This is a genomic window from Flavobacterium ranwuense (assembly GCF_004349315.1).
Classification (GTDB): Bacteria; Bacteroidota; Bacteroidia; order Flavobacteriales; family Flavobacteriaceae; genus Flavobacterium; species Flavobacterium ranwuense.
The window spans coordinates 576,715-1,038,087 of sequence record NZ_SMLH01000001.1; the positions used below are offsets into that span (position 1 = coordinate 576,715).

Annotated in this window: 396 protein-coding genes, 3 tRNA genes, 2 pseudogenes and 2 riboswitches (2 of these 403 cut by a window edge); of the genes and pseudogenes, 242 read left to right on the forward strand and 159 right to left on the reverse strand. The window is 35.0% G+C overall.

The genetic code is table 11. The annotated features are described in order from the left end of the window. The 3 genes in view from E0I61_RS02500 to E0I61_RS02510 are tightly spaced (at most 60 nt apart) and all read left to right on the forward strand, a layout consistent with a single transcriptional unit that may run on beyond the window. Positions 1-221, forward strand: the 3' portion of a protein-coding gene (locus tag E0I61_RS02500; RefSeq protein ID WP_132069191.1) for a carboxypeptidase-like regulatory domain-containing protein. The gene continues 2,617 nt to the left of window position 1, outside the view; the window shows 221 of its 2,838 coding nt (coding positions 2,618-2,838); its start codon lies off the left edge, out of view; it ends in the stop codon at positions 219-221. Between the two features lie 10 nt (positions 222-231). After that, entirely contained in the window at positions 232-1,587 is a 1,356-nt protein-coding gene (locus E0I61_RS02505; RefSeq protein ID WP_132069193.1) for a DUF5689 domain-containing protein, read from the forward strand. A 60-nt stretch (positions 1,588-1,647) separates the two neighbouring features. Beyond that, positions 1,648-2,109, forward strand: a complete 462-nt coding sequence (locus tag E0I61_RS02510) for an FKBP-type peptidyl-prolyl cis-trans isomerase (RefSeq protein ID WP_132069195.1) — start codon at positions 1,648-1,650, stop codon at positions 2,107-2,109. Positions 2,110-2,167: 58 nt separating this feature from the next. On the opposite strand, the gene E0I61_RS02515 is transcribed toward E0I61_RS02510, so the two are convergent. After that, complete coding sequence (locus E0I61_RS02515; protein ID WP_132069197.1) at positions 2,168-4,285, reverse strand: glycoside hydrolase family 97 protein; 2,118 nt, start codon at positions 4,283-4,285, stop codon at positions 2,168-2,170. A gap of 313 nt (positions 4,286-4,598) precedes the next feature. After that, positions 4,599-6,245 (reverse strand): DUF6377 domain-containing protein, encoded by a 1,647-nt coding sequence (locus E0I61_RS02520; RefSeq protein WP_132069199.1) that lies wholly within the window; start codon positions 6,243-6,245, stop codon positions 4,599-4,601. Positions 6,246-6,526: 281 nt separating this feature from the next. On the opposite strand from E0I61_RS02520, the gene hflX reads away from it, so the two are divergent. Next, positions 6,527-7,771: a GTPase HflX gene (gene hflX, locus E0I61_RS02525; protein WP_131990684.1), complete on the forward strand. Its 1,245-nt coding sequence runs from the start codon at positions 6,527-6,529 to the stop codon at positions 7,769-7,771. A 54-nt stretch (positions 7,772-7,825) separates the two neighbouring features. Here the strand turns inward: hflX and E0I61_RS02530 are convergent, their stop codons facing one another. The 6 genes from E0I61_RS02530 to E0I61_RS02555 all read right to left on the reverse strand — a co-directional run bounded on the left by E0I61_RS02530 (position 7,826) and on the right by E0I61_RS02555 (position 11,729). Beyond that, positions 7,826-8,674: a DUF3078 domain-containing protein gene (locus E0I61_RS02530; RefSeq protein ID WP_132069201.1), complete on the reverse strand. Its 849-nt coding sequence runs from the start codon at positions 8,672-8,674 to the stop codon at positions 7,826-7,828. Between the two features lie 49 nt (positions 8,675-8,723). Further along, positions 8,724-9,236, reverse strand: coding sequence for a DUF2480 family protein (locus E0I61_RS02535; RefSeq protein WP_132069203.1), 513 nt, complete (start codon positions 9,234-9,236; stop codon positions 8,724-8,726). An 81-nt stretch (positions 9,237-9,317) separates the two neighbouring features. After that, the gene (locus E0I61_RS02540) at positions 9,318-9,644 is read right to left on the reverse strand and encodes an SUF system Fe-S cluster assembly protein (protein ID WP_131990678.1); all 327 of its coding nucleotides are present in this window, start codon (positions 9,642-9,644) and stop codon (positions 9,318-9,320) included. Positions 9,645-9,649: 5 nt separating this feature from the next. Further along, positions 9,650-10,069, reverse strand: a complete 420-nt coding sequence (locus E0I61_RS02545; RefSeq protein WP_131990676.1) for a SufE family protein — start codon at positions 10,067-10,069, stop codon at positions 9,650-9,652. Further along, positions 10,069-10,503: a hypothetical protein gene (locus E0I61_RS02550; protein ID WP_132069205.1), complete on the reverse strand. Its 435-nt coding sequence runs from the start codon at positions 10,501-10,503 to the stop codon at positions 10,069-10,071. The genes E0I61_RS02545 and E0I61_RS02550 overlap by 1 nt, the downstream gene beginning before the upstream one ends. A gap of 11 nt (positions 10,504-10,514) precedes the next feature. After that, the gene (locus tag E0I61_RS02555) at positions 10,515-11,729 is read right to left on the reverse strand and encodes an aminotransferase class V-fold PLP-dependent enzyme (RefSeq protein WP_132069207.1); all 1,215 of its coding nucleotides are present in this window, start codon (positions 11,727-11,729) and stop codon (positions 10,515-10,517) included. A gap of 384 nt (positions 11,730-12,113) precedes the next feature. Between E0I61_RS02555 and E0I61_RS02560 the strand changes: the two genes are divergently transcribed. Continuing rightward, on the forward strand, positions 12,114-13,490 hold the full coding sequence (locus tag E0I61_RS02560) for a serine hydrolase domain-containing protein (RefSeq protein ID WP_132069209.1): 1,377 nt from the start codon (positions 12,114-12,116) through the stop codon (positions 13,488-13,490). 68 nt (positions 13,491-13,558) lie between these two features. Here the strand turns inward: E0I61_RS02560 and sufD are convergent, their stop codons facing one another. From sufD to E0I61_RS02585, 5 genes are all read right to left on the reverse strand, one after another. Then, positions 13,559-14,875, reverse strand: a complete 1,317-nt coding sequence (gene sufD / locus E0I61_RS02565) for a Fe-S cluster assembly protein SufD (protein WP_131990668.1) — start codon at positions 14,873-14,875, stop codon at positions 13,559-13,561. A gap of 72 nt (positions 14,876-14,947) precedes the next feature. Then, positions 14,948-15,700, reverse strand: coding sequence for a Fe-S cluster assembly ATPase SufC (gene sufC / locus E0I61_RS02570; protein WP_091166388.1), 753 nt, complete (start codon positions 15,698-15,700; stop codon positions 14,948-14,950). Between the two features lie 36 nt (positions 15,701-15,736). Continuing rightward, positions 15,737-16,225: a flavodoxin family protein gene (locus tag E0I61_RS02575; RefSeq protein WP_132069211.1), complete on the reverse strand. Its 489-nt coding sequence runs from the start codon at positions 16,223-16,225 to the stop codon at positions 15,737-15,739. Between the two features lie 7 nt (positions 16,226-16,232). Further along, positions 16,233-17,681: a Fe-S cluster assembly protein SufB gene (gene sufB / locus E0I61_RS02580; RefSeq protein ID WP_132069213.1), complete on the reverse strand. Its 1,449-nt coding sequence runs from the start codon at positions 17,679-17,681 to the stop codon at positions 16,233-16,235. Between the two features lie 90 nt (positions 17,682-17,771). Continuing rightward, on the reverse strand, positions 17,772-18,101 hold the full coding sequence (locus tag E0I61_RS02585; protein ID WP_114753489.1) for a HesB/IscA family protein: 330 nt from the start codon (positions 18,099-18,101) through the stop codon (positions 17,772-17,774). A gap of 169 nt (positions 18,102-18,270) precedes the next feature. Here E0I61_RS02585 and E0I61_RS02590 point away from each other — a divergent pair, with 169 nt between their 5' ends. From E0I61_RS02590 to E0I61_RS02600, 3 genes are all read left to right on the forward strand, one after another. Further along, positions 18,271-19,131 (forward strand): MBL fold metallo-hydrolase, encoded by an 861-nt coding sequence (locus tag E0I61_RS02590; RefSeq protein WP_132069215.1) that lies wholly within the window; start codon positions 18,271-18,273, stop codon positions 19,129-19,131. 76 nt (positions 19,132-19,207) lie between these two features. Continuing rightward, on the forward strand, positions 19,208-20,830 hold the full coding sequence (locus tag E0I61_RS02595; protein ID WP_131990660.1) for a S8 family peptidase: 1,623 nt from the start codon (positions 19,208-19,210) through the stop codon (positions 20,828-20,830). Positions 20,831-20,889: 59 nt separating this feature from the next. Beyond that, entirely contained in the window at positions 20,890-22,764 is a 1,875-nt protein-coding gene (locus E0I61_RS02600) for a M1 family metallopeptidase (RefSeq protein WP_132069217.1), read from the forward strand. 77 nt (positions 22,765-22,841) lie between these two features. Here the strand turns inward: E0I61_RS02600 and E0I61_RS02605 are convergent, their stop codons facing one another. Next, the gene (locus E0I61_RS02605) at positions 22,842-24,047 is read right to left on the reverse strand and encodes an NAD(P)/FAD-dependent oxidoreductase (protein WP_132069219.1); all 1,206 of its coding nucleotides are present in this window, start codon (positions 24,045-24,047) and stop codon (positions 22,842-22,844) included. A 214-nt stretch (positions 24,048-24,261) separates the two neighbouring features. Next, positions 24,262-25,212 carry an L-threonine 3-dehydrogenase gene (locus tag E0I61_RS02610; RefSeq protein WP_132069221.1) on the reverse strand — a complete coding sequence of 317 codons (951 nt, stop codon included), beginning with the start codon at positions 25,210-25,212 and terminating at the stop codon, positions 24,262-24,264. Positions 25,213-25,521: 309 nt separating this feature from the next. On the opposite strand from E0I61_RS02610, the gene E0I61_RS02615 reads away from it, so the two are divergent. Both E0I61_RS02615 and mfd read left to right on the forward strand, forming a co-directional pair. Next, positions 25,522-26,127 (forward strand): hypothetical protein, encoded by a 606-nt coding sequence (locus E0I61_RS02615; RefSeq protein ID WP_132069223.1) that lies wholly within the window; start codon positions 25,522-25,524, stop codon positions 26,125-26,127. Then, positions 26,120-29,485, forward strand: a complete 3,366-nt coding sequence (gene mfd / locus E0I61_RS02620; RefSeq protein WP_132069225.1) for a transcription-repair coupling factor — start codon at positions 26,120-26,122, stop codon at positions 29,483-29,485. The genes E0I61_RS02615 and mfd overlap by 8 nt, the downstream gene beginning before the upstream one ends. A gap of 65 nt (positions 29,486-29,550) precedes the next feature. Here mfd and E0I61_RS02625 read toward each other — a convergent pair whose 3' ends face one another. From E0I61_RS02625 to E0I61_RS02635, 3 genes are all read right to left on the reverse strand, one after another. Further along, positions 29,551-30,207, reverse strand: coding sequence for an aspartate kinase (locus E0I61_RS02625; protein WP_131914702.1), 657 nt, complete (start codon positions 30,205-30,207; stop codon positions 29,551-29,553). Between the two features lie 107 nt (positions 30,208-30,314). Then, the gene (locus E0I61_RS02630; RefSeq protein WP_131990648.1) at positions 30,315-30,674 is read right to left on the reverse strand and encodes a YraN family protein; all 360 of its coding nucleotides are present in this window, start codon (positions 30,672-30,674) and stop codon (positions 30,315-30,317) included. Between the two features lie 84 nt (positions 30,675-30,758). Continuing rightward, complete coding sequence (locus E0I61_RS02635; protein ID WP_165930174.1) at positions 30,759-31,655, reverse strand: S66 peptidase family protein; 897 nt, start codon at positions 31,653-31,655, stop codon at positions 30,759-30,761. A 268-nt stretch (positions 31,656-31,923) separates the two neighbouring features. Here E0I61_RS02635 and E0I61_RS02640 point away from each other — a divergent pair, with 268 nt between their 5' ends. The 3 genes from E0I61_RS02640 to amaB all read left to right on the forward strand — a co-directional run bounded on the left by E0I61_RS02640 (position 31,924) and on the right by amaB (position 35,483). Further along, positions 31,924-33,009: an endonuclease/exonuclease/phosphatase family protein gene (locus E0I61_RS02640; protein ID WP_132069227.1), complete on the forward strand. Its 1,086-nt coding sequence runs from the start codon at positions 31,924-31,926 to the stop codon at positions 33,007-33,009. A 92-nt stretch (positions 33,010-33,101) separates the two neighbouring features. After that, entirely contained in the window at positions 33,102-33,641 is a 540-nt protein-coding gene (locus E0I61_RS02645) for a 3-hydroxyanthranilate 3,4-dioxygenase (RefSeq protein ID WP_132069229.1), read from the forward strand. A 294-nt stretch (positions 33,642-33,935) separates the two neighbouring features. Next, positions 33,936-35,483, forward strand: coding sequence for an L-piperidine-6-carboxylate dehydrogenase (gene amaB / locus E0I61_RS02650; protein ID WP_132069231.1), 1,548 nt, complete (start codon positions 33,936-33,938; stop codon positions 35,481-35,483). A gap of 121 nt (positions 35,484-35,604) precedes the next feature. On the opposite strand, the gene E0I61_RS02655 is transcribed toward amaB, so the two are convergent. Both E0I61_RS02655 and E0I61_RS02660 read right to left on the reverse strand, forming a co-directional pair. Next, complete coding sequence (locus E0I61_RS02655; RefSeq protein WP_131990640.1) at positions 35,605-36,126, reverse strand: DUF6646 family protein; 522 nt, start codon at positions 36,124-36,126, stop codon at positions 35,605-35,607. A 43-nt stretch (positions 36,127-36,169) separates the two neighbouring features. After that, positions 36,170-36,895: a metallophosphoesterase family protein gene (locus E0I61_RS02660; protein WP_131990638.1), complete on the reverse strand. Its 726-nt coding sequence runs from the start codon at positions 36,893-36,895 to the stop codon at positions 36,170-36,172. Between the two features lie 420 nt (positions 36,896-37,315). On the opposite strand from E0I61_RS02660, the gene E0I61_RS02665 reads away from it, so the two are divergent. Continuing rightward, positions 37,316-38,092, forward strand: a complete 777-nt coding sequence (locus E0I61_RS02665; RefSeq protein ID WP_131991605.1) for an alpha/beta fold hydrolase — start codon at positions 37,316-37,318, stop codon at positions 38,090-38,092. Positions 38,093-38,112: 20 nt separating this feature from the next. Here E0I61_RS02665 and E0I61_RS02670 read toward each other — a convergent pair whose 3' ends face one another. The 3 genes from E0I61_RS02670 to E0I61_RS02680 all read right to left on the reverse strand — a co-directional run bounded on the left by E0I61_RS02670 (position 38,113) and on the right by E0I61_RS02680 (position 41,012). Further along, a complete protein-coding gene (locus E0I61_RS02670; RefSeq protein ID WP_132069233.1) occupies positions 38,113-39,252 on the reverse strand; it encodes an ATP-binding protein in 1,140 nt (379 codons plus the stop codon). Positions 39,253-39,335: 83 nt separating this feature from the next. After that, on the reverse strand, positions 39,336-40,091 hold the full coding sequence (locus E0I61_RS02675; protein ID WP_132069235.1) for an SDR family NAD(P)-dependent oxidoreductase: 756 nt from the start codon (positions 40,089-40,091) through the stop codon (positions 39,336-39,338). Between the two features lie 48 nt (positions 40,092-40,139). After that, the gene (locus tag E0I61_RS02680) at positions 40,140-41,012 is read right to left on the reverse strand and encodes an aldo/keto reductase (RefSeq protein ID WP_132069237.1); all 873 of its coding nucleotides are present in this window, start codon (positions 41,010-41,012) and stop codon (positions 40,140-40,142) included. A gap of 212 nt (positions 41,013-41,224) precedes the next feature. Between E0I61_RS02680 and E0I61_RS02685 the strand changes: the two genes are divergently transcribed. The 8 genes from E0I61_RS02685 to E0I61_RS02720 all read left to right on the forward strand — a co-directional run bounded on the left by E0I61_RS02685 (position 41,225) and on the right by E0I61_RS02720 (position 50,410). Next, positions 41,225-42,229, forward strand: a complete 1,005-nt coding sequence (locus E0I61_RS02685; protein ID WP_131990630.1) for an AAA family ATPase — start codon at positions 41,225-41,227, stop codon at positions 42,227-42,229. Between the two features lie 81 nt (positions 42,230-42,310). Next, positions 42,311-43,174, forward strand: coding sequence for a DUF58 domain-containing protein (locus E0I61_RS02690; protein ID WP_132069239.1), 864 nt, complete (start codon positions 42,311-42,313; stop codon positions 43,172-43,174). An 18-nt stretch (positions 43,175-43,192) separates the two neighbouring features. Beyond that, a complete protein-coding gene (locus E0I61_RS02695) occupies positions 43,193-44,824 on the forward strand; it encodes a hypothetical protein (RefSeq protein ID WP_132069241.1) in 1,632 nt (543 codons plus the stop codon). Next, entirely contained in the window at positions 44,824-45,825 is a 1,002-nt protein-coding gene (locus tag E0I61_RS02700) for a vWA domain-containing protein (RefSeq protein ID WP_132069243.1), read from the forward strand. The genes E0I61_RS02695 and E0I61_RS02700 overlap by 1 nt, the downstream gene beginning before the upstream one ends. Before the next feature lie 130 nt (positions 45,826-45,955). Beyond that, the gene (locus E0I61_RS02705) at positions 45,956-46,993 is read left to right on the forward strand and encodes a VWA domain-containing protein (RefSeq protein ID WP_131990622.1); all 1,038 of its coding nucleotides are present in this window, start codon (positions 45,956-45,958) and stop codon (positions 46,991-46,993) included. Positions 46,994-47,071: 78 nt separating this feature from the next. Continuing rightward, entirely contained in the window at positions 47,072-47,812 is a 741-nt protein-coding gene (locus E0I61_RS02710; protein WP_131990620.1) for a tetratricopeptide repeat protein, read from the forward strand. 20 nt (positions 47,813-47,832) lie between these two features. Next, entirely contained in the window at positions 47,833-49,587 is a 1,755-nt protein-coding gene (locus E0I61_RS02715) for a BatD family protein (protein WP_132069245.1), read from the forward strand. A 79-nt stretch (positions 49,588-49,666) separates the two neighbouring features. After that, positions 49,667-50,410 (forward strand): tetratricopeptide repeat protein, encoded by a 744-nt coding sequence (locus E0I61_RS02720; RefSeq protein ID WP_131990616.1) that lies wholly within the window; start codon positions 49,667-49,669, stop codon positions 50,408-50,410. 28 nt (positions 50,411-50,438) lie between these two features. Here the strand turns inward: E0I61_RS02720 and E0I61_RS02725 are convergent, their stop codons facing one another. After that, on the reverse strand, positions 50,439-50,942 hold the full coding sequence (locus E0I61_RS02725) for a CvpA family protein (protein WP_131990614.1): 504 nt from the start codon (positions 50,940-50,942) through the stop codon (positions 50,439-50,441). 313 nt (positions 50,943-51,255) lie between these two features. Between E0I61_RS02725 and E0I61_RS02730 the strand changes: the two genes are divergently transcribed. The 3 genes from E0I61_RS02730 to E0I61_RS02740 all read left to right on the forward strand — a co-directional run bounded on the left by E0I61_RS02730 (position 51,256) and on the right by E0I61_RS02740 (position 53,247). Continuing rightward, on the forward strand, positions 51,256-51,612 hold the full coding sequence (locus E0I61_RS02730; protein WP_131990612.1) for a hypothetical protein: 357 nt from the start codon (positions 51,256-51,258) through the stop codon (positions 51,610-51,612). A gap of 112 nt (positions 51,613-51,724) precedes the next feature. Then, on the forward strand, positions 51,725-52,744 hold the full coding sequence (gene pheS / locus E0I61_RS02735) for a phenylalanine--tRNA ligase subunit alpha (RefSeq protein ID WP_132069247.1): 1,020 nt from the start codon (positions 51,725-51,727) through the stop codon (positions 52,742-52,744). Between the two features lie 95 nt (positions 52,745-52,839). Then, the gene (locus tag E0I61_RS02740) at positions 52,840-53,247 is read left to right on the forward strand and encodes a hypothetical protein (protein ID WP_131990608.1); all 408 of its coding nucleotides are present in this window, start codon (positions 52,840-52,842) and stop codon (positions 53,245-53,247) included. Here E0I61_RS02740 and E0I61_RS02745 read toward each other — a convergent pair. The 5 genes from E0I61_RS02745 to E0I61_RS02765 all read right to left on the reverse strand — a co-directional run bounded on the left by E0I61_RS02745 (position 53,218) and on the right by E0I61_RS02765 (position 56,966). After that, complete coding sequence (locus tag E0I61_RS02745) at positions 53,218-53,424, reverse strand: hypothetical protein (protein ID WP_132069249.1); 207 nt, start codon at positions 53,422-53,424, stop codon at positions 53,218-53,220. The two genes, E0I61_RS02740 and E0I61_RS02745, sit on opposite strands and share 30 nt — an antisense overlap. Before the next feature lie 46 nt (positions 53,425-53,470). After that, positions 53,471-53,689, reverse strand: a complete 219-nt coding sequence (locus tag E0I61_RS02750; protein ID WP_131990606.1) for a hypothetical protein — start codon at positions 53,687-53,689, stop codon at positions 53,471-53,473. Between the two features lie 37 nt (positions 53,690-53,726). Next, positions 53,727-54,722, reverse strand: a complete 996-nt coding sequence (locus tag E0I61_RS02755; RefSeq protein WP_131990604.1) for an NAD(P)H-dependent glycerol-3-phosphate dehydrogenase — start codon at positions 54,720-54,722, stop codon at positions 53,727-53,729. Positions 54,723-55,033: 311 nt separating this feature from the next. Next, positions 55,034-56,197: an iron-containing alcohol dehydrogenase gene (locus tag E0I61_RS02760; RefSeq protein WP_131990602.1), complete on the reverse strand. Its 1,164-nt coding sequence runs from the start codon at positions 56,195-56,197 to the stop codon at positions 55,034-55,036. 4 nt (positions 56,198-56,201) lie between these two features. Further along, a complete protein-coding gene (locus E0I61_RS02765) occupies positions 56,202-56,966 on the reverse strand; it encodes a type 1 glutamine amidotransferase domain-containing protein (protein WP_165930169.1) in 765 nt (254 codons plus the stop codon). 86 nt (positions 56,967-57,052) lie between these two features. On the opposite strand from E0I61_RS02765, the gene E0I61_RS02770 reads away from it, so the two are divergent. Next, positions 57,053-57,949: a LysR family transcriptional regulator gene (locus E0I61_RS02770; RefSeq protein WP_132069251.1), complete on the forward strand. Its 897-nt coding sequence runs from the start codon at positions 57,053-57,055 to the stop codon at positions 57,947-57,949. On the opposite strand, the gene nadD is transcribed toward E0I61_RS02770, so the two are convergent. The 5 genes from nadD to E0I61_RS02795 all read right to left on the reverse strand — a co-directional run bounded on the left by nadD (position 57,950) and on the right by E0I61_RS02795 (position 61,557). Further along, positions 57,950-58,531, reverse strand: coding sequence for a nicotinate (nicotinamide) nucleotide adenylyltransferase (nadD, locus tag E0I61_RS02775; protein WP_132069253.1), 582 nt, complete (start codon positions 58,529-58,531; stop codon positions 57,950-57,952). Between the two features lie 84 nt (positions 58,532-58,615). Next, positions 58,616-59,191: a guanylate kinase gene (gmk, locus tag E0I61_RS02780; RefSeq protein ID WP_132069255.1), complete on the reverse strand. Its 576-nt coding sequence runs from the start codon at positions 59,189-59,191 to the stop codon at positions 58,616-58,618. An 82-nt stretch (positions 59,192-59,273) separates the two neighbouring features. Beyond that, positions 59,274-60,134 (reverse strand): YicC/YloC family endoribonuclease, encoded by an 861-nt coding sequence (locus tag E0I61_RS02785; RefSeq protein WP_131990594.1) that lies wholly within the window; start codon positions 60,132-60,134, stop codon positions 59,274-59,276. A gap of 186 nt (positions 60,135-60,320) precedes the next feature. Beyond that, positions 60,321-61,208, reverse strand: coding sequence for a DMT family transporter (locus tag E0I61_RS02790; protein ID WP_132069257.1), 888 nt, complete (start codon positions 61,206-61,208; stop codon positions 60,321-60,323). Further along, positions 61,201-61,557 (reverse strand): arsenate reductase family protein, encoded by a 357-nt coding sequence (locus E0I61_RS02795; RefSeq protein WP_131914733.1) that lies wholly within the window; start codon positions 61,555-61,557, stop codon positions 61,201-61,203. The genes E0I61_RS02790 and E0I61_RS02795 overlap by 8 nt, the downstream gene beginning before the upstream one ends. A gap of 76 nt (positions 61,558-61,633) precedes the next feature. Between E0I61_RS02795 and E0I61_RS02800 the strand changes: the two genes are divergently transcribed. Both E0I61_RS02800 and E0I61_RS02805 read left to right on the forward strand, forming a co-directional pair. Further along, on the forward strand, positions 61,634-62,089 hold the full coding sequence (locus tag E0I61_RS02800) for a DinB family protein (protein ID WP_132069259.1): 456 nt from the start codon (positions 61,634-61,636) through the stop codon (positions 62,087-62,089). A gap of 37 nt (positions 62,090-62,126) precedes the next feature. After that, a complete protein-coding gene (locus tag E0I61_RS02805) occupies positions 62,127-62,582 on the forward strand; it encodes a DinB family protein (protein WP_131990588.1) in 456 nt (151 codons plus the stop codon). On the opposite strand, the gene E0I61_RS02810 is transcribed toward E0I61_RS02805, so the two are convergent. Continuing rightward, positions 62,575-63,318 (reverse strand): DUF3298 and DUF4163 domain-containing protein, encoded by a 744-nt coding sequence (locus E0I61_RS02810; protein ID WP_132069261.1) that lies wholly within the window; start codon positions 63,316-63,318, stop codon positions 62,575-62,577. The two genes, E0I61_RS02805 and E0I61_RS02810, sit on opposite strands and share 8 nt — an antisense overlap. 102 nt (positions 63,319-63,420) lie before the next feature. Between E0I61_RS02810 and E0I61_RS02815 the strand changes: the two genes are divergently transcribed. Continuing rightward, on the forward strand, positions 63,421-64,566 hold the full coding sequence (locus E0I61_RS02815) for a cystathionine gamma-synthase (RefSeq protein WP_131990584.1): 1,146 nt from the start codon (positions 63,421-63,423) through the stop codon (positions 64,564-64,566). Positions 64,567-64,641: 75 nt separating this feature from the next. On the opposite strand, the gene E0I61_RS02820 is transcribed toward E0I61_RS02815, so the two are convergent. After that, entirely contained in the window at positions 64,642-65,445 is an 804-nt protein-coding gene (locus tag E0I61_RS02820) for a THC0290_0291 family protein (RefSeq protein ID WP_131990582.1), read from the reverse strand. A 276-nt stretch (positions 65,446-65,721) separates the two neighbouring features. Between E0I61_RS02820 and gdhA the strand changes: the two genes are divergently transcribed. From gdhA to E0I61_RS02855, 7 genes are all read left to right on the forward strand, one after another. Then, on the forward strand, positions 65,722-67,065 hold the full coding sequence (gdhA, locus tag E0I61_RS02825; RefSeq protein ID WP_131990580.1) for an NADP-specific glutamate dehydrogenase: 1,344 nt from the start codon (positions 65,722-65,724) through the stop codon (positions 67,063-67,065). Positions 67,066-67,364: 299 nt separating this feature from the next. Beyond that, positions 67,365-69,653 (forward strand): type IX secretion system anionic LPS delivery protein PorZ, encoded by a 2,289-nt coding sequence (gene porZ / locus E0I61_RS02830; protein ID WP_132069263.1) that lies wholly within the window; start codon positions 67,365-67,367, stop codon positions 69,651-69,653. Positions 69,654-69,715: 62 nt separating this feature from the next. Then, a complete protein-coding gene (gene recO / locus E0I61_RS02835; protein WP_132069265.1) occupies positions 69,716-70,429 on the forward strand; it encodes a DNA repair protein RecO in 714 nt (237 codons plus the stop codon). 341 nt (positions 70,430-70,770) lie between these two features. After that, entirely contained in the window at positions 70,771-71,808 is a 1,038-nt protein-coding gene (locus tag E0I61_RS02840; RefSeq protein ID WP_132069267.1) for an alpha/beta hydrolase, read from the forward strand. Between the two features lie 294 nt (positions 71,809-72,102). After that, on the forward strand, positions 72,103-75,561 hold the full coding sequence (gene ileS / locus E0I61_RS02845; RefSeq protein WP_132069269.1) for an isoleucine--tRNA ligase: 3,459 nt from the start codon (positions 72,103-72,105) through the stop codon (positions 75,559-75,561). Positions 75,562-75,568: 7 nt separating this feature from the next. After that, on the forward strand, positions 75,569-75,949 hold the full coding sequence (locus E0I61_RS02850) for a TraR/DksA family transcriptional regulator (protein WP_131990570.1): 381 nt from the start codon (positions 75,569-75,571) through the stop codon (positions 75,947-75,949). Positions 75,950-76,034: 85 nt separating this feature from the next. Continuing rightward, the gene (locus E0I61_RS02855) at positions 76,035-76,634 is read left to right on the forward strand and encodes a lipoprotein signal peptidase (protein ID WP_132069272.1); all 600 of its coding nucleotides are present in this window, start codon (positions 76,035-76,037) and stop codon (positions 76,632-76,634) included. A 64-nt stretch (positions 76,635-76,698) separates the two neighbouring features. Here the strand turns inward: E0I61_RS02855 and E0I61_RS02860 are convergent, their stop codons facing one another. From E0I61_RS02860 to E0I61_RS02875, 4 genes are all read right to left on the reverse strand, one after another. Then, positions 76,699-76,896, reverse strand: a complete 198-nt coding sequence (locus E0I61_RS02860; RefSeq protein ID WP_131990566.1) for a hypothetical protein — start codon at positions 76,894-76,896, stop codon at positions 76,699-76,701. A 369-nt stretch (positions 76,897-77,265) separates the two neighbouring features. Beyond that, a complete protein-coding gene (locus E0I61_RS02865) occupies positions 77,266-78,105 on the reverse strand; it encodes a hypothetical protein (RefSeq protein ID WP_132069274.1) in 840 nt (279 codons plus the stop codon). Between the two features lie 132 nt (positions 78,106-78,237). Beyond that, on the reverse strand, positions 78,238-78,804 hold the full coding sequence (locus E0I61_RS02870; RefSeq protein WP_132069276.1) for a 5-formyltetrahydrofolate cyclo-ligase: 567 nt from the start codon (positions 78,802-78,804) through the stop codon (positions 78,238-78,240). Further along, entirely contained in the window at positions 78,794-79,777 is a 984-nt protein-coding gene (locus E0I61_RS02875) for a succinylglutamate desuccinylase/aspartoacylase family protein (protein WP_131990560.1), read from the reverse strand. The genes E0I61_RS02870 and E0I61_RS02875 overlap by 11 nt, the downstream gene beginning before the upstream one ends. Positions 79,778-79,904: 127 nt before the next feature. Here E0I61_RS02875 and uvrC point away from each other — a divergent pair, with 127 nt between their 5' ends. The 12 genes from uvrC to E0I61_RS02935 all read left to right on the forward strand — a co-directional run bounded on the left by uvrC (position 79,905) and on the right by E0I61_RS02935 (position 96,792). Continuing rightward, positions 79,905-81,704: an excinuclease ABC subunit UvrC gene (uvrC, locus tag E0I61_RS02880; protein WP_132069278.1), complete on the forward strand. Its 1,800-nt coding sequence runs from the start codon at positions 79,905-79,907 to the stop codon at positions 81,702-81,704. 74 nt (positions 81,705-81,778) lie between these two features. Then, complete coding sequence (locus E0I61_RS02885; RefSeq protein ID WP_132069279.1) at positions 81,779-83,977, forward strand: patatin-like phospholipase family protein; 2,199 nt, start codon at positions 81,779-81,781, stop codon at positions 83,975-83,977. 188 nt (positions 83,978-84,165) lie between these two features. After that, positions 84,166-85,323, forward strand: a complete 1,158-nt coding sequence (locus E0I61_RS02890) for a homogentisate 1,2-dioxygenase (RefSeq protein WP_132069281.1) — start codon at positions 84,166-84,168, stop codon at positions 85,321-85,323. 55 nt (positions 85,324-85,378) lie between these two features. Continuing rightward, positions 85,379-85,831: an IS200/IS605 family transposase gene (gene tnpA / locus E0I61_RS02895; protein ID WP_132069284.1), complete on the forward strand. Its 453-nt coding sequence runs from the start codon at positions 85,379-85,381 to the stop codon at positions 85,829-85,831. Between the two features lie 80 nt (positions 85,832-85,911). Next, the gene (gene hppD, locus E0I61_RS02900) at positions 85,912-87,072 is read left to right on the forward strand and encodes a 4-hydroxyphenylpyruvate dioxygenase (protein ID WP_132069286.1); all 1,161 of its coding nucleotides are present in this window, start codon (positions 85,912-85,914) and stop codon (positions 87,070-87,072) included. Positions 87,073-87,366: 294 nt separating this feature from the next. Further along, positions 87,367-88,137 carry a DUF3108 domain-containing protein gene (locus E0I61_RS02905; RefSeq protein WP_131990550.1) on the forward strand — a complete coding sequence of 257 codons (771 nt, stop codon included), beginning with the start codon at positions 87,367-87,369 and terminating at the stop codon, positions 88,135-88,137. Then, positions 88,137-89,072, forward strand: coding sequence for a tryptophan 2,3-dioxygenase family protein (locus E0I61_RS02910; RefSeq protein ID WP_131990548.1), 936 nt, complete (start codon positions 88,137-88,139; stop codon positions 89,070-89,072). The genes E0I61_RS02905 and E0I61_RS02910 overlap by 1 nt, the downstream gene beginning before the upstream one ends. A 20-nt stretch (positions 89,073-89,092) precedes the next feature. Continuing rightward, on the forward strand, positions 89,093-90,313 hold the full coding sequence (locus E0I61_RS02915) for a M23 family metallopeptidase (RefSeq protein ID WP_132069288.1): 1,221 nt from the start codon (positions 89,093-89,095) through the stop codon (positions 90,311-90,313). 186 nt (positions 90,314-90,499) lie between these two features. After that, entirely contained in the window at positions 90,500-92,143 is a 1,644-nt protein-coding gene (gene pgi, locus E0I61_RS02920) for a glucose-6-phosphate isomerase (RefSeq protein ID WP_132069290.1), read from the forward strand. Positions 92,144-92,459: 316 nt separating this feature from the next. Then, positions 92,460-95,702: a TonB-dependent receptor gene (locus E0I61_RS02925; RefSeq protein ID WP_131990542.1), complete on the forward strand. Its 3,243-nt coding sequence runs from the start codon at positions 92,460-92,462 to the stop codon at positions 95,700-95,702. 94 nt (positions 95,703-95,796) lie between these two features. Beyond that, on the forward strand, positions 95,797-96,231 hold the full coding sequence (locus E0I61_RS02930; protein WP_132069292.1) for a hypothetical protein: 435 nt from the start codon (positions 95,797-95,799) through the stop codon (positions 96,229-96,231). An 81-nt stretch (positions 96,232-96,312) separates the two neighbouring features. After that, a complete protein-coding gene (locus tag E0I61_RS02935) occupies positions 96,313-96,792 on the forward strand; it encodes a septal ring lytic transglycosylase RlpA family protein (RefSeq protein WP_132069294.1) in 480 nt (159 codons plus the stop codon). 1 nt (position 96,793) lies between these two features. On the opposite strand, the gene E0I61_RS02940 is transcribed toward E0I61_RS02935, so the two are convergent. Then, entirely contained in the window at positions 96,794-97,261 is a 468-nt protein-coding gene (locus E0I61_RS02940) for a CYTH domain-containing protein (RefSeq protein WP_132069296.1), read from the reverse strand. A gap of 465 nt (positions 97,262-97,726) precedes the next feature. Between E0I61_RS02940 and E0I61_RS02945 the strand changes: the two genes are divergently transcribed. From E0I61_RS02945 to E0I61_RS02955, 3 genes are all read left to right on the forward strand, one after another. Further along, positions 97,727-99,805 carry a recombinase gene (locus tag E0I61_RS02945; RefSeq protein ID WP_132069298.1) on the forward strand — a complete coding sequence of 693 codons (2,079 nt, stop codon included), beginning with the start codon at positions 97,727-97,729 and terminating at the stop codon, positions 99,803-99,805. A gap of 54 nt (positions 99,806-99,859) precedes the next feature. Beyond that, positions 99,860-100,942: a DNA polymerase IV gene (gene dinB / locus E0I61_RS02950; RefSeq protein ID WP_132069300.1), complete on the forward strand. Its 1,083-nt coding sequence runs from the start codon at positions 99,860-99,862 to the stop codon at positions 100,940-100,942. A gap of 96 nt (positions 100,943-101,038) precedes the next feature. Further along, positions 101,039-101,554: a PAS domain-containing protein gene (locus E0I61_RS02955; protein ID WP_132069302.1), complete on the forward strand. Its 516-nt coding sequence runs from the start codon at positions 101,039-101,041 to the stop codon at positions 101,552-101,554. A gap of 59 nt (positions 101,555-101,613) precedes the next feature. On the opposite strand, the gene E0I61_RS02960 is transcribed toward E0I61_RS02955, so the two are convergent. The 6 genes from E0I61_RS02960 to E0I61_RS02985 form a co-directional block, all read right to left on the reverse strand. Beyond that, complete coding sequence (locus tag E0I61_RS02960) at positions 101,614-102,384, reverse strand: Bax inhibitor-1/YccA family protein (protein WP_131990530.1); 771 nt, start codon at positions 102,382-102,384, stop codon at positions 101,614-101,616. Positions 102,385-102,561: 177 nt separating this feature from the next. Continuing rightward, positions 102,562-103,992, reverse strand: coding sequence for a pyruvate kinase (pyk, locus tag E0I61_RS02965; protein WP_132069304.1), 1,431 nt, complete (start codon positions 103,990-103,992; stop codon positions 102,562-102,564). 5 nt (positions 103,993-103,997) lie between these two features. Further along, entirely contained in the window at positions 103,998-104,486 is a 489-nt protein-coding gene (locus tag E0I61_RS02970; RefSeq protein ID WP_132069306.1) for an IPExxxVDY family protein, read from the reverse strand. Positions 104,487-104,600: 114 nt separating this feature from the next. Further along, positions 104,601-105,341, reverse strand: coding sequence for a ribonuclease III family protein (locus E0I61_RS02975; protein WP_131990524.1), 741 nt, complete (start codon positions 105,339-105,341; stop codon positions 104,601-104,603). 9 nt (positions 105,342-105,350) lie between these two features. Further along, positions 105,351-106,604, reverse strand: a complete 1,254-nt coding sequence (fabF, locus tag E0I61_RS02980; protein ID WP_132069308.1) for a beta-ketoacyl-ACP synthase II — start codon at positions 106,602-106,604, stop codon at positions 105,351-105,353. A 178-nt stretch (positions 106,605-106,782) separates the two neighbouring features. Further along, positions 106,783-107,019 (reverse strand): acyl carrier protein, encoded by a 237-nt coding sequence (locus E0I61_RS02985; protein WP_007137004.1) that lies wholly within the window; start codon positions 107,017-107,019, stop codon positions 106,783-106,785. A 176-nt stretch (positions 107,020-107,195) separates the two neighbouring features. Here E0I61_RS02985 and purN point away from each other — a divergent pair, with 176 nt between their 5' ends. The 4 genes from purN to E0I61_RS03005 all read left to right on the forward strand — a co-directional run bounded on the left by purN (position 107,196) and on the right by E0I61_RS03005 (position 111,379). After that, the gene (gene purN, locus E0I61_RS02990; RefSeq protein WP_131990520.1) at positions 107,196-107,759 is read left to right on the forward strand and encodes a phosphoribosylglycinamide formyltransferase; all 564 of its coding nucleotides are present in this window, start codon (positions 107,196-107,198) and stop codon (positions 107,757-107,759) included. A gap of 82 nt (positions 107,760-107,841) precedes the next feature. Next, entirely contained in the window at positions 107,842-108,321 is a 480-nt protein-coding gene (rnhA, locus tag E0I61_RS02995) for a ribonuclease HI (protein WP_131990518.1), read from the forward strand. A gap of 105 nt (positions 108,322-108,426) precedes the next feature. Continuing rightward, positions 108,427-109,350 carry a PfkB family carbohydrate kinase gene (locus tag E0I61_RS03000; protein ID WP_131990516.1) on the forward strand — a complete coding sequence of 308 codons (924 nt, stop codon included), beginning with the start codon at positions 108,427-108,429 and terminating at the stop codon, positions 109,348-109,350. A 130-nt stretch (positions 109,351-109,480) separates the two neighbouring features. Next, the gene (locus E0I61_RS03005) at positions 109,481-111,379 is read left to right on the forward strand and encodes an amidophosphoribosyltransferase (protein ID WP_131990514.1); all 1,899 of its coding nucleotides are present in this window, start codon (positions 109,481-109,483) and stop codon (positions 111,377-111,379) included. 305 nt (positions 111,380-111,684) lie between these two features. Here E0I61_RS03005 and E0I61_RS03010 read toward each other — a convergent pair whose 3' ends face one another. Both E0I61_RS03010 and E0I61_RS03015 read right to left on the reverse strand, forming a co-directional pair. Further along, a complete protein-coding gene (locus E0I61_RS03010) occupies positions 111,685-112,293 on the reverse strand; it encodes a superoxide dismutase (RefSeq protein WP_132069310.1) in 609 nt (202 codons plus the stop codon). A gap of 360 nt (positions 112,294-112,653) precedes the next feature. After that, a complete protein-coding gene (locus tag E0I61_RS03015) occupies positions 112,654-113,337 on the reverse strand; it encodes a ComF family protein (RefSeq protein ID WP_132069312.1) in 684 nt (227 codons plus the stop codon). 97 nt (positions 113,338-113,434) lie between these two features. Here E0I61_RS03015 and E0I61_RS03020 point away from each other — a divergent pair, with 97 nt between their 5' ends. The 5 genes from E0I61_RS03020 to E0I61_RS03040 all read left to right on the forward strand — a co-directional run bounded on the left by E0I61_RS03020 (position 113,435) and on the right by E0I61_RS03040 (position 119,455). Further along, positions 113,435-114,976 (forward strand): glycine--tRNA ligase, encoded by a 1,542-nt coding sequence (locus E0I61_RS03020; RefSeq protein WP_131990508.1) that lies wholly within the window; start codon positions 113,435-113,437, stop codon positions 114,974-114,976. Between the two features lie 360 nt (positions 114,977-115,336). Further along, the gene (locus tag E0I61_RS03025) at positions 115,337-116,149 is read left to right on the forward strand and encodes a LytR/AlgR family response regulator transcription factor (RefSeq protein WP_132069314.1); all 813 of its coding nucleotides are present in this window, start codon (positions 115,337-115,339) and stop codon (positions 116,147-116,149) included. Between the two features lie 182 nt (positions 116,150-116,331). Then, complete coding sequence (locus E0I61_RS03030) at positions 116,332-116,616, forward strand: 3-oxoacyl-ACP reductase (RefSeq protein WP_132069316.1); 285 nt, start codon at positions 116,332-116,334, stop codon at positions 116,614-116,616. A 104-nt stretch (positions 116,617-116,720) separates the two neighbouring features. Then, a complete protein-coding gene (locus tag E0I61_RS03035; protein ID WP_132069318.1) occupies positions 116,721-118,757 on the forward strand; it encodes a tetratricopeptide repeat-containing sensor histidine kinase in 2,037 nt (678 codons plus the stop codon). A gap of 2 nt (positions 118,758-118,759) precedes the next feature. Further along, positions 118,760-119,455, forward strand: a complete 696-nt coding sequence (locus E0I61_RS03040) for a response regulator (protein WP_132069321.1) — start codon at positions 118,760-118,762, stop codon at positions 119,453-119,455. A gap of 60 nt (positions 119,456-119,515) precedes the next feature. On the opposite strand, the gene thiL is transcribed toward E0I61_RS03040, so the two are convergent. Further along, the gene (gene thiL, locus E0I61_RS03045; RefSeq protein ID WP_131990498.1) at positions 119,516-120,562 is read right to left on the reverse strand and encodes a thiamine-phosphate kinase; all 1,047 of its coding nucleotides are present in this window, start codon (positions 120,560-120,562) and stop codon (positions 119,516-119,518) included. A 105-nt stretch (positions 120,563-120,667) separates the two neighbouring features. Here thiL and E0I61_RS03050 point away from each other — a divergent pair, with 105 nt between their 5' ends. Beyond that, positions 120,668-121,600 carry a 1-phosphofructokinase family hexose kinase gene (locus E0I61_RS03050; protein ID WP_131990496.1) on the forward strand — a complete coding sequence of 311 codons (933 nt, stop codon included), beginning with the start codon at positions 120,668-120,670 and terminating at the stop codon, positions 121,598-121,600. Positions 121,601-121,750: 150 nt separating this feature from the next. On the opposite strand, the gene lepA is transcribed toward E0I61_RS03050, so the two are convergent. Then, positions 121,751-123,547, reverse strand: a complete 1,797-nt coding sequence (gene lepA, locus E0I61_RS03055) for a translation elongation factor 4 (protein WP_131990494.1) — start codon at positions 123,545-123,547, stop codon at positions 121,751-121,753. Positions 123,548-123,839: 292 nt separating this feature from the next. Here lepA and E0I61_RS03060 point away from each other — a divergent pair, with 292 nt between their 5' ends. Next, positions 123,840-124,448, forward strand: a complete 609-nt coding sequence (locus E0I61_RS03060) for a hypothetical protein (RefSeq protein ID WP_132069323.1) — start codon at positions 123,840-123,842, stop codon at positions 124,446-124,448. Between the two features lie 24 nt (positions 124,449-124,472). On the opposite strand, the gene E0I61_RS03065 is transcribed toward E0I61_RS03060, so the two are convergent. Continuing rightward, positions 124,473-125,732, reverse strand: a complete 1,260-nt coding sequence (locus E0I61_RS03065; RefSeq protein ID WP_132069325.1) for an NAD(P)/FAD-dependent oxidoreductase — start codon at positions 125,730-125,732, stop codon at positions 124,473-124,475. A 103-nt stretch (positions 125,733-125,835) separates the two neighbouring features. Between E0I61_RS03065 and E0I61_RS03070 the strand changes: the two genes are divergently transcribed. From E0I61_RS03070 to dusB, 33 genes are all read left to right on the forward strand, one after another. Beyond that, positions 125,836-127,368, forward strand: coding sequence for an HAL/PAL/TAL family ammonia-lyase (locus E0I61_RS03070; RefSeq protein ID WP_132069327.1), 1,533 nt, complete (start codon positions 125,836-125,838; stop codon positions 127,366-127,368). A 2-nt stretch (positions 127,369-127,370) separates the two neighbouring features. After that, on the forward strand, positions 127,371-128,102 hold the full coding sequence (fabG, locus tag E0I61_RS03075) for a 3-oxoacyl-ACP reductase FabG (RefSeq protein ID WP_132069329.1): 732 nt from the start codon (positions 127,371-127,373) through the stop codon (positions 128,100-128,102). Positions 128,103-128,119: 17 nt separating this feature from the next. Further along, positions 128,120-129,343, forward strand: coding sequence for a beta-ketoacyl-[acyl-carrier-protein] synthase family protein (locus E0I61_RS03080; RefSeq protein WP_131990484.1), 1,224 nt, complete (start codon positions 128,120-128,122; stop codon positions 129,341-129,343). A gap of 3 nt (positions 129,344-129,346) precedes the next feature. Next, on the forward strand, positions 129,347-129,613 hold the full coding sequence (locus E0I61_RS03085) for a phosphopantetheine-binding protein (protein WP_132069331.1): 267 nt from the start codon (positions 129,347-129,349) through the stop codon (positions 129,611-129,613). Positions 129,614-129,790: 177 nt separating this feature from the next. Further along, positions 129,791-130,684, forward strand: coding sequence for an LpxL/LpxP family acyltransferase (locus tag E0I61_RS03090; protein ID WP_131990480.1), 894 nt, complete (start codon positions 129,791-129,793; stop codon positions 130,682-130,684). Positions 130,685-130,751: 67 nt separating this feature from the next. After that, positions 130,752-132,407 (forward strand): phytoene desaturase family protein, encoded by a 1,656-nt coding sequence (locus tag E0I61_RS03095; RefSeq protein WP_132069333.1) that lies wholly within the window; start codon positions 130,752-130,754, stop codon positions 132,405-132,407. Between the two features lie 47 nt (positions 132,408-132,454). Then, positions 132,455-133,363 (forward strand): NADPH-dependent FMN reductase family protein, encoded by a 909-nt coding sequence (locus tag E0I61_RS03100; RefSeq protein WP_131990476.1) that lies wholly within the window; start codon positions 132,455-132,457, stop codon positions 133,361-133,363. Between the two features lie 12 nt (positions 133,364-133,375). After that, complete coding sequence (locus E0I61_RS03105) at positions 133,376-134,509, forward strand: beta-ketoacyl-ACP synthase III (RefSeq protein WP_131990474.1); 1,134 nt, start codon at positions 133,376-133,378, stop codon at positions 134,507-134,509. A 6-nt stretch (positions 134,510-134,515) separates the two neighbouring features. Continuing rightward, a complete protein-coding gene (locus tag E0I61_RS03110) occupies positions 134,516-134,950 on the forward strand; it encodes a hypothetical protein (RefSeq protein WP_131990473.1) in 435 nt (144 codons plus the stop codon). Between the two features lie 9 nt (positions 134,951-134,959). Beyond that, on the forward strand, positions 134,960-135,448 hold the full coding sequence (locus E0I61_RS03115) for an ABC transporter permease (RefSeq protein WP_131990472.1): 489 nt from the start codon (positions 134,960-134,962) through the stop codon (positions 135,446-135,448). A 1-nt stretch (position 135,449) separates the two neighbouring features. Beyond that, positions 135,450-135,854, forward strand: coding sequence for a hypothetical protein (locus tag E0I61_RS03120; protein WP_131990471.1), 405 nt, complete (start codon positions 135,450-135,452; stop codon positions 135,852-135,854). Then, on the forward strand, positions 135,854-136,852 hold the full coding sequence (locus E0I61_RS03125; RefSeq protein WP_132069335.1) for a BtrH N-terminal domain-containing protein: 999 nt from the start codon (positions 135,854-135,856) through the stop codon (positions 136,850-136,852). The genes E0I61_RS03120 and E0I61_RS03125 overlap by 1 nt, the downstream gene beginning before the upstream one ends. A 63-nt stretch (positions 136,853-136,915) precedes the next feature. Next, entirely contained in the window at positions 136,916-137,614 is a 699-nt protein-coding gene (locus E0I61_RS03130; protein WP_165930175.1) for an ABC transporter ATP-binding protein, read from the forward strand. Further along, complete coding sequence (locus E0I61_RS03135; RefSeq protein WP_132069339.1) at positions 137,604-138,887, forward strand: ABC transporter permease; 1,284 nt, start codon at positions 137,604-137,606, stop codon at positions 138,885-138,887. Before E0I61_RS03130 ends, E0I61_RS03135 begins: the two co-directional genes overlap by 11 nt. Further along, positions 138,862-139,311, forward strand: a complete 450-nt coding sequence (locus E0I61_RS03140) for an acyl-CoA thioesterase (protein ID WP_132069341.1) — start codon at positions 138,862-138,864, stop codon at positions 139,309-139,311. The genes E0I61_RS03135 and E0I61_RS03140 overlap by 26 nt, the downstream gene beginning before the upstream one ends. 201 nt (positions 139,312-139,512) lie before the next feature. Further along, positions 139,513-140,652 (forward strand): beta-ketoacyl-[acyl-carrier-protein] synthase family protein, encoded by a 1,140-nt coding sequence (locus tag E0I61_RS03145; RefSeq protein WP_132069343.1) that lies wholly within the window; start codon positions 139,513-139,515, stop codon positions 140,650-140,652. Next, a complete protein-coding gene (locus tag E0I61_RS03150) occupies positions 140,652-141,269 on the forward strand; it encodes a 3-oxoacyl-ACP synthase (protein ID WP_132069345.1) in 618 nt (205 codons plus the stop codon). The genes E0I61_RS03145 and E0I61_RS03150 overlap by 1 nt, the downstream gene beginning before the upstream one ends. Positions 141,270-141,272: 3 nt before the next feature. After that, positions 141,273-141,530 carry a phosphopantetheine-binding protein gene (locus tag E0I61_RS03155; protein ID WP_131990464.1) on the forward strand — a complete coding sequence of 86 codons (258 nt, stop codon included), beginning with the start codon at positions 141,273-141,275 and terminating at the stop codon, positions 141,528-141,530. A 170-nt stretch (positions 141,531-141,700) separates the two neighbouring features. Next, positions 141,701-142,903, forward strand: a complete 1,203-nt coding sequence (locus E0I61_RS03160; RefSeq protein WP_132069347.1) for a beta-ketoacyl-[acyl-carrier-protein] synthase family protein — start codon at positions 141,701-141,703, stop codon at positions 142,901-142,903. Next, complete coding sequence (locus tag E0I61_RS03165) at positions 142,900-143,964, forward strand: beta-ketoacyl synthase chain length factor (protein WP_132069349.1); 1,065 nt, start codon at positions 142,900-142,902, stop codon at positions 143,962-143,964. The genes E0I61_RS03160 and E0I61_RS03165 overlap by 4 nt, the downstream gene beginning before the upstream one ends. 53 nt (positions 143,965-144,017) lie before the next feature. Then, entirely contained in the window at positions 144,018-144,734 is a 717-nt protein-coding gene (locus tag E0I61_RS03170) for a polysaccharide deacetylase family protein (protein ID WP_235832055.1), read from the forward strand. Further along, a complete protein-coding gene (locus E0I61_RS03175) occupies positions 144,724-145,359 on the forward strand; it encodes a LolA family protein (RefSeq protein ID WP_132069352.1) in 636 nt (211 codons plus the stop codon). Before E0I61_RS03170 ends, E0I61_RS03175 begins: the two co-directional genes overlap by 11 nt. Then, positions 145,325-145,963, forward strand: coding sequence for a hypothetical protein (locus E0I61_RS03180; protein ID WP_165930170.1), 639 nt, complete (start codon positions 145,325-145,327; stop codon positions 145,961-145,963). Before E0I61_RS03175 ends, E0I61_RS03180 begins: the two co-directional genes overlap by 35 nt. Positions 145,964-145,968: 5 nt before the next feature. After that, complete coding sequence (locus tag E0I61_RS03185) at positions 145,969-146,550, forward strand: outer membrane beta-barrel protein (RefSeq protein ID WP_132069354.1); 582 nt, start codon at positions 145,969-145,971, stop codon at positions 146,548-146,550. 14 nt (positions 146,551-146,564) lie between these two features. Continuing rightward, positions 146,565-147,206, forward strand: coding sequence for an outer membrane beta-barrel protein (locus E0I61_RS03190; protein ID WP_132069356.1), 642 nt, complete (start codon positions 146,565-146,567; stop codon positions 147,204-147,206). A gap of 5 nt (positions 147,207-147,211) precedes the next feature. Further along, on the forward strand, positions 147,212-147,589 hold the full coding sequence (locus E0I61_RS03195; RefSeq protein ID WP_132069358.1) for a hotdog family protein: 378 nt from the start codon (positions 147,212-147,214) through the stop codon (positions 147,587-147,589). Beyond that, positions 147,586-148,071: a hypothetical protein gene (locus tag E0I61_RS03200; RefSeq protein WP_132069360.1), complete on the forward strand. Its 486-nt coding sequence runs from the start codon at positions 147,586-147,588 to the stop codon at positions 148,069-148,071. The genes E0I61_RS03195 and E0I61_RS03200 overlap by 4 nt, the downstream gene beginning before the upstream one ends. 17 nt (positions 148,072-148,088) lie before the next feature. Continuing rightward, positions 148,089-149,270 (forward strand): DUF2062 domain-containing protein, encoded by a 1,182-nt coding sequence (locus E0I61_RS03205; RefSeq protein ID WP_132069362.1) that lies wholly within the window; start codon positions 148,089-148,091, stop codon positions 149,268-149,270. Between the two features lie 3 nt (positions 149,271-149,273). Next, complete coding sequence (locus tag E0I61_RS03210; protein WP_132069364.1) at positions 149,274-152,960, forward strand: 1-acyl-sn-glycerol-3-phosphate acyltransferase; 3,687 nt, start codon at positions 149,274-149,276, stop codon at positions 152,958-152,960. Then, positions 152,957-154,474 (forward strand): phytoene desaturase family protein, encoded by a 1,518-nt coding sequence (locus E0I61_RS03215; RefSeq protein WP_131990453.1) that lies wholly within the window; start codon positions 152,957-152,959, stop codon positions 154,472-154,474. Before E0I61_RS03210 ends, E0I61_RS03215 begins: the two co-directional genes overlap by 4 nt. A gap of 17 nt (positions 154,475-154,491) precedes the next feature. Then, positions 154,492-156,162 carry a C45 family autoproteolytic acyltransferase/hydolase gene (locus E0I61_RS03220; protein WP_132069366.1) on the forward strand — a complete coding sequence of 557 codons (1,671 nt, stop codon included), beginning with the start codon at positions 154,492-154,494 and terminating at the stop codon, positions 156,160-156,162. Beyond that, entirely contained in the window at positions 156,159-157,457 is a 1,299-nt protein-coding gene (locus tag E0I61_RS03225; RefSeq protein ID WP_132069368.1) for a phenylacetate--CoA ligase, read from the forward strand. Before E0I61_RS03220 ends, E0I61_RS03225 begins: the two co-directional genes overlap by 4 nt. Before the next feature lie 79 nt (positions 157,458-157,536). Continuing rightward, the gene (dusB, locus tag E0I61_RS03230; protein WP_131990450.1) at positions 157,537-158,529 is read left to right on the forward strand and encodes a tRNA dihydrouridine synthase DusB; all 993 of its coding nucleotides are present in this window, start codon (positions 157,537-157,539) and stop codon (positions 158,527-158,529) included. Positions 158,530-158,569: 40 nt separating this feature from the next. On the opposite strand, the gene E0I61_RS03235 is transcribed toward dusB, so the two are convergent. From E0I61_RS03235 to rbfA, 3 genes are all read right to left on the reverse strand, one after another. Beyond that, positions 158,570-159,997 carry an MATE family efflux transporter gene (locus tag E0I61_RS03235; RefSeq protein ID WP_132069370.1) on the reverse strand — a complete coding sequence of 476 codons (1,428 nt, stop codon included), beginning with the start codon at positions 159,995-159,997 and terminating at the stop codon, positions 158,570-158,572. A 167-nt stretch (positions 159,998-160,164) separates the two neighbouring features. After that, positions 160,165-161,364, reverse strand: coding sequence for an ABC transporter permease (locus E0I61_RS03240; RefSeq protein ID WP_132069372.1), 1,200 nt, complete (start codon positions 161,362-161,364; stop codon positions 160,165-160,167). A gap of 3 nt (positions 161,365-161,367) precedes the next feature. Then, positions 161,368-161,760, reverse strand: coding sequence for a 30S ribosome-binding factor RbfA (gene rbfA / locus E0I61_RS03245; RefSeq protein WP_131990447.1), 393 nt, complete (start codon positions 161,758-161,760; stop codon positions 161,368-161,370). Between the two features lie 251 nt (positions 161,761-162,011). Here rbfA and E0I61_RS03250 point away from each other — a divergent pair, with 251 nt between their 5' ends. From E0I61_RS03250 to E0I61_RS03275, 6 genes are all read left to right on the forward strand, one after another. Further along, positions 162,012-165,161: a UvrD-helicase domain-containing protein gene (locus tag E0I61_RS03250; protein ID WP_132069704.1), complete on the forward strand. Its 3,150-nt coding sequence runs from the start codon at positions 162,012-162,014 to the stop codon at positions 165,159-165,161. Positions 165,162-165,232: 71 nt separating this feature from the next. Further along, the gene (gene kbl, locus E0I61_RS03255; RefSeq protein ID WP_132069374.1) at positions 165,233-166,426 is read left to right on the forward strand and encodes a glycine C-acetyltransferase; all 1,194 of its coding nucleotides are present in this window, start codon (positions 165,233-165,235) and stop codon (positions 166,424-166,426) included. Between the two features lie 133 nt (positions 166,427-166,559). Then, positions 166,560-167,993: an OmpA family protein gene (locus E0I61_RS03260; RefSeq protein WP_132069376.1), complete on the forward strand. Its 1,434-nt coding sequence runs from the start codon at positions 166,560-166,562 to the stop codon at positions 167,991-167,993. Positions 167,994-168,058: 65 nt separating this feature from the next. Then, on the forward strand, positions 168,059-170,824 hold the full coding sequence (locus E0I61_RS03265; RefSeq protein ID WP_132069378.1) for a PD-(D/E)XK nuclease family protein: 2,766 nt from the start codon (positions 168,059-168,061) through the stop codon (positions 170,822-170,824). 66 nt (positions 170,825-170,890) lie between these two features. Next, on the forward strand, positions 170,891-171,130 hold the full coding sequence (locus E0I61_RS03270; protein ID WP_132069380.1) for a hypothetical protein: 240 nt from the start codon (positions 170,891-170,893) through the stop codon (positions 171,128-171,130). After that, positions 171,127-171,798, forward strand: a complete 672-nt coding sequence (locus E0I61_RS03275; RefSeq protein WP_132069382.1) for an ATP-binding cassette domain-containing protein — start codon at positions 171,127-171,129, stop codon at positions 171,796-171,798. Before E0I61_RS03270 ends, E0I61_RS03275 begins: the two co-directional genes overlap by 4 nt. Here the strand turns inward: E0I61_RS03275 and E0I61_RS03280 are convergent. The 3 genes from E0I61_RS03280 to E0I61_RS03290 all read right to left on the reverse strand — a co-directional run bounded on the left by E0I61_RS03280 (position 171,795) and on the right by E0I61_RS03290 (position 175,309). Beyond that, a complete protein-coding gene (locus tag E0I61_RS03280; RefSeq protein ID WP_132069384.1) occupies positions 171,795-172,577 on the reverse strand; it encodes an alpha/beta fold hydrolase in 783 nt (260 codons plus the stop codon). The genes E0I61_RS03275 and E0I61_RS03280 overlap by 4 nt on opposite strands. A 239-nt stretch (positions 172,578-172,816) precedes the next feature. Next, complete coding sequence (locus E0I61_RS03285; RefSeq protein ID WP_132069386.1) at positions 172,817-173,617, reverse strand: TIGR00266 family protein; 801 nt, start codon at positions 173,615-173,617, stop codon at positions 172,817-172,819. 399 nt (positions 173,618-174,016) lie between these two features. Then, complete coding sequence (locus E0I61_RS03290; protein ID WP_132069388.1) at positions 174,017-175,309, reverse strand: aminopeptidase P family protein; 1,293 nt, start codon at positions 175,307-175,309, stop codon at positions 174,017-174,019. A 125-nt stretch (positions 175,310-175,434) separates the two neighbouring features. Between E0I61_RS03290 and E0I61_RS03295 the strand changes: the two genes are divergently transcribed. Continuing rightward, complete coding sequence (locus E0I61_RS03295; RefSeq protein WP_132069390.1) at positions 175,435-178,290, forward strand: WD40/YVTN/BNR-like repeat-containing protein; 2,856 nt, start codon at positions 175,435-175,437, stop codon at positions 178,288-178,290. A 54-nt stretch (positions 178,291-178,344) separates the two neighbouring features. On the opposite strand, the gene aceA is transcribed toward E0I61_RS03295, so the two are convergent. Then, positions 178,345-179,625 (reverse strand): isocitrate lyase, encoded by a 1,281-nt coding sequence (gene aceA, locus E0I61_RS03300; RefSeq protein ID WP_131990435.1) that lies wholly within the window; start codon positions 179,623-179,625, stop codon positions 178,345-178,347. Positions 179,626-179,685: 60 nt separating this feature from the next. Continuing rightward, positions 179,686-181,287, reverse strand: coding sequence for a malate synthase A (gene aceB / locus E0I61_RS03305; RefSeq protein ID WP_132069392.1), 1,602 nt, complete (start codon positions 181,285-181,287; stop codon positions 179,686-179,688). Positions 181,288-181,404: 117 nt separating this feature from the next. Between aceB and E0I61_RS03310 the strand changes: the two genes are divergently transcribed. The 4 genes from E0I61_RS03310 to E0I61_RS03325 all read left to right on the forward strand — a co-directional run bounded on the left by E0I61_RS03310 (position 181,405) and on the right by E0I61_RS03325 (position 186,689). Next, entirely contained in the window at positions 181,405-182,886 is a 1,482-nt protein-coding gene (locus tag E0I61_RS03310; RefSeq protein WP_131990433.1) for a helix-turn-helix domain-containing protein, read from the forward strand. Positions 182,887-183,178: 292 nt separating this feature from the next. After that, positions 183,179-183,841: a succinate dehydrogenase cytochrome b subunit gene (locus tag E0I61_RS03315; protein WP_131990432.1), complete on the forward strand. Its 663-nt coding sequence runs from the start codon at positions 183,179-183,181 to the stop codon at positions 183,839-183,841. Between the two features lie 12 nt (positions 183,842-183,853). Then, positions 183,854-185,854, forward strand: a complete 2,001-nt coding sequence (locus E0I61_RS03320) for a fumarate reductase/succinate dehydrogenase flavoprotein subunit (RefSeq protein WP_132069394.1) — start codon at positions 183,854-183,856, stop codon at positions 185,852-185,854. Between the two features lie 88 nt (positions 185,855-185,942). After that, positions 185,943-186,689: a succinate dehydrogenase/fumarate reductase iron-sulfur subunit gene (locus E0I61_RS03325; RefSeq protein ID WP_131990430.1), complete on the forward strand. Its 747-nt coding sequence runs from the start codon at positions 185,943-185,945 to the stop codon at positions 186,687-186,689. Between the two features lie 116 nt (positions 186,690-186,805). Here E0I61_RS03325 and E0I61_RS03330 read toward each other — a convergent pair whose 3' ends face one another. Next, the gene (locus E0I61_RS03330) at positions 186,806-187,369 is read right to left on the reverse strand and encodes a hypothetical protein (RefSeq protein WP_132069396.1); all 564 of its coding nucleotides are present in this window, start codon (positions 187,367-187,369) and stop codon (positions 186,806-186,808) included. Positions 187,370-187,444: 75 nt separating this feature from the next. Here E0I61_RS03330 and E0I61_RS03335 point away from each other — a divergent pair, with 75 nt between their 5' ends. Next, a complete protein-coding gene (locus E0I61_RS03335) occupies positions 187,445-188,215 on the forward strand; it encodes a nitrilase family protein (protein WP_132069398.1) in 771 nt (256 codons plus the stop codon). A 3-nt stretch (positions 188,216-188,218) separates the two neighbouring features. On the opposite strand, the gene E0I61_RS03340 is transcribed toward E0I61_RS03335, so the two are convergent. After that, the gene (locus E0I61_RS03340; protein WP_132069400.1) at positions 188,219-189,883 is read right to left on the reverse strand and encodes an Ig-like domain-containing protein; all 1,665 of its coding nucleotides are present in this window, start codon (positions 189,881-189,883) and stop codon (positions 188,219-188,221) included. A 210-nt stretch (positions 189,884-190,093) separates the two neighbouring features. Here E0I61_RS03340 and mce point away from each other — a divergent pair, with 210 nt between their 5' ends. The 3 genes from mce to E0I61_RS03355 all read left to right on the forward strand — a co-directional run bounded on the left by mce (position 190,094) and on the right by E0I61_RS03355 (position 191,127). Then, positions 190,094-190,495 (forward strand): methylmalonyl-CoA epimerase, encoded by a 402-nt coding sequence (gene mce, locus E0I61_RS03345; RefSeq protein ID WP_132069402.1) that lies wholly within the window; start codon positions 190,094-190,096, stop codon positions 190,493-190,495. A 142-nt stretch (positions 190,496-190,637) separates the two neighbouring features. Next, positions 190,638-190,711 (forward strand) — tRNA-Ile (locus E0I61_RS03350). 191 nt (positions 190,712-190,902) lie between these two features. After that, positions 190,903-191,127: a hypothetical protein gene (locus tag E0I61_RS03355; protein WP_132069404.1), complete on the forward strand. Its 225-nt coding sequence runs from the start codon at positions 190,903-190,905 to the stop codon at positions 191,125-191,127. 33 nt (positions 191,128-191,160) lie between these two features. Here E0I61_RS03355 and E0I61_RS03360 read toward each other — a convergent pair whose 3' ends face one another. Then, positions 191,161-191,748 (reverse strand): riboflavin synthase, encoded by a 588-nt coding sequence (locus tag E0I61_RS03360; RefSeq protein WP_132069406.1) that lies wholly within the window; start codon positions 191,746-191,748, stop codon positions 191,161-191,163. A 58-nt stretch (positions 191,749-191,806) separates the two neighbouring features. On the opposite strand from E0I61_RS03360, the gene pdxA reads away from it, so the two are divergent. From pdxA to E0I61_RS03405, 9 genes are all read left to right on the forward strand, one after another. Beyond that, positions 191,807-192,856, forward strand: a complete 1,050-nt coding sequence (gene pdxA, locus E0I61_RS03365) for a 4-hydroxythreonine-4-phosphate dehydrogenase PdxA (protein ID WP_132069408.1) — start codon at positions 191,807-191,809, stop codon at positions 192,854-192,856. A gap of 85 nt (positions 192,857-192,941) precedes the next feature. Beyond that, positions 192,942-193,484 (forward strand): YceD family protein, encoded by a 543-nt coding sequence (locus E0I61_RS03370; RefSeq protein WP_132069410.1) that lies wholly within the window; start codon positions 192,942-192,944, stop codon positions 193,482-193,484. Between the two features lie 9 nt (positions 193,485-193,493). Then, positions 193,494-193,688 (forward strand): 50S ribosomal protein L32, encoded by a 195-nt coding sequence (gene rpmF / locus E0I61_RS03375; protein ID WP_007137315.1) that lies wholly within the window; start codon positions 193,494-193,496, stop codon positions 193,686-193,688. Between the two features lie 173 nt (positions 193,689-193,861). Beyond that, a complete protein-coding gene (locus E0I61_RS03380) occupies positions 193,862-194,860 on the forward strand; it encodes a beta-ketoacyl-ACP synthase III (protein WP_131914827.1) in 999 nt (332 codons plus the stop codon). Positions 194,861-194,883: 23 nt separating this feature from the next. Beyond that, positions 194,884-195,363 carry an acetyl-CoA carboxylase biotin carboxyl carrier protein gene (gene accB / locus E0I61_RS03385; protein ID WP_132069412.1) on the forward strand — a complete coding sequence of 160 codons (480 nt, stop codon included), beginning with the start codon at positions 194,884-194,886 and terminating at the stop codon, positions 195,361-195,363. Positions 195,364-195,460: 97 nt separating this feature from the next. Continuing rightward, on the forward strand, positions 195,461-196,807 hold the full coding sequence (gene accC, locus E0I61_RS03390) for an acetyl-CoA carboxylase biotin carboxylase subunit (protein ID WP_132069414.1): 1,347 nt from the start codon (positions 195,461-195,463) through the stop codon (positions 196,805-196,807). Between the two features lie 262 nt (positions 196,808-197,069). After that, positions 197,070-197,366, forward strand: a complete 297-nt coding sequence (locus E0I61_RS03395) for a hypothetical protein (protein WP_132069416.1) — start codon at positions 197,070-197,072, stop codon at positions 197,364-197,366. A gap of 29 nt (positions 197,367-197,395) precedes the next feature. Continuing rightward, positions 197,396-197,686, forward strand: a complete 291-nt coding sequence (locus E0I61_RS03400; protein ID WP_132069418.1) for a hypothetical protein — start codon at positions 197,396-197,398, stop codon at positions 197,684-197,686. Between the two features lie 117 nt (positions 197,687-197,803). Beyond that, positions 197,804-199,150, forward strand: a complete 1,347-nt coding sequence (locus E0I61_RS03405) for a sigma-54-dependent transcriptional regulator (protein WP_132069420.1) — start codon at positions 197,804-197,806, stop codon at positions 199,148-199,150. On the opposite strand, the gene E0I61_RS03410 is transcribed toward E0I61_RS03405, so the two are convergent. Next, positions 199,147-201,576, reverse strand: a complete 2,430-nt coding sequence (locus tag E0I61_RS03410) for an ATP-binding protein (protein ID WP_132069422.1) — start codon at positions 201,574-201,576, stop codon at positions 199,147-199,149. The genes E0I61_RS03405 and E0I61_RS03410 overlap by 4 nt on opposite strands. Positions 201,577-201,688: 112 nt before the next feature. Next, a complete protein-coding gene (locus E0I61_RS03415; protein WP_132069424.1) occupies positions 201,689-203,590 on the reverse strand; it encodes a S9 family peptidase in 1,902 nt (633 codons plus the stop codon). Between the two features lie 236 nt (positions 203,591-203,826). Here E0I61_RS03415 and E0I61_RS03420 point away from each other — a divergent pair, with 236 nt between their 5' ends. The 3 genes from E0I61_RS03420 to E0I61_RS03430 all read left to right on the forward strand — a co-directional run bounded on the left by E0I61_RS03420 (position 203,827) and on the right by E0I61_RS03430 (position 206,963). Then, positions 203,827-204,939 carry an NAD(P)/FAD-dependent oxidoreductase gene (locus E0I61_RS03420; RefSeq protein WP_131990414.1) on the forward strand — a complete coding sequence of 371 codons (1,113 nt, stop codon included), beginning with the start codon at positions 203,827-203,829 and terminating at the stop codon, positions 204,937-204,939. Continuing rightward, the gene (gene mtgA / locus E0I61_RS03425) at positions 204,939-205,679 is read left to right on the forward strand and encodes a monofunctional biosynthetic peptidoglycan transglycosylase (RefSeq protein ID WP_131990413.1); all 741 of its coding nucleotides are present in this window, start codon (positions 204,939-204,941) and stop codon (positions 205,677-205,679) included. The genes E0I61_RS03420 and mtgA overlap by 1 nt, the downstream gene beginning before the upstream one ends. 654 nt (positions 205,680-206,333) lie before the next feature. Further along, a complete protein-coding gene (locus E0I61_RS03430; protein WP_131990412.1) occupies positions 206,334-206,963 on the forward strand; it encodes a LuxR C-terminal-related transcriptional regulator in 630 nt (209 codons plus the stop codon). 130 nt (positions 206,964-207,093) lie between these two features. Here the strand turns inward: E0I61_RS03430 and E0I61_RS16585 are convergent, their stop codons facing one another. Beyond that, the gene (locus tag E0I61_RS16585; RefSeq protein WP_132069426.1) at positions 207,094-207,405 is read right to left on the reverse strand and encodes a two-component regulator propeller domain-containing protein; all 312 of its coding nucleotides are present in this window, start codon (positions 207,403-207,405) and stop codon (positions 207,094-207,096) included. A gap of 672 nt (positions 207,406-208,077) precedes the next feature. On the opposite strand from E0I61_RS16585, the gene E0I61_RS03440 reads away from it, so the two are divergent. The 3 genes from E0I61_RS03440 to E0I61_RS03450 are packed head-to-tail and all read left to right on the forward strand — an operon-like array spanning position 208,078 to position 221,004. Next, positions 208,078-218,079 carry a DUF7507 domain-containing protein gene (locus tag E0I61_RS03440; RefSeq protein WP_132069428.1) on the forward strand — a complete coding sequence of 3,334 codons (10,002 nt, stop codon included), beginning with the start codon at positions 208,078-208,080 and terminating at the stop codon, positions 218,077-218,079. Positions 218,080-218,136: 57 nt separating this feature from the next. Next, positions 218,137-219,051, forward strand: coding sequence for a PorP/SprF family type IX secretion system membrane protein (locus tag E0I61_RS03445; RefSeq protein WP_132069430.1), 915 nt, complete (start codon positions 218,137-218,139; stop codon positions 219,049-219,051). Positions 219,052-219,063: 12 nt separating this feature from the next. Further along, positions 219,064-221,004: an OmpA family protein gene (locus E0I61_RS03450; RefSeq protein ID WP_132069432.1), complete on the forward strand. Its 1,941-nt coding sequence runs from the start codon at positions 219,064-219,066 to the stop codon at positions 221,002-221,004. A 95-nt stretch (positions 221,005-221,099) separates the two neighbouring features. Here E0I61_RS03450 and E0I61_RS03455 read toward each other — a convergent pair. Then, positions 221,100-221,173 (reverse strand) — tRNA-Ala (locus E0I61_RS03455). Positions 221,174-221,298: 125 nt separating this feature from the next. On the opposite strand from E0I61_RS03455, the gene E0I61_RS03460 reads away from it, so the two are divergent. The 5 genes from E0I61_RS03460 (at position 221,299) to E0I61_RS03480 (ending at position 224,557) form a co-directional block, all read left to right on the forward strand. Next, complete coding sequence (locus E0I61_RS03460) at positions 221,299-222,066, forward strand: enoyl-CoA hydratase/isomerase family protein (RefSeq protein ID WP_132069434.1); 768 nt, start codon at positions 221,299-221,301, stop codon at positions 222,064-222,066. Positions 222,067-222,242: 176 nt separating this feature from the next. Beyond that, a complete protein-coding gene (locus tag E0I61_RS03465; protein ID WP_099714184.1) occupies positions 222,243-222,707 on the forward strand; it encodes a 6-pyruvoyl trahydropterin synthase family protein in 465 nt (154 codons plus the stop codon). 4 nt (positions 222,708-222,711) lie between these two features. After that, entirely contained in the window at positions 222,712-223,464 is a 753-nt protein-coding gene (locus E0I61_RS03470; RefSeq protein WP_132069436.1) for a UDP-2,3-diacylglucosamine diphosphatase, read from the forward strand. A 343-nt stretch (positions 223,465-223,807) separates the two neighbouring features. Next, on the forward strand, positions 223,808-224,344 hold the full coding sequence (locus E0I61_RS03475; protein ID WP_132069438.1) for a DUF2975 domain-containing protein: 537 nt from the start codon (positions 223,808-223,810) through the stop codon (positions 224,342-224,344). Between the two features lie 3 nt (positions 224,345-224,347). Beyond that, positions 224,348-224,557, forward strand: coding sequence for a helix-turn-helix domain-containing protein (locus E0I61_RS03480; RefSeq protein WP_131990403.1), 210 nt, complete (start codon positions 224,348-224,350; stop codon positions 224,555-224,557). A 262-nt stretch (positions 224,558-224,819) separates the two neighbouring features. Here the strand turns inward: E0I61_RS03480 and E0I61_RS03485 are convergent, their stop codons facing one another. The 6 genes from E0I61_RS03485 to E0I61_RS03510 all read right to left on the reverse strand — a co-directional run bounded on the left by E0I61_RS03485 (position 224,820) and on the right by E0I61_RS03510 (position 230,553). Next, positions 224,820-225,176, reverse strand: coding sequence for a hypothetical protein (locus E0I61_RS03485; protein ID WP_132069440.1), 357 nt, complete (start codon positions 225,174-225,176; stop codon positions 224,820-224,822). Between the two features lie 143 nt (positions 225,177-225,319). After that, positions 225,320-226,588: an MFS transporter gene (locus tag E0I61_RS03490; RefSeq protein ID WP_131990401.1), complete on the reverse strand. Its 1,269-nt coding sequence runs from the start codon at positions 226,586-226,588 to the stop codon at positions 225,320-225,322. A gap of 10 nt (positions 226,589-226,598) precedes the next feature. Continuing rightward, the gene (gene recJ, locus E0I61_RS03495) at positions 226,599-228,290 is read right to left on the reverse strand and encodes a single-stranded-DNA-specific exonuclease RecJ (RefSeq protein ID WP_132069442.1); all 1,692 of its coding nucleotides are present in this window, start codon (positions 228,288-228,290) and stop codon (positions 226,599-226,601) included. Positions 228,291-228,407: 117 nt separating this feature from the next. Then, positions 228,408-228,752, reverse strand: coding sequence for a HopJ type III effector protein (locus E0I61_RS03500; protein ID WP_132069444.1), 345 nt, complete (start codon positions 228,750-228,752; stop codon positions 228,408-228,410). Positions 228,753-228,766: 14 nt separating this feature from the next. Continuing rightward, positions 228,767-229,480, reverse strand: a complete 714-nt coding sequence (rsmI, locus tag E0I61_RS03505; protein ID WP_132069446.1) for a 16S rRNA (cytidine(1402)-2'-O)-methyltransferase — start codon at positions 229,478-229,480, stop codon at positions 228,767-228,769. Between the two features lie 77 nt (positions 229,481-229,557). Next, on the reverse strand, positions 229,558-230,553 hold the full coding sequence (locus E0I61_RS03510) for a hypothetical protein (protein WP_132069448.1): 996 nt from the start codon (positions 230,551-230,553) through the stop codon (positions 229,558-229,560). A gap of 244 nt (positions 230,554-230,797) precedes the next feature. On the opposite strand from E0I61_RS03510, the gene E0I61_RS03515 reads away from it, so the two are divergent. Then, complete coding sequence (locus E0I61_RS03515; protein ID WP_131914846.1) at positions 230,798-231,391, forward strand: thymidine kinase; 594 nt, start codon at positions 230,798-230,800, stop codon at positions 231,389-231,391. Positions 231,392-231,630: 239 nt separating this feature from the next. On the opposite strand, the gene rpoN is transcribed toward E0I61_RS03515, so the two are convergent. The 3 genes from rpoN to E0I61_RS03530 form a co-directional block, all read right to left on the reverse strand. Next, positions 231,631-233,097: an RNA polymerase factor sigma-54 gene (rpoN, locus tag E0I61_RS03520; RefSeq protein ID WP_132069450.1), complete on the reverse strand. Its 1,467-nt coding sequence runs from the start codon at positions 233,095-233,097 to the stop codon at positions 231,631-231,633. Positions 233,098-233,177: 80 nt separating this feature from the next. Next, complete coding sequence (gene asnS, locus E0I61_RS03525; RefSeq protein ID WP_131914848.1) at positions 233,178-234,614, reverse strand: asparagine--tRNA ligase; 1,437 nt, start codon at positions 234,612-234,614, stop codon at positions 233,178-233,180. A 407-nt stretch (positions 234,615-235,021) separates the two neighbouring features. Beyond that, positions 235,022-237,439, reverse strand: a complete 2,418-nt coding sequence (locus E0I61_RS03530) for an efflux RND transporter permease subunit (RefSeq protein ID WP_132069452.1) — start codon at positions 237,437-237,439, stop codon at positions 235,022-235,024. A gap of 186 nt (positions 237,440-237,625) precedes the next feature. Between E0I61_RS03530 and E0I61_RS03535 the strand changes: the two genes are divergently transcribed. Both E0I61_RS03535 and E0I61_RS03540 read left to right on the forward strand, forming a co-directional pair. Next, positions 237,626-239,896, forward strand: coding sequence for a cation:proton antiporter (locus tag E0I61_RS03535; RefSeq protein WP_131990393.1), 2,271 nt, complete (start codon positions 237,626-237,628; stop codon positions 239,894-239,896). Position 239,897: 1 nt separating this feature from the next. Then, entirely contained in the window at positions 239,898-240,227 is a 330-nt protein-coding gene (locus E0I61_RS03540; protein WP_131914852.1) for a DMT family transporter, read from the forward strand. On the opposite strand, the gene E0I61_RS03545 is transcribed toward E0I61_RS03540, so the two are convergent. From E0I61_RS03545 to E0I61_RS03560, 4 genes are all read right to left on the reverse strand, one after another. Beyond that, positions 240,224-242,722, reverse strand: a complete 2,499-nt coding sequence (locus E0I61_RS03545) for a DUF5686 family protein (RefSeq protein WP_132069454.1) — start codon at positions 242,720-242,722, stop codon at positions 240,224-240,226. The genes E0I61_RS03540 and E0I61_RS03545 overlap by 4 nt on opposite strands. 111 nt (positions 242,723-242,833) lie before the next feature. Next, positions 242,834-243,397 carry a ribosome recycling factor gene (gene frr, locus E0I61_RS03550; protein ID WP_131990391.1) on the reverse strand — a complete coding sequence of 188 codons (564 nt, stop codon included), beginning with the start codon at positions 243,395-243,397 and terminating at the stop codon, positions 242,834-242,836. An 85-nt stretch (positions 243,398-243,482) separates the two neighbouring features. Continuing rightward, positions 243,483-244,190: a UMP kinase gene (gene pyrH, locus E0I61_RS03555; protein ID WP_131914855.1), complete on the reverse strand. Its 708-nt coding sequence runs from the start codon at positions 244,188-244,190 to the stop codon at positions 243,483-243,485. A gap of 67 nt (positions 244,191-244,257) precedes the next feature. Beyond that, on the reverse strand, positions 244,258-245,037 hold the full coding sequence (locus E0I61_RS03560; RefSeq protein ID WP_131990390.1) for a patatin-like phospholipase family protein: 780 nt from the start codon (positions 245,035-245,037) through the stop codon (positions 244,258-244,260). 105 nt (positions 245,038-245,142) lie between these two features. Between E0I61_RS03560 and E0I61_RS03565 the strand changes: the two genes are divergently transcribed. Continuing rightward, positions 245,143-245,748, forward strand: coding sequence for a thioredoxin family protein (locus E0I61_RS03565; RefSeq protein WP_132069456.1), 606 nt, complete (start codon positions 245,143-245,145; stop codon positions 245,746-245,748). Between the two features lie 496 nt (positions 245,749-246,244). On the opposite strand, the gene E0I61_RS03570 is transcribed toward E0I61_RS03565, so the two are convergent. The 5 genes from E0I61_RS03570 to E0I61_RS03590 form a co-directional block, all read right to left on the reverse strand. Continuing rightward, a complete protein-coding gene (locus E0I61_RS03570) occupies positions 246,245-246,775 on the reverse strand; it encodes a hypothetical protein (RefSeq protein ID WP_132069458.1) in 531 nt (176 codons plus the stop codon). Between the two features lie 4 nt (positions 246,776-246,779). Further along, the gene (gene truB, locus E0I61_RS03575; protein ID WP_132069460.1) at positions 246,780-247,481 is read right to left on the reverse strand and encodes a tRNA pseudouridine(55) synthase TruB; all 702 of its coding nucleotides are present in this window, start codon (positions 247,479-247,481) and stop codon (positions 246,780-246,782) included. A 6-nt stretch (positions 247,482-247,487) separates the two neighbouring features. Then, a complete protein-coding gene (locus E0I61_RS03580) occupies positions 247,488-248,309 on the reverse strand; it encodes an undecaprenyl-diphosphate phosphatase (RefSeq protein WP_132069462.1) in 822 nt (273 codons plus the stop codon). An 81-nt stretch (positions 248,310-248,390) separates the two neighbouring features. Continuing rightward, positions 248,391-248,630 (reverse strand): DUF3098 domain-containing protein, encoded by a 240-nt coding sequence (locus tag E0I61_RS03585; protein WP_132069464.1) that lies wholly within the window; start codon positions 248,628-248,630, stop codon positions 248,391-248,393. A gap of 72 nt (positions 248,631-248,702) precedes the next feature. Beyond that, the gene (locus E0I61_RS03590; RefSeq protein WP_132069466.1) at positions 248,703-249,578 is read right to left on the reverse strand and encodes a cell division protein FtsX; all 876 of its coding nucleotides are present in this window, start codon (positions 249,576-249,578) and stop codon (positions 248,703-248,705) included. A 170-nt stretch (positions 249,579-249,748) separates the two neighbouring features. On the opposite strand from E0I61_RS03590, the gene E0I61_RS03595 reads away from it, so the two are divergent. Both E0I61_RS03595 and E0I61_RS03600 read left to right on the forward strand, forming a co-directional pair. Then, positions 249,749-252,778 (forward strand): leucine--tRNA ligase, encoded by a 3,030-nt coding sequence (locus E0I61_RS03595; protein ID WP_132069468.1) that lies wholly within the window; start codon positions 249,749-249,751, stop codon positions 252,776-252,778. Positions 252,779-253,018: 240 nt separating this feature from the next. Beyond that, on the forward strand, positions 253,019-253,705 hold the full coding sequence (locus E0I61_RS03600) for a zinc metallopeptidase (RefSeq protein WP_132069470.1): 687 nt from the start codon (positions 253,019-253,021) through the stop codon (positions 253,703-253,705). 93 nt (positions 253,706-253,798) lie between these two features. On the opposite strand, the gene E0I61_RS03605 is transcribed toward E0I61_RS03600, so the two are convergent. The 3 genes from E0I61_RS03605 to E0I61_RS03615 all read right to left on the reverse strand — a co-directional run bounded on the left by E0I61_RS03605 (position 253,799) and on the right by E0I61_RS03615 (position 255,870). Next, a complete protein-coding gene (locus E0I61_RS03605; protein WP_073352582.1) occupies positions 253,799-254,269 on the reverse strand; it encodes an Lrp/AsnC ligand binding domain-containing protein in 471 nt (156 codons plus the stop codon). 167 nt (positions 254,270-254,436) lie between these two features. Beyond that, positions 254,437-255,186, reverse strand: coding sequence for a uroporphyrinogen-III synthase (locus E0I61_RS03610; protein ID WP_131990381.1), 750 nt, complete (start codon positions 255,184-255,186; stop codon positions 254,437-254,439). A gap of 12 nt (positions 255,187-255,198) precedes the next feature. Then, a complete protein-coding gene (locus tag E0I61_RS03615; RefSeq protein WP_131990380.1) occupies positions 255,199-255,870 on the reverse strand; it encodes a DUF4271 domain-containing protein in 672 nt (223 codons plus the stop codon). 103 nt (positions 255,871-255,973) lie between these two features. Here E0I61_RS03615 and E0I61_RS03620 point away from each other — a divergent pair, with 103 nt between their 5' ends. From E0I61_RS03620 to E0I61_RS03630, 3 genes are read left to right on the forward strand one after another with little or no spacing between them, the layout of a single operon-like run. Further along, complete coding sequence (locus E0I61_RS03620; protein WP_131990379.1) at positions 255,974-256,699, forward strand: polyprenol monophosphomannose synthase; 726 nt, start codon at positions 255,974-255,976, stop codon at positions 256,697-256,699. Between the two features lie 12 nt (positions 256,700-256,711). Further along, on the forward strand, positions 256,712-258,052 hold the full coding sequence (locus tag E0I61_RS03625) for a dihydroorotase (protein ID WP_131990378.1): 1,341 nt from the start codon (positions 256,712-256,714) through the stop codon (positions 258,050-258,052). A gap of 10 nt (positions 258,053-258,062) precedes the next feature. Next, positions 258,063-258,488, forward strand: coding sequence for a DUF4296 domain-containing protein (locus E0I61_RS03630; RefSeq protein ID WP_132069472.1), 426 nt, complete (start codon positions 258,063-258,065; stop codon positions 258,486-258,488). A gap of 9 nt (positions 258,489-258,497) precedes the next feature. On the opposite strand, the gene E0I61_RS03635 is transcribed toward E0I61_RS03630, so the two are convergent. Then, entirely contained in the window at positions 258,498-259,487 is a 990-nt protein-coding gene (locus E0I61_RS03635) for an NAD-dependent epimerase/dehydratase family protein (protein WP_132069474.1), read from the reverse strand. A gap of 94 nt (positions 259,488-259,581) precedes the next feature. On the opposite strand from E0I61_RS03635, the gene tyrS reads away from it, so the two are divergent. Further along, positions 259,582-260,874, forward strand: a complete 1,293-nt coding sequence (gene tyrS, locus E0I61_RS03640; RefSeq protein WP_132069476.1) for a tyrosine--tRNA ligase — start codon at positions 259,582-259,584, stop codon at positions 260,872-260,874. A gap of 44 nt (positions 260,875-260,918) precedes the next feature. Here tyrS and E0I61_RS03645 read toward each other — a convergent pair whose 3' ends face one another. The 4 genes from E0I61_RS03645 to E0I61_RS03660 all read right to left on the reverse strand — a co-directional run bounded on the left by E0I61_RS03645 (position 260,919) and on the right by E0I61_RS03660 (position 266,668). Then, complete coding sequence (locus tag E0I61_RS03645; RefSeq protein ID WP_132069478.1) at positions 260,919-261,899, reverse strand: LuxE/PaaK family acyltransferase; 981 nt, start codon at positions 261,897-261,899, stop codon at positions 260,919-260,921. A gap of 148 nt (positions 261,900-262,047) precedes the next feature. Further along, a complete protein-coding gene (locus E0I61_RS03650) occupies positions 262,048-262,386 on the reverse strand; it encodes a T9SS type A sorting domain-containing protein (RefSeq protein ID WP_131990373.1) in 339 nt (112 codons plus the stop codon). Between the two features lie 105 nt (positions 262,387-262,491). After that, a complete protein-coding gene (locus E0I61_RS03655) occupies positions 262,492-263,703 on the reverse strand; it encodes a hypothetical protein (RefSeq protein WP_132069479.1) in 1,212 nt (403 codons plus the stop codon). Positions 263,704-263,887: 184 nt separating this feature from the next. Beyond that, entirely contained in the window at positions 263,888-266,668 is a 2,781-nt protein-coding gene (locus E0I61_RS03660; RefSeq protein WP_131990371.1) for a TonB-dependent receptor, read from the reverse strand. A gap of 177 nt (positions 266,669-266,845) precedes the next feature. On the opposite strand from E0I61_RS03660, the gene E0I61_RS03665 reads away from it, so the two are divergent. The 8 genes from E0I61_RS03665 (at position 266,846) to phoU (ending at position 274,968) form a co-directional block, all read left to right on the forward strand. After that, positions 266,846-267,529, forward strand: a complete 684-nt coding sequence (locus E0I61_RS03665; protein ID WP_131990370.1) for a response regulator transcription factor — start codon at positions 266,846-266,848, stop codon at positions 267,527-267,529. Further along, positions 267,530-268,585 (forward strand): sensor histidine kinase, encoded by a 1,056-nt coding sequence (locus E0I61_RS03670; protein WP_132069481.1) that lies wholly within the window; start codon positions 267,530-267,532, stop codon positions 268,583-268,585. It abuts the gene before it with no gap. Between the two features lie 367 nt (positions 268,586-268,952). Next, entirely contained in the window at positions 268,953-270,167 is a 1,215-nt protein-coding gene (locus tag E0I61_RS03675) for a porin (protein ID WP_394346060.1), read from the forward strand. A 136-nt stretch (positions 270,168-270,303) separates the two neighbouring features. Next, positions 270,304-271,173 (forward strand): phosphate ABC transporter substrate-binding protein, encoded by an 870-nt coding sequence (locus E0I61_RS03680; protein ID WP_235832056.1) that lies wholly within the window; start codon positions 270,304-270,306, stop codon positions 271,171-271,173. Positions 271,174-271,374: 201 nt separating this feature from the next. Continuing rightward, the gene (gene pstC / locus E0I61_RS03685) at positions 271,375-272,583 is read left to right on the forward strand and encodes a phosphate ABC transporter permease subunit PstC (RefSeq protein ID WP_235832057.1); all 1,209 of its coding nucleotides are present in this window, start codon (positions 271,375-271,377) and stop codon (positions 272,581-272,583) included. 3 nt (positions 272,584-272,586) lie between these two features. Continuing rightward, entirely contained in the window at positions 272,587-273,465 is an 879-nt protein-coding gene (pstA, locus tag E0I61_RS03690) for a phosphate ABC transporter permease PstA (RefSeq protein ID WP_131990368.1), read from the forward strand. Position 273,466: 1 nt separating this feature from the next. Further along, positions 273,467-274,219: a phosphate ABC transporter ATP-binding protein PstB gene (gene pstB / locus E0I61_RS03695; protein ID WP_132069483.1), complete on the forward strand. Its 753-nt coding sequence runs from the start codon at positions 273,467-273,469 to the stop codon at positions 274,217-274,219. Between the two features lie 59 nt (positions 274,220-274,278). After that, entirely contained in the window at positions 274,279-274,968 is a 690-nt protein-coding gene (phoU, locus tag E0I61_RS03700) for a phosphate signaling complex protein PhoU (RefSeq protein ID WP_131990366.1), read from the forward strand. Positions 274,969-275,106: 138 nt separating this feature from the next. Here phoU and E0I61_RS03705 read toward each other — a convergent pair whose 3' ends face one another. From E0I61_RS03705 to E0I61_RS03725, 5 genes are all read right to left on the reverse strand, one after another. Continuing rightward, on the reverse strand, positions 275,107-276,177 hold the full coding sequence (locus tag E0I61_RS03705; RefSeq protein WP_132069485.1) for a glycosyltransferase: 1,071 nt from the start codon (positions 276,175-276,177) through the stop codon (positions 275,107-275,109). A 192-nt stretch (positions 276,178-276,369) separates the two neighbouring features. After that, the gene (locus E0I61_RS03710; RefSeq protein ID WP_131990364.1) at positions 276,370-277,083 is read right to left on the reverse strand and encodes a hypothetical protein; all 714 of its coding nucleotides are present in this window, start codon (positions 277,081-277,083) and stop codon (positions 276,370-276,372) included. Between the two features lie 91 nt (positions 277,084-277,174). Then, positions 277,175-280,606 carry a hypothetical protein gene (locus E0I61_RS03715; RefSeq protein ID WP_132069487.1) on the reverse strand — a complete coding sequence of 1,144 codons (3,432 nt, stop codon included), beginning with the start codon at positions 280,604-280,606 and terminating at the stop codon, positions 277,175-277,177. Positions 280,607-280,801: 195 nt separating this feature from the next. Next, complete coding sequence (locus E0I61_RS03720) at positions 280,802-282,058, reverse strand: aspartate kinase (protein WP_132069489.1); 1,257 nt, start codon at positions 282,056-282,058, stop codon at positions 280,802-280,804. A gap of 30 nt (positions 282,059-282,088) precedes the next feature. After that, on the reverse strand, positions 282,089-282,568 hold the full coding sequence (locus E0I61_RS03725; RefSeq protein ID WP_132069491.1) for a GNAT family N-acetyltransferase: 480 nt from the start codon (positions 282,566-282,568) through the stop codon (positions 282,089-282,091). A gap of 170 nt (positions 282,569-282,738) precedes the next feature. Here E0I61_RS03725 and fbp point away from each other — a divergent pair, with 170 nt between their 5' ends. After that, complete coding sequence (gene fbp / locus E0I61_RS03730; protein ID WP_131914885.1) at positions 282,739-283,758, forward strand: class 1 fructose-bisphosphatase; 1,020 nt, start codon at positions 282,739-282,741, stop codon at positions 283,756-283,758. Positions 283,759-283,817: 59 nt separating this feature from the next. Here the strand turns inward: fbp and E0I61_RS03735 are convergent, their stop codons facing one another. Next, positions 283,818-284,249, reverse strand: coding sequence for a tellurite resistance TerB family protein (locus E0I61_RS03735; protein ID WP_131990360.1), 432 nt, complete (start codon positions 284,247-284,249; stop codon positions 283,818-283,820). A 179-nt stretch (positions 284,250-284,428) separates the two neighbouring features. Here E0I61_RS03735 and E0I61_RS03740 point away from each other — a divergent pair, with 179 nt between their 5' ends. The 3 genes from E0I61_RS03740 to E0I61_RS03750 are packed head-to-tail and all read left to right on the forward strand — an operon-like array spanning position 284,429 to position 287,041. Continuing rightward, positions 284,429-285,022, forward strand: coding sequence for a HupE/UreJ family protein (locus E0I61_RS03740; protein ID WP_132069493.1), 594 nt, complete (start codon positions 284,429-284,431; stop codon positions 285,020-285,022). Positions 285,023-285,024: 2 nt separating this feature from the next. Next, the gene (locus E0I61_RS03745) at positions 285,025-285,456 is read left to right on the forward strand and encodes a deoxycytidylate deaminase (protein ID WP_131990358.1); all 432 of its coding nucleotides are present in this window, start codon (positions 285,025-285,027) and stop codon (positions 285,454-285,456) included. Positions 285,457-285,469: 13 nt separating this feature from the next. Next, a complete protein-coding gene (locus tag E0I61_RS03750) occupies positions 285,470-287,041 on the forward strand; it encodes a S41 family peptidase (RefSeq protein WP_132069495.1) in 1,572 nt (523 codons plus the stop codon). Between the two features lie 31 nt (positions 287,042-287,072). Here E0I61_RS03750 and E0I61_RS03755 read toward each other — a convergent pair whose 3' ends face one another. The 4 genes from E0I61_RS03755 to E0I61_RS03770 all read right to left on the reverse strand — a co-directional run bounded on the left by E0I61_RS03755 (position 287,073) and on the right by E0I61_RS03770 (position 289,400). Next, a complete protein-coding gene (locus E0I61_RS03755; RefSeq protein ID WP_131990356.1) occupies positions 287,073-287,822 on the reverse strand; it encodes a lysophospholipid acyltransferase family protein in 750 nt (249 codons plus the stop codon). 68 nt (positions 287,823-287,890) lie between these two features. After that, positions 287,891-288,496 carry an FAD-dependent oxidoreductase gene (locus E0I61_RS03760; protein WP_132069497.1) on the reverse strand — a complete coding sequence of 202 codons (606 nt, stop codon included), beginning with the start codon at positions 288,494-288,496 and terminating at the stop codon, positions 287,891-287,893. Positions 288,497-288,504: 8 nt separating this feature from the next. Continuing rightward, on the reverse strand, positions 288,505-288,702 hold the full coding sequence (locus tag E0I61_RS03765; protein ID WP_131990354.1) for a hypothetical protein: 198 nt from the start codon (positions 288,700-288,702) through the stop codon (positions 288,505-288,507). Between the two features lie 119 nt (positions 288,703-288,821). Then, a complete protein-coding gene (locus E0I61_RS03770; protein WP_132069499.1) occupies positions 288,822-289,400 on the reverse strand; it encodes a MarC family protein in 579 nt (192 codons plus the stop codon). A gap of 270 nt (positions 289,401-289,670) precedes the next feature. Here E0I61_RS03770 and E0I61_RS03775 point away from each other — a divergent pair, with 270 nt between their 5' ends. The 4 genes from E0I61_RS03775 to E0I61_RS03790 all read left to right on the forward strand — a co-directional run bounded on the left by E0I61_RS03775 (position 289,671) and on the right by E0I61_RS03790 (position 294,932). After that, positions 289,671-290,237, forward strand: a complete 567-nt coding sequence (locus E0I61_RS03775; RefSeq protein WP_132069501.1) for a DUF3109 family protein — start codon at positions 289,671-289,673, stop codon at positions 290,235-290,237. Positions 290,238-290,499: 262 nt separating this feature from the next. Then, positions 290,500-291,477, forward strand: coding sequence for a ribonucleotide-diphosphate reductase subunit beta (locus tag E0I61_RS03780; protein ID WP_131990351.1), 978 nt, complete (start codon positions 290,500-290,502; stop codon positions 291,475-291,477). A gap of 177 nt (positions 291,478-291,654) precedes the next feature. Next, complete coding sequence (locus E0I61_RS03785; RefSeq protein ID WP_131990350.1) at positions 291,655-294,069, forward strand: ribonucleoside-diphosphate reductase subunit alpha; 2,415 nt, start codon at positions 291,655-291,657, stop codon at positions 294,067-294,069. Positions 294,070-294,440: 371 nt separating this feature from the next. Next, the gene (locus E0I61_RS03790; RefSeq protein ID WP_132069503.1) at positions 294,441-294,932 is read left to right on the forward strand and encodes an RDD family protein; all 492 of its coding nucleotides are present in this window, start codon (positions 294,441-294,443) and stop codon (positions 294,930-294,932) included. Positions 294,933-294,998: 66 nt separating this feature from the next. Here the strand turns inward: E0I61_RS03790 and metE are convergent, their stop codons facing one another. Next, positions 294,999-297,323, reverse strand: coding sequence for a 5-methyltetrahydropteroyltriglutamate--homocysteine S-methyltransferase (metE, locus tag E0I61_RS03795; protein WP_132069505.1), 2,325 nt, complete (start codon positions 297,321-297,323; stop codon positions 294,999-295,001). A gap of 188 nt (positions 297,324-297,511) precedes the next feature. Then, positions 297,512-297,705: riboswitch (cobalamin riboswitch) on the reverse strand. Between the two features lie 210 nt (positions 297,706-297,915). On the opposite strand from metE, the gene E0I61_RS03800 reads away from it, so the two are divergent. After that, positions 297,916-299,262, forward strand: coding sequence for a deoxyguanosinetriphosphate triphosphohydrolase (locus E0I61_RS03800; RefSeq protein ID WP_132069507.1), 1,347 nt, complete (start codon positions 297,916-297,918; stop codon positions 299,260-299,262). A 3-nt stretch (positions 299,263-299,265) separates the two neighbouring features. Here E0I61_RS03800 and E0I61_RS03805 read toward each other — a convergent pair whose 3' ends face one another. Next, complete coding sequence (locus tag E0I61_RS03805; protein ID WP_132069509.1) at positions 299,266-300,300, reverse strand: DUF3078 domain-containing protein; 1,035 nt, start codon at positions 300,298-300,300, stop codon at positions 299,266-299,268. A 38-nt stretch (positions 300,301-300,338) separates the two neighbouring features. Beyond that, positions 300,339-302,120 (reverse strand): 1-deoxy-D-xylulose-5-phosphate synthase, encoded by a 1,782-nt coding sequence (locus tag E0I61_RS03810; protein ID WP_132069511.1) that lies wholly within the window; start codon positions 302,118-302,120, stop codon positions 300,339-300,341. A gap of 38 nt (positions 302,121-302,158) precedes the next feature. Between E0I61_RS03810 and E0I61_RS03815 the strand changes: the two genes are divergently transcribed. After that, entirely contained in the window at positions 302,159-302,602 is a 444-nt protein-coding gene (locus tag E0I61_RS03815; protein WP_131990343.1) for a nucleoside deaminase, read from the forward strand. 146 nt (positions 302,603-302,748) lie between these two features. Here the strand turns inward: E0I61_RS03815 and E0I61_RS03820 are convergent, their stop codons facing one another. Both E0I61_RS03820 and E0I61_RS03825 read right to left on the reverse strand, forming a co-directional pair. After that, entirely contained in the window at positions 302,749-304,293 is a 1,545-nt protein-coding gene (locus E0I61_RS03820; RefSeq protein ID WP_132069513.1) for an Rne/Rng family ribonuclease, read from the reverse strand. A 325-nt stretch (positions 304,294-304,618) separates the two neighbouring features. Continuing rightward, the gene (locus tag E0I61_RS03825; protein WP_066080765.1) at positions 304,619-304,909 is read right to left on the reverse strand and encodes an HU family DNA-binding protein; all 291 of its coding nucleotides are present in this window, start codon (positions 304,907-304,909) and stop codon (positions 304,619-304,621) included. A gap of 133 nt (positions 304,910-305,042) precedes the next feature. On the opposite strand from E0I61_RS03825, the gene mutY reads away from it, so the two are divergent. The 4 genes from mutY to gldD are packed head-to-tail and all read left to right on the forward strand — an operon-like array spanning position 305,043 to position 308,456. Next, complete coding sequence (gene mutY / locus E0I61_RS03830) at positions 305,043-306,080, forward strand: A/G-specific adenine glycosylase (RefSeq protein ID WP_131990341.1); 1,038 nt, start codon at positions 305,043-305,045, stop codon at positions 306,078-306,080. A gap of 46 nt (positions 306,081-306,126) precedes the next feature. Next, positions 306,127-306,567, forward strand: a complete 441-nt coding sequence (locus E0I61_RS03835) for a single-stranded DNA-binding protein (protein WP_131990340.1) — start codon at positions 306,127-306,129, stop codon at positions 306,565-306,567. 23 nt (positions 306,568-306,590) lie between these two features. Next, positions 306,591-307,886, forward strand: coding sequence for a gliding motility-associated protein GldE (locus E0I61_RS03840; protein WP_132069514.1), 1,296 nt, complete (start codon positions 306,591-306,593; stop codon positions 307,884-307,886). A 6-nt stretch (positions 307,887-307,892) separates the two neighbouring features. Continuing rightward, the gene (gene gldD / locus E0I61_RS03845) at positions 307,893-308,456 is read left to right on the forward strand and encodes a gliding motility lipoprotein GldD (RefSeq protein WP_131990338.1); all 564 of its coding nucleotides are present in this window, start codon (positions 307,893-307,895) and stop codon (positions 308,454-308,456) included. Between the two features lie 64 nt (positions 308,457-308,520). Here the strand turns inward: gldD and E0I61_RS03850 are convergent, their stop codons facing one another. Beyond that, a complete protein-coding gene (locus E0I61_RS03850) occupies positions 308,521-308,898 on the reverse strand; it encodes a heavy-metal-associated domain-containing protein (protein WP_131990337.1) in 378 nt (125 codons plus the stop codon). Between the two features lie 109 nt (positions 308,899-309,007). Here E0I61_RS03850 and E0I61_RS03855 point away from each other — a divergent pair, with 109 nt between their 5' ends. Continuing rightward, positions 309,008-309,874, forward strand: coding sequence for a DMT family transporter (locus tag E0I61_RS03855; RefSeq protein WP_132069516.1), 867 nt, complete (start codon positions 309,008-309,010; stop codon positions 309,872-309,874). 251 nt (positions 309,875-310,125) lie between these two features. Here E0I61_RS03855 and E0I61_RS03860 read toward each other — a convergent pair whose 3' ends face one another. Continuing rightward, positions 310,126-312,174, reverse strand: a complete 2,049-nt coding sequence (locus E0I61_RS03860; RefSeq protein WP_235832058.1) for a M16 family metallopeptidase — start codon at positions 312,172-312,174, stop codon at positions 310,126-310,128. Positions 312,175-312,187: 13 nt separating this feature from the next. Then, positions 312,188-313,513, reverse strand: a complete 1,326-nt coding sequence (locus E0I61_RS03865) for a M16 family metallopeptidase (RefSeq protein ID WP_132069519.1) — start codon at positions 313,511-313,513, stop codon at positions 312,188-312,190. A gap of 232 nt (positions 313,514-313,745) precedes the next feature. Between E0I61_RS03865 and rplU the strand changes: the two genes are divergently transcribed. Together rplU and rpmA are read left to right on the forward strand one after the other, a co-directional pair. After that, on the forward strand, positions 313,746-314,168 hold the full coding sequence (gene rplU, locus E0I61_RS03870; protein WP_131990334.1) for a 50S ribosomal protein L21: 423 nt from the start codon (positions 313,746-313,748) through the stop codon (positions 314,166-314,168). 25 nt (positions 314,169-314,193) lie between these two features. Continuing rightward, the gene (gene rpmA, locus E0I61_RS03875; protein ID WP_086453627.1) at positions 314,194-314,460 is read left to right on the forward strand and encodes a 50S ribosomal protein L27; all 267 of its coding nucleotides are present in this window, start codon (positions 314,194-314,196) and stop codon (positions 314,458-314,460) included. 266 nt (positions 314,461-314,726) lie between these two features. Here rpmA and E0I61_RS03880 read toward each other — a convergent pair whose 3' ends face one another. The 4 genes from E0I61_RS03880 to ahcY form a co-directional block, all read right to left on the reverse strand. Further along, positions 314,727-316,178 carry an amidohydrolase family protein gene (locus tag E0I61_RS03880; protein WP_132069521.1) on the reverse strand — a complete coding sequence of 484 codons (1,452 nt, stop codon included), beginning with the start codon at positions 316,176-316,178 and terminating at the stop codon, positions 314,727-314,729. Positions 316,179-316,356: 178 nt separating this feature from the next. After that, positions 316,357-317,628 carry a PQQ-dependent sugar dehydrogenase gene (locus tag E0I61_RS03885; RefSeq protein ID WP_132069524.1) on the reverse strand — a complete coding sequence of 424 codons (1,272 nt, stop codon included), beginning with the start codon at positions 317,626-317,628 and terminating at the stop codon, positions 316,357-316,359. A 363-nt stretch (positions 317,629-317,991) separates the two neighbouring features. Beyond that, positions 317,992-318,639 (reverse strand): hypothetical protein, encoded by a 648-nt coding sequence (locus tag E0I61_RS03890; protein WP_132069526.1) that lies wholly within the window; start codon positions 318,637-318,639, stop codon positions 317,992-317,994. Between the two features lie 332 nt (positions 318,640-318,971). After that, positions 318,972-320,288 (reverse strand): adenosylhomocysteinase, encoded by a 1,317-nt coding sequence (gene ahcY / locus E0I61_RS03895; RefSeq protein ID WP_131990330.1) that lies wholly within the window; start codon positions 320,286-320,288, stop codon positions 318,972-318,974. 228 nt (positions 320,289-320,516) lie between these two features. Between ahcY and E0I61_RS03900 the strand changes: the two genes are divergently transcribed. The 7 genes from E0I61_RS03900 to E0I61_RS03930 all read left to right on the forward strand — a co-directional run bounded on the left by E0I61_RS03900 (position 320,517) and on the right by E0I61_RS03930 (position 328,273). Then, positions 320,517-321,161, forward strand: coding sequence for a 4'-phosphopantetheinyl transferase family protein (locus E0I61_RS03900; protein ID WP_131990329.1), 645 nt, complete (start codon positions 320,517-320,519; stop codon positions 321,159-321,161). Positions 321,162-321,252: 91 nt separating this feature from the next. Continuing rightward, positions 321,253-321,969 (forward strand): geranylgeranylglyceryl/heptaprenylglyceryl phosphate synthase, encoded by a 717-nt coding sequence (locus E0I61_RS03905; RefSeq protein ID WP_131990328.1) that lies wholly within the window; start codon positions 321,253-321,255, stop codon positions 321,967-321,969. A gap of 14 nt (positions 321,970-321,983) precedes the next feature. Further along, positions 321,984-322,613 carry a nicotinamide riboside transporter PnuC gene (pnuC, locus tag E0I61_RS03910; protein WP_131990327.1) on the forward strand — a complete coding sequence of 210 codons (630 nt, stop codon included), beginning with the start codon at positions 321,984-321,986 and terminating at the stop codon, positions 322,611-322,613. After that, entirely contained in the window at positions 322,568-324,676 is a 2,109-nt protein-coding gene (locus E0I61_RS03915) for a DUF4301 family protein (protein ID WP_131990326.1), read from the forward strand. The genes pnuC and E0I61_RS03915 overlap by 46 nt, the downstream gene beginning before the upstream one ends. Positions 324,677-324,680: 4 nt before the next feature. After that, entirely contained in the window at positions 324,681-325,082 is a 402-nt protein-coding gene (arfB, locus tag E0I61_RS03920; RefSeq protein WP_132069528.1) for an alternative ribosome rescue aminoacyl-tRNA hydrolase ArfB, read from the forward strand. 233 nt (positions 325,083-325,315) lie between these two features. Beyond that, positions 325,316-327,439: a TonB-dependent receptor gene (locus E0I61_RS03925; RefSeq protein WP_132069531.1), complete on the forward strand. Its 2,124-nt coding sequence runs from the start codon at positions 325,316-325,318 to the stop codon at positions 327,437-327,439. A gap of 384 nt (positions 327,440-327,823) precedes the next feature. Beyond that, positions 327,824-328,273, forward strand: a complete 450-nt coding sequence (locus E0I61_RS03930) for a hypothetical protein (protein WP_132069533.1) — start codon at positions 327,824-327,826, stop codon at positions 328,271-328,273. A 271-nt stretch (positions 328,274-328,544) separates the two neighbouring features. Here E0I61_RS03930 and E0I61_RS03935 read toward each other — a convergent pair whose 3' ends face one another. Then, the gene (locus tag E0I61_RS03935; protein WP_132069535.1) at positions 328,545-328,958 is read right to left on the reverse strand and encodes a Rieske (2Fe-2S) protein; all 414 of its coding nucleotides are present in this window, start codon (positions 328,956-328,958) and stop codon (positions 328,545-328,547) included. 162 nt (positions 328,959-329,120) lie between these two features. Here E0I61_RS03935 and greA point away from each other — a divergent pair, with 162 nt between their 5' ends. From greA to E0I61_RS03950, 3 genes are all read left to right on the forward strand, one after another. Continuing rightward, entirely contained in the window at positions 329,121-329,597 is a 477-nt protein-coding gene (gene greA, locus E0I61_RS03940; RefSeq protein WP_131914926.1) for a transcription elongation factor GreA, read from the forward strand. A gap of 93 nt (positions 329,598-329,690) precedes the next feature. Next, positions 329,691-330,080, forward strand: a complete 390-nt coding sequence (locus tag E0I61_RS03945; RefSeq protein ID WP_132069537.1) for an HIT family protein — start codon at positions 329,691-329,693, stop codon at positions 330,078-330,080. A 94-nt stretch (positions 330,081-330,174) separates the two neighbouring features. After that, positions 330,175-331,341 carry a transglutaminase domain-containing protein gene (locus tag E0I61_RS03950; RefSeq protein ID WP_132069539.1) on the forward strand — a complete coding sequence of 389 codons (1,167 nt, stop codon included), beginning with the start codon at positions 330,175-330,177 and terminating at the stop codon, positions 331,339-331,341. Here the strand turns inward: E0I61_RS03950 and E0I61_RS03955 are convergent. After that, on the reverse strand, positions 331,338-332,492 hold the full coding sequence (locus E0I61_RS03955) for a sensor histidine kinase (RefSeq protein ID WP_132069541.1): 1,155 nt from the start codon (positions 332,490-332,492) through the stop codon (positions 331,338-331,340). The two genes, E0I61_RS03950 and E0I61_RS03955, sit on opposite strands and share 4 nt — an antisense overlap. Before the next feature lie 174 nt (positions 332,493-332,666). Here E0I61_RS03955 and E0I61_RS03960 point away from each other — a divergent pair, with 174 nt between their 5' ends. From E0I61_RS03960 to aat, 3 genes are all read left to right on the forward strand, one after another. Beyond that, positions 332,667-333,569 carry a flavin reductase family protein gene (locus tag E0I61_RS03960; RefSeq protein ID WP_132069543.1) on the forward strand — a complete coding sequence of 301 codons (903 nt, stop codon included), beginning with the start codon at positions 332,667-332,669 and terminating at the stop codon, positions 333,567-333,569. 3 nt (positions 333,570-333,572) lie between these two features. Then, positions 333,573-333,953 carry a DUF3127 domain-containing protein gene (locus E0I61_RS03965; protein ID WP_131990316.1) on the forward strand — a complete coding sequence of 127 codons (381 nt, stop codon included), beginning with the start codon at positions 333,573-333,575 and terminating at the stop codon, positions 333,951-333,953. Positions 333,954-334,031: 78 nt separating this feature from the next. Beyond that, positions 334,032-334,670, forward strand: coding sequence for a leucyl/phenylalanyl-tRNA--protein transferase (gene aat, locus E0I61_RS03970; protein WP_132069545.1), 639 nt, complete (start codon positions 334,032-334,034; stop codon positions 334,668-334,670). 2 nt (positions 334,671-334,672) lie between these two features. On the opposite strand, the gene E0I61_RS03975 is transcribed toward aat, so the two are convergent. The 16 genes from E0I61_RS03975 to E0I61_RS04050 all read right to left on the reverse strand — a co-directional run bounded on the left by E0I61_RS03975 (position 334,673) and on the right by E0I61_RS04050 (position 347,928). Further along, positions 334,673-335,383, reverse strand: a complete 711-nt coding sequence (locus tag E0I61_RS03975) for a HesA/MoeB/ThiF family protein (protein ID WP_132069547.1) — start codon at positions 335,381-335,383, stop codon at positions 334,673-334,675. 86 nt (positions 335,384-335,469) lie between these two features. Continuing rightward, positions 335,470-336,591, reverse strand: coding sequence for a 2-iminoacetate synthase ThiH (gene thiH / locus E0I61_RS03980; RefSeq protein ID WP_132069549.1), 1,122 nt, complete (start codon positions 336,589-336,591; stop codon positions 335,470-335,472). Positions 336,592-336,660: 69 nt separating this feature from the next. Continuing rightward, positions 336,661-337,431 carry a thiazole synthase gene (locus tag E0I61_RS03985; RefSeq protein ID WP_132069551.1) on the reverse strand — a complete coding sequence of 257 codons (771 nt, stop codon included), beginning with the start codon at positions 337,429-337,431 and terminating at the stop codon, positions 336,661-336,663. Next, on the reverse strand, positions 337,418-338,050 hold the full coding sequence (locus E0I61_RS03990; protein ID WP_132069553.1) for a thiamine phosphate synthase: 633 nt from the start codon (positions 338,048-338,050) through the stop codon (positions 337,418-337,420). Before E0I61_RS03990 ends, E0I61_RS03985 begins: the two co-directional genes overlap by 14 nt. After that, the gene (locus E0I61_RS03995) at positions 338,043-338,798 is read right to left on the reverse strand and encodes a hydroxymethylpyrimidine/phosphomethylpyrimidine kinase (RefSeq protein WP_132069555.1); all 756 of its coding nucleotides are present in this window, start codon (positions 338,796-338,798) and stop codon (positions 338,043-338,045) included. The genes E0I61_RS03990 and E0I61_RS03995 overlap by 8 nt, the downstream gene beginning before the upstream one ends. Beyond that, positions 338,771-339,412, reverse strand: a complete 642-nt coding sequence (locus tag E0I61_RS04000) for a thiamine phosphate synthase (protein WP_132069557.1) — start codon at positions 339,410-339,412, stop codon at positions 338,771-338,773. Before E0I61_RS04000 ends, E0I61_RS03995 begins: the two co-directional genes overlap by 28 nt. Before the next feature lie 55 nt (positions 339,413-339,467). After that, positions 339,468-341,291 (reverse strand): phosphomethylpyrimidine synthase ThiC, encoded by a 1,824-nt coding sequence (thiC, locus tag E0I61_RS04005; protein WP_131990308.1) that lies wholly within the window; start codon positions 341,289-341,291, stop codon positions 339,468-339,470. A gap of 185 nt (positions 341,292-341,476) precedes the next feature. Next, on the reverse strand, positions 341,477-341,683 hold the full coding sequence (gene thiS / locus E0I61_RS04010; protein ID WP_131990307.1) for a sulfur carrier protein ThiS: 207 nt from the start codon (positions 341,681-341,683) through the stop codon (positions 341,477-341,479). 85 nt (positions 341,684-341,768) lie between these two features. Continuing rightward, positions 341,769-341,865: riboswitch (TPP riboswitch) on the reverse strand. A 91-nt stretch (positions 341,866-341,956) separates the two neighbouring features. Further along, positions 341,957-342,517, reverse strand: coding sequence for a DNA-3-methyladenine glycosylase I (locus tag E0I61_RS04015; RefSeq protein WP_132069559.1), 561 nt, complete (start codon positions 342,515-342,517; stop codon positions 341,957-341,959). A 3-nt stretch (positions 342,518-342,520) separates the two neighbouring features. Further along, positions 342,521-343,174 (reverse strand): queuosine precursor transporter, encoded by a 654-nt coding sequence (locus E0I61_RS04020; protein WP_131990305.1) that lies wholly within the window; start codon positions 343,172-343,174, stop codon positions 342,521-342,523. Positions 343,175-343,336: 162 nt separating this feature from the next. Beyond that, the gene (gene tsf / locus E0I61_RS04025) at positions 343,337-344,161 is read right to left on the reverse strand and encodes a translation elongation factor Ts (protein ID WP_131990304.1); all 825 of its coding nucleotides are present in this window, start codon (positions 344,159-344,161) and stop codon (positions 343,337-343,339) included. A gap of 120 nt (positions 344,162-344,281) precedes the next feature. Beyond that, positions 344,282-345,103, reverse strand: coding sequence for a 30S ribosomal protein S2 (gene rpsB / locus E0I61_RS04030; RefSeq protein ID WP_131990303.1), 822 nt, complete (start codon positions 345,101-345,103; stop codon positions 344,282-344,284). Positions 345,104-345,278: 175 nt separating this feature from the next. Then, entirely contained in the window at positions 345,279-345,665 is a 387-nt protein-coding gene (gene rpsI, locus E0I61_RS04035) for a 30S ribosomal protein S9 (protein ID WP_066080508.1), read from the reverse strand. After that, entirely contained in the window at positions 345,665-346,120 is a 456-nt protein-coding gene (gene rplM / locus E0I61_RS04040; RefSeq protein WP_131990302.1) for a 50S ribosomal protein L13, read from the reverse strand. The genes rpsI and rplM overlap by 1 nt, the downstream gene beginning before the upstream one ends. 232 nt (positions 346,121-346,352) lie before the next feature. Continuing rightward, complete coding sequence (locus E0I61_RS04045; RefSeq protein WP_131990301.1) at positions 346,353-347,165, reverse strand: ferritin-like domain-containing protein; 813 nt, start codon at positions 347,163-347,165, stop codon at positions 346,353-346,355. Positions 347,166-347,184: 19 nt separating this feature from the next. After that, positions 347,185-347,928 (reverse strand): ferritin-like domain-containing protein, encoded by a 744-nt coding sequence (locus E0I61_RS04050; protein ID WP_131990300.1) that lies wholly within the window; start codon positions 347,926-347,928, stop codon positions 347,185-347,187. Between the two features lie 417 nt (positions 347,929-348,345). Between E0I61_RS04050 and E0I61_RS04055 the strand changes: the two genes are divergently transcribed. Beyond that, positions 348,346-349,371 carry a LacI family DNA-binding transcriptional regulator gene (locus E0I61_RS04055; protein ID WP_131990299.1) on the forward strand — a complete coding sequence of 342 codons (1,026 nt, stop codon included), beginning with the start codon at positions 348,346-348,348 and terminating at the stop codon, positions 349,369-349,371. Positions 349,372-349,452: 81 nt separating this feature from the next. Here E0I61_RS04055 and polA read toward each other — a convergent pair whose 3' ends face one another. Then, entirely contained in the window at positions 349,453-352,296 is a 2,844-nt protein-coding gene (gene polA / locus E0I61_RS04060; protein WP_132069561.1) for a DNA polymerase I, read from the reverse strand. Between the two features lie 369 nt (positions 352,297-352,665). Here polA and E0I61_RS04065 point away from each other — a divergent pair, with 369 nt between their 5' ends. The 3 genes from E0I61_RS04065 (at position 352,666) to E0I61_RS04075 (ending at position 355,972) form a co-directional block, all read left to right on the forward strand. Further along, a complete protein-coding gene (locus E0I61_RS04065) occupies positions 352,666-354,189 on the forward strand; it encodes a hypothetical protein (protein ID WP_132069563.1) in 1,524 nt (507 codons plus the stop codon). Between the two features lie 177 nt (positions 354,190-354,366). Continuing rightward, positions 354,367-355,602 carry a metallophosphoesterase gene (locus tag E0I61_RS04070; RefSeq protein WP_131990296.1) on the forward strand — a complete coding sequence of 412 codons (1,236 nt, stop codon included), beginning with the start codon at positions 354,367-354,369 and terminating at the stop codon, positions 355,600-355,602. Between the two features lie 73 nt (positions 355,603-355,675). Further along, the gene (locus tag E0I61_RS04075; protein WP_099714276.1) at positions 355,676-355,972 is read left to right on the forward strand and encodes a thioredoxin family protein; all 297 of its coding nucleotides are present in this window, start codon (positions 355,676-355,678) and stop codon (positions 355,970-355,972) included. Positions 355,973-355,978: 6 nt separating this feature from the next. Here the strand turns inward: E0I61_RS04075 and E0I61_RS04080 are convergent, their stop codons facing one another. Together E0I61_RS04080 and E0I61_RS04085 are read right to left on the reverse strand one after the other, a co-directional pair. Continuing rightward, complete coding sequence (locus E0I61_RS04080; protein WP_132069565.1) at positions 355,979-356,629, reverse strand: polysaccharide deacetylase family protein; 651 nt, start codon at positions 356,627-356,629, stop codon at positions 355,979-355,981. Between the two features lie 82 nt (positions 356,630-356,711). Further along, the gene (locus E0I61_RS04085; protein WP_132069567.1) at positions 356,712-360,023 is read right to left on the reverse strand and encodes a glycosyltransferase family 117 protein; all 3,312 of its coding nucleotides are present in this window, start codon (positions 360,021-360,023) and stop codon (positions 356,712-356,714) included. A 238-nt stretch (positions 360,024-360,261) separates the two neighbouring features. On the opposite strand from E0I61_RS04085, the gene E0I61_RS04090 reads away from it, so the two are divergent. Next, positions 360,262-360,332 (forward strand) — tRNA-Gln (locus E0I61_RS04090). Positions 360,333-360,459: 127 nt separating this feature from the next. Here E0I61_RS04090 and E0I61_RS04095 read toward each other — a convergent pair. After that, complete coding sequence (locus E0I61_RS04095) at positions 360,460-361,284, reverse strand: universal stress protein (RefSeq protein WP_132069569.1); 825 nt, start codon at positions 361,282-361,284, stop codon at positions 360,460-360,462. A gap of 177 nt (positions 361,285-361,461) precedes the next feature. Between E0I61_RS04095 and rimP the strand changes: the two genes are divergently transcribed. The 5 genes and pseudogenes from rimP to E0I61_RS04120 all read left to right on the forward strand — a co-directional run bounded on the left by rimP (position 361,462) and on the right by E0I61_RS04120 (position 367,372). Further along, the gene (gene rimP / locus E0I61_RS04100) at positions 361,462-361,926 is read left to right on the forward strand and encodes a ribosome assembly cofactor RimP (protein WP_132069571.1); all 465 of its coding nucleotides are present in this window, start codon (positions 361,462-361,464) and stop codon (positions 361,924-361,926) included. A 13-nt stretch (positions 361,927-361,939) separates the two neighbouring features. Next, positions 361,940-363,193 (forward strand): transcription termination factor NusA, encoded by a 1,254-nt coding sequence (gene nusA, locus E0I61_RS04105; protein WP_039108733.1) that lies wholly within the window; start codon positions 361,940-361,942, stop codon positions 363,191-363,193. Between the two features lie 113 nt (positions 363,194-363,306). Further along, positions 363,307-366,204 (forward strand): translation initiation factor IF-2, encoded by a 2,898-nt coding sequence (gene infB / locus E0I61_RS04110; RefSeq protein ID WP_132069573.1) that lies wholly within the window; start codon positions 363,307-363,309, stop codon positions 366,202-366,204. A 65-nt stretch (positions 366,205-366,269) separates the two neighbouring features. Further along, positions 366,270-366,465: pseudogene (locus E0I61_RS04115) on the forward strand (RHS repeat domain-containing protein); the annotation flags it as partial. Between the two features lie 658 nt (positions 366,466-367,123). Continuing rightward, complete coding sequence (locus tag E0I61_RS04120) at positions 367,124-367,372, forward strand: hypothetical protein (RefSeq protein WP_132069575.1); 249 nt, start codon at positions 367,124-367,126, stop codon at positions 367,370-367,372. Between the two features lie 334 nt (positions 367,373-367,706). On the opposite strand, the pseudogene E0I61_RS04125 reads toward E0I61_RS04120, so the two are convergent. Together E0I61_RS04125 and E0I61_RS04130 are read right to left on the reverse strand one after the other, a co-directional pair. Then, a pseudogene (locus E0I61_RS04125) lies at positions 367,707-368,033 on the reverse strand (helix-turn-helix domain-containing protein); the annotation flags it as partial. A 184-nt stretch (positions 368,034-368,217) separates the two neighbouring features. Beyond that, the gene (locus E0I61_RS04130) at positions 368,218-368,607 is read right to left on the reverse strand and encodes an SPOR domain-containing protein (protein WP_132069579.1); all 390 of its coding nucleotides are present in this window, start codon (positions 368,605-368,607) and stop codon (positions 368,218-368,220) included. A 216-nt stretch (positions 368,608-368,823) separates the two neighbouring features. On the opposite strand from E0I61_RS04130, the gene E0I61_RS04135 reads away from it, so the two are divergent. The 10 genes from E0I61_RS04135 (at position 368,824) to queG (ending at position 382,470) form a co-directional block, all read left to right on the forward strand. Then, the gene (locus E0I61_RS04135; protein ID WP_132069581.1) at positions 368,824-370,152 is read left to right on the forward strand and encodes a c-type cytochrome; all 1,329 of its coding nucleotides are present in this window, start codon (positions 368,824-368,826) and stop codon (positions 370,150-370,152) included. Positions 370,153-370,181: 29 nt separating this feature from the next. Continuing rightward, complete coding sequence (locus E0I61_RS04140; protein ID WP_132069583.1) at positions 370,182-373,238, forward strand: TAT-variant-translocated molybdopterin oxidoreductase; 3,057 nt, start codon at positions 370,182-370,184, stop codon at positions 373,236-373,238. A gap of 38 nt (positions 373,239-373,276) precedes the next feature. Then, positions 373,277-374,680, forward strand: coding sequence for an NrfD/PsrC family molybdoenzyme membrane anchor subunit (nrfD, locus tag E0I61_RS04145; RefSeq protein ID WP_131990286.1), 1,404 nt, complete (start codon positions 373,277-373,279; stop codon positions 374,678-374,680). Then, entirely contained in the window at positions 374,673-375,197 is a 525-nt protein-coding gene (locus E0I61_RS04150; RefSeq protein WP_132069585.1) for a DUF3341 domain-containing protein, read from the forward strand. The genes nrfD and E0I61_RS04150 overlap by 8 nt, the downstream gene beginning before the upstream one ends. 8 nt (positions 375,198-375,205) lie before the next feature. Next, positions 375,206-375,751, forward strand: coding sequence for a c-type cytochrome (locus E0I61_RS04155; RefSeq protein ID WP_131990284.1), 546 nt, complete (start codon positions 375,206-375,208; stop codon positions 375,749-375,751). A 27-nt stretch (positions 375,752-375,778) separates the two neighbouring features. Continuing rightward, positions 375,779-377,254 carry a cation-translocating P-type ATPase gene (locus E0I61_RS04160; RefSeq protein ID WP_132069587.1) on the forward strand — a complete coding sequence of 492 codons (1,476 nt, stop codon included), beginning with the start codon at positions 375,779-375,781 and terminating at the stop codon, positions 377,252-377,254. Positions 377,255-377,273: 19 nt separating this feature from the next. Then, positions 377,274-378,431 (forward strand): cytochrome c oxidase subunit II, encoded by a 1,158-nt coding sequence (locus E0I61_RS04165; protein ID WP_132069589.1) that lies wholly within the window; start codon positions 377,274-377,276, stop codon positions 378,429-378,431. 29 nt (positions 378,432-378,460) lie between these two features. Continuing rightward, positions 378,461-380,257 carry a cytochrome c oxidase subunit I gene (locus tag E0I61_RS04170; RefSeq protein ID WP_131990281.1) on the forward strand — a complete coding sequence of 599 codons (1,797 nt, stop codon included), beginning with the start codon at positions 378,461-378,463 and terminating at the stop codon, positions 380,255-380,257. A 158-nt stretch (positions 380,258-380,415) separates the two neighbouring features. Next, on the forward strand, positions 380,416-381,438 hold the full coding sequence (gene ruvB, locus E0I61_RS04175) for a Holliday junction branch migration DNA helicase RuvB (protein WP_099714294.1): 1,023 nt from the start codon (positions 380,416-380,418) through the stop codon (positions 381,436-381,438). Positions 381,439-381,549: 111 nt separating this feature from the next. Then, the gene (gene queG / locus E0I61_RS04180; RefSeq protein WP_132069591.1) at positions 381,550-382,470 is read left to right on the forward strand and encodes a tRNA epoxyqueuosine(34) reductase QueG; all 921 of its coding nucleotides are present in this window, start codon (positions 381,550-381,552) and stop codon (positions 382,468-382,470) included. Between the two features lie 25 nt (positions 382,471-382,495). Here the strand turns inward: queG and E0I61_RS04185 are convergent, their stop codons facing one another. The 6 genes from E0I61_RS04185 to E0I61_RS04210 all read right to left on the reverse strand — a co-directional run bounded on the left by E0I61_RS04185 (position 382,496) and on the right by E0I61_RS04210 (position 390,575). Further along, complete coding sequence (locus E0I61_RS04185; RefSeq protein ID WP_131990279.1) at positions 382,496-383,527, reverse strand: LacI family DNA-binding transcriptional regulator; 1,032 nt, start codon at positions 383,525-383,527, stop codon at positions 382,496-382,498. A gap of 243 nt (positions 383,528-383,770) precedes the next feature. After that, a complete protein-coding gene (locus E0I61_RS04190; protein ID WP_131990278.1) occupies positions 383,771-384,790 on the reverse strand; it encodes a LacI family DNA-binding transcriptional regulator in 1,020 nt (339 codons plus the stop codon). Between the two features lie 138 nt (positions 384,791-384,928). Beyond that, positions 384,929-386,548 carry a glycoside hydrolase family 13 protein gene (locus E0I61_RS04195; RefSeq protein WP_235832066.1) on the reverse strand — a complete coding sequence of 540 codons (1,620 nt, stop codon included), beginning with the start codon at positions 386,546-386,548 and terminating at the stop codon, positions 384,929-384,931. A 130-nt stretch (positions 386,549-386,678) separates the two neighbouring features. Continuing rightward, complete coding sequence (locus E0I61_RS04200) at positions 386,679-387,611, reverse strand: carbohydrate kinase family protein (protein WP_132069593.1); 933 nt, start codon at positions 387,609-387,611, stop codon at positions 386,679-386,681. After that, on the reverse strand, positions 387,604-388,935 hold the full coding sequence (locus E0I61_RS04205; RefSeq protein WP_132069595.1) for a sugar porter family MFS transporter: 1,332 nt from the start codon (positions 388,933-388,935) through the stop codon (positions 387,604-387,606). Before E0I61_RS04205 ends, E0I61_RS04200 begins: the two co-directional genes overlap by 8 nt. 44 nt (positions 388,936-388,979) lie before the next feature. Further along, on the reverse strand, positions 388,980-390,575 hold the full coding sequence (locus tag E0I61_RS04210) for a glycoside hydrolase family 32 protein (RefSeq protein ID WP_132069597.1): 1,596 nt from the start codon (positions 390,573-390,575) through the stop codon (positions 388,980-388,982). 197 nt (positions 390,576-390,772) lie between these two features. Here E0I61_RS04210 and E0I61_RS04215 point away from each other — a divergent pair, with 197 nt between their 5' ends. The 28 genes from E0I61_RS04215 (at position 390,773) to E0I61_RS04350 (ending at position 434,251) form a co-directional block, all read left to right on the forward strand. Then, positions 390,773-392,779 (forward strand): glycoside hydrolase family 65 protein, encoded by a 2,007-nt coding sequence (locus E0I61_RS04215; protein ID WP_165930171.1) that lies wholly within the window; start codon positions 390,773-390,775, stop codon positions 392,777-392,779. Positions 392,780-393,361: 582 nt separating this feature from the next. After that, a complete protein-coding gene (locus E0I61_RS04220) occupies positions 393,362-396,334 on the forward strand; it encodes a SusC/RagA family TonB-linked outer membrane protein (RefSeq protein WP_235832060.1) in 2,973 nt (990 codons plus the stop codon). A 10-nt stretch (positions 396,335-396,344) separates the two neighbouring features. Then, positions 396,345-397,865, forward strand: a complete 1,521-nt coding sequence (locus tag E0I61_RS04225; protein WP_131990273.1) for a RagB/SusD family nutrient uptake outer membrane protein — start codon at positions 396,345-396,347, stop codon at positions 397,863-397,865. 293 nt (positions 397,866-398,158) lie between these two features. Continuing rightward, positions 398,159-401,476 (forward strand): VCBS repeat-containing protein, encoded by a 3,318-nt coding sequence (locus E0I61_RS04230; protein WP_132069599.1) that lies wholly within the window; start codon positions 398,159-398,161, stop codon positions 401,474-401,476. Then, on the forward strand, positions 401,469-404,723 hold the full coding sequence (locus E0I61_RS04235) for a VCBS repeat-containing protein (protein WP_132069601.1): 3,255 nt from the start codon (positions 401,469-401,471) through the stop codon (positions 404,721-404,723). Before E0I61_RS04230 ends, E0I61_RS04235 begins: the two co-directional genes overlap by 8 nt. Before the next feature lie 32 nt (positions 404,724-404,755). Beyond that, a complete protein-coding gene (locus E0I61_RS04240) occupies positions 404,756-406,081 on the forward strand; it encodes a vanadium-dependent haloperoxidase (protein ID WP_132069603.1) in 1,326 nt (441 codons plus the stop codon). A gap of 2 nt (positions 406,082-406,083) precedes the next feature. Next, positions 406,084-407,001, forward strand: coding sequence for a hypothetical protein (locus E0I61_RS04245; RefSeq protein ID WP_132069605.1), 918 nt, complete (start codon positions 406,084-406,086; stop codon positions 406,999-407,001). A 138-nt stretch (positions 407,002-407,139) separates the two neighbouring features. After that, complete coding sequence (locus E0I61_RS04250; RefSeq protein WP_132069607.1) at positions 407,140-408,444, forward strand: MFS transporter; 1,305 nt, start codon at positions 407,140-407,142, stop codon at positions 408,442-408,444. Between the two features lie 16 nt (positions 408,445-408,460). After that, positions 408,461-409,387 (forward strand): carbohydrate kinase family protein, encoded by a 927-nt coding sequence (locus tag E0I61_RS04255; protein WP_131991579.1) that lies wholly within the window; start codon positions 408,461-408,463, stop codon positions 409,385-409,387. A gap of 3 nt (positions 409,388-409,390) precedes the next feature. Further along, positions 409,391-411,130: an alpha-amylase family protein gene (locus tag E0I61_RS04260; RefSeq protein ID WP_132069609.1), complete on the forward strand. Its 1,740-nt coding sequence runs from the start codon at positions 409,391-409,393 to the stop codon at positions 411,128-411,130. Between the two features lie 109 nt (positions 411,131-411,239). After that, entirely contained in the window at positions 411,240-412,454 is a 1,215-nt protein-coding gene (locus E0I61_RS04265) for an MFS transporter (RefSeq protein WP_131990266.1), read from the forward strand. Beyond that, the gene (locus E0I61_RS04270) at positions 412,451-414,316 is read left to right on the forward strand and encodes a trehalase family glycosidase (RefSeq protein WP_132069611.1); all 1,866 of its coding nucleotides are present in this window, start codon (positions 412,451-412,453) and stop codon (positions 414,314-414,316) included. Before E0I61_RS04265 ends, E0I61_RS04270 begins: the two co-directional genes overlap by 4 nt. 73 nt (positions 414,317-414,389) lie before the next feature. Continuing rightward, complete coding sequence (locus tag E0I61_RS04275; RefSeq protein ID WP_131990264.1) at positions 414,390-414,815, forward strand: CBS domain-containing protein; 426 nt, start codon at positions 414,390-414,392, stop codon at positions 414,813-414,815. Positions 414,816-414,974: 159 nt separating this feature from the next. Further along, entirely contained in the window at positions 414,975-417,263 is a 2,289-nt protein-coding gene (locus tag E0I61_RS04280; RefSeq protein ID WP_131990263.1) for an NADP-dependent malic enzyme, read from the forward strand. A gap of 96 nt (positions 417,264-417,359) precedes the next feature. After that, positions 417,360-417,941, forward strand: a complete 582-nt coding sequence (gene ruvA, locus E0I61_RS04285) for a Holliday junction branch migration protein RuvA (RefSeq protein ID WP_131990262.1) — start codon at positions 417,360-417,362, stop codon at positions 417,939-417,941. 24 nt (positions 417,942-417,965) lie between these two features. Further along, on the forward strand, positions 417,966-425,120 hold the full coding sequence (gene sov, locus E0I61_RS04290) for a T9SS outer membrane translocon Sov/SprA (protein ID WP_132069613.1): 7,155 nt from the start codon (positions 417,966-417,968) through the stop codon (positions 425,118-425,120). A gap of 93 nt (positions 425,121-425,213) precedes the next feature. Next, the gene (gene gcvH / locus E0I61_RS04295; protein ID WP_131990260.1) at positions 425,214-425,594 is read left to right on the forward strand and encodes a glycine cleavage system protein GcvH; all 381 of its coding nucleotides are present in this window, start codon (positions 425,214-425,216) and stop codon (positions 425,592-425,594) included. A 13-nt stretch (positions 425,595-425,607) separates the two neighbouring features. Continuing rightward, entirely contained in the window at positions 425,608-425,964 is a 357-nt protein-coding gene (locus tag E0I61_RS04300) for a VanZ family protein (RefSeq protein WP_235832061.1), read from the forward strand. Positions 425,965-426,187: 223 nt separating this feature from the next. Next, positions 426,188-426,931, forward strand: a complete 744-nt coding sequence (deoC, locus tag E0I61_RS04305) for a deoxyribose-phosphate aldolase (protein WP_132069617.1) — start codon at positions 426,188-426,190, stop codon at positions 426,929-426,931. A 19-nt stretch (positions 426,932-426,950) separates the two neighbouring features. After that, entirely contained in the window at positions 426,951-429,074 is a 2,124-nt protein-coding gene (locus E0I61_RS04310; protein WP_132069713.1) for a gliding motility protein RemB, read from the forward strand. Between the two features lie 82 nt (positions 429,075-429,156). Then, a complete protein-coding gene (gene cyoE, locus E0I61_RS04315) occupies positions 429,157-430,059 on the forward strand; it encodes a heme o synthase (protein ID WP_132069619.1) in 903 nt (300 codons plus the stop codon). A 2-nt stretch (positions 430,060-430,061) separates the two neighbouring features. After that, positions 430,062-430,649, forward strand: a complete 588-nt coding sequence (locus tag E0I61_RS04320; RefSeq protein WP_132069621.1) for a cytochrome c oxidase subunit 3 — start codon at positions 430,062-430,064, stop codon at positions 430,647-430,649. 42 nt (positions 430,650-430,691) lie between these two features. Beyond that, a complete protein-coding gene (locus E0I61_RS04325) occupies positions 430,692-431,669 on the forward strand; it encodes a cytochrome c oxidase subunit 3 (RefSeq protein ID WP_132069623.1) in 978 nt (325 codons plus the stop codon). 18 nt (positions 431,670-431,687) lie between these two features. Next, positions 431,688-432,038 (forward strand): cytochrome C oxidase subunit IV family protein, encoded by a 351-nt coding sequence (locus E0I61_RS04330; RefSeq protein ID WP_131990253.1) that lies wholly within the window; start codon positions 431,688-431,690, stop codon positions 432,036-432,038. Positions 432,039-432,112: 74 nt separating this feature from the next. Next, on the forward strand, positions 432,113-432,754 hold the full coding sequence (locus E0I61_RS04335) for a thioredoxin domain-containing protein (RefSeq protein ID WP_132069625.1): 642 nt from the start codon (positions 432,113-432,115) through the stop codon (positions 432,752-432,754). A gap of 6 nt (positions 432,755-432,760) precedes the next feature. Continuing rightward, positions 432,761-433,447, forward strand: coding sequence for an SCO family protein (locus E0I61_RS04340; protein ID WP_132069627.1), 687 nt, complete (start codon positions 432,761-432,763; stop codon positions 433,445-433,447). Between the two features lie 2 nt (positions 433,448-433,449). Further along, complete coding sequence (locus E0I61_RS04345) at positions 433,450-433,989, forward strand: DUF420 domain-containing protein (protein WP_132069629.1); 540 nt, start codon at positions 433,450-433,452, stop codon at positions 433,987-433,989. Positions 433,990-434,053: 64 nt separating this feature from the next. Beyond that, a complete protein-coding gene (locus E0I61_RS04350; RefSeq protein WP_394346057.1) occupies positions 434,054-434,251 on the forward strand; it encodes a hypothetical protein in 198 nt (65 codons plus the stop codon). A gap of 110 nt (positions 434,252-434,361) precedes the next feature. Here E0I61_RS04350 and E0I61_RS04355 read toward each other — a convergent pair whose 3' ends face one another. Beyond that, positions 434,362-435,771: a DUF4403 family protein gene (locus E0I61_RS04355; protein ID WP_132069631.1), complete on the reverse strand. Its 1,410-nt coding sequence runs from the start codon at positions 435,769-435,771 to the stop codon at positions 434,362-434,364. A gap of 173 nt (positions 435,772-435,944) precedes the next feature. On the opposite strand from E0I61_RS04355, the gene E0I61_RS04360 reads away from it, so the two are divergent. From E0I61_RS04360 to tsaB, 7 genes are all read left to right on the forward strand, one after another. Further along, positions 435,945-436,703: an ABC transporter ATP-binding protein gene (locus E0I61_RS04360; RefSeq protein ID WP_317126160.1), complete on the forward strand. Its 759-nt coding sequence runs from the start codon at positions 435,945-435,947 to the stop codon at positions 436,701-436,703. Beyond that, on the forward strand, positions 436,696-437,940 hold the full coding sequence (locus E0I61_RS04365) for an ABC transporter permease (RefSeq protein WP_132069633.1): 1,245 nt from the start codon (positions 436,696-436,698) through the stop codon (positions 437,938-437,940). Before E0I61_RS04360 ends, E0I61_RS04365 begins: the two co-directional genes overlap by 8 nt. 2 nt (positions 437,941-437,942) lie before the next feature. After that, a complete protein-coding gene (locus tag E0I61_RS04370; RefSeq protein ID WP_131990247.1) occupies positions 437,943-439,208 on the forward strand; it encodes an ABC transporter permease in 1,266 nt (421 codons plus the stop codon). Between the two features lie 43 nt (positions 439,209-439,251). Further along, on the forward strand, positions 439,252-440,367 hold the full coding sequence (locus E0I61_RS04375; RefSeq protein WP_132069635.1) for an efflux RND transporter periplasmic adaptor subunit: 1,116 nt from the start codon (positions 439,252-439,254) through the stop codon (positions 440,365-440,367). 82 nt (positions 440,368-440,449) lie between these two features. Beyond that, positions 440,450-441,886: a TolC family protein gene (locus E0I61_RS04380; RefSeq protein ID WP_131990245.1), complete on the forward strand. Its 1,437-nt coding sequence runs from the start codon at positions 440,450-440,452 to the stop codon at positions 441,884-441,886. Positions 441,887-441,892: 6 nt separating this feature from the next. Further along, complete coding sequence (locus tag E0I61_RS04385; protein ID WP_132069637.1) at positions 441,893-443,197, forward strand: efflux RND transporter periplasmic adaptor subunit; 1,305 nt, start codon at positions 441,893-441,895, stop codon at positions 443,195-443,197. An 83-nt stretch (positions 443,198-443,280) separates the two neighbouring features. Continuing rightward, complete coding sequence (gene tsaB, locus E0I61_RS04390) at positions 443,281-443,949, forward strand: tRNA (adenosine(37)-N6)-threonylcarbamoyltransferase complex dimerization subunit type 1 TsaB (RefSeq protein WP_132069639.1); 669 nt, start codon at positions 443,281-443,283, stop codon at positions 443,947-443,949. Positions 443,950-443,957: 8 nt separating this feature from the next. Here tsaB and E0I61_RS04395 read toward each other — a convergent pair whose 3' ends face one another. From E0I61_RS04395 to E0I61_RS04410, 5 genes are all read right to left on the reverse strand, one after another. Continuing rightward, positions 443,958-444,785, reverse strand: a complete 828-nt coding sequence (locus E0I61_RS04395; RefSeq protein WP_131990242.1) for a mechanosensitive ion channel family protein — start codon at positions 444,783-444,785, stop codon at positions 443,958-443,960. Positions 444,786-444,892: 107 nt separating this feature from the next. Then, positions 444,893-445,570 carry a hypothetical protein gene (locus E0I61_RS04400; RefSeq protein WP_205728736.1) on the reverse strand — a complete coding sequence of 226 codons (678 nt, stop codon included), beginning with the start codon at positions 445,568-445,570 and terminating at the stop codon, positions 444,893-444,895. Positions 445,571-445,724: 154 nt separating this feature from the next. Continuing rightward, the gene (locus E0I61_RS16240; protein ID WP_165930172.1) at positions 445,725-445,871 is read right to left on the reverse strand and encodes a hypothetical protein; all 147 of its coding nucleotides are present in this window, start codon (positions 445,869-445,871) and stop codon (positions 445,725-445,727) included. A 129-nt stretch (positions 445,872-446,000) separates the two neighbouring features. Continuing rightward, positions 446,001-446,201 (reverse strand): dodecin family protein, encoded by a 201-nt coding sequence (locus E0I61_RS04405; protein ID WP_132069641.1) that lies wholly within the window; start codon positions 446,199-446,201, stop codon positions 446,001-446,003. A gap of 120 nt (positions 446,202-446,321) precedes the next feature. Next, on the reverse strand, positions 446,322-447,221 hold the full coding sequence (locus E0I61_RS04410; RefSeq protein WP_132069643.1) for a NifU family protein: 900 nt from the start codon (positions 447,219-447,221) through the stop codon (positions 446,322-446,324). 169 nt (positions 447,222-447,390) lie between these two features. On the opposite strand from E0I61_RS04410, the gene E0I61_RS04415 reads away from it, so the two are divergent. Beyond that, complete coding sequence (locus tag E0I61_RS04415) at positions 447,391-448,389, forward strand: PorP/SprF family type IX secretion system membrane protein (protein WP_131990239.1); 999 nt, start codon at positions 447,391-447,393, stop codon at positions 448,387-448,389. 20 nt (positions 448,390-448,409) lie between these two features. Then, complete coding sequence (locus tag E0I61_RS04420; protein WP_131990238.1) at positions 448,410-448,928, forward strand: gamma carbonic anhydrase family protein; 519 nt, start codon at positions 448,410-448,412, stop codon at positions 448,926-448,928. Positions 448,929-448,938: 10 nt separating this feature from the next. Here the strand turns inward: E0I61_RS04420 and murI are convergent, their stop codons facing one another. From murI to E0I61_RS04460, 8 genes are all read right to left on the reverse strand, one after another. Continuing rightward, complete coding sequence (murI, locus tag E0I61_RS04425; protein WP_132069645.1) at positions 448,939-449,718, reverse strand: glutamate racemase; 780 nt, start codon at positions 449,716-449,718, stop codon at positions 448,939-448,941. 108 nt (positions 449,719-449,826) lie between these two features. Next, positions 449,827-450,327, reverse strand: a complete 501-nt coding sequence (locus E0I61_RS04430; protein ID WP_131990236.1) for an OmpH family outer membrane protein — start codon at positions 450,325-450,327, stop codon at positions 449,827-449,829. 21 nt (positions 450,328-450,348) lie between these two features. Continuing rightward, positions 450,349-451,368: an OmpH family outer membrane protein gene (locus E0I61_RS04435; protein ID WP_131990235.1), complete on the reverse strand. Its 1,020-nt coding sequence runs from the start codon at positions 451,366-451,368 to the stop codon at positions 450,349-450,351. Between the two features lie 36 nt (positions 451,369-451,404). After that, on the reverse strand, positions 451,405-454,134 hold the full coding sequence (locus E0I61_RS04440; protein WP_131990234.1) for a BamA/OMP85 family outer membrane protein: 2,730 nt from the start codon (positions 454,132-454,134) through the stop codon (positions 451,405-451,407). Then, positions 454,067-454,807, reverse strand: coding sequence for an isoprenyl transferase (locus tag E0I61_RS04445; RefSeq protein ID WP_132069647.1), 741 nt, complete (start codon positions 454,805-454,807; stop codon positions 454,067-454,069). The genes E0I61_RS04440 and E0I61_RS04445 overlap by 68 nt, the downstream gene beginning before the upstream one ends. A gap of 4 nt (positions 454,808-454,811) precedes the next feature. After that, entirely contained in the window at positions 454,812-455,495 is a 684-nt protein-coding gene (gene porG / locus E0I61_RS04450) for a type IX secretion system protein PorG (RefSeq protein ID WP_132069649.1), read from the reverse strand. Between the two features lie 168 nt (positions 455,496-455,663). Then, positions 455,664-456,548 (reverse strand): NAD kinase, encoded by an 885-nt coding sequence (locus tag E0I61_RS04455; RefSeq protein WP_132069651.1) that lies wholly within the window; start codon positions 456,546-456,548, stop codon positions 455,664-455,666. Between the two features lie 78 nt (positions 456,549-456,626). Then, positions 456,627-457,286, reverse strand: coding sequence for a CBS domain-containing protein (locus tag E0I61_RS04460; protein WP_131990231.1), 660 nt, complete (start codon positions 457,284-457,286; stop codon positions 456,627-456,629). A 113-nt stretch (positions 457,287-457,399) separates the two neighbouring features. Between E0I61_RS04460 and E0I61_RS04465 the strand changes: the two genes are divergently transcribed. From E0I61_RS04465 to E0I61_RS04495, 7 genes are all read left to right on the forward strand, one after another. Beyond that, positions 457,400-458,113, forward strand: a complete 714-nt coding sequence (locus E0I61_RS04465) for a pyridoxine 5'-phosphate synthase (protein ID WP_132069653.1) — start codon at positions 457,400-457,402, stop codon at positions 458,111-458,113. A gap of 79 nt (positions 458,114-458,192) precedes the next feature. Then, entirely contained in the window at positions 458,193-458,951 is a 759-nt protein-coding gene (locus E0I61_RS04470; RefSeq protein WP_132069655.1) for an alpha/beta fold hydrolase, read from the forward strand. Between the two features lie 54 nt (positions 458,952-459,005). Further along, positions 459,006-459,350 (forward strand): phage holin family protein, encoded by a 345-nt coding sequence (locus tag E0I61_RS04475; protein WP_131990228.1) that lies wholly within the window; start codon positions 459,006-459,008, stop codon positions 459,348-459,350. Between the two features lie 87 nt (positions 459,351-459,437). Further along, complete coding sequence (locus tag E0I61_RS04480) at positions 459,438-459,809, forward strand: hypothetical protein (RefSeq protein ID WP_132069657.1); 372 nt, start codon at positions 459,438-459,440, stop codon at positions 459,807-459,809. Between the two features lie 151 nt (positions 459,810-459,960). Beyond that, complete coding sequence (locus tag E0I61_RS04485; protein WP_132069660.1) at positions 459,961-460,836, forward strand: DUF3347 domain-containing protein; 876 nt, start codon at positions 459,961-459,963, stop codon at positions 460,834-460,836. A gap of 20 nt (positions 460,837-460,856) precedes the next feature. After that, positions 460,857-461,327: a TlpA family protein disulfide reductase gene (locus E0I61_RS04490; RefSeq protein WP_132069662.1), complete on the forward strand. Its 471-nt coding sequence runs from the start codon at positions 460,857-460,859 to the stop codon at positions 461,325-461,327. Between the two features lie 6 nt (positions 461,328-461,333). Then, positions 461,334-461,373, forward strand: partial view of a heavy-metal-associated domain-containing protein gene (locus E0I61_RS04495; RefSeq protein ID WP_132069664.1) — the start only. Its footprint extends 491 nt past the window's final position; 40 of the gene's 531 nt are visible here — the first part of the coding sequence; its start codon is at positions 461,334-461,336; its stop codon lies beyond the right edge, outside the window.

Consider the following 461,373-nt stretch of genomic DNA (forward strand, 5'->3'; position numbering starts at 1 on the left):
GTGGAAAATCATGGCTGATTTATGGAAAAAATGTTGGGGTTTTTGCCAGCATCAATAACGTACTTGATGTTTCCTATAAAACAGGGGGTTATGAACAAGCCAGAAATGCTAATTTCAGACAGATTAATCAGGATGTTTCCAGTGGTACGCCTTCTTTTGGACCAAAATTTTTCTACGGATACGGAAGAACGTATTTCGTGAATCTTTATATCAATCTTTAAATTAAAGCATATGAAATCAACATTCTACAAATCCTTTTTATTTTTGCTGTTGATAATTACATTCTGTAGTTGTGTAACGGATGAGGTTGCGGCTCCAAAACTCATTTGTACACAACCGGATTTAGTTACTAATGCAACGGTTAGCGAAGTTCAGGCTGCTGCGAATGCCATTGTAACCCAATACAAATATGACGATATCATTGAGGCATATGTGGTTTCCAGCGATGAATCTGGAAATTTTTTCAAGACGATTTCCTTTCAAACTTTGGCAACAGCCACAACACCAGCGATAGGATTTAGTGTTCCTGTGGATGCTACAAATTTGTATATTGATTACAGATTGGGCAATAAAGTGTACTTAAAATTAAAAGACCAATACACGGATATTTTATTTGGCGGGATGCGTATAGGAAGCATTTTTGTAAATTCTTATAATGAAGGCGGAGTGGGTCGACTTTCTCAAAATGATTATAAAAAAGTGCTGAACGCTTCCTGTACGAATGTTAGTGAGGACTTGTTGATTCGGTCCATTTCGATGTCGGAATTACTGAACGATTCTAATTTGAATACGTTGATCGAATTGTCAGATGTTCAATTTACAGCCACCGCAATAGGACGTCATTATTTTGAAGAAACTAATAATGTGGGTGGCGCTACGAATTGGGGTTTGATGGATAAATTGGGCAATCAAGTCTATTTTAGAACGAGTAGTTTTTCTGATTTTGCGACTAAAGTAGTTCCCAATGGAAGTGGAAAAGTAAAAGGGATTTTGACAAAATTCGGAACGGATTACCAGCTATTACCGCGCTCTGAAAAGGATGTTGTGATGACCGGAACCAGAGCAATTCCTTTTTTCTCTCAAGATTTTGAAACCGTAGTTGATAAGTCGAATTTGAGTCTTCCAGATTGGGCGAATATAGTCCAAAAAGGAACGCTTTTCTGGAAAGGCACAGTCTATTCCGGAAACGGTTATGCCGAATTTAATATTACAGGAACCAAAGTCGTTTCGAATGTGGCTTGGTTGATTTCGCCAAAAATTGATATGGATGTTCACACGAAAGAAGTCTTGACTTTTAGAACGGCTCAGCATCATTTAGACGTTGATTCCCAGTTAAATTCTCTGGAAGTTTATGTTTCCAGTAATTTTGACGGGTTGAATACGGCGACAGCAACTTGGACTCCATTAGTTGTCAATTTACCCAAACAAGCTACCCCTTGGTATCAGTTTATAGGAAGTGGCGCAGTAGATTTATCTTCGTACAAAGGTAAAATCAACATTGCTTTTAAATATACAGGTTCCGGAAAAAATCTGGCTTTGGATGGTGCTTTTCAAGTAGATGATGTTCAGGTTTATGGGTATAAATAATTTTTATAAAAGGCTTGGCTTGAATTACTATATTTGCAGCCTTAACATTTAAATTAAATTATGAAATCTACTTTATTAGCCCTAATTTCTTTATTATTTGTTTCTTGTTTATCGGATAATGAAGCATCTAAACCTGTTGATTACACCGTTCAAAACGAAAAAGAAATTGTGGATTACATTGCCAAAAATAAATTGACTGCCACAAAAACCGATTCAGGGTTGTATTATGTGGTTAATGAAGCAGGAACAGGTGCGCAACCAACAGCTTCATCTAATGTAACGGTAGCTTATAAAGGTTTTTTTACCAATGGATCTGTTTTTGATGAAAGTAAAGCAGAAGGAATTTCTTTTGGATTAAATCAAGTAATAAAAGGTTGGACAGAAGGCATTCCCTATTTTAAGGAAGGTGGAAACGGAGTTCTTTTAATTCCTGCTCATCTGGGTTACGGAAGCAATGGTAGCGGACCTATTCCAGGAGGTTCTGTTCTTATTTTTGATGTCAAACTGATTAAAGTAAATTAGTTCAAGGCTATTATAAAATCACAAAAGGCTGTCTTTTCGGACAGCCTTTTGTAGTTACTTATTTTTTGATTTCAACGATGCTTATCGCATAACCTCCACCAGGAGCACTGAGTTGTGACAGTTTCGATTTATTAGTTACCGTCATTTTACGAATCGTATACGCTTGCGGATTGGTTTTATAATGCGCATCTTTTGCATCAGCATAAATCGTAGCCATATATTTTTTTCCTTTTTCCAAGAAATCAAATTTGATCGTTGAGGTACGGGAAGTATCACCATTTACATTACCGATAAACCAGTTGTTCGTCACTTTTGCTTTACGTGCAACGGTCACATATTGCCCTGGTTCTGCTTCAAGGTATTTGCTGTCTGTCCAATCTACTGCTACATCTTTAATAAACTGGAAAGCATCCGGAAAGCGATCGTAATTTTCTGGTGTATCAGCTGCCATTTGTAATGGGCTGTACATCGTTACATACAATGCCAATTGATTAGCAATCGTACTGTTAACATGAGAATTATTGTCAGGATTCAATTTGCTTAAATCCATTTCAAAAATACCCGGTGTATAATCCATCGGTCCGCCCACTAAACGTGTAAAAGGCAATACCGTTACGTGATTCGGTTTAGAACCACCAAAAGATTGATATTCTGTTCCTCTTGCGGCTTCGTTACCAATTAAATTGGGATACGTTCTGGAAATTCCCGTTGGACGAACCGCCTCATGCGCATTCACCATAATTTTATAATCGGCTGCTTTTTCTAATGCATATTGATAGTGATTGACAATCCATTGGCTGTAATGATTTTCGCCTCTTGGCATGATATCACCAACATACCCACTTTTCACGGCATCATATCCATTGTCATTCATAAACTGATACGCTTTATCCATGTGACGCTCATAGTTACGCACAGAACCCGAAGTTTCATGGTGCATAATCATTTTAACTCCTTTTGATTTGGCATATTCATGCAATCCTTTGACGTCAAAATCCGGATACGGAGTTAAAAAATCAAAAACATAATCTTTGGAGTGTCCAAACCAGTCTTCCCAACCTTCATTCCAACCTTCGACCAATACCGCATCAAAACCGTTTTTGGCTGCAAAATCAATATATTTTTTTACATTAGCGTTATTTGCACCGTGTTTCCCATTTGGTTTAGCTTTTGCAAAATCAGTAACGCCCAGTTGTACCGTTGGAAACTCATCAGTATACGCCCAAGAGCTTTTTCCTGTAATCATTTCCCACCAAACACCCACATATTTTACGGGTTTTATCCATGACGTATCTTCTATTTTAGAAGGCTCATTCAAATTCAGCGTCATTTTTGAAGCCAGAATTTCTCTTGCGTCATCACTAACAATTATGGTACGCCAAGGCGAATGGTTTGGAGCCTGCATATATCCTTTGTCTCCTTTGGCATCTGGTGTCAACCAGGATTCAAAAACCATGTTTTTATCATCCAGATTCAAATGCATGCACGAATAGTCTATTAATGCCGCTTCATGTAAATTGATATACAATCCATCCGCTGTTTTTAGCATTAGCGAAGTCTGAACTCCTGTTGTAGAAAAAGACTTTTGAGAAACATTTGCAGTAGTTGCTTTTTCTGATAAGCCTCTGATTTCAGATAATTTTGAGGTAGTATAATCGTATTCTTGGGTATCATAATCACCAGGAATCCAAAAAGCAGTATGATCGCCTGCCATGGCAAACTGTGTTCTCTCTTCTTTGATTACAAAATAAGTAAGGTTTTTTTGTGAAGGAAATTCATAACGGAATCCTAGACCATCGTCAAACAAACGAAAACGAATAACAATTTGTCTGTCGGTTTCTTTTTGGTTTAAGGTTAATGCCAATTCGTTATAATGATTGCGAATTGATGCAACTTCTCCCCAAACGGGTTTCCAATTTTCATCAAAAGTTGCTGTTTTAGTATCGATAACAGTGAAATCATTTAACAACGATTTTTTGTCATTTTTTAACTCAAGACCCAATTTACTTGGTTTTACAACTGCTTTACTTTTGTAATTTAAACTGTAACTTGGAGTTCCGTCATTTTGTAATGTAAACTCCATCACAAATTTTCCATTTGGTGATTTTAATTGCTGCGATTTTGCAGGGCTAAAAAACGCTAGCCACACTAGGGCTGTAAAAAGAAATTGCTTCATTTTTTTAAATATAAATTAATAATTAATTCCAGGTTGGGTAACAGCATGCGATTTTCACGAAATCGATTTATAAAGAATCTAAAGTTTTTAATTGAAATTTCGAATTTCGAGAAAGTAAAAGTAAACGCTTTACACGCTACATGTTTTTATCATTATAAAAAAGTAGATTTAGTTTTAGTTTTTTAGTTGTAATGTACTGATTAAATGTTTGTTATTCTAATTTGGCGCTTAAAAAAAGTGGTAGATTTATAATAAAAAAAAGGTCTTCGAGATTGTTTTAATCCCAAAGACCTCCTTAAAAAACAGGATTTTTCTATTTTAAATTGGTTCCAATCCGCATTACTTTTGCTTCAAATTCCTCACGTGGACCCGCTGCTTTGTTTTTGACTTGCGAACGGTAATTGTAAATAGTGGATACCGAATACCGAAGAAAAGTTGATATTTTTGCGCTATCCTTGATGCCCAAACGAATGAGTGCAAAGATTCTTAATTCCGTATTCAGGAGTTCGCCTTCCTTCAATTGTGTTGCTTCGTCATCAATCAATAAAGCACTGAATTCTTGTATGAAATTAGGGAAAAGTTGCAGGAAAGTCTTGTCGAAATTCGTATAAAACGCTGCGAGCTGATTTTCGACAAACTGTTTCGATTTTACGGCACTGACTAGGTCGTTCATTTTTCCTGTCATTGCCATGACATTCAATTTTCGGCGGTATTCATCTAACTTGCCTATATAGTCCGAACACTGATCCATGTAGCGGCCAATGTATATTTCCTTTAAAAGATTGGCTTCAGTCAGCGTATAATTGGTTTCGTTTAACTTCTCATTGAAGGTGTATAATTCTTTATTCAATTCCGAAAGCTTGCTGTTGGCTAAACTTAAATCCTGCTTTGCTTTGGACAATTTCTTCATTTGCTTAAAAAGTAAAAAAAGAACCGCCAACAAGAACACCGATAATATACTGGCACTTATCAAAAACAGAATTAATTGAAGTCGATTGGTTTCATTTTGTTTTTGATACGCCTCGTTGATAATGGGCAACATCTTCGATATTTCATACGTCCGTAAGCGCGCATTACAAAAAAGGGCATCTTCAAGAGAACGTTTAATGTATTTATAAGCGTGGTCTATATCTCCGTCTTCATACATTATAAAAGCCAATGAACGCAACGAAATATATTCTTTCTTAGCCAACTGCAAATCGGAAATAGCAGAAATTGTTAACCATTTTTTCTCCTGCTTAGGATCTTTTTTTCCGCGATACGCCTGGGAAATAATATAGGCAATAACAGCTCGGTCGTGACTGTTGTGAGCAATATTCGGAAAATACTTTAGTAATAAAGCCAGTGTTTCATTGTGTTTTTCAGCATCAAGAAGCATACTGGACTTCGCCATAATATACGGACTCGATTGTGTAGGATAAAAAATTAAGGAAGAATCACGGTACTTCTTGGTTAGTACAATATACTTTTCTTTTTCCTGAAGCGAAGCCGCATAATCTGACATATACCCGTAAACGACACTATTAACGGTAAAATAATAGCCTTTTAGTTCGGGCGAAGTATTGATGTCGATTGTATTAAGAATATCAGTTGCTTCCTTGTACATTCCTAATGTTCCCATTATGGAAGCCAGATTTAATCGGGCATTATTAATCTTTTGAATGTCATTTAGTCTTTCGGCTATTTGAAAACTCTTTCTTGCATAAATTAAGGCTGAATCCGACTGATAGGATTTATATTCAGCATATAATTTTCCATAAATATCATATTTTTGAATTTCAGTAGAAGTGTAGGACAGCAGCTCTTTTAGTTTGTTGATTTCACGCTCTTTTTTATTGGAATAAACAGCATAATCATCTACTGTTTTGTCTAATTCATCCAACAATTCATCAGAATTATTTTGGGCAAAAATAAAAACAGGAAATAGAAATGCAATAAGTATTGTCAGAAAGCGATTCATTCAAATGGAATTAAATTCATGTAAAAATAATTAAAAATCTAGACTAACTCCTAAAACTCGAATCGTAATAAAGTTAGAAAAATTAAATTGAAAAGGAAGCTTGCAAAGGATTTACACTATTTTATAGTTTCATTTTTTATTTCGAATAAAGTGAAGTCTTTACCAATAATAATGGATGTTCGTTTCAAAAAACTATCATTATTCACAGCTTCTGACTTTTTATAAACCCAGAACTCCATAAGTCGCTCACAAATCATTAAATTTGTAACTTATTCAAAGACATGTTAGAAAAAGAAGTAATAAATTTCGAAAAAACGGCTATAGTTGGTGTTATAACTCAAAATCAAAGTGAAGAGAAACTAAACGAATATCTTGACGAATTAGAGTTTTTGACCTTTACCGCTGGGGGCCAAGTGGTGAAACGTTTTTCACAAAAAATGGAACGTCCTAATCCCAAGACTTTTGTTGGAACTGGAAAAATAGAGGAAATCAATCTTTTTGTAAAAGAGAATGATATTTCGACTTTGGTATTTGATGATGAATTATCACCTTCCCAACAAAAAAATATATCTAAAATTATCGATTGTAAAATCCTGGATAGAACGCACCTTATCCTGGATATTTTTGCGCAACGCGCCGAAACTTCGTATGCAAGAACGCAAGTAGAATTAGCACAATGCCAATATTTATTACCAAGACTTTCCGGAATGTGGACGCACCTTGAGCGTCAAAAAGGGGGAATTGGAATGCGTGGACCTGGAGAAACGGAGATTGAAACAGACAGACGTATTGTTCGGGACCGAATCGCATTATTGAAAGAGAAAATAAAAACCATCGACAAGCAAATGGGCGTGCAACGCGGTAATCGTGGCGCAATGGTTCGTGTGGCTTTAGTAGGATATACTAATGTGGGGAAATCGACTTTGATGAATGCCGTTGGGAAAAGTGATGTTTTTGTAGAAAATAAACTTTTTGCAACTTTGGACACCACCGTTCGAAAAGTGGTTATTAAAAACTTGCCTTTCTTACTTTCGGATACCGTAGGATTTATCAGAAAATTGCCAACACAATTGGTAGATTCTTTCAAAAGTACACTGGATGAGGTTCGTGAAGCCGATTTGTTATTGCACGTAGTTGATATTTCACATCCTGAATTTGAGGATCATATCGCATCGGTAAACCAAACGTTATTGGACATCAAAGCCAATGACAAGCCGGTAATTATGGTTTTCAATAAAATCGATGCCTACAAGCATTTGACTATTGATGAAGATGATTTAATGACGGAGAAAACGCCAAGACATTACACGCTGGAAGAATGGAAATCGACTTGGATGAGTAGAGTAGGCGAACAAAATGCATTGTTTATCTCGGCTACCAATAAAGAAAATTTTGAGGAATTCAGAGAACGTGTTTACGAAGCCGTACGACACATTCACATCACCCGTTTTCCGTACAATAAGTTTTTATATCCGGATTATAAAGACGCTGTGGAGAAAGAAGAAGAAAATGAAGAATTAGAATAAAAATGAAAAGACCTTAGAAATTTCTAAAGGTCTTTTTTTATAAAAATGCTATTTCTAAAAACCGTAGTTTACGCCTAAACCAAATACTTCTCTTACTTGAACGGCTTGTACAGAATTGTCATCATAAATTGCCTGTACCGCTACGTTTGCTGACAAGTATTTATTTATTTTAAGGAGTACATTCATTTGATAATCCACATCAATATTCTGTGGATTCTCTAAATAATTAGAATATAAATTCAGTCTGTTTTCAATAGATACATTTGTCATTATATTGAATTTGTAATATCCCTGAATACTGGCGCCAAATTCAAATCTGGAATTATCTCCTTGCAAGACTCCAAAAGAAGGGCCAAATTGAGTAAAATGATCGTCAACTAAAATTAATTTTGCTGTAGCCGGAGAAAAGTTAACGCTAAGATTATTGCTTTTTTTCCACCACATACCAGGTCCAAATTGAAAATAAGAAGGTGAAAAGAAATGAGAAATTCTGACTTCATTTTTGTCAAAACCAGAATCCATTTGTGTTTTTAAATTGAAAAAAATAGAATAATACCAATCTCCTTTAGCTTTCTTGCCCCAAAGGGAATTAAGTTCTAAACGATCATCCGTCTTTGCGGTTTTTTCGTCTCCTTTTATTTTGCTTAAACCATAACCTAGAATGAATTTATTATCCCAAACGACATCTCCTTTTTTATAATTGAAGTCGTAATTCAAACCAAAATTACCGGCAACGTTTGAAGTTCCACCACCCAGCCATTGTTTATTGTAAGCCGATTGATTAAAAAGCAAAGAGATGTTTCCTTTTTTGGTCCAAAATTTTGTAGAGTCTTTTGGAGTTTCTTGCGCATGTATAGAAATTATCGCAAAAAGTAATACTAAAGAAAACGCTATTTTTTTCATGACTTTATATTTTAAATTCTACCATTAAAGTATAAATAAATGCAATGTATTAGTCCTTTTTAGGCGCTTTGTACAATGGAACGGCAGAGCAAGCTTCGCCATACATAATACTTCGTGCAAAAGGTTGCAAGTAATGCGCTGCTAATACATAAGCCCGCATCGGAACCGGTTTTCTCGAGCACCCTTTTATAATAACAGGCTTGTTTTTATATGCCGAATAATCAATTTTAGGCAGTAATTCTTCATAAAGTGAAGCGTCTAAATCTTCCAAAGTTCCATTAATGATTTTCTTTGCAAATGGCGCTAATTGAATCGCAACCAAAATCGAAGCCCAGGCCGGAACAATAGCATCAGTGCTGCAATGAATAGCAACATATTGATCCTGGTATTGTGACCAATCATGATTTTTTAGCTCTTCTCTAAAGTCTTTTTCTTTTAATAAAAATCCTTCCAGAAGCCATTGCGAAATATCTATTTGCGTACGAATCCCTCTTGGATAATAATCTTCGAGATCGAAAACTTCCAAAACACTATTCGCAACTTTATTTATTATTTCTTCCATAATTATGTCTTAAAGTCGAATGTCGAAAGTCATAAGGTCAGTGTTTTAAGACTTTATGACTTTCAACTTTATGACTAAATTTTAAAGCATTCCCAATTCTAATTTTGCTTCTTCGCTCATTAAATCTTTACTCCAAGGCGGATCAAAAGTAATTTCTACTTCAGCATCTTTTACATTATCTATCGATTTTACCTTTTCTTCTACTTCTCTTGGTAAACTTTCTGCAACTGGGCAGTTTGGGGATGTAAGTGTCATCAGGATTTTTACTTCGTAATCCGTATTGACCATCACGTCATAAATCAATCCTAATTCGTAAATATCTACAGGAATCTCCGGATCGTAAATAGTCTTTAATATTTTTACGATTGATTCTCCTAACTCGGCAGTGTCTATAATTGTTTCTTCCATTTTATTTAGTTTTGCGTGTTGAATGCCAAAGCATACATTTTTATATTTTTTATCATCGATACTAATCCATTGGCACGAGTTGGTGATAAATGTTCTTTTAAGCCTATTTTGTCAATAAAATCCATGTCGGCTTCCAGAATATCTTTGGCGCTTTGATTTGAAAAAGTGCGGATTAATATAGCAATGATTCCTTTTGTCAAAATGGCATCACTATCGGCAGTGAAAACAATTTTGTCATCTTTTTTTTCTCCTTGCAACCACACTTTCGATTGACAGCCTTTGATCAGATTGTTTTCTGTTTTGAATTCTTCTTTGATTAAAGGAAGATTTTTTCCTAATTCGATGATGTATTCATAACGCTCCATCCAGTCGTCAAACATAGAAAACTCATCAACGATTTCTTCTTGTATGTCTTTAATTTTCATTATTCTTTTTTAGCAAATGAATTTATTTTATTTACAAATTTCTTAATTTCTTTTGGTGGAAAACCATGGTCAAAACTAGTAGTTTCATAGGGTTTGTCTTTATAAGTAATTTTCAAATGGGCTATCGCCGCACCGTCATGAAAACGTTTTTCGGTAGGCGCTTTAAGTTTGGACAAATTATCCAATTCCATAGTTTTAAAACAGTCTACCAGTTCTTTCCAGTCGGCATCCGATATTTTTGTCGGTACCGGTTTGTCATTTCCATCTCTATCTTTTGAAACAGTAACCATCTGATTCTTCACTGTTATTTTTTGATAAAAACCTCTGGTGTTGGCTTCATATTCAATTACAGCGTTGCTGATTTCTTGCGCTTTGGCGCTATTACAACCATTGCCTAGAAAAATGGTCAGGAACAATAAAGACAATGTTTTCATGGGTTTATATTTTAGGATAACATTAATTTTGCTTTTTTTATAGCCTCAACCATAACGTCAATTTCTTCTTTGGTATTATAAAAAGCAAATGATGCTCGTATCGTTCCCGGAATACAAAAGAAATTCATGATTGGTTGCGCGCAATGATGGCCCGTTCTTACGGCTATTCCTAATTTGTCAATTATCGTACCAATATCATAGGGATGAATTCCTTCAATATTAAACGAAATTACGGAAGTTTTTGCTGCGGATGTACCAAAAATCTTCAGACCTTCAATTTCCAGTAAGCGTTGCGTACCATACTCCAGTAATTCTTTTTCTTGTTGTTGAATGTTTTCAAAACCAACTCCATTCATATAATCAACTGCAGTTCCCAAAACAATTCCACCGGCGATATTTGGGGTTCCAGCTTCAAATTTATGGGGCAAATCAGCATAAGTTGTTTTCTCGAAAGTCACTTCCTTAATCATTTCGCCCCCACCTTGATAGGGCGGTAGTTTATTCAACCACGCTTCTTTTCCATATAAAATTCCGGTTCCTGTTGGGCCGCACATTTTATGTCCTGAAAAAGCATAAAAATCACAATCCAATTCCTGAACATCTGGTTTCAGATGTGGAACGGCTTGCGCTCCGTCGATTAAAATCGCCGCTCCAACTTCATGTGCTTTGTCAATCATGTATTTAATCGGATTGACAGTTCCAAGAGCATTCGAAATATGGTTTACGGTAACAATCTTAGTTTTATCCGAAAGCAATTTGTCGTATTCAGACATAATCAATTCACCATCGGCATTCATCGGAATGACCTTCAGTGTCGCTCCGGTTTTCTCGCATAACATTTGCCAAGGCACAATATTGCTGTGGTGTTCCAATGCTGAAACTAAAACTTCATCCCCCGGTTTTAAAAGAGAGGCAAATCCATTGGTCACTAGATTAATTCCGTGTGTTGTTCCCGAAGTAAAAAGTACTTCGTGAGCGAATTTTGCATTGATATGATTTTGAATTTTACCACGGGAAGCTTCATAAGCGTCGGTTGCTAGCTGACTCAACGTATGAACGCCACGATGAATATTGGCATTAATTTCCTGATAATATTTTGAAATCGCATCAATCACAACTTGTGGTTTTTGCGAAGTAGCTCCATTGTCGAAATAAACCAATGGTTTTCCGTTTACTTTTTGGGAAAGGATTGGGAAATCGGCTCTAATTTTATTTATGTCTAACATTTACCTGCTTGTTTTTATTGCTTTTTATTGGTCAGATGTAACGCCAATAATGACAATCTTTTAAAATAATCAAAATTCTAATTTGCGTTTCTTTATTTAGAATTTTTCTAAATACAAAAGTAATAAAAACTAAATTGTTTTAGCCATCAATTCACCAATTTACTTCTGTTAATTTCGGTGTTTCATTACAATAGAATTCTTGAATTTGTGACTAAAAAATAATTATATTGCATTGTTTTACAATTAGCTACTATGAAATGAGCATGCCGAAAACGTGATGCAAAAATTGATTAAGATATGCGAAACGAAGTTCAATGACACACAAAAAACAATATCAACGGTCATTAATTCCATATTCCGATAAAAAATAAATATTAACTTCGTATGAAAAATCTCTTTAAGTTTGTTGGTTTTGCGTCTTTTATCGGAATCTTTTATTTTGGATTCACGACCTATCCAAAACTGGATTTAATATCCGGCTTTTCAGCCAAAAGTATCGCTTCGGGATATTTTATTGATAATCGTTCACAGGAAATGATCGAGAAAAGCGACAATGATATTGACATGATTGATTTGGCCAAAAATAAAATAGAAGAAACAGCAAAGTTTGCCGTTGCTTCAGTTTATGGTTTGAAGGAACGAAAAGCAATTTACCGCGAAGGTTTGGGAGCCACTTTGATCAACGATGATTTTGATGTTACAAAACCGTATTTGGTTCCGAAAAGAACAAAATTGAACAGCAATTTGCCTTTTCCGTATGGGAATAACGAATCCAAAGACACCGTTTTTGCAAATGTTGATTATACTAAATTGAATGCGGCTGTCGCCAATGCTTTTGATGCGAAAGGTGACTCGAGCCTAAAAGGCGAACAGGCGAAGCAAATCAAAAAAAGAACGCGTTCGATTTTAGTGATTTATAAAGACAAAATCATTGCCGAAAAGTACGATACCGGTTTTGATAAAAACAGTAAACTATTAGGGTGGTCCATGACTAAAAGTATTACTAGCACCATCTTTGGAATTTTGGAGAGACAAAGAAAATTTGATATAGAGGATCCTGCTCCAATTCCAGAATGGGCGAATGACAAACGCAAAATAATCACTACCAACGATTTATTGCATATGAATTCCGGTTTAGAATGGGTAGAAAATTACAATACCATTTCTGATGCTACCAAAATGCTGTTTCAGGCCGAAGATATGACTCGGGTACAACTAGAGAAACCGGCGGAGTATAAACCCAATATGCGGTGGAATTATTCTTCGGGAACTACTAATTTACTCTCTGGGATTTTGCGGAAGCAGTTCAAAACGCATCAGGAGTATTTAGATTTTTGGTATTCTGCTTTGATTGATAAAATTGGAATGAATTCTATGGTAATCGAAACGGATATGGCGGGGAATTACGTAGGTTCATCGTACGGTTGGGCTACAACACGCGATTGGTCAAAATTTGGTTTGTTGTATTTGCACAAAGGCAATTGGAACGGCGAACAAATTTTTAACGAAAGTTGGGAGAAATATACTGCAAATCCTACAAATAAGTCAGACAGAAGATACGGTGCACATTTTTGGCTCAATGCCGGCGGACACTTTCCCGATGTTCCAAGAGACATGTATTATTGCAGCGGTTTTCAAGGACAAATGGTGGCGATTATTCCGTCATTGGATTTAGTTATTGTAAGAATGGGTTTGAAAGAAGAATCTGAATTTGATTTTAATGGAATGTTGAGTGGGATTATTGGGAGTTTGAAGAAGTAATGGTATTAAAAAACCCTTTCAGAGTTTTAAACTCTGAAAGGGTTGCTATGAAACTTTTTAGTAATGACTTACAAATCAAATCCCAATTTCACGCCTAATTTATTAGCGATAATAGTGGTAATTCGTTTTTTAAGTTCCGGTATTTTGATGTTTTCGATAACGGCATTCGAGAACGCATACATCAATAACGCTTTGGCTTCTTTTTTAGGAATTCCGCGTTGTTGCATGTAGAACATTGCCGTTTCGTCCAATTGTCCAACAGTACAACCGTGAGAACATTTTACGTCATCGGCAAAAATTTCCAATTGTGGTTTTGCATTTATTGTCGCTTTGTCGCTCAATAAAATGTTGTTGCTTTTTTGGAACGCATTCGTTTTTTGAGCGTCTTTCTCCACATACACTTTTCCGTTGAAAACTCCTGTAGAGCGATCAGCATAGATTCCTTTATAATCTTGGAAACTTTCGCAATTTGGAGCCGAATGTTTTACCAAAGTATAATGATCTACGTGTTGCTTTTCGCCAATAATCGTGATTCCGTTTAAGGTACTTGTCAATCGTTCCCCAAAGTGATAGAAATTCAAGTTGTTTCTCGTTAAGTTTCCTCCAAAAGAGAAGGTGTGAACAGAGACGTGACTTTCTTTTTGTTGAGAAACGTAGGTATTATCGATTAGATTCGCTTCAAGCGTATCGTTTTGAATTTTGTAATAATCAACAATCGCGCGTTTTTGAGCAAAAATCTCGGTAACGGAATTCGTTAACACTGGATTTTCGTTTAAACTTTGATGACGTTCAATAATTTGAACATGAGAATTCTCCCCAACAATCACCAAATTTCTTGGTTGAACCATAAGTGCCACTTCATTTCCTGTTGAGAAATACATAATCTCAATAGGCTTATCAGCCACTTTGCTTTTTGGAATGTTGATATATGCTCCTTCGTTAGCAAAAGCCGTATTCAGTGAAGTCAAGCTTTCGTCTTTGCTGGCAATTTGATTAAAATACGTATCAATAATCATTTTGTATTTTGGTTTGGTCAATGCCGATGACATCAAGCAAACATCAATTCCTTCGTGTGTTGTTGACGATAAATGCGAACTGAAAACGCCATCAATAAACACGACTTTATAGGTGTCTATTTCGTGTAAAAAGTATTTTTTTACGTGGTTGAATTCAACTGCATTTTCTTCCTTTGGAAAAACGGTAAAGTCATTTTTTAGGATGGCGTTTAGCGAAGTGTATTTCCAAGCTTCATCTTTTTTGGTTGGAAAACCTTTATCTTCAAAGTTTTTTATGGCGGCAGTTCTCACATCATGAAGTTCGGAGTGAACATCAATACGCTCTTCGAAAGCCATAAAAGACGATAGTAATTTTTCTTTCAATTCCATTTTTGGTAGTTATAAGTTATGAGTTATAAGTTATGAGTTTTGCAAACTGCAAACTGTAACTGCAAACTAATTTTACGCTTCTTGTTCTTGTTTAATCCAGTCGTACCCTTTTTCTTCCAGTTCGTGCGCTAGTTCTTTCCCACCGGATTTTACAATTTTTCCGTTGTATAGTACGTGAACAAAATCAGGAACGATATAATCCAGTAATCTTTGGTAGTGCGTAATCACTACGATTGCATTTTTGTCGCTTTTTAGTTTGTTAACACCATTTGCAACGATACGCAAGGCATCAATATCAAGTCCAGAATCGGTTTCATCAAGAATAGCCAATTTTGGTTCTAACATTGCCATTTGGAAAATTTCGTTACGTTTTTTCTCTCCACCAGAAAAACCTTCGTTTAGAGAACGAGACAAAAATTTTCTGTCAATTTCTAATAATTCTGATTTTTCACGAATCACTTTTAGCATATCTTTAGCCGGCATTTCTTCCAGACCGTTTGCTTTGCGTGTTTCGTTAATGGCTGTTCTCATGAAGTTCGTTACCGAAACTCCTGGAATTTCCACCGGATATTGGAACGATAAAAACACTCCTTTATGTGCTCTTTCTTCTGGCGCCAATTCAGAAAGGTCTTCTCCGTCTAAAGAGATTTCACCTTCGGTTACTTCATAGTTTTCGTTTCCTGCAATGATGGAAGCAAGGGTACTTTTTCCGGCACCGTTTGGTCCCATTATCGCGTGAATTTCTCCCGCTTTCACCTCAAGGTTAATCCCTTTTAATATTTCTTTATCCCCAATTGAGGCGTGTAAATTTTTTATACTTAACATTTGTTTCTTTAATTTTAAAAGGATTTAAATTCTCTTTTATTCTAAAATACTATTGATGCGTTCTTGGTCTTTTATTGTTTGATAGGATAAATGCTTTTCTCCTAAATATTTTATTCCTAAATATTCCGCTGATAATCGAAAGGGTAAATAAAAATCATACTCTAATTGATCTTCATCAGAATTTGAAATTACAAACATATTTTTACCTCTTAATTTTCGACCTAATTCTTTTTCGATTCTGATTAAATCAGAAAAACGGTCAAAAAACACTTTCATTATTCCGCTCATCGCATACCAGTAAACGGGTGTTGCAAAAACTAGCGTGTCATATTTTTCAATGATAGAAGTTATTAAAGGCAAAAAATCATCGGCTCTATTTTCACTTTCATAATCATAATAGGAAATAGAATAATCTCTTAAATCGATAACATCAGCATTTATTTGGTTGGAAATTTTATCAACTATTTTTGAAGTATTTCCATTGTTTCTGGAAGAACCGACAATAATAACTTTCGTGTTTCCCATATTCAAATTATCCAACACTTCCCTCAAGAGAAATTTCTAATAATTTTTGTGCTTCTACTGCGAATTCCATTGGTAATTTATTCAATACATCTTTGCTGAAACCGTTTACGATTAAAGCGATGGCTTTTTCGGTTGGAATTCCACGTTGGTTGCAATAGAAAACTTGGTCTTCGCCAATTTTACTTGTCGTAGCCTCATGTTCTATTTTTGCCGATGGATTTTTACTTTCGATATAAGGGAAAGTGTGTGCGCCACAATTGTTTCCCATTAATAACGAGTCACATTGTGAAAAGTTTCTGGCGTTATCCGCTCTAGCGCTAATTTGCACCAAACCACGGTAACTGTTTTGTGATCTTCCTGCAGAAATTCCTTTAGAGATAATGGTCGATTTAGAGTTTTTTCCTAAATGGATCATTTTGGTTCCTGTATCGGCTTGTTGGAAATTATTGGTAACAGCAATCGAATAAAATTCACCTGTTGAATTATCTCCTTTTAAAATAACGGAAGGATATTTCCAAGTTATCGCTGAACCTGTTTCAACTTGAGTCCAAGAAATTTTTGCATTTTTCTCGCAGATACCTCTTTTGGTCACAAAATTGAAAACCCCACCTTTTCCTTCTTTGTTTCCAGGATACCAGTTTTGTACGGTTGAATATTTGATTTCAGCATCGTCCAATGCAATTAATTCCACTACTGCAGCGTGCAATTGGTTTTCATCACGACTTGGAGCAGTACATCCTTCTAAGTAAGAAACATAACTACCTTCGTCAGCAACTAATAATGTTCTCTCGAACTGTCCTGTTCCGGCTTGATTGATTCTGAAATAAGTCGAAAGTTCCATAGGGCAACGAACGCCTTTTGGAATATAACAGAAAGACCCATCAGAGAAAACTGCCGAATTCAGCGCCGCATAAAAGTTATCTTTTTGTGGTACAACCGTTCCTAAATATTTACGGACTAATTCCGGATGTTCTTTGATGGCTTCAGAAATACTCATAAAAATGATTCCTTTTTCACCTAATGTTTTCTTGAATGTAGTCGCTACTGAAACCGAATCGACTACGATATCCATAGCTACATTATTCATCATTTTTTGCTCATCGACAGAGATGCCCAACTTTTTATACATTTCTAAAAGTTCAGGGTCTACATCGTCCAATGTTTTATTAGGATCTACCGCTTTTGGGGCTGAATAATAGGAAATGGCCTGAAAATCAGGTTTGATATAATGCACATTTGCCCATTCTGGCTCTGTCATTTGCTCCCAAGCACGAAAAGCCTCAAGACGCCAATCAGTCATCCATTGAGGTTCTCCTTTTTTATGGGATATGGCACGAACTATATCTTCATTTAAACCAATAGGAAACGTTTCTGATTCTAATTCGGTATAAAATCCGTATTCGTATTCTTTATTTTCGAGTTCGATTTTTAAGTCGTCTTCTGTGTATTTTGACATAATTTTATTTTTTAAAACCATTAAGAAATTAAGGTTTATTAAGGTTTAATTACCTTAATTTCTTAATGGTTTAAATCTTTTTTAATTTGGTTATAGAGAAAATGATTCTCCACAACCACAAGTTCTATTGGCATTTGGGTTATTGAAAACAAACCCTTTGCCATTAATTCCTCCTGAAAATTCTAATATTGTTCCGGCTAAGTACAGAAAAGATTTCTTTTCTACAGCAATAGTAATATCGTTGTCTACAAAAATTTTATCGTCTTCGTTTTTTGTTTTATCAAATTTTAAATCATAAGACAATCCAGAACATCCGCCGCTTTTTACACCAACTCTTACGTAGTCGATTGCAGCATCAAAACCATCATCTTTCATTAAATCGATGATTTTTTTTCTTGCAGTGTCAGAAACTTTTATCATAGCTTATATTGATTTTGTCTAAATTAAGCACAAAGATAGTGTATAAAAAGCTTTTTCCATAATTGATGTGATTTTTATAACCAATGCAAAAATAGAAAAAACCTATTTGAAACGGGTAAAAGCGTTTGAATTCCTTAACTTTGGTTCCTCTCAAAAAAAATAAAAAAACATGAAATTATATCCTATAGAAACAGGCAATTTTAAATTGGATGGTGGCGCAATGTTTGGCGTGGTGCCAAAAACCATTTGGAACAAAACCAATCCAGCCGATTCAACTAATTTAATAGATATTGCGGCACGTTGTTTATTGATTGAAGATGATAATAAATTGATTTTGATAGACACCGGGATGGGAAACAAACAATCAGAGAAATTTTTTGGTTATTATTCACTTTGGGGAACACATTCGATCGATAAATCGTTGGCCAAATACGGTTTTCATCGTGATGATGTCACTGATGTTTTTATGACGCATTTGCATTTTGACCATTGTGGCGGAAGCGTGCAATGGAACGCAGAAAAAACCGGTTACGAACCAGCGTTTAAAAACGCAAAATTCTGGAGTAATGAAAATCATTGGGAATGGGCAACCAAACCAAATCCCAGAGAAAAAGCGTCCTTTCTATCGGAGAATATTTTGCCGATGCAGGAAAGTGGGCAGTTGAATTTTATCCAAAGACCAGAAGGGGATTTTTTAGAAAAATCGGAACTGGGTTTTGGCATCTTCTTTGCTGATGGACATACCGAAAAGCAAATGATTCCACACATTCAATATAAGGATAAGACAATCGTTTTTTGTGCTGATTTATTGGCAACAGCCGGACATATTCCTATTCCTTATGTGATGGGCTATGATACCAGGCCGTTATTGACCATGCCAGAAAAAGAAAAATTCATGAATGCGGCAGCTGATAATAATTATTATTTGTTCTTGGAACACGATGCACATAATGAAATAATAACCGTACAAAAAACCGAGAAGGGTGTTCGATTAAAAGAAAGATTTACCTGTAACGAAATCTTAACATAGTGTTAATCATAACTCCTTTTGTAACAAAAAAAATTATTTTAGACCAATATTTTAAAATTAACAAAAAACATTTTAGATGAATACCATTAAACCTATTTACATTTCTGCTTTTGCAATCTTAGCATTAGTAGGGTGTGGTGCTTCAAAACAAGTTTCAACTACTTCGGGACTAGTTGCTATTAGCGCACCTTTGAACATTACAAAAAAGGCACCGATTGCTGAAAATGACTTGAAACGTTGGAGCCATTTAGATATTGTAACCGATACCATTCCTGGAATGAGTGTTGACAAAGCGTATGCTGAATTATTGAAAGGTAAAAAAGGCGTGCCAGTTATTGTTGGAATTGTAGATTCTGGTGTGGATATCGAACACGAGGATTTAAAATCAGTGCTTTGGACCAATACAAAAGAAATTGCCGGAAACGGAATAGACGATGACAAAAACGGGTATATCGATGATATTCACGGTTGGAATTTTCTTGGAGATAGTACCAAAGAGAATCTAGAATACGAAAGAATCATTAAAAACAAAAGCTTAGTTGATGAAGTAACCTATCAAGCTGCAAAAGCATTGAATGACAAAAAAGTTGCTGATGCAGCTGCAGGAAAAACACGTTCAGAGCAAATGTTGGGGACTTTAAACGAAGGAGATGCTGCTTTAGTAAAATATTTTGGCAAACCAGTGTACACAATTGAAGAAGTTAATGCAATCGTTTCGCAAGAACCGGCAACACAAAAGAGCAAAGCGGCAATGCAACAAATGCTTTCTTATGGATTGCCAATAGCGGATTTAAAAGTTGCTGTTCAAAAACAATTAGACGATCAGATTGCGCTTATAAACGGAGATAATCTGAAAACGGATTACCGTAAAGTGGTAGGTGATAATCCAAATGATATTACTGATACTAAATACGGAAATAACAATGTAATGGGACCAGATAAGAACGAAATTCTTCATGGAACTCACGTTGCCGGAATTGTTGCTCAAAGCAGAAACAATGTATTAGGTGGTGATGGTGTTGCTAATAATGTTCAAATTCTTACTGTTCGTGCGGTGCCAGACGGGGATGAATACGATAAAGATATTGCATTAGGAATTCGTTATGCGGTGGATAATGGTGCCAAAGTAATCAACGGAAGTTTTGGAAAAAGCTTTTCTCCACATAAACAATGGGTTTATGATGCCATAAAATATGCTGAGAAAAAGGATGTATTGATCGTTCACGCAGCGGGTAATGATGCAAAAGATATTGATTATGCAGAAAATTTCCCTAACGATTCTGAAGATAAAGTAACGGAGTTTGCTGATAATTTAATCACAATTGGTGCTTTGAATTTTGAGTACGGAAATAAAGTTGTAGCTCGTTTTTCTAATATTGGGAAGATTAATGTTGACGTTTTTGCTCCTGGAGTAAAAATCTATGCTACAACTCCAAATAATACATACAAGTACTTACAAGGAACTTCAATGGCTGCGCCAAATGCTGCCGGAGTTGCTGCATTAATTCGTTCGTACTATCCAAAATTATCTGCTAAACAGGTAAAACATATTTTGATGGATTCAGGAGTTGCAATTGCAACGGATGTTATTGTAGGTGGAAAAGCAAATGACACGCGTTCTTTTACTGCTCTGTCTCAATCAGGAAAAATAGTAAATGCGTATAACGCTTTACTGATGGCAGAGAAAATGTCTAAATAATATTTAAGAATTCATTACATGGAAGGGCAATTTGCCCTTCCATTTTTATTTTAACCTATATGAAAAAGTTACTTTTATTTGCTATTTTTTCCTTAAGTTTCGGAAGTCTGCTGGCTCAGAACACCTCGTATTGGCAGCAACATGTCGATTACAAAATGGATGTTTCCATGGATGTAAAAACATACCAATACAAAGGAAAACAGGAATTGGTTTACACCAATAATTCTCCTGATACTTTGAGAAAAGTATATTATCACCTATTCAATAATGCCTTTCAGCCTGGAAGCGAAATGGATGCCAGAATCCAAAGCATCAAAGATCCAGACGCAAGAATGGTCACCAAAGTAAAAGTTGGCGATACCGAAGTAAAAGAAAGCCGAATTAAAAATTTGAAACCAAATGAAATTGGTTATTTGCGAATTTCTAATTTCAAACAAGACGGAGCAGTTGCTAATGCAAAAGAGATAGGGACTATTCTTGAAGTGACTTTGGCTAAGCCAATACTGCCGAATACTAAAACTACATTTACATTAGATTTTGATGGTCAGGTTCCAATTCAGATTCGTCGTTCCGGAAGAAATAATGCCGAAGGTGTAGCATTATCCATGTCACAATGGTATCCAAAACTTGCTGAATTTGATTTTGAAGGTTGGCATGCCGATCCGTATATCGCCAGAGAATTTCATGGCGTTTGGGGGAATTTTGACGTGAATATTACTATTGATAAAGATTACGTTTTAGGTGGCACCGGTTATTTGCAAAACAAAAACGAAATCGGTCATGGCTATCAAGACCAAGGTGTTGTTGTGTCTGTTCCAAAGAAAACAAAAACATTGACGTGGCATTTTAATGCGCCAATGGTTCATGATTTTACTTGGGCTGCTGATAAGGATTACATTCATGATGTAGTAAAAGGGCCTAATGGCGTTGATTTGCATTTCTTGTATAAAAACAATCCAAAATACATTCAAAACTGGAAAAACCTGCAACCAAAAACGGTTCAGTTGATGGAAATTTACAACAAAACGGTTGGGGATTATCCATACAAACAATATTCTGTGATTCAAGGTGGCGATGGCGGAATGGAATATGCAATGTGTACGTTGATTTTGGGTCAAGGTACGTTTGACGGATTGCTTGGGGTGACCGCACATGAAATGGCGCATTCTTGGTTCCAACATATTTTAGCTTCCAATGAATCTAAACACGGATGGATGGACGAAGGATTTACCTCATTCCTGGAAGATTTTGGACTGAATGAAATTGACGATAAAAAAGTAGAAAACCCATTTGCAGCAGCATATAAAGGGTACTATGCAATGGTAAATTCAGGAAAAGAATTACCACAAGGAACACATGCGGATCGTTTTGATGAAAATAAAGTATACAGCGTTACTTCCTATAGTAAAGGAGAAATTTTCTTGGCACAATTGATATACTTAATAGGTAAAGAAAATGCATTCAAAACCTTGAAAAAATATTACAGCGATTTTAAATTCAAGCATCCTACGCCAAATGATATCAAAAGATCTGCGGAAAAAATTTCTGGAGCAAATCTAGATTGGTATTTGACGGATTGGACACAAACCACAAATACTATTGATTATGGTATCAAGGATGTAAAAGAAAATACGGATAAAACAACTGTTACTTTAGAAAGAATTGGAAGAATGCCAATGCCAATTGATTTGACAGTGGAGTATACGGATGGAACAACAGAAAGTTTTTACATTCCGTTGCGCATGATGAGTTTTGAAAAAGAAAACCCAACACCAGCAATAAAAAGAACAGTTTTAAATGATTGGGCTTGGGCGTATCCAACCTTTGAATTTGATATTTCTAAATCAAAAGCTTCCATCAAGAAAATCACCATCGACCCAAGTGGATTAATGGCCGATTTAAAAAAGGAAAACAATACGTATGAGATAAAGTAATTTTGAAAAGCCCTGAAAAGGGCTTTTTTTATTCAAATTAATTTGGTGTTTGTATTGGAAATTTTATTTTTTTACAATTACCGTCGGAATTTAAAATATTCGGCTAAAGTATGTTTCTTATTTTTCAACATTTCAGAAACGAGTTTCATTCCAATGACCGAAAATGTGATGCCGTTTCCACCAAAACCTAAAACAAAATAAGCACTTGGAAAATTAGGATGTTTACCAATGTAAGGTAAGCCGTCTTTAGTCTCGCCAAAAGTACCTGCCCAGACAAAATCCATTCTGAAATCATAATTTGGTAAAATTTTCTTCAGATATTTGGTCAATCTACCAGACTTGTCGTTTAGTAATGCATCCCTTTTTTCAGCATTTACAAAATCCTCATCTTCTCCGCCAATAAGTAATCTGTTGTCATCCGTAGTTCGCATATACAGGTATGGTGCTGCTGTGTTCCAAAACAGAGTGTCGTTGAGATACGATTGGTCGTCTTCAGATCTTTCGCCAACAATTGCATAGGTAGAAAGTAATTTCACGAAATTGTCTTTAATGATTTCAGTACTTTCGAAACCGTTGCAGTAGATTATTTTCTTTGCTGTAATAGTAGTGCCATATTCAGTCACAACAGTTACGCCATTTTGTTTGTTCGTGACTTTTTTGACATCAGTCTTATCGAATATTTTCAATCCTTTTTTGTAGTTGTACGCTAAAATATCATGGGCTAATCTAAATGCATCAATGCTTCCGCCTTGTTCAGACAAGATCCCGCCATACGAGTTTTTAAGGCGGTACTTTTTATAAATTTCTTCGGCTTCCATCCATTTTACGGGTATTCCGATTTTTTTTCTAGCCTCAAATTCTTTTTTTAACCAACTGACATCTTTCTTAAGAGCTGCAAAATAAAGAGATTCTTTTTTCTTGAATCCACAATCAGATTTTATCAGTTGCGCTATTTTCTTTAAATCATCAATCGATTTATAACACGCCCAATAACATTCAACAGCGGCTTTTTTACCAATTAAGTCTATAAGTTGGTATAAAGGAATATCAATTTCGTACTGCAACATTGAGGTAGTTGCTGATGTGCTTCCGTGACCAATTTCTCTGCGATCCATCAGTATGGTTTTGTAGCCGTCTTTTATACATTGATGTGCTATAAGACTGCCTGTTATACCACCGCCAATGATTAGGATTTCTGTGTCCAAGTTTTCCCTTAATGAAGGATAGGAGTTGATAATTCCATTTTTCACCAACCAAAAGGGTTCACTTGATTTAAGTTTCATGGTGCTGAGGTTTTTATCAAATTTAGCAAAAATATCTTTGAAAATATTCCTCAGGAAGGAACTATACTCTATTTGAAACAAAAACGGCTGTTAATAGTAATGATGCATTTATGTATTTTACAGATAGCTCACTTAAGTCCAAAAAAACGGGTTTTAAAAAACCAGGATTCTCACCTTGATTTTTTAAAACCCGAACTCTTAATAAATGGGCGTGTTATGCTTTTTCTTGCTTTAAGTTTTTAAGCATATCCGTAGTCATCGATGCTAAATCAAATTCGTGTTTCCAGTTCCAGTCTTTTCTGGCTTCAGCGTCATCAATACTCGCGGGCCAGCTGTCGGCTATTTTTTGACGGAAGTCTGGATTGTAAGAGATTGTAAAATCAGGAATGTGTTTTTGTATCTCGGCAGCAATCTCTGTTGGCGTAAAGCTCATTGCGGCTAGATTGTACGAAGAATGAATTTTTATTTGTTCTACCGGTGCCTGCATAATTTGAATAGTCGCAGCAATTGCATCGTCCATATACATCATCGGCATTTTAGTTTCTGAAGATAAAAAGCATTCGTATGTTTTATCTGAAAGTGCTTTGTGAAAAATATCCACCGCATAATCCGTAGTTCCACCACCAGGAGGCGATGACCAACTGATTAAACCAGGATAACGGATGCTTCTTACGTCTACACCAAAGATATTATGGTAATATTCGCACCATCTTTCGCCAGCTTGTTTACTGATTCCGTAAACTGTCGAAGGTTCCATAATCGTGTATTGAGGCGTATTTTCTTTAGGAGTTGTTGGTCCAAAAACCGCAATACTCGAAGGCCAGAATATTTTTTTTATTTTTCCGGCTTTCGCCAAATTCAAAACATGAAACAACGAATTCATATTCAAGTCCCAAGCAAATGCAGGGTTTTTCTCGGCTGTTGCCGATAATAATGCGGCCATCAAATATACTTCGTCAATTTGATGCAATTCCACCAAATGCTCAATTTGATTGAAATCTAAAGCGTTTACCACTTCAAATGGACCGGAATTGACAACATCAATATTTAACTTTCGGATATCCGAAGCAATTACATTTTCTGTTCCGTATATTTTTCGCAACTTTTGTGTAAGCTCCGTTCCAATTTGTCCGCAAGCTCCAATAATCAATATTTTAGTACTCATTTTTGTCTGTTTTGAAAAGCAAAGATAATGTTTTCGCAAATAAAATAACTTTGATAAAATGATTATAAAAAATATTAAATTACCGATAAAAATCAGAATTTATTTTTAGTTACTGTTTTTTTTAAATAAAAAATACTTCAGGAATATTAGATTGTTATTCCTATGCTGTAATTCGTAATTGTAAATTTACTTTGTAACTTTGTGCATTAATTAATGGAGATTTTTAAATCAGCATAACTGGTTCTAGTATACAAAATTAAGACAGTATGCGAATTACATTTGACCATTAAAAATAATAAATAGCTACACATGAAATATAAAATAGCGGTCTTCTTTTCTCTGGTTTTTCTTTTGTTGTCCTGTAAAAATGACAATCAAAAACGCATTGCTGAGAATAAAAAAGAGATGCAAAGAAGAGAAGTCATTTTCACGAACATAGAGAAAGGCTGGGTTTTTTATGATACGCCTGTAACTGAGGCTTCTGAAAAAAGTATCGTATCTTGGAACGAATGGCGTGTTTTTTTGGCTGAACTAGCTCAAAAACCTAAAAAAACCATTGGTGCCTTTCAAAAAAAATCGGGGGCACTTTCTAAAAAAGTCATGGCTTTGAACGACAACATTCCTTATGAATACAACAAACCTCAGATAAAAAGTAGGATATCGACTCTAATCACTAAAGTACGTTTGTTGGATTTATTCATTCATTTGGATAATATTCCAGATAAAAAAGTGACGTTGTTAGTGTCAGAAATCAACTTGGAATTGGTTTCGCTACAAAGACAAATGGACAAAATTGTGGAGAAAAGTAAAATTCCGCTTGAAGAAGGAGAATCTGATCTATTAAAAATGATGGACACCGCAAGAGCTATTCCTAATACACCAGTCATCGACCCAAATCTGCCCCGCGTTGAGTAAAACAGCCTTATACAATACCTACGATAATTCGCCAAAAACCCAGCAAATTGTTGCTCGTTTATTGGAAGATAACCAAGTCAAAATGCATTTTTCGGGACTTTTGGGTTCCGCACTTTCGTTTGTAATCCGATCGATTTTCAAGAAAGCCGAACTTCCTTTTTTAATTGTTTTAAACAATAAAGAGGAAGCCGCTTATTATTTGAACGATTTAGAACAAATGATTGGCGAACAAGATGTGCTCTTTTATCCCGGTTCATACCGTCGTCCGTACCAAATTGAAGAAACCGATAATGCGAATGTTTTGCTTCGCGCCGAAGTGTTAAACCGAATCAATTCGCGCAAAAAACCAGCGGTTATTGTCACGTATCCGGAAGCATTATTCGAGAAAGTGGTAACCCGAAAAGAATTGGACAAAAACACGTTGAAAGTAAGTGTTGGAGACAAAATTTCTATTGATTTTATCAATGAAGTATTGTTCGAGTATGAGTTCAAAAGAGTCGATTTTATTACCGAGCCCGGAGAATTTTCGGTTCGGGGTGGAATTGTTGATGTGTTTTCGTTTTCGAATGATAATCCGTATCGAATCGAATTTTTTGGAGACGAAGTGGAGAGTATCCGTAGTTTTGATGTAGCGACGCAATTGTCGATTGTACAACAGAAGAAAATTACGATAATTCCAAATGTGGAGAACAAAATTTTTCAGGAAAATCGAGAAAGCTTCTTGGATTATATTTCGGAGAAAACGGTTATTTTCATTCAGAATACCGAAGATTTTTTATCGCAATTAGACAAACAATTTGGCAAAGCCGAGGAAGCTTTTGCAAAACTATCACAAGAAATAAAACGTTCGACGCCGGAACAATTATTCTTGAATCAAACAGAGTTTATAAAAAGAGCATTGGATTTCTCGATTGTGGAATTGAGTTCGAAAGCGATTTTTAGAACTACCAAAAAATTCGAATTTCACATTCAGCCGCAACCGTCATTCAATAAACAATTTGATTTGTTGCTTAATAATCTGAATGAAAATCATTTTAACGGGTACAAAAATTATTTATTTTGTTCCAATGATGCCCAAGCCAAACGATTTCATGATATTTTTGAAACGTTGGATGAAGCAAATTCTGAAAACATCAGAAAACAATATCATACTGTTGTTTTGCCTTTGTACCAAGGATTTGTAGACGATGAAAATCAAATTACCTGTTACACCGACCATCAAATTTTTGAACGCTATCATAAATTCAGCATCAAAAACGGCTATTCGAAAAAGCAGAATATCACTTTAAAAGAACTGACGACACTTTCTGTTGGCGATTATGTTACGCATATCGATCACGGAATCGGGCGTTTTGGAGGTTTGCAAAAAATACAAGTCGAAGGCAAAACACAAGAAGCCATCAAACTCGTTTATGCCGATAATGACATTGTGTATGTAAGCATTCATTCGCTACACAAAATTTCAAAATACAACGGAAAAGACGGAACGCCACCTAAAATTTACAAATTGGGCTCGAATGCTTGGAAGATTTTAAAACAAAAAACCAAGGCACGTGTCAAACACATTGCATTCAATTTGATTCAGTTGTATGCCAAGCGACGACTGGAAAAAGGATTCCAGTTTGCACCCGACAGTTATTTGCAAAACGAACTGGAAAGTTCCTTTATTTATGAGGATACGCCGGACCAAACCAAATCAACTGCAGAAGTAAAAGCGGATATGGAAAGCGACCGCCCGATGGATCGGTTGGTTTGTGGGGATGTAGGTTTTGGAAAAACCGAAGTCGCCATTCGTGCGGCTTTCAAGGCAGTCGATAATAGCAAACAAGTGGCGATTTTGGTTCCTACAACCATTTTGGCCTACCAACATTACAGAACCTTTACGGAACGATTGAAAGATATGCCGGTTTCTGTTGGCTATTTAAACCGTTTCAGAACAGCCAAACAAAAAGCAGAAACACTAAAATTATTAGCCGAAGGAAAACTGGATATTGTTATTGGAACACACCAATTAGTCAACAAAAATGTAGTTTTCAAAGATTTGGGATTGTTGATTGTAGATGAGGAGCAAAAATTTGGGGTCAACGTAAAAGACAAACTCAAAACCATTGCGGCCAACGTCGATACATTGACATTGACAGCAACGCCAATTCCGAGAACATTGCAATTTTCATTGATGGCAGCGCGTGATTTATCCGTAATTACAACCCCCCCGCCCAACAGATATCCTATAGAAACGAATGTAGTTGGTTTTAGTGAAGAGTTGATTCGGGATGCGATTTCGTATGAAATCCAGCGAAACGGACAGGTTTTCTTTATCAATAATAGAATAGAAAACATCAAGGAAGTTGCCGGAATGATTCAGCGCTTGGTACCAAATGCCAAAGTTGGAATTGGTCACGGCCAAATGGAAGGAAGAAAACTGGAAGAATTAATGTTGGCTTTTATGAACGGAGAATTTGATGTTTTGGTAGCAACCACCATCATCGAAAGCGGTTTAGATGTTCCTAATGCGAATACTATTTTTATCAATAATGCCAATAATTTCGGATTGTCTGATTTGCATCAAATGCGTGGTCGGGTAGGGCGTAGCAATAAGAAAGCGTTCTGTTATTTTATTTGTCCGCCGTATTCAGCAATGACCGATGATGCCAGAAAACGAATTCAGGCTTTGGAACAATTCAGCGAACTAGGAAGTGGTTTTAATATTGCGATGAAAGATTTGGAAATTCGTGGTGCCGGAGATTTATTGGGAGGCGAACAAAGTGGTTTCATCAACGAAATTGGTTTTGATACGTACCAAAAAATCATGAACGAAGCCATTGACGAATTGAAAGAAAACGAATTCAAGGATTTGTATCCTGAGGAAAACAATTTGGAAACCAAAGAATACGTTAAAGACCTGCAAATCGATACGGACTTTGAGTTATTGTTTTCGGACGAATACATCAATAATGTTTCGGAACGATTGAGTTTGTACAATGAATTGGGAGGTGTAAAAAACGAAGAAGAACTTATTATTTTTCAGAATAAATTGATTGACCGTTTTGGTCCTTTGCCGCCACGAGCCAATGCGTTAATGAATAGCATTCGTATCAAATGGATCGCCACTCGCATTGGAATCGAGAAATTGGTGATGAAACAAGGCAAGATGATTGGTTATTTTGTATCGGATCAACAATCTGATTATTATCAGTCGAATCGCTTTCATCAGGTGCTACAATTTGTGCAAACGCACAGTTCTATTTGTAAAATGAAAGAAAAACAAACGCCAAACGGCTTGCGATTGCTGTTAACTTTTGACAATGTAAAATCTACTAGGAGAGCCTTGGAATTGATGGAGTTGTTGGGGAAGTAAGCCATTTAGAAACCACAATTCAAAGCTTCCAGCCTTCAAAAGGCTGGAAGTTTTATATAGACAATCTAATTCTTCAGATCCTTTATTACTTTGAAAGCGACATCCACTTGTTCTTCACTCACTAAAATAGTAAACTCATTAGAAGTCGAAATCACTTCATTGATAATGATTCCTTCCCAAGCTAAACGCTGGAAAATAAAATAGTAAATCCCTGGAACGACAATATTTTCTTTAGGTAATTTTACCGTAATAGAAGCTAGATTGTCCAGTTTTTGAATCAATTTTTCATTTGCAAAATGCTTGTCAACCAAGTGATTGATGCTGTTGCTTACCACAATATTAGTCTCATTCACGCCTCTGGATGAAGTGTAAAAAATATCCGGGAAAGCATTGATATCAGTAATTAAGTCCGCTTGTTTGTTTAAAACGGTTTCTGATGCAGCAAAGGTGTAGTCTGTCAAAGCGGAACGAACGGTGATTTCCCCAATGTTTTTTATTACTTTATTAATCTTATGATTCAGTCTGAAGTCAAGTTCTTCGGTTAACCTTTTTAAAGCCATGACAACGGCACCTTGTTTTACTTCCTTACCAAATTCACTTTCCAATTCAGTCATTATATTTCGGGATAATGAAGTCAAATTAATTATGCCTAATGATAATGCATTCAATAAAAATGGTTTTGTTTTAATATAGTTCTCTACAATGGAAGAAACAGTTTTCATAGTTTAGCTTTTTAATTGATTGTAATTATACGCACAGTAATGTATAAATAAGGCGCAAATATAAATAAAAAAACAATTTGTTACAAATATAACATTTAAAAAATGCATTAAAAATGATAAAAAGCATCTATAAGGTGCTCAACTACAAAAGATTTGCCTTCTTTATGAACTGCAATTATGTCAAAACGGACTTCAATGTCTAAATTTCTTTCGTTTACAAATGCATCCACCGCCTTCACAAGAAGTTGAATTTTTTTGGGTTTTACAAAATCCTGCGGCAAACCAAATTCCAAAGAGGAACGGGTTTTTACTTCAACCACGGCGAGTGTATTTTCTTTTTGGGCGAGAATGTCTATTTCTGCTTTTTGGAACGTCCAATTGGTTTCTAAAATAGTGTACCCATTTTTTTGAAGAAATTCTACTGCCATTTCTTCTCCAAGTTTTCCGAGTTCGTTGTGTTCCGCCATGAATTAAGTTTTCAGTATTCCGCCTCCGTTTTCAAACTTCTGCAATCAGAAATCGTTACTCTACAATCTTTAATCAAATTGCCTTTATTCAAAAACAACTTTACTGCAAGTGCCGTTCACGTCAATGCGCACTTTATTTCCTAAAATCAATGCTCTATTGTCTTGAATATGACCAGCCGGAAAATTATAGAGTACAGGAATATTGTATTTTTTAGTAACATCATCGATTATTTCGATTGCATTTTTACCCCAAGGAATATCATTGTCTTTCATTTTTGTCATGGAACCCACCACAATTCCTTTGATGCTTTCCAGACAACCATTTCGTTTTAAATTCATCATCATGCGGTCAATGTGATACAAATATTCGTCTAAATCTTCCAGGAATAAGATTTTATCAGTACAATCAATCGCTGATGGGGAACCGAACAGACTGTATAGAATCGATAAATTTCCGCCCACTAATTCTCCGCTGGCTTTCCCGTGTCTATTCATTAAGAAAGGGTCTATGTCATACGATAATCTTTCGCCAAACAAAGCAATTCTCATCGTTTCTATGGCTTCGGGAGTGGCTCTGGGAGCACTTATTGGCATGATTCCATGAATGGATTTGAAGCCCATTGTATTCAAATGATTGTGCAAAACGGTCACATCGCTAAAACCAACAATCCATTTCGGATTTTGTTTGAACGTGCTAAAATCCAATAAATCGATCATACGCACGGTTCCGTATCCGCCTTTTACGCACCAAATGGCTTTGATGTTTGGATTGTCCAGTTGCTGCTGAAAATCGGCGGCGCGCTGTTCATCGGTACCGGCTAATTGATCTTTATCTAAGCCAATAGTACTACCAATAACAACTTCCAGTCCCCAACTGTGTAACAAATCGATGGCGGGTTTCAGGTTGTCATCTATATTCTTTCGGGCTGTTGCCAAAATAGCTACGGTATCTCCTTTTTGTAAATTTGGTGGTGTGATCATTTGTGATTGGGCTTGAGAGTTGGAGGTTTGTAAAACAAAAATAAGGAATAGAAATTTATATAGAACAGGATGATGTGAGATAAAAGTAAACAGGTTGGAATTCATGTTGTATTGTTTTTCTAAAATAATTGGAATCATGGGGTCTTTGAAAGACAAAACAAAGATAGACAATTAGAAAATAATTTTAAGTTCACGGTCAAATGACTATTTTTACAATAAACAGATCCAAATAAGGAATCTACTCAACGACTGGAAATAAATGGTACTTATGAGAATTACGCATTGGATTCCTATTCTTTTTTTATTTTTTCCAATAGCAAAATCGAATGCGCAACAGAAAAAATATGTCATTCATACCGTTGCATTTTATAATATCGAAAATTTATACGATACGATAAATGATGCAAATACTCGAGATGATGATTGGGTTTATTCCTCAAGCTATTACAGGAAAAAAATTAGCAACATAGCAAGAGTTCTTTCAAAAATAGGAACAGGAGAGAATCCTAATTCGCCAACAATTATAGGTTTGGCAGAAGTCGAAAATAGAAACGCTTTGGAAGATTTGATAAAAGATCCTCAAATAATCAATAAAGATTATGGAATAGTTCATTTTGAATCACCGGACAGAAGAGGTATCGATTGTTCTTTTCTATATCAAAAGAAATATTTTAAACCTACCAGCTATGCAAGCATCCCATTGCTGATTTTTGAAAAAGATACAAAACCAATTAAGAAAAAAATACCAGAAGACGATAAAGAGGATAGTAATGAACCGGATCAAATTACAAAAAGAATTTATACCAGAGATCAAATCCTATTAACAGGATTTCTTGATGGGGAAGAAATAAATTTCATAGTAAATCACTGGCCTTCAAGGAGAGGAGGAGAAGCTATGAGTAACCTATTAAGAGAAAAGGCTGCGGCATTGAATGTTAAAATTATTGATTCTTTGCAAAAATTAAATCCAAATGCTAAAGTAATTACTATGGGCGACTTAAATGACGGGCCATTTAATACTAGTTTAAAAAAAGTACTTAAAACAAAAGCAAATAAAAATGAAGTTCAACTTTTAGGAATGTATAACCCAATGGAAAACATCGCCAAAAAAGGAATTGGAACTATTGCTTTTCGAGATGCATGGGATGTTTTTGATCAAATGATTCTGACGGAATCATTAATAAGGGAGGATTATTCGACCTATAAATATTGGAAAGCAGGCGTTTATAACGCTCTATTTATGGTTCAGACAACAGGACAATACAAAGGGTATGGTTTAAGAAATACACCAACTGTTCCAGGATTCAGCGATCATTTCCCAGTTTATATTTATTTAATAAAAGAAAAAAAATAATCTGGTAGTAGAGACGCACTGCAGTGCGTCTCTACAGTGCGTCTCTAACACATTATTTTTTATTTCATAACTTTACATTTAAAATTAAAAAAATGGCAATTGCAAAACCTTTCAACCTCAATAAATGGATTGACGAAAACCGTCACCTACTTAAACCACCTGTTGGCAATAAAAATTTATACAGAGAATCCGGTGATTATATCGTTATGATTGTTGCGGGTCCAAACGCCCGAAAAGACTATCATTACAACGAAACCGAAGAGTTGTTTTACCAACTTGAAGGCTCCATTAAAGTGATTGTTCAAGAAGATGGTGAGCGTAAAGAAATGGAATTGAATGCCGGTGATATGTACCTTCATCCTGCCAAAATTCCGCATTCTCCAGTTCGTTCCGAAGGTTCGATAGGGCTTGTAATCGAACGAAAAAGAGTTGGAAAAGGATATACGGATGGTTTATTGTGGTTTTGCGACAACTGCAATCATAAGATACACGAAGTTTATTTTGAACTGCATAATATTGAGAATGATTTCCTGCCTCATTTCGAACATTTCTATAATTCAGAAAAGTTGAGAACCTGCGAAAAATGTGGAACCGTAATGGAAACCGACCCAAGATTTGTTGCCAAAAAATAATTTTAAGGAGCTATTCTCGCTATTCGTTCTATCTTTTGCGGCTTAAAGAAAGCCACAAAAGGATGCCACTGCTATCGGGGCTAAAAACCATATTGCGTATCCCAATTATTTTGTTATTCCTACGAAGGAAGAATCATTTTAAAAGAATTTCCGAGTGGATTAAAAGGATACGTCTTGTAAAAGATAATTTCAATGCAAAAACAACAGAATAAATAAAAGTAGCAATGTTTAGTTTTTCACGTTAAATCAATATATTTGTAAAAAAATATAACAATTTTTAATAAAAAAGTTACAATGATAACAATAGCGGATCAATTCGGAATCAAAGAAGCCCTTAAGCAATTAGGGATTGGGGAAATAAATGAAGGAACATCAACTGGAGCAGCTAATTTTGCCAACGGAAAAATCATCGAAAGTTATTCGCCAGCAGATGGGACTTTAATTGGAAAAGTAAGAACTTCTTCTAAAGAAGATTATGAAAAAGCGATGCAAAAAGCTTCAGAAGCATTCTTAGAATGGCGTATGGTTCCAGCTCCTAAAAGAGGTGATATCGTTCGTCAGATGGGAGATGAATTAAGAAAATTCAAAGAGCCTCTTGGAAAATTGGTTTCTTATGAAATGGGAAAAAGCCTTCAAGAAGGATATGGTGAAGTTCAGGAAATGATTGATATCTGTGATTTTGCAGTGGGATTATCTCGTCAATTGTACGGATTAACAATGCACTCTGAAAGACCTTTGCACAGAATGTATGAGCAATACCACCCAATAGGAACGGTTGGAATCATTTCAGCGTTTAATTTTCCGGTAGCAGTTTGGAGTTGGAACGCAATGATTGCCTGGATTTGTGGCGATGTTGCAATCTGGAAACCAAGTTCAAAAACGCCATTGTGTGGAGTGGCTTGTCAGAATATTATCAAAAGTGTTTTAGAAAGAAATAATGTTCCTGAAGGCGTTAGTTGTTTGGTAACTGGAAACGAATCAGGAGATTTAATCAATAATGACAAAAGAATTTCGTTGGTTTCTTTTACAGGATCAACAAGAATTGGACGTCACGTATCTAAAACCGTAGCAGAACGTTTTGGAAACACCATTCTTGAATTAGGAGGAAACAATGCAATTATTGTTTCGGAACATGCTGATATCAGTATGGTATTGGTGGGAGCCGTTTTTGGTGCGGTAGGAACAGCTGGACAACGTTGTACATCAACCAGACGTTTAATTATTCACGAAAGTGTGTATGACAAAACCATCAGTGTGTTGAAAAATGCGTACGGTCAATTACAAATTGGAAATCCATTGGACGAAAACAACCACGTTGGACCGCTTATCGATAAAGGAGCTGTTCAGGATTATTTGAATGCGATTGAAAGTGCCAAAAAAGAAGGTGGAAAAATCATCGTTGAAGGCGGCTTGGTAGAAGGCAAAGGATATGAAAGTGGTTGTTATGTGAGACCCTGTATCATTGAAGCTGAAAATCATTTTGACATTGTTCAAACAGAAACTTTCGCTCCTATTTTATATGTAATGAAATACAGCACGATTGAAGAAGCGATTGCGTTGCAAAACGGAGTGCCACAAGGACTTTCGTCTTCTATTTTTACAAACAGCATGAGAGAAATGGAATTGTTCCTTTCTCAATCTGGTTCTGACTGTGGAATTGCCAATATAAATATTGGTACTTCCGGAGCAGAAATTGGTGGTGCTTTTGGTGGTGAAAAAGAAACGGGTGGCGGACGTGAATCCGGTTCTGATGCTTGGAAAGCCTACATGAGAAGACAAACCAATACGATCAATTACGGAACCCAATTGCCATTGGCACAAGGAATCAGATTTGATTTGTAGAGAACAAATTATAATAAACTAAAAAAGGCAATTTGAATATTTCAAATTGCCTTTTTTTATGATTAAAAATTGCTGCGTGTACTCAGCGGAAATCTTTGTCCTCTTTGCGGTTAAAACGGCTCTATAAATTAAAAGATGCTCCAAGACTAAAAGTAAATTGGTTGTTTAGATTATAAAACAATTTGTCATCATTTCCATATTTTGCAATTGGAAATCCAAGTTCCGTAAATACGCCAAATCCTTCAGTAAAAAAATAACGACCACCAAGATGGCCACCAAAATTTTTCAATCCTAAACTTAACCCGGGATAAACATCTAATTTTTCGTCCACATTTATAACGCTTCCTAAATTAGCATTGATTCTAAATTTAGCATCAAAACGATCTTTAAAATCTGGTTTTTCTCCATAATATTGTGTTGAACCATAAAAGCCAGAATATTCATTTACTCCTAACAAATAAGAAGTAACAAATCCGAAAGAAAAATTTTCTCCAAGGCCAAAATCTGCGGAGCCTTGAATTCCTGATCCACCTTCCTGAATGTTAGCGCCGATGTTAATTTTAGTATCTCCCTTTCCTTTGAAAGCCTGTGCATTGATCAAGCCAACTGTCAATAGCAATACTAATGTAGTGATCTTTTTCATACTTTTAATTTTTTAAGTGAGTGCAAAAGTAATTCAATAAAACCTAATTTCTCCCTTTTTCGTCAAAATACAATTGATTCAAAGGTTCGCTTTGCCAGAATTCCTTGCTGTCAACATCCATAATGGTCAATGGCCCTTTGAAGGCAGCACCAGTATCAATATTCCAAATATTTGCTTTTTGTATCGGGGTTGTTTCGCCAATTCGGGTGACGGGTGTATGACCAATATAAATTTCGTTGTATAAAGTAAAGCGTTTTGGATAGAAAACAGCATCAGTTTTCATGGTGTTGTCTAATGCCAATGCGGTTTCCCATAAGGTTCTGTCCCAATAAAAAAGCTCGGGAAAATATTCAAAATCAACACCGTTCATATTGGTAAAACCAGCATGAACAAACAGGCGACGTTGCTCGTCCAGATAAAAATTTTCTAATGATTTCAAGAATTCAATATGCTTTTGCTTCGTTTCTGAGCTAACGGATTCGTAGGCTAAAACAGTCGCTTCTCCGCCATGTTTATACCACATCAGATTGTCTTTACTTTCGTCAAGCCATTCCAGTAATAAATCATCATGATTCCCGCGAATGCAAACACAGTTCTGTTTGGTTTTCAAATCAATTATAAAATCGAGTACCTGAGGAGATTGGCTCCAGCCATCAACGTAATCTCCTAGAAAAACCAGGGTGTCGTTTTTAGTAACGCTGGCTCTCTCCATAATTTGGTGTAATGCTCGCAAACCACCGTGGACATCGCCTATAACAAGTGTTCTCATGTACTGAATGTTCTTTATTAGTATAAAAATAGTCAAAAAAAAGCACTATTTTCAAGTCATAAAATTAAGTAAAAGACTGATGAAGTATGCTACTTTAACTTATTTTTTAAATAAATTAAAAGGAATGGTATTTTAAAGATTGTAATTTTTATTTAAATTGCAATAGGAAATTCCTCGAAATGATGTTTTAATCAAGGAACAAAATATCACTGTTTTAGGTGATGTTTTTTTTATTTTTTAAGATTAGCTTTACAAAAAATTAAATCTCCCGAAAATGAGTGCACTTCTTGCGTTATCGTTACTTTTGGCTAAAATGATCTGTCAGGTTTTAAAAGAATTATTGACTTTGATTTAGAATTATAAATCAATAATTTCTTTTTCAAAATCATTTTTTCAATCAGATAAATGCTCAAAAATAACATGAAAATATACTTGCAAATACTGTTTTGTTTCCTTTTGTTAAGTTGTACTTCCAATAAAAACACAACAAATACAAAAGTTAATAACCAAGAATTTGAAATCAAGTTAGATAGTGCAAGTTGGTTGGACAGTTCCAGAAATAGATTAATTCCGGTTACGTTCTATTCACCAATTGTAAACGATAAAATCAGAAATCAACAATTGGTAATCGTGAGTCACGGTTATGGAGAAAATAAACCAGGCGCCAATAAATCGTATTCCTATCTGACGAATAAGTTAGCCTCCAAAGGCTATTTTGTAGTGAGTATACAGCATGAATTACCAACCGATGATTTATTGCCTTTAACAGGAATTCCTCAAGTTGCGCGACGACCAAATTGGGAAAGAGGGGCAGAGAACATTCTATTTGTTCTGAATGAATTGAAAAAAACAAAAACAGAATTAGATTTCAAGCATGTAAACTTAATTGGGCATTCCAATGGAGGTGATATGACAGTTTTGTTTGCTCATAAATACCCTAATTTAGTTGACAAAGTAATTTCGTTAGACAACCGCAGAATGGAATTGCCAAGAACATCACATCCTAAAATCTACTCGCTTCGCTCCAGTGACCAGCCTGCTGACGAAGGAGTTTTGCCTACTGTTGCAGATCAGGATAAGTTTGGAATAAAAATCATAAAACTTCCCAACACCATTCACAATGACATGAATGATAGAGGAAATGAAAGACAGAAAAGAGAAATTAATACGTATATAATGGATTTTCTTAGCGAATGAAATCTATAAAATAATTATACTTACTGCACATCATATTTCATTTTTCTCAAAATTCGCAACGCTTCTTTAAACGATAAATACACTTGGTTGAAAGGTTTTAAAAGCGCTTTTGCATCAATTAGTTTTTGTTTGGCTTCTTCAAAACCGTTGAGGTAACAAATCATGAAGGTGGAAGGCAGGTTTTCTAAATCTTTGTGTTCCCGCTCGGATAATGAAAGTCCTTTTTGTAGTTTGTTCAGCAAAGCAATATTGGAATTATAAATATGAAACAGCATTTTCTTGTTGAATTCCGGCGGCTGAAAAAGGATCTCTCTTTCTATTTTGTAATAGCCGTTATCATGAAAATGAATCGTTTGTTTTTCTAAAGGATAGTAGCTTGTTTTGTCATTCAGACCCAAAGGAACATATTCAATAATGGTAAAAGTATCTTCATCGAAAGTGATTTCAACCACATCCTGAGCTGAATAAAAAAGCTTGATTTGTTCGTTTATCAATTCAATATCTACACGCGACAGATAGGTTTTGTCCCTAGATTTTTTGGCAATTCCTGCCCAGCAAATCACAAATAATTCCTTGAATACTTTATATTTTGGCGCCATATCCTTGTGGCGAAAATTCATGAAATCAATCACGCCATCGAGTGTGTACTCAATGCTGTTTCGGGAGTTATTTTCGATACCAATTACGGTTTCCGTGTTCTGGTAATTTTTTTCGATTTCGCCTTCAATTGGCATCGTGTTACTGCCGCGTCGTATAAAAATACTGTTGGCAGGTATTGTGTGAATTCCTTTTTTGAAATGGGAAGTTTTGCTTTTTGGCTTGACCGTAACCAGCCCTATAACTTTGTCCTTTGGCAAATTCGGGAAAGGCACATTTTCGTACTGAATTTTGGGAGGATTTTCCAAATAGGCATTCACTAAATTCTGAATGCGGCTGTCATCAAAGAAATCATCACCCACGATAGTGTTATCCTGGTCTTCAACACCCACAACGATATAAGAATTATTCGTAGGATTCGAATTGGATAGCGCGCAAATGTGTTTCAAGAACTTGGCTTTGCCTTCCCGTGTATGTAAATTCAACTGACGCTTTTTGTCATAAAAACTGCTCTCATCATTGTGAGCGAGCAGGTTCTTGATAAGAATGCGTTTGTTGATCATACAATTAGATTTTTAGATTTCTTAGACAGTTGGATTCTTAGACTCTCTAAATAATCTAAAATCCAACAATCTAAAAATCAATTTTAAATATCCCTTTTAAGGATAGTAGCTGCGGCTTGTGCCGTTGGAAAAACAATCAAATCGGCAATATTTACATGATAGGGTCTGGAAACTACAAAGTGAATAATGTCAGCAATGTCTTCTGGACGTAATGGTTCAAAACCTTTATAAACATTGACGACTCTGTCTGTATCGCCTTTGAAACGCACTTCGCTAAATTCCGTTTCTACTGCGCCGGGATGAATAGCTCCCACCCGAATTCCGAAAGGATTTAAGTCCATTCTCATGGCTTGGTTCAAGGCATCAACGGCATGTTTGGAGGCGCAATAGACGTTTCCGTTTGGATATACTTCTTTTCCGGCAATAGAACCAATGTTGATGATATGACCCGATTTTCGTTCGATCATTTGCGGGATTATAGCTTTCGAAACATATAAAAGCCCTTTTACATTGATGTCAATCATGGCATCCCAATCGTCTAAATCGCCAGTTTGAATGGGATCTAAACCATGTGCGTTTCCGGCATTATTAATCAAAACATCAATTGTAGCAAAGGCTTCCGGCAAGGAATTGATACTTTCAAAAACCGCTTTTTTATCCCGAACATCAAAGGACAAAGTATGCACTTCTGTAAATTCCGAAAGTTCCTTTTCAAGAGCAATTAAACGGTCTTCACGGCGTCCGCAAAGAATAATTTTATAGTTATTTTTAGCTAATATTTGCGCTGTTGCTTGACCAATTCCACTGGTGGCTCCAGTTACTAAGGCTGTTTTATTCATGAATTTTTTTCTATTTTAGATTCTAAAGTTGCTGTACTGAACACTGATTTAGGCTACATCATTCCCCATGCTTTCTGTCCAAATGGCAAACCAATCTTCTTTGTCTAATTCTAATTCGACAGCTTTCATCAACGATTGAATTCGGGCTACATTTACCGTTCCTGCAATAGGAATCACTTTAGCAGGATGTTTCAGAATCCAGGAAAGTAAAATCGAATCCGATCCCAAATGGTATTTTGAAACTAAGGTCGCCAGTAATTTTTTCAATCTTCTGGTTTGTGGAATGTCTTCTCTAAAAATGATTCCTAGCGGATTCCAAGACATAGGGCGAATGCTGTTGGCTTGCATATAATCAAAACTTCCGTCCACCATTGGGTCGAAATTAGTTGCCGAAAATTGCACTTGATTGTATAAAATTTCTGTTTTTTGACGAATCAATTCGGTTTGTGTGGCCGTGAAATTAGAAAGCCCAAAATCAATAATTTTCCCCTCTGATTTTAGTTTCAATACCGCTTCAGCAATTTCATCCGCTTGCATCAAAGGACTTGGTCTGTGTAATAAAAACACATCTAGATAATCAGTTTGCAGATTTTTTAAGGAGTTTTCAACGGACCAGATAATATAATCTTTCGAATATTCATAATGTTTTATAGTGTTGATGCGGTTTTCAGTTACCATTTGAATACCGCATTTGGATATCAATTGCATTTTTTCTCTGGCAATTTTACTCGATGCAAAGGCTTTTCCAAAATCAGATTCGGTGGTATAATCACCATATATATCGGCATGATCGAAAGTAGTAATTTTATTTTCTAAACAGACATTAATCATGTTTTCCATTTCTTTGGTATTGAGATTTTTATCCCAAATTCCCCAATTCATGACACCCGCTACAATCGGTGATAATTTTGTTTTACTCATGGTTTTTATTTTTTATTGAAATTCGTAATTCTTCTATTTCAAAGTAGATTTTTCAAAGTTCTTAAAAATATAAAAATTGTATCATAATTCATCCTTAAAATTAGCACTTTTATCGAAGTTTTAACCATTTTTTAACATCTTACTTCTAAAAAAAAATTCAATTTGCACCTTCAAAACGAAGGCATTAAACTCAAGGTTTTAAAAATAATAAAATGGAAGAAAATACAGCGACTTTAGACATCAGAGCAATCAATGAAAAAATTGAAAGAGAGAGTGCTTTTATAGACCTTCTCACGATGGAAATGAACAAGGTTATTGTGGGTCAAAAGCACATGGTGGAGCGTTTGTTAATTGGACTTTTGGGTCAGGGACATATTTTGTTAGAGGGAGTTCCCGGATTAGCAAAAACATTAGCGATAAATACACTCTCACAAGCGGTACACGGATCTTTCAGCAGAATACAATTTACCCCTGATTTATTGCCTGCCGATGTTGTGGGAACTATGATTTACAACATTAAGCAAAATGAATTTTCGATAAAAAAAGGACCGATTTTCGCTAATTTCGTCCTTGCCGATGAGATTAACCGTGCGCCTGCCAAAGTACAATCGGCATTGTTAGAAGCGATGCAGGAAAAGCAAGTGACTATTGGCGATACTACTTTTAAGTTAGACCGACCGTTTTTAGTTTTAGCTACACAAAACCCAATTGAGCAAGAAGGAACGTATCAATTGCCTGAGGCACAAGTCGATCGTTTTATGTTGAAAACGGTTATTGATTATCCAAAAATGGAAGACGAGCGTTTAGTGATTCGTCAGAACCTAAAAGGAAGTTATGAAAAAGTAAATCCTGTAGTTTCAGTAGAACAAATTTTACGCGCTCAAGAAGCAGTTCGTGAGGTTTACATGGATGAAAAAATAGAAAAATACATACTTGATATCATTTTTGCCACGCGTTACCCAGAGAAATACAAATTGGCTGATTTGAAACCATTAATCAGTTTTGGAGCGTCGCCGCGTGGAAGTATCAATTTGGCGAATGCTGCAAAATGTTACGCATTTATCAAACGTCGCGGCTATGTAATTCCGGAAGATGTTCGTGCGGTAGTTCATGATGTTTTGCGTCACAGAATAGGAGTTACCTATGAAGCGGAAGCCGAAAATATTACTTCAGTGGACATCATTAACAAAATTGTAAACGAAGTAGAAGTACCCTAAAAGTGAATAGTAATAAGTGAATAGTAATTAAGCCTTGGTTGGTTACTATTCACTGTTCACTAATTACTAATTACTAAAGAAATGGATACAAAAGACCTCTTAAAAAAAGTACGAAAAATAGAAATCAAAACCCGAAGATTGAGCGATCATATCTTTTCGGGAGAGTATCATACGTCTTTTAAAGGACGTGGAATGACGTTCAGTGAAGTGCGTCAATACCAGTACGGAGATGATATTCGTGCGATTGATTGGAATGTAACCGCACGGTACAATGAAGCGCACGTAAAAGTTTTTGAGGAAGAACGCGAATTGACCATGATGTTGATGGTTGATATTTCGGGTTCAGAAAGTTTTGGTTCTAAAAATCAATTCAAAAAGGATATTGTTACGGAGATTGCTGCAACGATGGCTTTTTCGGCTACTCAAAACAACGATAAAATAGGTTTGATTTTGTTTTCAGATGAAATTGAATTGTATATTCCGCCAAAAAAAGGGAGGTCGCATGTGTTGCGAATCATTCGGGAATTAATAGAATTCCACCCTAAAAGCCGTAAGACGGATGTTGCCCAAGCTTTGAAATTTTTATCGGGAACCCAAAAAAAGAAAGCGATTGTGTTTGTAATTTCTGACTTCATGTCGGAAGATTACGAACAAACATTAAAAATAGCATCTAAAAAACACGATATAACAGGGATTCGCGTGTACGACATTCGAGAAGAAAAAATGCCGGATTTAGGTATGGTTTCTATGCTTGATGCCGAAACTGGAGCAATTGAATTGATAAATACCAGTTCAAAATCGGTGCGAATGAATTATGAGAAACAGTACCACGATAAAGTAAACTATTTCAAGGAAACATTCAGCAAATCAGGTTCAGGTGTAGTAAATACAAGAGTTGACGAAAGTTATGTCACTAAACTACTAAGTTATTTTAAATCGAGATAAAGGGTTCAATAATAAAAGATGAAAAAACAATTATACCTACTATTATTGCTGCTTTCTACGGTTGTTTTTGCACAACAAAAGCAAGTAGTTACAAGTATTGACACGATTAAAAATAAAATTGGTGCCGAATTTAAACTGTCCATAAAAACTACTGTTGATACTTCGTCTAAAGTGATTTTTCCAAAATTAAAAAACGTTGGAGCTTTAGAGGTGATTCAGTCGTATCCTATTGATACTGTAAAAATGGACGGCCGTTATGAATTAATCAAAAAATACGGTTTAACTCAATTTGATTCCGGTAGATATGTTATTCCGAGTATAAAGATTTTTATCGACAGCAAACCGTTTCTGACGGATTCGCTTTTGGTTGAAGTGGCGAATGTTCAAGTGGATACTTTAAAACAAAAAATGTTCGACATTAAGGACATTGCTCCAGCGGATAATCCAATAGGAGACTGGTGGGAATACCTGTTGATTGTTGCTTTAATTGTTGGAATTGGAGCTTTCATTTATTGGTTCATTAAAAAGCGTCAAGAAAAGAAATTACTCGAAGAAATTTATAAAACTCCAATCGAGAAAGCGACCGGTTTGCTGGATACTTTAGAGAAAAAAGAACTTTGGCAAAAAGGAGAAGTCAAAGCGTATTATAGTGAATTGACGGATATCGCCAGAAATTATATTGAAGAAGCGATAGAAATTCCAGCAATGGAAAGCACTACTTCGGAATTGATTCAAGGACTTAGAGCGGCTTCTGTCAAAAAGAAAATGACGCTTTCGCAGGAAATAATCGAAAATCTGGAACGTGTTTTGAAACAAGCCGATTTAGTAAAATTTGCCAAGTCAAAACCATTGGATTTTGAAATCACGGAAGACCGAAATAAGATTCAAAAAGCAATTCTGACATTAGACAATTCTATTCCTGTGGAAGTACCAATAGAAGAAGATGTGTTGTTGAATGAAGCACAAAGACAAAAACAGCTACAAATTCAATTGCGAAAACAAAGAAATAAGCGTATTGTTACTGCCGTAGTATCAGTTGTGTTTTTATTGGCAGCAACCACTACTTTTTTCATTGTAACCAAAGGGTTTAGTTATGTAAAAGATAATATAATTGGTCACCCTACCAAAGAATTATTGGGAGGAGAATGGGTGAAAAGTGATTACGGAAATCCAGGAGTTATTATAGAAACGCCAAGAGTGCTTAAGAGAGTAGACCTGACAAAAACACTTCCTAAAGATGGAATGGCTTTGATCAAAGAAATGCAGTCTTTTGCGTATGGAAGTGCTTTAGATCCTTTTTATCTGATGGTTTCGACTTTAAAATTTAAACAAGAGACACAAATAGATTTGACTAAATCAATGGATGGTATATTGCAATCAATGGAAGCTCAAGGCGCCCAGAATATGATTGTCAAACAAGAAGAGTTTGAAACTAAAGAAGGTGTTAAAGGAATTAAAGCCTATGGTACTTTTTCGCAAATTGATGGTGACAATAAGTCAAGTGCAAAAATGTATTATGAAGCATTACTGTTTAGTCAAGAAGGTGGATTACAACAGATTTTACTTTTTCATGAAGAAGGTGATGCCTATGCAAATGAAATATCAGAACGAGTTTTGAACTCTGTCGAATTAAAACAAGCAAGTAAATAATGACTAAAGTAACTTTTTTAAACCCAGAGTTTTTTTGGTTGTTTCTTCTTATTCCAGTAGCGATTGTATGGTTGTTACGGAAAAAGAACCATCAATCAGCCACATTAAAAATAAGTTCGTTACAAGGATTTAAAGGTTCTAATTCCTATTTGACAAAGCTAAAGCCGATGTTGAATGTGCTTAGAATCCTGGCTTTGTGCTCTTTGATTGTAGCTATGGCAAGACCGAGAACAGTTGATGTAAGTAATAAAACAAAAACTACTAAAGGAATTGATATTGTTATGGCAATAGACGTTTCAGGAAGTATGCTTGCCAAAGATTTGAAACCAGATCGAATGCAAGCACTCAAAAAGCTAGCGGCTGATTTTGTTGAGGAAAGACCAAACGATAGGATCGGGCTTGTGGTTTATGCCTCGGAAGCGTACACAAAAACACCGGTGACTAGCGATAAAGCTGTTATTCTGGATGCGATCAGAAGTATAAAATACGATAATGTTTTAGTAGATGGAACTGGGATAGGAATGGGATTGGCTACCGCTGTAAATAGACTAAAAGACAGTAAAGCGAAGAGCAAAGTGGTTATTCTGATGACTGACGGTGTTAATAATGCTGGATTCATTGAGCCAGATACGGCTTCTGATATTGCAAAAGAATATGGAATAAAAGTATATACAATAGGAATAGGAACAAACGGAATGGCTATGTTTCCCTATGCTATTGCGCCAAATGGAAAATTTCTTTTTCAAATGATGAAGGTTGAAATTGATGAGCAAATGATGAAAAAAATTGCTAATAATACTGGTGGAAAATATTTTAGAGCAACGAGCAACAGCAAGTTAGCCGAAATTTATACTACAATAAATAAGTTAGAAACTACTGAAATTGAAGAACTAAAATTTTATGATTATGATGAGAAATTCAGACCTTTTGTATGGTTTGCCGGTTTTTTATTGTTGTTTGAATTAGGATTGCGAAATACGGTTTTTAAAAGCTTTATTTAGAGTCCCCACCCCAGGCCTCCTCCGAAGGGAAGGGAGCCGGAACTGGAACATTGGAATTAAAATCACCAAGTTTAGAATTTAGATTTAGAGTAAAAATCTAAGATCAAAATTCAGAAATCTAAAATTAAAAATGGAATTAGACGAAAAAAAATATTTATACCTCCTTTTTATATTGCCTCTTTTGGTGTTGGTTTTTTTCGCCAATTTATATTGGAAAAGAAAGAAACAGCGTGAATTTGGGGATTTGGAGATGGTAAAAAGACTGAGCCCGGAAAGTTCGGTTTTTAAACCAGTTTTGAAATTAGGAGTGTTGCTTTTGGCATTGACGGGGTTAATTCTTGGATTGGTAAATCCAAAAATTGGCACTAAGATGGAAACCGTTAAAAGAGAAGGGATCGACATTGTTTTTGCAGTGGATGTGTCAAAAAGTATGCTTGCCGAAGATGTAGCGCCAAATCGTCTGGACAAAAGCAAGCAAATTGTTTCGCAAATTATCAATCAATTGGGAAGCGATAGAATAGGAATTGTGGCGTATGCCGGAAGCGCTTTCCCCGTATTGCCTATTACTACGGATTATAGTGTTGCAAAAATGTTTTTGCAAAGTATGAATACAGATATGGTTTCCTCTGTAGGAACGTCATTCAACGAGGCAATCAAATTATCCACGACTTATTTTGACGACAAAAAAACCAGCAAGTTATTGATTATGATTTCTGATGGTGAAGACCATAACGAAGGTGCAGAAGAAGCAGCGGAAGAGGCCAATAAGCTAGGAATTAAAATAATTACAATTGGTGTTGGAACCGAAAAAGGAGGCACGATTCCATTGAGAAAAAATGGAATTATTGAAGGTTTCAAAAGAGATAATAACAATGAAGTAGTTATAACGAAATTGGTTCCAGAAAGCCTGACAGCGATTGCCAAAGCAACGAAAGGCGGTTATGTAAACGGAAATAACACTAAAGAAGTGCTTGAATATATTAAGAATGCACTGAATAATATTCAAAAAACAGAATTTGAAGCGACAGAAATGGCTGATTTTCAATCGCAATTTCAATGGTTTTTAGGTTTTGCGTTTGTTTTCTTATTTCTAGATATTTTCCTTTTGGAAAGAAAAACAAGTTGGGTAAACAAATTGAATTTATTTAACGAGAATAAAAAAGTATAAAGAGTAAAGTATCGCGTTGCGCTCCATTATTGGAACAAAAATACTCGACATACTTTGACACTTACATTTAAAAATACAATGAAGAACATAATTTTATACCTGTTATTACTTTTTTCTTTTGTTGCAAATGCACAACAGAAAGATAGAATATTGCCCAAAGCGAACGAGGAATATGCCGAAAATAAATTTGTTGATGCCGAAGCTAATTATAGAATTTCGGATTCAAAATTTCCAAATAAAGCGAATGCACCTTTCAATCTTGGAAACACTATTTATAAGCAAAAACAATCTTCGGAAGCAAAATTTGCGTATGCTAAATCGTTAAAAAATTCAAAAACAAGACCACAAAAACACAGAGCTTTTCATAATTTAGGAAATGTTTTTATGAATGAAAAGGATTATACGCAAGCGGTTGAGGCTTACAAAAACGCCTTGAGAAACGCCCCGACAGATGAGGAAACGCGTTATAATTATGCTTTGGCAAAAAAAATGCTGAAAGAAAATCCTCCAAAGGATGATAATAAAAAAGACGATAAAAAGAGCGATAAAGACAAGAAGGACGATAAGAAAGACGGGGAAAAAGATAAAAAGGACAATAAGGATAAAGAAAAGAAAGACGATAAGGGAGATAAAGACAAACAAAATAAAGATCCTAAACCTAATGAAAATGGAGAACCAAAACCAGCTCCAGGAGGAATTTCTAAAGAACGTTTAGAAAACCTATTGAATGCGGTGAATAAAGAAGAAAAGAAGGTACAGGATAAAGTAAATGCCAAAAAAGTGCAAGGAAAACCAGTTAAGACGGAAAAAGATTGGTAGTTCAATTAGATAATTTGAAAATGAAAAGATTTATAGCAGTACTTGTTTTAATGGTGTGCAATTTGCTTAGCGCTCAAGTGCAATTTGAGGCTAGAGTGAGTAAAGCTACGCTAGGAATAAACGAGAGACTTCGTATCGATTTTATGATGAATGTAGATGGAGATAATTTTGTCCAACCCTCTTTTGAAGGATTTAGAATTATTGCCGGACCAAGTCAGCAAGTCAGTCAGTCTTGGGTGAACGGAAGAAGTTCTTTTGAGAAAATATATTCTTATTTTCTTTTGCCAAATCAAAAAGGGACATTAGTTATCAAGCAAGCCGCAATCGAATACAACGGGCAAATTTATAAAACATCGTCGATAAAAATAAATGTTACCGCAGCAACGGAACAGCCTAGAGATCCAAACGACACCAGTGTTTCAGCGGATGGGAATCTCTATTTAGTTGCTGATATTTCTAAAACAAATCCATATATAAACGAGCCAATTACGGTAGTTTATAAATTGTATTTTAACAATATCGGAATCACAAATTCTAACGAAGTTAGTAAGCCAAAATACAATGATTTCTGGAGTCAGAACATTGATATAAAACAGTTTGTTGCTGAAGAAGGCATGTTCAAAGGGGAAAAATACCGTTTTATCGTGCTCAAAAAAATAGTTTTGTATCCTCAAAAATCAGGAAAGCTGGTTATTGAACCGTTGTCATTAGACATTGATGTTCAATTACCGTCGAATCGCAGGGATATGTTTGGTCGAATGGTTGTCACCGAAGCGACTAAGAGAGTTTCCGCAGGAGCTAAAACCATAAATGTTAAGCCACTTCCTGAGGCTGGAAAACCGGAAGACTTCTCGGGTGCTGTTGGAAATTTTGATTTCAAAGTAAGACCAACAAAAACCGATTTAAAAAACGGAGAAAGCCTGGATTTAGTGGTAAGTGTAACCGGAAAAGGGAATCTGAAATTATTTAGTTTACCAAAACCGATAGCTCCAAATGCGCTGGAAATGTATGAAGCCGTTCATAGCGAACAGGTCAACACGCCTCTTTCTGGAATGGCCGGAAAGATTTCAGACAGTTATACAATCGTTCCGCAGTACAAAGGAAATTACCCGATAAAACCATTAAAATTTACCTATTTTGATTTGGGTTCAGGAACCTATAAAACGCTAAGTTCTCCAGAGATCATGATTAATGTTCTTGATGGTCCTTCGCCTACTGATGCAACGGCAGCTTCCGGTGCTGATGCAAACAAGAATAAAACAGACAACGTTGAGCAATTCAAATTCATAAAGTTAAAAAGCAATCTTTTGACGATGAATAAGAAAGATTTCTTTGGGTCTAATTTGTTTTACGGATTGTTCTTTTTTCCATTTTTAATGCTGCCTTTAATTGTATTATTCAAAAAGAAAAAAGAAGCAATAGATAGTGATACTGCCGGAAACAGAATACGAATGAATAATAGATTGGCAAAGAAATATTTATCGGAAGCTAAGAAACAAATCAACAACAAAGAACTGTTTTATATTGCGCTGGAGAAAGCGATGCACAATTTCTTGAAAGCTAAATTACATATTGAGACTTCTGAAATGAGTAAGGATAATATTCAAGAATTGTTGTTGTCAAGAAATGCTAATCCTGACGCGGTGAATGATTTTATTGCGCTTACGGAGAATTGTGAAGTGGCACGATATGCGCCATCATCAATTGTGGCTATTCAACAGGATTTTGACAAAGCCGTTTTGATTATTTCAGACTTAGAAAAACAAATTGCTTAACCAACGATGTCATTGCGAGGAACGAGGCAATCTCACTTTGATTTTCGAGAATAGTCAATTGACAACTTATAACATTAAAATGAAAAACATACTTTATATATTATTATTGACAACCCAAGTTTTCTTTGCCCAAAGTGGCTTTGAAAAAGGAAACGAGTATTATCAAAAAGGGAAATATAATGAAGCGGTTACTGCTTATGAGAGTGTTTTGACAGAAAGCAAACACTCTTCTGAGTTGTATTTTAATTTAGGAAATGCGTATTATAAGTTGAATAAAGTAGCACCTTCTATTTACAATTATGAAAAAGCATTGGTGTTGAATCCAAATAACACCGATGCGATTAACAACTTGAAATTTGCTCAAAAACGAACTATCGATGAAATTAAAATAATTCCAAAAGTAGGTTTTGCAAAGCTGATTCGGGATTTTACGGGAATCTATCATTACAATACGTGGGCGTGGATTTCTGTTGGACTAGCAATGGCGTTCTTGTTGTTTTTTGTCGGGTATTATTTTTCACAAATTACACTTTCAAAAAGGATTTTCTTTTTTGGAATGTTTGTACTTTTTTTTCTAATTCTAATCAGTGTTTCATCAACAATTTTTGAAAAAAGTCATTTTGACACTGAAAAACCGGCTATTGTTTTTGCCGAAATGGCCAATGTAAAGAGCGAACCCAGAAATGGTGGTCAGCCAATATCTGTGCTCCACGAAGGAACAAAAGTTTATGTGGAGGAAATCATAGGGAAATGGAAAAAAGTACAACTAACGGATGGAACAGAAGGCTGGATTGAAAGCAGTGCAATTAAGGAAGTGAAATAGAGTTTGAATACTGAACACTGGAAACTAATTATTTTTTCTTCAAGCTATCATACCAGTTTTCTATCGAAGGGTACATGAATCCTGCTGTTTTTTGGATTGGATTATAAAAAAGAGAATTGTCTAACGTTTCTTTTTTGGCGATAAAATTATGATAGTTTATTTTTTCGAAAACCTTGAAAACAATTCCGATTATTAAAATTGTTTTTAGCACCCTGAAGAAACCACCGCCTAGTTTATTCAACCATCCTAAAAAGGCAAAATCAGCTACTCCAGTAAGGAATTTACCCAAAAGTGATATTCCGATTACTACCAATATAAATGTGAGTACAAAAGCAATTACTTGGATTGTATTGGGATTCCATTTGACAAATCCGGCTAAAATTTCTTTGATAAATGAGGAAAATTTTATGGCAAAATAAATTCCGGCCAATAGCGAAACCAAAGAAGCTAATTCTACAAAAAGACCATTTCTAATGCCTTTATACAAAGCAAAAGCTAGCAATACACCCAAAATAATATCCAAAAATCCCATGACTTTTAATTAAGAAAAATAAAGTGCAAATATAAAAGAATTGTTATGCCGTTTAACATTAGAATTTACTGTAGGAGAAAATAGAGTTTTTTTTCATTATTCAAAAAAGAAAAATTTAGCATAGCTTGGCTAAGGTTTATTTTTATTTTGAAGAAGAAAGGGAAAAAGAATGTTTTATTCCATTAAATTCTAGTGTTAAAGGGTATCAGTTATCAATTGCCAATTTTCAAGTTCTTATATTTGCCGAAATAATTTGATTACAATTTTTGAAAATCTACAATCAAAAATCGTTAATCTACAATCATAAATCAATATGTCAAGAGACACACAACTTAAAGAACGCTGGGAACAGCTTGTAAATATACTTTCCAATCAATTTTCTCAAGGCGAGGATTTAGATCTCGACGCTATTATTTATTTAATTGGCGTACAAGAACTCGGAAAAGTACATAGTGAATACAAAAAAGACGAAAAATTAAACCTGATGCACATCGCCATTTGCCGTTTATTGGAACCTTACGGGTTTTATGAATTCGAATTTTTTGATGAAGAAGGCTGGCCACATTACAAAGTAAAAGAGGAATTACCACCGCTAAAAGCAGGAGAGCAATCGGTTTTAATGAAAGAAGCCATTGTGAATTATTTCTTGGAAAGAGAACTTATTTCCTAGTGATCAGTGTTCAGTCACGGTTCTCAGCCCACAATATTGAAAACTGAGACTGAGACTGTATCCTTTTTACCTAAAAATTTACTAAATTTGCACTCTCAATTATTGAATGAAAATGATAGACAAGATAAAAGAATATATTGGTGAAGCACAAGCTTTTTCAACGCAAGACACAGCTGAATTAGAGACATTCCGAATTAAATTTCTTGGAAGCAAAGGACTTTTAAAAGACCTTTTCGCTGAATTCAAAAACGTTCCCAACGACCAAAAAAAGGAATTCGGACAAGTAATTAATTTGCTTAAAACGTCTGCCGAAGACAAAGTAAAAACTATACAGGAAGCTTTAGAAAGTAAAGAAGAAGTTAAAGGCTTTTATGGTGATTTGACGCGTTCGGCTGAACCAATAACTATTGGCTCTCGTCACCCTATTTCATTGGTAAAAAACCAAATTATAGACATCTTTTCAAACATTGGTTTCAACGTTTCTGAAGGTCCAGAAATTGAAGATGACTGGCACAATTTCACCGCATTAAACTTACCGGAATACCATCCGGCGCGTGACATGCAAGACACGTTTTTCATTCAAACAAATCCTGATATTTTGTTGCGCACGCACACATCATCGGTGCAAGTGCGTTACATGGAGGAAAATAAACCGCCAATTCGTACTATTTCTCCGGGAAGAGTATTCCGTAACGAGGCTGTTTCGTCCCGTTCACACTGTATTTTTCACCAAGTGGAAGGCTTGTATATTGACAAAGACGTTTCTTTTGCCGACTTAAAACAAACGCTTTTATATTTCACCAAAGAGATGTTCGGAAAATCAAAAATCCGTTTGCGTCCGTCCTATTTCCCGTTTACTGAGCCAAGCGCTGAGGTGGATATTTATTGGGGTCTTAAAACAGAAACCGATTATAGAATCACCAAAGGAACCGGTTGGTTGGAAATCATGGGTTGCGGAATGGTAGATCCAAACGTTTTGAAAAACTGTGGCATCAACCCTGATGAATACAACGGTTTTGCATTCGGGATGGGAATCGAAAGAATCGCCATGTTGTTGTATCAAATCGGTGATATCCGTATGTTCTACGAAAATGACGTTCGTTTCTTGGAGCAATTCAAATCCTCAATTTAGTCAAAAGTTATAAAGTCTTAAAGTCGAAAGAAATACCTGTTTCAGATTTTCACTCGACTTTAAGACTTTACGACCTTAGACGTTAAGACTGACTTATGAAAAAAGACATCATTATCCCCGAAGTAGAAAACGTTTTTCTTGCTGTAGTTCAAGAATGGAGTGACGATTTCATGGAAAAAGTATGGTATGCTTATTTAGTAAATGATAGCGATTACTTAATTGAAAGTGTTATGGTGGTTTCCAAAGCTTTTGGAACTATTGACGGCGAAATGAAAAAAACCTCTCTTTTACGTCATGCTTTTGTAGAAGTGCCACCGGTTTCAGTGGTAAAAATCGAAATGATCGAAAAAAGTGTATTGGCGCTCAACAATGAGTTCATGCTAACGTTTTTTATTGGAGACAAATTATACGATAAAAAATTTATTTTTAAAGCACATTCGATCCATGAGGATTTCGTTGAAGAAGTGCCTATTCTATTTGTTGACGGCGTTATCGTGAGATAGTTCCGTATTATTCTCGCGTTTGACTTTTTTCGTCCAATTCGAATATCCAACAATAAATATTCCCGCCAAAATAAAATAAAGCGTTCGGAGTAGCTTTTCTTTGGACAAAAAAGCATCTTTAAAAGGCATTTCGAATACGTCAAAAACGGCTATGCAAGAGGAGGTAATTAATCCCAAATCATCCCATTTTTAATCTGGAATTTCCATCTTTCACTCATGAAAATCATTTAGCGGCTTGTTGTTTAACTTTGGATTTCCAGGTGAAATAGCCTAAAACAAATATCCCTACAATGATATAAGCACCTGCGCGAATATAAAAATTAGGTGTAGCAACCTGTTCTGAAAAAGGAATTTCTTTAATGTCGAATAATACATTGAAAACCGTCATAAATAGACCCCAAATTCCACCAGTTTTAATCTGGTATTTCCATCTTTCGCTCATGAAGTGATTGGTTTTGATTATTAAATCTGTAGCTGAATTAATCCAGTTTATCGGTAAGTTTCTTAAACACGGCTTTAGCGTCCTGTCCCTCGTATAAAATACTGTAAACAGCATCTATAATTGGTGTTTTGGCACCGTAAGCCTGATTGAGTTTATAGGCACTTTTTACGGCATAATACCCTTCGGCAACCATACTCATTTCCATCATTGCTGATTTAACCGTATAGCCTTTGCCAATCATATTTCCGAACATTCTATTTCTCGAGAATATAGAATAACCGGTAACCAATAAATCGCCTAAATAAGCTGAATCATTGATATTACGTTTCATTTTATGGACTTTCTTAATGAATTTTTTCATCTCCCGAATTCCATTACTCATCAATACGGACTGGAAATTATCACCATAACCCAAACCATGTGCAATTCCTGCTGCAATGGCATAAATGTTTTTAAGCATGGCTGCATACTCTGTTCCTATGATGTCATCTGTGATTTTAGTTTTGATATAATTTCCAGATAAATTTTTAGCAATAACCTTGGCTTTATCAGGATCACCACACGCAATGGTAAGGTAAGAAAGGCGCTCCATCGCTACTTCTTCTGCGTGACAAGGACCAGTAATTACACCTATATTATAATAAGGAATATCATATTTCACATGGAAATGTTCTCCTACAATTAAACTCGTTTCCGGAACAATTCCTTTAATCGCTGAAAAAATAATTTTATCTTTCAATGAAACTGTTAATTTTTCTAATTCACCATCCAAAAAAGCAGATGGAATAGCAAATATGATGTAATCAGCGTAGGCTACGGCTTCATTGATATCGTTGGTTAGTTTGAGTTTATTGATGTCGAATTCTACAGAGCTCAAATAATTTGGATTGTGTTTGTGCGTTTTAATGTGCTCTATAGCAGCTTCATTACGCATATACCATGAAATTTCTGTAAGATTTACACATAACATTTTTGCTATCGCTGTCGCCCAACTTCCACCACCTATTACTGCGAATTTTATATTTTCAGCCATTTTTTTATTGAATTTAATCAAAAGTACTTAAAAAAGTACTGATTATACAAATAAAATAAGAACAAGAAGGCTGGTTTTTAAGTGTATTGAAAATACTGCAATTATAACGGGTAAAAAATAATTTTATTTTTTTTATTTTTTAACACAATATAAGTATTACTATTTCGTTCTTGTTGTTTATTGTTTAATAATTTAACAAAATAATGCGAATTGAGTTAGTTAGTTGTAATTTAGAATTTTAAAAGGCGTTCCCAAAAAATGAGAACGCCTTTTATTTAATACAGACTCTATCTGTATGAGGATTACTTGAATTAATAACTCATTTCAACAATCGATTTTACCTTTTCTAAAGTTATGTTTTGTTTTTCTCCTAATCCCAACCAACCTCTTTCTTCAAAACGATTTACAATAAAATCTGCCGTTTTATCAAACTCTTTAGTGTAATCGGATAATTTAGTTTCCATTCCCATAGTATGGAAAAATTCGACTGTTTTGTTGATGGCTTCGTTTGCGATTTCGTCCTCAGTACCAGTCAAATTGAAAATACGTTTTCCGTATTGTGCCAATTTTCCTTTTTTAGTCTCAAACATCACTCGGTATAAATTTGGACCCACAACAGCCAAAGTTCTGGCGTGATCGATTCCGTACAAAGCCGTTAATTCATGTCCAATCATGTGCGTAGCCCAATCCGAAGGAACTCCTTTCTGGATTAACCCATTCAAAGCCATGGTACAACTCCACATAAAGTTAGAAGCCAAAGCATAATCAGTAGGTTTTTCAACAACATCAGGACCAACTTGAATCAAGGTTTGTAAAATACTTTCGGCAATTCTATCTTGAAGATACCCTTCGTGCGGATAGGTTAAATACTGTTCCAAAACATGGGTGTACGCATCTACAACTCCGTTTTGCAATTGTCTTTTTGGTAAAGATTCAATTACAGTTGGATCACAAATAGAAAATTTCGGGAATAAAGCGGAACCGCCAAATGATAATTTTTCTTGTGTAGATTCAATAGTAACAACTCCGCCAGAATTCATTTCACTCCCAGTTGCTGGTAACGTTAGAACAGTTCCAAAAGGAACAATTTTAGATAAATCTTTAGTCAAAACTCTTTTTTGAAGAATGTCAATTGGATTTCCGTCAAAATGAACGGCAGCCGAAATGAATTTTACCCCATCAATTACGGAACCTCCACCTACGGCAAGTATAAAATCTATTTTTTGTTCCTTGATCACTGCAACTGCTTTCATCAATGTTTCAAAATGTGGATTCGGTTCAATTCCTCCAAATTCCACGATTTCAAAACCTTTTAAAGTATTGATTACTTGGTTATAGATTCCATTTTTGAAAATGCTTCCGCCACCATACGCCAGAAGAATTTTTGCTCCTTGTGGCACTAAAGAGGATAGTTTTTCAATTTGTCCTTTTCCAAAAATTAAATTAGTAGGATTGTATAATTCGAAATTTAACATGTTTTTATTTTTTTGAATTTAATTGGTTTAATAATTTTTCAGCAACTAATTTAGACGATGCTGGGTTTTGACCTGTAATCAATAATCCATCTTCCACGGCATAAGGATGCCAGTCTGCAGCTTTTGAATAAGTTGCACCATTGGCCTTTAAAGCATCTTCTAATAAAAATGGAACCACATCAGTTAAACCTACAGCGGCTTCTTCGGTATTAGAAAATCCGGTCACTTTTTTGCCTTTTACTAAAAATTCTCCATTTACTTTTACGCTTTTAAGAACCGCAGGTGCATGACAAACAAAAGCAACGGGTTTATTGTTCGTATAAAATGCCTCGATTAGGGCAATTGAAGTTGCATCAGTTGTCAAATCCCATAATGGACCGTGACCTCCCGGATAAAAAACCGCATCATAATCAGACTCTTTTGCATCTGCTAATTTTTTTGTGTTTTTCAGTTTTGCCAATAATTCGGTATCGCTATCGAATCTTTTGGTATCCTCCGTAGCTGCTGATGGATCTTCACTTTTTGGATCAATGGGAGGTTGTCCACCTAGCGGAGTAGCAACATCAATGGTAACTCCTTTATCCAATAATTCGTAATAAGGCGCGGCGAATTCTTCTGTCCAAAATCCTGTTTTTTCTCCTGTGTTACCTAATTTATCGTGACTGGTAACAACAAATAATACCTTTTTCATGCTTTTTTTATTTTGTGCAGTTGCTGTAACGCAACTTACGGTTAATGCTATAAGGGCAAATAATGCGATTTTCTTCATTTCTAATTTTGTTTGTACAAATTTAGGACGAATATGCTATTAGTAAAAATAATTTAAATTATGTTTGTGATAAATATATTTATATCATGGTCAATCTGGAATGGTACCGAACGTTTAAATCCGTATATAAAAATGGTAATTTTTCTTTGGCTGCCAAAGAATTATTTATCAGCCAACCAGCTGTGAGTCAGCAAATATCAATGTTGGAGGCGCATGTAGGATATAAACTTTTCAATCGAAAGTCTAAAGGCGTAGAATCAACGGAATACGCTAAGTTACTCAATAATTTAATCATCGAGGCGTTAGACCGATTGGAAAATGTGGAGAATGGTTTTCGTGCCAAAGCGTTCAATGCGAATCGATTAATTTCAATTGGAATCTCAAAGCATTTGATGAGCAGTTTGGGAAGTGCCTTGGTTTCAAAATTTGAATTTATCGATTTTAGTTTTCATCATGACGATGCACTTTTTGAATTGGTAGATTCTAAAAAATTAGATTTTGCGGTTGTCACCAAAAAATATGACACGTTTGACACCATTCAGAAAAAGGTCGGGGAAATTAAACAAGTGATTGTTGGCTCAAACACTATCGATGCTTCCGAATTAAAATCCAATATCAAAATAAAAGATTTCTCAGCAATCGAACATTGGTTGAACGACCAAAAATGGTACAGCCACAATGCGCAAATTCCGCATATTAAATTGTTCTGGTTGCATGTTTTTAATAAAAAAAGACCGTCGATGATTCCTAATTATATCATTCCATCCGAATATGAAATGCTGGAAATAATTTCGAAAAATACCGGAATCGCTGTAGTTTGGGATTGCAATGCGAAAAGTTTAATGCAAGAAAAAAAAATCCAATTGTTGTGGAATAGCACGCAAATGCCAAGTACAGACGTGTTTTTATTATCAGGTAAAAATGAAAATCTGAGTACTGTTTTTGAGAATATTGAAGTAGAATTGAAAAGAGTTATAGGGTAATTACTTCTTATAAAAGTTATTATGATCAATGTATTCCCAAACTTTTACCGGCAATAACGGCTGCACATTTTTTCCTTTCTTGATATTGTCCCGAATAAATGTCGATGATATTTCTACTACAGGAGCATCAATCATGTGAATTTTTGCGTGGTTTTTAAACATCTGGTTCTCTACTTCGATTGAAATTCGAGGATACACATAAATCTCATGGTTTTCAAGAATTGCTTCGTAGTTTTTCCATTTGTGCAAAGACTTGAGATTGTCTTCGCCCATGATTAAGGAGAATTCGTAAGTCGGATGTTTTTCCTGTAAGTGTACTAAAGTATTCACCGTATAATTGGGTTGTGACAATTTAAACTCAAAATCCGAAGGTTTGATTTTTGGAAAATCTTCTGAGGCAAGATGTACCATTTGTAACCGATGGTAATCATCGAGCAAAGTACTTTTTTTCTTCAAAGGATTGTGTGGCGTAACCACCATCCAAACTTGGTCTAAATCGGCATGCTCCGCCATGTGATTGGCAATGATAAGATGCCCAACATGTATGGGATTAAACGTTCCAAAATACAGACCTATTTTCATTAATTTAATTTAAAGATTTAAAAATTAAATGATTTAAAGATTAGAAATAACTTTGAATTTTTCAATTCTTTAATTTTCAATCTTTTAAACCTTAACATAATTCTTTACCAATTGGTACGCTTCTTCCAAAGCAATATCTAAATCGTAATTTTTTATGATCACATCAAACTGTGGTGCTGTTGCCAATTCTACAGAGGCTTTGGCAATACGCATATTGATTTTGTCATCACTTTCGGTAGAGCGTTCCTTTAATCTTCTTTTTAGTTCATCCACGCTTGGTGGTTTCACGAAAACAGCTAAAGTTTCTTCCGGAAATTTATGTTTGATACGCAATCCGCCAGAAACATCAATATCAAAAATTACATTTTTGCCTTTGGCCCAAATACGTTCTACTTCACTTTTGAGGGTTCCGTAGAAATTATCGCGGTACACTTCTTCCCATTCCAGAAAGTCTTCGTTTTTGATGTGTTTTTTAAACTCTTCGGTAGACATGAAATAATAATCTTTTCCGTTTACTTCTTCACCTCTTGGTTCGCGGGAAGCTGCCGAAATCGAAAATTCAAGATTCAAATCTTCTTTGCTTAATAAATGTCTAACGATAGTAGTTTTTCCCGATCCTGATGGTGCTGAGAATACTATTAATTTTCCTCCTGTGCTCATGTTGTTGTTTAATTCTAGTCGCAAAAATGTTTCTATCTTTATGCATAAAGACGCGATTCATCGCGTCTCTATTTAATATTTTTTACAATACGTTTAATACTTGTTCCTTGATTTTTTCCAATTCGTCTTTCATTTGAACGACTAATTTTTGCATTTGTGCGTGATTGGATTTAGAGCCCATCGTGTTGATTTCACGTCCCATTTCTTGAGTAATGAAACCTAATTTTCTACCGTTAGCTTCGGTTCCGTTGATGGTTTCCAGGAAATAATCCAAGTGATTCGTCAAACGTACTTTTTCTTCGGTAATGTCTAATTTCTCTAAATAATAAATCAATTCCTGCTCGAAACGATTTTCGTCTACATTTACTTTAAGTTCTGAGATTGCAGTTTGTAAACGGTCTTTTATCGCCTGAACGCGTTCTGGATCAAGTGCCAAAGCTTCGGTCATGTATTGACGAATATTGCCTATTCGCAATTGAAATTCTTTTTCTAAAGACATTCCTTCATCTCTTCTGAAGTTCAAGATGTTTTGCAACGCTTCTTCGATAACGGTTTGGATTTGTACCCAGTCGTTCTCATCAATTTCATCACGTTCTATTTTCATGGTATCCGGCATGCGAACAGCCATTTTCATTAGTTCCGTTTCATCGGCATCGGCATACACTTCTCTCAATTGGTTGATGTAGGCTTTTACAATCGGCACATTCACTTTCGTAGAAGTTTGTTCCGCGGTACTTTCGATAAAAATAGAAAAATCTACTTTTCCTCTTTCCAGTTTTAGTGCGATTTGGTTGCGTAAACCCAATTCCATTTCGCGGTACAGCGAAGGCATTCTCACATTCAAATCCAAACCTTTACTGTTTAAGGATTTTGCTTCTACCGTGATTTTTTTGGTTGGTAATTGCAAAGTCGCTTTACCAAAACCCGTCATTGATTGTATCATATAATTTTCTAAAAGAGGTCAAAGATAATAAAAAAGTGTTCAGTGGTCCGTTTTTAGTATTCAGTGACTTGGTTTAAGTAAATGTTTTTAGTAATCAGTTTTTAATTTTTGAATTTATATAACAAGCCGAATGAACAATATAAAAGACTATAATCTGCGATTTGGGCGCTGAACACTAATAGCTGATTACTGAACACTCTTTTTCTGCGTCACCAAATAAACGCCTACAAATATCAAAATTGCCGAACCAATTTTCACCAAACTCAATTCGTCTTTTCCCAAGCTTATCGCAAAAATTGTTGCGAATAGCGGTTGTAAATAAATAAAGACGGCAACCGTGGTTGGTTTTAATTCTTTCATCGAAAGCAAATTCAGTAAATAGGTCAGGAATGTCGAAAAAATCACTACAAATCCTATTTTCCAGCAAATATCCATGGGGACCAAAGCCCATTCAACAGTTTGAAATTGGCTCCAGCCAAAAGGCAAAACCATAATAAAACCGAACAAATAAATCCATTTTACAAACGTAAAGGCATTGTACTTATCCATTAATTTCTTGACAATTATCAGATAAAAACCATAGGAAATGGCATTAACCAAAACCAGAAAATTTCCCAATCCGGCATTTGTGGCGCTACCGATGGATTTTCCGTACAGAATTAGAAAAGCAGTTCCTATTAGACCAAGGATAATCCCGAAAATCATTCGTTTTTGCATGCGTTCCTTCATAATCAATGCCGAAAGGGTCAAAACAATCATCGGTGTTGAAACCATAATCACCGCAGCACTAATGGGAGAAGTAAGGCTTAATCCTTTGAAAAATGTAAGCATATTGAAAGCCACGCCAAAGAAAGCCGCTGCAATAATTCGAGGAAAATCATTGAACGCAATTTTCTCTTTTGGCATAAAAAGCCAAACCAGCCAAAATAAAATCATCGAACCGCCCACGCGCAACAAGATAAAACCATAGGCGTCAATGTACATTGGCATGACATCTTTGGCAATGGTAAACGTAACGCCGTAAATCAAGGAAACAATGGTGGCGCCAATAAGTGCGAGATTTCTTTTAGACATTTGCAAAAGCAAGCATCACCTGATGCATGTTTTGTTGTGTGTTACCAATGTAAATCTTGTCTTTGATAATAAAAACAGGACGACTCAAAAACGTATAATGTTCCAGAATGTATTTCTTGTAATCGTCTTCAGTTAACGATTTATTCTTTAAATCCATCGATTTGTACAACTGTGCTTTTTTGCTGAAAAGCGCTTCGTAACTTCCGGAAAGCTCGCGCATTTGCTCCAATTCTGCTACAGTAATTGGGTCTTGTTTGATGTCGTGAAACTTCAAGTTATGATCTTTCGGTAATGATTTTATAATTTTTCTGCAGGTATCGCAAGAAGCGAGATAATATATTTTGTCCATGTAAATAGCGATTTCTTTGTGCAAAGAAAAATCATTTGATACGGAAAATGATTATTTTTATCAAAAAAATAAAAAAATGCATCAAACATTCGATGTTGCCAAAGCGAGTAGAAAAGTGTTGTCCCAATTTCTGGAAAATTATACTTTGGAACAATTGAATAAAATGGCTCCGGGATTTAATAATAATTTGATTTGGAATATCGCTCACATTGTGGTTACACAACAAAGGTTGGTCTATAAATTTTCGGGAGTGCCTATGATTATATCAGACGAGTTGTTCGATAAATACAAAGGAGGAACCAAGCCGATTCAAGATGTTACTCAGGCTGAGGTTGGAGAAATTCGGTCGTTGCTTTTTGAAACAATCAATCAAACCGAAGTTGATTTTAATAATGAAATTTTTAAAAATTATCAGGAATATACCACTTCAATAGGCTTAGCTATTAAAAATATTGAAGATGCTTTATCTTTTAATAACTATCATGAGGCATTACACATGGGAGTGATTATGAGTATCAGAAAGTTTATTTAAGTCAAAAAAATAATTGTTTTATAAAAAAAATAGAAAAATGCATCAAACATTCAGCGTTACCGAAAACAGTAGAAATACATTGTCAAAATTTTTACAAGGATATACATTAGAGCAACTCAACACAATTCCGGAAGGCTATAACAATAATCTGATTTGGAATATTGGGCATATTGTTGTGGTTCAGCAAATGTTGGTTTACAAATTGTCAGGTTTGCCTATGATGATTTCAGATGAAATGGTCGAGAAATATAAAAGAGGAACCAAGCCGGAACAAGACGTAACGCAGGCTGATGTAGATGAAATTCAATCCTTTCTTTTTGAAACCATCAATCAAACCAAAGTGGATTTAGAGAACAAAGTGTTCAAAAATTTCCAAGAATTCACCACCATGACCGGTTTTACGATAAAAACTGCCGAAGATGCGATGGCTTTCAATTACTATCACGAAGCACTTCATACTGGAATCATGATGAGTATCCGAAAGTTTATTTAACAGCCAAATAATCGTTCACTTCTTTATAAGGTAACAATAATTCTTTTGGGCCATCAGCATACGATGCGGCTTCATAGGAATTGTAATAAAGAAGCAATCCTTTATCGGTAAAGAAAATATTTTGGGGAAGATTGAATTTCTCGTCTTCAAACATCAATCCGGTTGTATTGATTGATTTGTTTGCAGGGATTTTATATTTGGCTCTGAATTTTTTTTCGGCGAAAGCCTTGAAAGTCTCTTTGTCATTGAACAATTCCTCATTCGAAATGGATTTTCCGGTAGTGGGGTCAAAAAGCAATGAACGCAATCCTTGATATCCGTGAGCGCCACCCGTATAGGTGTAATGGTTGATTTCTATATTCAAAACACTTTCGGACTGGTATTTTACACTTCCTTTAATTTCAGCTTCCCAGCCAAAGGTGTCATTCGGAAAATCTTTTTGAAGTTTCTCATAGGAATCAATAAATGAGGCTAACAATCCATTATAATCTGTTGATGTATATGGTTTTTCGCCAAAATAAATAATCTCTTTCAATACTGAAAACACTTTTTTGTTGATGCTGTCCGCTACAATAGGGTCGTTTTTCGCAACAGGTATTTTTACAGTTATTTCAGGGCAATTTTCGTTGCATGGTAAAGTTGTTTTTTTCTGAAAAGATTGGTCTTTAAAAGCCAATTCGTTCGAACAACCTGTTATTAAAAAAAGGAATAAAGTATAAATTAGGAAGTGCTTCATATCAAAATTGTTAATTAAATACAAAGGTACCTACTTGTGCTTGGTTAAAATAAATTAAAGGGTAAATTTGTGAAGATATTTAGCATTTTAAAATTAAAAGATATGAAATTCAATACGAAGGTTATTCACGGAGGTCAGCATCATGATCCAAGTACGGGAGCAGTTATGCCGCCAGTATATCAAACGTCAACATTTGTACAAACTAGCCCTGGGCAACCTATAAATCCAGATTATGAGTACAGTAGGGCTGCAAATCCTACCAGAAGCGCACTTGAAAATGCATTAGCAAGTATTGAAAATGGAACACGAGGATTGGCTTTTTCGTCAGGATTAGCAGCTACAGATTGTGTTTTACGTTCTTTTAAGGCTGGTGACGAAATCATTTCCATGGATGATTTGTATGGTGGAACCTATAGAATGTTTACCCGTATTTATAAAAATTCCGGAATAAAATTCCATTTTGTGGATATGAATGACATTGAGAAATTCAAGTCATTAATCAACGAAAACACGAAACTGGTCTGGGTAGAAACACCAACGAATCCTTTGATGAAATTGGCCGATATTCAAGAAATTGCAAAAATCACCAAGGAAAAGAAAATTCTTTTTGCTGTTGACAATACTTTTGCAACGCCTTATTTGCAAAAACCATTAGACCTGGGAGCAGATATCGTAATGCATTCTGCAACTAAATATTTGGGAGGCCATTCTGATGTTATTGCCGGCGCTTTGATTGTAAAAGATGAAGCACTTGGAGAACAATTGCATTTTCAACAATTTGCGACTGGAGCAACATTGGGGCCAATGGACAGTTTCTTGGTATTAAGAGGAATTAAAACCTTGCATTTGCGTGTCGAAAGACATTGTGAAAATGGAGGAAAAGTAGTGGAGTTTTTGAACAGTCATCCAAAAGTTAAAACAGTATATTATCCAGGCTTGCCAAGCCATCCGTATCATGAAATTGCCAAAAAGCAAATGAGTGGTTTTGGAGGAATGGTTTCATTTACTTTTGTTTCCGGACAAAAAGAAGATGCAATTGATTTTCTGGAGAAACTAAACGTTTTCACACTTGCTGAATCTTTAGGCGGTGTGGAATCACTAGCGAATCATCCCGCTTTGATGACGCATGCCTCCATTCCGGAAGACAAACGAAAGGAAGTTGGGATTACAGATGATCTAGTTCGATTAAGTGTAGGTATAGAAGATGCTGAGGATTTGATCGAAGACTTGAAACAAGCGTTAGCATAAATTAATAAAAACAAAACCCCCAATTCTAAATTTCAGAATTGGGGGTTTTTGCTTTTTATAATAATTGTATTTCTACTATTGTAAGTAATAAATATAACCCACATTGAGCCAAACCAACCAGTCATTTGCCTTGTTTTCTTTGTAAAGTTCCGGATTAGGATTTAAACCATCTACCCAATTGGAGAAAAAATATTGAAATCTTAAATCAATCATTAAATCTTGTAAAGGAGTTAGTTTATAACGAGTTCCCACGCTGGAAACAATGGACCAAACGGTTCCTCCTTCGGTTGAAAACCCATAAGGACGCCCGTCTGTTGGAGTCAAATATTTAGGAAATGTAGTCAAAGGAGTTCCTAATGGACCCAAGGTTGATGAGGCTTCGGCATTGTAATAACTGAATTGTCCACCAAGACTGATAAATGGTCCAAAACTTCCTGTTCTTGCAGTGAAATCACGAATACTCCACGGGAAATATTCCAGCTGCATTCCTATATTAGTTACTGCGGTACTCCCAGTCATTGCTTTCAATTGCTCTTTTCCTCGCGAAGGTTTGCCTTCAACCCATTGTCCAAAATGTTCTAATTCGGTTTTATTATAAGAAAGTTCTGATCTTAATTTAAAATGGTCATTAAAATAAGTTTCAGGAGTATAACAGTTACATTCTGCTTTATAAGAAAAGTTGAGATAGTGAATAATTCCGATACCAATTCCCGTATTCCCCGAGTTTGTTGAAAGATCATAACGTTCCCCATAGTCAGATTGAAAGGCAACGGGCCCTGCTATTACTCCTATCTCATGTGAAAATCCGCCGAATTGTGCGTTTGCATCATACGAAAATCCATAACAGATTAATAAAAAGAGGATTGTTTGTTTGACCATTAGTGGTTGCTTTTCTAATCTTGACAAATATATAAAAACATCATACATGGCTATTATAAAAATGAAATTAAAATAAGCAGACAAATTCTTATTTAGTTACGAAAGTCCTAGTCATTTGGTTTAAATGAGTGTATCATAAACACAATTGTTTGAAAATGGGTAATAAAAAGATAATTCTATTTAGAAATCGAAAAAAACAGAGTCTGAATATTTTTATAAAATGTATCTTTGTGAATTATAACGAAATCGTTTTCTTAATTAAATTATTTATAATCTATGTTACTAAAAATAAATGATTTTATGGCTCAAGTTGAGGCCAAAAATCCAAATGAACCTGAATTTATTCAAGCTGTTAGGGAATTTGCAGAGACTGTAATTCCATTTATTGCAGAGCAAAAAAAATACGACGGAAAAAATTTGCTTCTCAGAATAGCTGAACCTGAGCGTTCTATTATATTTCGTGTCCCTTGGGTAGACGATAAAGGAGAAATTCAAGTAAATAGGGGTTTTAGAATTCAAATGAATTCAGCAATTGGACCTTACAAAGGTGGAATTCGTTTTCATCATACAGTAAATTTATCAGTGCTTAAATTTCTAGCTTTTGAACAAGTATTCAAAAACAGTTTGACTACTTTGCCAATGGGTGGAGGAAAAGGAGGATCTGATTTTGATCCACAAGGAAAATCTGATGGGGAAGTGATGCGTTTTTGTCAGTCTTTCATGACTGAATTGTGCAGACACATCGGGCCGCAATTAGACGTTCCTGCTGGGGATATCGGAGTTGGAGCCAGAGAGATCGGGTATTTATTTGGTCAATACAAGAGAATAAAAAATGAGTTTACCGGAGTTTTAACCGGAAAAGGATTGGCTTATGGTGGTTCTTTAATCAGACCGGAAGCAACAGGTTACGGAGTGGTTTATTTTGCAGAACAAATGCTGAATACTATTGGTCAAAACATCAAAGGAAAAAGAGTCTCTATTTCTGGATTTGGTAACGTTGCTTGGGGAGTAGCTTTAAAAGTAAATGATCTTGGAGGAAAAGTAGTTACTATTTCTGGTCCTGATGGTTATATTTATGATGAAGAAGGAATCTCTGGAGATAAAATTGAATTTATGCTTGAAATGAGAGCCAGAGGAGATAATAAAGCAGAAGCTTATTTAGAAAAATATCCAAATGCAGTTTTCCACAAAGGGAAAAGTGTATGGGAAGTAAAAGTGGATGTTGCTATACCTTGTGCTACTCAAAATGAGTTGAACGAGGAAGATGCTAAACACTTAATTGCAAATGGTGTTATTTGTGTTACTGAAGCGGCGAATATGCCTTGTACTTTAGAAGCTATCAAACTGTTCTTGAAGGCTAAAGTGCTTTTTGCTCCAGGTAAAGCAGCAAATGCAGGTGGCGTTGCAGCTTCAGGATTAGAGATGACACAAAACTCTATTCGTTTAAACTGGACCAGTGAAGAAGTGGACTCCAGATTAAAAGAAATCATGGTTGGAATACACAATCAATGTAAAAAATACGGTACTGACAAAGAAGGATATGTGAACTATGTAAAAGGTGCAAACATTGCCGGATTTGTAAAAGTAGCTGATGCTATGCTTGCTCAAGGAGTGGTATAATATTGTTTTGATTAAGGAATTTTGATACTTTATATTTAAGATTTTTGATTAACGATTTTTGATTTCAGATTTGCAAAAAGATGGAATTATTTAAAAATTTAATTTTTATAATAAAATGGGTCGTTAATTTTAAAATAAATCTGAAATCAAAAATCGTTAATCATCATTCAAAAATCTCTTATTTAAAAGCCTTTCATCGTCCCGACGTTTCGGGATCGGATGGAAGGCTTTTTTTGTGCGTAACAAAATGCTAAGACTTTTGTTTGTTCTATATTTGTAAACCAATATTGCTGCAAATAATGAAAAAGAGCGTTTTATATTTTTTGCTTTTACTTTTTATCCAAATGGGTTTTGCCCAAAGTAACTTGTCGTGGCAGGGTTATTTCTCTTATAATGAAATTAAAGATGTCTCAGAATCTGCAACGGCTGTCTTTGCTGCTTCCGAAAATGCTCTGTTTTCAAAAAACGTATCTACAAACGTAATTAAAACAACGAATACCATTAACGGGCTTTCCGGACAGACTATTTCATCGGTATACCACAGTGCAACATTCAATAAAACAATTGTAGGGTACGAAAACGGACTGATAATAGTGATTAATGAAACTGATGGAACGATGCTGAATGTAGTCGATATTATCAATAAGCAACTTTCTCCAAATATAAAAAAAATCAATCACTTCATGGAATTTGAAGGCGTTGCCTATGTTTCCTGTGATTTTGGGATTGTTCAATTTAATCTGGCTACCATGCAATTTGGGGACACTTATTTTATTGGTAACAACGGAGCCGAAATCATAGTAAACCAAACAGCACTTTTTAATGGATTTATTTATGCAGCCACAAATAACGGTATACGAAGAGCTAACATCTCCAATAAAAACTTAATTGATTACAATCAATGGGAAACAATTGCAACAGGAAACTGGTCAAGCGTTGTGACTTTTGGTGCGGATTTGTATGCCATTAATGCTGCGGGATACATTCATAAATTTAATTCTGTTTCCAATTCCTTTACAGGATTTATTGCCCTTTCTCAACCTTCATTGGACATGAGAGCAACAGCAGGTTATGTAATAGTGACTACTCTAAACAGTATTTATATTTACAACAATCAGATGGCTTTGGTGCGTCAAATAAATACAAATCAAATCACGAACAGTACTCCGAGTTTTACGTCTGCAACAATAATTGGGGATGCTATTTTCATTGGAACAAAAGAAAATGGATTGATTACAGCTTCACTTTCTTCGGGAGTAACTTTCGAAAATATAACGCCTATCGGCCCTTCTCGGAACAATATATTTGCGCTTGACGCCACGACAAGTGCGCTCTGGACGGTTTACGGAGATTATTCGGCAGATTATAATCCGTACCCATTAGACAGTTACGGTATCAGTAAATTTAGTGGAACTGGATGGCTGAATATTCCGTATGAAGAAGTTTTAGGAGCACAATCGATGACCAGAATTACGGTAAATCCAAGCAATGAAAACGAAGTATATGCGAGTTCTTTTTTTTCGGGTTTACTAAAAATAGAAAATGACATACCAAAAATTTTGTACAATCAAACCAATAGCGGTCTTGAATCTTTGACCTTTGTGGGTCCTAATTATATAGATATAAGGGTTAACGGAACGGCATTTGATAAATCAGGAAATCTTTGGGTCACCACCAGCCGAATAAAAAATGGATTGAAAGTATTTAAATCTAATGGTCAATGGCAAAGTTATGCTATGGATAATATTCTGGATTCGGCTATTGACAATAATTTTGGAACAATAGCTATTGATAAAAATGGAACTAAATGGCTTTCTACCAGTGAAGATGGGGTTATTGGTTTTAATGAAAGTAACAATGTCTTCAAAAAAATAACAACTGGACCAGATACCGGGAATTTGCCTATTTCAAATGTAAGGACACTTGCTGTGGACGCCAGAAACCAACTTTGGATAGGGACCACAAAAGGATTGCGGGTTTTGCCGAATGTTGGCAGTTTTCAAACGGAAGACCAGATGACAACGAACCCCATAATTATTTTAGACGATAATCTGGCGCAAGAGTTATTATACGAGCAATTTATTACTGATATTGCTGTTGATGGAGCCAATAATAAATGGATTGGCACTGCCGATTCGGGTTTGTTCTTGGTCTCGCCAAACGGTCAGGAAACCAAATATCATTTTACGATAAACAATTCGCCGTTGCCCAGCAATGTTATCAATGACATTGATATCAATAGCGCTACGGGCGAAGTTTTTATAGCTACTGCCAAAGGTTTAATTTCTTTCAAAGGAACTGCTACTGCGCCAAATGACAATCTAAGCAATGCGTATGTGTATCCGAATCCAGTGCGCCCGGAATACCAAGGAACCGTTAAAATTGCGGGATTATTAGATAAAGCGAACATCAAAATCACCGATATCGAAGGGAATCTGGTTTATGAAACTACTTCCGAAGGCGGAACAATAGAATGGGATACCACCGCTTTTGGGAAACACAAAGTGGCTTCGGGAGTGTATATGATTTTTATTTCGGCGCAAGACGGAGTGGAAACGAAAGTTAAAAAAGTAATGATAATCAGGTAAATTACGAATTCCAAATTACGAATTCCAAATCGTAATTTCGTAATTAATAATTTGTAATTAATATGCTCGTAAAAACCAAAGCCATTGTTCTTTCATCTTTAAAATTTCAGGAAAAAAGCTTGATTGTGAAATGCTTTACGCTTTCTCATGGTTTGAAGTCCTATTTTGTTCGGGATGCTTTCTCTTCTAGAAAAGCCAATCAGAAAATCGCCTATTTTCAACCGTTGACTATTCTCGAAATTGAAGCGGTTCATAAAAACAAAGGCACTTTAGAAAATTTCAAGGAAATAAAAATCGCTTCTCCTTTTCATTCCATCCATTCGGACATTTATAAAAGCACAATTGTAATGTTTATTTCGGAAATGCTACACCATTCTATTCACGAAGAAGAAAAAAACGAAAACTTATTTACGTTTTTGGAAACGGCTTTGCATTGGCTCGATAACCATGATGAAATTGCTAATTTTCATTTGATTTTATTATTGGAAACCACAAAATATTTAGGTTTTTATCCTGATATTTCTGATATGGATATGCCTTTTTTCGAAATGAACGAAGGTATTTTCACCCCTTTTCATGCCATCAGTTCGCTTACGGAGCATGAAAGTAATTTGTTCAAAAAACTAATCGATTTAAAATTCGATAACAATCAAAAAATATTTCACGTCATTGAAAGACAAATCGTTTTGAGAATACTTATCGACTACTACAGTTTTCATTTGGATGGCTTCAAAAAACCAAAATCATTAGACGTTTTGAAAGAAGTTTTCTCTTGATTTATTTAGTTTAAATCGTCAGATAATCAAGAATCCATTGCAGTTTTTTATTTTTCTGATTTAAATTAATAATGCTATTCAAAGAATTTATTTTTTTAAAATTAGCGAATAATTATTTACTATATTTGATATAATTATTTATTTGAACTTTCAACCTACTGAAAACCATTATTTTGACTGCCGCATATCTCTTTTTGGTAATCCTACAAATATATTGTCAGCTAAATTTTAAAACGCTATATCTCAAAAAATAATTTATTAGGACAAAAAATCTTGAACTTTTTATTCTATTGAATTTATCTGGAGATTGTATTTCTATCATTAAATTTAAAATACATAAAATGAAATCAAAATTAAAAAAAGCAGGAACATTATTGTTAGCAATTGCTTTTTCTAGTGAGGCGTCTGCACAAACAAAAGATGCTTCACAAGATCCAAACATCGAAAGCAATATCAGAGGTTTTTTGAATGTTCTTAATTCAGGAACTGGCAAGCCTATAGAACAATTGCCGCCTAAAGAAGGCAGGGCCGTACTGAGTGACGCACAATCAGCTGTGAAAGTTGATATGTCAGGTATAATTATTACAGAGAAAATGATTGCTACCGATGGACAAAACATTAAATTAAACATCGTCAAACCTGAAAATGCAAAAGGCATATTGCCAGTATTTATGTTCTTTCATGGTGGAGGCTGGGTTCTTGGAGATTTTCCTACTCACCAACGAATGGTTAGAGATTTAGTCGTAGAATCGGGTGTGGCAGCGGTTTTTGTTAACTATTCGCCGTCTCCCGAAGCGCATTACCCGGTTGCGATCAACCAAGCCTATAATGCTACAAAATGGGTAGCTGATCATGGGGAAGAAATTGGAGTTGATGGGAAACGAATGGCAGTTGCGGGAAACAGCGTTGGAGGAAACATGGCTACCGTTGTTGCATTGATGGCTAAAGAAAAAAAAGGACCAAACATTAAATTGCAGGTTTTATTTTGGCCAGTTACCGATGCTAATTTTGAAACTGAATCCTATAACTTGTTTGCCAAAGATCGTTTTCTGACTAAAAATTTAATGATGTGGATGTGGGATAATTATACAACTGACCCGAAACAACGTAAAAAAATTTACGCCTCACCTTTGCAGGCTACAAGCAGTCAGCTGAAAGGATTACCGCCAGCATTGGTATTAACTGCGCAAAATGATATTTTAAGAGATGAAGGGGAGGCTTATGCCCGTAAATTAGATGAAGCAGGAGTAAAAGTTACTGCAACTCGTTATAATGGAATGATTCACGATTGGGGTTTGTTAAATGCATTAAGTACAATTCCCGGAACTAAATCAGCTTTGTTACAAGCAGCTTCTGAATTAAAAAAAGCACTTAAATAAATCTTGATTTTGTAACGATAACTAAATGTAAGTTTTATAAAAAAGTATCCTGGATCTAAAATTCAGGATACTTTTTTTATTAATCAAAATAGAAATCTTTCTTAAGAAAATTAATTTGGACTTAAACAAGCTTTTACTGTCATTTTACTTGGTTTGTGCGATTCACTTTAATTTTATTCTGCACAAACTCCATAAGAGGGTTTCAATACGCTCGCTAACACAAAAACTCATAACTCATAACTCATAACTCATAACTATTTATTACTTTCGCACTTCGATTTAGAAAAGGATAAAATGAGCACAAAATTTACTGAATACAAAGGACTTGACTTACCAACGGTAGCGTCAGAAGTACTTGATTTTTGGAAGAAAGAAAATATATTTGAGAAAAGTGTAACCACTCGTGAAGGAAACCCACCATTCGTGTTTTTTGAAGGTCCTCCTTCGGCAAATGGATTGCCTGGAATTCACCACGTAATGGCGCGTGCGATTAAGGATATTTTTTGCAGATATAAAACTCAAAAAGGGTTCCAGGTAAAGCGTAAAGCGGGCTGGGATACTCATGGTTTGCCTGTGGAATTAGGTACCGAAAAAGAATTAGGCATTACCAAAGAAGATATTGGAAAAACCATTTCCATCGAAGAATATAACGAAGCGTGTAAAAAAACCGTGATGCGTTATACAGACGTATGGAATGATTTGACCGAAAAAATGGGGTATTGGGTTGATATGGAAGATCCATATGTGACGTATAAGTCTAAATATATGGAAACGGTTTGGTGGATTTTGAAACAAATCTACAACAAGGATTTGATGTACAAAGGCTACACAATCCAACCGTATTCTCCAAAAGCAGGAACAGGATTGTCTTCTCATGAAGTGAACCAGCCGGGAAGTTATAGAGATGTAACGGACACGACGGTTGTGGCACAGTTTAAAGTGATTGATGCACACAAAGAATTGTTGTTCTCTAGGTTTTATGATTATATCACTTCAAAAAATTTACAGCATTACAAGCTAGAAGCGTTAGATTTAGACGAAATCTATTTCTTGGCTTGGACAACAACTCCTTGGACATTGCCAAGTAATACTGCCTTGACTGTAGGTCCAAAAATCGATTACGCATTAGTAAAAACATTTAATCAATATACTTTCCGTCCGGCAACATTGATTTTGGCTAAGAATTTAGTTGGAAAACAATTCGGAAAAGGTTTCTTCGAAAGTGCTGAACCAGCTGATTTTGAAAATTTCAAAGAAGGCGATAAGAAAATTCCGTATCAGGTTTTGGCTGAATGTAAAGGTTCGGATTTGGTTGATATACGTTACGAGCAATTATTGCCATTTGTTCTGCCATACCAAAATCCGGAAAATGCTTTTAGAGTAATTTCGGGAGATTTTGTAACCACCGAAGACGGAACAGGAATTGTGCATACGGCGCCAACATTTGGTGCTGATGATGCAAAAGTTGCCAAAGAAGCAACTCCTGAAGTTCCGCCAATGTTAATTTTGGATGAAAATGGAACTCCGGTTCCGTTAGTAGATTTACAGGGAAAATTCACTTCTGACATGGGTGAATATGCCGGCAAATACGTGAAAAACGAATATTATAACGATGGGGAAGCGCCGGAACGTTCTGTAGATGTTGAAATCGCCATTCGATTAAAAGAAGAAAACAAAGCGTTCAAAGTTGAGAAATACGTACACAGTTATCCGCATTGCTGGAGAACCGACAAGCCTATTTTATATTATCCTTTAGATTCCTGGTTCATAAAAATTACGGAGGTTAGAGACAGAATGTTTGACTTAAACGAGACGATTAATTGGAAGCCAAAAGCTACCGGAGAAGGCCGTTTCGGAAATTGGTTAAAAAACGCCAACGACTGGAATTTATCACGTTCTCGTTATTGGGGAATTCCATTGCCAATCTGGAGAACTGAGGAAGGAACGGAAGAGATTCTAATTGGTTCTGTAGAAGAATTATACAACGAAATTGAAAAATCTATCGCTGCAGGTTTCCAAAAAGAAAATCCTTTCAAAGGGTTCGAAATTGGAAATATGGGGGAAGCCAATTATGATTTAGTTGATTTACATAAAAATGTAGTTGATGAAATTACTTTGGTTTCTGCTTCGGGAAAACCGATGAAACGGGAAGCTGATTTGATTGACGTTTGGTTTGATTCGGGTTCCATGCCGTATGCGCAATGGCATTATCCTTTTGAAAACAAAGATAAAATTGACCAAAATAAAGATTTTCCAGCGGATTTCATTGCCGAAGGAGTCGATCAAACGCGTGGTTGGTTTTATACCTTGCACGCTATTGGAACATTAGTTTTCGATAAAGTAGCGTACAAAAATGTAGTTTCTAACGGATTGGTTTTAGACAAAAATGGACAAAAAATGTCCAAACGTTTAGGGAATGCAGCAGATCCATTCGAAACATTAAAAGAATACGGCCCTGATGCCACGCGTTGGTATATGATTTCGAATGCGAATCCTTGGGACAACCTGAAATTTGACTTAGAAGGAATCGCTGAGGTACGCAGAAAATTCTTTGGAACATTATACAACACGTATTCGTTCTTTAGTTTATATGCGAATATTGACGGTTTCAAATTTGAAGAAGCGGAGATACCATTAAAGGAAAGACCGGAAATTGACCAATGGATCATGTCAGAATTGAACACTTTGATAAAAGAAGTGGATAGTTTTTATGCGGATTATGAACCAACGAAAGCAGCTCGTGCAATCTCAGAATTTGTACAGGAAAACTTAAGTAACTGGTACGTTCGTTTGTGCAGAAGACGTTTCTGGAAAGGGGAATATGCACAGGACAAAATCGCTGCGTATCAGACCTTATATACGTGTTTGTTAACTATAAGTAAACTAGGCGCGCCTATTGCTCCTTTCTTTATGGACAAACTTTACAGAGACTTAACTTTAGCAACACAGTCGGAAAAATATGACAGTGTACATTTGGCGGAGTTTCCAATTTCGGTTGAAAACTATGTTAATAAAATGTTAGAGAGTAAAATGCAGAAAGCACAGACCATTTCATCATTGGTTTTATCACTCCGAAAAAAGGAAATGATAAAGGTACGCCAACCGTTGCAAAAGGTAATGATTCCAGTACTTGACGACAATCAAAGGGCTGAAATTGAAGCTGTTTCTGACCTTATAAAAGCAGAGGTAAACGTGAAAGAAATCGTACTTTTGGACGATGCTTCCGGTGTTTTGGTGAAACAAATTAAGCCTAATTTTAAGGTGCTCGGGCCACGTTTTGGAAAGGATATGGGCTTGATTTCTAAGGAAATACAAGGGTTTTCAAAAGAGCAAATCAGTCAATTGGACAAGGACGGAAGTCTAAATATTGTTATTGCAGGAAATGACGTAATTTTAACTCTAGAAGATGTAGAGATAACATCACAGGATATTGAAGGTTGGTTAGTAGCCAACTCTAACGGAATAACGGTTGCGCTTGACATAACAATTTCTGAAGAATTAAAACAAGAAGGAATTTCCAGAGAATTGGTAAACAGAATTCAGAATATCCGTAAAGATTCAGGATTTGAAGTTACCGATAAAATTAAAGTTCAATTGAAAAGAAATGGAATTCTAGAAGAGGCGATTCTTAAAAACGAAGCGTATATAAAATCGGAAACATTAACTAGCGATTTGGTTTTTGTAGACGAAATAGAAAACGGTACAGAAATTGAATTTGACGATATAAAAACAATGATATTAATTTCAAAATAATACAAAAATGGTAAATGAAGCTACAAAATACTCAGAAGCTGATTTAGCAGAGTTCAAAGAGATAATCCTTAGCAAAATTCATAAAGCACAAGCAGATTTAGATTTGATAAAAAGTGCCTATATGAATGATTTAAATAACGGAACTGACGATACTTCTCCAACATTTAAAGCTTTTGAAGAAGGAAGCGAAACGATGTCTAAAGAAGCTAACTCTCAACTGGCGATACGTCAGGAGAAGTTTATTCGTGATTTGAAAAATGCACTCTTCCGTGTAGAAAATAAAACATACGGAGTTTGTAAAGTTACAGGCAAATTAATTGGGAAAGAAAGATTAAAAATCGTTCCTCATGCAACAATGAGTATCGAAGCAAAGAACTTGCAACGATAAACCTCCTGTTAAACAATATTTAACGCTCCGTTGGGAGCGTTTTTTTTGATTAAATTGTTATTTTTGCGCCATTAAAATTTATAAAATGTCATTACGAAAAGCGTATCTCCTTATTTTTATCTTATTACTTGTTGATCAAGTTTCTAAAATTTATATTAAAACTAATTTTATTTTAGGAGAAGAAGTTGAAGTATTTAAATGGTTCAAAATCCTGTTCATTGAAAATGAGGGAATGGCTTGGGGAGTTCAAATTCCTGGAGCTCATGGAAAATTATTTTTAACTCTTTTTAGAATTGCAGCTGTTGGTGGTATTGGATATTGGTTGTGGGATTCAGTCAAAAAAAAGAGTTCAGATTATTTAATTGTTGCGATTTCATTAATTCTTGTTGGAGCTTTCGGGAACATTATCGATTCTGTTTTTTACGGAGTTGTTTTTGATGACAGTCACCAACAATTAGCTACTTTATTTTCAGATCAACCTTATGGAACATGGTTTCACGGAAAAGTAGTTGATATGTTTTATTTTCCTTTTTGGCATGGAAATCTGCCAAGTTGGTTACCAGTTTGGGGCGGAAAAGAGTTTACTTTTTTCAATGCTATTTTCAACGTTGCTGATATGGCGATTTCTACAGGAGTTGGAATTTTGATTTTTTTCAATAAAAAAGCATTTCATCATCATCATTAGATTGAAAGCTCTCACAAAATAAAAAAAGACCTATTTCATGATTTGAATAGGTCTTTTACTTTTATTAATTTTTATTTTGTCCTGGTGCGTAGCGTTTAGCACTTTTCCCTCCATATATTTTTTTAGCTTGACCCGGTGGGAGTTTCTTAGCTTTATAGGTAGATCTGCTGGTTCCGGTGTGAATGCTACAGTTTGAAAATGAAACTGCAAATAGAATAACCATAACGCTTACGGCAAATCTTGAATTTTTAAATGTTCTCATAACTTAATTAGATTGTATCTGCTGCGAAAATACAAAATCAAAATTAAAAACAGTGAATTTCATTCGGTGTCACACAATTATCCACTTTTACATAGGCTTCGTAAACAATAGGGGTATGATTCACATTTATTATGTAACAGTCTTTGGTGCTTTAACTTTGTGCTCAAACTTTCTGTAAGGATCTGTCATGACTGCCAGAACTGCTCAGATATACATGAATTTCTCTCGTTACGATAAAACGAATTTACAAATCGGCTTACAAACGAGAGCAGGTAAAACAAGTCAAGAAATAAAAAACCTCGCTATTTGCGAGGTTTTTTTATGTTTCATAAAGTTGCTACATTATCCCCTACTTTATAAGTATGGTTTTTATTTTGTGATAGTTACAGTTAAACGCGATTGGAAATCAGAGTTGAAGCCATAAAGACCAGCATACCAAGTTCCTGATGGAGGATTAAGAATGGTACAACTTTTAATTTCCCGGTTTGGCGTATGGCTTATGTAATCGGCAGTCCAAGTATATTTAGGTAGGTAAGTGGGTGGTTTGGGACCAGCTACGATAGGCGCAGCACCTCTTCTTACAAATAAATCTGCCAAATTTCGATAATTGTTTGTAGGTTCATTTGTTTTAACTGTCATACTCTTAACACCTGAAGGGACTGTAAATGGTACAACTTTTAGCTGATAGGCACTTCCAGTTACATCTACATCAATTAATTTAGTTTCTCCTGTAGTTGTACCAGATCCGCCTGTGCCGCCAGTTCCACCGGTACCACTACCAATAGATACAGCTACGTTATTAACAGAGAGACTTGGAGTATTATTCTGCACAACTATTTTTACTATGTTTGATGTTTTATTAAACATGGATTTAGAAATAGTACCAGAATATGAATTGGTAACTATATCCCATCTACTGCCAGTTAATGTGTATCTTTTCTTAGTATAAGATACAGAAACGCTTGTAGGCAATGTCATCTTGGTTTCAGAGCTTGAAACAAGTTTGTTGTTAATCACAATATCAGTTATAATATTATAATTGCTACTTGTTTTATTTAAGTCTTCCGAAAGCGCCGTAATTCCTAACATGTCATCAATTGCAGCATCAATATCTTTATTCAGACTATCTATTTCTTCGCAAGAAGAAAAACAGAAAATTGAAATTAGGGAAATAATCCAAATTTTTTTTTGTGAGATTTTACTTTTCATAGCTTAAGTTTTTTTACTTTTCAAAAGTATAGAAACTTTAAATCTGTTCAAATACCTACAAATGGGTATTTTTTATTTAGTAATGAAGATTAAGCGTTAGATTTTATCAGTTGCAAAAGCACAAATTCAAAATTAAAAAGAGTAAATAGAATTTGGAGTCACACAATAATCCAATTTTACATCGCCTTCAAAAATATCGGTAATCAATTTTTCTGGTTCAAAGAAAGAAAGTCCAATTTTGATTACATCCGGTTTGCATTCGGATAAAAATTTATCATAAAATCCTTTCCCGTAACCCACGCGATGTCCTTTTATGTCGAAAGCCAAAAGCGGTACAAAAACCACATCAATTTTATGTGAAGGAACTTCAATTCCATCTATAGGTTCTGGAATATTGTATTCGTTTTTCTTGATTTTGGTGTTGTCCGTCAAAAGAAAATGAACCAAATTACACGTTTTAAAATCGCATTTGGAAACAACTATTTCTTTGTCTTTTCCGGACAATATGTGCAGAATAAATTCGGTATTGATTTCCTTATGTTCCGTAATAGGAAGAAAAATATGGAAATAGGTTCTCTCCCAAATAGGAAGTGCCAGTATTTTATTGGCAATAGACAAACTCATTTCTTCTATTTCATTTTCAGAAAGTGAATTTCGTAAGGCTTTGTATTTTTGCCGTAATTCTGTTTTATTCTTCATCCTCTTCATTAGTGTTTGACATGTGATAAATAGCATCGCCTTCGTAAACAATAGGGGAATGATTGGCGTTGATCACGTAACCATCATTTGGCGCTTTAACTTTTCGCTCAAACTTTCCATACGGATCTGTTATAGTTGCTAGAATTGTTCCCTTTTGTACAAAATTACCAATAGTATTATAATCGTGCAACAATCCGGAACATTTGGCTCTTATCCAACCCGATTTTTCAATATAGATTGAAGGCGATTTTGGTTTGATAACGATATGTTTTGGATCTAACATACCAAGATGAGACAACAGGCGTTTTGCACCATTAACTCCTTCGTCAGCAACAAAATTATTAATGTCAAGTGATTTACCGCCCTCGAAAAGCAGCATTTTTACATTCATTTTTTCACTGGAACTTCGGAAAGAACCTGAAATGTTTTTGGAATACAACGTAAACGGAGCATTAAAAACATCGGCTAATATTTTTAATTGTTCATTGTTCTGGGTAAGACGAATTTGTGGCGCATTAAAACGACTGGCGCCACCAGCATGGAAATCAACGGCATATTGTACAATTGGCATTATCTCCGTTAAAATATGAAAGGCAAATCTACTGGCTAAAGAACCCGTTTTGCTGCCCGGAAAAACCCTGTTTAAATCCCGGCCATCAGGAAATTCCCTGGATTTATTGACAAATCCATATACGTTTATGATAGGAATACAAATGATTGTGCCTTTTTTTGGTCTGTTTATTTTTTTGCTTATCAATTGCCTAACGATTTCGACACCGTTAATTTCATCTCCATGAATTCCTGCGGAGAAAAGCACGACTGGGCCATCAATTTTAGAGCGTCTTACAATAACGGGGATGTTTAGTTTTGTGGTGGTGTGTAATCGGGCAATTTCGACATTGATGGTTTTGCTTTCGCCGGGAACAATGCTTTCGCCGAAAATTACGATTGGTGTGGTATTGGTTTTTATCATAGGTTCTTGAAACCATAAAAATAACGATAATAACGAATTAGAAACTAAAATTCTGATAAAAATTTCGCAGGAAAGATTTCAAGAGTATTGATTTGTATTTCGTGATTTTTGAGATTAACTTTGTTACATGAATCCAATAACTTTAGCCTTACAAATCCAAACCTTACCAGACGGTCCCGGCGTATATCAATATTATGATAAGGAAGGGAAAATTCTGTATGTGGGCAAAGCCAAAAACATTAAAAAAAGAGTTTCTTCTTATTTTAATAAAATTCATGATACGGCCAAAACTAATGTGCTCGTAAAAAAAATTGTCACCATAAAACACATTGTGGTTCCTACTGAAACCGATGCGCTGTTATTAGAAAATAACCTGATAAAAACATTGCTGCCGCGCTACAACGTATTGTTGCGAGATGATAAAAGTTATCCGTGGTTGTGCATAAAGAAAGAACCTTTTTCGCGCATTTTTGCGACTCGAAGAATGGTCAAAGACGGGTCGGAATATTTTGGGCCTTATACCAGTTTCAAAACCGTGAATACTATTTTAGAACTGATTAAAGAATTGTACCCACTCCGAACCTGCAACTTTGATTTGAGTAAAAGCAATATTGACAGTGGGAAATTCAAGGTCTGTCTCGAATATCATATTGGCAATTGCATGGGGCCTTGTGAAGGTCATGAAACGTTAGAAAATTACCAAAAACAAGTTGACGCGATTCGTGAAATCCTAAAAGGAAATTTCAAAGAAAGTATGAAGGATTTTAAGCGCGTCATGACCAATTTGGCCGCTGATATGCATTTTGAAGAAGCCCAAAAAATCAAAGAGAAAATAGAAGTTCTGGAAAACTACCAATCACGTTCCACAATTGTAAATCCTAAAATCACGAATATTGATGTGTTCTCGATTGTTTCGGATGAAAGCGCGGCCTATGTTAACTTTTTACAAATTTCTCACGGTTCGATTATTCGTTCGCACACGATGGAAATCAAAAAGAAACTCGACGAGACGGATGAAGAATTGCTAGAATTGGCAATTGTCGAATTGAGAGAGCGCTTTCAATTGTTGTCTCGAGAAGTTATCGTTCCGTTTCACGTTGATTTGGGTGAAAACATAAAAATTACGGTTCCACAATTGGGAGACAAAAAGCAAATATTGGATTTGTCGATTCGGAATGCTAAGTTTTACCGAATCGAACAACTGAAACAATTGCAAATTGTAGATCCTGACCGACATACCAAAAGGATTATGGCGCAAATGCAAAAAGACTTGCGATTGCCGGTGGAGCCAAGACATATCGAATGTTTTGATAACTCAAACATTCAAGGAACTAACCCTGTTGCGGCCTGTGTGGTTTTCAAGGACGGAAAGCCAAGCAAGAAAGACTATCGCCATTTTAATATAAAAACTGTCGAAGGACCGGATGATTTTGCTTCGATGACCGAAGTGGTTTATCGCCGTTACAAAAGATTATTAGATGAAAACGAGCCTTTGCCACAATTAATTATCATTGACGGAGGGAAAGGACAATTATCCTCGGCATTAAAAAGTATCGATGAATTGGGTTTGCGAGGAAAAATTACGATAATCGGTATTGCCAAGAGGCTGGAAGAGTTATTTTATCCGGGTGATTCCATTCCTTTGTATCTGGATAAAAGATCGGAAACCTTGAAGATAATCCAGCAATTGCGCAACGAGGCGCATCGTTTTGGGATCACACATCATAGAGATAAAAGGAGTAAAGCGGCACTAAATTCTTCGATAGAAAGTATTCCCGGTATTGGAGAAAAAACGATGCTGGCTTTAATTCAACATTTTAAAAGTGTTAAAAGATTGAAATTAGCCACAGAAAAAGAAATTTCAGACGTTATAGGTATGTCTAAAGCCAAAAAAATTATCGAATTTTACAAGGCTGCTAATGAATGATTAATTTAGATTATTGAATTTTGGGCAAATGATGCCTGATCGCGCCAAATTTTATTACTACCAAATTGCACCTTATGAAGAAACTCATTCTATTATTCATTGTTTTTGCAAGTCTGACTGTGTCTTCGCAAGAGCAAAAGAAACCAAAAATTGGTTTAGTTTTAAGTGGCGGCGGTGCAAAAGGATTTGCGCATATTGGAGTTTTGAAAGTATTGGAAGAAGCGGGAATCAAGATTGATTACATTGGCGGAACCAGTATGGGAGCGGTTATTGGCGGTCTTTATGCTTCAGGATATAACGCAAGTCAGATTGATTCTATTTTTCATGCAACTAATTTTGACGAACTATTAAACGATTTTATTCCAAGATCTTCCAAAAATTTTTACGAAAAAAGAAACGATGAATTGTACGCGCTCGTTTTACCGTTTAGTAAACTCAAAATAGGCATTCCGGAAGCGTTGTCAAAAGGGATGTATAATTATAATTTGTTAAACAGAATTACCAGAAACGTTAGGCATATTAAAGATTTTAATCAGCTTCCAATTCCTTTTTTATGTATTGGAACTGATATAGAAACCGGAAAAGAAGTGCTGTTGAACAAAGGAAATCTGGCACAGGCTATGATTGCCAGCTCCGCATTTCCGTCTTTGTTTTCTCCTGTGGAAATTGACGGAAGGGTGCTTGTGGATGGAGGTGTCGTTAATAACTATCCAATAGAGGAAGTACGGAAATTAGGCGCGGATATTATAATAGGTGTTGATGTTCAAAATGATTTGTTAGATAGGAGCCAGCTTAAAGATGCCACGAGAATCTTGGTCCAAATTACAAATCTTCAATCCATTGAAAGGATGAAAAAAAATGTAAAAGAAACGGAGGTCTATATAAGGCCGGATGTCAAAAATTACGGAGTTGTGTCCTTCGACAAAGGAAAGGAAATCATTAGAAAAGGGGAAGAAGCCACATTCTCAGTTTATGAAAAAATAAAATTACTTGCCGATGAATCTAACCCGTATAAGAAGCCGAATCTAAAATTAACAACAGACAGCTTGCAGATTATAGACATCAATAGCAATGAATTGGATAATTATACCAAAGAATATGTAATAGGTAAATTAAGATTTAAACCAGGAGCTAAAACGTGTTATGATGATTTGTTGAAGGGAATAAATAATATCAATGCGACTCAGAATTTCAGTGCTATATCCTATTCATTAGACGCAAATGAAAACGGGGATGATTTAAACTTAACTTTAAAAGAAAATCCTACAAAAACGTATTTGAAATTTGGGTTGCATTATGACAATTTATTCAAGAGTGCCGTTTTGATTAACCTGACACATAAAAAAACATTTTTTAAAAATGACAGAACCTCTCTGGATATAGTTTTGGGAGATAATATCAGGTATAATTTAGATTATTATATAGAGAATGGATTTAATTTGAGTTTTGGTTTCAAATCGCAGTTCAATCAATTTAATAGAAACGTAGCCAAAGAAATAAGCAGTTTAGATTTAGGTGCTTTGGGTATAAATTCAATCAATGTTGATTTTCATGATTTAACAAATCAGGCTTATTTTCAATCTTTATTTGTTCAAAAATTTTTGATTGGCGGAGGAATTGAATTAAAATATTTAAAAATAAAGTCGGAAACATTGGCCAATGTTGATCCGGTAATTGATAATAGTAATTACTTAAGTCTTTTTGGTTATATGAAATTTGATTCTTTTGATAATAAATATTTCCCAAAAAAAGGATGGTATTTTTCAGGGGATATACAATCGTATTTGGTGTCTTCGGATTACACAGGGGTTTTTGAGCCTTTTTCCATCGCAAAAGCAGATTTTGGAGTGGCTGCAACACTTTTTAAAAATGTTACGGTTAAATTTCATACGGATGCCGGTTTCTCCTTTGGGAATGAAAGTGTTTCTTTTTTTAATTTTATTTTGGGAGGTTACGGTTACAATCCTATAAACAACTTCAAGTATTTTTATGGGTATGATTATTTAAGTATTGCTGCCAACAGTTATATAAAATCAACAGGAACGATTGATTATGAATTTTATAAGAACAACCATTTCAATTTTTCGGCAAACTTTGCTAATGTTGGCGATAAAATTTTCGAAACGGTAGATTGGATTTCAATCCCAAAATACTCAGGTTATGCAGTAGGGTATGGTTTAGAAACAAGAATTGGACCTATAGAAATAAAATATTCCTGGTCTCCGGAAAATGCAAAAGGATACACTTGGTTTAGTATTGGGTTTATGTTTTAATTGTAATTTAATTCAATAATAATTCCGATATTTGTTATCATGAAAACAACTTGGAGCGGTTTATTAGGATATCTGCAATTTCTCATCAAGAGGAATCCTGAATAAGTTGCATTTTTTTGATTTAATTAAATAAGTTTAGTTTGACAAAACTTTAAACTTTTAAACGTTAATTTTTAAGCAAAAGAATCATGCCTTTATATCATAAATTGGGAAACTTCCCCCAAAAGAGACACACACAATTCGAAAAGCCAAACGGCGGTTTATACTATGAACAGCTTTTTGGAACAGAAGGTTTTCACGGTCATTCGTCATTATTATATCACGTTCACAGACCAACACAGGTAAAGGAAATTCTAAAATCCTACTCGGTGGAGCCTAAAATTGCCATTGGGAAAAATATAAAATCGTTGTTGTTAAAAGGTTTTGACTTGAAGCCCGAAGATGATTTTCTGGACAGTCGCAAAGCGATGTTAGTCAATAAAGATTGTACTATTGGGTTGGCCGCGCCAAGACAATCGTTGCGCAACTATTTCTATAAAAATGCTGATGCGGATGAAATGATTTTCATCCATAAAGGGAAAGGAAAATTACGCACCATGATGGGAAATATTCCTTTCGAATATGGCGATTACTTAATTATTCCTCGCGGAATGATTTATCAAATTGATTTTGAAACATCGGAAAACAGACTTTTCTACGTCGAATCATTCGCGCCTTTTTACACACCAAAACGCTATAAAAACGAATCAGGTCAGCATTTAGAACATTCACCATTTTGCGAACGCGACTTTATCTTGCCGACAGAGTTAGAGACGCACGATGAAAAAGGAGATTTTCTAATCAAAATCAAAAAAGAAGGAATGATACATGAATTCGTTTACGCTACGCATCCCTTTGATGTAGTAGGTTGGGACGGATATAATTTCCCTTATGGATTCAGTATTCATAATTTTGAGCCTATAACAGGTCGCGTGCACCAGCCGCCACCGGTTCATCAAACATTTGAAACGGCAACATTTGTAGTTTGTTCGTTCTGTCCGCGATTGTATGATTACCATCCAAAAGCAATTCCAGCACCTTATAATCACAGTAATATTGACAGTGATGAGGTTTTGTATTATGTAGATGGCGATTTTATGAGCCGCAACAATATCGAGCAAGGACACATTACATTGCATCCAAAAGGCATTCCGCATGGACCGGCACCAGGAGCAATGGAACGCAGTATTGGCCATACCATAACCCACGAATTAGCAGTAATGGTCGATACGTTCCGCCCCTTAATGGTAACCGAAGAAGCCATGGGATTAGATGATGGTCAGTATTACAAATCTTGGGTTGACTAGAATGGGTTTTAACCCATTCATTATAGGATTCGTTAAAAAAACCAATTGAACCAATATGTCATTTATAAAAGTATATATTCATTTTGTTTGGAGCACAAAAAATAGAGAGCCATTTCTAGCAACGAAGGAATTTAGGAGAAAAGTTTGGAATCACATTTTAGAAAATGCAAGAGAAAAAGGAATATTTATAGATTTTGTCAATGGTTATGAGGATCATTGTCATTGTTTAGTTTCACTAGGATTGGATCAATCAATTCAGAAAGTAATGCAGTTAATAAAAGGAGAATCATCTTTTTGGATAAATAAACAAGAAGAATTTAAACCAATTTTAAAAGAGCAAAAATTTGAATGGCAAGATGAGTATTTTGCTGTGTCAGTTTCAGAATCTGTAGTTGATAAAGTTAGAAATTATATAAAAAAGCAGGAAATTCATCATAACAAAAAATCTTTTCAAGAAGAATATGATGATTTTATTGATAAATATGGGTTTCAAAAATTCAAAAATTAAAATTTGGCTAAAGCCAATTCAATAACAAATATTTTGCCTCCAGATTTATCTGGAGGCAATTCAAAAAACAAATAAATACCATGTCAAAAGAAGTAAAATCAGTAGAATACGGACTAGAAAAAATATTTGAAGGAGCGCAAGATTTCCTTCCGTTATTAGGAACCGATTATGTAGAATTCTACGTAGGAAACGCAAAACAATCCGCACATTATTATAAAACCGCTTTCGGATACCAGTCATTGGCCTATGCCGGATTAGAAACCGGAGTAAGAGACAGAACATCGTATGTGCTAAAACAAGATAAAATCCGCATTGTATTAACCACACCATTAACACAAGATTCTCCCATACACGAACATTTGAGAAAACATGGTGACGGGGTGAAAGTTGCGGCACTTTGGGTAGAAGATGCAACCAGTGCTTATGAAGAAACTATGAAACGTGGCGCGCGCTCTTTTATGGAGCCTACAGTGGAAAAAGATGAGTTTGGAGAAGTAGTCCGTTCGGGTATTTATACCTACGGCGAAACGGTGCATATTTTTGTAGAGCGAAAAAATTACAATGGTGTTTTCTTGCCAGGATACAAAGAATGGAAATCAGATTACAATCCGGAGCCAACAGGATTAAAATATATAGACCACATGGTAGGTAATGTGGGTTGGAACGAAATGAATACTTGGGTTAAGTTCTATGAAGACGTCATGGGATTTGTGAATTTCCTTTCCTTTGATGACAAACAAATCAATACCGAATATTCGGCGTTGATGAGTAAAGTAATGTCCAATGGGAACGGAAGGATTAAATTCCCAATCAACGAACCCGCCGAAGGAAAGAAAAAATCACAAATTGAGGAATATCTGGACTTTTATGGTGGACCTGGAATTCAGCATATCGCTATTGCAACGGATGATATTATCAAAACAGTATCTCAATTGAAAGAAAGAGGAATAGAATTCTTATCTGCTCCTCCACATACATATTACGAGGCAATTCCGGAGCGATTGGGCGATCATATGAAAATGATGAAAGAAGATTTAAACGAAATCGAAAAGCTTGCCATTATGGTCGATGCCGATGAGGAAGGGTATTTATTACAAATATTTACAAAGCCTGTACAAGACCGACCAACCTTGTTTTTTGAGATTATTCAAAGAATGGGAGCCAAAGGCTTTGGCGCGGGTAACTTTAAGGCGCTATTTGAATCAATTGAGAGAGAACAGCAATTGCGAGGAACGCTGTAAAAAAGCATTATTTTTGCATATTGTGAAAAAATAACCGACAAGCAACATGTTTCTTTGTAAATGTTGTGTTAAACTTTATTTTTCGCTAAAATAACTGGATTTGTTAGCTACCTTTGCACTCGCAAAAAGGAAGGGGTGGTTTCCTTCCTGATTTCATATAAATTTCATAGTTTATAGTTTTTTGGTTAGTTAATAGCATAAAAACTCAGTCATTATTTGACTGAGTTTTTTTGTTTTAATATATTTGGAACAAAATTTGTTATTAGAGTCACTGAATTGACTAATAAAGTAATGATGAAAAAAATAATACTATTCTTTGTGTTGGTAATGACCGTAAGTTTTGATTCTCCAAAAGAGGATGCTTATGACGTGGGAGAATGGTTCAAATTTCGAATTCATTATGGGATAGTCAATGCCGGCTATGCCACACTGGAAGTAAAAGACGCTACCGTGAATGACAAAAAGACGTTTCATGTTGTAGGTAGAGGATATACTACCGGAATGTCTCGATTTTTCTTTAAAGTAGACGATTTATACGAAAGCTATATTGACAAGGATACCAGAAATCCATACCAGTTTGTCCGAAAAATTAATGAAGGGGGCTACACTAAAAATCAAGAAGGCTTTTTTAATCAATCTACAAATAGAGTTCTTGTCAAAGATTACAAACATAAAACAGAGAAGACGCTTTACGTTCCTAAAAACACACAGGACATTTTGTCTACCTTCTATTATCTAAGAAATTATCCAGGAATTGATAAGCTAAAAATAGGAGAGTCAGTTGCGATTGATATGTTTTTTGATGATGAAACCACAAAGTTTAAACTCAAGTTTATAGGTCGTGAAAATATCACGACTAAATTTGGTGTGGTATCAACAATGGTGTTTAGACCTTTAGTACAATCAGGGCGTGTTTTTAAAGAACAAGAAAGTCTTACCGTTTGGATTTCAGATGACGATAATAAATTACCAATCAGAATAAAAGCCAACTTGGCAGTAGGTTCAATAAAAGCAGATATAGATGCATATAGAGGATTGAAAAATCCTTTTAAAACAAATAAATAATGAATAACATTGATAGTTCAGAAGCGATTTTAAAAGAAATTGAAATTAAATACCAAGCAATAAATCAAAAAACAGAGACACAGCTGGAAGGATTGTTATGGTCAAAACCAATTACGTATTGGGATTATATTCAAACGGATGCATTATTGGGTCTTCAAATTCAAAGAACAACACTTCCTGATGAAATGGTTTTTATCATGTATCACCAGGTTAATGAATTGATATTTAAGATGATACTTTGGGAAATGCATCAAATTTCTTATTGTAAAAATATCAAAACTGATTTTTTTACTGAAAGATTAATGAGAATAAGTCGGTATTTTGATATGCTGACAACTTCTTTCGGTATTATGGAAAATGGAATGGAAGTGGATCAATACATGAAATTTAGAAATACGCTAACTCCTGCCAGTGGGTTTCAAAGCGCGCAATACCGTTTAATAGAATTTTCTTCCACTGACCTAATAAATCTTATCGATCACCGTTATAGAGATTCAATAGATAGAAATACGCCTTATGAATTTGCCTTAGAGCATTTGTATTGGCAAGCGGCCGGAAAAGATTATCATACCGGTAAGAAATCTTTTTTACTGGAGGAGTTTGAAAAAAAATATAAGAAGACGTTCCTAAATCATATGGAAGAATACAATACCATAAATATTTGGCAAAAATTCAAACAGCTTCCAGATTTAGATCAAAAAAATCCAGAGTTAATAGTAGCGATGCGTCATTATGATCATACGGTGAATATCACTTGGGTAATGCAGCATTTGAATACGGCAAAGAAATATATTGACCAGAGCGGTAAAGGGGATGGTGAAGCGACGGGTGGAAGTGACTGGAAAAAATACATGCATCCAAAATACCAACGCAGGATATTTTTTCCGGAATTATGGTCGGCAGAGGAACTAGCGCATTGGGGAGAAGAAAAATAATTTGAATAAAAAAACATAGTTTGAAACAAATATTATTAGCAATTATAGTATTATTTTCTTTGATTTCTTGTAATAAATCAGATGAAATTATAGAAAAAGAAATTATAAAACCAGCAGTTAAAAAGATAGAGTTTGGGTTTAAATATTCTGATTTTAATGTTATTCAGGATACTATAAAAAAAGGAGACACTTTTGGGACTTTACTAGAAGAGCAAAATATTGGAGAGCGAGAAATATATGATATTGTCGCTAAAGTAAAAGACACTTTTGATGTGAGAGCCATCAGGATAAATAAACCTTTTACAATGCTTCGGTCAAAAAACAAGAAGAATGATTTACAGGTTTTTATATATCAGCCGGACGCACTAAACTATTATGTAGTCGATTTACGTGATACCGCTATTGTTGTTTATAAAAAAACAAAACCCATAACCATTAAGCGACGCACCATTGGCGGGGTTTTGAAAGAATCATTGTCTGAGACTTTAGGTAATGCCAAGATTGAAGGGGCATTGGCAAGTAAAATTTCTAAAATTTATGCTTATTCCATTGATTTTATGAAACTCAAAAAAGGAGATCGTTTTGCGATAACTTTTACGGAGCGATTCATAAATGATACTGTTTATGATGGAGTGGAAGAACTGGAAGCATCCTTTTTTGAATACAAAGGAAAAATTATTTACGCATTTCCTTTTGCTCAAAATCCGGACTCAGATAAAATAGAATATTACGATGAAGATGGAAAAACGTTAAAAAATTTCTTTCTTAAATCTCCAATAAAATTCAGTAGAATATCCTCTCGATTTTCAACTAGTCGATTTCATCCTGTTCAACACAGATGGAAAGCGCACAAAGGAACGGATTATGCGGCGCCACGCGGTACGCCTATTACTACAACGGCTGGCGGAGTTGTGGAGCAAAGTGGTTTTACGGCCGGAAACGGGAATTTTGTAAAAGTAAAACACAACGGAACCTACTCAACGCAATATTTGCACATGTCTAAAATATTGGTAAGACGGGGGCAACGTGTCAGTCAGGGACAGGTTATCGGTTTAGTAGGAAGTACAGGTTTGGCAACTGGGCCGCACGTTTGTTATCGATTTTGGAAAAACGGTAAACAAGTGGATGCACTAAGACTTAAATTGCCTAGCGGTGAGCCGATGAGCGGAAGAAATAAAGACCGATACATTAAAACGATTACTCCGTTAAAGTTTGAATTGGATAGTGTTGCCAATTTATAATTCGATAGTTTAAATTGACTAAAAAGATTATTTGGCGAATAAATAGAAAAAATTAGTGTGATTATATGGTAACTACTATTTAGTGTTTTTCCTGCTAAATTGTTATATAATTCAAAACTCATTTAGCGTTAAAACTAATTTCAGTATTTTTGCCAGAATTTAAATAATACTACAAACTACCTATAAATGGCTCTAAATACTATAAACCCAACAGAAACGAACGCTTGGAAGAAACTTGAGATGCATTACAACGAAATGCAAAAAGCTTCGATGCAAGAATTATTTCAATTGGACGCAACCAGAACTGAAAAATTCAATTTGAAATGGAATGATTTTTTAATTGACTATTCAAAAAACATTATCAATCAAGAAACACTTCAGTTGTTATTGGAATTAGCAGAAGAAGTAGGCCTTAAAGGTGCCATTAAAGACTATTTTGATGGCGAAATAATCAATCAAACGGAAAACAGAGCTGTACTTCATACCGCATTGCGAGCCAAAGAATCAGCAGTTATAAATGTTGATGGAGATAATGTGGTTTCTGAAATTTATGAAGTAAAAAGCAAAATAAGAACATTCACGAATCAGGTTACTTCAGGTGAAAGAACTGGTTACACGGGAAAACCTTTCACGGATGTTGTCAATATAGGTATTGGAGGTTCTGATTTAGGACCTGCTATGGCGGTTGAGGCATTACAATTTTATAAAAATCATTTAAATGTTCATTTTGTTTCAAATGTGGACGGCGATCATGTAAATGAGATTATAAAAAAACTAAATCCGGAAACTACGCTTTTTGTAATTGTTTCTAAAACATTTACAACACAAGAAACATTGACCAATTCTGAAACTATCAGAAAATGGTTCTTAGAATCAGCTACTCAAGAAGATGTGGCCAAGCATTTTGTTGCGGTTTCCACCAATATCCAAAAAGTAACAGAGTTTGGGATAAACCCGGATAATGTATTTCCTATGTGGGATTGGGTTGGCGGAAGATTCTCTTTGTGGAGTGCCGTTGGACTTACAATAAGTTTAGCCGTTGGATACGATAATTTTGATGAATTGTTAGAAGGGGCGAATGAAATGGACGAACATTTCAAAATTGCTGATTTCGATAAAAATATGCCGGTAACATTGGCTTTATTGAGTATTTGGTACAATAATTTTTTTGGTGCCGAAAGCGAAGCCTTAATTCCTTACACGCAATATTTGCAAAAATTAGCTCCTTATTTACAACAAGGGACTATGGAAAGTAACGGTAAAAGTATAGGTCGTGATGGGAAGCCGGTAGACTATCAAACAGGAACTATTATTTGGGGAGAGCCAGGAACTAATGCACAACATGCATTTTTTCAGTTAATTCATCAAGGGACAAAATTGATTCCTGCAGATTTTATTGGTTTTGTTACTCCTTTGTATGGAGATAATGATCATCATGATAAACTAATGTCTAACTTCTTTGCGCAAACGGAAGCGTTAATGCATGGAAAATCTGGAGAACAAGTTCAGGCTGAATTCGACAAACAAGGTGTTTCAGAAGAGAAAGCTAAGTTTCTTTTACCGTTTAAAGTTTTCACGGGTAATAAGCCTACTAATACTATTTTAATTCAGAAATTAACTCCAAAAACCTTGGGTTCTTTGATCGCTTTGTATGAACACAAGATTTTTGTGCAAGGAATTATCTGGAATATTTTTAGTTTTGATCAATGGGGTGTAGAATTAGGAAAACAATTGGCGAATTCTATTTTGGAGGAGATTAACACAAAGACAGTCAAAAATCATGACAGTTCTACAACCTTTTTATTGAATCATTTTTTGCAGCATAAATAAGTTTTTTTATTCTTAATAGATATTCTAAATGACAAAACCTTGACTTTTTTAAGCCAAGGTTTTGTCATTTAGGGGATTAAATGATTTTTTTTTAGAATTAGTAGGATATTTTTGATTCAGTTATGTCATGATTTTTTTGATTAATAAGATGAAAATACTATGCATGAATAGTAATTATGTATTTTTTTAACAAAAAAATAAAATAAATCATTTTTAAGATAAAAATCCTACTTAAAAATGTGCCATTCTTAACGTTATGTTAACTTTTTAAGTAAAAAATGTTATATTTTTGCCAAATATTAATAAACTAAACAAAATGAAAAAATTATTAAAATTATTTTTAATTCTAGTTGTAATAATGTTCGCCAATCCTGGAGTTTATGCACAGGGTAACACAACCTCTTCCATTAGTGGTAATGTTTATGATAAGGATTCTCAAACCTTACCTGGGGCATCAATTCTTGCGACACACACTCCATCAGGTACTCGATATACTGCATCTACAGATGGCACGGGTAACTTCAGAATATCTAACATGAGAGTTGGAGGTCCATACAAAATTGTAATTACTTTTGTTGGATTTAAAACTTTTGAAGATAGTGATGTTTATCTTCAGTTAGGGGATTCAAAAGATTTTAAAGTGGTCTTGCAAGAAGAATCAAATGAATTACAAGAAGTTGTAGTTAGAACTTCAAGAGATAATACTTTTAATTCACAAAGAACTGGAGCTCAAACAGTAATTAATTCAGATAAAATTAAAGCATTGCCTTCTTTATCTAGAAATATTTCAGATTTTGCCAGACTAACACCACAAGCTCAATTAAGAGGTGATGATGTTTTATCTATCGGAGGTCAAAACAACAGATTCAATGCTATTTACATTGATGGCGCTGTAAGTAATGACGTTTTTGGATTAGCTGCTAATGGAACTAATGGAGGTCAAACAGGAGTAAGTCCTATCTCTATTGATGCAATTGAGCAATTTCAAGTAAGTGTTGCTCCTTATGATGTAAAACTATCTGGTTTTGCTGGTGGAGCAATTAGCGCGATTACTAAATCAGGAACTAATAATTTTGAAGGTTCAGCTTATTTCTTTAATAGAGATGAAAATTTGGCAGGAAAAACACCTCCTTCATTAGCGGGAACAAATGGAAGAAAAAAATTAGCTGATTTTTCTGCTCAAACTTATGGTGTTCGTGCAGGTGGAGCTTTAATTGAAGATAAATTATTTTATTTTGTTAATTATGAGAGACAAGATAATGAAACTCCACAGCCATTTGATTTATCAACTTATACAGGATTGTCTGGAAGCAGATTGGGAGAATTAAGAACTAAACTTGCTACTTATGGATATGATCCAGGTTCTTTTGAAAACAATGTAAGAACTCTTGTAAGTGATAAGTTGATTGGTAAGATAGATTGGAATATCAATGATAATCATAAATTATCTTTGAAACACAGTTATGTAAAAGCGGAGAATTTTTCGCCAAGTAGATCTTCTGCAACTGCAATAAGTTTTATAAACGGTAGCCAGTTATTCAATTCTACAACTAATTCTACAGCTTTAGAATTAAACTCAAGATTTGGGAATAAATTTTCAAATAATTTAGTTGTTGCTTACACTAGTGTAATCGATGATAGAGATGCATCAGGAAGTCCTTTCCCAACGGTTCAGATTTTTGATGGTGCGAATCAAAGTATTTTCTTTGGAGCAGAGGGATTTTCTACAGCAAATCTTTTGGATCAAAAAACATTGACTATTTCAGATAATTTTGAAATTAATGCTGGAATGAGTAAAATAACTATTGGGACTCATAATGAATTTTCAAAATCAAGAAATGTTTTCTTTGGAAATAATTTTGGATCTTACAGATACGCTACTTTAAACGATTTCTTAAACAATGCAAAACCGAATAGATTCCAATTAAACTATTCTTTAATTGGTGGTGAGGGTGATGATTCTCAAGGCGCAGCTGAATTTGGGACTAAACAATTCGGATTCTACATTCAAAATGATATGAAACTGAACAGTAATCTTAAAGTTTCTTATGGTATTAGAGTAGATATTCCTGTTTGGGAAGATGGATTAGGGAATAATGACTTTAATAACAGAACAATTGGTTTGTTACAAGCGGCTGGTAAAAATTTAAAAGGAGCAAGAGTAGGAGAAGGTATTGCAAATTATACACATTTTGCACCACGTTTCGGCTTCAATTACGATCTTAACGGAAAAAAATCTACTCAGTTTAGAGGTGGATTAGGTATATTTACTTCTAGATTGCCTTTAGTTTGGCCAGGAGGGACTTATAATAACAATGGTGTTTCTCAAGGTGCCATTTCAATAACAAGTCCTACAGGAATGCCTTTGTTTAACCCAAATCCAAGTGTTGCTAGTCAAATTGCACCGCTTCCTGCATCATATCCACGTCCAGGCTCAGGACGTACAGGAGGAAATGTTGATTTGTTTGCAAAAAATTTCAAATTGCCTCAAGTATTCAAAGCAAGTTTTGCAGTTGATCAAAAATTACCATTAGGTTTTGTTTTGACATCTGAAATTACTTATAATGATAATATTAGTGCAATCATTTATGAAAATTTGAATATCAAAGCTGCTTCAAGCGCTTTAACAGGGGCTGATACAAGACCTCGTTATAATGGAAACAGCAGAGTAGATCCTTCTTATTTAGGAATTTATTTAGCTTCTAATACAGATGAAGGTACAGCTTACAATCTTGCTTTTACATTGACTAAAAATTTCAGATCTGATTTCATTGATGCTAATATTTCTGGAACTTATTCTTACGGTAAATCAACTGTTTTAATGGATGCGACTTCTTCTCAAAACAGTTCACAATGGAATAATACAGAAACTGTTAATGGTGCGAATTATTTAGCGCTTTCAAGATCTGATTTTGATCAAGGAAGAAGAATTATCTCTAATGGTAATGCAACATTCAAATGGAATAAATTCACTAAATCTAGAATTGGTGTATTTTACGAAGGTGCTCAAGGAACTCCAATCAGTTATGTTTATAATGATTCTGGTCGTTTATTACAAGACACATTCTCTAATTCAGCATTGATTTATGTTCCTGCTGCACAAAGTGAGATTAGACTTGTTTCCACTTCTGCAAATACTTTAACTCCACAACAACAATGGGATGCTTTAAGTACTTTTATAGAAGGTAATGAGTACTTAAGAGGTAGAAAAGGGGGTTATGCTGAGCGTAATGGTGACCGTTTAAAAACAAGCCATGTTGTAGATTTAAAATTCGCTCAAGAATTTACTATCAATGTAGGTAAAAAGAAGCATACACTTGAATTTACTGCGGATATTTTTAATTTCACAAACCTTTTGAATAAAAATTGGGGAAAAAGATATTTTACAAATTTTGACCAAGTACAATTACTTCAACAAGTTGGATTCTTAGCGGATAACACAACTCCAACATTTAGTTATAATCCAGCTGTAGCAAACAGTATTAACCAAGCTGATGATGTAGGTTTAAACTCATCTAGATGGCAAATGCAAACGGGTGTTCGTTATACGTTCAACTAAGTTTAGCTAAAAATATTGCAACCCTCATTTCAATTGGAATGAGGGTTTTTTTATGCCTTTTTTTCTTATATTTGTTAAAACAAAAACAAGTTATATGTACGAATTTATTCAAAAATTCCATTCAGGATGGGCTTATTTAGCACTTTTAGTATTAGTAATCGCAGTTGTTAATTCCTTCATTGGGATGTCTTCTAAAAAAGATTTTACTTCAAAAGACAGGAAAATTGCTTTGTTTGCATTAATAGCAATACATACTCAATTGTTAGTTGGGTTAATTTTATATTTCGGGTCTCCTAATGGATTAAAAATGATAAAAGCTGTTGGAATGGGTGGATTAACAACCGAGAGCAGATTGCTGGCTTTAGAGCATCCTTTAATAAATATTATTGCAATTGTTTTAATCACTATAGGTTGGTCAAAACATAAAAAATTAATAGCTAGTGAATCAAAATTCAAAACCTTTTCTATCTTTTATGGTTTAGGATTACTACTTATTTTGAGTAGGATTCCATGGAAAATTTGGTTTTAAAAATCAATTAAAGCTCTAGAAATAGAGCTTTTTTTATCTAGGTATGGTTTTTGTAAAGTAGATTTAACTATTACAATATTTATGAAAAAATCAATAACATTATTTTTTTTACTTGCAATTATTAGCTTAGTGAACAGTCAAAGTTCAATCTCAGAAAAACAAAAAGCTGCAACACAAAAAGATACGCTTAAGAAAGGTAAAGTAACAATTGAATTGCAAGAAATGAAAATTGATTCTTTAATAACTTCATTAGGAAAATTCAAAATCTATAAAAAGGAGGCGCACGCATCTTATTATGCAGATAAATTTAATGGAAGACGGACTACAAGTGGCAGTAGATTCGATAATAATAAATATACTGCAGCACACAAAAAACTGCCTTTTGGTACAAAAGTAAAGGTGACTAATGAGAAAAATGGGAAGTCCGTGATTGTGGAAATTACTGATAGAGGACCATTTGTTAAATCTAGAGAAATTGATCTTTCAAAACGCGCATTTATGGATATTGCCTCCAATAAAAGCAGTGGTGGAATGAAAGTAACAATGTCAATATTAAATTAAATTACCAGTTTTTGTAAGGATTAGTGCTTAAATAAGCATTGTAATAACGGTTGCTATTTGTCACTTCTTCACCTAGCCAACTTGGTTTTTCAAAAGTTTCCATTTCAGAATCAAGCTCAATTTCGGCGACAATTAATCCTTCGTTTTCACCATAAAATTCATCAACCTCATAAATATGATTGCCTTGTTTTATCTCAAAACGGTTTTTGTCAATAACACCTTTTTCGCACAACAATAATAATTCCTTTGCTTCAGCAACAGGAATTTCTTTTTCCCACTCAAAACGGGACATACCGGAATTATTTGAAATCCCTTTTATAGTCAAATATCCTTTGTCGCCTTTTATGCGTACGCGTACCGTACGTTCTGGAACGGAACTCAAATACCCTTGTGCAATATGGTTTTGAGCGAAAGCTTCTTTCTTGAACGAATCGTCTGTGACCAAAAATTTTCTCTCTATTTCAATCATTTTTTATAAATATTTTGGAGCTATTTACTTCTTTAGTTTGCATCGCTCTTGTCCAGCTATTCGTTTCAATTTCTCAATCATAAAACTTTTTTTCTATTTTTAAAAAAGGAGCTTCTTGGGTCGCTCTTTTTTAAAAAGAAAAAATAGTTTTTTTCAATCTAAGATTTCCACTTCTATCTGGGCTAATCCAGAAACTCAAAGGTATCAAATATTTCTATTTTTCGGACTTATACCATTTAAGCTTTCTTTTTAATGGAATAAAACAGCGTCTATTTGTCATTTCGATGAAGGAAAAATCACACAAATAGAGCAACTAATGAGATTTCTCTTTCGTCGAAATGACAAAATAATAACAACATAATCCAGTAAATTCTATGTTCAAACAGTATAACAGTTATTTTATGAATAAGTTAATGGAAGTTATGGCGTCGATTTGTATTTTTACAAAACCGAATGAATTCAAATATGTCAATTTTTAAAGTAAAATCTAAACCAACACCCGCAACACTATTAATCAAGTTTTTTGGGGAAAATCAATTTTGGCGTAAAACAGACGATAACTTAGAACCCTTAATTGAATTGATTAGGCTGATTAGACCTTTGAAAATTAAAAATCTGGAAACGGTTGATTTACAGGAAATCATTTCTTTTTTCAATGAAAATGATTCTTGCAGAGAACAATTCTCAATATATCTCAAAGAAATAGTAAAAGATAAAAAATTCAACAAAATACTTTCTGACGCAGCTATTCTGCAAGATGTAGATTTTATTTTTGAAGTCAAAAAAAGAATATTCGCTAAATTTTTGCCATACCAGCCTCAAAAAGACACATTAGAATATGTTCTTAATCAGGTTTTCTATTTGGCCAATGATACGATTTGGATTAACAAAATTCCATCCAATCAATTGGAAGAATTATACAGGCTTTTAAAATTCAAATCAATTTATGAAAGTGTAGCACCTAATTCAGTTTTGTCGGAATTATTAGTTGCAATGGATTTAATTACGCAACGCATTAGTGGTCGTGCCTTGGAAACCGATGTTGTCAAAATGGTGCCGGAATTTGATGATTACGAAAGTCCTTTTACAGCCTTTGAAAAGGAATTATTCCTGATTGAAGACCGAATCAGAAATTCTGAAAATCATTTTATTAAACCCGATGATTTGTCCTATGCCCAGCTGTTAGTTTTGCACAAACAATGCGAAGATTTTGTAGAGAAAGCATTTCACAACAGTTCAAAATACGGAATTTCACTTCGTGTAAATCAGAATTTATTAAAAATTAGACAGCAATTAGTGCGACTTAAATTTTTAATTTCATTATTGATTATAGAAAAAGGAAGTGATAAAAGAAATAACGGAATTACTTTGGTTTTGCACTTGATTAAATACAATTGCTACAAAAACAATGTTAGGAAATTTATTGGAGAAAGCACCCAGCTCATTTCTTATGAAATAACGCAACACACAGCTAAAACCGGCGAACATTATATTACTGAAAGCCGAAAGGAGTATTTCAAAATGTTTAGAACTGCTTTAGGAGGAGGATTTATTGTGGGGATTTTGTGTGTCATTAAAGTCTTGCTTTCTAAAGCTGATACCAGTTTTTTTGGGCATGCTTTTCTTTACAGTATGAATTATGCCATTGGATTTATTGCTATTTATCTTTTAGGTTTTACTCTTGCTACAAAACAACCCGCAATGACAGCTTCAGCTTTGATAAAAGCATTGGAGGAAGGTGTCATAAAAAAAGGAAAAGATTCCGAAAAGTATAAAGCTTTTGCTATTCTTTTTGCACGTGTATTTCGTTCTCAGTTTATCGCTTTTGTGGGGAATGTAATCATGGCTTTTCCAGTTTCATTACTTGGAATCTGGGGTATTGATTATACGTTGCAGTATAATATTGCTGCAACTAAATGGGAAGGACTACTTATTGATTTGAGTCCGATTCATTCTTTAGCCATACTTCATGCTGCTATTGCCGGAGTCTTTTTGTTTTTGTCAGGAATTATCTCAGGAAGTATTGCGAACAGGGACAAACACAACCAAGTGTATTTTCGAATTACAGAACACCCTTTGCTGAAAAGGAGTTTTGGGAAAGACAGAACGGTTAAATTAGCCAAGTTATATAGAAAAAGATGGGCTGGGATTATTTCAAATTTCTGGTTTGGAATATTCATGGGAAGTACAGCATCTATCGGCTTGTTCTTAGGATTGAATCTTGATATTCGACACATCACTTTTGGAAGTGGAAATCTCGCTTTGGCGTTATACGGTGCTAATTATGCAGTAAACAACTCCATGTTATTCTGGGGTATTTTTGGGATTGGTATTATAGGATTGGTTAACTTTATAGTAAGTTTTAGCCTTTCACTAGGACTTGCATTTCGTTCGAGAGCCATCTCATTATTCGAATTGCGATTTGTTGCGGTTTCCATTTGGAATCATTTCAAGTCGAGACCCATTAGTTTCTTTTTTCCAACGGAAAAGAAAGATAAATCAGTAGTTGTAGAAAATTATTTGCACGTGGAAGATCAAAAATAATTTTTAGCGCTAATAAATCATTAGGAAATAGTATTGGATATTCAATCAGTTTAGATGCAGGAATTAATTCCAAATAGAAAAATCATACACGTTGACATGGATGCTTTCTATGCTTCTGTGGAGCAAATGGACAATCCATTGTTGCGTGGGAAACCTATTGCTGTTGGCGGATCAGAAAACCGAGGTGTTGTTGCTGCGGCAAGTTATGAAGCTAGAAAATTTGGAGTTCGAAGCGCTATTAGTGGGGTTATGGCCAAAAAAAATTGCCCGGAACTGATTTTTGTAAGACCTCGTTTTGACAGATACAAGGAAATTTCGAGTAAAATCCAAAAGATTTTTTATGAATATACGGACTTAGTAGAGCCTTTATCACTTGATGAAGCCTATTTAGATGTCACCAATAATAAAAAAGGAAATCCAAGCGCTACGTTATTGGCACAGGAAATTAGACAGCGTATTTTCAACGAAGTGGGTTTGACGGCTTCGGCAGGAATATCAGTGAATAAGTTTGTGGCTAAAATTGCCAGTGATTACAACAAACCCAATGGTCAAAAAACGGTGAATCCGGATGAAGTTATTTCATTTTTGGAAGAATTACCTATTCGGAAATTTTATGGCGTTGGAAAAGTAACCACTGAAAAAATGTACCAACTGGGAATTTTTACGGGAGTGGAGTTGAAAAGCAAAACATTAGAATTTCTAGAGAAACATTTCGGGAAATCGGGAAACTTTTATTACAATGTTGTAAGAGGAATTCATAACAGCGAAGTGAAATCAGACCGAATTACAAAATCAGTTGCTGCCGAACATACTTTTGATGTTAATCTTTCTTCAGAAATTTTTATGATTGAGAAGTTGGAGGTCATTGCCAATGCATTGGAAAAAAGATTAAAAAGATACAATGTAGCCGGTAAAACAATCACTTTAAAAATAAAATACAGCGACTTTACACAACAGACCCGAAGTAAAACATTGCCTTATTTTATTTCAGATAAAGGATTAATTTTAGAAATTGTAAAGGAGTTGTTGTATCAAGAACGCATGAAGGATTCTGTTCGATTACTTGGAATTTCACTCAGTAATTTAAATACAGAAGAGAAGAAGTTTGTCGTCGTGCAGTTGAAATTCGATTTTTGAAGAACTAATTCACTCGTTCAACAATGGTTAAAGTCTGAAATATGTTGTTTTATTTTTATAAATAAAATTATATTTGGTTTTTTAACATAAAAAGGCATGAGCAATTTTAGACAATATGAAGAGGCAATTGCTAAGTATCACAGTAGTTTAAGCGTAAAAACAGTTCCTGTTTCTTCTTGGGATTTCCATAATGATTTTTTAGGTTTAATAAAAAATCTCTTTGTGGATTTAAATAAACTGGATGCTCTTGCTTCCCAAAATAAATGGATTCGTAATAATTGGGATTTAAAAACAAGACAACAAGAAGAAGTCATAATTGTAACAGATACTAAATTAAACATCGTTTTTGCTTCGCATAATATGATAAAAATGAATGGTTATGTGGAAGCAGAAGTTCTAGGTAAAAGCCCTAATATTTTTCAAGGTGCAGCAACCGATTTGACAATTTTGAACGAAATCCGTAGTGCAATACTAGTTCAAGAACCTTTTGAAAAAACAATTGTGAATTATAAAAAAAACGGAGATGTTTATGGATGTAAGATAAAAGGATTTCCAGTCTTCAATACAAAAGGGCAATTAAGCCACTACATAGCTTTTGAGAAAGCGGCTTAAAAGAGAAAACCTTTCCAATTTGGAAAGGTTTTCTCTTTTATAATTTTTTTATGATGATTTTAATTTTTATTGTTCAATTTAGAAAGTAATCTTAGAAATTCAATATACAACCAAACCAGTGTAATCATTAATCCCATTGCGCCATACCATTCCATGTATTTTGGCATTTTTTGTTCAGCTCCTTTTTCTATTCGGTCAAAATCTAAAAATAAATTTAAAGCAGCAATTACAATAACAAAAATGCTGATTCCAATGCTCATTATTGAGTTTCCATAATGCACGGGAACAAAACTCGTAAACATTGAAAACACCCAAGATATAAGGTAATAGGTTGCAATTGCAAGTGTAGCAGCCACAACAACCGATTTGAATTGCTCTGTTACTTTTACGATTTTATATTTATACAATCCCAGACAAACCATAAACGTTACAAAAGTTGCACCAACCGCCTGAATTACGATTCCGGGATACATAGCTTCAAATATTGCCGAAATTCCACCAATAAACAAACCTTCGAACAAGGCATAGCCTGGTGCTAAATAGGGAGAGTATTGTGGTTTGAAAGCAGAAATAAGCACTAAAACTAATCCCACAATAGCACCGCCAATTGCTGGAACCATCGGATTCATTCCGTTAAAAGTCAACCACCAGATTACTGTTGCAGAAGCTGTAAGAAGTAAAAACAAGATTAGACTTTTATTGATGGTGCCAGACAAAGTCATCTCGTCGTTATAATCAATAAGGATAGCTTGATGTACTTCATCATTTTTTGAAACTGCAGTAGAAAAAGTTTTGTTGTTTAAAAATGGATTTTTAGAATTGAAATTCATAGTTTGTAGGGTTATTTGTTGTTCAAATATAAATTTTATTTTGCAGATGATTGTTTAAATAGTCTTAAAATTTTTTAAAAGGAAAATCATATTACATTGATTGATGCATAAAAATAATCCGTCTTATTTCGTTTTAAAAACGAGACAAGACGGATAAGTATGTAAGTGATTTTTAAACTATTCTATTTCAGAAACTCTCAAGGTATTAACCATTCCTTTTTCTTTTATTGGCATTGCGGCTAAATTAATAACAAAATCTCCTTTGGCAACATACCCTTTTTCTTTAACGATATCATTTATATCAGTCACAGTATCATCGGTGCTTACTCTTTTGTCATACAAGAACGATTTTACCCCCCATAATAAACTCAATTGGGTAAGGATTCTTTTATTTGAAGTAAAAACTAAAATATGCGCGTTAGGTCTCCATGCCGAAATCTGGAAAGCAGTATAGCCACTATTTGTCAAGGTACAGATGGCTTTAGCTTTGATAACATTAGCCATAGTTGCGGCGTGATGACAAATTGTTTTAGTGATAAAACGTTTTGTTTTAATCTGTGGCGTGTTTTGTGGTACTTGAATTAGCGGAGAATCTTCCACTGCTTCAATAATTTGTGTCATTTTTTGAATTACCTGAACCGGATAGTTACCGGTAGCCGTTTCTCCAGAAAGCATTACTGCATCTGCACCGTCCATAACCGAGTTGGCAACATCGTTCACCTCTGCACGTGTTGGTGTCAAGCTAGTAATCATTGTTTCCATCATTTGAGTGGCAACAATTACTGGAATTCTGGCAGTTTTAGCTCTGCGAATCAATTCTTTTTGAACTAGAGGAACTTCATGTGCTGGAAGTTCAACTCCTAAATCTCCACGAGCGACCATCAAACCATCACAATAAGCAACAATTTTGTCAATATTTTCTAATGCTTCCGGCATTTCTATTTTGGCAATAATTGGAATTTTATAATCCGAATGTTTGGCTATTAATTCCTGTAATTCCTGTAAGTCTTGTGGTGTTTTTACAAAAGATAATGCAATCCAATCAACGTTTTGTCCAATAGCAAAAATAGCATCTGCTATATCTTTTTCGGTCATAGCGGGAAGAGAAATTTTTGTATTAGGAAGATTTACTCCTTTTTTAGATTTCAATTCACCACCTTGAATCACTTTTGCTAAAACTTCTGTTTTTTTATCCGTTTCAACAATTTCAAAGATAAGTTTTCCATCATCAAGCAAAATTCTTTCTCCAGGGTTTACATCATTTGGAAAGTTTTGGTATTTCATGAATACTTTCTTTGCAGTTCCAAGAATGTCTTCGGCGGTGGTAAATGTAATTAAATCACCATCATGAACTATTACACCTTCTTCCATAACTCCTACTCGAAGTTTTGGTCCTTGTAAATCACCCAGGATTGCAGTTGTATAGCCAAATTCTTCATTAAGGCCTCGTATGATATTAATTTTTTCTTTTACATCATTGTAATCAGCATGAGAGAAATTCACTCTAAACACATTTACACCGGCATCAATCATGTCTTTTATGATTTCTCTTGTACTACATGCGGGCCCAAGTGTGGCTACAATTTTTGTTTTTTTGTTTGTGAGCATTTGTATTAAAAAATTAAATTGTTTTTTGATTTTATTTGATTTGTATCTACCGTATAAACTGTGGATACGTTATCTATGGTATTTAATAGGATCTGTATTTTGGATACATTCATGGTATCGTCGTTGTTTTCTATTTTTAAAAAGTAATCTACTTTTTTAAATTCCGGAAGTAAAAATACTTTGGTTGAAACTTCCATTGTTACATTTGAAAATAGATTTTGAGTATTCTCTTTTTTGTATTGGGTAACCTCATTTTTATTTTGAATCAAATCCCAAGAGACGTCTTTTTCGGGATCATTATAATAAAATCTCGAAAAATAGGTCTCGCCTTCTTTTATATTAATTTGAATTTCATTTTTGCTTTTACTCAAATTTATAGGCAGCTTTTGATTAATAAAATAAGCCAATCTATAGTCCTCTAATGAAGTATGAATTGCGATGAGATCGTAATCTATTTCGTCAAATTCGCCAAGATCCAATTTATGAATAGCCATTTTATGAAAAAATAAGATGTAAATATAGTATTTCTAACGAAGTATAGACCTCTCAGAATAAGATGTTTTCGTTAATTTATGAACGAAAACGTTATAGTTTTATGAAAATTGATATTATTTTCTGTCCATTTTTTCTTGAAATGCAAAATAAGCACGTTGGGATGCTTTTTCTTCCGCTTTCTTTTTTGAAGTTGCTCTTGCTCTTGCAATCACTTTGTCATCAATACTAAGTTTTACGCCAAATAAACGTTGCCCGTCAATGGCGTTATCTTCGAAAATATCATAATGAAATATTTTCTTTTCTTTTTGGCACCATTCTATTACCAAACTTTTATAGCTAATTACTTTTCCTTCGAGTCTTGCGATATCTACGTAAGGAATTATAACTCTTTTTTGTATGAATTTTTCACAATATACATAGCCTCTATCAAGATAAATTGCTCCTACGAGTGATTCAAAGATATTGCCATGTATGTTTTCTCCAAAATGCTGTATCGGCACTTTGCTTTCTATATATTGTACTAAATTTAGGTCTTTCCCTAATTCGTTCAAATGTTCTCTACTTACAATCTTTGAACGCATTTTAGTAAGATAACCTTCGTCTCCAGCGGGTGCTTTACTGAATAAATGTGCTGCAATTACCGAGCTTAACATGGCGTCACCCAAAAATTCCAATCGTTCGTAATTGATAGGGTTTCCTAAAATATCCAGACGATTTGAGGAACGATGTGTGAAGGCTTTCTTATAATAATCTAAGTTTATTGGATCAAAACCTAAGATTTTTTGAATAGAATCAAAAAAAATCCCGTCTTCTGGAGAACGGGATTTTGAAAATATTTTCCTGATTATACGCATATATAATTATTAGATTTCTAATTTTTTTACCAATACACAAGCATTGTGACCGCCAAAACCAAAAGTATTACTCATAACAACATTCATTTCTCTTTTCTGAGCTTTGTTGAAAGTAAAATTTAATTTAGAATCAATGCTTTCATCATTTGTAAAATGATTTATTGTAGGTGGTACTATTCCATGTTTCATGGAAAGAATAGAAGAAATTGTTTCAACAGCTCCTGCTGCGCCAAGTAAATGACCAGTCATGGATTTTGTTGAATTTAGATTCATTGTGTAAGCGTGTTCGCCAAAAACATGAAGTATAGCTTTAGATTCTGCCATATCTCCAAGAGGCGTTGAAGTTCCGTGCATGTTTACTCCGTCAACGTCGGTTGGTTTCAAACCAGCGTCTCTCAAGCAGTTCAACATTACGTTTTTGGCACCCAATCCATCAGGATGTGGAGCGGTTATATGATGCGCATCTGCTGACATACCGCCACCGCCAATCTCGCAATATATTTTTGCTCCACGAGCAATAGCATGTTCGTATTCTTCAAGAATTAAAGCTCCGGCTCCTTCTCCTAAAACAAATCCATCACGGTCTTTATCCATAGGTCTGGAAGCTGTTTTTGGATCGTCATTTCTTGTTGATAAAGCATGCATGGCGTTAAATCCCCCCATACCTGCTATAGTCACAGCCGCTTCAGATCCACCTGTTACCATAACATCTGCATGGCCTAATCTGATGTAATTGAAAGCATCAATAATAGCATTTGTAGAAGATGCGCAAGCAGAAACAGTAGCGAAGTTTGGTCCTCTAAATCCGTATTTTATAGAAATATGACCACAGGCAATATCTGAAATCATTTTTGGAATAAAGAATGGGTTGAATTTAGGAGTTCCATCGCCTGCTGCAAAATTCAACATTTCGATTTGAAAGGTCTCCAATCCACCAATTCCTGAACCCCAAATAACACCGGCTCTGTCTTTATCTAATGTTTCCAGATTGAATCCGGCATCATTTACTGCTTCGTCTGATGACACCATTGCGTATTGTGCATAGCGGTCCATTTTTCTAGCCTCTTTTCTGTCTAAGAAATCTTCAGCATTAAAATTTTTCAATTCGCATGCAAATTGAGTTTTAAATTTTGAAGCGTCAAAATAAGTGATTGGAGCAGCTCCACTAACGCCGTTAATAAGTCCGTTCCAATACTCTTCAATGTTATTTCCAATGGGTGTAAGAGCGCCTAAACCTGTTACAACAACTCGTCTTAATACCATAAATTCTATTTTTGTTATCTTTAAACAAATAAAACCCATGCTTTCTTTACTGTATTACTATTACGAAAGAGCCATGGGTATTACAATAAATATAGTTTTGATTGAAATTCAATCTCGAATTTAATTTTTAAAAAATAATAACACCCGTTTACAGGATTGCAAACGGGTGTATAATTTATTATTTTTTAGCTTCCTCGATATAAGAGATTGCTTGACCTACAGTAGCGATGTTTTCTGCTTGATCATCTGGAATTTGAATGTCAAATTCTTTTTCGAATTCCATAATAAGCTCAACAGTGTCTAATGAGTCAGCTCCTAAATCATTAGTGAAGCTTGCTTCTGTTACAACTTCGTTTTCGTCAACACCTAATTTGTCTACGATAATCGCTTTTACTCTTGATGCAATGTCTGACATAATCTTTAATTTTAGAATTTAATTTGTTGGCAAAAATAAAAAACTTTATTTTAAAACAACTATTTAGTTAATAAATGTGACATCTAATTTATGAAATTTATTTTAACAAAGCTGTCGCAATGTTATTTATTTTCATTTTTTATGCCTTTTTTTGTGCAATTAAAATAGGATAGGTTATGAAAAAAATTGTGATTTTTGCTTCTGGATCGGGGACTAATGCTGAAAATATCATAAAGTATTTTGCGAAAACAAAAATTGGAACGATCGAAGCGGTGTTTACAAATAATCAAAGTGCTCTAGTGATTGAAAGGGCAAAAAACTATGGAGTTCCAGCTATAATTTTCTCAAAAGAAGAACTGATTGAAGGTATTGTATTACAAAAAATAAATGAAATTCAACCAGATTTGATTGTTTTGGCAGGATTTTTATTAAAATTTCCCGAAAATATCATTGCAGTCTATCCTAATAAGATCATAAACATTCATCCGGCATTACTGCCAAAATACGGCGGAAAAGGAATGTATGGTATGTATATCCATAGAGCAATTGTTGGCAATAAAGAGGTGGAAACTGGAATTACAATTCATTTTGTTGATGAAAATTATGATGAAGGGAATATTATTTTTCAAAAAAAGATAGCTTTATCGGGAGATGAAACTCCAGAAGAAGTTGCTGGTAAAATACATGAATTAGAACAAAAGTATTTCCCAGAAATAATTGAGAGATTGTTAGAAAATTAGAATATCAGGCTTCTTAGAAAAGTTACTATATCCTCACAAAAAATCTAACAATCTAAAAGATCACCAAGTCTAAAAATCTAAAATGGAACACGAAGTACACATATATACGGATGGTGCTGCCAAGGGAAACCCTGGGAACGGGGGGTATGGGGTAGTAATGGAATGGGTAGGAAAGCCGTATAAGAAAGAATTCTATGAAGGTTTTCGTCGTACTACCAATAATAGGATGGAATTGCTGGGGGTAATTGTAGGTCTCGAAAAATTAAAAAATCCGAACACTAGTGTTTTAGTAGTTTCGGATTCTAAGTATGTGGTAGATTCAGTTGTGAAAAAATGGATTTTAGGCTGGGAAAAAAAAGGATTTGTTGACAGGAAAAATTCCGACTTGTGGAAACGTTTTTTGGTGGTGTATAGAAAGCACCAAGTTGATTTCAAATGGATCAAAGGACATAATAATCATGTCCAAAACGAAAGATGTGATGAATTAGCCGTTATGGCTTCGATGCAAAAGCAACTTTCAGTCGATGCTTTTTACGAGAAAGAAGAAGAAAAATTGTTGTAAATAACTGTTTTTCAGTGTGATAAATTGTGAAAATTTTACGATTGTGAGGCATTGCAACTTTACAACTTATAAGCTATCTTTGCGCCTTAATTCGAAACTGATAAAATGAATAAATTATTGATTGTTGGAAGCGTTGCTTTTGATGCCATAGAAACGCCTTTTGGCAAAACAGATAAAATTTTAGGCGGAGCCGCACCTTATATAGGGCTTTCGGCTTCTTTTTTTAATTTACAATCTGCCATAGTTTCTGTAGTTGGCGATGATTTTCCACAAGAATATTTAGATTTATTGACAGCAAGAAATATTGATATCTCGGGACTTGAAATAGTAAAAGGCGGAAAAACGTTTTTTTGGAGCGGACTTTACCATAATGATTTGAATTCAAGAGATACATTGGCAACAGAACTTAATGTTTTGGGTGATTTTCAACCAAAAGTACCTCAAAATTTTAAAAATGCTGATGTAGTGATGTTAGGTAACCTACATCCATTGGTACAAAGTAGTGTTTTGGACCAAATGGAAAGCAAACCAAAATTAGTGGTTTTAGACACTATGAATTTTTGGATGGATTGTGCTTTACCAGAATTGCTTGACGTAATGAAACGTATAGATGTAATCACTATTAATGATGAAGAAGCAAGACAGCTTTCCGGAGAATATTCTTTGGTAAAAGCAGCTGCGAAAATTCGTAAAATGGGACCAGAATATGTGGTGATAAAAAAAGGAGAGCACGGAGCGCTTTTGTTTCATAAAAAAGAAGTGTTTTTTGCGCCAGCATTGCCATTAGAAGAAGTTTTTGATCCAACTGGGGCAGGAGATACTTTTGCTGGTGGATTTGCAGGATTTATAACGCAGAGTGAAAACATCTCTTTTGAGAACATGAAAAATGCCGTTATTTATGGTTCTAATTTAGCTTCATTTAGTGTGGAAAAATTTGGAACAGAAAGAATGGTTAATTTAGATAAAGAGGAAGTAGTGTCCAGATTGAAACAATTCAAATCACTGACACAGTTCGACATAGAATTATAATGCACTGAAACCTCGGAAACGAGGTTTTTTTGTTAAATAAAATTAGCAGGGAATTACATCTGATTTGTTGATTTTTTAGATCAGTTCAATATATTTTTTAGAATAACACAACAACACAAACAACCTTACAATGAGTGATGCTTTAAAACACGAGTGTGGTATAGCCTTAATTAGACTACTCAAACCGCTTGAATTTTATAAAGAGAAATACGGAACTGCTTTCTACGGAATACAAAAAATGTATCTTCTTATGGAAAAGCAGCACAATCGCGGGCAAGACGGAGCAGGTTTTGCAAGCATAAAACTAGATGTGGAGCCGGGAGAACGTTACATCAGTAGAGTTCGATCTAATCATGCTCAACCTATTCAAGATGTTTTTGCTCAAATAAACGACAGAATAAATGAGGAAATGGCTTCTCATCCAGAATATGCGGATGATGTAGCACTTCAAAAACAGAAAATCCCATATTTAGGGGAGCTGTTTTTAGGACACGTTCGTTATGGAACTTTTGGTAAAAACAGTATTGAGAGTGTTCATCCTTTTTTACGTCAGAACAATTGGATGCACAGAAACTTGATTTTGGCAGGAAATTTTAATATGACCAATGTCAAAGAACTTTTTCAAAGTTTAGTTGAACTAGGTCAGCATCCAAAAGAAATGGCGGATACGGTTACAGTAATGGAAAAAATTGGTCATTTTCTGGATGATGCAGTAACTGATTTGTACCAAGAATGTAAAGTTAATGGATTAACAAAAAGAGAAGCTTCGCCAGTAATTGCTGAAAAGCTGGATGTTGCTAAAATTTTAACCAGAGCTTCTAAGAATTTAGATGGAGGTTATGCTATGGCAGGACTTCTGGGTCATGGTGATTCATTCGTATTTAGAGACCCGGCAGGAATCCGTCCCGCTTATTTTTATCAAGATGATGAAATAGTAGTAGTGGCTTCTGAAAGACCGGTAATCCAGACTGTTTTTAATGTTCCTTTTGAAAAAGTTCAGGAAATTGAACCTGGGAATGCATTAATTATCAAGAAAAATGGGACTGTTTCTATGCAGGAAATTCTTCCGCCAACGGTTAAGAAAGCATGTTCTTTTGAGCGAATTTATTTCTCGAGAGGAAGTGATGCTGAAATATATCAAGAAAGAAAAAATTTAGGAAAACTTATTTTGCCTGCCGTTTTAAAATCAATAGACGAAGATACAGACAATACCGTTTTTTCTTATATACCAAATACGGCAGAGACTTCATTTTACGGATTAGTTGAAGCAGCGCAAGATTTCTTGAACCAAAGAAAGAACAACTATATTCTGGAAAATAAAGATACTTTGACAAAAGATTCTTTACAGGAATTACTTTCAGTGAAAATCCGTACCGAAAAAGTAGCCATTAAAGATGCTAAATTAAGAACCTTTATTACAGAGGATAGTAGTCGTGACGATTTAGTAGCCCACGTATATGATGTTACGTATGGTGTTATTAAACCTACGGATAATTTGGTAATAATAGATGATAGTATTGTTCGAGGTACAACTTTGAAAATGAGTATTATCAAAATGATGGATCGTTTGAATCCAAAAAGAATAGTCATAGTTTCATCAGCACCACAAATACGCTATCCGGATTGTTACGGAATTGATATGGCAAAACTAGAAGGTTTAGTAGCTTTCAAAGCAGCTTTAGAGTTGCTTAAAGAAAGAAACTTATATCATATTGTTGACGAAGTGTATGTGAAATGTAAAGCACAAGAAAACTTCAAGGACATTGATGTTGTAAATTACGTAACAGCAATATATGCGCCTTTTCAACCACAAGAGGTTTCAGATAAAATTGCACAAATGTTGAGTTCTCCTGAGATAAAAGCTGAAGTGAAAATTATTTTTCAAAGGGTAGAAGATCTCCATATAGCTTGTCCGAAAAATTTAGGAGACTGGTACTTTACCGGAGACTATCCAACACCTGGAGGGAACCGAGTGGTAAACCGAGCATTCATGAATTTCTATGAAGGAAAAGATGCCAGAGCATACTAATATCGCCGATGATGGGGTTTTAATCGGTTTTCTAAGTTGTTCGTCTAATTTATTTGGTGGCAACCAAGAACTGATATAAATTTGAATCACCATAACATTAGTAGGTTAAGTTTATGGTAGATTTGGGGCAAAAAGGGTGGAAGAAATTCCACCTTTTTTATTGGAATAAAGTGAAGAAATGAGATAAACAAAAAGCGCCGATTTCAAAATTTTGAAATCGGCGCTTTTTGTTTTAAGAGAAAAGAAATAAGAGAAAAGACAACAGTAATTTTTGAAGTCTTTATTCTTTCATTTTGACTCTCTTTTTATTTCTCTAAAGCATATCTTCTTGCAACTTCCGTCCAGTTAATTACATTGAAAAAAGCTTCAATATAATCAGGTCTTCTGTTTTGATAATGCAAATAGTAAGCATGTTCCCAGACATCCATTCCTAAAATTGGAGTTCCGCCACAACCTACACCTGGCATTAATGGATTGTCTTGGTTTGGAGTGCCGCAAACATCTACTTTTCCACCTTTATGAACACAAAGCCAAGCCCATCCAGAACCAAATTGGGTAATTCCCGCTTTGCTGAATTTTGCTTTAAACTCTTCAAAAGTCCCAAAAGCAGCTTCAATAGCAACTAGTAAATCACCAGTTGGAAGTCCGCCACCGTTTGGTGTCATTACGGTCCAAAACAAGTTGTGGTTGTAAAATCCACCACCATTGTTACGAACAGCAGCATTTTTCAGGTCAAGATTAATCAAAATATTTTCAATCGTCTTACCTTCCATATCCGTTCCAACAATAGCTGCATTAAGATTGGTAGTATAAGCATTGTGATGTTTAGAATGGTGAATTTCCATTGTACGCGCATCAATATAAGGTTCTAATGCGTCATACGCATAAGGTAATTGTGGTAATTCAAAAGCCATAATATGATTGTTTAAATGATTTATAAATATTTTTATTCAAATTTAAACATTAAACTTTGGAAACGGAAATTCTATTTCGTTATAATTTCATTAAATTAATTAATAGTGTGCTCTTTGGGGTTGTAACAGACTTGTTTTCAGGAGCTATTTACTTCGTCAGTTCGCTCCGCTCGTGTCCTGCTTTCCGCTCCAATCTTTTTATTCGCCGAAAAGGCTTATAAAAAGGATTTTCACTTCAAACGAAGTTCACTGAACTCCTATGAGAATAAAAGTTAGGTGAAGTAATCAGGGATGAAAAACGATTGTATTTTAAATTGCCATTCTGTTTTAAATGCAAGTTTTAGAATTGAAATTTCCAAATTACGATTGCGCCATCGCCATACAAACAATACTAATTTTTGCCCCGGGAATTTTTAGTAAAGCTCGGGAACAGGCTTCTAATGTAGCTCCAGTTGTAATAACATCATCAATTAAAAGGAAATGTTTGCGGTGGTCTTTTTCAGTAAACACAACATCAAAAGTGCTTTCGATTCCTTCCGTTCTGCCTAATAAGTTTTTCTTGGATTGCGTTTTTGAATACACATTCCGAATCAAAAGCGAATCATTATAATCGATATTTAAACTGAAAGAAAGTGCTTTTCCAAAAGAGGTAACTTGATTGTATCCTCTTTCTTTTAGTTTTCTTCGGTGCAATGGAACAGGAATAATTTCATCTACAGACTCTAATAATTCGATGGTTTTTAAATCTTCGGCGTACCATTCGCCAAGAACAGTTCCTATTTCCTCATGTCCTTTATATTTCAAATTATGGATAAGCTCTTGGACGATTCCTTTTTTATGAAAATAAAATAATGCCGAAGTATGAAGTACAGGAATTCGCCCATAAAACTTTTTGAAAGCATCGTTTTCTGAATTTAAATAATGATTCGTCAACGGAATATCATGTCTGCAAACCGTACAAATCACATTTTCATTGGTCAATAAAAAGGAGCTGCAACCGGAACAGACTTTTGGAAAAAATAGATTTATAATGCTTTCAAACATGTAATCAGGGATTTATTTATAAAAATAGACAAATCAATGCTTCAATCTTTAACAATTTTCTTTTTTTTAAGTTCACTTTTTATATTTTTGCAATACTATGGCAAAACAAGAAGATTTATTTAAGAATGTAATTTCGCACGCGAAAGAATACGGATTTATTTTTCCGTCAAGCGAAATATACGATGGTTTAAGTGCAGTCTATGATTATGCACAAAACGGAGTAGAATTAAAAAAGAACATACGCGAATATTGGTGGAAAGCAATGGTTCAAATGAACGATAATATTGTTGGCCTTGACGCGGCAATTTTGATGCACCCAACCACTTGGAAAGCATCAGGTCACGTAGACGCTTTTAATGATCCATTGATAGACAACAAAGATTCGAAAAGAAGATATAGAGCTGACGTTTTGATTGAAGATTATGCCGAAAAGCTAAATCAAAAAGCAATCAAAGAAATCGAAAAAGCGCGTGCTCGTTTTGGTGATGCTTTCAACGAACAGGAATTTGTAACTACAAATGCCCGTGTGATGGAGTACAAAGCCAAAGAAAGAGAAATTCTGGAAAGAATGGCACGTTCTTTAGGTAACGAAGATTTGGAAGATGTAAAAGCATTAATTGAAGAATTAGAAATTGCTTGTCCGGAATCTGGTTCTAGAAATTGGACTGAAGTCCGTCAATTCAACTTGATGTTCGGTACTAAATTAGGAGCTTCGGCCGATTCAGCAATGGATTTATATTTGCGTCCGGAAACGGCTCAGGGTATTTTTGTGAATTTCTTGAATGTTCAAAAATCAGGAAGAATGAAAGTTCCTTTTGGAATTGCACAAACCGGAAAAGCGTTTAGAAATGAAATCGTTGCCCGACAATTCATTTTCCGTATGCGTGAATTCGAACAAATGGAAATGCAATTTTTTGTGCGTCCAGGCGATGAAATGAGATGGTATGAACATTGGAAAACAGCTAGACTAAATTGGCATTTGTCATTAGGACTTGGAAAAGAAAATTACCGTTTCCATGATCATGAAAAATTAGCACATTATGCAAATGCTGCTGCTGATATTGAATTTAACTTCCCTTTTGGATTCAAAGAATTGGAAGGAATTCACTCTCGTACTGATTTTGATTTGAAAGCACACGAACAGTTCTCCGGTAGAAAATTACAGTATTTTGATGCTGAATTAAACCAGAATTATGTTCCTTATGTAGTGGAAACTTCAGTAGGATTAGATAGAATGTTCTTGGCTGTTTTTGCAACTTCATTAAAAGAAGAAACGTTAGAAGATGGTTCCACAAGAACAGTGCTGAAATTACCTTCAGTTTTGGCTCCTACAAAAGCGGCAATTTTACCATTGGTTAAAAAAGACGGATTACCAGAAATCGCACATAAAATCATTGACGATTTGCGTTGGGATTTCAATGTGGCGTATGATGAAAAAGATGCGGTAGGGAGACGTTACAGAAGGCAAGATGCCTTAGGAACTCCTTTTTGCATTACCGTAGATCATCAAACTATCGAAGATCAAACGGTAACGATTCGTCATAGAGATACAATGAAACAAGATCGTGTAAACATTGCAGACTTGAAATCAATTATTGAAAATGAAGTTTCAATGAAAAACTGGTTGATGAAAATGTAATCAAATATTTTTTATATAAGAAAAGCTTTCCGAATAGGAAGGCTTTTTGCTTTTAGGATAGTATCAAATGATTTTTGTGAGGCACAATTAATTAGAATGAACGGATTTATTAGTTTCTTTTACAATACAGATTTACGCTCTTCATCGGATTTATTTGCACTTCATCTTAATGTGTCAACATTTGTCAAAAACATATTAACAACATATATGAAAAAAAGGTTAAATGCTTATTTTTAGAATGTTAAATAAGAGTTTTTTGTTTAACTAGTTTCCCAAAACTACCATTATTACTTAATAATTTAAAGTATATTTTACTTTGGACATATAATGTAATGCTAACAATTCCAGGAAAAACCATTGATGAATTATTCGTACATTATTATTGACGACGATCAAGAAAGTGTTTTGAAAACAAAAGCCATGGCTGATAGTTTTTCAGAGCTCGATTTTGTAGCATCAGCTAATAATTATGAAGAGGGTTTAAATCTCATTTTAGAACACACTCCGCAAATAGTTTTTCTGGAAATTGACCCAGTTAATCCCGCCAGTAATTTGTCGTTGGCTCTTATTAATGAGCTGCACAGGTATTTGAAAGTGATTCCTAAAATTATCATTACAACGGCTAGGAAAGATTTAGCTTTTGATGCTATAAAATATGAGGTTTCCGATTATTTAATAAAACCACTGGCACGGATAGATTTTATAAAATCAGTTTTAAAATTGAATAAATCAATTGTTCCAAAAGAAGTCTTTTTAGAACAATCATTAGTTGCTGATGAAGAACCAGCAGTTTTTGCCAGACAAGAAGTATCAAATCAAGATCAATCTCTTATTCTGTGTATAAAATCCTATGGGGATTACAGATACATTGCTGCCAAAGATATTTGCTATTTCCAAGCCGATAATAATTCTACGGATATATACCTAAATAATGGTGAAATGATAACTGCTTTCAAAACATTGAAGCATTTCGAAGGCGTCTTGTCTTTTCCTTTTATTAGAATTCATAACAGTTATATAGTAAACCGTAATTATATTTCTAGAATTCATAGTGGAAACTCAGTGTGTTATATTAAAAACAGTGCCGTAAAAATTCCGTTTTCCAAATCCTATAAGGTAAATATCGACCTTATTATTTCTGATTTCTCCAACGGAAATTATCTGGAAATTTAAAAAACAGCCATTCACTTTAATTTGATGGTCATTCACTATCAAACGGCTATATTCTACCATAAACGCCTTTTTTTGTAGGAATTTTTGAAGTTGTCTCTGTAGTTTTACAAAAGAATCTCACACAAATGTGGTTTCAAAACAAAACAAGACAAAACAAAACAACAACATAAAAACCCCAAATTATGAAAAAAGCAATCTTAACAATCGGATTATTTTCTTTAGTGATGATATTGACATCTTTTACTACGCCTGAGACTAAAAACAATGCTAAAGTTGAAAACAATGCAATTGTACACTTGACTGGGAATCAATCAGTAGGTGGAAATCAAAAGGTAGATTTGACAGGAAATCAATCAGTAGGTGGAAATCAAAAAGTAGACTTGACAGGAAATCAATCAGTAGGTGGGAATAAAAAAGTGGACTTGACAGGAAATCAATCAGTAGGTGGGAATCAAAAAGTGGACTAAATCAATCGTCTTGAATAAAATAGTTAGGCTATCAAATTTTTGATAGCCTTTTTTTATGACAATAGTTTTATTTTACTATTTTTGATGAAATTCAAAAGGAACTATTGAAAAAAACGTACTACATATTTCTACTACTGTTGTTGGTTTTTTTTGGTTGTGTCAAGAGAGACAAGGCAATTGCTACCGTTGGTTCCCCGGAGGATAGCATCACTTCTTATCTGTCCTTTGCAAAAGACAACAGCCTACCGCTCCAAAAAAAACAAGAATACAACCAAAAAGCGTTTGCCATTATCATCAATCAGCCAAACGATTCGATGAATAAGGTAAAATTGTTTAGGGTAGCCAATCGGTATTATAACATGAATGATTGGAATGGGTATAAAGAAACAGTACATCATGTTTTGGAAAACTCAAAAAGTAGTAAGGATAGTGTAAACATGGCCAAAGCCTACACTTATTTAGGGGATTATTACGCTGCCCAAGCGGTTTCGGATAGCGCCTTTATGTACTATTCCAAGGCCGAGAAAATGTATGGTCATGATAATTACAACTTGGCAAGAACACGATTGAATAAAGGAATGTTACAATATGGTGAAGGGGATTTTTCGGGTAGTGAAATAACTGTATTCAGTGCCCTGCGGGCCGTAAAAGAAGAAAAGGCCAATGATGTTCTATACGACTCCTATAACCTTTTAGGGGTAGTTTACAATGAGCGAGAGGAATATGACAGGGCTTTGGAATTTCATAACAAGGCCTTAGCTAATATAGATGAAACAGTAATGCCATCCGTATTCCAGTCGAAAGCCACTTCATTGAACAATCTTGGGTTTGTTTATCAAAATATGAACAAACATAAACAGGCAATGTCTTATTTTCGACAAGGATTAGAACAAGAAAACTTATTAATTGATAAGCCGTCGTTATATGCGATGATTTTGGATAATTTAGCGTATTCGAAATTCAAGCTGAAAGAATCTGAGGGGTTGCCAGAGCTGTTTTATCAATCACTGAAGCTGAGGGATAGTTTGCAATTGACAGCTGGAATTATTACTAATAAAATCCATTTATCGGAATATTTTGCGTCTAAAAAGGACACCATAAAAGCGATACAATATTCCAAAGAAGCACTTGTAACAGGCCAGAGTTCCAAAAACTTAAAGAATGTCTTGGCTTCCCTTAAGCAATTGGCTGTGATAGAACCCAAAAAAGCAGCTGTTTATAACAGGCAATACATTCATATCAATGACAGTCTGCAAAAGGCGGAGCGGAATATGGGGGAGAAATTCACCCGCATAGAGTATGAAACGGATAAAATAAAAGATGAGAACACTAATCTTGAGGTTCAAAACAGGAATTTAGTTTTTATTTTCAGTGGATTAGCGATGTTGGGAATGTTGTTGTTTGTAATTAAAGCTCAAAAAACTAAAAATAGAGAATTATTGTTCAAACAAGAACAGCAAAAGGTAAATGAAGAAATTTACAATCTAATGATTTCGCAACAGAACACTATCGAGACAAATAGAGTAAAAGAGAAAAAAAGAGTGGCTCAGGAATTGCACGATGGAGTTTTGGGGAGAATGTTTGGTATTCGGATGAACTTAGATAGTTTAAATAAAATTCACGATGGAACTGCTGTTGAAAAAAGAAACAACTACTTAACAGAGTTGAAAAGTATTGAGCAGGATATTCGTGAAATTTCCCATGATTTAAATAGAGAAAAATCAGAATTAATTAATAACTTCGTTGCTATTGTAGATAATTTACTTGAAGAACAGAAAAAGACATTCAAACCTAAATTATTTGCAAGTATTGACAGAACCATAAAATGGGAGTTGTTAAGCAATTCTATTAAAATAAATTTATACAGGATTATTCAAGAGTCACTTCAAAATATTAATAAGTATGCTCAAGCAAATACTATTAAAGTAGAACTTAAAAAAATTGAGGATGATTTATTTTTAACCATAAGTGATGATGGTAATGGATTTGATGTAAATAGATCAAAAAAGGGCATTGGTTTGCAAAATATACAATCTCGCACCATAGAATGCAATGGAACGGTTGACATAAAATCAAAAAAAGGAAATGGAACAATTATTACGATTGCAGTTCCATTTGAAAACAAACAAATACTTACATAGAAATGACAATTGCCTCAGATGTAAAGACAACAACTAAAAATAACATATTAATCGTTGATGATCACCCTTTTATTATTGAAGGATACAAAAATGCGATTACAAGATATAATCCTCAAGAATTTGATTTTTTAATTAGTCAGGCCAAAGATTGTGAATCGGCATATAATATCATTACAAACCCCGATACTATAGCTTTTGATATAGCTTTTTTAGATATTAGTATGCCTTCTTATGAAGAAAAAGGTATTTATAATGGCGAGGATTTGGCAAGATTGATATCGGAATTTATGCCAAACTGTAAAATAATTTTGCTTACCATGTATACAGAATTATTAAAGATAAAAACTATTATAAAAACTATAAATCCTAGTGGACTGGTTATAAAAAATGATTTAACATTTGATGAATTACTTTTTGCTTTCGATAAAGTTATAAAAAATGAAAAATATTATAGTCAGTCGGTTCTAAAAATGCTAAACCAATCCGAGGTAGATAGTATAGAAATTGATCAATTTGATAAAGAAATTTTATTTCATATTTCAAAGGGAACTAAGCTGAGTGATATACCACAATACATTCCAATTTCATTAGGAGCAATTGAGAGAAGAAAGATAAAATTAAAAGAATTACTAAAGATAGAAGACGGTAGTGATATTGACTTAGTCCGAGAGGCAAAAAACAAAGGCTTACTTTTCTAAATTTACTCAAACAAAAAAACGACACCTTAAAAGTGTCGTTTTTTTGTTTTTAAAGAAGTTTTATTGTGTTAAAGCATCCCAACCACGTGCTTTCAAAGCAATTTTGGTGTTGGCACGAGTAACTAAATGAATCCCTTCACTTTCTTGTGTCATGTGGCCAATAATAGTGAAATTTGGATTCCCTTTTATTTTTTCAAAATCCTCCATGGCAATGGTGAAAAGCAATTCATAATCTTCACCACCATTTATTGCAACTGTTGTACTGTCGATGTTGAATTCTTCACAAACATTAATGAATTGTGGGTCAATGGGTAACTTGTCTTCATATAAATTACAACCCACTTTAGACTGCTTACACAAATGCATAATTTCTGATGACAATCCATCAGAGATATCAATCATTGAAGTTGGTTTTATTTCTAAAGCGTGCAATAAAGTTCTAACGTCTTTACGTGCTTCAGGCTTCAATTGACGTTCGATTAAATACGTATAGGCATCTAAATCAGGTTGGGAATTTGGATTCACCTGAAACACTTGCTTTTCTCTTTCTAAAACTTGCAATCCCATGTAAGCTGCGCCAATATCGCCTGTAACTACTAATAAATCAGTTTGTTTGGCGCCATTTCTATAAACGATTTCTTCTTCATCAGCTTCGCCAATGGCTGTAATACTAATAATCAATCCTTTTTGTGATGAAGTCGTATCTCCACCTATAACATCTACGTTATATTCACGGGCTGCATGGGTAATTCCTGCAAATAATTCATCTAATGCTTCCAAAGGAAAACGATTAGATACTGCAATGGAAACCGTGATTTGTGTTGGCTTTGCATTCATGGCGCAAATGTCAGAAACATTAACAACGACTGCTTTGTAGCCTAAATGTTTTAGGGGCATATATGCCAAATCGAAATGCACACCTTCTATCAACAAATCAGTAGAAACGATTACTTTTTTGTCTTTAAAATCCAAAACGGCAGCATCATCCCCAATTCCTTTCAAAGTTGAAGGTTGGTTGATTTCAAAGTTTTTTGTCAAATGGTCTATCAATCCAAATTCTCCTAATTGAGCAATACTTGTGCGTTGTGGGTTTTTATCTTCGATCATTATTTTATTTGTTTTGAAGTGCAAATATACGAAGAAATATTCGCCGTGAATTGTATCAATTTTTATGAATTTTATCCGACCTTTAGAGTAGTAAAATTTATAAAAATGAAGACATTTGATATAGTTACGCTTACAGTTAATCCTGCGTTAGATAAAAGCACTCATTTTAAAGGTTTAGTCCCAGAACAAAAAATACGGTGTGATGAACCACGCTTTGATGCGGGAGGAGGAGGAATCAATGTGTCTAAGGCAATCGCTCGTCTAGGAGGAACTTCTTTAGCGGTATTTACTTCTGGCGGGCCAATGGGTAAAATACTTGAGGAATTGGTTAATAAAGAATCAGTTGAATTTAAAGCAATCGAAGTCCAAACTTGGACAAGAGAAAGTTTTGTCGCTGTGGATGACAACACTAATTCACAATACCGATTTGGATTTACTGGCGGAAAAATTACTGCAGAAGAAAGCAATAGAATATTAGAGACCATAGCTGCTTTAAAGCCGAAATTCTTAGTAGCCAGTGGCAGTTTAAATGAAGGTTTGTCTACAGATTTTTATCAAAAAATCGCAGAAATTGCAAAAAAATCAAATGCTAAGTTAATTGTTGACACCTCAGGTGAATCATTAAAAAAAGCGTTGGAAATTGGTGTTTATATGATTAAGCCCAATGTTGGGGAACTCGCAAAATTAATAGGCGTGGAGCGATTGGAACTGGAAGAAGTAAACGAAGCTGCAAAACAAATAATTGCCAAAGGTGGTGCAGAAATTGTTGTTGTTTCACTTGGTCCACAAGGCGCAGTATTAGTGACAAAAGATAATTACGAGTTTGTACCGGCTCCTAATGTAGCCAAAAAAAGCACTGTAGGTGCTGGTGACAGCATGGTGGGTGGAATGGTTTGGGCGCTTTCGCAAAATAAAAGCATGAAAGAAGTCATTCGTTGGGGAGTCGCTTGTGGATCGGCAGCAACGATGAACGAAGGTACCCAATTGTTTAAACCGGAAGATGCGAAACGATTGTTTGAATGGTTGAAGGATAAATAAATATTTTTAGTTGTTTGGTAGAGACGCTGCAGTGCGTCTCTACATCGTGCGTCATTACGATACTGTATGTAAAAACAAAAAACCCTGACAATTTTCATCATCAGGATTCTATCTTAATACTTTGTACTTAAATTTTAATACTCAAAAATACTAATCATTCAACTTCAAAACCGCCATAAATGCTTCTTGTGGAATTTCGACATTCCCTACAAGCCTCATCCGTTTTTTACCTTTTTTCTGTTTTTCCAATAATTTACGTTTACGGGAAATATCTCCACCATAACATTTGGCAGTAACGTCTTTACGCAACGCTTTTATCGTTTCACGAGAAATTACTTTCACACCAATTGCCGCTTGAACAGGAATGTCAAATTGTTGACGCGGAATTAATTCTTTCAGTTTTTCACACATTTTTTTACCAATCGAATAGGCATTATCGGCATGCATCAAGGATGATAAAGCATCAACAATCGTTGCGTTCAATAAGATGTCAACTTTAACCAAATTGGAAGTTCGCATTCCAATTGGCGTATAATCAAACGAGGCATATCCTTTAGAAACTGTTTTTAAACGGTCGTAAAAATCAAATACAATCTCTGCTAACGGCATATCAAAAGTCAACTCTACACGTTCCGTAGTCAAATACGTTTGATTGGTAATTAATCCACGTTTTTCGATACACAAACTCATTACATTTCCAACATAATCGGATTTAGTGATGATAGTTGCTTTAATAAAAGGTTCTTCAACGTGGTCTAAACGAGATGGCTCCGGCAAGTCCGTAGGATTGTTTACTATAAGTGGTGTTGTAGGATCTTTTTTGGTGTAAGCCAAATACGAAACATTGGGAACGGTAGTAATAACGGTCATGTTAAATTCTCTCTCCAAACGCTCCTGGATAATTTCCATGTGCAACATTCCCAAGAATCCACAACGGAAACCAAATCCCAAAGCTGCCGAGCTTTCCGGTAAAAATACCAATGAAGCATCATTAAGCTGCAATTTTTCCATCGAGTTTCTCAACTCCTCATAATCTTCGGTGTCTACGGGATAAATTCCAGCAAAAACCATTGGTTTCACATCTTCAAAACCTTTAATTATATTGGTAGTTGGCGTTTTTGCATCTGTCAACGTATCTCCTACTTTTACTTCCTTTGCTTCTTTAATTCCAGAAATCAAATACCCAACATCACCTGCTGAAATTACTTGTTTTGGAACTTGGTTTAATTTCAAAGTACCAATTTCATCTGCAAAATATTCATTGCCAGTAGCCATGAATTTAATCTTTTGCCCTTTTTTGATCTGTCCGTTTTTCACACGGAAAATAACTTCGATTCCTCGAAACGGATTGTAATGCGAGTCAAAAATCAATGCTTGTAATGGTTCATCAACATTTCCTGATGGAGGCGGAATTTTTTCGATAATCGCTGCCAATATATTTTCAACACCAAAACCCGTTTTACCCGAAGCGTGAATAATATCTTCCAATTTACATCCGAGTAAATCAATAATGTCGTCACTTACTTCCTCTGGATTGGCACTTGGTAAATCCACTTTATTCAAAACTGGAATAATTTCCAAGTCATTTTCAAGAGCCAAATATAAATTCGAAATCGTTTGTGCCTGTATACTTTGCGCTGCATCTACAATCAAAAGTGCGCCTTCACAAGCCGCAATGGATCGAGAAACTTCATACGAAAAATCCACGTGTCCCGGAGTATCAATCAAATTCAGGATGTATTCTTGTCCTTTATAAGTGTATTCCATTTGAATCGCGTGACTCTTAATCGTAATCCCACGTTCGCGCTCCAAGTCCATGTTGTCAAGCAATTGCGCTTTTTCTTCACGAGCGGTAACAGTTTGTGTTGCGCCTAGTAATCGGTCAGCAAGCGTGCTTTTTCCGTGGTCAATATGTGCAATAATGCAAAAATTACGTATATGTTTCATCTTCTATTAGTATCTATTTTTTTAGGACGTGCCTTTGCTTCCTCTATCGTTCCAGCAATGTCGGGCTATCCGCTATATCTTTTGTTTCGCAAGCTACACAAAAGGATGCCGCTTCTATCCCTCACGCACCATCGCAAACGGCGACAATTAATCTGCAAATATAATTCAAAGTTAATCAGCATCAAAGGAGGTATAGGATATAATGAATAATGCGTTTTTTTATTTTTAATTTAATTAAAATTATATATTTTTACGTGTAAGTTTTTTTACACAAAACAAAAAAATCAAGTAAATGAAAAAATTAGTAGTAGCAGTATTATTCGTTTCGTCAATGATGACGGCACAAGACATTGATGTTGTAAAAGGGAATTTTGATTTCCTGAAAGATCAAAAGGAAATCAACGTTGAATTTGATTACAGTAAAATGACTTTAATGAAAGAGAAAAAAACCGAAGCGCAATATATTGAAGACCGAACGAAAGAATTAAATGAGAAAACTAAAGGAGTTGGTAATATTTGGATGAAAAAATGGAATGCAAGCAAAGAGTTAATCTGGAGCCCAAAATTTTTAGAATTAATGAATGTTGTTTTTGTAAAAGATAAAAAAGAGACTAGTTTTCAAGAAGGATTAATAGCGGCAAAATATACTTTAATTGTAGAAACCGTTTGGATCTATCCAGGTTGGGATGCAATGGTAATGAAACAACCTGCAAAAGTTTCGACCTTATTAAAATTTGTGGAGACGAACGATAAATCAAATGTTTTATTAGAAATCTCTAGCCAAGAAGCTCCCGGAGATCAATATGGAAGTAACTTTAGTAATGAATCTAGAATTGGCGAAGGGTTTGCTAAAACAGCAAAATCTTTAGCAAAAATGGTATTGAAAAAAGCGTATAAATAATTCATTAAACAAAAACCCTAATAATTAATTAGGGTTTTTATTTTTTTGCTCCTTTTCAAGGGTTATTACATGCGCCATATTCTTAATGACATTATCGTGTTTCTTTACAAACGGATTCGTCTCATCCCAAACATAACCGGCAAGAACAGCACAAATTTTTCGTTTCACCTCTGGGTTTTCAGGTTGATGAAAAAACAGGGTTTGTAGATTCCCGGTGTACCATTCTTTTACATAAGTGGTAAAAACGTTAATGCCTCTTTTCATATATGCCGTAAATTCTTCTTCCCAATCTACGGTAATTCCTTGCGATTCTTTTATAAAAAGTTTAGCGGCAAGCATCCCCGATTCTGTAGCAAAAGCAACACCGGAAGAGAAAACGGGATCCAAAAACTCCGAACTATTGCCTGTTAGAGCAAAACCATTGCCATACATTTGTTTTACAGAACGAGAGTAATTTTCCAATTTTACCGGTTCAAACAAGAAATCAACCCCGCCAAATCTTTTTATGTAATAGTCAGAAAGTTGAATAGCGTTTTTTAATGCTTCAGCATTATTTCTGTTTTCGGATAGGGAATTGATAAAATCAGTTGGGCCAACAACGCCTAAACTGGTATTTCCATTAGAAAATGGGATGACCCATAACCATACTTCAGTTTCCAAAACATCAAAAGAAATCAATGTTCCTTCTTCGCCTTCGGGTCTGTTACTGTCTTTTACATGCGTAAAAATAGAGGAATGCGGATCTAATTTTGAAGGAGTATCCAAATCTAAAAGACGCGGTAAAACCCGACCATAACCACTTGAATCTATAATGAACTTAGCATGAATTTCTTTTAGATTTCCATTTGTGTCTTTTATAATGGTCTTGGAATTTTTTCCTTCAAAGGATACGGAAACAACTTCCGATTCAAATTCTAAATCAATTCCTTTTCGTACTACTTCTTGCGCCATCGTATTGTCAAAATCAGCTCTTGGCACCTGCCAAGTCCAATCCCAGCCTTCGGAAAATTTATTGCTAAAATCAAAAACGCAAATTTGTTCCCCACGAATGAATCGGGCACCTAATTTTTTTTCGAAATTCATCGCGTCAAGACTCTCAAATAATCCTGCTTCTGCAAAATGATCCATCACACGGGGAATTAAACTTTCGCCTACAACAAGTCTTGGGAATTTTGTTTTTTCCACAACTTTCACCTTGATATTGTTATTATGAAGATGTGAGGCCGAAACACACCCTGAAGGACCGGCACCTATGATTAATACATCAACAAACTCCTTTAACATAATTTTATATTATTATTGATTATTTCCTACATTTGCCACCGTCAAAATAACTACATTTATTTTAATAAAAAAAAACTAATTTAGAATAATCAAAAAGGCTTGCATGAACACTATAAATGAATATTTAAGTTTAAAAGAATTTGAATCTATTATTTTTGGAAATAATAAAATAGCAATAAGCGAACTTGTTTTAAACAGAGTAAATGAAAGTTTTAATTTTTTAAAAAAATTCTCTGAAAATAAAGTGATTTATGGTGTAAATACAGGTTTTGGGCCGATGGCTCAATACCGTATTAAGGACGAAGATCGAATCCAGTTACAATATAATTTAATTAGAAGCCATTCTTCGGGAACAGGAAAACCGATGAGTGCCATTTGTGTAAAAGCAGCTATTTTGGCACGATTAAATACCCTTTCTTTAGGGAATTCAGGGATTCATTCTTCGGTAATTCAGTTGATGGCTGAGTTGATAAACAGAGACATTACACCGTTGATTTTTGAACATGGCGGCGTTGGTGCAAGTGGTGATTTGGTACAATTATCACATCTGGCTTTAGTTTTAATAGGCGAAGGCGAAGTTTTTTACAAAGGAGAAAGAAGAGCAACCCAAGAAGTTTTTGTGATAGAAAATCTGAAGCCCATTCAGGTAGAAATAAGAGAAGGTTTAGCATTAATAAACGGAACGTCTGTAATGACAGGAATAGGGGTTGTAAATGTGCATCATGCGAATAAATTATTAGATTGGTCGCTAAAATGTTCTTGTGCAATTAATGAAATAGTTCAAGCGTATGACGATCATTTTTCGGAAGAATTAAACCAAACCAAACGTCATAAAGGACAACAAGAAGTGGCAGCAAGAATGAGACAGAACCTTTCTGATAGCACTTTAATCAGAAAAAGAGAGGATCATTTGTATTCAGGCGAAAATACCGAAGATATATTTAAAGAAAAAGTACAGGAATATTATTCGTTGCGTTGTGTTCCCCAAATTCTAGGACCCGTTTTAGAAACCATAAATAATGTGGCTTCAATTCTGGAAGACGAATTTAACTCGGCAAACGACAATCCGATTATCGATGTAAAAAATCAACATGTCTATCATGGAGGAAATTTTCACGGGGATTATATTTCCTTGGAAATGGATAAATTAAAGATTGTGATTACTAAATTAACGATGCTTGCCGAGCGCCAGTTGAATTATTTACTAAATTCAAAAATCAATGAAATCCTCCCTCCATTTGTAAATCTTGGAACTTTAGGATTTAATTTCGGAATGCAAGGAGTTCAGTTTACAGCAACTTCAACCACTGCCGAAAATCAGATGTTGTCTAATCCAATGTACATTCACAGTATTCCTAATAATAATGACAATCAAGACATTGTAAGTATGGGAACAAATGCGGCTGTAATTACTGCAAAAGTGATTGAGAATTCTTTCGAAGTATTGGCTATTGAGTTGATTACTATTGTTCAAGCCATAGATGCATTAGAGCAGAAAGATAAAATTTCTTCGGTTACCAGAAAAATGTATGATGATGTAAGGGCTATTATTCCTCAATTTAAAGAAGATCAGGTCATGTATCCATTTATTCAAAAAGTAAAGGATTATTTGATGTCAAATTATAAAAACGAATAATCATGAAATGTGCATTAGTTACTGGCGGTTCAAGAGGAATTGGCAGTGCAATTTGTCAAAAATTAGCCGAAGACAGTCAATATCATATTTTGATTAATTATCAAGCTAATAAAGAAGCCGCCGAAAAAACACTAGAGGAGGTGATAAAAAGGGGAGCAACTGGGGAAATTATTCAGTTTAATGTTTCGGATTTTGATGAAGTGAAAAATAAACTAACGCAATGGCAGGATGTAAATCCAGAGGCAATTGTTGAGGTGATTGTAAATAATGCCGGAATTACAAAAGACGGTTTGTTTATGTGGATGAGTCCGGAGGATTGGACCAGCGTTGTTAATACCAGTTTGAATGGTTTTTTTAATGTGACCAATTTTTTTATCCAAAAAATGTTGCGTAACAAATATGGACGAATAGTAAATATGGTATCTGTTTCAGGAGTAAAAGGAACTCCGGGGCAAACTAATTATTCGGCTGCAAAAGGTGCCGTTGTTGCTGCAACCAAAGCATTGGCACAGGAAGTAGCCAAACGGAATATTACTGTAAATGCAGTTGCTCCCGGTTTTATCAGAACCGACATGACCAGCCAACTCGACGAAAAAGAATTAATAAAATTAGTTCCCGTGAATCGTTTTGGAGAAGCCGAAGAAGTGGCTGATTTAGTTAGTTTTCTCGTTTCGAAAAAAGCAAGTTATATTACAGGGGAAATTATCAATATAAACGGAGGAATTTATTCATAAAAGTTACTTTAAAGAGAATGAACAGAAGAGTTGTCATCACAGGAATGGGAATTTACTCGTGTATAGGAACATCGTTAGACGAAGTAAAAGACTCCTTATATAATGGGAAATCAGGAATTGTTATTGATCCCGAACGAAAAGAATTCGGTTTTCGCTCTGCCTTAACAGGAATGGTTCCAAAACCAGATTTAAAAAATTTGCTTTCCAGGAGACAAAGAATAAGTCTTGGCGAAGAAACAGAATATGCTTATTTAGCAACAATCGAGGCTTTGAAAGAGGCCAATATTGATGATGCATTTTTTGATGGAAATGAGGTAGGGATCATGTATGGCAATGATAGTGTTTCAAAGGCAGTTATTGAAGCTACGGATATTATTAGAAATAAAAAAGATACCGCATTAATAGGTTCGGGTGCGATTTTCAAATCGATGAATTCAACGGTAACGATGAATTTGTCTACGATTTTTAAATTAAAAGGTATCAATCTTACTATTAGCGCTGCTTGCGCAAGCGGCTCACATTCGATAGGGCTGGCTTATTTTTTAATAAAAAGCGGATTTCAAGACATCGTAATTTGTGGAGGCGCACAGGAAATCAACAAATATGCCATGAGTAGTTTTGATGGTTTGGGTGTTTTTTCTCCCAGCGAAGATGAACCGGCAAAAGCCTCCAGGCCTTTTGATGCCGCCCGTGATGGTTTGGTTCCAAGTGGGGGTGCTGCCACTTTAATTTTAGAGAGTTATGAATCGGCTATAAAGCGAGGTGCAACTATTGTTGCTGAAGTTGTGGGTTACGGATTTTCATCCAATGGCGGGCATATTTCTACACCAAATGTTGAGGGGCCATCAACAGCCATGCAAAGAGCATTAGATGAAGCTGGACTAAAGCCAGGCGATATTGATTATATAAATGCACATGCTACATCAACACCTGTTGGTGATGGTAATGAAGCCAAAGCTATTTTTGAAATTTTTGGAGAAAGCAACCCACATGTAAGTTCCACAAAATCAATGACGGGCCACGAATGTTGGATGGCGGGAGCAAGCGAAGTCATTTATTCGATTCTAATGATGCAAAATGATTTTATTGCACCCAATATCAATTTAGAAAATCCAGATGAAGATTCAAAAAAATTAAATTTAGTTAAAGCGACTTTAAATAAAAAAATTGATATATTTTTGTCGAATTCCTTCGGATTTGGAGGGACAAATTCGGCATTAGTGGTTAAAAAGTTTAAATAAAAGATGAATAAAGAAGAAATAGTTGAGAGAATAAATGGATTTTTAGTTGATGAGTTTGAGGTTGATGTCGATGATATTCAGCCAGAAGCAAATTTGAAAGATACTTTAGGGTTAGATAGTTTAGATTATGTGGATTTAGTTGTTTCTGTAGAATCTAATTTTGGCGTGAAATTAATTGAGGTTGATTTCGTGGGAATAGCCTCTTTTCAAAGTTTTTATGACTTAATTGAGAACAAACTAAAAGCTAAAATAGATTTTCAGACTTCTTAGATTTTTATCGAATCACTCTGTTTTTGCATTAGTCCATTTTAATTTATCCTTTCTCAACACTATCCAAAAGAGGGTTCGTCAAGATTGTGTGAATTTATAATCCATATTAGTGTAGAATAATTGTATCTTAAAAGCCAAGAGATCTAAAAATCCAATAATCTAAGAAGTCTAAATAAAATGAGTCAATGGGAGGGGAAATCTAAAGGAACACTTTTAGGCTATAAAATTTTCGTTTTTTTTATAAAAAAAGTAGGAATCCAATCGGCCTACTTTATCCTTTATTTTGTTGCTACTTATTATTTTCTTTTTCTCAAAAAAAGCAACCGAGCCGTCTTTTATTATTTCAAAGAAAGACTGGGCTATTCCTATTTAAAATCCAAACAAATGGTTTTCAGGAGTTACTATACTTTTGGGCAGACTATTATTGACAAAATTTCCATTTCAGCTGGAATGCGAAATAAATTCACCTACGAATTTGATGGAATTGAAATCTTAAAAAAACTTTTATCCGAAAAAAAAGGGGGCGTTCTCATCAGTGCCCATATCGGTAATTTTGAGATAGCCGAACATTTTTTTGGCGAAATCGATATTGATTTTCAAATTAATCTAGTCACTACTGATTTAGAACATACTACAATTAAAAACTATCTGGAGAGCATCACCAAAAAATCAAATATCAAATTCATTATCATCAAAGAAGATCTGTCGCATATTTATGAAATCAATGCCGCTTTGGCAAAAAACGAATTGATTTGTTTTACAGGCGACCGCTATTTTGAAGGCGTAAAATCATTGTCGGAAAATTTATTAGGCGAGGAAGCTAATTTTCCTGCCGGACCATTTCTTATTGCTTCCAGATTAAAAGTTCCAGTAGTTTTTGTTTATGTGATGAAAGAAGCCAATTTGCATTATCATTTATATGCCAGAGAAGCCCAAGTAAAGCATCGAGACGAAAAAGGAGTGCTGAAAGCCTATGTGGCAAGTGTCGAATCGATGCTTGAAAAATATCCGTTGCAATGGTTCAATTATTTTGATTTTTGGAACAAACTCGGAAATCATCACAAAAAATAAAGTTTGAACTATAAATGCAGTATTCATTTCATCTATTTTGTATTTTAGCAGAGCCTCAAAATAAAATATGGAAGAATTTGACACAATTATTATCGGTTCTGGTGTTGGCGGTTTAGCTACGGCAATTTGTTTAACGCGTGCGGGACAAAGAGTTTTGGTTCTCGAACAACATTATGTTCCTGGAGGTTGGAGTCATAGTTTTACTTTGAACGGTCAACGATTTAGCCCGGGCGTGCATTATGTTGGGCTTCTTGACGAAGGACAATCCACACACGAACTTTATCGTGGTTTGGGCATTGCAAACGACATGGTGTTTTTTCGAATGAATAAAAATGCCTACGAGCATTGTTTGATTAACAATGAAACTTTCGATCTGCCTGCCGGAGTTGAGAATTTAAAGGAAGTGCTTATTTCTCGTTTTCCAAAGGAAAAAAAAAACATCACAGAATATTTAACTCTGGTGCAAAGAGTGAGTCATGAATTGCAATTAATCCCTAAATTGAAAGGGTTTTGGCAAAAAATCACTGTTCCTTTTCGAACCAAACACTTCGGGAAATTTGCTTTGTTTCCTTTAAAAAAAGTAATTGGTTGGCATATAAAGGACCCTTTGTTGAAAGCCGTTTTAAATATTCAATGTGGGGATCACGGGCTTTCGCCAAAGCGAGCTTGTTTTCCGGTACATTGCTCTGTGATGAGCCACTATTTTGATGGTGGATTTTATCCTATGGGCGGTGGTGGTGGCATTGTAAAAGCAATGACCAACGGAATTAAAAAATACGGTGGCGAAGTGCGAGTAAAGCAAGCTGTCGAAAAAATTATTATTGAAAACAAAAAAGCAGTTGGAGTTCAATTAAAAAGTGGCCAAAAAATTTGGGCTAAAAATATTGTTTCCAATGCCGATCCGTCCATTACTTATCTCAATTTGATTGGGAAAACGCATTTGAGCAAAAGCTTGTTTGAAAAATTGGAGAAAACAAAATACTCGGCTACCTCATTGATTTTATTCTTGACTTTAGATATGGATGTTACTCAATATGGGATTGATTCTGGAAACATCTGGATGATGAAAGATGAGCATGACGACGCAAATTTTGAAGATTTAATGAGCAATGATTGTACTGAAGGCGATTCATTTCCTGCGGTGTTTATTAGTTGCACGACCATGAAAGACCCGGTAAGTTTCAACGGGAGATACCATAATTTTGAAGTGGTAACGTATGTGAATTATGATAATATCAAAGAATTCAATGCTTTGGAAGAGTATCATGATGAAAGCTATACCATCTTCAAAGAGAAAGTCATCAGTAAATTGATGAACAATATCGAAAAAGTTATTCCTAATGCCAAACAAAATATAGTTCAGGCCGAATTAGGGACGCCAAAAACGAATGAGTTTTACATTAATTCTACTAAAGGGAATGTCTATGGAACGGAAAAAACATTAAATCAGGTGGGCCCTTTTTCTTATAAAAATAAATCCGAAATAGAGAATCTGTTTCTTTGTGGGGCAAGCACGCTTTCACACGGAGTTGGTGGCGCAACGCATTCAGGAGTCATGGCGGCGGCCTCAATTTTGAATTGCAGACCAGAAGATTTATTGGTGGAAGATGCCAATCAGAAATTGCGAATTTATGATGCCGAAGATGTATCAACATGGCCAGAATGGATTCATGTAAAAAGATCAGATAAGAGAAGAACTTTCAAGGGAGTAAAAGTCTATTAGTATAAATTGTATTTTTTAGTTAGATTCGTGTTTTATAAATTGTAAAAATGAAAAACGTCCTCGTTATATATTATTCTCAGTCGGGGCAATTGGAGTCTATTGCCAGAAATGTTGCAAAGCCGCTTCTGGATTCCGATGAAATGAATGTTTTATTTCATGAAATTAAGTTAGAAAAACCATTTCCTTTTCCTTGGAAGAATGAAGAGTTTTTTGGCGCTTTTCCGGAATCTTTTTTACAGATACCTTCACAATTAAAGCCCGTTTCTTCGGAAATATTGAATACAAAGTTCGATTTAATCCTTTTGAATTATCAAGTTTGGTATTTGTCTCCCTCTATTCCAATTAATTCTTTTTTGAAAAGTCCTGAAGCTAAAATTCTTTTAAATAACATCCCTGTTGTAACTATAAGCGGTTCAAGGAATATGTGGATAATGGCTCACGAAAAAATTAAAGCTTTGTTGAAACAAAACAATGCGCAGTTAAAAGGGAATATTGCTTTGGTTGACAGAGTTGGTAATCTAATTAGTGTCATTACAATTGTAGAATGGATGTTTTCGGGTGTAAAAAAGAAATATCTAGGACTCTTCCCTTTACCGGGAGTTTCTGAAAAAGACATCCAGGAATCGTCTAAATTTGGAAATGTAATCCTGTCCAGTTTACAAGAAAATAATTTTGGCCAATTGCAACCCCAGTTAGTGGCAATTGATGCTGTCAGGATTAGTTCCTATCTGGTAACTGTAGATAGAACCGCCAACAAAATCTTCCAGAAATGGTCCAATTTTATCATTAAAAAAGAAGCGGAATCGAGAAAATTTTGGTTGAAGTTTTTTAAAGTTTATTTATTGCTCGCAATTTGGTTAATATCGCCAATCGTATATATTCTTCACGTTCTTACCTATCCATTCAAGATTAAAAAAGTAAAAAAAGAAATTCAGTATTTTCAAGGAGTTCAATAAAATAAGTTAATTATGTTTGAAGTATACATTACAAAAATTGGAAAATGTTTGCCAAATGAAGCCATTTCAAATGACGAAATGGAAAATTATTTAGGCCTTATAAATGATACCGCTTCCAAAGCAAGAAGACTGATATTAAGAAACAACAAAATTGTTAGTCGTTATTATGCTATTGATAAGGACGGGAACAGTACCCATAATAATGCCGAATTGACTAATAATGCCATTCAGGAATTGTTTGACGATAGTTTTACAGCCCAGGATATGGAATTGCTTTCCTGTGGAACTACAACACCAGATTTACTTGTGCCATCTCATGCGTCGATGGTTCACGGCTTGCTAAAAAACAAAAACCTTGAGTTAAATTCATCTGCGGGTGTATGTTGCGCAGGTATGAGTTCTTTGAAATATGGGTTCCTTTCCGTAAAATCCGGAAGTACAAAAAATGCCGTTTGCACAGGTTCCGAAAAACTTTCTTCATGGATGCTGTCCGGTAAATTTGAGAATGAAGTTGTTAATTTAAAAAATCTGGAAGAGCAACCTATACTTGCTTTCAAAAAAGATTTCTTAAGATGGATGTTGTCTGATGGAGCTGGAGCTTTTTTATTAGAAAACAAACCCAAAGGAGACATCTCTTTGAAAATTGAGTGGATGGAAGCCTATTCTTATGCATACGAGCTCGAAACGTGTATGTATGCTGGCGGAGATAAATTAGAAAATGGAGAAATAAAACCTTGGAATGACTATAATCCTGATCAATGGCTGAAAGAGTCTTTGTTTGCTTTTAAACAAGATGTTAAATTATTGGATGAGTTTATATTGGATAAGGGAGTGCAAAGTGTGTTTGATGCATTGTCAAAAAATAATATTACCGCCAACCAAATTGATCATTTTTTGCCACATGTTTCTTCTCATTATTTTGTTGACGGTTTAAATAAATTACTTACTGAAAAGGGTCTTGATATTCCAATGGAAAAATGGTTTATGAATCTGGGAACTGTTGGAAATGTTGGTGCAGCATCAATTTATTTGGCATTAGAAGAATTAATGAATTCCGGAAAATTAAAAAAAGGAGATAAGATACTTTTATCTGTTCCAGAAAGCGGACGATTTTCTTATGCTCTTGCCTATTTAACGGTTTACTAAAAACGTATGGAATCAACAAATGCAGTGTTTCAGAAAGATTTTGTGGAAAAATTGTTGCCACAAAAATTTCCATTTGTAATGGTGGATAAGTTGTATTCATACACTGAAACAGCTTTGGTTTCTGGACTGAAAATTGAAAATGACAATTTGTTTTTTCATGAAGGAAACTTTGTGGAATCCGGATTAATAGAACATATGGCACAATCGGTGGCGTTGCACACTGGTTATCAGTTTTACTTGAAACAGGAACCGGCACCAACGGGCTATATTGGTTCAATCAAGGATGTTGTAATAAAAAAAATGCCAAAACTGAATGACGAAATCCAAACAACGGTTACGATTCTTCAGGAATTTGGGGGGATAACCTTGGTTGATATAGTGACAAAATTGAATGATGTGGAAATTGCAAAAGGTCAGATGAAAACAGTTTTAGCAAAATAATTTTTCAAAATGGACACTTCAATTGACATAAAAAATTATTTGCCACACCGAGCTCCAATGCTCATGGTAGACATGGTTTTGAAAATGGATAATGAAAAAGTTGAAACCGTTTTCGAGATAAAAGAAACCAATATTTTTATCAAAAATAATATTTTTGTTGAAGTAGGATTGATTGAAAATGCGGCGCAGACTTGCTCGTCAATTGTAGCCAAGGGTTATTTTGTAGATGAAAATAATGAAGACAAAGAAGGAGTAAATGTGGTTGGATTTATAAGTGCTTTAAAAACATTAAAAATATATGCGCTTCCAAAAGTAGGTAGTATCATTACTACCAGAGCGACGTTAGTTTCAAAATTTGTAACTGATACTTATAGTTTGTGTACCATGAGTTGCCAAACTTTCCATAAGGAAGAATTGCTTTTAGAAGGAGAAATTAATCTTTTCATTCGTCCAACCCCAGCCCTCCCCAAAAAAGAGAGAGCAAAAAAAAGATTGTAAGATGAAAAAAGAAGAAGTACCGCAGGACAAAGGCAATCTTTCAAATAAAAACATGAGAGAATTGGTTTATGCAACCGATGAAAAAGGGAATTACACCACCGCTTTGAGTACCGGTTGGGAGCCAAAAACAATTGCTCTTTCTAATTCTATTGAAGAAATAAGTGAGCGTATTGCTATTGCAAAAGAGCAAGTAAAAAATAATGAAGTGAGTCCCATTTGTTATTTTATGGAATTCAGCAGAATGGATATTGCTGTTTTATCCAGTTATGTAGGCATGTGGCAATGGCGTGTAAAACGACATTTTAAACCCAAGATATTTGCTGGATTAAGCGATAAAATTTTGCAAAAATATGCTGACGCCTTCAATATTTCTGTTGCTGAATTAAGAAATTTTAAACCTCATTAATGGAAACTAATTTTACGCACCATCAATCTGCCCATTGTGAAAACGGAGTAGCTTCCAATTTGTTAAAACACAATGGTTTGAATATTAGCGAACCAATGGTTTTTGGAATTGGCTCAGGTCTTTTCTTTGTTTATTTGCCTTTTCTAAAAGTAAATTATGCTCCTGCCATCAGTTACAGACCATTGCCTGGACAAATTTTTAATAAACTGGCCAAACGTTTAGGCTTGAAAATAAAAAGGCAAAAATTTTCCAGCGAAGCTAATGCTACTAAGGCATTAGACGAAAATTTAAAAAACAATATTCCATCAGGATTGCAAGTTGGGGTTTATAACCTTACCTATTTCCCGGATGAATATCGTTTTCATTTCAACGCCCATAATCTTGTTGTGTATGGCAAAACCGAAACTGATTATTTAATCAGTGATCCAGTAATGGAAAACGTTACGACTTTAACACATGAAGAATTAAATAAAGTGCGTTTTGCCAAAGGGGCTTTTGCGCCAAGAGGACAAATATATTATCCAATTCAGATTCCACAAAATGTGGATTTGAAAAGTGCCATCATCAAAGGAATAAAAAATACCTGTCGTGATATGTTGGCTCCAATGCCTATTATTGGTGTTCGGGGAATCCGATTTGTAGCCAAGCAAATCAGGAAATGGCCTATCAAGAACGGTACTAAAAAAGCCAATCATTATTTGGCTCAAATGGTGCGAATGCAGGAAGAAATAGGTACTGGTGGCGGAGGTTTTAGATTTATATACGCCGCTTTTTTAGAAGAAGCTTCCGTTATTTTAGAAAATGGAGAACTAAAAATCCTTTCACAAGAAATGACCACAATTGGCGATTTATGGCGGGATTTTGCCGTAGAAGCATCTAGAGTTTATAAAAACAGAAGCACAAAAGCAGATGTGTACAACACGATTGCCGACCAGCTTTTGGATATTGCCGACAAAGAAGAAGTGTTTTTTAAGAAATTGAAAAAAGTAATTAGCTAAAAAAATATATTGCAACCAATCATACAAATATCAAATCTATCTAAAAAGTACAAAGATGCCGAAATGTATTCTTTGAATGACTTTACTTTATCTATAAATGAAGGTGAAATCTTTGGATTATTGGGACCAAATGGCGCTGGAAAAACTACATTAATTTCGATGCTTTGCGGTTTAATAAAACCAACTTCGGGGAGTTTTACCATCGCGAATCTGACGTATGCCAAAAATGCGAATGAAATCAAAAAAATTATTGGAGTTGTTCCGCAAGAATATGCTTTGTACCCCACATTAACCGCAAGGGAAAACCTAATGTATTTTGGGAGTATGTATAGTTTAAAAGGCGATATTCTAAAAGATAAAGTAATCGAAAGCCTCGATTTTCTTGGTTTATTAAAATTTGCCGACAAACGAATTGAAACCTTCTCGGGAGGAATGAAACGCCGTGTAAACTTGATTGCAGGAATTTTACACAATCCAAAAGTGCTTTTTCTGGATGAACCAACCGTTGGTGTTGATGTACAATCAAAAAATGCGATTTTGGATTATTTAAAAGAATTAAACCATAACGGAACAACCATCATTTATACTTCGCATCATTTATCTGAAGCCGAAGATTTTTGTACCGATATTGCCATTATAGATCGAGGGGAAATTTATGCAGAAGGCACCCCAATGAGTTTAATTACAGCCACGGCAAATGCCAAAAATCTAGAAGATGTGTTTATTGCTTTAACCGGAAATGAATTGAGAGATGATATATAAACTGTACCAATCGGTTTACAAAGAATTTCTGCTGTTAAAAAGAGATTTAGGCGGAGTAATCATTCTGTTTATCATGCCTTTGGTGTTGATAATTATGGTTACTTTAATTCAAGATAATACACTAAAAAACATAAGTAACACAAAAATTCCCATTCTATTGGTCGATAATGACAAAGGGAAAGTGTCGAAAACCGTTTTTGAAAATTTACAAAAAAGTGATGTATTTAGTGTAGTTACCCAAATTGATAACGAACCATTGACAGAGGCTCTTGCGAAAGAAGCTGTTTTTAAAGGAAAATTCCAGTTAGCAATTATCATTCCTTCTCGTTTAAGTTTGGATTTGCAGGCTAAAATTGATCAGAACGTCGAGAAAATAGTGAGCAGTTTAGGATTTACAGACAGTTTAGCAATACCGAAAAACACTAAAATTGTCGATCAAAAAGAGGTAAAACTTTATTTTGATCCAGCGACGCAAATGAGTTTTAAAAATGCCGTAATGAGTTCTATCGATAAGATGATTTCGCAAATAGAAACACATTCTATTTATGCTGCTTTTCAAGACCAACTGGGCGAAGGCACTGCAAGTTTTGAGCAGAAAAGCTTCATTACTTTCAAAGAAATAATTCCAAGGGTAAACAATAAGGAAATAATTCCAAATTCAGTGCAACATAACGTTCCTGCTTGGACACTTTTTGCCATTTTTTTTATTGTAATTCCGTTGTCAATCAATATTGTCAAAGAAAAAACACAGGGAACTTTCGTTCGTTTGCGTACCAATCCTGTTCCCAATAGTATCGTTTTAGCAGGAAAAACAATAACCTATCTCATCATTTGTATGATTCAATTTTACATGATGGTGGCGGTGGCCAAATTCCTGTTTCCTCATATCGGATTACCATCACTTAATATTGAAGGTAATTTATTTTTGATGAGCATTGTCGCTTTATTTTCAGGCTTTGCGGCTATTGGCTTCGGAATTCTAATAGGAACCGTTGCAAAAACCCAAGAACAATCGGCACCGTTTGGAGCTACTGCCACCATTATTTTGGCCGCAATTGGAGGTGTTTGGGTTCCCGTTTTTGCAATGCCAAAAGTGATGCAAATCATAGCGCAATCTTCTCCAATGAATTGGGGATTGAATGCGTTCTATGATGTGCTGTTACGCAATGCCGGTATCCTAGACATTTTACCAGAAATAAGTTTGTTGTTTCTGTTTTTCGTAATTACCATAACCATTGCATTATTGTATGATAAAAAGAAAAGATCCGTATAACGAAGCCACCGCTTTGACCGTTTCTCAAGAAATTAGAGTTCGTTTCAACGAAACCGACCCGCTCGGAATCGTTTGGCACGGCTATTATATTACGTATTTTGAAGATGGTCGTGAAGCTTTTGGTCGGCAACATGGGATTTCATATCTCGATGTTTTCGATAGCGGATTTACAACTCCCATCGTAAAATCGACCTGTGAGCATAAATTATCATTGCGTTATGGAGATGTGGCTCGAATAGAAACCACAATCGTCGATACGCCTGCAGCAAAAATGATTTTTAGATATACTATTTTTGACGCCAAAAATGAAATTGCTTGTACTGGTGAAACTGTTCAAGTTTTTTTAGACAACAAAGGAGAATTAATGTTGACCAACCCCCCATTTTACGAAGAATGGAAACGTAAAGTAGGATTAATTAAATAAAAAGTGTTCAATTACATTATTTTAACCACATAGAAACATAGATTTAGAACTTTAAAATAAGGTATAATGACTCAAAAATATTTAGACGAACTGACTTGTGAAATTATTGGATCTGCAATCGAAGTTCATAAAATTATGGGTCGGGGATTAGTAAAAACCTATGTTTCTATGTGGTAAAAAAAATTAGAGCAACAATAAATTATGATAAGAGAAGTATTTATAACCGAAACGAATTGCATCACGCCCATTGGATTTGATGTCGCCACCAATGTCAAAAATATTGACGGCGGAATTTCGGGTATTCAGCTGCATCAAAATTCATTGTTGATGAAAGACCCTTTTTATGCTTCGATAATTGATGAGGAGAAATTAAATACGGCTTTCGCCAAAGTTACTCCCGCACAAAATTATACAAGGTTAGAAAAAATGATGATTTTGGCATTGCAACCCATTGTTGAAAAATCAAAATTGATTTTGGATGCGAAAACGGCATTCCTGCTTTCTACAACAAAAGGAAATATTACTGCTTTAGAAAACCCAACTGAAGAAAATATTGCAAAAGCACATTTGCATCAACTAGCCAAAACTATTGCTGATTTTTTTGGATTTGCAACTGAACCTATTGTCGTTTCAAATGCCTGCGTATCGGGAGTTTTAGCAATTTCGGTTGCCAAAAGATTAATTCAAAGCGGCATGTACGACAATGCATTTGTCGTTGCTGGCGATGAGGTTTCGGAGTTTGTTTTGTCGGGATTTAATTCCTTTCAAGCCATGAGCGATTTGCCCTGTAAACCGTATTCCAAAAATAGAAATGGAGTAACGCTTGGAGAAGCTGCTGTAGCAGTTTTGGTTTCATCGAATAAAGAAAATGCTAAAATAAAAATCATCGGTGATGGTTCGATCAACGATGCTAATCATATTTCGGGGCCTTCAAGAACAGGTGAAGGACTTTTTAGAAGTATTGAAAGTGCTTTGGCGGAAGCCGAAATAAATCCAAATCAAATTGATTATATTTCTGCTCACGGAACGGCAACTCCTTTCAATGACGAAATGGAAGCGATTGCATTTAATAGATTGGGACTTGAAGATGTTCCTGTAAATAGTTTGAAAGGGTATTATGGACATACTTTGGGAGCATCCGGATTGCTGGAAACCGTCATCGGAATCCAGTCGGTTCTGGAAAGTAAATTGTTTGCTTCTTTTGGATTTGATGAATTGGGAGTAAGCCAATCCATAAACATCATTAAAAAAAGTGAAACTAAAAATAGTCATTATTTTCTAAAAACAGCATCGGGTTTTGGAGGTTGTAACACGGTGGTTTTATTCGAAAAAGTAAGCTAATGACAGCAAAGAAAACCTATATACAATCTTTTTGTAGCATTCAGAATAACGAAATTATTCTGAACGGAGAAACCGTTTTCAATACAGAACCTACTGTGTTTTCTGATTTTTCAAAGAAGGCCTACCAAAATTTCGAAATGAATTATCCGAAATTTTTTAAAATGGATAGTTTGAGCAAGCTTGCTTTCTTAGGAGCTGAAATACTTTTGAGGAAAGAAATCGATGCTACAAAAGAGAACAATATTGCCTTGTTATTTGCCAATAAATCATCAAGTTTGGATACGGATGTGAAATTCCAAAACTCTATTTCCGACAAGGAAAATTATTATCCGAGTCCGGCGGTTTTTGTTTACACATTGCCCAATATTTGTTTGGGGGAAATTAGTATTCGGCACCAACTGAAAAGTGAAAATTCTTTCTTTATATTTGAAGCCTTCAATCCAGTATTTATGGTGAATTATGCAAACGTGTTGTTGAACACAAAAAAAGCAGAGAAAGTACTTTGCGGTTGGGTAGAATATTACAACGAAGAATACAAAGCCTTTCTCTATTTAGTAGGTACAGAGGGAAACACGGAACATCAAAAAGAAACAGTAGAAAAATTATATAATAAATAAATTATGGAAGCATTAAAGCAGGAATTAAAAGAAAAAATAATAGCCGTTTTGAATTTAGAAGACATTAATCTGGAAGACATCAACGACAATGACCCTTTATTTGGCGATGGATTAGGACTGGATTCTATCGATGCATTAGAGCTTATCGTTATGTTGGATAAAGATTACGGAATCAAATTAGTCGATCCAAAAGAAGGGAAAGTTATCTTTCAATCTATTGAAACGATGGGGAATTATATTAAAGAGAATAGAACCAAGTAATTTTAGATTTTAGATTAACGATTTTAGAATTAATAGCTACAGATTTTTACAAAAAATCGATTAAATCTAATCTTTTCGAAAATTTTAAATTTACGATAAATCAAAAATCGTTACCCGAGCCTGAAAGAGCGAACAGGCGAAGTAATCAACATTCAAAAATCAGAAATCCAATGAACAAAGGAGTTGCCATAACTGGAATGGGAATTATCTCTGCTATCGGGAATACGGTAGAAGAAAATTATTTTTCATTAGTGAATAATAAAGCGGCTATTACATCTATCGAAAACATTCCTACGGTTCATAAAGCAGTAATTAAGGTTGGGGAAATAAAGAAAACTAACCAACAATTAGCAGATGAATTGCAACTTGCTGCGGATAATAATTTCTCCAGAACAGCTTTGCTTGGGACAATTGCTGCTAAACAAGCTGTACAAAATGCAGGAATTAGTTCGATTAATGAATACAGAACGGGATTAATTTCGGCAACAAGTGTTGGTGGTATGGACATGACCGAAACACATTATTATGACTATTTTGAAAATGAAAATCTTGTAAAATACATCAGCTGTCATGAAGGTGGTGATGTGGCTCACAAAATTGCCGATGAGCTGGATTTACAAGGAATGGTAACCACTATAAGTACCGCTTGTTCCTCGGCGGCCAATGCGATTATGCTTGGCGCACGATTGATAAAAACAGGAAAATTAGATCGAGTAATTGTTGGTGGAACCGATGCTTTGGCAAAATTTACGATCAACGGATTCAAAACGCTAATGATTTTATCGGATGGGTATAATATGCCATTTGATAATGACAGAAAAGGATTAAATCTGGGAGAAGCAGCCGCTTATTTGGTTTTAGAATCCGATGCGATTGTTGAGAAAGAAAACAAAAAAGTCTTGGCCCGTGTTTCTGGATATGGAAATGCAAACGACGCTTTTCATCAAACTGCCTCATCAGAAAACGGAGAAGGTGCTTTTCTGGCTATGGAAAAAGCATTTCAGGTTGCGAATTTAAAATCGGAACAAATTGATTATATCAATGTTCATGGAACGGCAACGCCCAATAATGATTTGTCCGAAGGAAGAGCCATTATGCGGATTTTTGGAGAAAATAAAACACCTGATTTCAGTTCCACCAAACCGTTTACAGGACATACTTTGGCCGCTGCGGCCGCCATTGAAGCCGTTTACAGCGTTTTGGCAATTCAGAACAATGTGGTTTTTCCTAATCTGAATTTTAAAACCCCGATGGAAGAATTTAATTTAGTACCACAAACGACTTTAAAACATAAAAATATTGAACATGTTTTGTCGAATTCTTTTGGATTTGGCGGGAATTGTTCGACTCTTATATTTTCCAAAAGCATATGAGAAAGACGTATATCAATGGGGTAGGTTGCATTTCGGCTCAAAAAACTGTTGACACTGTTTTTTTGGAAGAAGCGGAGTTAAATGAAAGCGACACGATACTGCCGTTAAAAATTCCTGTTTACAAAGATTTTATTTCGCCGGTTGCTATCAGAAGAATGGCAAAAGGGGTAAAAAACGGAATTGTGGCTTCGGCATTGGCAATGAAAGAGGCAAAAGTAACAACCGTTGACGCGATTATTACTGGAACAGGAATGGGTTGCATCGAAGATTCGGAGAAGTTTCTAAAAACGATTCTTGAAAATAAGGAGGAATTCTTAACGCCAACCTCTTTTATCCAATCGACACACAATACTGTTGGCGCTCAAATAGCTTTGGGATTGCAGTGTAAGGCGTATAATTTAACGTACGTAAATGGTTCGGTTTCTTTTGAATCGGCTCTTTTGGATGCAAAAATGAAAATGGAAGAAGAGGAAGCATCAACCGTTTTAATTGGCGGTATTGACGAAATTGCCGATTATACAACTTCCCTTTTCAAATTGGCCGGATTTATAAAGAAAGAAAATCAAAGTCCTTATCGAGTTTTAAACTCAACTACAAAAGGAGCTGTTCATGGGGAAGGGGCCATTTTTTTTGCTTTGGAAAACGAAAAAAAAGAGAATACTTATGCTGAAGTTTTGGATATTGAAATCCTGAATAAACTGAAAGTAGAGGTTCTTGAAGATAAAATCAAAACTTTTTTGAATGCGAATTCATTGCAAATTTCTGATATTGATGCAGTTATTTTAGGTTACAATGGCGATGTCGAATATGATACGTATTACAATACTCTTTCGGAAAATGCTTTTGTAAATACGCCACAGGTTTATTACAAACATTTGTGCGGAGAATTCAATACCGCATCTGCATTTGGATTGTGGGTGGGTGCAAAAATCATCAAAACACAACAAATCCCTGAAATTTTAAAAGTAAATACCCTAGAAAATACAGAATATAAAACGATCCTTTTATACAATCAATACAAAGGAATTGACCATAGTTTTACTTTAATTTCAAGATGTTGAAACATAAAATAACAACGATTTTTTTTATAACGATTTTAATACTACTGGCTCTTTTGAGTTTTTTTGTAACAATTGAAACTACGTATTTTGTTGGTATTGGTTTTATTTGGTTTTTAATTGTAATGATTGGCTCTTCATTTATTTCTTCCAATTATCATGTAAAAGCCTATTGCAATAATCCTTCGGAAAAAGAAAAAAAAATAGCCTTAACATTTGATGATGGTCCAGATGAAATGACTTTGTTGGTTTTGGATTTATTAAAAAGATACGATGCCAAAGCCACTTTTTTTTGCATTGGAAAAAACATCGAAAAACATCCTGAAATTCTCCAACGAATTGTCGCCGAAGGACATCTTGTGGGAAATCATTCGTTCAGTCATTCTCATTTTTTTGATTTTTATAGAAAAAATAAAGTAACGGCAGAATTACAAAAAACAAATGCGCTAATTGAGAAAATTTCGGGAAAGAAAACGCAGCTTTTTCGCCCTCCCTACGGAGTTACAAATCCCTCCATTCGTCGTGCTTTAGAAATTACAAAACATAAAGCAATTGGCTGGAATATCAGATCTTTGGACGGTGTGATTAAAAACGAAAAAAAGATTTTTGATAGAATTATAAAACGTGTAAAGCCGGGCGGAATTGTACTTTTGCACGATACGTCTATGCATTCCGTAAATGTCTTGGAACAATTTTTGCAGTTTTTGCAAAAAAATAATTATACGGTTGTTTCGTTAGAACAACTTTTGAATATAGAAGCTTATGAAAACTAAAATCTATTTGTTAGTATTATTTTTATGCCTTTGTAACTGGTCTTCGTTTGCCCAGGAACAAAAAATGACCGAAAGCGAAATTGTTGCTTTCAAACAATCAGTTGCCGTTGTTTCTAAAAAAATAAAGTCTTTAAGCACTGATTTTACACAATACAAACACATGGCTTTTTTGTCGAAAGACATTGAAACTTCGGGGAGAATGGTTTTTAAAGAACCAAGTTTATTACAGTGGCAATATAAAAAGCCATACAGTTATTCGATCATTTTTAAGAATGGAAAAATTCTGATTAATGACGAAGGGAAGAAAAGTGCCGTTAATGTAGGAAACAGCAAAATATTTGCAAAAATCAACAAGCTTATAGTTGGTAGTGTAAGCGGAGATATGTTTGATGACAAAGAATTTACGATAAGCTATTTCAAAAATAAAGGACAAAATATTACCAAGTTCATTCCAAAAGATGCTACACTAAAAAAATATATCAAACAAATTGAATTGACTTTTGATAAAGAAGATGCGACCGTGGTTCAAGTAAAACTAATGGAATCCGCAGAGGATTTTACCCGAATTGTACTAAAAAATAAAGTGATAAATGCTAAAATCGACGATTCTTTTTTTACGAATTAGTTGTTTACTAATTCTTGTTTTGTCTTCTTGTGCAACAAATACAGTTGTAAAAGATTTTACCCCTGCAACTTTTGAAATAACAACCTTTGTAGCTCCATATTTTTCAAATCCGGAAATCGATTATGTGTATAAAGCGAATATAACCGTTTATGGAAATGAATTGACGGGGATTTTTATCGCAAAAAAGATAAATGATACCACGCACAGAGTCGTTTTTACGACTGAATTCGGTAATAAATTATTGGATTTTGAAATTTCGGAAACCGATTTTAAAGTCAATTCAATTGTGGAAGAATTAGATAAAAAAATCCTTGTCAATACTCTAAAAACAGATTTCAGGTTGCTTCTTAGAAACCAATTTTTGATTAATGAGCAATTCGAGAATGCAACCGATAAAGTTTATAAATCCAAAGATGGAAATCGATTTAACACCCTTTTTGTATCAAAAGCTGGCGAAAAGTTATACAAAATTGTGCATTCTTCTAAAACAAAAGAAAAAATAAACATCAATTTTGTTTCAGAAAACAATATTTTTGCGGAAAAGATTGTCATTCAACATCAAAATATAAAACTAAGAATAGAACTCAATTATTTTAAACAATAAACAATATGAAAAAAGGATTTTTCATCGCACTCTGTGTCTTTTTCGGAATTGCTCAAACACAAGCTCAAGTTACTTTCAAACCAGGATTAAGAGCCGGTTTGAACTTCTCGCATTTTACAAAAGGAGATAATTATTATTCTTCTAGTTATGACCCTGCAAGTGGTGGTAGTAATGCCAACTTTACAACGAAAACAGATTTTTATATTGCATTTTATGGTGCTTTAAAACTCACTAAATATTATACTTTACAGCCTGAGATTGAATACTCCGAGCAAGGCTCAAAATATAATGGGAATACCAATTTGAATGTCAATTATTTGTCTTTAAAGATGCTGAATAAATTCACTTTTAATGATCAGTTTAATATTCATGTTGGTCCAACAATTGATTTTGTGGTAGATAATAATTTTGACACCGATAGCGATGTTGATTTGGCTTTCGTATTGGGCGCGGGATATAATTTCAATTCAAATTTTGGAATAGAAGCAAGAGTAAAAAAAGGAATTGTTCCTGTAATAGATACGGATGTTAACCATATGAATGTTGTTTTCCAATTGGGGGTAACGTACACATTTGATGTGAAATAACATAAAAATATAAAATGTCTAAAAAAGGATTTATTATTGCCGTTTTTGCACTTTTAGGAGTCGCACAAGTTCAAGCCCAAGTAACTTTCAAGCCCGGTATACAAATAGGCTTAAATTTTTCAAAAATACAAAATGCAAATCTTAGCACAAAAACGGATTTCTATCTTGGGGCTTTTGGAGCATTAAAGCTTTCTAAGTTTTATACCTTACAGCCTGAATTAGTTTATTCGAGACAAGGAGGTAAAGGGAAGGTCGATGGCTTTTATTACGAGCAAGTTTCTCCATTTGAAATCAACACTGTATATGAAGAAAGAGATGCTGATATTTCATTGCAATACCTATCCTTTGTAACTATTAATAAATTTAATTTATACATGAACTTCTATATTCTAGTGGGTCCATGTTTTGACATACTAGTTGGAAATGACTTTAAAATTGATGAGAATAAAGACTTTAATGCAAATGTTTCCAAGGGTGAGGATATCGATTTTGGTATTATAGGAGGCGTAGGCTTTAGTTTACCAAAAGGGATTTCTTTAGAAGCAAGAATTAAAAAAGGGACTAGAGACGTTTTTGATGACAACACTGGTAGTGCAAATGTAAACTCAAATCTAGTTTATCAAATAGGAGCAACGTATATTTTCGGATTAAATTAAATAACATGTTATTAAAAGATTTCTACAAAATACTTTCATTAGAAAAAATCGATACTCAAAAGTATTCGGCTACTATTTTAATTAATGAAAAACATGAGATTTTTAAAGGACATTTTCCTGGAAATCCAATTATGCCGGGAGTCTGTATGATGCAAATTATCAAAGAACTAACAGAACAAATAGCTGAAAGCAGTTTGATGATGCAAACACTTACGAATGTTAAGTTCATGGCTTTAATCAATCCGGATGTCACGTCTGAATTGCGTTTAGAATTGGATGTTGTAATTTCGGAAGACGGCTTAGTAAAAGTAAAAAATACGACCTTTTTTAATGAAACGATAGCACTAAAATTAAGTAGTGTTTACAAAAAAACAGCATCATGAAATTGTTCTTCTCATTAGTTCTACTGATTAATTTTTTTTCTAATCCTGAGCTTTCAGAAATTAGAAAATTATACCTAAATGCGGTGAATTCAGAAAGTTTATCAAAAGAATTGTTCTCAAAACTTGCGTGTATTACAAATGATGACAATAAAACACTGCTAGCTTACAAAGGCGCATCGATAATATTGCTGTCGAAATCCGCAAAAAAAGTTGCAGATAAAACGAAAGCTTTTAAAGAAGGCGCAAAACTGGTTGAATTTGCTGTAGCAAACGAACCGAATGCTATAGAAATCCGATTAATTCGTTTGAGTATTCAGGAAAACGTGCCTAAAATTGTAAAATATAATAAAAACATAAAAGAAGATAAGCATTTCATATTGACCCATTATAAGGAGCAATCTGCCACTTTAAAAGAATATGTGAAAAATTTTATTATGCAATCCAAAAGCTTTTCAGCAATAGAAAAACAAACTGTCAAATAGTTAGCAGCGATAAATAAATGGAAGGTAATTTATATGATATTGACAGTGTCAATCGACTGAAAGTTTGTGTTATTGTACCCACGTATAATAACTGTAAAACGGTAAAAGGAGTTCTCGATTCTATTTTGCATTATACTTCAAATATTATTATTGTTAACGACGGTTCCACTGATGAAACGGCTCGGATTTTAGAGGATTATACCCAACTGGTTCAAATATATTTTCCTGAAAATAGTGGAAAAGGATTGGCGTTGCGAGCTGGTTTTAAAAAAGCAAAAGAATTAAATTACAATTACGCTATAACTATTGATTCGGATGGCCAGCATTTTGCGTCGGACATCCCGAAATTCATTGATGCGCTAGAAAGTGAAGGCGAAGTTTTGCTGATAGGAAGCCGTAATATGATGCAGGAAGGCGTTCCTAAGAAAAGTAGTTTTGGTAATAAATTTTCTAATTTTTGGTTTTGGTTTGAAACTGGAATCCGATTGGAAGACACACAGTCCGGTTACAGATTATACCCATTAAGTAGCATTCCTGTCAATTATTTCACTCCCAAATTTGAATTTGAGATTGAAGTTATTGTCCGTTCTGCTTGGAAAGGCATTCGGGTGAAGAATATTCCAATTCAGGTCTTGTATGATCCAACGGAACGAGTTTCTCATTTTCGACCCTTCCGTGATTTTACTCGAATCAGCATTCTGAATACTGTTTTTGTTTTCATCACGCTTTTATATATCAAACCGAGAGATTTTTTCCGTAGCCTAAAAAAAAAAGGAATCAGGAAGTTTTTTCTGGAAAATATCCTGGAAAGCAATGATTCTAATGCAAGAAAATCATTTTCGATTGCACTAGGTGTTTTTATAGGAATCTCACCGTTTTGGGGATTTCAAACGGTTCTTGTTCTGTTTTTGGCGGTTGTATTTAAACTGAATAAAGCCATTTCGTTTACTTTTTCCAACATCAGTTTTCCCCCGCTGATTCCTTTTATTATTTATGGGTCATTGAAAATTGGCGGCTATTTTAGTAACAATAAAACGCATTTATTTTTAGACACTTCCATGACTTTTTCCGATATTCAGAATAATATTCACCAATATCTCGTTGGAAGTTTTATTTTAGCCATTATGATGTCAATAATTTTTGGTCTTTCGGGTTATTTTGCATTGACGCTTTTTAGTACTTTTAAAATTAAAAAATAAAGAATGCACCATTATTTTTTTGCCATTCATTCCTTTGTGAATAGAAGGAAATTCCTTTCTATTGGAATTGCATCAGTCGTACTTATTGTATTTGGTTTTTTCGCTACCAAGATTAAATTTAGTGAAGACATTACCAAATTAATTCCGACCAACGAGAAATCGGATGTTACTGCAAAAGTTTTAAACCAATTGAATTTTGCCGATAAAATCACCGTTACGATTCATCTTGAAAAAGAAGGGACTTCGGAGGATTTAGCCGAATACGCCCATGCTTTTTTAGACAGCGTTTCCAAGGAATGTAAACCTTATATTAACTCCATTCAGGGAAAAATTGACGAAGAAAATATTCAGGAAACAATGGATTTTGTATATAACAATTTGCCGTTATTTTTAGATGAAAAAGATTATGCAACCATTCAAAATAAATTGAAAAAAGACAGTCTTGCGAATAGCGTTGCCGGCAATTACAAAACCTTAATTTCGCCAACAGGGATTGTTGCCAAAGATTTTATACTTCAAGATCCGTTGGGAATTTCTTTTATTGGATTAAAAAAATTGCAACAGCTCAATATAGGAGATGATTTTCAGTTGGAAAACGGCTTTGTAATGACCAAAGACAAAAAGAAATTACTCTTGTTTATTACGCCCGCTTTGCCATCAAGTGAAACGGAAAAGAATACTTTTTTTGTTGCCAGACTCAACGCGATAAAAGACCATTTAAATCAGCAGTTTAAAAACAAAGCTGGAGCAAGTTATTTTGGATCAACACTTATTGCAGTTGCCAATGCCAATCAGATTAAGAGCGATATCATTATGACAACCACCGTTGCGATGATTGCGTTAATGTTGATTTTAATTCTGTTTTATAGAAAAATATACATTCCGCTGATTGTTTTTTTGCCGACTGTTTTCGGCGGACTTTTTGCCATTGCGTTATTGTATTTTGTCAAAGGTACGATTTCGGCAATTTCGTTGGGAATTGGCTCGGTTTTACTGGGAATCACCATCGATTATTCGCTGCATATTCTCACGCATTATAAACATAACAGTGACGTAAAAACTTTGTATAGAGACATTACAATGCCTTTAATTATGAGCAGCACAACGACAGCTGTTGCTTTTTTATGTTTGCTTTTCGTAAAGTCGGAAGCATTGAATGATTTGGGAATCTTTGCGGCAACTATTGTAGTGGCTTCGGCAGTATTTTCATTGCTTTTTGTACCACATTTGTACAAACCCAAAGAAGAAAATTTTGGACACAAGAAAAACAGTATCGATAATCTGGCGAATTTCTCTTTTCATAAAAATAAATTCCTGATTGGGAGTTGTATCGTAATTATAATTGCCTGTTTTTTTACTTACGATAAAGTGGTTTTCAATAACGATTTATCGCAATTGAATTATGTTCCAAAAGAAATAAAAGCAGCAGAAAAAGAATTGGAAGAAAGCACTAATATTACTTCTAAATCAATTTACCTGGCTTCTTATGGCAATTCTATGGAGGAAGTTTTACAAAACAATAACAAGCTGTTTTCAAGTTTAGCAAAGGAAAAGTCAACCCGCAAAATTCTAAATTATAGCTCCATAGGCGGCATCGTGATTTCCGAAAAAGAACAACAAAAAAGAATCGATACTTGGAATTCCTTTTGGGATGAAAATAAGAAAGCAGATTTAAGGAGGGATTTAATTTCTGAAGGTACAAAATTCGGCTTTGAGCCGTCAACACATCATGTTTTTTTCGAGCATTTAAACAAGACTTTTAAACCGATTGCTTTTGAAGAATATGCACAGCTCAATGCCTTGCAACTTAAAGAATTTGTAACGAAAAAAAACGAATTTTTCACGATTTCGACTTTAGTAAAAGTTTCCAACGATCAACGGGATGCTTTTGTAAAATCAGTGTCATCTGAGCCACATTTAGTGGTTATCGATCGTCAGCAAATGAATGAGACTTTTCTTGGCGAACTCAAAACAGATTTCACCACATTGGTCAATTATTCTTTTATCGCTGTGGTTCTCATCTTGTTTTTATTTTTCAGAAGAATAGAATTGGTTATCATCAGTTGCATTCCAATCGTTATTACTGGAGTTGTTACGGCAGGAATTATGGGTGTTTTTAATATTCAACTGAATATTTTCAGCGTGATCGTTTGCACTTTAATTTTTGGACACGGTGTTGATTTCAGTATTTTTATGACTAGTGCATTGCAAAAAGAATATACCAACGGAAAAAACGAAATTGCGATTTACCGAACGTCAATAATTTTGGCGGCAATTACGACCATTTTAGGAATTGGTGCGTTGGTCTTTGCGAAACATCCGGCATTGATTTCGATTTCATCAGTCTCGTTGATCGGGGTTTTCGCCGCATTGATTATTACGTTTATTTTTTATCCAATTTTGTTCAAATTATTCTTGTCGAACAGACCCAAAAACGGAAAAGCACCATTCGAAATTAAAAGAGTATTACATTCAATTTTATCCTTCACGTATTATGGATTAGGAGGTTTTCTTTTATCTGTTATCAGTGTTGTTTTGATGAAAATAATTCCAATTTCCAGAATAAAAAAGGAGAAAGCATTTCATTTTCTAATGTCGAAATTCATGCAATCGGTGTTAGTCTCCTATCCGTCGATTCGTAGAAAAATAATCAATACACAAAACGAAACCTTCGATAAACCTGTCGTAATCATTGCAAATCACACCTCTTTTTTGGATATTTTAGCTATTGGGATGTTAAGTCCAAAAATTATATTTTTGGTTAGCGATTGGGTTTATAATTCCCCAATTTTTGGCAAAGGCGTTCGGTTGGCTGGATTTTATCCAGTTTCCAGCGGGATAGATAATGGTATTGAACATTTGAGAGCTAAAATTGATCAGGGATTTTCATTAATGGTTTTTCCGGAAGGAACGCGTTCCGTGGATAATACGATTAAACGTTTTCACAAAGGCGCCTTTTATTTGGCGGAACAATTCCAGTTAGATATCGTTCCTGTTGTCATTCATGGGTATTCTGAAGTGTTGCCTAAAGGTGATTTCGTTATCAACGGCGGAACAACAACAGTAGAAATTTTAAAACGGATTGCTCCTGATGATGTTACTTTCGGTAAAGATTATTCAGAACGAACAAAGAAAATAAGCACTTTTTTTAAAGCGCATTACAAAAAAATGCGTCAGGAATTAGAGGGGCCGGACTATTTCAAAAAAATGATCATTAATAGTTTTGATTATAAAGAAGCCGAGGTCATACAAGCAGTTAAAAAGGATTTGGACAAGCATTTAGAGTTATATTATAGATTAATTAATGATATTTCCCCAAAGGCAAAAGTGCTGCATTTGGCGGATGATTACGGACAATTGGATGTGTTGCTTTCACTTCAGGAATCGCAAAGAAAAGTAGTTTCTTATATTTCGGATGAAGAAAAAAGAGCGGTTGCCAAAATGAATTATATTGTAAAGAAAAGAAGCATTCACTATCTTGAAACTATTGAAAACTTTGAATCAAATAAATATGATGTGGTTTTGATTTCTGATCGACACATCAAAATTAATTTGGAGGATATCGGAAATTTGGCAAAAACGATTATTCTAATAAATGCTCCAAATCTAAAAGACACCGTGTTGAGTCTTGGTTTTGATATTGATATTGAAATTGAAAAAGGGATTATTTTAAGAAAGAACATGCGATGAAAGAGCATTATGATGTGGTTGTTATTGGAAGTGGATTAGGCGGATTAGTGTCTGCAATTATCTTGGCGAAAGAAGGATACAGCGTATGTGTGCTCGAAAAAAACAATCAGTTTGGAGGAAATCTTCAAACTTTTGTCAGGGATAAAACGATTTTCGATACCGGAATACATTATATCGGAGGATTAAGTGAAGGTCAGAATTTGTATAAATATTTCAAATATTTAGGCATTATGGATGATTTGAAACTCAAAAAAATGGATGAGGATGGTTTTGACATTATTTCTTTTGAAGACGAGAATAAGGAATATCCGCATGCGCAAGGGTATGAAAATTTTGCAAATCAATTAGGGAACTATTTCCCCGAAGAAAAAGAATCGATTCAAAAATATTGTGACGAAATTACAAAAACCTGTGATTCATTTCCTTTGTATAATTTGAATTGGGAAGGGAAATACGACAGTGAAATATTGTCAATAAATGCTAAACAATATATAGATGAGTTAACGGATAATAAGAAATTAAGAGCCGTACTTGCGGGATCTAATTTTTTATATGCCGGAATTGAAGAAAAATCCCCTTTTTATGTTCATGCTTTATCCGTAAATTCGTATATTCAAAGTTCTTGGCGTTGCATCAATGGCGGAAGTCAAATTACCAAACAATTGATAAAACAGCTCAAAAAAAATGGCGGTGAAGTCTATAAACACAAAGAAGTTGTTCAGTTTGAGGTAGAAAATAATAAGGTGAATTCGGTTAAGATGAAAGATGGCACTGAAGTTTCAGCCCAGTTTTTTATATCTAATGTAGATCCTAAAACTACTTTGAAAATGGCAGGCAAGGATAATTTCAGAAAGTCATTTTACAACCGAATCCAGAGTTTAGAAGGCGGAATTTCTGCTTTTAGTTTGTATGTGGTTTTCAAACCAGAAACGTTCAGATACTTAAACCATAATTATTACCATTTTAAGGATAGCAATGAAGTTTGGACAGCACATGAGTATTCCGAGGAAACCTGGCCAAAAGCGTTTATGGCTTCGATGAATGCTTCCAAAAAACAGGAAGTTTGGGCTGATGGAATGACTTTTATCACCTATATGAAATTTGATGATTTAAAACCTTGGAAACAAACGTATAATACTGCTGCAGAGAAAGAAGATAGAGGCGAAAGTTACGAATCATTTAAAAATCGGAAATCCGAAAAATTTCTTCAGGGAATAGAACTTAAATTCCCGGGAATTAGAGATTGTATCCAGTCGGTACATACTTCGACACCACTTTCATACAGGGATTATATTGGCGGACACAACGGGAATATGTACGGTTATGAGAAAGATTCCAATAACCCGATGAAAACATTTATTGCTTCAAAAACCAAACTTGATAATTTATATTTGACGGGTCAAAGCATTAATATGCACGGTGTTTTAGGCGTTACAATTGGTGCAGTGGTAACCTGCTCGGAAATTGTGGGAAAAGAATATTTGGTTAATAAAATCAATCAGTTTTTGGAGTAAATGATAAATTAACGGATATGAAAAGACAGTTTCAATTTGCAATTTTATTTGGATTTATCCTAACAATTATTTCATGTGGCACTTCAAAATCAATGCGTCATCAACCACAATTGGCGGGGTATAATAACGCTGTCCCAATTGTGAAAAAACATTCGAGCACTTTTTTCTCTTCGGGGAGTAATTATTTATTGAAAAACAAACAAAACCTTTGGGAGCTTTATGTAGAAGGGGACCCGCTCGAAAGAGGATTAATAATGGGAAGCCTCACAGATTCATTATTAAAAAAACAGGATCGTGTTTTTTTCTCTAAAATAAATGATTTGGTTCCGTCAAAATTCAGACAGAGAGTGCTGCGTAATTTTTTAAAATGGTACAATCGAAAAGTATACCTCAATGTACCTAACGAATATCAAGCCGAAATTTATGGTATTTCACGATATAGCTCACATGAATTTGACTACCTCGCCTCTCCGTTTCTTAGAAGTTTGTATTTGCATGCTGCTCATGATATAGGGCATGCAGTACAGGATTTGGCATTGGTGGGTTGTTCTTCTTTTGCTGCTTGGGGCGAAAAATCGGAAGATGGCAGTTTAATTATAGGCAGGAATTTAGATTTTTATGCCGGTGATGAATTTGCCAAAGATCAAATGGTTGCCTTTATTAATCCAAAAGAAGGCTATCCATTTATGATGGTAACTTGGGCAGGAATGATCGGCGCCATTTCAGGAATGAATAACGAAGGATTGACAGTAACAATTAATTCCGGGAAGTCTAAAATTCCGTTGATTGCCAAAACTCCTGTTTCTATTTTGACGAGAGAAATATTGCAATATGCCGCGACTATTGATGAAGCGATTTCCATTGCCAAAAGCAGAAAAGTCTTTGTTTCCGAATCTATTATGATTGGAAGTGCTCGTGATAAAAAAGCGGTTTTGATTGAAGTTTCTCCAAATGGCTTAGGTGTTTATGATGTTCCAAACAACAATCAATTGCTATGTTCCAATCATTTTCAAAGTGCCGCTTTAAAGAATAACAATAGGAATCAAAAACAAATTAAAAACAGTCATTCTAAATATCGTTTTGAAAGAATGGTGGAATTATTTGATGAAAATAAAAAAATAAATCCTGAAAAAGCAGTTGAAATTCTTCGAAATAAAGATGGTTTGAATAATTTAGCTTTGGGTTATGGAAATGAAAAAGCACTGAATCAATTATTGGCGCATCACGGAATTGTTTTTAAACCAGAACAACGATTGGTTTGGGTCTCATCAAATCCCTATCAAATGGGCGAATTTGTTTGTTATGACTTAAATAAAATTTTCAAGAATAGACATTCAAAAGATTTCATAGTTTCATTGGAACAAGAAAATCTGAATATCCCAAAAGATCCCTTTTTGGAAACCAAGGAATATAAAAATTATGAACTTTATCGAATTGAAGACCGAAAAATAGATTCTTTTTTAAAAAAGAAACAAGATTTACCAACCAATTTTGCCGAAAATTACCAATCTTTGAATCCCGATTATTGGATTGTTTATTACAAAGTAGGACTTTCCTTTTATCAAAAAAAAGAATATAAATTGGCGCAAGAGCAATTCGAAAAAGCATTGACCAAAGAAATTACCACGCTTCCTAAAAAAGAAGAAATTGAAAAGTATTTAAATAAAATTAAAAGAAAACTGCAATGATTCCAAAAATAGAAACCGCCACATTAGCCGAAATTAAAGCTTTTCAGGAGCGAAAATTGTTGGAACTTTTAGATTATGTGAATCAAAATTCGCCTTTTTATAAAACTCTTTTTGAGAAAGAAAACATTGATGTCAGCAAAATCAAAACATTAGAAGATTTACAGTTTTTACCCGTTACAACCAAAGAAGATTTGCAAAAACACAATGATGATTTTCTATGTGTTCCAGCCAATAAAATCATCGATTATGCCACCACATCAGGGACATTAGGCAAACCGGTGACTTTTGGTTTAACCGACAAGGATTTAGATCGACTAGCCTATAATGAAGCCATTTCCTTTGATTGTGCAGGCATAAAAGAAGGTGATATCGTGCAATTGATGACTACCATCGACAGGCGGTTTATGGCTGGATTGGCCTACTTTTTAGGGCTCCGAAAAATGAAAGTTGGCGTGATTCGCGTTGGCGCCGGAATTCCGGAATTGCAATGGGATTCCATTTTAAAATACAAACCAAACTATCTGATAACCGTTCCTTCCTTTTTATTAAAACTCATAGAATATGCCGAGGCTCATAATATTGATTATAACAAATCGGGTATAAAAGGAGCAGTTTGCATTGGAGAATCGCTTAGAAACCAAGACTTTTCGATGAACACCTTGTCTAAAAAAATCACGGATAAATGGAATATTAAGTTGTTTTCAACTTATGCATCTACCGAAATGAGCACAGCTTTTACGGAATGTGAACATTCAATCGGTGGTCATCATCATCCGGAATTAATCATCCTAGAAGTTTTGGACGAAAATAATAAACCTGTAAAAAATGGTGAATCAGGTGAATTGACTTTTACCACTTTAGGAATTGAAGCTATGCCGTTGGTGCGTTTTAAAACCGGAGACATTGTACAATTGCATAATGAACCTTGTGCTTGTGGGAGAAACACTTTGCGTGTTGGACCCGTTATTGGTCGAAAACAACAAATGATAAAATACAAAGGGACGACCTTGTATCCGCCAGCAATGAATGATGTTTTGAATAATTTTTCAACTATAGAAAGTCATATTATCGAAATTTCAACCAATGATTTAGGTACGGATGAAATCCTTATAAAAATTGCCGTAAAACAACAATCCGATACTTTTCTGCAGGAACTAAAAGATCATTTCAGAGCCAAGCTAAGGGTTAGCCCGAAAATTGAATTCACCACAAAAGAAATCCTGAATCCACTGATTTATAATCCGATGAGCAGAAAGCCAATTCATTTTTTTGATAACAGAATTAACACTCTTTAACACTGTCATAATGAGTGTATTATTGCTCTTTTTGTTTTTTTACGTCTAAAAATCGTAATTTTGCAAAAAATTAAAAATAATGGTCAAGATTGGCAACATAATATTACCTGAATTTCCTTTACTTCTCGCGCCCATGGAAGATGTGAGCGATCCGCCTTTTCGCAGATTATGCAAAGCCCATGGTGCCGATTTGATGTATTCGGAATTTATTTCTTCCGAAGGATTGATTCGGGATGCCATCAAAAGCAGAATGAAATTAGATATTTTCGATTACGAACGCCCAGTTGGAATCCAGATTTTTGGTGGAGATGAAGAAGCAATGGCCATGTCCTCAAAAATTGTTTCAGCAGTAAATCCGGATTTAATAGATATTAATTTTGGTTGTCCTGTCAAAAAAGTCGTTTGCAAAGGCGCCGGTGCCGGCGTTTTAAAAGACGTTGATTTGATGATTCGTTTGACTCAGGCTGTTATCGATAGTACACATTTACCGGTGACTGTAAAAACCCGTTTGGGTTGGGATGACAATTCCATTAATATTGATGAAGTTGCGGAGCGTTTGCAAGACATTGGTGTTGCAGCTTTGAGCATACACGCCAGAACTCGTGCCCAAATGTACAAAGGCCATTCCGACTGGTCTCATATTGCCCGAGTAAAAAATAACCCAAGAATCACAATGCCTATTTTTGGAAACGGTGATATCGATTCTCCAGAAAAAGCATTACATTATAAAAACGAATACGGTATCGACGGAATTATGATTGGTCGCGCCGCCATTGGTTATCCTTGGATTTTCGACGAAATCAAACATTACTTCAAAACAGGCGAGCATTTGCCAAAACCTACTGTTGTCGATAGAGTAGAAGCGGTGCGCAACCACCTCACTTGGGCGATGGAATGGAAAGGAGAAAGACTAGGAATTGTTGAAACCAGACCTCATTACACCAATTATTTTAAAGGAATTCATTCCTTCAAAACCCACAAACAAAAATTAGTAACGCTAGATCGTCCTGAAGAGTTGTTTGCCGCTTTGAATGAGATTGAAGAGGCGTATGCAGGATACGAGGTTGTTTAAATATAAAAGGCTTGACAATTAAATTGTCAAGCCTTTTTTCTTATACTTTTATACGTTTCCACTTCCCCCTTTTGTAGAGAACGATACTTGCCAAAGTAATTGCGGTTTCGGCTATAGGAATCGCTATAAAAACACCTGTTGGTCCCATTTTATAATATTTGGATAATAAATAAGCCAGCGGAATTTGGAATAACCAGAATCCGAAAAAATTAATCATTGTTGGAGTCCAGGTATCGCCGGCTCCATTGAATGTATTAATTAACACCATCCCAATTCCGTAAAAAACATATCCCAAACACATTGTTTGTAATGCTTCAACGGCAATCTTTTGAATAATAAGGTCATTCGTGAAAAATGAAATCAGGGAACGGGAAAAAATCAGTGTAATAACCGTAATAATTGCCATAAAAATTACATTGTATTTTGCGGTGGTAAAAACCGATTTTTCGGCACGTTCAATTTGTTTCGCTCCTAAATTTTGCCCCACCAAAGTTGCAGCGGCATTACTTAATCCCCAAGCAGGAAGAATAAAAAACATCATGATGCGCAATGCGGTTTGATATCCAGCTGAACCGTGATCTCCACCTGTGGTGGCGACCAATTGAGCCAGAAATATCCAACTGCAGGAAGCAATTACAAATTGTAATACTCCAGGGGCCGCGATTTTTACCAATGCTTTTATTTGTTCCAGATCTGGGATAAAATAAGAAGGTATGATTTTTAAAATTCCTCTGCCATTAAATAAATGATACAATTGGTACAAAACACCAATACTTCTTCCGATAGTTGTTGCCAATGCGGCACCCATTAATCCGAAAGCAGGAATGGGTCCAAATCCGTTAATTAATATGGGACATAAAATAATGTTGCAAATATTGGCCAACCAAAGACTTTTCATGGCAATGGCAGCATTTCCTGCGCCACGGAATATTCCGTTAATAAGAAATAAAAGCATGATGCATAAACTTCCGCCCATCATAATGCGAGTGAAGTTAACTCCGTATTCAGCAGCTTCAACGGAGGCTCCCATAAGCAACAAGATGTCTTTGGCATAAATAAAACCAAAAATGCTGATTATTGTATTGATAACAAATGCAATAATGATGGCTTGCATTCCGGCTTTTGCGGCAGCGACAGGATCTTTTTCGCCAATTCGACGCGCAACAACTGCAGTAGCGGCCATACTAATTCCGATAGCAACAGAATAAACAATCGTGATTACCGACTCTGTCAAGCCAACCGCTTGAATTGCATAACTGCTTTGCTCTAAATGGCCGACAAAATATAAATCGACTAAAGCGAAAACCGATTCCATAAGCATTTCCAATACCATCGGAATAGCTAGAAGAATTACCCCTTTTTTTATGCTTCCAGACGTATAATCAAAAGGTTCATCTCCTTTGATCGCTTGTTTTAATGTTGTGAAAATTCGAGAAAATAAGTTTTTTTCTAATGTTGTTTCTGTCATGATAAATTAGGATTAATGAGAGGATCAGTCCAGACCTATTAGTCTGAACCAAAAAGTAAATAAAGTGGTCCTAATTATTCGAAAAATAAAGAAGGACTAGACAGAAACTATCATAGCTTTTAGATTTTATGAAAGGTAAATGTAAATATTCTTTTTAATAAAAAAAATTAATCCAATAACTTCTTGCTCACGCGACTACTCGCAATCAGCGAAGCAATAAAGCCAAGCGTGATAATTGTTCCCATAACAATCAGTACATTTTCGAGAGAAAAAATCACAGGATACGCAAGCGTAGGAGTAATCATAACCAGTTGAAAATATTCTTGTAGCAAAACGATTATAATTCCTAAAACCAAGCCAATAATTCCGCCAAAAACACTCAATAAAGTGCCTTGAAGTAGGAATATTTTTCGTAGATCTTTGATTTCAGTTCCAAGATTAAAAAGGGTTTTTAGGTTTCCTTTTTTGTCCAAAATCATCATAATCAATGCGCCAATCAAGTTGAAAAGCGCTACAACTAACACCAAAGTGAATATTAAATACACCGCAATATTCTCGGTATTCAACATTTTATAGAGCGATTCATTGAGTTGTGCCCTGTTTTTTACGGTGATTTTATTGTTGAAAATTGTTTTAAGTTGATCTATAATAGCAGTTTCATCAGCGCCAGTTTTTACTTTGATTTCAATTCCAGAAACCTGATTGGTTTTGTATTCCAATAATTCCTGTGCTAAACCTAAATCGGCAAAAACATATTTCGAATCCAAATCTTCGCTGATGGCATAAATCCCAACAGGGATAATATCCGTTTTATTAAAAGCTTGTTCCGGATTTTCGATAGCGCCTTTTCCTGGTTTTGGAACTAAAACCTCCAATTGACGATTAAAATCCAATAATCCCATCGAGAATTTCTGGGCAATCCCATAACCAACCACCACTTGATACGTATCTGGTTTAAGCCATTGACCATTGAAAAGTTTTGTTTCTATAGCATTTACTTTGCTGAAATTGGAATCAACACCTTTGAGATAAGTAACTTCCTGTTTTCCGTCAAAAATAAATAAAACGCGCTCTTCAATAATTTTAGTATACGAAGCTAAGCCGTCGATTTTCTTGATTTGGCTTTCCTGACTTGGAGAAATCAAAAAGGATTTTCCTAAAGTGCTGCTTATTTTTAGATCAGGATCAATGTCATTGGTAAACGAAAGACTAAAAACTTTCAGTCCGCTAAAAACAGATAAAACCACAAACAAAGCCATGGCGCCAACAATAATTCCCATGCTGGCAATGCGATTGATAATATTGATAGCATTGTTTTTGCTATTGCTAAGAATATAGCGTTTGGCTATGTAAAGGGGGAAATTCAAATTTTATTGAAATCTGCGTTTATCTAAAAGATCTCTGTTTTCTATAGGATTATCTTTATTTGCTAACGCATTGTCAATTTTTTCGATATAGTCTAAAGAGTCGTCAATAAAGAAAACCAAATTAGGAACTTTTCTTAATTGTAAGCGAACACGTTGTGATAAATCGTGTTTTATTGTTTTAGAATTGGACTTAACCGCCTCTAAAATCTCTTTTGCTTTATCCTGAGGAAAAACGCTTAAATGAACTGTAGCCACAGATAAATCTGAAGTTACAATAACCTTGGATACCGAAATAATTAAATTAGCTACTCCGTTTTTTCTCACTTCACCTTGCAGGATATCAACCAAATCTTTTTGGATAACCCCACCTATTTTTTTCTGTCTATTTGTTTCCATGCTGCAAAAATACTACTTTTAAGTTTTATCCCGAAGTTTCGGGGCAAATTTTAAAAGTAACCTGTTAATAGTTGTGTTTTTAGGAGCTATTTCCTGCTGTCCGCTATATCTTTTGTTCCTCGTTAAAAAAAACGAGACACAAAAAGATGCCGCTTCCATCAGGGCTAGTCCCGACGCTTCGGGATTTGGAAATTAGAACGCTAATTCTAAATCAGAAATCTAAAATCGTTAATCAGAAATCTAAAATCTTAATGCAAAGACCATCATTCTCCATATACGACGCATCGGCCGGATCCGGAAAAACCTATGCGCTTGTCAAAGAATACCTGAAAATTATCCTTGTCGCGCCAAAGAACGACGCCTATCGCAACATTCTCGCCATTACGTTTACCAATAAAGCGGTACACGAAATGAAAAGCCGAATCGTAGGCAGTCTTTCTGAATTTGCTAAAGACGAACCGGCGCAAAAAGCGCAGGATTTAATGCAGGATTTAGCAATAGATACGGAATTATCCATCATTCAAATCAAAACCAAATCACAGCAAATCATCAAGCATATTATTCATAATTATGCTGCTTTTGATATTTCGACCATCGATAAATTTACCCATAAAGTGATTCGCGCTTTTGCTCACGATTTGAATTTGCCCATGACTTTTGAAGTCACATTGGACACCGAAAATTTATTGGTTGAAGCCGTCGATGCCATTATTGCCCAAGCCGGAGAAGATGAGACATTAACAAAACTGCTTATCGATTTTACGATGGAAAAAACCGACGATGACAAATCTTGGGATATTTCACGTGAAATTCTAGAAACCGGTCGTTTGGTTCTTAATGAAAATAATCGAAATGAGATTACTCATTTTCAAGATAAATCCATAGCCGAATTTGTTGAAATAAAAAATAAATTAGCCGATGCTTGTAAAGTTTTAGAGAAAGAAAGTATTGTTTTTGCAGAAGAAGCATTGTTATTAATTGATAAAAATGGGATTGATGTAAAATCATTTTCTAGAGGTACTTTCCCAAATCATATTAACAGTATTCAACAAGGAAAATTCAATCCAAAGAATAAAACCTTTCATGAGTTTGATGATATTGCTATCAATAAAACTGCAAAAGACCGAGCGATTATTGAAAATCTGATTCCTGAATTTTTACAAATCCTGACCAAAGTTTACAAAACTTTCGAAAAGATAAATTTCTATAAAGCGTTCTTGAAAAACATTACGCCTTTGTCATTGTTAAATACCGTAAGTAATGAATTAGCCAAAATTCAGGAAGAACAAAATGTACTTTCCATTTCAGAATTTAATGCGATTATCCATCGTGAAATTCAGAATCAGCCGGCACCTTTTATATATGAGAGATTGGGCGAGCGCTACCGTCATTTTTTCATCGATGAATTTCAGGATACTTCTGAAATGCAATGGCAGAACCTGATTCCGCTGATTGATAATGCACTTTCGGGTCAGGATGATTTTGGGGTAAAAGGAACTTTGATGATTGTGGGCGATCCGAAACAATCTATTTACAGATGGCGTGGCGGAAAAGCGGAGCAGTTTATCGAGTTGAGTAAAAACCAAAATCCGTTCAATAATCCCGATAAAAAACTCGAACATTTAGATAAAAATTATCGTAGTTATTCACAGATAATCGAATTCAACAATGATTTTTTCCAATTGATTTCGAACGAATTTGAACATTTGGATTATAAAGATTTATATGAAAATCACAGTCATCAAAAAACGAATGACAAAACCGGTGGATATGTAAATATTTCTTTTATTCCAAAAGTAGAAACTTCGGAAGATGAAGAAACTTTGGATAAAACCGATTTGTATGTTTTGGCGACATTAAATACGATTCAAAAAACTTTAAAACAAGGCTTTCAATACAAAGATATTGTGATCCTTACTCGAAAAAGAAGTCAAGGAATTGCGATTGCGAATTATTTGACAGAACAAGGAATTCCACTTTTGTCATCGGAAACATTAATGATTCAAAATGCGACCGAAGTTCGATTAATTATTCATTTATTAAAATACTTGAAAAATAGTTCTGATCTGGAATCCAAAGCAAATTTTCTTCAATATTTAGCACAAAACAGTCAGGATAAATTACCGATTCATGATTTTATTGCTCAAGGAATGGCGTTGTTTCAGGAAACTGATTTCGAAAATTGGTTGATGAGTTTTGATGTTTCACTTTCGTTTCAAAACATTAGAAAAAAATCATTGTATGAAGCGGTGGAGACAATAATAGCAAAGTTCCTGAACTCAAAAATAAGTAATGCCTACGTTCAATATTTCCTGGACATTGTTCTGGAACGAGACATTCGCAACCAAGCAGGGATTTCGGACTTCTTAAATTTCTGGGATAAAAATGCGGAGAAATTCAGTATTCCATCTCCGGAAGGGACTAATGCAGTTCGTATTATGACGATTCATAAATCGAAAGGATTGGAATTCCCGGTTGTGATTTTTCCTTTTGCAGAGGAAGATTATAGTCTAAAGCCAAAAGATAAGTTATGGCTCAACGCGGAGGAACAGGATTTTGGTTTGCCAAAAGTGTTGATTGACAATAGTAAAGCGGTGGAAGGATTTGGCGATGAAGCTGCGGAGGTTTACAATCAAAAAAAGCAGGAAGAATTATTGGATAATATCAATGTTTTGTATGTGGCTTTGACGCGAGCTGAGGAACAATTGTATGTGATTTCAAATATGAATTTATCCAGTAAAGGAGAAGTTCCAAAAAATAACATGTGTGCGTTTTTTATTAATTATTTGATAAACAAAGGAGAATTTGACGAAAGTAAATTGGAGTACGAATTTGGGAAATCAACAAAGTTGTCAAATGAAAAGAAACATGTCGATACTTCTAAAACGATTCCTTTAGTTTCAGAAATTCTAAATCCCAAAAATATAAAAATTGCGCAGCGAGAAGCTCTTATGTGGGGAACGCACCAGCAGGAAGCTATAGAATACGGAAATGTGGTTCACGAAATTTTGTCTTTTGTAAAAACAAAAGCCGACGTGGATTTAGCGATTACAAAATCCATAGAGAGCGGATTAATCACTTTTAGCCAAAAAAAAACAGTTTTTAAAACTATTCAGGAAATTGTTAATCATAGTGAACTTTCAACTTATTTTTCTGAGGGAAATGAAATTATGAATGAACAAACCATTATTCAGAAAGAAGGAAAAACAATCAAACCTGACCGAATGGTTGTGACCAAAGAAAAAGACGTATTTCTGTTAGATTATAAAACAGGAATTCACAATTCAAAATACCAATTACAATTAGAAAATTATCAACATGCGATTGAATTAATGGGATTTAAAGTGGTAAAAAAAGCACTTGTGTATATAGGTTTGTCAATCGATGTAGTACATTTGTAGCCAAAAACTAAAAACTTGAGTCTTCGTGTCTTTAAGACAAAAACTTTAAACCTTAAACTTTAAACAAAATTATGTACGGGAAAATACAACAACATCTGCAGTCAGAACTTCAAACGATTGTAGATAACGGAATTTTTAAATCAGAAAGAATTATCACTTCACCACAAGGTGCAGAAATCACTATTTCTACAGGAGAAACGGTTTTGAATTTTTGTGCCAATAACTATCTGGGATTGTCTTCGCATCCAGAGGTGATTCAGGCGGCAAAAGATGCATTGGATACACATGGTTTCGGAATGTCATCCGTGCGTTTTATTTGTGGGACTCAGGATATTCATAAAACATTAGAGAAAAAGATCTCTGAATTTTACGGGACAGAAGACACGATTCTTTATGCTGCAGCATTTGATGCAAATGGAGGGGTTTTCGAGCCGTTATTAGGAGATCAAGATTGCATTATTTCTGACAGTTTGAATCATGCTTCCATTATTGACGGGGTTCGTTTGTGTAAAGCAGCACGCTATCGTTATGAAAACAGCAATATGGAAGATTTAGAAAAGCAGTTGATTAAGGCTACAGAAGCTGGAACTCGTTTTAAATTAATTGTTACGGATGGTGTTTTCTCGATGGATGGTGTTGTAGCGCCATTAGATAAAATTTGTGATTTAGCTGATAAATATGATGCGATGGTCATGGTTGATGAGTGTCATGCTGCGGGATTTATAGGTGCAACCGGAAAAGGAACGCTCGAGGCAAAAGGTGTGATGGGGAGAGTAGATATCATAACGGGAACTTTAGGAAAAGCACTTGGTGGCGCTATGGGTGGTTACACTACTGCCAAAAAAGAAATTATTGAAATATTGCGTCAACGTTCCAGACCTTATTTGTTTTCAAATTCTTTAGCACCCGCAATTGTAGGAGCTTCTATCAAAGTTTTTGAATTATTAGAAAATGATACGACACTAAGAGATAAATTGGAATGGAACACTAGTTATTTCAAAGAAGGAATGAAAAAAGCCGGTTTTGACATCATTGATGGTGATTCTGCAATTGTTCCAGTGATGCTTTATGATGCAAAATTATCTCAAACTATGGCAAATGAACTCTTAAAAAAGGGGGTTTATGTCATAGGATTCTTTTTTCCAGTGGTGCCAAAAGATAAAGCTAGGATTAGAGTGCAATTATCGGCAGCTCACACAAAAGCCCATTTAGACAAGGCTATCAGTGCTTTTGTTGAAGTTGGAAAAATGTTAAATGTTGTATAATTTCGATTTGAAGTTGTATAATTTCCACTTTTGACGATTTTTATAGGTTTTTTTTAACATTTAGTTTTGTAGTTAAAAATTTACGCATTACTTTTGTTTATAATTAACTAAATCGTAATTAAAAAAATTAAGTATGAAACATCTTAAAAAACTTTTACTTGCTGTGATGATGGTGATGGGTCTAAGCTCTCACGCACAAGACAGTAACAATCCATGGGCTATCTCTTTTGGAGTTAATGCCGTTGATACTAAAACCAGTGCTGGTGGAGGAAAAAATTGGGCAGATCGCCATTTTTCTCAACCATTTGCAGTTAAAGACAATTGGAATATTCTTCCTTCTGTATCGTACCTTAGTGTATCGAAATATATAGGGGATAATTTCTCATTTGGACTTTCTGGTTCTGTGAACAAAATCGATAAATATGTGAAATTTGCTCCAACTGCAGTTGGTCATGATTCTCGTGGATATGTTGTTTCTAATCCAGGAGACTTAATGTATTATGGTATTGATGCAACTATTAGATATAGTTTCATGAATTTGATTAACTCTAAAGTTATTGACCCGTCTCTATCTGTTGGAGGAGGTTATACTTTCTTTGGAGACAGTAGCTACGGAACTTTAAATCCAGGTGCTGGTTTAACTTTTTGGTTTACTGAAAATGTTGGATTGGAACTTGCTACAAAATATAAAAAATCTTTTGGTGATAGAGAAGATGCAGCTGGTGTTCCAGATGCTCCGTCACATTTTCAACATTCAGCGGGTCTTATCTTCAAATTCGGAGGTAAAGATACAGATGGTGATGGGATTTATGACAAAGATGATGCTTGTCCAGAAGTTGCTGGTTTAAAAGAATTTAACGGATGTCCTGATACTGATGGAGATGGAATCCAAGATAGTGCTGATGCTTGTCCAGATGTTGCTGGTTTAGCTGCATTGAACGGATGTCCTGATACAGACGGAGATGGAATTGCTGATAAAGATGATGCTTGTCCAGAAGTTGCTGGTTTAGCTGCATTAAAAGGTTGTCCAGATGCTGACGGTGACGGTGTTGCTGATAAAGATGACAAATGTCCTACTGTAAAAGGTCCTAAAGAAAACGCGGGTTGTCCTTGGCCAGATACTGATGGAGATGGTGTTTTAGACAAAGATGATAAATGTCCAGACGTAAGAGGAACTGTTGCTAATCAAGGTTGTCCAGAAGTTTCAGAAGAAGTTATGAAAACTTTAAATAACTATGGTAAAATAATCTTGTTTGATTCTGGTAAATCTACTTTCCAAAAAGGTACTTACACAGTTTTACAATCAATCACTTCTATCTTGAAAGAATATCCTTATTCAAAATTCATGATCGAAGGGCACTGTGATAGTGATGGTAGTAATGAACTTAACCAAACGTTATCTGAGAACAGAGCTGCTGCAGTTAAAAATTATTTAATTGAAAACGGAATTGCTTCTGACAGACTTAGATCTACAGGTTTTGGAGAAACTAAACCAATTGCAACTAACAAAACTGCAAAAGGTAAAGCAATGAACAGAAGAGTTGAAATATCTTTGATTAAAGAATAATTTCTTTCTAAAATATTTATGGAAAACGCCTCGATTTATCGGGGCGTTTTTTTTATTTTTATAAAATGACAAATACTTCTTTTTTAGATAAAATAGCTTCGGTTTTAATCGAAAATCACTCGGACAATCTTTCTAATACAATTGTTGTTTTACCAAACAAACGAGCCAAAATATTCTTAATTGAAGCCTTAAAAAATCAAGTCACAACAAATATACTTTCGCCCGAAATTATAAGTATTGAAGATTTTGTTCAAAACATAGCCGGTATTCGTACCATAGAGCCCATTGAATTATTATTTGAATTCTACGAAGTCTACTTATCTATTACCGATAAAGCAAATCAACAAACCTTTGAATTGTTTGCCAATTGGGCAAAAACATTGTTGCAGGATTTTAATGAAATTGACCTTTATTTATTAGAACCATCCCATGTTCTTTCGTATTTGAAAGATATTGAAGACATCAAAAAGTGGGGAATTGAAGTCGAAAACAAAACGGCCTTATTAGAGAAATATATTGATTTTTGGAAGTTACTGCCCAATTACTATCAATCCCTTTATACTCATTTGCTGAATAAAGGAATCGGTTATCAGGGCTTGATTTATAGGGAAGCGGTAAACAATCTAAATCATTTTTCGAATTCTGTACAAGACAAACAATTTGTGTTTGCTGGTTTTAATGCGTTGAATGCAGCCGAAGAAAAAATAATCCAGCACCTTATCGCTTCTGATCAGGCCAAAATATATTGGGATGTAGATCAAACCTTTCTAAATGATCCATATCACGATGCAGGGCTGTTTGTACGACGTTTCAAAGAAAGCTGGAAACATTATAAACAACATCCGTTTGAATGGATTGTAAATGATTTTTCGCAGACTAAAAACATTCAGATTATTGGAACACCAAAAACAATTGGTCAGGCTAAAATAGCCGGAAGTATTATTGAAAAGATCATCAATGAAAACCCAGAAGGGAAGCTTGATAAAGTAGCTGTGGTTCTGGGAGAGGAAAATCTTTTGGTTCCGCTTTTATATTCGTTACCGTCAAGCGTTGGCGCTTTGAATATTACTATGGGGTATTCGAGTAAGAACAATCCAGCGCAGATTTTGATTGCCAAATTATTCAAAATGCACACGAATGCATTCTCCAGAAATGCCAAAAGTTACGTGTTGTATTACAAAGATGTATTGGATGTTTTGACCCATCCTTTGGTGGAACCGTATGCGAAAACCAGCGCGCTTGTCCATACCATCAATCAAAACAATTATACTTTTATTACGCATCATAAATTGATGGAATTAAATGCAAATCCATCGGAGTTATTTCTTTTGTTATTCCAAAAATGGGAAAACGGCTCGATTCCGGTATTAGAGACTATTTCCAAATTATTGCAAACGATTAAAAACAATTTGAGCAATGACAATGAAGAAGAAAAAATCACTAAGTCTTTTGTTTTTGCCATTTTTAAGGTAATCAATAAACTAATTAATTATTATTCGAAGCACGAACATATTGATAAAATAGAAACACTTTATGCCATATACAAACAAGTAATTGATTTGGCCGAAGTTTCTTTTGAAGGAGAACCTTTGAATGGTTTGCAGATTATGGGAGTGTTAGAAAGCCGTGTTTTGGACTTTGATACCGTTATTGTCACTTCGATGAATGAAGGGAAATTTCCGGCGGGAAAATCGCAAAATTCTTTTATTCCGTATGATGTGAAACGCGAATTGGGTTTGCCGACATTCAAAGAAAAAGACGCTATTTATACCTATCATTTTTACCATTTGTTACAAAGAGCAAAGAATATCTATTTAATTTATAATACAGAAAGTGAAGGATTGGATGCAGGTGAAAAAAGCCGATTCATAACGCAACTCGAGGTCGAAAGGCAAAAAAATCATACTTTGATACATGAAATTTACAATGCAGTTTTACCTGAAACGGCATATCAACCGATGGTAATTCCAAAGTCAGAAAGTGTGATGGTACGATTGAAAGAAATTGCAGAAAAAGGGTTTTCTCCATCAGCATTGACGAGTTATATCCGAAATCCGATTCAGTTTTATTTCCAAAAGATTTTGCGCATCAGTGAAGTCGAAGAAGTCGAAGAAAATATTGCCTTGAATACGTTGGGAACCATTATCCACGAAACTTTGAAGGTTTTATACGAACCATTCATTAGTAAATTTATTTCAGAAAGTGATATTTTAAATTGTTTCAAACAAATTGACGCTGAGGTTTTAAAGCAATTTAAATTGGTTTACAAAGAAGGCGAGATCAAAAAAGGACGAAATTTATTGGCGTTTGAAGTCGCCAAACGAAATGTTTCGAATTTCTTGAAAGTAGAATTAGAAAGTATTAAGAGTGGCGATGCGATAAAAATTATTGCTTTGGAGCAAACATTTGGACGTACTTTAAATCATCCTAATTTACCTTTTCCGATATTGATAAAAGGTAATGTAGATAGAATTGAAGAGCGTAACGGAATCATTAGAATTATCGATTACAAAACTGGAAAAGTAGAAAAAGCTAGCGTCACTTTGAAATCCTGGAAAGGATTAACGGAAGACATTAAAAGCGACAAAATCATTCAGGTTTTAGCTTATGCGTTCATGTACGAAAAAGAGGCGAAGGGAAAACCAATTGAAGCCGGAATTATTTCCTTTAAAAATTTGAAAGCAGGATTTCTTCCGTTTAATTTTAAAGAAGAAAAGGACACCAATTCAATTATAAATGAAGAAATTTTGAGTAATTATATAGAACAAATGGTTCTTTTATTAAGCGAAATTTTAGATGAGAATATTCCTTTTGAAGAGAAAATAATTTAAACAGCATTCCCAATCAGAAAATCAGCCAACATCTTTGCGTTTTATAAAAGTACATTGACAATAAACATGTCAATAAGCGCTTTGGCATGGGTTTTTGGAGGATTTGAAACCTTCAAATACGTACTTATTATTTTTGGTTTCTTCATCAGTATTTTGATAAAAGAAGTGAATGCTAAAAGTGAATACCTGTTCTATTACAACAACGGAATTTCAAAAATGCAATTGTTTGCTTATGGTTTTCTAATGAATTTTGTTTTTTCGATCGTGCTGATTTTAGTCATTAATGTAGTGCTGAAACTCGTATGATTAAAAATATTTTAGAAGTTGACAGTGTTCAAAAACAATATGATGGAAAAATTATAGTTTTCGATGTGTATTTGAAATGCGAAACGGCTGATATCATTGGCATTTTAGGAAGAAATGGTTCCGGAAAATCTACTTTGTTAAAAATCATTTTCGGAATTGTAGCTGCTGATTTTAAATTTGTTCGGGTAGATGGCGTCGTGAAATCAAAAACCAGCGATTTGCTAAATGAAATTAGTTACTTGCCTCAAGATAATTTTATTCCAAATTCATTTTCGATACAAAAGACAATTTTATTGTCTATTGACAAAGAGAAACTACAGGATTTTTATGCTGATGAAATGATTCAATCGATGCTGAACAAAAAAATAAAGCATTTGTCCGGCGGAGAATTACGGTATTTAGAAATTAAATTAATCCTGAATAATGCGTCAAAATTTGTTTTGCTGGACGAGCCTTACAATGGTTTGTCTCCCATAATGATTGAAAAGATAAATGAATTAATCACTGCAATGTCCAGTGTAAAAGGCATCATTATCACGGATCATAATTATGAAAATGTGATTAAAGTCTCCACAAAACTAGCGTTGATGAAAGAAGGAAAAATGCACCACTTAAAAGACAAAAGCGAATTGGTTGAAAAAGGATATTTGAAATCAAGAATGATTTAAATGCTTTTGAAAAAAGCCAACAATACAATCAATAATTGGTCTTGGTTCTCAATGTGAGTCATGTGTCCGTCCGGAAAAGTTACCAGTTTGACAGTCGTGTTTTCGATTTGTTCTTTGGTTTCTTCGTAATTTAAAACAGGATCTTTTTCGCCCAGAATTAATAATTTTGGATAGGGCGTAAGATGTAATAAGACTTCCCGATCTTGTCTTATTTTCATTCCTTCCAGTGAAGCAACGATTCCTTGAAGCGGTGTTTTTAAAGCTTCTTTTTTTACACTTTCAATTTCTAAAGTAAGTCGTTCTCTATTGGATTCACTGAATAAGTTTGCAATAGAGAGTGAAACAAAGTTCATAAAAGATTTTTTTACGGCTTTGATAGCTCGATCCCGATTTGTTTTTCGTTCCTCACTGTCGGCTCTTGCGGTAGAGTTTAATAAAACCAATCCTTTTATGGTGTCAGGATATAATTCGGCGAAAGCCAAAGCGACATAACCGCCCATAGAATGCCCGACAAAAATGGCTTTTCGGATGCGCAATTCCGATAAAACAGCGTGAACGGCATCGGCATTATCTTCCATCGTTTGTACGTAACTCAAACATTCCGTTTCGCCATGTCCCAATAAATCAATCGCGATGACGCGATTTTTTTTAGCAAATTCCGGAATGTAAAAATCCCACATGCCTTTGTTTTCCAAGAAACCATGAAGTAAGACAATAGCGGTTCCTTTCCCGGTGTCGGAATAGGAGATGTTGGTGTTTTTAAAGAGAATTTGTTTCAAAATGGAAATTTAGTCTACAAAAATAGCATTTTATTTTTTTATGATTTTCTATTATAATAATCGTTTAAAAGGGTTGCCGAAAAAACACGAGGTGAAAATTGAAAAAATCGTTGGAGACAATAATTAAACAAAATGTGTTTTTTAACCATATAAGAAATTTAAGTTCATTTAAGAATTGCTACTAAATTCTTATATAGTTTAAAAAAATAGCTTCCATTTCTGAAAGCCGTTTGTAAAAATTAAAATCGTTTATCGCCATTAAGCAAACTTCCTAATCCGCCTAATAAACTGCCTTCGTCGCGACTGTTTCCGCCCGCTCTTGGAGCAGATGCGATGATTCTATCTGCGAGTCGGCTGAAAGGCAAGGATTGTACGTAAACCGTTCCCGGACCACGAAGTGTGGCGTAAAATAATCCTTCTCCACCAAAAATAGAATTCTTGATGCCGCCAATAAACTCAATGTCGTAATCGACATCTTTGGTAAAGCCTACGATACAACCGGTGTCAACTTTTAGGATTTCGCCTGCGGCTAATTCTTTCTTGGCCAATGTTCCACCGGTATGTACAAACGCCAGACCGTCGCCTTCTAATTTTTGCATGATGAAACCTTCGCCGCCAAACAATCCGCGACCCAGTTTTTTAGAGAATTCGATTCCAACGGAAACGCCTTTGGCAGCGCAGAGAAAGGCGTCTTTCTGGCAGATGAATTTTCCGTTAAATTGCGTTAAGTCAATTGGGATAATTTTTCCGGGATACGGTGAGGCAAATGAAACTTTGCTTTTGGTATTGTTTTGATTGATGAACGCAGTCATGAAAAGACTTTCGCCGGTCAGGACTCTTTTTCCTGCACTTAAAAGTTTATCTAATAATCCGTTTTCCTGTCCGGAACCGTCTCCAAAAATGGTTTCCATTTGGATATTATTGTCCATCATCATAAAACTTCCCGCTTCGGCAATTACAATTTCCTGAGGATCTAATTCTATTTCCACATATTGCATTTCCTCGCCATATATGTGGTAGTCTATTTCGTGTGCTTGCATGATTTCTGTACTTTAAGTTTTTATTTAAAAGTTTTTACCATTAAGAAATTAAGTTTCATTAAGAATCAGAGCTTAATTTTTCTTAATTTCTTAATGGTTATTGTTTATAAAAATATGATGTTTTTCAAAACATTTATTATTTTAAATAAGTCGGAAGCTTGATTATAAAGTTACGGTTTTATGATGAATTTTGGAGTTGATGTTATTGAGTTATATGTTTTCTTGTTGAAGCGCGCAAGGGATAATAGCGGAAAGCCCATAGCGCCGCATTTTTTTTGCGGTGCGAGGGCTTGCAGCGGATAGCCCGACGCAACCGGAGTTTATGGAGGTTGGGTTGCGCCCAAAAAAAAATCGGTTCACATTGCTGTAAACCGATTTGGTTGTATTTATTTTAAGGAATTAACTGTTCATTAATTCTTCGATTTCGTCCACTTCAATTGGGATGTTGCGCATCATGTTGAATGGTTCGCCACTTTCCTGAACGATGATGTTGTCTTCCAGACGGATTCCGAAACCTTCAGCAGGAATGTAAATTCCCGGCTCAACGGTGAACACCATATTGGCTTGCATGGGCTCGGTCAGGATTCCGTAATCGTGCGTGTCCAATCCCATGTGGTGGGATGTTCCGTGCATGAAATATTTTTTATAAGCGGGCCATTCCGGATTTTCATTTTGTACATCGGCTTTGTCAATAAGACCCAAACCTAGTAATTCTGAAGTCATTAATTTCCCGACTTCAATATGGTATTGTTTCCAAAGTGTTCCTGTTGTCAGCATTTTGGTTGCTTCATTTTTTACACGTAAAACCGCATTGTACACTTCTTTTTGTCTTTTGGTGTACTTTCCTGAAACCGGAATTGTTCGCGTCATGTCACTGGAATAATTGGCGTATTCTGCCGCAACATCTAGTAAAATCAAATCACCTGCTTTGCATTGTTGGTTGTTTTCGATGTAGTGCAACACATTGGCATTGTTTCCGGAAGCGATAATTGGCGTGTATGCAAAACCTCTGGAACGGTTGCGAATGAATTCATGAATCAACTCGGCTTCGATTTCGTATTCGGTAACGTTTGGTTTTACAAAGGATAATAATCTTCTAAAACCAAGTTCGGTAATGTTACAGGCTTTTTGGATTAAATCCAATTCTTCAGTTTCTTTTACAGAACGAAGGCGTTGCAATATCGGATTACTTTTTGCGACAGCATGAGCGGGATATTTGTCTTTCCACCATTTTACAAAACGGGCTTCACGCGTTTCGGTTTCTACGGTAGCACGATAATGTTCGTTAGTATTGATGTAAATCGTGTCAGAATGCGTCATCATTTCGAATAAGACTTTCTCAAATTCTTGTAACCAATACACGGTTCTGATTCCTGTTACTTCAAAAGCGCGCTCTTTAGTCAGTTTTTCACCTTCCCAAATCGCAATGTGCTCGCTGGTTTCTTTCAAAAAAATCATTTCTCTTTGATGCTCGTAAGGCGCATCCGGAAAAAGCAATAAAATGCTTTCTTCCTGATCTACTCCGCTTAAATAAAAGATGTCGCGGTGTTGTGCAAAAGGCAAAGTGCTATCAGCAGAAACGGGATAAATATCATTGGAATTGAAAATAGCAACGCTTTTTGGCTTCATCTGAGCCATGAATTTTTCTCTATTTTTTATAAATAAATCTCGGTCAATTTGATGGTATTTCATAACAATTCGTTTTTATACATTGAAAATTCAAAAATACTAACTTTGAGAGAAAAGGATGTTAATTAGACTATAAAATTTTCAGATAACTATTTTTATGATTAATTTTCCAATTCAAATCAATTTACATGAAAAAAATAGTACTCTTTTCGGCCCTTATTCTACAAAGTGTTTCTTGGGGACAAGCTTCTACTGAAGTAATTCAGCAAGCCTTGGAAGCCAAAAAACAAATGGAGAAACAATCGCTTTTCCAGAATGTTACTTTCGAAAATGTGGGTCCAACGGTGATGAGCGGCAGAGTGGTGGATGTGGATGTGAATCCGGAAAATCCAACCGAATTTTATGTGGGGTATGCTTCAGGCGGACTTTGGTACACAAATAATAATGGGATGAGTTTTTTGCCTGTTATGGATGCGGCGCCTACGCAAAATGTGGGTGATATCGCGATAGACTGGAAACGAGGGACCATTTGGGTAGGAACTGGCGAAGTAAATTCGTCCCGCTCGTCTTATGCCGGAATTGGAATTTTGAAATCCGAAGATAAAGGAAAGACTTGGCAAAATATGGGATTGCACGACAGTCATCACATCAGCAGAATCCTGATTAATCCTTCAAATCCTGATGAAGTTGTTGTGGGAGCAGTGGGTCATTTGTATTCAAAAAATGAAGAACGAGGGGTTTATAAAACAACTAATGGAGGGAAAACGTGGAATAAAGCACTTTATATAGACGATGAAACAGGGATTATAGATGTGGCTGTTTCGCCAAAAAATTTCAAGGTTCAATATGCGGCTTCTTGGAGTAAAGACAGAAAAGCATGGGATTTTATAGGAAGTGGAGCCACTTCGGGAATTTATAAAAGTGAAGATGCAGGATTGACATGGAAGCTTTTTACAACTGGTGAAAGCGGATTTCCAGTAGGGGAAGGCGTTGGTCGTATTGGTTTAGCGGTCTATGATGATTCTAACGTTTATGCCATTTTGGATAACCAATTCAAAAGACCGTTGCAGTCCAAAAAAAGTAATTCGTTACCGATTGCGTTTTCTATGCCGGGAGACGAATTCTTAAAAATACCAAATAAAAGTTTGAATTCTATTTTAAAGAATTACGGATTGACCGAAAAATACAGAGCCGAAAATATTAAACACTGGGTTCAAAACGGATATTTGCAACCTGATGAAGCCGCCAAAGTGGTTCTGGATGCCATTAACAGTTTAGCCGAGACAGAAGTTATAGGTGCCGAAGTATACAAATCAGATAACGGAGGAAAAAATTGGACTAAGACCCATCAGGATTTTATCGATGATTTCTTTTATTCATACGGATATTATTTCAGCGTTATTTCTGTTGATCCGAACGATGTGAATAAAATTTATTTATCGGGTGTGCCCGTTATAAAATCAAATGATGGCGGAAAAACATTTACATCCATAAGTGAAGATAATGTTCACTCGGATCATCACGTAGTTTGGGTGAATCCGAATAAATCGGGGCATTTAATTAACGGAAATGACGGCGGGTTGAATATTTCGTATGATGATGGAGCGCATTGGGTGAAAAGTAATTCGCATTCTGTGAGTCAGTTTTATTCAGTGAATGTGGATGAACAAGAACCGTATAATATTTATGGCGGAATGCAGGATAATGGTGTTTGGGTTGGACCAAGTAATTACAAATATTCGTCAGAATGGTACCAAACTGGAAAATATCCGTATGAAAATTTGATAGGAGGTGATGGAATGCAAACTCAAATCGACAAAAGAAATCCAAATATTGTTTTTACAGGGTTTCAATTCGGAAATTATTATAGAATAGATCGTGCGAATAACAAGCGTGAATATATTTCTCCAAAGCCAAAAAAAGACGAGAAGCCCTTTCGATTCAATTGGCAAACGCCTATTTTATTGTCTTCGCATAACCAAGATATCTTGTACATGGGGTCTAATTTCTTGCACCGTTCTATGAATCAAGGGGAAAGTTGGACGGCTATTTCGCCTGATTTGACGCAAGGAGTGGAAGAAGGAAATGTCGCTTTTGGAACAATTGCTGCTATCAGCGAAAGCCCATTACAGTTTGGTTTACTCTACACGGGAAGCGATGACGGGTTGCTGCATGTATCGAAAGATGGCGGTGCAACTTGGAACAAAATTTCAGGAAATTTACCTCAAAACCGATGGGTTTCAAGAGTCGTGGCTTCGGCGCACAAGAAAGAAAGAGTGTATGCGACTTTAAACGGATATCGTAATGATGATTTTGCCAGTTATGTGTATGTGTCAGATGATTTTGGACAAACTTGGAAAAATATAGCGAATAATTTACCTGCAAGTCCAGTGAATGTAATTGTGGAGGATAATGTCAATGAGAATATTTTATATCTGGGAACGGACAACGGATTGTATGTTTCGTTAAATAAAGGAACGAGCTGGGATGATTTTTCTAATGGGATTCCTAATGTTGCCGTTCACGATGTAGTGATTCAAAAGAAAGCAAAAGATTTAGTGGTAGGAACCCACGGTCGTTCGGTGTATAAAGTCAATTTGGGACAAGTGCAAGAATTGAATGATAAAGTTGTAGCGAAAAATCTTCATGTTTTTGAGCTTAAAAAAATAGAAAAATCCAAAAATTGGGGTAACAGTTGGAGTTCTTGGGCTAAGGCTTCAGAGCCAAAAGCGGAGATTTGGTTTTATTCAAATGCTGATACAGAAGTGCTGCTGCAGATTGAAAACAGCTTAAAAGAAGTTGTTTTTTCTCAAAAGGTGAAAGCTGTAAAAGGGTTGAATAAGCAAGAGTATGATTTTTCTTTGACCAAAGAGGCTGCGGATAGATTAAAAAATAAAGACAAAAAACTAAAATTGGAACAAGCTAAAAACGGCAAATATTACCTTCCAATTTCAGTGAATAAAATCAGTATTCAAAAAGGAAGCGAGAAAGTCGTTACTGATCTTGAAATTATTGAATCAAAATTAACAGTCATTCAGCTTTAAAAACAAAAAACACGATTTCATCTGAAATCGTGTTTTTTTATGGTTGCTACTTTTCTAAAACTGTGCTACTTCTGTAGAATCTTTCATCGCAGTAGTAGAAGATTTTCCGATTGTCACGGTATTTTGTACCGCATCAAAATAAGAAGTTCCTACGAAACCTTGGTGTTTTACCGCTTTGAAACCGTGTTTTTGCAAAGCAAATTCTCTTTCTTGTAATTCAGAATATCCGGCCATTCCTCTTTCTTTGTACGCTTTAGACAATTCAAACATGCTGGTGTTCAACGCGTGGAATCCGGCTAATGTGATGAACTGGAATTTGTATCCCATTGCCGCAAGATCTTCTCTGAATGTTTCCATTTCAGCAACTGATAATTTAGCAGCCCAGTTGAAAGAAGGCGAACAGTTGTAAGCTAACATTTTCCCCGGGAATTTTGCGTGAATTCCTTCGGCAAATTGTCTTGCGTAATCAAGATCCGGATTGCTGGTTTCCATCCAAATTAAATCAGCATAAGGCGCATAACTCAATCCTCTGTCAATTCCTTGCTCCACACCACAATTTACATAGAAAAAGCCTTCTCCTGTTTTTTCACCTGTGATGAATTTAGCGTCTCTAGGGTCAATATCGCTAGTTAGTAAGTTGGCTGCATCAGCATCTGTACGGGCAACAACAATTGTTGGCGTCCCCATAACATCAGCTGCTAATCGAGCAGCAATCAATTTATTGATAGCTTCTTGTGTAGGAACCAATACTTTTCCACCTAAGTGGCCACATTTTTTGGCAGAACTCAATTGATCTTCAAAGTGAACTCCGGCAGCTCCCGCTTCAATCATGGATTTCATTAATTCAAAAGCGTTAAGGTTTCCTCCAAAACCAGCTTCGGCATCAGCAACAATAGGAACTAGATATTCTTTTTTGTCTGCAGTTCCGTTAACGACTTGTATTTGGTCTGCTCTCAAAAGGGCATTGTTGATACGTTTTACTACCAATGGAACACTGTTAGCAGGATATAAAGATTGGTCAGGATACATTTCGCCAGCTACGTTTGCATCAGCAGCTACCTGCCATCCACTCAAATAAATAGCGTCTAAGCCCGCTTCAACTTCTTGAATGGCTTGATTTCCGGTAAGCGCGCCAAGTCCGGCTACAAAATCCTGAGAATTTAGCTTATTCCATAAAGTATTCGCTCCAATTCTGGCTACACTATGCTCTATTTGATAAGAACCTTGCAATTTTACCACTTCCTCTGCGGTGTATGGTCGCTCAATGCCATTCCATCTTGGGTTCGTAATCCAGTCGGTAACTAATTCTTGAATTCTTGTTTCTGTGGTTTTCATAGTGTTTATAAAGGTTTAATGGTGTTTAATAGTTCTTTTTATTGCAATTGATGTTGGGTTTTAAATGTATTTGTATCCCGGAATGGTCAAAAACTCGATAAAACTGTCGTTCACGACCAGAATGTCTAGTAATTGTTCCGCCAGTATGTATTTTTGTTCTTCATGATTTTCGTCTCCAACGAGCTTTCTGATTTTTTCAAATTCTTCCATAGCTAATCGGTGATAGTATTTTTCATTTAATACCTTTTGATTGTCCAAGATCACTCCGTTTTGTAGCCATTGCCACAATTGGGATCTCGAAATCTCGGCAGTAGCGGCATCTTCCATTAAATTATGTAAGGCAGCGGCACCTTGTCCATTGAGCCATGAAGCGATATATAAAACTGATATACTGATGTTTTTTCGAACGCCTTCTTCAGTAATTGTTCCTTTTGGAGTTTCCAGTAAATCACTTTCAGTAACGTGTACGTCTTCTCTTTTTACATGAATTTGGTTTTTAGTTGGCATGTATTTGTCGAATACCGTCATGGCAAGCGAAACTAAATCCGGATGCGCCACCCAAGTGCCATCATGTCCATTTTTCGCTTCACGTTCTTTGTCCGCAATTACTTTGTCGAAAGCTGTTTTATTGGCCTCTTCGTTGTTTTTTATCGGAATCTGAGCGGCCATTCCGCCAATTGCGTGAATATTTCGTTTGTGACATCTTTGAATAACCAATTGTGAATACGCACTCATAAATGGCGCAGTCATAGTTACCTGATCTCTGTTTGGAACTAGGAAAGTTGGATTTTTTCTTAGTTTTTTGATGTACGAAAAAATGTAATCCCATCGCCCGCAATTAAGACCTACAATATGGTCTTTCAATTCAAAAATGATTTCGTCCAATTGAAAACTGGCAGTTATCGTTTCGATTAAAACCGTGGCTTTGAATGTTCCGTTTTTCACGCCCAAATATTCCTGCGTAAATTCGAAAACTTCATTCCACCATCTCGCTTCCAGATAATGTTCCAGTTTTGGAATGTAAAAATACGGTGCCGTTCCATCCTCAATAAGTTGTTTGTGATTGTGAAAAGCATACAATCCAAAATCAATTAGGGAACCTGAAGTTTGTTCTCCGTCAATCAAAATATTTTTCTCCGGTAAATGCAAACCTCTTGGTCGAACAATCAGTACGGCAGTTTCGTCGTTCAGACTGTATTTTTTATTTTTTTTAGTGTCTTCAAGAGTGATGGTTTTATCTACCGCATCTTTCAGGTTTTGTTGGCCCGTCATTAAGTTGCTCCAAGTAGGAGAAGTGCTGTCTTCAAAATCGGCCATGAAAGTTTTTGCTCCCGAATTCAACGCATTGATGACCATTTTTCGATCGACCGGACCCGTTATTTCGACTCTTCGATCTAATAAATCCTCTGGCGTTTTCGCTGCTTCCCAATTACTTTCTCTGATGCTTTTTGTTTCAGAAGGAAAAGTTGGTAAGGCACCTGCATCAAATAAATGCTGCTGTTTTTTTCTTTCTTCTAATAACAAAAGTCTTTTGTCATTGAATCTTTGGTGCAATTCTGTTACTAAATCAATCGCTTCCTCCGTCAATATTTCTGGATAATGCCCTTTCGTTTCAGTTGCAAATTGTAATAATTTTTCGGTTGTTTCAATATTATCTTTCATGGTTAAAATGTTTTACATGACAATGTTACGAAAAGTTTTTTATAAAACAAGCGAACGTACGCTAAAAATGAAAAATATTTTTTTTGGCGTAAATATTTTTTAGCTTATCTTTGAAATATGAACATAGAAAAGGATTATATCAAGTTGATTTTTGGGTTAAAACTGAAGCAGGCTCGCACTAATAAGAATTTGTCTTTATTTGGTTTAGCCAAAATCACGGATCTTTCAAAATCATATTTAAACGAAATTGAAAAAGGGAAAAAGTATCCTAAAACGGATAAAATCATTCTGCTGTCTGAAAAGTTAGATGTTTCCTATGATAATATGGTTTCTTTGAAACTCGATAATAATCTGGCGCCTATTGGAGAAATTCTTAAGTCAGGAATTCTTAAAGAGATTCCTTTAGAGATTTTTGGGATTCAGGAAAATGACCTTATCGATATTATTGCCAATGCTCCTGCAAAAGTCAATGCGTTTATAAGTACGATTATTGAGATTGCGCAGCATTATAATTTGACAAGAGAAAGTTTTTTCTTGGCGGCTTTGCGTTCGTACCAAGAAGCGCATAATAACTATTTTGAAGATTTAGAACTTAAAGTGCTACAGTTTTCCAAAGCGTTTCATGTGAATATTGACACCAAAATTTCTATCGAGGAACTAACAGCGATATTAATCGAGGAATACGGTTATACGATCAAAGAACTCGTTTTTTCTGAACAAGAACAATTGGGGGATTTGAGATCGATATTTGTGCCAAAAAGCAAAACGTTACTCCTTTCGTTAGACATTGACGAGCCTCAAAAAGCGTTTATTCTGGCTAAAGAAATTGCGTATAATTATCTTGAGATTACCGAAAGATTATATACGTTCAGTTGGATTAAATTCGATAATTTTGATCAGGTTCTGAATAATTTTTATGCTTCTTATTTTGCGGGAGCGTTGCTTATTCCCAGACAACAACTGATAGATGAGCTGAATTTATTTTTATTAAAAACAGACCCAAAACCTCAGGAAATGGTTGCTTTAATGAGTGGATTTAATGTTTCGCCTGAGTCGTTCTATCAAAGGTTGACTAACATTTTGCCAAAAGATTTTCAGTTGAAAAATCTCTTTTTTCTTCGATTGTCTCATCAAATAGGAGCGGATACGTATCAGATAAAAAAAGAATTGCACATTACGAACCAGCAGGAGCCCCACGCGAATGAAATGAATGAACATTACTGCCGAAGATGGGTTTCTATACGCACGATTGAGGAGTCTTTAAAGCAAAAGAAAAGCCACTTTTTTGATGCGCAAATCTCCAGTTATGAAAACAGTAAAAATGAATATCTTGTTTTTTCATCGGCAACACCAGATCCTTTTAAAGTAGATTGTATCCGCAGTATTTCGGTAGGGATTTTAATCACTCCGGCGGTAAAGAAAAAATTCAAGTTTATCGAAAATGATTCGATTAAAAAACAGATTGTCGGGGTTACCTGCGAAACCTGCGCGGTTAAAAACTGTTTGGAAAGAGCTTCGCCTCCAATACAATTAGAGCAAAAAATGCGAAACGAAAACACAGATTTAATTGTGCAGCAATACATGACAAAATTCAGTTAGACAGATGCTGTATTTAAAAAAAAAGCGCCGAAAGTTCAAGTATGAATTCTCGGTGCTTATTTGTGGGAATGTAAAATGAATCAACCCGTTTGCTGCGTTTTTGTTAAGATTTCTTTCTTTTTTGTTTGGCTGTTTTTCAGGCTGTTTTTAGATTTATGTTTGATATTTAAAGATTTCTTGATGTTTTGTGTAAAACACTTTAAAATCATTATAAATAACAGCGAAAAGGTTGTAGTTCCTGTCTAATTGCTTTATTTTTGTAGAATTTTTTAAAACAAATTATATAAATCTTATGGCAAAATCTGCATTATTGAAATCGTCAATAGCAAAAAAAGTAGCTATGGCGCTTTCAGGACTTTTTTTGATGTTGTTTCTAGCACAGCATTTTTTTATCAATATGACATCGGTGTTTAGTGAAAACACTTTCAACTCGATTTCTCATTTTATGGGAAATAATCCATTAGTACAGTTCGTAATTCAACCCGTTTTAATTGCTGGAGTAGTTTTTCACTTCATCATGGGTATTGTTTTGGATTTTAAAAACCGTGCAGCAAGACCAATTGCGTATGCAAAAAACAATGGAGCTGCAAATTCTTCTTGGGCTTCAAGAAACATGATTGTTACTGGGGCAGTTATTTTTGCATTCCTTGGATTGCATTTTTATGATTTTTGGTTTCCAGAAATGATTTATAAATATGTAGATGTTAGTCCATTGGACGAAACCAGATATTTTCATGAAATGACAGCTAAATTTGAAAGTCCGGTTCGTACCGGTTTATACTGTTTGTCATTTGTATTATTGGCATTGCACTTGTGGCATGGATTCAGTTCTTCTTTTCAATCTGTTGGAGCAAGAAGAGTTTCTTTGGGAACTCAAAAACTCGGTTACGCTTTTGCAATTATAATTCCTTTTGGATTTATTTTTATTGCATTATTTCATCATTTCAATCATTAATATTCAATTATAATGGCATTAGACTCAAAAATACCAGAAGGTTCGATTTCGGACAAATGGACAAATTATAAAGATCATATTAATTTAGTAAACCCTGCGAACAAACGTAATTTAGATGTAATTATAGTTGGTACAGGTCTTGCTGGAGGTTCTGCTGCTGCAACATTGGCAGAATTAGGGTATAACGTAAAAGCATTTTGTTTCCAAGATTCACCGCGTCGCGCGCACTCAATTGCCGCACAAGGAGGAATTAACGCTGCAAAAAATTATCAAGGAGACGGAGATTCAACTTTCCGATTGTTTTATGATACTGTAAAAGGGGGCGATTATCGTGCTCGTGAAGCAAACGTACATCGTTTGGCTGAAGTTTCAGGAAATATTATTGACCAATGTGTGGCACAAGGTGTTCCATTGGCTCGTGAATATGGAGGATTATTGGATAATCGTTCTTTTGGAGGAACATTAGTTTCCAGAACTTTTTATGCAAAAGGACAAACAGGTCAACAATTATTATTAGGAGCATATTCTGCCATGAACCGTCAAATAGGTCGTGGAAAAATAAAAATGCACAACCGTCACGAAATGCTTGATTTAGTAGTCGTAGACGGAAAAGCAAGAGGGATTATTGCCCGTAATTTAGTTACTGGTGAAATAGAAAGACATTCGGCTCATGCAGTAGTTATTGCTTCCGGAGGTTACGGAAATGTATTTTTTCTTTCCACAAATGCAATGGGAAGTAACGCTACCGCAGCTTGGAAAATCCACAAAAAAGGAGCTTTCTTCGCAAATCCTTGTTACACACAAATTCACCCAACCTGTATTCCAGTTTCTGGAGATCACCAATCGAAACTGACATTGATGTCAGAGTCATTGCGTAATGACGGACGTATTTGGGTTCCTGCGAAATTAGAAGATGCTAAGGCTATTCGTGAAGGTAAAAAGAAACCAACGGATTTGTATGAAGCGGAAAGAGATTATTATTTAGAAAGAAGATACCCTGCTTTTGGGAATCTTGTTCCTCGTGATGTTGCCTCTCGTGCTGCAAAAGAGCGTTGTGATGCTGGTTTTGGAGTTAACAAAACTGGAGAAGCTGTTTATTTAGATTTTGCTGCCGCAATACAACGTTACGGTAAAGAGCAAGTTTATGTAAAAGGTTTGGATGCCAATGATGCGGAGTTGGTTATCAAATTAGGAACTGCTGTTGTTGCCAATAAGTACGGTAACTTGTTTCAAATGTATGACAAAATTGTTGATGAGAATCCATACAAAACCCCAATGATGATCTACCCTGCGGTGCATTATACTATGGGAGGAACATGGGTTGATTATAACTTGCAAACCACTATTCCGGGTTGTTTCTCTATCGGAGAATCGAACTTCTCAGATCACGGAGCCAACAGATTAGGTGCTTCGGCATTGATGCAAGGTTTGGCTGATGGATATTTTGTGCTTCCTTATACTATTGGAGATTATTTGGCTCCAGATATTAAAATGGGAACAATTTCTACGGATTTGCCTGAATTTATTGCTGCAGAAAAAGCGGTAAAAGATCAAATCGAGAAATTCATCAACAATAAAGGAACACATTCTGTTGACTATTTTCACAAGAAATTAGGAAAAATTATGTGGGACAAAGTAGGTATGGCTCGTAATGAGAAAGGGTTAAACGAAGCTATTGTAGAAATTGCAGCTTTGCGTGAAGAGTTTTACAAAGATGTAAAAGTGCCGGGAACGGACAAAGGATTCAACCAAGAATTAGAAAAAGCGACTCGTGTTGCCGATTTTCTTGAATTAGGAGAATTGTTTGCCAAAGATGCTTTGCATAGAAACGAATCTTGTGGTGGTCACTTCCGTGAGGAATATGCTACTGAAGAAGGTGAAGCACAACGCGATGATGAAAATTTTGCTTATGTAGCGGCTTGGGAGTACAAAGGAAAACCGAGCGATGCTGTTCTGCACAAAGAAGCATTGGTTTTTGATAACGTGAAACTAGTTCAAAGAAGTTATAAATAATATAGTCTAATGTCTAACGTCTTAAAGTCAAATGGCTCAATGTCAATCGACTTTCGACTTTCGACTTTATGGCTTTCAAACTAAAAATATGAAACTTATATTAAAAATATGGCGTCAGAAAAATGCCGCTACAGAAGGAAAAATAGTCGAATATCCTATAGATCATATTGAGCCGGATATGTCATTCCTTGAAATGCTTGACATTTTGAATGATGAATTAATCATGAAAGGAGATGAACCAGTTGCATTTGATCATGATTGTCGTGAAGGAATTTGCGGAATGTGTTCTTTGTATATCAATGGGGAAGCTCACGGACCGGACAAAGGTATTACGACATGTCAATTGCACATGAGAATGTTCAAGGATGGTGATACCATTTTTATCGAGCCATTTAGAGCAAAAGCGTTTCCTGTAATTAAAGATTTAGTTGTGGATAGAAGTTCTTTTGACAGAATTCAGCATGCTGGAGGATTTATATCTGTAAACACATCAGGAAATACAATTGATGCCAATACAATCCCTATTAACAAGAAAGATGCTGATGATGCATTTGATGCAGCTGCTTGTATTGGTTGTGGTGCTTGTGTGGCGAGTTGTAAAAACTCATCGGCAATGTTATTTGTCGCTGCAAAAGTATCTCAATATGCTTTGTTGCCACAAGGAAGAATTGAAGCTACTGATAGAGTTTTAAACATGGTTAGCCAAATGGATGCTGAAGGTTTTGGTAACTGTACCAATACTGGAGCTTGTGAAGTAGAATGTCCAAAAGGAATTTCTCTTGAAAACATTGCTAGAATGAACAGAGAATATTTATCTGCAAGTTTGAAAGGGTAAACAAGTCATAAAGTCAAATGTCTTAAAGTCGAAAGCTTTAAGGTAAAAACCTAAAAACGCATTCAATGTAAAAGTTGAATGCGTTTTTTTTATATATAATAAATTTTAGATTTTGTTTAGTCTTTCCATCCCCAAGGTGCGGAAGGTGTTGGGACTACTTTTGTAATGTCAAATTTCACGGTAAACAACCGGTCTGAACCGATGCGTCTTAGGTTGTACGTAAAAGACGTTTCGTCTAAAGTAATCCACCAGACATTTGCAGAAGCATTTGGAATTAAATCACATGTTTCTTGATCTGCCGGAAAAAACTGAAGCGTCGATGAACCAGAATTAGACGTTGTTCCGCCATATTGTGTAACCTTGTCTTCGGAGCCATCTTCGTGGCGGTGGTCGTGTTTCAATTGAATACGGTCATTTTTGTATGTTAATACCCAAGTTCTCGATTTGTCATCTCCTACAAAAAAAGGAATTCGAATGGTATTATCATCACAATTGCGAACGTGCATCACTAATTTCTTATCTCGAAAAGTATCATTGGCAGCGCCTTCTTTTACTTCTCCTTCAAATGATTTGCCACATTGTTTTTGTAAATTTTCCCAGAATTGTTTTGCACCTGATTTTTCTTGTCCAAAAATTAAAACGGAAAATAGCATCGTACTTACGATTAGCATCTTTTTCATAAAGTTATTTTTTTTGCTAATATAATGAACTTATGATGTTGTGATATTTCTTATTTTTATAAAAAATAAAACAACATGAAAGTTATCTTGATCCAAGCTCTTTTGATTTGGGAAAATCCAAAGCTAAATCGTGATTATTTCGAGGCCAGAATAAATGAAATTGCTTCGGCGGTTGATTTAATTGTATTGCCGGAAATGTTTACGAGCGGTTTTACAATGAGCCCTGAGAATGTTGCTGAAATAATGCAAGGCGAAACGATAACTTGGCTTAAAGTGTTGGCGAAAGCCAGAAACTGTGCCATTACGGGAAGTTTAGTTATAGAAGAAAATAGTAATTTCTACAACAGAATGGTATTTGTTTTTCCTTCAGGACAAATTCAATTCTATGATAAAAAGCACTTATTTACTTTGGCTGGCGAAGACAAAGTATACACAAGGGGAAATCAAAAAATAATTGTGGACTATTTAGGGTGGAAAATTTGTCCATTGATTTGTTATGATTTACGATTTCCTGCTTTTTCCAGAAATTCAGAGGATTATGACTTGTTGATTTATGTGGCAAGTTGGCCAAAAACCAGAACCAATGCTTGGGATGCTTTATTGAAAGCACGAGCGATAGAAAATATGAGTTATGCGATTGGTGTCAATAGAATAGGGACTGATGCAAATGGTTACGAATACATTGGTCACTCACAAGCGGTCGATTTTCTCGGGAATTATGTCTTGGAACCAGATGAATCTGAAAGTTTTTTTTTAGTAGAATTAGACAAAGAAAAAATGTTAGAAACCAGACAAAAATTAGGTTTTTTGAACGATAGAGATTTTTTTGAAATAAAAAACATATAAGTTTTAGTTCTTTTTTTCTGTTTTCGTATCTGTTTTCTTTTTAGGTTCCGGAATGTATGGAAGGCTCAAATCAAAAATTTGATTTACATCCCAATTAGCACGGACATCAATTTCTTTGGAAAAATAAATGACTTCTTCAGCTTGACGTTTTTCTAAATAATTACCGGAATCCCATTCCTTGTTTTTATTGGTGTCATAAATAGCACGCAAAGTATAAAGTGCAGGTTCAATCAAGTTAAAGTCTATTGTGGTGTTTTTTTCAGTGTATTCAGTAGCCAAAACATCACCTTTTATATTAGTCAGTTCTACAATGACAGGGAATTGCTTCACATTTTCTAATGCCACAGAAAGATTCCCATAATCTGAGGTGTTTCTCGTGTTTAATTTATAGGTCAAAGTGTCATTTGATTTTTCGAAAAAATCAGTTAACGCTCCAGGCAAAATTTCAAAAGTATAATTTTCTAAGGGTTCCTTTTTAAAATCAAAATACAATTTCTGATTAAATTCGTCGTATTCGGTGGTAAAAGGTACTGCGGCTTTTACATTATTAACCAAATTTATTTTAGAATTCTCAATGCGAATTAATGGAGTTGAACTTTCTAAAGTAAATTTATCTCTAAAATTTAAAGTGCCACTTTGCACAGGCGTAATGTTTAAGGTGTCTTTTTTCTGGTCTTTTATTTTAAAGGTGAAATTGGTTTCGTATTTGTCTTTGGCTACAGCCAAATTTAACGAATCTGTCTTGATGGGTTTATACCAGATTTGAAGGGAATCCTTTTTCGGGAATTTAGTAGTAATCGTAGACAAAACATCAGTATTATTTTTCAAGATTATTTTAGGTCTGTCATTAGCTGAATTCACAACGCCGTCGTATCCCAAAAGCAATTTATTTCCAGATGCTTGGCTTGGTTTGAAAGCCTTAAAAGGGAGTGTTTCCTTAAATAATTCCAACTCGTAAATGGTGTCGTTTGGAATAGTAATAAAGTCTTTGCTAAATCCAATTTTATCCGTTTTTGGATTGTATTTGTTATTACTGTTGTAGTCTTTCATCGCTACAAGAAGATATTTTCCGGCTTTTAAATTCTCAAAACGAAAAGTCTTCAAACTATCTAATGTGTTTGTCACATATCTTGGATTCTCATTATAAACTATTGAATCTTTAAAAGTGTCATTCACATCATAAAGCATAACCGAAACGAATGATTCTACTTCTTTGTCATAAGCACTTTTTACAGTTCCGCCAAGGCTTAAAGAGTCAATATAGTCTCCGGTAGAAAACACATATTTGAATTGGTTAAACGGATTTCCTTCGTTATTGTCAGCGATGCTTTGTCCAAAATTAAAGCTGTAAGTGGTATTAGGTTGTAACGTGTCTTTGATTTTTATTGTAATCGTTTTGCTTGGAGTAGTAGGTAGAATCGATGGTTCGTATTTCATTGGTGGTGAAATAATCAATTGCTTGTTAAGGTTTTTAAGTTTAATGTTTTCGTCAAAGACTAGTTTGATCTCGTTTCCTTTGAAGTTTTTGCTGAAATTTTCCGGAAAACTTGCTTTTAAAACGGGTGCAATGGTATCTTTCAAACCACCAGTGATGGAGCCTCTTTTGGCACATCCAACAATAACTAAAAGCAATAGAAAGAAGGTGTATTTTAAATTGTTTTTCAACATATCAAATCATAATTAGAATGTACAAAATAACAATTATAATTCATGCAATCGAAATTTTTTATAGAATTATTATGAGCGATTTAATTCAGCTTACTTTTTAGAATGCCTCTCTTTTTTTGTTTTTAATGTTTAATTTTGCGTCAAATAAGTTTTGTTGCGGCTAGTTTACTGTTTAAATTTGAAACCAATGTTGAATCGATATTATAAATAATGAGAAAAATAGAACATATAGGGATTGCTGTTAAAGACTTAGAAGTGTCAAATTTAGTTTTCGAAAAACTCTTTGGGGCTCCAGCTTATAAATTCGAAGATGTAGAAACCGAAGGAGTGACAACTTCTTTTTTTATGAATGGCCCCAATAAAATTGAGCTTTTAGCGGCAACTAATCCAGAAAGTCCTATTGCTAAGTTTTTAGAAAAAAAGGGAGAAGGGATTCATCATATCGCTTTTGATGTTGAAGATATTGTTTCAGAAATAGCGCGTTTAAAAAAGGAAGGGTTTGTAGTCTTGAATGAAATTCCGAAAAAAGGAGCTGATAACAAGTTAGTTGCATTTCTGCATCCAAAAAGCACGAATGGTGTTCTGATAGAATTGTGTCAGGAAATAAAATAATTTAATTGCAGATAAATGGGTAGTATTCTAATTTTCAGTTGGTTTCTATTTGAAATAAGTTAATAATTGAACTATATTAAAATCTAAGTCAAAAATATTTGGAGCAAATGAAAAATAGTGGTAATATTGCACACTCTAAACCGGTCCTATAGCTCAGCTGGTTAGAGCACCTGACTCATAATCAGGTGGTCCCTGGTTCGAGCCCAGGTGGGACCACGTAAAAAGCCTTTCAATTTTTTGAAAGGCTTTTTTTTATAACAGTATAAAAGCATATTTCATGTAAAAAAATCATACTTTTGTAACGATTACTGTTGTTTTTGTTAAAGCTATGAATTTTTTTGTAAAAAAAATAAATTATCAAATAAAAATATTTTTTAGGAGTAATTGATGCTTTATCTTTCTGATTTATGAAAATTTTTAAAAATATTTTTTTTATAATAATCATTTTCCTTTTTGGGATTATGGATGTTTTTGCGGGGCCTACGCCTCCAAATCCTTTTGGAAAGAAGAAGCCGCCACCACCGCCTGGATTGCCTATTGATGAAAATATTTGTATACTAATGATAATTGCATTGTTATTTGGAATTTATATTATTTACAACAATATGTTAAAAACAAAAACCACAATTTAAATTGTGGTTTTTGTTTTTATATGGTTAAGGGGATTATTTGTTAGCGTATAATCGGGAAACGTATTTGCCAATCACATCAAATTCAAGATTTATTTTTGTGCCAACTTCAATGGTTTTGAAATTAGTGTGCCCATGTGTATAAGGGATTATGGCTACACTAAACTGATTTTTTTTAGAATTCACCACGGTTAAACTTACGCCATTTACGGTAATTGAACCTTTTTCGATAGTAATGTTGTTTAATTTTTCATCATATTCAAAGGTGTAAAGCCAGCTTCCATTGGTTTGCTCTGCGATGATGCAGGTTCCTATTTGGTCTACGTGTCCTTGAACGATGTGTCCGTCAAGTCTGTCTCCAAGTTTCATTGCCCTTTCTAAGTTGACACTGTCGCCAACTTTCCAATCGGCTAAATTTGTTTTTTTTATCGTTTCGTCTATGGCGGTCACGGTATAGAAGGTGTCCTTGATTGCAACAACTGTAAGGCAAATTCCGTTATGAGCAACGCTTTGGTCAATTTGTAGTTCGCTGGTAATCGATGAATTCATCGTTATGTGAACATTACTGTTCTCTTTTTTTATTTCTTGGATGACACCAAGGGTTTCTATGATTCCTGTAAACATTTCTTGTTTTATTTTACTAAATTTGCACTTCAAAATTAGCAATAAATAACGTTAGGTCATGATGAAAAAAGCAGAAAATATAATCGTCGGGATTTCTATAGGAGATTTAAACGGTATTGGAAGCGAAGTTGTTTTAAAAACATTCGAGGATTCTCGTATGTTGGAGTTGTGTACTCCTGTTATCTTTGCTAATGTTAAGTTGTTATCTTTTGTGAAGAAAAGTTTTCAGTCTACTTCTTTGTTGCACGGAATTGATAAGTTGGATCAAATTGTAACAGGAAAGATTAATGTTTTAAATCTTTGGAAAGAAGGAGTTGATTTGAATCTTGGAGTAAATGATCCTAAGGCAGGTGAGTATGCTATAAAATCATTTGTTGCGGCCACCAAAGCTTTAAAGGATGGTCTTGTAGATGTATTAGTGACTGCGCCTATAAATAAGTATAATATTCAATCAGAGGATTTTAAATTTCCGGGACATACGGATTATTTAGATCAAGAATTGGAGGGAAATGCACTTATGTTGATGGTTCAGGATAGTTTAAGAGTTGGGCTCTTGACGGATCATATTCCGTTAAGTGAAGTGGCTTCTCATCTTACGGAAGAATTGATTAAAAGAAAAATTGAAACGGTTAAGCAATCATTAATACAGGATTTCAGTATTAATAAGCCTAAAATAGCTGTTTTGGGGTTAAATCCTCACTGTGGTGACGGAGGAGTTATCGGTACTGAAGATGATTTGATATTAAAGCCAACATTAAAAAAAATATTTGATAAAGGAACCTTGGTGTTTGGTCCTTTTGCAGCTGATGGTTTTTTTGGAAGTAACCAATATGAGAAGTATGATGCTATAATTGCGATCTATCACGATCAAGGATTAATTCCTTTTAAAACGTTGTCTTTTGGTAATGGAGTGAATTATACGGCAGGTTTGAATAAAATAAGAACGTCTCCGGATCATGGTACTGCTTATGATATAGCAGGAAAAGGAGTGGCTGATTTTAACTCATTCAAAGAGGCGGTTTATTTGGCACTTGATATTTATCATTCGAGAAATCAATATGCCGAAATCAGTGTGAAGCCATTGAAAACAAAAGAAAAACAGTTGTAAACAAAAAAAAGTGAATAACATTATTAGATTTGCAATAATTTTATATCTTTGCACTCCCGAAGTTTAGGGTCAAATTGTTGTTGAAATGAAGAAGACAAAAGAATTTTTAATACCTTTTATAGGATTAAAGCTAGGAAAACATCATTTTGAGTATCAAATAAATAATTCGTTCTTTGAAATCTTTGATTATAATGAATATCAAGATTCAAATATCAAAGTAAATGTAGTTTTAGAGAAAAAAAGTACGCTGTTGGAGTTAAGTTTTAAGCATAAAGGGACAGTAAATGTACCTTGTGATTTGACAAGCGAAGATTTTGACTTGCCAGTTAAAGGCAAAATGAATTTAATTGTTCGTTTTGGGGAGGAATATAATAATGACAATGAAGAATTGTTGATTTTACCTCATGGAGAGTTTGAAATAGATATTGCACAATATGTCTATGAAATGATAGTGTTGTCAGTGCCTCTAAGACGTGTTCATCCAGGAATTAAAGATGGAAGTTTAAAAACGGAAGCTTTAACTAAGCTTAATGAACTGATAGTAAAAGAAGAAAAAAAAGAGAATAAACAAGAAGAAAATATTGACCCGCGTTGGGACAAATTAAAGCAACTATTAACGGATAAATAATATAGTAAAATGGCGCATCCTAAGAGAAAAATCTCCAAAACAAGAAGAGATAAAAGAAGAACACATTACAAAGCTACTGTAGCACAGATTGCTACTTGTCCTATTACAGGAGAAGCGCACTTATACCATAGAGCTTACTGGCATGAAGGTAAAATGTATTACAGAGGGCAAGTTGTTATAGATAAATCTGTAGCTGTTGCTTAATACATTTTTGTAAATGATATTCGAACTCTCACATCGTGAGAGTTTTTTTGTTGTTTATAATTTTCATTAAATAAGAAGTTCCAAATCAATGAAAATGGAATTTTTTTTTGTAATTTTCAAGTCTTTTAAAAATTTTTCAAATGGCAACATTTGACAAAAAATAATCGCATCCAATGAATACAATTACAGCCGCAATAACCGCTGTTGGAGCCTATGTTCCAGACTTTGTTTTAACTAACAAAGCTCTTGAGGCCATGGTTGACACCAATGACGAGTGGATAACCTCTCGTACAGGAATAAAAGAAAGAAGAATCCTCAAAGAAGAGGGTAAAGGAACTTCTTTTTTAGCCATAAAAGCTGCACAAGATTTATTAGCTAAAGCCAATATTGACCCTCTAGAAATAGACTTGTTGATAATGGCAACTGCAACGCCAGATATGCCAGTTGCTTCAACAGGTGTATATGTAGCAACCGAAATAGGAGCCTTAAATGCTTTTGCATATGATTTGCAAGCAGCATGTTCCAGTTTCTTATTTGGGATGTCAACGGCAGCAGCTTACATAGAGTCCGGAAGATACAAGAAAGTACTATTAATTGGTGCTGATAAAATGTCCTCTATCGTAGATTATACTGATAGATCAACCTGTATCATTTTTGGAGATGGAGCTGGAGCAGTATTGTTCGAACCTAATTATGAAGGATTAGGATTGCAAGACGAATACTTGCGCAGTGATGGAATCGGAAGAGATTTTTTGAAAATTGACGCTGGTGGTTCTCTACTTCCTGCCTCTTACGAAACAGTAAGAGATAATAAACACAATATTATTCAAGACGGAAAAACAGTATTTAAATATGCTGTGACCAACATGGCTGATTCAAGTGAATTAATTCTGAAAAGAAATAATTTAACCAATGAAGATGTAGATTGGTTAGTTCCTCATCAAGCCAACAAACGTATTATTGATGCAACAGCAAATAGAATGAATTTAGAAGATTCTAAAGTGCTAATGAATATTGAAAAATACGGAAACACAACTTCTGCGACTTTACCATTAGTTCTTAATGATTTTGAACATTTATTCAAAAAAGGAGATACGATAATTTTGGCTGCTTTTGGAGGTGGATTCACTTGGGGATCTATATATCTAAAATGGGCATACGATAAAAAATAAATTTAAACTAAAAACAAATAATTATGGATTTAAAAGAAATTCAAAATCTAATCAAGTTTGTAGCAAATTCAGGAGTTGCAGAAGTTAAATTAGAGATGGATGATGTGAAAATTACCATCAGAACAACTTTAGAAGGAAATGTAACTGAAACCACGTATGTTCAACAAATGCCGGCTCAAGCTACACTTCAACAAGCAGTAACTCCACAACAAATTGCTCCGGTTGCAGTAGCTCCAGAAGTTCCAGTAGCAGAAAACGCTCACTATATCACCATAAAATCTCCAATCATTGGAACTTTTTATAGAAAACCATCTCCAGATAAACCAATGTTTGTTGAAGTAGGTAAAACAATTGCTAAAGGTGACGTACTTTGTGTAATTGAAGCTATGAAATTATTTAATGAAATTGAATCTGAAGTTTCTGGTAAAATTGTAAAAATATTGGTTGACGATATGTCGCCAGTAGAATTTGACCAACCGTTATTCTTAGTAGATCCATCATAAGGAATTATAAATTATGAATTATAAATTATGAATTGGTTTTTATCACCAGTCCTATATTTTAAAAAATTCATAACTCATAACTCATAACTCAAAAAAGATGTTTAAAAAAATATTGATTGCCAATAGGGGGGAAATTGCGTTACGCGTAATTAGAACATGCAAGGAAATGGGTATAAAAACGGTAGCCGTTTATTCTACTGCAGATGCCGAAAGTCTACATGTAAAGTTTGCTGACGAAGCAGTTTGTATTGGACCACCTCCAAGCAACTTGTCCTATTTAAAAATGTCAAATATTATTGCCGCTGCCGAAATTACAAATGCAGATGCAATACATCCGGGATACGGATTCCTTTCTGAAAATTCTAAATTTTCTAAAATTTGTCAAGAACATGGTATCAAATTCATTGGAGCTTCTCCAGAGATGATTGATAGAATGGGAGATAAAGCTTCCGCAAAATCGACTATGATTGAAGCGGGTGTTCCTTGTGTTCCAGGTTCAGTAGGAATTTTAGAATCGTATGAGCAAGCCTTACAATTATCAAGAGATTTTGGCTACCCAGTAATGCTTAAAGCAACTGCTGGTGGTGGTGGAAAAGGAATGAGAGCTGTTTGGAAAGAAGATGAATTGTTGAAAGCTTGGGAAGATGCGCGTCAGGAATCTGCAGCAGCTTTTGGAAATGATGGAATGTATCTGGAGAAATTAATCGAAGAGCCTCGCCATATTGAGATTCAAGTAGTAGGTGATTCTTACGGAAAAGCCTGTCATCTTTCAGAAAGAGATTGTTCAGTTCAAAGACGTCATCAAAAATTAACTGAAGAAACTCCATCTCCATTTATGACAGATGAGTTACGTGAAAAAATGGGTGAAGCAGCTGTAAAAGCAGCTGAATACATTAAATATGAAGGTGCTGGAACTGTAGAATTTTTGGTTGATAAACACCGTAATTTCTACTTTATGGAAATGAATACCCGTATTCAAGTAGAGCACCCAATTACAGAACAAGTTATTGATTATGACTTAATCCGTGAGCAAATTATGGTTGCCGCTGGAATACCTATTTCGGGTAAAAACTACTTACCACAATTACATGCGATCGAATGCAGAATTAATGCAGAAGATCCTTATAATGATTTCCGTCCTTCTCCAGGAAAAATCACAACATTACATATGCCGGGTGGACACGGAGTTCGTTTAGACACTCACGTGTATTCAGGGTATACTATTCCACCAAATTACGATTCAATGATTGCAAAACTTATTACTACAGCCCAATCTCGTGAGGAAGCGATTAGTAAAATGAGAAGAGCCTTGGATGAATTTGTAATCGAAGGAATAAAAACTACGATTCCGTTTCATAGGCAATTAATGGACGATCCTCGTTATATTGCAGGAGATTACACTACTGCATTTATGGATACTTTCAAAATGAACGATCCGGAATAAAAAATACTTTATTTAAGTAAAAAACCTTGCAGCGATGCAAGGTTTTTTTGTTTATTATATTTTGATACTGCCTGAATTGTATAATAATTATACACTTTGCCCCAGTATTTATACATCTTTCTTGTGTTTTGAATTTAATGGCTATTTTTAAAGCGTTGTTTTTTAATGCATTAACGATGTGATGCCTTGCTTTAAATGATTGGTATAATTATTTCTTTGTCTTAAGTAACAATAACAAATAAATAATTTAAAATTAAATACTATGAAAAAGTTAATCTTATCCGCAGCAATCGTTTTAGGAAGTTTGTCAACTTATGCTGCTACAGCTCCAATCGTGAGTAGTACCATTAAATCAGTATCAATTCAAGAGGAATACACTGAAGTAAAATTGGAAGAAGTTCCTGAAGCAATAAAAGCGGCATTAAAAACGGCATATCCAAGTGCTGTTCTTGACAAAGCGTATATAAATGCTAACAAAGAATACAAATTAGACATTACTGTTGGAGATAAAAAAGGAAATCTTTTTGCTGATGCAAATGGGAAATGGATTCAAAAATAAAAATATAATAATAAATAAAAATAAATAATATGAAAAAGTTAATGGTATCAGCAGCAATCGTTTTAGGGAGTTTATCAGCATTTGCGACTACAGTTCCAAATCAAAATTTTCAAGTTCAATCCTCATTATTTCAAGAAGGATATACTGAAGTAGAAACAGTTCCTGATGCTGTGAAAAAAGCGCTGGAAACAGCACATCCGGGCGCGGTTCTTGGAAAAGCATTTATAAATGCAAAGAAAGAATACAAATTAGAGATTACAGTTGGAGACAAGAAAGCTACTGTTTATACGGATGCCAATGGGAAATGGATAAATAAATAATTTAGGTGAGTTTTGTTTTTAAAAAGAGAGATTGTTTGTAACAGTCTCTCTTTTTTTGCAAAAAATTATGAGAATACAAATTTAATACCTTTATTTTAGCCTTAAAGTTAAAATGTAATGGCTAAGATTTTATTGATTGAAGATGATGTTGCCTTTTGTAAATTATTAGAAAAATTTCTAGTAAAAAAAGCGTACGATGTAACGCCGGCATTTTCAGCGGCAGAAGCAAAATCCAAAATTAAGAGCAACGAATTTGATTTGGTCATCACGGATTTAAGACTTCCCGATTCTGATGGGATTGCACTTATGTCAGAAATAAAATTGACTCACCCAAATGTTCCCGTAATACTAATGACGGGATATTCTGATGTGAGTACGGCTGTTAAAGCTATAAAAAATGGTGCTGCGGATTACATCTCCAAACCATTTAATCCTGAAGAAGTTCTATTGGTTATTACCAATGCTTTAGAAATTTCAAATGTCACGGAGTCAAATCAAATAGTCACCGCGACAAAAATCGGAAAACAAAGTGTAAAAAAAGATGCCAATGAATTCGTTAAAGGAATTTCTAAAGCATCCCAAAAGCTTGCCGAATACATACAGCTGGTCAGTCCGACAAATATGTCCGTTTTAATTATCGGCGAAAGCGGAACTGGAAAAGAAGTCATTGCCAAAAGTATTCACGAAAACAGTTCCAGAAAAAATACTAATTTCATTGCTGTTGACTGTGGTTCAATTCCAAAAGAATTAGCAGCGAGTGAATTTTTCGGTCATATTAAAGGATCTTTTACGGGAGCAATTCATGATAAAATTGGTTTTTTTGAAGCGGCAAATGGGGGGACTATTTTTTTGGATGAAATTGGGAATCTGTCTTATGAGAATCAAATTCAGCTTTTGAGAGCTTTGCAGGAAAGAAAAATCAAACCCGTTGGCAGTAATAAAGAAATAGACGTTGATATTAGGATTATTACCGCAACAAATGAAGATTTGCGTGAAGCGGTTAAAAGTGGAGATTTCAGGGAAGATTTATATCACAGAATCAATGAATTCTCTATTCATTCCCCGTCATTAGTCGAGAGGAATGAAGATTTAATGATCTTCTCAGATTTTTTTCTTGAAAAGTCAAATCAGGAATTGAATAAAAATGTCATCGGATTTTCTTCGGAAGTCATGACTATTTTTCAAAACTACAGATGGCCGGGAAATCTTCGGGAACTTCAAAATTGTATCAAAAGAGCAACGCTTTTATCGCAAGGGGATTTTATTGAAAAAACGGCACTTCCTATGGAGTTTTTTCAAAATGAAGACAAAAAAATCACCGATTTTTCTTTGTTTGAAAATGAGAAAGAAACCATTCTTGAAGCTTTAAATCAAACGAATAACAACAAATCTGAAGCTGCGAAATTGTTGAAAATTACCAGAAAAACGTTATATAATAAATTAAATCGTTACGATATTAATTAGTCTGATTCCTTTTCTAAAAGAGAAAAAAGACGGTCAATTTTATCTTTTAAGTTTTCAGAATGGATTTTAATTGCTGCGATTGTAAAATCGTCTAACTCTAAGTGATCTAATATTGTGCTAATTTCGTTGGCTTGAATTTGTTTGAACATTGGTCCCATTTTATGGGCAATATTTTTAATCTCAATAAAATTTTCTAAAGAAATAGCTTGTTCTAAATTGCCTAAATTTTCTTTGGTACTCGCTATAAACGATTCTAAAACCTCAGTTAAAGCCTGTTTTTCATTGGGTAAAAATGATTTTAATGCTTTTAAAGAATAGAGCTTGTCTGTTTTTGTAGCATCAGTCCTATTTTTTAATCCAATAGGAATTTCATCATTATTCAAAATTGCTTTTATGATTTTAAGTAATGTTTTAGGCGAATATGGTTTTCTGACAACGGTTGTGAAACCAGCTTTTTTATAACGCTCTAAATCCAAATCACTTTTTCCAGTCACGGCTATTATCGGTTGCTTTTTATAATTGGAGTCGGGTGTGTTTTGGAGTTCTTTTAAAAATGAAAAACCGTCCATAACGGGCATTTGAATATCCGTAATTATGAAATCAAAACTGTTGTTTTTGATCCAATGAAGCGCTTCGTGTGCATTGTTAAATGGAATTACATTGAAGTGATGCTGTTTTAAAACTTCGGTTGTCAATTTTAATAAACCCTCATCATCATCGATGATAATTGCGGTAAATTCTTCTTCTGATGGATTGTTATTTAATTCTTTTTGAATCGAATCGTCAAATTGTAATGGAATCTGAATCTGAAAAACACTTCCTTTGTCCAGTTCGCTTTTCAAGCTTAATTCACCGCCTAAAATAGCCGTCATTTTTTTAGAGATGGTAAGTCCTAAACCCGTTCCTCCATATTTTTTTTCAATATTTTCGTCGGCTTGTGTGAATTCTTCAAAAATTAATTGTTGATTTTTTTCTTCTATTCCAATGCCGGAATCTTCAATTAGGATGATTACTGTATTGGTTTCTGAATGGATTTTGGCTTGAATTTTTATGAATCCTTTTTCCGTAAATTTGAAAGCATTCCCAATGATGTTAGACAGTATTTGTCTTAGTCGGAATGGATCTCCAATGATTCTTTGTTTTAGATTAGGATCAACTTCAATAATCAGTTGAATTTGTTTTTGCGTATAAACGGATTGAATGCTGTTCCCAACTTCATTAATGATGTCATATAATGAAAACGGAATTTTTTCTACCGTGATTTTTCCTGCTTCAATTTGAGTGAAATCTAATAAATCCTGTACTAATTGTGAAATGTAATCTGATGAACCTTTGATATTTTTGGTGAAATACAATTGCTTGGTATTTAAATCAGAATTTCCCAGCAGTTCCGTGTAACCAACAATAGTACTTAAAGGCGTTTTCAAATCGTGGCTTACTGTCGAAATAAGTTGTTCTCTGCTCGTTAATAGTTTTTTTGTTTTAGAATTTGCAATCTCCAGTTGTTTCTTATAAGATTGTGTTTTGGAGTAATCATTTAAAATGATAATCAAAAAGAACAAGGTCAATAACAATCCAATTATTGCGGCAGTGGTAACAATTTGGTTTGTTTTTTTTAAGGAATTTTCTCGGTCTGAATAGCTTTTGGTCGTATTTATAATGATTTCACGTTCTATAATATTGAGTACTTTTCTTAACTGGTCGGATATCGAAAGTTCGTTTTGCAACAATTTATTTTCTTCCTGATTTAACAGCAGTTTCTTTTTTGCGGTTTCTTTCTTTACGTCATTCAGCAAGTTTTTTGAAGCCATTAAAATGGAATCTGATGCTTTTTTGCTTAATGTATTGGTGCTGTCATCGGGAATATTTTGATTCAAATAAGCCACGTACTTTTTAAGTACATTTCGTTGGTATTGCCCCATTTCCGAAGGGTATTTCACAAAATCTTCCAATTGAAGTTTTCGCAATGAAGACTCCATTTTTGTCAAATCCTCAATGGCGGTTTTAACAGAAGTTTCATCCTCGGTTTTATTTTTTATCGTTTTTAGTTGCTGGATGTTTTTAGTTTTTTTGGACAATAAATATTTTACACTATCCAGTAAAGTGATTTGATAGGGAGTAGAAACCAATAGTTTTAAAGAATCAATATCTGATTTTAAAGATGCAGTTTTGCTGATATAATTTTTAAAATCTTTCTCTGATTCAGATTGAATAGCGATTCGGGCTAAACTTTCCGTTTTATGCATGTCAGATAGTAAACTACTCACTTTCAAAATAGTGCTGCTTTCCTCCGTAATTCTCTTTTCAGTTTTAGAAAAACTCTTGTTTTCAGTATATAAAAACCAGCCTACGCTTACAAAAAGTAAGGCCAGCACCAGATAGCTTAGGAGAATTTTTATCGGAATATAACTTTTTTTACTGTCCATTTTTCAAAGATAAAAATTACAAAAGCGTTTAAAGTTAAGTTATTCAAAATGTTTTGATGCAAACAAAAAACCTCACTGGAAAGTGAGGTTTGATTTATTTTAAAGTTGTAATTTATAAGGTTTCTTTCAACCATTTGAAAAATTCACCTTGCCAAATTTGAGCATTCTGCGGTTTTAATACCCAATGATTCTCTTCAGGAAAATACAAGAATCTACTTTTTATCCCTCGTAATTGCGCCGCTTGGAAAGCTTCTTGACCTTGTCCTATCGGCACACGAAAATCTTTTCCGCCTTGAATAATTAAAATTGGTTTGTTCCATTTTTCAACCATGGTCATAGGATTGAAAATAGTGTAGGCTTTTTGCGCAACAGCATTGTCTTTTTCCCAATAGTTACCACCAAAATCCCAGTTGGTAAAGAAAACTTCTTCGGTAGTTCCATACATACTTTGTGTATTAAAAATTCCATCATGGGCAATAAAGGTTTTGAATCGGTTGTTGTGCATTCCGGCCAGATAAAAAACAGAATACCCGCCGTAACTGGCGCCAACACATCCTAAACGTGTCGCATCAACATATTTTTCCTTCGCCACATCATCAATCGCTGAAAGGTAATCTTGGATTACTTGTCCGCCCCAGTCTTTGCTGATTTGCTCATTCCATTCCACACCATGACCTTGCATTCCGCGACGGTTTGGAGCTACAACAATATAACCGTTAGCGGCCATCAACTGTAAATTCCATCGGTAAGAATAAAATTGTGTCAATGGAGATTGCGGCCCGCCTTGACAATACAAAAGAGTTGGATATTTTTTTGAGGGATCAAAATTAGGCGGAAGAACCACCCAAACTAACATTTTTTTACCATCCGTTGTCGTTACGTAGCGTCTTTCGGTTTTGCTTAACGCCAAAGAATTATAGGTTGTTGTATTGACATTAGATAGTTGTTTCCAAGTGTTTTTCTTTAAATTATAAGAAAAAATTTCCGCAGCATGATTCATGTCAGTTCTCGTTACGATGATGTTATCACCGGAAAAACCAACTAAATCATTGACGTCAAACTCACCATTAGTGATTTGGTGAACGTTAATTGCAATTTTGGTCAGCCCTGGAAAATTAACTTCAAACAACTGTTTTGTTCCATCAATCGGCGCCACAAAAAAGACTTTTTTTCCGTCAGTACTCCAGATAAAATGATCCACAGTGCCATCCCAATTTGCCGTCAGGTTCATTTTTATTCCTTTGAAACTAACAATCAGGTCATTTTTATCGGCTTCATAACCGTCTCGTTTCATTTGTAACCAAGTCAAATTTCCTGTAGGAGAAAATTGTGGAGCAGTATCATATCCCAGATTTTCTTCGGTTCTATTGATGGTTTTTCCAGTTTCTAGATTGTATTCGAAAATATTGGTATTGGTAGAAACAGCATAATCCGTTCCTGCTTTTTTCTTGCTTACGTAAAGAATACTTTTGCTGTCTGGCGACCAAATATAATCTTCATCACCACCAAAAGGTTTTTGTGGACTGTCGAAATTTTCTCCCTTCAGAATGTCAATTCCCACAGCGCCTTCTTTGTTTTCTTTGTAAAAAACATGATTGTATTTGCCTTCATTCCAAGTGTCCCAATGGCGATAATTCAATCCGTCGTAGATTTGAACATCTGATTTTTCCAGTTCAGGATAAAAATCTTTTCCGTGAATTTTTTCGATTTTCACTTCTTCATTGTAAACAATATATTTCCCGTCTGGAGAAATGTTCTTGTCTTTTAATAGGTCTTTAGTCTCTTTTACTTCGGTTGGATTTCCACCATTTACTGGTAAAATGTAGAGTTTTGTATCCGATTTATTTTCTTGAACAGAAGGAGTTGTTACTTTATAGACTATATTTTTTCCATCTTTGGAAATACCTAAAGGAGTTACTCTTCCTAGTTTCCAAAGCAGCTCCGGAGTCATTACATTTTGTGCCATAGCAGTTAAACTCATCATTAATAAGGGTATTAGCAGTATTTTTTTCATTTTAATAATTGATTTTTTCGAATGCTAAAATTAGCCAATTTAAATTGATGTTTTTTCGTTTTTAACACTTGCTTTTTAGCCCCGATAAAAGTGGAAATCCTTTTATTTTTTTGCTTTAAAAAAATAAAAGATTACTTCACACTGCTTTCATTTTAATTGAAGTTCAGTGAATTTATTTGCAAGGGATAGCGGGATTAGCTCCAAAAAATTATTATTTTTATAAAAAATATTTGGACATGGATTTGAGCTATTGGGAATTAAAAAACTGGTTTACTGATGTTAATTACACCATCGTAGGGAGCGGTATTGTGGGCTTGCATGCTGCATTACGCTTGCGCGAAAGATTCCCGGACAGCAAAATTTTAGTCTTAGAAAAAGGAATATTACCGCAAGGTGCGAGTACTAAAAATGCTGGTTTTGCCTGTTTTGGAAGTCTTTCAGAAATCATAGATGATTTAAAATCCCATTCAGAGGAAGAAGTGATTCGTCTCGTTCAAAAACGATGGAAAGGCCTGAAATTGTTACGAAAAAGACTCGGCGACGACACTATAGATTTCAAACCGTATGGCGGATATGAGTTGTTTTTAAAAGACGATGAAAGTTGTTACAGTGAGTGTGTTGGAAAATTACCCTTCGTCAATGAAATTTTAAGACCACTTTTTAAAGCCGATGTTTTTGCCAAGGAAGTAGACCGTTTTGGGTTCAGCGGCATACAGGAATATTTGGTTTTCAATCCTTTTGAAGCACAGATTGATACCGGAAATATGATGCAGGCGTTGTTGAAAGAAGCAGTTTCTAAAAATATTTTAATTCTAAACCAACAAACTGTTACCTCTTATTTCGACAAAGGAAATGGAGTTGAAGTGGCGCTTGGCAATTTTAGTTTTAGTACCCAAAAAATACTGTTTGCCACTAACGGTTTTGCGAATGCATTGACAAATGGAGCCGTTAAACCAGCCAGAGCACAAGTTTTAATTACGGAGCCTATTAAAAATTTAGATATAAAAGGAACATTTCACTTGGATAGGGGCTATTATTATTTTAGGAATATTGGCGACAGAATATTGTTAGGAGGTGGAAGAAACCTGGATTTTGAGACAGAAAACACAATAGAATTTGGACAAACAGAAATTGTCCAAAAAAAATTGGAACAATTATTAAAAGAAGTAATTTTGCCTCATCAGGATTTCCAAATTGCACATCGTTGGAGCGGGATTATGGGTATTGGGAACAGCAAGAATCCAATCGTTTCACAACTGTCCGATAATGTGTATTGTGGCGTACGATTGGGCGGAATGGGAGTGGCAATAGGTAGTTTAATTGGAACAGAATTAGCAGATTTAGTATAATGGCAACGAAAATAACACCTAGAAAATCAAGACAACCCGTTAAAAAAGAACCGACCTCTTTTATGAGCAAACTAACTCGTTTTATATTCAAAATATTTTTATGGTTCCTCGGACTCTCTTTGTTTTTTGTGGTACTTTTTAAATTTGTCCCAGTTCCGTTTACGCCTTTAATGGTCATTCGGGGGATTGAAAATAAAGTTGCCGGAAAAGAAGTTTTTTTCAGCCACGATTGGGAACCAATTGAAAACATCTCCATGAATCTTCAAAAAGCCGTAATTGCCAGTGAAGATGGAACGTTCCTGAAACACAATGGTTTTGATTTTGTTGCGATGCAAAAAGCGTATAAAAGCAATGAAAGAGGCCGAAGAATAAAAGGCGGAAGCACGATATCGCAACAAACAGCCAAGAATGTATTCCTTTGGCAAGGCCGAAGTTATTTGAGAAAAGGACTTGAAGCCTATTTCACTGTTTTAATAGAAATCATTTGGGGTAAAGAACGCATTATGGAAGTCTATTTGAATAGTATCGAAATGGGAAATGGTGTATATGGAGCGCAAGCAGCCACAGAACATTGGTACCGAAAAAATGCTTCCAGTCTCACACCGATACAGGCCGCAGGAATAGCAGCCATATTACCCAATCCAAGAAAATATTCGGCAACCAGTTCTTCCTCGTATATCAACAGAAGAAAAGCGAAAATTGTACGCGTGATGCGACAAGTGGGGAAAATTGAATATTAAAAAATAGTTTTTACAATTTATCGGATTATACCAAAAATAGCGGCTTAAGTTTTAAGCGGCTATATTTTTGTACTTTGTAGTATCTGCGTAACGTAGGAAGTTGTGATTTGCTGGAACTGTAGAACTAAACAATAGGGAGCAAACAAGAGAAACTGCTTGATTTATTTTTCCCAATGCATTTCATGAAAATATTTTCTGTATCAATATATTATCATTAGATCTAAAAAAGTTGGACATGCTAAGAGTAATTACGGTTTTTTGTGTGAGTGAAGAGGTAATTTGCCAAGCCCGAAATGTTCTCCTAAGATTAGTTAGGAATAATAAATCGTATTTTTTAAAATGCTTTCTTCTCTTTTTGTTTGGTTTAACCAAATTGTAAGTATAAAACGGATTATATAATAGTTTGTTATCTTTTATAAAAAATTGACATCAAGGAAGAGTATTCTAATTGTTAATGAACCGTTTGTGTTTTTTAATTGATGTACAGATTGATTTAATGTAATTATTATCCTATTAATGCTTTTTTTGCTATATTTACGTAGTATTTAAGTGATAATAAATTATAAAATATTTTTTCACAGTGTTTTTAATTAAATCTTTTATTTATTGGATGATTATAATTGACACATTTTTCTGTCGAAAGTTAAACAAAATATGGAAAATAAAATTTTAATAATAAATGATTGTCTAGTTGTAAGAGCTGGGGTTGCTATCATTTTAAAACAGCATATCAAAAACTTAAACATCTCAAATGCGGAGAATTTTATTCAAGCTATCGAAATTCTAAAGACGAGTTATTTTAATTTGATTTTTTTTGGGATTAATATTCGGGGAGGCAAAAATCTCGGAATGATCGAGGACTTAAGAGCCATTCAGCCTGATGTAAAAATATTAATATTTTCTGTCTTTGAAGAAGACCAATATGCTTGTCGTTATATTCTTTCCGGTGCGAACGGCTATTTGAATAAATCGTGTAGCGAAAAAAAGATTATTGAAGCCGTTACAATCATTTTAGAAAACGGAAAATATATTTCGTCAGAAATCGCGAATAAAATAGTAGAAGCGACGCTTAATAAAAAAACCATAAACCCATTAGATTTACTGTCTAAAAGAGAATTTGAGATTACTAGTTTATTAGTAAACGGTAATGGTAACCTGGAAATTGCCAATAAATTAAATATTCAAATGTCTACTGTGAGTACTTACAAAATTAGGGTTTATGAAAAACTTAAAATTAACAATTTAGTAGAACTTATTGGTGTTTTTAAAACCCATATTTATTAAATATAATCAACATTTATTGCTATAATTGTTCCTTTATTGATTTAACTTGTTAGTTTAAATAAAAATCAGACAGTTTTCTTACCGGTAAAGCATCTTTTCCTAGTGCAATAAGACGGTATACGAAATTCGCTTATTGACATCTGTTCTTTCCTAAATGACAATCATTTATTCCTTTCGGTTTTGTTCCTAAATTCAAGTTAGATATTTGAATGCTTCTCTTGTTAATAAGCTGTAGTTCTTTAAACCCTTCATTATAGCAGAACAAACTATCATTTTTTAAAGCACCTAAGATCTCCGTAATGCGGTTGCTGTTTAAATTTGTTGTAGTAGAATTAAAAGCTGAAAATTGATTTCCGTTATACCTCACAATCCCGTTTTTCGTACTAAGCCATATAAAACCATATTTATCTTGTACAATGCTTTTTACATTGCTTTGAGACAATTCATTATTATCAGAAGCATACCAGCGAAAAGAATAGTTTTCCTAGCTAATTCCTTTATTGACGCATACGAGCAGTAATAAAAAACAATAGTAATAAACGGGTTGTAACGGTATCATCTTTTTATAGGTATTGATATAATTTTTTTAAACGTACTTACTTTTTTTAATTTATTACGTGTAGTAATAATTCTACATTAAAGTAAGTTTATTACTACACCTAATTTGGGCTTTAGAGATTAAGAAAGAATAACTTTGTAAGGTAAAAGATTGTTAAAATAAAAAAAATGATAACGTATAGCTCCTGTTGCTTTATTTGATAAAGTGAATCGTTTGTTCGATAAAGTGAATAATTTAAATCTATAAAGTGTGTTTTAAATGGATTTAACATAAATAAAATTTTATGAAAAAAAAATACTTTTTTAATCGGACAATACTTCTGTTTTATATGTTTGTTTTTCTCTCAGGTATAATTATATCACTTCAATCCACGCTAATTTCTTATCAATAGCACAACTGCGTACTAGTAGTGTGTAATTTCCTTTATTAGGCTAGACAAATAGTGTCAAGTTCCCCCTAATTGTACAAATATTGTTTTGTCCAAGTTTCTTTTTTGTTAAAATTTCTTATTAAATCAGTTTGCATTTTTTTAAGTTTAATTTAATCAACATAGTCATGTTTAAAGATAAATATTCCTCTAGAATAGTTTTTTTTCTATTCGTCTTCTTTGCACTATTTAAATCCAATCTTTATGGTCAATGTAATACCGAAGATCCAATACCTTTTATAGACAGTACTTTTGGGAGTCTGACGGCAGAAGGAACCACTTCTGGCGGGTTAGCATGTTTGCTTTGCTCAGCTTCAAACGAAGAGAGATTGATAGATGCGGATTTGACTAATTTTGCTACTGCATCAGTTCCTTTAGGAATCGCTGGTTCTGTTCATTTCAAAGTAACGGATAGTGATACAGATTATGCTTCGGGTACTTTTGTGGGATACAGAATTGCACCTTCTGGAGGTATTTTGTCATTAGAATTGTTGAATAAAATTACGATTAAAACCTACCTAAATGGTAATAGTACTCCACAAGAAACATTTACGGGGAATTCTTTATTAAGTCTAAGTTTGCTTTCTAGTCCTGGAAATTATATAGTGGGTTTTAATTCAACGAATCCCTTTGATGCGATTGAGATTAGTGTTGGCAGTTTGGTAGGTTTGTTGAATTCTGTCAAAGTATATTATCCGGTAATCCGAAATTACTGCGCAGGTCCTGCATTGGATTGTAACGTTGCCACGGCAATGAACTTGCCAACATTTCCAGTGTCTATTGAAAATACTCATACGGGGTTATCTGGTGTAAGTGTCGGAAGCATTTCAGGTGCTGAAAATGTTACTAGCTCAAACACCACAGATTTTGCCACTATTAATCTGACAGTTGGTTTGTTAGCTTCTGGAAGTATTGCGGTTAAAGATCAGGTTACGGATTATCCAGCCGGGACTTTTGCGGGTTTTGAAATAGAGAATTCTAATTTAGTAAGTGTATCTGCTCTTGGGAGTTTACAAATAAGGACTTATTCAAATGGAATACTTAGAGAGGAATTCGCCGGTAATAGTTTATTGGTAAATGGAGTTCTATTGAGTGCAACAGGTCGTTATAAATTAGGTTTTGTATCTAATTCTTCCTTTGATGAAGTGCGAATAACCGTTAACCAGGCGGTTGGAATTAATCTTGGTTCTACCAAAGTGTACAGTGCGGTGTTCGAGAAATTTTGTGCAGGGCCAAGTCTGCCTTGTAATACGCAGACGGCGCTTAATGCTCCTGCCTATCCTGTTTATGTAAATGGAGCTAAGACTGGAATAGATGGTGTAGTTTGTGCTCTTTGTAGCGTTACTGGTCAGGATAACCTAATTGATGTAAATACTACAAATTATGCCGAAATCAATTTAACGACAAGTGTTGGTACTAAAGGGAGTCTTTCCATAAAAGACGAAATAACAGATTATCCGGCAGGAACATTTGCAGGTTATGATATTGAAAATCCATCTTTATTAAATGTAAATGTTTTTGATGCCATCAGTATAACAACCTATTTAAACGGTACGGAGCAAGAAACTAAATCGGGTAATGCGGCCTTGATTTCTGTAGGAACAAACTTATTAGTAGGGACAAGCAGGCAGACTATTGGGTTTGTATCCACATTAGCTTTTGATGAGGTTAGAATTACTTTAACAAATCTTGTATCGGTAAATTTAGGTATTACCAAGGTTTATGCAGTAGTTTTTCAAAAATATTGCGAGGCTACAGTAGCGTGTAATGAGTCTTATGCATGGACAAATCCTGATTTCCCAGTAGTCATTGATGGTGATAAGACTGGAGTTGATGGTGTGGCTTGTGTGGCTTGTGCTGTCAACAATACCAATAATGTGCTGACTTCCGACATTACAGATTTTGCTAAAATTGATGTTATAGCAGGTGTTATTGGATCAGGTTCAATTGCAGTAATAGATCAGTTATATACATATCCGGCAGGTACTTTCGCTGGATTTGTTATTAAAGATTTAAACACTTTACTACAATTAAATTTATTTCAATCCTTAACGGTCACTACCTATAATAGTGGAGTCCTTCAAGAATCAAAATCCGGAGGGCAGTTAATTGATTTGACATTATTAAGTGCTCCTATTTTGGGGTCTGGCTCTGGGTACTATAATGTAGGGTTTAACGTAAGTTTGCCTTTCGACGAGATTAAGTTTACTGTGGGTTCTCTTGTTGGAGTTATCAATTCTATTAGAGTATATGGAGCTTTTGTTGATACCAAAAATAGTAGTGGAGGCTCATTAGTTTGCGTTAGTGATCTAGCCGTAATTAAAACGGTAAACAATTCTGCGCCAAATGTGGGTTCGAATGTTACCTTCACGATAACGGCGACCAACAATGGACCGAGGGCTGCCACAGGAGTTTCTGTTGTGGATGTCTTGCCGTCAGGCTATACTTTTGTAAATGCGACTCCATCGGCGGGAACCACCTGGTCAGCACCAAACTGGACGATAGGAGCTCTTGCCAACGGCGCCAGTGCGACTTTGAATATCGTGGCTACGGTAAATGCGACTGGAGTTTATGCCAATACGGCAACCATTTCGGGAGGACAAACCGATCCTAACCCGGGGAACAACAGCTCAACGGTTACCCCAACGGTTACTCAAGCGGATTTAACAGTAACCAAAACGGTAAGTAATGCTACGCCAAATGTAGGTTCGAATGTTACTTTCACGATAATGGCGAGCAACAATGGGCCGAGTGATGCCACAGGAGTTTCCGTTGCGGATGTCTTGCCGTCAGGCTATACTTTTGTAAGTGCGAGCCCATCGGCGGGAACCAACTGGTCAGCACCAAACTGGACTATAGGAACTCTTGCCAACGGTACCAGTGCTACTTTGAATATCGTGGCTACGGTAAATGCGACTGGAGTTTATGCCAATACGGCAACCATATCGGGAGGACAAACCGATCCAGACCCAGGGAACAACAGCTCAACAGTTACCCCAACACCAACCCCTCAAACGGATTTAACGGTAATTAAAACGATAAACAATCTCACGCCTAACGTAGGTTCGAATGTTAGCTTCACGATAACGGCGACCAACAATGGGCCGAGTGCCGCCACTGGAGTTTCGGTATCTGATGCCTTGCCCTCAGGCTATACTTTTGTGAGTGCAACCCCATCGGCGGGAACTACCTGGTCAGCGCCAAACTGGACTGTAGGGACTCTGGCCAATGGCTCCAGTGCTACTTTGAATATTGTGGCTACGGTAAATGCAACTGGAGCTTATGCCAATACGGCAACGATTTCAGGAGGACAAACCGATCCAAATCCAGGGAACAACAGTTCGACTGTTACCCCAACGCCAATCCCTAGAACGGATTTAGCAGTAATCAAAACGGTAAGTAATATGACTCCTAATGTAGGTTCGAATGTTACTTTCACGATAACGGCGACCAACAATGGACCGAGTGCCGCCACAGGAGTTTCCGTTGCGGATGCTTTGCCATCAGGCTATACTTTTGTAAGTGCAAGCCCATCGACAGGAACCTGGACAGCACCCAACTGGATAATCGGAGCTCTTTCCAACGGCGCCAGTGCAACTTTGGATATTGTTGCTACGGTAAATGCGACTGGAGTTTATGCCAATACGGCAACCATATCAGGGGGGCAAACCGATCCGTCTCCAGGAAACAACAGTTTTACGGTTACCCCAACACCTGTTGCACAAACAGATTTAGCGGTAATCAAAACGGTAAGTAATATGACTCCTAATGTAGGTTCGAATGTTACTTTCACGATAACGGCGACCAACAATGGGCCGAGTGCCGCCACAGGGGTTTCCGTTGTGGATGTCTTACCATCAGGCTATACTTTTGTAAGTGCGACTCCATCGACAGGAACCTGGACAGCACCCAACTGGACAATCGGAGCTCTGGCCAACGGCGCTAGTGCGACTTTGAATATTGTGGCTACGGTAAATGCGACTGGACCTTATGCCAATACGGCAACCATATCAGGGGGGCAAACCGATTCGTCTCCAGGAAACAACAGTTCTACGGTTACCCCAACACCTGTTGCACAAACAGATTTAACGGTAACTAAAACGGTAAGTAATATGACTCCTAATGTAGGTTCGAATGTTACTTTCACGATAACGGCGACCAACAATGGGCCGAGTGCCGCCACAGGGGTTTCCGTTGCGGATGCTTTGCCATCAGGCTATACTTTTGTAAGTGCAAGCCCATCGACAGGAACCTGGACAGCACCCAACTGGACAATCGGAGCTCTTGCCAACGGCTCCAGTGCTACTTTGGATATTGTTGCTACGGTAAATGCGACTGGAGTTTATGCCAATACGGCAACCATATCAGGGGGGCAAACCGATCCGTCTCCAGGAAACAACAGTTCTATGGTTACCCCAACACCTGTTGCCCAAACAGATTTAGCGGTAACCAAAACGGTAAGTAATATGACTCCTAATGTAGGTTCGAATGTTACTTTCACGATAACGGCGACTAACAATGGGCCGAGTGCCGCCACAGGGGTTTCCGTTGCAGATGCTTTGCCGTCGGGCTATACTTTTGTAAGTGCGAATCCGTCGACAGGAACTTGGACAGAACCAAACTGGACAATCGGAGCTCTTTCCAACGGCGCCAGTGCAACTTTGGATATTGTAGCCACGGTTAAGGCTACGGGGTCTTATACCAATACAGCAACCATTTCGGGAGGACAAACCGATCCGACCCCAGGAAACAACAGCTCAACAGTTAGTCCAACACCGGTTGCTCAAACGGATTTAACAGTAACCAAAACGGTAAACAATGCCACACCAGATGAAGGTTCGAATGTTAGCTTCACGATAACGGCGACCAACAATGGGCCGAGTGCCGCCACAGGAGTTTCCGTTGCGGATGCCTTGCCGTCAGGCTATACTTTTGTAAGTGCGAGCCCATCAGCAGGAACTTGGACAGCACCAAACTGGACAATCGGAACTCTTGCCAAAGGCGCCAGTGCGACTTTGAATATCGTGGCTACGGTAAATGCGACGGGACCTTATGCTAATACGGCAACCATATCGGGAGGACAAACCGATCCGACTCCAGGGAACAACAGTTCAACGGTTACCCCAGTACCGGTTCCCCCAACGGGTATTCAAGCGGATTTAGCAGTAACTAAAACGGTAAATAGTGCCACGCCAAATGTAGGTTCGAATGTTACTTTCACAATAACGGCGACCAATATTGGGCCAAATGCCGCCACAGGAGTTTCCGTTGTGGATGTCTTGCCGTCAGGCTATACTTTTGTAAGTGCGACTCCATCAACAGGAACTTGGACAGCACCAAACTGGACAATCGGAGCTCTTGCCATTGGCGCCATTACAACTTTGGATATTGCTGCCACGGTAAATGCGACGGGACCTTATGCCAATACGGCAATTATTTTGGGAGGACAAACCGATCCAACCCCAGGGAACAACAGCGCAACGGCTACCCTAACACCAGTTGCCCAAACGGATTTAGCCGTAACTAAAACGGTAAGTAATGCTACGCCGAATGTAGGTTCGAATGTTACTTTCACGATAATGGCGACCAACAATGGGCCGAGTGATGCCACAGGAGTTTCCGTTGCGGATGTGTTGCCCTCAGGCTATACTTTTGTAAGTGCGACTCCATCGACAGGAACTTGGACAGCACCAAACTGGACAATCGGAACTCTTGCCAACGGCGCCAGTGTAACTTTGGATATTATTGCCACGGTAAATGCGACGGGACCTTATGCCAATACGGCAACCATTTCAGGAGGACAAGCCGATCCAACCTCAGGAAACAACAGTTCAACAGCTACTATAACGCCTGCTGCCCAAACAGATTTAGCGGTAACCAAAACGGTAAATAATCTCACGCCAAATGTAGGTTCTAATGTTACTTTCACGATAACGGCGACCAACAATGGGCCGGGTGATGCCACAGGAGTTTCCGTTGCGGATGTGTTGCCCTCAGGCTATACTTTTGTAAGTGTGACTCCATCGGCAGGAGCTTGGTCAGCGCCAAACTGGACAATCGGAATTCTTGCCAACGGCAGCAGTGTAACTTTGGATATCGTGGCTACGGTAAATGCGACTGGAGTTTATGCCAACACGGCAACCATTTCGGGAGAACAAACCGATCCAAACCCAGGGGATAATAGTTCAACGGTTGCCCCAGTTCCGGTACCGCAAACAGATTTAACGGTGACCAAAACGGTAAGTAATATAAGTCCTAATGTAGGTTCTAATGTCATTTTCACGATAACGGCGACCAACAATGGGCCGGGTGATGCCACAGGAGTTTCTGTATTGGATGCCTTGCCCTCAGGCTATACTTTTGTAAATGCAACCTCTTCTGGTGTTACAACTTATGATGATGCCACGGGGATATGGGCAATCGGAGCTTTGGCTAACGGATCCGGTGCGACTTTGGATATCGTGGCTACGGTAAATGCGGCTGGGACTTATGCCAATACGGCAACCATTTCGGGAGAACAAGCCGATCCGACTCTAGCGAACAACAGTTCAACGGTTACCCCAGCTCCTGTTGCTCAAACGGATTTAGTGGTAAGCAAAACTGTAGATGATATGACTCCTAATGTAGGTTCAAATATTACCTTCACGATAACGGCGACCAACAATGGGTCGAGTGATGCTACAGGAATTTCTGTATCGGATGTCTTGCCGTCAGGCTATACTTTTGTAAGTGCGACTCCATCGATAGGAATCTGGACAGCGCCAAACTGGACAATCGGAACTCTTGCCAACGGATCTGGTGCGACTTTGAATATCGTGGCTACGGTTAACGCCACGGGGTCTTATGCCAATACGGCAACCATATCGGGAGGACAAACCGATCCAAACCCAGGAAACAACAGTTCAACGGTTACCCCAACACCAACACCCCAAACGGATTTAACGGTGACCAAAACGGTAAACAATTCTGCGCCAAATGTGGGTTCGAATATTAGCTTCACAATAACGACGACCAATAACGGGCCGAGTGATGCCACAGGAGTTTCCGTTGTGGATGCCTTGCCGTCAGGCTATACTTTTGTAAGTGCGACTCCATCGACAGGAACCTGGACAGCACCAGACTGGACAATCGGAGCTCTTGTTAACGGCGCCAGTGCAACTTTGGAAATCGTGGCTACGGTAAATGCGACAGGAGTTTATGCCAATACAGCAACCATTTCGGGAGGACAAACCGATCCAAGCCCGGGGAACAACAGCTCGACGGTTACCCCAGCGGTTATTCAAGCGGATTTAACAGTAACCAAAACAGTAAGTAATGCTACGCCAAATGTAGGTTCGAATGTCACCTTCACGATAATGGCGAGCAACAATGGGCCGAGTGCGGCCACTGGAGTTTCCGTTGCGGATGTCTTGGCGTCAGGCTATACTTTTGTAAGTGCGACTCCATCGACAGGAACTTGGTCAGCACCAAACTGGACTATAGGAACTCTTGCCAACGGCACCAGTGCTACTTTGAATATCGTGGCTACGGTAAATGCGACTGGAGTTTATGCCAATACGGCAACCATATCGGGAGGACAAACCGATCCAAACCCAGGGAACAACAGCTCAACAGTTACCCCAACACCAATACCCCAAACGGATTTAACGGTAATTAAAACGATAAACAATCCCACGCCAAACGTAGGTTCGAATATTAGCTTCACGATAACGGCGACCAACAATGGGCAGAGTGATGCTACAGGAGTTTCTGTATTGGATGCCTTGCCCTCAGGCTATACTTTTGTAAGTGCGAGTCCATCGACAGGAACTTGGACAGCACCCAACTGGATAATCGGAGTTCTTGCAGACGGCGCCAGTGCAACTTTGGAAATCGTGGCTAGGGTAAATACGACAGGAGTTTATGCCAATACGGCAACCATTTCGGGAGGACAAACCGATCCAAACTCAGGGAATAACAGTTCAACGGTTACCCCAGCGGTTATTCAAGCGGATTTAATAGTAATCAAAACGGTAAATAATGCTACGCCAAATGTAGGCTCGAATGTCACCTTCACGATAACGACGACCAACAATGGGCCGAGTGACGCCACAGGAGTTTCTGTATTGGATGCCTTGCCCTCAGGCTATACTTTTGTAAGTGCGAGTCCATCGACAGGAATCTGGACAGCACCCAACTGGACAATCGGGGCTCTAGCCAACGGCGCCAGTGCAACTTTGGATATTGTTGCCAAGGTAAATGCGACGGGACCTTATGCCAATACGGCGACGATTTCAGGAGGGCAAACCGATCCGACTCCAGGGAACAACAGCTCAACGGTTAGTCCAACGCCTGTTGCTCAAACGGATTTAACAGTAATCAAAACGGTAAGTAATATGACTCCTAATGTAGGTTCGAATGTTACCTTCACGATAACGACGACCAACAATGGGCCGAGTGACGCCACGGGAGTTTCTGTGTCGGATGCCTTGCCGTTGGGCTATACTTTTGTAAGTGTGAGCCCATCGACAGGAACTTGGTCAGCACCCAACTGGACAATCGGAACTCTTGCCAACGGCGCCAGTGCAACTTTGGATATTATTGCCACGGTAAACGCGACGGGACCTTATGCCAATACGGCAACGATCTCTGGAGGGCAAACCGATCCAACCCTAGGAAACAACAATTCAACGGTTACTCCAACACCTGTTGCCCAAACGGATTTAACAGTAATCAAAACGGTAAGTAATATGACTCCTAATGTAGGTTCGAATGTTACCTTCACGATAACGACGACCAACAATGGGCCGAGTGACGCCACAGGAGTTTCTGTATCGGATGCCTTGCCGTCAGGCTATACTTTTGTAAGTGCGAGCCCATCGGCAGGAACTTGGACTGCACCAAACTGGACTATCGGAGCTCTTTCCAACGGCGCCAGTGCAACTTTGGATATTATTGCCACGGTAAACGCGACGGGACCTTATGCCAATACGGCAACGATTTCAGGAGGGCAAACCGATCCGACTCCAGGGAACAACAGCTCGACAGTTAGTCCAATACCGGTTTCTTCTACCCCATTGATTACGTTGACTAAAGACGGAACATATGTAGATAAGAATGGTGATGGAATAACCAACATCGGGGATGTAATTACTTATACTTTTGTGGTAGCCAATAGAGGAAATAGACCACTTACTAACGTAACGCTAACTGACAATAATGCAACGGTGACTGGCGGACCTTTAGCTACTTTGGCTGTAGGCGCTGCAGATAGTACTACTTTCACGGCAGTACACATTGTCTCACAAACAGATATCGATGCGGGTATTGTTTACAATTTTGCTACAGTTAGCGGAACGCCACCAACTGGACCGAACGTAACAGCAACTTCAACTGATCCAACGCCATGTGTAACTTGTCCTATAAATCCGGCGTGTCCAACATGTACCACGACTCCGTTAACACAAAACCCAGCTATCGCGTTAATAAAAACAGCCGTGTTTGAGGACAATAACGGTGATGGTTTTGCGCAAGTTGGAGAAATTATGAATTATGCTTTCACGGTGATAAACATGGGGAATGTGACACTTAATAATGTAAGAATAACGGATCTTTTACCTGGAATTGTGCTAACGGGTGGGCCAATAAGCTTGTCAGCAGGGGAATCTAATAGTACTGCGTTCGCTGGGGTTTATCTCTTAACACAACAAGATGTTATTGCGGGTTCTGTAGTTAACCAAGCAACGGTATATGGAACGAGTCCGTTAGGAATAATTGTTACAGATTTATCGGATAATGATAGCCCGTTAGAGGATGATTCTACAGTGCTTGGTGTTCAAAGTTGTGCTCTAAAAGTATTTAATGCTCTATCACCAAACGGAGACGGTTCAAATGATATTTTTTACATAAGAGGTTTAGAATGTTATCCGAATAACACCGTTGAAATTTACAATCGTTGGGGGGTTAAAGTATATGATGCGCAAGGATATGATAATAATAATATAGTGTTTAGAGGTATGTCTGAAGGAAGGGGTACAATAAATCAATCTGAAGGATTGCCAACCGGCACGTATTTTTATATTATTAAATATAGCGATTTAGATGGTAAGGGGATTGATAAATCAGGTTATCTGCATTTAAATAGAGATTAGTTTAAAAACTTCCGAAGAATCAGATAATTATTCTTCGGAATAAATAAATAAAATATTATGAAAACAAAGATTGTAATAATCATTTTACTGTTCGTAACGATGTCGGGTTTTGCACAACAAGACGCCCAATATACACATTACATGTATAATACTACCAACATCAATCCTGCCTATGCAGGAAGTCGTGGAGTAATTAGTGTTTTTGGATTGCATAGGACCCAGTGGGTAGGATTAGATGGTGCTCCGGTAACTAATGCAGTTTCTGTTAATGCTCCAATAGAAAATTCAGCTTTAGGGGTGGGACTGTCTTTTGTAAATGACAGAATTGGGGCATCTGATGAAAATACAATTTCTGCTGATGTATCTTATATTATTCAGACCTCAGAGAATTATAAATTATCGTTTGGATTAAAAGCAACTGCTAATTTATTAAATGTAGATTATACGAAATTAGACCGCTATGACATGGCTGACCCTCAATTTCAGAATAATATAGATAATAAATTTAGTCCAAATATAGGAGCTGGAGTTTATTATCATTCGGATAAATTATATTTAGGATTGTCAGTTCCTAATTTTTTAGAAACCGAACATTTTAATGACAATAGCTCGTCTGCTGTAAAAGAACGTATGCACTACTATTTAATCGGAGGTTATGTTTTTGATTTAAATCCTACTTTAAAATTTAAGCCAGCATTTTTAGCTAAGGCAGTAGAGGGCTCCCCATTACAATTGGACGTATCAGGAAATTTTTTATTTAACGAGAAGTTTACATTGGGATTAGCCTGGAGATGGAGTTCAGCGATTAGTGCTATGGCAGGATTCCAAGTTACAGATGGATTGTTTATTGGTTATGGATACGATTTAGAAACAACCAAATTAGCTCATTACAACTCGGGCTCACATGAAATATTTTTGCGATTTGAGCTCTTCAAAATCCAAAATAAAACAGTTCCACCAAGATTTTTCTAAAAAAGCCTTAACATGAAAAACAGAATTATACTATTGCTTGTATCAAGTATCGCTTCGATACAAATGTATGCTCAGAATCTTAAAGTTGTTAAAGCTGATAAAGAGTATGATCGATACGCCTACATAGATGCAATAAAAACCTATGAACGTATGTCCGAAAAAGGATATAAATCAGTAGATATGTTTCAGAAATTAGGTAACGCCTATTATTTTAATGGCGATTTAGCAAAAGCGGCCAAATGGTATACGGAGTTATTTGTCTTGACAAAAGATGTTGCTCCGGAATATTACTATCGCTATGCACAGTCTTTAAAAGCAATTAAAGAATATGATAAAGCCGATGCCATGATGGTTAAATTCAATCATGAGAATGGAAACGATCTTAGGGCAAAATTAGCTTCAGAACAAAAAGATTATTTGGCTGTAATCAAGAAAAATTCAGGAAGATATGCTATAGAAAATGCAGGAGTCAATTCTGAATATTCGGATTATGGAAGTTCTTTCTTTGGGGATAAAATAGTTTTTACTTCTGCAAGAGACATTGGAAATTTTGTAAAAATAATAGATTCCTGGACAGGTGAAGGGTTTACAAATCTTTATGAGGCTACTCGAAAATCTGATGGGACACTTTCATCGGTTGAACATCTTTCCCGAAAACTGAATTCTAAATTTCACGAGTCAACACCCGTCTTTACTAAAGATGGGAAAACGGTTTACTTTACAAGAAATAATTTCCTGAATGGTAAAAAAGGAAAAGATGCCAATAAAACGATGCTGTTAAAAATTTACAAAGCAACATTAGAAGATGACACCTGGACTAATATAATCGAATTGCCATTCAATAGTGACAATTATAGTGTGGCACATCCCGCTTTAAGTTCAGACGAGAAAATCCTGTACTTCGCATCCGATATGCCGGGGACATTTGGGCAATCCGATATATTTAATGTGACCATTAATGAAGATGGCAGTTTTGGGACTCCACAAAATTTAGGGAATAACATTAATACGGAAGGAAGAGAAACCTTTCCGTTCATTACATCAGAAAATGAACTTTATTTTGCCTCAGATGGACATCCCGGACTAGGCGGATTAGACGTATTTGTTTCTAAAGCAAAACAGGAAGGAAGTTTTAAAAACGTTTTAAACGTTGGGGAACCCTTAAATAGTTCAAAGGATGATTTTTCGTTGCTGATAGATCCCAAAATACAGTTGGGTTATGTAACATCAAACCGAGAAGGGGGACAAGGCGATGATGATATTTACAGGTTTAAAGAAATAAAAAGTATAGAATATCCTTGTGAGCAATTTTTAACCGGTCTGGTTACGGATAAAGAAACGGGATTGGCACTGATTGGAGCAAAACTAACGTTGTTTGACAGCAGCTATAAATTACTAAAAGAAATTTTAACAGATAAAGACGGTAAGTTCGATTTTGATCAAGTGGAGTGTGACTCGAAATATTACATTAAATCAGAGAAATCAGAATATAATACGATAGAAACTCCTGTGGTTACTGCTAAAGAATCTGGTAAAACTTTTGTGCCATTGGTGTTAGAAAAAACGATTAAAAAGCTTGCCATTGGCGATGATTTGGCAAAAGCATTTGATATTAAAGTTATTTATTTTGATTTAAATAAATTCAATATCCGACCTGATGCGGCTATAGATTTATCCAAAATTTTGGACGTAATGGAACAAAATTCAAATATAAAAATAGATATCCGTTCCCATACTGATAGCAGACAGACTCATGCTTATAACAAAAAACTATCCGAAAGAAGAGCTAAATCAACGATGGAATGGTTAGCTAATAATGGAATTAATAAATCTCGTTTAACGGCAAAGGGCTATGGAGAAACGCAATTGATAAATAAATGTACTGATGGAGTTGAATGCACCGAAAGAGAGCATCAAGCTAACAGAAGAAGTGAATTTATAATAGTGAAGTAAATTCAAAATAATGAAGGACTTGGGTAGTATTCCAATGAAAAAACCTCAAAATCATACGATTTTGAGGTTTTTGGTTTATTTTAGAAGTAATTCTGTGGAGAATATCGGATTCGAACCGATCACCTCTTGCCTGCCAGGCAAGCGCTCTAGCCAAATGAGCTAATCCCCCAAACTAGAGCGCAAATATAACATATAAATTTTCCAAAAAGCAAATTTCAAAATACAAATCCATTCTATTTGAAAAAAAGTCAAATCCTCCTTTACTTTTTTTAACTTTACATCAAAATTCCCATTATGGTATCAGAAAACCCAACAGGTTCGCTTTTCACAACAATCGAAAATAAAATCGCAACCGTTGCATTTGGTCATCCTTCGAGCAATTCTTTTCCAAGAGAATTGTTGGATCGTTTAACGAATGAGTTCAACATTTTGAGCACGAATCCAACCGTTTCGGTGATTGTTATTCAAAGCGAAGGCTCGGGAGCTTTTTGTGCAGGTGCTTCTTTTGATGAACTTTTGGCGGTTTCTGATGAAGCCGCAGGAACCCAGTTTTTCTCTGGATTTGCGTATTTAATCAATGCAATGCGTTCGTGTTCCAAGCTTATTGTTGGCCGCGTTCACGGAAAAGCAGTTGGTGGCGGCGTAGGAATTGCGTCCGCTTGTGATTATACATTGGCTACAAAAAATGCATCAATAAAACTATCAGAATTGGCAATTGGCATTGGTCCCTTTGTAATAGAACCCGTAGTTTCCAAGAAAATAGGTAAGACGGCAATGACCGAAATGACGCTCGCAGCCCACGAATGGAAAACCGCTGATTGGGCCGCAGCCAAAGGATTATACGCCAATACTTTTGAAACCATTGCAGAACTGGATGCCGCAATAGCTGATTTCAGCAGGAAATTATCCAGTTATAATCCCGAAGCTTTATTGGAAATGAAAAAGGTTTTCTGGGAAGGAACGCAACATTGGGATACATTGTTGTTGGAACGCGCTGCAATTTCGGGTAAATTGGTGTTGTCTGATTTTACCAGAAAAGCGTTGTCCCAATTCAAAAAGTAATTTTTTCAGGAGCTATTTCCTGCTGTTCACTATATCTTTTTATAAGGTGAAGAAAAATCACCTTATAAAAAGGATGCCGTTTCCATCAGGGCTAGGCCTCAGTGGAATCCAAATACCAAGATTTACATCTCATTTCTCATATCAATTTGCTAAATTTGCATCAAAATTAAACTCCGATGAGCAATATCAGAATTACAAAACAATTTAGTTTCGAAACTGGACACGCCTTATATGGCTATGACGGGAAATGTAAAAATGTCCACGGACATAGTTATAAATTGTCAGTAACGGTAATTGGAACTCCAATTACAGATCGTTCCAATGTAAAATTCGGAATGGTGATTGACTTCACGGATTTAAAGAAAATTGTAAAAGAAGAAATTGTAGATCAGTTTGACCATGCGACTGTTTTTAACGGAACAACGCCGCATATCGAATTGGCAAACGAATTAATGAGCCGCGGACACCACGTTATTTTGGTAGATTACCAACCAACAAGCGAAAACATGGTAGTAGATTTTTCTCAAAGAATCATCAGCCGATTACCGGAAGGAATCACTCTTTTCTCCTTAAAATTACAAGAAACCGAATCTTCTTTTGCAGAATGGTTTGCCAGTGATAATATGAAATCCATACTGTAACTTCATGCAATTACCCAATAACAAAAAAGTATATTTCGCCTCCGATCAGCATTTTGGCGCACCAACACCCGAATTGAGTTTTCCGAGGGAACAAAAATTTGTGGCTTGGCTCGACGAAGTAAAAGGCGATGCTGAAGCTATTTTTCTATTGGGCGATTTATTTGATTTTTGGTTTGAATACAAAACTGTAGTCCCAAAAGGCTTTATTCGTATTTTAGGCAAACTCGCCGAAATACGAGACAGCGGAATCCCTATTTATTTCTTCGTGGGGAACCACGATTTGTGGATGGAAGACTATTTCCAGAAAGAACTGAATATTCCCGTGTTTCATGACAATCAAGAATACACTTTTGGAGATAAAACATTCCTTATTGGCCACGGTGACGGAAAAGGCCCTGGTGATTTAGGATACAAACGCATGAAAAAAGTGTTTACAAATCCGTTTTTTAAATGGCTTTTTAGATGGCTTCATCCGGATATTGGCGTGAAACTGGCGCAATATCTTTCCGTAAAAAACAAACTGATTTCTGGCGATGAAGATGTGACCTTTCTTGGCGAAGACAATGAATGGCTGATTCTCTATTCCAAAAGAAAACTGGAAACCAAACACTACAATTACCTTATTTTTGGCCACCGCCATTTGCCTATGAAAGTAACCGTAGGAGAAAATGCCGAATATGTGAATCTGGGTGACTGGATTACTTATTTTACCTATGGCGTTTTTGATGGTGAGAATTTTGAGATTAAAAAGTTTTAATAAATTCTTGAGAATTTATTCTTGATTTCCTGTTTTTTATTGTACAAAAAAACTTATAAATATGCTAGTGGTTCTCCGTTGGTGTCTTTTTTCTGTATTTATTTGATTTAGGTAATGTTCGATGATTACAAGATCAATCTCTATAAATTTGGGTGCATTGTGATGATTTTGTCAGACCTATAAACGAGTTAGCGGTCATTGTACAAGAAGACACAACTGAAACTAATGGTACGACTTTGCAATATTTTAGTATCCGACAAAATTATTTGAATATAGATATATATTTATTGTTTATCAATAATTATTTATTATATTTGTGATGTAATTTTAACTTTTAAGAATTATGTCAAAAACAAACAACATTGTATTTAAAAGCTTGCATATTGTGGCTTGGGTCATCTTCGTTGGCTTGTGCATTGAGGTTGGAGGTTTGATAGTCAATTTCATTTTCAGTCTCTATAAACCTGAATTTATCCAAAATCTTTATCAAAAGTTGGACTTAAGTGAAATGTATGAACGTAGTAAATGGGCTTTTTTCAGTATGTATAGTTTTATACTTGTCATAGCGATTTTGAAAGCTGTCCTATTTTATGTAGTCATCAGATTAGTGAGCAAGATTGATTTGTCAAAACCATTCAACAGCTTTGTTTCGAGACAAATTTCACAAATTAGTTACTACACTCTTTCAATTGGACTATTAAGTTACATAGCTCGACAGTCAGCTAAGAATTTAGTGCATCGTGGTTTTGTTACCGACAACTTAAACCAGTTTTGGGCAGATAGTCAAGCATTTATTTTGATGGCGGCTGTAATCTACGTTATTGCGACTATCTTCAAAAAGGGAATAGATATTCAAAACGAAAACGATTTAACTGTTTAAGCTATGCCAATAATAGTAAACTTAGATGTGATGATGGCAAAACGGAAAATTTCTCTGAATGAACTTTCTGAAAGAGTTGATTTAACATTATCTAACCTTTCAATCTTAAAGACAGGAAAGGCAAAAGCAATCCGTTTTACCACCTTAGACGCAATTTGTAAAGCCTTAGACTGTCAACCAGGTGACATTTTAGAATACATTAATGACAATTAAAAAACAACGAACCGCTAAAACAGCTAAGTTTTCGTTGCGTGCGTATCACAAAACAATGAAAACTGTGTTGAACAGAATTGATTACACGTCCGTTACACTATGGAGTTATCGTTATTTTTAGAGGGATTTACATAGCTACAGGAAGTCTTCATCATCGTATGTGCTGTGCAAGCGCCTTTAACTTTGCGCTTATTCTTGCATTATAAAAGTTGTTAAAAAGAATAAGTGCAATTATTAGATAGTTAGTTAAAAAATAATAGCCCTAATTCATTCCCTCTCCATACAAATAATCATCCAAATTTATTTTAAACAAAGTGCCTTCCACCAAATCTTTTACGGCATCTAATTCTTCCATGGAAACGGCCAAATCAATTTGGGAACAAGGCGTTTTTAGTAAAAATTTGTGGCATTTGTTTTTCAGTTCACAATCGTCGCAACATCTGTTTTGGATATAGCTGTCCTCAATACAACGTTTAAATAGTTGCAGTTCCTGCTGGGTAAAATAAAAACCCATTTCTCTAAAAACCAGTTGAACTTTGTCGAGCACAATAGCATTGTCTTTTCTCCAGTAAAAAGCCGTGCCTAAATTGTTATGATATATTTGTTTTATTTCTTGCATGTCGAATCTGTTTGAAACAAATATAAGTATTATTTATATTTGTTCTAAATAATAAAACATAAAAAAGGCATAAAAAAAGTCGGTAAGGAATCTTAAGATTATTTTACCGACGGGTTTTAGGAAGTATTTTTTAAATCGATTTATTATTCGCTCTTTTCATGTTCCTCAATATCTTTTTGCAAGTCCAGTTTTCTAAAAGTAGGTGATACGGCTCCGGTAAGAAATACGGTGATCAATGTCATGCTTCCGCCAAAGACTACTGCGCTAACAGTTCCCATCAGTTTTGCAGTTAATCCGCTTTCAAAAGCACCCAATTCATTAGATGAACCCACAAAAATAGAATTCACGGCTGCAACTCGGCCTCGCATATGATCAGGAGTCTTCAATTGCAAAATAGTTTGGCGTATCACCACCGAAATCCCGTCAAAAACACCGCTTAAAAATAAAGCCGCAACAGACAACCAAAAAATCGACGAAAGCCCAAAAATGATAATACAAATCCCAAACGCAAAAATTGCCGACAGCAGTTTCATACCTGCATTTTTGGTAAAAGGAATATAAGCGGAGATTATCAACATCAAAAAAGCACCAACTGCGGGAGCGGCTCTCAAAACGCCAAATCCTTGTGGCCCTACTTTTAAAATATCTTGTGCAAAAATGGGTAACAACGCAACGGCTCCTCCAAAAAGAACGGCAATCATGTCCAATGATAAAGCGCCTAAAATCGTCTTATTGTTGAAAACAAATTTCACACCTTCTTTCAAACTTTCCATAATGGGTTCGCCAATTTTTGGATTCAAAATAGGCTTCGTTGCAATCTGGGTTAAAGCGATTAAAGCAAAAAGTGAACATCCCAAAACGATTGACATCGACCAATGAACACCAATCCAATTGATCGAAAAACCGGCTACCGCAGGACCTAAAACTGAACTTATTTGCCAAACGGAACTGCTCCATGTGGCAGCATTGGGATATATTTTTTTAGGAACAATCAATGCCAAAAGAGAAAATATGGTCGGGCCAAGAAAAGCACGGACCAATCCTCCTAAAAACACGAAAAAGTAAATAGAATATAAAATGGTTTGAGTAGAAAAGTCTTTTATAAACGGTGGCCACGTAAATAGAAACAAGCCCAAACTAATAATTGAAAACCCTAAAATACATTTAAAAAGCAATCCTTTTTTCTCTTTCTGATCGACAATGTGCCCGGCAAATAAAGCCATCGAAATAGCCGGAATAACTTCCATTAATCCAATGATACCTAGCGATAGTGGGTTTTTGGTCAAACTGTAAACTTCCCATTCAATGACGATAAATTGCATGGACCAGCCAAAAACCATGGCAAACCGCAACAACAAAAAAATATTGAATTCTTTATAACGCAACGCCGAATAAGGGTCTTTTTTTTTCATAACAAAAGAATCATTCTTTAATATCTCGCAATCGCAATTGCAAACTTAATTTACCTTTCCATTCGTTTTCATCGATGCAATACACGGCTTGAAAAGGTTTTTGATGGGTAGTCAGTTCGATTTTGTTTCCCAAATTAAAACCAATTGCAGCGATGCCTTCGGAGTTATTTTGTTTGACAAAAAGTTTTAAATGTTCGTCTTCTTGTCCAAGAGGTTTTCCATAACCGGTGTCTTTGATGTTTTTGGTCAGGAAAATTGGCGTCATATTTTGCGGTCCGTACGGTTCAAATTGCTTCAGAATCCGGATTAATTTGGGAGTAATATCAGCAAAATTAATCTCGGCATCAACTGCAATTTCGGGTGTCAACATATCCGGATGAATGGTTCTTTCGACTTCTTTTTCGAAAGCGTCTTTGAAGATTTGATAATTTTCTGCCGCTAAAGTCATTCCCGCAGCATACATGTGACCGCCAAATTGTTCCAAATGTTCCGTACACGCTTCGAGGGCATTATAGACATCAAATCCTTTTACGGAACGTGCCGAAGCCGCATATTTATCGCCGCTTTTGGTAAAAACGAGCGTAGGACGATAATAGGTTTCTATCAATCGGGAAGCGACAATTCCAATCACGCCTTTGTGCCAATCTTTTTGAAAAACTACCGAGGTAAAACGTTCTTTTTCATTGTTCTCCTCAATTTGTTGTAACGCTTCTTTGGTGATTAATTTGTCTAAATTCTTTCGCTCCGAATTATACGCTTCAATTTCTGAAGCAAATTGTTGGGCTTGTTCAAAATCAAATTCGGTTAATAATTCCACGGCATGGTTGCCGTGTTTGATGCGTCCGGCAGCATTTATTCTGGGTGCGATAATGAAAACAACATCGGTAATATCTAAGGTTTGTTTTTTTATTTGGTGTATGATGGCTTTGATTCCCGGCCTTGGGTCAGAATTGATGACTTGCAATCCAAAATAAGCCAGCACCCGATTTTCTCCGGTCATCGGAACGATATCAGCAGCAATCGCAGCCGAAACTAAATCCAGATACGGAATCAAATCATCGATTGTCTGGTTTCTGTTTTTTCCCAATGCCTGAATCAATTTGAAACCTATTCCACAACCACACAATTCATCATAAGGATAGTTGCAATCGTCTCGTTTTGGGTCGAGAACGGCAACGGCTTCCGGTAAGAATTCACCGGGTCTGTGGTGGTCGCAAATGATAAAATCGATGTTTCGTACTTTGGCGTAAGCCACATGATCGATGGATTTTATACCGCAATCCAAAGCAATGATGAGTGAAAATCCATTGTCATCAGCAAAGTCGATTCCCTTAAATGAAATTCCATAACCTTCGTCATAACGATCCGGAATATAGGTCGCCACGTTTGGATAATACGTTTTTAAATAGGAAGAAACGAGAGAAACTGCAGTGGTTCCATCGACATCATAATCGCCAAAAACAAGAATATTTTCCTCATTTTTAATTGCTTTTTCAATTCGAGCGACTGCTTTTTCCATATCTTTCATCAAATACGGATCATGTAAATCTTCTAAACTCGGACGAAAAAAACGTTTGGCATCTTCAAAAGTTTCAATGCCGCGTTGCACTAATAAAGTGGCCACAAAATCTTCTACATTCAAAGCTTTCGCCAAATTTCTTACGGTATCTTCGGAAGGTTTTGATTTGAGGGTCCAACGCATAGTGATTTGGGATTTTAGATTTTGAAATTAGGATTTTAGGAACTCTAAAAAAAGAATAACCGTTAATTCGCTAATTGCGTCTGTCGATTTAATTTTCGAATTAGCGGTTTAACTATTTTATTTCAAGACTAAAGCACTTCCGTAAAATGCAATTCCATCCCAACCGGTTTTCATGAAATTGCGAATGTTTTGATGATCAGTTCCGTTTGGATTTTTTAAAACATCTTCGTAGTAATAGGCTCCAAAACAGGCTAATGTAGCTGTTTTTGATAAGTTATGAATTTCGGCGAAAGCAAATAACTTGCAAGATCCTGAATTTTCTCCTGCGGTATTGTGTTGCAATCCGTTCTCAAATGCCGTTGAAGTAAAGTCGTAGTTTTCTTGAATTGTTGCAATGGTTTCTGCAAAAGTGATAGATTCGGGTGTCTGCTTTAATTTTTCTAAAAAGGATTCTAAATTCATGGTGTATTTATAGGTTATTCTTCTTCCGAAAATTTACTTTTTTTAGGTTCTTTAGTGATTGATTTTCCACTGACCACGACGACGATTTCTCCTCTTGGTGCTATTTTATCAAAATGGACGACCACTTCTTTCACCGTTCCGCGAACATTTTCTTCGTGCAGTTTGGATAATTCTCTGGAAACCGATATTTGACGGTCTTCGCCAAAATAGGTAATGAATTCCGCTAAAGTCTTCACTAATTTATGGGGAGAAACATATAAAATCATCGTTCTTGTTTCTTCCGCTAAGGCTAAATATCGGGTTTGGCGCCCTTTTTTGTCAGGCAAAAAACCTTCGAAAACAAACTTGTCATTGGGCAAACCGCTGTTGACTAATGCCGGAACGAAAGCCGTTGCGCCGGGTAAACATTCGACGTCAATTCCGTTTTCAACACAAGCGCGGGTCAATAGAAAACCGGGATCCGAAATGGCTGGCGTTCCCGCATCTGATATCAAAGCGATGTTTTCTCCAGCTTTCAACCTCGAAATTAAATTCTCGATGGTTTTGTGCTCGTTGTGCATGTGATGGCTGTACATGTGCGTGCCAATTTCGAAATGCTTTAACAATTTTCCGCTCGTACGGGTGTCTTCGGCGAGAATCAAATCGACTTCCTTAAGAATCCGAATCGCTCGAAAAGTCATGTCTTCGAGATTGCCAATAGGCGTAGGAACGATGTATAATTTTGACATAGATAAAATAATTAAATACAAATTTTATAGAAAATCTGTATTTGTTCAAATGTATATTCAGAAAAATTCAAGGTAATTTACAAGAATTTTTTCTCTATGACATCCATAAAACGTTCTTCATACTCTTGTTTTCCTTCCCAGTTATTGTAGTCCGGTTTTACCATTTCCTGAATAAAATCTCTGGTTTCGTAGAACGTATCAAACGTGATTAATTGGTTTAAAACGCGGTTGTAATCTTCGCTGCTGTTTCCAAAAAGGTGTTTTATAAAAGCAATACGATCATTCAAATCAATATTGATTCCTTTGGCTAATTTTTCGTTCAGTGAAACTGTTTTTTGTTCAACTGCTTCAGCTTCTTCTTTGACAGGTAATGTTTTTTCTTCCTCAGCAACGATTTCTTTTGGAGTTTCGATTACTACTGCAGTAGGAATGTTTTCAATCTGTTGCACTTTTACAAACTGGGTATCATGGTAATTTCCGCCCAATAAATCTTCAAAAGAAATTTGTACTGGTTCCATTTTCTTTGGCACTTCCAGTTCCGTTTCTACTTCCTCTTCTTGAGATAATTCAAAAGCCGGTGTGAATGCAGCTGTTTCAGGTTCTGAAGTTTCTTTTTCCTCAGCAACTACTTCTTCCTCAATAACAGGTTCTTCAACAGGCTCTTCTTCTTTTTCTTCTTCCGCGGTTATTTCTTCATTAGAAATTGTTTCTTCCAAAGGAGCTTCAACGGCTTCTTCTTCCACAATACTCGTTTCAGATGCATCAGCAGTTTCTATTGTTTCTTCCAAAGGCGTTTCAACAATTTCTGGGGCAATAGTTTCTTCAACTGCAGCTTTGATTTCCGGCTGAATCGAATCCGTTTTGTCAAAAATAGATTCAATTTTTTGTTCTACTTCGGCAGCGCCAATAGTTGGTTTTACCTCACTAAAGTGTTCGTCTACAAATCGTAAGACAGAAAGTTTTTCATATAATTTCTGCGTTTCCAGATATAATTGATTGATATCAGATTTATTTTTTAGTTGTAATACTCTGTGTGCAATGCTGATTAAATCGGCTTCCAATTTTTTTTTCATAACTTTGAAATTATAGTGTGTTAGGCGGGTCTTTTTAATAAATATCTTCCTGGTTTTTATTTAGCATAAGGAAGAAGGAACCTTTGCTCGCATGATTTTATTTTTTAAATAAGAGCTCGCGAATCTCCGATTTAATAAAAATGTTATACTTTTGAAACGACGTAAAAGTATAAAATTTTTAAGTCGGTTTTATCCATTACAAAGTAATAAAAACTATTCATTTTTTAAGTCAGAAAAATACAAAATGTTTCTCGAAAATACAGTAAATCATAAAGAACAATTTGGTTGGATCGAAGTCATTTGTGGCTCCATGTTTTCGGGTAAAACCGAGGAATTGATCCGTCGTTTGAAAAGAGCGCAGTTTGCCAAGCAAAAAGTAGAAATTTTCAAACCTGAAATAGATACACGCTATCATGACGATATGGTAGTTTCGCATGACGCTAACGAAATTCGTTCCACGCCCGTTCCCGCTGCCGCAAATATTGCTATTTTGGCGCAAGGTTGTGATGTGGTAGGAATTGACGAAGCACAATTTTTTGATGACGAAATTGTCAAAATTTGTAACGATTTGGCCAATCAGGGAATCCGTGTCATTGTTGCCGGACTCGATATGGATTTCAAGGGAAATCCTTTTGGCCCGATGCCCGCACTAATGGCCACTGCCGAATATGTTACCAAAGTGCACGCCGTGTGTACCCGCACCGGAAATCTGGCGAATTACAGTTTCCGTAAAACTGACAATGACAAACTTGTTATGCTTGGTGAAACCGAAGAATACGAACCGTTAAGCCGTGCTGCATATTATCATGCGATGCGGAAAGATCAGGAGAAAAAATAGAAATCCTCTCCCCAACCCTCTCCAAAAGAGAGGGAGACGAAACTGGATTGAAATATAAAGTTATGAAAAAGACAAACCCTTTCAGAGTTTAGAACTCCGAAAGGGTTTGTCTTTTTATAGAAACATTGTTGTTTAGATTGTTTTAAAGAAAAACTGCACAATAAAATATATAATCCATAATGTTTTTTTTAGCAACACTAAATCTCAAATCGTTAATCAGCAATCTAAAATCAACAATTTTACATCTTCTTTCTCATTCTCGCCACCGGAATATCGAGTTGTTCTCTGTATTTTGCAATTGTTCTTCTCGCGATTGGATAGCCTTTTTCTTTTAGGATTTCTGCTAGTTGATCGTCAGGAAGTGGTTTTTTCTTGTCTTCTTCCTCAATTGTATTCTGAAGAATTTTCTTGATTTCCAGTGTAGAAACATCTTCACCTTGGTCATTTTTCATTGCTTCCGAGAAAAATTCCTTAATCAGTTTCGTGCCATAAGGCGTTTCTACATATTTGCTGTTGGCTACACGCGAAATCGTCGAAATATCAAGACCTACCATGTCAGCAATATCTTTCAGGATCATCGGCTTCAACTTGGTTTCATCACCATCCAGGAAATAGTCGCCCTGATAATGCATAATCGCATTCATGGTTACAAAAAGCGTTTCCTGGCGTTGGCGAATCGCATCAATAAACCATTTAGCCGAATCCAGTTTTTGTTTGATAAATTGCACCGCATCTTTTTGCTGAGCTGATTTATCACGGGAATCCTTATACGTTTGCATCATTTCCTGATAATCTTTCGAAACGTGCAGGGAAGGAGCATTTCGTCCGTTTAAGGTCAATTCCAGTTCACCGTCTACAATTCTGATGGCAAAATCAGGAACTACATTTTCCGTCACTTTATTGTTTCCGGTAAAGGATCCGCCTGGTTTTGGATTCAGTTTTTCTATTTCGTGAATGGCTTTTTTCAGTTGCTCATTCGAAACATTGTATTTTTGTAACAGCTTATCGTAATGTTTTTTGGTAAACGCATCAAACTGATTTTCGATAATATCAGTGGCTAGTTCCACGTATTCCGTTGGTGTTTTGTGTTTCAACTGCAACAACAAACATTCCTGCAAATCACGCGCTCCTACACCGGATGGTTCCAGTTCATGAATTACCTGCAGCATTTTCTCTACCATTTTTTCATCGGTGTAAATGCCTTGTGTAAACGCCATGTCGTCCACCATATCAGGAACGCTTCTGCGGATATAACCCATGTCGTCGATACTTCCTACTAGAAATTCAGCAATTTCACGCTCTTCATCATTCAGGATGAACGTATTCAACTGATTGATTAAATCTTGATGAAAACTCACCGGTGCGGCAAAAGGCGTTTCGCGATCTTCATCGTCGTCGCTGTAATTGTTGGCCTGTGTTTTATAATCCGGAGTTTCGTCGTTGCTTAAATATTCGTCAATATTGATGTCTTCGGCTTCAATTCTATCCGATTCTGAATCATCATAATCGTCATAATCTTCGTTTTCGAACTCGTCCTTTTCATGTTCATCTTCTTCTTTTCCGGCTTCCAAAGCTGGATTTTCGTTCATTTCTTCCAATAAACGTTGTTCGAAAGCTTGCGTAGGCAATTGAATTAACTTCATCAACTGGATTTGTTGAGGAGATAATTTCTGTGATAATTTTAAATTTAAGAATTGCTTTAGCATGTTAGTTTATTTGGGTATTCGTTTATTTGGTTATTTGGAATCGAATCCACAAATAACCAAATCCACAAATCAACTTTTTATTAAAATTCCGCATTCATTGGCGTTCTAGGGAAAGGAATTACGTCACGAATGTTTGTCATTCCTGTTACAAATAATACCAATCTTTCGAATCCAAGTCCAAAACCAGAGTGAACTGCTGAACCGAATCTACGAGTATCAAGATACCACCATAATTCTTCTTCATCAATTCCTAAGGCTTTCATTTTTTCAACCAAAACATCAAAACGCTCTTCTCTTTGAGAACCTCCCACGATTTCTCCAATTCCAGGGAAAAGGATATCCATCGCACGAACTGTTTTTCCGTCTTCGTTCAAACGCATGTAAAATGCTTTGATATTTGCTGGGTAATCAAACAAGATTACCGGACATTTAAAGTGTTTCTCCACCAAGTAACGCTCGTGTTCTGATTGTAAATCAGCACCCCATTCGTTGATGATATAGTTGAATTTTTTCTTTTTATTTGGCGTACAATCTCTTAAAATATCAATTGCTTCTGTGTACGAAACACGTTTGAAATTGTTTTCCAAAACAAAGTTTAGTTTGTCAAGCAAAGCCATTTCGCTTCTCTCTGCAACCGGTTTTGATTTCTCTTCATCCAATAAACGTCCTTCAAGGAATTTCAAATCCTCCGGACATTTGTCCATGGTATATTTGATTACATACTGAATAAAATCTTCAGCCAAATCCATGTTGTCATTCAAATCATTGAACGCCACTTCCGGCTCAATCATCCAAAATTCCGCAAGGTGACGCGAAGTATTCGAGTTTTCAGCTCTAAAGGTTGGTCCAAAAGTATAAATCTGACCTAAAGCCATCGCAAAAGTTTCTCCTTCCAGTTGTCCCGAAACCGTAAGATTCGTTTCTTTTCCGAAGAAATCTTCTTTATAATTCACTTTTCCGTCTTCGGTTCTTGGCGTTCCGTCAAATGGCAAAGCGGTAACTTTAAACATTTCACCGGCACCTTCCGCATCCGATCCGGTGATGATTGGCGTATTTACATACACAAAACCTTTCTCCTGAAAATAACTGTGAACCGCATACGATAATACCGAACGCACTCTCATAATTGCTCCAAACATATTGGTACGAACTCTTAAATGCGCATTTTCACGCAAGAAATCCAAGCTCGGTTTGTTTTTAGGTTGTATTGGGAATTTCTCCGCATCTGAATCTCCAAGGATTTCCAGTTTAGCCACCTGAATTTCAAATTTCTGTCCGGCACCTTTACTTTCCACCAAAGTTCCTGTCACAGATATTGCTGCTCCAGTCGTAATTCTCTTCAACGTTTCGTCTGGCGTGTTCTCAAAATCGACAACACATTGTATATTATCAATGGTCGAACCATCGTTTAAGGCAATAAATTGATTGTTTCTAAAAGTTCTCACCCATCCTTTTGCATTTACTTCATGAAGCGTCGTGGTACTGTTTAGTAAGTCTTTAACTTTTGTATGTCTCATTTTATGTGTATAATTGATATTAAAAATTGTCTTGTGACTGAACTGCAAATATAAATGATTTGTTTGTAATTGTCATGGTGAGAAATAGGGTAATCTGGAGCTATTTCCCGCTATTCGCTATATCTTTTACTTTTTAAAGAAAAAAGTAAAAGGATGCCGCTGCTATCGAGGCTAAACGAATGGAGTTATTTGAAATCTTACAGAAATCTTCGGATAAATTTCCTGTGCCGTTTTGTAACCTTTCAGATAAAATGGATTAGTGAAATCACTTGTAGTTTCCACAATTCCAAATCCTGTCAGGGTTCAAAACCCTGACAGGATTGAAAAAGATTGTAACGAATAGCGGGACACGAGCGTAGCGAACTGACGAAGTAAACAGCTCCAGATTGCTTCGTTTCTCGCAACGACTATTTATTTTTTTCGAAATTGTCAATCTCTTCATCGGTGTGTTCGATGATGTCAATTTTTGGTTCGATGAATTCCTGTTCGTTGGCCAATGTTTTATTCAACGTCAATACCAAAGCCGGCAATAACATCAAATTCGACAGCATTCCGAATAATAATGTCAACGAAATCAATCCGCCAAGAGCGATTGTTCCTCCAAAACTGGACAACATAAACACCGAAAACCCGAAGAATAGCACGATAGAAGTATAAAACATGCTCAAACCGGCATCTGTAAATGTGGCGTAAACCGACTTGCGAATTTTCCAGTTATTTTTCTTCAATTCCTCGCGGTATTGCGCTAAAAATCGAATCGTATCATCAACCGAAAGTCCAAATGCGATTCCGAAAACCAAAATCGTTGATGGTTTCAACGGAATATCCAAATAGCCCATAATTCCTGCTGTTAACAACAAAGGCAATAAATTCGGGATAATGGAAACCAGTACCATTTTGAACGAACGGAACATAAACGCCACCAAAAGGGAGGTCAGGAAAAAGGCAAAAACCAAAGACGAAAGTAAATTGTCCAGTAGGTAACCGGTTCCTTTTTGGAAAACCAATGCTTTTCCGGTAATACTAACGTTATACTGACTTGGCGGGAAAAGTTTATCGGCTTTTTTGCGAATTTCGGCTTCAATTTTGGCAATATTATCACCGTTTTCATCGCGCATAAAAGTTGTGATTCGGGCAAATTGTCCTGTCGAATCCACGTAGCTTTTCATCAGATTGTCTTTGGAATTTTTCGTGGCATTTTTAGCATACGACAAAATAAACGATTGTTCCTGTGACGTAGGCAATTCGTAATATTCAGGGTTTCCGTTGTAATACGCTTGCTTGGAATATTTAACCAAATTAACAATAGAAATGGGTTTTGACAGTTCCGGAATTTCGTCAATAGTTTGCTCGAGTTCTTCCATCCGCCTCAGCGTAGACAATCTCATGACTCCTTTTTTACGTTTGGTATCAATCATGATTTCCAGCGGCATAACACCATCAAACTCTTTTTCGAAGAAAACAATGTCTTCAAAAAAGGCTTCTTTTTTAGGCATGTCTTCGATTAAACTGCCTGAAATACGCATTTTGTAAATACCTACGATACTAATCACCAAAAGAAGAATGGCAACGACGTAAATAGAGAAGCGATTGTACTTTACGTTTCTCAGAATCCAATCCATAAAAACCTTGACATAATTACGGTCTAAATGCTCGATATGACGGTCTTTTGGTGGTGGAATGTAACTGTGAAAAATAGGGATTACAATGATACACAAAAAGAAAAGTGCCATGATATTAATAGAAGTTACCACCCCAAATTCCAATAATAATTGATTGTTTGAAGCGACAAATGTAGCAAAACCAATGGCTGTGGTAAGATTGGTCATTAGTGTTGCCATTCCCACTTTGGTGGTGACACGCTGTAATGCTTTGGCTTTATTACGATGGACTTTGTATTCCTGATGGTATTTATTGGTCAGGAAAATACAATTCGGAATCCCGATTACGATGATTAAAGAAGGAACTAAAGCCGTTAAAACCGTGATTTCGTAATTCAGTAATCCTAAAAACCCAAAAGACCACATTACCCCAATAATTACAATTACCATTGATATTAAGGTAGCTCTAAAACTTCTGAAAAAGAAGAAGAAAAGCAATGACGTGACCAATAATGAGGCTCCAATGAAGATGCTTATTTCGTCAACAATCGTTTTTGCATTCAGCGTTCGGATATAAGGCATTCCCGAAACGCGCAGGTCGACTCCGGTTTCTTTTTCGAATGTTTCGACTGCAGGAACGAGTTTTTCTAGGATAAAATCTTTTCGAGCCGCCGTGTTTACAATTTTTTTATCCATGTAAACGGCAGAGCGAATGCTTCCTGATCTTTTGTTGAAAAGCAATCCTTCATAAAAAGGCAAATCATTGAAAAGTTCCTTTTTTATTTTTTGAAGATAGGCTTTGTCAACGGTTTTGCTTTGGTCAACAAAAGGAACCAATTCGAAGGTTTCCAGCGAATCATTTTTTTGTAATTTTTTTAAGTTATTTAATGAAATTACTAAATCTACCGCTTTGTCTTCTTTAAGAGTGTTTATCAGTTTACTCCAGGAAGCATAAGCTTTTGGGGTAAAAATGGCGTTGTCTTTTACGCCGATAATGACAAGATTTCCTTCTTCACCAAATTTATTCAAAAAGGCATTGTACTGTATATTTACAATATTGTCATCCGGTAATAAATTGGCTTCGGTAAAAGTGAAGTGGATATTCTTCCATTGCATTGCTAAAAGAGCTGTTATCGCTACAATAATGGATAACATCAAAATTCTATTTCTAAGGACAATTCGGGCTATTAATTCCCAAAATCCTAAACTAAACCACTTCATCATAAGTCATATTTAACGGTGGCAAAGGTAGTTAAAACCGCTATAAATCATTTATTTTAACTAAAATTTTATGACTAATTATCCCCGTTTTTTATTTTACAATAAAATAATTTTGTGGGATATAAATTATACATTTGAATTTCTCATCTTTGTTTTTTTAGAGTTGAGTACGAATACATAAAAATTGATATGAAGAATTATAAAAATACATTGTTTTATTTAAGTGTAACAGGCGGTTTCATTGCCTTAATGTATTGGATTATAAATAAAGGAAAAAAATTAGAAGTTAGTGAGGTTATCGTAACGCCTGAAAGCGGAAACGGTTCTTGGAATGATTTTATAGCTTCCATGCAACATAATTTTCAGGATCCTTTAGCCATCCTTTTGGCACAAATCATCACGATAATCCTTGTGGCTCGCGTTTTTGGTTGGATTTTCAAGAAAATTGGACAACCATCAGTAATAGGGGAGATTATTGCGGGTATTGTCCTTGGACCGTCCTTATTGGGATTGTATTTTCCGGAATTTTCAAGTGCTTTGTTTCCTGCTGAATCCTTAGGGAATTTAAAATTTTTAAGCCAGATAGGATTGATACTTTTTATGTTCGTGATAGGGATGGAACTCGATTTGAAAGTGCTGAAAAACAAAGCCAATGAAGCGGTGGTGATTAGTCACGCCAGTATTGTAATTCCTTTTGCACTCGGAATTGGGCTGGCTTATTTTGTTTACAATCGATTTGCTCCCGAAGGTGTGAAATTTTTAGCTTTCAGTTTGTTTATGGGGATAGCCCTGAGCATTACCGCTTTTCCGGTTCTGGCAAGAATCGTTCAGGAAAGAGGAATTCACAAAACGAAATTAGGGGCAATTGTCATTACGTGTGCTGCTGCCGATGATATTACCGCTTGGTGTATTCTGGCTGTGGTAATTGCAATTGTAAAAGCGGGAACTTTCGTCAGTTCATTATACATTATTATGTTGGCAGTACTTTATGTTGTTGCCATGATTTTTATTGTAAAACCATTTTTGAAAAGAATAGGGGATTTGTATGGTTCGAAAGACACTATAATCAAACCGGTCGTGGCTATCTTTTTTCTGGTATTGATTCTTTCGTCCTATGCTACCGAAGTGATTGGGATTCATGCATTATTTGGAGCGTTTATGGCGGGAGCTATTATGCCGGATGTTCCAAAATTCAGAACCATATTCATTGAAAAAGTAGAGGATGTTGCTTTGATACTTTTACTGCCGTTGTTTTTTGTGTTCACGGGTTTGAAAACCGAAATTGGCCTTATCAACGATCCATATTTATGGAAAGTGACGGGTTTTATTATTTTGGTGGCCGTAGTGGGAAAATTTTTAGGAAGTGCTTTGGCAGCGAAATTTGTAGGTCAGAGTTGGCGAGACAGTTTGACCATTGGTGCGTTGATGAACACCAGAGGGTTAATGGAATTGATCGTTTTAAATATTGGTTTAGAGCTTAAAGTTTTGACTCCCGAGGTATTTACGATGATGGTAATCATGGCATTAGTGACCACTTTTATGACTGGACCAGCCTTGGATTTAATCAATTATATCTTTAAAACTAAAGATGGTGTTGAAATTGTTGAACAAACACACCATAATAAATACCGCATTTTAATTTCATTTGGGAACAATGAAAAAGGCAAATCCTTGTTGCGATTGGCGAATAGCTTGATAAAAAAACAAAAAGATTCTGCCAGTATTACGGTGATGCATTTGTCCTTAAGTGATGAGATGCATACTTTTAATATGGATGACAAAGAGAAAAGTAGTTTTTATCCTATTGTTGAAGAATCCCAACTGTTAAATCAGGACATTACCACTATTTTTAAAGCAACCATGGATATTGAAACCGAAATCGCTGATGTTGCCAATCAAGGGGATTATGATTTGTTGTTGGTAGGTTTGGGAAAATCAATATTTGAAGGGACTATTCTTGGAAAAGTAATCGGTTTTACAACAAGAATAATCAACCCAGACCGTTTAATCGATAAGTTTATCGGGAAAGAAGGATTGTTCGAAAACTCCCCTTTTGACGAAAGAACCAGACAGATTATTTCTAAAACCAAGATGCCAATAGGGATTTTGATCGATAAAGATTTACAGCACGTAAATCATGTTTTTATTCCAATTTTTAGCCCCGAAGATTCATTTGTGATTGATTATATCCAAAAATTAATTTACAACAACAATTCTAAAATTGTTATTTTGGATGTCAATGGGCATGTCAATACTAATTTTGTAATCAAGAGCGCTATTGATTCTTTGGAACAAAAATATCCGAAGAATATTGGTTTGATAACGGATAAAATAATTAAAAAAGAATTTTTAGACCAACAAGATTTAATGTTAATTAGTCTTGAAAGTTGGAAAGAATTAGTAGACTCCAGAAGTGACTGGTTAAGCGGCGTTCCTTCGGTATTAATTTTAAAACAATAACATGAACTGGATTTTATTAATTATAGGTGGGATTTTTGAAGTAGGTTTTGCAACTTGTTTGGGCAAAGCCAAAGAAAGTTCCGGAATGACAGCAACATTATGGTTGGGCGGATTCTTGATTTGCTTGGCAATAAGCATGGTATTGCTTTACAAAGCCACACAAACTTTGCCCATCGGAACAGCTTATGCGGTTTGGACAGGAATTGGTGCGGTGGGAACGGTTTTGGTTGGAATTTTTGTGTTTAAAGAACCTGCTGATTTCTGGCGAATTTTCTTCATTACCACTTTAATCAGTTCTATTATTGGACTAAAATTCGTTTCGAGTCATTAAAGTCCCAAATCAAGAACGAAACTTATTTTGACAGCTATATTATCTTGAAATTTGCTCAGCTGATTCGGGCCATAGCGGTAAAATCCGCCTAATCCCAAGCCATTGTAAATTTGGTTGAGTTCTAATCCAGATTCGAAATAACCTTTGTTGAGGGTTTTATAATCCAACCCGATGTGTTGTTCCGGTTTTTGTAAATTCCCCCAAGCCATTCTTGAAACGAGAACTAAGGAAGGTTTTACTTTTTTGAACAGTGTTACGCGGCTAAAGCCATGTTTGAATTGAAAATAGGCGTATTCACTTGAGAAAAACTCATTGAAAAACATGGTTTCAAAACTGTTTTTTCCTGCAAAAGTCATCCGCTGCAAGATAGTTTCCTTGGTGATATTATTAGGAGAGGTATTGTACAAATGTGTCAGCGGTACATCACCAAGAGCATAACCGGCTTCGAAAAGTAAACTTGTTTTTTGACCGTTTAAATATATTTTTTCATATTCTGTTTTGAAATCTATTTTGCTGAATTCAAAATCATTTTGCAAAACATTAGGTAAGGATTGTGTGTATTGAAAAGTGAATTTCGGGAAACGTTTTTCTACTTCAATTCGTCCCGTAGGCGTTTGCATGTAATCGCTAAACGGATTCCAACGCAAAGAAACCATCGCAGTTGTCATGATGTAACTCGTATATAATTTCTCGTTCAGGTTGTATATATAATTGAATTTAGGTTCTATTGCGGCACGGGAAAGTTCCCATAAGCTTTCTGTTTTGGGGATAATTTTTGTTTCTATAAATGTTTTCCAACTCACATAATTGTAAAATGTACTGATGTTTATTGGTCTTGGATTATAGATTTTAAACGCTTTTTTGTCAATTGTAAATACAGTACTTGCAATTTCTCGAATGTCATCAGTATAGGAAACTCCAATCCAGGAATTCGAAAATTTGCCAACCCGAGCCGCCATTCCTAAATTATATTTGAAATTCCCATCCTTTGTTCCATAAGCGGTGTAGCCTTCGATTCTGAATTTTTTTGAAAATTGTTCATTGGTGATTCCGCCAATTCCCAATCTAAATCCTTCGTAATTATTATAGCTGAACAATTTGCGTAAGTCTAAGTCGAATTTTCCGATGGGTAAATATCCGTTGATGATTTTCCGTCCAAAGCGGATGCGACTTTCAATTCGTTTTTTAACTGAAATACTGTCCAATGCCAAATACGTTTTTTGGCTTCGGCTGTCTAAACTGTCTTTTCTGTAGGTGTTCCAAAAACGTTCCGGTTTGTTAATCGCATCGTCTTTGATTTCGATATAAATAGCCGATTTTTTAATTTGTATCGGAATGTTATACTGAATTTCAAAATTATTCGTGTGCGAAAGCAAATAGGTGAAATCTGAGGCGACTTTTTTTCTTTCTTTAAAATCTCGTTCTACATCGCCATCAAATTGAATGGTTCCGCCAAGGATTTTTATATCTTCATCATTTTTGCCTTTTACAATTTTAAAAGTTTTGTCCGTTGGAAACCATAATTTTTCATTGGGGATGTACTTAAAATCATGAATCCCGCTAATGTCAAGAACGCCTTTTATGCGCATTACCGCTTTGGCGACAGCAAAATTATTTTGGTCAATATAAAGCACGCCTTCCAGTCCTGATGCTTTTCTTTTTTTCTTGTTTTTAAAGTAAATCATGTACGTATTTCGACCGTCAATGATAAGTGAATCCAGGAGTTTGTAATTGTAATCTTTTAGCGCATCATTTGCAATGGGGCTGTTGTATTTGGTTTCAAAAAGCTCATAACTGGAGTCGTAAATAGAGAATGACTGCAAATTAAAAGCAATGACTTCATAAACTGGTTGCTTGAAACCGGCCATTTTGGTACCTAATATCGTTTCTTTTAATCTGGCATTCGCAAATTGATATTGTGACACTTTTTCGGTTTGAAAAAGATGCTGTTTACTGATGACTTCTTTAAATTTATAATCGGAGGAGTCAATTTTTGAGAATTGTTTTCCAATAGATTTTTGGACAAAAACAGAATCGATTCTTCCGTCAATAGAGTCAGGATTTGCGGTTACAATAAGTTTGTTATAGGATTTAAACTCAAAACTACGGAGCTTTTTTTGGGGATTATTGTTGTCTTTATTTTCGATTGTCTTCTTGATAATTGCCAAAGCCGGGTTTTCGCTTGAAATCCTCACTTCATTCAAATTATCCGTTTTTTGGGAAAGAACGACAACATAATAATTTTTATTTTTTTCGATGGCAATCCTAGCTTTGGTGAAACCAATATACGAAATATCAAAAGCTGTAAAGGGAATTACAGTTACAATACTAAACTTCCCATCGACATCAGAGATGGAATTTAGACCATTATTTGTGGTAATCGTGGCAAACGGCAAGGATTTGTTGGTTGTGGATTCTTTCACAATTCCATTGACCTGAAATTGCGCCTGTAGCGAAAGCGTTAAAAAAAAGAATAACAAACACAATTGCTTCATAAATAGGGTTTACTGCAAAACGGGTATAATCTCATTTTGGTATCGCAAAAATAACAATAAAAAAATCCGTTCCCCTAAGCGAACGGATTTTTAATATAGTTTGAAAGGGATTTACACCTTCATAATTTCAGCTTCTTTCACCACTAAAAGTTCATCTATTTTCCTGATGAAAGTATTCGTTAGGTTTTGAACTTCTTCTTCGGCACTTTTGCAAATGTCTTCTGATGTTCCTTCTTTTTCTAATTTTTTAATATCAGTATTGGCATCTTTTCGAGCATTTCGAATACCCACTTTTGCATCTTCGGCTTCTACTTTGGCTTGTTTGGCAAGATCACGTCTTCTTTCCTCAGTCAATGCTGGAACACTTATGATAATTACATCACCGTTATTCATTGGATTAAAACCAATGTTGGCAACCATAATTGCTTTTTCAATTACGTGCAGCATATTTTTTTCAAAAGGTTGCAACGTAATTGTTCTGGCATCAGGTACACTAATTTTTGACACTTGAGAAAGGGGTGTCGCAGATCCGTAATAATCTACAAAAACGCTTCCCAACATGGCCGGAGATGCTTTCCCTGCACGAATATTCAAAAATTCTTTTTCTAAATGCGCAATAGAACCTGTCATAGATTCTTTGGTGCTATCTAATATAAATTCAATTTCTTCAGTCATAATTTAGATTTTTAGATTTTTAGATTCTTGGATTTTTAGACTTATTAATGATCTAGTCTAAAAATCTAACAATCTAAGTAGTCTATTATATATTTACTACGGTTCCTATATTTTCTCCATCGCAGATTTTCAATAAGTTTCCTACTTTGTTCATGTCGAAAACTACGATTGGTAATTTATTTTCTTGGCTTAATGTAAATGCAGTGGTGTCCATTACATTCAATCCTTTTTTAAGGACGTCTTCAAAAGAGATATGGTCAAATTTCACGGCAGAAGCATTTTTCTCCGGATCACAATCATAGATACCATCAACACGGGTTCCTTTTAGGATTACATCGGCATTGATTTCCACACCACGTAAAACGGCAGCTGTATCAGTTGTGAAATATGGGTTTCCGGTTCCAGCACCAAAAATTACAATTCTTCCTTTTTCAAGGTGTCGTACCGCTCTTCTCTTAATATATGGCTCAGCAATCGCTTCAATTTTCAAGGCAGTTTGTAAACGGGTAAGCATTCCTTTATCTTCCAGCGCACCTTGTAAAGCCATTCCGTTGATAATTGTAGCCAGCATTCCCATATAATCGCCTTGCACTCTGTCCATTCCTGCGCTTGCTCCGGCAACTCCTCTAAAAATATTTCCACCACCTATTACAATGGCTATTTCTACTCCTTTTTCATGAATTTGCTTGATCTCATCAGCATATTCAGCTAATCTTTTTGGGTCAATTCCGTATTGCAAGTCGCCCATTAAAGCTTCTCCACTTAGTTTTAGAAGAATTCTTTTGTATTTCATGTGTGTGTTGAGTTGATTGGTGCAAATATAGAATATTCTTTTTTTTTAAAATAATGTTGCTGAAATTTTATAAATTAAGTTTTTCGTACGATTTTTTTGCGGCTTCATAGCCAATGTTGAAAACAGCATCCATCTTCACTTTGTTGGTTTCAAAGGTGCTGTACAAACACAAATCCTTTGGTTCAATAACCCAGTCACAAATATTGAATTTATGCAGGTTAGAATTTGCCGAAAGAATATCAAATGCCCGAGTGGTCACCGCTTTAATCGAACTTAAATCTTTGGCTTCTATTTTTTGAATCGGGCTCACATAAACACCTATTAATGTATCACATTGTCCTTGTAAGATATCAGTGGGAAAATGATTCAATATCCCGCCGTCACTGTATATTTTTCCTTTAATTTCATACGGAGACAAGATTCCGGGAAATGCTGAGGAAGCTAAAATAGCATCGATGATTTTTGTTTCCTGATCAAATATTTTTAATTTTCCGCGAACCATATCGGTTGCTGTAATTTGAATCGGGATTTTTAAATCACCTAGAGTGGCATCTTTAAAAATAGTGTGAAAATAAGATTTGAAGGATTCAGAATCAATTAAACCGGCTTTTTTGAACGTTAAATGCTTCCAGTGAAAAAGGTATATCGATTTGAAAAATTCCAAAATTTCTTCGGGCGTTTTTCCCCACGCATACATTGCACCAACAATTGAACCTGCACTTGTCCCTGCTATTTGAGACGGACGGATGTTTTTTTCTTCTAAAAATTTAACAACACCAGCATGAGCTATACCTTTAGAACCTCCGCCGGAAAGTACCAACCCTATCGATTTTGTTTTTAAATCCATCTTTTTTATTTGGGATAAAATTACTCTTTTTGTGGAATTGAAAGTGATGAATATCATATTTGTGCTCCAATTTTATGGTAACTTTGTGAAAACAAATATTTCATTATGAAAAGTACAGTAGCTAAAGCCTTGTTTAATAGTTATTCCTATTCGGAGTATAGAAAACTAGTTTCAGATTTATTACTTGAAGGAAAGTCAACCGGTAATGAACAATCAGAAGATTTAAATCATTACAGTGAGTTAAATGAAACCCGAATGAAGCGTTTGGATAAAACGATGAAAATTACCGAGGAGAATATTCTGAAATTAAAGAACTTAAAAAGTGAATACATTTGGTTAGTTATTTCTGAAGGATGGTGTGGTGATGCAGCCCAGCTTTTGCCAATTATGAACAGAATGGCGATTGATTCCGGTAAAATAGAATTGAAAATTGTTTTGCGTGATGAAAATGACGAATTGATGAAGTTGTTTTTGACCAATAAAAACAAATCAATTCCAATAGTGATTATTGTAGATAAACAAACAGGAAGTGTTCTTGGAAAATGGGGCCCAAGACCCAAAGGCGCCACCGATTTGATTACGGATTATAAAAAAGAGTTTGGAAGTTTTGACGAAACAGCAAAAAACAACTTACAATTATGGTATTTGCATGATAAAGGAATAAGCACCCAAAATGAATTGGTTAACTTGATGCTTGATTTAGAGCAGTAGCATTTAAAAAATAGTAACATTCATAACTTCTGTTGCCTCATAATTGTCAAAAAAGCTTTAATATAGAACAAGAAATTCTATGTTTATTGAGGTCAAATAATTAGACTTTTTTTTCGTTATTTTTTTGTAAATCGAAAAAAAATTTGTAAATTAGTGACTGCCAACCAGGTTTACTATTTGTATTTGATTTACTTTTTTTATAGGTGTTTAAATATTGTTTCACAATTTAAAAAACAGCATCATGAAAAAACGATTTGAAAAGTTTTATGATTATTTGTCACATTTACTATTTGGAGGTAAAAAAGCAACTAATTATTAAACCATTGGCGTGAGCCTAACTAGACAAATAGAGTATGGATTAAAACTACTTTAACTTTAGAAAAAACACATCGCAAATTCAATTTTGGATTTGTCATGTGTTTTTGCTTTTTGATTACAAATGAGGGTGTAGGAAGTATTAAAAGGCTAGTTTTTCAACAGCCTAAAATGTTTTCCTTCAAAAAGAGACTAAGGAAAGTCCTAAACTGATGCTGCCACTATCTCTTTGATTATTAATGGGAATCTCATAATGACTTACTTCAACAAATAAAATAAGATCATCAGCCGTTTGTAAACCCAAACTGATTTTTTTATAATCCCCCATCAAATCACCTCGACCCAAAGCAATTGCTTTTCCTAAACCGAGTTGTAGCGTAATTCTAGTATCGTCACCAATTTTGGGACTTAACTTTAAATTTGCAAAAACAGGAACGACAACCAGTTTGTCGGTCCACTTCCAGTCTATACCAGAGTGAATTCCTAAACCAACCCATTTGTTATGATGTATTCCATATCCTATTTTACTGCTCAATCCATCGGGTAGAAACCATAAATTGTCAGTGTTTCCATTTAGATCAGTTTCGCCTCGATCCGGATTTCCTTTGATAGAAAAAGCTACGTCAAATTGTGTATAAGTGAATTTTTTATTTTGAGAAAAAACAGAAAAAGTAAAAAATAAGAAAACGGATAAGGTTCTTAAATGACCCATAATACTAATTATTTGATTCTAGGCTATCCTCGAATAAAGTAACGTCCATTGCATCAGTCACATCATAATCTCCAATTTTTGTTCTGCGTAAAACGGTTAAATGGGAACCGGAATTCATCGCTTTCCCAAAATCAAAAGCCAGAGAACGAATGTAAGTTCCTTTGCTGCAAACGACTCTAAAATCTATTTCTGGAAGTGCGATTCGAGTAATTTCAAATTCGTGAATGGTTGTTTTTCTACTCGCAATTTCGATTGTTTCTCCAGCACGTGCATGTTCGTATAAGCGAACACCATCTTTTTTTATGGCCGAAAAAATGGGTGGTTTCTGGTCTATTTCCCCTAAAAACTGCTTGACTGTTTCCTGAATTAAAGCTTCGTCAATATGTTCCGTCGGGAAAGTTTGATCTATTTCTGTCTCTAAATCATACGAAGGCGTTGTGGCTCCAATATAGAAAGTTCCGGTATATTCTTTGGCTTGACCTTGAAGTTCAGTAATTCTTTTGGTAAATTTTCCGGTACAAACTAACAGTAATCCAGTTGCCAAAGGATCTAAAGTTCCGGCGTGACCAATCTTAAATTTTTTTGGAAGATTAATTTTGCTGATTAAAGCCCATTTCATTTTATTCACCGCTTGAAAAGAAGTCCAATTCAAGGGTTTGTCAATGAGTAAAATTTGTCCGTTTTGATAATCTTCGGCTGTTTTCAATGGGAATTATTTTAAGAATGAAAAGTAGATCAATAAAAACACGCCTACTATTATTCGGTACCATCCCCAAGGTTTGAAACCGTATTTTTTGATTATTTCAATGAAGAATTTAATAGCGATAATGGCAACGATAAAAGCAACAACATTTCCTATTAAGAATAATTGTATGTTTTCATTTGATTTTAAAATCAATTCGTAACCTTTCATTTGTGAGGTTTCGTAGGTTTTCAAAAATACAGAGTAACACGTTACTGCCATCATCGTTGGAACCGCTAAAAAGAAAGAGAATTCTGCTGCAGCGTGACGCGTTAATCCTTGTTGCATGCCGCCAATTATAGAAGCGGCAGAACGACTTGTTCCCGGCATCATCGCTAAACATTGCCAAAAACCGATGGTTATTGCTTTTTTAATGGTGATGTCTTCTTCTTGAAGAACCGTTGGGCTTTGAAAACGACTGTCAATAAATAATAAAATGATTCCGCCTAAAATTAAAACTATCGCAATGGGAATAGGATCTCCAAGAACTGCTTCAATCTTATCATCGAATAATTTTCCTAAAACCAAAGCTGGAATTACGGCACAAATAAGTTTTATGTAAAAGTTGATTGCAACACTTTTTGAAGAGAAATCAAAAAATTTCTTCCAATACAAAGCGACAACAGCGAGAATGGCTCCAAATTGAATGGAAACCTGGAATAGTTTCACAAAATCATCTTCTTGAATCCCAAAATATGAACTTAGAAAAACCATGTGAGCTGTTGAAGAAACAGGAAGATATTCTGTTAATCCTTCGATAACAGCAATTAAAAATGCTTGTAATGTATTCATTATATAGTGATCAGTTTTCAGTGATCAGTTTTCAGTTTTCAGTCTGTTACTAACTGAACACTGAATACTGGCTACTGTTTGCTATTTTTTTGGATTCTTAAGAATGGCATAAATAGTAATTCCAAACCCGATTAAAACGGTAGTTGGTGCCAATCGAATTCTTCTGAAATTAAAGATATCTTCATTGAAAACATTTGGGTCATCACTTCCTCCGCCAGCCATTAGAATAAATCCTAAGGCAATTACTCCAATCCCAATTAATAGAATTTTATAATTTATTTTGTCAAAAAGAAATTCTGGTTTCTGTTCGTTGTTTTTCATTTTATGGTGTTGATTTAAAAAGCTGAATGGTGAGAATTTGAATAAACAAATGACCAAATCAACGAATAAACATTAGTATAAGTCGTCCGTTCTTAAATTCAAGAAACGTTGTGTTGCAAAATACGTGCTTAACCAGGTAATCAATATTCCAATTCCTAAAACGGTCAATAATACCAGTCCAATTAAAGCTTTATCGTCAAGTATGCCAAGATTTGGAAAATTAGTTTCAACGTAAATCAAAACACCAATTAACGCAATAATGGCAAGTCCTGCGCCAATCATTCCCAGTTTTATACTTCTTACCACAAATGGTTTTCTGATAAAGGCCTTGGTTGCACCTACCATTTGCATGGTTTTAATGATAAATCGGTTGGAATGTATTGATAAACGCAACGAACTATTAATCAGTAATACGGCAATCACGGCTAAGAATCCGCTGATTATTAAAATCCACATACTTACTTTTTTGATGTTGTCATTGACTAAATTCACTAATTGCTTGTCATACACAATATCCGAAACCATGGCGTTTTTGCGTAAGCGGGTTTCTATTTTTGCAATACTGTCTTTGATTACATAATCGGCTTTCAAGTGAATATCGTAAGAGTTTTGCAATGGGTTTTCTCCAAGAAATTCCATAAAATCTTCTCCTATAATATCCGTATGTTGTTTTGCAGCAGCTTCTTTGGTCACATAATCGTATGATTTTGCGAAACGGCTTGATTTTAATTCGGTTCCAAAAGCCTTCAGAATACTGTCATTCGCTTCTTTTTTGAAGAAAACGGTCATGGCAATATTTTCTTTGAAATCGTCAGCTAATTTTTTAGAATTTATAATAAAAAGACCCAAAACACCCAATAGAAATAAAACTAAGAATACACTTAGCACTACTGAAAAATAAGAGGAAATTAATCTGCGTTTTTGAAATTTATCAAAGTTAGAAGTCATAGTTTATTGAAATTATTGGGTAAAAATAATAAAGAATTTCTTTATTTAAAGTTAATAACGCTCAAAGTTTTAACTTTCGTACAATAAACGTAAATTTGCGACCTAAAAATAGTCATCGTGAGAAAGCCTTCAAGGCTTTGTCCCTTTGCAACTTTGCAACTTTTATAAAAATGAAATACAATCCGAACGAAATAGAGGCCAAATGGCAGAAATATTGGTTAGAAAACGAAACGTTTAAAGCCGAAAACAACTCAGAAAAACCTAAATATTACGTACTTGACATGTTTCCTTACCCATCTGGAGCGGGATTGCACGTAGGACATCCGCTGGGATATATTGCCTCTGATGTGTATTCAAGATACAAAAGACACCAAGGTTTTAATGTGTTGCACCCAATGGGCTACGATAGTTTTGGTTTGCCTGCGGAACAATATGCGATTCAAACGGGGCAACGGCCTGAAGATACTACTTCGGTAAATATTGACGGAGGAACGGATAAAGAAGGAAATAAAATTGCCGGGTACAGAAAGCAATTGGATAAAATTGGATTCTCCTTCGATTGGAGTAGAGAAGTTCGCACTTCAAATCCCGATTATTACAAACATACGCAATGGATTTTTATCCAATTATTCAATTCTTGGTACAATAAAAATAGCGATAAAGCAGAAGATATTTCGACTTTGGTTTCCATTTTTTCAACGGAAGGAAATACGAATGTAAATGCAGTTTGCGATGAAAATATTGAAGCTTTTTCAGCAAATGAATGGAACGCTTTCGCAAAAGAACAGCAGGAGAAAATTTTGCTGCAATACAGATTGACTTATTTAGCCGAGACTGAGGTGAACTGGTGTCCGGGATTAGGAACCGTTTTGGCAAATGACGAAATCGTAAATGGTGTTTCAGAACGTGGCGGTTTTACGGTTGTTCGTAAAAAAATGACCCAATGGAGCATGCGAATTTCTGCTTATGCAGAACGTTTGTTACAAGGTTTGAATGCTATTGATTGGAGCGAAAGCATCAAGGAAAGCCAAAGAAACTGGATTGGAAAATCCGTTGGAGCAACGGTTTCTTTTAAAGTCGAAAGTCAAAAGTCAAATGTCGAAAGTGAGCAGCAATATATCGATGTGTTTACTACAAGACCTGATACCATTTTCGGAGTGACGTTTATGACATTGGCACCAGAACACGAATTGGTTTCACAAATAACCACTCCGGAACAAAAAGCGGAAGTGGAAACCTACATAGAAAAAACTTCAAAACGTTCCGAAAGGGAACGTATGGCTGATGTAAAAACCATTTCGGGAGTATTCACCGGAGCATATGCTGAACATCCTTTTACCAAAGAACCAATTCCGGTTTGGATTGGGGATTATGTTTTGGCAGGTTACGGAACAGGCGCGGTTATGGCGGTTCCTTGTGGTGACGAAAGAGATTATGCCTTTGCAAATTTCTTTAAAGATCAAAACGGAATGCAGGAAATAAAGAACATTTTTGCAAATGTGGATATTTCTGAAGTCGCCTATGGTTCGAAAGACAATGTAATTATCGCCAATTCCGATTTCCTAAACGGATTGAATTACAAGGAAGCGACCAAGAAAGCAATAGAAGAGTTAGAAAAATTAAACCTAGGAAAAGGAAAAACGAATTACCGTTTGCGTGATGCTGTTTTCTCTCGCCAGCGGTATTGGGGAGAACCGTTTCCAGTATATTATGTGAATGGCTTGCCGCAAATGATTGATGCGAAACATTTGCCAATAATCCTTCCGGAAGTAGAGAAATACTTGCCAACCGAAGAAGGTTTGCCGCCTTTAGGAAATGCTTTGGTATGGGCTTGGGACAGTGTTCAGTCTTCAGTTGTTAGTACTCAGTTAGTAGATAACGCGACCATTTTTCCTTTAGAATTGAACACGATGCCGGGTTGGGCGGGAAGTTCTTGGTATTGGATGCGTTATATGGATGCACACAATGAAAAGGAGTTTGCGAGCAAAGACGCACTTGCGTATTGGGAAAGTGTGGATTTATACATTGGCGGAAGCGAGCACGCCACCGGACATTTATTGTATTCTCGTTTTTGGAATAAATTCCTAAAAGACAAAGGTTTTGCACCTACCGAAGAGCCGTTCAAAAAACTGATTAATCAGGGAATGATTTTGGGAATGAGTGCGTTTGTGTATGGTTTTGGAGTTGGTGTGAAAAATGTTAATCCTGATTTAGGGATTATTAAACCAAAGAGATATGTTATTTCTAGAACATCATATTTGAGTGCTATTAAAGGAGAATATGATGATGTTATTACGAATATTGTAGATAAAGAATTAGAGAAATATAAAGTTATTGGGAATGGAAATGTTGAGTGGGATTTAGAATTGACTGCCTTTACTCCAATTCATGTTGATGTTTCTCTAGTAAATTCTTCGGATGAATTAGATGTTGAGGCATTTAAAAATTGGAGGTCTGATTTTAAAGATTTTGAATTCATTTTGGATAAAGATAAATATATAGTAGGTAGGGAAATCGAAAAAATGTCGAAATCGAAATACAATGTCGTAACGCCAGATGATATTTGTAACGAATATGGAGCTGATACGTTGCGTTTGTATGAAATGTTCTTAGGGCCATTGGAACAAGCAAAACCTTGGAATACGGCAGGAATTTCGGGAGTTTTTGGATTCTTGAAAAAACTGTGTCGTTTGTATTTTGACGATAATGGTTTGATAGTTACCAATGACGAACCAACCAAAGACAGCTTAAAATCATTGCACAAAACCATCAAAAAAGTAGCAGAAGATATTGAAGGTTTCTCTTTCAATACATCGGTGAGTCAGTTTATGATTTGCGTGAATGAATTATCCACTCAAAACTGTCATTCTCGTGCTATTTTGGAGCCATTAGCAATTGTGATTTCGCCTTATGCGCCACACATCGCCGAAGAACTATGGTCATTGTTAGGAAATACAGGTTCTATTGCAACGGTTGATTTTCCAATATTCGAACCAGCACATTTGGTAGAAAGCAGCAAAGAATATCCGGTTTCTTTCAACGGAAAAATGCGTTTCACTATGGTTTTGCCTTTGGATTTAACCAAGGAACAAATCGAGGAAATCGTAATGAAAGACGAAAGAACCATCAAACAATTAGAAGGAAGAACGCCAAACAAGGTGATTATTGTTCCGGGAAAAATCATCAATTTGGTGGGATAGGTATCCATTCCTGTAGAGACGCACCGTAGAGACGCACTGCAGTGCGTCTCTACAACAACAGATATATAATCCAAATTCTAATTATTAGAATTTGGATTTTTTATTTTAATTCATAAAAATCCGCAAAAATCCGTTTCATCTGCGTTCCATTTTATGAATGCCAAATTGACATTGTAAAAAATTGGTTCAGATTTTGATGTTTCTTTTATAACTTTAACAATACAATTAAAAAACAAAAATATGGGAATGGGTTATTTGATTCTTGCCGGAGCAATTATGCTTTTCAGCTGGTTAGTTAGTTCAAGACTAAAAAGCAAATTTGAACATTATTCTAAATTACAATTACAAAACGGAATGTCTGGCGCTGAAATCGCCGAAAAAATGCTTGCCGATAACGGAATTCGGGACGTGAGAGTGATCTCTACACCGGGACGTTTGACGGATCATTACAATCCAGTAGATAAAACTGTAAATCTAAGTGAGGCGGTTTACAACCAACGAAATGCGGCTGCGGCTGCTGTTGCGGCGCATGAATGTGGTCACGCCGTGCAACATGCTGTGGGGTATCAATGGTTGACGATGCGTTCCAAATTAGTGCCGGTGGTGAATGTGGCCTCAACGTACATGCAATGGATTTTGCTTGCGGGAATCTTGATGATGAAGACTTTTCCACAATTACTATTGGTAGGAATTATCATTTTTGCGGCAACCACTTTGTTTTCGATTGTTACTTTGCCAGTCGAATATGATGCAAGTAATCGTGCATTAGCTTGGTTAGAAAATAAAAGAATGTTGACGCAGCAAGAACAAGCAGGAGCCAAAGATTCCTTGAAATGGGCTGCCAGAACATATGTCGTGGCTGCTTTGGGATCTATTGCAACGCTGTTGTATTACGTTTCGATTTATATGGGAGGAAGAAGGAATTAGATTATTAGATCTTTAGAGGATTATAGAAAAAACCGTCTTGTGAAAACAAGGCGGTTTTTTTATCAAATAACCAATCAACGATTAACCAAAAAACTATAATTGAATCTGTCTGTCGATTTGTTGGTCTAAGGAAATAAAGGTTTCTGTTCTGGAAACACCTTCTATCGCTTGGATTTTTGTATTGAGCAATTGCATTAAATGTTCGTTATCGCGACAAATAATTTTTATCAGAATCGACCAGTTTCCTGTGGTGTAATGGCATTCCAATACTTCAGGAATTTTTTTTAAATCTCTTACTGCTTCTGGATTTCTGGCTGCTTTGTCCAAATAAATTCCAACAAAAGCCATCGTATTATAACCCAGGATTTTATTGTTTACCGTGAATTTTGATCCCGAAATAACGCCGGATTGCTCCAGTTTTCTCAAACGTTGATGAATTGCGGCACCTGAAATCCCTATTTTATTGGCGATTTGAAGAATTGGTTTTCGGGCATCTTCCATCAGGTCGCGTAAAATTTCTTTGTCGATACCGTCAATTTCTACTATTAGGGAATTAATTTTCATGAGTTGCTATTTTAAACTAAAATGTGAGATTTAGTTTTAATTGAAAATCAAAATTAAGTAAAAAACGATTACTAAAAAGAATATTGAGCTGTTTTTGTAATTTATGTCATAAAAAAAGCCATTCGGATTGCGAATGGCTTTTGTAATTGTATCTGAAAAGTAATTTTTTATTTTCCTTTATTTGCTTCAGCAATGTATTTTTCCAAAGCCATTGTCATTGAAGGAGTTGCTGGTGTTGGAGCGAGGATATCCACTCTTAAACCATGATCCAATGCTTCTTTTTGAGTAGTACTGCCAAAAACTGCAATTCGAGTATTATTTTGCTCGAAATCTGGGAAGTTCATAAACAATGATTTTATTCCGGTTGGGCTAAAGAAAGCCAAAACATCATAATATACATCGGCTAAATCGGATAAATCACTCATTACAGTTTTGTAAAAAACAGCTGGTGTCCAGTCTACTTTTAAAGCATTTAACGTTATTGGCGCATCGGCATTTAATTGGTCTGAAGCAGGCAATAAGAATTTTTCGTCTTTGTATTTTTTTATAAGCGGAGATAAATCAGCAAAATCTTTTGGTCCAACGTAGATTTTACGTTTTCTATACACTACGTATTTTTGCAGGTAAAAAGCAATAGCTTCTGATTGGCAGAAATATTTTAATCCTTCCGGAACTTTATAACGCATTTCGTCAGCCACTCTGAAAAAGTGATCTACAGCATTTTTACTCGTTAAAATAATAGCGGTGTAATGATTAAGATCAATTTTTTGAAGTCTAATCTCTTTTGCATTAACTCCTTCTACATGAATAAAAGGTCTGAAATCAATTTTTACTTTATGCTTTTGTTGAAGTTCAAAGTAAGGGGAATTCTCCACTTTAGGCTCAGGCTGTGACACCAAAATTGTTTTCACTTTCATATTTAACGGTTTCTAAGCACTCCCTTTTGTAAACCAATAATACATAAAATAATAGGGGGCTATTTCAAGAGCGCAAAGATATAAAATAAAATAAAACAACTTACCGAATATTATATTTTGATAATTTTTTATTGAAATCAAATAAGTCATAATATTGATTATCAACACTATGGCTATAATTAGCAGTAGAATATTTCTTGAAAAGGAGTCGTAATAAAACAAAATAATATTGAACGGGAGTATGAATAGTCCAATATAGGTTCTGTAAGTCACCTTTTGGAGGTTAAACTGTTCCATAAATTCTTCAATATTGAATGAAGTAGCTATTATTTTCTCTATCAAATATTTTGATAAAATAAAGAACGCTAGGAAAGTAAATATTTGAATATAAAGAATCCAATCTGTTTTTGAGGCGTAACCAAAATAACTCAGCGCAATTTGAATGAAGAAAGCAAGCGAAATGACTTGGACAAAAAATAAAGAGATGGTGAAACCGCTTTTTAGGTGGCTGCTGTCTCTGTATACTTTGTTGTATTTGTTGGAAAAAATTAAATTGGCAAAATCACCGAATCTGTTTTCGAAAACGGATTTTGTAACAGCAATAATAGCAAATGACAGAACAAAAAGCACGGTTGCCCAGTCTTTGCTGTCAGTTATTCTTGGATGAAGTATATTTTCGATCATAACGCTGCAAAATTACTAATTTTTATATCATTCTTTTTATTATAATTTTATTAAGGATGAAATGGCATAAAAAGTTTACTTTTGCGGTGAAATTAGTCAAAATATGAATGATTGTATTGTTATAATTCCTACCTATAACGAAATTGAAAATATAGAAAGCATTATTCGATCGGTGTTTTCGCAGCATAAATCTTTTCATGTTCTTATTATTGATGATAATTCACCGGATCATACTGCTGATAAGGTGGTTTTACTTCAATCTGAATTTGGAGGTAGATTGTTTTTGGAAAAAAGAGAAAAGAAATCGGGTCTGGGAACGGCTTATGTTCATGGATTTAGATGGGCATTGGAGCATAAATATGATTTCATTTTTGAAATGGACGCTGATTTTTCCCATAATCCAAATGATTTAGAGAAATTATACAATGCATGTCATTTTGGAGATGCCGATTTAGCGATTGGTTCACGCTACGTTACCGGAGTAAATGTGGTAAACTGGCCGTTGAGCCGAGTATTGATGTCCTATTTTGCATCGGTTTATGTACGAATGATTACCGGAATGAAGATTCATGATGCCACAGCGGGTTTTGTTTGTTACAAAAGACAAGTGCTCGAAGAGATCAACTTAGATAAGATAAAATTTGTTGGATACGCTTTTCAAATTGAAATGAAATACAGAACGTATTGTAAAAAATTTCAAATTACGGAGGTTCCCATCATTTTTACCGATAGAACAAAAGGGCAATCCAAAATGAGTAATTCAATAATTATTGAAGCTGTTTTTGGAGTTATTGCACTTAGATTAAAAAGATTAGTCAACACATTATAAGAAAAAGACAGGATGAACAGGGTTTTAATTAAGAATGCCAAAATTGTAAATGAAGGAGTGATTTTTGAGGGCGATGTATTAATTGAAAATGACTTAATTGTTGAGATTTCAGAAAGTATCAGTGCCAAATCCTCTCAATGTAAAATCATTGATGCCGAAGGAAATTATTTGATTCCGGGTGCAATTGATGATCAAGTGCATTTTAGAGAACCAGGGCTGACACACAAAGGAGACATAGAATCAGAATCTAGAGCGGCGGTTGCCGGTGGAATTACTTCCTATATCGAACAGCCAAACACAATTCCGAATGCGGTTACCCAAGAAATATTAGAGCAAAAATACGAGTTGGCCGCCCAAAAATCGTATGCAAATTATTCTTTTATGATGGGCGCAACCAATGATAACTTGGAAGAAGTTTTGAAAACAAATCCAAAGAATGTTGCCGGAATAAAAATATTTTTAGGTTCCTCAACAGGAAATATGTTGGTGGATAATGAAGCGACTCTAGAGAAAATATTTTCCAGTACACCGATGCTTATTGCGGTGCATTGTGAAGATGAAGCGACTATCAAAAATAATTTGGAGAAATACAAAGCTGAGTTTGGAGAAGATGTTCCTGTTACGGTTCATCACCTTATCCGAAGCGAGGAAGCGTGTTATATTTCGTCTTCCAAAGCGGTTGCACTGGCTAAGAAAACAGGAGCTCGCTTGCATATTTTTCATCTTTCGACTGCCAAAGAAATGGATTTGTTTACAAACAAAATTCCTTTGGAAGACAAGAAAATCACTGCCGAAGTTTGTGTGCATCATTTATGGTTTACCAATGATGATTATGCTACTAAAGGCAATCTCATAAAGTGGAATCCAGCTGTAAAAACGGCTAATGACAGAAAAGTGCTTTGGGAAGCATTGCTGGATGACAGAATTGATGTGATTGCAACGGATCACGCGCCACATACATTAGAAGAAAAAAAACAATCGTATTTGAATGCTCCTTCTGGCGGACCATTAGTGCAACATGCTGTTGTGGCTATGTTTGAAGCGCACCACCAAGGAAAAATAAGCATTGAAAAAATCGTGGAAAAAATGTGCCATAACCCAGCTAAAATTTTCAAAATAGAAAAACGTGGTTTTATCAAAGAAGGCTATTATGCGGATTTGGTAATTGTAAATTCAGGTTTGCCTTGGAGCGTAAAAAAAGAAAATATTTTGGCTAAATGTGGTTGGTCTCCATTTGAAGGTTTTACTTTTAAATCAAGAATTACCCATACTTTTGTAAACGGGCAATTGGTTTATACCGCTTTTAAAGTAAAAGATATTCGTGCAGGAAAACGTTTGTTATTCGAAAGATAAAATTTAATAAATGAGAAAAATCATAACATTTTTAACGATTATAACACTACTTGTAAGCTGTAAAGAAGAAGTGGTGAATAAGCCGGAACGTCTTATAGAAAAAGACGTTATGGTAGATATTATGTATGATTTATCTGTTTTGGACGCCATAAAATATCAAAATCCGGCTTCTTTGGATACTTTTAAAATAAATTCGAGAGATTATATTTTTAAAAAATATAAAATTGACAGTGCCCAATTTGCTAAAAGCAATGTTTATTATGCATCTGATTATAATGAATATAAAATCATGTTTGAACAAATCAGCAAGCGATTGGAAACTAATAAAAAGAGCGTAGATTCTCTAGTCAAATTGCAAAAAAATAAAAAGAATGCCATTATTAAAAAAAGAGCAAAGCAAGCTAAAATTGGCAGGGATACTACAAAAATAGAATAAGTAAAGAACTTAGAGATTAGAGATTTCTTTGATGTACTGGTTAATATTTATAAAATCAGCTTTCAAGGTATCTTTAATCTTTTGGTTGGAATATATAGTTGTCGAATAGGATGACTTTGCAGTTGTTTGAGTCAGTTTTCTATTCTGTAGAAAAATATTCGAAACAAACCAATCCAATCTCCAAAGCATTTCCATAAAAAAGGGTTTTGCGTGAATTTCAGGTCTTTTTACACCCAAGGAATCGGCCATAGTATTCAGAATGTCACGGAAAACACTATTTTCTGCAATCAAGGTAAAGCGTTCGTTGTGAACTTCACTTTGCATTAATTGATGTGCGATTCGAACAACATCAGTAACGGCAACAAATCCTGTTGAGCCTAATGTATAAAATTTCAATCCGTTTTTTACTTTCGTAAAAAGTTGCCCACTTCCTTGTTCTCTAAAACCGGGCCCAAGAATAACGCCAGGATTTACAATTATTACATTTAAACCTTCTTGTTGTCCGCGCCAGATTTCCATTTCGGCACCATATTTAGAAATGGCATAATCATTATGGGACTTCTCCGGATTCCATTCGGATTCTTCCGTGATGAATTTTTCATGAGGCAGTAAATCACCCAAAGTGGCAATAGAGCTTACAAAACACAGTTTTTTTATACCATAAGCAATGCAGAAATTCACAATATTTGCCGTGCCTTCAATGTTTGTTTTTCGCAATGCATCCTCGTCTTTTGGGTCAAAAGAAATCAAAGCGGCGCAATGGTAAACGGTGTCAATATTTTGAAAGGCAATTTCTAACGAAGGAACTTCGGTAATATCTGCGGGGATCCATTCGATTTGCTCAAACAGGGATTCCTTTTTATAGGTAGCGAATAGGGATTTGGTCTTTTCAATTGAAGCGACACTTCTATAAATAGCACGTACTTTTTCTCCATTATCAATTAAATGAAGCAATAGATGTGCGCCTACTAAACCCGTTCCTCCTGTGACTAAAATCATGCTACGAAAATACGAATAATTTTTTTCGAATAACCTAATAAACAAATAACCGAATCCACAATAAATTTTATCTTTGTGCAAATTGATTAAAAAGATGAAGAATTTTATTGAAGAAGTAACTTGGAGAGGAATGCTCCACGATGTTATGCCTGGCACAGAAGAACATTTGATGGAACAAATGCGTGTGGCGTATGTGGGAATTGACCCAACTGCCGATTCATTGCATATAGGGCATTTAGTTGGCGTGATGTTATTGAAACATTTTCAACTATCTGGACACAAGCCATTAGCGTTAGTGGGTGGAGCAACAGGAATGATTGGTGATCCGTCAGGAAAATCGAATGAAAGAAATTTATTGGACGAAGCAACATTGCGTCACAATCAAGAAGCTATAAAAGGACAATTGTCCCGTTTTCTAGATTTTACTTCCGATGCGCCAAATGCGGCAGAGTTAGTGAATAATTACGACTGGATGAAGAACTTTTCTTTTCTGGATTTTATTCGTGATATTGGAAAGCACATCACAGTAAATTATATGATGTCAAAAGATTCAGTAAAGAAGCGTTTGTCTTCTGAAGCTGCCGAAGGAATGTCATTTACGGAGTTCACGTACCAATTGGTTCAAGGATATGACTTTTTGCATTTGTACAGAGAAAAAAATTGTACGCTGCAAATGGGAGGGAGCGACCAGTGGGGAAATATCACCACAGGGACCGAATTAGTGCGCAGAATAGCCAGTGGAAAAGCATATGCGTTGACTTGTCCGTTGATTACAAAAGCGGATGGAACCAAATTTGGAAAATCAGAAGGTGGAAATATTTGGTTGGATGCAGCCAGAACATCGCCGTATAAATTTTACCAATATTGGTTGAATACTTCCGATGTTGATGCGGAAAAATACATTAAGATTTTTACTTTTTTATCAAAAGAAGAAATCGAAGTTTTAACCGAAAAACATAGAGAAGCACCACACTTGCGTTTGTTACAAAAACGTTTAGCCGAAGAAATTACGGTGATGGTACATTCAGCAGAAGATTTAGAAAATGCGATAAAAGCATCGAATATTTTGTTCGGGAATTCTACTTCGGATGATTTGAAACAATTGGATGAAGCGACTTTCTTAGATGTTTTTGATGGTGTTCCTCAAGCGGAAATTAGCAAAACCGAAATCGAAGCCGGACTTGATATTGTTGCTGTTTTGAATGAAAAAACAGGTTTTATGAAATCGAATGGTGAAGCAAGACGTGCTTTGACAGCTAACTCTATTTCTGTAAATAAAGAGAAAGTTGCCGAAGATTTTGTGCTTTCGACCAAAGATTTAATCAACAACCAGTTTGTGTTATTGCAAAGCGGAAAGAAAAATTATTTTGTAGTGAGAATTGTTTAATTGTTTGATTTGTTTAACCAAATAAACAAATTACCGAATAAACTTTAAAGAACCATCAAATTACAACCTCGAATATCAGAATTATCAAAACGTCCCAATACTTCGAAAGAGTTGTTGGGATTTTTTTTGCCCAAATCCTGCGTAGCAATAAACGAACAAGAATTAATGTTAGCCAAATCAATGATGTTGATTCCGCCCGTTTTTCCGTCTTGAATATAGGTCAAAGCATCTTCGGTGTCACGAACGAGGATTTGTATCCAAGAAGGGCATTCAAACACACCGTTTCCTAAAGAATAGGCTTGCGAAAGCAATTCGGTCATTCCATATTCAGAATGTATGGCAGAAACGCCAAATCCTTTACACAATTGTTCGTGTAATTCTTCCCGAATCATTTCTTTACGTTTACCTTTCATGCCGCCGGTTTCCATGATAATAGTATGCTGCAGTTGGAACTGGTGTTTTTCAATTAAGTCCAATAAAGCGAAAGTGACGCCAATCAGAATGACATTTTGACCGGCTTGGTCTAAAGCTATGAGTTTGGCAATCAGTTCGTCATGATTGTGCAGGTAAAAACCACTTTCAGGATGATTGGATAATGCAATTAAATCCTTGACCATGTAAATTAAGGAAGAGCCTTCTCTTTCCAGATAGGATGGAAGCAAGGCTAAAACAACATAATCTTCAATGTTGCCATAAAATTCGGAAAATCCTTTGCGGTAACTTTCTTCATACAAGGTAACATCAGTAACCAAATGTTTACTGGTAATCATTCCGGTTGTTCCGCTGCTGGTAAAGGTTTCTTGGATTGGATTGGTGTTAGAAACCACTTCATGACTCTTAAAGAACTGAATCGGTAAAAATGGAATTTGTTGTAAAGACTTTACTTTATGAGGATCTGTTTTCAAAAAATCACAAAACTCCTGATAGGCCAAGTTGTTTTCGTATTGGAAACGAAACACTTTCAAGGCGATTTTCTCAAACTGTTTTTGACTGGAAATAGCAAATATATCGGAGGATGTAATCAAGAATTTTTTTTGCAAAAGTAATCAAAAATTCTAAGGGAAGCTCATTAACAAAATAGCAATAGTCTGTTTTTGGAATTCATTATATTAGAATTCTGTATAAAAAAAGCTCCAATGTGAATTGAAGCTTTTATATTTAAATCTTGACGTATTATCGTATAATTAATTTTCTGGTCGCAGATGCCTCTTTTTCATTAATCTTTATAATGTAGACACCTGAAGTAAGATTAGAGACATTAAGTTCTCTAGAACTAAGCATTGTTTGAAGCACTTTTTTTCCTAAAACATCAAAGATAATGATTTCTTTATCCAAGTCATTTTTTGAAGTAATGTAGACTTTGCCATTACTCACAGGGTTCGGGTACAAGCTTAAACCTTCAATTACGGCGGTTTCTTGTGTTTTTGGTTGTTGTTTAGTTTCTTGAGCACCAGCGCTCATAGAGAATAAAAAAACCAATAAGATGGTGATATAAAAGTAGTTTTTTGCCATTGGATTAGTTTGAATAGTAAATATACAAAAAATAATTCAAAAAGCGTACCAAAAAAAACATCCTGATTTCTCAGGATGTTTGATATAAATAAATGCGGGTGTTTTTTATAAATTCCCTAATAAATTAACGCCATCAACAATAGCCCATGCTCCAGGAGTCAATACTGCTCCAGATGCTGTTGTACTAGTGGTGAAGTTTGCAGGTAAAAATGAAACTGTGAAAGCTGTACCAGCGCCCCATTGAGCAGTATTAGTGTCTGCAATTTTTACATTCAACATTTTTATTTTTCCAGTTGCAACTTGATTTGTATTTGTGTTAGCATCTTGTATTCTAACGGCAACTGCATTTATTGTTGTAGTTCCTGAAGTTGCAGTATTTGTGTATCCTGAAATTACTACATTAGTATATTCTCCGTTTCCTTCTTTTTTGAATTGGATTGCATCTATTTCAAGTGGGTTACCAGCTTCAGTTGCCGTACCGGCAGCTCTTCTTAAAGTAATGTTAGATACTTTTGGAAAAAAAGTATTGTTCACACTTTTTGCTTCGATTTCCATTCCAAAATTTCCAGCTCCAGTTTGATAAGCATACCAGTTAGTATTTGCTTGACCTTGCCATCCATCTTGCCAGTCAAAAGAATCATCTGTGTTTCCGTAAGAAATAAGGTTTTTAGCGCTTACAGTTCCTCCGTAAAATTCAAAACCATCATCAGCTCCTTTGTATGAAACCAGGTTTTCTAATACGGTACCAGAACCTACTGAGTAAAATGAGAAACCATTCATTTCAGAATTTCCGTCAAGGATTTTTTTACCTGCATATTCTACTCGTGCATATTTCAAAGAACCACCATTATGAGCAGCATTTGTACCACCGTAAACAATATTTGTTCCGTCTTCAGAAGTTGCAGTTGTAATAGGACTTCCGTCAGCTGCTTTTCCAGAAACGATAGGAGCATCACCAAACATGATTATTCCACCCCAAGAACCTGCAGTTTTAGATTTTTCAGTAAATACAACTGGTTCTGCTGCAGTTCCTGAAATATTTAATTTTCCGCCTTTTTCTACCAATAAAGCATCTGTACCGTCAGCTACATCAGCAGTGATAACTGAACCAGCCTCAAAAGTTAAAATAGCATCATTTTTTACTCTAACAGTACCTTTAATAGTATAAACCCCTTTTGTATACGTTTTTGTTCCTGTGATATCTCCTGTGATTTCACCCGTTGCAGTCGGTGGAGTAGTTGCTACATCGTCATCACTTGAAGTACAACTTGTAAAAACCAAGCTCATTAATGCAAGACTGAATACTAATTTTTTCATTTTTAATGATTTTAAAATTATAAGTTTTTTTGTTAATTATTTATTTCAAAAGTACTCTAGGGCTTCTGAAATTTAGTTATGTAATTGTTATCAAAGTATTATATAACAATGAATTTGATGTAAAGTTTATGTTACTTATGTAAACAAAAAAAAGAGCCATGATAGCTCTTTTTTGTTGTTGTTTTTAAAACGTATATCCTATGTTAAAGGAGAATCCGACGCCTTTTTTGAATTCTCTTAAAATTAGTGAGTCTTCTGTAATGTTTAAAGTGCTTTTGCTTCCCAGCTCTTTTTTATAGCTTGGATTTAATATGTTATCTACACCAAATTTAAGTTCAATGCTTTTTGAAATAGAGTTAGTCCAAATGAAATCTAATTTACTAAAAGATTTTTCGTAGATATGATCAATTCCTGAAGAACCTACAGCGAAAATACGATCTCCATAAACGTTATATACTAAGGTCATAGAGTTTTTCCAATCTTTATTAAGGATGAAATCATACTTTAAATCAGAATTAATTAACCAGCTTGAAGCTCCTTGCAGTTTACGATTTGTGCTGTTTTCTAATTCATTACCTTGTTTCTTAGTGTCAATTTTGACATCAGTACTCATTAATGATGTATTGAAACCTAAAGAGAAATTAGAAAGAGATTCGTTTATTCTGCTCAATTGGAAAAGCATTTCTATTTCGGCACCATAAATAACGGCTTGCTCTGAGTTTTTAAAAGTTGTGATTTGACCACCGCTATTTGCAGTTGGTTTGAAAACTCTTTCAATTGGATCGTTAATCATTTTTCCAAATACTCCTACAGCAAATAATTCTTTATTGTTAGGAAACAATTCATATTTGAAATCAACATTATAGTTTTCACTGTCTTTTAAATCTGGGTTCCCGCTTTCTGAAGTTCCATCGGCATTGATGTAATTTATTGGTAACAACTCCATAGCAACTGGACGAGTTATTGTTTTTGCCAATGATACTCTCAAATTACTGTTTTCGTTCAAAATACGTTTCGCATTTATAGACGGCAGGATATCAAGCTTGTCATCTGTTTTTTTGCGGTAAGCACTTCCAAAAGGATCACCTTGCTGTCTGTATTTTATTTCACGAGTAGAACTTTCACCTCTAATTCCGGCATTTAAATCCCATTTTTCTCCAAGATTCATAAATAAATTGAAGTATCCCGCATTAACAAACTGATTCAATTTTACTTTATAATCTCCGTTAGACTCTTCCTGAACATAAACAATTCCGTTGTTGATGTCTTGGTTGATGTTTTGGCTAATAGTGCTTAAATCGGCAGTATAATTTTTCTCCAGATTTCTTCTTCCAGAGAAGAAACGGTAAGAAGATTCCATGTCGTTCAGCGAACTGTTGTATCCAATGGATAATTTATTAGAATCTTCGGTGTCTCCAAATTTTAAATTATATTCTAAAAGTGAAGAGTAATAGAAGTTTCCTTTTACATCAAGGAATTGACGGTTCAAGTTATTACCACCATAAGACATGTTTATTTGGCTATCATTTACTTTTACACCAGTGATAAATTTTCTGTCAGGTTGTTGAAAAGAAGTTTTTACATAAGAACCACCTGCTTTTAAGCTATGTTTTCCATCTTCGGTTAATTTATAATCTCCGTACAATTGCGTGTTCCAATAGTTAGATTCTTCGTATTGGTTCAATCTGATAAGATTATTTGTCTGATTCGCTAAGCTGTTTGTGTATCCTAACTGATCTTGAATTTTGCTTTCAGTCGCTTTAATCAAGAACGTATTGAAACTTAAATTAAAACGGTTTGTCTTGTATTTCAAACCTGCTAAACCAGAAAAAGTAGTTTGGTAGCTGTATTGTGTATTGTATAAATTATTGTCGTAGTTTCCTTGTCCAAGATTGAAAGTTCTGTCAACACCTTCTCTGTATGAGTATTTATTATCAAAATTGAATGACATGATATAACTAATATTTCTTTCTTTTTCAAGATTGAATTTTTGAGCATGTAAAAATCCAATGCTAGAATTCAAAGGACTTTTTGTGTTGTTAACATCCCATGATTTTTTACCAAATCCGTTTTCGTATTCAGCAGGAGAAAGCTTTTGTCCGCTTGGAACTGACCCAAAAATACCAGGAAGCGCTCTGTCATTACCAATCATTCCTAAAGATCCTTTAGTAGAATTTGCATCATCAGAAAGTAAGAAGTCTTGAAGGTTATTGTTAGTCGTATATCCAAAACCAATATTCAATTTAGTGATATTTTTTGGTTGAGGTGTTTCAATATTAACAGTTGCTCCAGCAAAATCCCCAGAAATATTAGGATTGAAAGTTTTGTAGATATTTAATACACCCACAACATCAGTAGGGAATAAATCCAACGGAATAATTTTTTTGAAAGGACTGTTTGATGGTGATTGTAAGTCGTTTATCAATAAGTTATTGTAACGGTCTTCTAGTCCTCTAATGAATAAACCTCTTCCGTCAACTTTAGTGATTCCGGTAATTTTTGTTAAGCCTTCCTCAACATCGCTAACTCCTTTACGGGCCATTTCTTGGGCACCGATACTTTGTTTAATTACGACGGCTTGTTTTTGGTCTAATAAAAGAGCCGTTTCCTTTTCTCTGCTGGCTGTATTTTTTATAACAACATCTTCTAGTTTGTAGCTTCCGGAACCTAACGCTTTGTTTATGGTTACAGTTTCATTAGCAACTACTGTTACAGGAATTTCTACAGATTCATAACCCACAAAACTAAGTTGTAAGGTATAGCTTCCAGATAGTATTGTTATGGTGTATTTACCATCAATATCAGTATTTGTTCCTATATTTGTTCCTTTAATAAGAACGTTGGCAAAAGGTAATGACTGATTATTAGCATCTTTGTCTGTTAAGATTCCAGAAATTGTTCCTTTATTCTGTGAAAAAGAAATAGCTGTTATTAATAACGTGAAAAATAGTAACTTGAATTTCATTTGGTTTTAATTTTTTTGCAAAGTAACGCCTGAAATGTAAAATGTAAGTTACTGACTTGTTATGGTTATGTTTTGTTTTGGGTCTCAATATCACCCCAATATTAAATTATGGTTAACACCATTTGAATATCCCATTTATTGTTACATTTACAATTCAAAAACAATTTTTTGCGCTTTATGAAGAAAAAAAACACGAAGATTCTATTAGTAGATGATGAGCCGGATATCTTAGAAATTGTAGGGTATAACCTTTCTCAAGAGGGATATCAAATCGTTACAGCAGCAAATGGGAGAGAGGCAATAGCGAAAGCTAAAAAAGAAATGCCAGACCTTATTATAATGGATGTAATGATGCCGGAAATGGATGGAATGGAAGCTTGTGAAGCTATTAGAAAGATTCCGGAACTCAGTAATGTAATCATCACTTTTTTGACAGCCAGAAGTGAAGATTATTCTCAAGTGGCAGGCTTTGACGCGGGTGCGGATGATTACATCACAAAGCCAATTAAACCTAAATTATTAGTCAGTAAAGTAAAAGCATTATTGCGCCGATTAAAAGAACAGGAACAGAACAGCGAAACACTTAACGTAGGCGGAATCGAAATAAATCGCGAAGAATACAAAATCGTTAAAGATAATATTGAAATCGCATTGCCCAGAAAAGAATTTGAATTATTCTATCTGCTTGCTTCAAAACCGGGGAAAGTATTCAAACGTGATGAGATCCTGGACAAAGTTTGGGGTAATGAAGTAGTTGTTGGTGGAAGAACGATTGATGTTCACATCAGAAAATTACGAGAAAAAATAGGAGAAGAATTGTTTAAAACAATAAAAGGAGTTGGCTATAAGTTTGAAGTATAAATGACAATAAATTTTAAAAAAACATATCGTTTTGCCGTGAAGTCAGCGCTTTATATTACTCTTTTTTCTAGCGGATTAGTTGGTTTTCTGACCTATTTATTTTTCACCTTTTCGTATCGTTTTTGTTTGATTTTTGCAATTGCGATTGCTACTTTTTCATTTGTTGTAATACAATATCGAGTGGAGCGCTTTATCTATAAAAAGGTAAAAAAAATATACGATGATGTCTCTTTGTTAGAATCAAGCAGTTTCAGGAATCAGCCAATTACAACTGATATGGCAACACTAACACGTGAAGTAAAAAAGTTTGCCACCGATAAAAAGCTAGAAATCGAGACTTTAAAAGTTCGTGAAGAATATAGAAGAGAGTTTCTTGGGAATGTTTCCCACGAGCTCAAAACACCACTTTTTATGGTTCAGGGGTATTTGTCAACCCTGCTAGACGGAGCCATGAGCGATAAAACAATCCGAAAAAAATATTTAGAGCGTGCTGAAAAAGGAGTGGAAAGACTGATTTATATAGTACAAGATTTAGACATGATTTCTAAACTCGAAATTGGGGATTTGAACTTGGAAATTGCCGAATTTGACATTGTTAAATTAGTTCAAAATGTCTTTGATTTGCTCGAAATGAAAGCTTCCAAGAAAGATATTCTGTTGATGTTTGATATGAAATATAATAAGCCCGTTATGGTTGTTGGAGATCAGGAGAAAATCCAACAAGTAGTCATGAATCTTATTGTAAATTCAATCAAATACGGAAAATTAAAGGGGTCAACAGAAGTAAGCATCGAGGATTTGACTGATGAAAAAGTCATCGTTCGAATAACCGATAATGGCGAAGGAATTGATAAAAAAAATATCTCGAGAATTTTCGAACGTTTTTATAGAGTAGACAAAAGTGGTGCAAGAACCGAAGGTGGTTCCGGTTTGGGATTATCCATTGTAAAGCATATTATCGAAGCGCACAATGAGAAAATTTATGTAAACAGTAAATTTGGAATTGGATCTGAATTTTCTTTTACACTTGAAAAATCAAATAAACGCGGTAAATAATAGTAGAGTCAAATGTGATTTTAAAGTTAGGTAATTTTTAATATAACATGAAGGTTTTTGTTTGGTACAAAAAAGGTATATTTGTAACTGGTTAATAAACAATAGGTTAATATTTATTCGTAACAATTTATTAACATTAGTTTTTAATTAAATTAACAATTACGTAATGTTTAATTAACATTACGCAATCACCTTTGGGGTACTAAACAAACAACATTTAATCGTGAAAAAAATAGTATTAATTATTGCAAATATATTTGTAGTAAATCTAGCAGCTGCACAAGTTACTCCTGTTGTGGAAAGTTCTAAAAAAACGGAAACTCCTCAACAAACGGTTCCTTTAAATAAAGAAGAGTTTACTAAATCCATAGTTCATGTTTTGGACTCCATCAATAAAGTAAAGGATGCCCAAGAAAAAAGCAAGGAGAAAAAAGAACAATGGTATGATAAAATTTCAATACGTGGTTATGTACAGGTAAGGTACAACGGATTGTTTTCTACCAATGACAAAGTTTCCTGTGATCAATGTGATAGATCTTGGGGAACAACATCAACAGCCATTGATGCAAAATCGAATAACGGTCTTTTTATAAGAAGAGCTCGTATCGTATTTTCAGGGCAAATTCATCCTAATGTATATTTTTATATTCAACCGGACTTTGCAAGTTCGCCTTCCTCTAGTGTGAATAATAATAATTTTGTCCAACTAAGAGATGCGTATTTTGATTTATCATTTGACGCCAAGAGAGAGTACAGAGTCAGAATAGGACAAAGTAAAGTGCCTTTTGGATTTGAAAATTTGCAGTCAAGCCAAAACCGATTGACTTTAGATCGTAATGATGCTTTGAATAGTGCAGTGGCAAACGAAAGAGATCTAGGGGTGTTTTTTTATTGGGCTCCAAGTAAAATCAGAGATCGTTTTGCGATGCTGGTAAAAGATGGATATAAAGGTTCCGGAGATTATGGAGTATTCGCGTTTGGGGCCTATAACGGACAAACAGCTAACAGGTCGGAAGGAAATAGAAACTTGCATGTAGTGACAAGGGTAAGTTATCCTTTTGAAATTGGGAGTCAAATTATAGAGCCGGGCATACAAGCTTATACTGGGAAATGGGCTTTTTCTAATAATGAGCTTTCTACAGGAGTGACTACACCAAACAGGCAAAACACAATAGATCAAAGGGTTGCGGCTTCTTTTATTCTTTACCCAAAACCATTCGGGTTACAGGCAGAATATAATATTGGGAAAGGACCACGTTATGATAAAGTGACTAATACTGTAGAAGCTTCTGATTTAGAAGGCGGTTATGTAACCTTAAATTACAAATGGAATTTGCCTAAACAGCAATATATTTATCCTTTTGCCAAATTCCAATATTATGATGGCGGAAAGAAATTTGAGAAAGACGCCAGAAGTTATGTTGTAAGAGATTATGAACTTGGAATTGAATGGCAGCCTATTAAAGCATTTGAATTGGTAGCAGAATGGGTGATTGCTGATAGAACGTTTGAAGACAGTGCGCTTCCAAATAACAGACAAAAAGGTAATTTATTGCGATTACAGGCTCAGTTCAACTTTTAACAAATTGTTGTCATTTGTTTTGGATGGATTAAATAATTATTAAAATAAGCTAAATAATAAAGATAGTATAATACTGGCTTAACATATTGTTAATGTAGCGCATATACTTTTGTACAAATTTATAAATAACCATAAGATGACTATCAAAACGAAATTATTCTTAATGTTACCTTTAATAGGAATGTTAAGTTGCGGTAAAGCAAAAAATGAAGATAAAGGGACTGAAGATAAAGCAACGGCTGCGACATCAGTTACAATCAAAGGAAGTGATACCGTTTTGCCATTGGCACAGAAAGAGGCTGAGGAAATGATGAAAACAAATCCTGAAGTTAGTGTTACCATAGTAGGAGGAGGAACTGGAGTTGGTGTTACCGCTCTTTTAGACGGAACAACGGATATTGCAATGGCTTCCAGAGATTTAAAGACAGAAGAAAAATTAAAATTTTCTGAAGCCAAAAAAGAAATCGAAAAAGTGACTGTTGCCTTTGATGCTTTAGCGATTATTGTTAATCCGGCTAATAAAGTAGGTCAGTTAACACGTGAGCAATTGGAAAAAATCTATACAGGAGAAATCAAAAACTGGAAAGAAGTAGGTGGTGAAGACGCAAAAATTGTAGCGTATTCAAGAGAATCTTCTTCAGGGACGTATGAATTCTTTAAAGAAGAAGTAATGGATAAAAAAAATTACGCTTCTGATATCTTGAGTATGCCTGCAACAGGAGCGATTGTTCAAGCAGTAAGCCAAACAAAAGGAGCTATCGGGTATGTTGGATTAGCGTATGAGACTAAAGAAGTAAAACAACTTTCTGTTTCTTATGACCAAGGGAAGACCTTTGTTGCTCCAAGTGTAGCTTCTGCAAAAGACAAAAGCTACCCAATTTCAAGACCATTATTCTATATTTTTGATAAAGTAAATGCCGCAAAAGTAAAAGCGGTAGTGGATTTTGCTTTGTCACCAGAGGGACAAAAAATTGTTTCTGAAGTAGGTTATGTACCGCTAAATTAATAAGGTTTGTTTTTAAGTTATAAAAGGCTGTCCGTTTTGGGCAGCCTTTTTTGTTGCTTCATTTTCAGGATTTTTTTTTATGGAAAGCGGAAACGATTTGCGTACTTTTATGCTTAACTTTAAATTAACACAAGGTTAATATGTAAAACACATTCGGAATATAAGGCTCATGTATTTTTGCCGTTAAAATAAACTATAGATTTGAAAACAAATTTTAAAAAAATAAAAGAGAAAATAATAGTGACTATATTAATGCTAAGTAGTGCTGCTACTAGTATTACTGTTGTTTTGATTGTTTTTTTTCTATTTATTGAAGGCGCGGGAGTTTTTACCAAAAAACCTATTGAAGAAGGTTTTTTGTTGGCAGTACATTCGACTAATCCAATACAAAAATTAGAGCCTTCGCAGGTAAAAGATATTTTCGATCAAAAAATCACTAATTGGAAACAGTTAGGCGGAAAAAACGAACCCATCGTTTTGTTTAGAACCGAAGATATTACGGAATTTTATTCTGAAGCCGAATTGGGCGAAAACTTCGAACATTTTCCTGCGAAAATAGATGAGTATGTTTCGAAAACGCCTGGCGTAATTGCCTTTTTTTCGGATAAATACAAAGCGAAAAATTTTCATGGAAAAGAATTAGAAATCAACAAAATTAAAATTTTTGAATTTCTTTCCGGAGAAGAATGGTTTCCAACCGCGCAACCCATTGCACAAATGGGAGTTAAGGCATTGATTTATGGTACGCTATGGGTCAGTTTTGGAGCAATACTATTGGCATTGCCCATTGGTTTGGCTGCAGCCATTTATTTGAGTGAAATAGCCCGAAAAAGAACCCGTAATATTTTAAAACCGCTTATCGAATTATTAGCAGGGATTCCATCCGTGGTCTATGGCTTTTTTGGATTAGTGGTCATTGTCCCTTTAATTCAGAGTGTTTTCGGATTACCCGTTGGAGAAACAGGATTGGCGGGAAGTATTGTTTTGGCTATTATGGCATTACCAACGATTATCACCATTTCGGAAGATGCAATGCGTACCACTCCGCGCGCTATGAAAGAAGCCAGTTTGGCTTTAGGCGCGAGCCATTGGCAAACTATTTATAAAGTAACAATACCTTATTCGGCATCTGGAATAACAGCTGGAGCCATTTTAGGAATTGGACGTGCTATTGGTGAAACCATGGCAGTTTTAATGGTAACAGGTAATGCGGCCATAATTCCGCATACACTTTTAGCTCCGTTAAGAACCATTCCGGCTACCATTGCGGCCGAATTGGGTGAAGCTGCAAATGGCGGATTGCATTATCAATCGCTGTTTGCCTTGGGATGTATTTTATTCCTGATTACATTCTGCATAAATATGTTGGTGGAGTTGGTTACCAATAGAGGATCCCATAAAAAACATTAAAAGATGACTAAAGAAATTCGTTTAGCAAAACAAAAAAGAAGAAACCAAAAAATTGCTTTTGGACTATTTCAATTCACCAGCTATGCCGTTGTGGGTCTTTTATTTGTAATATTGGCTTTCATAGTAATAAAAGGAATTGGCGTTATCAGTTGGGAGTTTATTACAGAAATGCCTAAAGAAGGGATGACTCAGGGAGGGATTTTCCCGGCGATAGTAGGAACACTTTGTTTGGTTTTTGGAAGTATGATTTTTGCCTTTCCTGTAGGTGTTTTGGCCGCTATATATATGAATGAATATGTGAAAGATGGCTGGATAAAAAAGATTATCAAACAAATGACCAATAACCTGGCCGGAGTTCCATCGATAGTTTTTGGACTTTTCGGGATGGCGTTGTTTGTTAATAAACTGGAATTTGGAGATTCCCTTTTAGCGGGGTCTTTGACCTTAGGATTATTGGTTTTACCGGTGGTAATCAGGACTACCGAAGAATCATTAAAGTCGGTGGATGATACTTTTAGACAAGCCAGTTTAGGTTTGGGGGCCAGTAAATGGCAAACGACCAGTGAAGTGGTTTTTCCTATTGCGTTTCCAAATATTATTACCGGGTTAATTCTTTCCATAGGTAGGGTTTCCGGGGAAACGGCACCAATTTTATTTACCGTTGCGGCTTATTTTTTGCCAAAATTACCCACTTCAATTTTCGACCAGGCCATGGCGTTGCCGTATCATTTATACGTGATTTCAACCAGTGGAACAAATATAGAAGCATCTCGGGCAATGGCTTATGGGACGGCACTTATTTTAATTATAATCGTATTAATTTCTAATTTATTAGCGAATGCGCTTCGTAAATATTTTGGAAAAAAAGTAAAAATGAATTAGTATGCACAAAATAGAATCAAAAAACATCAATTTTTATTACGGAGAAACTCAAGCTTTGCATGACGTTTCGCTATCCATGAAAGAAAATACAGTTACTGCATTAATCGGACCTTCTGGTTGTGGGAAATCGACGTATTTGCGTTTACTGAATCGAATGAATGATTTGATTGATAATACGAATCTAACGGGTTCGATTTTGATAGATGGGCAAGATATTTATGCAAAAAACACCAATGTAGATGATTTGCGTAAAAATGTCGGGATGGTATTTCAAAAACCAAATCCGTTTCCCAAATCCATTTTTGAAAATGTGGCGTATGGTTTAAAAGTAAACGGAATTACCGATAAAAAAATAATTGAAGAGCGCGTGATTACCTCTATTGAACAAGTGGCGCTTTGGGGAGAAGTGAAAGACAAACTGAAGAAGTCGGCTTTTGAGCTTTCAGGAGGACAACAACAACGTTTATGCATTGCACGTGCATTAGCGATTCAGCCTTCTATATTGTTAATGGATGAGCCTACTTCGGCTTTGGATCCAATTTCGACCTCCAAAATTGAAGAACTTATTTACGAATTAAAAAATAAGTATACAATCGTTATCGTGACACATAATATGCAGCAAGCAGGACGTGTGAGTGATACTACTGCTTTTTTCTATATGGGCGAATTGATTGAATATGATAAAACAAAAACTATATTTACAAAACCGTCACAAAAACAAACGGAAGATTATATAACAGGAAGATTTGGATAAGATTGATTTTGATTTGTATTCAGAATCGTTTAATTTTAAATCTTTTAAATCTTTAAAAAATGGGGTCACACATAGAAACAGAACTGGAAAAGCTTAAGGGCATAATAATAAAAATAGGAAATTTAGCCGAAAGTCAGGTGACTGAGGCTGTCAAAGCATTACTTTCAGAACCTGTCACGGAAGGTAAAGAAGTGAAAAAAACAGAAAACAAGATTGATAGACTGGATGTTAAGATTGATGAGGTTTGTCAAAGTATTTTTGCCTTGCATCAGCCAGTCGCTTCTGATTTACGTTTTATTATGTCAGCCATGCAGATTAGCAATGAAATAGAAAGAATAGGTGATTTGGCCATAAGCATCATAAAGAAATCTAAAAATATTAAAGATAAACATGACTTAATTGTTAAGTTTAGTATTGTTGATATTGCCAGACAAGTGGAGACTATTACAATAAAAACAAATGAATGTTTTTTAACTCGTAATGAAAGTACGATAGGTGAGATTTTCATATTGAATAATACCATAAAAAATGAAAGTGATGAAGCCATTCACAATATTATAAATGAAATGAAGATCAATTCTAAAACGGTAGTTTCAGGAACTAATCTTGTGATTGTTTTAAAACATTTGGAACGTATTTCGGAGCATTGTACAAATATTGCAGAGTATGTTTATTTTATGATTAATGCCAAAATTATCAAACACGAAAAGTTTGATGACAAAAAATTTGACTCCGATAATCTGGATTAATTTTTCAGATTTATTATAAAAACACACTAATTATATACTTTGAAAGTATGGTAATTAGTGTGCTTTTTGATTATGGAAGGAACCTAAATTAGGGCTTGTGTATTTGAAGTGTTTTATAAATTACAGTTGTAATAACGATTAATTCTTTTCAAAAACTTGGAATAATATTTTCCAGTCTAATGTAGTGTCTAATCGAGGCAATCCTTTATATTCCTCAATCTCTTGAATGTTTTCCATTCTAAAATCATCTTGTGTTGCATAAGGAACCAGACCTTCTTTCTTTAGTTTTTTTGCTAAATATTCTTGTTCATATTGACCGGGTGTTGGAATGAAAAAAGCTTTTTTTCTCAGTTGGGCTAGATCCATGATTGTAGTGTAACCCGAACGGCAAAGAACCATTTCACTTTCGTTAAAAGCCTGTTCCAGTTCGGTTGAATTCATGAAGTTGTAATACGTGACATTTCCAATTGCTGTTGTTTTTTGTTCCTTTTCGATATTTCCTTCAATGAAAATTACATTACCATTGTATTTAACAATCTCTTTTTTCAAATGTTTTTCTAACATGCCGCGTTGAGGTTCGGGGCCAGAGAGAATTACCATTAAATCATGTTTTTTTGGCAACAATTTCTTTTGTAGTCTGCTCAAAGGACCAATATATTTTGTTTTAAGATTTGGATTGTCAACATGACCTAGTTTGCCGGTTAGATTTAAAGTTCCGGCAAGATCGGGAACCCAACATTCCGTGTATTTTTTTATAATATATTGATGTACTTTACTGGTTATCCAAGTTGTATTTCCTGTCATCACATTCAATTGATGGGTGATAAATACGGAGGGTACATTCTTACTGAAAACCCCCAATCTGTTATCCGAAATAATTCCGTCTATTGCATATTTTTCAATCCAATTTTGAATTATTTTTTTTTCTTCCAGAATAGCTTTTACCATTTTGGGGCCATTTTTTATTAATTTCCACTTAAAATTGGCGCCATTTTTAGCATATTCAATTTGATAGGATGGCAGTTCCAATGTTTGGAGGTTTGGAAACTCTTTTCGCAGTAATTCAAGAGCAATACCATCAGAGGCAATTATTGGGATGTAGTTGTTATCTTGTAAAGCTCTAATGATTGGAATACAACGGGTGGCATGTCCTAAACCCCAGTTTAAAGGTGCAATCAAAATAGTTTTAGGGGCGGTTTTTATATCCATTTCTAATTGTGTCAAATGTTTTTTATAGGTGAAAGATACATAAGTTAAGCCCTTTTTTGTATTTGCAAAATATTACTAAACTATTAAGTTATTAAATACTGTTTCAGACTATCTTTTTCTTTCTGATGGACTAAAATAAAGAAAGGCTATCTTTTTTAGGGATAGCCTTTTCAAGATACTTTCTATAAAAAATTATTCTTGGATATAGGTTTTATTTCCGTTTGAGTTAATATAATATTTTCCTCCTCGAGGACCGGTATATACTTTTTTTCCATTGTATTCTCCAGTTATTTTATCGGCTACTTTAGGCGCTTTTTCATTGGTTTCTTTAATTTTTTTTACTGATTTTGTATTTGTAGCTTTTTCTTTTACGGTTGCTTTAGCTGTCGCCACTTTATCTTTTGCTGTTTTTTTAGACGCGGTTGCTTTTTCTTTAGTTTCTGCTGCTTTATCTTTTACAGTTTCAGCTTTTTCTTTAACTGTTTTTTTAGCTACTTTATCTTTTGCAGTTTCCACTTTTTCTTTAGCTGTAGTTGCTTTTTCTTTTGCAGTTTCGGATTTCTCTTTAGCGGTTTTTTTAGCGGCAGCTGCTTTTTCTTTAGTTGTAGTTGCTTTGTCTTTAGCCATTTCAGCTTTGTCTTTAGCTATTTTTTTAGTTGCTTTATCTTTTGCAGTTTTCACTTTTTCTTTTGCAATTTCGGCTTTCTTTTTAGCGGTTTTTTTTGCTGTCTCTGCTTTTTCTTTGGCTATCGCCGCCTTATCTTTTGCTGCTTCAGCTTTTTCCTTTTTGGCTTTAGCCAATTTTTCAGTTTTAGCTTTTGCCGCTTTCTTTTCGGCTGCAGTTTCTTGTGCATGCAAGTTTGCCGAAAGGATAATCATGAAACATAACAACAGTAATTTTTTCATAATAGTTTGATTTTAAGTTTTATATAATAAAAATAATAAAAAATAATCATATTTGGAAAGTCATCCGATGAAATTGTTTCAAATTTAAATATTAAAAATAGGCTCTCAATTGAACATTTCCGGTATGAATGGCTTGGCTTGTTTCACTTTTCCGTCCTTGATAATTGAAATTAATGTCTAAAAATTGTGTGATGTTTTTTTGCAAAAGCAATCTCCAAGTCAAGTTCTGACCGGTTTGTAAACCTTCGAGCATTTGAAATCCAACCGAAGAAAATTCATTTCCTTCAAATTTATTTTGATAAAAAGAAACTTCTCCATTCAGCGTTATTTTTTTATCACTGGCATAGGAAAAGGCAGTTCCAAAACGGTTTTGTAGTAATGTTTCGAAGACTCCAATCTGGTTTTCTTTGCTTTGTAATTCATAAAAAATATCCCAACTGGTATTTTTAGAGAATAAATAACTGATTTTTGGTGCCAATTGGTACCCGTTTATAGCATAATTTTTTTCTGGAAAATTCTCAGATTGAATGGCTGTTTGGATCGTTTTGACAAAAAAACCGAACAGCCAACTTTTTTGGTACAAATGTCCATATTGCATTTGATGAGAGCTGTTTGTAGCTTCTTGCGAACCGATTGACAATAAGTTTTTCGTTTTATTTTGAAGATAAGAATAGGTAATCGAATGGTTTTGCTTCCCTCTATTGTAAAACAAGCTATTTCTTAAGCTGGAATTTAATCCCAGTACATTTTCATTGGAACCACTAAACGGATTTAATTCAAAATTATCTCCGTCACTTCTCATTTTCCTATCGATTATAAATGCCGTTTGATTATAGAAATAGGAAAGTAATTTTTTTAATCCTTTTTCATTTTGCCATTGATTCGGGTTTAAGGTCACGGATTGTGAGAACTTATTTTGATGTGTTTTTATATAAATCCGATTGGGTAAAAATACTCGGATGAATTTTGCCTGATCGATAAATGGAGCAACTTCAAACTCTTGTAATTCCTGAATTCCATTGCCGTTATAATCATTCCATGTATATACGCCCTGACCTGCGGAGACTTCGAGATAGGTAAATTCCTGTTGTGGAATGGTTCCTGAATTCGTTTCATAAACTGTTGTACTTTGGATTAATTGATTGAAAAAACGATCCGTGTACACTATTCTGGAATTTAATGAAGGTTCTTTTTTTCTTGTTGCATCCACAAAATCCAAGATTCTGTAATTGGCATAAAGGGACAAATCACTTTTATTGGTTTGTATCAATTTAGATTTCAGCATAAAAGTCTGGGAAGAATTTACGCGCTGAATCAAGCCATTTTGAAGGCTGTCATTAGTTCTTCTTAAATATCCCAATTCTACAAAAACTTTAGTGCTGTCACCACGACCGGTAAAAAAACCATATTCCGTAAATTTCTGGCTTAACGTCGAAAATTGATTTGTTGCTTTATCTTTTTCTTGATTATCCTCTAAACGCAAGCTGGAACCAACCCAATTTTTATCGAAATGAAAACGCATTTGAGATTGGTTTCTTAAAAATTTCGACGATGACACACTGCCATCGCTTTTTAGGAAACTGCCTTGGTTTTGAAAGGTCCATTTTTTTATTCGAAACAAACCATTTAAAATATGTCTGCTGCCAGAAAAATTTCCGAAGAAATCCAGTTTTTCAAATTGATACAACAGCATTCCTTTATTGGTGGATTTCGGTTCTGGATTTAAGTCCAATTGCAGACCGGAAACTAATAAACTTTGATTTCCAACAGCTGCGGTTCCTAAATTCCAGTCTCTGTCGAATTCTATATTGTACAGTCGTTCCACAGATCTGAAATCTTTTTGTATAAATTGATAATTGGCAAAAGCATCAACCTGCCATTTTTTTGAAAAAAGCCGTTGCTTTGCGTTGATTTTCCCTGCCAAGCCTTGATTGTTGGAGTCGTCAATGGATGAAAATAAATTTTTATCATTGTTGCTAAGGCCAATTTCAAAATCGACAGCCGTTTTTTCATTGGGTTTGTATTTTCCCAAAAAGGTGGCAACTTGAATTTTTGTTGGCGCAATGAGCTGAATTATGGGTTCATAGTTTCCTTGAGGAATACCATTTATTGGTTGGATGTATTCGTAAACACGGGTAATTGTAGCAGAATTTGTCACGATATAATTCCCATTATTGGTTCCTGCTAAAGTGAATCGAACATTGAATAATTCCTGTTGAGCGTCATTTGAGTATTCGAAAATTTCAACTGCATTAAAAAGCGTTTTTCGATACAGCACTTTGTTCTCCGAATAGGAATCAGCATAGGCGGAAGGTGCCGTCATTAAGTCAGGATTATCTCCTGAATTGACTAATATTTGGGCTTGTTCTTGTGATAAATTTTGTTGTAGCGGCTGGTTTTTCAAGTCGTTTTCCGAATATAAATACCCTCCAAAACTCCATTTTTCATTTTCATGCGTGGCACCGGCATAGGTTACAAAACGGGTGTAATTCCTGTCGGAATATTGATATTCTATGGCAATCCGCATTTCGGAAGTTATGGTAAAAAGGGGCGTAAATACAATTTCACCCGCATTGTAATCTATCGTATAATCATTGTTTTCGCCTCGTTTCAGTAAAATACCATTTACATAAACCCGCTCTGAACCCGAAACCACTAGGACATACAATTCTCCATTTTGCCCTTTTAATTTGTAAGGACCTTGATTGCCTTCTTGTCCCACAAAATTACTTTTGACATATTGTCCCCGAACTAATGCTGCTGATGCAAATACATTTGTTTTATTTTCTTCGGTTCCAAAGTTGAAATTAGTCGCCAGTCCCTGTACTTTTTTATTGAAATTAAGGAATTGGGTTTTCTTGTTCTCGAGAAAAATATCTCCTGCCCGAATGTTCCATTGGTCACTGAATAACTCCATGAAAACATTGTCAAACTGATCTAGTTTTTGAGAATAGCCGCCATCCTGTAACGGGATATTACTGTCTTGGATGGAGGCTCTCAAGCTTACTTTTTCGGAAATTTTTCCTGTGATTTGTAAATCTAAATTAGAGTTCAAAACCGCATTTTGATTGTTTCCTATGGTAATGCCACGTGTAATACTTCCTGAAGTATTCAAACCGTCAAAAGGAACATTTTTCTTTAGGTTTTTATCTTCAATTTTATATAGATTTCCAGTCCCTGCTTCATTACTGACGACTCTGCTGGGGTCGTAAATGCGGTATTCTTTGGTTAGTATTTCAGGAAATTTAAGATAGTGTATCGTAAGCGAATCGGAGTTAAAAGAGCTATTTTCCTTTAAAATTAAAGCCCCTTTTTTAAAATCTATCTTAAATAAAGTACTGTCGATGGGTTTGCCATTGGCGTCAAGCAGTTTGAAAAAACTGGAATTAATACTTTCTTTTTCAATGTAAATAGTGTCGCGGGAAGGAAGAATTTTTTTGGTTTTGTACAGCGAATTAATTTCCTGTGCATGGAGCCCAGAAAAACAGCCTATTACAATCCAAAAAAGTAATTTTTTCAACATAAATACTATAACTCGACAGTATCAAAAGTAGTACTTATAATCCGATAATTAGAAAATGCGTCAATCAGAAAATAAGGAAATAGACAAATCGATATATTCAGGTTTAGAGTTCTTGATTTTAGGCTTTGGAACATTATTAAAAATGGGAATCAAAATTAAATTTCGATTCCCATTTTTAATAATGTTGGACAGTGTTTAAACTTCTTTAGTGATCACTTGCATGGTTTCACGACTGACTTGTTTCAATAAAACTACTTTGTTTTTTTCAACAGTTTGAGCTGCTTTGTCGTTGAAATGTCGGATAGTATATAAGGTTACATTTTCGTCGTAATCCACTTTAAATTTTTTAGATAAAATAGCATTCAGTGCTTTAAAATTATCGAATTTATCTTCCACGCATACAGAGAAACTAATCGCAGAATTCTGGATTAAGTTTACCTTTATCTTGAATTGGTGAAACAGAGCAAAAATCTCGCTGATGTTTTCTTCCATGATGAAAGAGAAATCTATAGAGGAAAGCGAAATCAGAAGCTGGTTTCTTTTGACAATAAAACAAGGTAAATACGGCTCTAAATCGACACCTTTAGAAACACTTGTCCCTTTTAATAATGGGTTTATAAATGATTTTACATACAAAGGAATTTCCTTTTTTTGTAAAGGTTGCAGTGTTTTTGGGTGAATAACCGTTGCGCCGTAAAAAGCTAATTCAATGGCCTCGCGATATGAAATTTGATTTAATAAACTTGCGTTTTCAAAATATCTCGGGTCGGCATTCATTACTCCAGGAACATCTTTCCAGATGGTTACGCTTTCGGCATTTAAGCAATACGCAAAAATTGCAGCAGTATAATCGGAGCCCTCACGACCTAAAGTGGTGGTGAAATTATTCTCGTCTGAACCCAAGAAACCTTGTGTGATGTTTAGTATTTTTCGTTTTACGTTTTTAGAAATGTTTTTCTGTGTCAATTCCCAATCTACTTCGGCATCTCTATAATTTGCGTCTGTTTTTATGAAATTACGCACATCCAGCCATTGTGTTTTTATTTCCATGAAATTCATGAAATGGCTTAGAATAGTTGTCGAAATTAATTCACCATAACTTACAATCTGGTCGTAAACAAAATTATAATTGGGAGATTTATTATGTGTCAAGAAATATTCTAAATCAGCAAATTGAGTATTTACAGCGGCAAAAACTTCGTTTTTGTCATCTTCAAATAAATCCATCAAAATTTGATTGTGGTATTTTTTTACTTCTTGGACTGATGAATTTAATTCAGCTGATTTGTCGAAATAGTTTTTTATGACAATTTCCAATGCATTAGTTGTTTTTCCCATTGCAGAAACTACCAACAACACATCTTCGTAACCCACTTTTTGTAAAACGTCATATACGTTTTTAATTCCTGCGGCATCTTTCACAGAAGCTCCTCCAAATTTGAATACTCTCATAATCTTTTAAACAAAAATTGTTCTTTTACTTTATTTCAATTTATTCTCTACAAAATGGTTGATTCCTGCTTCATCCATTTGTACAACATCCCAATCCCGTAGCACTTTTGCACCTGATTTTTCGTAAAATTCTATTGCCGGGGTATTCCAGTCCAGTACATTCCATTCCACTCTTCGAACCTGATCTTTTTTACCCTGTTTTATAATTTCAGAATACAAAGCATATCCAAGTCCGGTTCCACGCATTTTGTCTTTTACTACTAAATCTTCTAAATGAATTGTTTTTCCTTTCCAGGTCGAATAGCGGTAATAATACAATGCGATACCCACGATTTCGTTATCGGCTTCGGCAACAAAAACATGAAATAAAGGAACAGGGCCAAAACCATCCCGAATTAAATCGTCAACAGTTACAAGAACAGCATCTGGCTCCTTTTCAAAGTCGGCTAATTCTTGGATAAGACCTAAAACAGCTGGCATATCTTGAGGGTTTCCTCTTCTAATATTCATAAATTTTTATTTTAATGATTTAAAAATGCAATAAAACTGCATTTTTACGTATTAATTGTGTGTTTTATTCAGCAAATATACAATACTGACAAACTAAATAAATAGTATTCAAATTGTTTTCACAAAAAAAACGATATTTGTGACTTCAAAATAACTACATCGATTTCGTAATGGAAGAACGCAACAAAACACTAGGAGAATTTATCATTGAAAATCAAAATGCTTTTCAATATTCGTCAGGCGAATTATCCCGAATCATTAACTCGATCCGATTGGCTGCCAAAGTGGTCAATTATAAAGTAAACAAAGCTGGATTAGTTGATATTGTGGGTGCTGCCGGAGAACAAAACATACAAGGAGAAGATCAGCAAAAACTCGATGTTTATGCGAATGAAGTTTTTATTCAAACTTTAATCAATCGTGAAATTGTATGTGGTATTGCTTCCGAAGAGAATGATGATTTTATCACTGTAGAAGGAAGTGACAACAGTCATAATAACAAATATGTGGTTTTAATGGATCCGCTTGACGGTTCATCAAATATTGATGTAAATGTTTCTGTTGGAACTATATTTTCGGTTTATAGAAGAGTTACCCCAATAGGAACTCCAGTTACAATTGAAGATTTTTTACAGCCGGGAATCAATCAGGTTGCAGCGGGATATGTTATTTACGGAACCTCGACGATGTTGGTTTATACAACAGGACACGGAGTGAACGGATTTACGTTGAATCCGGCCATTGGAACCTTTTATTTATCGCATCCAAAAATGCAATTCCCAACCGATGGTCATATTTATTCCATTAACGAAGGGAACTATGTTCATTTTCCGCAAGGAGTAAAAGATTATATAAAATATTGTCAGTTAGAAGAAGGAGACAGACCTTATACTTCAAGATATATTGGGAGTTTAGTCTCGGATATTCATAGAAATATGATTAAAGGCGGAATTTATTTATATCCTACGAGTTCTAAAGCACCAAAAGGTAAATTGCGTTTATTGTATGAATGCAATCCGTTAGCTTTTATTGCTGAGCAAGCGGGAGGAAAAGCCTCAGACGGTTTTAATAGAATCATGGAAATTGAACCGACGGAATTACATCAAAGGGTGCCGTTCTTTTGCGGAAGCTACAACATGGTGGAAAAAGCGGAAGAATTTATGCATAAAGCTAAATTAAGCAAATACTAAAAATGCAGGTTTAATAAAAAAGCTCCCAGATTTCTGGGAGCTTTTTTTATACTTTACAATTACTTGTTCATGTTTTGCATTTCGAAAAGGAAAGTGTCTATATCGACTTTTCTATCTACTAGTTTTAGTGCTTTATGTACAATGTAATCTACATTTTCAGCATTAAAGCCTAGTGCTACTCCAATTTTTCTCAATAATAATTCTTGTGTGTCGCCTAACTGATGATCCACATGTACCATTCTCGCTAAATCAAACAAACGTTCCAGTCTTTGCTCATGCAAATAAGGAGCGTTTATGGGATATTTTAATGGGTTTTCTAAAATTTCTTCATATTCTGCTTGAGAAATTTCTAATCGAACAGCCAGTTTGTCTAAAAATAATTTTTCTTCTGGAGCAAACTTATCGTCAGCCAGTGCTACGCGAACAATAGCTGAAAAATGACCTTTATTTCTTTGTTTGAATTCGCTATCAAATAAATCTGAAAATGACATAATTATTGTTTTTTTATCTTACAAAGATAAATCTATTTTTAAATTAATGATTTTAATTTTTTTATATTTTTTCTTTGAATTTGATCTCTTTTGAATTGCATTTATTTAAATAATCAAATCAATCATTTTCAAAATTAATCGTAAGTTTACAACCCCTTTATCAACCTAATAAATTACCTATGTCAGAATTTTGGATTTACTTTCAAATAGGATTAAAACACGTTTTAGATATTCATGCGTATGACCATGTTTTATTTTTAATAGCCTTAGCGATTCCTTTCTCTTTTAAGGATTGGAAGAGAATTGTGCTTCTGGTGACGCTTTTTACCATTGGACATACGATGGCTTTGTTGCTTTCTGTTTTTGGTATAATTGCAATTAAAGTGAATGTTGTCGAATTATTAATTCCAATAACGATACTGATAACGGCGTTGTTTAATCTTTTTACGGCGGGAAAATCAAGTAAGCAAGAAAGTATAAATTTGGTGTTTTTCATCACGCTTTTCTTTGGGATAATTCATGGATTGGGTTTTTCAAATTATTTCAAGTCAATTCTCGGAGGCGATGCTACGGCTCAAGTATTGCCATTGTTAGAATTTGCATTAGGAATAGAAGCGGCCCAGATTGTAGTGGTTTTTGTAGTTTTGATTTTGTCGTATATTGTTCAAACCGTTTTCAGATTCTCGAAACGCGATTGGACCTTAGTAATGTCGGCATTTATAATAGGAGTAGTAATACCAATGATTGTTGAAAGTGAAATCTGGATTAGATAAAAATGAACGAAAAAAAATTAAATAAATACGATAAAGCGTATCTTAGAATTGCAAAAGAATGGGGTCTTTTATCGTATTGTAAACGCAAACAAGTTGGTGCGATTATTGTGCGAGATAGAATGATAATCTCTGATGGTTACAACGGAACGCCATCTGGTTTTGAAAATTGCTGTGAAGATGACGAAGGATTGACACGTTGGGATGTTTTACATGCTGAGGCAAATGCGATTCTGAAAGTGGCACGATCTACACAATCCTGTGAAGGAGCTACTTTGTATATTACGCTTTCGCCTTGTAAAGAGTGCAGCAAATTGATTCATCAATCCGGAATAAAAAGAGTGGTGTATCAGAATGGATACCGTGATGATTCAGGAATTCAGTTCCTGATAAAAGCAGGAGTTGAGGTGGAACATATTCCAGTATTAGAAGAATAAATGTTGTCTTCATATGAAATATAACGTAAAATATTTGCCCATTATTATTTTCTCAACACTCGCCTTGGGTGTTGTGCTGGGCGGAATGTTGAATTTTCCTAATGCGGCTGACTTTTCAGCCAGAAACAATTCCAGAAGCAAACTCAATAAACTGATTGATTTCATTGATAATGAATACGTCGATGATATCAATACGGATTCTATTGTAAATCTTACTGTAGATAATATTCTGGCGCAACTCGACCCGCATTCAGTATATATTCCGCCAAGCGATCAGCTGGAAGTGGTAGAAAGCATGAAAGGAAATTTTGTGGGAATAGGCGTGAACTTTTATATGTACAACGATTCAGTTGCAGTTATAAAACCAGTTGAAAATGGGCCTTCGGCAAAAGCAGGAATAAAGGCAGGAGACCGAATTTTGTATGCCGATAAAACGAAATTATTTGGACGCAAATTGCCAAGTGATAGTTTGTATTCTAAATTGAAAGGAACGGTAGGTTCTGATATAGAGCTTACTATCTACAGAAAATCGGAAGGCAAAAAACTAAAAGTAAAAATAAAACGGGATGTTATTCCTCTAAAAAGTGTCGATGCGGCGTTGCTTTTGAGTAATAAAACGGGCTATATAAAAATAAACAGATTTGCCGAAACTACCTATAGAGAGTTTATGGCGGGTTTAACTAAGCTGAAACAACAAGGTGCAAAATCACTCGTTATTGATGTTCGCGATAATGGAGGTGGTTATATGGAAGAAGCGATTGCTATTGCCGATGAATTGTTGACAGATAAGCAGCTGATTGTTTTTACCAAAAATAAAAACGGGAATATAGACAAGACATTTGCAACCAAGAAAGGCAGTTTTGAAAACGGAAGCGTATTTGTTTTAATCAATGAAAACAGTGCTTCAGCCAGTGAAATTCTAGCGGGCGCCATTCAGGATAATGATAGAGGAACTATTGTGGGGCGTCGCTCTTTTGGGAAAGGATTGGTGCAGAGAGAAATGGATTTTGCGGATGGTTCAGCGGTTCGATTGACTATTGCCAGGTATTACACGCCAACGGGTCGTTCTATTCAAAAGCCTTATTCGAAAGGGAATGAAGCGTATTTTAAAGAATCAGAAGCTCGTTTTGGAAATGGAGAGTTGTATGAAAAAGACAGTATAAAAGTTTCTGATACTTTGAAATTCAAAACTAAAAAAGGTAAAATTGTTTACGGCGGAGGCGGAATTGTTCCTGATGTTTTTGTGCCGCTTGAAGTGGAGCATGGAAATGAAAGTACAGCTTATTTATTGCAATCCGGAATCGTTGGTAATTTTGTTTTCGAACAATTAGATAAAAACAGAAGCGCTTTTAAAGGACTTACTTTCGAACAATTCAAAATTAAAATGGATCAAACGGATTTGTATTTTAATTTGTTTCAAAAATTTATTTTCGGAAACGGATTGGATTTGAAGTTTGGAAAAAGCAAGTCATTGGTAAAAAGATACTTAACTGCAGAATTCGCCCGACAATTGTATGGGGAAAGCTATTATTATGGAATCATTTTGAAAGAAGATGCGATGATTAAGGCAATTTCCAAGAAGTAACAGTAAAGGAAAATATTTGTTTTAAAAACTATTAATTTTCATTATCCCAATCTTTTCTATACCGAATGAGTTCTTCATCTATCATGTTTTTAGACGTGTTTAATAAATAGGTTGCATCTTCAGAGTAAATAGGTGGAAAAAAAGTGATTTTAATTTCAGTAGTCCATTTTCCAAAACATTTTAAAAAATGCGGAATGAAAGTGTCGTCTCCGACAAAAGCATCTGTTTTTTCTTTATAATCAATAGCAATAGGAATAACCGCGGATTTAATCTTAGTGGCCATCACAAAAGAACCGTAATTAAAATCCAGAGTCGTTGGCAAAACATCTGTTGTGCCCTCCGGGAAATTAATGATAGAATATCCTTTGGCCAGAACTTCTCGAATATTTTCGGCAGTTTCTTGTCTGCTTTTTTGGCACTTTCTATCTACAAATACAACACCGGATATTTTACAGATATAGCCAATAAGCGGCCATGATGCCACCTCTTTCTTTCCTACAGGAAAAGCATGGATTAGATTTACAATAACGATTGGGTCAAAATAAGAACGATGGTTGGCCACAATCAGTCCTTGTATGGTAGGTTTTTCTCCGTAAATTATGGTACGAATGCCTAAAATGATATTAAGTCCTCCTATTAAAAAATCACGTAATAAAAGTGCTCTTTTGGAATTATTTTCTTCGCTACAAAAGAAACTCATGAAATAGAAAATAATCGAGAAAAAGGAAACGAATAGTATAAAAACGATGAGCCTAATCAGGCCCAATAATAGTGATAACATAAAACAGTGTATTGAAAAATGCAAACCTACCACTATTTTTCCAGTGATTTTTCAGAATGAAATTCTATTTATCTAATACTGTCATGTGCATGAGTCTGCACGCCGTCATTCCATGCCGTAAGAATATCTGTTGCAACTGCGGCACCGCTTCCGGCAGCAATAGCCAGTTGACTTCTCCAGCCTGCTAAAGTTCCTATAACATAAATTCCTTCGGCAACTTTATGGTCGCTGTTTTTTAACTGGATTCGTTGTTTTTCAGGAAGGGATTTTTGATGGGGTTCTACATAATGCATCAATCCATCTATTGCAAAAGTATTTGCGGATCCAATGCCTATGACGATTATTTTTGTTTGGTAGGAATTCTTGTTTGTAAGGACTGTAAATTCCGGAAATTGTCCTTCAATTTTTAGTACTTTTTCCTCTGGAATTTGAGTAATATGAGGATAAGCTTTCGAAAGATGTTCCGTGCTTTCCTCCAATAGTTCGGAGCCTAATTTTCCTGGAGGAATTCCGTATGCATTATTAAACAGCGCTTCTTGAAGAGATGATGTTTTTTGATGGGTGAAAATGCCGATTTTTTTGTCAGTAGCAAAGGGTTTGTTTTTTGCAGAACCCAAAACGAGTGCGCATGACATTCCAGAAACCCCACCGCCAACTACAAGAATATCAAACATTGTTATGGTTACTCATTTGATTTTTCTTCAATCTTTTTAGCCATTTTAAAAATCAAAAGAATTAAAACGGCACAAAAAGAAGCAGCAATTCCAATAAAAGCAACTACGCTATCTCCTTGAAATGGATTTCTAAAATCCAACAAAGTAACATTAAATATGATTAGCGCTATTGCTAAAAACACCAATATGTTAGTAAAAATTTTCATAATACGTTTTTGTTTTTGATATAAAAGAAACAGATTTTTTATTTTAGAAACACATGTCAGTTCAAAAATCAGATTATCTTTTTAAATTATCTTAGGGGGTAAATTTATGAAAATTTATTTTAGACAAACAAACCTTTAACATTCGCAGCGAATAATTTAACAGCAATGGCAAGAAGTACTACGCCAAAAGTCTTTCTAATGACGCCAAGTCCATTTTCTCCTAGTATTTTTTCGATTTTAGAGGATGATTTCAAAACGATATATACCAAAATAATATTCAATAGTATTGCGATAACAATATTTATAGTAGAAAACTGCGAGCGTAAAGAGAGTAAAGTAGTCATTGTTCCGGCTCCGGCTATCAAGGGAAACGCCAAAGGTACAATAGATGCAGAACTCGCTTCTTCATCTCGATAAATGCGAATGCCTAAAATCATCTCTAATGCCAGAAAGAATAATACGAATGAACCAGCAACGGCAAAAGAATTGACATCAATCCCTATTAAATTCAATAATTCTTCTCCCACAAAAAGGAAAACAATCATAATTATACCGGCTACTATTGAAGCTTTTTCGGATTCTATGTGCCCATGTTTTGATCTTAAATCAACAATAATAGGAATGGTTCCCACGATATCAATTACAGCAAAAAGTACCATTCCAACCGTAATTATTTCTCTAAAATCGATTTCAAACATATTTTTTTTTGTTTGCAAAGTTAAACTTTTCGGTAGATTTTTGATTAAAATTAAATTTTATTACAACAATTCTGATTCATTTTTTACAGACTGATTTTCAATTGATTTGTTGTTTGTTATGATTGTATGTTTCTTACTGTTAGTTTGTTAGTTGGTTTTAAAAGTCAATTATTCCATTGGTTTTTAAAAAAGTTAAAGTTAGTTTTTATCTAAAAAATTACAATTTACTTTAACTACCTTTGCGCTTTATAATCTCAGTACCCCAAAATAATGTTTCAATTAGGAAAAACGATCGTCTCAGAAGACATACTCGAAAAAGATTTTGTTTGCAATTTGTCAGCCTGTAAAGGAGCATGTTGTGTTGATGGCGACGCGGGAGCTCCATTGAGCGTTGAGGAAACTAAGATATTAGAGGAAATTTATCCTAAAGTAAAACCATTTTTACGCAAACAAGGAATTGCCGCTATCGAAGCGCGAGGAACTTGGACAAAAGGAACTGATGGTGATCTTGAAACACCACTGATTGACAATAAAGATTGTGCTTACGTAATTTTTGATGGTAAAACGGCTTTGTGCGGGATCGAGCAAGCGTATAATCAAGGGATAATTGACTGGAAAAAACCTGTTTCTTGTCATTTGTATCCTATTCGTGTTAAAGATTTCACCGAGTTTGCTGCCGTTAATTATGATAAATGGGACATTTGTGATCCGGCCTGTTCTTTAGGTCAGGAACTAGAAGTGCCAGTGTATAAATTTGTCAAAGAAGCTTTAGTTAGAAAGTTTGGAGAGGATTGGTATGCGGAGCTAGAAATAGTCGCGCAAGAACTCAAAAAATAAATCTAAAATAAATTCAAATTTCCTTGTTTACTGTTTTTAAAATCCTATATTTTACGGTACTTCATCTCTTTTTTTAAATTTTAAAATGCTGATTTATAGATATCTAAAATCTATATTAAAAATGTATCGATTTTTTCCGTTTGTTAAAAACTAGGGCCGATTGTGAATAAGTTTGACTTTTAATTTCGGCAATATTTCACAATCTTTGTAATCCACAGAAAGCATAAAATTTCGTTAAAATCTCAAAAAATAAACAATTATAATGGCGCAAGTTGAACCAATTTTACAAGAAAATAAAAATCGTTTCGTAATTTTTCCTATCAAACACCATGATATTTGGGAATTTTATAAAAGTATGGAAGCCAGTTTCTGGACTGCTGAAGAAATCGATTTGTCACAAGATTTAAACGACTGGAATAATAAACTTTCTGATGAGGAACGGTATTTTGTAAAACACATTCTTGCTTTTTTTGCTGCTTCTGACGGAATCGTAAATGAAAATCTTGCTGAAAATTTTGTGAACGAAGTGCAGTATGCTGAAGCAAAATTCTTTTACGGTTTTCAAATCATGATGGAAAACATTCACAGCGAAACATATTCGTTGTTGATTGATACCTATGTGAAAGATGAAGTGGAGAAAGATGAATTATTCAACGCTTTAGAAGTTTTTCCTGCGATTAAGAAAAAAGCGGACTGGGCTTTGAAATGGATCGAATCCGATTCGTTTGCGGAACGTTTGATTGCTTTCGCAGCGGTGGAAGGGATTTTCTTTTCGGGAGCGTTTTGTTCTATTTATTGGTTGAAAAAACGTGGATTGATGCCGGGATTGACATTTTCTAACGAATTGATTTCTCGCGACGAAGGGGTACACTGTGATTTTGCGGTGCATTTGCACAACCACCACTTGGTTAATAAAGTTCCAAAAGAAAGAATCAGAGGTATTATTGTTGATGCTTTAAATATTGAAAGAGAATTTATCACTGAATCACTTCCTGTGAGTTTAATAGGAATGAATGCGGTATTAATGACACAATATTTAGAATTTGTTGCTGACAGATTATTAGTGGAATTAGGTTGCGACAGAGAATACAATACGTCAAATCCTTTTGATTTTATGGATATGATTTCGCTTCAGGGGAAAACAAACTTCTTTGAAAAGAAAGTTGCCGAATATCAAAAAGCAGGTGTTATGAACACGGATGAAGATGCTCAAAAAATATCTTTTGACGCAGATTTTTAGAAAGTAGTTATCGCATCAGCGGGTGTTTTAGCCCCGATGGAAGGGAATATCCTTTTTGTTTTTTTTCTTTAAAAAAACAAAAAGATTGGAATGGCAGCGGGATTAGCTTCCCAAAAAAATGAAACAAATACTCAAAAATGGGAAAGGGATTTTCTGTTTTTTAAAACAATTAAGCGTATGTATGTAGTTAAAAGAGATGGGCACAAAGAGCCGGTAATGTTCGACAAAATCACTGATAGAATTAAAAAACTATGTTATGGTTTGAATGATTTGGTTGATGCTGTGAAAGTGGCAATGCGAGTAATTGAAGGACTTTATGATGGTGTTTCGACATCAGAGTTGGATAATCTTGCTGCCGAAACTGCCGCGTCAATGACTATTGCGCATCCTGATTATGCACAGTTAGCCGCTCGTATTGCAATCTCAAATTTACATTCGAATACAAAAAAATCATTCTCTGAAACGATGAGTGATATGTTCAATTATGTAAACCCAAGAAACGGTCAATATGCTCCGTTGCTTTCTGAGGAAGTACATAAAGTGATTATGGATAATGCGGAGTTTCTAGACTCACACATTATATACAATAGAGATTTCAACTACGATTATTTTGGTTTTAAAACCTTGGAAAGATCGTATTTACTAAAAATAAACGGTAAAATCGTAGAGCGTCCGCAACACATGTTGATGCGTGTGTCTGTTGGGATTCACTTAGACGATTTAAAGTCAGTAATAGAAACCTATGACTTAATGTCGAAAAAGTTCTTTACGCATGCAACGCCAACGTTGTTCAATGCCGGAACGCCAAAACCTCAAATGTCCTCTTGTTTCCTTTTGGCGATGCAAGATGATAGTATTGACGGGATTTATGATACGTTGAAACAAACGGCAAAAATCTCTCAATCAGCAGGGGGAATTGGACTTTCTATTCACAATGTAAGAGCAACAGGTTCTTATATTCGTGGTACAAACGGAACGTCAAACGGGATTGTTCCAATGTTGAGAGTATTTAATGATACTGCACGTTATGTAGATCAAGGTGGAGGAAAACGTAAAGGAAGCTTTGCTATTTATATCGAAACTTGGCATGCGGATATCTTTGATTTTCTGGATTTGAAAAAGAATACCGGAAAAGAAGAAATGCGTGCAAGAGATTTATTTTTTGCCATGTGGACTTCGGATTTGTTTATGAAAAGAGTACAGGAAGACAGTTATTGGACGTTGATGTGTCCTAACGAATGTCCAGGATTGTATGATGTGTATGGCGAAGAATTTGAAGCGATGTACATTGATTACGAGAAACGTGGAAAAGGTAGAAAAACCATCAAAGCACATGAATTGTGGGAGAAAATTCTGGAATCGCAAATCGAGACCGGAACGCCTTACATGTTGTATAAAGACGCAGCCAACAGAAAATCAAACCAGAAAAATCTAGGTACCATTCGTTCTTCGAATTTGTGTACGGAGATTATGGAATTTACTTCTAAAGATGAAATTGCGGTTTGTAACCTGGCTTCTCTTTCGTTACCGATGTTTGTGGAAAACAAGAAATTCAATCATGACTTGTTGTACACCGTTACCAAACGGGTGACGAGAAACTTGAATAAAGTTATTGACAGAAATTATTATCCTGTAAAAGAAGGAGAAAATTCTAATAAACGCCACAGACCAATTGGTCTTGGAGTACAAGGATTGGCTGATGCTTTCATTATGTTGCGTTTGCCATTTACGAGCGACGAAGCTAAAAAACTGAACCAAGAAATTTTTGAGACTTTATATTTTGCAGCCGTAACCGCATCGATGGAAATGGCCAAAGAAGAAGGTCCTTATTCTAGTTTTGAAGGTTCACCAATATCTCAAGGAGAATTCCAGTACAATTTGTGGGGAATGAAAGATGAGGAATTATCTGGTCGTTGGGACTGGGCTTCCTTGCGAAAAGAAGTGATGGAACACGGAGTGAGAAACTCATTATTAGTGGCGCCAATGCCAACTGCTTCGACTTCTCAAATTTTGGGTAACAACGAAGCATTCGAACCCTATACTTCTAATATTTACACGAGAAGAGTACTTTCGGGAGAATTTATTGTGGTGAACAAACACTTGTTGCACGATTTAGTGGAACGTGGTTTGTGGAACGAAACATTGAAACAAGAATTAATGCGAAATAACGGTTCGGTTCAAGACCTGAATATTCCGCAAGACTTGAAAGAATTGTACAAAACAGTTTGGGAAATGTCCATGAAAGACATTATCGATATGTCTCGTCAGCGTGGTTATTTTGTCGATCAATCACAATCATTGAACTTATTCATGCAAAATGCCAATTATTCTAAATTGACATCGATGCATTTCTACGCTTGGCAATCCGGATTGAAGACAGGAATGTATTATTTAAGAACAAAAGCTGCGGTGGATGCGATTAAATTTACATTGAACAATGATAAAAAAGCAGAACCAATTGAAGTGAAAGAACAGCCAATCGCTGTTCCTGTAGTAGCAGAACAAGTAGAGATGACTGCCGAAGAATACAGAGCAATGATTGAATTGTCTAAAAATGCAGGACCGGACGAATGTGAAATGTGTGGATCCTAAGGATTTCAGAATGATGATTAATGATTTTTGATTTTTGATCGAAAATCAGTATAAATAAACCTTTTGCTATTTTGGCGAAGGAGAAATTTCAAGCAGTTATTGTAATGATAGCTGCTTTTTTTTTGAGCTATTTACTTCGTCAGTTCGCTTCGCTCGTGTCCCGATTTTTGTTACAATCTTTTTATTTTTAAAGAAAAATAAAAAGGATTTCCACTTCAAACGAAGTTCACTGAACTCCAATTAAAATTAAAGTTAAGTGAAGTAATCGCGGCTAAAACACCAAGATTTAATATTCAAATTTGTAAACAATTCACTATATTTGAGATTGTTATTAGCCTTAAAGCATTTTATAATAATCAAAAATATTAAAAATGGAAAATAAAAAATTTACTGTTACAGATGATTTATTAGCTTCCAAAAGCCAGCGTTTCCTGAATTTCCTTATCGACGTATTGATAGTTTATATCATCGGAATCACTATCGGCACTACCATAACTATAATTGGAGACTTGACTAATAGTTATGCCGCTTCGAATTGGGTTAAAGCATTGAGCCCCATTGAAAATTTATTTTTCGGACTCATTGTCCTGTTTTTTTACTACGGACTTACTGAAATGTATTTCTCCAGAACCTTTGCTAAATATTTTACAAAAACACTAGTTGTCAAACATGACGGTTCAAAACCCAATATGAAAAGCATTATTATACGAACAGTATCGAGATTGATTCCTTTGGAGCCTTTTTCTTTTTTAACTGGTGCACGCGGATGGCATGATACATTATCCGTTACGTATGTGGTGAAAAAGCATGAGTTTATAGCAAAAAAGAAATTGCTTGACCCATCCGATGAAATTGTAGTTTAATACTAGTTTCACTTAAAAAAGAAACCTAGTAGATTTAAAAATCTACTAGGTTTTTTATTTTAACTATTAAACGGTTACAATATTTTCCACAGCAATTCTCATCTCTTGAGCAGCGGCTACCATTTCGATTAAAGCCTTTTTAGTTTCGTCCCAATGGCGGGTTTTTAAACCACAATCCGGATTTACCCAAAGTTGGCCTACAGGAATAACTGCCGAAGCTTTTTCTAATAATTTCACCATTTCGGTACTGGAAGGCACACGAGGTGAGTGAATATCATAGACTCCTGGGCCTATTTCGTTTGGATAATTGAAATCGGCGAAAGCATCCAGTAATTCCATTTGCGAACGCGAACATTCTATGGTGATTACGTCGGCATCCATATCAGCAATATTCTGGATGATATCGTTGAATTCACTGTAGCACATGTGGGTATGAATCTGGGTGTCATCTTTTACGCCACTTGCCGAAATTCTGAAGGCTTTTACCGCCCAATCCAAATAGGTTGCCCATTCTTCTTTTCGCAGAGGCAATCCTTCTCGAATGGCGGGTTCGTCAATTTGAATGATTTTAATTCCTGCATTTTCTAAATCGACTACTTCGTCTCTGATCGCCAATGCAATTTGGGTGCAGGTTTCTGAGCGTGGCTGATCGTTACGAACAAACGACCATTGTAAAATAGTTACGGGACCGGTTAACATTCCTTTTACCCATTTTGGTGTTAATGCTTGTGCAAAAGCAGACCATTTTACCGTCATCGGATTCGGGCGGGAAACATCACCATAAATAACGGGAGGTTTCACACAACGGCTACCGTAACTTTGTACCCAACCGTTTTTGGTAAACGTAAATCCATCTAATTGTTCACCAAAATATTCCACCATGTCATTGCGTTCAAATTCTCCGTGAACCAAAACGTCAATGCCGGTTTCTTCTTGAAAGCGGATGGTTTCTTCGGTTTCTTTTTGAAGTAAATCATCGTATTGTTGTTGGCTTAATTCTCCTTTTTTAAATTTGGCTCTCCAGCTTCGTACTTCCGTTGTTTGCGGGAAAGAACCAATAGTTGTAGTCGGGAATAATGGAAGATTTAATACATCTATTTGCTTTTTTCTTCTAATGGCAAATGGATTTTCTCTTTGGTCATCACCAGTTGTAATGCTGGCAACACGATTTTTTACCGCATCATTATGGATTAAAGTGGATGTTTTTCTGTTTTCATTGGCAACAGTATTTTCTTGAAAACGAATCGAATTAGTGGTGTCTATTTCATTCGAAGCAAAATATTTAAGCAGTACTATTTCTTCTGTTTTTTGTTTGGCGAAAGCCAACCATTGCTTGACTTCAGGAGTTAGCGTTGCGTTATTCGTTTCTAATTCCAAATCACACGGCGAGTGGATAAGAGAGCACGATGGCGCAATTAGGATTCTGTTTTCGCCAAGCGCATCAGTCGCTTTCTTGATAATAGCCAAGGAATTTTTGAAGTCATTTTTCCAAATATTTCTGCCATCCACAACACCAAGTGAAAGATTTACATTACTTGATAATTGTCCGGATTCCAGTATGTCATCCAATTGGGAATGACAACGAACCAAATCTAAATGCAAAGTATGGACGGGCAAAGCAAGAACGGTGTCAAGATTTTCTCCAAAACAATCAAAATAGTTGGCAAGAATTAGTTTGATTTTAGGGAAGCGTTTGTTGATTTCGGTATATGTATAAGTGATGGCGCTTCTTTCTCTATCCGTTAGATTCAAAGCCAAAAATGGTTCGTCAAATTGAATCCATTCTACATTTTCATTATCCAGTTTTTGAAGAATTTCAAAATATACCGGAAGCAATTTATCGATAAGGTCTATTCTATGGAAACCTGCTTCTTTTTCTTTTCCGAGAAGCAAGTAGGAAACAGGTCCTATAAGTACAGGCTTTGTAGCGATTCCTAAAGCATTGGCTTCTTTGAACTCATCGATTATTTTTTCGGTGAATAATTTGAATTCTTGGTCTTTGGTAAATTCCGGTACGATGTAATGGTAGTTGGTGTCAAACCATTTTGTCATTTCCATAGCAACTACATCTTGTCCTTCTTTTTGCGAGCCTCTGGCCATAGCAAAATACAAATCGATGGTAGAGTTTGTTTTAGCTAATTCTTGATAACGTTTTGGAATAACTCCTAATGTAAGTGATAAATCCAGGACTTGGTCGTAAAACGAAAAGTCATTGGAAGGGATTAAATCGATTCCGGTTTCGGCTTGTAGCTGCCAGTTTTGCTTGCGGATAGTGGCACCTACAGTTAAAAGTTCGTCTGCGGAAATTTTTCCTGCCCAGTACGATTCACAGGCTTTTTTTAATTCTCTGTTGCTACCAATTCGCGGGTAGCCAAGATTGTTTGTTAGCATTTTTTTTGCTTTTTAAATGATGAATAAATCAGTTAAAAGCTCTTGATGCATTTCAAATGCTCGTTAGAAATAAATAGTAGAAAGGGGGAATACGTTACCAAAGAGAGCCGCACAACAAGGCATAAATAGTTACGCTTATTGTGTTCAGAACGCACCATACCTGACTATTGCTTCAAATCGCGAAAGCATTGTCAATTCGATAAAAGGCAGGTCTCCTGACTTGTAACATTTTTATCATCCTTCCCATTCGTCATAGACTAACAGTGGATCTTATTTCAGATAAAAACTTTTTGTGTTACTTACAGTTGCGCGACAGTTCGTGATTTACACACGATTCCCTATTAATTTACAGTTAAGTAAAACCCTTATCGGTTGATGAAGAAATAAATTAAGAACTTAAATTCGGTACAAAAGTAGCACAAATCATTTAAAGTTTTTTCTATAGGTTTATAAATTTGTTATTTTTAGGATATTGTATTAATAGGAGCTGAAACTTTAAGTTTTTCATATAAATTAAGTAATACCTGACTTTATTTCTCTTGATAATGTGTCTATTTCTTCTATCTTTGGAAAGAAATTTTAAAAAGAAATCATGAACTGGGAACAACTTTTATCACTAAGACGACAAGGCGACAAAGGCAAAAGATTGCGTGTAGAACAAGACGATACCCGTTTGGGTTTTGAGGTTGATTACGACCGTATTATCTTCTCGGCCGCTTTTAGAAGTTTGCAGGATAAGACACAAGTTATTCCATTGTCAAAAACTGATTTTGTGCACACCAGATTGACACATAGTTTAGAAGTTTCGGTTGTTGGGCGTTCTTTAGGACGATTGGTTGGTAAAAAAATAATAGAAAAATATCCGCATCTGAAAGAAATTCATGGGTATCATATGAATGATTTTGGAGCTATAGTTGCCGCGGCGTCTTTGGCGCATGATATTGGGAATCCACCTTTTGGACATTCCGGTGAAAAAGCGATTGGAGAATATTTTTCGATTGGAAAAGGACAGCAATATAAAGATCAACTTTCGAAAAAAGAGTGGCAGGATTTAATTGATTTTGAAGGAAATGCAAATGGATTTTCAGTACTGACGGCAAGTCGTCCCGGAATTGAAGGCGGACTCCGAATTTCGTATGCGACTCTTGGTGCTTTTATGAAATACCCAAAAGAAAGTTTGCCAAAAAAACCAACCAAAGATATTGCCGATAAAAAATACGGCTTCTTTCAAACCGATAAAGCCTTTTTTCAAGATGTGGCTTCTGATATGGGTTTGATTCCAAATAAATCAGGAAACGATATTGGTTTTGAAAGGCACCCTTTGGCTTATTTAGTTGAAGCTGCTGATGATATTTGTTACACCATTATTGATTTTGAAGATGGAATAAACTTAGGTTTAGTTTCCGAAGATTTTGCGTTGGAATATTTGATAAAATTGGTAAAAGACAGCATTGATACTTCTAAATATAAGACTTTAGAAACCAAAGAAGATAGAATTAGTTATTTGCGCGCTTTGGCAATTGGTAGCTTAATTAATGATGCTGTAAAAGTTTTTGTCGAAAATGAAGCATTAATTCTGGAAGGCAAATTTCCTTTTGCCATCATGGATAAAAGTAAGTATAAAGCTCAAATGGATGATATAATAAAGATTAGTGTCAATAACATTTATCAAAGCCGAGAAGTCATCGAGAAAGAAATCGTTGGCTATCAAATTATTCAAACTTTGCTGGATAAATTCATAACCGCTTTCAATAATAAATTCAATGGAAATGCTTCTAATTACGATGCGTTAATTCTTAAAATGTTGCCGGAAAAGCATCATTTGGAAAAAGAGAATCTATATGGAAGATTACTCCATATTTGTCATTATGTGTCGCTGCTGACTGATGGGAATGCTCTCGAATTGTTTGAAACGATTAATGGTAGAAAAAAGAATTAATTTTTAGAAAACATATTCGAGTCCAACACCAATTGCTTGTCTTATTTGTGTTTTTGGGCCTTCAGTTACTTGTATTCCGGCAATTTCTCTTTTTGATTTGATGTCGTCATCATAAATAACATGTGCTCCAATATTAGCTTTAACGTATTGATTCACCACAAGCTCCACTTGGAAGTCGCAATCTACATCTACATTCCCAAAACGATTTATATAATCAGAATATAAACTTAGACGATTTTCTAAATTGACATTTTTGAAAATTTCTTTTTTGTATTTATTGGTTATTAAAAAGCCAAGCTCCATTTTTGATTTTTCTCCTTCGGTGAGTAGATTTCCATCCAAGTCGTAGGTAGCTTTAGCAACACCAAAAGCACCTTGATTCGCCAGCCTTTGGTCTAAAACCAGAGTTGTTTTTAATGTAAATGGCGAAATGTAAAGTGTTCGTTTCTTTTCTTTATCGATATTTTCAGCGCCTACACCCATAAAAATATAAGCGGGAGCAAAAGGTTTGGAAATTGCTTTTTCAGTATTTGGATACGCATAACCATTAGCAAATTGCGTATTAAAATTAAATTTAGCGGAATGAAACCAGTTAGAAAGAGGGTTTATTCTATAGCCAAATGTAGAGTTAAATTGTATGGCATCTTCTGTTTTTCGTATATCAATGCCGTCTTGTTTGTTTAAACCGTATTTAACGATCAACTCATTTGACCAGTTGTAATTACTTCCGGTATAATTTCTATGAAATTTTCCTTTAAATAATCCTGAAATCGAACTTGTTCCTCCTGCACTCCAGTTAACAAAGGCAACTTCAGAGATGTCAAAGCCTAAACTGTTTTTTTTACTCCAATAGGATAATGGAAGGTAGTGCGTTTTAGTTTGTATTTTTAATGCTACTGCCAACGGTTTATTTGCTGTTGATAGCATTGTTACAGGTTTAATTGTATCAGATAGCGGTGTGATTCTTACTTCTTGAGAAAAACAATTGAAAGATATTGTAAATGTAAGTAAAAGGAATGTGTAGGTTAATAATTTCATTTTTGACTAGTTGTATTTAAGGTTGCAAAATAATTCTTTTAATAATTCGAAAAAAGTATTTCAAGACTTTTAACGTCAATTTTGCAGTATTGTTGTAATTCGGCTACAGTTCCATGTTCAATAAACTCATCCGGAATGCCTAGAGTCGTTATTTTTGAAGTATAATTGTTCTCAGAAGCAAACTCGAGAATTGCACTTCCAAAACCGCCTTTTACAGTGCTGTCTTCTATGGTAATTATAGTTGTAAATTTAGTAAAAATGGTTTGTAACGAATTTTTATCTAATGGTTTAACAAAAGAAAAATCGTAATGCGCAATAGTTTCTGGTGCGTTTATTTTGGCTATAGCCAAAGTGACATTATTGCCAATAGTTCCATTGGATAAAACGGCTACTTTCGAACCTTCTTTAATACAAATACTTTTTCCAATTTCAATTTTTTGATAGTTTCCAAGATGTTGCGTTTGCCAATCTGCAATAACACCGCGACCTCTCGGATAACGAATGGCGATAGGATGATTTAATCCCAATTGTGCTGTGTATAAAATGTTTTGCAATGCGATTTCATTCATTGGTGCATAAACAATCATATTAGGAATGCAACGCAGATAAGCCAAATCGAAAACACCGTGATGCGTTGCGCCGTCTTCTCCCACTAAACCGGCTCTGTCTAAACAAAAAATCACAGGTAAGTTTTGTAAAGCGACATCATGAATTACCTGATCGTACCCTCTTTGTAAAAAAGTAGAGTAGATGTTACAAAAAACCACCATTCCTTGAGTTGCCATTCCTGCCGCTAAAGTCACCGCATGTTGTTCGGCGATTCCTACATCAAAAGCACGTTTTGGGAAAGCCTCCATCATGAATTTCAAGGAGCTTCCAGATGGCATTGCAGGTGTAATTCCAATAATTTTTTCATTTTTTCTGGCTAAATCCAATACGGTCAAGCCAAAAACATCCTGGTATTTTGGAGGTAAATTTTCTTCGGATTTGATGTGGATTTCTCCTGTTGTGGCGTCAAATTTTCCGGGAGCGTGGTATTTTACCTGATCGTCTTCGGCTTGTTGTAATCCTTTTCCTTTGGTGGTAATAATATGAAGGAATTTAGGTCCTTTGATTTTTTGCAAACGTTTCAGTTCTTTGATAACGGCAAAAATATCATGACCGTCAATGGGACCCGAATAATCAAAATTCAAAGATTTAATCATGTTATTTTGTCTCGGATTTTTTCCTTCTTTTACGGCAGTGAGGTATTGTTTCAAAGCGCCTACACTTGGGTCAATGCCGATGGCGTTATCATTAAGAATAACCAATAAATTAGCATCGGTAACTCCGGCGTGATTTAATCCCTCAAAAGCCATTCCTGATGCGATGGAAGCGTCTCCAATCACCGCAATGTGTTGTTTGTTGAAATCCCCTTTCAAATTAGAAGCAATTGCCATTCCTAAAGCGGCTGAAATAGAAGTAGAGGAGTGGCCTACGCCAAAAGCATCGTAAATACTCTCACTTCTTTTTGGAAAACCGGAAATACCGCCAATTTGACGATTGGTATGAAAATTTTCTCTTCTTCCAGTCAGTATTTTATGTCCGTAGGCTTGATGGCCTACATCCCAAATCAATAGGTCTTCAGGAGTATTGAATACATAATGCAAAGCTATTGTGAGTTCTACAACGCCCAAACTGGCGCCGAGATGCCCTTCTTTTACAGCTACAATATCGATAATAAAATCACGTAACTCTTGGGCGACTTGAGTAAGTTGCGCTTCGTCAAGCAGGCGTAAATCGGTTGGGTTATTTATGTTTGAAAGTAAATTATCTGACATGAAGCAAATGTACGAATTGAATTCTTATTTTTGTAACTATGATAAATCCTTTCACCGACGAATATTTTATGAAAAAGGCTTTGCATGAAGCCGAAATGGCTTTCGAAAAAGGCGAAATTCCTGTTGGCGCACTAATTGTCATCGATAATAAAGTGATTGCCCGAGGTCATAATCTTACTGAAATGCTCGTTGATGTGACTGCTCATGCCGAAATGCAGGCTATTACTGCCGCCGCAAATTTTCTTGGCGGAAAATATTTAATTGGTTGCACGCTTTATGTCACACTGGAACCTTGCCAGATGTGTGCCGGTGCTTTGTACTGGAGTCAGATTTCTAAAATTGTGTATGGTGCCAGCGATGAAAATCGTGGATTTGTGAAAATGGGAACACAATTGCATCCTAAAACAACTGTTGTGAAAGGAGTTTTGGCTAATGAAGCTTCGGAGTTGATGAAGCGGTTTTTTATCGAAAGAAGGAAGTAGTATAATTCTCGAATGCCCTAGCCCGGATAGCAACGACATCCTTTTTCTGGCTTCTTTAGTCAGGAAAAGATATAGTGGAGAGCTGGAAATAGCTCCTGAGAAAAAGGCATAAAAAAACCGCCAATCTTACGAAAGGCGGTTTTAATTTATTCTATAATAACATTTTCTTTTTTATCGAAGAAATGATATTCTAAATACGTGTAAGCGTCACGAGGTATGATTTTCACCCACTTTTTATGTTCAAGAAACCATTTTGAACGTAATGATGGAAAACCTTTACTGAGGTATGCAGCCACAAACGGATGTACATTAAGCACAACGTCTTTGTGGGTTTTTAAAATTCTTTCTAAATCGGAAGCAATTTTATCAATGATTAGTATAGGAGCTTCAATCTCCGCATTTTCATTGTTTGGGTCTTCTTCTCTAGTTTTAATATTTACTTCTGGTCTTACTCTTTGTCTTGTAATTTGAACTAACCCAAATTTGCTCGGAGGTAAGATCTTGTGTTTTGCTTTATCGTCGCTCATTTCTTCTTTCAAGAAATCGAACAAAACTTTACGATTTTCGGGATTAGACATATCAATAAAATCAACTACGATGATTCCGCCCATATCACGAAGACGTAATTGTCTTGCGATTTCGGCAGCTGCAATCATATTCACTTCCATGGCGGTATCTTCCTGGTTGGTGGCCTTATTAGAACGGTTTCCGCTGTTTACGTCTATAACGTGCAAGGCTTCAGTGTGTTCGATAATAAGATAAGCCCCTTTACTCATGGATACTGTTTTTCCAAAAGAAGTTTTGATTTGTCTCTCTATGTTGTATTTCTCAAAAATAGGTGTGTCTTTTGATTGATAAAACTTAACAATTGATTGTTTGGATGGTGCAATTTCTTGCAAATAATCCTTTGTTTGGTTGTACAACTCTTCATCATCAATTTGAATACCGCTGAAGGTATCATTAAATACATCTCTTAATATTGAAGAGGCTCTGTTGAGTTCTCCTAATACTTTGGACGGATGATGAGCAGTTGGTAATTTTTTACACATTGCAGTCCATCTGCTGAGCAGGTTCTGCAAATCTTTTTCTAATTCGGCTGTATTTTTGCCTTCGGCTACTGTGCGAACAATAACACCAAATCCTTTTGGTTTGATGGATTGTACTAATCGTTTCAAGCGTTCTTTTTCTTTTTTGTCTTCTATTTTTTGTGAAATAGAAACGCGATCAGAAAACGGAACCAAAACTATAAATCTTCCGGCAAGAGAAAGCTCTGCGCTGATTCTTGGTCCTTTTGTAGATATAGGTTCTTTGACGACTTGTACTAAAACAGATTGATTGGCACTTAATACATCAGTAATAGTACCATCTTTATCTATTTCTTTTTCAAACTGAAAGGTTTTTAGGGAGAAATCTTTTAATTTACCTGCGCTTACAAGTTTTATGAATTTCAGTTGGGAAGATAAATTAGGACCTAAATCGTGATAATGTAAAAAAGCATCTTTTTCGAAGCCCACATTTACAAAAGCAGCATTCAATCCGGCAACTGGTTTCCTGATTTTGGCAATAAAAATATCACCTACCTGGAAGTTGCTTTTTTCTTCTTCTTTGTGTAATTCAATTAGTTTTCCATCTTTTAATAAGGCAAAATCTACGGCTTCAGAACTAGATCTAATGATTAATTCTTTATTCACACTGTAAATTTTTTATCTATTCGCCAAGGCGAACAAATGGATTAAACAATATTTTAACAGGTATTGAACCCGGGGAGATTTTAGATTTCTGAGTTTTGATTCTTGATTTTAGATTTTTAAAATCTGCAATCTTAAATCGGCATTCGACAATCTTAAATCTCAATTTCAATGAACGTTTAAAAAGAAAAAAGTAGTTTAAAACTACTTTTTCTTTTTGTGACGGTTAGCTCTCGCTCTTTTCTTGCGTTTGTGCGTTGCTACCTTATGTCTCTTTCTTTTTTTACCACTTGGCATATCTTGTAGATTTTATGATTAATTAATATTGTTATTTTGCTTCGTTATTTGTTTTCACTCCTTCTACAAAAACTTTTGCAGGTTTGAATGCAGGAATGTTGTGTGCAGGAATTTTTATTGTTGTATTCTTGGAAATATTTCTTCCTGTTTTCTCCGCTCTAGTTTTCACTATAAAACTTCCAAAACCTCTTAAATAAACATTGTCTCCAGTTTCTAATGAATTTTTTACTTCATTCATAAAAGTCTCTACAGTTGCCTGTACATCTCCTTTTTCAAGACCTAATTTTTCTGAAATTTTTGCTACGATATCTGCTTTCGTCATTTTCTTTCCTATTTATAATGTTGTACTATTTTTTTGAGTTTGCAAATATAGGAATTTAAAAAACAATTATTCAAGCTAATTGATTAAATTTTAATCACATAAACTTTTACTTTTGCTAACAAATAATTAAAACATGATTTTTTCTAACTCGCTAATACAATGGTATTTACAAAATAAACGCGATTTGCCTTGGCGAAATACTACTAATCCATACCCTATTTGGCTCTCTGAAATCATGTTACAACAGACGCGTGTTGCACAAGGAATGCCTTATTTTTTATCTTTTACAACCGCTTTTCCTACTGTTTTTGATTTGGCGAAAGCCAATGAAGAACAAGTTTTGAAACTTTGGCAGGGATTAGGATATTATTCCAGAGCTCGAAACTTACATAAAACAGCGCAGCATATCGCTTTTGATTTATCAGGAATCTTTCCGGGGAATTATAATGACTTATTGAAATTAAAAGGAGTGGGAGAATATACCGCAGCGGCAATTGCTTCTTTCTCTTATAATGAAGCCGTTCCCGTTGTTGATGGAAATGTGTTCCGGGTTTTATCGCGTTATTTTGATATGGATACGGATATTGCTCAGGCTTCCGCCAAAAAAGAATTCGCTGCTTTGGCTTTCGAACTCATGCCAAAAGACAATCCGGCAACTTTCAATCAAGCCATTATGGAGTTTGGCGCGTTGCAATGCGTTCCTAAAAGCCCGAATTGTGGCATTTGTGTTTTCAACGAAAGTTGTGCTGCTTTACAAAAAAACAAAGTCGATCAATTACCCGTAAAGTCCAAAAAACTAAAAGTCAGGAGCCGATACTTTAATTATTTGGTTCTTGAAGATGAAACTGGGAATACAATTATCCAAAAGAGAACAGATAAAGGAATTTGGCACAACTTATATGAATTCCCTTTGATAGAAACAGAAAAAGAAGAAGATTTTGATACTGTTGATGCTCTTATACAAAAGGATTTTAGCGACCGATATGAAATTTTGAGTATGTTAGAATACAACGAGAAAAGTATCATTCATAAATTGTCACACCAGCATTTGCATATCAAGTTTTGGAAAGTATCTGTAAAAGGAACAATTGAGAATGGAATTGATACTGAAACTTTGAGAACTTATCCTTTCCCAATTGTGATTCATAATTTTATAGAAAAGGATTTATAGAGTTTCTAAAAAAATGTATCTTTGATATAAATACCAAATCCTAACAATGAACGGAACATTAAATAAAGTTATGCTTATCGGTTTTCTTGGCGATGATATCAAAATGCATTATTTCGACGGAGGCAATTGTATCGGAAGATTTCAGTTGGCAACAAACGAAGTGTATATCAATAAAACCACTAATGAAAAAATCACTTCTACAGAGTGGCATAATCTGGTAGTACGCAATAAAGCGGCTGAACTTTGTGAAAAATACCTTTCTAAAGGAGATAAAATATATGTGGAAGGACGCATTAAGTCCCGTCAATGGCAGTCAGAGGATGGCAGTACAAAACACACCACCGAAATTCAGGTAACCGAATTTACTTTTCTTACAACAAAAAAAGACAGTGAAAACAACAAACAAATTCCTGCAGCTGATGTTGCGAAAAACACTAATTTTGACCCAGAAAATAATGTCTTGCCTATTAATGACTTGCCATTTTGATTGTTTAATTAATCTTAACTAATTTGGACCCAGAGCCCAGTTTATCTTTTGCTTACGCTAATGATGCTAATGTAGTATTTGGCTTTACAGGAATAGTCATTTTGTTGTTTTGTTCCGCTTTAATTTCAGGTGCTGAAGTAGCCTTGTTTTCGTTGTCACAAAAAGACATTGACGAAACGGTACAAGAAAATAACTCCAAAGGGAAAATTATTGCTGAACTTTTAGAAAAACCGAAAAAACTGGTAGCGACACTTCTTGTTGCTAATAATTTCATCAATATTTCCATAGTATTATTATTTTCGTTTGTTGGGGAAACTATTTTTTCGGCAGTAACAGCACCACTTTTAAAATTTATTCTGGAAGTACTGACGGCGACTTTTTTAATTTTATTATTCGGTCAGGTCTTGCCTAAAGTATATGCCAGTAGAAACAACACAAAATTTGCGAAGCTGATTGTTTATCCAATTGCTTTTCTGGATAAATTGCTTTCGCCAATAAGTTTACCCATGCGCGCTGCCACTATTTATTTGCATAACAAATTAGGTAAACAAAAAACAAATTTCTCTGTCGATCAATTGTCACAAGCCTTAGAACTAACCGCTTCGGATGAAACTTCTACAGAAGAGCAAAAAATTTTAGAAGGAATTGTAAGCTTTGGAAATACCGATACGAGACAAGTTATGAGTCCTCGAATCGATATTTTTGCTTTAGAAATAGACGAATCCTTTTCCGTTATTTGTCCCAAAATAATAGAAAAAGGATATTCCAGAATTCCGGTTTACCGAGACAATATAGACCAGATAGAAGGCGTTTTGTATGTCAAAGATTTGCTTCCACATATTAATACAAACGAATTTGATTGGAAATCATTGTTGCGAGAGCCTTTCTTTGTTCCTGAAAATAAAAAATTGGACAATTTACTTAAAGATTTTCAGAGTATGAAAAGCCATTTGGCGATTGTAGTCGATGAATATGGAGGAACTTCCGGACTGGTTTCTTTGGAAGATGTTATTGAAGAAATTGTAGGAGATATCAGCGATGAATTTGACGACGAGAATATTAATTTTTCCCAAATTGACGATAGAAATTACCTTTTTGAAGGAAAAATAAACCTCAAGGATTTTTATAGGATAATTGATGTCGACGAAGAATTATTTGAAATCAAAAAAGGAGAAGCCGAAACGCTGGCCGGGTTTATTCTTGAAATTTTAGGAAATTTTCCAAAAAAAGATCAGAAAATTTCATTCGAAAACTGTCTGTTTACAGTAGAAGCAGTAGATAAAAAACGGGTTAAACAAATAAAAGTAACGATTGAATAAGTAAAAATGTTTAAAAAAATAATCACTTTTTCGGCAATAATCACAATCTCATTTTTGAGTTTTAGTTGCAAAGATGATGTCCTGCCAAAACCATCAAGCTATCTGCGATTGGATTATCCGGAAGCCAAATATGTAAATTTCGAAAATGAATGTCCTTTTGCTTTCGAAATGAATTCGGATGCCATTATCAAAAAAGAGACTGATTGTGGATTCACGATTACGTACCCAAAAATGAAAGCAACCATTTATCTCACCTATAAACCAGTGACGAAAAATATTAATGTACTGTTGCGTGATGCGCAAAAATTGACTTATGAACACGTGATAAAAGCGGATGATATTCTGGAGCAACCGTATTTGAATTCAGACAAAAAAGTCTATGGGATGTTTTATCAGGTAGAAGGAAATGCGGCAACGAATTCACAGTTTTATGCTACAGACAGTACCAAACATTTTGTAACAGGCTCTGTTTATTTCTATGCAAAACCCAATTATGACTCCATTATGCCAGCGGCAAGTTATATCAAAAATGACATGCAACGACTGATGGAAACCCTGAAGTGGAAATAATATTTTTATAAAAAAAGCATTCGCCAGTAACGAATGCTTTTTTTATAAAATGTAAAAGTCTGAATTACGACTTCATATTTGAAACTTTGTATGTTTTACCGTCAGCAGCGGCTTCGACAACTTTAGTCAATTTTTCTGGAGTTTGAACTGTTTTGTCAAAAGTTACGGTGGCTAATTTTGTGTCAAAATCTACCGTTGCTTTTTGAACGCCATCCAATCCGGTCAAATCTTCTTGAATCGTTTTGGCACATCCTACTGCGCATGTCATTCCTTCTACGGAGAAACTCGCTGTTTGAAGATTGGCAGCTACAATTTCTTTTTTAACTTTTGGAGCTTCTGTTGCTGCAGTTTCTTTTGAAACGATATCTACTGATTTTTCTTTACAGCCTAAAAATAAAACACTTGTAAGTACTAGCGTTACGATTGATTTTTTGAAATTCATTATGATGTAAATTTTAAAGATTAAAAGCGTGTTTCTGAACTGCAAAATTAATTAAAAAAAGGAGGACTAATTCATAAAATAATTACAATTTTGGGGTAAAATTATTTTTATGGAATCGAAGCAGTTAAAATGGGTGTACTTGATGGTTCTTGCCTTGGTTTGGGGAAGTTCATTTATATTAATAAAAAAAGGACTAATTGGTTTGACAGCTTTACAATTGGGATCGTTGCGAATCATTTTTGCAGCTGTTTTTTTATTGCTGATAGGATTTAAAAGTTTATCCAAAATTCCAGTGCACAAATGGAAGTTCATTGCCTTAACTTCTCTTTTTGGGACATTTATGCCAGCTTACCTGTTTGCGATAGCCCAGACAGAAATTGATAGTTCTGTGAGTTCTATTTTGAATTCTCTTACTCCTTTGAATACATTGATTTTAGGCGCTTTGGTTTTTGGATTGCAATTCAAAAGAAATCAAATTTTTGGAATTCTGATTGGTCTAATAGGAAGCGCCTTGTTGATTTTGAACGGGGCTATCCATCATCCGGAACAAAACTATTATTATGCTATTTTAGTTTTAATAGCTTCAATATGTTATGCAGTCAATGTGAATTTAATCAAAAAACACCTGCATGATTTGAGTCCGTTGAGTATTACTACCGGTAACTTTATGGTGTTGTTTTTTCCGGCCTTCATCATCTTGTTTTTCTCCGGTTTCTTCGAAGTGGTACACGATGTGAATGTGCAGGAATCGGTTTTGTTTATAATGGTTCTTGGGGTTGTAGGAACGGGAATTGCGAATATCCTGTTCTTTAAACTCATCCAAATGTCTTCACCGGTTTTCGCTACCTCGGTAACGTATTTGATTCCTGTTGTTGCTTTTTGCTGGGGATTATTAGACAATGAAATGCTTACACCGGTTCAGTTTTTTGGTGCATTTATTGTTTTAATCGGCGTGTATTTGTCGGCTAAGAAGTAGTGTTCAGTGATCAGTATTCAGTGATCAGTGATCAGTTTGAAAAGGATAGATTTCAGTAGAGCAACAAATTTATTCAAAAACTTTATAATACCATGTAAACATAGAATTTACTGGATTCTGTTGTTGTGATTTCTCCTTCGTCGAAATGACTAACAGACACTGTTTTATTCCAGTAAAAAGAAAGTTTAAATAGCATAAAACAACAAAGGCTGCCTAAAAAGACAGCCTTTGTTTGTTAATTCAAGTTTTGATTATTGAAAATCAGCATCTGAAACACCTTCGTTGATTTTTACATCAGACATTTTTATATCCAATTCAAATCCTACATTTTGGATGATGTTAAAAGGAATTTTAACCCCTTTTACTTCTTTGTAATCCCCATAATTGGTAGTTTGAGTGATGGTTTGACCACCTTGTACCATTGTTTTTGATTCGGATACTTTCAGTCCGGAAGTTACATCGTAATAGAATGTTGTTTTTCCATTTTTTACAGCATACGCATCTTTTCCACTGATTGTTTCGATACCGCTCAATACCAATCCTTCTTTTTTAGAAAGCAATAACTCTTCGAAAGTTGTTGCGCTTGCTTTCATTTCAGTAAGATCATTCCCTTCAATGTTTTTACGTTGCCCTTGTTGCATGATGTAAGCTCCTTTTTCATTGATAACTTGTTTCATCAAACTCATGGTTCCCATCGCTAATTCAACCATTAATTTTCCTTTAGCATCTATCTTAGAAGTAAAACTTAAAGGAGAAGGTGCTTGAGGAATAGTTGTAGTTCCATTCATTACAATCGTTTTAACGGCAGAAGCTGCTTTTTCTCCGCCAATAGCTTTGATGTAATTGTCAATAACGCTTTTGGCAGTTACGCCTGCAGGAATGTCTTTTTTGAAAACGGGTTTTTCCAATGGATTACCGTATTTGTCAAAATAAAACATTGGAATTTTTAGTTTTTCCAAAGCAGGAATCACTTCCGACCCTTTTCCGGCAATAATGATTCGTTTGTTGTCTAAAAGGAAATATTTGTTGGCTGCACGAAGTACATCATCTGCAGTCACTGCATTGATAGTTTTGATATAATTTTCATAAAAATCTTTTGGAAGATCTTCTGTCTCTATATTCAAGGCATATCGGGCAATTGATTGCGGTTTTTCTACCTGCATAACAAATCGTCCGATGTAACCGGCTTTAGTGTTGCTCAGCAATTCCTCGCTTACTTTCTCAGTACGTATTTTTTTAATTTCTTTGATGAATTCAACTACTGCGCTATCTGTAACTACGTTTCTTACCGCCGAAGTCGATCTTAATTTAGTCACGTATTTTCCGCTTCCTATTATGGAACTGGCACCGTAAGTCCATGCGTGTTTTTCTCTTAAATTCATATTAAGGTAACTATTGAAGTCACCGCCAAGAATGTACGTTGCGATTACAGCAGGGAAGAAATCAGGATCACTCATCTTTAAATTCAATGTATTCACTAATGAAATCTCCGATTGTACTGCATTAGGAACATCAACAAAATTGATTTGAGTAAACGGGACATTTTCCGGTGTTGCGTAGGTCAGTTTTGGTGTGCTTCTTTTTTGCCAAGATCCAAATAGTTGCTCTACAATTGGTTTTGCTTCTTTGTATTTGATGTCTCCAATGATCACCAGATAAGCGTTTTCGGGAACAAAATAATTAGCATAATTGGCTTGAATATCCGCAAGAGTTACGTTTTTAATCGTTTCTTCGGTCATGTATTCTCCTGAAGGGTGGTTTTTTCCAAAAGCAAGTGCATCGACAACTCTGTTTGCAATTGCAGGAACACTTTTTTCCTGAGATTTAAGTCCTTCCAGTAATTTCGCTTTCTCTTTCTCGAATTCTTCCTGAGTAAAGTTTGGGTGTAAAGCTCCGTAAGACATCAATTCCAATATTCGTTTAGAATATTTAGAAAGTGCGCTTGCATAAGCTCCCTGTGAATTAAAATTAAGATCAGCCCCTAGAAAATCAATCTCTTCGTTGAAAGCATCTTTTGCTAATTTTTTACTCCCGTTTCCTATCATGGTGCTCGTCAATTCATCAACTCCTTTTTTATTGCCTTCAGCATAAGGAGCGTTGTCCAGCGAAAGACTGAAGCTGACTTTTGGTAGTTTATGATTTTCAACAATCATTACCTTCAAACCATTTGACATAACAAAAGTTTGTGGTTTTTTGATGTTTACTACTGGTGAAGCTCCAGGTTTAGGTTGTGTACGATCTTGTGCCTGCATAATTCCTGTTACCAACAAAATGAATACTAATATATTTGTTTTTTTCATGATTTAGAATGTCTTAGTTTTTAGCCTGTTCTGTGGAAGGAATATAATCCAAAAGTAATCTTTGGTTTGGATTCAAATATTTTTTTGCAACGTCTCTAATTTCCTCACGAGTGATAGAGTGTAAAAGTTCTATCTCGGTGTTAATTAAATTAATATCGCCATAAAGCATATAATAGGTTGCTAAATTTTCGGCAATTCCCTCTACATTTGAATTGGCATTCACAAAATTATTGTCAAACTTATTTTGTAATTTTTGAAAGTCTTTTTCAGAAATTAATTCGGTTTGAATTTTTACAATTTCTTCATCAATTTCTTTTAGGATATCGGCGGCTGTGTTAGTTCCCATTGGCAAGCCATACAAAATATACATTCCATAATCTTCCTGACTAAAACCAACAGCACCTATTTGTAAGGCCATTTTTTTCTCATCAACTATTTTTTTGTACAATTTAGAACTTTTACCATCACTTAAATAAGAAGAGATGAAATCCAAAACTCTGGCATCTCTTGTTTTCATTGAGGGTGTTCTGTACGAAGCAACTAACATTGGAATCTGGATGTTAGCATCCTGATATGTAGCTTTTACAGTTTGAGTGATTGGTTCTTCAACAAAAATTTGTTTCGTTACAGCAGTTCCTTTTTTTATTGGTCCAAAATATTTCTGAATCCATTCTTTGGCTTGATTTTTTTCAAAATCACCGGCAACGACTAAAACAGCGTTGTTTGGAATGTAGAATTTTTTATTGAATGCTTGAAATTCTTCTAAGGTTGCGGCATCCAAATCCTTCATTGAACCAATGGTAGTCCAGCGATACGGATGATTCTTGAACATGTTTTCTTTTACAACCGTAAGAATGTTTCCATAAGGACGATTGTCAAAACTAGTTCTTTTCTCTTCTTTTACTACTTCATTTTGAGTATCAACACCAATTTGATTGATTACAGGATGCATTAATCTTTCGGATTCCATCCAAAGGGCTAATTCTAAATTATTAGAAGGAAATACTTCGTAATAGTACGTTCTGTCATCCGAAGTGTTAGCATTGTTTGTTCCTCCGTTTGAACTTACAATTTTCATCCATTCACCACGTTTGATGTTTTCAGTTCCTTCAAATAATAAATGTTCAAAGAAATGGGCAAAACCAGTTCGATCCGGTTTCTCATCTTTGGAACCCACATGATACATCACAGAAGTAACAACTACAGGCGCAGAAGGGTCGTTATGTAAAATGACATGCATGCCATTATCTAAATTGTATTCTTCGAAAACTACTTTTTGAGCCGAAGCTACTCCACCAAGCATGAGCGCTGTACTTAAGGCCATTATTGATTTTTTCATATGGATTAATAATTTTTTATTTTCTATAAGTAACGAAAAAGAGGGTATTGTTACATCAAAAATACTACAGAATAAAACTTTAACAACTGTTCATTTGTGTTTTTCCTCAATTGGCTTCAAAAGTATGATAAATCAGGGAGTTAGTGTTGGGGAATATTTTTTGTTTTACTAATTGCAGGTTAAATATTTAATTGTATATTTGCAACCTTAAAAATTATTAAAACAATTCAGTATGTATGCAATCGTAGAGATAGCAGGGCAACAGTTCAAAGTAAGCAAAGACTTAAAGGTTTATGTTCACCGTTTGACTAATGAAGAAGGTTCAAAAGTTTCTTTTGACAAAGTTCTTTTATTAGATGATAACGGAACTATCACTTTAGGCGCCCCAGCTATAGAAGGTGCTTCAGTAGAAGCTAAAGTGTTACAACACTTAAAAGGAGATAAAGTTATCGTTTTCAAAAAGAAAAGAAGAAAAGGATACAAAAAGAGAAATGGTCACAGACAATATCTTACTCAAATTGTAATTGAAGGTATTACTGGTGTTGGTGCTAAAAAAGCGGCTCCTAAAAAAGCAGCAGTTGAAGCAACTACAGAAGAAGTAGAAGCTCCTAAGAAAAAGGTAGCTAAAGCTAAAAAAGAAGATACACAAGAATAATAACAAAATATAAAACTAATACGTCATGGCTCACAAGAAAGGTGTCGGTAGTTCTAAGAATGGTAGAGAATCAGAATCAAAACGTTTAGGTGTTAAGATTTTTGGTGGTCAAGCTGCTATTGCTGGGAACATCATCGTAAGACAAAGAGGTTCAAAACATAATCCAGGTGCAAACGTTTACATCAGTAAAGATCACACACTACACGCAAGAGTAGATGGAGTTGTTTTCTTCCAAAAGAAAAGAGATAATAAATCATACGTTTCTATCCTTCCATTTGAAGTTGAAGCATAATTGATTTTCTCAATTATTCAAAACCCGTTTCGAAAGAAGCGGGTTTTTTTGTTTCCTCACCCCAGCCCGAAGCTTCGGGACTCTCCAGGGGAAAGGAAAATGAATGGATTGCGTGATTTTTAAAACGATAGGGTAGTTCGTTTGAGAATCAATTATTGATTGTTCGTCACCGTAGGATGCATCGTAGAGACGCACTGCAGTGCGTCTCTACCCGAAAAAACGTAAAATCTCTGCCAAACTGGGGATATTTCGTAAGCTCGGAATGATTATTTCCTTTTTTTATCCAATTCTATTTTTTTGTTTTTCGCCGTTTCTAACATATTGTTTAAATTTTCTCTGTCAAAATATTGGCCTTTTGTAAAAACAGCACGGACTTTATTGATTGCTCTGATATCAATCAAAGGATTTTCATCCAGAATTACCAAATCGGCTATTTTTCCTTCGTTTATAGAACCCATGTTATCTGACTTCTTTAAGAATTTTGCTCCGTTAATGGTGGCGGTTTTCAAAATGTCTTTGGGTTGCATACCGGCATTTTGAAACAACTCGAGTTCTTCTATTAAGGCAGCTGCGGGATAAACAAATGTGTTTAATGCAGCAGAATCGCTTCCTGCCAATATGGTAACACCGGCTTTTTGCATCAATGGAACTTGTTTTGCTATGCGTTTGTATTTGTCTTTCTTTTGTTTCTTTTGTTCGACCGTTTCGCCTGCCATTCTCCCAATTCGCCATTGATAATTATCCGTAAAACGCTTGGTTAAATATTGAAGATATGCATCGTTTTGATGATTGTTTTCGTCTAAATAAGCCAATTGTTTGCCTCCTATTAATGTAGGGGTTACTGTCATTCCTTTTTTAGCCAGTTTTTTATAATTCGAAATGGCTTTCTCTTGATTGAAATTTTTATTGTACAGTTGTTCAGCCTGACCTCTTGTGATTTCTTTGGAATTGAGTTTTGAAATTATTTCCTTTTCATCACTTCCTAATCGTAAAACGTAGCTCGCATGTTCGATGCTGGAAAAGCCATTGTCAATTAAGGTTTCAATACTGACATTTATCGGAATATGACCGGAAACGAGGTAGCCTCTATTGTGGGCGGCAAGTACGCTTTTTGTAAACAAAGGGACTTCTAGTGTACTCTCGGTAATTTTAACAAAATCTACCTTGTAGCTGTCTAATTTATCAAGCATTGAATGGAGTTCAGCTTCATTGCTGATTTCTAAATCACCTTTCCAAATTGAGTTTATTCCTTCTAGTTTTCTTCCGGCTGTAAAAATGGTTGGGCCAAGTAAACTGCCATTGTTTATTTGATCTCGCCAAGACAATACCTGTTCTCCCAAATCACTTGCGCAATCTCGAACAGTAGTAATTCCATAGGCTAAATATACCGGGAATAAAGCCAAATTATCTTCCACAAGATTTTCGCCTTCAATATGGATATGATTGTCCCATAGACCAGGAATTACGTATTTATTACCAGCGTCTATTTGATTAGAAGCGGGTACGTTGTCATAATTTTTATTTTTTTTACTTATGGCAATTATTTTGTTGTTCTCTATTAAAATGTTTCTGTTTTTTAATATTTTACCGGAAAGGACATCAACAACGTTCGTGTTTTTTATCAGCCATTGGCTGTCTGTTTTTTGTTGGTTGTTTTGGCTGTGTAGTGTTATAGTAAAAATAAATACTAAACATAGGGCAAGAAGTTTCTTTGGCATTTTTAATTTTTTTTCAAAAGTAAAAAAAAACTGCAACTATTGTAGTCGTTTTTGTTTTATGGGTAAAGATTGCAAATTTGCACTATCGAACTGGAGACATAGCTGGGCAGTCGGGTCAAAGTCGGAGGCTTTGCACAACTGGAGAGATTTATAATGAAAAAGTGGTTTTTAAATTCTTTTATTTTGTGGTGGTTACCCGCCAAATGGTGTTGGTTTTGTCGTCCGTAAGTAGTAAATCACCATTGGGTATGACAATTACACCAACTGGTCTCCCACGAACGATATCCTTTTTCGGATCTACAATGAAGCCAGTAAGGAAGTCTTCTGATTTGCCCGATGGTTTCCCGTCTTTAAAAGGGACGAAAATCATTTGGTAACCTGATATTATTTTTCGATTCCAAGAGCCATGCTGTGCTATAAAGGCACCATTTCGGTACTTTTCAGGAAAAGAAGTTCCTGTATAAAATGCCAGTCCAAGGGATGCTGTATGTGCACCTAAAGGAAAATCAGGCACCAAGGTTTTTTTTACTAATTCGGGTTTCATTTCTTTTACTCTTACATCTACATGTTGTCCAAAATAAGCGTATGGCCAGCCATAAAAACCATTTTCTTTAACAGAAGTCAGGTAGTCGGGAACGAGGTTGTCTCCCAATCCATCACGTTCGTTTACCACTGTCCAAAGTGTTTTGGTTCCTGGCGCCCAACCCATTCCTACTGGATTACGGAGTCCTGCTGCAAAGACTCGCAATTCAGAACCGTCGGGATTTACTTCTAATATATTGGCGCGGAGTAACTCGTTTGCCATTCCTTCTTCGGCGATGTTTGACCCGGAACCCACCGCAATATAAATTTTTGAGTTATCACTATTGGCAATAATATTTCTGGACCAGTGTCCGTTGTGCTTTCCTGCTGGAAGGTCGACAATCTTTTCTCCCTTGCCCGTTATTCTTGTTTGCCCTGCCTTATACGGATAGCGCAATATTGCATTGGTATTGGCAACATAAAACCAATTGCCTATCACTAACATACCGAAAGGTTGATTGAGTCCCTCGGTAAGAAAAGTTTCCCTTAAATCGGGAATGCCATCTTTATTGCTGTCTCGAAGTAAGGTAATAATATTAGCGCTGTGTTTTAAATTATTAGACCTCCATACGCCTTTCAGTGTGGCTCCAATTTGTTTGAGTAGGCTGTAATTGGAATTACTTTGAGCAACCAACACATCTCCATTTGGGGTTACATACATCCAACGCGGGTTTTTAAAACCATCCGCATATTTTGTCACCGTAAATCCCGGAGGTGCTATCGGTGTTTCACCTTCTTTCCATCCAATTACTTTAGAAAAATTGCCGTATGATTTGGTAGGAGCGCCAAGTGAATCGGTTTTAATGGTGCTTTGTGCGATACAAAAAAATGGCAATATGAGTAAAAATATAAATAGATAATTTTTCATAATTATTTAATTTTTAAATACTTACGAAGTTACGAAAGAGTTTTGGTAATCTGGCATCGTTATTTAGACATAAAGTTATATAATTATTGTTTAATGCAATTTAGATTATGCTTTAACTAATTTGAAACAATAAGCTGTGATGAAATTGATATCATATATTGCTTACGAAGTCAGGAGACTTCGAAGAGAGTGGTTAATCTGGTAATGTTACTATGTTGTTGCTTTGTATTTGTGGAGATGCTTTTTATGTTTTTCGATATTGTTGTGGAAAGTTGATTTTGAGGATTATGTTTATGGGCACAAGTTGCAAATCTGCTTTATCGAACTGAAGAAAAATCCTTATGGTCGGCTTTTTTGTTAATATTATTCTTGTATAATTAAGTTCATAGATATTGAGTTTATTTGTCTTAACTTCTCACTAAAAACTAATTTATTTTCATAATCACTTAGATGTGATTCTATAATTAGTCCATTTGGCATTTTTCTATTAACTTTCCAAACCTCAAATGCTGTTGAAAATTCCAATAAAGGTTGATGATCGAAATTGGTGTCCAAAATATACATTAAAGTGCCGAGTTTTTTCTTTCTTGTTCTCTTTAAATCATTGCTCAGAAAAGAGATTTGTTTGTAAACCTTGCTATTCAGAACAGTATCATTAATTCCGGAAAAATTATAATTATTTAATTGATATTTGAATGGATAGCTATAATGTTTGACGTCATATTTATTAATATAAATGATTTTATTATTAAAAATTTTATTATTAATTTTTTTCAGTAAGTAAGCTCCATTCCTGTCAATAAATTCAATTTTTGATGTTGCATTGTCTATGGCAATTCTATAGACAAAATAAGTGTTGTCTTTTGAGTTAACGTAATATGTCTTAATACAGTTTTTTGTTGAATCCAAATGATTTGTGAATTCATAATCTATTTTGCAATCAAAGAAATAAGTTTTTTGGGAATAACAAATTGTAGAAATAAGTATAGTGATTATCCAAAGGTTCTTCATAAAATGTCTTTTAACTTATATATGCTTAGTTTTTATATTATATGCTGAGTATGTTTAACTAATGTCGTTATAGTTGCATATACTCAAATGCGGTTGAGTTTATTTTTAAAAAAGTAAATGTATCGAATAATAATTGACTAAGTTGTGAAAACAAGCGTTTTCTTGTCAGATTAACCTAACGAATTTGTGCGAGCGCTATCCGTAGTTTTTTACGAAGGGTCGCACCCAAAAACAAAAAACCCTCACATCTCTGTAAGGGTCCTAAATCTGAAATCATAAATCGCTAATCAGCACCCGAGCCTAAAAGGCGAACAGGCGAAGCAATCTAAAATCTAGTATCTGTAATATTCTGGTTTAAATGGACCTTCAACTGGAACACCAATATAATCAGCTTGGTCAACACGTAACGTTTCTAGTTCAACACCTAGTTTAGCCAAGTGTAACATCGCCACTTTTTCGTCAAGATGTTTTGGTAACATGTACACGTCATTGTTGTATGCCGCGCTGTTTTTCCACAATTCGATTTGAGCCAAAGTTTGGTTTGTAAATGAGTTACTCATTACAAAACTTGGGTGACCTGTAGCACAACCAAGGTTTACCAAACGACCTTCAGCCAAGATAAGAATGTCTTTTCCAGCAATAGTATATTTATCAACTTGTGGTTTGATCTCCACTTTTGATGCACCGTGGTTCGTGTTCAACCAAGCCATATCAATTTCGTTATCAAAATGCCCGATGTTACAAACAACAGTTTTGTCTTTCATTTTTTCGAAATGAGAACCCAAAACAATATCTTTATTTCCAGTTGTCGTGATGATAATATCAGCATTACCAACAACAGTATCTAATTTCTTTACTTCAAAACCGTCCATTGCAGCTTGTAAAGCACAAATTGGGTCAATTTCAGTAACGGTAACAATAGAACCAGCACCTCTAAAAGAAGCAGCAGTTCCTTTTCCTACGTCACCGTATCCACAAACGATTACTCTTTTTCCGGCTAGCATCAAGTCAGTTGCACGACGAACAGCATCAACAGCACTTTCTTTACAACCGTATTTGTTGTCAAATTTCGATTTAGTAACCGAGTCATTAACGTTTATTGCAGGCATTGGTAATGTTCCAGCTTTTACTCTTTCGTATAATCTGTGAACTCCAGTTGTAGTTTCTTCAGATAATCCTTTGATTCCAGCAACCAATTCCGGGTAACGATCAATAACCATATTAGTCAAATCTCCACCGTCATCAAGAATCATGTTCAATGGTTTTCTGTCTTCACCAAAGAATAATGTTTGCTCAATACACCAGTCAAAATCTACTTCGTTCAAACCTTTCCAAGCATAAACTTGAATTCCTGCAGCAGCAATTGCAGCAGCAGCTTGATCTTGAGTAGAGAAAATGTTACAAGAACTCCAAGTCACTTCAGCACCAAGAGCGATCAACGTTTCAATCAAAACCGCAGTCTGGATTGTCATGTGCAAACATCCTGCAATACGAGAACCAGCAAGTGGTTGTTCGTTTTTGTATTCAGCACGAAGCGCCATTAAACCTGGCATTTCAGCTTCTGCTAGTTCAATTTCTTTTCTTCCCCAAGCCGCTAGAGAAATGTCTTTTACTTTGAAAGCCACAAAAGGCATAGTTGTAGTACTCATTTATAGTATATTTGTAAGTGTAAAATTTTTTGCAAATTTACGTAATAACTTTAGAATTTTACTATTTTCTAAAAGATTTATGAATTGTTTAATTCGCTAATCTTTTGAACATTAACTAAATAATTTTTTTCAGGAGCTATTTCCCGTTATTCGCTATATCTTTTTACACGCAAAAAAGCGTGAAAAAAGGATGCCGCTGCTACCGGGGCTAAAAATCAAGATAACACGATGCCACTTTACAAAACGATACATGTCAATTCCACTACCCAAATCCTCGTTTGGAAAGTAACCGAATCTTTTCAAGAATTATTAGAACAAGTGGTTTTAAACGATACCAATCGTATCCGACTTGACGGAATGAAATCCGAAATGCACCAACGCGCCTTCCTGAGTGTTCGCAAATTATTACAGGAAACTGGTCACACGGATTTGGATTTATATTATGATGAAGTCGGGAAACCGCATCTCAACGGAGAGAGGCATATTTCTATAACCCATTCTCATAATTTTTCGGCAATTATCATTAGTGACGAAACCGTAGGAATCGATATCGAATTGCAAAGAGATAAAATCATCCGAATCGCAGATAAATTCTGTGACTCGGAGTTTCAATTTTTATCACCAAGCTTCGCGACTGAAAAAACACAAGAATACATTCGAAAATTGACCGTAATTTGGGGCGCCAAAGAAGCGATTTTTAAAATTAGAAACGAAAAAGGAATCAGTTTCAAAGATCATATTAAAGTCGATACTTTCGAATTAGAAAGTAAACAAACTATTGCTGAACTGCATTTTGATAATCTGGTAAAAGATTTTGATATTTATTTTGAAGAGATAGAAGAATTTACTTTAGTTTATGCCCTTGAAAAATAGTGGTCAGTGCTCAGTTTTTAGTGTTCAGCTACAATAATCAGTTAAATAATTCGTGTAAATCTGTAAAATCCGTGCCATCCGCGTGCCAAAAATGACAAACATTTATAACAACATTTTAAAAGCCAAAACCAATAACCAAAAATTACTGGCAATTCTCCTCGATCCCGACAAAATCGTCTGGGAAAATCTTGGGGATTTAATCTCGAAAATCAATCAATCGCCGGCAACTCATATTTTCATTGGCGGAAGCTTGGTAGAAAATAACATCTTAGACAGATTAATTATAGAAATAAAAAAAAACAGCACATTATCTATCGTTTTATTCCCGGGAAATCCATCCCAAATATCAAACAAAGCCGATGCGATTTTGTTTCTATCTTTAATCTCAGGAAGAAATCCCGATTATTTAATCGAACACCAAGTAAAAGCGGCACCCATTTTAAAGAAAACCCAACTCGAAATTATCTCCACTGGATATATTTTGATAGAAAGTAGCAATGAAACTGCGGTAGAACGCATTAGCAAAACCAAGCCTTTGGATAGGAATAATCTGGATTTGGCATTGGCAACAGCTCAAGCCGGCGAAATGTTAGGCAATAAGTTGATTTATCTCGAAGCGGGAAGTGGCGCAAAACAAGCTGTTCCGTTAGAAATGATTGAATTAGTTTCTCAGAATATTGAAATTCCATTACTTGTTGGCGGCGGAATTATAGATTTGCAAGGAATTCAAAACGCTTACCATGCCGGAGCCGATTTAGTAATTATAGGAACTGCTTTTGAAAACGATAATGATTTTTTTGACAAATAATTTAATTTTTTCTAATGATAGAATACTTTTTTTCTCAATATGCAGATTACCCAACATTAGATATCGTTCTGGAAATTGTGGCGGTCGTTTTTGGATTGGCAAGTGTTTGGTATGCTAAAAAAGATAACATTTTAGTGTTTCCCACAGGGATTGTAAGTACTTTAATATTTGTTTATTTGCTTTGGAAGTGGACTTTATGGGGCGATATGATGATTAATGGGTATTATTTTGTGATGAGTATTTATGGTTGGTACCATTGGACCAGAAAAAAAGATGACACGGTTGAGTTTCCAATTTCAAAAATTTCAAGTTCAGAAAAACGAATTGCGATAATTCTTTTTATATTTACGGTCGCTTTTGTGGTTTCGGTGTATCATTATTTCGGAAAATTCACCACATGGTATGCTTATGTTGATACATTTATCACAGGAATTTTCTTTGTAGGAATGTGGCTCATGGCCAAAAGGAAAGTAGAAAATTGGATACTTTGGATTATAGGAGATGTAATTTCAATTCCATTATATTTTTCAAAAGGATTTACTTTTACAAGTTTTCAATACGTAGTATTTACAATAGTTGCCATTTTTGGCTATTTAGAATGGAAGAAAATCTCAGACAGCTCTCAAACGGAGCTACAAAAATAATTAAAATAGCTTTATTTGGTCCCGAAAGTACCGGAAAAACCACATTAGCAAAACAACTTGCGGAATATTATAAAACCGAATGGGTTCCTGAATATGCACGCGATTATCTGCAAGAAAAATGGGATGCAAGCCAGCAAATTTGCGATGTTGACGACATGCTTCCTATTGCTTTAGGGCAAACCAAATTAGAAAATGAAAGCGCTTTAATTGCCAATAAATATCTTTTTTGTGATACTAATTTATTGGTAACCAAAGTTTTTTCGGAAATGTATTATGATTATTGTGATCCATTATTAGATCAAGCGGCTCGCAAACATGAATACGATTTGTTTTTTCTTACGGATATTGACGTTCCATGGGAAAAAGATGATTTAAGAGATCGTCCAGAAGAAAGAGAATCGGTATTTGCAATTTTCAAGCAATCCTTAATTGATAATAAAAAACCATTTGTAATTCTTTCAGGAGATAAAAAATTACGACTCAAGAAAGCAGTTGCTATTATCAATGATTTGTCAAAAGCTAAAGAAATGGGACTTTCTTCTCTTGATTTTGTTCAGATTTATGAAAAAGGTGTTCCGTTAAAAAACATTCAGGAACAGCTTAGCTTTTTTAGAAACGGAATAACAAGGAGTAATCTGGTTGGTCCGGCAACTTTATTTAATGGTATTTTAAAATTATCAGAAAATGATTTTCGTCAAAAAGCAGATTATTTTGATGAAAATAAATCCAGTTTTAAACTAGAGAAATTTGTTCCTGCATCTGGAGCGGCAAGTAGAATGTTCAAGTTTTTAATTGCTTTTTTGAAGGATTTTGATATTGAAAACGAAAGCATCAACGCCTACATAAACAGAAAAAAAGATACAGAATTATCTATTTTTATAGTTGGCATGGAGAAATTTCCTTTTTTTGAAGCAATTGATAAGCAACTTAAAGAGGAGTTTGCTGATTTTGATTCTTTAGACAGCAGTTATAAAAATTATTACTTTATAAAATTGCTTCTGGCTTCTGATTATTTTGATTTTTCCAATAAACCAAAAGCAATTCTACCTTTTCATAAATACAAAACACACATTGCGACTCCAGTTGAAGAGCATTTGAATGAATGTGTTCATTATGCAAATTCAAATATGCATTTTACGGTTTCTGAATCTCATCAAAAGCAATTTGAAAGTGTTATTGATAGCATTAAAAATAAAATAGAAAAGAAATCCGGCACTTCAATATATGTTGATTATTCGTATCAAAATAAGAGTACAGACACGATTACAGTAGATGTGGAAAACAACCCCTTTAGAGATGAAAATGGAGAGTTGTTTTTTAGACCTGGAGGCCATGGAGCTTTGATAGAAAATTTGAATAATCTCGATGCCGATATTATTTTTATAAAAAATATCGACAATGTTATTCAAAATAATATTCAAAAAATCGCTTTGTATAAAAAAGCATTGGCAGGAATTTTAATAGAATCACAACAGCAAGTGTTTAAGTATTTACATGCAATTGATGCTGAAGAAATTCAACAAGAGGAAAGTGAGGAAATTTTACTTTTTTTGGAGGAAAAATTAAACATTAAAATTCAGGACAGTTTTTACAAACTTAGTTTTGAAAATAAAATAACCGAAATCAAAGCTATTTTAAATAAACCTATCAGAGTTTGCGGAATGGTAAAAAACGAGGGTGAAGCCGGAGGTGGTCCTTTTTGGATAAAAGATAAAAAAGGTTCAATTTCGTTACAAATTGTTGAAAGCTCCCAAGTAGATTTGTTGGATGACAATCAAAGGGAAATACTGAATGCATCGACTCATTTCAATCCCGTGGATTTAGTTTGCGGAATCAAAAATTATAAAAAAGAGAAGTTTGACCTGACTCAGTTTGTAGATCATAATAGTGGTTTTATAGTAGAGAAAACTACTTCTGGAAGAGATATAAAAGCATATGAATTACCGGGGTTATGGAATGGTGCTATGGCAAACTGGATTACCGTATTTGTTCAAGTGCCTTTGATTACTTTTAATCCGGTAAAAACAGTAAATGATTTATTAAAACCAGCGCATCAGCCGTAATAATTTGGAAAACGAAAAAATCATATCTGAGTTAAGTTTTAAAGCCGTCCGCAGTAGTGGAGCCGGTGGTCAAAATGTAAATAAAGTTTCTTCAAAAGTGGTATTGACTTTTGATTTGAAAAATTCTCAGGCTTTAACTGAGGAAGAAAAGCTTTTGATTGAAACCAAATTGTCTTCCAGACTGACCACTGATTCTGTTTTAATATTGAATTGTGATGAAGATCGAAGTCAATTTAGAAACAAAGAAATTGTAATCAAACGATTTTTGGAACTTATCAAAAATGCGTTGCTTATTCCTAAAGAACGAAAACGGACTAAAATTCCGAAGTCAGTTATTCGAAAGCGAATAAAGGACAAAAAGAATATTTCTGAAATTAAAAAGACACGCAGGAAACCCGATTATTAATTTATTGCAATTCATAATTCATAATTCACAATTTATAATTAGTTTTGTCCCGTCTCAAAGGGGTGCTCTAAATAACGAGCTGAGATTATACCCAAAGAACCTGGACAAGTAATGTTGTCAAGGGAAAAAATGACAAAAATAGCGTGTAAGCTACTTTAATTTGTCATAGGAAACAATCATTTTTTAATTTAACAACAGAATAATTCCCCCTTTTATTCGTAAATTTTTTACGGATGAATACTATTTTAGTCCCAAAGTTCAAGAATCTGACATATTATATGTCTTCGGTCTTTCTTCTCTCATCTTTTGTCTCTTTTTCTCAGGTCAAAGACACCACTAAAGTAAACCAACTCGATGAAGTCTTGGTTTCGGCAGTTCGTGTTACAACAAAAACACCGGTCAGTTTTAGCAATTTGGACAAAAAGGAAATCAAATTCCGAAATTTAGGACAAGACATTCCTGTTTTGATGAATTATTTACCGTCAGTTGTCACAACTTCTGATGCGGGCAATGGAGTAGGATATACTGGAATTCGGGTTCGTGGTAGCGATGCAACAAGAGTGAATGTTACTATCAACGGAATTCCGTACAATGATTCTGAAAGCCATGGAACCTATTGGGTAAATATGCCAGATTTTGCCTCATCGCTGGAGAGTTTACAATTGCAACGCGGAGTAGGAACTTCTACTAATGGAGCAGGAGCTTTCGGTGCCAGTTTAAATATGCTTACTGATAATTTTGCCAAAGAAAGCACGGGAGAAATCTCGAACTCTTTTGGAAGTTTCAATACTCGAAAACACACGGTAAAATTCAGTACGGGTTTGATGAATGATCATTTCGAAATTGCGGGACGTTTGTCCGCTTTAAATTCGGATGGATACGTGGATCGTGGAGCCTCTGATTTAAAATCCTATTTTCTTCAAGGAACATATGTGGGGAAAACAACGTTGATCAAAGCCTTAGTTTTTGGAGGGACTGAAAAAACGTATCAATCATGGAACGGAATTGATGGCGAAACGCTGAACAATGACCGAACGTTTAATTCAGCAGGAGCTTTTACTGATGAACAAGGAAATGATCGTTTTTATGACAATGAAACTGATAATTACCAACAAGATCACTCTCAACTGCATTGGAACGAAAAAATATCGGAAAACTGGAGTACTAATTTAGCCTTTCATTATACTAAAGGAAAAGGATTCTATGAAAATTATAAAGAAGATGCTGATTTAGCAGATTATGGATTACAGCCAGTTGGTGTTGTAACAGCAACTGATTTGATTCGTCAAAAATGGTTGGATAATGACTTTTATGGAACGACATTTTCTGCAAATTACAAGAAAGACAAACTGGATGTAATTTTTGGTGGCGGATGGAATAAGTATGAAGGCAGCCACTTCGGAAAAGTTATTTGGGCACGATTTGCTTCGCAGAGCGAATTAGGAGATCGTTATTATGATGATTATGCCGTCAAAACGGATGGAACTGTTTTTGCCAAAGCCAATTACCAAATCACAGAGCAATTAAGTTTATTTGGAGATTTACAATACCGTACGGTTAATTATAAAGCCAATGGCGTTCAGGCCAATGTAGTAGATGACACGTTTGATTTTTTTAATCCAAAGACAGGATTGACATATGACATTAATGCTCATAATGCTTTGTATTTTTCCTATGCCAGAGCTAACAGAGAACCAAACAGAACCGATTATGAAGGTGGAAACGTAAAGCCAGAAAAGTTGAATGACTTTGAATTGGGTTGGAGATATGTTGCTGAGAAAGTACAATTCAATTCGAATGTGTATTATATGGCCTATAAAGATCAATTGATTTTGACTGGAAATCTGGATGATGTAGGCGCTCCGATACGTTCCAATAGCGAAAAAAGCTACCGTTTAGGACTAGAAGTAGATGCTACAATAGCGTTGACAAATCAATTGATTATTCGTCCTAATTTTACTTTGAGCGCTAATAAAAATACCAATTTAGCGGTAGAAGGTCAGGATTATGGGACTACGGATATCGCATATTCACCATCAATTATTGCAGGAAATATTTTGGTCTATACACCAGTGGAGAATCTTCATATTTCATGGTTGCAAAAATTCGTCGGGGAACAATACATGAATAATATCGAATTGCCGGCTGCAAAGTTGGCCGATTACTTTGTGAATGATTTGAACGTTGCGTATGAGTTTAAACCAAAATTGGTTTTTAAATCGATTGTTTTGACGGGTTTAGTGAATAACTTTTTAGATAAAAAATATGTTTCTAATGGATACATGTATGATGTTTATCCGTATTATTATCCGCAAGCGGGAATTAATTTTCTTGTCGGATTGACATTGAAGTTTTAGAATATCACTTTAGTTATAATGAGAAAAATCCTGATGGCTTACCTGTCAGGATTTTTTGGTTATAGCGATTTACTGAGAATTTTTGATGTAAATTTCTTCGAAAATTTATTTATATGGTTCTTAGATTTTTATAAGAAGAATATGGTTTTTTAATTTTGTAAAAAAGTACAATTAATATTGATGGGATTAGTATTTACGGTAATGATAAAATTAAATCTATTAAATTTAAAAGGGTAAAATACAGTATAGCTATATATGTAAATATAAACCTTAACTTGTTAAATTCTACTATTTAAATAAGATAATTCTTTAAATAACGTTTTTTTATTTTTATATTTACAATGGTTCGCCAAAATTAATTATAAATTTAAACCAGTATTAAAAATGAAAAATTTCAAACATATATTCATTGTCATTTTGTTATGTCTTGGTTTTGAAAGCTATTCGCAAATCGCTGTGACGGGCTATTCTAATTATGCTTTGGGATTAAATACAAGTAAAGAAAAGATGATAAGTTTTGAAATGAAGATTTTCACTAACCATTATGTGGAAGATATTCCAATAGAGGGTAATGTGTTTTATAATTTTAAAACCAAAGAATACCACAGATTCTCAATTGGATTAGGAATTAATCTTAGTCCGTTTAGTAGTCCTGATCAAGTGAATTCATTTGTAATTCCAACAGTATTAGAAATTTTTCCAATAAAAGATTTTAAAAAAATAGCAATTATTTTTGAATTAGCACCTGAATTAAGTATTGAAGATGATGTTGCTATTAGAAGCCTTTTTGGTATTAGATATACTTTTGAGAAAAAAAATAGTTCGAAATTTTAACTCAGGAATTTAACATTTCTCTCTTAAAATAAGAGCTTTTTCATCATTTCAAAAAATCCGAAAAGTTTAAATACGTTTCGGATTTTTTTTTACAAGTTTTGAAAGAAATTTTAAAAAAATGGCTGAGAGCTTACCACTAAATGAAATATTCCATAAAATGTATCATAATTTGAATGAGAATTCGAATCAATTAAATGCTTTTAAAGAAAATATAATGTGAACAAATTAAAGAAAATACAAGTAAACAAAATTGAATCTATGTTTAAAAAGTTTAATTATAAACTCGAAGAACCGTTCCGTTTACTTGAACTCGATATTGCTTCATCGGATATTGTAAAGTTCCCTGTCCGGTAAATAAACTGTATTCTTTACTGTCACATCCACAAACAGCATTTATCCCATTTATGGTCATGGTAGAACAGGAACTTATAGCTTGATTGGGACAAGCAGCATCAAAAGCATTGTAACCACTGCCGGTATTAAATACAATAATGCCACGTGCGCCTACTCCGGGATAATAAATAGCATTGCTCGTATATTTAAGATTCGAATACGCCGGCAGATTCATATTAATATCTACCGTAAAAGTATAATTAGGGACAAATGGATTTGTATTATCAAAACCTGAATCACTACACGAAAAAAAGAAAGGAATTATAACGGAAAGCAGCAGGTATTTTTTCATTTTAAAATAGTGTCAAAGTATTAGCGAAACAAATTTAATTTATTTAACTTTGAATTATATATGATTAACATATATTTATAGACGAAAAAAAAATAATAGTATCTTTGTGGAAAGAAATCCCGTCCTGATGGGATTTTTTCTATTTATATAAATGATGAAGTTATGAGTACAGTATCGTATTACACCGCAGAAGGGTTAAAGAAATTAAGAGAAGAATTAGATTATTTAAAAAGCGTAATGCGTCCAAAAGCATCTGCAGATATAGCCGAAGCGAGAGATAAAGGCGACCTTTCTGAGAATGCTGAATACGATGCTGCTAAAGAAGCGCAAGGAATGCTCGAAATGCGTATTGCTAAAATGGAAGAAGTACATTCTAACGCCAGATTAATTGATGAATCTCATTTAGATCTTTCTAAAGTATTGGTTTTGTCGAATGTGAAAATCAAGAATCAAGCCAATGGAATGGAAATGAAATACACACTGGTAGCTGAAAGTGAAGCCGACTTAAAAACTGGTAAAATCTCCGTAACCTCACCAATTGGCAAAGGGTTACTAGGAAAATCAGTGGGCGAAGTTGCAGAAATCACAGTACCTAATGGTGTGTTGAAATTTGAAATTTTAGAAATATCTCGTGATTAAAGTCATTGCGAGGAACGAAGCAATCACACGATGTAATTCAGTTTTTTAGACACTTATAAAAAAATGTCAATCTATTTTCTTAAAGTCTTTCTTATGAGCAGTATATTTACAAAAATCATAAACGGAGAAATCCCGAGTTACAAAATCGCTGAAGATGAAAATTTCCTGGCTTTTTTGGATGTAAATCCAAATGCAAAAGGACACACGCTTTGTATTCCGAAACAAGAAATAAATAAGATTTTTGACATAGAAGACGATTTGTATATCGGACTCATGCAGTTTTCTAAAAAAATAGCGGTTGCTCTTGAAAAAACGGTTCCGTGCAAAAGAATCGGAATGGCGGTAATTGGGCTTGAAGTTCCTCATGCGCACGTTCATTTGATCCCTTTGAATGAAATGGATGAAATGCGGTTTCAAAATAAAGTATCATTGTCCAAAGATGAATTTGAAGCTTTAGCAGAAAGTATTAAAACCAATTTATAATAGTTGCATAAATAAAATTGGTATGGTTTTAGTTTAGAAAGGGGATAGGTGAAAACCTATCCCCTTTTAATTTTTTGAGCCTAAATTATATACTATGAAAAATATTTATTTAGTACTTTTTTTCTTTTTCTCGCTTTTAAGTTTTGGACAGGTCAATACCGGATATCCTTTGGTTGATGCTAAAATGGCTGCTATCCCCCCTAATTCAGCAACTTCTACCGAAGCGATTGCCAAATATATTAATGCTAATTTCAAAACAGAAACGGATAAAATCAGAGCTGTTTTTTACTGGACCGCATCCAATGTCAGTTATGATATCGCAAATATGTATGCTGTAAATTTCAATGAAACGGTACAGGAAAAAATCACAAAGACCTTAAAAACTAAAAAGGGTGTTTGTATTCATTATGCAGTCGTTTTCAATGAGCTCTCGCAAAAAATAGGAATCCAATCCTATATAATTGATGGGTATACAAAGCAAAACGGAAAAGTAGATGACTTAGCTCACGCTTGGACGGCTGCAAAAATTGATAAAAAGTGGTATATATTTGATCCAACTTGGGGTTCTGGTTATGTCAATAATGGGAGATTTTCTAAAAAAATAAACAACTATTATTTTAAGGCTGAGCCTGCTAAAATAATTGCATCCCACATTCCATTTGATTATTTATGGCAATTTTCGAATTATCCTGTTACTAATGCTGAGTTTTATCAAGGAAAAATTCAAATCAACAAAGCCAAGAAATACTTCGATTTTGAGAAAGAAATTACCAAATACAATGCCTTGCCTGAAGGGGATCAATTATTTGCTTCGGCAGAAAGAATAGAGAAAAATGGGTTGAAAAATGCTATGATTCTGGAGCGTTACGTAGGAAAAAAGAAACAGTTGATCTATTTGCGACAAAATACCAATATAGAGAAGTTAAATTCTATTGTGAATGAAATGAATGAGGCGGTTGTGTTATTGAATGATTTTATTCATTATAGAAACAATAAGTTTAACCCTACTTTATCAGATGATGAAATTAGTAATATGATTGAAACACCAATAAGTAAACTGGCTAAATGTCAAAACGAAATTTACAGCGTTGGTTCAGTTGGCAATGAGAATACAGCTAATGTGGTTTCGATTAAAAAATCGATAAGTAAAGCTTTGGCGCAAGCCGAAGAACACGCTTTGTTTGTGCAAAACTATTTGAGTAAGTCTAAAATAGTCAGAAAAACGATGTTTTTTAAAGTGTCTCGGTTTGGAGTTCGTTAAACTAAATTACTTTTTTTAAAACTGACTTGCATAGTTGTTCCTTTTCCAATTTCGGAATTTAACACTTTTATGGTTCCTTTATGGTATTCTTCCACGATTCTTTTGGTTAGCGAAAGACCCAATCCCCAACCGCGTTTTTTAGTAGTAAATCCGGGTTCAAAGATGGTTTTGAATTGTTTTTTTTGAATACCACCTCCGGAATCGGAAACGTTTATTTTTACTGAATCACCTTCTTGCTCTATTTCCAGCGCTAATTGTCCTTTTCCTTTCATAGCATCAATGGCGTTTTTTACGAGATTTTCAATGGTCCAACTGTGTAAAGTAGGATTCAAAGAAACAATTATAGGAGATTTTGGCGCTTTAAACGAAAACTCAATTTGTTTCGAAAATCGGGATTGTAAATAGTCATAGGATTGAAAGGTTTCTGTTACGATGTCTTTATTCTCTAATTTTGGTTCAGATCCTATTTTCGAAAAACGATCGGTTATGGTTTGTAAACGCTCAATGTCTTTTTCAATTTCGAAAGTGGTGCTTTCATCCACATTTTCGGATTTCAAGAGTTCGACCCAGCCAATCAATGAAGAAAGCGGTGTTCCTATCTGGTGTGCGGTTTCTTTTGCCATTCCCGCCCAAAGCTTGTTTTGCGTCGCCATTTTGGTGCTTCTGTAAAAATTGTAGACGAGCGCTCCAAAAAGCACAATGATTAACAATAAGGCAACAGGATAGTATTTTAGCTTGTTAAGTAATGAAGAATTTCCGTAATATAAATATTGAAATTTCCCAGGTACATATTCAATTATAATAGGGTCATTTTCACTTTTTAGATCGGATAAGAAATCTTTAGCTTTACTGTCATTCTTTACAATAGCATCGTCAATGTTTACGGTGTTTATGATGCTGTCATTTTCTGTAAGTATAATAGGAATAGAGGTGTTGTTACTGAAAATCTGAAGAGGAAGTTCCACATCCGTATTTTCTCCGGCATTTTTGAGTGTCTTTTGTGCATTTGCCCAAAGGTTCATTTTTAATCGTTCTTCATTTTTGAAGATTTGAAAAAACGTATAAGTGTTCCAGAGAATTAATGAAATGATTAAAAAGGAGGCAAAAATAATAACCCAACGAGTTGTATTTCTTCTTTCAGAAAACTGCATAAATATAATTTAGAGGTATAAATATAACGAAATAAATGCTTTTGTATTTTAGTTTTAGAGAAAGAATTTTTTTTGAAAAAATCAAGCCTTTATTTTATTCTAATTTGGGTTACTACTTCTTAAACTTAATTCATTTGTCTACTTTTGTATCTTTCAGCAATAAATTAAAAACGTATGATTACTATTGATCCTAAAAGTATTGAAACAGCAAAATTGCAAGGGTATTTGCAAAGTTCCGTTGGGCCTAGACCTATTGCCTTTGCCAGTACTATGGATGCTAAGGGAAATCCAAATTTATCTCCTTTTAGTTTCTTTAACGTGTTCAGTGCTAATCCTCCGATTCTGATATTTTCCCCTGCAAGACGCGTTCGTGATAATTCGACAAAACACACTTTAATCAATGCCGAAGCGACTCGGGAAGTAGTTATTAATGTGGTGAATTATGCTATCGTACAGCAGACTTCTTTGGCTAGTACAGAATATGCTGATGGAGTAGATGAGTTTATAAAATCTGGCTTGACGCCAATTGCTTCGGAGGTGGTAAAACCTTTTAGAGTAAAAGAATCACCAGTTCAATTTGAATGCAAAGTGACTCAGATTATTCCGTTGGGAACGGAAGGAGGAGCCGGGAATTTAGTGCTTTGTGAAGTGTTGCGCATTCATATTGACGAATCTATTTTAGACGAAAATGGAACGATTGACCAACATAAAATAGATTTGGTTTCCAGATTAGGAGGTAATTGGTATTCCAGATCGAATCAAGGTCTTTTTGAAGTCCCAAAGCCATTATCCACATTAGGAATTGGGGTAGATGTGATTCCAGATTTTATAAAAGAAAGTCCTGTTTTTGATGGGAATGATTTAGGAATGTTGGGTAATATTGAAGCCTTGCCTACAATGGAAGAAGTTAGTATATTTGTAAAAGAAAATTTCGCAGTAAAAGGAGTTTTAAGTTCCGATGATGCCGAAAAAGTGCATATGGAAGCTAAAAAATATTTAAATGCTAATGACGTGTTTTCAGCATGGAAGGTGCTTTTAGCGGAAAGAAAAAAAGAGAGCAAAACAATTAAAACATAGAAGATGGAAGTTACAGGAAAAATTAAAATGATCGATCAAACTAAAGAAGTTGGATCTGGAGGTTTCAAAAAAAGAGATGTTGTTGTTACAACTGATGAGCAGTATCCACAACATATTCTAGTTCAGTTTGTTCAGGATAAATGTGACTTATTGAACGGTTTTCAAGTAGGAGAAGCTGTGAAAATTGATATTAATTTAAGAGGTAGAGAATGGACAAATCCTCAAGGGGAAACGGTTTATTTTAATACTATTCAAGGATGGAGAATAGGAAAATTGCAAGCTGAAGCTGCTTCGGCTGCGCAAATGCCCCCAATGCCGGCTACTGAAGCATTTGCACCAGCAACAAACTTAAACGAAGAAGAAGCAGACGATTTGCCTTTTTAATCATTTGAATTTCTATTGATATAGTGAAAACAAACCCGACAGGTATTCAAAACACTGTCGGGTTTTTATTTTATAAGAATGTATTATTTGTCAATTCCTTTATTTTTTCCTCCTGTTGTCCAAGCCAATGCTGATGGTATTCTTGCCGTTGGAGGTGACTTGTCTCCGGAACGATTGCAACTTGCTTATAAAAGCGGCATTTTTCCGTGGTTTGAAGATGGAGAACCAATTATGTGGTGGTCACCAAATCCCAGAATGGTTTTGTTTTTGGATGAATTGATTGTTTCAAAAAGCATGCGCAACATTCTCAATAGAAATATTTTTAAGGTTACGTTTAATCAGAATTTCAGGGACGTAATTTCAAACTGCCAAAACATAGAACGCGATGGTCAAAACGGCACTTGGATTACCAATGACATGATTGAAGCCTATTGTAAACTCCATAAATTAGGAGTTGCAAAATCGGTTGAAGTCTGGCAAGAGGATGAGTTGGTGGGCGGTTTGTATGGGATCGATTTAGGTCATGTTTTCTGTGGTGAAAGTATGTTTTCCAAAGTTTCAAATGCTTCAAAAGTGGCTTTTATTGCTTTGGTTAACCAATTAAAAAAGGCTAATTATAAACTGTTGGATTGCCAAGTTTATAATCCACATCTTGAAAGTTTAGGCTGTATGGAAATTGATAGAGAAGAATTTATGGAAATTTTGAAAAGCAAATAGTTCTAAAATTTCAATTTTGTAAAACGCCACTCTGAAGTATTAAAAAGTACCAATTCATTTTCTAAAGTTGGTAAATCCATAATCAGTTTCAGAGTTTCATGCGCCATCATTGTGCCAATAATCCCTGGAAGCGTACCCAATACTCCATTCAAATTGCAATTGGGGACATCTTTTGGATTCGGTGATTCTGGGAATAAGTCACGAAGATTTTTGCTTCCATTGTGATTGAAAACAGCCATTTGCCCTTCAAATTTTAAGATGCTGCCATAAACCAATGATTTCCCTAGTTTTACGCAAGTATCGTTTACCAGATAACGAGTTTCAAAATTATCTGAACCATCAATAATGAGATCAAAATTCATGATGATTTGTACGGTATTTTCAACAGTTAATTTTTCTTCCAAAGCAATAATCTGAATCAACGGATTTAAAGTTTCTAAAACCGATTTTGCCGTAATTGCTTTTGATTGACCAATGTGTTCTTCCGTATATAAAATTTGGCGGTGCAGGTTGTGTAATTCTATTTTATCAAAATCAACAATTCCAATAGTTCCCACTCCAGCAGTTGTTAGATATTGTAAAATAGGACAACCCAGTCCACCTGCGCCAATCACCAAAACTTTGGCTTTTTTGAGTTTTTCTTGTCCTGAATCACCTATTTCCGGTAACATCATCTGGCGGTTGTAGCGTAAATAATCTTGAATAATGCTCATTTTTTTAGTCTTAAAGTTGAAAGTCATAAAGTTAAAAGTCAAAAGAAGATAAAAAAAGTAAGTTGAGTTCTTTCGACATTAAGACTTTATGACATTTGACTGTATATTTTATCCCAATCCTTCCAAACGGGTTCGTATCCTTTATTTGCAATGATTTCTGCAATTTCGTGTGCCGAGCGCTCATCACTAATTTCAAATTGCTCCAAGGATTGCGGATCGACAACATAACCACCGGGATTGGTTTTTGAACCTGCACTCATGCTGGTAACTCCAATTGGGATTATATTATTTCTAAAAATTTCATTTTCACGGGTGGAAATAGAAATCTCTAAATCTTCATTCCAAAGGCGGTAGGCACAAATAAGTTGCGTTAAATCTTTGTCGTCCATAATAAAGTTAGGCTCGATGATTCCTTCTGCGGGACGCAATCTCGGGAAAGAGACGGAATATTTGGTTTGCCAATAGGTTTTTTGCAAATAATCTAAATGCAAAGCGTTAAAAAAACTATCGGTGCGCCAATCTTCCAATCCCAATAAAACACCCAATCCAATTTTATGAATACCCGCAGTTCCTATTCGATCAGGAGTTTTCAAACGAAAATCGAAATTTGATTTTTTACCTTTTGTGTGATACTTTTTATAAACCTCCTGATGATAGGTTTCCTGATATACCAAAACCGAAAAGACACCCGCTTTATGCAATTGCTTGTATTCTTCAGTAGATAGCGGTTGCACTTCGACTGAAATGGTAGAAAAATCATTTTTTATTTGGGCAATCGATTTTAGGAAATAATGAATGTTTACCGTGTAATTGGCTTCGCCTGTTACCAATAAAACATGATCAAATCCTGCTTTTTTCAAGGCCTCTACCTCTAATGTGATTTCGCTTTCGTTGAGGGTTTTTCGTTTGATTTTATTGTCTAAACTAAAACCACAATAGGTACAAATATTTTGACATTCGTTACTCAAATACAAAGGCGCATACATCTGAATGGTTTTTCCAAAGCGTTTTTTGGTCAGTTCGTGACTCATCTGTGCCATTTGTTCCAAATACGTTTGAGCAGCCGGAGAAATCAATGCAAGGAAATCATCCAGGTTCCGTTTGCTTTTGGCCAATGCCCGTTCTACCTCTTGAGTTGTGGTTTGGTATATTTTGGACTGAATGGTGTCCCAATCATAGTTTTCAAAAACCGATTTAAATGTTTTCATTTAATTAGATTATTAATTAAGGAACCCCTTCAAGGTTTAAAACCCTGAAGGGATTGGGAATGTAGAGGTCTATTTATACAAAAACGCCGTCAGCGGACTTGAAGCCATCGCACGATTTACTTTTTGAGCCAATTGTGCTTCGTAGGCTTTTCGACCTGCAATAACGGCTTCTCTGAAAGCTTCTGCCATCAATATTGGGTTTCCGGCAACAGCAATGGCTGTGTTTACCAAAACGGCATCAGCCCCAAGTTCCATCGCTTTGGCCGCGTCAGATGGTGCGCCAATTCCGGCATCTATAATCACGGGAACTTTACTCTGTTCAATTATTATTTCTAAAAAATCGATGGTTTTTAATCCTTTATTACTTCCAATAGGGGAGCCCAAAGGCATGACAGCGGCTGTTCCTGCATCTTCCAGTCGTTTACATAAAACAGGATCCGCATGTATGTAGGGCAAAACGATAAATCCTAATTTGGCTAATGCTTCCGTAGCTTTTAAAGTTTCGATAGCATCGGGCATTAAATATTTTGGATCAGGATGGATCTCCAGTTTTAGCCAATTAGTTTCCAACGCTTCGCGGGCTAATTGTGCCGCAAAAATGGCTTCTTTGGCATTTCGTGCTCCGGAAGTATTGGGTAATAAATTAATTTGTGGATGTTTCAGATGTGCTAAAATGGCATCCGTTTCAGTTTCTAAATCGACACGTTTTAATGCTACAGTCACTAACTCGCTTCCCGAAGCTAAAATGGCTTCTTCCATCTGTTGATTGGAACCGAATTTTCCTGTGCCTAAAAACAAGCGGGATTGAAAGGTTTTGTCTCCTATTTTAAATGGTAACATATAAATTGTCGTTAAGTTGCGTGATAAGTTGGGATGGTTTTTCGCTTTGTGTAATCAAACCAGAAACGGCAATGCCATAAATTCCGGTTTCCATTAAGCTTTTGACATTTTCCAGTGTGATGCCTCCAATGGCATAAATGGGAATTTGAATCTTTTTCATTTTCATTTTTTCGATAATCGTGCGGTAGCCTTCAAGTCCTAAAATCGGACTTAAATTTTGTTTGGTAGTTGTAAATTGAAATGGACCCAGACCAATATAATCACAATTTTCGGCTGTTTTTTGGAGCACATCATCAAAAGTATTTGCAGTTCCTCCAATGATTTTTGTTTTTCCTAAAAGTACTCGGGCTTCTGCAACATTCATATCACTCAAACCTAAATGGACTCCATCAGCATTCAATTGCTGTGCCAGATGGACATTGTCGTTGATGACAAAAACCGCTAAATATTCTTCGCATAAAAACTTCACGGCTTCCGCCAAAGCAAAAACTTCAAGAGCGTTTTGGTTTTTGAATCGCATTTGAATCCAATCACAACCATTGTCCAGTGCTTGATGGATATTATACAATTGTTCTTCGACTGTGTTTCCCTGTGAGATGTATTGTAATTTGTTATACATAATGGTATCCTAATTTGGTTTGGTTAGATTGTAAGTAGGTTTCTATATAATTTTTGGCATTAATACAGGCAGTTTTCAGATGCTGTTCCAAAGCTAAATTGGCTGTAATGGCTGATGATAATACACAGCCGGAACCGTGTTTTTCGAATGTTAAAGCTTCTTTTGGCGTAAGCCTGAAAATTTTATTTCCTGTATATAGATAATCAACACCAAATTCGTCTGGATTATGGCCACCTTTTAGTAAAACGGCGCAATATTCCGAAAGGATTTCTGCAATTGTTTCTGCATTAATTTCTTCCGAAGACAGTTGTAAAATCTCATTGTAATTGGGTGTTATCAAATCAATTTCCTTCAATATTTCAATCAAAAAAGCTTGATTTTTGATGTTTATAAAATCGAATTCGGTAGTGGATTTCAAAACGGTATCCCAGATGATTTTTGTTTTTGGCGAAAGCCTTTTTACGGTATAAACAATTTCTTTTAAATAGTCCAAAGAAGGAACAATGCCAATTTTTACTGCTTTGATACTATAGTTCTTGAATAGCATTTGTATGGAACGCAAAACAAAATTTAAGTCGGTCCATTGCATTTCGTAGAACACATTTTCGGTTTGAATAGTATTACCAGTATTCACAGCAAAACCATACACACGATGTTGTTCAAATGTTTTTACATCCGCTAAAATTCCTGCACCTCCCGAGGAATCGAAACCGGCTATTGTTAAAACGAATGGGCGATTTGTTGACATATTTTGAAATTTTCTATTGGGTTGTTGCTGTTCCAAATGGTTCCTAAAAGGGCTGCTTTGTCGAAACCATATTTCAATGTTTGCTGAATGTTATCAGGGGAGATTCCGCCTAACGCCACCAGTTTTGTGGAGAAATTAGTTCTTTGTATTATCGCTTCGAAATGATTGGTTTTTGAAGCATAATTAGGTTTGGAAATACTATCGAAAACCGGACTTAAAAAAGCATATTCAAAAACATTATTCAAAGTATTAAAGTCTTCCATCGAATGAACCGAAGTTGATAGATGGAATCCCTTTTCTCTCAATTCATTAAAGATTTTATTTTCAGAAGACCTACTAGGTTTTGAAAACCTTGCAGGAGTATTTATCACTCCATTTCGCATTTTTTCAGTAAAATGAATTCGCTTGATTCCAAATTCTTCCGCCAAATGATGCTGACTATGTAAAACCAATTGACTTCTAAATTCCAATCCTATTTCCGATAAAAACGCTTTCATTTCCGCTTCCGAAAAATCAGGTTTACGAACATGAAACAACATCAATCCTTCCGCAAAAAGCGAATGAATATCGTTGATTTCGTTTGGAACGGAAATAGGATTTGAAATAATAATCATGGTTTAGGTAAACAGCATTTATTTTCGGTTTTGCAACTCATAACTCATAACTTTTTTAACTGTAAATCTCTTTCCCTTGTTCAATAAACTCTTGCGACTTCTCTTGCATGCCTTTTTCAGCTTCAGCAACATCTCTAATTTCTTGTGATATTTTCATAGAACAAAATTTTGGTCCACACATGGAACAAAAATGAGCTACTTTTGCTCCGTCGGCAGGCAATGTTTCATCGTGGAATTCACGGGCTGTATCAGGATCTAACGACAAGTTGAATTGGTCTTCCCAACGGAATTCAAAACGCGCTTTGCTCAACGCATTGTCACGATATTGTGATCCCGGATGACCTTTGGCTAAGTCGGCTGCATGTGCAGAAATCTTATATGTAATTACTCCGTCTTTAACGTCCTTTTTGTTGGGTAAACCAAGGTGTTCTTTTGGCGTAACATAACACAACATCGCGCATCCGTACCAGCCAATCATTGCCGCACCAATGGCTGAGGTGATGTGGTCATAACCTGGTGCTATATCGGTAGTCAATGGGCCTAAAGTGTAAAAAGGTGCTTCATCACAATGTTCCAATTGTTTCTCCATGTTTTCCTTAATCATGTGCATCGGTACATGACCGGGACCTTCGATAAATACTTGGACATCGTGTTTCCAAGCTACTTTTGTCAGTTCACCAAGAGTTTCCAATTCGGCAAACTGGGCGGCATCATTCGCATCGGCAATAGAACCTGGGCGTAAGCCATCTCCTAAAGAAAAAGCAACATCATATTGCTTCATGATTTCGCAAATATCCTCAAAATGGGTGTAAAGGAAGTTTTCTTTGTGGTGAAACAAGCACCATTTTGCCATGATGGAACCACCACGGGAAACAATTCCGGTAACACGTTCCGCAGTTAAATGGATGTAACGCAATAAAACACCGGCATGAATGGTGAAATAGGAAACGCCTTGTTCCGCTTGTTCGATTAACGTATCCCGATACACTTCCCAAGTTAAATCTTCGGCAACACCATTTACTTTTTCCAAAGCTTGGTAAATAGGTACAGTCCCAATAGGCACGGGAGAATTTCGAATAATCCATTCTCTGGTTTCGTGAATATTTTTACCTGTAGATAAATCCATAATTGTATCAGCTCCCCAACGGCAGGCCCAAACAGCTTTTTCTACTTCTTCTTCGATAGTTGAGGTTACAGCGCTGTTCCCGATATTGGCATTAATTTTTACCAAGAAGTTGCGCCCCACAATCATCGGTTCGCTTTCGGGATGGTTAATATTATTTGGAATAATGGCGCGGCCTCTGGCTACTTCGCTGCGGACAAATTCAGGTGTGATCTTGGATTTTGGAGTGTTGGCTCCAAAACTGTTTCCGCCGTGTTGGCATTGCATCGCCTTGGTTTGTTCATTTATCAACTCCAAGCGTTGGTTTTCACGAATGGCAATGTATTCCATTTCGGGAGTGATAATTCCCTGTTTTGCATAATACAATTGGGATACATTGGCTCCTTTTTTGGCACGCATGGGTTTGTGTAAATATTCAAAACGCAATTTGTTTAGTTTTTCGTCATTCAAACGTTTTTTCCCATATTCAGAAGAGATTTCAGTCAATTCTTCGACATCATTGCGGTCCAGAATCCATTGTTCACGGATGCGTGGCAATCCTTTTCGAATGTCAATTTCGATATTTGGGTCGGTGAATGGACCGGAAGTATCGTAAACGGTTACAGGAGGATTTTTTTCTATTCGTCCGTTGGATAATTTAGTGTCTGCCAATGCAATTTCGCGCATCGCTACTTTTATGGGATGAATGGTTCCGTCTACGTAAATTTTTGTAGAATTTGGGAAAGGAGTTCTTGAGATTTTTTCTTCGTTATTCATTTGTTTGAATTTTATGATTTTAGGAGTGTTGTATTCTGCTAGGGATAGTAATGGAAAGCCCGTAAAGTTGAAGGCCAAATAAAACAAGGATTAGTGAAGCGACCCCAAGGAAGCTTTGACTAAGACTATGTTTTATAGGATTGCAACTGCGGACTTGAAATGGATAGCCCGCCCGAGCAGCCAAACTATCCTCCTTGGGTTGCAGAGATGATGAGAATATCGTCGGTTTCTTGTATAGGATAGGAATTCCAGTTGGATTTTGGAATAACGGTATTATTGATGGCTATGGCAATTCCGTTTTGTTTGATGGGAATTTCCAAGTCAAGAAGTGCCTGAACAGTAAGGCTGTCAGGGGCAAATTGTTTGGTTTGATTGTTGATTTTGAGCTCCATTCCTTTTTAAATTTAATTAATTTGTAGAGAGGCATGCAGTGCGTCTCTACTTTAGGAATGGCTACAGGAGTACATAAATGTACAAGGAAGTCATCTTACTTTTCCCTACGCTAGTATGAACTAGATCAGGTTCAGAGGGTAATTCTCAGCCTACAATTTTGTAGACACCCCTAAAGTGTGGAACAAAAATAGGATATTATTTAATACGGATTCTTGAATTTTGAAAAAAAAACAAAACTTTAAGAACTTGTTTTGTTATTGGTTTTTAAAAAGTCACTGTTTTTTCCAGCAATCTGCTACGTGATCGTCAACCATTCCAGTGGCTTGCATGTGCGCATAAACCACTGTAGAACCTACGAATTTAAACCCGCGTTTTTTCAAATCTTTACTGATAGCATCAGAAAGTGGTGTGGTTGCAGGAACTTCTTTTAAGGATTGTCGGTTGTTTTGAATGGGTTTTCCATCGGTAAATCCCCAAATGTATTTTGAAAAACTACCAAATTCCTCTTGTACTTTCATAAAGGCTACGGCATTCGAAACGGCAGCGCGAACCTTTAATTGATTGCGGATGATTCCAGCGTCTTGAAGTAATTCCTGAATTTTATCTTCGGTATAAAGAGCCACCTTTTTATAGTCAAAATCATCAAAAGCTACTTTGAAGTTTTCTCTCTTTTTAAGGATTGTAATCCAACTTAGTCCTGCTTGGAAAGTTTCTAAGATTAAGAATTCAAATAATTTTTGATCCTCATAAACCGGAACTCCCCATTCTTCATCATGGTATTTCTCGTAAATATCAATACCAACACACCATTTACATCTTGTTTTTTCTTCCATGATTTATTCTGTTTCTTCTGATAAATATTTTTTTATAATGTAGTGTCCCAAGTAAATCAGGGGGGTCAATAAAATGGCTATTCCTAATTTGAATGTATAACCCGTCAAAGCGGAAGTTATAAAAGTATCAAAGTTAATTTTTCCGGGCAACCAAAAAGCAATTCCAAGTACAATAAAGGAATCGAATAATTGAGAAATTATAGTGGAACCCGTTGTTCTGAGCCATATTTTTTTATTTCCTGTTCGGTTTTTGAAATACCAAAAAATAGTTACATCAATCAATTGGGAGATTAAGAAGGCAATGATACTTCCGACAATAATCCACATACTTTGGCCAAAAACTGCAAAGAATTGGTCGTCATTTACCGGACTTATTCCTTTTGCAGCGGGGATGCTTATGGCTAAGAATAAAAGTATAAAAGCGTAAGCTATTAAGCCAGCAGTAATTAAAGATAGTTTTTTTACTCCTTTTTCTCCAAAGTATTCATTGATTAAATCGGTTGTCAGGAAAACAATTGGCCAGGGCAAAATTCCGATGCTCATTACAAACGGACCTATTTGTATCAGTTTTCCACCAATTAATTCGGCAGTTACAGCATTGGTAATGAAGATGCCTGCGAGTATAACAAATACGAGCTCTTTTTTGGTTTTAAACATAAATGATAATTAGTACTCAAATTTAGTATTTTATTTTGAAATTTATGTTTTATAAAACAGACAGTAGTTGATTAAAAAAAAATCCCATTCGAGTGAATGAGATTTTATATTTGTAATCAGAATTTAAAATAAATTTTGAATTCAGAAATTATTTTAGAATGATTATCCTAAAGCAGCTCTTTTGAAACCTGTAACGATAAGGTCTTTATCTAAAGATTTTACATAATTGGCAACGCTTAATTTGTTGTCTTTGATGTAGTCTTGGTTTACTAAAGTGTTGTCTTTAAAGAAACGAGCTAATTTACCTTTAGCGATATTGTCTAACATTGCTTCAGCTTTTCCTTCTTGACGTAGGATGTCTTTAGCAATCTCGATTTCTTTAGCGATAGTTTCTGCATCAACACCTTCTTCGTTTAATGCAATTGGAGCCATAGCTGCAGCTTGCATAGATACGTTTCTTGAAACTTCATCAGCACCTTCAACATTTGCAGATAGCGCAACTAAAGTAGCGATTTTGTTTCCAGAGTGGATGTAAGATCCGATGAAAGCACCTTCTAATTTTTCGAAAGTTCTGATTTCTAATTTTTCACCGATAACTCCTGTTTGCTCGATTAATTTATCAGCAACAGTAATTCCGTTGAAATCAGCTGCTAAGAAATCTTCTTTAGTATTGAAATTCAATGCTAAATTAGCCATTTCAGTAGCCATTTTTACAAAATTTTCATTCATCCCTACGAAGTCAGTCTCACAGTTCAATGTGATAACAACTCCAGCAGTTTTGTCAGCATTTACAACAGCAATTGCAGCGCCTTCAGTAGATTCTCTATCTGAACGGTTAGCAGCTACTTTTTGTCCTTTTTTACGTAAGTTTTCGATAGCTAAATCAAAATCTCCGTCTGCTTCAACCAAGGCTTTTTTGCAGTCCATCATACCTGCACCAGTGATTGTTCTTAATTTATTTACGTCTGCAGCAGTAATTGTTGCCATGTTTTTTTAATTTAAAGATTAAAAAATAGAAAGATTAAAGGATTAAAAAATAGCTTTCGTAAATTGTAAATTCACGAATCTTTTAATCTTTTAATCTTTCAATTATTAAATGTTTATGTTTTATTCTTCAGTTGCAGTTGGAGCAGCAGCTTCTACAGCAGGAGCTACTTCTACAGCTTCAGCAGCAGGAGCAACAACTTCAGTGGTAGCAGGAGCAACAACTTCAGCAGTAGCTTCACCTTCTTTGTCAGAACCTCTATCAGAAAGTCCTTCAACAATTGCAGCTGTAACTAAAGATAAAATTTTATCAATTGATTTAGAAGCATCATCATTTGCAGGAATTACATATTCTACTTCACGAGGATCAGAATTTGTATCAACCATTGCAAAAACTGGAATGTTTAATTTTTGAGCTTCTTTTATTGCGATATGTTCCGCTTTGATATCAACTACGAACAATGCAGCTGGTAGTCTAGACATGTCAGCGATTGAACCTAAATTTTTCTCTAATTTAGCACGAAGACGATCTACTTGCAAACGCTCTTTTTTAGAAAGAGTCATGAATGTACCATCTTTCTTCATTTTATCAATAGTAGCCATTTTTTTAACAGCTTTACGGATAGTTACGAAGTTAGTTAGCATTCCACCAGGCCATCTTTCAGTGATGTAAGGCATGTTTGCAGCTTTTGCTTTTTCAGCAACGATGTCTTTTGCTTGTTTTTTGGTAGCAACAAATAATATTTTTCTACCTGATGCAGCGATTTTTTTCAAAGCTTCATTAGCTTCTTCAATTTTTGCTGCAGTTTTATATAGATTGATAATGTGAATACCATTACGCTCCATATAAATGTAAGGAGCCATATTTGGATCCCATTTTCTAGTCATGTGTCCGAAGTGAACACCTGCTTCTAGTAATTCTTTTACTTCTACTTTGTTTGCCATTTTTGTTCTAGTTTACGTTCTGTTGATTAGCAATGAATAAATGGCGGTTTCCCGGCTTTATACATTTAGATGCTAAACTATTTCCTACCTCGGTAGGAGAGCAACAACAACTTTGTTTTTTAAATTCAATAATAAATGAACGATGTCTTGTCCCATTTGAACAAGACAGGTAATATTAACGTTTAGAGAATTGGAATCTCTTACGAGCTTTCTTCTGACCGAATTTCTTACGTTCAACCATTCTTGGATCTCTTGTTAATAAACCTTCTGGTTTCAAGATAGCTCTGTTTTCCGCATTTACTTCACACATAACGCGTGCCAATGCCATTCTTACAGCTTCTGCTTGACCAGTTGAACCACCACCGTAAACGTTAACTTTTACGTCAAAGTTGCTTACATTCTCTGTCATAGACATAGGTTGTAATACTTTGTACTGTAAAGTTGCAGTTGGGAAGTACGTTTCGAATGCTTTTTTGTTTACAGTGATTACTCCTGTTCCTTCTGAAACATAAACACGTGCAACAGCGGTTTTTCTTCTACCGATTTTGTGAATAACTCCCATTATTTAAGATCGTTAAGGTTAACTGTTCTAGGTTTTTGAGCGCCTTGTTTGTGCTCTGACCCTACAACAACATTTAAATTTCTAAAAAGTTCAGCGCCAATTTTGTTTTTTGGCAACATCCCTTTTATCGCTTTTTCTACTAGTAATGCAGGATTTTTTGATTGCAATACTTCGGCAGTTAAAGTTCTTTGCCCTCCAGGGTAACCAGTGTGACGGATGTAAGTTTTCTCTTTCATCTTGTTACCTGTAAGGTTAATTTTTTCTGAGTTGATAACGATTACGTTATCACCGCAGTCCACGTGTGGTGTGTAACTTGGCTTGTACTTGCCTCTCAAAATCATAGCGACTTTTGAAGCAAGACGACCTAAGTTGTGACCATCAGCATCTACAACAATCCACTCTTTTGTAACGGTGGCTTTGCTTGCTGATTGTGTCTTGTAGCTTAATGCGTCCATAATATATTTTTAATTAAACATTCCATCCCCAATAAAGGGGTTGCAAAAGTACAATTAATTATTTTAAATACAAATACCTGTAAAAGATAATTTTAACGAAATATCTATAGATTGATTTTTGGATAGAAACAGGGGATTAATTTTCATTAATAGGGTGATAAATAAAGTCGTACACAAAAAAACCATCTGAATTTTAGAATTCAAATGGTTTTGTTATTAAGTGCATTCAATTTTATACAATAAATATATTTGCTATTGCTACTGCTTGAGCTGTGGTTAGAGGTTCGTCATAAGATTCTGAACCTGCATCTGCTCCAAATAATGTAGCAGTATTATAGCCAGCTTGCAGTGTAACTTCTTCGCCATCATATACGGCTTGTGTTGCTGCTGGCATTCCTGCACCTCTTTGGTTTCCGGAAATCCAGCCTTTTAATCCTCTTAATCTTCTTACTTCTGAGGCATGTCGGGCTTCAACAGAGTGAATCTGTAATGCAGCTGTAAGTAAATCAGGAGTCGAAATTAAATTTCCGGCCTGTCCTTTATAGGCTCGTACCCCGGTGTCTTCAAAGGCTTGCGCCAAGGCAAGAAAGGTTGGGTAATTTGTAAACGGACTAAAGGCACCGCCAACGGTAAAATCAAATGTGGGTTTAGGCACGAAGTTTGCACTTGCTGTTCCGCCTAATCCTGCAATTAGAAAAGTAACATGGCTGTTTTCGTGTTTGGAAATCTGTTCAAAAACTTTTCTATCCCGTCCTGCATTTTCAAGTAGCGGAATTACACCGGAATCTAAAGCCATTTGATAAAATTCTTTTTCAAGATATTCCAGAGTCAAGGCAAGCTGTAAAGCACCGATTGGTGTACTTGGTGTTGGTGGAATATCTGCTGCATAGGCAGAAGTTGATACTGATGCTAATCCGAATGGAATTGCTGCCAAAGCTAAATTTTTTCCCAATTGACTGAATTGACCTAAACTTTCTCTTCTGGAGCCCTTACTTTGCATTACACTTTCATCTGCAAGAGACTCTATAAATTTTAATATGTTCATAATTTCTAGATTTAAAAGTTTATGGTAAATACTGAGCAGTAAAATTTGTTGTGATAAATCCACCAGCTACAGGAAGTATTTGGGATGGATTACTTGCTACATCTAAGCCTGTTGTACCATTTACCACATCATCGCCGGCAAAATCTTTTGAATTTGGATTGATTAGGCTTCTGATAGCCGATGCATGTCTCGCTTCAACAGAAACTATTTTTCCTGCTAGTAGTAGGTAATCAGGACTTTTTATTAATTTCCCGGCGCCGTTATAAGCAGCTACTCCTGTGTCTTCCAGCGCTTTTGCAGTAGCTAAAACTTGCGTACGGTTGCTGAAATTTAAGGTTCCATAGTCAAAAGCTAAGGTAGGTAACAATTGAGTGTTTGGGTCTGGTAAAGCACCTGTTAAGGCTGTCTTGAAAAATTCTCTGTGAATTACTTCATGACGATACAAATCAGTAAGGACTGCCTGATCTTGCGCTGTGAAATTCGTTGTGAATCCAGAAGAGTTTACCACTTTAGTGTAAAAATCGGCTTCTAATTGTTCTAGTGCGTACGCATAGGTTAAGACACCAAAATCGCCACCACCTAAATCAAAAACCCCATTCCTTACTCCGGGAAACTGATTTGCTGGATTGTTCTCGTAATCGTCATTATTACAACCTGCTAATAACAAACTTGTGCCCACAAGTGTGAGCCCACTAATTTTCAGAAAGTTCCTTCTATTTGTGAAAGATGGATTTACTTCTTGAATCGAAACTACATTTTTCATAATTTAATTTCTTTAAAGGTTATTAATTATAAGTATACTAGGTATAAACGAGATTTTTAGGGGTTCGGTTTTAGATTTTTAATTTTTTTTGTTAATTATGTAAAAAAAACTTAATTCCTGAAATTTTCGGGCAGGGAAGGAGTGGTTTTTGGTTTGACTTCTTGAATCGAAACTGCATTTTTCATAATTTAAACATTCAAAAGGTTAATAGTTGTATGTTTTCTGATTAATGATTTAATATGTATATTTGCGATTGATAAAATTTATCACAAAAATAATAATAAAAATAAAATTTTAATTGCTGATTTTCAATTAATTATCTTTTAAAGGTACTTTAATTTTAGTGAATGTTATTATAAAATTATTGAAATAGTTTGTATAATTGCCATATAGTCTACCCGTTAATATTTTAAATTTATGAAAGCTAAAGCTACATTAAAACAAATCGCAAAAGAACTGAATGTTTCTGTCTCTACAGTTTCGAAAGCGCTGAACGATAGCCCGGAGATTAGCGATCAGACAAAGGTTAAAATTAAAGAATATGCTAAACTTAAAAATTATAAACCCAATGTAATTGGTCTGAACCTTAAAAATAGAAAGACAAAAACCATTGGTGTAATTATTCCCAATATTTTGAATTCTTTTTTTGCTAAAGTATTTAGCGGTATAGAAAAAATAGCGGATGAAAAAGGATATAATGTTATTATGTGTATCTCAAATGAATCATTAGAAAAAGAAGCACATACACTTGAAATGCTAAGTAATGGGACTATTGATGGATTTATTGTTTCCGTTTCTGAAGAAGCGCAAAAAAATCATGAATACAATCATTTTAAGGAAATTATTAATGATGGTACACCTATAGTAATGTTTGATAGAATTGCCGATGGGGTGGAGTGTGATAAAGTTGTAGTCGATGATTTTGATTCGGCTTTAAATTCTACGCAACATTTAATAAATGTAGGATGCAAGAACATCGCTTTATTTTCTTCGGTAGATAATTTAAGTGTTGGTAAATTAAGAGCTGAAGGGTATCTTAAGGCATTGGAAAATAATAATATTCCAGTAAATACTAATATAATTCTTAGAACGGATTCTGAAAAAAATTTAAAGGATAAAATTGAAAGTATTTTTGATAACAATCCAATAGATGGAGTTTTTGCTTTGGAGGAAAATGATTCGGTGGCCGCATTGCGTATTGCTCTTAAAAAAGGGTATAAAGTTCCAGAAGAAATCTCTATCATTGGTTTTGCTGATGGAATTTTAGCTTCTAGAAGGTTATCTCCAAGTTTAACTACAGTAAGTCAGCACGGAATAGAAATAGGCGAAGTTGCTGCTAAATTGCTTATCGCAAGATTAGAATCCAAAGAAGAGCACATTCCTTATGAGACGGTGGTGATCAAAACAAAACTGAAAGAAAGAGAATCAACAAGGAAATTGTAGTTTTCTATAATAAGTCTAAAAAAAATCTCTAACCGTTTTAAATGATTAGAGATTTTTTTATGAGTATAATGGAAGATAATTCTAATGCGCTTCCAGCCAATCTTTTCCTGCTCCTAAATCAACATCCAAAGGAACATCTAACTTGAAAGCATGCTCCATCTCGTGTTTTATCATCGGTTTAATTTTTTCGAGTTCCGAATTGTGCACGTCAAACACAAGCTCATCATGAACCTGTAACAACATTTTACTTTTCCAGTTTTCAGACGTTAGTTTTTCATGAATGTTAATCATTGCAATTTTGATGATATCGGCAGCGCTTCCTTGAATTGGTGCGTTTACCGCATTTCGTTCTGCGCCACCACGAACAATTGCATTTTGCGAATTAATATCTTTCAAATAACGTCGCCGTCCAAGGATTGTTTGCACATAACCATTGTCTCTTGCAAAATCAATTTGTTCCTGAATATAGGATTTTAATCTTGGATATGTTTTGTAATACGCTTCAATCAAAGCGGCACTTTCACTTCTGGATAAAGAGGTTTGATTGCTCAGTCCAAAAGCCGAAACTCCGTAAATAATCCCAAAATTTACTGTTTTGGCATGACTTCGTTGTTCACGAGTCACTTCTTCCAACGGAACATTAAATACTTTTGAAGCCGTAGATTTGTGAATGTCTTCGTGATTTTGGAATGCCTTAATCATGTTTTCTTCACCACTTAATGCTGCAATTACACGCAATTCTATTTGAGAATAATCGGCAGAAACCAAAGTATAGTTTTCATCTCGGGCTACAAATGCTTTTCTGATTTGTCGGCCGCGTTCGGTACGAATAGGGATGTTCTGTAAGTTCGGATTATTCGAACTCAAACGACCCGTTGCGGCAACGGTTTGCATGTAATCCGTGTGAATGCGGTTTGTAATTTTATCTACTTGGTTGGGTAATGCTTCAACATACGTATTTTGTAGTTTTACCAATTGGCGCCAGTCGAGTATGTCTTTCACTATTGGATTTTCGGAAGCTAGATAACTCAATATTTCCTCTCCGGTTGCATATTGTCCGGTTTTGGTCTTCTTTTGTTTGGCTCCGCCAATTTTCAATTTGTCAAATAAAACATCACCCAGTTGTTTCGGGGAAGCCAGATTAAATTTCTCGCCCGCAGTTTCATAAATGTTTGCTTCTAATATTTTAATATCGTCATCCAATGTTTTCGACAGTGATTTCAAGAAATCCACATCTACGCGGATTCCTTCTTTTTCCATGTCGGCCAATACTTTTACCAATGGAATTTCGATTTCTTCAAAAAGTTTCTTGGTTCCAGTTTTGTCTAATTCCAATGTGAATATTTCCTTGAGTTGCAAAGTGACATCGGCATCCTCAACAGCATATTCTTTTATTTCTTCCAATGCAACATCACGCATTGATTTCTGGTTTTTCCCTTTTTTACCAATTAAAGTTTCAATGGATTGAGGCGCATATTTTAAATACGTTTCTGATAAAATATCCATATTATGACGCATATCCGGATTGATCAGATAATGCGCTATCATGGTATCGAATAACTTTCCTTTCACGGTAACATTGTAATTAGAAAGAATCTTTAAATCATATTTTAAATTCTGTCCAATTTTTTCAATGCTTTCATTTTCGAAAAAAGGAATGAATTTTTCAACTAATGTTTGCGCCTCTTCTTGATTTTCTGGAAACGGAACATAGAATCCTTTTCCTTTTTCATACGAAAATGAGATTCCAACTAATTCAGCATGCAAAGCGTCCAAACCTGTTGTTTCAGTATCAAAACAAACAGAAGCTTGGTTTTGTAAATTTTGCAATAGCAATCTTAGTCCTAAATCACCTTGAATTATTTGATAAGAATGTTCCGTGTTTTCTAGTGAATTATAATATTGATGACGTGTCTCTTCTGACGATTCATCCGGTATGGTACTTCCAAAAAGGTCGAACTGTTCTTCGTTTTTCGGTTGTGGTTTTTTGTATAATTTGGCTTCGTCAACGGGATTGTTGTTGGCAGTTGCAGTAACCCCTTTTTTAAATATGGCATCAAATTGTTCTGCCATTCTTCGGAATTCCAATTCGTTGAAAAGCGCATCTGTTTTTTCGATATCAGGAGTCGTTAATTCATAATCGGTTTCGTCAAAAACAACAGGACAATCTAGTATTATAGTTGCTAATGTTTTAGATAATAACCCTTTTTCCTTATTGGCTTCAATATTCTCTTTCATTTTTCCTTTAAGCTTGTCAGTATTCGCTAAAAGATTTTCCATGGTTCCAAATTCTTTCAAAAGTTTCTTAGCTGTTACTTCTCCTACACCGGGTAATCCCGGAATGTTATCGGCAGCATCACCCATCATTCCAAGAAAGTCAATCACTTGGTCTGGTCGTTCGATTTCGAATTTGGCCAATACCTCTGGAATCCCCCAGATTTCTATTCCATTACCCATTCGGGCAGGTTTGTACATGAATATATTTTCAGAAACGAGTTGCGCAAAATCCTTGTCTGGAGTCACCATAAAGACTTTATAGTTCTGTTTTTCGGCTTGTTTAGCAATTGTTCCAATTAAATCATCTGCTTCATACCCTTTTACTTCGATAATAGGAATATGCATGGCTTTCAGTAAATCTTGGATATAAGGTATTGCAATTTTAATAGCTTCGGGAGTGGCATCACGATGGGCTTTGTATTCTGGAAATATATCATTTCTCAATTGACTTCCGCCATTATCAAAGGCAACGGCTAAATGGTCTGGTTTTTCTCTTTTAATTACATCCATTAAGGAATTCATAAATCCCATAATGGCCGATGTGTCCATCCCTTTAGAGTTGATTCTTGGATTTTTTATGAAAGCATAATAGCCTCGAAAGATTAAGGCGTAGGCATCAAGAAGGAAAAGGCGTTTTTGTTGTGACATGATTGTGATTTTGTAAAGTTTTCAAAAGTACAAAACTTGCCAGATAAAGGAGTGAAGGATTGAAATATTTCTTATGATTCATACAAGTGTTCTTTTTTTTTGGTTTTCTGAAGAATTCGTTTAAAAATTTTAGTAATCAATTCTTTATTTGGAGAAAAATCACCAATAATGATTTGAAAGAAAATAGGTATTAATCTTTTAATTAACGAGTATTGTAAAATATTAAATTATAAGAATATAAATATATTTTAATTAAAAAAACGCCTTTAAACGATTATTTAAGTATTTAAACGATATTTTGTGTAAATTTACATATGAAGTTTTGAGCCGGGAGAGGTTCTTTATATTTAATCTTTAATTCGTTATATTATGAAAAAAAATTATTTTTCAAAAAAGGTATTACATGCCTGTCTGTTATTTTTCATGATAATAACTACAAATGTGTTTGCTCAAGTAGGCATAGGAACTATCACACCCCATGCAAGTTCAGTATTGGATGTTTCATCAACAACCCAAGGAATGTTGACACCCAGAATGACAACTGTACAAAGAACTGCGATTGTCTCTCCAACCGATGGGTTAATAGTGTACGATACGGATTTAAAATCTTTTTATCATTACAATATAACTACAGCATTATGGAATAGACTGAGTAGCGAAGCTAATGGTAGATTGAAGTTTAAACGTATAAAATCTACTGATGTTCTAGCGACAGTTTTAGCTGCTGAGAAGGCCGCAGGAGGTAATACTAAGTATCTTTTGGACACAGGAACTTTATACGAAATTAACGGTCAAGTAGTCGTAGACTTACCTATTGAATTGAATAATGCTTATGTCGTTGGTTTAGATTCTGGGGAGGATAAATTAGTTAAAGCTAGTGGAGATCTTTTTACAGGTACAACTGGTGGATCGATTAGGGTATTAACTTTAGTTTCTGGAGGGAATGTTTTTAATCTTACGGGAAACGGAACATCAAGTTTGGTTTTTAGAGATTGCATTGTAGCCAATTCTGCAAATGTTGGTCTTGTCAAAAATTTTGATTTAGTGTTTGTAAGTATCGTTCAATATTTTGGTAATACTAATGGAATTATTTATGAAGATGTAAATAGGTTATTGATTAGTAATGCGGGTTGGTTTGGGGGAAGTGCACCTCTCGCTAATTCAGGAACGTATGAAAAGTTAGTTGGTACATTTTCTTTAGTTACTAAACAAGGAGGTTTTAGTGAAGTTACGGGAACCAGTGTTGGTTTTGACGTGTCTTTAAATCCTATTATTACAGGAGATGCAGTTATGGAATCCGTCGTTTTTACAGGAGCGCTTTCGGGTGCAGGTGTGTATGTAAAAGCATATACAGTTGGTGGTTATGCAGGATATAATTTTAATAATAATTGGAGTGTACGTTGTCCTGGAATTCCAACTGAAATTGATGCTTCAGCTGCTGGAAATATTTATGATAATAACAATTTAAGCGCAACGACTACAACTGCTACAACAATAAATACAGGCTATAAAGTCGGAACGAATGTAACAAATAATGCTAATCTTTTTAGAGCAGCATCTACAGTAAGTGGACGTTTGAAGTATACAGGGAAAAAGCCAAGATCTTTTCAAGTAATTACTTCGGTATCATTTCAAGTAGCGCCAGCGAATTTAGGATCAAATACAAATTATGTTTTCTATTTTGCTAAAATTGGTGCTAATGGTACAACTGTGACTCCTTTGCCGGAAACAGAAACTTTTATCGATACAAATAGTGGTTTCACCCAATCGTTTCCAATTTCAGGGAATGTATTTTTAAATAAAGATGAGTCCATAGAATTGCATTTAAAAAGGATATCAACTGGAACTACAACAAAATTAGATACTTATTCTTTTAATCTTTCTATAAAATAAAAAACATCAATTTATAATTTATTAAAAACCGGATTATTTTTTATATTAAATAATGCGGTTTTTTTTTGTATTTCAAAGAATAGGTGCTTTTTTTAAATTTAATCAACCGTTAATTTTTAATTAATAAGAAGCCATTTTGATGAATTGTTTTGTTATTTTGTTTAAAATTTTTTTAAAATGATCTTTCGTATCGTATTCTTGTGCTTAATCCTTCTTATTATTGAGCTTTATACCTTTCAGGTATTAAAAACTTTAATAAAATCAAGGCCAGTTTTGTTTTCAATTCAGCTTATAAGCCTGGTAGTTTTAGTCTATATTGTCTATTCTTTGATGCAGTTTGACCGAAACTCAGGGCAAACCAAGCAACTGATGGTTATCATGGGGTTGCTGCTTATTGTTTATGTTCCAAAATTAATTTTGACATTGATATTAATGGGAGAAGACATCTTTAGATTAGGTGTTGGAGCTGTTAACCATTTTGTCAATTATGATAAAAATGCAGATTTTTTGAATTCAAGAAGGAAGTTTGTCAGTCAAATAGGATTGGGCCTAGCAGCAGTTCCTTTTTTATCTTTAATTTATGGTGTGACCATAGGAAAATACAATTATAAAGTAATTAAGCAACGCATTTTTTTTCCTGATTTACCCGATGCTTTTGATGGTTTTACGATCACTCAAATATCAGATGTTCACAGCGGAAGTTTTGATAATCCGGAGAAAATTAATTATGCAATTGATTTAGTCAACGAACAAAATTCAGACATGATTTTGTTTACCGGTGATATTGTCAATACGGATGCTAAAGAAATGCATCCTTGGATAGAAACCTTTAATAGAATTAAAAAACATGAATATGGAAAATATTCGGTTTTAGGGAATCACGATTATGGCGAATATATAACTTGGCCATCAGTGGCGGCCAAAGAAGATAATTTCAAAGCCATTAAAGATTTATATGGACAAATTGGTTTTAAATTAATGCTAAACGAACATACTTTTATTGAAAAAGGAGGTGCTCAAATTGCATTGGTTGGTGTCGAAAACTGGGGTCATAACTTCAAGCAGGCCGGAGATTTAAATAAAGCTTCAGGGCAGTTAAAGAAGGAAGATTTTAAGATTTTGATGAGTCATGATCCTTCGCATTGGGAGCATGTAGTGCAACATGATGATAAACATTATCACCTCACGCTTTCGGGTCATACACACGGAATGCAGTTTGGAATCGAAATTCCAGGATATTTCAAATGGAGTTTGGCACAGTATGTTTACAAACAATGGGCTGGTTTATATGAAAACGTAGGAAGATACGTTTATGTCAATAGAGGTTTTGGTTTTCATGCCTATCCGGGCAGAGTAGGAATCATGCCAGAAATAACAGTCATTGAACTAAAAAAAGGTGTTAATGTGGCATAATACGTTAAAAATGCTACATTTGTAAAATAAATATCTCTTTTTAGTGAATTTAAAAAATTAAATTTTTGGTTTTATGTCAAAATTTGGAGAACTTATAAATGCTCAAGTGCCTGTGTTAATAGACTTTTACACAGAATGGAATGAGCCTTCAGTTTCAATGCATCCTGTAATTAGAGATGTAGCAGCCGCTCTTGGTGATAAAGCAAAAGTCATAAAGATTGATGTGGATAAAAATCAAGAATTAGCTGATGCTTTACGCATTAAAGGCTTGCCTACGTTGATGATTTACAAACAAGGTCAAATGATATGGAGACAGTCCGGAGAATTAGATGCGAACACTATTATTAGTATTGTTCAAGAACAATTGTAACGGATTTCAGTACAACACCTCACAATTAAAATTATTTTCTTTTAAGTAAGCTAATGTTTTAGGCAATACGTATTCTAAGTTTTTGAAGGCTTTTATACTATCGTGAAAAACAATAATGCTGCCAGGTTTTACATTTGGTAACACATTATCCAAACATTGTTCTTTTGATATTGTTGTGTCAAAATCAGCACTTAGGACGTCCCACATAATTATTTTGTAACCCAGCTTTCGGAGTTTTCTGGATTGAGATACTTTTAACTTGCCGTATGGCGGACGGAATATTTCAGATTTTAGATTGTTAGTACTATTTTTTTGAATAGCTGCTTCGCATTGTTTAGTGTTTTCAATATAGGCTTCAGTTGAAGTTTTCCAACCGTTCAAATGATTAAAAGTGTGATTTCCTATGGAATGACCTGCGCTAATTACCTTTTTGAATATTTCGGGGTTTTTATCAATATTATCTCCAATACAAAAAAAAGTAGCTTTTACATTGTGCTTTTTTAATTCATTCAAAACCCATTCTGTAATTCCTGGAATAGGTCCATCGTCAAATGTGAGGTAGACTGAATTACTGCTTCCGGTATTGGAAACATCCCAAGTATAATTAGAGAATATTTTTTTTATAATCCAATTCGTCTTTATCCAGTAAAGTTTCATTTTTTAGTTTTAAAATTAAAAAAAAATAGCGACATTTTTCAATATCGCTACCTTTTCTAATCAGAATCTTTTTTGTTTGAAGTTATTCTTTTTCGCGTCCAAAGCGGTCAAACATTTTAATGTAAGTATTGAATACAATTCTATTTTTGTTATAGAAATCTAAATCGCCATTTTCTTTCATTACAGTTAAAAGACTTCTGTATCGCTCAATATCAGTGATGATAGGAATGGCAATACTAGTTTGCTCAGAAGATTTTAAATTGCCATAATAATTAAGGTTCTCTCTATACTTTAGGATTAATTTGTCCAACAATTGTTGTGCTTTTAATTTCTCGTCGATTTTATAATATCCGTCAGCAAAAGGTTCTACTAATGAATAATAGTCGAAATACTCCAAAGGCATTTTTGTCATAGCCAAATCGATAATGTTTTTTGCTTTGTCTTTTTGGCCTTCAATAATTAACTGATTCATTAATCTGGAAAGGTTTGCTCTATAGGTTATGCTGTTTCTACGAGTTTCTGGGTCGTGATAGATAGTACTGCTTTCGCCATTACCCCAATCCCATTTCATTACTTTTGCATACATTTTATCAGAATCTATTTGTCCCATATTAAGAGGACTTGCGTCTTTTGGTAAAACTGTTCTTATTGGAACCAGTTTGTAAACCATTCCTTCTAATTGAAGGTATTCTTTCATCCAGATATAATCTTCATTATCAAATGCGCCACCGCTAAAATAGATTGGTCTTTTCCAATTGTTATTAGCAACAATGTCAAGCATCATCAATCTGTTTTTGTACAATGCATTTCCTTTGATGTCCAAATCAATGTAAGGGACAATAGAATCGTTGAGTTTAGGATTAACTACTTTGTTTTTTATAATTATATTTTTGTCAACAGGAATTCGAATCTTGTTAGTAGGGTAAAAATGGATTGTTTGTCCATTTTGCATGTCTACAGTTGATTTTGGGTTTTTGATAAAATTGATGAAGTCTTTTATATCCCAACGACTTTCAATTTTTGGAATGTGAGCTACATAATCCAGTTTGTCTCCCACATATTGATCGTGTGTAAATGAAATAGGCAAGGGATCTGATTCGTATGTTTTAGTTTTCATCTGATCGATGTACCAATCCGTCATGAAAAGGCTCGTGTTCACAATTTTGACATCCGTTCTTACTTTTTCAATCTCTTGTGCGTACCAAAGCGGGAACGTGTCATTATCGCCAATAGTGAATAAAATTGCGTCTGGATCGCAGGATTCCAAATATGCTTTTGCCATTGCTACTGCAGTAGATTTACCAGAACGATCGTGATCATCCCAGTTTTGAGAAGCCATAAGAACTGGTGCTGCCAATAAACTGGCTGCAATGATAATAGGACCTGCCAGTTTTGGAGTTAAATATTTCGTGACACTTTCGTACAATGCATAAACACCGAAGCCTATCCAAATGGCAAATACATAGAAGGAACCTACTAGAGCGTAATCCCTTTCTCTAGGTTCGAAAGGTCTTTCGTTTAAGTAGATTTTCAGCGCTATTCCCGTAAAAAGGAATAAGGCGAGTAATACATAGAAGCTTTTTAAATCCTTATTAGCGTGATACATTAAACCGATTAAGCCGAGAATAAATGGCAGAAAGAAATACACATTTCGACCTTTGTTATTCAATACATCCGAAGGTAGATTGTCTTGACTTCCTAAATGTAATTCATCTATGAATGTTATGCCGCTAAGCCAGTTGCCATCCAGATAGTCGTATTTCCCCTGAATATCATTTTGTCTGCCAACAAAATTCCACATCAAATATCTCCAGTACATGTAACCAAACTGGTATTCAACCATGAACCCTAAATTGTCAGCAGTTGTAGGTTTTTCAACAATTAAATAATCACCATAACTTTTCAGGAACGTAACATAACCTTCGTTGTCAATTTGTTTTTGAGCGTAGGCTTGTCTGAATTCAGTAACTATTTTTTCGGTTTCGTTTTTTAATTGAGCAATCGCTTTGTTGTAATCTTCCTCGCTCAATTGACTCGGATCTATACCGTATTTGGCTAAATCATCCTCATATGGATAATCAGGATTTAATCTGAATTGAGGTGGATTTGTAAAATTCATGTAGTTTTCGATGTGATCACCGCTCCACATTCTTGGCAAAATAGTTTTTTGATTATTATCTGTGTTTTGCTCAGCATTTTTGAAATTATTCGTAATACTGTATTTTCCAGTTTTGTAATCTCTTTCGTAATTGGGAGCTTTGTCCAGATAAGGATTGTTTTTGTCTAAACCAGCGAAAGCTTCTGTGTATTGAGGTCCATAAAACAAAGGATTTATACCGTATTGTTCTCTATTGTAGTACGCAAGAACTTCAGCTGCATCCGATGGCTTGTTTTCGTTGATTACGGTATTTGCATTTGCTCTGATGGGCAACATCATCCATGTAGAGAAACCAATTAAAATAAATAATATACAAAGGATTATAGTATTGTAGAGTACGAAGCCTTTTTGTTTGGTGTATTTTAATCCAAAGTAAAAGAAAGCAATTAAGACTAATGCAACAAAAATAGTCCCCGAGTCAAACGGTAATCCTAAACTGTTGACCATGAAAATTTCGGTTTTACCAAAGAATCCCATAGTCATAGGGAGTAGTAATTTGAATATAAATAATAGAATGGCGATAACAACAGCATTTGCAATGATGAAATTTTTGAGGGTAACTACTTTATAGTTTTTGAAAAAGTAAAGGAAACCTATCGCTGGAATTGTTAATAAAGCCATGAAATGGACTCCGAATGAAAGTCCAACAACAAGAGAAATGATTAATAGCCATCTGTTTCCTCTAGGTTTGTCCATGTCTTGTTCCCAGCGTAAACCCAGCCAAAATAACAAGGCAATAAATAAAGATGCCATGGCGTACACTTCGGCTTCTACGGCATTAAACCAAAAACTATCCGAAAAAGTGTAGGCTAAAGCTCCAACAAATGAACTTCCAAGAATAACAATATCATTGTTTTTATTTGTTTGCTCCGCCTGTTCGCCTTTTTGGCTCGGGTCAGAAAATCTTGAAATCAGTTTCTTTAAAATTATAGATGAAGACCAAAATAAAAATAAAATGGTAAATGCACTCGAGAATACAGACATCATATTCACCATTAAAGCAATTTTTGTGTCATCTGAAGCAAACATGGCGAAAAATGCACCAATCATCTGGTATAAAGGCGCTCCGGGAGGATGGCCTACTTCAAGTTTTGCTGCTGTGGCAATGTACTCGCCACAATCCCAAAAACTCATGGTGGGTTCAACAGTTAAAGTGTATGTTAATAATGCTATTCCAAATGTAAACCAACCAATAATTGTATTCCATTTATTGAAATTGAATGCTGCTTTATCCATGTACTAAAATTTAATTTAATTTTGAGTTACAAAGAAAATGTTTTTTTGTTTAACCTTGATAGCATTAACAATATTTTCTGGAAAAGTATTACATTTCAATAACACATTGATTGTAAAGGTTTTTTGTGATTTTTTGATGTTGTTTTGAATTTTTAATAAATTTTTTTTCATAAAAAGACGAAATAAATTTGTACAAACTAAAATTTATTTTAAATTTGCACTCGCTTAGCAGCAATGCTGGTCTATGGTGTAATGGTAACACAACTGTTTTTGGTGCAGTCGTTCAAGGTTCGAGTCCTTGTAGACCAACGTAAAACCTCTCATTTATTGAGAGGTTTTTTTATGCAATAAATCCAGCAGATTGTTTTTGGAGTTTAATTTACTGAAATGCCTATGATAAGCTGAGGGGAGTTGAGTTTGGACTGTTTTGATTTAATTAAATCTTGAAAGTTATTACTGGTTTGATCGTGTGGTTTACTAAGTCTTCACTAATGCTTCCATTGAAAAAATGAGCAAATCCAGTTCTTCCGTGTGTGCAAAGACCTATTAAATCAGCATCAATGCTATTGGAGAAATTGATAATTCCATTTTCTATATTAACGTCATTGTAAATGTGTGTAGAGTAGTTTTCGATATCAAAAGAGGCGGTAAATTTTTTCATTATTTCCTCGGACATTTTGGTAGTTTTAAAACTATTGGGAGTGCATATCATGACTAAGTATAAATTTGCATTAAATATTTTGGCAAATTCTATCATTTTTTTGAAAGGTTTTTTGGTTTCTTTCGAAAAATCAGAGGCAAATACAAAGTTGTTGAATTTAAAGTCATGAATGTTCTTTTTTATAACCAGTACCGGAATTTCTGAGAGTCGTACCACTTTTTCGGTATTGGATCCGATGAGTACTTCTTCGATGCCTGAAGTTCCATGGGAGCCCATTACAATTAAATCAATTTGATTTTTTCTGTTAAACGATAAAATGCCGCTAAAGGCTCTTTCGAATTGTACAGATGCATTTACTGAAATTCCGTTTAAATAGGGTTGTTCCTTGATTTTTTGGAGTGTTTCGTTTGCTTTTTTTATAAACAACATCACTTCGGGGATGCTGCTTCCGCCGGTTACTGCGTCATTCATCTGGTTAGGCAATTCTAATAAATGCAACAAAAAGATTTCGCAATTATTTTTTTTTGCAATTATGGCGGCCACTTTTAATGCGTGTTCTGCATGTTCGGAAAAATCGGTAGGGACTAAAATTCGTTTCATAACTATAAAGCGTTAAATTATGATGAAAAGTGCTATTTTAATACTACATTAAAGATAAGAAATTATTTTACAGCAATCGATTATTTTAGTTTATAAAAAAAAACACTATATTTGCACCGTTATTTATTAAAATCTAGATAATGAGGGGACTAAATGTCCCCTCTTTTTATAAAAAATATGACATTTAAAGAAAAAGTAAATACGTTGCTGACGGAAGGCTTATTAGAAAAGCCATCAATCTTTTTGATAGACCTTGTTATCACTGATGCTTTCAAAGTTATAGTGACTTTGGATGGAGATAATGGAGTAGCTCTTCAGGATTGTATAGATGTAAGTAGATTCATAGATAGTAATTTAGACAGAGAGGAACAGGATTACTCTTTAGAAGTTGCTTCAGTAGGAGTTGGATCTCCGTTGAAATTAGTAAGACAATACAAGAAAAATATAGGTCGAACATTGATTGTGAAGACTTCGGCTGAAATTATTGAAGCAGAATTAGTGGATGCTAATGATGATTTTGTAATTTTGTCTTGGAAAGCAAGAGAGCCAAAAAAGATAGGAAAAGGGAAAGAAACAGTTCAAAAAGAACTTAAATTGCCTTACGTAGATATAAAAGAAGCAATTGTTACAGTAACATTTTAATTAAAGAATTCGCATGGAAAATTTAGCATTAATCGATTCATTCTCAGAGTTTAAAGATGATAAACTTATTGATCGTGTAACGCTTATGGCAATTTTGGAAGATGTATTTAGAAATGCATTGAAGAAAAAATACGGTTCAGATGATAATTTTGATATCATTATAAATCCTGATAAAGGAGATATGGAGATATGGCAGAGAAGAGTGATTGTTGCGGATGAAGACTTAGATTTTGATCATCTTGAAATTACTTTGACTGAAGCTAGAAAAATAGAGCCGGATTTCGAAATTGGTGAAGAGGTTTCCGAAGAAGTGAAATTAATTGATTTAGGAAGAAGAGCAATTTTAGCTTTACGTCAGAATTTGATTTCTAAAATTCATGAACATGATAACACGAATCTTTACAAACAATTTAAAGATTTAATAGGTGATATCTATACTGCTGAAGTACACCATGTGCGTCCAAGAGTAGTGATTTTGGTTGATGATGAAGGGAATGAGATTATTTTGCCAAAAGAAAAACAAATACCTTCTGACTTTTTCCGCAAGGGAGATAATGTTAGGGGAATAATAGAAAGCGTTGAATTAAAAGGAAATAAACCTCAAATTATTATGTCCAGAACTTCGGAGAAGTTTTTGGAAAAATTATTTGAACAAGAAATCCCTGAAGTATTTGACGGTTTGATTATGGTTAAAAAAGTGGTAAGAATACCAGGTGAAAAAGCAAAAGTAGCCGTAGATTCTTATGACGATAGAATTGATCCTGTAGGAGCTTGTGTGGGTATGAAAGGATCTCGTATTCATGGAATTGTTCGTGAATTAGGAAACGAAAATATCGACGTTATCAATTATACAAGTAACATTCAATTGTTTATCACAAGAGCATTAAGTCCTGCAAAAGTTTCTTCTATTAAGATAAATGAAGAGACAAAAAGAGCTGAAGTTTTCTTGAAGCTTGAAGAGGTTTCAAAAGCAATTGGTCGTGGTGGACACAACATTAAATTAGCAGGTTTATTAACTGGCTATGAATTAGACGTTATTCGTGAAGGTGATGTTGCTGGTGCAACTGCTGATGAGGATGATGTTGAATTAACTGAGTTTTCAGATGAAATTGAAGACTGGGTTATTGAAGAATTTGCAAAAATTGGTTTGGATACAGCAAAAAGTATCTTAAAACAAGATGTGGAAGATTTAGTAAGAAGAACAGATCTGGAAGAGGAAACTATTCTGGATGTAATGAGAATATTGAAAGAAGAATTTGACAGTTAGTCAAATGTATCTTCAACGATAAACATGCCACTTTACAATGAATTCTTGCTCGGTAGGTATCGAGTTGGGAGTAAAGTGAGGAATAACAAAAAAGGTAATAATAAAAAGGTTTTATGTCTGAAGAGAGAATTATTAGAATAAACAAAGTTTTAAGGGAATTGAATATTTCTTTAGAAAGAGCTGTGGATTATCTAAAAGATAAGGGGATTGCTATTGAAGCAAATCCAAACACAAAAATTTCTGATGATGTATACAATGTCTTGTGCGGTCAGTTTGCAGGTGACAAAGGGAATAAGGAGGCTTCAAAAGAAGTAGGGGAAGAGAAAAGAAAAGAAAAAGAAGCTTTGCGTTTAGAACGAGAAAAAGAAATCGAAGACAAACGTAAAATTGAGGAAGAGCGAGTAAAACAACAAGAAGTTATAAAAGCGAGAGCTGTTATAGCAGGTCCGGTACAAGTGGGTAAGATTGATCTTAATCCAAAAAAACCTTCAACCGTTCCGCCTGTAAAAGCTGTTGAAAAAGCAGAGGCTCCAGTAGCTAATGTATCTGAAGTAAAAGCTGTTTCAAAAGAAGTTTCACCTGAGAAACCGTTAACTGAAAAACCGTCAACTGAGAAACCTGTTTCAGACAAAAAAGAGGTAAAACCTATTGTTGGGATAAAAGAGGTTAAAACAGAGGCTGCTAAAGAAGTCGCTGCTGAACCAAAAGTGGTTGCAAAAACCGAGGAAGTTAAAGCGGATGAAGCGCCTGTTGATGAAACCATCACAACGCAATATCAAAAACTATCGGGAACTACTTTGACGGGACAGATAATTGATTTATCTCAATTCAACAAGCCGAAAAAGAAAAAAGAAGAACCAAAAATCACTCCGAATAAACCGGGTGCTCCAGGTTCGGCTGCAGCCAATGCAAATAAAAATAAGCGTAAAAGGATTGCTCCTAAACCGGGTGCTCCTAGACCGCCTGCAACACCGGGAGTTCCTGGTGCGCCAAATCCTAACAAGATTACACCTAATGTAGGTGGAGGTGGATTCAATGCAAACAGAAGTGCAAGACCTGGTTTTGTAAAAGGAAACAGACCTGCAATTGTTGCAAAAGTGGAGCCTACTGAAGAAGAAGTTAAAAATCAAATTAGAGAGACTTTAGAGAAACTACAAGGTAAAGGTGGTAAATCTAAAGCGGCTAAATATAGAAGAGATAAAAGAGATACGCACCGTCAGAAATCTGATGATGAGCAAAGAGCTATTGACGAAGGAAGTAAAACCATTAAGGTTACTGAGTTTGTTACGGTAGGAGAAATTGCCATCATGATGGATGTGCCAATTACTAAAGTTATTGGTACGTGTATGTCACTTGGAATCATGGTTACCATGAATCAACGTCTTGATGCAGAAACATTGACTATCGTTGCTGATGAATTTGGTTATGAAGTTGAATTTATCACTGTGGATATCGAAGAAGCAATTCAGGTTGTTGAAGACAGAGAAGAAGATTTAGTTTTCAGAGCGCCAATTGTAACGGTAATGGGTCACGTCGATCACGGTAAAACATCGTTGCTGGATTACATTCGTAAAGAAAACGTAATTGCAGGGGAATCTGGAGGAATAACACAACATATTGGTGCCTACGGAGTAACTTTGGATAACGGACAAAAAATCGCATTCTTAGATACACCGGGTCACGAAGCGTTTACTGCGATGCGTGCGCGTGGTGCTCAAGTTACAGATATTGCCATTATTGTAATTGCTGCTGATGATGACATCATGCCGCAAACTAAAGAAGCAATTAGCCATGCTCAAGCAGCTGGAGTTCCTATCATATTTGCAATCAATAAAATTGATAAGCCAAATGCTAATCCTGAAAAAGTAAAAGAAAGATTAGCAGGTATGAATTTACTGGTAGAAGATTGGGGTGGAAAAATTCAATCACATGATATTTCTGCGAAAGTAGGAACAGGTGTTAAAGAATTATTAGAAAAAGTATTGTTAGAAGCAGAACTTTTAGATTTGAAAGCAAATCCAAATAAAGCGGCTTCTGGAACTGTTGTTGAGGCTTTCCTTGACAAAGGTAAAGGATATGTTTCTACGATATTAGTTCAAAACGGAACGTTGAAAATTGGAGATTATATGTTGGCCGGTAAGCATCATGGTAAAATTAAAGCCATGCATGATGAAAGAGGGAATATAGTAACTGTTGCGGGTCCTTCGACTCCAGTTTCAGTTCTTGGTCTTGATGGAGCAGCAACTGCGGGTGATAAGTTCAATATTTTTGAAGACGAAAAAGAAGCGAAACAAATTGCTTCAAAACGTTCTCAATTGATGCGTGAGCAATCCGTACGTACACAACGACATATTACATTGGATGAAATTGGACGTAGAATTGCATTGGGTCAATTTAAAGAATTGAACATTATCCTTAAAGGAGATGTTGATGGTTCTGTTGAAGCATTGTCTGATTCGTTCTCTAAATTATCTACTGAGGAAATTCAAATCAATATTATCCATAAAGGTGTTGGAGCAATTACTGAGACTGACGTAATGTTAGCTTCTGCTTCAGATGCAATTATCATTGGATTTAATGTTCGCCCTGCTGGAAATGCAAGACAATTAGCGGACAAAGAAGAAATTGATATCCGTTACTATTCTATTATTTACGCCGCTATCGATGACTTGAAAGATGCGATGGAAGGAATGTTAGCTCCTGAAATGAAAGAAGAAATTCTTGGTACAGCTGAGATTAGAGAGATATTCAAAATCTCTAAAGTGGGTTCAATCGCTGGTTGTATGGTAATGGACGGTAAAATTGTCCGAAGCGCTAAAATGAGAATCATTAGAGAAGGTGTAGTTGTCTTTACAGGAGAGCTTTTAGCACTGAAACGTTTCAAAGACGATGTCAAAGAAGTAGCTAAAGGATACGATTGTGGTATTCAAGTAAAAGGATACAATGATATCGAAGAAAGAGATGTTATTGAGTCATACCATGAAGTAGCTGTTAAAAAGAAATTGAAATAGAATTTCAATATATTAAAATTAAAATCCCGAGCAATCGGGATTTTTTTTATTTTAGCTGGAATTAAAAGTATAAGTTCAATGGAAAAGAACTGCAAGACGAACTGGGGCTTAACTTCTACGACTATGGTGCACGTAATTATGACCCTGCTTTAGGACGGTGGATGAACATTGACCCATTAGCGGAGAAAATGAGAAGACACAGCCCGTATAACTATGCTTTTAATAACCCAATCTATTTTATTGACCCTGATGGAATGCAAGCTGATGATTGGATAAATTGGATAGGGAAAAACGGACAACAGCACATCACATATCATGAAGGTATTACAACTGTAGACCAAGCTAAAGCTAATGGATATACAACAGCTACGCAAGTCTTCGAAGCAGGTGCGGGAAATATAAAAAAAACAGGAGAAGAATTTAATTTTCAAGCTGGAGGTAAATTTTCAGTAAATGGAAGTGGGACAATGGATGTTGCTGATGGTGGATATCAAACAGAAGGCGGAGCGTATATAAACAAAGGCTTGACGGGTTCCGAACAAATTCTTGAGGTATCAAGCGGATTACAAGACAGCGGTGATTCAATTGCACTAGCAGGTTATGGCTTGACAACAAGTGTTATTGGTGCTCCAATTGGTGTACCTATGGCTATAGTAGGTAATATTATTTCAGGTATTGGAACTGTCACAGAAACAGGCGTTGTTATACATAGCGCATTGACAAATAATGGCAGCCTAGATAAAGCTAAAGAAAATGTAGGCGTTTATGTGGCAGGAAAAGTTATTAATCATTATATTGGTAAAGCAGGTTTAGAAGGTGTTGGGGAGGAAATTGCCACACAAAGTACATCATTAAAACTTACAGGGACTCAACGTTTATATGATAATAAAAAAGAAGAAAATAAAAAGAAACAATAAAGATGAATTATACTAATATATTAGAAGGATTGGGTTTTTTGATTGGGGCTTTTATCTATTTTAGATATTTTAATAAGCCACTTTTTGATAATAAAAAAGAAAAAAAATTGCGAGATGAAGAGTTATCAGAAAATTTAATTGAGAATATTAGATTAGCTGATAGTACAAGAGATTTTAAAGGATGGATTGGGGGTATTGGTTTGGTAATTATAGGTTTAGTTTTGATCTATTTAGGTTTAACGAAAAAATAATTTATGAACGTATATGAAAAATCTTGAAGTTTTCAGATTATTAATTCCATTATTAGCAATACTATTCGGAATAGTGGTTAAAAAATCTAATAAGCAACAATTTAATTCAGTAAAGAGGTATTGGTTGTATTTTGTAATTGGAGGAACTATAATGTTCTTCTTAAGGTTGATTAATTACTTTAATGATTAATCAAGGTTGCTTCGTATTCCTCGTGAACACAAGGAAAGTTAACAAAAAAGCCACTCCCGATAGCGCAGATTTGCAATCTGTGCCCACAAAGAGAATAAAATAAAGGTTATAAAAAAAAAACAGGCAATTGCCTGTTTTTTTGTCTTATAACGTTGCTACATTTTTAGCAAAAAAGTCTTTAAATTTTTTATTGGTGAGCATCTTATCAATGAGTTTAAAGATGGTTTGTTTGTCATCTTCTTCGAGTTGCTGGATAAGTCTCATTTGTTCAACGGCTGTTTTATCTTCAATAATTACCTCGGTTGGAATTCTGCCATCGTAATTAATAATTTGGTCAGTGGTCAAATTAAATAGTTGAGACATTTTTTGAAGTTCATCAACTGTCAAAGCTCTTAAGCCTTTTTCAATCTTACTATAAGCGGATTTATCCACGCCAATATGCGTAGCTACTTCAATTTGCTTAAGATTTTTCTCTTCTCGTTTTTATGTTCCCGCTCTCCTAAGTGTTCGTCAGGAATGCTGAGCAAACGTCTCTGACTTTGCGCCCGAAACGGTGTTTTAAAAACAAAAAAAGCAACTCTATTCGGGTTGCTTTTTCACTTGATGTTTATTCGTGATTTCTTTTGAATGTTGCAATTTAAAATGATGATAAATTTTATTTGTTTGGCTTTATTAAATGTACATTACTGTAGCTTTTTTTAATTTCGATAAGATTTCTTTCTGCTTCAATTCGTGTTTTGAAATTCCCTACCCAAACTTTGTAATTCGGAGTGAAGAATGTAATAGTGGCATCTATATCTCTGAACTCTTGCTTGAAATCATTCAATGTTTTTTTTGCTTTTTCGCTGTCTCCACTGAAAATTTGAATTTTATAATAGTCATTTACAGTGTTTGTGACATTTGTTTTTCTCTTTTCATTCAATAATTGTTCAAATTTAGAGTCTTGATTTACTCTGATATTTCCATCTTGAGCATGTGCATTGCAATAGGAAATAAATAAGGTAAGAGAGATAAGAAATGCTTTTCCAGGGGCTAAAATTCTCATAATGTGATTGTTTTTGTGCAAAAGTACTATTTAATGACTGATGGCAAATATTAAATGTTATTTAGAATTGATATAAATTGAAATTAAGACTATTTTAAGGTTTTGAGAATAGTTCTTAAGTCGTATTTTTGTCCCAGTTTTTAAATAAAGGATCAGTTTTTTATATTTCAATTAGAAAAAACTGTGCCAATTTTTAGTAGATAATCATTATACTATATGAAAAAGGTGGGTAACCATAATTCGATCTCAAGGAAATTATTTTTTAGCATAGCTTTAATGCTATCTTTTTCCTTTACTTCATTTGCTCAAGAAGCTACTCCTGCGGCTGATGCTGCGGCTCCGGATGCTTCAGCTACTTCGCAAAGTGCAGACCCGGTAAAGGGTAAAGAGCTTTTTAATTCAAACTGTGCGGCATGTCACAAACTTGATGCCAAATCAACAGGTCCTGCCCTTAGAGGGGTGGCTGCTAAATATGATGCTGCATGGCTTCATAAGTGGGTTCATAATAGTTCAGACCTAATTAAATCTGGCGATGCTCAGGCTGTTAAGGTTTTTGAAGAAAACAACAAATCAGTAATGACTGCTTTTCCTCAATTGACAGATGCTGATATTGATAATATCATCGCGTATACTTCAGAGCCTAAGGCGGAAGTGCCTAAAACTACAGGTGTTGAAGTTCCTGGTGGGCCAGCTGTAGATAACGGAATTTCAAACAATATTATATTAGGTGCTTTGGCGCTTGTTATGATTATTCTGGTTGTGATGTTGTTTTTGGTAAATAAGGTTTTATCTAAAGTTGCAAAAGCAAACGGTATTGTGGTAGCTCCTAAAGCTCCAACAACTCCTATATGGAAAGCATTTGCCAGAAACCAGTTTTTGGTTTTAGTTACGGCAATATTCTTGCTTTTAGCGAGTGGTTATTTTGTTTATGGGTTTTTAATGCAAGTTGGCGTAGATCAGAATTATCAACCTATTCAGCCTATTCATTTCTCGCATAAAATTCATGCCGGAGACAATGAAGTTAACTGTAAATATTGTCACTCTGCTGCAAGAGTTAGTAAAAATGCAGGGATTCCTTCTTTGAATGTTTGTATGAACTGTCATAAGAATATTGCTGAAGTTGCAGAAACTACTGCTACTCCGGAATACAGCAAAGCATTCTATGATGAGCAAATCCAAAAGTTATATACTGCGGTTGGTTGGGATAAAACAACTCAAAGTTATACAGGAAAAACGCAACCTGTAAAATGGGTTCGTATTCATAATTTACCTGACTTCGTTTATTTTAATCACTCTCAACACGTAACTGTTGCTGGAATTGAATGTCAGACATGTCACGGTCCTGTTCAAGAGTATGAAATTCAAAAACAATTTGCTCCATTAACAATGGGTTGGTGTATAGATTGCCATAGAAAAACGGATGTTAAAATGGAAGGCAATGAATACTATACTAAAATTCATGAAGAACTTTCTAAGAAATACGGTGTAGACAAATTGACTGCAGCGCAAATGGGAGGTTTAGAATGTGGTAAATGCCATTATTAATCAAATTATTAAGATTTTAATATTTATATATGTCATCAAACAAAAAATACTGGAAAAGTGTTGAAGAACTAGACAAAAATAGTTCTATTGTTGAGGCGCTTAAAAATAACGAATTTGTTGAAGAAATTCCTACTGATGAATTTTTAGGAAATAATGACGCTTTGTCATCTTCGTCAACATCACGTCGTGATTTTTTAAAGTACGTTGGTTTTAGTACTGCAGCGGCTACGCTTGCAGCTTGCGAAGGTCCTGTGAACAAGTCAATACCTTATGTACTTCAGCCGGAGCAAATCATTCCTGGAGTAGCGGATTATTATGCAACTTCTGTTTTTGATGGATTTGATTTTGCTAATCTTTTGATAAAAACTCGTGAAGGGCGTCCTATTAAAATAGATAATAATACTATTGCGGGAGCTAAGTTTAGTGCTAATGCAAGAATTCATGCGTCTATTCTGTCTTTATATGACAGTATGCGTTTGAAAGAACCAAAAATTGAAGGTAAAAATTCAACTTGGTCTGCTGTTGATGCTAAAATTAAATCAAGTATAGCTGATGCTGCTGCAAAAGGTGGTCAAGTGGTACTTTTGACAAACACATTGGCCAGCCCGTCAACTGAAAAATTGATTGCTGAGTTTATCGGTAAAAATCCAAATGCTAAACATGTTGTTTATGACGCTGTATCTGAATCTGAAGCATTAGATGCTTTCGAGACGGTATATGGAGAAAGAGCTTTGGTTGATTATGATTTCTCTAAAGCGTCACTTATAGTTTCTGTTGGAGCTGATTTCCTTAGAGATTGGCAAGGTGGAGGATTTGATTCAGGTTATGCTAAAGGAAGAATTCCTAAAGCAGGAAAGATGTCTCGTCATTTCCAATTAGAAGCAAACATGACTTTGTCTGGTGCTGCTGCTGATAAGCGTTTACCAATGTCTACGGCTAATCAAAAACAAGCATTAGTTCATATATATAATATTGTAACGGGTTCTTCTGTTGCTGTAAGTTTAGAAGATAAATTTAAAGCAGAAGTTACAAAAGCAGCTCAACAATTGAAAGCTGCTGGTTCAAAAGGAGTATTGGTATCAGGTATTCAAGATAAAAATGCTCAGCTGTTAGTTTTGGCTATCAACCAAGTGTTGGCAAGTGAAGCTTTCAGTACTTCTGGAGTTAGACAAATCAGAAAGGGATCTAATGCAAAAGTTGCTCAATTAATCAATGATATGAAAGCTGGAAGCGTTCATACTTTGATGATGAGTGGTGTTAATCCTGTTTATACTCTAGCGGATAGTGCTTCTTTTGTTGAAGGACTTAAAAAAGTAAAAACATCAGTGGCATTTTCTTTAAAAGAAGATGAAACTGCTTTAGTAAGTACTATTGCAGCTGCTGTTCCTCATTATTTAGAATCATGGAATGATGTAAGTATTACAAAAGGTACTTATGGAATTACTCAGCCTGCAATTCGCCCTCTTTTTACTACAAAACAATTTCAAGATGTCTTGTTGTCTTTAAATGGACTTACAGGTACATTCTACGATTATATTAAGGCTAATGCATCAACAATAATAGCTGGTTCTTCTTGGAACAAAGTTTTACATGACGGTGTTTATGTTGGAGTTATTCCAGCTGTATCTGCGGGTTCTGCTGATTATAGTGCCGCTGCAAATGCTTTGGCAAAATCAAAAGCTTCTCAAGGATTGGAACTTGTTTTATATACTAAAACAGGTATGGGAGATGGACAACAAGCTAATAACCCTTGGTTGCAAGAGTTTCCGGATCCAATTACAAGAGTATCATGGGATAATTATGTTACTGTTTCGAATGCTGATGCTAAGAAATATGAACTTTCTAATGAAATTGTAGCAAATGGTGGTTTGAACGGAAGTTATGCAACTATTACTACTGCTGATGGTGTTAAATTAGAAAATGTTCCGGTAATAGTTCAGCCAGGTCAAGCTGTTGGAACTATTGGTTTAGCATTAGGGTACGGTCGTAAAGCGGCTTTGAAAGAAGAAATGATGGTGGGTTTAAATGCCTACTCTTTATATAAAGGTTTTAATAATGTACAGTCTGTAACATTGGCGAAAGCTGGAGGAGAACATGAGTTTGCTTGTGTTCAAGGTCAGAAAACATTAATGGGGAGAGGCGATATTATAAAAGAAACTTCTTTAGAGATATTTAATACAAAAGATGCTAAAGAGTGGAACGAACAACCAATGGTTTCATTGGATCACAAACTGGTTGAAGCAACTAAAGTAGATTTATGGGATTCTTTTGATCGTTCAACAGGTCACCATTTTAATCTTTCTATTGACTTGAACGCTTGTACCGGTTGTGGTGCTTGTGTAATTGCTTGTCATGCTGAAAACAACGTTCCTGTTGTTGGAAAATCAGAAGTTAGAAGAAGTCGTGATATGCACTGGTTGCGTATTGACAGATATTATTCTTCTGAAAGTACTTTTGAAGGAGATAACGAAAGAAAAGAAAATATCGCAGGTTTATCAAGTTCATTGTCTACATTTAATGAAATGGAAAAAGCGGGTGATAACCCACAAGTATCTTTTCAACCTGTAATGTGTCAACATTGTAATCATGCACCTTGTGAAACAGTTTGTCCAGTTGCTGCAACTTCACACTCTCGTCAAGGTCAAAACCATATGGCTTATAACAGATGTGTTGGAACGCGTTATTGCGCTAACAACTGTCCGTATAAAGTGCGTCGTTTTAACTGGTTCTTGTATAACAAAAACAGTGAATTTGATTATCATATGAATGACGATTTAGGGCGTATGGTATTGAACCCAGATGTTAATGTTCGTTCTCGTGGAGTTATGGAGAAATGTTCGATGTGTATTCAAATGACACAAGCGACAATTTTGAAAGCAAAAAGAGAAGGAAGAGCAATCGTTGATGGTGAATTCCAAACTGCATGTTCAAATGCCTGTTCTACTGGAGCAATGATTTTTGGAGATGTAAATGATAAAGAAGCCGAAGTGACTAAATTAGCTGCTGACGAAAGAATGTATCATTTATTGGAGCATGTTGGAACAAAACCAAATGTAATCTATCACGTTAAAGTTAGAAATACCTAGTACAAAAAATAATTAATTAAGAATCAATATAAAGGATTATGTCGTCTCACTACGAAGCAACCATTAGAAAACCCTTAGTTATAGGTGATAAATCTTATCACGATGTAACTGTAGATGTAGCTGCGCCTGTTGAAGGTAAAGCAAACAAACATTGGTGGATTGTATTTTCAATCGCATTAATAGCCTTCCTTTGGGGATTGTGCTGTATAATTTACACCGTATCTACAGGTATTGGAACATGGGGATTAAATAAAACTGTAGGATGGGCTTGGGATATCACGAACTTTGTTTGGTGGGTTGGTATTGGTCACGCAGGAACACTTATTTCGGCGGTATTATTACTTTTCCGTCAACGTTGGAGAATGGCAATTAACCGTTCTGCAGAAGCAATGACAATTTTCTCGGTTATTCAAGCAGGTTTATTTCCGATCATTCACATGGGACGTCCATGGTTAGCCTATTGGGTTTTACCAATTCCGAATCAATTTGGTTCTCTTTGGGTAAACTTTAACTCGCCATTACTTTGGGACGTATTTGCGATTTCAACGTATCTTTCAGTTTCATTAGTATTCTGGTGGACTGGTTTATTACCTGATTTTGCGATGTTACGTGATAGAGCTATTACTCCTTTTAATAAAAGAGTGTATTCTATATTAAGTTTTGGATGGAGCGGTAGAGCAAAAGACTGGCAACGTTTTGAAGAAGTATCTTTGGTACTTGCAGGTTTAGCTACTCCACTTGTACTTTCGGTACATACTATTGTATCGATGGACTTTGCTACATCCGTTATACCAGGATGGCACACTACAATTTTCCCTCCGTACTTTGTTGCTGGAGCGGTTTTCTCAGGATTTGCAATGGTAAATACGTTGCTTATCATTATGAGAAAAGTATCTAATCTAGAAGCTTACATAACAGTTCAGCACATTGAGTTGATGAATATCGTTATCATGATTACAGGTTCTATAGTGGGGGTTGCCTATATAACTGAATTATTTGTTGCATGGTATTCTGGTGTAGAGTACGAACAATATGCATTCTTAAACAGAGCTACCGGACCTTACTGGTGGGCATATTGGTCAATGATGACTTGTAATGTTTTTTCTCCACAATTCATGTGGTTCAAAAAATTAAGAACAAGTATCATGTTCTCGTTTATAATTTCGATAGTTGTAAATATTGGAATGTGGTTTGAGAGATTTGTAATTATAGTAACTTCGCTACATAGAGATTATTTACCATCTTCTTGGACAATGTTTTCACCTACATTTGTTGATATTGGAATTTTCATTGGAACAATAGGTTTCTTCTTTGTATTGTTCTTATTGTATTCAAGAACATTCCCTGTAATTGCACAAGCAGAGGTAAAAACAATTTTGAAAGGAACTGGAGATAATTACAAAAGAGAAAGAGAAGCAAATAAAGATTCACATCATGAGTAATAAAGTAATATACGCCATTTATAATGACGATGATATATTGATGGATGCGGTTAAAAAAACCAGAGCAGCTCATCATCATATTGAAGAAGTTTTTACTCCATTCCCGGTTCACGGTTTGGATAAAGCTATGGGAATTGCACCTACAAGATTAGCTATTTGTGCTTTTCTTTATGGTTGTGTTGGAATCTCGGTAGCAACAGCTATGATGAATTATATTATGATTCAAGATTGGCCACAAGATATTGGTGGAAAGCCAAGTTTTAGTTATATTGAAAACATGCCGGCTTTTGTTCCAATTATGTTTGAACTTACTGTATTTTTTGCAGCTCACTTAATGGTTATTACTTTTTATATGAGAAGTAAATTATGGCCTTTCAAAGAAGCAGAAAATCCAGATGTAAGAACTACAGATGACCATTTTTTAATGGAAGTTGCTGTAAATGATAATGAAGAAGAATTAATTTCTTTTTTCCAAAGCACGGGAGCTGTAGAAGTTAAAGTAATAGAAAAGCATTAATTATAGATATGAAAAGCGTATATAAAATAACACTTTTATTTGGCATAACTATTTTAGTTTCATCTTGCCATAATAATGCGGAACCAAACTATCAGTATTTTCCAAATATGTATGAGTCAGTAGGGTATGAAACTTATTCTGAATCAAATGCATTTAAAGACGGTAAAGAAGGTCAACTTCCAGCTGAAGGAACTATTAACAGAGGATTTGAGCCTTTTGAATATGAAAATTCTACCGCTGGGTATGAGTTAGCAAAAGCAAATCTTAAATCTCCTTTGGATTCTTTAAGCAGAGACTCTGATAAAGGAAAAGAACTTTTTGAAATCTATTGTACCAGTTGCCATGGTGCTTCTGGAAACGGTAAAGGAAAGCTTGTGGAAAGAGAAAAATTTCTAGGTGTACCAAGTTATGCAGATAGAGTTATCACTGAAGGAAGTATTTTTCATGTTATAACTTATGGTTTAAATTCAATGGGTTCACATGCTAACCAATTGAGTGCCCATGAACGTTGGTTAGTTACTGACTATGTTCTAAAACTAAAAAGCGAATTATAATTGTTGAACAAACTGATCGTAATAGATATGTATACATTTTCAAGTAAATTAAAAACTTTTTCTTTCATCTTAATGGCTGTAGGTCTTTTAGGAATTGGATATGGTTTTTTAACTGCACCTAAAGATATTCAAGAAGTTGAAAAGCTTCTTGCGGCCGAAAGTCATGGTGGTCATGGTGAAGCTAAACATGAAGCGACAGCTGCTGCTGAACCTTCGCATGAAGCTGTTGCTGCCCATAGCGAAGCTACAGAAGAGAAAAAAACAGAAGAATCTCATGAAGCTGTAGCTCCAACGGATGACACTACTAAAGTTGCTGATGCAACGCATGCTGAACCAGTTCACGCTGAAGCAGCTGTTAAAAAAGAGGGTCATGATGTTAGTGAAGAAGCGGAACATAAGGAGCATTTGAATCATGTTTTGCACCAACTACAAAACAAACCTTGGTCTGCTTTATACGTTGCTTGTATTTTCTTTATGCTTGTTTCTCTTGGGGTTTTAGTATTTTATGCAATTCAACAAGTAGCTCAGGCTGGATGGTCTCCAGTATTATTTAGAGTTATGCAAGGTATAACATCTTATTTACCTGTTGGTTCTGTTATCTTTTTTGTTATTCTAATATTGTGTGGTTTGCATTTTAATCACATTTTTATATGGTTAGATCCTGAAGTTGTTGCAAATGATAAACTGATAGCTAATAAAACTGGTTATTTAAATTTTCCTTTTTGGATTATTAGAGCCGCTATATTTTTGACTGGTTGGAGTTTATATCAGTATTTTTCAAGAAAAAACTGTTTAGCGCAAGACGAAGCAAATGATGACTCATTTTACAAGAAAAACTTCAATATTTCAGCAATGTTTTTAGTTTTTTTCATCGTGTCTGAGTCTATAATGTCTTGGGATTGGATAATGTCTATTGATCCTCACTGGTTTAGTACATTGTTTGGTTGGTACGTATTTTCTAGCTTCTTTGTTAGTGGAGTTACTACAATTGCTTTAATTAGTTTGTACCTAAAATCTAGAGGATATTTAGAACATGTAAATACAAGTCATATACACGATTTAGCAAAATTCATGTTCGGATTAAGTGTTTTCTGGACGTATTTATGGTTCTCACAATTCATGTTGATATGGTATGCAAATATTCCTGAAGAGGTAACGTATTTTATTACTAGAATTGAATTGTATAATCTTCCATTCTTTGGTGCTGTTGTAATGAATTTTTTATTCCCTTTATTAATATTAATTAATACAGATTTCAAAAGAATTACATGGGTACTAGTTATGGCAGGAATTGTGATACTAGCAGGTCATTATATTGATTTCTTTAATATGATTATGCCGGGAACTGTAGGAGACAGATGGTTTATTGGTGTACCAGAAATAGCATCGGTTCTTTTCTTCTTAGGGTTATTTATTTATGTTGTTTTTACAGCGTTAACTAAAGCTCCTTTGTTAGCAAAAAGAAATCCTTTCATAGGAGAAAGTAAACATTTTCATTATTAATATTTAAAGAAAAAAACAGATGACAAGTTTGTTGGTAATTATAGTTTTAGTTTTATTAGCTGTTGCTTTATGGCAATTGACTAAAATATTCGACCTGACGCAAGTTGGATCTAATTCAGATAGTTCAGAAATAGCTACAGATAACGACAATAACGTTCAAGGTTATTTGATGTTTGGGTTTTTAGCTTTCATTTATATTTTTTCAATTTACGGATTGTTTAAATGGGGACCTCTTGTTCTTCATACACCAGCTTCAGCACATGGTGGTGAAGTAGATAATTTGATGAATATTACATGGGTTCTTATCTTTATAGTTCAGGCTATAACTCAAGTTTTGTTGCATTATTTTGCTTTCAAGTACAGAGGTAAAAAAGATCAAAAAGCACTTTATTTTGCAGATAATAATAAGTTAGAAGCTATTTGGAGTGTTATTCCGGCTGTAGTTTTGGCAGGATTGATTCTTTATGGTCTTTTTGCTTGGACAAATATTATGTTTGTTGATGAAGATGAGGATACAATAGTTATTGAATTGTATGCACAACAGTTTAACTGGAAAGCTAGATATTCAGGTAATGATAATGTATTAGGTAAAGCTAATGTTAGATTTATTGAAGGAGTAAACGCTGTAGGTGTTGATTTAGCTGATCCATATGCACAAGATGATATTGTTGTAACGGAACTGCATATTCCTAAAGGTAAAAAAATTCTTTTCAAAATGCGTTCTCAAGATGTTTTGCATTCAGCGTATATGCCTCACTTTAGAGCACAAATGAACTGTGTTCCCGGTATGGTTACACAATTTGCTTTTGAACCGATATACACTACAGCAGAATATAGAGAATTGCCATTTATGGTAGAAAAAGTGGCTAATATAAATGCTTTAAGATCTAAGAAAAGTATTGAATTAGTAGCTAAGGGCGAAACTGCTTTAGATCCTTACACGTTTGATTACTTATTACTTTGTAATAAAATTTGTGGAGCATCTCATTATAACATGCAAATGAAAATTATTGTAGATACACCTGAAGACTATAAAGCATGGTTGAAAGATAAAGCTACAATTGTTAGTGAAGTAAAAGCTGCTATGGCTGAACCTGCTGCTACTGATGGAACATCTGGTACAGATTCTACAAAAGCAAAAGATACTGCAGCAGTTGCCGTAACGGCCATGAAATAATTAATAAGAAAAATTTAAAGTAAACATATATGTCAGCAGAAGGTCACGATCACGCAATAGATCACGAACACGAACATCACCATAAAGACACTTTTATTACTAAATATATTTTTAGTATTGATCATAAAATGATTGCCAAACAATACCTAATTACGGGTATTATCATGGGAATTATTGGAGTAGGAATGTCTATGCTATTTAGAATGCAATTAGCATGGCCAGAAGAATCATTTAAAATTTTTAATATTTTACTTGGTGATAAATTTGCTCCTAACGGAGTAATGACAAATGATATTTATTTGGCTTTAGTTACCATACATGGAACTATAATGGTATTCTTTGTATTAACGGCCGCTTTAAGTGGAACTTTTAGTAACTTGTTAATACCACTTCAGATTGGTGCACGAGATATGGCATCTGGTTTTATGAATATGATATCATACTGGTTGTTTTTCTTGTCTAGTATAATCATGGTTAGTTCTCTTTTTGTTGAAGCCGGACCTGCATCTGCAGGATGGACTATTTATCCACCCTTGAGTGCATTGCCACAAGCTATCCCTGGTTCAGGTTTAGGGATGACATTATGGTTAGTTTCAATGGCTATCTTTATTGCATCTTCTTTAATGGGTTCTTTAAATTATGTTGTAACAGTAATTAATTTAAGAACTAAAGGGATGACTATGACTAGATTGCCTCTTACAATTTGGGCATTCTTTGTAACGGCAATTATTGGTATCGTTTCTTTTCCGGTTCTTTTATCTGCAGCATTATTGTTGATTTTTGATAGAAGTTTTGGAACTTCATTCTTCTTGTCTGATATTTATATAGCTGGAGAAGTTTTACATTATCAAGGAGGTTCACCAGTATTATTCGAACACTTATTTTGGTTCTTAGGACACCCTGAGGTTTATATCGTTTTATTACCTGCTTTGGGTATTACTTCGGAAGTTATTGCAACAAATTCACGTAAACCAATTTTTGGTTACAGAGCGATGATTATGTCAATTTTAGCAATTGCTTTTTTATCAACAATTGTTTGGGGTCATCACATGTTTATCTCAGGTATGAATCCATTTTTGGGATCTGTATTTACCTTTACAACATTATTGATTGCTATCCCTTCAGCTGTAAAAGCGTTTAATTACATCACAACACTTTGGAAAGGAAATTTACAGTTGAATCCGGCTATGTTGTTTTCAATTGGTTTAGTTTCTACATTTATTACAGGTGGTTTGACAGGAATTATTCTTGGAGACAGTACACTTGATATTAATGTTCATGATACTTATTTTGTTGTAGCTCACTTTCACTTAGTAATGGGTATTTCTGCTCTTTACGGAATGTTTGCTGGTATTTACCACTGGTTTCCAAGAATGTTCGGAAGAATGTTAAATAAAAACCTTGGTTATGTACACTTTTGGGTAACTGCAATCTGTGCTTATGGAGTTTTCTTCCCAATGCACTTTATCGGATTAGCTGGTTTACCAAGACGTTACTATACAAACACAAACTTTCCATTATTTGATGATTTACAAAACGTAAACGTTTTGATTACAACATTTGCATTAATTGGTGGAGTTTTTCAATTGGTTTTCTTATATAACTTTTTTAGTAGTATTTTCTACGGTAAAAAATCTGTAATGAATCCATGGAAATCGAATACACTAGAATGGACAGCACCGGTTGAACACATGCACGGTAACTGGCCAGGTGAAATTCCTCATGTATATCGTTGGCCTTATGACTACAGTAATCCTGCACACGATGTGGATTTTGTACCTCAAAACGTTCCAATGAAAGAAGGTGAAGAAGTTTTACACCACTAAAAATATAAAGAAAAGCCTCGCGAAAGTAGAGGCTTTTTTTATGGCTTTTTGGTAGTACTCAGTCTTCGTAGTATTCTTTTGCTAAGTAATTTTTTTAATTTTTATGGCATTTAAAATTTATAATTTATAATTCAAAATTGCTTTGCTATCTTTGTTACATGAATGAAAATTTAGACCCAACATCAAACAGTTACAATTCGGAAGAACTTGATCTTGAAAAAAAATTAAGACCGCTTTCTTTTGATGATTTTGCGGGACAAGACCAAATATTAGAGAACCTTAAAGTTTTTGTCCAAGCTGCAAATCAACGAAATGAAGCCCTTGATCACACGCTTTTTCATGGTCCTCCCGGTTTAGGAAAAACTACATTGGCTAATATTCTTGCTAATGAACTTCAAGTTGGGATCAAAATTACTTCTGGTCCAGTTTTAGACAAACCCGGAGATTTAGCAGGATTATTGACTAATCTTGAAGAAAGAGATGTGTTGTTTATTGATGAAATTCATCGTTTGAGTCCTATTGTTGAAGAATATTTGTATTCTGCTATGGAGGATTTCAAAATTGATATCATGATTGAATCAGGACCAAATGCAAGAACAGTTCAAATCAATCTAAATCCATTCACATTAATTGGAGCCACTACACGTTCCGGCTTATTGACAGCTCCTATGAGAGCTCGTTTTGGAATATCTTCCCGTTTACAATATTATACCACAGAGTTGCTGACCACAATCGTGGAAAGAAGTGCGACAATATTTAAAATGCCAATATCAATGGAAGCAGCCATAGAAATTGCAGGCAGAAGTAGGGGGACACCTCGTATCGCTAACGCCTTGTTGCGTCGAGTGCGTGATTTTGCCCAGATAAAAGGAAATGGAACGATTGATATAGAAATTGCCCGTTATGCCTTAAAAGCGCTCAATGTTGATGCCCATGGTCTGGATGAAATGGACAATAAAATTCTAACCACAATTATCGATAAATTCAAAGGTGGACCAGTTGGGTTGACAACTTTGGCGACAGCCGTATCTGAAAGCAGCGAAACAATCGAGGAAGTCTATGAGCCGTTTTTGATTCAGGAAGGATTTATCATGAGAACGCCACGAGGCAGGGAAGTTACTGATAAAGCCTATAAGCATTTAGGGAAATTAAATACAAACATTCAAGGAGGTTTATTCTAATTTTTTTAGGAGCTATTTCCTGCTATCCGCTATATCCGCGCTGAAAAAGCGCGGGATGCCGCTGCTATCAGGGCTAGGGAATCCCATTTATTAACTTCTATTTTACTAAGCATTAACCATAAGGCTACATACACGCAATTTATCAAATCCGAAGCGCAACGTCTCGGCTTTTTATCTTGTGGAATATCCAAAGCTGGTTTCTTGGAACAAGAAGCACCACGTTTAGAAAACTGGTTGAAGAACAACAGAAACGGCCAAATGTCCTATATGGAAAATCATTTTGACAAGCGCTTAAATCCAACTTTATTGGTCGATGATGCTAAAAGTGTTGTGTCGCTGTTGCTAAATTATTATCCTGAAGAACTACAAAATCAGGATTCTTATAAAATTTCAAAATATGCTTACGGGCAGGATTATCATTTTGTAATTAAAGAAAAACTTAAAGAATTTTTATTCTCCATTCAATCAACAATCGGAGATGTTTCTGGACGTGCTTTTGTAGACTCTGCGCCAGTACTCGATAAAGCTTGGGCTGCCAAAAGCGGTTTAGGCTGGATAGGGAAGAACAGCAATTTACTGACACAAAAAGTAGGTTCTTTTTACTTTATTGCGGAACTCATTATTGATTTGGATTTAGACTACGACAATCCTACAACCGATCATTGTGGAACCTGTACTGCCTGCATTGACGCTTGTCCTACGGAGGCAATAGTTGCACCTTATGTGGTTGATGGCAGTAAGTGTATCTCCTATTTTACGATAGAGTTGAAAGAAAATATTCCTCAAGAGATGAAAGGCAAGTTTGATGACTGGGCTTTTGGATGCGATGTGTGTCAGGATGTTTGTCCTTGGAATAAGTTTTCAAAAGCACATAATGAACCTCTATTTAACCCCAATCCAGAATTACTTTCCATGTCGAAAAAGGATTGGATAGAAATTACCGAAGAAACATTTAAAGCAGTATTTAAAAATTCTTCACTTAAAAGAGCAAAGTTTCAAGGGGTAAAAAGGAATGTTAATTTTCTGGAGTAGCATCATATTTAAATAGTGTTTTAGACTAATGATTCTTTTTCAAAGAAGACTCTCTAACAATTATACTAGTATCTAATTCGATAGTTCTTGGTGTAAAAGGAATTCCTTCTTTATGACAATTCATTTCTTCCAGTAGTAACTTAAAAGATTCAATTCCCATTTCATGGCTTGGTTGGTCTACAGTACTTAATTTTGGGGTGAGGACTTGTGACATAAACCAATTACTGAAGCCAATTACTGCCACTTGATGTGGAACTTTGATTTGATTGTCGTTGAAATAAGATAAAACTCCTACAGCAACTAAATCTGTTATAGCAAAGATACCGTCTACATCAGGGTGTTCCTTTATGATTTGCTTTGCAAAATCTCTTCCTTCTTCAAAAGTCACGCTCTCACAAGTATAAACCAATTTTGTGTCAAAAAGAATGTTGTTTTTTTCTAATGCTTTTTTGTAGCCAATATAACGATCAATAGCATTCTGAGGGTTTAACGGGCCGCGAATGTGTGCGATTTTCTTGCAACCATTATCTATTAAATGTTGAGTGGCATTAAAGGCTGCTTTTTGGTCATCTATTATTATTTTTGAACATTTGGAAAGCTTTGCAATCTTGTCAAACATAACAAAAGGAATATTTCTATTGATTATATCCTTTATATGATCGTCGTTATTTGATTCATTGGATAGTGACATAATAATACCGTCCACTCTTTTGTTTATAAGCAATTCTACTTGTTTTTTTTCTAATGCAAGAGTTTCATTGGATTGTAAAATGATAACTAAATAGCCGTTTTTTTCAGCTTCATCGATAATGGCATTTACTACATTCGAAAAAAAATGGTGAACTACTTCAGGAATAATTAAACCGATTGTTTTAGACTCTTTAGTTCTTAAATTCACAGCAAAGCTATTGGGAGTGTAGTGTAATTTTTGGGCAAGGTGAATTACTGCCTGTTTAGTTTTTGCACTAACATCTGGATAATTTTTCAAAGCCTTAGATACAGTAGTTATTGAAATCCCTAATTTCGTTGCAATTTCTTTAAGAGTAATGTCTTTCATGAATGGAATTTCTACGTATTTAATTATGAAAAATAGTTTTCTCAGAAACGGTTTCTCTTTAAGACTTGATGAGTCTTTATTTTTAATTTATGTTCGTAAAAAAAGGCGATACTTTCATAAATTCTTTTACAAGATATTGATTTTTATCTTATTCCTATTTTTTTTTACCAAAAAAAACAAATTAATACAGATCAGTTAAATTAAACAAATTGAGGTTTAGTGTTTTATTAAATGATTAAAATTTTAAGTTGACTCTCTTACAATTATGCTTGTTTCTAATTCAATAGATTGAAAAACTACAGGTGAATTGTTCTTTTTTAAAGTAATTTCATCAAATAAAATAGAAGCGGATTTTCGTCCAATTTCAAATCCAGGTTGGTCAATTGTTGAAAGTTTAGGACTTATTACACTTGACATAAACCAATTGCTGAACCCAAAAACAGCAATTTGTTTTGGTATTGCAATACCCACTTCATTCAAATATTTAATAACTCCTATCGCAACTAAGTCAGTTACTGCAAAAATAGCATCGATTTCCGGATGTGTATCAACTACTTTTTTAGCATTTTCATAACCATCTTCAAAATCCATGTTGTTGTCACATACAAAAACCAAAGACGAATCATAGCTGATATTATGATCTTCTAATGCTTTTTTGTAACCTAAAAATCGGTCAATAGAATTTTGGGGTAAATAGGAACCTCTAAAATGTGCAATTTTTTTATATCCTTTTTTTATTAGATAAGAAACGGCATCATAAGCTGCTTTTTTATCATTTATAGTCACTTTTGAACAATTAACAAGCTTCGCAATTTTATCAAAAAGGACAAGAGGTGTATTGTGAGAAAGAATAGCTTTTAAATGTTCAAATTCGCCAGTCTCGTTTGATAAAGAGATTAAAATTCCATCGACTCTTTTATTTAATAAAAGATCAATTTGTTTTTTTTCAAGCTCCAATTTTTCATTTGACTGTAAAAGGATAACCATGTAGTCTCTTTTCTCGGCTTCTTCAAGAACTCCTTCAATTACATTCGAAAAAAAATTATGTATAACGGTAGGGATTATCAGACCAATTGTTTTGGACTCTTTAGTTCTTAAATTTACTGCAAAACTATTGGGGCTGTAATTCAGCTGATGCGCTAAATCGACAACCGCTTTCTTTGTTTTTTCACTCACATCTGAATACCCTTTCAACGCTTTTGAAACGGTGGTTATTGAGATTCCGAGTTGCAATGCAATTTCTTTTAGAGTGGGGTTATTCATGGTTTGATAACTGGTGGTAAAAGCTAAAAAACTGCTTCTTGAAAAACGAATTTACAATTTATTTATTGCAAATTCGTTTTTCAAGAAGCAGTTTAATTAGGAATCATCCTTTTGATCTAATTTGTTGTTGTTTAATTATTATTTGAGCGCTATAATAATGGCTTCGTAAGGGAGCAAAGTGTTGTTTTTTAATTTTTTAGTTCTAGCGTAGTTGTCTAAAATTATGATTGATTTGGCAGTGGAAATTCCAATGTTATACGTACTGATTTTGTCAGTAAAATTTAACAACACCAATAGTTTTTTGCCATCCAGTTCTCTTGTGTAAGCAAATACATTTGGATTTTCTTTGTCTAATAATGTGTATTTTCCATAAACAAGCGTTGGCTCTTTTTTACGTAATTGTACTAATTTTCTAAAATAATTTAAGACTGAATTTGGATCTTTTTCTTGTGCTTCAAAAGTAATGGTGTCGTAATTTGGGTTTACTTTTAACCAGGGTGTTCCTGAGGTAAAACCTGCATTTTTAGTTCTGTCCCATTGAAAAGGGGTTCTTCCGTTTTCTCTGGATGTTTGTTTCTGGCCTTCTAGAAAGGTTTTCAAATCACCACCTCTGTTTTTTAAACCAATGTATTTGTTGCGCGTATCCACATCAGTATAGTCCTCTATCGAATCGAATCGTATACTGTTCATTCCTAATTCATCTCCATAATAGTAATATGGAGTTCCTCGCATTGTCATTATAAAGGTAGAAAGCATCTTTGAAGAAATTTCTCGAAATTCAGGGGTGTCATTACCAAACTTGCTCACCATTCTTGGTTGATCGTGGTTGCCAAGGAAAATGGAAAGCCATCCTTTGTCCTTAAAGGCGGTATCATATCGAGAAAAAATATCTTTGTACTTTACAAGACCAAAATCATGTAGATGTTTACCAATATCAACACTTTCAAAATGGTAGGCCATGTTCAATTCTTTGCGCTCGGGATCTACAAAAAGTGAAGCATCTTCAGGAGAACTTCCGGCACCTTCGGCAACTGTCATGACATCATATTTGCTGAAAACTTCTTTGTTCATTTCTTGTAAATAGTTATGCAAGTTGGGGCCAACTCCATAGTATTTTATGATGTTTTTTTCATAACCTTTGGGTAATTCTGGCCAAGTGGTATCTTTTGAAGCAAACTGAAAAGCGTCCATTCTAAAGCCATCAATGCCTTTGTCTAACCAAAATTTCATGATATCATAAACCTCATTTCTAACTTTTGGGTTTTCCCAATTTAAATCGGGTTGTTTCTGTGAAAAATAATGAAGGTAATAGGAATTCGTTTGTGCATCATATTTCCAAGCTTCGCTATTCACATCAAAAAAGCTCCATCTATACGGTGGTTTTCTTTTTTCGGCTGGCCACCAATGGTAATAATCTCTGTATTTATTGTCTCTGGAACTTCTGGATTGTTTGAACCATTCGTGCTCATCACTACTGTGATTCACCACTAAATCCATGATGAGTTTAATTTTTCGTTTGTGCATCTCTTCTAACAAAAGATCAAAATCTGCCATTGTTCCAAAATCTTTCATGATTTCACGATAATCGCTGATGTCATAACCGTTATCATCATTCGGTGACGTGTAAATGGGATTGAGCCAAACCGCATCTATCCCTAAACTTTTTACATAATCAAGTTTAGAAATGATCCCTTTTAAATCTCCAACTCCATCGCCATCACTATCTTTGAAACTTCTAGGATATATTTGATAAACAATGGCTTCTTTCTACCAATTTTTTTCTTTTGGAGAATTTTTTTTCTGAGCTAGTATGGGTTTGCTTGAAAAACAACCCAAAAGAAGGAGCAGTCCAAATGATGTAATTTTTGTGAATTTCAGTTTCATAAATTTAAATGATTGGGGTATTAACCTTAGGAATTTTTTTTATGGGATTCATAAATGCAAGAATTGTTTTGTCTGTTATTTTGGGGTTAGCACCTTCATTTTTTGCTACAATTGCACCCAAAGCGCATGCAAATTCTATTGCATATTGTGGCTCATCATTGTTTAACAATTTACTCAGCAACCCCGCCAAAAAGGAATCTCCGGAACCTACAGTATCTACAACGTCAATTTTATAACCGCTGTTGTAGTACATTTTTCCATCGTAATAGAGTACGGCTCCATGGCTTCCTTTGGTTACACAGATGTGTTTTGTATTCGTATGCTCAGCGATAAAAAGTATATTTTGTTCTAATGAATGATACGGTGAGTTCAGAAAAGCACTTATTTCATATAATTCCTCATCATTAAATTTTATGAAATCGGATTGTAGCATTAATCTAATAAGGACTTCTTTGGTGTAAAATGGGGCGCGTAAATTGACGTCGAATATTTTATATTTTGCGTAATTGATTAATTCCAATAAAGTGTTGAATGAAATTAAATCTCTGCAAGCAAGACTTCCATAAACGAAAGCATCTGCTTTTTTTACTATATTCTCGATTTCCGGATTGCATTCTATTTTATCCCAAGCTACAGGAGCATTTATGGTATAGGATGCCGACCCTTTTTCATTTAATGCAACGATAACTTCACCTGTAGAGTAAGCAGGGTCAATTTGAATGGTGTTAGTAGGGATTCCATTTTTTTTGATAAAGTGCAATAATTCAGAGCCAATTTCATCAGAGCCAATCCGACTTATTATTTGAGCATGTACTCCTAACGAAGCCAATCGAAGTGCAACATTCAAGGGGGCTCCGCCAATTTTTTTATGGGTTGGAAAAACATCATACAACACTTCTCCAAAACATACAACACTGGGGTTTTTGATATTATTCATGGTTAAGCATTTTATGTTCTAGCTCTTCTAGGGATAATCCTTTGGTTTCGGGCATCATAAACAAAACGAATACCAATTGTAACACCATCATAAAGGCAAAGAAGGCAAATATTGGCCACGGATTTACTTTGAATAAATCAATAACGACTGGTCCGGCTAACGTAATTAAAGCCGCGAAAATCCAGTGGATTCCTGTCCCAAAAGATTGGCCATTGGCACGAACATTATTTGGGAATATTTCAGAGATGAAAACCCAAATTACAGCGCCTTGACCAATGGCATGAGAGGCTATAAAGAGTAATATGGATACCATTAAAACAATAGCGCCTAAATTAGTGTAAAAGGCTAAAGCAACCATTCCTAAGCTAGCAATGTATCCAATAGAACCTATTATCATCAGCTGTTTTCTTCCCAGAACATCTATTAATCGCATGCCAATAATAGTGAATATTAAATTTGTTAATCCAATCAAAATAGAATTTAATAAAGATTCTTTCGAGGCTAATCCTGCCATTTCTAAAATTTCGGGGGCATAATATATGATAAAATTGATTCCTGATAATTGATTGAAAAACGCCAATAAAAACGCCAGAATTACAGGCCATTTATATTTATTTGAAAAAATAGTTTCTTTCACAGTGCCATCAACAACATCTTTTTTTATTTCATTGAAATTCTCTAAAGCTTCTTCTTTGGAGTAAATCATTTCCAGAACCTTTAACCCAGCCGCATCATCTCTCTTTTTTAGGAGTAACCAACGCGGACTGTCTGGAATTTGCAATACGATAATACTGTAAATCAATGCAGGTAAAGCAACAATTCCAATCATCCAGCGCCAGTCGTTTATGCCGCCAAAACCTTCGAATAAATAATTAGAAAAGAACGCAATTAAGATTCCAAATACAATATTAAATTGAAAAAGAGCCACCAGTTTTCCTCTGTTTTTTGCACTGGAAATTTCCGAAATATAAATAGGAGCCGCTACCGACGAAGCACCCACGCCAATCCCCCCAATAAAACGGAAGAATGAAAATGTATATGGATCAGGTGCAAGTGCTGAACCCAAGGCCGAAACTAAAAATAAGATTCCAATCCAAAAAAGTGTCTTTTTTCGGCCTAACTTATCACAGGGAATCCCACCGAATAATGCACCAAAAACCGTTCCCCATAATGCCATTGACATGATGAAAATTCCATGAAATAATGGCGTGGTGTGCCATAATTCTTTGATGGGTAGGTTCGCTCCGGATATTACTACGGTGTCAAAGCCAAATAAAAATCCCGCGACTGCAACGGTAAGTGACCAATTTCGGACGTTATTCATGTTTTTGGTTATTTTGGTTAGTTTTTAACTTGTGTAAAAAGAAATTAGTTTTTCCAAATTCCTTTTATTTTCCTTATTGTAAAATTTTTAATTTCTTGTTCTTCATCGGATTGAATCCTTAATTGCGTGTAGGGCGTTGTGGGGAAAATTTGTTCGGTGAAAGTATATATCCCTCCGTTCAGGAAAATTTCAACAGAAGACCAATCTAAAATAATTTGGTAATCCATAGTTTCGGAGTTATTATTTAGCATCGCGGTTTTATGAATTTCTTTTCCGAAATTTTTCTCGAAATTCACGATTCCCGAATGGCGTCTGTCAATAGAAAATATTTTTGATTCAGCTTCATAATCTATTACTAAAGAATCCTTTGTTTCGTTAGAAAAAACCAGTTTTAAATTTTTTGTCACCGCTTTAAATCGTATTTCTGATTGATTTAGATGAGGGTAGTCAAAGGAGATTTTTTGATTTGCTTTTATAGCTATTAAATCTTTGGAATAGGCAGTGACTAATTGTTTTTTGAACTGTTCTACAGGAGTACTTTTTAGTACATAGTTTTCATTAGTTTTTATTAGTGAAAGTTCTCTGGGTAGTGTCATGGCACTCCTCCAGTTTTTGGTTGGGGTATTTCTGGCATACAGCCAATTACTCATCCAGCCTACGAAAATTCGTTTTCCATTTGGTGTGTTGTTATACGTAACGCCGGCATAATTATCAGCTCCGTAATCAACCCATTTAACTTCTTTTTGAGACGTTTTGAAATTTTTACCATCAAAATCACCAATGAAATATTGGGTTCCAGAACCGCCATTAGGTGCGCCTGGATTTATGCTAATTAATAAAACCCATTTTTCCTCATTGGAGCCTGCAACTTTTAATTTAAAAATATCGGGGCATTCCCAAACCCCACCGTGAGCACCTAGGTTTTGTCCAAAGTCACTTTCGAATTTCCAATCAATTAAATTTTGTGAAGTGTAAAACTGGGCATGATCGCCGGCCACTAAAACCAGATTCCAACGATTAGTTTCAGTATTCCAAAATGCTTTGGGGTCTCTGAAATCTTTCTGGTCAGCATTTTCTATGATTGGATTTCCGCTATATTTTAACCAAGTTTCGCCATTATCTAAACTATACGCTAATCCTTGAGTTTGATAATTTTTTTTGCCCGCTTTTTCACCTTCCATATCATGATAGGTAAAGATGGCAATCATCGGTGGATTTTCTTTTGTTCCCAGACCTGAAGTATTATGTAGATCTACAACGGCACTTCCGGAAAATATCATCCCTAATTTATCTGGAAATAAAGCAATTTTTTTAGTTGTCCAATGGATTAAATCAGTGCTTGTGGCATGTCCCCAATGCATCGGTCCCCACACAATATCATCTGGAAAATATTGGTAAAACAGATGATAGACTCCTTTATAATATACCATTCCGTTTGGATCATTCATCCATTTTTTTTCAGGTGAAAAATGAAATTGTGGACGAAAGGGTTCTTTATATTTTTTTGATGAATCAAAGACTATTTTTTCAGAAGAATGAATTGTAATGACATCATTGCTTTGTCCTTTTTTACAAGAAAATAAGGATGTAGCAGTCCCCAAGAGGAGTAAAATCAATAAAATAGTAGATGTGAACTTCATTTAAAAAAGGATTTATTTTTATAGATGCTGTATAAAAATAGGATTCTTTTTTTTAATTATTTAGTTTGAAATTATCTAAAACGTTTTCGATAAGTCGAAAACGTTTTCGATTTGTATTGCGTAGACTATATGGAACTATTTAATATTTTAACAAATAAATTATATATGTTTGATGCTATTATTAAAAAAATACAATTATGATTTCAACATTTAAAAGTTTGTTTTTCATGCTTTTGGCAAGTCCAATTGTTATAGGTCAAGCCAAATCAGATGAATGGCATTTATTCGCGAATTCTAGAGAAAATTATTTTGGCGTGGCTATGGCAAATGGTCAAATAGGTATAGTTACGGATGATACCCCTCTTAAAACCAAAGAAATTATTCTAAATGGGGTTTATGACGGTAGTCCTGAAAATGGAATCAGTAGGATTGTTCGAGGAATCGAATTTTTGAACCTGCATTTGAATATTAATAATCAGGAAATCAAATCCGATAATATTGATAATTGGAGCCAAGTGGTTTCGATGAAAGAGGGGACAAGTACCACTTCATTTTCATTTAAAGATTTGGCGACGATCCATTACACAATTTTGGCTAACAGAGCAGTTCCTTTTTCAGCGATGGCAATTGTCGAAATTATACCAAATAAAGATATCGAAATTACTGCCAATAATTATATGATTGTTCCAGATGAATTGAAAGACGCTAAAAGTCAGTTCCGTGTTTTAAAAGACAATCAATACTTAATGCCGGTTTTTGGAACAACTGCTAAAACGTTAACCGGGAAATATACTGTCGCGGCTTCGACAACTTTTCTTTTTGATGGTGAAAGTGAAACTTTAAAACAAACTGGTAACGAGGTTGGGTTTACTAAAAAATTGCTAAAAGGAAAAAAATATCGATTTGCTGTTGCAGGAGGAATTTGCACTTCAAAAGATGTTACGGATCCTTTGAATGAATCCGAAAGACAACCTATATACGCACTACAGGAGGGAATTGATAAATTATTGAGTAGACACAAACAGGCTTGGGCTGAATTATGGAAAACAGGTGATATTCAAATTGAAGGCGATCTGGATGCACAACAACGCGTGCGTTTTGCTTTGTACAATTTGTACTCCTACATTCGTCCTGATACCAGACAGAGTATTGCACCGATGGGATTGTCTTCGCAAGGATACAACGGACATATTTTTTGGGATACGGAACTTTGGATGTATCCCACGCTTTTAGCATTGCAACCAGACATGGCAAAATCGTGTTTAGATTACCGTTCTGACCGTTTGCCAAAAGCGAAACAAAAAGCATTTATTTACGGCTACAAAGGGGCAATGTATCCTTGGGAGTCTGATGATACCGGTGAAGAGGCCACCCCAACTTGGGCATTGACAGGAATTTTTGAACAACACATTACCGCTGATGTTTCGATAGCTTTCTGGAATTATTACGCGTATACGCAGGATAAATCTTGGTTAAAAAAAGAATGGTCCGTACTGAAAGAAACTGCTGATTTCTGGATAAGTCGTGTAGTGAAAAATCAAGATGGGAGTTATTCTATTTTAAATGTAGTAGGAGCTGATGAATATGCGCAACATATAGATGACAATGCTTTTACAAATGCCTCCGCTATAGAATCACTGAAAAACACAATAAAGGCAGCGACAATTTTGAATGAACCGATTGATCCCAAATGGAAAGATGTTTCAGAAAAATTGACAATTCATGTCGAAAAAGGAATTACCCAAAATTACAAAGGATATCAAGGGCAAGTTATTAAGCAAGCAGATGTTAACTTATTGGCGTATCCTTTGCATGTCATCACAAATAAAGATCAAATAAAAAGAGATTTGGAATACTATGCCGAAAAAATTGATAAAAAAGATGGGCCGGCAATGGCCTCAGGAGTTTTGTCAGTTTTGTATGCACGATTAGGAGATAAGGAAAAAGCCTATAATTATTTTGTGAAATCCTATTTGCCAAATAGCCGTCCTCCTTTCGGGGTGTTTTCAGAATCTGCGAACAGTAACAATCCCTATTTTGCAACAGGAGCTGGTGCAATGCTTCAAGCTGTTATCTATGGTTTCGGAGGTGTGGAGCAAACAGATTTGGGATTGAAATATAATAAAGGGCTTTTGCCAAAGCAATGGAAATCTTTAAAAATAATTGGATTGGGAATGGATAATAAAACAATCACAATAGAATAAAGGTATAAAGCCAATATTGTATACCACGAATGCACTTGTTAATCTTTTCTTAAGGACTAGAATAATTGTATTTGTGGTTTTTTTTTATGGTGCTAACTCAAAATTCTCCGTGCAACCTTTTTAGTATAAAATCAGTATTAGAAATGAATAGCCTGAAAAGGCCTGAATTTCAATAAAATAAGATGTGGAAGTAGGACAGTCAGGATTTTTCAATTAAAAACTATTTAGCAAATAAGTATAAAAAGGGCTTTTGTATTAAAGAATCTGCAACAATTTTCGTCTCAAGGCTGTTTTTATGACAGATGTTTAGATTTTAAATTTAGTAAATCAAGTAATATTACGATAATGTGTTTATTTTAACGCTTTTTTTTGAATTTTATATAATTTTAATATTAATATTTTGAAGTTTTAATTTTAAAATCGAAAACGTTTTCGGTTTAACGAAAACGTTATAGTTTGTAATTTTCTTAATTTTGTCATAAAATTAGTTTTATGTTTACGAGATATTTTAAAACAAACCATTAAAACAAACCATTAAAACAAACCATTAAAACAAATTATTAACCAACTTATTTATTACGTATGAAAAATAGTCTACTAAAAGGCTTGATGGTGTTTCTAACGATGCTATGTACTAGTCTGACCTACTCGCAAGATGTGTCCGGTACAGTGTCTGATTCTAGCGGTCCGCTTCCAGGGGCTTCTGTATTAGTTAAAGGAACAACAAACGGAGCGCAAACTGATTTCGATGGAAAATTTACTATCAAGAATGTTGGCTCAAACGCAGTTTTAGTTTTTAGTTACATCGGTCTTAAAAGCCAAGAAGTAAATGTAGCTGGAAAAAGTACAATTAATGTGGAATTAAAAGAAGATTCGGCTGAATTGAAAGAAGTAGTTGTTATTGGTTACGGTTCTGTAAGAAAGAAAGACGCAACTGGAGCAGTAGATCAAATTGGCGCAAAAGATTTTGATAATGTGTCTTCGCCATCACCTGCTCAATTATTAAGAGGTAAGGTTGCTGGTGTTCAGGTTACACAATCAAGTGGAGAGCCTGGTGCTGGTGTAGCAATTAGAGTTCGTGGAAACTCATCTATTCGTTCCGGAAATGGTCCGCTTATAGTTATTGATGGAGTGCCATTGGATGGAGGAAATGTTTCTGCTGGTGGGGATAACCTACTGGGTGCTTCATCTGCAAAAAATCCATTAAACTTTGTGAATCAAAATGATATCGAAAGTATTAGTGTTTTAAAAGATGCATCTTCTACCGCTATTTATGGTTCTCGTGGTGCAAATGGGGTTATTGTAATCACTACCAAAAAAGGAAAATCTAAGGAGCCTCAATTGACTTACAGTACATCAGTGCAATTCAGTAAAATGTCAGGTAAGTTTAATGTTATGAGCGCAAATGAGTTTGTAGCAGCTGGTGGAGATGACAAGGGTTCAAGAGATTATAATTGGAAAGATGCAGTTCTACGAAGTGGATTTGCAATGAACCATGATTTGTCTTTTAGCAAAACAACTGAAAATTCAAACACAAGAATCTCTTTTGGAGCTTCTAACACAGATGGTATTGTAAAAAACACGGGATTGGATAAATATTCTGCCTCTTTTTACAATTCTAACGATTTCTTTGGTGGGGCTTTAAAAGTAGAATCAAGAGTTATATATGCTTCTTTGAAAGATGAAACTACTATTTTATCTAATGACGCTGGTTTTATTGGAAATATAATAGGTACTGCTTTATATTGGAACCCTACATTGCCTATTTATAAAGCCAATGGCTCGTATAATTCAATAAGTAATACTTATTTAAATCCAGTAGAATTATTGAATTCTTACAAAGATTATACCAACACCAATAAATTGTTAGGGAGTATCAATACGACTTGGAAAATCAATAGTAAATTGAAATACCAATTCTTATTTGGTATAGAAAGTTCAACTTCGACTAGAAAAAGTCAATTGTTGCCAACAATGCGTATTTTAGATGTTGCTACTGCAGCTGTTCCTGGCTCTACAGATGTAAAGTATGGTCAAGCTAATATTGCTAGTCAAAATAAGTTTAACAAAACTTTTGAACATACGTTGAATTACAACAATGATTTTAGTGATAATTTTAACTTAGATGCATTAGTTGGTTATTCTTATTATGACTACACTGCTGATGGAAGTGGTGCTAGAGGAAAAGGATATGATAATGCACAAACTAATCTTATTGATAATATTGAAGGTGGTTTGCAAAACGAATTTAGAGTTTCTTCTTATAGAAATAGAGTAGAATTACAATCTTATTTTGGTAGAATCAATGCTACTTTATTTAAGAAATTAATCTTAACTGGTACTTTACGTTCTGATGGATCTACTAAGTTAGGACTCAACAATAAATATGATTACTTCCCTTCTGTAGGTATCGCTTACAAAGTTGTTGAAGGTAAGGAAGGATTGGTAAATGATTTTAAAGTTAGAGGAAATTACGGTATTACTGGAAATCAAGAATTTTCACCAAACTCTGCAATTGCTAGAGCATCATACGGTAACAACGGAACTTTAGGTGTTGATAGTAATGCTAATGCTGATTTGAAATGGGAAACTACTAAATCATATGGTGTTGGAGCAGACTTTGAGTTATTGAATAATAGATTGACAGGTTCGTTAGATTATTTTCAAAGAGATACCAAAGATTTAATTTTCCCAGTTCCTGCTGCTGCCACTCAACCAGGTCCGCCATCACCACGTTTCAAAAACTTGCCAGGTAATCTAATCAACAAGGGAATTGAAGTTTCATTGAATTATAAGGTTATTGATACTGAAGATTTAACTTGGGATATCTCAGGAAATGCATCTTTCTTAGAGAATAAGATGACAAATTTTGCTGGGTTTGTTTCTACAGGGGGATTAAACGGTCAAGGATTGTCCGGTGCTTATGCACAGGTAATTACGAATGATAAACCAATTTATTCATATTATATGTATGAATGGAGAGGATATGATGCTAATGGAAATTCTATATATGCTGATGCGGCAGGTAATAATACTGGTCTAGGAACAGCTGCTAAATCAATATTAGAGAAACAACCATTGCCAAAAGTTAATGTTGGTCTCTCGACGAACCTTACTTTCAAAGGTTTTGATGCCAGTGCTTCTTTTTATGGTGCATTTGGTCATTATATCTATAATAACACAACGAATGCTTATTTCTTCAAAGGTGCTTTACTTGGGGGTAGAAACGTAACTAAGGAAGCTGCAGCATCTGCGCAAGCACAAGGTGATCCAAATTCACCTTCAACTAAATACTTAGAAAAAGGTGATTTCTTCAGATTGGGGAATTTAACTTTAGGATATACTTTTACAGGAAATGCATTAGAGAGATTTAAAATAAAATCAGCTCGTTTGTATGTAAACGGTTCTAATTTATTTGTAATTACAAATTATTCAGGATCAGATCCTGAGGTTGATACTGATAAATCATTAAATGGTGTGCCATCTGCGGGTATGGAATATTTATCGTATCCAAGAGAGAAAAGTGTAGCTGTTGGACTTAACGTAACATTTTAATTAAAAAACAATGAAAAATAATAATATTATTAAGAGCATCTTATTCGTTGGTACAATTGTACTAGCAGTAAGTTGTACCAATCTAGAGGAGGAAGTATTAGATGGTGTAGTTATTGGTAATTCAGCAGGTGGAACCGTTAACAGTGCATCTCTATTGACAAAAGCTTACGAAGGTTTAAGAGAATTCCAAGGTCAAGGTCAAATGTTTGCTTTAGATGAGATGTCTACGGATGCTTTAGTGGGGCCTACTCGTGGAGGTGACTGGGATGACAATGCAACATGGAGGCAAATCCATACACATACATGGGCGCCAGATCACAATGAAGTTAGAGGTGCGTGGAACTCTTTATTATCAAATGTTTATAATTGTAATTTAGTTGTAGAAAACGGTACGGCTTCAGAGGTTGTTCAGGCGCGTTTTTTAAGAGCGTTTTACTATTATAATGTAGTTGATTTGTTTGGTCAGGCACCATATAGAGAAGCTGGTTCTTCATTAGAAGCAGATCCAAAAGTATGGACAAGACAAGAAGCAACTACTTTTGTTATAAGTGAGTTAGAAGCTATTGTTGGTGCTTTACCAGCTCGTGTAGCTGGTGATGCAAGTATCGCAAACAAAGATGCTGCTAATTTCTTATTGGCTAAAATGTACTTAAACAAAGGAGTCTTTAATGCAGCAAATCCAGCAGGACCTTATGTTTTTGACGCTGCTGATATGACTAAAGTAGTAACTTATGTTAATGCAATAAATAGTTCTTTGGCAACAGATTATTGGGATAATTTTAAACCGGATAACAATACCTCTCCTGAAATATTGTTTTCCTCTAAGAATTTAAGAGGTGGACAGGGTGGAGGTATTCAGTCAAGATGGAGGATGAGTATGCATTACAATCAAACTCCTGATGGATGGAATGGTTTTGCTACTGTAGCTGAATATTATAATAAGTTTAATCCTAATGACAGACGTATTAAAAATTCTGATCCAGCAATTATTACGTCTTTTGGTAACAATGTAGGATTTCAAATTGGTCAAATGTACAAACCAGGTGGTGTAACTCCATTGCAAGATAGAAATGCTCATCCATTAGTATTTACTGCTGCTTTAACATTAATTACAAGTGGTGCTACTTTAGAGACTGCAGGAATTAGAAGTCAAAAATATATTCCGGATGCTGCTAATTTAGGTACTCCAGAAAACGATTATGAATTCATGCGTTATTCGGATGCGTTATTAATGAAAGCTGAAGCAATTCTAAGAGGAGGAACTGGAACCAATGATGTTGTAAAACTTGGACTGTTAGTTTCTAGAACTAATGTACCAGGGACTATTCCAACTACATTAGAGGCTATTTATCTTGATAGAGGTAAAGAATTATGGTATGAAGGTTGGAGAAGAAATGATATGATTCGGTTCGGTAAATTCTTGGCTGCAAGAGAACTGAAACCTTACGTTTCTGATAACAGATATGTACTGTTCCCTATTCCAGCAGACGCATTATTTAATGCTAATTTGAAACAAAATCCTGGTTACTAAGATTTATTTACTATTAATTATTTTTTGAGTTAGTTATAAAGAGGGTATTTAGTACCCTCTTTATTTTTTTATACAAGTCTGTTTTTATTTGGGTACCATTTATTGACGAATAAATATATTTTTAAATGAGTAATAGTCAGAACATATAAACCTTTTCTTATTTCTTTTAATTAGTAGTTTAATTTTTTTTTTAACGTACTACTATTCGCTTTATTGGTTTATTTATTTTTTTATACAGTGAATATTACATAAATTGGCATCCTCTAATTACCTAATCAAATAGTATTTTAAATATGTTTAACCGTATTATTTTGTTTTTCCCTTTTCTCTTTTTTTTCACTAATTGTTCCAAAGAAAACCTAGAAAATAAAGATGGTTTATTCTCCAAATTAGACCCTTCAAATACCGGAATTGATTTTGTAAATGAAGTCAAGAATGGTACGGATATGAATATATTCAAATACAGAAATTTTTATAATGGCGGAGGTGTTGCAATTGGGGATGTTAACAATGACGGGCTTTCTGATGTATATTTTACTTCAAATCTTGGAGCCAACAAACTGTACTTAAATAAGGGGAATTTTAAATTCGAAGATATTTCTAAAAAAGCGGGTATCGAAGGAAACAAATCATGGTCAACGGGTGTTGTAATGGTGGATATAAATGGGGATGGATTACTCGATATTTATGTTTGTAACGCAGGGAATAATATTAACTCAACAAGAAAAAGCCAACTTTTTATTAATAACGGTAACTTGACATTTACAGATAAAGCGGAACAATACAATCTTGCGGATACTGGTATCACGACACACGCCGCTTTTTTTGATTATGATAAAGATGGTGATTTAGATTGTTACATACTTAACAATAGTTTTATTCCGGTTAGTAGCCTGAACTATTCTAACAAAAGAACATTAAGAGATAAAGATTGGGATGTCCCTGATATTCTAAAAGGTGGTGGTGATAAACTACTGCGTAATGATAACGGAAAATTTAGCGATGTAAGCCAAGAAGCCGGTATTTATGGAAGTCTTATAGGGTTTGGACTTGGAGTAACTGTTGGAGATGTAAATGGTGATTTATATCCAGACATTTATATTTCAAATGACTTTTACGAAAGAGATTATTTATATATAAATAATAAAAATGGCACTTTTACCGAACAAATTCAAGGATGGGCATCACACATCAGTCAATCTTCTATGGGGGCTGATATGGCCGACATAAATAACGACGGGAAGGCAGATATATTTGTAACGGATATGTTACCGGAGCACGATGAACGTTTGAAAACTACCACAAATTTTGAAAACTATGATTTATATCTTAGAAAAATAAATTTAGATTTTTTCAATCAATACATGCAAAATACTTTACAGCTTAATAATGGGAATAATCAATTTCTTGAAATAGCAAATTATGCGGGCGTGGCTAAAACGGATTGGAGTTGGGGCGCTTTGATGTTTGATATGGATAATGACGGTTATAAAGATATTTATGTGTGTAATGGAATTTATAACGACTTGACTAATCAAGACTTTGTTGATTTTTTTGCGAATGAATTTATGCAAAAAATGATTGTTACGGGCAAAAAGGAAGAAATAGAAACGATTATTAATAAAATGCCAAGTACACCAATACCAAATTATGCTTTTAAAAATAACAAAAATCTAACCTTTACTAATGAAGCCCAAAAGTGGGGATTGGATACACCCAGTTTTTCAAATGGTGCCGCTTATGGGGATTTAGATAATGATGGGGATTTAGATCTGATTGTCAATAATGTCAATATGGAAGCCTTTGTGTATCGCAACAATTCTGAGAAAAATAAGAATAACCATTATGTAAAAGTAAAATTAAAAGGAGACAACCAGAATAAATTTGGAGTAGGAAGTGTTGTTCAATTATTTTCAGGTAAAGAAATTTTAAGACAAGAGTTAATTCCTTCTAGAGGTTTTCAATCTTCAATTGATTATGTGATGACTTTTGGAATTGGAATTAAAAAAATAGATTCTTTGCAGGTAATTTGGCCAAACGGTAAATTTCAAACGATTAAAAAAATAAAAAATAACTCTACGCTCAATTTAAATATTGCAGACGCAAAATCAAATTTTGCACCAAAAAAAGAGAAATCTAAAGTATTGCTTTCGGAAAATAAAAATCAATTTTCAGTACACAAAGAAAATGATTACATAGATTTTGATTATGAAGGTCTGATATCAAAAGAACTCTCACAAGAAGGCCCATCACTTGCTGTTGCAGATATAAACGGTGACGGGAATGAGGATGTTTTTATAGGTGGAGCCAAAGGGCAAAGTGGGAAAATCTATTTGAATAATGGAAACGAAAATTATACAAGTACCAGTCAAAAAGATTTAGACAGCGATGCCAGTTATGAAGATACTGCGGCTCATTTTTTTGATGCTGATAACGATGGAGACCAAGATTTACTAGTTGGTTCTGGTGGAAACGAAAAAGCAGACCAGTCCAATTATAAGAATCGTTTGTATTTGAATAACGGAAAAGGTGGTTTTGTCAAAAGCAAAATCAATATTCCTACAACCAACAATAACGTTTCGGTAATTGCTTCAAATGATTTTGATGCGGATGGAGATATTGATGTGTTCATCGGAAGCCGAAGCGTACCCGGTGTTTATGGAATTGATCCAAAACAATTGTTATTAGAAAATGATGGTAAAGGAAATTTCACTAATGTAACCGATAAGAAAGCGTTCAAATTGAATGAAGTAGGGATGATTACGGATGCTGCTTGGGAAGATATTGATAATGACGGTAAAAAAGACTTGATTGTTGTGGGAGATTGGATGTCGCCAAGAATATTCAAAAATACAGGCAGACGTTTAGCGGATTATAAATCTAATCTTACGGATTATAAAGGTTTTTGGAATGCAATCAGCTGTGTGGATTTGAATAATGATGGCAAAAAAGATTTAGTGCTTGGAAACAAAGGAACTAACACTCCATATAAAGCATCAAGTACTAATCCGATGCGATTGTTTATAAATGATTTTGATAATAACGGTACTATTGAGCAAATCGCAACCCGTTCTATAGCTAATAAAGACATCCCAATTCATTTAAAACAGGAATTAGCCAAACAGATTCCTTCTATCAAGAAGAAAAATTTGAGTTATGCAGATTATTCTAAAAAATCATTTCAGGATTTGTTTGCTCAAGATGTAGTTGGTAATTCCATACAAAAAACGGTTACTATTCAGGAGAGTGTAGTTGCTTTTAATAAAGGAAATGGAAAATTTGATGTGAAAGTATTACCAAAAGAAGTTCAGTTTTCGGGTGTAAACACGATTTGCCCATTAGATGTGAATAAAGATGGGATTTTGGATCTGATTTTGGGTGGAAATCAATATGAATTCAAACCACAATTTTCAAGATTAGATGCTAATTATGGAAGTGTCCTTTTAGGTTCCAGAAAAGGTGTTTTTTCATGGCTGCCTTACAATAAATCAGGATTTTTTATCAAAGGCGAGGTCAAACATGTTGAAACAATAAAAAATAAGAACAACACAATTTCCATAATAGCGGTTGTAAATGACGATACTCCTAAAATATTTAAAAGCCATGAATAATTTTTTTAGAATAGGGCTGGCTTCATTGCTAATTGTTAGTTGTTCCAAGAAACAAGATCAATTATTTGAAAAACTATCTTCGGAAAAAAGTAATATTACTTTCAATAATCAGCTGGATCCCTCCAAGAATATCTCTATTTTAGATTATCTCTACTATTATAACGGAGGTGGTGTTGCGTTAGGAGATATCAATAATGATGGTTTGGTAGATATTTATTTTACTTCTAATCAAGGAAAAAATAAATTATATTTAAATAAAGGGAAAAATAAATTTGAAGACATTTCAGTAAAAGCAGGTGTAGAGAGTCAAAGTGATTGGAATACAGGAACCGTAATGGCTGATGTAAATGGAGATGGGTATTTAGATATTTATGTTTGTGCCGTAGTTGGGATTAACGGTTTTGAAGGTCAAAATGAATTGTTTATTAATAATAAGGACAATACGTTTTCCGAAAGCGCGGCTGAATATGGATTAGATCTTGATAACTACAGTTCTTCAGCAGCTTTCTTAGATTATGATTTGGATGGGGATTTAGATATGTATTTATTGAATCATGCGGTTCACTCTGAAGCATCTTTTGGTAATGCCGATGTCAGAAATAAAAGAAGCTATGAGTGTGGGGATAAGTTATTCCAAAATGATAATGGAAAATTTGTTGATGTAAGTGAACAGGCTGGAATTTTTGGCGGTGCCAATGGCTATGGTTTAGGATTAGCGGTTTCCGATTTTAATTTAGATGGCTATCCTGATATTTATGTTGGGAATGATTTTCATGAAGATGATTATTACTATCTGAACAACGGTGATGGTACTTTTACAGAAAGTTTAAAACAATATTTTGGGCATACCAGTAGATTCTCAATGGGTGTTGATGTTGCGGATGTCAATCATGACGGATTTCCTGATATTATGACTTTGGATATGCTACCTGAAGACGAAAAAGTTTTGAAATCCTCATTGGGGGATGACAACGTGCAAATGTTGAAATTCCGTACCGAAAAATTAGGGTATCATTATCAGTACACCAGAAATATGTTGCAATTGAATCAAGGCGGAAATCATTTTACAGAAGTTGCTTTGTTGAGTGGTGTTGCAGCTACTGATTGGAGTTGGAGTACTTTATTTGGCGATTATGATCAAGATGGCGAGCAGGATATATTCGTTTCTAACGGAATTCCAAAACGTCCCAATGATTTGGATTACGTTAAATATTATTCAAACGATCAAATAAAGACCAAAATTAGTACAACTAAATTGTTGGATAAAGAAGCGTTGAAGAAAATGCCAAAAGGCAATGTGTCTAATTATGTTTTTCAAGGTTCTAAAGATTTAATGTTTAAAAACAGATCGAACGATTGGATTGAAAATGACTCTATAATTTCTAACGGAAGCGGGTATGCTGATATTGATAATGATGGAGATTTAGACGTAATTACGAATAATTTAAATAGTGTAGCATCAGTTTATATAAACACAACGGATAAAACTTCTAATTATTTAAAATTGAAATTAAAGTTTACTGGGAAGAATACTTTTGGTATTGGAACCAAGATAATTTCGTATTCTAAAGGCAAAAAACAATTTAAAGAACTACAAACTACCAGAGGATTTCAATCTTCGTCGGAGCCTGTTATACATTTTGGCTACGGAAAAATACGTAAAATAGATTCGTTAGTGGTTATTTGGCCGGACAAAACCTATCAAACATTGAAGAATGTGACTACCAATCAAACATTGACAATAAAACCAAATAGCAGCAGAAAGCTTTTTGATTACAATAAATTACACCCTGTAGTTATGCCTGTTTTCAAAAAGGTACCTACTAATTTAGGAATTGATTTTAAACACCAAGAAAATGATTTTATCGATTTTACAGCTCAAAAATTAATTCCTTATCAACGTTCTGATAGAGGTCCTGCAACTGCGATAGGGGATTTGAACGGAGATGGGAAAGAAGATATTTTCTTTGGTGGTGCTAAAGGGAAAGCCTCTCAAATTTATATTCAAAATGCTAACGGTTTTTCTAAAAAAACGTATGAATCAATAGAAAAAGATTCTGTTTTTGAAGATGTATCAGCTGTAATTGGAGATTTTAATTCCGATAAAATAAATGATTTGTTTGTTGTTTCGGGTAATGGCGAAAATGCTCAAAATTTGCAAGACCGTTTGTATATTGGCAACCAATTAATAAATTCTAATTTTCCGGTATTACGCCAAAATGCATCAGTTGTAAAGACTTTTGATTATGATAACGATGGAGATTTAGACTTTTTTATTGGCAATAATTCTGAATATAATCGCTTTGGTAGTTCGCCGGATTGTTATTTGTTAAATAATAATAAAGGAACATTTACTATTGTGCAGAATAAAACATTTGAAGCAATAGGAATGGTTACGGATGCTGTTTTTTCAGATTTTAATAAAGACGGAAAAATAGATTTAATTGTGGTTGGGGAATGGATGAAGCCTACTTTTTTTGCGAATATTAATGGTAAGTTTAAGGAAGTTACAGCTACCATTTTGCCCGAAAAATTAAATGGTTTATATCAATCAATTATTCCCTTTGATATTGATACGGATGGTGATCAAGACTATTTGGTTGGTAATTGGGGATTGAATTCAAAATTCAAAGCTTCACAGGAGTTTCCGATGAAAATGTACTATGATGATTTTGATAAAAATGAAACTTTTGAAACTATTGTAGCAATAGAGAAAAAAGGGAATTATTACACCACATTGGGACTGGACGAATTAGCAGAACAATTCAGTGGAATGGTAAAAAAGAAATTCCACACTTACAAATCATTTGCTGGAAAAACACTGGAAGAGATTTTTGATCCAAAGATGCTCGAAAAAGCAAAATTATATGAAGTGCACAATTTGAAATCGGGGTATTTAAGAAATGACAAAGGAAAATTCACTTTTGTGCCTTTTTCAAATAAAATGCAAGTGGCACCAATTACGAGTTTTGTGAAATCTAATTTTGATTCAGATTCGAAAGAGGAAGTTTTTGCAGCAGGAAATTATTTTGGGGTTTCTCCTTATCACAGTAGATTTGACGGTTTCTCCGGAGCTTTAATTAAAAATGAAAAAACAATATTTTTAGGAAATCAAATTGGGATTAATTTGACCCAAAAGGCAGTCAGACACTTAAATGTTATTAATTTCAAGGGTAAAAAATATTTGTTGATTACCATAAATAATAAAGAAGCGGAGTTGTATGAAATGCCCTCAATAAAGCAATAATAGATTAAAAATAACATACAAATTAATTAAAAATGAAAACGAAAATTATAAGTATTGCGGTGATTTGCCTTCTTTTTATTTCGTGTAATAAGAATAAGTCTATCGTAGTTACTACAGATGATTATCATGCGGCAATAGATAATGTGACTCAAATTATGATTCATGATATTTTTTCGCCACCCGTTGCCAGTAGAATTTTTGTCTATCCAAATATAGCGGCTTATGAAGTTATGGCACAAAACAGCAAAATCTATGTGAGTCTTCAAAAGCAATTGAATGGATTGGATTCTATACCAAAGTTAGATCCTAAAATAGGCGTAAATCAACCAGTAGCAGCGCTGATTGCGCATATGGAATTAAGCAAACAATTGGTTTTTTCAGAAGAAATAGTGGAGACGTTTAGAGATAGTTTGTATCAGAAATGGAGCGATGAAAATGAAGAAGAGTTTGAGGTTTCTAAAGAATACGGACTAAAGGTGGCTGAGCGAATCAAGAAATGGATGGGAAAAGACAATTACAAACAAACCCGAACCATGTCTAAATTTTCTGTGCATGCCAGTCAACCTGGAAGATGGCAGCCTACTCCGCCAGCCTATATGGATGCCATAGAACCGCATTGGGGCGAAATCAGAACGATGGTTCTTGACTCGGCATCACAGTTTAAACCCATACCGGCATTCCCTTTTTCTTTAGATAAAAAATCACCTTTTTTTAAAGAAGTACAAGAAGTGTATGATATCAGTAAAGAGATGGTTAAAAAAGGAGATAATTCAGAGGAAATTAAAATTGCTCAGTTTTGGGATTGTAATCCGTATGTTTCCGTAAGTCAGGGGCACATGATGTTTGCAAAAAAGAAGATTACCCCTGGAGGGCACTGGATGGGAATTGTGAAAATTGCAAGCAAAAAATCGAAAGCAGATTTTGCTAAAACAGTTTTTGCTTATACGAAAACTTCAATAGGGATTTTTGAAGGATTTATCAGCTGTTGGGATGAAAAGTTTAAGAGCAATGTGGTGCGTCCGGAAACAGTAATCAATCAGAATATTGATGAAAACTGGAAACCTTTGTTGCAGACGCCTCCTTTTCCCGAATACACAAGTGGGCATTCAGTGGTTTCAATGTGCTCTTCTTCTATTTTGACATCTGTTTTTGGTGATAATTTTGCCTACACCGATGATACTGAATTGCAATTTGGATTGCCAAAAAGGAAATTTGCCTCTTTTGATGCTGCCGCCAAAGAAGCGGCGATGAGCCGTCTTTATGGAGGAATTCATTATAAAGCCGCAATTGTAAACGGGATTACGCTTGGCGAGAATATAGGAGATTTTATTGTTGTAAAATTAAAGATGATTAAATAGTAATGACAGTCAAAAAAAAAATTATAATAGGTTTCAGTGCTTTTTTAGCGTTGCTTTTAGTTTGGTACCTGTTCATAAAGGAAACAGATTATTGTATATCGTTTAAAGTAAAAACAGCCACAGGAACCGTTTTTCAGGGAATTCAGGAATGGACAGCGGCTCAATTGTTAAAAGATAAAGAACATTATGTCATTTTGGAAAAGAGAAACTTTGACTTTATCAAACAAGAGATGAAAAAAGGAAATGTTCAAATGGAATATACTTGGAGCATTAAATCAACTAATGACTCAGTGACAACTGTTAGCGTTGGAATCAAAGATTTGAATTGCAGTTTGTACAATAAACTAACGGTACCATTTTTTAATACTGAATTTAAACAAGAACAAATCAGAAAAATAACTGATTTTAAGCAAGGATTAAGCGATCATTTGAAAAATTTTAAAGTCAAAATTGATGGGAAAGGTTCTTCAGAAGAAACATTTGTAGCATACATCAATTTAAAAAGTGTTTTACAGGAAAAAGCACAACATATGATTGCAAATGATGCGAGCATTACCGGATTTCTATTGAAAAACAAAATAGAAATTATTGGAAAACCGTATGTAGAAATTACAAAATGGGATTTAGATAAAGAGACCATCGATTTTAATTATTGTTTTCCAATTGATAAAAACACAAAAGTTATTGAAAATGAAGTTGTGAAATTCAAGAAATTATCAGCCATCAAAGGATTGAAAGCTACTTATTACGGGAATTTCAGAACTTCTGACAGAGCTTGGTTTGCGTTGTTGGATTATGCCAAGAAGAAGGATTATAAATTAGAGAATAAACCATTAGAACATTTTCTTTCAAATCCTTTTAATGGAGGAGAAGAGCTACAATGGGAAACTAAAATAATCATCCCTTTTGCTTCAGAATAAAAAGATGTTTTTTTTTAGCAGTTTTAAATTTATCGAAAACGTTTTCGGGTCTTCCGAAAACGTTTTTGTTTATATTCTGTATACAATTGGTAATATTAAAATTAATTTTAGAAATAATTAACGAATTAACCACCCAGAATGAGCTTAAAAGTAAAATTAAAATTTTGGCAGATAATCAATATGAATGTTGGTTTTTTTGGGATACAGTATAGCTTCGGCTTACAGCAAAGTGCCGTAAATCCTATTTATGATTTTTTGCATGCAAGTCCAGATCAAATTCCTATATTAAATCTTGCAGGACCCTTAACTGGATTGTTAATTCAACCCATAATTGGAGCGATGAGTGATAAAACTTGGCATCCAAGATGGGGAAGGCGTAAACCTTACTTTTTTATTGGAGCAATAGTTTGTAGTATTGCTTTATTTCTGTTCCCATTTAGTAGTTCATTATGGATGGCTGCAGGTTTGCTTTGGATTTTAGATGTTGGTAACAATACCGCTATGGAACCATATCGTGCTTTTATTGCTGACACGCTAGACGAAGAACAGCAGCCAATAGGTTTTCAGGCTCAAAGTTTTTTTACTGGTTTTGGACAGTTTCTGGCCTATATTTCTCTTTTTCTATTTCCGCTTGTTTTTGTGGGTTATACAGGAGCATTACCAACTTGGATTTATGCTTCGTTTTTTTTAGGCGCAGTTCTTTCGATAACTTCCATTTGGTGGAGTATGAAAAAAACAACAGAAATTCCACCAACTGAAGCAGAATTAGCAATTTTAAAAGCAGAACCATTAAATGTTTTTTCTCCTTTTATAGATATTTATAGAGCGGTTTTAGAAATGCCAACGGTTATGTGGCAACTATTTTTGGTCTATTTGTTTCAATGGTATGCCATGATGTGTTATTGGCAAAACAATTCAAAAAGTATTGCTTTGTCCGTTTGGAATGTAACGCCAAAGAATACAGTAGGATATGAAAAAGCAGTGGAATGGAATGGGTTGATTGGTGCATTTGGATTTATTGTTACTTTTTCAATAGCCTTCTATTTGGCCAAACTAGCCAAAAAACATGGTGCTAAGATGATACATTTCGTCTGTCTTTTATTAGGAGCGGTTTCTCTTTTATGTTTTCCAATGGTGCAAAATCAATATGTATTTTTTGCAGTAATTATTGGTTATGGAATTGCCTGGGCAAGTATGATGGGAATTCCTTACTTGATGGTTGTTGCTGTTATTTCAAAAGAGCGCTATGGCGTCTACATGGGTATTATTAATATGATGATTGTAATCCCAATGATTATTCAAAACCTGTCATTTGGTTATATTTTAAAAAACTTCTTACATAATGACCCTCGATTAGCGATAAGTTTTGCAGGAGTTTTGTTAGTGATTGCTGCTTTCTGCACCTTATTAATTAAAATTAAAAAGACAAAATTAAGTGAATAATAGAATAAATAATAATATGGATGAAATAGACATCCTTTGTGTTGGTGAAGTTCTTGTAGATTTTATTGGACATCAAGAAGGAGTGCTCATTAATGAAACTAGAGATTATCATAGGTATTTAGGAGGTTCACCTACTAATGTTGCTATGAATTCAACGCGATTGGGTTTGAATACTATTATGGTTGCAACTGTAGGAGACGATGGTTTTGGGTCCTATATTACGGAACGATTAACGAGTGTGGGAGTGAATACAAACCATCTTAAGGTTCTGGAGAATAAATCTACTAGTGTGATTTTTGTTTCAAGATCCGAGGGTACCCCGGATTTTATTCCGTATCGTTCAGCAGATTGTTGTATTGATGAAGAACAAATTTCAAGGGAAATACTATCTCGTACAAAGATATTTCATACCACCTGTTTCGCATTAAGTAAAAATCCTGCACAGAAAACCATCTTAAAGAAAGCACAAGAAGCACACGATTTAGGATGTAAGCTAAGTATCGATCTTAACTATGCAAGAAAACTTTGGAAAAGTCAAAAGAAGGCTTTTAAAGTAATCAAAACCTATTGTCAATTCAATCCGTTAATAAAAATTAGTGAAGATGATATGCTGCGTCTTTTTGAGAAGGAACTTCCTCATGAAGAGATATTTGATTTTTTTCACCATCAAGGAGTAGATACTGTTTGCTTAACTTTAGGTAGCAAAGGAGTGAAATTATCTCAAAAAGGGAAAGAAGTAATACAAATGCCAGCAATAAAAATTGACAAAGTTATGGACTCCACTGGTGCAGGTGATGCTTTTTGGTCTGGATTTTTATTTGCTTATATAAAAGGAAAATCAATTAATGAATGTTTGGATATCGCTTTAAAATTAGCCGCTTTAAAACTGCAAAATGTGGGGCGATTACCGGATAGCATCAATATCCTTTCTAAACTTTTATAAAATATGATGCAACAAAATAATACAAAAATCAGTAATGGCGTAATGCTCAATATTTATCCAGATAGTGTTGGAGAAAAATTTAGTGATACCATAGCTATGCTTAAAATGGGTGAGTTTAAAGATGTATTTTCTTTACTATACGTTTTGCCTACTTTTTTTAATAGTGATTTAGATAGAGGTTTTTCTATTATTGATTATGATATAAATAAGGATTTAATTGACACAAAAGATTTAAAGGACTTGGATGAGCTCCAGATAAAACTGAAATTTGATATTGTGTTAAATCATCTTTCTGTAGCTTCTCCTCAGTTCAAAGACATGCTGCAACACGGTAATGAATCTAAATTTAAAGATTTTTTCATCAATTGGAATGAGTTCTGGGAGGGAAACGGGGTAAAAAATCAAGATGGAATTGTAATTCCAGAACCAGAGTTTCTCAATAAATTGTTCATGAGAAAGTCGGGTTTGCCTATCTTGAAAGTGCGTTTTCCGGATGGCACAGAACAGCCTTATTGGAATACTTTTTATCAGCAAATCACCTACAATCCGATTGCTGCAGCAGATTTACAAAATGTAAAAGGACTGACAGAAAAGCAAAGCCTATTTATTGTTGCCGTAATTAACACAGCAATTAATGATAATCAAGATTTCACGACCATTGATTTTGAAAATTGTACTCCTTTAAAATCAGAAATTTTACAAATTGTAGAACAAAAGCGTTCCTATTTAGGACAAATGGATGTGAATGCTGAATCGCCTTTAGTATGGGATTTTTATGAGGAGACACTAAAGAAATTAAATGGTTATGGTTGTAATATCCTTCGATTAGACGCTTTTGCCTATTTGCATAAACAAGTAGGGGAATCCAATTTTTTTAATAAACCGGGGACTTGGGAATATTTAGAGCGTATCAAGAAAATAGCACAACAAAATAATTTGATGCTATTGCCAGAAATTCATGCAGAATATGGTTTGCATTTACATGATGAGGTAGCCAATGAAGGATATTATATCTATGACTTTTTCTTGCCGGGTTTAACGATACATACTATCGAAAATAAAACCAGTAAAGCCTTGTTGAGTTGGGCTAAGGAAATTATTGCTAAAGGATATAAAACTGTAAACATGCTTGGTTGCCATGATGGAATACCTGTTCTGGATTTGAAAGGCAAAGAGGTAAATGGCGTTTATAATAAAGGATTGTTAGAAGATACCGAGATTGAAAGTATCATGAATAAAATCATGGAACGTGGTGGTCGTGTAAAGAATCTTTACGATCCTTCAGGGAATAAAATTTCTTATTATCAAATAAATGCTACCTTTTTTAGTGCACTAGGTGAAGATGAACAAAAGTTGCTTTTAGCAAGAGTCATTCAAATGTTTATGCCAGGAATACCGCAGGTTTGGTATTTAGATATTTTTGCAGGTAAAAACAATTATGAGGCTGCAGATAGTGGAGGTAGTGCCGGACATAAAGAAATTAATCGTACCACATTGACAATGTCTGATATTGAGCGGGGGCTCAAAACGGAAGTTGTAAATAAGCAGCTAGAAATTATGCACTTAAGAAATACTTCAAATGCTTTTTCAGGTCATGTAGAAATAAATGATGCCGTTGACGCTATTATAGATATTAAATGGGTAAATGGCACTACAGTTGCGCACCTAAAGGCAAACCTTGAAACCAATCGTTTTACAATTGACCATTCGGTAAACGGTATAACAACCACTATGAGTTTTTAAATTTCATACTGTAATCAAGAAATTAGGGGTGTCAAAATATCAAAATAAAGATAGTGATTCTGGAAGGGGTTTAAAATCGGAATTGTCCAAATGATTAAAAAAATAAAATATGAAAAAAAATGCTGTCAAAATTGCGATGTATCTCAATTATTTTGTGTTTGCAATATTATTAAATAGTGTTGGGATTGTTATACTAAAATCGCAAGCAAATTATGGGGTGGATGAAGTGCAAGCCAGTATTCTAGAAGCATTCAAGGATATGCCTATTGCGATAGTTTCCTTTTTGATAGCGTCATTTTTGCCAAGAATAGGATATAAAAGAGCCATGCTTATTGGATTAGCATTGGTGTCAATAGCTTGTGTAAACATGTATTTTGGTAATTCGTTTGATACCGCAAAATTGCTTTTTGCTACAGTTGGTGTTTCTTTTGCTTTAATAAAAGTCTCCGTTTATTCCCTAATTGGAACAGTTACAAAAAATGAGCAGGAACACAATAGTTTAATGAGTAGTATTGAAGGTGTTTTTATGATAGGAATTGCGTTGGCTTACTTTTTATTTCCCGCTTTCAATTCAGAAACAAATCCTGATTCCTGGTTAAATGTATATTGGCTGTTAGCTGGAATTTCAGTAGTGTCATTTGGTTTTTTGTTTTTTACCAAATTCGAAAACCAAACCGAAATTCCCGGAGTTGACTTAGCGGATGATTTTAAAGAAATGTTTAAATTATTGGCTAAACTGCTAACAATAATTTTCGTAATCAGTGCTTTCTTTTTTGTTATGATTGAACAGGGAATTATGTCTTGGTTGCCTACTTTCAATAGTAAAGTGTTACATCTTCCGGAGAATATCAGCATAATGATGGCGAGTATTTTGGCTATCTCATTGGCCGTTGGCCGACTTCTAGCTGGGGTGATTACTAAAAGAATCAATTGGATTTGGGTACTCAGTTTTTGTATCGTAGCGGCTATGCTTATTGTAATTTTTGTGCTTCCTAAAACGGTTGGATTGGATGTAAAAAAAATCAATTCGCTTGGCGATATTCCACTAATAGGATTTGCTTTCCCGTTAGTTGGACTTTTTATTGCACCCATTTACCCGCTATTAAATTCAGTAGTTTTGAGTGCTTTGCCAAAAAAATCACACAGTTCCATGACCGGTTTAATTGTTGTTTTTTCTGCTCTTGGGGGAACATTGGGTTCTAGAGTTATGGGCTATTTGTTTAAAAATGAAGGTCCTGAAACTGCATTTTATTACACATTAATTCCAATGTCATTATTGCTTGTTTCTTTCTATATTCTAAAAAAACTAACTTCAAAAAAATGAAACTCTTACTCAATATAGACAAAGTATTCCATGAATTATTACTTCAGGAAGATACAGATAAAGATAAAAAAATCACTAAAGATGATAATGGGCCTAAAAAGTTTGTTTTAGTTGATGAAAATACAAAAAGAGAAATTGTTATTGAGGGAACGTATCATTTGTCCAATTTACTTCAGGAATTGGCTTTGTTAAAAGAAAATAAAGTCGATAAAGGGGAGGTAGATTTGAGCCGTATTCAAGAAAATCCAGTTGAACGAATTTCGAGGAAAATTAGAGAAGATTATTGGAATGAATTGACCAGAACAATTGATAAAAAAGGGTTAAATCAAATTCTTCAGGACGAAAAAACGACTAATGAAGTTCCTACACTTTATGTCTCTGCAAAAGACAAGCAAGGTGTTGTCTGTTTTCAGGAATTGGAAAAAGAACTTCAGAATTTTAAAGTAGGTATTTTGCCGGAAAATTTTTCGATGGAATATGTAGATACATTAAATACAAAGCCAGGTATTTTGGCTTTAGCTTTAGAGCAAAAAACAGACAGTTTACATGGAGTGCCTTTTGTAGTTCCCGGAGGAAGATTTAATGAGATGTATGGCTGGGATAGTTATTTTATTGGTGTTGGTTTAATTATAGACAATCAACTGGAAAAAGCGATGTCCATTGCCGAAAATTTTAAATATCAAATCATACATTACGGTAAGATTCTAAATGCAAACAGAAGTTATTATTTGACAAGAACGCAGCCACCATTGTATTCTTCGCTGATAATCGAAATTGTAAAAAAGAAAACACCAAGTTTAGAATGGTTGAGAAGTCATCTAGAAACAGTTATTTTGGAGTATAATACGGTTTGGATGGTTCAAGGAAAACGATTGACACCAACAGGTTTAAACCGATACAAAGCAGATGGAGTGGGGATGCCTTTTGAAGTGGAACCGGGACATTTTGATGATGTTTTAGAGCCCTATGCTAAAAAATATAATTTACCAATTCGAGAGTTTGAAAAACAATATTTAAACAGAACTCTTGTTGATGCTGAACTTGATACATATTTCGTTCATGACCGTAGCTTGAGAGAAAGCGGTCACGATACAACCGATAGACTTATAAATACATGTGCCAATTTGAACTCGGTAGACATCAATAGTTTTCTTTATAAATATGAAAAGGACATTGCTTATTTGATAAAGGAGTATTTCAGTAATGCTTTCCAAAGTGGAGCTGTGGTATATACTTCCGAAGAATGGGAACAAAAAGCGTTTTTTAGAAAAGAAAAAATTGATGAATTGTGTTGGAATGAAGAATTAAGCATGTATTTTGATTATGATTTTGTAAATAAAAGACAATTTCCATTTGAAGCAGCAACTACATTTTTTCCTTTATGGGCGGGGTTGTGCAATGAACATCAAGCTAAAAAATTAATAGAAATTGCTTTACCACAATTTATAAAAACCGGAGGTATTACAGGAAGTACTAAGTCTAGTGTGGCGCATGTTTCAAGTGATGCTCCGCAACGACAATGGGATTATCCATTTGGTTGGGCGCCGCATCAAATATTATTGTGGGAGGGTCTGATTAACTACAAATTCTTTGATAAGGCTCAAGAAATGGTCTACAGATGGTTGTGGTTAATAACCAAAAATGCGGTAGAATACAACGGAACTATTCCTGAAAAATTTGATTTAGAAATCAGTTCACACAAAGTTTTTGCGGAATATGGTAATGTAGGAACTGAATTTGATTACATCGCCAAGGAAGGATTTGGTTGGGTAAATGCATCGTATCAATATGGATTGCAAATTTTGGATACCAAATTAAAAGCTAAATTGGCAGAGTTGATTTTACCTGATGATTTATTTTAGTGCTGAAAAAATATATTTTTGTTGTTTGAATGCATATTTTTTTTAACTTTATAATTCACTAAATGAATCTATTATGACTGTTAATCAAATTTTAAGCACCAAGGGGAAGGGAGTTTATTCCATACTTTCCACTAACACTGTATACGAAGCATTGACAGTGATGAGCGAGAAAAACATCGGAGCTATTCTTATCATTGAGGATACCGTTTTGAAAGGAGTTTTGTCTGAAAGAGATTATGCTCGAAAAATTGTTCTGAAAGCTAAGTCATCAAAGAAAGCCTTTGTGCATGAAATCATGGAAACAGATGTAGTGACAGTAAGTCCATCGGATAATTTAGATTATTGTATGGAGTTGATGAGTACAAAACGGGTGAGGCATTTGCCTGTACTGGAAGATAATGTCGTAATTGGGATTATCTCCATCAGTGACGTAGTAAAAGCGATTATCGAATTGCAAAAAGATACCATTCAACATTTAAACTCTTACATTACACAATAAAAGTTAAATTGTCCAACAAATAAAAATAGCTGCAAATTTTGCAGCTATTTTTATTTGGATCATTAGGGCAAGTCTGATTTTTTATAAAACATTAGTATAAAAGCTTCCTTTTTAAAGCAAGTCTTATATCTTTGTGAACTAGAATAAAATCTAAAAACAATGGACAAAAATAGCAAAAGAAGAGAAGCATTATTATACCACGCAAAGCCAACTCCTGGTAAAATTCAAGTAGTTCCTACAAAGAAATATGCAACACAAAGAGATTTATCTTTGGCGTATTCCCCGGGTGTCGCTGAGCCGTGTTTAGAAATTGCAAAAGACGTAAACAACGTTTATAAATATACAGCAAAAGGAAACTTAGTGGCTGTAATCACAAACGGAACTGCCGTTTTAGGATTGGGTGACATTGGTCCCGAAGCCTCTAAGCCAGTAATGGAAGGGAAAGGGTTGTTGTTTAAAATTTTTGCTGATATTGATGTATTTGACATCGAAATTGGAACAAAAGATATTGAAGAATTCATTCAAACGGTTAAAAATATAGCGCCAACTTTTGGGGGTATTAATTTGGAAGATATTAAAGCACCTGAGTCTTTTGAAATTGAAAGACGATTGGTTGAAGAATTGAATATTCCTGTAATGCACGATGATCAGCACGGTACTGCCATCATATCATCGGCGGCATTGTTGAATGCTTTGGAATTAGCAGGTAAAAAAGCGGAAGATGTAAAAATGGTCGTTTCAGGAGCAGGTTCTGCGGCGCTTGCTTGTGCTAATTTATATGTTTTATTGGGTGTGAAATTAGAAAATATTTTGATGTTTAATAGTAAAGGTGTTTTGACAAAAGACAATCCGTCACTATCCGTTTTACAACAAAAATATGCCCAAGACATAAAACCGATAAGTCTTGAAGAAGCATTAGTGGGGGCAGATCTTTTTTTAGGATTGTCATCAGGTGATATCATGACTCCAAAAATGTTGCTTGGAATGGCCGAAAATCCCATCGTTTTTGCGATGGCAAATCCAGATCCGGAAATAGATTATAACCTTGCTGTTGCCACACGTAAGGATATTATAATGGCAACAGGCCGTTCTGACTTTCCTAATCAAGTAAATAATGTTCTTGGATTTCCCTATATTTTTAGAGGCGCATTAGATGTTCGTGCTACCAAAATAAATGAGGAGATGAAAATGGCGGCTGTAAGAGCGCTTGCTGCATTAGCAAAAGAATCGGTTCCGGAACAAGTGAATATTGCTTACGGAGCCACTAAATTGGTTTTTGGAAAAGAATATATTATTCCTTCTCCGTTCGATCCTAGATTGATAACTGTTGTTGCGCCAGCTGTTGCAAAAGCAGCTATGGATTCCGGAGTAGCATTAAACCCTATAACCGATTGGGAAAAGTACAAAGAAGAGCTTTTAGATCGTTTAGGGAATGATAATAAAATGGTACGATTGATAGCTAATAGAGCTAAAATGGATCCTAAAAAAATTGTTTTTGCTGAGGCGGACCATTTAGATGTCCTTAAAGCAGCACAAATTGTATTAGAGGAAGGTATCGGTTTTCCAATTTTATTGGGAAACAAAGAAACTATTTTAGAATTAAAAGAAGAACTAGGTTTTTATGCTGATGTACCGATTATAGATCCAAAAATTAAAGAAGAGGAAGCCAGAAGAAATAAGTTTGCCACAACCTATTGGACATCCAGACAAAGAAGAGGGATTTCATTATTGGATGCTCAGAAGTTAATGCGTGAAAGAAACTATTTCGCGGCCATGATGGTCAATGAAGGAGAAGCGGATGCATTAGTAACGGGATATTCCAGAAGTTATCCATCGGTAGTTAAACCTATATTACAGCTTATCGAAAAAGCACCTGGCGCTTCTCTAGTTGCCACTACAAATATGATGATGACGGCTCGTGGGCCAATGTTTTTGTCGGATACTGCTATAAACATCAATCCATCTGCAGATGATTTGGCTAAAATTGCCATTATGACTGCAAAAACAGCTAGAATGTTTGGAGTAGAGCCGGTAATTGCGATGATATCCTACTCGAATTTTGGGTCTTCAACGAATGAAAGCGCTTCAAAAGTGAGAGAAGCTGTTGCTTATTTGCATAAAAATCATCCTGAGATGATTATTGATGGAGAACTTCAGGCGGATTTTGCATTGAACCCTGAAATGTTAAAAGAAAAATTCCCTTTTTCTAAGTTAGCAGGGAAGAAAGTAAATACTTTAATTTTTCCTAATCTGGAATCGGCAAACATTACCTATAAATTATTGAAAGAATTGAATAAGGTAGATTCAATAGGACCTATTATGTTAGGAATGGGAAAACCAGTTCATATATTTCAATTAGGTGCAAGTGTAGAGGAAATGGTCAACATGGCGGCAATTGCGGTGATAGATGCTCAGGAGAAAGGGAAGAAAAAAGTAAATTTAATTTAGTTTAATAATCTTTAAACTTTAAGAGCAGTTTAATTGCTAAATATAATAAAATAATGTGCTAATTTTATTATATTTGGTGATATATTTATATAATTAATGATAGCACATTTACAAGGAAAATTAGTAGAGAAATCGCCCACGCAAATAATTATTGATTGTGGAGGAGTTGGTTATCATGTAAATATTTCTTTACATACATATTCTTTACTTCCAAATACGGATTTTATAAAAGTATATACGCATCTTCAAATAAAAGAGGATGCGCATACACTTTTTGGTTTTGTGGAAAAGTCAGAAAGAGAGATTTTCAAAATGCTATTATCAGTCTCTGGAATAGGAGCGAGTATAGCAAGAACAATGCTTTCTTCATTAGACCCAAAACAAATTACCAATGCAATTGCATCAGGGGATGTGGTAACCATTCAATCTATAAAAGGGATAGGGAGTAAAACAGCGCAACGAGTAATACTGGATTTGAAAGATAAGGTATTAAAATTGTATGATTTAGATGAAGTTTCTATGTCGCAAAGCAATACAAATCGAGATGAGGCGTTATCAGCTTTGGAAGTTTTGGGGTTTTTACGAAAATCTTCAGAAAGGGTTGTAGAAAAGATTGTCAAAGATGACCCAGAGGCTTCTGTGGAGTCAATCATCAAGAAAGCTTTAAAAAACTTATAGAGGTATTCAAGTAACACGAGTTATATGCATAAAATTTGTATTTTTTTGCTTGTATTATTCTGTGGTTTTGCATCGCAAGCCCAAGTAAATCAAGCAGCTCAGGATACCGCTAAAACTGGATTTTCTATTGGGAAAGTTCAGCTGAAAAACCCAAAGAGTATTCTCTCAGCCTATACCTATGACCCTATTACAGATAGGTATATTTACACTAATTCTGTTGATGGATTCTCTATCAATTATCCTATTATATTGACGCCGAAAGAATATGAAAAATTGGTTTTAAAGGAATCAATGCGTGATTATTTCAAAAAAAAGGTGGATGCTATTGAAGGTAAAAAAGAAGGCAGTGAGGAAGGTAAAAAAGATTTATTGCCAAGATATTATGTGAAATCCGGGCTTTTCGAATCTATTTTTGGAAGTAATACCATTGATGTAAAACCGACAGGATCTATAGAAATGGATTTAGGAATGCGGTATACCAAACAAGATAACCCCTCTTTTTCTCCTAGAAACAGATCGAATCTTTCTTTCGATTTTGATCAAAGAATAAGTATGAGTTTGATGGGTAAAGTAGGAACTCGACTTAATGTAAATGCTAATTACGATACGCAATCAACATTTGCTTTTCAAAACTTAATGAAGTTGGAATATGCACCTTCGGAAGACGATATTATCCAAAAAATCGAAGTAGGAAATGTGAGTATGCCCTTGAATAGTTCTTTGATTCGAGGAGCGCAAAGTTTATTTGGTGTAAAAACACAATTGCAATTTGGAAAAACGACTATTACCGGAGTTTTTTCAGAGCAAAAATCACAAACGAAAAGTTTAATTGCTCAAGGAGGAGGGACAATTCAAGATTTTGATATGTTTGCATTGGACTATGATAATGACAGACACTTTTTCTTATCCCAATATTTTAGAAACAGATACGATAAATCATTAGTAAATTACCCTTTTATAGACAGTAGAGTTCAAATTACCCGACTGGAAATTTGGGTAACCAACAAACAAAATAGAGTAGTAGTTACCAATAATAACCTCAGAAATATTATTGCACTTCAGGATTTAGGGGAAGCGCAATTAAATGGTTTAGCGGATAATGAAGTGGTTGTTTTAGATCCTATTCCTTCCAGTCCTCCATTTTTTATTGCAGGACCCGAGACTCCAACAGATAATAAAAACAATGCATATAATCCTGAATTAATACAAGCCGGTGGTGGTTTATTGAATCCAAATATTCGTGAAATCGTAACATCAAACTCAGGTTTTAATGTCACTGTAAGCGAAGGACAGGATTATTCAAAATTAGAAAATGCTCGAAAGCTAAATCCAAATGAATATACCTATAACCCACAATTAGGTTATATTTCATTACAACAGAGATTGGCTAATGACGAAGTTTTGGCAGTTGCCTATCAATATACAATTGGAGATCAAGTGTATCAAGTGGGTGAATTTGGAAATGATGGAGTAGATGCGACAGTAGTCACAGGGGACAGCCCTTCAAATCAAGCCATTATTTCTCAAAGTTTGATTTTGAAAATGCTGAAAAGTAATTTGACCAATGTTAAAAACCCAGTTTGGAACCTAATGATGAAAAACATCTATCAGATTCCAGGTGCTTATCAAGTAAAACAAGAAGATTTTAGATTTAACATTCTTTATACGGATCCTTCACCCTTAAATTATATTACTGAAGTTCCGGGAAGTCCTTTTCCACCGAATCCGTTGCCTCAAAATGAAGTTGCCGAAACGCCTTTGTTAAAAGTATTTAACTTGGATAAATTAAATTATAACAATGATCCTCAAGCTGGAGGTGATGGTTTTTTTGATTTTTTGCCGGGCTTAACGATGGATGCTCAATACGGAAGAATTATTTTTACTACCAAAGAACCATTTGGGGAACTGCTGTTTTCTAAATTATCAAATACAGGTTCTGGTGAAAATTATAACAATACTAGTTCTTATAATGAAAATCAAAAGAAGTATGTGTTTCGTAGTATGTACCGAAATACACAATCTGGAGCTTTACAGGACAGTGATAAAAATAAATTTTTATTAAGAGGAAAATATAAATCATCTGGGGGAGACGGGATACCAATTGGTGCTTTAAATGTGCCGCAAGGTTCTGTTGTGGTGACCGCAGCTGGTAGAGTTTTAGTTGAAGGAATTGATTATAGTGTAAATTATCAATTAGGAAGAGTGCAGATTTTAGATCCGTCACTTCAAGCTTCAAATACACCTATCGAAGTGTCACTGGAAAACAATTCAGTTTTTGGTTTACAGACCAGAAGGTTTATGGGCGTAAATGTGGAACACAAAATTTCAGATAATTTCTTGATTGGCGGAACTTTTCTTAAGATGACTGAAAGACCATTTACTCAAAAATCCAGCTTTGGTCAGGAATCAGTTAACAATACTATTTTTGGATTCAATTCTAATTTTTCAACTGAAGTTCCTTTCTTGACCCGATTGGTAAACAAATTACCAAATGTAGATACTGATGTGCCTTCTAACCTTTCCGTAAGAGGTGAAATTGCTTTTTTGAAACCAGATACTCCAAAAGCAGATCAATTTCAGGGTGAGTCTACTATTTATGTAGATGATTTCGAGGGTTCTCAATCCACTATTGATATGCGTTCTCCTTATGCTTGGAGTCTGGCATCAACACCGGAAAGAAATGCCACGAGTACGTATGATTTCAATGCGAGTGCCAATGATTTAAGTTATGGATTTAAAAGAGCCAAATTAGCGTGGTATTCAATAGATCCTATATTCTATACTCAAAAGCCAACAGGAATTTCAAATGAAGATTTGTCGTTCAACAATACCAGAAGAATTTTTAGTGAGGAATTGTATCCTTTGACGGATATTGCACAAGGTCAGTCACAAGTCGTGAATACATTAGATTTAAGTTATTATCCTTCTGATAGAGGTCCGTATAATAACAGTTTAAATTCGGCTGCAAATCCAAGAGATAATTTTGGAGGAATTATGCGATCGTTAAATTCGACTAATTTCGAACAAGGAAATGTTGAATATATCCAGTTTTGGGTATTAGATCCTTATGTAGGAAATGGTCAGGTACCGCAATCTAATACGGGAAAAATTTATTTCAATTTAGGGGAAATATCCGAAGATGTTTTGAAAGATGGAAGAAAACAATATGAAAATGGGCTTGGACCAGATCAGATATTGGTAAACCCTCGACCGCTATGGGGAGATGTTCCAGCTTCTCAATCTTTAATTTATGCTTTTGATACTAATGCAGCAAATAGAACAAATCAGGATATTGGTCTGGATGGTTTGGCTGATGCCAATGAAGGAGCTGTATATACAAATTTTGCTTCGGAGTTAGACCCAGCAGCAGATGATTATACATTTTATTTGAATGCTTCTGGAGGAATTTTAGACCGATATAAAATGTATAATGGCACTGATGGAAACTCAGTAGTTGATATTAATGATCCAAACAGAGGATCGACAACTGTTCCGGATGTGGAGGATATCAACAGGGATAATACCATGAACACGATCAATGCCTATTACGAATATAGTATTGATGTTCAGCCAAACATGAATGTGGGACAAAATTATATTACTGATATAAGAAATACGCAAGTGACTTTACCGGATGGTTCGATTACAGAAGCGAGATGGTTGCAGTTTAAAATACCGGTTTCACAACCTGAAAACACGATAGGAAATATTTCTGATTTTAGATCTATACGTTTCATGAGAATGTTTATGACAGGTTTTAGTGAAGAAGTAACGGTTCGTTTTGGTGCGCTTGATTTAGTGCGAGGAGAATGGAGAAGATATACCAATACGCTTGATTTTAATGACACTAATGTTGCTGATGATGATACTAATCTAGATGTTTTAGCGGTTAATGTTCAGGAAAATAATGAGAGATGTCCAATAAATTATATTGTTCCTCCAGGAGTACAACGGGAACAATTATACAACAACAACACGGTTATCAATCAAAATGAGCAGTCGTTGGCGTTGAGAGTATCTGGGAATGGATTAGAACCAGAAGATTCAAGAGCAGTTTTTAAAAATGTAAGTATTGACATGCGTCAATTCAAGAAACTGAAAATGTTTTTACATGCTGAATCATTGCCAAATGAAATTGTGCTTCAAGACAATCAAATGGTTGGATTCATCCGTTTTGGAAATGACTTTACTCAAAATTTCTATCAAATTGAAATTCCTTTAAAAGTGACGAGTCCATCTTCTGCTTCAAATACAGATTGTTCTCCTTTGAGCGCTGAGGAAGTTTGGCCTGAGGAAAATGAGATAGATTTGTCATTGGCTTTATTAACAAAATTGAAGATTCTTGCAATGAGTATCAATCCGAGTACATTGCCCTTAGATGGTATTTATTATCCGGATAATGATCCAACAAATCCAACAGGCGACGGAAGTGATAGATTGCGATTGGGTATAAAAGGAAATCCTAATTTTGGATTAGTGCGAACGCTGATGGTTGGTCTAAAAAACAACGAATCCCGAAATGATATCAAAGGAGAAGTTTGGTTTAATGAACTTCGCTTAGCTGATATGGATAATCAAGGCGGAATGGCTGCTGTATTGAATGTAGATACAAATTTAGCTGATTTTGCTACAGTTTCTGCTTCAGGTAAAAAGAGCACTATTGGTTTTGGTACTTTGGAACAAGGGCCAAACGAAAGAAACCGTGAGGACACTGAACAGTATAGTATTGTGACTAATGTAAATCTTGGTAAATTATTGCCTCCAAAATGGCAAATTAATCTGCCTTTCAATTATGCTATTGGCGAAGAAACCATAACTCCGGAATACGATCCTTTTAATCAAGACATAAAGCTAAAACAATTGCTTGATAACACAACTGATCAGAACGAAAAAGACAATATCGAAAAAAGAGCTATTGATTATACAAAACGTAAAAGCATAAACTTCATTGGGGTTAGGAAAGACCGAAGTCCAGAACAAAAACAGCGCGTGTATGATCCGGAGAACTTTACTTTTTCCCAATCTTTTAATGAAGTAGAAAGACATGATTTTGAAATTGAAGATTATGTAGACCAACAGGTAAATACATCGGTGGACTATGCTTATACTTTTAAACCAAAATCAGTAGAGCCTTTTAAGAATACAAAATTCATGAAAAAAAGTAATTATTGGAAATTGTTAAGCGATTTCAACTTTAATTATTTGCCTTCTAATATATCGTTCAATAGCAATATAATCAGACAGTACAACCGTCAACAATTTAGACAGGTAGATGTGGAAGGAATTGGTCTGGATCCTTTGTATCGAAGAAATTTTGCTTTCAACTATCAATATGGATTTAATTATAATTTGACTAAATCTTTGAAATTAAATTATACGGCTTCATCCGGTAATATTGTAAAAAATTATTTGAATGAAGACAATGAGCCTATAGACACTTTTACAATCTGGGACAGTTATTGGGATATTGGAGATCCAAACCAACACATGCAACAATTAGTTGTGAATTATGAAATTCCAATAAATAAAATTCCATTATTTAGTTTTGTCAAAGCCAATTATACTTATACGGGAGACTACAGCTGGCAACGTACTTCTAATGCATTGTCTCAAATAGAAATTGAAGGGAACAGTTATAATTTAGGGAACACCATTCAAAATGCGAGTTCAAACAATTTGAATGCAACTTTCAATATGGATATGTTGTATAAATATTTAGGGCTGACAATAAACACAAATAAAACAGTCCCAAAACCTAAAACGACAGCCCCAAAACCAGGTGAAAAAATAGTAAATACAAATGCTAATCAAGTTCCAAAAAACAATGAATTCGTAGATGGTTTTATAGGTGTTTTGACCAGTATTAAAAATATTCAAATGAATTACACCTATAACAGCGGTACGGTTTTACCAGGGTATACGCCAAGTATAGGATTTCTTGGTTCATCAAGACCGTCGTTAGGATTTATTTTTGGAAGCCAAGATGATGTACGATATGAAGCTGCCAAAAATGGTTGGTTAACTAACTATCCTGATTTTAACCAAAATTTTTCTCAAGTAACCAATAAGTTATTTAAAGCTACGGCAAATGTAGATTTGTTGCCGGATTTAAAAATTGATCTGACATTAGACCGCGCTTATTCTGAAAATTTCTCAGAACAGTATGATGTTACAGATGGTATTTATAATCCTAGATCTCCATATAATACAGGTATTTTTTCAATTTCTACGGTGTTGATAAAAACTTCATTTTCGACTAGTGATGAAAATTCATCGGTTGCATTTGATGATTTTAGAATAAACAGACTTACTGTTGCAAATCGATTAGCTACCCAACGAGGAATTGACATTAATAATCCTGGTAATCTGGACCCAGATGGATTTCCGTTAGGGTATGGAAAAAACAATCAAGCTGTCTTGTTGCCTGCATTTTTAGCGGCTTATTCGGGAGGAAATGCTTCGGATGTTTCTCTTGGAATTTTTAGAAACTTCCCAATTCCAAACTGGTCAATAAAATACAATGGTTTGATGCGTTATGGACTGTTTAAAAAGAATTTCAAACGTTTTTCTTTGCAGCATAATTACAGAGCTTCTTATACGATAAATGCGTTTAGATCAAATTTTGAATATGACAAAGACCCAGATGGAGTGGATGTGAGTGGTAACTTTTTCAATCAAACCATAATGTCAAATATTAACTTGGTAGAACAATTTAATCCATTGTTGAGAATGGATTTTGAATTGAAAAGTTCATTAAAAGTATTAGCCGAAATCAAAAAAGACAGAGCGTTGTCAATGAGTTTTGATAATAATTTGTTGACAGAAGTTAAAGGAATAGAATATGTTGTAGGATTGGGTTATCGTTTCAAAGACGTGATTTTCTCTTCCAGATTGGCCGATAATCCAACAGGAATAATAAAAAGTGATATCAATTTGAAAGCGGATGTAACCTATAGAAACAATCAGACGATTGTTAGATATTTGGACTATGACAACAATCAATTGGCAGGAGGGCAGAATATATGGTCTTTGACGGTCAAAGCAGATTACTCTTTCAGCAAAAATCTAACGGCTATTTTCTATTATGACCACTCTTTTTCGAAAGCAGTAATATCAACTTCTTTTCCGTTGACAAATGTTCGTTCCGGAATCACACTTCGTTATAATTTTGGGAATTAATTTTTCGAAAACTGAACAATTTTTGAATAGAAGATTATTACATTTGTGCCATAAAATTAAATTATCAATAAATAATTATCAATTACAATTTATATGAACATACCAGTAAATTTAAAGTACACTAAAGATCACGAATGGATTAGTATTGATGGCGATACTGCAACTGTAGGAATCACTGATTTTGCACAAAAAGAATTAGGAGATATCGTTTATGTTGAAGTTGAAACTTTAGACCAGACTTTAGACAAAGATGAGGTTTTCGGTACAGTGGAAGCAGTTAAAACTGTTTCTGATTTGTTTCTTCCATTAGCAGGTGAAATTATTGCTTTCAACGACGCTCTTGAAAGTACTCCGGAAAGTGTTAATTCTGATCCTTATGGAGCTGGATGGATGATCAAAATAAAAATTGCAAATATGGCAGAAGTAGATGATTTATTATCTAGTGAATCATACAAAGAGCTTATTGGTGCCTAAACAAATATATTTTTTGGCAGTATTATTATGGGCTGGAGTTATTGCTTTTTCTTGTTTAGTTCAACTGAATAATGTTCCGTTAGGAGACGTTTCAAACCTAGATAAATTAGTGCATGTCTTTTTTCATTTTGTTTTAACAATGCTTTGTTTTTTGTTTTTTCAAAAACAGGCAAATGCTGTAAACAGTTTAAAACCTATAATAGTTTCTTTTCTGGTTTCTGTTTTTTTTGGAATAGGTATTGAAATTGCGCAAGAATTATTAACCGCTACCAGACATGCAGATGTATTTGATGTTTTGGCAAATTTATCTGGTGCAATTTTAGGAGTAGCTTTTATCATTTTATTGGATTTAAAAACGAAATTCAGATAGAATTCAATTTAAATAGAGTCCCACTTTGGTGGGACTTTTTATTTTATAGCATTCAGAAACACGAATGTTTATTTAGTTTAGTTGGTCTTTCTTTTTAAAGCATATAAAAACTTCAGTTCTAGCGTTAAAAAATAAAATAGTAAAATTTTATATTCAACTTATGTGTATATAAAATGTATTTTTGTGAGTCATAATCTGCTATAATTAAGAAATCAAAAGCGCAATGAATATCAAGCAATATTTAGATTCTACCTATTTAAAAACGGCGGAACAAGCGGGACTCAGCGAAGAAGAAAATACTTTGGTAGTCAAAGGATTTATCCAAGAAGCAATCGAGGAGCATTTTAAGCTTATTATGATTCGTCCTAATATGATTTCTTTGGCAAAAAAAATGATTGTTGAGGCAAATTCAGTTGTGTCAATAGGAACAGTTATCGATTTTCCAGAAGGCAAATCTTCATTAGAGAATAAACTTAATGAAGCTCTCCAGGCGATACATGATGGTGCTGATGATTTAGATTTTGTATGCAATTATGAAGCTTTCAAAAGAGGAGAAGCAGACTTGGTAAAAGAAGAAATTTTGAAATGCACCCAATTAGGTTTAGATAATAATAAAGTAGTAAAGTGGATTATTGAAGTGGCGGCTCTTAGCGATAAAGAAATTATCCAGTTGTCAAGTTTGATAAAAAATGTAATTGTTTCTAATTTTAAACAAGAGCTTTTTGCTTCGGTTTTTGTGAAGTCTTCTACGGGATTTTATAAAACAGAAAATAATTTGCCAAACGGCGCGACTATTCCCTCGATAATGATGATGCTTGAAAACGCATCGCCACTTCCGGTGAAAGCTGCAGGAGGTGTGAGAACTTATGAAGAAGCTGTTATGATGATTCAATTAGGAGTGAAAAGGATAGGTACATCAGGTGCGAAAATTATTGCTAACGGACAAAATTCACATAATGAATATTAAATTCACAAAAATCATAAACATGAAAAAAGGGTTGTTAGTTTTCTTTTTATTTTTGTATTCCTTTTTTGCATATTCCCAAGATTTAAATACTACTTCAGTGCAATTTGGCAATTCGGCGGAGCGATTTCCTGTTTTTCCTGATTGTGTAAATTTACAATCGAAAGTATTAGAAAATTGTTTTTACAATCAAGTTCAGGATTTTGTTTTTCAAAATTTTCAAATTCCGGATAATTTAAAACAAAATAACTTTAAGGGGAATGTAAAAGTCCTTTTTGAAGTAGACAGCAATGGTGTTTTTAAAGTGATTTATGTTGATGCTGTTGATGAGGCATTGATAAAAGAAACAAAAAGGGTTTTTGGGACATTTCCAAAAATAGAACCGTCAACTTATAATGGAAAACCAACCTACTCCAAGTTTACCATAACTATTGGTATACCCTTAAAAAGTAGAGGAGAACTCGAAGCTGAAGCTCAGGTAAAAGCCGAAATGGTTTCAAATAACAAACCAAAACTTACTGAATTAGATAGTATTGTATATAAAAAGTTCAATAATCCGGAGTTTGAAAGCTATTTGAATGTTCCTTTTTCGCATAGTTATTACGCACAATTTGATGGTTCTTTAAATCAAGTGGGAAGTAATAATCACACTGCTTCAAAACCATATACATATGCTGAGGTTTCAAAATATTATGATCTGAAAGCAGTTAATGAAAAGATAAAAAAGAAAGCTTCAGGTTGGTGGGCAAGAAAATTATGGAATGAGAGTACGGTAGAAATCCAAGGAGAAGGATATTGGTTTACACTAAATCCTATACTTGATTTACAGGTTGGGAAAGCTTCAAAAACAGAGGCGTCTTATACATACGTAAACACACGCGGAATAAATTTTAGAGGAGGTTTGGGCAAGCAGCTTAACTTTTCGACCACGGTTTTTGAAAGTCAAGGGCGTTTTGCGGGTTACTTCAATCGTTATGCTGAATCTATTAGACCTGCGGGAGGAAATCCTGCTATTATTCCTGGGATAGGAATTGCAAAAGATTTCAAAACGGATGGATATGATTTTCCTTTGGCGGAAGCCAATTTGACTTTTGCACCCAGTAAACATATTGATTTACAATTGGGTTATGGCAGAAATTTTATTGGGGACGGATACCGTTCTTTGTTAGAAAGTGATGGCGCCAGTCCGTATCCTTATTTTAAATTGAATACTAATTTTTGGAAAATAAAATATACCAATACTTACATGTGGCTCAAGGATGTTCGTCCTGAGGTGACATTAGAAAGAACGTATGCCACAAAATTTATGGCAAACCATTATTTGAGTTGGAATGTTTCGAATAAACTGAATCTTGGTTTTTTCGAATCGGTAATTTGGACCAATTCGAATGACAGGGGATTTGATGTGAGTTTTGTAAATCCTATTATTTTTTATCGTTCGGTTGAATTTGCTTCTTCAGCCAGAAGCGGAAATGCAGTTTTAGGGTTGACTTTTAAGTACAAATGGAGCAATCAAATTAACTTTTACGGACAGTTTATTCTAGATGAATTTTCTCTTGGAGATATCAAAGAAGGAGATAATAGTTGGAAAAATAAATACGGATATCAGCTGGGTGTGAAGTACTACAATGCATTCAAAGTAGATAATTTACTATTACAATTAGAATACAATCATGTACGTCCCTATGTGTATTCTCATAGTATGCCAATTACAAATTACGGTCATAACAACCAAAGTATTGGGCATCAATGGGGAGGGAATTTCAAGGAATTTATCGCTATAGCGCGCTTTCATAAAGGAAGGCTTTTTGCTGATGCAAAAGTTACTGTGGGGACTCGAGGTTTGGATTTTGATACAGCCGAAGACAGTTTTAATTACGGAGGAAATATCTATAAAGATTACGATGAGAAAAGAGCTTTTGATAGTGGTGTAAAAGTAGGTCAGGGAAATAAAACGGCTGTTTTTATTGCTGATTTTCAAGGGGGTTATTTAGTGAATCCATCGACGAACCTGAAGCTTTTTGGAAGTTATATTTATAGAAGTTTTGATCCTACAAAAAACACGACAACAACTTTCACTGAAAGCACTAATTGGTTTACTTTAGGACTGAGAGCTGATATTTTTAATTGGTATTTTGATTATTAATCTTTTTGTGAATTGTTTTTTGTCAAATCCCTTTTGATACACTACTTTTGCAGAAGTTTTTAAAAACAAACAAACTCTAGTATTGAACGCAACACAAAATACATTTTCATTAAAATCCATTTATATTGATTTCCGAGAGATCACTAAGGCACGTTTAGCTATTAGTGTTGTATTTTCGTCTATTGCTGGATTTATGCTTGGGATTTATGATTTGCATTCATTGGATTGGTTGGTTTTATTAAAATTGGCAGTTGGTGGATACTGTATGGTAGGAGCATCAAATGCTTTTAACCAAGTTATCGAAAAAGACCTGGATGCCTTGATGGATAGAACGAAAAATCGTCCTGTTCCGGCTGGCAGAATGTCGCAAGCTACAGCTTTGATTATTGCGAGTCTTTTGACGATTGTTGGAATTGCGTTGCTTTATACAATCAATCCAAAAACCGCTATGTTTGGCGCCATTTCAATATTTTTATATACAAGCGTTTATACTCCTTTGAAAACGATGACCTCGTTGTCTGTTTTTGTTGGAGCTTTTCCTGGAGCAATTCCTTTTATGTTGGGATGGGTTGCGGCAACGGGAGAATTTGGAATAGAAGCAGGAACCTTGTTTTTAATTCAGTTTTTTTGGCAATTTCCACATTTTTGGGCTATTGGATGGTTTTTGTATGAAGATTATGAGAAAGCAGGTTTCTTTATGTTGCCTACAGGTAAAAAAGACAAAGGAACAGCCTTGCAGATTATTTTATATACGGTTTGGTTAATTTTAGCGTCACTTTTACCAGTTTTGGGTTATACTGGGCGTTTGTATATAACGCCAATTGCTGCAATTGTTGTGTTTTTACTGGGACTATGGATGCTTTTTTATGCTGTTCGGTTGTATAAATTAAGAACTGCAAAAGCAGCAAGAACATTAATGTTAGTTAGTGTTTCTTATATTACATTGTTACAATTGGTTTATATATTTGATAAATTTTTAAGATAGTTATGGAGATGATAATGACAGCTGAGGAGCAAAAATCCAGAACGGCAAGATCCTATAAATTGATTTTGTTATTTGCAATGGTAAGTATGACCATGATGTTTGCAGGACTTACGAGTGCTTTTGTAGTGAGTAAATCCAGAGCGGACTGGTTGAAGGATTTTCAATTACCAATAGCGTTTTATTACAGTACTGTTGCAATAATAGGATGTAGCGTTACTTTTTATTTGGCTAAAAAAGCGATTCAGAAAAACAATCAAAGTAAAACGACAATTTTTCTTTTGACTACATTAGTTCTAGGAATATTGTTTGTAATTTTACAGTTCATAGGATTTGGACAAATAGTGGATAATGGGTATTATTTCACCGGAAGTGGAAGCTCAATAACCACGACTTTTTTATACGTTGTTACGGTTGTGCACTTGATTCACCTTGCTGGTGGCGTGATTTCACTTCTAATTATAATTTATAATCATTTTAAACAAAAATACAATTCATCTCAAACCCTTGGAATTGAACTTGGTGCAATGTACTGGCACTTTCTTGACTTATTATGGGTTTATTTGTTTTTGTTTTTATATTTCTTTAAATAAGAAAAAAACGTAAATTTGGGAACTTTTTAACGAATAACTTTTATGGAAGCGACAGTTACTACTGCAAATAGTGAAGAAAAAACTTGGGGAGGCGGCAATGAGCCAATGGGAGCAAGTTATGGCAAATTGATGATGTGGTTTTTTATCGTATCAGATGCTTTAACGTTCTCAGGATTTCTGGCGGCGTATGGTTTTTCTCGATTTAAATTTATTGAAACTTGGCCGTTGGCCGATGAAGTGTTTACGCACTTTCCATTTTTGCATGGAGTATCTGCTCCGATGTATTATGTGGCATTAATGACCTTTATTTTGATTTTTTCATCTGTAACAATGGTTTTGGCTGTTGATGCAGGTCATCAAATGAAAAAAAATAAAGTAGTTCTTTATATGTTTTTAACCATTATTGGTGGTTTGATTTTCGTAGGATCTCAAGCATGGGAATGGAAAAATTTTATTAAAGGAGAATACGGTGCTATTGAAACAAAAGGAGGAAGTTTACTTCAGTTTGTTGATAAAGATGGACACCGTGTAGCTTTAGCTGATTTTGCGGCTATTTTGCCTGAAGAAAGAGAACAATTGACAAGGAGCAGTGCAAAATGGTTTATGGATGAACCCAGTTTGCCTTCTTATTCTGTTGCCGAAGTTCAAGCGGGTTTCAAAGCGCATCCTGAACTTTTAATCAGAACTGAGGTAATAACCAAAGAGAAGAAGAAAACAATTCTTTCAAGAGAAGAGTCTGAAGCAAGATTAAGTCAAGCACATTATGTTGTTGAAGGCGCAAACTTGAAAAGAAACGAATACGGAAGTAAATTATTTGCTGACTTCTTTTTCTTTATCACTGGATTTCACGGATTTCACGTTTTTTCTGGAGTAATCATAAATATTATCATATTTTTCAATGTGTTAATTGGAACTTATGAGAAAAGAAAAAGTTATGAAATGGTAGAAAAAGTGGGTCTTTATTGGCACTTTGTCGATTTAGTTTGGGTATTTGTATTTACAGTTTTCTATCTAGTTTAATTTTCAAAAGTAATTATCATGTCACACGAACACGTATCTAATATAGGTAGAATCTGGAAAGTTTTCGGAATATTATCTGCCGTTACAGTAGTAGAAGTTTATTTGGGTATATTGAAACCGGATTTTCTTTTCATGAATGATTTTTTAAGTATGAATTTACTTAATTGGATATTCTATGCTCTTACTATTTTTAAAGCCTATTACATTGTATATGCATTTATGCACATGGAAGGTGAAAAAAGTTCTTTAAGAAGCGCAGTTGTTCTTCCAGTAATTTTTCTGATATTATATTTACTCTTCATTCTTTTGACAGAAGGGGATTATATTTATGAGGTTTTTAAGAATTCTACCATTAAATGGAATTTTTAACAAGATATTAATTCAATAAAAGGGTACGCATTGCGTACCTTTTTTTATTTTTGTACTTTAATAGTATTATTACAATGAAAAAAAATAGTGTCCTTTTCGTTCTTTTTATTTTGCCTATAGTTGCCTACCTTTTTTTTGCTTCGGGTGTGAACGGGTTTACTAAATTACCAACAATAACTCCTAATACCGCTGATTTAGGTAATTGGCAATCTTTAGACGGTCAAAAAGTTAGTTTGAATGGCAAAGTAACGATTCTCGGTTTTATGGGTACTGAACTTTTAAAAAACAGAGGAAATCTTTTTAATTTAAATCAAAAAATTTATCAAAGGTATCATGAGTTCAAAGATGTTCAGTTTGTGATGATTTGTCCAACCGGAACTGAAAAAGATGCCAAAAAAGTGGTTGATGCTCTGGGTGCTTTTACGGATGTTGCCCAGTGGCGCTTTGTATTTGCGTCGACGGAAGATATTAATGCCTATTATGCTCAATTAAAATTGGCGGAGAAGTTAGATAAAAATTCAGGTACACCAAAAGTCTACATCATTGATAAGAAACGAAATCTTCGAGGTCGAAAACTAGTGAAAGATACTAAAGAGGGGTATAGTACATTTCATCCAGCGGAGTTGAGTAACGAAATGCTTGATGATTTTAAAGTTATTCTTTATGAATATCGTGCTGCTCTTAAAAAGAACAATAACGCCACCAGAAAAATTTAATATTTTATGTTCAAAAATAAATCATACATAGGAATCTCTTTTATTATTTTGATTTTCGGCATTTACGCTGTTCCAAAAATTGTTGAGAGAATTAAAAACGATAAAGTGGTTCAAGGGGATAGACTGGACAGTGTTAATCCGGCAACTGCCGAAGAAGGGCAATTAATTAAAATAGGACCTGCGCCTAAATTCGAATTAATAAATCAAGACAATAAGAAGATTACTAATGAAACTTACAAAGGGAAAGTGTATGTCTTGGAATTTTTCTTTACTACCTGTCCTACGATTTGTCCTAAGATGAATGAAAGTATGTTAGTTTTAGAGAAGAGTTTTTTTGGTAATCCTAATTTTGGCATTGTCTCTATCACTATTGATCCACAACACGACACTCCACAAGTATTAAAAGATCATTCAAAACTATTAGGTGTAAAATCCTCTAATTGGAATTTTTTAACCGGAGACAAAACTTATATTTTTAATTTAGCCAATAAAGGTTTTAATCTTTACGCGGGTGAAAATAAAAAAGTGGCAGGTGGTTTTGAGCATTCAGGATTGTTTGCCTTGATTGATAAAAATGGAAATATCCGTTGTAGAAACGATGATTTCGGAAATCCAATTTTATATTATGATGGTTTAGATAAAAAAGGAGTAAGAAACATTCAACAAGATATTAATATTTTATTAGAAGAATAATAATGGAAAACATTTCGTTAGAACAAAAATACAGCAAGCTCATCATTGCAGTTTCAATTTTAATACCGGTTGTGGTTGCCATACTTTTTGGAGTAAAACTAAAAGATTTTGGATATAATGCCGAGCCACTTTCTTTTTTGCCGCCAATCTATGCTACTACCAACGGAATTACAGCGATAGTTTTAATCGTTGCAGTGATAGCTATTAAAAATGGTAAAAGAAAACTTCATGAAAGGTTGATGACTTCGGCTATTGCTTTGTCTGTTGCTTTTCTTGTCATGTATGTTGCATATCATATGACTTCTGATTCAACAAAATTTGGTGGTGAAGGAACAATCCGATATGTTTATTTCTTTATATTAATTACGCATATTATTTTATCGATTGCCATTATTCCTATGGTTTTAATAACGTATGTTAGAGCATTGTCGCAAAAATTTGATACCCATAAAAAAATAGCAAAAATTACTTTTCCAATTTGGTTGTATGTTGCCGTAACTGGAGTGGTTGTTTATTTAATGATTTCACCATATTATGTATAGTAGAAAAATAATTAGCAATTTGCAATTGGCAAAAAGGTCAAAAAGTATTTTTAACTATAGTCTATTGCTTATTGCCCTTTGTTTATTTTCACAAACTGCAAATGCACAATGCGCCATGTGTCGCGCCGCATTGACCAGCGAAGGTAATACAACAAAGGCAGCTGCGGTAAATGACGGAATCGTTTATTTAATGGTAATTCCGTATCTGCTTGTCGCAGGAATTGGTTATGCCATTTATCGAATGAAAAAGAAGAAATCCTAAAAAATTAATTTCAATAGCAATATCAAAAGTCAATCTTAAAATAGTGCATTTCAATTTTTTTAGTTTAAAGTACATGGTAACTGATCACTAAAAACTGACCACTGATCACTCTATTTCAATCCATCTACGGACACATTCACTGTTCCTTTTACTTTGATAAAGGCAATAATAGCTTGATTAGTCAATTGGATTTTTTGAAATTGAATCTCCTCCATTTTTCCGTTTACAAAAACACCTTGCATTGGAGAATAGTTTTTTAAATAAGTCATCATGCTTTTTTGACCTTCTTCAAGATTTGGTTTTATGGAGTAGCGACAACTTTGTTCTATTTTTCTTAAAATTAACCCTTGTGCTAACCAATTAGCAGTTCGCATTAATTTGTTTTTTGTGTCTAAGGCATAATCTAATTCATCAAAATAGACTTCTTTGGTTTTGTCGTTATATTGAGGAAAACCGGCTAAATAAATGGTTCCATTTACAGATCCCAATACATCTAAAGCGATTATCATTTTTCCGTTTTTGTGCCAAATAGCAACATTCTGAACTTTTATTTTCTTGGATCCTGAACCAAATTCTTGTCCGGCAAAATTCTTGGTCATTAGTTTTGATGCTTCCAGATAGGTAGAAACAGCAACAATGTTTGCGGTGATTTCCTGAGGTATTTTGGAGACAGGTTTTAAAATGATTTTGCTGGCATTAAATTTAGATTCGGGTTGCTTTCCTATTAATGTTTCCATGTTGCATTTCATTCCCATTTCTAGTACAAAAGTGTCATTTTTGAGTTTGGCATTGGTAGAATAAATTTCGATAGGAACAATTCGAAGCCAACTTTCATAAGTGTCACTCATTTGAAAAGGAGCGCAAATTTTCTCTAAAGCGGCCAAAACATTCGGTTTAAAATCCATTGATTTTGCAATGGCATCATCAATTTTCTTTTCTATTTTAGACTTGAAAAGCTTTATTCCCGGATTGATAAGATAGGTTACGGGCACATTTTTTCCAAAAACTGTCATCGTTGGACTTTCATTCCAGTCCAATGATTTTAGTTCTGTTTTGGTATTCATTTTCCAATTGGTCAAACCTACATCACTGAGCAAAGTGACCACACCATCTAGATTAAATTCTTTAGTGTTGTACAATTCGACTCCCATTTTCTTTGTTCCAATCCTGTATTTTACGATAGCTTTCAAAGGTAAGACCGTTCTGATTTTTTGACCATTAGCTCCGTTGTCATTTTTGATTGTGATAGGTGCTAATTTCCAAATCTTCATTTCAATGTCATCATCTTCAATATTGTTGTCTTCATAGATCAACCCATTCAGGAGTGAGTTCGTTTGATTTTCGATATCCTTCAGTTTTACGATGATGGGTAAATTAATAAAGGAAGGAATGTTTTCGTAAACTAAAGGAATGGCATCGTCCGGTTCTGGTTTTAAAGTGGCTATTTTACTGGTTGTAGAGCAACTTGTAATCAATGCGATAGACAGAATTATAAGTAGGGCTGAAAAAAATTTATGCATTTTATTTTAGTTTGATGAGGCAAAATTAGCAAAACAATTCTTTTTTAGGATTAATGTGTAACATTTTCATAACAATTATGTCTTATGATTAAATTCCTGATAAAGGTATTAACGTTTTCTTATTACAATTTCTTTTAGAGAAGAATTAATATTGTTTTAAAATTAACATAATTATGATTGAAATTAAAGATTTGCATAAGTCCTATAAAATGGGAAATTCCGAATTACATGTGTTAAAAGGGATTAATTTCAACATTAAAGAAGGGGAATTAGTGGCTATTATGGGGTCTTCCGGTTCGGGAAAATCTACACTGCTTAATATTCTTGGAATACTTGATGAAGCTGATTCTGGGAGTTATATTTTGGATAGTGTGCCTATTAAAAATCTCAACGAGACTATTGCTTCAAGATATCGCAACAAATTTTTAGGTTTTGTTTTTCAATCTTTCAATTTGATTAATTATAAAAGCGCTTTGGATAATGTGGCGATGCCATTGTATTATCAGGGTGTGAAAAGGAAAGAACGTAATGAAATTGCGATGAATTTTTTGGAGAAAGTAGGTTTGTCATCGCATTCACATCACTTGCCAAATGAACTTTCCGGTGGACAAAAACAACGTGTTGCGATTGCAAGAGCATTAGCATCAAATCCCAAAGTATTATTGGCTGATGAGCCTACAGGAGCTTTGGATACCAAAACATCTTATGAAGTTATGGAGTTGATACAAGGGATTAATGACGAGGGAAAAACCATTTTGATTGTAACGCACGAGCCTGATATTGCTGCCATGTGTAAAAGAAATGTTGTTTTGAAAGACGGTTTGATCATTGATGATAAATTAGTGCAACAAGTTAGAGCTTCTTCTTATAAAGATGGTTTAATCATCGATGATAAATTAGTAGAACAAGTAAGAGCATCCGCTTATGTTTAATGTAGAACGCTGGCAGGAAATTTTTGAGGCAATTGCCAAGAACAAACTGAGAACTTTTCTCACGGGAATTTCTGTGGCTTCTGGAATTTTCATATTAGTTATTCTTTTGGGTGTGGGCAAAGGACTTCAAAACGGTATTGAAAAACAGTTTGAACGTGATGCCGATGGTATAATTGAAGTTTGGACAGGAACTACTGCCAAAGAATACAAAGGATTGAATCCTGGAAGACAAATCCAATTTCGCAACAGCGATTATGATATTTCAGTGCAAAAATTCGGAGATTTATTAGATAAAAAAGCGGCTACCTATAGTTTTTGGAATAGTGTAATTGTTTATGGTAAAGAAACTGGGAATTATCAATATAGAGGTGTTTATCCGGATTATCAGGCCATTGAAAATGCAACAATTGTTAATGGAAGATTCATTAATAATAATGATTTGGTAAGCAGTGAGAAAGTTGCGGCCATTGGACAAAAAGTAAAATTGGATTTATTCAAAGACAAGAATCCTATTGGAGAGCAAATTGTAATTAACAATATCAATTTTAAAGTGGTTGGTGTTTTTACCGATCCAGCTGGAGAAAGAGAAGAATCCAGAGTGTATCTGCCAATAACGACTACACAAAAAGCTTTTGGGATTGGGGACAGAATTAGCAATTTGTCTTTTACGCTAACAAAAAAGGCTACTTATGAAGAAGCTTTAGCGCAATCAAATAAGTTTACAAAGGAATTAGATCAATTGTTAAAAAGTAAAAATACAATTGCGCCTGATGATGAAAGTGCCATAGGAATTAATAATTCCATAAAAAATGCAAAACAGTTTTATGATTTGAACCTGTATATCCGATTGTTTTTTTGGTGGGTTGGAATTTGTACCATAATAGCTGGAGTAGTTGGGGTAAGTAACATTATGTTGATTATTGTAAAAGAAAGAACCAAAGAAATTGGTATTAGAAAAGCGCTTGGAGCATCTCCGGTTTCTATTATTGGAATGATTTTGCATGAATCCATTTTTATTACGACAATAGCAGGATTTGTGGGGCTTTTATCAAGTTTGTTGTTGTTGGAATTAGTAGGCCCGCAAGTATCAAGCGATTATTTTCTGAATCCCGAAGTTGATTTTAGTATTGCTTTGACCACCTTGATATTATTAGTTGTTGCTGGTGCTTTAGCTGGATTTTTTCCGGCATACAGAGCTGCCAAAATAAAACCCATTGTAGCACTTAGAGACGAATAATTATGTTTGACAGAGATAAATGGAACGAAATTTTAGAGGCTTTAACGGCTAATACATTCAGGACGATTCTTACGGCGTTTGGTGTTTTTTGGGGAATATTTATTTTGGTAATATTACTCGCCGCAGGAAATGGATTGGAAAATGGTGTTAAAAAAGGTTTTGACGGAATTGCAACAAATACGATGTTTATGTGGTCGCAAACTACTTCGAAACCGTTCAAAGGATTGCCTGCCACCAGACAATTCGATTTTAAAAACGTTGATGTTACTGCTTTGAAAGAGAATTTTCCGGATTTATTATACGTTTCGCCTAGAAATCAATTGGGGGGTTTTGAAGGAGCAAACAATGTGGTAAGAGGGACAAAAACGGCAGCCTATACTATTTATGGGGATTATCCAGAGTTGATTAAGCAAGAATCGATGGATATCATAAAAGGGCGTTTTGTGAATCAGCAAGATATTGTATTGAAGCGTAAAGTTGCGGTTATTGGTCAAGGTGTAATAAACGAAATGTATGAAAAAGCAGAAGAGATTATTGGAACTTATATCAAGATAAATGGAGTTAATTTTATGGTGGTGGGTGTTTATAACTCTAAATCTAGAAATAATGGAGATGCTGAATCCGCTCAAAAAAATATTTTTATGCCATTTACTACTTTTCAGCAAGCTTTTAATTATGGGGACACAGTAGGATGGATGGCACTTACAGCTAATGATGATGCATCAATTACAGAGTTGAAACCTAAAATTCTAGACTTTATGAAATCCAGACATTCGATACATCCTCAAGATGACAGAGCGATTGGGAATTTTGATTTGTTTCAGGAGTTCAGCAAAATACAAGGCTTGTTTTTTATTCTAAAATTCATTGCTTATTTTGTAGGAACACTGGTGTTACTTTCCGGAGTAATTGGAATTTCTAATATCATGTTGATTGTTGTCAAAGAACGCACAAAGGAAATAGGAATTCGAAGAGCATTAGGAGCAACGCCGGGTGCCATTCGTTCCCAAATATTATCAGAAGCTATTTTTCTGACTATTATCGCAGGAATGTTTGGAATTGCATTGGCCACAGGATTATTAGCTGTTATCAATATGGTTTTAGAGTCGATGCCAAGTGAAGGAATGATGTTTGCCAACCCAAGTGTAGATTTGACAGTTGTTTTTATTGCTTTACTCATACTCATCGGTTCCGGTTTATTTGCAGGATTAATTCCGGCTCAAACTGCCATAAACGTAAAGCCAGTAGACGCATTAAGAACAGAATAAAATATCAATCAAAAATTATATAATCGATTAAACAATAAGCAAAATGAAAAAAGGATTAACCGTAACTATTTTAATTACAATCGCACTAGTGTTCTCCGGTGCCTTGTATTATTTGTATGCCAAGAATCAGGAATCTCCAGTTGTTTTTGAAACCGATAAGGCAGAAATAAAAACGATTGTGAAGAATACGATTGCAACCGGTAATATTGTTCCGGATGAAGAGGTGCTTATCAAACCTAATATTTCAGGTATTATTGAAGCTGTTTACATTAAAGCTGGGGAGAATATAAAAGCTGGCGATTTAATTGCAAAGATTAAAGTTGTTGCCAATGTATCTAATTTGAGTAATTCTCAAAACCAGGTTCAAACATCAAAAATTGCATTGGATAATCAAGAGAAAGTGTTTTTAAGACAAAAAACGTTGTTTGATAAAGGCGTTATTTCTGCCAATGATTTTGATGTGGCACAATTAGCATATAAACAAGCGAAACAGAATTATAGTGCATCTAAACAAGGGTATGACATTGTGAAAACAGGAACAACTTCAGGACTGGGCAGTTATGCCAATACTTTGATTCGTTCTACAGTAAATGGAATGGTGCTGGATGTTCCGGTAAAAGTAGGGAACCAAGTAATTGAAAGTAATAATTTCAACGAAGGAACAACAATAGCAAGCGTTGCCGATGTTGGGCGTATGATTTTCGTTGGAAAAATTGACGAATCAGAAGTAGGTAAAATAAAAGAAAAATTACCAATCGAAATTACAGTTGGCGCCATTGAAAACGAAAAATTCGATGCCATTCTACAATATATTGCCCCAAAAGGTAAAACAGAGAATGGAGCGATTCAATTCGAAATAAAAGCATCTTTGACCAACAGAGACGATACTTTTATCAGAGCAGGTTTAAGTGCAAATGCCTCGATTATTTTGGAAAAAGCGGATAAAGTTTTAGCGGTAAAAGAATCCCTAATTCAATTTGATAAAAAAACACAAAAACCCTATGTAGAGGTTGAAACCGGAGTACAAAAATTCACAAGAAAAGATTTAGTCTTGGGGGTCAGTGATGGAATTTATGTTGAAATTAAAAGCGGAATTAAAGCTTCGGATAAAATTAAAGTATGGAATCAAGGTCTAAAAAATGAAGAAATGAAACCTTAAAAATACACTCAAAAAAGAATTTTAGTTTTTAAAAAAATGTTAAATATGTGTAGTATCTTTGCTACACTTTCATTCAAAATATATGAAAAAAAATAGTTGTATCAGTTTCGTTTTTATCGTGCTGTTTGGTTTGTCCGTTCAGGGACAAACCAAAAAATGGACTCTGGAAGAATGCGTAAAATATGCCATACAAAATAACATCTCAATCAAACAATCCGAATTAGATTCTAAAACGGCAAACATTGATAAAAAAGGAGCTATTGGGAATTTCCTACCCTCGCTTAATGCCAGTGCTTCCCATTCCTGGAATATTGGTTTGAATCAGGATATCACAACCGGGCTTTTACAAAATCAAACTACACAGTTTACTTCTGCTGGGGCAAATGTAGGAGTGGATATTTACAAAGGTTTACAAAACCAAAATACATTGCGAAAAGCCAATCTTTCGATAATGGCGGCCAAATATCAATTGCTCAAAATGCAGGAAGATGTAGCATTGAATGTTGCTAATGCTTTTTTACAGGTGCTTTTTAACAAAGAAAACTTAAAAGTGCAAAAAGAACAATTGGGGATTAATGAAAAGCAATATGCACGCTCAGAAGAATTAGTTAAAGCAGGATCTATTCCACGAGGGGATTTATTGGACATAAAAGCTACTGTGGCATTAAACAACCAAAATGTTATTGCTGCTGACAATGCGTTATTAATTTCAAAATTAAGTTTGGCTCAATTGTTACAGTTGAAAGACTTTGAAAATTTTGATGTGGTGGATGATACCGATGTTAAAGATGAAAATAACATTATGGCACAAACACCAACTGCCATTTATGATAAAGCCAAAGAAGGTAGAACTGAATTGAAAATTGCCAGAACTAATTTAGAGATTGCACAGAAAAATGTAGCAATTGCCAAAGGAGCTTATCAACCTACTTTACAAGGTTTTTATAGTTTTAGTTCTAGGGTTGGTTATAGTGACAGAGTTGTGGGTTTTCAACCAAATACTTCAAATCCTACATCTGTAGTTGGGTATGTGGAAGGTACAAATCAAGATGTTTTACAAAATAATTTTTCTCCCGTATTAGGAAAAGCTTTGCCTTTCTTTGATCAATTTAGTGATAACAAAGGACATTCTTTTGGGGCTCAGTTATCGATTCCTATCTTTAATGGGTTTTCAGCCAGAAACAATGTAGAGCGTTCTAAAGTAAGTCTGGAAAGATCAAAAATTGCTGTAGAGCAACAAGATTTAGATTTACAAAGAAATGTTTTCACTGCATTTGCAGATGCGAAAGGCGCATTGAATGCTTATGAATCTTCGGTTGTGGCACTTGAATCCAGACAAGGAGCATATGATTATGCCAAAGAAAAATACGCAGTAGGTTTGATGAATTCTTTTGATTTTAATCAGTCACAAACCTTACTTACTAATGCACAATCAGATGTTCTTAGAACAAAATACGATTATATTTTTAAAATTAAAATATTAGAATTCTATTTTGGAATTCCCCTTATCAAAAACTAATTTATCATGTCAAAGAAAACAATTTATATCTTAATAGGTGGAGCAGTAGTAATTATTGTTGCGTTAATAGCACTTTCAAAATCAGGAGCTATCGGAAATAAGGACAAGGGAACTGAAGTTGAAATCGCCCAAGTTAATCCTGTAACTATTGTTGAAACGGTTTCGGCTACAGGGAAAATTCAACCAGAAATTGAGGTTAAAATTTCATCTGAGGTATCTGGAGAGATTATATCTTTAAACGTAAAAGAAGGACAAGTTGTAAAGAAAGGAGATTTATTGGTTAAAATAAATCCGGATTTGTATACTTCAGGCTACAATCGTTCGGTTTCCAATTTATCAGGAACCAGAGCAAATTTGAGTCAGGCGGATGCTTCGTTCAAGGAATCTAAATCAAGTTACGACAGAAATAAAACATTATTCGAAAAAGGAATTATTTCAAAGTCAGATTGGGATAAAGCAGTTGCCTCTTATGAGGTGGCCAAAGCAGCTAAGCAAACCGCTTATTTTAATGTTCAAAGTGCCTCGGCAACAGTAAATGAAGCCAAAGACAATTTAGGACGTACTACAATCTATGCGCCTGCGGATGGAACTATTTCGATGTTAAACGTAGAATTGGGAGAGCGTGTTTTAGGAACGCAACAGATGACGGGAACGGAGATTTTGAGAGTAGCTAACTTAAATAATATGGAGGTTGAAGTAGATGTCAATGAAAATGATATTGTAAAAATTAAAGTGGGAGATGAAGCGAATGTTGAAGTTGATGCTTATCTAAAAAAACAATTTAAGGGTGTTGTAACTAGTATTTCTAATTCGGCCAGTTCAGCTTTGACAGCAGATCAGGTGACTAATTTTAAAGTTAAAGTAAGAATCCTTAAAGAATCGTATCAAGATTTATTAGAGGGAAAACCGGATACATATTCTCCTTTTAGACCTGGAATGACTGCAACGGTTGATATCATTACAGAAACTAAAACGAATGTGTTGTCTGTGCCAATTAGTTCAGTAGTGGTAAAATCAGATACGACAGCTGTAAAAGAAATTAAAGTAGAAGATCCTAATGAAGAACAAAAAGGAGCTGCACCTAAAAGTGACAAAAAGTTTGAATGCGTATTTGTAAAAGTAGGCGATAAAGCTAAAATTAGAATCATCAAAACTGGAATCCAAGACGATACAAATATTGAGGTTTTAACAGGTCTTAAAAAAGGAGATGTTGTTATAACCGGACCTTATACTACCGTTTCAAAGGACTTAAATTCTGGAGATAAAGTAACGCTAAAAACGGACAAAGATAAAGCGGAAAGCAAAAAATAAAAATAATATACTAATATTTTAAAATCACAATTATGGAATATATTTCATGATTGTGATTTTCAAGTTAAAATAAAATCTAAAAATTGGAATACATTCTCAACATCGAAACCGCTACGAAAAATTGTTCTGTTGCTCTTGCAAAAGGTGGAAAAACAATTATATGCAAAGAAATTGCCGAAGAAGGCTATTCTCATGCAGAACGACTGCATGTTTTTATTGAGGAAATTATAAAAGAAGCGGGAATTACACTTAATGATTTATCTGCTGTCGCTGTGAGTCAAGGTCCGGGTTCTTACACCGGATTAAGAATAGGAGTTTCTGCAGCTAAAGGACTCTGTTATGCGCTGGATATTCCATTAATTGCGGTAGATACTTTACAAGCTTTGGCGTCACAGGTTACCATTTTAAGCGGATTAATCATTCCTATGATTGACGCTCGCAGAATGGAAGTATATAGTGCTGTTTTTGCTCCAAATTTGGAACGAAAAAGAGAAGTTCTTGCCGAAATAATTACGGAGAACTCCTTTGAGAATTTGCAGGGAACACTTTATTTTGTTGGTGATTGTGCTGAAAAATGCAAGTCGGTTTTGACCAAAGAAAATTATATTTTCCTTGACGAAATTGTATATCCTTCTGCCAAAGAAATGAGTGCAATAAGTTTTGATAAATTCAAAAAAAGCGACACTGTAGATGTCGCTTATTTTGAACCGTATTATTTGAAAGATTTCATGATTACGACTTCAAAGAAGTAATCTTTAAATTAAGAATTATCCTTAGCTGATTCTCTTACATAAGGCTGAGTCACAATTCCGGCGGCGTCAAATGCCAGCTTACAGCTTTCCAATGTATCAGCATAAACATCCCAGAAATCTTCATTTGTGGCCCATGGTCTAACGGCTAATTGTATAGCACTATCGGTTAGATTTTTTACAGAAACAACGGGTGCAGGAGTTTGAAGTACCTTTGGATTGTTTTTGAAAATAGCAGTAATTATTTCTTTTACTTTTTTAATATCCGTATCATAGGAAATAGCAATGGTCAAATCAGCTCTTCTAATTTTTTGCAAAGAATAATTGATAATATTTCCATTTGATAAAGATCCGTTGGGTATAAAAATAGTCTGGTTATTAGCCGTAATCAATTTGGTTACAAATATTTGAATTTCGCTGACAGTTCCGGTTACTCCTTGTGCTTCAATGGTGTCGTTTACCTTAAAAGGCTTAAAGAGAATTATCAGCATGCCGCCTGCAAAATTCGATAAGGAACCTTGAAGAGATAAACCCACTGCAAGTCCCATGGCACCAAGAATGGCAACAAATGACGAAGTTTCTATTCCCAGGTTTGAAATAAAAGTCACAAATAATAGTACCCTCAAAACCCAAAGTAGAATATCGGCAAGGAATTTAGTCAAGGTGGGGTCTAAGTCCCTTTTTATCATTAATTTTCTGATGAATCTATTGATCAGCCGAATGACATAAAGGCCAACAAATAAAATGAGAAAGGCAGAAATAATTTTTGGCGAATAATCAATCAATACCGTGATAAATGTATTGGCATAATCAGTTAACTGATTTGGATTTAAGTTCATTTTTTATCTAATAAAAAACCTTCCCAAAAGAGAAGGTTAAGTTTGAAGTGCAAAAATACAAATAAATTATTTTCTTATAAATTAATCTGCATCTTCTTCTGTTTTATTTATGTTTTTTTTGGGGTTTCAGTAGTATCGGCATCACCGTCATTTGCTAATGAGCTTGCTTTTTTAGCTACAGTTTCGACAGCGTCAGTAGCTGTTGTTTTGGTGTCACTTGCTATGTCTTCCACTTTGTCTACGGCTACGGCGGCTTTTTCTTTTACAGTTTCCATAGTATCCGAAACCATTGTTTTGCTATCACTTGCTATTTCTTCCACTTTGTCTACGGCTACGGCGGCTTTTTCTTTTACAGTTTCCACAGTATCCGAAACTATTGTTTTGCTATCACTTGCTATGTCTTCCACTTTGTCTACGGCTACGGCGGCTTTTTCTTTTACGGATTCTGCAGCGTTTCCTAAAGCATCACCTGCTTTGTCAGAATGCCCAGTGACAGTTTCTTTGGCTTGGTTAGCAAAACCTTCTACTTTATCTATAATTGGAGCAGCAGTTTCTTTTACTTTTTCAAATGTTTCTTCTACAAAAATTTCCGCTTTTTCAAGATAAGGAGTTGCAGTTTCTTTTGCTTTTTCAAATGTTTCCTCTGCAAATGTTTCTGCTTTTTCAAGATAAGGTGCTGCAGTCTCTTTTGCTTGTTCAAAAGTAGTTTCGGCTTTGTCAGCTAATTCGCTGGCAGTTTCTTTGGCTGAGCCAAATAAATTTTTAAAAAATGAAGATAGTCCCATGGTATTTTTATTTGATTAGTCTTACAATATTAAACAATTTTTTCTACGATTGCTTTATTAAATCATTAATAATTTGCTGGAAATCAGTATTTGGCATCAAGCAGGTCCTGTTTTGGCACAGATAAAACAGCATGTCCTTATTTATATAACGTGCTCATAAAAAAGGAAGGCTTGACGTTTTTTGGGTTTCGACCAAAACAATATTGGGAATGTACATGCTGTTTGTTTTTGCAGAATACTCTAAAGCCAATTCTCCACAAATAGCCAATTCTTTGTTTTGTTCCGAAAAGTTCAACCCCAAATTCATCCAGTTTGAGAATGCACGCGGATAATCGACACCAGCAAGTATTGCGACGAATAGTGGGAATTAGCTTCTAAAATTAATTTAAGCGTCTCAATTGAAACGCTTAAATTAATTAATAAAATTAATCTATTCGAGTTCGAAAGTTAATTTTAGGTTTACTCTGTATTCTGTGATTTCACCTCCACTTACAGCTGCACTGTGGTCTTTAACGTATACAGAACGTATGTGGTTTATGGTTTTAGCCGCCTTTGCAACTCCTTTTCGAGTTGCATCTTCCCAACTTATATCTGAACTGGAAAGCACTTCAATTACTTTTAATACTGACATAATTTTTATTTGTTAAGTTAAGGATTAAATATACCTATTTTATTTAAAATTTCAATTTAAAATGGTAATTATTTTGTATAACTATAACATTGTCAGCTTAATGTATGTTTTTAATTTTACTTATGCGTTTATGGCTTCCACTTTAATTCCTTCGTCATTCAGCATACTTTTCAGCATGTTTTCGATACCGCTTTTTAAAGTAAATGTTGATGAAGGGCAACCGCTACATGCTCCTTGAAGGATTACTTTTACGGTTTTGTCTGTTTCGTTATAGGAATCGAATGCGATATTTCCACCGTCAGCTTGTACGGCAGGTTTTACGTATTCCTCTAGTATGTTGATGATTTGTTGGGAAGTGACATCCAGATTATCAAACTCTTTTAATTTAGTATCCTCTTTTGCTGTAGCAGCTTGAATGAAATTTTCATCTAGAACTGTTCCTCCGTTTTCAATATATTGCTTAATGAAACTTCTTAATTCTAATGTTATTTCCTGCCATTCATTGATTTCATATTTAGTTACAGATATATAGTTTTCATCAATGAAAATTTCTTTTACATAAGGAAATTTAAAAAGTTCTTTTGCTAATGGAGATGCGCCTGTTTGATCAATATTTTTGAATTCGATAGCGTTCTTAGTCAACATTTTGCTCACTACAAATTTCAATGCCGATGGGTTTGGAGTGGTTTCTCCATAAACGGTCACAGGCTGTTTTTTGCCTTTGTTTTCATCAATAGCAACGATTGTTCCACCATTGTTTACAAATGTTTCCATTTGTTCTGCTACGGCATCTTTGACATCGTCCCATTCAACAATACTATATTTTTCGATTGCAATAAAATTTCCAGAAATGTAAATTGTTTTTACAAAGGGAAGGTGAAATAATTGTTGCGCTAGTGGAGACGTTTTAGCTTCATCAATGTTTTTGAATTCAAAACTTTCATTTTGAGTTATAAAATCTTGAAATTCAAACTTTAATATAGTTGGGTTTTGTGTTTCTTTTATGCTAACTTTGTTCATGACTTTTAAATTTTTACAAATTTAGTAAAGTTATTTTCTACGAATAACTATATTTGAGTTTTTAATGAATAAATTAACTTTAGTTTAATTTTTAGATAAGCTGTTTGTCTTTGTTTCCATAAAACTTTTATTAATTTAGAATTATTCATTCTTATTAAAAAGTAATTAAATGTATAATAAAATTAAATTTTTATCTGCTCTTTTTTTTATATCCTATTATTCCTTTTCACAGGAAGGAATTCCTGTTTATTCCGATTATCTTTCAGACAACTATTACTTAATTCATCCTTCTATGGCAGGTGCGTCAAATTGTGCCAAAATTAGGCTGACGGGTCGTAAACAATGGTTTGATCAGGAAGATGCTCCAGAGCTTCAAACATTAAGTTTTAATGGAAGAGTAGGTGAAAAAGCAGGTGCCGGAATTATACTTTTCAATGATAAAAATGGATATCATTCCCAAAAAGGAGTCAAATTTAGTTATGCCTATCACCTTATGTTTTCAAGAGATGAGGTCGATTTGAACCAATTGTCTTTTGGTATCAGCGCAGGATTAATTCAAAGTCAATTAGATGAAACGGAATTCATGCAATCAGGTGATTTTGACCCAATTATTGATGGAACTGTCGTACAAAAAGATTCTTATTTTAATGTAGATATTGGAGCGTCTTACAACTACTTGGATTTTTATGCTCATGCTACTGTAAAAAATGTCATAGAGACCAGAAGAGATATTTACACTGAATATGAAAGTGATAATTTAAGAAAGTACTTATTGAGTGCTGGTTACATCTTTGGGGACAGAGATAAAATATTATGGGAGCCTTCTGTTTTATTCCAAATGGTGGATCAAACTAAAGAAAAATCGATTGATATTAATTTTAAAGCCTATAAAACGTTAGATTTTGGAAAGCTTTGGGGCGGATTATCCTATAGAAGAAGTTTTGACGGTGCAGAATATATTGATGGAAATTCTGTTTCGAAACAAAAACTGCAATATATTACTCCAATAGTAGGTGTTAACTTTGACAGATTTATGTTTGCCTATACCTATTCTCAATTAACCGGAGCTGTTAAGTTCGATAATGGTGGCTACCACCAAATAACTTTAGGAATTGACTTGTTCTGTAAACCGGTAAAATACGATTGTTATTGTCCGGCAATTAATTAATAAATTATTACATTTTACTCATGCTAATTAAATCTGTTAACGGTAAGTCACCTTCAATTCCGGAGGATTGTTATGTAGCCGAAAATGCAACTATTGTAGGTGATGTTTCTTTTGGAGAAAATTGTAGTGTTTGGTTTAACGCCGTAATAAGAGGGGATGTAAATTTCATTAAAATTGGTAATAAAGTAAATATACAAGATGGGGCAGTTATTCATTGTACGTATAAAAAGCACCCAACAATTATAGGGAATAACGTTTCCATTGGTCATAATGCTATTGTACACGGCTGTACGGTTCACGACAATGTGCTAATAGGAATGGGAGCTATCGTAATGGATAATTGTGTGATCGAAAGTAATTCTATTGTGGCTGCCGGTGCTGTTATTACTCAAAATACAGTTGTAGCATCTGGTACGATCTGGGCAGGGGTCCCTGCTAAGAAAGTGAAAGATATTGATCAATCTGATTTTGCGGGCGAAATTGAACGCATTTCGAATAATTATGTAATGTATTCGAGTTGGTTCAAAGAAGAAGAGTGAAAAATCTAGTTTAAAAATCTATTTCTTCAACTGTGTATTTATTTTCTAAAATTTCAGTCAAAACTTTTGGATTTATATTTGTATAAAAAACGGGTTCACTGTTTTGTGTCGATGAAAAACCTACTTTGTCTCGTAATATATTTTGTGTTTGTTTGGCAACAGCTTCACCAGAATCTATAATTTGAATGTGTTCTGGAAGGATTTTTTTGATTTGTGGAATCAGATAGGGATAATGACTACACCCTAATACTAAATAATCGATGTTGGCTTCAATCATCGGAGTCAGGTAGGAGTGAAGCAGTTTAGTCATCTCTGGGGAATTGATATCCCCGTTTTCAATTAGCTGGACCAATCCGTGGCCCACTTGCTCAATTATTTTTGTGTCTTGGTACTTTTCTGTAGTCTTGTTGAAAAGTTCACTGTTCAGGGTTCCTTGTGTAGCCAAGATTCCTATTATTTGTGTTTTAGAATGCGTAACAGCCGGTTTTATTGCAGGCTCAATACCTATAATCGGAATGTCATATGTAGCTCTTAACTCTTGTATTGCATTAGTGGTTGCAGTATTACAAGCTATGACAATTAATTTGCATTTCATTTCCAGAAGAAAATCAGTATTTTTCATACTCAATGTAATAATCTCTTGTTTAGATTTTTGTCCATAAGGGGCATTTTTACTATCTGCCAGATATATGGTTTTTTCATTGGGTAGTAATTGATGGATTGCTTTCCAAATTGAAGTTCCGCCAATCCCTGAGTCAAAAATTCCTATAGGTTGATTATTGCTGTTCATAAAACAAAGTTACATGCTGAAATTTGAATTTCCTAAAATTTATTTTAAACAAAAAACTGCTCAAGCCTAAGATAAGGGTGAGCAGTTTTGTACGAGTATCGATTGGTTTTAGAAACCTAAATCTTTTTTTACATCCATAGTCAAGTTTGGACCGTCTGCAAGTAATAAAGAAGTACCATCTAATACATACTGGAACCCTTTAGCTTTTCCTACTTTTTGAATAGAAGCTCTTACTTTTTCCATTAATGGTTTTACGATATCAGATTCTTTTTGTTGCAATTCTTTTTGAGCATTGTCTCTAAAGTCAACAATTCTTTTTTGCATATCTTGAACTTCTTTAGAGCGCTCACCATTTATTGCTTCAGTAACTGTAGCAGCTTCAGCTTCGTATTTTTTCAATTTTCCTTGGTATTCTTCAACCATTTTTTTGTAATCAGCATCATACGTAGTACTCAATTTTTCCAATTGTTTTTGAGCATCTAGCATTGCTGGCATTTTTGACATAATTTCACTTACATCAACATGAGCAGTTTTTGCTTGTGCATTAATTGTTTGGTTTGCTCCTAAAATAAAAATGGCAGCAATAAATAGAGTTTTAATTTGTTTCATCGTTTTTAAAATATTTAATAATTAATTTTTGTTTGTATTCTCTTTTAATTTTTCTTCTTTAGCTTTTCTAATTGCTTCCCTGTCTTCCAGTGTTTTTTTTCTTTTTTCGTCTAATGCTTTCTTGCGATCCTCTAAAACTTTCTTACGATCTTCTAATGTTTTGGCTTTTGCGGCCGCTTGTTTTTGTTTGAGATCTTCAACTGCTTGTTTCGTGCTGTCTTTATCAGGATCGTTGCCAGTTACTGTTTCAGTGCCGTCTATTTTAACATTTGCAGAAACCGTGCCATTTTTTTTAGCCTCTCTGTCCGCTAAAATTTGTTTTCTTTTGTCATCAAATTCTTTTTTCTTTTGCTCCTGAAGCAATTTTCTATCAGCGAGTGTTTTATCTCTTGTAGCTTTTTTATCATCTAAGAGTTTTTGTCTCTCTACCAATGCTGGATTTTCGTCCAATGCATCTTCTTTGTTTTCTTTAGCTTCCTCTTCTTTTAATTGTTTTTTAGTCAACTGTTCTCTTTTTTCTGTCCTGTTCAGTGTGCGTAAAATTTGATCGCTTATATCAAATCTTTTTGCCGCAAATAACATGGTCAAGTCGGAAGTTTTGTCAAAGATAAAATCATATTTTAACCGTTCTGCAATATCTTGAACCGCAGTAAAAACTTGATCTTGTATTGGTTTTACCAAAACGGATTTTTGTATCATCAAATCTCCGTTGGCACCAAATCTTTTTTGTTGGTATTCTAGATTTTCGTTTTCAAGAAAATTAATTTCTGTTTCTCTTTCGTCAATTAGCTCTTTCGTCAATAAAGCTCTTTCTGCTTTTAAGGCTTCCTTCAATTTATTGATTTCAATTTTCTTAGTATCAATCTCCAGTTTCCATTTTTCAGCCTTTTGCTCTAATTGAGTCTTTGCTTCTGTATAATCGGGTACATTTTGTAAAATGTATTCCATATCAATGTAGCCTAGCTTAGTTCCTCTGGTTTGTGCGTCAATTGTTTGTACAATGACTAATACTAAAAATAGATATAAAAATTGTTTTCTCATAACGTTACTGTATTAGAAAATTTATAACCAATTTTTTTAGAACTGCTGTCCAATGATAAAATGGGTTTCCCATCCATTAGCTTTTGCTTGTCCTGGCAATGTATCAAAACCGTGTCCAAAATCAATTCCCAATAAACCAAATGCTGGCATAAATACACGTAAACCAACTCCAGCTGAGCGATTTAATGCAAATGGATTATAGCTTTTGAAATCCTTAAACGATGACCCTGCTTCTATAAATGCCAATGCGTAAATTGAAGCCGATGATTTTAGTGTTATAGGATAACGCAATTCCATTGAAAATTTATTAAAAACAGTAGCTCCGATTTGATCTCCTGTCTCATTTACAGGCGTCAACGAGTTGTTAGGATATCCTCTCAACTGTACTGTTTCTCTACCATCCATTGAATAATTTGCCAGTCCATCACCACCAAGATAGAATCGTTCAAAAGGAACAACACCTCTGTCTTGATTGTATGCTCCAAGGAAACCAAATTCTGTTAAAGTTCTAAGCACTAATTTACCATAAATTTTTGTATACCAGTCTGCTTTGAACTTTATTTTGTAATATTCTAACCAATTAAAACGCTCTTGATCTACTTTACTGATATTTGTTGCTGCAAGAGTATAATCAGTAACTTTATTCCCATTGGTGTCAATATAATCTCCTATTTGAACAATGTTTCCATTGGCATCCGGCACATTTTGGCGGTCAACAGTATTTTTTAATTTATATTCTTCTTTATCTCCTAATGTTGCATAATCTGTTCCGTTTAGCAATGAATAAGGAGGGGTTAATTTAGCTGAAATACTAAACTCCGATCCGTACGTTGGAAAAATTGGATTCACACCTTTATTACTTCTTGTTAATCCTATGGTATAAGCCATGTTTCTAGATGTTCCATCTCCAAAGGTAAATAATCCGGTATTGTAATTATTTAAATCATAATGTTGGTAACTTAAAGATTGTGACAATACAAAGAAATCATCTGGAACAGTCAGTCTTTTTGCTAAACCAACAGACAATGTCATGATATTAAAACTTTTAGTTTTATCCGCTTTTTGTGTAACAAAATTATTTAAAAATTGTTTACTGTACGATAACGAAGTACTAAATTGTACTGGTTTTTTTCCGCCAAACCAAGGTTCAGAAAATGAAACGCTATACGTTTGAAAGAAAGTACTGGCTTGTAAACGTAAAGAAACTTTTTGACCATCTCCCATAGGCAATGGCTTATACGAATCTTTGTTTAACATGTTTCTTGCTGAAAAGTTGTTAAACGATAGTCCAAGAGTACCGATGAAACCACCTCCGCCATAACCACCTTGAAGTTCAATTTGACTCGAACCTTTTTCTACAAGATTGTATTCAATATCAACTGTTCCCGCTCCCGAATCTACATTCTTGAACTTTGGATCAATCGCTTCCGGATCAAAAAATCCTAGTTGTCCAATTTCACGAATGGTTCTAACTAATTCTTCTTTGCTGTATTTTTCTCCTGGTTTTGTTCTTAATTCACGATAAATCACACGGTCATTTGTTTTGTCATTTCCAACAACAGTAATTTTGTTGAAATAAGCAATTGGTCCTTCAGTGATTCGTATTTCAAAATCAATAGTGTCATTTGCTGTTCTTACCTCAACGGCATTTATATTAGAAAATAAATAACCATTATTTTTATATAAATTGTCAATGTCTTCGCCATCAGGTTTTGATGCATCTGCAATTCTTTTTTGCAGCAGAACACCATTGTAGGTTTCTCCTTTTTTAACACCTAATATTCGGCTTAATCCTTGATCGGTATACACCGTATTCCCTAAAAATTTAATGTCTCCAAAGTAATATTTATTACCTTCTTCTACATTTATTTTAATTGATAATGCGTTCTTTTCTTTGTCAAAAGTTACAGAATCCGAAAGTATTCTGGCATCTCTGTATCCCTTTTCCTTATAAGCTGAAACTACTTTTTCTAAATCAGTTTTATATTTATCTTTTATAAACTTTGATGCTTTTAGAATGCGAATAGGATTTTTTTGTTTCGTTTCCTTCATCGCTTTTCGCAAAGCTTTGTCTGACATTTTTGTATTTCCTACAAAATCAATTTTTTGAATTTTTACTTTTTCCCCTTTGTCGATACTCACAAGCATATTCACTTGATTTACCGTCGAAGTATCTTTTACAGTGTTTATGTTTACTTTAGTATTATAGAAACCGTCCTTTTTGTATTTATTTTCTATGTAGTTTTTGGTGGTAGTAATCAAGTTTTCATTAACTACTTTCCCTTTATTTAGACTGTTGTCTTTTATTAAAGCTTCTGTTTTCGTTTTCTTAACGCCTACAAATTTTACTTGGTTTAATTTAGGTAACTCTACAATATTCAAATCAAGATAAATACTGTCATTCTGTACTTTATTTACATAAAATGAAATTTCATCGAAGAGACCCAGTTTTCCCAGTTTTTTTATAGCAGCACTGATTTCTTCACCAGGAATTGTTATTTCTTGTCCTTTTTCTAAACCTGAAAAAGTTACTACAGTTTGAGAGTTGAAACTAATATCTCCAACTACAGTCACATCGGCTAAAATGTATTTTTTCCCTTGATCAAAAGGAACTCTTTCTTGAGCTTTAACTTGTGTAAAACTTCCAAAAATCAAAACGGTAAGGACTATTTTTATGCTTTTATTTAACACTAAAAAATTATTTAATTTGTTCACTTGTTTTTCCAAATCTACGTTCTCTTTTTTGATAACTAATGATAGCCTCATATAAATCTTGTTCTTTAAAGTCTGGCCACAATATGTCAGTAAAATACAATTCTGAATAGGCAATCTGCCACAACAAAAAGTTACTTATCCTATGTTCTCCACTTGTTCGTATTAATAAATCTACGTCAGGTAAATTTTGCGTGTAAAGATGCTCATTAATAATGGAATCGTCAATAGTGTCTATTGAAATTATATTATTTTTAACTTTATTACAGATGTTTCTGACTGCGCTGACAATTTCTTCTCTAGAACCGTAGCTTAACGCCAGAGTCAAAGTCATTTGTGTATTGTCTTTAGTTTTATCAATAACATCAAGTAGTTCTTTTTGTGCTGATTTCGGTAATTTTTCTAAATTACCGATAGCATTCAGTTTGATGTTGTTTTTTTGGAGTGTTACAAGTTCTTTTTTTAAGGAGTTGATAAGCACTTTCATTAAAGTTTCAACTTCTAGTTTTGGTCTGTTCCAGTTTTCAGTGGAGAAAGCATATAAAGTAAGGAATTCGATGCCGAGCTTAGCGCTGGCTTCAATGATTGCTTTAACGGATTTTGTTCCGCTTTCATGACCTAAAGCTCTTAAAAGGCCTTGTTGTTTTGCCCAGCGGCCATTACCATCCATTATGATAGCCAAATGTTTTGGCAAGTTATTCTTGTTGATCGTCTCTAGTAAATTCATTTTTTTATTCTGCACAATAACAGGGTTTATTTCCAAAGGTATACGTTAAGGTAACTCCTGAAAAAACATACCAATCATTATTATTTATATTTCCAAATTGGAGTGTTTCCAAATTTTTATTTTTTGGATTACTTCCGTCTATATTATCCGTCAAAGTATATCTTGCGCCAACTTCTGCAGCCAATATTAAACTAGGAGTAATATTTGATTTTATTCCTAGAGTCATTGGCACTGCAAATGAACCTGTGTTTCTATCTTTTTTAGTTTCGCCGTTCAATACATACAATTCATCGTGTCTAAAATAACTTATGCCTGAATGCACATATGGAGTGATTTTAGTACTGGAATCATGAAGATCAAAATCAAAAAAGTTGAATTCAAGGCCTAAAGATACTTCTTTTATGCCGTTTTCAAAACGATAGCCCCTTTGGTTTCTACCGGCTTCTTTTGAATCTAAATCATTTGAAACGATTTTTGATTGTGTATAAGAAAATCGATAAGCATGTCTGGCACTTTTATTCCACTTGTATAGCAATCCGAAAGCAGGTTCATTTGGCGAAACATAAGTTGTAGGGCCAACATCTCCAATAAAATTGCTTCCGCCTAAAAACACACCAACCTCATGTATCTGAGCATGGAGAGCCATAAAAGGGAAAAAGCAAAAAAACAAATAAATTTTTTTGTTCATTTAATCAAAAATTGCGTGCAAATATAATAATTATCAATTCGATTCAATACCCATTGAGTTAAATGTGTGTTTTTTTAATAATTAACTGTTAAACGCACACTAAATGAATATTTGTTTCACTAAAACGGGAAAAATTGATAAAATCGTATAGCGTTTGATTAAAATGATTTAATTCCTCTTGTCTTCTCCCCAAAGTAATTTGCTGCGAAGTGTTTTCAAAAATGTTTCTTCGGGAATTTCGACCATGTTAATTTGAAAAGGGGTTTTCTTTAAAGTCAGAATCGATTCGTTTTTTATTGAGGTAACTCTGGAATCTAAGGAGACCAAATAGTATTCCTCTCTTCCCGAAACTTTTAATCGGATTTCAGTTTCATCCGGGACTACAAGTGGCCTGGCAGTAAGGTTATGAGGAGCAATAGGAGTAATGACTAAGCTTTTTACATCAGGGGTCAAAATTGGACCACCACAGCTAAGGGAATATCCTGTGGATCCTGTTGGTGTAGAAATGATTAAACCGTCAGCCCAATAGGAATTCAAAAACTCATCATTCAAGTACGTGTCAATCGTAATCATCGAAGTGGTGTCTTTTCGGCTGACCGTAATTTCATTCATGGCAAAATTGATTTCTTCAATGGATTCATTCGGAGGCGAGCACGTTAAACTCAATAATGCTCTTTTAGAAATCGTATATTTTTTATCAATTACAAATTGCATAAACGATGCAATATTCTCTTTTTGTACAGAAGCCAAGAAACCTAGCCTGCCTGCATTTATACCTAGAATTGGTATGCCGGAATCTCTGACTAATGTTGCGGCTCTTAGTATAGTTCCATCTCCGCCTATGCTTATCAGCATATCAAAACTAGCATCCAGCTCCGTATGGGATGTAAAAGTTTTGTATTTTTTTTCTACAATCTTCCGTTCGTTAAGCATCAATAAAAAATGAGACTCGATAATCATCTCTACATTGTTTTTGTTAAAAAAAACAAAGATGTCGTTTATGATGGGTTCTGTGCTGTTTTGATAATATTGACCGTAGATAGCTACTTTCATCTTTTTGTTTAATCGTTTAATGTTGATATGTTTATTTTGGCGCTTAATCGATTAAACAAATAATCGGTTAAACGAAAACTATATATTAAGGTATTTGTCTAAATAGTCAGAGCGCTCTTTTAAATTATTGATATAATTATCTTCTTGATGTTCCGATATGATTTCATAATTGTATCTTCTAAAAGTTTGAATGATTTCATTCATCGCGCCCAAAGTTATTTTTAAAGTTACTTCAACACTCTCAATATCCGCTTCAGAGATGAATAGCCCTAAAAGTTTTCCGTTATTGCTTTCTATAATTTGAGTAATTTGACTCATCGAATAATCCAAAACTCCTTTTTTGACAACAATGATTCCGCCTGGTTCTTTTAAAAATGGTGTTTCATGAAAAAATTTCATAATATCCTCTATTTCATAATACCCCACGTATGTATTGTTTTCGTCCAAAATGGGAACTAAATTGGTGTGGTTTTTTGCAAAAACTTCTAAAACATCCAGCCACATCGTATTTGTTCTGGTAAAAAAACCGTCTAGAGTAAATCGATAATCCGCTACTTTTTTATCACTGTCAAAAGTCTCTATATCTTCGGATGCAATACTGCCAATATAAATTCCCTCTTCAATAATTGGAAAATGAGAAAAGTGTAATTCACTAAAAAAGTCTTGAACAGTCGCAATAGAATCTTGGCTGTCAATGGCTTTAAAGTCATTGGTGATATATTCTGTAATTTCTGTCATAAATCAATCGGGAATATTTCATGCAAAATAATCAAAAATAAGCAAAATCTCCTAAGTTTTACTTTGTATTTTTGTTCCAATAAATACTAGTATCAAAATCAAAAAGTGTTCTAATGACAAAATTAAGTGTAAACATCAATAAAATAGCTACTTTGCGAAATGCTCGTGGAGGAAATGTTCCCGATTTATTAAAAGTAGCTACCGATATTCAAAAGTTTGGTGCCGAAGGAATCACCATTCATCCCCGTCCGGATGAGCGCCACATTCGCTATCAAGATGCCCGAGATTTAAAGTCTATCGTTTACACCGAATATAATATTGAAGGAAATCCAGAGAAAACCTTTATCAATCTGGTTCTCGAAATAAAACCGACGCAAGTGACTTTGGTGCCGGATGCAATCGATGCCATAACGTCAAATGCAGGTTGGGATACCATAAAACACGCTGCATATTTAACCGAAATCGTTCAGGAATTTCAACGCAACGGAATCAGAACTTCCATTTTTGTAGATCCTGTTCTCGAAATGATTGAAGGCGCGAAAAAAATTGGAACCGAAAGAATCGAATTGTACACAGAGGCATTTGCACATCAATACGGTTTAGGAAATCCAGATGGAATAAAACCGTATACGGAATCAGCAATTTTAGCCAATGAATTAGGACTAGGAATCAATGCAGGTCACGATTTGAGTTTAGATAACATTCAGTTTTTCAAACAAAATATTCCGGGATTACTAGAAGTTTCCATTGGTCACGCACTGATTTCCGAAGCCATTTATCTGGGATTGGATAATGTGGTGAATATGTATTTGCAAAAATTAAAATAATTTTTTTTGAATATTGATTGACGAATTATGAATGCAGAAATCTGCAATCTAAAATCGTTAATCTGCAATCTAAAATCAAATGTTATACTCAAAAATAGAAGGCTCAGGGCAACCGCTTTTAATTCTCCACGGATTTCTGGGAATGTCTGATAATTGGAAAACACTCGGAACGCAATTTGCGGCTGATTTTCAGGTTCACATACTGGATTTACGCAACCACGGCCGAAGCTTACATTCAGAAGAATTTAGTTATGAAGTGATGGTTCAAGATGTCTTCGAGTATTGCGAAGCCAATAATTTAGAAAACATCAATGTCATCGGGCATTCCATGGGCGGGAAAGTAGCGATGCTTTTGGCAACGACACATCCGGAATTGGTTGATAAACTTATTGTTGCTGACATCGGACCAAAATTTTATCCGCAACACCATCAGGATATTTTGGTGGGACTGAATGCCGTTGATTTTTCATTAAAACCAAGCCGAAACGAAGTCGAAGAAATCATGGCCAGTTATGTCCCTGATTTTGGAACCAGACAATTCTTAATGAAAAATTTATTTTGGCAGGAGCCAGGACAACTCGCCTTCCGATTTAATTTGGAAGTTTTTAACAGAAAAATGGATGAAATTGGAATTCCTTTACCTGAAGGATTCATTTTCGAGAAACCAACGTTGTTCATTCGAGGCGGAAATTCCAATTATATTCTGGACAGTGATTTTGAAAACATAAAACAACATTTCCCTGATTCAAGCATCGAAACGATTCCTAATGTAGGGCATTGGCTTCATGCCGAAAACCCAACCGAATTTTACCAAAAAGTGACTTCTTTTTTGAAATAAACGTAATAATTTTAAATTTTCACTACATTTATTAAAACTTTAAAACAAAAATTCATGAATTTACTGATTAAAATTCTTATCACTTCGGGCTTAGTATTACTAATTGCGAACTTTATGCCGGGTGTTCGTGTAGCAGGATTTACTACAGCATTAATCGTAGCAATTGTTCTAGGGTTACTTAATATATTTATCAAACCAATATTGGTAATACTTACATTGCCGGTTACTATTATTACTTTAGGATTGTTTTTATTGGTTATTAATGCACTTATGATTTTGTTATGTACAAAAATTGTTGGCGGATTTAGTGTCGATACGTTTTGGACGGCCTTGTTCTTTAGTATCATATTGTCAGTATTACAGTCCATAATGAATGGGATATTGGGAGAAGGAAAATAAAGATTTGTTTTTAACACGTATTTGTGAATGAATTAATTTACAGTATTTGTTAATTTTATAACTTTGCAAATCTATATAAGATAAACAATGTCTAAAAATTTTTACATAGTGTTATTAGTTGTGCTTGGTTTCTTTATGACACCAAGCGCGGCTTTTGCATGTGGAACAAAAACGGAGAAGGCATGTTGCAAAAAAGAATCTCCTTCGAAAAAGGAGAAAAAAGAATGTTGTAAAAAAGAACAGTCTTCAAAAGAGAAATCTCATGATGGTTGTAATGGAGCTTGTAAGGATGTTTCTTGTAATAGCTCAACTGTTTACTTGGGTCTGACTTCATTGTTTTATACCGAATTGAATAATCAACTCTTCAGTTTTTCTACTGAAAAACAAAATTACTATTATTCAGAAATCTTTATTTCTTCCGATTTCCGTTCTATTTGGCTTCCACCTAAAATAAGCTAAATTCCTTTATGACAGCCAAAAGACTGTCCAATTCAAAGCATTTATGCTTTACAATCATTAAATTTTAGTCGAATATAATTTGAAATATAGCGAAACAGGCTATTGTTTTCAATGTTTTTTGCGACTAATTCACCTCAAAATTATTCATATAATGAACTCAATAAAAAGAGTATTGATGGCAATAATCCTATTGCTTTCAGTTACAATTGCAAGCGCGCAAATTAAAAACGGTAAAACAGAAACGGTAAAAATATACGGTAACTGTGACATGTGTAAAAGCAAGATAGAAACTGCCGGAAACCTGAAAAAAGTGGCAAAAGTCGAGTGGAATAAAGATTCTAAAATGGCAACACTTACGTATGATTCCTCTAAAACGAGTCAGGACGAAATCTTGAAACGCATTGCTTTAGCCGGTTATGACAGCGATAAATTTCTAGCTCCGGATGCTACTTATGACGCATTACATGGATGTTGTCAATATGAAAGAGAAGCAAAAGTAGCCGTTTCAACAGAGATGAAAATGGAAAGTGCTGCTGCAGAAAATCATGCAAACCACGCCAATCACTCTGATAATACGGTTGCAAAACAACAAGTGGATACTAAATTAAAAGCTGTTTTTGACAACTATTTTTTATTGAAAGATGCTTTGGTAAAAACTGACGGAAACAATGCTTCTTTAAAAGCGAAGGATTTATTATCGGCAATCAATTCCGTGAAAATGGAAACTCTAAAATCGGAGGAACATATTGTTTGGATGAAAGAAATGAACGGTTTAATGGCTGGTGCCAAGAATATTTGGGAAACTCAAGACATCAAACGTCAAAGAGAATTTTTCATTCCTTTTTCAAAATCCATTTACGAATTGATAAAAGTGGCTAAATATGAAACTCCGGTTTATCTTCAGTTTTGTCCTATGGCAAATGGTGGTAAAGGCGCAAACTGGTTGAGTAAAGAGAACGCGGTTAAAAACCCATATTACGGTTCTCAAATGATGACTTGCGGAAAAACGGTCGAAACGATTCAATAACTGTTTAAAAAGAATATAACATGAAAAAAATAATGCTGCTATTCAGTTTGATAATCAGTATTTCAATTGCAACTGCCCAAATGAAAATGGGAGACAGTTTGCCTGATTTTCAACTTAAAAATAATAAAGAGACAACAATAAATTTGACTTCTCTGAAAGGTAAAACAGTCTTGATTGACTTTTGGGCTTCTTGGTGCGCGCCTTGTAGACTGGCTAATAAAAAGTTGGCTCCTTTATACAATCAATATAAAAATGACAACTTCGAAATTGTTGGGATATCGCTGGATACGGACAAAACGAAGTGGATGAATGCCATTCAAAAAGATAAATTAGCATACGAGCAATTAATCGATGCTAAAGGTTTTGATGCTAAATCAGCACTGCTTTTTGGAGTAGAAGAATTACCCAATTCGTATTTATTTGATGCTTCAGGAAAATTAGTTGCCATCAATCCTACAGAGGAACAAATAATTATGCAAATAAAAAAATAAAACAAAATGAAAAATATAAATTTGAAATTCATTGGTATTGCTTGTT

Excerpts from the sequence above, each read along its gene's own strand:
- recJ (WP_132069442.1), bottom strand. The coding sequence starts at position 228,290 with ATGCGTTGGACCCTCAAATCAAAACCTTCCGAAGATACCGTAAGAAAT.
- E0I61_RS04235 (WP_132069601.1), top strand. The coding sequence starts at position 401,469 with ATGAATAATTTTTTTAGAATAGGGCTGGCTTCATTGCTAATTGTTAGT.
- E0I61_RS02685 (WP_131990630.1), top strand. The coding sequence starts at position 41,225 with ATGGAAGAAAATACAGCGACTTTAGACATCAGAGCAATCAATGAAAAA.
- E0I61_RS03610 (WP_131990381.1), bottom strand. The coding sequence starts at position 255,186 with ATGAAAGTGAAAACAATTTTGGTGTCACAGCCTGAGCCTAAAGTGGAG.
- E0I61_RS04155 (WP_131990284.1), top strand. The coding sequence starts at position 375,206 with ATGAAAAGCGTATATAAAATAACACTTTTATTTGGCATAACTATTTTA.
- E0I61_RS02660 (WP_131990638.1), bottom strand. The coding sequence starts at position 36,895 with ATGAGAACACTTGTTATAGGCGATGTCCACGGTGGTTTGCGAGCATTA.
- E0I61_RS03225 (WP_132069368.1), top strand. The coding sequence starts at position 156,159 with ATGATTCCAAAAATAGAAACCGCCACATTAGCCGAAATTAAAGCTTTT.
- E0I61_RS03660 (WP_131990371.1), bottom strand. The coding sequence starts at position 266,668 with ATGAAATTCAAGTTACTATTTTTCACGTTATTAATAACAGCTATTTCT.
- sufD (WP_131990668.1), bottom strand. The coding sequence starts at position 14,875 with ATGGAATTGAAAGAAAAATTACTATCGTCTTTTATGGCTTTCGAAGAG.
- E0I61_RS02590 (WP_132069215.1), top strand. The coding sequence starts at position 18,271 with ATGAAATTATATCCTATAGAAACAGGCAATTTTAAATTGGATGGTGGC.
- E0I61_RS03125 (WP_132069335.1), top strand. The coding sequence starts at position 135,854 with ATGGAAACTAATTTTACGCACCATCAATCTGCCCATTGTGAAAACGGA.
- E0I61_RS04220 (WP_235832060.1), top strand. The coding sequence starts at position 393,362 with ATGAAAAATAGTCTACTAAAAGGCTTGATGGTGTTTCTAACGATGCTA.
- sufB (WP_132069213.1), bottom strand. The coding sequence starts at position 17,681 with ATGTCAAAATACACAGAAGACGACTTAAAAATCGAACTCGAAAATAAA.
- E0I61_RS02625 (WP_131914702.1), bottom strand. The coding sequence starts at position 30,207 with ATGAAAACTGTTTCTTCCATTGTAGAGAACTATATTAAAACAAAACCA.
- E0I61_RS04490 (WP_132069662.1), top strand. The coding sequence starts at position 460,857 with ATGAAAAAAATAATGCTGCTATTCAGTTTGATAATCAGTATTTCAATT.
- E0I61_RS02810 (WP_132069261.1), bottom strand. The coding sequence starts at position 63,318 with ATGAAGCACTTCCTAATTTATACTTTATTCCTTTTTTTAATAACAGGT.
- E0I61_RS02695 (WP_132069241.1), top strand. The coding sequence starts at position 43,193 with ATGAAAAAACAATTATACCTACTATTATTGCTGCTTTCTACGGTTGTT.
- E0I61_RS02945 (WP_132069298.1), top strand. The coding sequence starts at position 97,727 with ATGTCAATTTTTAAAGTAAAATCTAAACCAACACCCGCAACACTATTA.
- E0I61_RS04310 (WP_132069713.1), top strand. The coding sequence starts at position 426,951 with ATGAAAAAAGGGTTGTTAGTTTTCTTTTTATTTTTGTATTCCTTTTTT.
- E0I61_RS04045 (WP_131990301.1), bottom strand. The coding sequence starts at position 347,165 with ATGAACATATTAAAATTTATAGAGTCTCTTGCAGATGAAAGTGTAATG.
- E0I61_RS03310 (WP_131990433.1), top strand. The coding sequence starts at position 181,405 with ATGAACATAGAAAAGGATTATATCAAGTTGATTTTTGGGTTAAAACTG.
- E0I61_RS03130 (WP_165930175.1), top strand. The coding sequence starts at position 136,916 with ATGTATTCTTTGAATGACTTTACTTTATCTATAAATGAAGGTGAAATC.
- E0I61_RS03315 (WP_131990432.1), top strand. The coding sequence starts at position 183,179 with ATGGCAAAATCTGCATTATTGAAATCGTCAATAGCAAAAAAAGTAGCT.
- E0I61_RS03140 (WP_132069341.1), top strand. The coding sequence starts at position 138,862 with ATGATAAAAAGAAAAGATCCGTATAACGAAGCCACCGCTTTGACCGTT.
- E0I61_RS03215 (WP_131990453.1), top strand. The coding sequence starts at position 152,957 with ATGAAAGAGCATTATGATGTGGTTGTTATTGGAAGTGGATTAGGCGGA.
- E0I61_RS03515 (WP_131914846.1), top strand. The coding sequence starts at position 230,798 with ATGTTTCTCGAAAATACAGTAAATCATAAAGAACAATTTGGTTGGATC.
- porG (WP_132069649.1), bottom strand. The coding sequence starts at position 455,495 with ATGAACAAAAAAATTTATTTGTTTTTTTGCTTTTTCCCTTTTATGGCT.
- E0I61_RS03960 (WP_132069543.1), top strand. The coding sequence starts at position 332,667 with ATGATTACTATTGATCCTAAAAGTATTGAAACAGCAAAATTGCAAGGG.
- E0I61_RS03510 (WP_132069448.1), bottom strand. The coding sequence starts at position 230,553 with ATGAAAAAAAAATTGGAAGCCGATTTAATCAGCATTGCACACAGAGTA.
- ahcY (WP_131990330.1), bottom strand. The coding sequence starts at position 320,288 with ATGAGTACTACAACTATGCCTTTTGTGGCTTTCAAAGTAAAAGACATT.
- E0I61_RS03480 (WP_131990403.1), top strand. The coding sequence starts at position 224,348 with ATGCCAATAATAGTAAACTTAGATGTGATGATGGCAAAACGGAAAATT.
- E0I61_RS02540 (WP_131990678.1), bottom strand. The coding sequence starts at position 9,644 with ATGGAAGAAACAATTATAGACACTGCCGAGTTAGGAGAATCAATCGTA.
- E0I61_RS04395 (WP_131990242.1), bottom strand. The coding sequence starts at position 444,785 with ATGAACTTAAATCCAAATCAGTTAACTGATTATGCCAATACATTTATC.
- E0I61_RS03760 (WP_132069497.1), bottom strand. The coding sequence starts at position 288,496 with ATGTTTGATATTCTTGTAGTTGGCGGTGGGGTTTCTGGAATGTCATGC.
- E0I61_RS02655 (WP_131990640.1), bottom strand. The coding sequence starts at position 36,126 with ATGAAAAAGATCACTACATTAGTATTGCTATTGACAGTTGGCTTGATC.
- E0I61_RS03460 (WP_132069434.1), top strand. The coding sequence starts at position 221,299 with ATGGTATCAGAAAACCCAACAGGTTCGCTTTTCACAACAATCGAAAAT.
- E0I61_RS03320 (WP_132069394.1), top strand. The coding sequence starts at position 183,854 with ATGGCATTAGACTCAAAAATACCAGAAGGTTCGATTTCGGACAAATGG.
- E0I61_RS02530 (WP_132069201.1), bottom strand. The coding sequence starts at position 8,674 with ATGAAAAAAATAGCGTTTTCTTTAGTATTACTTTTTGCGATAATTTCT.
- E0I61_RS03085 (WP_132069331.1), top strand. The coding sequence starts at position 129,347 with ATGAATAAAGAAGAAATAGTTGAGAGAATAAATGGATTTTTAGTTGAT.
- E0I61_RS02940 (WP_132069296.1), bottom strand. The coding sequence starts at position 97,261 with ATGATTGAAATAGAGAGAAAATTTTTGGTCACAGACGATTCGTTCAAG.
- E0I61_RS02600 (WP_132069217.1), top strand. The coding sequence starts at position 20,890 with ATGAAAAAGTTACTTTTATTTGCTATTTTTTCCTTAAGTTTCGGAAGT.
- E0I61_RS03615 (WP_131990380.1), bottom strand. The coding sequence starts at position 255,870 with ATGATCGAAAATATACTTCATCCAAGAATAACTGACAGCAAAGACTGG.
- thiH (WP_132069549.1), bottom strand. The coding sequence starts at position 336,591 with ATGAAAACATTTAAATCGGTTTTTGAAAACTATGATTGGGACACCATT.
- E0I61_RS02510 (WP_132069195.1), top strand. The coding sequence starts at position 1,648 with ATGAAATCTACTTTATTAGCCCTAATTTCTTTATTATTTGTTTCTTGT.
- E0I61_RS03560 (WP_131990390.1), bottom strand. The coding sequence starts at position 245,037 with ATGGATTTAAAAACAAAATCGATAGGGTTGGTACTTTCCGGCGGAGGT.
- E0I61_RS03465 (WP_099714184.1), top strand. The coding sequence starts at position 222,243 with ATGAGCAATATCAGAATTACAAAACAATTTAGTTTCGAAACTGGACAC.
- rpmF (WP_007137315.1), top strand. The coding sequence starts at position 193,494 with ATGGCGCATCCTAAGAGAAAAATCTCCAAAACAAGAAGAGATAAAAGA.
- E0I61_RS03205 (WP_132069362.1), top strand. The coding sequence starts at position 148,089 with ATGGAAGGTAATTTATATGATATTGACAGTGTCAATCGACTGAAAGTT.
- E0I61_RS03710 (WP_131990364.1), bottom strand. The coding sequence starts at position 277,083 with ATGAAAAAATTACTGTTGTTATGTTTCATGATTATCCTTTCGGCAAAC.
- gldD (WP_131990338.1), top strand. The coding sequence starts at position 307,893 with ATGTTTAAAAAAATAATCACTTTTTCGGCAATAATCACAATCTCATTT.
- E0I61_RS04365 (WP_132069633.1), top strand. The coding sequence starts at position 436,696 with ATGTTTAATGTAGAACGCTGGCAGGAAATTTTTGAGGCAATTGCCAAG.
- E0I61_RS04080 (WP_132069565.1), bottom strand. The coding sequence starts at position 356,629 with ATGAAACTTTACTGGATAAAGACGAATTGGATTATAAAAAAAATATTC.
- E0I61_RS03650 (WP_131990373.1), bottom strand. The coding sequence starts at position 262,386 with ATGGCAAAAAACTACTTTTATATCACCATCTTATTGGTTTTTTTATTC.
- E0I61_RS03545 (WP_132069454.1), bottom strand. The coding sequence starts at position 242,722 with ATGAAGCAATTGTGTTTGTTATTCTTTTTTTTAACGCTTTCGCTACAG.
- E0I61_RS03535 (WP_131990393.1), top strand. The coding sequence starts at position 237,626 with ATGAAGAATTATAAAAATACATTGTTTTATTTAAGTGTAACAGGCGGT.
- E0I61_RS03410 (WP_132069422.1), bottom strand. The coding sequence starts at position 201,576 with ATGGACAGTAAAAAAAGTTATATTCCGATAAAAATTCTCCTAAGCTAT.
- fabG (WP_132069329.1), top strand. The coding sequence starts at position 127,371 with ATGAAATGTGCATTAGTTACTGGCGGTTCAAGAGGAATTGGCAGTGCA.
- porZ (WP_132069263.1), top strand. The coding sequence starts at position 67,365 with ATGAAAAAGAGCGTTTTATATTTTTTGCTTTTACTTTTTATCCAAATG.
- E0I61_RS02675 (WP_132069235.1), bottom strand. The coding sequence starts at position 40,091 with ATGAATAAAACAGCCTTAGTAACTGGAGCCACCAGTGGAATTGGTCAA.
- E0I61_RS04050 (WP_131990300.1), bottom strand. The coding sequence starts at position 347,928 with ATGAAAAATGTAGTTTCGATTCAAGAAGTAAATCCATCTTTCACAAAT.
- E0I61_RS02805 (WP_131990588.1), top strand. The coding sequence starts at position 62,127 with ATGCATCAAACATTCAGCGTTACCGAAAACAGTAGAAATACATTGTCA.
- E0I61_RS04055 (WP_131990299.1), top strand. The coding sequence starts at position 348,346 with ATGAAAGCTAAAGCTACATTAAAACAAATCGCAAAAGAACTGAATGTT.
- uvrC (WP_132069278.1), top strand. The coding sequence starts at position 79,905 with ATGAATCCAATAACTTTAGCCTTACAAATCCAAACCTTACCAGACGGT.
- E0I61_RS04000 (WP_132069557.1), bottom strand. The coding sequence starts at position 339,412 with ATGATTATTATTTCAAATCCTATTTCCGTTCCAAACGAAATCAACGAT.
- E0I61_RS04250 (WP_132069607.1), top strand. The coding sequence starts at position 407,140 with ATGAGCTTAAAAGTAAAATTAAAATTTTGGCAGATAATCAATATGAAT.
- nrfD (WP_131990286.1), top strand. The coding sequence starts at position 373,277 with ATGTCGTCTCACTACGAAGCAACCATTAGAAAACCCTTAGTTATAGGT.
- rpmA (WP_086453627.1), top strand. The coding sequence starts at position 314,194 with ATGGCTCACAAGAAAGGTGTCGGTAGTTCTAAGAATGGTAGAGAATCA.
- E0I61_RS04070 (WP_131990296.1), top strand. The coding sequence starts at position 354,367 with ATGATCTTTCGTATCGTATTCTTGTGCTTAATCCTTCTTATTATTGAG.
- aat (WP_132069545.1), top strand. The coding sequence starts at position 334,032 with ATGTATTATTTGTCAATTCCTTTATTTTTTCCTCCTGTTGTCCAAGCC.
- E0I61_RS03500 (WP_132069444.1), bottom strand. The coding sequence starts at position 228,752 with ATGAATTTAGAATCCTTTTTAGAAAAATTAAAGCAGACACCCGAATCT.
- metE (WP_132069505.1), bottom strand. The coding sequence starts at position 297,323 with ATGCTAACAAACAATCTTGGCTACCCGCGAATTGGTAGCAACAGAGAA.
- E0I61_RS03050 (WP_131990496.1), top strand. The coding sequence starts at position 120,668 with ATGAAGACATTTGATATAGTTACGCTTACAGTTAATCCTGCGTTAGAT.
- pdxA (WP_132069408.1), top strand. The coding sequence starts at position 191,807 with ATGATGAAAAAAGCAGAAAATATAATCGTCGGGATTTCTATAGGAGAT.
- mtgA (WP_131990413.1), top strand. The coding sequence starts at position 204,939 with ATGGCAACGAAAATAACACCTAGAAAATCAAGACAACCCGTTAAAAAA.
- E0I61_RS02885 (WP_132069279.1), top strand. The coding sequence starts at position 81,779 with ATGAAGAAACTCATTCTATTATTCATTGTTTTTGCAAGTCTGACTGTG.
- E0I61_RS04400 (WP_205728736.1), bottom strand. The coding sequence starts at position 445,570 with ATGGGACTATCTTCATTTTTTAAAAATTTATTTGGCTCAGCCAAAGAA.
- gcvH (WP_131990260.1), top strand. The coding sequence starts at position 425,214 with ATGAACATACCAGTAAATTTAAAGTACACTAAAGATCACGAATGGATT.
- rnhA (WP_131990518.1), top strand. The coding sequence starts at position 107,842 with ATGGAACACGAAGTACACATATATACGGATGGTGCTGCCAAGGGAAAC.
- ileS (WP_132069269.1), top strand. The coding sequence starts at position 72,103 with ATGAGCACAAAATTTACTGAATACAAAGGACTTGACTTACCAACGGTA.
- rimP (WP_132069571.1), top strand. The coding sequence starts at position 361,462 with ATGACATTTAAAGAAAAAGTAAATACGTTGCTGACGGAAGGCTTATTA.
- gmk (WP_132069255.1), bottom strand. The coding sequence starts at position 59,191 with ATGAGCACAGGAGGAAAATTAATAGTATTCTCAGCACCATCAGGATCG.
- E0I61_RS03290 (WP_132069388.1), bottom strand. The coding sequence starts at position 175,309 with ATGAAATACCATCAAATTGACCGAGATTTATTTATAAAAAATAGAGAA.
- E0I61_RS03195 (WP_132069358.1), top strand. The coding sequence starts at position 147,212 with ATGTTATTAAAAGATTTCTACAAAATACTTTCATTAGAAAAAATCGAT.
- E0I61_RS03770 (WP_132069499.1), bottom strand. The coding sequence starts at position 289,400 with ATGTTTGAAATCGATTTTAGAGAAATAATTACGGTTGGAATGGTACTT.
- E0I61_RS02630 (WP_131990648.1), bottom strand. The coding sequence starts at position 30,674 with ATGGCGGAACACAACGAACTCGGAAAACTTGGAGAAGAAATGGCAGTA.
- E0I61_RS03890 (WP_132069526.1), bottom strand. The coding sequence starts at position 318,639 with ATGAAGAACCTTTGGATAATCACTATACTTATTTCTACAATTTGTTAT.
- pnuC (WP_131990327.1), top strand. The coding sequence starts at position 321,984 with ATGATAGAATACTTTTTTTCTCAATATGCAGATTACCCAACATTAGAT.
- nusA (WP_039108733.1), top strand. The coding sequence starts at position 361,940 with ATGGAAAATTTAGCATTAATCGATTCATTCTCAGAGTTTAAAGATGAT.
- E0I61_RS02875 (WP_131990560.1), bottom strand. The coding sequence starts at position 79,777 with ATGATAAAAACCAATACCACACCAATCGTAATTTTCGGCGAAAGCATT.
- rpsI (WP_066080508.1), bottom strand. The coding sequence starts at position 345,665 with ATGGGAGTTATTCACAAAATCGGTAGAAGAAAAACCGCTGTTGCACGT.
- E0I61_RS03265 (WP_132069378.1), top strand. The coding sequence starts at position 168,059 with ATGACAAATACTTCTTTTTTAGATAAAATAGCTTCGGTTTTAATCGAA.
- E0I61_RS03370 (WP_132069410.1), top strand. The coding sequence starts at position 192,942 with ATGAAGAAGACAAAAGAATTTTTAATACCTTTTATAGGATTAAAGCTA.
- E0I61_RS04475 (WP_131990228.1), top strand. The coding sequence starts at position 459,006 with ATGAATTTACTGATTAAAATTCTTATCACTTCGGGCTTAGTATTACTA.
- hppD (WP_132069286.1), top strand. The coding sequence starts at position 85,912 with ATGTCAAAAGAAGTAAAATCAGTAGAATACGGACTAGAAAAAATATTT.
- E0I61_RS02785 (WP_131990594.1), bottom strand. The coding sequence starts at position 60,134 with ATGATACAATCAATGACGGGTTTTGGTAAAGCGACTTTGCAATTACCA.
- sov (WP_132069613.1), top strand. The coding sequence starts at position 417,966 with ATGCATAAAATTTGTATTTTTTTGCTTGTATTATTCTGTGGTTTTGCA.
- E0I61_RS04165 (WP_132069589.1), top strand. The coding sequence starts at position 377,274 with ATGACAAGTTTGTTGGTAATTATAGTTTTAGTTTTATTAGCTGTTGCT.
- E0I61_RS02790 (WP_132069257.1), bottom strand. The coding sequence starts at position 61,208 with ATGTCTAAAAGAAATCTCGCACTTATTGGCGCCACCATTGTTTCCTTG.
- pheS (WP_132069247.1), top strand. The coding sequence starts at position 51,725 with ATGATAGACAAGATAAAAGAATATATTGGTGAAGCACAAGCTTTTTCA.
- E0I61_RS04380 (WP_131990245.1), top strand. The coding sequence starts at position 440,450 with ATGAAAAAAAATAGTTGTATCAGTTTCGTTTTTATCGTGCTGTTTGGT.
- E0I61_RS03450 (WP_132069432.1), top strand. The coding sequence starts at position 219,064 with ATGAAAAACAGAATTATACTATTGCTTGTATCAAGTATCGCTTCGATA.
- tyrS (WP_132069476.1), top strand. The coding sequence starts at position 259,582 with ATGAAGAATTTTATTGAAGAAGTAACTTGGAGAGGAATGCTCCACGAT.
- E0I61_RS03655 (WP_132069479.1), bottom strand. The coding sequence starts at position 263,703 with ATGAAAAAATTAGTATTCAGTCTTGCATTAATGAGCTTGGTTTTTACA.
- E0I61_RS02765 (WP_165930169.1), bottom strand. The coding sequence starts at position 56,966 with ATGAAGAAAATCGCATTATTTGCCCTTATAGCATTAACCGTAAGTTGC.
- E0I61_RS04455 (WP_132069651.1), bottom strand. The coding sequence starts at position 456,548 with ATGAAAGTAGCTATCTACGGTCAATATTATCAAAACAGCACAGAACCC.
- E0I61_RS02905 (WP_131990550.1), top strand. The coding sequence starts at position 87,367 with ATGAAAAAAATAATACTATTCTTTGTGTTGGTAATGACCGTAAGTTTT.
- E0I61_RS03780 (WP_131990351.1), top strand. The coding sequence starts at position 290,500 with ATGGCGCAAGTTGAACCAATTTTACAAGAAAATAAAAATCGTTTCGTA.
- E0I61_RS04120 (WP_132069575.1), top strand. The coding sequence starts at position 367,124 with ATGAATTATACTAATATATTAGAAGGATTGGGTTTTTTGATTGGGGCT.
- E0I61_RS02550 (WP_132069205.1), bottom strand. The coding sequence starts at position 10,503 with ATGAAAACATTGTCTTTATTGTTCCTGACCATTTTTCTAGGCAATGGT.
- fabF (WP_132069308.1), bottom strand. The coding sequence starts at position 106,604 with ATGGTATTAAGACGAGTTGTTGTAACAGGTTTAGGCGCTCTTACACCC.
- E0I61_RS04440 (WP_131990234.1), bottom strand. The coding sequence starts at position 454,134 with ATGAGGCTATCATTAGTTATCAAAAAAGAGAACGTAGATTTGGAAAAA.
- E0I61_RS03275 (WP_132069382.1), top strand. The coding sequence starts at position 171,127 with ATGATTAAAAATATTTTAGAAGTTGACAGTGTTCAAAAACAATATGAT.
- ruvA (WP_131990262.1), top strand. The coding sequence starts at position 417,360 with ATGATAGCACATTTACAAGGAAAATTAGTAGAGAAATCGCCCACGCAA.
- E0I61_RS03865 (WP_132069519.1), bottom strand. The coding sequence starts at position 313,513 with ATGAAAAAATCAATAATGGCCTTAAGTACAGCGCTCATGCTTGGTGGA.
- E0I61_RS03260 (WP_132069376.1), top strand. The coding sequence starts at position 166,560 with ATGAAACATCTTAAAAAACTTTTACTTGCTGTGATGATGGTGATGGGT.
- E0I61_RS03805 (WP_132069509.1), bottom strand. The coding sequence starts at position 300,300 with ATGAAATTATTAACCTACACATTCCTTTTACTTACATTTACAATATCT.
- E0I61_RS03950 (WP_132069539.1), top strand. The coding sequence starts at position 330,175 with ATGAAAAATATTTATTTAGTACTTTTTTTCTTTTTCTCGCTTTTAAGT.
- E0I61_RS03270 (WP_132069380.1), top strand. The coding sequence starts at position 170,891 with ATGTCAATAAGCGCTTTGGCATGGGTTTTTGGAGGATTTGAAACCTTC.
- E0I61_RS03015 (WP_132069312.1), bottom strand. The coding sequence starts at position 113,337 with ATGTTTGAAAGCATTATAAATCTATTTTTTCCAAAAGTCTGTTCCGGT.
- E0I61_RS02715 (WP_132069245.1), top strand. The coding sequence starts at position 47,833 with ATGAAAAGATTTATAGCAGTACTTGTTTTAATGGTGTGCAATTTGCTT.
- E0I61_RS04360 (WP_317126160.1), top strand. The coding sequence starts at position 435,945 with ATGATTGAAATTAAAGATTTGCATAAGTCCTATAAAATGGGAAATTCC.
- E0I61_RS04160 (WP_132069587.1), top strand. The coding sequence starts at position 375,779 with ATGTATACATTTTCAAGTAAATTAAAAACTTTTTCTTTCATCTTAATG.
- E0I61_RS03210 (WP_132069364.1), top strand. The coding sequence starts at position 149,274 with ATGCACCATTATTTTTTTGCCATTCATTCCTTTGTGAATAGAAGGAAA.
- E0I61_RS03855 (WP_132069516.1), top strand. The coding sequence starts at position 309,008 with ATGGAATCGAAGCAGTTAAAATGGGTGTACTTGATGGTTCTTGCCTTG.
- murI (WP_132069645.1), bottom strand. The coding sequence starts at position 449,718 with ATGAACAGCAATAATCAACCTATAGGAATTTTTGACTCAGGGATTGGC.
- E0I61_RS02700 (WP_132069243.1), top strand. The coding sequence starts at position 44,824 with ATGACTAAAGTAACTTTTTTAAACCCAGAGTTTTTTTGGTTGTTTCTT.
- E0I61_RS02710 (WP_131990620.1), top strand. The coding sequence starts at position 47,072 with ATGAAGAACATAATTTTATACCTGTTATTACTTTTTTCTTTTGTTGCA.
- E0I61_RS02615 (WP_132069223.1), top strand. The coding sequence starts at position 25,522 with ATGAAATATAAAATAGCGGTCTTCTTTTCTCTGGTTTTTCTTTTGTTG.
- E0I61_RS02555 (WP_132069207.1), bottom strand. The coding sequence starts at position 11,729 with ATGTTAGACATAAATAAAATTAGAGCCGATTTCCCAATCCTTTCCCAA.
- E0I61_RS03945 (WP_132069537.1), top strand. The coding sequence starts at position 329,691 with ATGAGCAGTATATTTACAAAAATCATAAACGGAGAAATCCCGAGTTAC.
- E0I61_RS04325 (WP_132069623.1), top strand. The coding sequence starts at position 430,692 with ATGGAAGCGACAGTTACTACTGCAAATAGTGAAGAAAAAACTTGGGGA.
- E0I61_RS03110 (WP_131990473.1), top strand. The coding sequence starts at position 134,516 with ATGGAATCAACAAATGCAGTGTTTCAGAAAGATTTTGTGGAAAAATTG.
- pstA (WP_131990368.1), top strand. The coding sequence starts at position 272,587 with ATGACTAAAGAAATTCGTTTAGCAAAACAAAAAAGAAGAAACCAAAAA.
- E0I61_RS02680 (WP_132069237.1), bottom strand. The coding sequence starts at position 41,012 with ATGAGTAAAACAAAATTATCACCGATTGTAGCGGGTGTCATGAATTGG.
- E0I61_RS02975 (WP_131990524.1), bottom strand. The coding sequence starts at position 105,341 with ATGCGTATAATCAGGAAAATATTTTCAAAATCCCGTTCTCCAGAAGAC.
- E0I61_RS04085 (WP_132069567.1), bottom strand. The coding sequence starts at position 360,023 with ATGGATAAAGCAGCATTCAATTTCAATAAATGGAATACAATTATTGGT.
- gdhA (WP_131990580.1), top strand. The coding sequence starts at position 65,722 with ATGTTACTAAAAATAAATGATTTTATGGCTCAAGTTGAGGCCAAAAAT.
- E0I61_RS04435 (WP_131990235.1), bottom strand. The coding sequence starts at position 451,368 with ATGAGAAAACAATTTTTATATCTATTTTTAGTATTAGTCATTGTACAA.
- E0I61_RS03705 (WP_132069485.1), bottom strand. The coding sequence starts at position 276,177 with ATGGATATAAAAACCGCCCCTAAAACTATTTTGATTGCACCTTTAAAC.
- E0I61_RS03995 (WP_132069555.1), bottom strand. The coding sequence starts at position 338,798 with ATGTCAACAAATCGCCCATTCGTTTTAACAATAGCCGGTTTCGATTCC.
- E0I61_RS03620 (WP_131990379.1), top strand. The coding sequence starts at position 255,974 with ATGAATGATTGTATTGTTATAATTCCTACCTATAACGAAATTGAAAAT.
- E0I61_RS04095 (WP_132069569.1), bottom strand. The coding sequence starts at position 361,284 with ATGAAACGAATTTTAGTCCCTACCGATTTTTCCGAACATGCAGAACAC.
- E0I61_RS02930 (WP_132069292.1), top strand. The coding sequence starts at position 95,797 with ATGTACGAATTTATTCAAAAATTCCATTCAGGATGGGCTTATTTAGCA.
- E0I61_RS03715 (WP_132069487.1), bottom strand. The coding sequence starts at position 280,606 with ATGTTGAAAAAATTACTTTTTTGGATTGTAATAGGCTGTTTTTCTGGG.
- E0I61_RS03580 (WP_132069462.1), bottom strand. The coding sequence starts at position 248,309 with ATGAATACATTACAAGCATTTTTAATTGCTGTTATCGAAGGATTAACA.
- E0I61_RS03585 (WP_132069464.1), bottom strand. The coding sequence starts at position 248,630 with ATGAAAAACAACGAACAGAAACCAGAATTTCTTTTTGACAAAATAAAT.
- E0I61_RS03925 (WP_132069531.1), top strand. The coding sequence starts at position 325,316 with ATGAATACTATTTTAGTCCCAAAGTTCAAGAATCTGACATATTATATG.
- E0I61_RS02855 (WP_132069272.1), top strand. The coding sequence starts at position 76,035 with ATGTCATTACGAAAAGCGTATCTCCTTATTTTTATCTTATTACTTGTT.
- pgi (WP_132069290.1), top strand. The coding sequence starts at position 90,500 with ATGGCTCTAAATACTATAAACCCAACAGAAACGAACGCTTGGAAGAAA.
- E0I61_RS03565 (WP_132069456.1), top strand. The coding sequence starts at position 245,143 with ATGAAAAGTACAGTAGCTAAAGCCTTGTTTAATAGTTATTCCTATTCG.
- E0I61_RS04465 (WP_132069653.1), top strand. The coding sequence starts at position 457,400 with ATGACAAAATTAAGTGTAAACATCAATAAAATAGCTACTTTGCGAAAT.
- E0I61_RS02955 (WP_132069302.1), top strand. The coding sequence starts at position 101,039 with ATGAGCAATTTTAGACAATATGAAGAGGCAATTGCTAAGTATCACAGT.
- pyrH (WP_131914855.1), bottom strand. The coding sequence starts at position 244,190 with ATGAAATACAAAAGAATTCTTCTAAAACTAAGTGGAGAAGCTTTAATG.
- E0I61_RS02935 (WP_132069294.1), top strand. The coding sequence starts at position 96,313 with ATGAAAAAATCAATAACATTATTTTTTTTACTTGCAATTATTAGCTTA.
- lepA (WP_131990494.1), bottom strand. The coding sequence starts at position 123,547 with ATGAAACATATACGTAATTTTTGCATTATTGCACATATTGACCACGGA.
- E0I61_RS03285 (WP_132069386.1), bottom strand. The coding sequence starts at position 173,617 with ATGCAAGCACACGAAATAGACTACCACATATATGGCGAGGAAATGCAA.
- nadD (WP_132069253.1), bottom strand. The coding sequence starts at position 58,531 with ATGAAAATAGGTCTGTATTTTGGAACGTTTAATCCCATACATGTTGGG.
- E0I61_RS03330 (WP_132069396.1), bottom strand. The coding sequence starts at position 187,369 with ATGAAAAAGATGCTAATCGTAAGTACGATGCTATTTTCCGTTTTAATT.
- E0I61_RS02645 (WP_132069229.1), top strand. The coding sequence starts at position 33,102 with ATGGCAATTGCAAAACCTTTCAACCTCAATAAATGGATTGACGAAAAC.
- E0I61_RS03860 (WP_235832058.1), bottom strand. The coding sequence starts at position 312,174 with ATGAAAAAAACAAATATATTAGTATTCATTTTGTTGGTAACAGGAATT.
- E0I61_RS03250 (WP_132069704.1), top strand. The coding sequence starts at position 162,012 with ATGCAAAGACCATCATTCTCCATATACGACGCATCGGCCGGATCCGGA.
- E0I61_RS03475 (WP_132069438.1), top strand. The coding sequence starts at position 223,808 with ATGTCAAAAACAAACAACATTGTATTTAAAAGCTTGCATATTGTGGCT.
- E0I61_RS03965 (WP_131990316.1), top strand. The coding sequence starts at position 333,573 with ATGGAAGTTACAGGAAAAATTAAAATGATCGATCAAACTAAAGAAGTT.
- E0I61_RS02860 (WP_131990566.1), bottom strand. The coding sequence starts at position 76,896 with ATGAGAACATTTAAAAATTCAAGATTTGCCGTAAGCGTTATGGTTATT.
- ruvB (WP_099714294.1), top strand. The coding sequence starts at position 380,416 with ATGAATGAAAATTTAGACCCAACATCAAACAGTTACAATTCGGAAGAA.
- E0I61_RS03745 (WP_131990358.1), top strand. The coding sequence starts at position 285,025 with ATGAACGAAAAAAAATTAAATAAATACGATAAAGCGTATCTTAGAATT.
- E0I61_RS04340 (WP_132069627.1), top strand. The coding sequence starts at position 432,761 with ATGTTCAAAAATAAATCATACATAGGAATCTCTTTTATTATTTTGATT.
- pstB (WP_132069483.1), top strand. The coding sequence starts at position 273,467 with ATGCACAAAATAGAATCAAAAAACATCAATTTTTATTACGGAGAAACT.
- dusB (WP_131990450.1), top strand. The coding sequence starts at position 157,537 with ATGGTCAAGATTGGCAACATAATATTACCTGAATTTCCTTTACTTCTC.
- fbp (WP_131914885.1), top strand. The coding sequence starts at position 282,739 with ATGGAAGAACGCAACAAAACACTAGGAGAATTTATCATTGAAAATCAA.
- polA (WP_132069561.1), bottom strand. The coding sequence starts at position 352,296 with ATGTCACAACAAAAACGCCTTTTCCTTCTTGATGCCTACGCCTTAATC.
- purN (WP_131990520.1), top strand. The coding sequence starts at position 107,196 with ATGAAAAAAATTGTGATTTTTGCTTCTGGATCGGGGACTAATGCTGAA.
- E0I61_RS03530 (WP_132069452.1), bottom strand. The coding sequence starts at position 237,439 with ATGATGAAGTGGTTTAGTTTAGGATTTTGGGAATTAATAGCCCGAATT.
- E0I61_RS03090 (WP_131990480.1), top strand. The coding sequence starts at position 129,791 with ATGAGTCAATGGGAGGGGAAATCTAAAGGAACACTTTTAGGCTATAAA.
- E0I61_RS04405 (WP_132069641.1), bottom strand. The coding sequence starts at position 446,201 with ATGTCAGTATTAAAAGTAATTGAAGTGCTTTCCAGTTCAGATATAAGT.
- E0I61_RS04280 (WP_131990263.1), top strand. The coding sequence starts at position 414,975 with ATGGACAAAAATAGCAAAAGAAGAGAAGCATTATTATACCACGCAAAG.
- E0I61_RS04230 (WP_132069599.1), top strand. The coding sequence starts at position 398,159 with ATGTTTAACCGTATTATTTTGTTTTTCCCTTTTCTCTTTTTTTTCACT.
- E0I61_RS03740 (WP_132069493.1), top strand. The coding sequence starts at position 284,429 with ATGTCAGAATTTTGGATTTACTTTCAAATAGGATTAAAACACGTTTTA.
- E0I61_RS04410 (WP_132069643.1), bottom strand. The coding sequence starts at position 447,221 with ATGAACAAAGTTAGCATAAAAGAAACACAAAACCCAACTATATTAAAG.
- E0I61_RS04260 (WP_132069609.1), top strand. The coding sequence starts at position 409,391 with ATGATGCAACAAAATAATACAAAAATCAGTAATGGCGTAATGCTCAAT.
- E0I61_RS04460 (WP_131990231.1), bottom strand. The coding sequence starts at position 457,286 with ATGACAGAAATTACAGAATATATCACCAATGACTTTAAAGCCATTGAC.
- E0I61_RS03325 (WP_131990430.1), top strand. The coding sequence starts at position 185,943 with ATGAAACTTATATTAAAAATATGGCGTCAGAAAAATGCCGCTACAGAA.
- E0I61_RS03105 (WP_131990474.1), top strand. The coding sequence starts at position 133,376 with ATGTTTGAAGTATACATTACAAAAATTGGAAAATGTTTGCCAAATGAA.
- E0I61_RS03595 (WP_132069468.1), top strand. The coding sequence starts at position 249,749 with ATGAAATACAATCCGAACGAAATAGAGGCCAAATGGCAGAAATATTGG.
- E0I61_RS03665 (WP_131990370.1), top strand. The coding sequence starts at position 266,846 with ATGAAGAAAAAAAACACGAAGATTCTATTAGTAGATGATGAGCCGGAT.
- E0I61_RS04370 (WP_131990247.1), top strand. The coding sequence starts at position 437,943 with ATGTTTGACAGAGATAAATGGAACGAAATTTTAGAGGCTTTAACGGCT.
- E0I61_RS04420 (WP_131990238.1), top strand. The coding sequence starts at position 448,410 with ATGCTAATTAAATCTGTTAACGGTAAGTCACCTTCAATTCCGGAGGAT.
- E0I61_RS04205 (WP_132069595.1), bottom strand. The coding sequence starts at position 388,935 with ATGAATAACGTCCGAAATTGGTCACTTACCGTTGCAGTCGCGGGATTT.
- E0I61_RS03605 (WP_073352582.1), bottom strand. The coding sequence starts at position 254,269 with ATGAAAATTAATTCCCTAATAGTAGAAATTGACGGTATCGACAAAGAA.
- E0I61_RS03160 (WP_132069347.1), top strand. The coding sequence starts at position 141,701 with ATGAACAAAGGAGTTGCCATAACTGGAATGGGAATTATCTCTGCTATC.
- E0I61_RS02840 (WP_132069267.1), top strand. The coding sequence starts at position 70,771 with ATGAAATCAAAATTAAAAAAAGCAGGAACATTATTGTTAGCAATTGCT.
- E0I61_RS02865 (WP_132069274.1), bottom strand. The coding sequence starts at position 78,105 with ATGAAAAGTAAAATCTCACAAAAAAAAATTTGGATTATTTCCCTAATT.
- E0I61_RS04020 (WP_131990305.1), bottom strand. The coding sequence starts at position 343,174 with ATGTTTAAAACCAAAAAAGAGCTCGTATTTGTTATACTCGCAGGCATC.
- E0I61_RS04225 (WP_131990273.1), top strand. The coding sequence starts at position 396,345 with ATGAAAAATAATAATATTATTAAGAGCATCTTATTCGTTGGTACAATT.
- E0I61_RS03405 (WP_132069420.1), top strand. The coding sequence starts at position 197,804 with ATGGCTAAGATTTTATTGATTGAAGATGATGTTGCCTTTTGTAAATTA.
- phoU (WP_131990366.1), top strand. The coding sequence starts at position 274,279 with ATGGGGTCACACATAGAAACAGAACTGGAAAAGCTTAAGGGCATAATA.
- E0I61_RS03100 (WP_131990476.1), top strand. The coding sequence starts at position 132,455 with ATGAAAAACGTCCTCGTTATATATTATTCTCAGTCGGGGCAATTGGAG.
- E0I61_RS03120 (WP_131990471.1), top strand. The coding sequence starts at position 135,450 with ATGAAAAAAGAAGAAGTACCGCAGGACAAAGGCAATCTTTCAAATAAA.
- E0I61_RS04430 (WP_131990236.1), bottom strand. The coding sequence starts at position 450,327 with ATGAAACAAATTAAAACTCTATTTATTGCTGCCATTTTTATTTTAGGA.
- E0I61_RS02585 (WP_114753489.1), bottom strand. The coding sequence starts at position 18,101 with ATGATAAAAGTTTCTGACACTGCAAGAAAAAAAATCATCGATTTAATG.
- E0I61_RS04240 (WP_132069603.1), top strand. The coding sequence starts at position 404,756 with ATGAAAACGAAAATTATAAGTATTGCGGTGATTTGCCTTCTTTTTATT.
- E0I61_RS03835 (WP_131990340.1), top strand. The coding sequence starts at position 306,127 with ATGAACGGAACATTAAATAAAGTTATGCTTATCGGTTTTCTTGGCGAT.
- E0I61_RS03145 (WP_132069343.1), top strand. The coding sequence starts at position 139,513 with ATGATAAGAGAAGTATTTATAACCGAAACGAATTGCATCACGCCCATT.
- E0I61_RS04485 (WP_132069660.1), top strand. The coding sequence starts at position 459,961 with ATGAACTCAATAAAAAGAGTATTGATGGCAATAATCCTATTGCTTTCA.
- E0I61_RS03295 (WP_132069390.1), top strand. The coding sequence starts at position 175,435 with ATGAAAAAAATAGTACTCTTTTCGGCCCTTATTCTACAAAGTGTTTCT.
- E0I61_RS02800 (WP_132069259.1), top strand. The coding sequence starts at position 61,634 with ATGCATCAAACATTCGATGTTGCCAAAGCGAGTAGAAAAGTGTTGTCC.
- E0I61_RS03540 (WP_131914852.1), top strand. The coding sequence starts at position 239,898 with ATGAACTGGATTTTATTAATTATAGGTGGGATTTTTGAAGTAGGTTTT.
- E0I61_RS03470 (WP_132069436.1), top strand. The coding sequence starts at position 222,712 with ATGCAATTACCCAATAACAAAAAAGTATATTTCGCCTCCGATCAGCAT.
- E0I61_RS03955 (WP_132069541.1), bottom strand. The coding sequence starts at position 332,492 with ATGCAGTTTTCTGAAAGAAGAAATACAACTCGTTGGGTTATTATTTTT.
- E0I61_RS03335 (WP_132069398.1), top strand. The coding sequence starts at position 187,445 with ATGAAAGTTATCTTGATCCAAGCTCTTTTGATTTGGGAAAATCCAAAG.
- E0I61_RS03440 (WP_132069428.1), top strand. The coding sequence starts at position 208,078 with ATGTTTAAAGATAAATATTCCTCTAGAATAGTTTTTTTTCTATTCGTC.
- pyk (WP_132069304.1), bottom strand. The coding sequence starts at position 103,992 with ATGCTCACAAACAAAAAAACAAAAATTGTAGCCACACTTGGGCCCGCA.
- E0I61_RS03155 (WP_131990464.1), top strand. The coding sequence starts at position 141,273 with ATGGAAGCATTAAAGCAGGAATTAAAAGAAAAAATAATAGCCGTTTTG.
- E0I61_RS02970 (WP_132069306.1), bottom strand. The coding sequence starts at position 104,486 with ATGGCTATTCATAAATTGGATCTTGGCGAATTTGACGAAATAGATTAC.
- amaB (WP_132069231.1), top strand. The coding sequence starts at position 33,936 with ATGATAACAATAGCGGATCAATTCGGAATCAAAGAAGCCCTTAAGCAA.
- E0I61_RS03070 (WP_132069327.1), top strand. The coding sequence starts at position 125,836 with ATGAACACTATAAATGAATATTTAAGTTTAAAAGAATTTGAATCTATT.
- dinB (WP_132069300.1), top strand. The coding sequence starts at position 99,860 with ATGCAGGAATTAATTCCAAATAGAAAAATCATACACGTTGACATGGAT.
- E0I61_RS04150 (WP_132069585.1), top strand. The coding sequence starts at position 374,673 with ATGAGTAATAAAGTAATATACGCCATTTATAATGACGATGATATATTG.
- E0I61_RS02910 (WP_131990548.1), top strand. The coding sequence starts at position 88,137 with ATGAATAACATTGATAGTTCAGAAGCGATTTTAAAAGAAATTGAAATT.
- hflX (WP_131990684.1), top strand. The coding sequence starts at position 6,527 with ATGTTAGAAAAAGAAGTAATAAATTTCGAAAAAACGGCTATAGTTGGT.
- E0I61_RS03775 (WP_132069501.1), top strand. The coding sequence starts at position 289,671 with ATGTTTCAATTAGGAAAAACGATCGTCTCAGAAGACATACTCGAAAAA.
- E0I61_RS03235 (WP_132069370.1), bottom strand. The coding sequence starts at position 159,997 with ATGACAGAAACAACATTAGAAAAAAACTTATTTTCTCGAATTTTCACA.
- E0I61_RS02850 (WP_131990570.1), top strand. The coding sequence starts at position 75,569 with ATGGTAAATGAAGCTACAAAATACTCAGAAGCTGATTTAGCAGAGTTC.
- E0I61_RS03905 (WP_131990328.1), top strand. The coding sequence starts at position 321,253 with ATGACAAACATTTATAACAACATTTTAAAAGCCAAAACCAATAACCAA.
- E0I61_RS03765 (WP_131990354.1), bottom strand. The coding sequence starts at position 288,702 with ATGAAAATTTTTACTAACATATTGGTGTTTTTAGCAATAGCGCTAATC.
- E0I61_RS04065 (WP_132069563.1), top strand. The coding sequence starts at position 352,666 with ATGAAAAAAAATTATTTTTCAAAAAAGGTATTACATGCCTGTCTGTTA.
- E0I61_RS03185 (WP_132069354.1), top strand. The coding sequence starts at position 145,969 with ATGAAAAAAGGATTTTTCATCGCACTCTGTGTCTTTTTCGGAATTGCT.
- deoC (WP_132069617.1), top strand. The coding sequence starts at position 426,188 with ATGAATATCAAGCAATATTTAGATTCTACCTATTTAAAAACGGCGGAA.
- E0I61_RS04265 (WP_131990266.1), top strand. The coding sequence starts at position 411,240 with ATGAAAAAAAATGCTGTCAAAATTGCGATGTATCTCAATTATTTTGTG.
- E0I61_RS03175 (WP_132069352.1), top strand. The coding sequence starts at position 144,724 with ATGAAAACTAAAATCTATTTGTTAGTATTATTTTTATGCCTTTGTAAC.
- thiL (WP_131990498.1), bottom strand. The coding sequence starts at position 120,562 with ATGATCGAAGATAAAAACCCACAACGCACAAGTATTGCTCAATTAGGA.
- E0I61_RS03900 (WP_131990329.1), top strand. The coding sequence starts at position 320,517 with ATGCCACTTTACAAAACGATACATGTCAATTCCACTACCCAAATCCTC.
- E0I61_RS02960 (WP_131990530.1), bottom strand. The coding sequence starts at position 102,384 with ATGAATTTCAATTCTAAAAATCCATTTTTAAACAACAAAACTTTTTCT.
- E0I61_RS03990 (WP_132069553.1), bottom strand. The coding sequence starts at position 338,050 with ATGTATAACAAATTACAATACATCTCACAGGGAAACACAGTCGAAGAA.
- E0I61_RS03680 (WP_235832056.1), top strand. The coding sequence starts at position 270,304 with ATGACTATCAAAACGAAATTATTCTTAATGTTACCTTTAATAGGAATG.
- E0I61_RS03065 (WP_132069325.1), bottom strand. The coding sequence starts at position 125,732 with ATGTTAAAGGAGTTTGTTGATGTATTAATCATAGGTGCCGGTCCTTCA.
- E0I61_RS03785 (WP_131990350.1), top strand. The coding sequence starts at position 291,655 with ATGTATGTAGTTAAAAGAGATGGGCACAAAGAGCCGGTAATGTTCGAC.
- E0I61_RS03445 (WP_132069430.1), top strand. The coding sequence starts at position 218,137 with ATGAAAACAAAGATTGTAATAATCATTTTACTGTTCGTAACGATGTCG.
- E0I61_RS04385 (WP_132069637.1), top strand. The coding sequence starts at position 441,893 with ATGTCAAAGAAAACAATTTATATCTTAATAGGTGGAGCAGTAGTAATT.
- E0I61_RS02670 (WP_132069233.1), bottom strand. The coding sequence starts at position 39,252 with ATGATCAACAAACGCATTCTTATCAAGAACCTGCTCGCTCACAATGAT.
- E0I61_RS04200 (WP_132069593.1), bottom strand. The coding sequence starts at position 387,611 with ATGAATAATATCAAAAACCCCAGTGTTGTATGTTTTGGAGAAGTGTTG.
- E0I61_RS02505 (WP_132069193.1), top strand. The coding sequence starts at position 232 with ATGAAATCAACATTCTACAAATCCTTTTTATTTTTGCTGTTGATAATT.
- E0I61_RS03735 (WP_131990360.1), bottom strand. The coding sequence starts at position 284,249 with ATGTCATTTTCAGATTTATTTGATAGCGAATTCAAACAAAGAAATAAA.
- E0I61_RS02750 (WP_131990606.1), bottom strand. The coding sequence starts at position 53,689 with ATGAGCGAAAGATGGAAATACCAGATTAAAACTGGTGGAATTTGGGGT.
- E0I61_RS03030 (WP_132069316.1), top strand. The coding sequence starts at position 116,332 with ATGAAAAAAGCAATCTTAACAATCGGATTATTTTCTTTAGTGATGATA.
- E0I61_RS02740 (WP_131990608.1), top strand. The coding sequence starts at position 52,840 with ATGAAAAAAGACATCATTATCCCCGAAGTAGAAAACGTTTTTCTTGCT.
- E0I61_RS04355 (WP_132069631.1), bottom strand. The coding sequence starts at position 435,771 with ATGCATAAATTTTTTTCAGCCCTACTTATAATTCTGTCTATCGCATTG.
- E0I61_RS03985 (WP_132069551.1), bottom strand. The coding sequence starts at position 337,431 with ATGTTACCATTTAAAATAGGAGACAAAACCTTTCAATCCCGCTTGTTT.
- E0I61_RS03670 (WP_132069481.1), top strand. The coding sequence starts at position 267,530 with ATGACAATAAATTTTAAAAAAACATATCGTTTTGCCGTGAAGTCAGCG.
- E0I61_RS02820 (WP_131990582.1), bottom strand. The coding sequence starts at position 65,445 with ATGGTCAAACAAACAATCCTCTTTTTATTAATCTGTTATGGATTTTCG.
- E0I61_RS03025 (WP_132069314.1), top strand. The coding sequence starts at position 115,337 with ATGAATTATTCGTACATTATTATTGACGACGATCAAGAAAGTGTTTTG.
- E0I61_RS03625 (WP_131990378.1), top strand. The coding sequence starts at position 256,712 with ATGAACAGGGTTTTAATTAAGAATGCCAAAATTGTAAATGAAGGAGTG.
- E0I61_RS03180 (WP_165930170.1), top strand. The coding sequence starts at position 145,325 with ATGCTAAAATCGACGATTCTTTTTTTACGAATTAGTTGTTTACTAATT.
- E0I61_RS03150 (WP_132069345.1), top strand. The coding sequence starts at position 140,652 with ATGACAGCAAAGAAAACCTATATACAATCTTTTTGTAGCATTCAGAAT.
- E0I61_RS03115 (WP_131990472.1), top strand. The coding sequence starts at position 134,960 with ATGGACACTTCAATTGACATAAAAAATTATTTGCCACACCGAGCTCCA.
- E0I61_RS03415 (WP_132069424.1), bottom strand. The coding sequence starts at position 203,590 with ATGAAAAAAATACTGCTAATACCCTTATTAATGATGAGTTTAACTGCT.
- E0I61_RS02795 (WP_131914733.1), bottom strand. The coding sequence starts at position 61,557 with ATGGACAAAATATATTATCTCGCTTCTTGCGATACCTGCAGAAAAATT.
- tsf (WP_131990304.1), bottom strand. The coding sequence starts at position 344,161 with ATGGCAACAATTACTGCTGCAGACGTAAATAAATTAAGAACAATCACT.
- E0I61_RS02925 (WP_131990542.1), top strand. The coding sequence starts at position 92,460 with ATGAAAAAATTATTAAAATTATTTTTAATTCTAGTTGTAATAATGTTC.
- sufC (WP_091166388.1), bottom strand. The coding sequence starts at position 15,700 with ATGTTAAGTATAAAAAATTTACACGCCTCAATTGGGGATAAAGAAATA.
- E0I61_RS03725 (WP_132069491.1), bottom strand. The coding sequence starts at position 282,568 with ATGAATATTAGAAGAGGAAACCCTCAAGATATGCCAGCTGTTTTAGGT.
- E0I61_RS04345 (WP_132069629.1), top strand. The coding sequence starts at position 433,450 with ATGGAAAACATTTCGTTAGAACAAAAATACAGCAAGCTCATCATTGCA.
- E0I61_RS02560 (WP_132069209.1), top strand. The coding sequence starts at position 12,114 with ATGAAAAATCTCTTTAAGTTTGTTGGTTTTGCGTCTTTTATCGGAATC.
- E0I61_RS03135 (WP_132069339.1), top strand. The coding sequence starts at position 137,604 with ATGATATATAAACTGTACCAATCGGTTTACAAAGAATTTCTGCTGTTA.
- E0I61_RS03590 (WP_132069466.1), bottom strand. The coding sequence starts at position 249,578 with ATGACTTCTAACTTTGATAAATTTCAAAAACGCAGATTAATTTCCTCT.
- E0I61_RS03220 (WP_132069366.1), top strand. The coding sequence starts at position 154,492 with ATGAAAAGACAGTTTCAATTTGCAATTTTATTTGGATTTATCCTAACA.
- E0I61_RS03190 (WP_132069356.1), top strand. The coding sequence starts at position 146,565 with ATGTCTAAAAAAGGATTTATTATTGCCGTTTTTGCACTTTTAGGAGTC.
- E0I61_RS03395 (WP_132069416.1), top strand. The coding sequence starts at position 197,070 with ATGAAAAAGTTAATCTTATCCGCAGCAATCGTTTTAGGAAGTTTGTCA.
- rbfA (WP_131990447.1), bottom strand. The coding sequence starts at position 161,760 with ATGGAAACAAATAGACAGAAAAAAATAGGTGGGGTTATCCAAAAAGAT.
- E0I61_RS03880 (WP_132069521.1), bottom strand. The coding sequence starts at position 316,178 with ATGCCAAAGAAACTTCTTGCCCTATGTTTAGTATTTATTTTTACTATA.
- mce (WP_132069402.1), top strand. The coding sequence starts at position 190,094 with ATGAGAAAAATAGAACATATAGGGATTGCTGTTAAAGACTTAGAAGTG.
- E0I61_RS03095 (WP_132069333.1), top strand. The coding sequence starts at position 130,752 with ATGGAAGAATTTGACACAATTATTATCGGTTCTGGTGTTGGCGGTTTA.
- E0I61_RS03800 (WP_132069507.1), top strand. The coding sequence starts at position 297,916 with ATGAACTGGGAACAACTTTTATCACTAAGACGACAAGGCGACAAAGGC.
- rplU (WP_131990334.1), top strand. The coding sequence starts at position 313,746 with ATGTATGCAATCGTAGAGATAGCAGGGCAACAGTTCAAAGTAAGCAAA.
- kbl (WP_132069374.1), top strand. The coding sequence starts at position 165,233 with ATGTACGGGAAAATACAACAACATCTGCAGTCAGAACTTCAAACGATT.
- E0I61_RS02605 (WP_132069219.1), bottom strand. The coding sequence starts at position 24,047 with ATGAAACTTAAATCAAGTGAACCCTTTTGGTTGGTGAAAAATGGAATT.
- E0I61_RS04015 (WP_132069559.1), bottom strand. The coding sequence starts at position 342,517 with ATGGAAGAAAAAACAAGATGTAAATGGTGTGTTGGTATTGATATTTAC.
- E0I61_RS03020 (WP_131990508.1), top strand. The coding sequence starts at position 113,435 with ATGGCAAAACAAGAAGATTTATTTAAGAATGTAATTTCGCACGCGAAA.
- greA (WP_131914926.1), top strand. The coding sequence starts at position 329,121 with ATGAGTACAGTATCGTATTACACCGCAGAAGGGTTAAAGAAATTAAGA.
- E0I61_RS03010 (WP_132069310.1), bottom strand. The coding sequence starts at position 112,293 with ATGGCTTTTGAATTACCACAATTACCTTATGCGTATGACGCATTAGAA.
- E0I61_RS03000 (WP_131990516.1), top strand. The coding sequence starts at position 108,427 with ATGAATAAATTATTGATTGTTGGAAGCGTTGCTTTTGATGCCATAGAA.
- E0I61_RS02545 (WP_131990676.1), bottom strand. The coding sequence starts at position 10,069 with ATGAAAATTAAAGACATACAAGAAGAAATCGTTGATGAGTTTTCTATG.
- E0I61_RS04255 (WP_131991579.1), top strand. The coding sequence starts at position 408,461 with ATGGATGAAATAGACATCCTTTGTGTTGGTGAAGTTCTTGTAGATTTT.
- E0I61_RS04330 (WP_131990253.1), top strand. The coding sequence starts at position 431,688 with ATGTCACACGAACACGTATCTAATATAGGTAGAATCTGGAAAGTTTTC.
- recO (WP_132069265.1), top strand. The coding sequence starts at position 69,716 with ATGCTCGTAAAAACCAAAGCCATTGTTCTTTCATCTTTAAAATTTCAG.
- E0I61_RS04075 (WP_099714276.1), top strand. The coding sequence starts at position 355,676 with ATGTCAAAATTTGGAGAACTTATAAATGCTCAAGTGCCTGTGTTAATA.
- infB (WP_132069573.1), top strand. The coding sequence starts at position 363,307 with ATGTCTGAAGAGAGAATTATTAGAATAAACAAAGTTTTAAGGGAATTG.
- E0I61_RS03720 (WP_132069489.1), bottom strand. The coding sequence starts at position 282,058 with ATGAGAGTATTCAAATTTGGAGGAGCTTCTGTGAAAGATGCCGCAGGA.
- E0I61_RS02755 (WP_131990604.1), bottom strand. The coding sequence starts at position 54,722 with ATGGCTGAAAATATAAAATTCGCAGTAATAGGTGGTGGAAGTTGGGCG.
- E0I61_RS03975 (WP_132069547.1), bottom strand. The coding sequence starts at position 335,383 with ATGAGCATTATTCAAGATTATTTACGCTACAACCGCCAGATGATGTTA.
- E0I61_RS04190 (WP_131990278.1), bottom strand. The coding sequence starts at position 384,790 with ATGAATAACCCCACTCTAAAAGAAATTGCATTGCAACTCGGAATCTCA.
- E0I61_RS04245 (WP_132069605.1), top strand. The coding sequence starts at position 406,084 with ATGACAGTCAAAAAAAAAATTATAATAGGTTTCAGTGCTTTTTTAGCG.
- E0I61_RS04130 (WP_132069579.1), bottom strand. The coding sequence starts at position 368,607 with ATGAGAATTTTAGCCCCTGGAAAAGCATTTCTTATCTCTCTTACCTTA.
- E0I61_RS02730 (WP_131990612.1), top strand. The coding sequence starts at position 51,256 with ATGTCAAGAGACACACAACTTAAAGAACGCTGGGAACAGCTTGTAAAT.
- E0I61_RS04480 (WP_132069657.1), top strand. The coding sequence starts at position 459,438 with ATGTCTAAAAATTTTTACATAGTGTTATTAGTTGTGCTTGGTTTCTTT.
- frr (WP_131990391.1), bottom strand. The coding sequence starts at position 243,397 with ATGACTGAAGAAATTGAATTTATATTAGATAGCACCAAAGAATCTATG.
- E0I61_RS03850 (WP_131990337.1), bottom strand. The coding sequence starts at position 308,898 with ATGAATTTCAAAAAATCAATCGTAACGCTAGTACTTACAAGTGTTTTA.
- E0I61_RS02815 (WP_131990584.1), top strand. The coding sequence starts at position 63,421 with ATGAAATTCAATACGAAGGTTATTCACGGAGGTCAGCATCATGATCCA.
- asnS (WP_131914848.1), bottom strand. The coding sequence starts at position 234,614 with ATGAGACATACAAAAGTTAAAGACTTACTAAACAGTACCACGACGCTT.
- aceA (WP_131990435.1), bottom strand. The coding sequence starts at position 179,625 with ATGAAAACCACAGAAACAAGAATTCAAGAATTAGTTACCGACTGGATT.
- E0I61_RS03380 (WP_131914827.1), top strand. The coding sequence starts at position 193,862 with ATGAATACAATTACAGCCGCAATAACCGCTGTTGGAGCCTATGTTCCA.
- E0I61_RS02535 (WP_132069203.1), bottom strand. The coding sequence starts at position 9,236 with ATGGAAGAAATAATAAATAAAGTTGCGAATAGTGTTTTGGAAGTTTTC.
- E0I61_RS02870 (WP_132069276.1), bottom strand. The coding sequence starts at position 78,804 with ATGAAGAATAAAACAGAATTACGGCAAAAATACAAAGCCTTACGAAAT.
- E0I61_RS03915 (WP_131990326.1), top strand. The coding sequence starts at position 322,568 with ATGGAAGAAAATCTCAGACAGCTCTCAAACGGAGCTACAAAAATAATT.
- E0I61_RS03165 (WP_132069349.1), top strand. The coding sequence starts at position 142,900 with ATGAGAAAGACGTATATCAATGGGGTAGGTTGCATTTCGGCTCAAAAA.
- E0I61_RS03570 (WP_132069458.1), bottom strand. The coding sequence starts at position 246,775 with ATGGGTCATTTAAGAACCTTATCCGTTTTCTTATTTTTTACTTTTTCT.
- E0I61_RS04170 (WP_131990281.1), top strand. The coding sequence starts at position 378,461 with ATGTCAGCAGAAGGTCACGATCACGCAATAGATCACGAACACGAACAT.
- mutY (WP_131990341.1), top strand. The coding sequence starts at position 305,043 with ATGATTTTTTCTAACTCGCTAATACAATGGTATTTACAAAATAAACGC.
- E0I61_RS02610 (WP_132069221.1), bottom strand. The coding sequence starts at position 25,212 with ATGAGTACTAAAATATTGATTATTGGAGCTTGCGGACAAATTGGAACG.
- E0I61_RS03340 (WP_132069400.1), bottom strand. The coding sequence starts at position 189,883 with ATGTTGAAAAACAATTTAAAATACACCTTCTTTCTATTGCTTTTAGTT.
- E0I61_RS03485 (WP_132069440.1), bottom strand. The coding sequence starts at position 225,176 with ATGCAAGAAATAAAACAAATATATCATAACAATTTAGGCACGGCTTTT.
- E0I61_RS04140 (WP_132069583.1), top strand. The coding sequence starts at position 370,182 with ATGTCATCAAACAAAAAATACTGGAAAAGTGTTGAAGAACTAGACAAA.
- thiS (WP_131990307.1), bottom strand. The coding sequence starts at position 341,683 with ATGGAGCTCAAAATCAACAATCAAACCAAACAATTTGCCCCTGACAGC.
- E0I61_RS03400 (WP_132069418.1), top strand. The coding sequence starts at position 197,396 with ATGAAAAAGTTAATGGTATCAGCAGCAATCGTTTTAGGGAGTTTATCA.
- E0I61_RS03815 (WP_131990343.1), top strand. The coding sequence starts at position 302,159 with ATGATAAATCCTTTCACCGACGAATATTTTATGAAAAAGGCTTTGCAT.
- E0I61_RS04135 (WP_132069581.1), top strand. The coding sequence starts at position 368,824 with ATGAAAAAGGTGGGTAACCATAATTCGATCTCAAGGAAATTATTTTTT.
- E0I61_RS03005 (WP_131990514.1), top strand. The coding sequence starts at position 109,481 with ATGAGTGATGCTTTAAAACACGAGTGTGGTATAGCCTTAATTAGACTA.
- E0I61_RS03930 (WP_132069533.1), top strand. The coding sequence starts at position 327,824 with ATGAAAAATTTCAAACATATATTCATTGTCATTTTGTTATGTCTTGGT.
- E0I61_RS03360 (WP_132069406.1), bottom strand. The coding sequence starts at position 191,748 with ATGTTTACAGGAATCATAGAAACCCTTGGTGTCATCCAAGAAATAAAA.
- E0I61_RS02705 (WP_131990622.1), top strand. The coding sequence starts at position 45,956 with ATGGAATTAGACGAAAAAAAATATTTATACCTCCTTTTTATATTGCCT.
- rplM (WP_131990302.1), bottom strand. The coding sequence starts at position 346,120 with ATGGACGCATTAAGCTACAAGACACAATCAGCAAGCAAAGCCACCGTT.
- accB (WP_132069412.1), top strand. The coding sequence starts at position 194,884 with ATGGATTTAAAAGAAATTCAAAATCTAATCAAGTTTGTAGCAAATTCA.
- E0I61_RS03200 (WP_132069360.1), top strand. The coding sequence starts at position 147,586 with ATGAAATTGTTCTTCTCATTAGTTCTACTGATTAATTTTTTTTCTAAT.
- E0I61_RS03810 (WP_132069511.1), bottom strand. The coding sequence starts at position 302,120 with ATGTCAGATAATTTACTTTCAAACATAAATAACCCAACCGATTTACGC.
- E0I61_RS04335 (WP_132069625.1), top strand. The coding sequence starts at position 432,113 with ATGAAAAAAAATAGTGTCCTTTTCGTTCTTTTTATTTTGCCTATAGTT.
- E0I61_RS02520 (WP_132069199.1), bottom strand. The coding sequence starts at position 6,245 with ATGAATCGCTTTCTGACAATACTTATTGCATTTCTATTTCCTGTTTTT.
- E0I61_RS02720 (WP_131990616.1), top strand. The coding sequence starts at position 49,667 with ATGAAAAACATACTTTATATATTATTATTGACAACCCAAGTTTTCTTT.
- tnpA (WP_132069284.1), top strand. The coding sequence starts at position 85,379 with ATGTCATTTATAAAAGTATATATTCATTTTGTTTGGAGCACAAAAAAT.
- E0I61_RS03060 (WP_132069323.1), top strand. The coding sequence starts at position 123,840 with ATGAAAAAATTAGTAGTAGCAGTATTATTCGTTTCGTCAATGATGACG.
- E0I61_RS04275 (WP_131990264.1), top strand. The coding sequence starts at position 414,390 with ATGACTGTTAATCAAATTTTAAGCACCAAGGGGAAGGGAGTTTATTCC.
- E0I61_RS03080 (WP_131990484.1), top strand. The coding sequence starts at position 128,120 with ATGAACAGAAGAGTTGTCATCACAGGAATGGGAATTTACTCGTGTATA.
- E0I61_RS04470 (WP_132069655.1), top strand. The coding sequence starts at position 458,193 with ATGTTATACTCAAAAATAGAAGGCTCAGGGCAACCGCTTTTAATTCTC.
- E0I61_RS03630 (WP_132069472.1), top strand. The coding sequence starts at position 258,063 with ATGAGAAAAATCATAACATTTTTAACGATTATAACACTACTTGTAAGC.
- E0I61_RS02985 (WP_007137004.1), bottom strand. The coding sequence starts at position 107,019 with ATGTCAGACATTGCATCAAGAGTAAAAGCGATTATCGTAGACAAATTA.
- E0I61_RS03885 (WP_132069524.1), bottom strand. The coding sequence starts at position 317,628 with ATGAAAAATTATCTATTTATATTTTTACTCATATTGCCATTTTTTTGT.
- E0I61_RS03040 (WP_132069321.1), top strand. The coding sequence starts at position 118,760 with ATGACAATTGCCTCAGATGTAAAGACAACAACTAAAAATAACATATTA.
- E0I61_RS02640 (WP_132069227.1), top strand. The coding sequence starts at position 31,924 with ATGAGAATTACGCATTGGATTCCTATTCTTTTTTTATTTTTTCCAATA.
- E0I61_RS03750 (WP_132069495.1), top strand. The coding sequence starts at position 285,470 with ATGAAATATAACGTAAAATATTTGCCCATTATTATTTTCTCAACACTC.
- E0I61_RS02635 (WP_165930174.1), bottom strand. The coding sequence starts at position 31,655 with ATGATCACACCACCAAATTTACAAAAAGGAGATACCGTAGCTATTTTG.
- E0I61_RS02890 (WP_132069281.1), top strand. The coding sequence starts at position 84,166 with ATGCCTTTATATCATAAATTGGGAAACTTCCCCCAAAAGAGACACACA.
- E0I61_RS04320 (WP_132069621.1), top strand. The coding sequence starts at position 430,062 with ATGGAGATGATAATGACAGCTGAGGAGCAAAAATCCAGAACGGCAAGA.
- E0I61_RS03755 (WP_131990356.1), bottom strand. The coding sequence starts at position 287,822 with ATGTTATCACTATTATTGGGCCTGATTAGGCTCATCGTTTTTATACTA.
- E0I61_RS02770 (WP_132069251.1), top strand. The coding sequence starts at position 57,053 with ATGGTCAATCTGGAATGGTACCGAACGTTTAAATCCGTATATAAAAAT.
- E0I61_RS04215 (WP_165930171.1), top strand. The coding sequence starts at position 390,773 with ATGATTTCAACATTTAAAAGTTTGTTTTTCATGCTTTTGGCAAGTCCA.
- accC (WP_132069414.1), top strand. The coding sequence starts at position 195,461 with ATGTTTAAAAAAATATTGATTGCCAATAGGGGGGAAATTGCGTTACGC.
- thiC (WP_131990308.1), bottom strand. The coding sequence starts at position 341,291 with ATGAATAACGAAGAAAAAATCTCAAGAACTCCTTTCCCAAATTCTACA.
- rsmI (WP_132069446.1), bottom strand. The coding sequence starts at position 229,480 with ATGTCAAAATTATACATCGTTCCTACGCCTATTGGCAATCTCGAAGAC.
- E0I61_RS02515 (WP_132069197.1), bottom strand. The coding sequence starts at position 4,285 with ATGAAGCAATTTCTTTTTACAGCCCTAGTGTGGCTAGCGTTTTTTAGC.
- E0I61_RS04270 (WP_132069611.1), top strand. The coding sequence starts at position 412,451 with ATGAAACTCTTACTCAATATAGACAAAGTATTCCATGAATTATTACTT.
- E0I61_RS02595 (WP_131990660.1), top strand. The coding sequence starts at position 19,208 with ATGAATACCATTAAACCTATTTACATTTCTGCTTTTGCAATCTTAGCA.
- E0I61_RS03635 (WP_132069474.1), bottom strand. The coding sequence starts at position 259,487 with ATGATTTTAGTCACAGGAGGAACGGGTTTAGTAGGCGCACATCTATTG.
- E0I61_RS03430 (WP_131990412.1), top strand. The coding sequence starts at position 206,334 with ATGGAAAATAAAATTTTAATAATAAATGATTGTCTAGTTGTAAGAGCT.
- E0I61_RS03355 (WP_132069404.1), top strand. The coding sequence starts at position 190,903 with ATGAAAATTTTTAAAAATATTTTTTTTATAATAATCATTTTCCTTTTT.
- rpoN (WP_132069450.1), bottom strand. The coding sequence starts at position 233,097 with ATGCTAAAGCAATTCTTAAATTTAAAATTATCACAGAAATTATCTCCT.
- E0I61_RS04415 (WP_131990239.1), top strand. The coding sequence starts at position 447,391 with ATGTATAATAAAATTAAATTTTTATCTGCTCTTTTTTTTATATCCTAT.
- E0I61_RS04185 (WP_131990279.1), bottom strand. The coding sequence starts at position 383,527 with ATGAAAGACATTACTCTTAAAGAAATTGCAACGAAATTAGGGATTTCA.
- E0I61_RS03825 (WP_066080765.1), bottom strand. The coding sequence starts at position 304,909 with ATGACGAAAGCAGATATCGTAGCAAAAATTTCAGAAAAATTAGGTCTT.
- rpsB (WP_131990303.1), bottom strand. The coding sequence starts at position 345,103 with ATGGCAAACAAAGTAGAAGTAAAAGAATTACTAGAAGCAGGTGTTCAC.
- E0I61_RS03490 (WP_131990401.1), bottom strand. The coding sequence starts at position 226,588 with ATGAAAAAAAAAGACCCTTATTCGGCGTTGCGTTATAAAGAATTCAAT.
- E0I61_RS04445 (WP_132069647.1), bottom strand. The coding sequence starts at position 454,807 with ATGAATTTACTAGAGACGATCAACAAGAATAACTTGCCAAAACATTTG.
- E0I61_RS03420 (WP_131990414.1), top strand. The coding sequence starts at position 203,827 with ATGGATTTGAGCTATTGGGAATTAAAAAACTGGTTTACTGATGTTAAT.
- E0I61_RS03935 (WP_132069535.1), bottom strand. The coding sequence starts at position 328,958 with ATGAAAAAATACCTGCTGCTTTCCGTTATAATTCCTTTCTTTTTTTCG.
- E0I61_RS03790 (WP_132069503.1), top strand. The coding sequence starts at position 294,441 with ATGGAAAATAAAAAATTTACTGTTACAGATGATTTATTAGCTTCCAAA.
- E0I61_RS02690 (WP_132069239.1), top strand. The coding sequence starts at position 42,311 with ATGGATACAAAAGACCTCTTAAAAAAAGTACGAAAAATAGAAATCAAA.
- E0I61_RS04375 (WP_132069635.1), top strand. The coding sequence starts at position 439,252 with ATGAAAAAAGGATTAACCGTAACTATTTTAATTACAATCGCACTAGTG.
- aceB (WP_132069392.1), bottom strand. The coding sequence starts at position 181,287 with ATGAAAGATAATATTGAAACAACCGAAAAATTATTACAATTTGCAACT.
- E0I61_RS02665 (WP_131991605.1), top strand. The coding sequence starts at position 37,316 with ATGAAAATATACTTGCAAATACTGTTTTGTTTCCTTTTGTTAAGTTGT.
- E0I61_RS02760 (WP_131990602.1), bottom strand. The coding sequence starts at position 56,197 with ATGTTAAATTTCGAATTATACAATCCTACTAATTTAATTTTTGGAAAA.
- E0I61_RS04210 (WP_132069597.1), bottom strand. The coding sequence starts at position 390,575 with ATGAAGTTCACATCTACTATTTTATTGATTTTACTCCTCTTGGGGACT.
- E0I61_RS02725 (WP_131990614.1), bottom strand. The coding sequence starts at position 50,942 with ATGGGATTTTTGGATATTATTTTGGGTGTATTGCTAGCTTTTGCTTTG.
- E0I61_RS02575 (WP_132069211.1), bottom strand. The coding sequence starts at position 16,225 with ATGGGAAACACGAAAGTTATTATTGTCGGTTCTTCCAGAAACAATGGA.
- E0I61_RS03600 (WP_132069470.1), top strand. The coding sequence starts at position 253,019 with ATGGGAATGGGTTATTTGATTCTTGCCGGAGCAATTATGCTTTTCAGC.